Raw genomic sequence first — 454262 nt, forward strand, 5'->3', positions numbered from 1 at the left:
CCTCGTCCACAAGGTCCACCCGGACTTCGCCACCGTCACGGCCGGCCGGCAGACGCCGAACTGGGCGCTGGCCCAGCTGGGCACCGGCAAGGTCGCGATGCTGCTCTCGCTGACCAGCGGCATCCCGTACCTGCGCAGCAACGCGAAGGTGAAGTGGGACATCTTCCCGACGCCGATGCAGGCCCGCCGGACGACCGTGAACACGATGACCGTGCTGGCGATCCCGAAGCAGTCGAAGGACCCCGACGCGGCCTGGGATTTCCTCAAGTACTGCGCCGGTCCGGACGCGTCGAAGCTGCTCGCGCAGTCACGGGGCTTCATGCCGGTCAGCAAGAGCTCGGCGGCGCTGTTCGTACCGGACGACAAGGGCCCGGCCAACCTCGCCCTGGTCACCCAGGCGCTCGACAACGCGGTGAACGAGAACTTCAGCCGCTACATCGAACGCGCCCGGACCATCTACCGCCCGGTGCTCGACGACGTCTGGAGCGGCAAGCAGACCGCGGCGGCCGCGCTGGGCAGCGTCAAGCAGAAGGTCGAAGACGTCCTCGCAGGCAAGGGGTGACATGAAGATCACGGACATCAGTGTCGAGGTCGTGTCGGAGCCGAAGGCGCACGCGGTCCGCGACGCGATCCAGCTGCTCGACCGCAACGGGCAGACCCGGGTGCGGATCGACACCGACGAGGGGGTGAGCGGGGTCAGCAGCACGTACTTCGGCCGGGTGGCGAGCTCACCGGCGGTCCTGGCCAAGATCATCACCGAGCAACTGGCGCCAGCGATCATCGGCGAGGATCCGGCCCTGATCCGCGGGATCCGGCAGCGGCTGCAGACGCTCACCGACTACCAGGGCACGGCCGGGCTGTCGTCGTACGGGATCTCGGCGATCGATCTGGCGTTGTGGGATCTCCTCGGCAAGTCGCTGGACGTGCCGGTGTGGAAGCTGCTGGGTGCACAGCGCACCGCCATCCCGACGTACGCGATGGTGGGCTGGCTCGAGCTGGACGTCGCGGGCCTGGAGACCGTGTCGGCCAAGGCGATGGAGCAGGGCTTCCGCGGCGTCAAGATGAAGGTCGGCGGCGGCCCGCTCAGCGAGGACATCCAACGGATCAAGGCCGTCCGGGCCGTGATCGGGCCGGATGCCCCGCTGATGGTCGACGCGAACCAGGCCTTCGGGTACGACGAGGCGCTGCGTCGCGGCCGTGCGTACGAAGGGCTCGGGTGCCGGTGGTTCGAGGAGCCGTTGCCGGCCGCCGACACCGAGAGCCATGTCCGGCTGGCCGGCAAGCTGGACATCCCGATCGCGACCGGCGAGAACAGGTACGGGCAGGCCGCCTTCCGGGATCTGATCGCCCGGGGCGGGGTGGGCGTCGTACAGCCGGATCTGAGGCGTGCGGGTGGGCTGACCGACTGCCTCGAGATCGGACTGATGGCGGCCGGGTTCGGTGTGCCGTACGCGTCGCACGGGGGTGGTGCACACATCCACGTGCTGGCCGCACTCCCGAACACGATCTATGTGGAGAGCGGACTGCTGCCGGCGGACGGCCGGGTCGAACTGGTGGACGGCTGCTACCCGCTGCCGCTCGGCCCCGGCCTGTCGTCGTGGAACGACTAGCCGGAAACTCGGCCTACCGGAATCGGCAACTGGCGGTGAATTTCTAACCAGGCCCTTGTGTGTTACTCACGAGTCAGCGAAGGTGACGTTGAGTGGTCCAGTCGCCACCTCTCGCACACGCAAAGGCGGTCCGCCCATGAAGTCCATCGCCAGTCTGCTCTCCGCCGCGGCCCTCGGCGCCGCGATGCTGCTCAGTCCGGGGGTCGCCCACGCGGCGGCGCCGAACTACGTCGCCCTGGGCGACTCGTACGCCTCCGGTGTCGGCACCCGCACCTACATCTCGAGCAGCGGGTCCTGCCAGCGATCGGTGAAGGCCTATCCGTACATCGACGCGGCCCGGATCGGAGCGAACCTCACGTTCGTGGCCTGCTCCGGAGCCCGCGTCGCCGACGTCACCGCCAACCAGCTGCCCTCGGTGACGAGCGCCGCCAACCTCGTGTCGGTGCAGGTCGGTGGCAACGACGCCGGCTTCTCCTCGGTCATCACCGAGTGCGCCAAGCCCTCCTGGCTCGGTGACTGCACGGGCGCCGTCGCGAACGCGCGGGCGATCATCAACAACACCCTGCCCGGCCGGCTGAACACCCTGTACGCGTCGATCAAGAGCCGGGCGGCGTCGGCCCGGGTCGTCGTGGTCGGCTACCCACGACTGTTCAACGGCACCGACTGCAACGCCGGCACGTTCTTCAGCCCGGACGAGATGACCCGGCTGAACGGGACCGCCGACCTGCTCAACGCGAAGATCGCGGCGTCGGCGAACGCGGCCGGCTTCACCTTCGTCAATCCGACCTCGCTGTTCATCGGCCACGCCGTCTGCGGCAGCCCGGAGTGGATCAACGGCCTGTCGAACCCGGTCAGCGAGTCCTACCACCCGAACGTCACCGGCCACGCCAACTTCGCCAACCTGGTCCAGCCCGCGCTCTGATCGGCGCACTCCCGCAGTCCCGCAGTTGGGGCCTGGGGCACCGTTCGGTGACCTGAGACAGGCTATTTCCTGTCTCAGCTCCCGAGTTGGTGTCCCAGGCCCCGAGTGCTGTTCGGGTGGTCGCCGGCATTGGAGATGCGACACGGGGTTGTTCGTGGTGTCATGCTGGGGTGACGCAGAGGTCTGTGGACTGGCTCTTGGCGGCCCGCATGCAGGCCAACTGCCTGGCACGTCCGGTGGACGAGGCCGGCCCCGGAGGGGTGGCCGACGTCGTGCGCCGGACGGGGGGACTCCAGGCCCAGGCGTGGCGCGGTGCCGCGTACGCCGTCCGAGCCCGCTCGACCGCGACCACTTTCGCTGACGTATCGCACGCGCAGGAGACCGACCGGAGCGTCGTCCGTGGCTGGTTCATGCGTGGGACCCTCCAACTCGTCGCCGTTGAGGACGCGGGCCCCCTTCTCGGCCTGCTGGGTCCAAAGGTCATCAAGGACACCGAGCGCCGGTACGGCGAACTCGGTCTGACCAAGGCGATCCGGGCTGAAGCCGCCGACCGACTCGAAGCACATCTGCTGAGCCATGGCCCGTCCACGCGCACCCAGTTGGCCGAGGTACTCGTGAAGGCCGGACTGATCGCGGAGCCCAAGGGACAAGCGGTGTATGCCCTGATCCGGCACACCGGGTTGCTCGGTCGGCTGTGTTATGGGCCGGGGTACGACAAGGACGAGACCTGGGTCGCGGTGAGCGACTGGCTGGGTAAGCCGCTCGTACTGGAAGGTGACGTCGAGACGCTGGCCCGGCGTTATCTGGCCGCGTACGGACCGGCGACCGCGCGCGACTTCGCGACCTGGTCGGGGCTGCCGGTGCCGACCGCACGCCGCGCTGTGCAGGCGGCGGCAACCAAGTCTTTCGACGTCGAAGGAGTTGAGTTGGCCGCCGTCGATGATCTGCCGGGGTGCTGGGACGTGCGGCTGTTGGGGGAGTTCGACGCCTATCTGCTCGGCTATCAGGATCGGCGGCAGGCGCTGGCTGCCGAGTTCCACCGGCAGATCCATCCCGGCGGCGGCATGTTGCGGCCGGCGGTGCTCGAGGCGGGCCGGGTGATCGGTTCGTGGCGGCACGCCGACCGTTCCTACGAACTGTTCGACGCCGGCGCCCGCACGGACCTCGCCGGAGAGCTCGCGGATCTGGCCCGGTTCGCCGGTTGATCGTATATGCCGGGTCGGGTATATATGGAGTCATGACCGAGACCTTGAGCACCGAGAACGGCCGGACGGTTCTGCGGATGCGGCGGGAGCTGCGGCATCCGGTGGAGAAGGTCTGGCGGGCGATCACCGAGCCCGGACAGCTGGCCGGATGGTTCCCGGCCGCGGTCGAGTTCGACCTGCGGCTGGACGGGCCGGTCACCTTCACCTTCGAGACGGATCCGGGCGCGCCCGTCGACGTCCAGACCAGCGGCGTGATCCGCGCGTACGAACCGCCGAAGCTGCTCGAGTACACCTGGGGCGTCGAGGTGCTGCGCTGGGAGCTGGACCCGTCGCCGGAGGGGTGCACGTTGCAGCTGACCGCGACGTACGACGATCGTCCGGGATCCGCGAGCTTCAGTGGCGGCTGGACGCTGTGCTTCGACGCGCTGGATCGCGTGCTGGGCGGATCGGTGCCCGAGCGCGACTACGCCGTACTGCATGAGCACTTCGTGAAGGTGTACGGGCTGGACGAAGGTGTCGTGACGGATGACGGCGGAGTGCGGTTCGAGCGGCAGTTGGTGAAGCCGAAGGAAGCTGTCTGGCAGCTGCTCACCGGCGCGGAGCGGGCCGCGGCCGGCAGCGCGCCGCCGGCCGGATTCGTTGCGAAGGGCATTGATCCGGGTCCGGTCCTCGATGTGGAGGAGCCAGTGCGCCTCAGCTACGGCTGGAGCGGCGGCGAGGTGACGTGGACGCTGCGGGACGGCAACGGCGGAGCCCGTCTGGTGCTCACCCAGACCGGCCCCGCCGCCGGTTACCTCAACCCCTGGCACGACCTGATCGAGACGCTGGCTGCCGAGCTGTTGCCTTAGGCCACGACCTGCGGATCCGGTTCGGCGCCGACGTACTCACGCAGGTGCTCCGCGGTCACGGTCGGGCTGCTCTCGACCAGGTCGGCCGGGGTGCCGGTGAAGACGATCCGGCCGCCGTTGTGGCCGGCGCCGGGGCCGACGTCGATGAGCCAGTCGGCGTGGGCCATCACGGCCTGGTGATGCTCGATGACGATCACGGTGTTGCCCTGGTCGACCAGGGTGTCGAGCATGCCGAGCAGTTGGTCGACGTCGGCCAGGTGCAGTCCGGTGGTGGGTTCGTCGAGGATGTAGATCGAGCCGGTCCTGCCCATGTTGATGGCCAACTTGAGCCGCTGCCGCTCACCACCGGACAGCGTGGTCAGTGGCTGACCGAGGCCGATGTAGCCGAGCCCGACCGTTGCGAGCCGATCGAGGACGGTCCGCGCCGGACCCTTGGGGAAGAAGTCCCGGGCCTCGGTCACGGTCATCCGCAGCACCTCGCTGATGTCCTTCCCGCGCAGCCGGTAGGCGAGCACCTCCGCGGTGAAGCGGGCGCCGTTGCAGTCCTCACAGGTCGAGGCGACCTCCGCCATCATCGCCAGATCCGTGTAGACGACTCCGATGCCCTTGCAGGTCGGGCAGGCGCCGACCGAGTTCGCGCTGAACAGCCCCGGCTTGACCTTGTTCGCCTTCGCGAACTCGGCCCGGATCGGATCGAGAAGCCCGGTGTAGGTCGCGGGATTACTGCGTTTCGACCCGCGGATCGGCTCCTGCCCGGCGATGATCACGCCGTCCCGGCCGGCCAGCGATCCATGGATCAGTGAGCTCTTCCCTGATCCCGCGACCCCGGTGACGACCGTGAGGACGCCGAGCGGGACGTCCACACTGACATTGCGCAGGTTGTGCAGTGTCGCGTTCTCGATCGCGAGCTTGCCGGCCGGACGGCGTACGTCGTCTCGCAGGGCGACCCGGTGATCCAGGTACCGACCGGTGAGCGTGCCGGAGCTCTTCAGGCCGTCGAGATCGCCGGCGTAGCAGAGTCGTCCGCCGGCCAGGCCGGCGCCCGGACCGAGGTCGACGACGTGATCGGCGATCCGGATCGTCTCCGGCTTGTGCTCGACGACCAGCACGGTGTTGCCCTTGTCCCGCAGTTGCAGGAGCAGGTCGTTCATCTGCTGGATGTCGTGCGGGTGCAGGCCGATCGTGGGCTCGTCGAAGACGTAGGTGACGTCGCTCAGGCTGGAGCCGAGATGACGCACCAGCTTGACCCGCTGGGCCTCGCCGCCGGACAGCGTCGTCGACTCGCGGTCCATGCTGAGGTACCCGAGGCCGATCGTGACGAACGAGTCCAGCGTCTGCCGGAGTCCGTCGAGCAGCGGCCCGACTCCCGGATGGTTGATTCCGGCAACGAACTCGGCGAGGTCGCTGATCTGCATCGCCGAGCACTCGCCGATGGTTCGCCCGTTCACGGTGGTCGTCCGGGCGGCCTCGTTCAGCCGGACGCCGGCGCACTCGGGGCAGGTCGTCTGCCGGACCGCGCGCTCCGCGAACGCGCGCGCGTGGCTCTGCAGCGACTGCGGATCCTTGCCGAGGTACTGGCGCTTGATCTTGGCGACCAGGCCCTCGAAGGTCAGGTTGCTCTTGCCGACCTTGATCTTGGTCGGCTCCTGGTAGAGGAACCGCTCCCAGGCCTCGGCCGGGTAGTCCCTGAGCGGCAGGTCCGGATCGAACAGGCCGGAGTTCGCCATCAGCTGCCAGTGCCAGCTGTCGATCGCGTACCCGGGTGCCTTGATCGGGCCCTGGTTGAGACTCTTGTCCCGGTCGACCAGCTCGTCGAGGTCGAACTCGGTGGTCCGGCCGAGCCCTTCGCACTGCGGGCACATGCCCTCGGCCCGGTTGAAGCTGAACGCCGACGGCGACCCGACGTACGGCGTACCGGCGCGGCTGAACAGGACCCGGAGCATGGTGTGTGCGTCGGTCGCGGTGCCGACCGTGGACCGGGCGTTGGCGCCGATCCGCTCCTGGTCGACGATGATCGCGGCGGACAGGTTCTGCAGCGAGTCCACGTCCGGGCGGCCGAGGCTCGGCATGAAGTTCTGGACGAAGGCGGTGTAGGTCTCGTTGATCAGCCGCTGCGACTCGGCGGCGATGGTGTCGAAGACGAGTGACGATTTACCGGAGCCGGAGACACCGGTGAAGACGGTGAGGCGACGTTTCGGGATGTCGAGGGAGACGCCGCCGAGGTTGTTCTCGCGGGCGCCCCGTACCTGGATGAAATCGTGGCTGTCGGCAACAGGCATCCTTCAATTGTGACATTGAAGCAGTCGTAGTAACTTTTCGTGCACGACCAGCCAGAGCCCAGCGCGCAAAGCTTATACGCCGTGACGAAGGTTTCCGGTCCGCTTCGCGACGTCGTCGAGCAGGTCCTGCAGTTGGGCGGCCAGTTGCGCGCGACCGGTGGGGGACAGCGACGCGACCAGCTCGGACTCGCGGGTCAGCACCTGGTCGACCGTCCGCTCGATGAGGTCGTGGCCGGCCGCGGTCAGGGTCACGACCACCGCCCGGCTGCCGTCGTCGGCGGTCCGGCGGGTGACCAGGCCGGCGTCCTCCGCCCGGGCGACCCGCTGCGAGATCGCTCCGGCGGTGACGAGGGTACGGCGGCTCAGTTCGCGCGTACTCACCTCGTACGGCGCGCCCGCCCGGCGCAGCACGCTGAGCAGATCGAGGGTGGCCGGATCCACTCCGGCGTCGGCGAGCACCCGTCGGCGGTCGTCGGCGAAGAGCTTGGCGAGCCGCCACAGGGGAGTGACGATCTCGATCGAGTCGGTCGGCGTACCGGGCCGCTCGCGTTGCCAGGCGCGGGCGATCTCCGCGGCGGGATACGGGCTGGGTGTGTCGAGGGGATAGGAGTCGGCCACGGGATGATGATACGTTTAGGTCTAAACATTTAGATCTAAACGTGAGGATCGACGATGACGAGGGTGATCGTGGTGACCGGCGGAGCGACCGGAATCGGGCGGGCGACCGCCGAGCGGTTCCGCGCGGACGGCGACGAGGTGGTGATCACCGGCCGCCGGGAAGACGTGCTCGCCAAGACCGCGGCCGACGTCGGAGCCAGGGGAGTGGTGTGCGACGCGACCGATCCGGCGCAGGTCGAGCGACTGCTGGACACGCTGCCGGACCAGGTCGACGTACTGGTCAACAACGCCGGCGGGAACACCGACTTCGGCCGGCCCGACGCAGGCCTCGAGCAACTGAAGGCGAACTGGCTGGCCAACCTGGAAGCCAATCTGCTCAGCGCCGTCCTCACCACGACCGCCCTGGCATCGCGGCTCACCACCGCGGTCGTGCACCTGGGCTCGATCGCCGGCGCGCGCGGCCCCGGCTCGTACGGCGCCTCCAAGGCGGCGCTGGCGTTGTGGAACCAGGACGTGGCCGCCGAGCTCGGACCGCGCGGCATCACCTCGAACGTCGTCGCCCCGGGCTTCACCGCCGAGACGGAGTTCTTCCAGGGCCGGCTCACCCCGGAGCGCCGCGAGACGTTGCTCGCAGCAACAATGACCCAACGGGAAGGCCAGGTCGAAGACATCGCCGGCACCATCCACTTCCTCGCCTCGCCGGCCGCCCGGCACCTCACCGGTCAGGTCCTGCACGTGAACGGCGGTGCACTCGTCACTCGCTGACTTGTGACAACGTGGCCAGGTGTGACAATGGGCGACATGCGTGCCACCGTCAAAGACGTCGCCAAGCTGGCCGGGGTGTCCCCGAAGACGGTGTCCAACGTCATCAACGGCGTCGTGTTCGTCCGCCCGGAGACCAAGGCTCGGGTCGAGAGCGCGCTGGCCGAGCTCGATTACGTGCCGAACATGAGTGCCCGGGGGCTGCGCAACGGCCGGACCGGCATGATCGCGCTCGCCTTGCCCGACCTGCTCCGGCCGTACTCCGCGGAGGTCGTCCACCTGGTCGTCGAGCTCGCCCACGAGCGCGGCTGGGGTGTGCAGATCGAGCAGACCGCGGCCGAGCCCAAGCGTGAGTTCGAGCTGCTGTCGAAGGCCCGCGCGTACCTGGTCGACGGCCTGATCCTCAACCCGGTGAACCTGGACGACAGCGCGGTCACGACGGCCGGGCCGCTGCCGCCGCTGGTGCTGATCGGCGACGTCGACCAGGACCTGGTCAGCCAGGTCGCGATCGACAACGTCGCCGCCGCCCGGGACATGACCAAACACCTGCTCGCACAGGGCTGCCGCCGCATCGCAGCGGTCGGTACGCCGGAGATGCCGCGCGGCTCGAGTGGCGCCGGCGTACTGGCCGGATCCGCCGAGGCCCCCGGTACGGCGGCCTCCCGGTTGCGGACCGCCGGTTATCGCCAGGCGCTCGAGGAGGCCGGCCTACCGAACGATCCCGCCCTCGAGATCGGCCTGGATCGCTGGCGGCCGGAAGGCGCGGCGACGGTGGTCGGGAAGTACCTCGCCGAGCACGAGTTGCCGGACGCGTTCTTCTGCTTCACCGACTCGCTCGCGTCCGGTGCCTCGTCGGCGCTGTGGAGCGCGGGCGTCGCTGTCCCCGGGCAGACGCTGCTGGCAGGGTTCGACAACATCCTGGAGAGCCAGTTCATGATCCCGCCGCTGACGACGGTCGACTTCGACCGGCGGGCGTTCGTGGCGGCGGCCCTCGATCTGCTCGGCGAGCGGATGGCCGACAAGTTCGCGGCGCCGCGCCGGGTGATGATCCCGCACCGGATCGTCCAGCGCGCCAGCACCACGCGCTGACCGACAGAAACAGCGGATGGACGGGGGTTCCGCAACGCGGGATTCCGGTCACGATCCCTTGCCATTGCGGTCACTCTCAGCAAGGGTTGCAGGATCACTTCCGCGTCGTTTCCGGGTGCGGGAAGGACGGGGAGTGTGCGGTCGTCGCGTCGTACTGCGACGTCGTCACGGCCATGTCTACCGTCACTCGGGGGTAGGACAACGAGAGAAGGGGGAAGTGTGTCAGCGATGACAAGGCTCGCCGAGCAGTGCCGTGATGTGAGGAGTCACGGCAACGCAGGTCTCGGACGGGCCGCGATCCAACCGGCGGTGTGTACGGGCATCCACGAGGTGATCTCGTCGATGTCACCGGTGCGCCCGCGACGCGTGGCGGTGCTCAGACTGAGCAACGGCATGACCACCACGCTGCGACTCGGCGACGGTGTGCAGGCACCGGAGCGAGGTGCCACCGTGTTCGTCCGGGGTGGCCGGGGCATGGGGGATCAGCCTGCCTCAGGTGGGGTCCTCCTCGCGCCGGGCAACCCCAACCGGCACGGATGAGCTGAGTCAGTGACTCGCCGGTCTCAGGTCCCAACGCCGAGCTGAGGCCGGCAAGTCCCTGGAGCAGCTCCCGAACCTGCCGACGCACCCGGCAGTGGGGTCTACGAATCCTCCGGCATCGGATCCGTGAACGAGCGGATCTCGATCGGTGAGAACCGCGCCTCCGGAAGCCGGGCCGCGATCTCGGTCGCCCGCTCCAGACTGCAGTCGAGCAGGTAGTACCCGGCCAGCACTTCCTTCGCCTCCGTGAACGGCCCGTCGGTGACCGCCGCGACGCCGTCGTTCACCCGGACCACCCGCGCGTTCGCCGTGGTCAGGCCGAGACCGTCGAGGTACTCGCCCTTGGCCTTCAGCTCCTCGGTCAGCTGTCGATGACGATCGAGCACTTGCTCGATTCCCTCGTCGTGCAGGGCGTTCCAGGTGTCGTCGTTCCCGTAGATCAGCAGCATGTACTTCATCGCGTGCCTCCATTCACCGGGTACGTCGGAGCGCCGATGCCGTCCTCGACACCGGCGCTCCGACGTTACTCACTACCAGGTGGCACCGGCCGGCTGGCGCACCGTCGTGTTGATCCGGTTGAACATGTTCGTCAGCGCGATCATCAGCACGATCGCGGACAGTTCCTTCTCGCCGAAGTGGTCGGCTGCCGCGGCCCAGATCTCGTCCGTGACCGCCTCCGGCCGGTCCGCCAGCCGGGTCGCGGCCTCGGCCAGCGCGAGCGCCGCCCGCTCGGCGTCGGTGAACAGGTCCGACTCACGCCAGGCCGCGACCTGGTGCAGCCGCTCGTCGGTCTCACCGTTCTTCAGCGCCGACTTGATCCCGCCGAACACGCACGGCGCGCAGCCGTTGATCTGGCTCGCCCGCAGGTGCACGAGCTCGAGCGTCGCACCGGGCGCGCCGGCCTGCCCGATGGCCTTGTAGATGTTCTGGATGCCCTTGGTGGCGTCCGGGAGGATCTCGGCGGGGTTGGTCATCCGTGCTGCAGTCATGGGAGGTTCTCCATCAAGTGAGTGTGTCGATTTCACTCCCTTGACGGATGCTGTGCGGAGGATGTGACAGCGGCGTGGAGATCTTTTTCGAGCCGTTCCTCGACCGGTACGGCGGGGTCGGAGTACTGCCCGGTCAGGCAGATCGGGCCGGTGTACCTGACCTTCTGCAAGGCCGCGAACACCGCGGACCAGTCGGACAGTCCTTCGTCGGCCTGCACGAAGTACGGCTTCCAGACGCCGTCGGTCCGCAGGTACTGCACATTCTTCAGGTTGACGATGCCGAGCCGCTCGGCGCCGAGCTCGATCGTCACTGCTGGATGGTCGCCGGCCAGTGCGTCGTGCGCCGCATCCCAGACCAGCTTGAACTGCTCGGGCAGTCCGTCGAGCAGTTGCAGTACGCCGAGCGTCGACGCCACGAACCGCCCGTGATGCGGCTGCACCCCGACCTGCACGGCGTACCGCTCGGTCAGTACTGCCGCTGCCTCGAGCAGCATGCGAGTACGGCGTACAGACGCGGCATACCCATCGGGACCGAGCTCGGCCATGATGCGGATCATCGGCACGCCGGCCTCCGCACATGCGGCGAACACCCGCTCGGTCAGGTCACTGGCAACGCTGATCGGTTCGACGCCCTCGGCCCGCAGCTGCGCGGTGAACTTCGGCAACTCGGCCTCGGCCGTAGCCGGGCTCACGTACGCGGCCTCGCGGACCGGGACCTCCGCCCCGGCGAACCCGAGACCGGAAACGAGCCGACCGAGCTCGTCACCCGGCAACGCCAGCCAAGGTTTGGTGAAAACAGACCACAGATAGGTCATTTCAGCGGCCTCCCAAGCCACTCATGGTGATGCCTCGGACGAACCAGCGTTGGGTCAGGAAGAACAGGATGATCAGGGGGATCGTGGTGACGGTGGCTGCCATCAGCAACAGGTTCCACTGGGTGCCGTTCGTGTCCTGGAACACCTGCAGTCCGACCGAAGCGGTCCGGGTGGCATCGCTGTTCGAGATGATCAACGGCCACAGAAGGTTGTTCCACTGGCCGATGAATTTGAACACGGCAAGCGTCGCGATCGCCGGGATCGCCAGCGGCACGATCACGCGGACGAACGCCTGCCAGCGGTTCGCGCCGTCCAGCCGGGCGGCCTCCTCGTAGTCGCGTGGGATGCCGAGGAAGAACTGCCGGAGCAGGAAGACGCCCAATGCGGTAAAGGCGTGCGGCAGGATCATCCCGGGCCAGGTGTCGATGCCGTGCAGCTTCGCGACCAGCACGAACTGCGGGATCAGCGTCACCTGCGACGGGATCATCAGGGTGGCGAGGTAGATGCCGAACAGCCAGCTGCGGCCGGGGAAGTTCAGCCGGGCGAACGCGTACGCCGCCAGCGCGGCCGTCACGGTCTCGAGCAGAGTTGTGCCGCCCGCGAAGTACACGGTGTTGAGCAGGTACTTGCCCAGTGGCACGAGGTCGAAGGCGCGCGTCAGGTTCTCCGGGTGCCAGCTGCTCGGCCAGAACGACGGCTTGGCCGCCATCGACTCGGCATCGGACTGGAACGCGACCAGCACCATCATGACGACCGGGATGAGGGTGAGTGCGGTGACCAGGAAGCAGGCGAAGACAATCAGCTTGCGGCGGACGTCAGTTGTCATAGTGCACCAGCCTCCGCTGGAAGAGGAACTGGGTGGTGGTGATCAGCACGATGAACGCGAACAACACCAGCGATTGCGCCGCGGCGTACCCCTGGTCGTAGTTCTCGAAGCCGGTCCGATAGATGTACATGACCAGCGTGGTGGTGCGCGTGCCCGGCCCGCCGTTGGTCATGATCAGCGCCTGGTCGAAGACCTGGAACGAGCCGATCACCGAGGTGACGATCACGAAGAACAAGGCCGGTGACAACATCGGCAGGGTGACGTTGCGGAAGCTCTGCCACGGCGACGTGCCGTCGACGCGAGCAGCCTCGTAGAGCTGTTGCGGGATCGCCTGCAACCCGGCGAGGAACACGACCATGCCGAAGCCGAAGCCCTTCCACACGCTCATTAGGATCAGCGCCGGCATCGCCCAGTTGTCCGAGATCAGCCAGGTCGGCCCGTTGATGCCGAACAGCCCGAGCACGGCGTTCACCAGGCCGTCGTGCGGGATGTAGAGCCAGATCCAGACGAACGCGACCGCCACCGTGATCGTTGCATACGGCAACAGCAGGAGCGAGCGGAAGACCGCTACCCGGCGCAGACCCTGATTCAGCAGCAGTGCCAGCGCGAGGCTCACCAGGATCGTCAGCGGCACGCTCACGAAGGTGAAGTACGCCGTGTTGCCCAGCGCGGACCAGAACGTCGGATCCGGACCGAGGCGGGCGAAGTTGCGCAGCCCGGCCCAGCGCGGCGGACTGAACAGGTTCCAGTCCAGCAGCGAGATCACGCCGGCGGCGACGACCGGCCCGGCGGTGAAGATCAGGAATCCGATCAGGCTGGGCAGGATGAACAGCCAGGCGGTCAGGGTCTCCCGGTTGCGCCAGCGTGGCGTCGGCCCGGATGACGGTTGTGGTGATGCGGTGGTGGCCGGGGCGGCCAGAGTGTCGACAGCCATGGTGGATCACCCCTTCCTGGCGGTGGCTTGGCGGATGTTGTCCTGGTGCTGCCGCATCAGTACGTCGAGACGCGGCGTGAGCCCGCTGATCGCGTCCGCGACCGTGACCTGTCCCAGGAAGCTCCGCGGGAGGTCCTGGCCGAGGAGTTGCTTGACCTGGTTCCAGTTCGTCGTGACGTCGAACGCGTGACCGCCGGCGAGCTTGCCGGCCAGGATCTGCTGGACGATGCCGAGGTTGTCCGGCGGTGGCTGGAACGCACTGCCTGCGCTCAGCCGGGCCGGGTTGTTGCGGCCGGCCTTGGCGTAGATGTCGAGCGCACCGGTGCTGGTGAGGGTCTTGAGCAGCTTCCACGCGAGGTCCAGTTCGGCCCCATCGCGCACCCCCGATGGAATCGCGAAGCTGGATCCCGACACCCGCGGGGTGCTGCCGACTGCCCCGGCCGGGAACGGGATCACGTCCCAGTCGAACTTGGCCTTGCGCACGTTGACCACCTGCCACGGCCCGTTCTGCATGAAGGCGACGTTGCCCTCCAGGAAGTTGGACAGCGAACTCTCGGTGACCAGATTCTTGATCGGCGGGGTGACCTTGTCCTTGACGAACAGGTCGATGACGTACTGCAGTGCCTCCATCGCCTCCGGATCACCTAGCGTGCTCCGGGTGGCGGCGTCGTCCATCACGTTCCCGCCCGCACAGTAGATCCACGACACCAGGTCGTCGATCGCCGGCGCACAGGTGAAGCCGTACTGCTCGCCGGGTTTGGTGAGCTGCTTCGCCAGGTCCCGGAAGGTTGCCCAGGGCATCGGCACCGTCTTCGAGGGCAGCTCGATGCCCTGCTTCTGCAGCAGCGACTTGTTGTAGTACATGACCGTCGGCGCGACATCGAAGCCGATCGCGTACGTCTTGTTGTTGAAGCTCGAGATCCGGCGGCTCGACTGATAGAAGTCGTCGAGATGGAAATCCGGGTCGGCCTCGATCAGGTCATCGAGTGGGCGGTGCGCGCCGCGGGCGGCGTACGTCGGGATCAGTGTGCCGTTGAGCGCGGTCACCAGGCCGGCCGTGCCACTGACCAGTTGCAGGTCCAGTTTGGTCGGGTAGCCGTTCGACGGGGTCAGGGTCGGGACCGACTTCACGCCGAGCTGATGCTCGACGTACTTGCTGAAGTCCTGCCAGACCTTCTTCTCCGCGGCACTGCTCGACCACATCGCCCAGGTGGCGGCACCGGCGGGTGGTCCTGACGAGCACCCGGCCACGACCAGCCCGAGCCCGGCGAGACCGGTCAGCTCGAGAAAGCCGCGGCGGGACAGCTTGGTTGCCATATCTCTCCTCACCGATAGAGCAGGTCGATCGACTCGGCGCGGATCCGCTCCTCGTCGACCTGAACGCCCAGTCCAGGGGCGGTGGGGACCGTCGCGACGGCCTTGGTGATGCTCAGCCCCTCGACATACAGATCGGACAGCAGCTCCGGCCCGTTGAGCTCGGCGGGCAAGGCGAGCTCGAGCTGACTGAACACGTGCAGCGCGGCGGCGAACGCGATCCCGCAGTCGGTCAGGCCGCTGGCGAGGACCTCGACGCCGCCGGCGATCGCGGTCTGCGCGGTCTTCAGGGCGTTGCGCAGCCCGCCGGATTTACAGACCTTCACGACGACGAGGTCTGCGGCGCCGAGCCGGATCGCCCGGGCCAGGTCCTGGGCGGAGAAGCTGCCCTCGTCGATCGCGATCGGCAGGTCGATCAGTTCGCGCAGCCGTTGCATCGCGAGCGTGTCGGTGCTCGGTACAGGCTGCTCGACACAGTGGATCGTGCGGACGCCCGCCGTACGGTCGAGGAGTTGCCTGAGTGCGGTCGGCCGGTAGGACTGGTTGGCGTCGAGCCACAGCGGCTTGCCGCCGGCGACCTCGGCCACGGTCTGGATCGCCGCGGCGTCCGCGTCCAGATCGCCACCGATCTTGACCTTGTACGCCGGATAGTCCGACGACTGGAGCGCATGTTCGCGGACCGCGTCCTGGTCGCCGACTCCGATCGCCGAGCAGAGCGGGATCTCGTCGTACAGCTTGCCGCCGAGCAGGGCGTGCACCGGAACGCCGGCGAGCTTGCCGGCCGCGTCGTGCATCGCGACGTCCACGGCGGCGCGGGCGAACGGGAAGCCGTTCGACACCGCGGGGCTGAGGCGCTTGCCGGCGCGCTGGTGGAACAGCTCGACGTCGAAGGGCGTGAGTTCGAGCAGGATCGGTGCGAGATGGCGCCGGATCACCACCGCCATCGTCTCGGCGGTCTCGTAGCTCCAGCTCGGCAGCGCGCGCTGCTCACCCCAGCCGACGACCCCGTCCTCCGTGGTCAGCTTCACGAACACGACCGCGGCGGCCTGGTCCGGCGCGTCACCGGGCGAGCCGACCGCGCCGCTGCCGAGGACGAACCGGCGCGCGAACGGGACTGCGACCGGAAACACTTCGACTTGCGTGATCCGCGACATCGGCTGTCCTCTCAGGCCGCGATCGACCAGGCGGCCGGGTCGACGAAGCTCGGTCCGCGGGTGCCGTCGTCGAGCCACCGGATCACGTCCGTCAGGACATAGCCGGCCAGCGCGAGGTGGCCTTCAGCGGTGTCGCCGGCGACGTGCGGGCTGAGCAGCAGGTTGGGCGCTTCGAGGATCGTCCGGTCGAAGGTCGGCGGCTCCGGGTCGTAGACGTCCAGGGCGGCGTACAGGCGGCCGTCGAGGACGTGGTCGAGCAGGGCCTGCTGGTCGATGGCCGGACCGCGGGATGAGTTCACCACGACCGCGCCGTCGGGGAGTTGCTCGATCAGCGCGCGGGTGATCATGCCCTTGGTCTCCGGCACGTTCGGGACGTGGATGGTGAGGAACGGGCTGCTCGCCGCCTCTTCCAGCGTCGTCGTGCGTACGCCGAGCTGGCCGGCACGCTCGTCCGTCAGGTACGGGTCGTAAACCGCGAGGTCGCAGCCGAAGGGCCTCAGCAGAGTGATCAGCGCCCGGGCCGTGCTGCTGGCGCCGATGATGCCGACCCTGGCTCCCGCGAGCTCGTGGCCGCGGAAGTCGGTCTGCTTCCAGCCGCCCTGCCGGATCGCTCCGTCGAACCTGGGCAGGCGCCGGGCCAAGGTGAGCATGGCGGCCAGACAGTACTCGCCGACCGACCACGCGATCCGTGGACCGGCGGAGAAGACGGCGACACCCTGGTCGAGGATGACCGGGTCGATGAGGTTCTTGACCGAGCCGGCCGCGTGGGCGACGACCTTCGGGCCGTTGCCGTCGGACCACAGCTCCTTGCCGAGGTGCGGCGTACCCCAGCTGGTCAGGAGGATGTCAGCGCCGGCGGCCAGCTCGGGTACGGCGGCCGGGTCGAGCGCCGGCGGCTTGCCGGGTGCTCCCGGTCCGGCCGCGTGCGCCGCCTCGGCCCAGACGACCTCGAAGCGGTCCTCGAGCAGCCGGCGGGTCGCGGGGTCGACCACATCGGCGGCACGGTCGGGGGAGAACAAGGCAGCGAGCTTGGGCACCGTGGAGGCTCCTTCGGTTCGGCAGATGCCTCGACGGTAGGCGCTTTCCGTTATGCAGGTCCAAGCCCTATTTCGCATGAACCGATACCGTGCCGGTATGGACTTGTCGCTGCAGCAGCTCCGGGGGTTCGTCGCCGTCGCCGAGGAACTCCACTACGGCCGGGCCGCCCAGCGGCTGAACCTGACCCAGCCGCCGCTCACCCGGCAGATCCAGGGGCTGGAGCGAACCCTCGACGTCCGGCTGTTCGACCGGACCGGCCGCGGAGTGCGCCTGACCGCGGCCGGTGATGTCTTCCTCGAGCACGCCCGCCGGGTGCTCGCGCTGCTCGAAGTCGCTCCGGACGCGACCCGCCGGGCCGCCGACGGCCAGACCGGGACCCTGCGGATCGCGTTCACCGCCATCGGTGCGTACGCCGTACTCGCGGACTTCCTCACGATGGTCGGGAAACGCACGCCGGCGGTGACCTCAGAGCTCACGGAACTCGTGAGCCCGGCGCAGTTCGAGGCGCTGGCGAATCTGGAGATCGACATCGGCCTCGTCCGGCCACCGATCCCGTCGCAGTTCGAGTCGGTATTGGTCCATTCGGAGGATCTGGTGCTCGCCGTACCGGCTGATCATCCGCTGGCAACCGGCGATACCCCGGTGACTCTCGCCGACGCCACTGATGACTACATCGGCTACAGCCCCGAGGGTTCGCAGTATCTGCACGACATCTGCGCGGCGATGATCGGCATGGATCGGTACGCCGTCAGTCAGCTGGCATCGCAGGTCCCGACGATGCTGGCGCTCGTCCGGGCCGGTCTCGGCTGCGCGCTGATCCCGCGCTCGATCATGGCGATGCGGGTCGAGGGCGTCCGTTACCGTGAGCTCGACGCGGCGGACGCGCACTCGGTCACGCTGCACGCGTGCTGGAGCCCGGACAGTCCGAACCCTGCTCTGCAGAGGCTCGCGGAGTCACTGCGGCAGAACCCGCACCTCGACGCTTGACCTAGAGTGTGCTCGAACTCGTAGAGTCCGAGGCATGACTGCACAGCACAAGATCGGTTCGGGGTTCGGGCACGACAGCACCGCGGACGACGTCCTCGCCGGGATCGACCTGACCGGCAAGCTGGCCGTCGTCACCGGCGGGTACTCGGGTCTCGGCCTCGAAACGACCCGTGCGCTGACCAAGGCCGGGGCGCACGTCGTCGTACCGGCCCGGCGGCCGGACGCCGCGCGCGAGGCGCTGGCGGGGATCTCGAACGTCGAGATCGACGAGCTGGATCTCGGGGATCTGGACAGTGTGCGGGCGTTCGCCGATCGGTTCCTGGAGTCCGGGCGGTCGATCGACATCATGATCGACAACGCGGCGATCATGGCCGCGCCGGAGACGCGGGTCGGGCCGGGCTGGGAGGCGCAGTTCGCGACCAACCACCTCGGGCACTTCGCGCTGGTGAACCGCCTCTGGCCGGCGCTGGTGGCCGATGGTGGTGCGCGCGTGGTGTCGGTGTCGTCGACCGGACACCGGCGCTCGGACATCCGCTGGGACGACCTGGAGTTCCGGCAGGGGTACGACAAGTGGCAGGCGTACGGGCAGGCGAAGACCGCCAACGTGCTGTTCGCCGTGCAGCTCGATGCCCTGGGCAAGGACTCCGGCGTGCGCGCGTTCGCGCTGCACCCGGGTGGCATCCTGACCCCGTTGCAGCGGCACCTGCCGCGCGAGGAGATGGTCGCCTTCGGCTGGATCGACGAGGACGGCAACCCGCTGAACCCCGGCTTCAAGTCCCCGGAGCAGGGCGCCGCGACCCAGGTGTGGGCCGCGACCTCGGCACAGCTCGACGGGCTCGGCGGCGTGTTCTGCGAGGACTGTGAGGTCGCCGAGGTGTCCACCGACGACAGCCCGGGCGTCCGGCCGTACGCGATCGACCCGGCGTCGGCCGCCCGGTTGTGGACGGTCTCCGCGGAGCTCACCGGCGTGAACGCTTTCGGGTAAGGTGGATCGCACCAGGGACGATGGATGGAGGAGGTGGGACCGATCACCGGACAGGCAGGTTGGTTGCTCCCGCCTCGAGTGGTCAGCTTCTGAGACTGACCGCGGGAGCCTCGGTTCTAAGGGGTTCTGTGTCTGTATCTTCTGTTCCTTCAGTTGAGCTCGGCGCTGTCGTCGAGCGGCTGCGCGCGTCCGGGTGCGTCTTCGCCGAGGACGAGGCCGCGCTCATCGTCGAGACCGCGCGGGACACGGCCGAGGTGACGGCCATGGTCGACCAGCGCGTCGCCGGGCTGCCGCTCGAACACGTCCTCGGCTGGGCGTCGTTCCGCGGACTGCGGATCGCGGTCGACCCCGGTGTGTTCATCCCGCGCCGCCGCACCGAGTTCCTCGTCGCCGAGGCGCTGGAGGTGATCACACCGGGCGCCGTCGTACTGGATCTGGGCTGTGGGTCTGGTGCGTTGGGTGCGGCGATCGCGGCGGAGCGCGAGGTGTCGTTGTACGCCGCCGACATCGAGCCGGCCGCGGTTCGGTGTGCCCGGCGCAATCTGGTGCCGTGGCGTGGGTCGGTGTATCAGGGCGACCTGTTCTCCGCGTTGCCGGATCAGTTGCGGGGGCGGGTCGACGTACTGCTCGCGAACGTGCCGTACGTGCCCACCGACGAGATCCGGCTGCTGCCGCCCGAGGCTCGGCTCTACGAGCCGCACGTGACGCTGGACGGTGGGCCGGACGGGCTCGCCACCTTGCGCCGGGTTGCGGCCGGGGCGTTGAGCTGGCTTGCCCCGGGTGGGCACCTGTTCGTGGAGATGAGCGAGCATCAGGCCCCGCCGGCCGCAGCTGTGCTGACGGATCAGGGCCTGACGGCTCGCGTGACGTCCGACGACGAGCTCGGTGCGACTGTTGTCCACGGCATCAAACCCGGCGCTGGACGTGCAGGAGGTAGTCCCGCCGGTTGAGTGGGTCGTGGTCGGTCCGGGCGCGTTCCGGGATCGGGCCGGTGACGGGTTGGTAGCGCTCGAACGCGGACTCCAGCACGCCTTCGCCGCGGGTGAGGGCGGGCAGCAGTTGCTCGAGTTCGTAGACGGCGGCCGCGGGGATTTCTCCTTCCAGGGTTGAGGTTTCCGCGGCCAGCGCCGGCACCTGCGGGATCGCGCGCAGCCGGGCCAGAGCCGCGAGTACGGCGCGAGTCGTGTCGGTCGGGATCTCCAGCCGGAAGCGATGCATCGGCTCGTGCACCGTCGTACCGGCCTGCTGGAGGGCCGTCATCAGGACCAACGGGGTCAGGAAGCGGAAGTCGCCGGCCGTGCTCGACATGCTCTTGTCGAAGACGGCATGGGCGTGACTCTGCCGCGCCGAGTAGCCGGAGTGCGTCATCACGACCCGCGCGTCGGGGATCTGCCAGCCGTGGATGCCCTGGTCGAGCGTCTCGCGGACGGTCTCCTCGACGGCCTTGATGAAGGCGTACGGCATCGAGCCGAGCTCGACCTCCAGCTCGAAGCTGACGCCGGCGTTGACCGGGGCGGGTTCGAGCCGGAGACCGACGGTGGCGAGGAACGGGTTCGGGTTCTTCTTGTTGAACTCGACCGCCGCGCCGGTGCCGTCGAGCCGCTCGATGCAGATCGTGGTCGTCTCGCGGAAGCCGGCCTCGATCCCGAACTCGGTCGCCAGAGTGGTCTGGATGACCTCCTTCTGGACCTCGCCGTACAGGGACACCGAGATCTCCTGGCGGAGATCGTCCTGGCGCAGGTTGATCAGCGGGTCCTGCTCCGCGAGCTGGGTCAGCGCGACGCGAAGGTTGCCCTTGTCGGAGAGCTTCTGCGGATAGACCACCGTCTCCAGCGTCGGCGGCGCGAAGAAGCTGGTCGTCGTGGTGGGAGCGGGCTCATCGGTCGCGGTGATGCGGTCGCCGATCTGGATGTCGGCGAGGCCCCACAGCTTGGCGATCTGACCGGCTCTCACTTCGCTGCCCGCCTTGGTGCCGAAGACCTGGAGGGCGGTCAGTTTCGCCTCGTTGGCGCTGCCGAAACGCAGTCGGTCGCGGACGTGCGCCGTACCGGAGACCATCCGGACGTAGGCGATCTTCTCGCCGGCCGGGCCGCGCTCGACCTTGAAGACCGCTCCGTCGACCGGTTCCTCCTGTGTGCCGGCCAGGGGGAGGAGTTCGCGGATGCCTTCGGTCAGGGACTCCGTGCCCGCGCCGGTGATGGCGGAGCCGAAGTACACCGGATGCACGAGCGCCTGCTTCGTCTGCTTGGCCAGTGCTCGCTTCAGGGCGTCGTGGGAGAGCGGTTCGCCGTCCACGAACATCCGGAGCAGGTCGTCGTCGCGCTCGGCGAGTACTTCGAGGAGGGCGCCGTACGACTCGGTGAATGCCGCTTCTGGGGTGCCCAGGTGCGTGGCCTCGCCCATCGGCACGATCGCCGGGGTCAGCTTGTCCGCGATGGACTTGAGTACGGCGTCGTACTGAGCGCCGGTCCGGTCGAGTTTGTTGACGAAGATCAGCGTCGGGATCTTCAGGCGCTGCAGCGTCCGCATCAGCACCCGGGTCTGCGCCTGGACGCCTTCGACGGCCGAGATGACCAGCACCGCGCCGTCGAGCACGCTGAGCGCCCGCTCCACCTCGGCGATGAAGTCCGGGTGGCCGGGAGTGTCGATCAGGTTGACCGTGACAGGGTCGGCTTCGCCGATCGTGAACGACACGACCGCCGACTTGATCGTGATACCGCGCTGGCGTTCCAGCGCGAGGGAATCGGTCTGGGTGCTGCCGTCGTCGACGCTACCGATCTCGTCGATGACCCCGGCGGCGTAGAGCAGCCGCTCGGTCAGGCTCGTCTTACCGGCGTCGACATGCGCCAGGATCCCAAGGTTCAGTACTTTCACGCAGCTTCATGTCCTTTGAACAGGTGTCAATTCCTTCCGCGACAGACATGAAGCGAGGTCGCATGACAGAACTCCTTGACTAGACACCTGCTGGTACGCCCACGAGTACACCAACCGTCGCCGCAGCCCGGCAAACCATTTAGACGACCGCTACACCGTCGCCTTCCTCACCGGCTACGCCCTCACCCACACCCCAGCCATCAACCACACCCTCTCGCGCTACCGCGTGGTGTGGTCACTGATGGCGTTGCAGGCCGAGCATGCGGCGGGCGGTGACTGGTTCCGGCCGCACTTCGACACGATCGCGCGGGAGCCGGTCAGTTGATCAGGGTGCCGATGGGGGTGCCGGTGGTGATGGAGGCGGCGGCGGAGGGGCGGTCGATGTCGAAGACGTGGAGGGGGAGGTGGTGGTCGCGGGCGAGGATGAAGGCGGACTGGTCCATCACGCCCAGGCCGCGGTCGATGACGTCCTGGTAGGTGAGGTGGTCGAAGCGGCGGGCGTCCGGGTGCTTGTTCGGGTCGGCGTCGTACACGCCGTCGGTGCCGTTCTTGGCGACCAGGAGGGCGTCGGCGTCGAGCTCGATCGCGCGCTGGACGGCCGGGTAGTCGGTGGTGGTGAACGGCTGTCCGTTGCCGCTGGCAAGCAGAACGATCGAGCCCTTCTCCAGGTGCCGCAGGGCGCGCAGCCGGATGTACGGCTCGGCCAGGTTGTTGATCGGGATCGCCGTCATCAGGTGGACGTCGTCGGCTCCGAGCGCGGTGAGCCGGCCGCGCAGGAGGACGGCGTTGATGACCGTGCCGAGCATGCCGATGTTGTCGGCCTCGACGCGGTCGATGCCCCACTCGTCGGACCGGTTGCCGCGGAAGACGTTGCCGCCGCCGACGATGACCGCGACCTGGATTCCGGTGGCGTGCAGCGCGATCACCTCGTTCGCGAGGTGGGTGAGCCGGTCACTGTCGAAGCCGAAGTCGTTCGAGCCGGCGATCGCCTGCCCCGACAGCTTGAGGACGAGCCTGCGGTACATGCCGCTCCATTCGATCAGAAGGCGGGACGGAAAATCGCCTGTGCCCGCCATTGTGGCCCCGGGCGGGCTCACGCCAAGCTGGGCGGGTGACCGAGTTCAATGACCAGGACCTCACCGGCGCACGGTTCGAACGGTCGTCGTTGCGGGACGCGGTGTTTCACGATGTCGACCTGCGCGGTGCCCGCTTCGACAACGTCAATCTGAACGGCGCCACCATCCGCGGCGCGGCGCTGTACGACGTGTCGCTCGACGGCGACATCCGCAACCTGCGCGTGTGGGGCATGGACGTCGTGCCGCTGCTCGACGCCGAGCTCAACCGTCGTTACCCCGGTCGCGAGAAGATGCGCCCCGCGAACGCGGACGGTTACCGCGAGGCGTGGACGCTGCTCGAGCAGCTGTGGAGCGAGACCGTCGAGCGAGCCCGGCAGTTGCCGCCGGAGATGTTGCACGAGTCCGTCGACGGCGAGTGGTCGTTCATCGAGACGCAGCGGCACCTGGTCTTCGCGACCGATGCCTGGGTACGGCGTGCGCTCCTCGGCGACCCGGCTCCGTGGAACCCGCTGGACCTTCCGCACGACGAGATGCACGACGTACCGCCCGTTCCGCGCGATCGCGCCGTACGTCCGTCACTCGACGAGGTACTCGCGTTGCGGGCTGACCGGATGCGGACCGTTCGCGATGTCTTCGCCGGGCTCACCGATGAGCGGCTCAGCGAGATGACCGTGCCGGTGACCGAGCCCGGCTATCCGGCGTCGGAGAGTTACCAGGTCAGCGACTGTCTTGGCTGCATCTTGAGCGAGGAGTGGGAGCACCGGGTCTTCGCCGAGCGAGATCTCGCCGTACTGCGTGTCGAGTCCGGTGGGACCTGATCGACGCCTGGGTGAGAGCACCTCTACCTAGGGAGAAAGTCATGGAGCTCAGCGTCAACGTCTTCGTCAGCCTCGACGGTGTCATGCAGGGGCCGGGCGGACCGGACGAGGACCGCAGCAACGGGTTCGAGTACGGCGGTTGGCTCGTGCCGCACGCGGCCGACGGGCAGCTGGACCCGGTCGACTGGTGGTTCCGGCAGGCGGACGCGATCCTGCTCGGCCGGTCGACGTTCGAGATGATGCGCACGTTCTGGTCGCAGGTGACGGTCGAGCCAGACAACATCGTGTCCACCGCCTTGAACACCTGGAAGAAGTACGTCGTCAGCAACACACTCTCCGACGCGGACGCGGCGTGGGGCGACACCACCGTGCTCCGCGGTGACGACATCGTGGATCAGGTACGGCGGCTGAAGGAACAACCCGGCCGTGAGCTGCAGGTGCACGGGAGTTGGCAGCTCGTGCGGACCCTGCACGACGCCGGTCTGGTGGACACCTATCGGCTGATCCAGTTCCCGGTCGTGGTGGGGACGGGGAAGCGGCTGTTCGAGGCCGGCGCCGTACCGGCGACCTACAAGATCACCCACGGCGAGGTGCTGCCCGGCGGGGCGGTGTCGCTGACGCTGCGGCAGGACGGGTTCGGGTCGCTCGGGACCGGGGACATCGTGGTCGAGGACGGCAAAGAGGTCCTGATCTGAATCTGTCGGCGTGGTGTCCTAGCCTCTTCCGAGACGACGATATGGGGAGTTGGCGATGGACATGCTCAGCTGGCAGGCGATCCGGGACGCCCAGCTGGACGACTGGCGCAAGCTGGCGGAGGGCTTGCATGCACGGTTTCTGATCGGGTCGTTCGCCGACGGCGCCCGCTTCGTTGGCGCCGTCGGCGAGGCCTGCGCCGCCGGTGGGCATGCGCCGGAGGTCCGGCTTGGCAACGGCTTCGCGGACGTGCGGCTGCTCAGCGACGACGCGGTGGAGCCTGGCACCGACGAGGGCTATCCGAGCGTGACGCAGCGGGATGTGGACCTGGCGCGGCGGATCAGCTCGATCGCTCAGTCGCTGGGCCTCAGCGCTGACCCGTCGGCCGTGGCTCAGGTCGAGCTCGGGCTGGACACGGCCGACCTGGCCGCGGTCGGTCCGTTCTGGGCCGCCGTACTCACCGGCGACGCCGGCGCCTACGACCGCATCGACGTCTGCGACCCGACCGGACGGGTGATGAACCTGTGGTTCCAGCGCACTGACGCGCACGAGACTCCCCGGCAACGGTTCCATCTCGACCTCTGGCTGCCGCCTGAGGTGGTTCCGGCCCGGATCGAAGCAGCGCTGGCCGCCGGCGGGTCAGTGGTGGCCGACGACGAGGCGCCGTCGTTCACCGTGCTGGCGGATCCGGAAGGCAACAAGGTCTGCCTCTGTACGTACCTGGATCGCTGAAAATCAGGCGCGGGGTGGAGGTGCCGTTGGATAGAGTCAGCGTTGTTGTGTGATCCGAGGAGGTGCGTGATGGCTTGCATGGTTAGCCGGTTCCGCGCCGATCCCTCCTTCTCTGCTGCCTTCTGACAGCTTTCCGGACCGGTTGGTGCGTCGCGGCGTCTGGCCGCGGGTCTCGTGCGCCCTGCGCGCACTCCGTGCCGACCGAACCGGAGTTCCCTCATGTCCTTCGTGGACACACAACTGCATGCTGCCCTTGTCCGCGTCCTTGCCGGTGTCCAGCACGACGTGCTGCGCCGCCGTGTCATCGCGTTGTCGAACCGCTATCGGTGTGAGCGGGTCGACGACAGCACACCGGGGATGAGCGACGACCTCGACTGCCTCGCGTACGCCGTCGTACGAATGCCGGCGACTTGTCGTGCGCTCCACGCCGCCCTGCTCGCTGCTGATCGACACGTCGTCAGCACCTTCACAACCCACCTCGACCTCGGCGGGGGAACCGGCGCGGCCGCCTGGGCGGCTGCCGCGGTCTGGCCGGAGATCGCCACCGAGACCGTCGAACGCGAGCCCGCCGCCATCCGCCTCGGCCGACGACTTGCCGATGGTGAGCACGTTGTCGCCGGCAACCAAAGCGCGCCGCTTGCCGGCGCGAGGTGGACGGCGGCCGACCTCCGCCACTGGAGCGCGCATCGCCAGGTCGACCTGATCACGATCGGCTACGTCCTCAATGAACTGTCCGACGCCGCCCGCCGCGACCTCATCGACACAGCGGCGCGGACAGCCGGCACGGTCGTGATCGTGGAGCCCGGGACGCCGCGCGGGCACCGCCGCATGCTCGATGCTCGTGATCAGCTCATCGAGCAGGGCCTGACGATCGCGGCTCCCTGCCCGCATCAGGCAGGGTGCCCGCTCGTCCCCGCCGACTGGTGCCACTTCGCCGTACGACTGCCGCGGACCGAACTGCATCGGGTCCTGAAGGACGGCACGCGCAACTACGAGGACGAGAAGTTCAGCTACCTCGTCGCCACCCGCGCACCGGCACATCCCGCCCCGGCCCGGGTGATCGGCAGGCCCGCGCGGCCGAAGGGGCGGGTGATCCTCGACCTGTGCACCACCGCCGGTTCACGCGAACAGACGGTGGTGCCGAAGTCGTCCAACAGCTACCGCGCCGCGCGAAGCACGACATGGGGAGATGGCTGGAGTGGTCAGAGGTCGTAGCCGCCCGAGGCTTCGAGGGTCTGCGCGGTGATCCACGCGCCGTCGGGGGAGAGGAGGAACGCGATCACCTTGCCGAGGTCGTCCGGTTCGCCGATGCGGCCGAGGGCGGTGCGGTCGGCGATCGGCGGGATCAGCTCGGGATAGCGGGCGAACGCGTCGTCGCCGAGGCGGGTCCGGGTCACGCCAGGAGCGACGGCGTTGACCCGGATGCCGCGGACGCTGAGTTCCTTGGCGAGGTAGCGGGTGAGCACCACCTGTGCGCCCTTCATGCTCGCGTACACCGAGTACCCCGGCTCCGGTCGCGTGTTGGCCAGGGCTGAGGTGCTGCTGGTGTAGACGATCGATCCGCCGTCCGCGATCAGCGGCAGGAGCGTCTGGGTCAGGAAGTACGGACCCTTGAGATGGATCCGCAGCATCTGATCGAACAGCTCCTCGGTGGTGTCCTCGAACCTCACCGGCTGTTGCCCCACGCCCGCATTGTTGACGAGGAAGTCGAACGACGTCCGCCCCCAGCGCTGCAGCACTTCTCGCACGTCGGTCGCGAAGTCGGCGAACGTGTCGGGGCGACCGACGTCCAGTGGCAGTGCGACCGCCGTACCGCCGTCCTTCTCGATCCGTTCGGCGGTCTCCAGGCCGCCGTCGCGGTTGCCGTGGTAGGTCAGGATCACCCCGACGCCGCGCTTCGCGATCTCGAAGGCTGCGCTCTGCCCGATGCCGGAACTCCCGCCGGTGATCACAGCTATTTGCATGATCGTGTCAATCTCCTCGAACGTCTTGAACAGGTACTTGTCCAGTAGACGCGCGCTCACAGGAGAGTCGCTAGACGATTGCTCGCCGCTACTTGCACGATCCTGCTCTATGGCAGAGAAGCTTCCGCGCGGATCAGGCTGGTGTCACGGCTGGGCGGCGTACCGAACTCGCGCCGGTACTCGCGGCTGAACTGCGACGGGCTGTCGTATCCCACGGCGTACCCGGTGCTCGTCACGTCCTCGCCCAGCCCGACTAGCCGCAACCGGGCCTCCTGCAACCGGATCTTCTTCTGGAACTGGATCGGCGTCATCGCCGTGACCGTGCGGAAGTGCCGATGGAACGCCGACGTACTCATGCCGGCCAGTGCCGCCAGCTCCTCGACCCGGAACGGTTCGGTGTAGTGGTCGCGGATCCAGCGGATCACCCGCGCGACGTGCGACAGGCTGCTGTCCGCGAGCCCGATCTCCCGTACGGCGGCACCCTGCGGACTGCGCAGCAGCCGCCAGAGGATCTCGCGCTCGACAAGGGGCGCGAGCACCCGAGCGTCCTCGGGTTCGTCGACAAGCCGCAGCAGGCGGACCACGGCGTCGATGAGTTCGTCGGGCGCTCGGCTGACGGTCAGCGCTTGAACCGAGCCACCAGGCACCTGACTGTCCGCCGCATCCAGGAGCAGCGAGGCAATCAACTCGGCCCGCAGCGACAGCCCGACCCCGAGGCACGGCTGGTCCTTGGAGGCCTCGACGAAGTGCCCGGTCACCGGCAGATCGACCGAGACGACGAGGTAGTCGCCGGCGCCGTACTCGAAGACCTGGTCGCCGACCGCGAGCCGCTTCCGGCCTTGCGCAACCAGTGCAAACGTCGGCGTCGCCAGGGAAGACATCGGCGGTGTCGGCGCGTCGACGATCGAGAGCAGCAACCCGTCGACCGCGTGCTCGCGCCCGGCCGCGGCGACGATCCGGGCTCGCAACTCCGCCAATGCTTTCTCCATAGCAGGTTCAGGCTATGACGAGTCTGGTGATCACGTCGTCCTCGAGGGTGAAGGTGAAGTCGAGGTCGACGGTTCCGCCGGGGAAGTTGCCCTCGAGGTGATGGGTGGCGACGTACGTGTGGTCGTCGACCTGGCGTGCGCCCGTCAGTTCGGCGGTGTAGGTGTACTCGCCGGCAGAGCGAGCCATCCAGGCGCGGATCTCGTCGCGGCCGCGGTAGGTCTTGCCTTCGTCGGTGACTTCGGCGTCGGCGGCGTACCACCGCATCGCGGCGTCGAGATCGCGGGCTGTGTGGCTGACCAGGTACGCCGTGATCGTGGTGGGCAGTTGGTCGAGGGAAATGTCCATGCCGGTCAGCCTGGTGCCTCTCGGTGGGAGAGGGGCAAGTAATTGACTCTCTCGCAGGGGGAGGGTGCAGAGTGGCGGGGTGAGTCGGGGACTGACGATTGGTGAGTTCGCCCAGGCGACGCAGCTGAGTGTGCGGACACTGCGGCGGTATCACGAGAGCGGTCTGCTCGAGCCCGCGTCGATCGATCCGTCCAGCGGGTACCGGTACTACACGACCGGGCAGATCCCGTCCGCGCAAGTGATCCATCGGCTGCGTGAGCTCGACGTACCGCTGGCTGAGGTCGGCAAGATCATCGCGACCGACGATCCGGAGATCCGGGCCGAGCTGATCGCCACGCACCTCGGTCGGCTGCAGGACTCGCTCGATCGGACCCGCGCGGCGGTGACGTCGCTGCAACGCCTGCTGCGGCCTGACCCTGGCGAGTTGGCCGTCGAGCTGCGTTCCGAACCGGCCCGAATAGTTGCCGCGATCACCGATGTGGTCGACCTGGAAGACGTCTTGCCCTGGTACGACGGTGCCATGGCCGAGCTGGACTCCGCCGTACCGAGTCACCAGCGCCTAGGTCCACCGGGCGGCCACTACGACAACGAGCTGTTCACCACCGGCCGCGGCACAGTCGTCGTCTACCACCCGGTCGCCGCCCCACCGTCGTACGGCCGGGTGCGCCCACTCGAACTCCCCGCCGTCGACCTGGCCGCCACTATCCACCACGGCGCCCACGACGACATCGACGTGACCTACGGCCGCCTTGCCACCTGGGCCCACGACCACACGCTGACCGTCACCGGCCCAGTCCAGGAGACCTACACCGTCGGCCCCCGAGACGACCCGAACCCAACATCGTGGCGCACGGAGATCGCCTGGCCAGTCTTCCGCCTGAGCTCCTAGTCGGCGTCGAGGAAGGTGGTGACCACGTCGTGGACGAGGTTGGTGCGGGACAGGCCGTTGAAGTGGGTGGTGCCGGGGAACACGGCTAGTTGGGAGGTGGGGACGCCGACGAAGTCGCCGTTCACGTCGCCGCCGCGGAGCTGGAGGAAGCGGACGGCGTGGTCGAGTTTGACGGCGTCGCAGTCGCCCACGGTGATGAGGGTGGGGGCGGCGATGCCGCGGATGTCGTCGTCGGTCCAGCCGGCGGTGCCGCGGTCGTAGCCGCCGAGCTTGGTGAGCAGGGTCTGCAGGTGCTCGAGATCGGGGTGTGGCGACTTCGCGAGGTACTCCGCCTCCATCGGCGTGCCTGCGATCATTTCCACCTTCATCTCACCGACCGCGGCGTTCTCCGGGCGCTCACCCTCCACGCTGAACGGCACCGACGAGATGACCGCCTTCCGGACCAGCTCCGGGTGCTTGATCGCCAGATACAGCGCGACCGCACCGCCCACGCTGAACCCGAACAGATCCACCTGAGGTACGTCGAGCTCCTTCAGCAACCCGACCACGTCCGACGCCAGGCCGACGGTGCCCAACGGACGGTCGATGTCATTGGTGTATCCGTGTGCCTGGAAGTCGGTCGCGATCACCTGCCGCTGCTCGGCCAGTCCAGGCAGCAGCGCGCCGAACTGCAGATCGATGTTGAACAGCCCGCCGTGCAACAGCAGCAACGGCGTCCCGCCCGAGCCGTGGATCTCGTAGTACATCCGCAGTCCGTTGACGTCGGCGTACCCAGTCTGCTTGCTCACAAGACCCCCACCAGGAGACAGAACGGATGCCCGGCCGGGTCGGCCAGGACATAGAGCGGCTCGGAATCCTCGGACGTGCGGTCCAGGAGGAGCCTGGCGCCGAGCTCTTCGGCACGCTGCCGGTGCCGGCGCAACTCTTCCACCGACGGTACGGCGTAGTCGATGTGGAGCTGCATCGGTACGTCGGGAGACGGCCAGGTCGACGCAGGCAACACATCGACCCCTTGGATCGCGAGCTGCCGATTCCCGGCGTCGTCGACGAGCACGAGCCAATCGGCGTCATCCGCCGTACCGTCACTCGGCGGCTCGTCGCCGGCCCGGTACCGCAAGCCCAGCAACACGCGATAGAACTCCGCCAGCCCGCGCGGATCCGTCGTCGCCAACGCCGTGTGCATTCGTCGCGGGTAGGTCGCCATGGTCGCAGCCTACGTGCTGTGGAAGGTGCGTCTGTAGGTGTCGGGCGGTACGCCGACGACACGCTTGAACTGGCGTCGCAGGGTGGTGGCGGTGCCCATTCCGGTCGCGACGGCGACCGTCTCGATGCCGTCGTTCGTGGCTTCCAGCAACTGTTGGGCGCGGCGGACGCGCTGGGTCAGCAGCCACTGGAGCGGTGTCTGGCCGGTCACCGCGCGGAAGATCCGGCCCAGGTGGCGCGGACTGGTGTTCGCCTGGCGGGCGAGGTCGGTCACGGTCAGCGGCTGGTCGAGTCGCTCCTGGGCCCAGGCCAGGAGGTCCGCGAGCGTGTGGTCGCCGCTGACCTGCACCGGCGTGTCCACGAACTGCGCCTGACCACCGGCCCGATGCGGCTGTACGACGAGGCGCCGCGCGACCGAGTTCGCGATCGTCGCGCCGTGGTCGAGGTGGATCAGATGCAGGCACAGGTCCATGGCGGCGGCCTTGCCCGCGGAGGTCAGCACGCTCCCGTTGTCGGTGTAGAGCACGTCCGGATCGACCTCCGCCTGTGGATAACGTGCGCTCAACGCGGCGGCGTGCCCCCAATGGGTGGTCGCCAGCCGACCGTCCAGCAGCCCCGCGGCACCAAGCACGAACGCGCCCGTGCAGAGCGACGCGATTCGGGCGCCCGCCGCGTGCGCCGCGCGGACTGCCTCGACCAGCTCAGCCGGCGGCGGCTCGTCGACATCCACACACGCCGGCACGATCACGGTGTCCGCGCGGGCCAGCCGGTCCAGACCGTCGTCGGGTTCGACCCGGAAGGGACCGACCTGCACCGTTCCCGGACCGCAGAGGACGACCTCGTACCAGTCGTCGACGTGACTGAGCGGTGGATTGCCGAAGATCTCGTACGCGATCCCGAGCTCGAGGTGCAGCAGATGCCCGGCGGTCGCCAGCGCGACAGTGTGCATGTCCGAAAGTGTACGCATGGTGTCGTTCCGGCCTCTCACGGTCGGGCGCATCGGACGGCGAGACTCGACGTGTCGATCGTCGACAATCGGAGGAGAAGACAATGAATGCAGTAGTGGTCTACGGAGCGACCGGGCACACGGGCCGCTTCGTCGTCGAGGAGTTGCTGCGGCGCGGCCTGCCGACCGTCATCGCGGGACGCGACGCGACCACGCTCGAGACGCTGGCGTCGAAGTGGGGCGACGTCGACGTACGACCGGCCGCGGTCGACGACCCCCACGCGCTCGACCAGGCGCTCGCCAAGGCCGCGGCCGTGATCAACTGCGCCGGCCCCTTCGCGGCGACCGCCACGCAGGTGATCGAGGCGGCCGGCCGGGCCAGGATCCCGTACGTCGATGTCGCGGCCGAGATCGAGGCGAACTTGTCGACAATCGACAGGCACGCGGACACGCCGGTCGTCCCGGCGATGGCGTTCTACGGCGGCCTCGGCGACCTGCTGACGACCGCCGTACTGGGGGAGCGGACCGGCGCCGACGAGGTGCACGTCGCCTACGGCCTCAGCAGCTGGCACCCCACTCCGGGTACTCGCGCCGCCGGACAGGTCTCGCAGGACCTTCGCGCCGGACGCCGGCTGCGGTTCACCGGCGGCGAGCTGCAGTACCACGACGACAAGCCGGTCCAGCAGGACTGGATCTTCCCCGAGCCGCTCGGTCTGCGGCGCGTGATCCCCGAGTTCACCATGGCCGACGTCGTCACGGTCCCCAGCCACCTCGCCGTACCCGAGGTGCGCACCTATATGACCGTCGAGGCGGCGGTCGACCTGTTCAACGCGGACACCCCCGCGCCGGCAGCCGTCGACGCGCTGGGGCGCTCCGACCAGTCCTTCGTCGTGGACGTGCTGGTCCGCACCGATGGGGTCGAGCAACGGGCGACCGCGCGTGGCCAGGACATCTACGCGATCACCGCTCCGCTCGCGGTGGAGGCCGTACGACGGATTCTCGCCGGGGAGACGCTGACGACGGGCGTGGCGACGGCCGGGGCGATGTTCGACGCGACCGACTTCCTGAAGAACCTGCCGCTGGAGGTCGACCTGCCGTAGGGCCGCGGCCGCGGAGGACTGTGGTCTAGCCAGCAACACGACACCGGCCCAGCGCCAACTGGGGTGGCCGCCGCTGAGACGATTGTTCACGTGATGTCGGTACCGGACCGCCGGACAGGGGCTTAGCCTGGCTCGTGGAGGGGATCCGGGTGGGGGGAGCCGAGGTGCAGGGGGCTGCGGTAGAAGTGCGTGGCGGGCCGACGCGCGTCCGGCGCTACGGCGGGGTTGCGGTGGCCGCCTTGTTGCCTTGGGCATGGTTCTTGCTGCGCGACCGGCTCGGTGTGGTGACCGATGTGCTGGCGATCGGGCTGCCGATGCTGACGTTGGTGACAGCGCTGATCGCGGGCTTGCTGGGTCGGCGGCACAAGGCCGCCATCGTCTTTGCCGTGTCGACGCTGCTGGTCGGGATCGTTGCGACCGTGCTGCCGTGGATACCGGACGGAGCCGGCACCGTCGGGCGGACTCGCGCCGTACGGATCGCGGCGGCGAACATCGGCAGCGGCGAGCTCGAAGGCGCCGACAGCCTGCTCGCGCTGCACGCCGACGTGCTCGTCGTCTCCGAGATCGGGTCTCCACTGACCGCTCGGCTGTCCGAGTCGTACCCGGTGCACGTGGCCGACTTGAACGGACCCGCGGTCGGCATCTTCAGCCGGTGGCCGCTGACGGTGGTCGAACGGCCCGGGCCGAATCTGCCCGGCTTCGTGGTCCGGGTCCAGGCGCCGACGGGTGAGTTCGACCTGATCGCGGCGCATGTACCGCGTCCGTGGTGGACGTCGGGCGGAGCGACGTACCAGTCGCCCCCGGATGACGGAGCCTCGTACCAGACCACCGTCGCCGAGCACCACCGGCTGATGGAGCAGCTCGCGGCGCGGGCCGAGCGCGACGACCACCCGGTCGTGGTCACCGGAGACCTCAACACCACCGACCGCGGCCGGGACTACCGGGTGCTCGGCAAGCACCTCGACGACGCCATGCTGGACACCTGGGGCAGGCCGTCGGAGATCGGCAACTGGACGGCGTTCCTGGTGCGGATCGACCACATGTTCGTGAAGCCGGGCTGGTGCGCCGACGATGCCGGCTGGTACAGAATCCCAGTGTCGGATCACCGCGGCATCATCTCCACCGTCGGCCCCTGCAGCTCGTCATGACCACCGAACTCGAGCAGCTGCGCGCCGCGCTCGACGGGCTGCGCGCGGGTGTGCTGAAGAAGCTGTCGGGTCTGAGTGAGGCGGACGCGCGCCGCAGCACGGTCGACTCGGGCACCAACATCGCCGGCCTCGTGCAGCACCTGACCTTCGCCGAGTCCGTCTGGTTCGAGGAGGTCGTCGCCGGTCGCAAGGTGAGCCGGGGGAAGCGTTCGATGAAGGTCGATCCGGCGGTGACCTTGAAGATCCTCCGCGCCGACTACCGCGCCGCCTGCGAGACCTCGAACCAGATCATCGCCGCCATCGGCGACCCCGACGCACCCGTCACCCGCAACGGCAAGACCCATGACCTTCGCTGGGTCATCCTCGGCGTCATCGAGGAAACCGCCCGCCACGCCGGCCACGCCGACATCATCCGCGAACAACTCGACGGCACCACCGGCCGCTAACCGAAGGCTGCGTACACCCGCGGGGGAGGTGTGGTTGCGTCGGCCCACCGGTTGGTGATGGCCGCGGCCATGGCGGTTGTCCACGTGGTGAGGGCGGGGAGAACGCCGGCCGAGGTCGTGAGGTGCGTGAAGACCGAGATCTGCTGGACGAGTTGGGCTCGGCGGCGCCAGCTATCGTACGGCGTCTGGTCGGTGCGGGCGATGACCGGGAGGCGGATGATTCGACTGGCCAGGGCAGCGGCTGCGCCGATGGCAAGCATCTCGTCGTAGCCGTGGAGTGCGTGCACCGGTAGGGAGTTGCGGTACGCGCGGTCGGCCGCCTGGACGATGTGGTCCGGCAGGACCGACCAGTTCGGGCTGTGGTGGGGAAACGGGTAGTGCAGGAACGACGCATCGAAGCCGATATGGCCGAACCCGGCGCCCTCGAAGTCTTGACGATGACGCTACGGCGTACGCCCTCGAACCTCACGCGGCTGACCGGTGCCCAGTCATGACCGATCGCGTGCACCTCAGCGGCCACGAGTCGCCGGCCCCATGCCGCGGCGAGGCCTTCCAGCACCAGCTCGAGTCGCTCGGGCGTCAACGGGTACTCAGGCACGAGGATCAGCCTAGGTTGGTATGACTTCTTCGGCGGGACGTGGCACGATTTCAGGGATGAGCAACAGTCCGGCCGATGCGCAGCGCCTGGGGGACCTCGCGCGGTTGCGGCGTGTCAAGGACCGGATCGATCGGGAGTACGCGCAGCCGCTCGACGTGGAGGCACTCGCCCGGGGGGCCCACATGTCCTCCGGTCACCTCAGCCGTGAGTTCAAGCGTGCTTACGGAGAGTCGCCGTACGGGTATCTGATGACCCGGCGGATCGAGCGGGCGATGATGTTGCTGCGCCGCGGCGACCAGAGCGTGACCGACGTCTGCTTCGCGGTCGGCTGCCAGTCGCTGGGCACGTTCAGCACCCGGTTCACCGAGCTGGTCGGGATGCCGCCGAGCGTCTACCGCGAGCGGGCGGCCGACGCGACCGTGGGCATCCCGTCGTGCGTCGCGAAACAGGTGACCCGGCCGATCAGGAATCGAGAAGCAACTCCGGCGAGCGGCACGTAGCGTGACGTCCATGGACATCAAAATTCTGTCGAGTTTCCTCCCGCACACCGATCCGGAGGCGTCGCTGGCGTTCTACCGCGACATCCTCGGCTTCGAGATCCGCACCGACGTCGGGTACGGCGGCATGCGCTGGATCACCGTCGGTCCGGCCGGCCAGCCCGACACGTCGGTCGTCCTCTACCCGCCGGGTGCCGACCCGGGCATCACCGAGGACGAGCGCCAGACCATCGCCGAGATGATGGCCAAGGGCACCTACGCCACCCTGGTGCTGGCGACCAAGGACATCGACGGCGTGTTCGAGCGGCTGCAGGCCACCGACGCCGAGGTCATCCAGGAGCCGACCGACCAGCCGTACGGCGTCCGCGACTGCGCGTTCCGCGATCCCGCCGGCAACCACATCCGGATCAACCAGGTTTCCTGAGCCAACCCCCGACCGTGCCGAACGGAGACCGCGCCCGCGGCTCCGCCCGACAGCCAGCCGCGATGAGCTGTCCTGAAGACGCCAGACGCGATGAGCTGTCCTGAATAAGATGGAGACACCCATGAGCAAGGCCCCGAGGTCGGCCGGCGAACATGTTGCCGACAGCCACGACCTGATCCGCGTCACCGGAGCGCGGGTGAACAACCTGAAGGACATCAGCGTCGAGATCCCGAAGCGCCGGCTGACGGTCTTCACCGGGGTGTCCGGCTCGGGCAAGAGCTCGCTGGTGTTCGACACGATCGCGGCCGAGTCGCAGCGGCTGATCAACGAGACCTACAGCGCGTTCCTCCAGGGGTTCATGCCGTCGCTGGCCCGCCCCGAGGTCGACGTACTGGACGGCCTGACCACCGCGATCATCGTCGACCAGGAGCGGATGGGCTCGAACCCGCGCTCCACGGTCGGCACCGCCACCGACGCGAACGCGATGCTGCGGATCCTGTTCAGCCGGATCGCGAAGCCGCACGCCGGCCCGCCGACGGCGTACTCGTTCAACGTCCCGAAGCGGACGGCGACCGGGTCGATGGTCGCCGACAAGGGCGCGGGCGAGAAGAAGGTCGTGCGCGAGGCCGTCTACGCCGGCGGCATGTGCGCGCGCTGCGAGGGCATGGGCTCGGTCACCGACTTCGACCTGACCGCGCTGTACGACGACAGCAAGTCGCTGAACGAGGGCGCCCTGACGATCCCCGGCTACAGCATGGAGGGCTGGTACGGGCGGATCTTCCGCGGCAGTGGTTACTTCAACCCGGACAAGCCGATCAAGAAGTACACCAAGAAGGAACTGCACGACCTGCTCTACCGGGAGCCGACCAAGATCAAGGTCGAGGGCATCAACCTGACCTACCAGGGGCTCATCCCGCAGATCCACAAGTCGTTCCTGTCCAAGGACGTCGAGGCGATGCAGCCGCACATCCGTGCCTTCGTGGAGCGTGCGATCACGTTCACCACGTGCCCGGACTGCGGCGGGACGCGGCTCAGCAAGGAGGCGCTGGCGTCGAAGATCAAGGGCAAGAACATCGCCGACCTGTGCATGATGCAGATCACCGACCTGGCCGCGTGGGTGCGTGACCTGAAGGAGCCGTCGGTGACGCCGCTGATCGGGGCGCTGGGGGACGCGCTCGACGCGTTCGTCGAGATCGGGCTGGGCTACCTGTCCCTGGATCGGCCGGCCGGCACGCTGTCCGGTGGTGAGGCTCAGCGCACCAAGATGATCCGTCATCTCGGTTCGTCGCTGACCGACGTCACGTATGTGTTCGACGAGCCGACCATCGGTCTGCACCCGCACGACATCCAGCGGATGAACGAGCTGCTGCTGCAGCTGCGCGACAAGGGCAACACCGTGCTCGTCGTGGAGCACAAGCCGGAGACCATCGTGATCGGCGACCATGTCGTCGACCTCGGTCCGGGCGCTGGGTCGGGTGGTGGCGAGGTGGTCTTCGAGGGTCCGGTCGACAAGCTGCGGGCCAGCGGGACGCTGACCGGGCGGCACCTCGATGACCGCGCGAGGTTAAAGGAATCGGTGCGTTCGGCGACAGATGCGCTCGAGGTCCGGGGCGCCTCGACGAACAACCTCCAGAACGTCGATGTCGACGTACCGCTCGGGGTTCTCGTGGTCGTGACCGGGGTGGCGGGCTCGGGGAAGAGTTCCCTGATCGACGGTTCGATCGCCGACCTCGATGGTGTGGTGGCGATCGATCAAGGCGCGATCCGGGGATCGCGGCGGAGCAACCCGGCGACGTACACCGGACTGCTCGAGCCGATCCGGAAGGCGTTCGCGAAGGAGAACGGCGTGAAGCCGGCGTTGTTCAGCGCGAACTCCGAGGGTGCCTGCCTGGCCTGCAAGGGTGCCGGCGTGATCTACACCGAGCTTGGTGTGATGGCGACCGTCGAGTCGCCGTGTGAGGAGTGCGAGGGCAAGCGGTTCCAGGCGTCGGTGCTGGAGTACAGGTTCGGCGGGAAGAACATCGCCGAGGTGCTCGCGATGCCGGTGGCCGAGGCGCTCGAGTTCTTCGCCGAGGGCGACGCGCGGACGCCGGCCGCCCACAAGATCCTCGATCGCCTGGCGGATGTCGGACTCGGCTACGTGAGTATCGGCCAGCCGCTGACCACGCTGTCCGGGGGAGAGCGGCAGCGGCTCAAGCTGGCGACGCACATGGGGGAGCCGGGCGGGATCCTGGTCCTCGACGAGCCGACCAGCGGCCTCCATCTGGCCGACGTAGAGCAACTCCTGGCACTCCTCGACCGTCTTGTCGACGCCGGGAAGTCGGTCATCGTCATCGAGCACCACCAGGCCGTGATGGCCCACGCCGACTGGCTCATCGACCTCGGCCCGGGTGCCGGTCACGACGGCGGCAAGGTCGTCTTCGAAGGCACCCCGGCCAAGCTGATCGCCAAGCCCACCACGCTCACCGGCAAACACCTCAAGGAATACGTCGCCAAGTGACCGGGTCCGGCGAAGCGGTCAGGAATCGAGAAGCACTGGTGTGGTGAGCGGAATAGCGTGGCAGTCAGTACACATCAAGGGCTGCGAGGCCCAAGAGTTCAGGAGTGAAAATGACTTCCACGCAAGGCATCAAGACGGTTCTGCACCCGGTATCGGATCTGGAGAAGGCGAAGGCGACGTACATTGCGCTGCTGGGTATGCAGCCGACGGCGGACTCGCCGTACTACGTTGGTTTCGAGGCCGAGGGTCAGCAGATCGGCCTGGTGCCGAACAGCGACATGACCTCGCCGATCGCGTACTGGCACGTGGACGACATCGAGGGCAAGCTCGCCGAGGTGACCGCGGCCGGTGGCACGCTCAAGGCGGCCCCGAAGGACGTCGGCGGCGGCCGCCTGGTGGCCACCTTCACCGACTCCGACGGCAACGTCCTCGGTCTCATCCAGGACCGCTGACGAATCGAACACGCTGAGTAGTCGACCGCGCGGGGGAGAGCGGGCCCGGGGGAGACCTACGTGTCTCCCCTGACCGGCCCGTTCCCCGTCGCGGGCGACCCTGGTTGTCGCTATCGTCGGTCGGTGCACTTCAGCGAATACGACACCCGGTTGGCGGCATACGCGGTAATCGTCGACGAACACGACCAGCTGTTGCTGAGTTGGTTCGTCGGCAACGAGAACTCACCGGCCACCTGGACGATGCCAGGCGGTGGCGTCGAGTACGACGAGTCCCTGCCGGACGCCGTCGTCCGCGAGGTGCTCGAGGAAACCGGCTACACAGTCTCGGTCGGCAATCCCATCGCGACGAATCACTTCACCCTCTTGGACCCAGGAAGCGGTCGCCGCCCGTTCAAATCCGTCCGAGTCATCTTCGCAGCCACCATCACCAGCGGCTCCCTCGGCACCACCGAAGTCAACGGCACCACAGCCTTCGCCCGCTGGATCCCACTCACCGACATCCCATCCCTGACCCCACGCGCCGACATCATCGACATCGCCGTGGCGGCCTGGAAGAACGCCGACGTCACCTGAGATGCTGCGAAAGACTGGGCGCATGGATACATGCATTGCAGGTCAGGCGGATCTGGAGCACCTGGCTCGCCTGCTCTGGTTGAATGCCTCACCTGACGAGCAGGCCAAGCAGTCGGTCGAGTCATTCGCGACTGACCTTGCGGCGTGGTGGACCGAGCACGACGACTCGCATCTGGCGTTTGTCGCTCGCCTTTCCGAGTCCGAGGTCGTCGGGATGGCGTGGCTGGCGCTCGTTCCACGGGCGCCGCGGCCGGGCAACACCAGTCGCCGCTCGGCGGACATCCAAAGCGTCTTCGTCGTGCCGGAGCAGCGCGGGAACGGCATCGGCTCGGCGCTCGTACAGGCCGCATCAGAACACGCCTTTCGCCTCGGAGCGAGTCGAGTCACAGTTCACTCCGGCCGCAAGGCCGTACCGGTCTACGAGAGACTCGGTTTCGCATCCTCCCGCCAGCTTCTCCAGAGAGAACCCGACTGAGCCTCACCGGTTGGTTCCCTGCCGCTGTCAAGTGACCTTCGGCGATGCTCCAAGGCGCGGGGCGACCCGGGCAAGGCCGTCGCACGGCGCCGGCCGCAGCACCGTCTACTGTCCGGCCAGCTTGGCCACGACGGGGGCGAGTGTGTCGGCGAAGTCGGCGCCGATGACGAAGTAGGAGAAGCCGATCTCCTCGCGACGTCGTTGGATTTCGTCGGCGGCTGCCGCGGGGTCACTCGGAAGGATGACGAGCGAGTCGGCCGCGCGGAGCGCGGCGGTGTCGAGGTTGGGCGGCGCCATGAACGGAGCGACGCCGTCACCGACAGCGGCGACGTGCTGGGCGAGTTCGATGTCGCGGCCCGCAGGAAAGTCGCGTACCCGGTTCGTGGTCTCGGCCCGATCGTCGTCCGGTGCGAGGACGAACGTGACTGCGTCAGCGACTTCGAGCGCCAGCGCCTGTGACTTCGGTCCGCTTACCGCCATGACGACCGGAGTGTGCAGATCGGGGCCGTCGAACGTACGCAGGGCGGCCACGGTGTCGCGCATCCTGGCGCGACGCTCAGCGGGGGAGACGGCGGGCAGCCCCAGCTCGACCTCGATCCCGGGTCGGCCGGCGCCGATGCCCATTTCGAAGCGGCCTTCGGTGAGTACTGAGAGCGAGTGGGCCTCCCATGCTGTGGTCCAGGGTTCGCGCAGCGCGGCGGCGTAGACCCAGGAGCCGATCCGCAGGTCAGCAAGCGCGGCTGCGGTTGCCAGCGTGGGGCCAAGTGCTGGTTGCCAGGTCGGGACGTCGGGCATCAGCAACGTCGAGTAGCCGCTGTCGGCGATGCGGCGCACGCGGTCTCGCCACGTCGGCAGGTCAGCACGGATCGGCGCAACGACCCCGAATCGGAATGGTCTGGTGACTCGCTCGGCCTGGTCGTTCATCGTGGTTCTCCTTGAGTCTGGGACCTTGTTCGGTCCGGTTGCCCTGTCCACGAACCCAACACCCAGAATTCGACAACCCGCCCAACAACGTCGACAGGCGGGTCGGGGTACGGGCTTCGGAAGGTCTTCCCTCAGCACGAGGCGCTGAGCCCGGCGTGTGATGCTGGCGGGGCGTCGGCGATGCTGTGGGCATGGAGTACGTGTCCAGAGTGCCGCGATCGCCGCTGGACGGGCTGATCGACGACCTTTACTACCTGGAGGGTGCGCCGCCGTACGCCTGGCTGACGTTGCCGCCGATGCCGGCGGCGTTGCTCATCGTCAATCTCGGGGCGCCGTTCCGCATCCGCGCCGGCGCCGATTTCGAGGCGGCCGAGTACGCCGACGGCTGCGTGGTCACCATGCCAACCCGCGCGTTCGAGTTCGGCTACCCACTCTGGACCCGGTCCGTCGGCGCGCACCTCAAGCCGTGGGGGCTGGCGCCGTTCCTGCCGATGCCCGCGGCCGAGCTGTGTGACCGGCCGGTGACGGTAGAGCAGGTTTGGGGCCGGCCCGCCGTTGCTGAGCTGCGAGACCGGCTGGGCACGGCGGACGGACCGCACGAGATGCTGACGCTGTTCGAGGAGGAGTTGATACGACGGCTGTGCGAGACCGCCGGCCTGGGCCTGGTCCGCCATACGAGCAGCGTCATCGCGGCGACCAGCGGGGCGGCGGCGATCGGCGACCTGAGCGTGGCAGCCGGTGTCAGCAGCACTCATCTGGCACAGCGGTTCAAGGAGCTCGTCGGCGTCACGCCGAAGCGGTTGGCCCGCACCTATCGCTTCGCCGCCACCGTGTTCGCGATCAACCCCGCCGGACCGATCGACTGGGGCGACCTCGCCGGTGGCGCAGGCTTCTTCGACCAGGCCCACTTCGGCCACGAGTTCCGGGCGTTCACCGGGCTCACGCCGACCCGGTACGTCGAGGTCCGGCGGCGGTTCCTGCGCGAACATCCCGGCCACGTGATGGAAGGCTGGCCGCTGCCGGCCGATTGATTTCTTACAAGATCGACAGCTCACGACACGCTACTTTGAGGGCCACCCCAAAGCGAAGGAGAGCCCCGTGGGCAAGGTGGTCATGTACAGCTCGGTGTCGGTGGACGGCTTCGTCGCGGACGAGAACGACCAGCCCGGTCCGCTGTTCGACTGGTTGTCCAGCGGTGACGTCGCGTTGGACGAGAGCGGCGAGGTGAAGGTGTCGCAGACGTCCTACGACTACATCCGGCCGTACTGGGACCAGATCGGGGCGACAATCGTCGGCCGCCACGTCTTCGACATGACCGACGGCTGGGACGGGAAGCCTCCGGGCGGGATCGACCACGTGGTCGTCGTGACGCACCGGCCGGAGCCCGAGGGCTGGGACCCCGAGGCGCCGTTCCACTTCGTCGACGGCGTCGAGGCAGCCGTGGCCAAAGCGCAGGAGCTTGCCGGTGACCGCATGGTCGAGGTCGCCGCCGGCGACGTCGGTGGCCAGGTGCTCGCCGCTGGCCTGGTCGACGAGGTGCGCATGGACGTCGTACCCGTCGTGTTCGGGTCCGGCAAGCGCTACTTCGGGTCGGTCCACGCGCAGCACCTGCTGGAGGATCCTGACGTGGTGATTCAGAGCAACCGGGTGCTTCACCTGCGCTATCGGGTGCGCCGATAAGCGACATTATGTCAACTTAGCCCCTCGGTTTTACTGGGTGGCCCCTGTCAGCGTCGCTGAACGAGACTTGGGCGATGGTCACAACGCCTCGGCCGATGATCGACTCGGCGGTGCGGTCGGTCTGCGGCCGCGGCGTCGAGCGCCTGGTTCCCCTCGCCGGTGGAGGGATGAATGAAACGTACCGCGTCGACCTTGCCGGCGATGTCGCTGTGGTGGTCCGGATCGCTCGTCAGGGTGTGCCGTGGTTCATCGACGAGGCGCACCTTATGGCGCAGGCGCGTGACGTAGGCGTGCCGACGGCAGAGGTGCTCGGCCTCGAGCATCTGGATGACGACGGCGAGTTGCTGTCCTTCTCGATCCAGCAGTTCCTGCCGGGCCGTCCGCTCGCGGACCTCATCGGCGAGCTGCCTGCTTCTGATCTCGAGCGGTTGGTCATGGACGCTGGTGAGATTTTGGCGCGGGTGCACAGCGTGGCCGTGGACGGCGAACGCGGTATCCGGCACGAGCTGCGACTGCCCGAAGAGCGCGTCGTCGCCAGAGTCGCGCGCATCGTCGGGGACATGCTCGGCCCAGCGGCAGGCACGGTCGTCGAGCGCGGTGCGCACTTCCTGTACCAGGAGGTGACGACGACCCGTGCAGCGCCGCCGTCCTCGCTCGCCCAGGGGGACTTTCTGCCCAAGAACCTCCTGATTCACGACGGGACGGTCGTCGGCGTCATCGACTGGGAGTTCGCTGGCCCTGCTTCGCCGGCATTCGACCTCGCCCGATGGGAGGTGTCTGCCGGCGATCCCTTGCATGACCGCCCGGACCTGGTGCGCCGCGGGTACGGGCGGGTCGCTGATCCCGAGCTGGCCGATGCCGGCTTGACGCCGGCCTTCGCCATCGACTGGGCACTGGAAAAGCTCGCTTGGAAGAACCCTGCTTCGCTGGCGCAGTTCCGGCGCTGCGTGGACGTGATTGCCCGATATACGGCCTCTTTACCGTGATATGCAGAGTGTCCGGTAGTGGTTTGGGGGGCACTCCCCCGGAAGGTTGGAAGTTCTTCGGGAAGTGGTGTCGGATCGGTGTGTGGGTGTTCGTTGAAGGGATGAGTGGGCGCCTGCGAGGGGCGCCGTACAGCACAGGAGATGATTTCGAGATGCAATATCTGGTTTCCGTGATCGACGACAGCAGCCATCCCGGCAGCACGGACAGGCAGCCTGAAATCAGCGCGTTCAACGAACGACTGATCGCCGAGGGCTACTGGGTCTTCTCGGGTGGACTCGCGAACACCGACGCGGCCACGGTCATCGACAACCGGGGCGGGCACGCGGTGTTGACCGACGGGCCTTTCGTGGAGTCGAAGGAGTACCTCGCCGGCGTCTGGGTGTGGGAGGCCCCCGATCTGGATGTGGCGCTCAAGCTCGCCACCGAGGCGTCGAAGGTCTGCGACCGGAAGATCGAGGTGCGGCCGTTCCTGTGACTGTGACCGACGTCGCGGAGGCGATCACCCAGGCGCACCACGAGGAGTGGGCGCGGGTGGTCGCAGGCTTGGCCAGGCGTTTCGGTGATCTCGATATCGCCGAGGAAGCGACGGCCGAGGCGTTCGCAACCGCCGTGGAGCGGTGGCCGGCTGACGGCGTACCTCCCAATCCGGGCGCCTGGCTGACCGTCACCGCCAACCGCAAGGCCATCGACCGGATCCGGCGCGAGAGCAAGCGGGACGACAAACACAAGGAGGCTCAGATGGTGTACGACGACCCGCCCGAGCCTCTCGGTGCGGTCGACGACGAGCGGCTCCGGCTGATCTTCACCTGCTGCCACCCGGCACTCGCGATGGACACCCGGATCGCGCTGACGCTGCGCATGGTCGGCGGTCTGACGGTGCCCGAGATCGCCCGTGCGTTCCTGGTGCAGGAGACCACCATGGGACAGCGGATCACCCGTGCGAAGTCGAAGATCAAGGCGGCTCGCATCCCCTATCGGGTGCCGTCCGCGGAGGATCTCCCGGCCCGGCTGTCCGGCGTACTCGCCGTCCTCTTCCTCGTCTTCAACGAGGGCTATCTGGCGACCGGACCCGACACCGATTCCGTCCGCCACGAGCTGACCGCCGAGGCGATCCGGCTCACGCGCCTGATCCGTGCGCTGATGCCGGAGGACGGTGAGGTGGCGGGGCTGCTGGCGCTGATGCTCCTCACCGAGGCCCGCCGGACCGCCCGGGTGTCGGCGAGCGGCGAACTGGTCCCCCTCGATCAGCAGGACCGTGGCGCCTGGGACGCGACGATGGTTGCCGAGGGCCACCGTCTGGTGCGCGAGCGCCTGGCCACCGGGATGGCTCCGGGTCGCTACCAGATCCTCGCGGCGATCAACGCCGTACACACCTCCGCGCGCGACATCCGCGACACCGACTGGTCGCAGATCGTCGCCCTCTACGACCGGCTCGTCCGCCTCGACCCCACCCCGATCGTAGCCCTCAACCGGGCCATCGCGGTCGCCGAGCTCGACGGCCCGGACGTGGCACTGGCCGCCGTCGACAGTCTCGAGGACAAGTTGGCCGGCTATCACGCCTACCACGCGACCCGCGCCGACCTGCTACGCCGGCTCGGCCGCAGTCAGCAGTCGCGCACGGCGTACGACAAAGCGATCGAACTGGCCGGCAACACCGCCGAGACCGCCTACCTCACCCGCCGCCGCGACCAACTGGGCTAGCGCCCCGCGACGACGCGCGACGCGTCGCTCATGATCCTCTGAGGTGCGTGCAAGCCGGGGTGCAGTGCGAGGCTCTGCTCCAGGCCGAACTTGCCCAGCACAGCGCAATGAAGTCGCTCGCCGAGTGCGGCCGCCAAGGGCAAGCCGAATCTTGTTGCCATGGACATGCCCAAGTAGCCCAGCCTGTCGGTGCGGACGTGCGCGTGCTGGCTGACGGCGGCGATCAGCGCCAGCCAGTCCTCGGTCAGATCGTCCAGAACACGCTCGACTCCCCTGTCGACGATGAGTTGCTGGTACGCCGCTGGGCTCAGCGGCTCCGCAACCCGCTCGCCATGAAACGGCCCGTCGATTGCCGCAACCGCCAGTCCGGATCGCGCGAGACGGTGGGCAAGCTGCACTTGCCGTGAGCTCCGCTTGTGGCCGCTTCCGCCGTGACCGAGCAGGACCAGCGGACGAGTGGTCTCGGCGGCGGGCAGTTGCCAGAGGACGGCACCGATGCGGCCTTGGTCACGGTCGAGCTCCAGCGATGACTCTTCGACCACGTCGTACATATGTTCTGGGTATCTGCTTTAGTGCAGTGCTCGACTCGGTTCCCCTCGAGCGCTGACCGGTTGCTTCCCGAATACCAGCACCTGGCCGTCGGAGGCATCATCTGCGACGGGCACAACTACGCCTCATACTTTCGCGTCCAAGACGTGGATCCACCGCACGCCCTGGTACGGACTCGGGCTAACTGCTCGCCGCCGGATGTGCTATCCCACCGGCGGCACGGGCGCCCGTACCACGGTGGCGGTGCCGTCCGGGTCCGTCACCGTGCAGCTGACCGCGTTCGAGGCAAGGCCAGTCTTCTTGCCGAATGTCTTGGCGACGATTTCTACGCCCCCGGTAGGCGTAAAGGTGATTGATAGCAGGACCATGTGCTGGTCGTCGATCCACCGGCTCGCCGAGTCGCCGGGCGTGCCGACGACGGTGATCGCGCCCTCGGCGCAGGCGACGGTGAACGTCTCCAGACCATGTCCGGGCGGGGCGTCGGCGACGGCTGGCAACGCGGGCAACGCGACCGCGGCGGCCGTTAACGCGCCAAGTGCGAGAAGTCGCTTCATGTGTGTTCCCCTCCGGTGAGGTGGCTTAGGCATCCACTCTCCCGCAGGCAACGTGCTCCCGTCTCGTGTTTGAGCGATCGCGTCCTACTTCCGCCGCTAGAACATACTTTCTGGGCATCTCCTTTAGTGCAGTACTCAGTGCTGGCCCGGTTTGAGGAGCGCGGGCAGGGGTGCGGGGTCGGTGTTGACCGCCTGCTGGAGGAGTCGGTAGAAGAGCAGGCCGCGGCTGCGGGCGGTGCGGCGGTTGAACCGGAAGGTGTACTCGTCGAGGTAGTAGGGCAGTTGGTGGTCGGCGACCGCGTAGTGCAGGGTGCCGGTGAGCCAGCGCTTGAGCAGTGAGGCGACCAGATGGACGCCGGGGAGCACGGCGGTAGGGTCGGGCGCGTTGTAGCCGGTGGCGTACTCGTGGGTGTAGCCCAGTGTCCCGAGCCGGCGCATCGTCATGGCGCCGTCGGTGCGGATCGTCGAGGCGGGCGCGACCATGCGTTGGGCGAACTCGACAAGCTCCAGCGTGGCGGGTCGTTCGGCGACCTCGAGCCGGATCCGGCCGAGTCTCCTGCCCCCGTTGACCTTCTCGGCCGCGACCATCACCGCGACCTTGTCGCTGCTGGCCCCCAGGTGGCCAGTGCTGACCCCGCCGACGAAGGTCTCGTCGACCTCGACGACACCGCTCAGCCGGTCGCGGTCGGGGCGGACCATGGCGCGGCGCAGCTTGTGCATCCAGGCCCAGGCAGTCTCGTAGGAGCCGAACCCGAGCACCAGCTGCAACCCTTGCGCGGAGATGCCGTTCTTCTGCGAGGTGACCAACCAGATCGCCGCGAACCACGACGACAGCGGCGTGCGGGTCCGATGGAAGATCGTCCCGGCCGTCAGCGAGGTCTTCCGGCCGCAGTCCTGACACATCCACAGGCCCCGGCCGGTGCGCCACGCATCCCGGCCGCCACACGCCGGGCAGACGAACCCCTCAGGCCATCGCACCGCGGCCAGGTACTCCAGGCACGCCGCATCGTCGGGGAACCACGCGAGCAGCTCCTGGTAAGTCCGCGGATAGTCAACCCCGCCGACCGGATGAGCCCCGGACACCCCGCCCACGCCCACACTCTACTGCACTAAAGCAGATACCCAGAACATATGTTCGAGTATGGCAGGCTCCTAATCGCGTTGCGTGGTATCTCGTGGGCACTTAGCGTTGCTGCGACAGTGGGGATGAGGAGCGGCATGACTTTTGAACTCGACGCACTTTGCTTTGATGCGAATGACCCGCTCCGGCTGGCGCGTTTCTGGGCTGGGGTGCTGGGGCGGGAAGTTGCCGACGACGGTCTTGTGTTGCTGCCGAGTGACGACACCGGGTTTCGGATCCGGTTCGGGCCGACGCAGGAGCAGAAGACCAGGCCTAATCAGATGCACTTTGATCTGACGAGTGCGTCGCTGGAGGAGCAGCAGGAGACGGTGGCGAGGGCGCTCGAGCTCGGTGGCCGGCATATCGACATCGGTCAGCTTCCGGAGGAACTACATGTAGTGCTGGCCGATCCCGAAGGCAATGAGTTCTGTGTGATTGAGCCGGGCAACGACTTCCTGGCCGACACCGGCTTCATCGGGGCGCTGTCGTCCGACGGTTCGCAGGAGGTCGGGTACTTCTGGAGCAAGGCGCTGGACTGGCCGTTGGTCTGGGACCAGGACCAGGAGACCGCGATCCAGTCGCCGCGCGGCGGTTCGAAGATCACCTGGGGCGGTCCGCCCGTACGCGCGAAGACCGGCAAGAACCGGCTGCACTTCGACCTCGCTCCCCCGGCAGACGGCGATCAGCAGGCTGAGGTCGACCGCCTCGTGGCGCTCGGGGCGACGCGCATCGACATCGGCCAGGGCGACGTCAGCTGGGTCGTCATGGCCGACCCCGACGGCAACGAGTTCTGCGTACTGGCCCCCAGATAACACCGCATCACAGGTTGTTGAGACGCGCGGCCTGGCGGGTCAGATGGTCGCGTTCGGGGAGGCTGGTGGCTGCTCGGGCGGCTTCGGCGTAGAGGCGTGCCGCGGTCGATGGGTCGCCGTCGCGCTCGTGGAGGTAGGCCGCGACGGCGGTGTAGCGGGGTAAGGCCGGGTCGAGCGTGGCCAGGGCGGCCAGACCTGCGCGGGGGCCGTCGGCCTCGGAGAGTGCGACGACCCGGTTGAGGCGGGCTACCGGACTGTCGGTGAGGCGCACGAGTTCGTCGTACCACTCGACGATCTGCACCCAGTCAGTCTCCTCAGCCGTCTGGGCGTCAGCATGGAGTGCGGCGATGGCCGCCTGGGCCTGGAACTCACCCAGGCGGTCGCGAGCCAGGGCAGCCTGAAGGATGTTGACGCCCTCGGCGATCATGCGGGTGTTCCACAGGCTCCGATCCTGCTCGGCGAGCGGGACGAGCCTGCCGTCGGGAGCGGTCCGTGCGGGGCGCCGGGCGTGGTGGAGCAGCATCAGCGCGAGCAGACCCGCGACCTCCTCATGGTTGATCCTGGTCGCCAGTTGGCGAGTCAGCCGGATCGCCTCGCCCGCGAGGTCGACGTCGCCCGAGTAGCCCTCGTTGAAGACCAGGTAGAGCACACGCAGCACGGTGGCCACGTCGCCCGGCTGGTTGAACTGGACGCCGGAGACTGTCCGCTTGGCTCGGCTGATCCGCTGCGCCATGGTTGTCTCCGGCACGAGGTAGGCCTGCGCGATCTGTCGCGTGGTCAGGCCGCCGACCGCGCGCAGTGTGAGCGCGACGGCCGAGGCCGGTGTCAGGGACGGGTGCGCGCACAGGAAGTACAGCTGGAGGGTGTCGTCCGCGACTTCAGTCGGGCCCGGCTGGGGCTCGCCCTCGCTGCGTACCTCGCGGTTCCGCCGCGAGGTGTCGGCGCGGGTGGCGTCGAGGAACTTGCGCCAGGCCACGGTGACCAGCCAGCCCTTCGGATCCCGCGGCGGGTCGTCGGGCCACACCCGCACGGCCTCGACCAGGGCGTCCTGCACGGCATCCTCGGCCGCCGCGAAGTCGACTCCGCGACGGACGAGGATGCTGAGCACAGTGGGGGTGAGGGACCGCAGCAGGGCCTCGTCCACAGAGGTCACTCCGTGATGGTCGGGGGCTCGGTCAGGAACGGGCGGACCTCGAGCCACTCGTGGATCGGCTTCCCACCGGCACCCGGAGCCGCGGACAACTCGCCGGCCAGCTCGAGCGCGCGCTCGTAGGTGTCGACGTCGATGACCATCCAGCCGGCGATCAGGTCCTTGGTCTCCGCGAACGGGCCGTCGGTGACCGGCGGCCGGCCCTCGCCGTCGTACCGGACGAATGTGCCCTCCGGGGAGAGCGCCTGACCGTCGACGAATTCGCCGGTGCCTTCGAGCCGGGTGGCGAAGTCCTGCATGTACTGGATGTGGTCCGACACCTCCTCCGGCGTCCACCGGTCCATCGGGACGTCGTTCACCGCTGCCGGTGCGCCTCGGTAGTGCTTGAGCAGCAGGTACTTGGCCATCGTGTTCTCCTTGGTGCGGTACGGCCCATTCTGGCCGCGATCACTCCGGGGACGGAGCCGCCCACGGCTTCTCGACATCCCACCATGAAATTCTTTCGGGCACCGTCAGCTGAGCCTGGCTACGAGTCTGGTGAGGCCGAGATGGGTGTCGTTGTCGGCGCGGAGCATGTTCTCGTCTGGCTCGTAGCCGCGGCCGACGCGGGCACAGGTCTCGAGCCAGTGCAGCCAGCCTTGCGGGACCATGTCGGCGGTTTCGACGGTGACCAGGCCGGTTCGCTCCCAGTGCTGCCGCCACCAGTCTGGGGATAGCCAGGTGCACATGTCGGTCCCCCAGCGATCGGTGAGGTACGACGGCAGCGGGCCACCGGGGGTGTCACGGATACCGGGGACGATGACCCCGATCAAGCCATTCGGGCGCAGGAACTCGGTGCAGTAGCCGAGGTACTCGGCACCCGTGCCGAAGTAGTTGTATGCGCCGATGCTGACGATGGCATCGAAGAAGCTGTGGGAGAACGGCATCGTGTGGGCGTCCGAGCGAATCGGGTGCACCTGGTCCGCCGCACCGGCCGCGGTGATGCGCTCCCAGTTCTCGGTTGGGTCCACCCAGAGGTCTGTCGCCCAGACTTCGACGTCGTACTCGCGGGCCAGAAAGACCGAGGTCAGCGCCGTACCGCAGCCGAGGTCGAGGACGCGCATGCCCGGGCGCAGCGTCATCACCTGCAGGAGGGCTTCGGCGGACCACAACGGATGTGGACCCATCAAGTTGTCGACAATCCATTGCGGGTCATACGTGTTGGACCGTGGATAGCGGTCGATGGTCGGTGCCTCGCGCAGAAGGTGGCTGGACATGCGAGTGACCATGTCAGTGTGCCCGAGGTGTCACAACGGGATTTCAGCTCTCGCGCAGAGCGTCCGCGATCATGCGGTGGCCCTGCTGTTCGAAGGGACTGTCGCCGACCTGATGGGCCCAAACGGCCGTGTTGACGGCTTCGCGGAGTTGGGCGCGGTGCCAGGTGTCCGGGTCCCGTGGATCCGGGCCGTAGCCGTCGAAGAAGGCAGGCTCGAGGGCCGGGTCGGAGCGGAACTGCTGCGCGGCCAGCCGGGCGAAATCCGTAGGAGCCGGCCGGAGATCCGCGCGGCCGAAGTCGATGACGCCGACGATGCCGTTGTCGATCAGCCAATTGCGTGGTTGCCAGTCGCCGTGCGTCGGCACCAGCGTGGCCGTCGGAGCCGGCCATGATTCAACCTCTGAACGCAAACGATCCGTGAGCTCCGGCGAGATCGTGTGCGACTTGCGGAGATTGTCGAGCGTCCGCCGATTCTCCCGGGCCTCATAGGCTTCGTCCGGTACGGCGAATTGGCCGTGAAATGCCGCGAGCAGTTCACCGGCCTGGCGATAGGTCTCCGGCGACCATTCCGCCGCGGTGCCTTCCACCAACTCCCCCGGTAGATAACGCGTGAGGATCAGCTTGGCCTCGTCATCCGCGCGGATGAGTTGCGGCGCACTCCCCCGCGAGGTCCATGGCGTCAGCCAGGTGCGGTGGGCACGGATTTCTCGCGCGAGATGGTGGTCGGCCGCGTCGCCGGCCTTGGCGATGTAGCGCTCGCCGCGCAACCGGAGCTCGAGGACGACGGTCCCCACCAGGCCCCAGCTGTGGTCGGTCACGACCTCGGCGTTCGGCAGCCACTCCTGCAAGAGGTCACGCTGGCGCTGAGTGAGATCCACCCGACGAGCGTAGCGAAGCGCTGAAGAAATCGCGCGGAAAAGCTGGACGAAATTGAGCCGGGGATTTATCCTGGCCGAATGCAGAATATGCAAAAGAATACGACCCTGCAATCAAACTTATCATCAGCAATTCCGGAAAGCAAGTCGACGGAATTCTGGCGCCTCGGGGACGTGACCATCCGGCGGATCGGGTTCGGCACGAAGCGACTCGCGGGCAGCACCGGCGGAGGGCCGGACGTGCAGGATCGGGCGGTCGAGCTGCTGCGCCGGGCGGTCGAGCTCGGTGTCAACCACCTGGACACCGCCGACTTCTATCCGACGTACGCCGAGGGCGGCCAGACGCGTTCGTTCGAACCTCTCCAATGGGCGAACGACGTCATCCGCCGCGCGCTGGCGCCGTACCGGGAGGATCTCGTCGTCGCCACCAAGGTCGGGCCGACCGAGAGCGGGCTGGCCCGGCCGGATGGGTTGCCGGCGTTGGTCGAGGGCAACCTGCGCGCGCTCGGGCTTGAGACACTCGACCTCGTCTACCTCCGGCAGGCGGGCCTCGACGACGTCTCCGAGCATTTCGGGGTCCTGGCCGAGTTGCGGGCCAAGGGCATGATCAAACACCTCGGCCTGTCGAACGTCCGGGTGGAACACCTCGCGCAGGCGCAGGAGATCGCGCCGATCGTCGCGGTGCAGAACAGGTACGGCGTCGGCTTCGGCCGGGTGAATGACGACATCCTGCGCGTCTGCGGCGAGCAGGGAATCGCCTTCGTGCCCTTCTTCGCACTCACCGCGGCGTCGCGGGAAGTCGGCGGCGTCTCCAGCGATGACTCGGTGCAGGAAGTCGCCGACCAGCACAACGCGACGCCGGCGCAGATCCGGCTCGCCTGGACGTTGAGCCGGGGCGACCACGTCCTGGCCATTCCTGGTACGTCGAGCCCTCGGCATCTGGAGGAGAACCTGGCGGCCGGTGCGATCCGCCTCTCCCCCGGGCAACTCGCCGTACTCGACAGCATGGAGGAGGCTCAGTCGTAGTAGCGCCGCACGCTTGAGCCGATGCGGGTGACATCCGTCCCGTAGATGTGGATGGAGATCGCCGTGCTGTCGGACGTGTTGTGGACCCGGTGAATGTCCCCGGGTGGCGCGAATCCGCTCACCTCGCCGACGTGGTTGTCGCTGCGGCCGATCAGCCGGAGGTCGCTGTCGTACAAGTCCTCGTGTTCGACGCCCTGGATGACGCCGAACACACACCACGTCACGTGATCGTGGATTCGCGTCACCTGGCCGGGGCGCCACACCAGCGCGATGATCGAGAACGAGCCGTCCGGTTCGACGTACAGGGTCCGGCTGCGGTAGCCGTCCGCGGAGCCGAGACGCTCCTCGGCGGTCATGATCTCGTCCGGGCCGGGCAGGTGGCGGCGGAGTTCGCCGGCGACCAGGCCTGCGGTGTCGTGCCAGTCGGCGTGCTTGCCGATCGCGGTGCGGACACCGTCGACGAGGGCGGTCAAGGTGCTGGTGGCGAGCTGTGTTGTGGTCATGTCTTGAGCCTGCGCCCAGCAACCCATAACGTCTAATGCCAAGTTTCGTGCTCACCCATAGATGGGTTTGATACATGCTCGATGTCACGAGGTTGCGTGTGATCGACGCGGTCGCGCGGAACGGATCCGTCACCGCCGCCGCGCGGGAGCTGCACTACTCGCAGCCGTCCGTCACCCACCACCTCGCGCGCCTCGAGGCCGAGACCGGCGCGCAGTTGCTGCAACGCGCCGGCCGCGGCATCCGGCTGACCGAGGCGGGCCGGCTGCTGGCCGACCGCGCCGCCGAGATCATCGGACGGATCGACGCCGTCGATGCGGAGCTCGCCGCTCACGTCGGCCTGAACGCGGGCCGGGTCCGTCTGGCCGGCTTCTCGTCGGCTATCGGATCGCTCGTGCCGGGTGCTCTCGCGGTGCTCGCCGGCAAGCACCCGGGTCTCGGGATCAGCCTCCTCGACACGCATCCGCCCGAGGCGCTGGAGCTGCTGCGGACCGGGAAGATCGATGTCGCGCTCGTCTTCCGGTACGACGAGACCGAGCCGGAGCCGTCCGGCGTACGACTGCATCACCTGCTGGACGATCCGCTGTACGTCCTGTCCCGGGATCGGAAGGCCGAGCTGGCCGGGCTCCGCGACGCGACCTGGATCGCCGGCTGCGATCGTTGCCGTAGTCACCTGGTTTCGCTGTGCGCCGCCGAGGGCTACGAACCGCGGATCGGCTACACGTCCGATGACATGGTGGTGATGCAGGCGCTGGTCGCGGCGGGACTCGGCGTGACGACGATGCCGGGCCTCGCCTTGCGCACTCACCGCGCCGAGGGCATCGTCGCCACCGAGCTGCCTGGCTCGCGGCGCCACGTGTACGCCGCGACGTACGGCGAACCACCCGACCCACCCGCGATCGCGGCCCTACTGACCGCACTCGCCGAGGCAGCCCAGCTCTGACACCGAATCAGTCTTCGGTGCAGTCGTCGCCGGTCACGGGGTCGTAGACGTAGACCTCGGTGCCGGCTTGGGGGTCGCGGGCGTGGACGGTGTGGAAGATCGGGCCGAACGGGCCGCCGAGGTCGACCACGGTCGCGCCGGCTCCGAGGACGCCCCGAACCAAGGTGCTTGGCGTAGTGAGGTCGATCCGCGTGATGACGCCAGGCGTCACCCACACGGGCTTCGTGCTCAGCTGCCCGGCCAACTGGTGGTGGAGGTGACCGCACAGCACGGCGTGTACGTCGGTCCCGGCCAGCGCGCGCCCCAACTCCTCAGGATCCTGCAGTACGACGGACTTCAGATACGGGATCGCGTCCATCGACACCGGCGGATGATGGAGTACGACGATCGACCCGGCCGGCGCCGGCGACGCGAGCTCCGCGGCCAGCCAGTCCAGTTGGGCCCGACCCAGGACCCCATACGTCTCGCCGGCGACGAGGCTGTCGAGCGTGATCACCCGCAGCCCGGCGACGTCACTGACCGCGGCGATCACCCCGTCGACGTCGGCGGCGCGGCCGAGGGGTGAGCCATCCGCAGCGAGGTGCCCGGAGCCGAGCGCCGCCGCGAAGCCGTCGCGGCGGTCGTGGTTCCCCGTGCAGTACACGTGCGGAATGCTCCGCTCCGCCGCGAACTCGCCGACGACCGAGCGGACCGCGCGGCAGCCCTCCTCGGACCCATCGTCGGCGACGTCCCCGCTGACAACCACCAGATCCAGATCCGGCACCCGGCGTACGTCGTGCAGTAGACCCCGTAGCGCGGCGAGCCCGTCGACGCCGTCCTCATCCGGACCGGTGCGACTCACATGGGTGTCGGACAGATGCAGAATCCGATGTGTCATCAGTCGGCGAAGGTGACCTCGGCGGTCTCCTGGACCGCGGCGGTGCGGCCCGGGGCACGGTGGTATTGCCAGTAGAGGTTGGTGTGGGCGATCACCTTGTCCGGGGTGGGCGCGCCGTACTCGGACAGGTCCTCCGTGGTGTGAGCGTCACCGACCAGGGTCACGTCGTACCCGCGGACCATGGCGCCGTGGATCGTGGAGCGGATGCACTCGTCGGTCTGGGCGCCGCTGACGAACACGCGGCCGATCCCGGCATCGGCGAGCACGTCCTCGAGATCGGTGTCCTCGAAGGAGTCCGCGAACGTCTTGTGCACCAGCGGCTCCGAGTCGTCCCGCTTCAGCTCAGGAACCAATTGCCACTCGTCGCTGTCCTTCACCAGGTTGTCGCCCGAGTGCTGGACCCAGACGACCGGCACCCCGCCGGCCCGGGCCTTGCCGACCAGGGTGCTGATGTTGGCCACCACCTGATCCCGCTCGTGCGCGCCGCCGACGACGCCGTTCTGGACGTCGATCACCATCAGTGCCGTGTTCGGCCGATCTGCCAGCGTGGACATGCCGTTTCCTCCCTGTGCCGGATGTACGACGAACGCTAGACCCGCCCGCGGACAGTTTCAGATCCGGATCCGCAACCGCACCGTCGGGACATCCCCGTCGTCCAGTTCCTCCGCCCGCCGCACCGCCGCCTTCACCGGCACGATGTACCGCCCGTCCTTCGGGAACAACGATGTCTCCCAGACGCTGTCCCCGATCTCCGCGGTGACCGGGATCATCCCCCACCCGTAACTCACGAAGCCGGACTCCGCCTCCAGATACGCGCAGTCCTCCTCCGGCACCGTGATGAAATACCACGGCGCCGGCCCGCGCCAGAACCAGATCTCCCCGTCGAACTCGATCTCATTCACTGTTACTTGCCTCCAGCAAACGGTGGGCGAGGTTCCGGGCCGCGGTCTTCAGTTCCGGGGACTGGAGGATGCGGTACGGGGACGGCAATGAGGTCAGCTGGCTCGCGTACCAGTACGGTTCGTCGGTGCTGGCCAGCAGGCGGGTGTGGGTTTCGTCGATCGCTTCGAGGCGGCCCATGCTGCGGGAGATGCAGCGCCCGACCTCGTCCCGAGGGGCGTCGATGATGACTTCGATGGGGTATTTCCAGCCCATTGCCAGGTGTTCTTCGACGGCAGCCAGCGGGTCGAGGTCTGCGGGTGGGATGAATTCAGTGGACTGCGGTTCGACTCTGGTGACCTTGTCGATGCGCAGGACGCGTTGCGAGTTCTTCGTGTGTGACCAGCAGAGCAGATACCAGCGGCCACGCCGTACGACGACCGCCCACGGGTCGACGTCCATCGGCCATTCCTCGCCGTAGTGGCGGCGGTAGTGGATGACGATGCGGCGGCACGCGGTGCTGTGTGAGACGAGCGCGGCGGTGATCTCGGGGTCCGGCGTGCGGGCGCCGGGGTCGGGGCCGCGCGCACTGACCCGGCGAATGGCGTCGGTCGAGCGGGCGATCGGTTCGGGCAGGACCCGGATGATCTTGCCGAGTGCGTTCTCGACCGGGTCGTCGGCGCCGCGCGGTCCTTCGAGCACCGCCATCACCAGGCCGAGCGCCTCGGTGGCACTGAACATCAGCGGTGCCAGCCGCAACCCGCGACCGACCCGATAGCCGCCGTACGGACCGCGGACGGACTCGATCGGTATCTCGGCCTCCCGCAGGATCGCGACGTACCGCCGGGCCGCCCGGTCCGAGACCCCGAGCTTGTCCCCCAACTGGTCGGCCGTGATACCCGGGCTGTTCTGGATCAGCTCCAGCACCATCAACGTCCGCGCGGTCGGACTCACGTCGTACGCCACAGTCCCTCCATCAATCCGGAAGTGAACCGTCCGGAACCGAGCGTAGCGTCCCCGGCATGGACAAGAACACTGTGGTGGAGTTGCCGGCTGCGGGCGGCGAGGTCGAGACACTGCTCGGCGTGCTGGAGCGCAATCGCCGGACGTTCGCATGGAAGTGCGGCGGCCTGGACGCGGCCGGGATGAACGTCCGGCTCAGCCCGTCGACGATGACGCTGGGCGGTCTCGTCAAGCACCTCGCCCTGGTCGAGGACGACATGTTCTCGCACCGGTTGTACGGGCGCGACCCGGGCGAGCCGTGGAACCGGATCGACTGGGACTCGGATCCCGACTGGGAGTGGCGCACCGCCGCCGACGACTCCCCCGAGGAACTGATGCAGCTGTGGGAGGGCGCCGTGCAGCGCTCGCGAGCCTCGGTCGCGGAGGCCCTGGACAACGGCGGCCTGGGCACCGTCGGGTACCTGGTCTGGCCCGACGGCCAGTCGCCGAACCTGCGCCGGATGCTGGCGGACATGATCGAGGAGTACGCGCGGCACACCGGCCACGCCGACCTGATCCGTGAGTCCATCGACGGCCTGGTCGGCGAGGACGCACCACGCGAGGTGCCGGCGAGTTAAGTGCGCACTGGATGAGCGGTTTGTCTGCGACGATGACAAGGTGCGGGCAGATCGATTGGTGGCGGTGCTGCTGCTGATGCAGGCCCGCGGACGGGTGACCGCGGCCCAGGTCGCCGAGGAGCTGGAGATCTCCGTCGCCACCGCGCGCCGCGATCTCGAGGCGCTGTCGACTGCCGGCATCCCGGTCTATCCGCAGGCCGGGCGCAACGGCGGCTGGCAACTCGTCGGCGGCGCCCGGACCGACCTCAGTGGCCTCACCGCCACCGAGGCCCAGGCCCTCTTCCTCCTGGTGGGTCCGGCGGCGTCCATCGCACCTGACGCCAAGGCCGCGCTCCGCAAGCTCGTCCGCGCGTTGCCCGACACCTTCCGTGAACACGCGCAGGCAGCGGCCGACGCGGTCGTGATCGATCCGGCCCGTTGGGGCGAGCACGTGAAGGAGCGTCCAGAGCTGGTCCGCCGGCTGCAGGATGCCGTCGTACGTCGGCTGAGAGTGCGACTGCTCTATCAAGGACGAGGCCGGGAGGAGTCGGAGCGGTTGGTCGATCCGCTCGGGCTCGTGGACAAGGACGACATCTGGTACCTGATCGCGCAGACCGAGAAGGGCCAGCGGACGTTCCGGGTCGAGCGGGTGGTGTCGGCCGAGCTGACCGAGGACTCGTTCGAGCGGCCGGCCGACTTCGACCTGTCCGTCGCGTGGAGCGAGATCGTCGACCGGATGGAGGAACGGCGCTCGGGACTGACGGCGACCGTGCTGATGGACGAGCGGTTCGTGTGGGTGATGCAGGACCGGCTCGGTCGCAACTGCGAGGTCGACGGGACGGAGGGCGACCGGGTCCGGCTCAGGATCACCGCGCCCACTCCGCTGATGATCGCCCAGCACCTGGCCGGCTGGGGCGGCTCGATCGACGTGGTCGACCCGCCTTCGGTCCAGGCGGAGCTCGCCCGCCTCGGCCGCGAACTCGCCGACCGCTACAGCGGGATCAGGTAGAGGATGAAGCCCCGGTTCTCGGCGACCTGGTCGTAGAGCCGTCGGGCGGTCGCGTTGGTCTCGTGGGTCGACCAGTACACCCGGCCGCACCCGCGCTCGCGAGCCCAGTCCGTGACCGCGGCGATCAAGGCGCGCGCAGCACCCTGGCCCCGGGCCTCGGGCGCGGTGAAGAGGTCCTGCAGATAGCAGGAGTCGGGCGCGGTCGTACTCGCGTGGGTCAGGAAGTGCGCGATGCCCACCAACTGCCCGTCGAGGCGCGCGCCCAACCCGTGGATCTCCACGTCGTCCTGGAATCTGGTCCACGCGTGATCGAAGAAGTCGTCCGGCATCGTGCGGCCGTAGAACTCGTTGTAGCCGGCAAACAAGACCTGCCAGGCGTCACGGTCGGTAGGTTCCAGGCGGCCGATGGTGAGCATGCACGGCACGGTGCCATATCGGAGGCCGTGGTGGCCCATAGGGGTGAGTAGGGTGCGGTGGTTCAGCTTGATCCGACATCGAGTTACAGGGAAACGTCCGTGACCACATCCCCTCCCCAGCCACCGCAGAACCCCTACCCAGGTCAGCCGGGCGGTTACGGTCCGCCCCCGGAGCAGTTCCCGCAGTACGCCCAGCCTCAGCAGCAGCCCGGGCCGGGTCAGCAGCCGGGCCAGGGGTACGGCGAGCAGCCCGGCCAACCGCAGCACGGCCACGCGTACGGCCAGCCTGGTCAGCAGTACGGCCAGCCGTACGGGCAGCAGTCGTTCCAGCAGCAGGCGCCGTACGGCCAGTCCTTCCCGCAGCAGGGGCAGGCGTTCCCACACGGCCAGCAGGCCTTCTCGGCGCAGGGTCAGCAGCAATGCCGGTTCTGTGGTGGCTTCCCGGCCGTCGACGCGACCGTGCGCGGGCACCAGGGCCTGATCATCCTCATGCGGTTCCTGAAGCTGCAGGGACCGTTCTGCCGCACCTGCGGTATCGCCTCGGTGCGGGACATGACGACGAGGAGCCTGTGGCAGGGCTGGTGGGGTATCGGATCGTCGATCGTCAACCCGATCACGATGCTGATGAACATCGGCCCGATGCAGAAGTTCAAGAGCCTGCCCGAGCCCTCGCCGGGTCCCGGTCGGCCGATGGACCCGGGCAAGCCGCTGTTCCAGCGCCCGGCGATCCTCGGTCTGCTGGTCCCAGTGGCTCTGCTCGCGCTGATCATCTTCGCGAACCTGAACTCCACCTCGAATGCCGACGTCGGTGCGTGCCTGGTGAACAACGGGACATCGACCAAGCCGGACATGAAGAAGGTCGACTGCGGTACCTCGGACGCGGAGTACCGGATCGTCGGGAAGCTCGACGACACGACGGACGACAGCCAGTGTGATCAGTTCGCCGACGCCCAGACGACGTACGTGTACCAAAAAAGATCCACGAAGTACGTCCTCTGCCTCGCGCCGGTCTGACTACGACGCGCGCGTGCCGGTCTAGGCGTAGTAGCCGTCGACCGGTACGCGTGCCTCGTCGTACAGCGCCGGGCCTTCCAGAGGTACGGCGGGGAAGCCGCCGGTCGTCTTGAGTCCGTCGAGCTGCTCGCCCGACAACGCGTAGACGACTCGGCCGAGGCCGGACCGGGCGAGAGCGCCGGTGCACATCCCGCACGGCTGGCAGCTGGTGTACATCGTCGTACCGGCGGCTTGCTCGGGTGAGAGCTCCCGCGCTGCCCAGACCGCGAGCTTGAGCTCGGGGTGGAAGCTGATGTCGGCGTCGGTGATGGTCGAGTTCTGCTCCTCGGCGAGAACGGTCCCGTCCGGCCCGACCAGCAGCGAGCCGAACGGCGGGTTGCCCGCCTGCCGCGCGGCCGCGGCCAGCTCGATCGCGCGGCGGAGGAAGCCTTCTGCTTCGGGGGTCACATCGTCTCCTGTCGTCGGTGCGCGGCGATCGTCGCCAGCGCCTGCCAGGCCGCTTCGGGCCGTTCGGTCTCGGCCGGATCCCCCTGGAAAGGATCCAGTACGACGGTCCGCGCGCCGAGATCACGGAGTGCGTCGAGGTCTGTCAGCACCTGCTCGAGTGAGCCCTCACCGGCGGCCCGCTCGTCGTCGGGCAGCGGCCCGGGGGTCAGCCGGAGCAGGATCCGGGGCGCGAAGTCCGGCGCCGGCCGGTCCTCCGCGGCGGCGATCGCCCGCAGCCGATCCGTTGCCGTGCGCATCCAGTCGAGCCGCTCCCGGAGCGGGTGCCACGCGTCGCCGAACCGCACCGCCCGGCGCATACCCGCCGTACTGTGGCCGCCGATCCAGATCGGGATGTTGCCGGCGCCGTAGTCCTTCTGGTCCGCCCAGGCGCGCCGGAGCTCGGCGAGCAGATGGTCCGTCTCGCTTCCACGCTTCGTGAAGTCGGCGCCGAGGGCGTCGAACTCCTGGCGGGCCCAGCCGACCCCGACGCCGAGCACGAGCCGGCCGCCGCTGAGCTGGTCGAGGTTCGCCGCCATCCTTGCCACCAGCAACGGGTGCCGGTACGGCGCGATCAGCACCGTGGTCCCGAGCCGGACCCGCTCTGTGACGCCGGCGAGCCAGCTCAACGTGGTGAACGGCTCGAAGAACGGAGCTGGATAGTGCTCCGCGACATCGCGCGTGATCGCGACATGGTCCGACACCATCAACAGGTCGTAGCCCAGGCCCTCGACGACGTGCGCCCACTCGCGCAGTCGCGCCGGATTCGTGCCGGGGCCGAAGTTCGGGACGTTCACACCGATTTCCACGGGAGCCAGGCTATCCAGGCAGGCTGCCGGTCTTGAAGGGATTCCTCCCGGCATCCGGCGCCCGTCGCCGGGAATTCACCGGTAGATTGGCGGTATGACCGAGACTCTCGATCCGACCGACTGGGCCATCCTGGCCGAGCTGCAGAACGAGGCCCGGATGTCGCTGACCGAGCTCGGCCGCCGGGTCAACCTGAGCGCCTCCGCGACCACCGAGCGGGTTCGGCGGTTGGAGTCGATCGGCGTGATCACCGCGTATCGCGCGGACGTCGACCTGACGAAGGTCGGCTACCCCGTGCTGGCCGTCGTCCGGCTGAAGTACCCGGGCAACAAGCACGAGCCGCTGCACCGGCTGCTGGCGGACCGGCGGGAGATCCTCGAGTGTCTCCGGACGACGGGCGACGACTGCTACACGCTGAAGGTCGCCGCGGCCTCGATGCCGCACCTGGAGGAACTCGTCAACGAACTCACCGAGTTCGGCAGCACCACCACCAATCTGGTCTACTCCCAGACCCAGCCCTACCGCGGTCCGCAAAAGCCGGTGACCGATCGCCGCTGAGGATGAAAGCGTGGCCGGATGCTGACCGTCCTGGGCGTCGACGTCTCCCCCGGCCTGCTGGAGCGATGGGTCGACTGGCTCGCACCCGATGAGCAACCGTTCTTCCTCACCAAGGAGCAGTCCGCCAAGTGGGGCCTGCCGGCGGACGGCGACCAGGAGCCGACCCCGGCGCAGCGCGATACCTATCGCGTGTACGACGTCGATCGGAAGGCTGCGCGGATCAGCTGGCTGACCGAGGCGGCCTACATGAATCTGCCGAAGGCGACCAGATCGGCGTTGGTCCGCGCGCAGGTGAGTCACGGCCGCGCCGCCGTCCCGACCGTGCGCCGATGGTCGGGCGTCCTGGACGTTCGGAGGCAAGCCGACGGGCATCGCTTTGTCTGGTGGAAGTCGCTGCTGAGCGAGGCCGCCGTCGTGCTGCCGCGGATCGTGAGCGAGGACCTCGGACCGAGCCGGCATGCCGAGGTCCGCACCTGGCCCGCCGAGTTGCCGCGAGCCCGTGAACTGGCCGGCACGTTCCCCGACGGCAGTAGGCCCAACTGCTTCGGGACCGTGATGGCAGCGTGCGGAGTCGATGGTGCCGACGAGGTATGGATGCAGCGGGAGCCGTTCGAGCAGTGGCTGGCGGAGCACACGACGACGGGTGGGCGCGATGACGCACCAGGCACGGTCTTCGTGTGGCGGGACGCCGGCCAGGCGGTCCAGCACGCGGCGATCACGCTCGGGGACGGGTGGATGCTGCACAAGCCGTCGCAGTCGTGGATGAGCCCGCGGAAGGTGCGGACCGTCGGCGAGGTCAAGCGGAGCACACGGACTGCCGGATGGCGGCTGCAACGTCGTACTGTGGGGCTGTGAGGCTGCTCGTCACTGGGGCCACTGGACTCCTGGGGCGCGAGCTGCTGCGGTTGGCCGAGCACGAAGTGATACCGGCCTACCACTCCCAGCCAATACCGGATGGAATTCGGCTCGACGTACGGCGGCAGGACGAAGTGCTGGACGCCATTCGCAGGGTCCGTCCGGACGGGATCATTCACACCGCGTTCAACCAGGCCGACTGGGTGACGACGGCCGATGGTGCGGCCAACATCGCGGTCGCCGCAGCCGATGCGCGACTGGTGTTCGTCTCGACCGACGTGGTGTTCGCCGGCCGGGCTGCGCCGTACGACGAGGACGAGCCACCCTGCCCGGTCACGCCGTACGGCGCGGCCAAGGCGGCCGCCGAGACGGCCATCCGGGCGATCGCTCCGTCGGCCGTCATCGCGCGTACGTCGATCATCGTCGGGCACGACGGACGGTCGGCGACCGAGCGCCTGGTGCACGCGGTCGCGGCCGGTCAGCCCGGCGCCTTCTTCACCGGCAACATTCGCTGCCCGGTCCACGTCACCGACCTGGCGTCGGCGCTCCTCGAGCTCCTCACGTCCGACGTCACCGGGGTCGCCCACGTGGCCGGACCCCAAGCACTCAACCGTCTGGAGCTCGGCCGTCTCATTGCCGTCCGGGACGGACTCGACCCGGACATGTTGCCGTTCACTCCCGGTCTGCCGTCAGACGTCCGCCTCGACAGCCGCCGTACCGAGGCACTCTTGAAGACCCGCCTCCGCCCACCGTCGGAGTTCCTCGCCGACCGAGGTCTACACCTTGCGGTCGGGCAGGAGGGCGCGCGCTAGTTGTTCGAGGGCTCGGGTCAGCTCGGCCACTCGAGCCGGGTTGTCTGTGCCGAGAGCGGCGGCGAGTGCGTCTTCGATGCCAGTCGCACGGACCTGGGCCAACCGGTCCGACACACCGGCCGTCTGGCTGACCAACGCACGCCGCCGGTCGGCGGGATCCGGCACCGTCTGCACCGCGCCGGATTCCTTCAGCCGGGCGATGGCTGTAGAGACCTGGCTCTGCGGGAGCCCGGTGCGAGTGGCGATCTCCCCCACCGCGCTGTCCGGGTGCTCGGCGATATCGCTCGCCACGATCAGCACCATCCGAGCGCTCCCGGCGTACTTCCCCGCTCCGCCTGGCGGCTCAGGCAGCGCTTCCTCGCCGATCTTCATCAACGCGCGCCCGAGCAGGAACAGGTCGACTCCGTTCACGGCCGCCAATCTACATCAGGCTAGATGCATCTAGCCGGATACATCGTCGTTGACCGTCGTGGTGACCGGGGCGCCGAGTTCGACCGTGCGGCTGACCGTGCAGAGCCGATCGTGGGACATCTTGACCGACCGCGGCAGTGCCTCGCGGGCCTTGTCGCCGTCCTCGCCCTCGGGAAAGTGGACGGTGAACTCGACCGCGAGGTTCTCCATCCGGTTGCCTTCCTCGGGGTCGCGGACCTTGTCGCCGCGGACCACCGCGCGGAACTCGGTCGGCTCGGCCCGGCGGCTGACCACGATGTCGACGTCGATCGCCGAGCAGGTGCCGATCGCGGCCAGCAGCAGTTCGACCGGCGTGAAGTCGGTGGCGGCGCCACCGGAGCCGACGGTGATGCTGCCGCCGCGCGCGTTCTCGACCCGGTAGCTGCTGTTGGCCAGGCGCTCGAAGTGCACCTGCCGCAGTGTGTCGCTCATAGCCGTCACAATCTGTTGCCAGCGGCAACGTCAGAGATTCGTCAGTGCCTCGGCCACCGGGGTGTCCCCGGCGATCAGCTCGAGGGTCCGGCCGATCGCGGCCGGGGTGTCGCAGAGGCCGGCCAGCACCAGCGCCACGTCGTCGCGGCTGATGCTGCCGTTGCCCGTCTTGTCCGCCAGCTTCACGTGACCGGTGCCGGCGTCGTTGGTCAGCCCGCCCGGCCGCAGGATCGTCCAGTCGAGATCCCTGGACCGCAGGTCTTCCTCGGCGGCCCACTTCGCCTTCAGGTAGACGGTGAACACTTCGTCGTCGTGCAGCGAGTCCGCCCGGTCCGCGCCCATCGATCCGACCTGGAGGTGGCGCCGTACGCCGGCCTGCTCGGCCGCGTCGGCGAACAGCGCGGCGGCTCCCCGGTCGACGGTGTCCTTGCGGTCCTTCCCGCTGCCCGGCCCGGCGCCGGCCGCGAAGATCGCGACATCCGCACCGGCCAGTACGCCGGCCACCGCCGCGACGTCGACCTGCTCCAGATCCAGTACGGCGGCCTGCCCGCCGGCCGCCGCCAGATCGGCCTCGTGATCTGGGTTGCGCACCAGCCCGACGACCTCGTGGCCGTCACCGGCCAGCAGCCTCGTCAGCCGCAGCGCGATCTGTCCGTGTCCACCCGCAATCACGACTCGCATACCCCGAGCCTAACCCTCGGGAGAATCAGGCAGACTGCACCCGTGCCGCACGCAACGACCGCCGACGGAACCCGGATCGCCTACCAGCTTCGCGGCGCGGGAAAGCCCCTCGTCCTACTCGCCGGACAGGCCAACAATCACCACTGGTGGGACCCGGTCCGCTCCGACTTCGAGGCGACGTACCGGACGATCACGCTGGACTGGCGTGGGACCGGGGACAGCGACAAACCCGACGAGGTCTACAGCACGCCTGGCTTCGCCGACGATGTCGTGGCGGTGCTCGACGAACTGGGGCTGGCGCAGGCGCACGTCTACGGCACGTCGATGGGTGGCCGGGTCGCGCAGTGGATCGGGATCAACCATCCCGGCCGCGTCGACGCCCTCGTCCTCGGCTGCACGTCACCGGGCGCGGCGCACGGGTACGAGCGCAGCCAGGAGATCCGCCGCGCTCTCGCCGACCCGGAACGAACCGACAGCGTGCTCCTCGACCTCATGTACACGCCGGCGTGGCTGGCCGCGAACCCCGGCCCGTATCCGGTCCTCGGTGACACGAGCATGCCGTCGTACGCGAAGAGCCGGCACCTGGTCGCGAGCAACCGGCACGACGCCTGGGACGGCCTGCCCCAGATCACGGCGCCGACGCTCGTCGTGCACGGGACGGACGACGTCTTCAGCCCGGCCGCCAACGCGCAACTCCTCGCCGGCCGCATCCCTCGAGCGCGTGCCGAGCTCATCGACCAGGCCCGGCATGCCTATTTCCACGAGTTCCGGTCAGTCGCCGGGCCGCTGGTCCTCGACTTCCTGATGGCGCAGGATCGGCCGTAGCGCGTCCAGTACGGCGGGATCCTCGATCGTCGACGGGATCGCCTCGTCCCGGCCGTCGGCGATGCCACGCATGGTCTTGCGCAGGATCTTCCCCGACCGGGTCTTCGGCAGGCCGTCCACCACGGACACGTCCCGGAACGACGCCACCGGCCCGATGTCCCGCCGTACCGCGGCCACCAGTTCTTCGCGCAGCACCTCTTCGGGGATGTCGACACCGGCCTTGAGTACGACGAGACCGCGCGGCAACTGGCCTTTCAGCGGGTCGTGGACGCCGATGACCGCGCACTCGGCGACCGCTGGGTGCGCCGCGAGTACGGCCTCCATGCTGCCGGTCGACAAGCGGTGGCCGGCCACGTTGATCACGTCGTCGGTGCGGCCCATCACGAACAGGTAGCCGTCCTCGTCCCGGTAGCCGGAGTCACCGGTCAAGTAGTAGCCGTCGTACTGACTGAGGTAGTTGTCGATGTAGCGCTGGTCGTCACCCCACAGCGTCGGCAACGCACCCGGCGGGAGCGGGAGCTTGATCGCGATCGCGCCCTCTTCGTGCGCAAGGAGTTGCTTGCCGACAGGGTCGAGGATCTGCACGTCCCAGCCCGGCATCGGGACCGTGGCCGACCCGGGCTTGGTCGGCAGCGGCTCGAGACCGCGGGGATTGCCCGCGATCGGCCAGCCGGTCTCGGTCTGCCACCAGTGGTCGACGACCGGTACGCCGAGATGCTCGTGCGCCCAGTGGTAGGTCTCCGGATCGAGCCGCTCGCCCGCGAGGAACAGCGTCCGGAACGACTCGCGCGGATACTTCGCCGCCTCGGTGGCCTCGGGGTCGATCTTCTTGATCGCGCGGATCGCGGTCGGTGCGGTGAACAGCGCCTTCGCGCCGTGCTCGGAGATGACTCGCCAGAAGGCGCCCGCGTCCGGAGTCCCAACGGGCTTGCCCTCGTACAGAACTGTCGTCGCCCCCACCAGGAGCGGCGCGTAGACGATGTAGGAATGGCCGACGACCCAGCCGACGTCGGAGGCGGTCCACCACACGTCTCCCGGCCCGATGTCGTAGACGGCTCGCATCGACCAGGCCAGTGCGACCGCATGCCCGCCGTTGTCGCGGACCACGCCCTTCGGCTTCCCCGTCGTACCCGAGGTGTAGAGGATGTAGAGCGGATCGGTCGCCGCGACCTCGACCGGGTCGACGGGTCCGGCCGAGGCGGTCAGTGCGGCCCAGTCGAGATCGCGCTCACCGAGTTTGGCGAGGGTGCCTTCGCGCTGCAGGACGATCGTGTGGTCCGGCTGGTGCTGGGCCAGCTCGAGGGCGGCGTCGATGATCGGCTTGTACTCGACCACGCGGGCCGGCTCGATCCCGGCCGACGCGGCGATGATGACCTTCGGGGTCGCGTCGTCGATCCGCGCGGCGAGTTCCTTCGGCGCGAACCCGCCGAACACCACGGAGTGGATCGCGCCGAGCCGGGCACACGCGAGCATCGCGATGACAGCCTCGGGGACCATCGGCATGTAGACGATGACGCGATCGCCCTTGCCGACGCCGAGCGACGCGAGCGCGCCGGCGAACACCGCCACGTCGTCCCGGAGCCCCGAGTAGGTGTACTCGCGTCCTGTCCCGGTGACCGGTGAGTCGTAGATCAGCGCCGTCCGTTCGCCGTGGCCGGCCTCGATGTGCCGGTCGAGCGCGTTGTACGACGTGTTCAGCGCGGCGCCCGGGAACCACCGGTACAGCGGGGCATTGGCGGAGTCGAGCGCACGCGTCGGTGGCCGGATCCAGGAGATCGCGTCCGCGGCCTCGAGCCAGAACCCTTCCGGATCCGCGAGACTCCGGCGGTAGCTCTCGTTGTACGCACCCATTCCTGGGCCTCCTTCGGTCGGCTCCGTTCCATCGTGGCAGGGTTGGGGCATGACAGTAAGTCTCGACGAGGTGCGGGCGGCGGCGGAGCGGATCGCCGGACGGGTACGGCGTACTCCGGTGATCGAGGTGGCGCCCGGGCTCACGTTCAAGCTGGAGCTGTTGCAGCACACCGGCTCCTTCAAGCCACGTGGCGCGTTCAACCGGCTGCTCACCGCGAAGGAGAGCGGTGAACTGAGCGGCCAGGGCATCGTCGCCGCGTCCGGCGGCAACGCGGGTCTCGCCGCGGCGTACGCTGCCCGGGAGCTCGGCGTACCGGCCCGGATCTTCGTCCCGGAAACGACGCCGATCGCGAAGCTCTCCAAACTCCGGAAGCTCGAGGCGGACGTCGTCCAGGTCGGCAGCGAGTACGCCGAGGCGTACCAGGCGGCCGTCCAAGCGCGGGACGACTCGGGCGCGTTGCTCGTGCACGCCTATGACCAGCCGGAGGTCGTGGCCGGTCAGGGCACTGTCGGGCTGGAGCTCCTCGAGCAGGTGAGTGGCTTCGACACGGTCCTGATCGCGGTTGGCGGCGGCGGGCTCATCGCGGGCATCGCGACGGCGATCGGTGACAAGGCCCAGGTCATCGGCGTGGAGCCGGTACTGGCGCCGACGCTCCATCGGGCTCTGGAGGCCGGTCGGCCCGTCGATGGTTCGGTCGGCGGCGTGGCGGCGGACTCGCTCGGAGCGCGCCGGCTGGGAGAGCTTGCGTTCGCGGCGGTGCGGCAGCACGACGTGCGGTCGCTGCTTGTCGACGATGAGCCGATCATTGCCGCCCGCAATGAGCTGTGGCACGACCACCACCTGGCCGTCGAGCACGGTGCGGCGGCCGCGTACGCCGCGCTGACGTCCGGTGCCTACCGACCGGCGGCCGGCGAGCGGGTGGTCGTCGTGATCTGCGGGGCCAACACCGATCCCGCGACGCTTACCTGACCGGGGACCGCTTCGGCTTGTCGTCGGCCAGGACCCACGCGGCCAGGATGCCGGCGATGCCGCCGAACAGGTGGCCCTGCCAGGAGATCCCGTCCTGCGGCAGCAGGCCGCCGAGCAGCGCGCTCCCCCAGACCACCACGACCACGATGCCGATCAGCACCTGGCCGAGCCGCCGGTTGAACAGCCCCCGCGTGATCAGGTACGCGGCGTACCCGAAGACCAGGCCGCTGGCGCCGATCGTGATCGTGTTCGGCGGCGAGATCAGCCAGGTCCCGAACCCGCCGATCACGACGACCATCGCGGTGACCGCGAACAACCGGCGCGCGCCGCTGACGGCGATGATCAGGCCGAGGGTGACCAGAGGCAGCGTGTTCGAGATCAGGTGACCGAAGCCGAGGTGCAGGAACGGCGCGGTGATGATGCCGACCAGGCCCTGCGGATCGCGGGCGATGATCCCGTACTGATCGAGTCGCCCGTGCAGCGCGGTGTCGACGATCTCGCTGAGCCACATCACGCCGACCAGCGCGACGAGCAACTTCACGCCACTCGCGATCCGGGCGGTCTCCACGGACCGCCCAGTCCGCCGCGCCGGAGTCTGGGAGCTCATAACCCAACGATGCCGCATCCGCCCAAGTCCTAGCCTGCAATCGGGCGCGGCGACAGCACACAGTGATCTCCGCCACACTCGATGTGGCGGTTCCGACCGATCAGTTGACCGGCCCCTGCTGGTCGAGATGCGACGGATCGAAGTCGGCGTGCCGCTTGAACACGTACTTGTTCAGCAGCCAGGTGATCGCCCACAGCCCGACCCCGACGAGCATCAGCCAGCCGGCGATCTTGTAGTCGGCCGAGTCGCGCCCAGACAGCGGGCTGGCCAGGTAGACGCACAGCACGACGCCGAGCACCGGCAGCGCGGTCGGCGCGTGGAAGTGCTTGTGCTCCACCTTGTCCCGGCGCAGCACCAGGACCGCGACGTTCACGACCGCGAACACGCACAGCAGCAGGAACGCCGTCGTCCCGCCGAGCGCCGCCAGATCGGCGTACCCGATCAGGACGAACGCGAGCAGCGTGGTGAACAGGATCGCGATGTACGGCGTCCGCCGTTTCCGCAGCACGCGGCCGAGCGGACCGGGCAGGACCTGCTCGTGCGACATGCCGTACAGCAGGCGGCTCGCCATCAGCATGTTGATCAGCGCCGAGTTGGCGACCGCGAACATCGTGATCCAGGCGAACACCTCGAGCGGGAAGCCGGGCGCGCCGGCCTGGACGACCTTCAGCAGCGGGGTGGCGCCCTGGTTCAGGTCGTCCGGCGACACCAGCGTGACCGCGGAGATCGCGACCAGGACGTAGATGACGCCGGTGATGGACAGGCCGAGCAGCATCATCTTCGGGAAGATCTTGACCGGGTCCTTGGTCTCCTCGGCCATGTTGACCGAGTCCTCGAAGCCGACCATCGCGAAGAACGCCAGCGCGGTCGCCGCGGTCACCGCGCCGAACGGCGACTCACCGGCCGGGACGTTGAAGTCGGTCAGCCGGGAAGTGTCGCCGTCGCCGCCGAGCAGAGCCCAGGCGCCGATGCCGATCACGATCAGCAGCCCGCTCAGCTCGACGCAGGTGAGGACGACGTTCGCCTTCACGCTCTCGCCGACGCCGCGCAGGTTGACCAGCGCGATCAGCGTCATGAAGCCGAGGGCGGTGATCATCAGCAGCGACCCGCGCTCGGGGTCGATATCGGCGGCGGAGAAGAAGTTCGCCGCGAAGGCCTTCGACGCGCTCGAGGCCGAGGTGAGGCCGGAGCACATCACCGCGAAGGTGAGCAGGAAGGTGAGGAAGTGGATGCCGAACGCCTTGTGCGTGTATACCGCGGCGCCACCGGCCTTCGGATACTTCGTGACGAGCTCGAGATAGCTGGTCGCCGTCAGCATCGCGACCACGAACGCGCACAGGAACGGCAGCCAGACCGCGCCGCCGACCTCACCGGCCACCTTGCCGGTCAGCGCATAGACGCCGGTGCCGAGGATGTCGCCGACGACGAACAGCAGCAAGAGTCCCGGGCCCATCACCCGCTTCAGTTCAGGACGGTCGCCGGTCTCGGGCGCGGCGGCGGTGCGTTCACTCATCGTGCCTCCCTGGGATCAGTGCGTCACGTAGTGACATCGTCCCATCGGAGGGGCGGGCGCGCGCGTTGAGGCTTGACCGGGCGTCCCCTGTCCGGTCCGCGCGCGCCCGGCAGAGACAGGATTACCCCAATCAGGGGCCAATCGCACCTGACGGAACCCTGACGTATCCCGGACATGGCGCGAAGTCGCCACGAACCGAAAAGGAGTCCACCTGGTTCCAGGAGACGAGATAACCTGATCGAATGCTGGAATCGGTGGGGGTGGAGCCACCCGACGAAGAGGCATACCGGGTGCTGTTGTCGGCGCCCGGCTGCGACATCGCCGAGCTCGCCAAACACCTCGACCGCGACGAGCGCGAGGTCGCCACGACCGTCGAGCGGCTCGAGCGGCTCGGCCTGCTGACCACCACCGCGGACCACCCGGTGCGGCTGCTGCCGACTCGCCCGGATGTGGCGGTCGACGCGTTGGTCGCCGTACGGCGGGCCGAGCTCGACCGGGTTCGCGCCGAGGCCCGCGTGCTGCTCTCCGAGGTCCGGGCGCAGGAGCAGCACCGCCCGGAGAATCTGGTCGAGGTGATCGTCGGGCAGGAGGCGATCGCGGCCCGCTTCGCCCAGTTGCTCAACGGCACGCGTCACCAGTTGCTGGTGCTGGACCGGCCGCCGTACGCGTCCCGGCCCGGCGAGACCGACCCCCGGGTCCGCGGTCTGCTCAACGAGGGTGTGGTTGTCCAGGGCATCTACTCTCCCGACTCCCTGAACGTTCCGGGCGGCGTGGACGAGGCCTACAGCGCGGCGGATGCCGGCGAGGCCTCGCGGGTCCATCCGCAGGTCCCGATGAAGCTGGCCGTGTTCGACCGGAAGATCGCCCTACTGCCGTTGTCGGTCGATCAGCTGGTCGACAGTGCCCTCGTTGTTCATCCCTGTGCGCTGCTGGACGCGCTGATCGAGATGTTCTGGCTGCTCTGGGACCAGGCCGTGCCCGTCGTACCGTCGCCCATGACGGACCCGACGGACGCGCGGCTGATGACGTTGCTCGCGGCCGGCTTCAAGGATGACGCGATCGCGCGGCAGCTCGGTCTGAGCAGCCGCACGGTCGGACGGCGGGTGGCCGAGTTGATGGAGGCGCTGGGTGCGCGGACCCGGTTCCAGGCCGGCATCCACGCCCAGCGCCGCCAACTCCTCGACGACTGAATCAAGCCGGCTGACTCAGGCCGGCTGACTCAGCAGGTGCCGAGCATCTGCTGCAGAGCGGTCTTCTCCGCCGACTGCAGCGACAGGCCGTACGTGTACTTCACCCAGATCCACTCGCGGGCGTAGATGCAGTGCACCGACGTGTTCGTCGGCTTCCAGGAGGCCGGGTCGGAGTCGCCCTTGGACCGGTTGCTCGACGCGGACACGGCGATCAGCTGCGCGATGCTCAGGTCGTTGGCGAACTGCTGACGGCGAGCGGTGGTCCAGGCGTTCGCACCGGACTTCCAGGCCTCGGCGAGCGGCACGATGTGGTCGATGTCGATGGACGAGGAGGATTCCACCCAGGTGGCGTCGTACACGCTGTACCAGCTCCCTGCGGTCGGCTGGCAGCTGCCGTTGACGGTGACACCGGTGCCGTCGCGCTTCAGCACCTGTTCGCGCGTGTCACAGGTGCCGGACTGGGTGATCCAGTGCGGGAAGAGATCCCGGCTGTAGCCGCTCGTAGAGCCCTCCGTCTTCACGGTGAGGCTCGCCAATTCGGTGGCCGCTGTCGTGGCCGACGGCGGGGTCGGTGGGTAGGCCAGCGCCGGACCGGCGCTGAGGGTCCACGCCGCGGTCGCGGCGACTGTGGTGATGGCAGCAATGATCGAACGTCGCATCGGTCAGCCTCCGAGGGTAGGGCGGATCCCCCCTGACGTGCTGCCCTCAAGCCTTCCCCGGTCACGCGCGGTGAGAAACCACCCACCGGTGAAAGCCATGTGAACGGTCAGTCGTGCTCCACCACGGTCAGCGTCCAGCCGCCGGCGGCGCGATCGAGCTCGGCGTTCCACCGCTCGGCCACGAGCTTGTGCAGGGCCTTCGGCGTACCGGGATCCTTGCCGGACTCGAGCAGGTGCCGGGCGACCAGGCCGCGGGTGTGCTTTGCGTTGTGCGACACGACCGTTCGTACGCCGTCGCGTTCGCGCACCACATTCACCGAGACCCACTTGGCTGCCTGTTCGCGAGTGGGTCGCCAGGCAGCGACGTACGTCGAGGACCGGCAGTCGACGATGACACCGTCGGCCTCGGCCAGGACCGCGTTGAGCGGGTCGCGCCACACCGATGCGAGCGGACCGAGACCTGGCAGAGTCGTACTCATGGACAGCCGGTACGGCGGGACGCGATCGGCCATCCGCAACGCCCCCCACGCGGCGGACACGACGAGCAGGCGGTTCCCGGCACGCCGCTTGCTTCCTGCTGACAAGGTCGCATAGCCGAGCGCGTCGTACAGGACGCCGGAGTACAGCTCCGACACCGGTACGGCCGGCTCGGTCCGCCACCGCGTGTTCCGGTCCACCTCATGTTGCAGTGATGCGCCGACCCCGAGGACGTCGTACGCGTCGGAGGAAGCGGAGACCTTCCCCAGCGTCTCGAGGACCTGCTCGCGGACGGGATTGAGTTGTGCGAAGGACAACGCCGAGAAGTCGGCGGCGCGGCCGCGGGATCGTCCGGTCTTACCCTCCGACGGCGGCAGCAGGACCAGCGTCACGTGAGATCGTCCAGGGCGGCCAGGTCGGCGGCGGTCGGGTCCCACAGGCCGGCTGCGACGTTCTGCGCGATCTGCTCGGGCGTGGTGGCGCCGGCGATCACCGAGGCGACCGCCGGCTGCGCGGCCAGGCCGCCGATCGCGACGTCGATCAGGCTCAGGTCCCGCTCGGCAGCGAACGTCTCGAGGGCCTCGATCTTGTCGAAGTCGGCGTTGGCCAGCCGGTCCGGCTGGGTCGCCAGGCGGGTGCCGTCCGGAGGCGTCTCGCCGCGTTTGTACTTGCCGGTGAGCAGGCCCGAGGACAGCGGGAAGAACGGCAGGATGCCGAGACCGAGGTGCTCGCACGCGGGCGCCAGCTCGTCCTCGGCCTCGCGGTCGAGCAGCGAGTACCGGTTCTGCGCGCTGACGAAGTGCTCCAGCCCCGCGGTCCGCGCGGCCCAGTCCGCGTCGACGACCTGCCAGGCCGCGAACTGCGAGCTGCCGATGTAGCGGACCTTGCCCTCGGCAACGAGCTCGGTCAGCGCGGCGAGAGTCTCCTCGATCGGCGTGACAGGGTCCGGGACGTGCAGCTGGTAGAGGTCGATCCAGTCGGTGCCGAGCCGCTGCAGGCTCGACTCGACCGCCTTGCGGATGTACCGGCGGGAGCCACGGACACCCCAGTCCGGCCCGTTCGCACCGTGCATGTCGCCGCCGAACTTGGTCGCGATCACCACCTCGTCGCGGCGGTCGCCGAGCGCCTTGCCGAGCAGTTCCTCGCTGAACCCGTGCTCGCCGTGATAGACGTCCGCGGTGTCGAACAGCGTGATCCCCGCGTCGACCGCGGCGTTCACCACCGCGTCCGTCCGGGCCGCGTCCAGCCGCCGCCCGAAGTTGTTGCACCCCAGCCCGACCGTACTCACTGTCAGACCCGAGTCGCCCAGCTGCCGGTACTCCATCTCGCTCATGTGCTCACCCTAATCACCGCATAGAGTTGCCAGCATGCCGAGTCTCACCGTCGCGGGCGCCCGCACTCGGGCCGCCGCGCTCTCCGTCCAGTCGTACGACGTCGATCTCGACCTCACCCAGGGCGAGCGAACGTTCGGATCCACCACCACGATCAGGTTCAGGGCCTCGAGTCCGACGACCTGGCTGGACGTCAAACCGGACGAGCTGATCTCGGTCACGCTGAACGGTACGGCGGTCGACGTGGCCGGACTGAACGACGGACGGCTCGAGCTGACCGACCTGCAGCCGGAGAACGAGCTGGTCGTGGTCGCGTCGATGCTGTACTCGCACGACGGCGAGGGACTGCACCGCGCGGTCGACGCCGCAGACGGTCTCGTCTACACCTACGCGATGTCGTTCCTCGACGCCGCGCCGCGGATCTTCGCGTGCTTCGACCAGCCCGACCTCAAGGCGCCGTACCGGATGAAGGTCACCGCGCCGCCGGAGTGGCTGGTGCTCGGCAACGGCGCCGCCACCCAGGTCTCCCCCGGCCGTTGGGAGCTCGCCGAGACGCTGCCGCTGTCGACGTACTTCGTCACCGTGGTGGCCGGGCCGTACTACCAGCTCACCGACTCCCACGACGGCATCCCGCTCAGCGTGGTGTCGCGGCAGTCACTGAAGGAAGCGCTCGACCGCGAGGCCGAGGACATGTTCACCGTCACCAAGCAGTCCTTCGACGAGTACCACCGGATGTTCGGTTACCGGTACCCGTTCGGTGAGTACCACCAGGCGTTCGTGCCGGAGTTCAACGCCGGCGCGATGGAGAACCCGGGCTGCGTGACCTTCCGCGACTCGATGGTGTTCCGGTCCGCGGCGACCGACGCCGAGCGCGGCAACCGGGCCCGCACGATCGTCCACGAGATGGCGCACCAGTGGTTCGGCGACACGGTGACGATGAAGTGGTGGAACGACCTCTGGCTGAACGAGTCCTTCGCGGAGTACATGGCCCATCGGGTCTCGACGGCCGCTACGAACTACCAGGACAACTGGATCGACTTCGCCTTCATCCGCAAGTGGTGGGGCCTGCAGGCCGACCAGCGGTCCTCCACCCACCCGGTCGCCGCCGACGCGGTCAAGGACGCAGCGTCCTCCCTCGACGACTTCGACGGCATCTCCTACGCCAAGGGCGCGGCGGTCCTCAAGCAGCTCGCCGCCTACCTCGGTGACGACGTCTTCCTGGCCGGTGTCAACGCCCACATCCGCGCCAACGAGTTCGGCAACGCGACCTTCGCCGACCTGGTCACCAAGTGGACCGAAGCCGGCGCCGTCGACCTCGAGACCTGGGCACAGAACTGGCTGCGCACTCCGGGCCTCGACACCATCAGCGCCTCCCGGACCGCGACCGGCATCAAGCTGCACCGCACGGTGCCCGCGGCCTACCCGGCGTCCCGGCCGCACAAGCTGACCGTCGGCGGGTACGACGCGGACGGTCGCGGTAGGACGGTCGACGTACTGCTGGACGCGGACGAGGTGGAGGTCGCCCTCGATCCGTCGCTCGCGGTCGTGATCCCGGACGCCGGTGACGACACCTGGGCCAAGATCCGGCTCGACGCGGAGAGCCTGGCGAACCTGCCGTCGGTGCTGCCGAAGATCGAGGACGGCGTGACGCGGGCCGTCGTACTGAACAGCCTGCGGGACTCGGTCGCCGACGCCGAGCTCGATCCGAGGCTGGGGTTCGAGGTCGTGCTCGGGTTGCTGCCGACCGAGACCAGCGACATCGCAGTCGGCACGATGCTCAACTGGGCGAACACCCACCTGCTGGGTGTCTACCTGCCGTACGAGCCGTATCGCGGCCGGCTGGCCGACGCGATCGCCGCCCGGCTCGAGACCGCACCGACCGGTTCGAGCCTGCAACTCGCGGCGGCCCGTGGAGTGGCGCGCTTCAGCGACGACGTCGAACTGCTCAAGGGCTGGCTCGCGGATGACGGCGTACCCGAAGGGCTCGCGATGGATGCGGACCTGCGCTGGCTGGTGACCGGGCGGCTCGCGCGGCTCGGTGCGATCGGGGACGCGGAGATCGACGCCGAGCTGGAACGGGACACCTCGTCGGAGGGTGTCGTCCACGCGGTCCGCTGCCGGGCCTCGCTGCCGACGGTGGAGGCCAAGGAGCGGGCGTGGACGCAGATCATGACCGACGCCGACATCGCGAACTACGAGCTTTACGCCGCGTGTGAAGGCTTCTGGCATCCCACGCAGGTCGAGCTCACCGCGCCGTACGTCGACCGGTACTTCGCCGAGATCGCGGGCACCGAGAAGCTGCGGTCCGGCTGGGTGGTGGCGCAGAGCGCGAAGCTCGCGTTCCCCCGGTACGCCGTCGAGCAGCGGGTCGTCGACCGGGCCGCCGACCTGGTCGCGGACGAATCGGTCGCGGCCGGAATCCGGCGGTCGATCGGCGACAGTGTGGACGACCTGAAGCGTGCTCTTGCGGTGCGTTCGGCCTTCGGCAGCTGACAAGTGAGTCGCGGTCACACCGTGTTGTGACTACTGTGACTGGTGTGATCAGGAGGACCCTGATGACCAGGCAAGATGTGATTTCGTGACGTAACCTCCACAATGACCGGGCGGCACGGCGCGCCGGTCTTGGTCAGGCCGTACGTCCCGGGAGAGACTGTCAAGAACCGCACAGGAGAACAAAGGCAATGCGCGAGGCGAGGCTCGTCGGTCTGAGCCAGGATGGCAAGCAAGTCATCCTGGCGATGGCAGAGACGGGTGAGGAGTTCGCCATCCCGGTCGACGACCGGTTGCGTGCGGCCCTCCGCGGCGACCGTGCCCGACTCGGCCAGCTGGAGATTCAAATGGAGAGCGCGCTGCGCCCACGAGACATCCAGGCTCGTATCCGCGCCGGCGAAAGTCCCGAGGCGGTGGCAGCCGTCGCCCAGATGCCGATGGAACGCGTGATGGCGTTCGCCGGCCCGGTCCTTGCCGAGCGGGACCACATCGCGAGCCTGGCGCAGCGCGCGTCCGTCCGTCGCCGTGGTGGTGCCGACGCCCCGGCCCGCAACCTCGGCGCCTGGGTGACCGAGCGGCTGCGCACCCGCCAGGTCGACCCGGCGTCGGCCGAGTGGGACGCATGGCGGCGCGAGGACGGCCGCTGGGCGGTCCGGGTCTCCTACTTCGTCGAGGCCGACGACGAGGCGGAGAAGAAGGACGAGAAGATCGCCATGTTCGCGTACGACGCTCCCGGTCGGTACGCGGTCCCCGACGACGACGAGGCCCGCTGGCTGGTCGGTGAGCAGGCCCAGGTGCTGGCACCGCCGGTCCAGCCCACGCATCAGCCGGGCGAGCGCCGACTGACCGCGGTCGCCGACATCGACCTGTCCGTTGCTCCCGATCACGGTGCCGACAGCTACGAGGCCGGCTTCGAGGACACCGTCAGCCTCCCCCGCCGCAACCACCCGGCCTCCCGCGAGCAGACGCGGGAGCAGGAGCGTGGTCCGCGCCGGGTCCACTCGGTCCCGAACCCGGACGACGAGCCGACGCTGATCGACGTACCGGTCGATCAGCCACCGGCGCTGCGGCCGTCGGTGCGGGCCGTCGAGCGTTCTACGCAACCCCCGGCAGAGACCGCGTCGTTCGCACCTCCGGAGGAGCGCACCGCCGCGCCCGACAACCCCTTCACCGAGCGCCGAGCCACCCCTGACCGCGGCCCGGCCCCGGTCCGCCAGGCCCCCGAGTCTCGCGGCCCCGCCGACCGCCAGGCGCCTGAGTCCCGCACCTCGGACCCTCGTCGGCGCACCACCGAGCCGTCGACTCCGGCCGACCTCGAGGATGCGGCTCCGATCGACCGCGCGGCTTCTGCCGGACGTCCTGCCCCCGCCGACCGTCGGCCCACCTCGCCGGCCGAGCCGGCGCAGCCGCCCCTGGACCCAGCAGCAGAGCCGTCGGCTGCCGAGGCGCCGGACGCATCTGCCGATCCGGCCGCCCAGGAGGAAGCTCCCAGCGAGCCCAAGAAGAAGCCGGCCCGCCGAGGTTCCAAGCGCGCCAGCGTCCCGAGCTGGGACGAGATCATGTTCGGCAAGAAAGCCGACTGACGCTCCCGCCACCCGCTTGCTGACACATCACGGACAGTTGTCCCAGATGCCGGACGGTGTTTGGCAGGCGTGGGGAGGTCTGTCATGATCTTCGGCATGCAGATCCTGCTGTGTTGTTGCTGTTGTCGCTGACGCGCGCCGTCTCCGGCGCACGAGGCCCTGCCCCTTTCCGTGGCCCGCCCGCCGACACAGCACTCACAGGAACTTCGCATGAATCTCCCGGCTTTCGCCGATCTGCTCGCGTCTCGTGGTCTCCGACTGCTCTCCGGCTCGCACGCCGTCCCGGTCGAGCTGCTCGTTCAGTTGCCCGACGCAACAATCGCCCGGTTCACCGCCCGCGGCACCACGCTCCGCCTGCGCCGCTACTCCCCCGACGCGCTGACCGCGATCACCATCGCGGCCGAGTGCGGCTGCGGTGACCACCACCCCCAGACCGGCCCCACCCGCGTCGCCTTGAGCCGGTACGCCGTACCCCTCGACGTACGCACCATCGACGGCGAGCTCCTCTTCGGCTGGCAGCACCACGAAGCCGGCCTGCTACGCCTCCCCGACGCCGCCACCCACTTCTTCACCCTCCTCGACCAACTCCACTCCCCCACCCGCCAACTAGTCGGCGTCGCCTAAGCGGAAAACGAGATGCCGGGAGCCTGAACTGCCCGATCCCCGGCGACCGAGAGACCCCGACCATTCCGCGGCACCCGACCCTGCGGGCATGCCCGGGGGGATAGCCAGCCGTTCCGTGGGTCCCCCGGACACCAATCCATCCCAGCCGACATCCCTGCGCCAGCCCCAGTCGCTGGTAGCCGCCACCCGGCCGCCCGGCTGCCTCGGTCGGTCACTTTGTGCATCAGATCCTTACGGCGCCGGCCCTCCGGGTACGGATCTGGTGCACAAAGTCGATTTCTGCTGTGGCCGACAGCGGTTCGGCCAGAGTCCGGGCTCGATTCCGCGGTGCTGGCACATTCGCCAAGCAGACGGGGTCCTGGCCGGTCACGCTCCGATTCGGGCCGGCGGTGAGCTGACGGTGGGGTTGGTGAGTGTCTCAGGTCCGCACCCGCACCGACCCCCGCAACCGCGGCCCACTCCGGCGCGTTTCGTCTGCGGCGCCGTGTGGAGGGCGGGGAGCGCGGACACCATGCCGGGGCCTGGAAGACGTCATGACCTGTCCCAGGTCCCGACACCTTGTCCTAGGTCTCTGCTTCTGGCCGAAGTCCGGCTTCCGTACGGCGCCGGTCGGAGAGGGTTGTCGTTTCGCCCCACATTGTGCGCCGGTCGAGCCTTGCAGCGGTGGGTCGGTGGTTGATCGGTGCACGTGGTTGGGCGGAGTCGGCGACCACGGGACGACGGGATCCCCTCGAACGTTCTGGGCGGCCGGGACCAGGCGGGGTTCAGGGGCGGCGGTGGGCTGGTTCGTGGGTGTCGAAGTGGTTGCGGGCTTGTTCGACCTTGGTCAGGTTGGGGGACCATTCGGCGAGTGAATGGAACAGCGGGGCCAGGCTGCGGCCGAGGTCGCTGAGTTCGTACTCGACGCGCGGCGGGACCTCCGCGTGGTACGTGCGGTGGATCAGTCCGTCTCGCTCCAGTTGCCGGAGCCGCTGCGTCAGGACCTTCGGCGTGATGACGCCGATCCGGCGCTGCAACTCCACGAACCGCTGCCGGCCGTACTCGTTCAGCGTCCACAGGATCGGCGTCGTCCACCGGCTGAACACCAGATCCACCACCGGCGCGATCGGACAGGCCTGCACCGGATCCACCGCTGTGCTCTCGCTCACAACCCCGCCTCCCAGCCAATACTTTCCTCTAGGTACCTACTATCCCACGGCAAGTAGCGTCCGCGTCAGATCAACCGAACGAGGAGAGAACATGATCGTGGTCACCGGAGCAACCGGAAACGTCGGCCGCCCGCTCATCCAGTCCCTGGCCGCCGCAGGCGAGCAGGTCACCGCAGTGTCCCGCCGGATCTCCGACGTACCGAACGACGTACCGAACGGCGTACGGCGCCTGCAGGCCGACCTGTCTCAGCCGGAGACTCTCGTGCCGGCACTCGAAGGAGCGGAGGCGGTCTTCTTGCTGACGGCCGCCGAGTTCCTGGCCAACGGCAACATGAAGGACGTCATGGAGGTCGTCGAAGCCGCCGGCGTCGAGCGCGTCGTCCTGCTGTCTTCGCAGGGCGTCGGCACCAAGCGGCACCCGTCGGACCTCGAGGACGCGGTGACGCAGTCCGGCCTCGGCTGGACGATGCTGCGCCCTGGTAACTTCGCCAGCAACGCCTTCCAGTGGGCCGAGTCGATCCGCACCCAGCGGCTGATGGCGGCCCCGTTCGCCGACGTCGCCCTGCCGGCCGTCGACCCTGACGACATCGCCGAGGTCGCCGCCGCTGCGCTCCGCGACCAGAGTCACGCCGGCAACATCTACGCGCTGACCGGACCTGTGGCGATCTCGCCGCGACAGCAGGCCGACGCGATCGGCCAGGCCGTTGGTGAGCCGGTGCAGTTCGTCGAGCTCAGTCGCGAGGAGGCACACACTCGCATGCTCGCCTACATGCCCGAGCCGGTCGTCGAGGCGACCCTCGGCGCACTCGGTACGCCGACCGCGGCCGAGCAAGAGGTGAGCCCCGACGTGGAGAATGTGCTCGGCCGACCCGCGCGGACCTTCACGGACTGGGTCACCCGCAACCTCCCCGCGTTCAAGTAGTCCGGACCAACGGCAGGAAGACGTCGTCGACGAGTGACGTGAGGGTCGAGGCGGCGACAGGCTCGCGGGCGAACACCATCTCGTGGCGCAGCAGGTTGGTGGGTGCGGTGAGGACCCGGGCGGGAACATCCCCGGTCGGGATCTCACCGCGGGCCGCCGCCCGCTGGACGATCGTCGCCATCACGTCCGACATCCGGCTGTAGACCTCCGGATCCAGATCCGGAGCCTCGGCCAGCAGACCGTGGACGATGTCGGGCCCGACCGACGCGAACCGGTCGGCCATCCGCTGCAGTACGGCGAGGACGTCATCGCGCAGGCTCCCCGTGTCCGGAATGTCCTCGACGATCGAGCCCGTCCGATGCCGCATCGCCGCGACCACCAGCTCGGCCCGGTTTCGCCACCGCCGATACAGCACCTGCTTGCCGGTGTGGGCCCGCGCGGCGACCGCCTCCATCGTCAGCCGTGCGTACCCGGACTCCATCAACTCGTCCCAGGCGGCGTCGAGCAGCACAGCCTCCAGCTCGGCACCCCGCCGGCGCTGCGTCTGCTCCATCGATCGACTCCTCCACGAAGAGACCTTGCGTCTCTTAACGATCCGAGCTTACGCTGAAACGCGTAAGAGACGCAACGTCTCTAAGGAGTCGCTCGGATGACCACAATCACGCCCGACCGCCTGGATCGGGCGGTTCTCAAGCTTGCCGCCGTGCTGGTCCTCGGCGCGCTGGCGCCGCTGCTCGACAGCACGATCGTCACCGTCGCGATCCACACCCTCGGCGCCGACCTGGGCGCGCCGGTGTCCACGGTCCAATGGGTGAGTACGGCGTACCTGCTCGCCCTGGCGATCGCGATCCCGATCACCGGCTGGTCCGCGAACCGGTTCGGCGCCAAGCGAATGTGGATCGTCGCGCTGGCTCTCTTCCTGGCCGGATCGATGCTGTGTGGAGTCGCTTGGAACATCGGCTCGCTGATCGCGTTCCGGGTGATCCAGGGCCTCGGGGGCGGACTCATGCTGCCGATCCTCCAGACCCTGCTGTTGCGCGCGGCCGGTCGCGATCGCATCGGCCGGCTGATGGCCGTCGTCACGCTGCCCGCGCTGATCGGCCCGATTCTCGGCCCGGTGATCGGCGGCCTGCTGGTGGGCCACCTCAGCTGGCGGTGGATCTTCTACGTCAACGCTCCGATCTGCATCCTCGCGATCGTCCTCGCCATCCGCACGCTCAAGCCCGACCCGGAGCCGACGCGCGCAGCCCTGGACGTTCCCGGCCTGCTGCTGATCTCGCCCGCTCTGGCCGGCATCATCTACGGCCTCACCCAGGTCGGCGCGTACGGCGGCTTCGGCCACGTCGCCGTTCTGCTCCCGATCGGCGTCGGCCTGGTCCTCCTGCTCGCCTTCGTTCTCAGAAGGACCGCCGAACCATTGATCGACCTCACGCTCTTCCACACGAGATCGTTCGCCGCATCGACCGTCCTGCTCTTCCTCACCGGCTTCGGCCTGTACGGCGCGATGTTGCTGCTCCCGCTCTTCTACCAGCAGGCTCGAGGCGAGACCGTGACCGCCGCCGGACTTCTCCTCGTCCCACAAGGCATCGGCAGCCTGCTCGCCCGGGTCGCCGGCGGCATCACCGATCGGCTCGGCGCCCGCCCAGTGGTCCTCGTAGGCATCGCTCTGACCACAATCGGCACGATCCCGTTCGCCTTCGCGGGTACGACGTACGTCCTGCAGGCGATCGCTCTCGTCGTGCGTGGGGCGGGACTGAGTGCGGTCAACCTGGCGGTGATGGTCGGCGCCTTCCGGGAGCTCGAGCCGCGGCAGATCCCGGACGCCAGCAGCACGACCCGGATCATGCAGCAGCTCGGTGGCGCGTTCGGCGCAGCCACCCTGGCCGTGGTCCTGCAGAACCAGCTGACCGACCACACCGCGCGGACCGCCTACGCGTACAGCTTCACCTGGGCGATCGCGTTCACCGTGATCGCGGCCGTTCCGGCCGTTCTGCTGCCCCAGAGGCCGGGCTCTTGAATAAATAACACGCTTGGTTTAACTTATCCGCGCACCTGCTGTCGCATGTACTCCGGCCCGCCACCTGGAGGTTTTCAGCATGTCCAGACGCCTGCTCGCGCGGGTCCTTCCCGCTCTCCTTCTCTCGAGCGTGATCGCCGTACCAACGGCCCACGCCGCCACGATGTACCCGAGCGGGGTCGGCACCGACCTCGGACCGACGCCGACGACGCTCGGGGTGAAACCTGCGGCCGGCGACGATCCCGCCGGGCTCCGGACCGGCGCCGAACAGGGCCGGACCTACTGGCAGACCAACCAGGCCGCGAACACCGGCTACCTCGAGTTCGACGTCGACCGTGACTACGTCGACGAGATCGGCACCGACGACGTCCTGGTGACGGTGACCTATCTCGACACCGGCACCGGCACGCTCGAGCTGCAGTACGACGCCAAGACGAATCCGCAGGCGGACACGACGGACGTCCAGCTGACCAACACGGGCCAGTGGAAGACAGGCGTCTTCGAGCTCACCGACATCGGATTCACCAACCGGCTGGGCGACGCCGACCTGAGGCTCTTCGGGAGCGCCGACATCACCGTCGCCGGCCTCCGGATCAGTACGGCGGGCGCCTCGGTGCAGCTCGGTGCGTCGCCGATCCAGAGCGGCATCAGTCCGCGCGCCGGGGACGACGCGGCGCATCTCGTCACCGGAGTGCAGGACGGCCGTCCGTACTGGCAGACCGATCACACCGCTCCGGCACCGGGCACGAACTTCTTCTACATGAACGTCGCCGACACCTACCTGTACGACAACCGCAGCCTGGTGCTGATCAGCATCGACTACTTCGACGAGGGCAACGGCCAGTTCGGCCTGCACTACGACTCCCCGGGCGAGACGATCCCGGAGAAGTTCAAGAACTCCGAAGTCGTTCGCTACGGCGACACCAAGACCTGGAAGACGTACACCTTCGCCCTGCCCGACGCGGTGATGACGAACCGCTCCAACGGCGGTGACTTCCGCATCCACAACGGCGACGGCTCGGTCGACCTCAAGGTCGCGGCCGTCCGCGTCGCCAAGGTCGCGACAACGCTCAACGTCACCGAGGGCCTCCTCGACCTGATCGACCAGGCCGCGCGGACCGAGAAGGCCGCCCGCGAAGGCACCCGCGACGGCCAGTACCCGGCCGGCTCCCGCGCCGCCTTCCGCGCCGCGATCGACGACGCCCGTGCAGTCGCGGCCACGCCAGGCGTGACCGACGTACAGGTCAAGGCGGCACTGCAGACCCTGCAAGCCAAGCTGGACGCGTTCACTGCGTCGGCGGTCGACACCAACTTCGCCGGATCCGGTACGGCGACCGCCAGCAGCGGCACCGGGGTCACCAACGTGAACGACGGCAACCACAACACCGCCTGGACCAGCGGCCCGGGCGACTCGTGGCTGCAACTCGACCTCGGCAAGCCGCGACCGGTCAACGACGTCCGCGTCGAATGGGCCGAGGCCTACTCCCCCGACTACACCGTCCAGGTCTCGAACGACGGCACCAAGTTCACCGGTGTCGGCCGGATCGGCTCACCGGGCGGCAACCAGGTCAGCAGGACCCGGTTCGCGACCACCTCCGCGCGGTACGTCCGGGTCGCGATGACCGGTGCCGACTCCTTCATCGTCAAGGAACTCGAGCTCCGGCAGTCCCCGGTCGTGACACCGACGCCGCGCCTGGTCGACACGATCAACCCGACCGAGGACGGCGTCGTCGCCGACTTCGACGCCACCCAGTACGGCGCTGATCGCACCGGCCGGCGTGATTCCACCAAGGCGATCCAGCAGGCGATCTACGCCTGCCAGGACGCGGGCGGCGGCACGATCTGGCTCCCGGCCGGTAAGTACAAGGTGACCGACACGATCGAGGTGCACGCGTTCTGCACCCTCCGCGGTGATCACGGCCAGGCGCCCGGCTACGGCACCGTGGTCATCGCCGACCTGCCGTCAGGTGACGACGGACCGAGCCTGTTCCGGATCGGCGGCAGCGCCGGCGTCCTCGGCGTCACGACGTACTACCCGAACCAGAACGCGACCGACCCGGTCCCGTACAACTACACGTTCGAGATCCCCGGCGGCGCCTGGATCGGCAACGAGAACTACATGATGGCGACCGTCTCCGACGTCACCATGCTCAACTCGTACCGCGGTATCGGCGTCAGCACGATGCCGAACGACCAAGGCAACGCCCCCAGCTCCGGCCAGGTGCACGAGTCGACCACCATCCGCAACATCAGCGGTACGGCGCTGTTCGAGGGTGCCCGTGCCTACAACGGCGCCGATGTCGGCACCTGGGAGAACGTTGCCTTCAGCAACTCCTACTGGGCGTCCGCCCCGGCCGCCTACCACCCGCCGGCCCGTACGGCGCTGGACGCGTGGACCCGCGCGCACGGCACCGGCCTGGTCCTCGGCGACCTCGAGTGGGATCAGTTCCATCGGATCTCACTGGCCGACTACGCGGTCGGGATCCATGTCGTCGCCGGCCAGCGGGCCCAGTTCACCGGAAGCTTCCTGGAGCCCGACATCCGGCGGACCGGGACCGGCCTGCTCGTCGACGTGATGGACGACCGGTGGGGCATGACGCTCGCGGCCGGCCGGATCGAGGGCAGTGACCACGCGATCCAGAACAACTCGCGCGGCTACGTCAAGGTCACCGGCACCTCGCTGACCGGCGCCGTCGACGGCATCGTGCACCGGATGTCCGGCACGGCACCGACGTACCAGACGAAGCCGCTGCCCAAGCCGAAGCAGTCGCTGTATGTCGTCGACGCGGCGCACGGGGTCGGGTATCTGCCGGCCGCCGACGCCACGAGCGCCGTACAGAAGGTCCTGGACAAGGCGGGCCGCGGCGGTGGCGGCATCGTCTACCTGCCCGCCGGGTGGTACCGGATCGGCACGCATCTCGCCGTCCCCGCGAAGGTCGAGCTGCGCGGCGCGTCCGCGGTGCCGAACCGGGACCAAGGTGTGCGAGCGGCGGCACGGTCCTGCAGGCGTTCGAGGGCCGCGGTGCGGCCGACACCGCAACCGCACTGGTCACTCTGGGCGGGACGAACGCGGGCCTTCGCGGACTTCGGGTCTTCTACCCGGACAACAACCCCGGCTCGACCGACGGTGTGGTCTCCTACCCGTACGCCGTTCGCGGGCACGCCGGCGGGAACTACGTCATCAACGCCGGCTTCCCGAACGCGTGGAACGGGATCGACCTCAGCGGTGACGACGTCGTGGTCCGCAAGGTCGCCGGCGCGTTCTTCGACCACGCGATCGCGATCGGCGCGGGCCGCGACGGCCGGATCGAGGGCGTGCTGTCGAACGGGAACGCGGTCACCCGGGTCGGCTACCAGCAGCCGCACTGGATGAACGAGGGCAGCATCTTCGAGCTCGTCATCGACAAGTACATGCGCAAGACCGCCAAGATCGTCACCGTCGACGGCGCCCGCGGACTCACCTTGCTCAACGTCTTCGCGTACGGCTTCCACGACGGACTCGTGGTGAACTCCGGTCAGGTGGACGCGTTCAACCTGGGCACGGACAACCTCGGCACCGACGGACACACGGTCTCGGTGGCCGGCGGCGACGTGGAGGCGACCAACCTCGCCCGCTACAACGGCGCCACCCTCGGTGGCCCGGCTACGCTCCGCAACGTGATGGTGATCAATGTCGTCCAGCGCGCCATCACGGTCCAGACCAGTGGAGCAGGCACCGCGAAGATCAGCGGCAACGAATCCGAACCCGGCACCTACGAAGTCGGCGCGCAGGTCACCGTGACGGCGACGGCAACATCGGATAGCGTTTTCCGGAACTGGACCGTCAACGGGACGGTGGTCTCGACCGAGCCGTCGTACACCTTTACCGTCAGCACGGACCAGGTTCTGACCGCGAACTTCCAGGCGAAGTAGGAGCGAGATGGCTGACACACACCAGCAGCAGGTCGCGATCGTGGGCTGCGGCATCATCGGCCGCATCCACGCGGACACCATCGCGGCACGGCCGGATGCGACCGTGACCGCCCTCGTCGACATCGACGCGGGCGCGCGGGAAGCGCTGGCGGCCCGGCTGAAGGAGGCGGGCCGGCCCGAACCGAAGCTGTACGACGATCTGGCCGGTGCGCTGAGTGGATCGGACGTCACGCTGGTCGCGATCTGCACCCCCAGCGGGACCCACGCCACACTGGCCGAGCAGGCGCTGAACGAGAAGAAGCACGTCGTCGTCGAGAAGCCACTCGATGTCGACCTGACCCGGGCCCGCCGCCTCGGCGCGGCGGCCACCCGGGCGGCGAACCACGGCGTGGTGTGCTCGGTGATCAGCCAGCACCGGTTCGACGCGGGCAGCGCGGTCGTCAAGCAGGCGATCGACAGCGGCCGGTTCGGTCAGCTCACGTCCGCCGTCGCGACGGTTGCCTGGTGGCGCAGCGACGAGTACTACGCCTCCGCGGGCTGGCGCGGCACCTGGGAACAGGACGGCGGCGGCGCATTGATGAACCAGGGTGTGCACACCGTCGACCTGCTGCTGTGGTTCATGGGCCGGCCGGTGAACATCCAGGCCCAGGCCCTGCGGTCCGCGCACCACGCGATCGAGGTCGAGGACACCGTGGTCGCGACGATCACCTTCGAGTCCGGTGCCGTCGGCACCCTGCACGCGACGACCGCGGCCTTCCCTGGTGGCCGGACGCGGGTGTCGGTGCACGGCACCGAGGGCGGCGCCGAGGTGGAGGACGATCTCCTCAGCCGCCTGAACGTCGACGGCAGGAAGGAGGACGCCCCGGTCGACGCCGGCTCGCCCGGCGGCCACAAGGCGCAGTACGACGACGTCCTCGCCGCGATCGCCGACGGTCAGCAGCCCGCGATCACGGTGGAGGACGGGATCGCCGCCCTGGCCACGGTCCGGGCGGTCTACATCGCGTCGACCCTGCAGCGTCCGGTCAAGTTCATCGACGTACTGGAAGGCCGGTACGACGACGTGGACGTATCCCGCGGGATCCGGCTGCCTCCGAACTGAGGACCGGGACGCGCCCGGCGCCGGCTAGGCGCCGGGCGCGCGGTCGTTGAGGATGCGCTGGTAGAGGTTGCAGTCCTGCCAGTACCCGTCGATGTGCAGATACGTCGGCGCTGTGCCGATCTGCCGGAAGCCTGTGCGCTGGAGGACACGCTGCGAGGCGGTGTTGCCGGTCAGCGTGCTCGCCTCGATGCGGTGCAGTTTGAGCTCGGTGTCAGCGATCTCCGCGACGGCGTCGACGGCGCGGGTCGCCAGACCCCGGCCGAGCACGTCGACGGCGAGCCAATAGCCGAGGCTCGCGCTGCGGAACGGTCCGGGCACCAGGTCGCTCAGGGTGATCTGGCCGACGAGCCGGTCGCCGGCGTCGAGCACCCACGGCACGACGTGCCCGTTCTTGTACCGCTCGAGCTGGCTGGTCAACCGCTCCGCCTGTCCGGCCGGAGTGAACCACTTCTCCGCCCGTTCGGGCTCCCAGGGCCGGAGGTGTTGTCTGCTGCGGATCTGTTCGTCGGCCAGCGCGGCGGCGTCGTCGAGGGTGGCGATGCGGAGCTGAACGTCGGTCGTCAGGGGGCGAGGTTCGATCACTTGGGCAGCCTACGTGCCTGTGAGGATCCGCTGACCCGGGGCGTGAACGCGTCGTGGAAGATCGTCGACGCGGCGCCGACCGCGGCCGCGTCGGTCTGCAGCATCGACTCCTCGACCACGACCGGCCGGGTCTCCCGGGCGACTGGATGCGCGTTCACCGCGCGGCCGATCTCGGTCAGGAAGATCTCCGAGATCTCCTTCCCGAACGCCGGTCCGCCCAGTACGACGAGGTCGATGTCGAGCAGGTCGACCAAGCCGACCGCGCCCTGCCCGATGACGCGTGCGACCTGGGTGACCGCCTTGACGGCTGCCGCGTCCCCGTCCGAGGCCGCCTTGCAGACGGCCTTGTACCGCTTCGCCTCGTCGGTCGCGCTCGGGTCGGTCTCGACGTACCCGAAGTCGGCGGCGATCACGGGCAGCGAGGCGGTCGGGTTGCACTCGGGCACCATCCGCGGACCGTCCTCGGGAGTCCACTCCCCCATCCGCAGCGCCGCGATCTGGCCGAACTCGCCGGCGTTCGCCGTACCGCCGCGGTAGACGGAGCCGTTCAGGATCAGGCCGCTGCCGACGCCCGTGCCGAGGTAGAGGTAGGCGAAGTCGCGGGAGCGGGCCGAGCGGCCGATCCAGCGCTCGCCGATCGCGGCCGCCGTACCGTCCTTCTCGACCAGGACCGGATGGTTGAGCTTCTGCTGCAGCAACTGGCGGATCTTCAGACCACGCCAGGCCGGCTGCAGCGGAAGCGCGAGCAGCGAGCCGTCCGCGTCGATCGGCCCCGGTACGGCGACGCCGACGCCGAGCATCGAGGCGAGGTCGATCTGGCTGATACTGAGCGCCGCGGTCACGGTCGCGGCGGCCAGGTCGACCAGTTTGGTCGCCTCCAGATCGTCGGCCAGGTCCACGGTCTCCCGGCGCACGATCGTGCCGTCGAGGTCGACCACCGCGACCGTCAGCAGTTCGGGGTCGATGTGGATGCCGACCGCGTGGGCCGCGTTCGAGCGCAGCCGCACCGGGGTGCGTGGCTTGCCGAGGCGTTCGGCGCGCTCCTGCGCTTCCTCGACGAGCAGCCCCTGCTGCAGGAGGATGCGCAGGATCCGCGACACCGACTGCTGGGTGAGACCGGTCCGGCGGGAGATCTCGGTCCGGCTGATGATCCCGGCCAGCCGGATCGTCTCGATGATCACCGCCTCGTTGAACGACCCCAGGTCGTACTGGTTCGCGCCCGCGCGCCGCAGCTCCGATTCCTCGACCGAGTCGTCCATCGCCACCTCCCCGCCTCTTCCCGATTAGCCGCGATCGTACTGCCGAAGGTGCTTGATCACGGTGCTTCGAGCGCTCCGTCGATGCGTCGTACGCCGGCCGCCCACTCATCGTGTCCGGACAGTTGCGCGGGATAACGGGCCGCCGCCTCCAGGTCGAGGTCGATCCCCCAGCCGGGAGCCTCGTTCGGCCGCAGCCAGCCGTCCTCGATCCGCAGCGCGCCGGGGAACACCTCGTAGGTCTCCTCGTTGTAGAGGTGACCCTCTTGGATGCCGAAGGCAACGGAACTGACGTCGAGGGCGACGTTCGCGGCCGCGCCGATCGGCGAGGTGTCACCAGGTCCGTGCCACGCGGTCCGGACGCCGGAGATCTCGGCGAGATCGGCCAGCTTCCGGGCCGGCGTGAGACCGCCGATATCGGACACGTGCGACCGGATGAAGTCGACGCCGCCGTCACGGATCAGGCGGACCGCGTCACCGAAGGATGTCGTCAGCTCACCGACGGCCAGCGGCACCGGCGACGCCGCCCGCACCTCCGGCAGCCGGTCCCACAGCTCGGGCGCCAGCACGTCTTCCAGGAAGAACAGCCGGTGCGGCTCGAGCGACCGGGCCAGCAGCACAGCCTCCTTCGGCGTGAGCCGGGAGTGCACGTCGTGCAGCAGCTCGATGTTGTCCGGCAGCGCGTGCCGCGCCTCCGCGAACAGCTCCGGCGTCGTTCGCAGGTAGTCCCGCGCGGACCAGCCGTTGTGGTACGGCGCATCCGGGTAGAGGGTCGGCACCCGCGGAGCGCCGTACCCGCCGCCGCCAGGCGTCGAGACCTGCAGACGGATGTGCCGCCAGCCCTGCGCGATCAGCTTCTGCGCGTGATCGACGGTCTCCTCGATCGTCTTGCCACTGGCGTGGATGTAGGTGTCGGCCGCCGCGCGGACCTTGCCGCCGAGCAGCTCGTAGACCGGCATGCCGGCCCGCTTGCCGGCGATGTCCCACAGAGCCTGGTCGATGCCGGAGATCGCGTTGTTCGTGACCGGTCCGCCACGCCAGTAGCCGGAGTACCCGGCCAGGCGGGTCAGGTCGCCGATGTCACCCGGGTAGCGGCCGACCAGCAGCCGGGCCAGATGCTCGTCGACGAAGGTCTGGACCGCCTTCCACCGCTGGGTGAACGTCGCGCACCCGAGCCCGTACAGGCCGGGCTCGGTGGTGTCGATCTTCACCACCACCAGCGGGATGCCTTGCGGCGCGGTCACGATCGCCTTGACCTCGCGGATCCGGACGTCGTCCCGGACGGGCCACGGCTGGTCGAAGTTCGAGGGCATTCAGAGCTCCAGGGGAAGGGTCGGTAGGTCGAGTTCGTGCCGGGCCTGGAAGCCGAGCACGGTCCGGACGGCGGTCAGGTCGATCGGCACCTCGCGGCCGATGAACCGGCGCGACCGCCGCACGTCCGGCGCGAACGCGTCGAGGAGGTCTTCGGTCGCGTACGGCGCGAGGGTAGTGCCCGCGGCGACGAAGAACGTATGCGCCCCGGACGCCGGTGCGGTCAGCCCGAGCTCGATCGAGTACGCCGCGTCCCGCGTGTCCAGGTAGCTCCAGGCCTCCCGCAGTCCGGCGGCCGGGTTCTCCCGGGCGTTGCCGGCCAGACGCTGTAGCACCTCCGCCGAGTTCACGTGCGGGAAGCGGAACGCGACCACATCGATCCCCCAGCGACGCCAAGCCATTCTGGCGGTGTTCTCGTCGTTCTGCTTGGACAGCGAGTACGGGTCGCCGACGTCGGCCGGCGCCTTCTCGTCCCAGGGGAAGTACGCCGGCTTGATCTCGTGCGGGTTGAACGGGATCCCGGTCGCGTTGATGCTGCTTGCGATCACGGCCCGTTCGATCCCGAGCGCTCCGGCCTGGGCGAGCACGTTGAACGTCGACACCACGTTGATCGCGTAGACGTCGTACGGCGTACCGGCCGACGGGTGCGCGAGTGCCGCCAGGTGGACGACGTACTCGGCGCCCTCGAGCGCCCGGGCGACGTCCGGCTCGGACCGGGTGTCCCCGATCAGCACGCGGTCGGCCTTGAGATCCGGGTGCTCGACGTTGGTCAACGCCGTCACCCGGGCCCCGAGCGCGTTCAGGTGCTCAACCGTCGCCAGGCCGATCCGCCCGGCCGCCCCCGTCACCAGCACTCGCCGGCCGTTGAGTGGACTCACTCTTTGATACCCCCTGCCATCCCCACGCCTCGCAGGAATTGCTTCTGGAACAACAAGAACAACACGACAGGTATCAGAACCGCGAGGAACAGGGCACTCATCTGCAGCGAGATCTCCGTGGTTTTCTGCACCCGTGGCAGGGCGACCGAGATCGGTTGCAGCCGCGGGTCGGGCAGGACGAGCAGCGGCCAGAGGTAGTCCTTCCAGGACCCGATGACCGTGAGTAGTGCGACGACGCCGACGATCGGCTTGGACAGCGGCAGGATCAGCGCCGTGAACAGCCGCAGGTTGCTCGCCCCGTCGATCCGGGCGGCCTCGATCAGCTCGCGCGGGATCGAGTCGAAGTACCGCTTCATCACCAGGACGTTGAACGCGCCGGCCGCCGACGGCAGCCAGACCGCCCAGAACGTGTTCTGCAGGCTGATCCCCAGCAGCGGCATCTTCAGCACGGTCATGTACAGCGGGACCAGCGAGATGACGCCGGGCAGGAACAGCGTCGCGAGGACGGCGCCGGTGACGATCGGGCCCCATTTCGGCCGCAGGATGCTGAGCACGAACGCGCCCGTCGTACACACGAACAGCGTCGAGATCATCGAGCCGATCGCGATGAACGCGGTGTTGCCGAGGTAGGCGCCGATCTGGACCCGGTTCCAGGCGTCGGGGATGTTCTTCAGCTGGATCCCCGACGGCCACAGCTGCATCGGGCCGCTCAGGATGTCCTGGCTGGTGGAGACGCCGGACTTGAGCAGCCAGAGCAGCGGGCCGACGCCGGCGATCAGGACACCGATGAAGATCAGCACCTGGATCGCCGGCAGGCCGACGCGGACCACGCCGCGCTGCCGGTCCTTGGTCGAGATGATTCCGCGCTCGTGACTCATGTGGTGCTCCAACGGCGAGTGACGAAGTGGTAGACGACCGACAGTGCGCACAGCACCCCGGCGAGCAGCACGCTGAGCGCGGTCGCGGCGCCGAAGTCTCCGTTGACGAACGCGTACCGGTAGATCAGCAGCAGGACCGTCATGGTGGCGTTGTTCGGGCCGCCGCCGGTGAACAGGAACGGCTCGGTGAACACCTGGAACGTCCCGATCAGCTGCAGCAGCATCATGATCAGGATGATTCCGCGGATCTGCGGCAGCGTGACGTGCCAGACCCGGCCCCAGATCCCCGCACCGTCCAGTTCGGCCGCCTCGTACAACTCCGTGCGTACGCCGGTCAGGGCCGCCAGGTAGATGATCGACGTGGCGCCCGCGCCGGCCCAGGTCGCCTCCAGCACGATGGCCGGCATCGCCAGGGTCTGCGAGTTCAGCCAGGCGAACGGCCCGATCCCGAACCAGCCGAGGATCGAGTTGAAGACGCCCGCGCCACTCGGGTCGTAGAAGAACGTCCACAACAGGATCGCGGCCACCGGTGGGACCACGGCCGGCAGGTAGGAGAACACGTTGTAGAGCCAACCGGTCTTGCGCAGCTCACTGATGAACACGGCCAGGAACAGCGGCACCGGGAAGCCGAACAGGAGTGCCAGGAAGGCGAAGTACAGCGTGTTGAGCGCCGCCTGCGGGAGCTGCGGATCGGTCAGCACGTAACTGAAGTTGGACAGCCCGACCCACTCGGCGGGCAGGACCAGGTTGTTCTTCTGGAAGCTGAGCACCAGGCCGCGGACGATCGGGCCCCAGGAGAAGTACAGGAAGATCAGCACCAGGGGCAGGGCGAAGAAGATGCTGCTGAGCCCGCCGGAGCGGTACCAGGTCGCGACGGACCTGGCACCGCTCCGGCTCCGCTTCGGCGTACGTAGCTGGAACATCGGCTACCGGGCCAGGCGTGCGTCGATCTTCGAGGCGGTATCGCTCAGTAGGTTGTCGATGTCCGCGTCCTTCTTCGTGAGCACCTGCTGGACCACCGGGTCGAGCAGCGAGTAGACCTCCTGGCCCTTGTTCGACGGCTCCGGCAGCAGCTTCAGCGCCGTGGTCGAGTCGATGTAGCCCTGGAACTGCTTGACCGGGACGTTCACGTACGGCTCACGCCACTTGTTGAACTGGTCGTACGTCTGCTGGCTCAGCGGGCTGATGCCGGGACGGCCGACGAAACCCTTGTCGGCGATCGTGGTCTTGGCGTCCTGGACCGCGACCGACTCGGTCGTGTACTTGTCGAACTGGTCGAACTTGATCCACTTCAGCGCGGCGACGACCTCGTTCTTGGTCGCCTTCGGGCTGATCATCTTCAGCGAGCCGCCGGTCAGCGTGCCGTACGGGCCGCCGTCCTGCGGCAGCGCGCCCTCACCGAAGTCGGCGGGCTTCATGCCGAACTGCTTCACGCTCATGTCGTAGGCGTCCGGCGCCTGCAGGACCATGCCGATCTTGCCGGCCGCGAAGTCCTGGCGGACCTCCTCCTGGTTGTACAGGAACCGGCTGCCCATCGAGTTGTCGGTCCAGCGCATGTCCTTGAGCAGCTGCAGCGCCTTCTTGGTCGGCGCGTCGTTGAACGTGCTCTTCTTGCCGTCCGCGCTCTCGACCGTGCCGCCCATGCTGTACGTCATCGTGGTCAGCATCCAGCCACCGGTGTTGTTCGTGGTCAGCTGCGCGTACCCCGCCTTGCCGGTCTTGTCGTGGATCTGCTTCGCGTACTGACGGACCTCGTCCCAGGTCGTCGGCGGCTTGTCCGGGTCCAGGCCGGCCTGCGTGAACAGCGCCCGGTTGTAGGCGATGCCGACCGAGAAGACGTCGATCGGTACGCCGTAGATCCGGCCTCCTGCGTCCTGGACGATCTTCAGGACGTTCGGGTTCAGGTCCTTGGTCAGGTCGACCAGCTTCAGCTCGTCGGTGATGTCCGGCAGCTGCTTGTTCGGGATCATGTTGGCCGGCTCGGTGAAGCTGATGTTCATCACCGTCGGCAGCGTCCCGCCGGCTACCTGGGCCTGGAAGGTCTGGGCCTGCCAGCTGGTCTCGGTCGACTTCACCGTGATGTTCGGGTTCTTGGCGGTGAAGTCCTGGATCTTCTGGTTGAACGCCTTCAGGTCGTTCGGCTTGTCGGGGGTCGGGCGGTCCCCGATCGTGATGGTGACCGGGGCGTTCTGGTCGATCTCGCCACCGGCGCCACCGGACGATCCCGGGGTGGTGCCCTTCGCGCAGCCGGCGGCGAGCACCAGCCCGGCAACCCCCAGGGCGGCGCCCCACCTGCTCACTCTCGTCATCGGAACTCCTCAGGTTTCCGGATGCCGCCGATGTGCTCTGAGCTACACACCGGCCAGGTCCCGAGTAAGTTAAACCAAGCGTGTTACTAATTCAATGCCTAAAAGGGAGGCAATTGCTGCAGCGCTTTCGCTCAGGGGTTGAGGTCGCCCAGCGGCATGAACTTGGGCGGCTGCGGGTCGGCCAGGAAGTCGAGCAGCAGGCTGTTGACCAGCCCGGGCTTCTCCAGCGGCAGTCCGTGCGAGGTCCCCGGTACGACGGCCACCTGGGCGTCCGGGATCGCGCGGGCGACCTCGGCGGTGTGCTCGATCCGGACGCAGTCGTCGTCACCCTGCATCAGCAGGACCGGCATCGGCAGGGCCTTGAGGTCGGTGAGGACGACGTCGGGCAGCGTGTCCCACATGCGCGCCCATTTGGCGAAGACCACGTCGAAGTGCCCGGGACCGTCCGGCGACAGCGGATCGTACTGCTGGCGGAAGGTCTCCTTGAGGACTTCGAGACCTTCGGGCCGCAGCAGCGCCTGGTTGGCGGCGGTGCCGCCGGCATGGGTGAGCTCGGTGCCGATCAGGACCAGTTTGCGGACCAGCTCCGGACGGCTGAGTGCGAGGCTGATGCCGACCTTGCCGCCGTCGCTCCAGCCGATCACATGCACTGGACCGAGCTCGAGGGCCTCGATGAAGGCCACGGTGTCTGCCGCGAAGATCTCCATCGTCACTGGACCGTCGACATCGGGACTGCGGCCGTGACCGCGGCGCTCCGGGATCAGGACCCGGTACCGCTCGGCCAGTGCCGGAGCCTGTGCCAGCCAGCTGTCGGCGGTGACTCCCCCGCCGTGCAGCAGCAGGACAGGTCTCCGAAGCAGGCTCGTACGGCTTCGTGGATGCGAGCGTCGCCGGCCTGAACGGCGGCGTCGGTGGTGGCGCGGCACTTCAGCCCAAGGCGCTGTTCTATGTCGGTGTGGATGATGTCGGAGCCGCGCTGGACCAGGCCGAGGCGCTCGGCGGACAGCGGGTCTTCGGGCCGGACGGCGTACCGGGGAAGCTGGTCGTCGGTCAGTTCACCGATCCGGAAGGCAACCTGATCGGTCTCGCCGGGCCGCACTAGCCCGCTGCTGCTCAGCGCAGGACGGCCGGGCGCCCGGCTCTCGGCGAGTGGGTGGTGCTGACGGCTCAGGGCTTGCCGGTGGCGATCGGGCGGGTGGGGTCGGTGATCCATTCGGACCAGGAGCCGATGTAGACGGTGGCGGGGAGGCCGGCCACCTCGAGGGCCAGGGCTTCGTGGGCGGCGGTGACACCGGAGCCGCAGTAGACGCCGACCTCGGTGCTGGCGGTCGCTCCCAGCTTTTCGAAGCGTTCGCGGAGTTCGGCGGCGGGGAGGAAGTGGCCGGTCTCGTCGACGTTCTGGGTGGTGGGGGCGCTGGTGGCGCCGGGGATGTGGCCGGCGACCGGGTCCATGGGTTCGACCTCGCCGGCGAAGCGCTCGGGCGCCCGGGCGTCCAGGAGTACGCCGGACGCCGCAACGGCAGCCGCGCCATCGGCGTCGAGCATGGGCAGGTGGCCGGGCGTCGCGGTGAACCCGCCGGAGAGGTCGTCAGGGCTGCTGCCGGCGGTGGTGGGGCCAACTTCTGTGGTCAGGGCTTCGCCGGTGGCTTGCCACGCGGCTTGGCCGCCGTCGAGGACCCGGACGTTGGTGAGGCCGAAGTAGCGGAAGACCCACCAGGCTCGTGCGGCCGCCATCGAAGTGCTGGCGTCGTAGACGACCACGGGGGTGTCGGCGGAGGTCACGCCGGCCCGCCGCAACGTGGCTGTCACGGTGGTTGCTTCGGGCAACGGGTGGCGACCGGGTCCGGGCGGGCCGGCCAGCTCGGTGTCCAGGTCGACGAAGTGTGCTCCCGGCAGGTGGCCCACGTCGTACACCTCCTTGCCAGGAGGACCGGCCAGGTTCCAGGTGACGTCGATCAACACCGGCTTCGGATCCGCAGCCCGCAGTTCGTCGACAGTGATCAAAGAACTCATGAGGCGGCTCCTCCGAAAGGCAGTACTTCAGGTGACAGGGTGGCGCGGGCGCGGGCTTGGGTGAGGCGGCGGCGGTGGTGCCGGCGGCAGAGCACTTCGTAGGAGACCTCGTGGTCCAGCGTCACCATGTCACCCACCACCAGCTGCTCGCCCTCGGTCACCATCTCCCCACCGATCGTACGGGCGTTGTGCGTGGCTCGTTCACCGCACCAGCACAGCGCCTCGACCTGCAGCAGCTCCATCCGGTCGGCGAGCTCCACCAACCGGGCCGACCCTGGGAACAGCGTCGCCCGGAAGTCGGTCAGGATGCCGAAGCAGAACACGTCGATCTGCAGCTCGTCGGCCAGCCGGGCCAGCTGCTCGATCTGCAGCGGGCTGTAGAACTGCGCCTCGTCGCACACCACATAGTCGATCCGGCCGCCCTGGGTCAGCTCGTTCACGACGTAGTCCCAGAAGTCGAACTCGGGCCGCACCTCGACCGCCTCGGCGGCGAGTCCGAGCCGGGACGACAACACCGACTCACCGGCGCGGTCGTGGCTGGTGAAGATCCGCCCGAGCCGGCCCCGGGCCTTGTGGTTGTGGTCCATCTGCAGCGCCAGCGTGGACTTGCCGCAGTCCATGGTCCCGGTGAAATAGAGCAGCTCAGCCACGGGCGCACATCCTGCCAAGTCAGCGGATCACCCCGCACGCCGGGGTGTGCCGGAGGGCCCGGCTTGGGTTCTGGGCCTCCGGGCGGTTTGAATGGAACGTGCGCAAAGCTCTGGTCCTCTTCCTCGCGGCCTGTCTCGTCGCCGCCACCGCCACCCTGCCGGCCGCGGCGACGCCGGTCCGGGCGCAGGCCGGGCTCCGCGCGTACTTCGTCATCACCGAGCCGGGCCAGACCGGAAAGGTCACCGGCGCGGTCGGCTCGAACGGCGGCACCGTCTACGCGACGTACGACGCGATCGGGGTGATCGTGGCGCACTCGGCGGCGACCGACTTCGCCACCAAGATGCGCGGTGTCGACGGTGTCCAGGAGGCCGGCGCCACCCGCACCTCGGACCTGCCCACCGAGGTCGACGACCCGGCGATCCCGCCCGTGGTGCCCGAGGCGGCCACCACCGCGCCCGAGATCGATCGCGGCGACATGACCCAGATCGGCGCGGACCGGGCGTGGCAGAAGAACCCCGGCTCCAAGAGCGTCACGGTCGGCGTGCTCGACACCGGCGTGGACGACCAGCACCCGGACCTGAAGGCGAACTTCGACGCCGGCAAGTCGGCGTCCTGTGCCTACGGCAAGGCCGACACCCGGCCCGGCGCTTGGCGGCCGGTCGGCGAGCACGGTACGCACGTCGCCGGCACCATCGCCGCGGCCCGGAACGGGATCGGCATGATCGGCGTCGCGCCTGGCGTGAAGATCTCGTCGATCCGGGTCGCCGAGCCCGACAGCCAGCTGTTCTTCCCGGAGAACACGGTCTGCGCGTTCATGTTCGCCGCCGACAAGGGTGTCTCGGTCACCAACAACAGCTACTACGTCGACCCGTGGCTGTTCCTCTGCCCGACGGACCAGGACCAGGATGCGATCGCCGAGGCGGTCCGCCGGGCGGTCGCGTATTCGGACTCGAAGGGCGTGGTGAGCGTCGCCGCGGCCGGCAACGAGGACTACGACCTGGCGGACAAGGCCAACGACGAGTCCAGCCCGAACGACTCGACTCCGTCCCCGCGCACGGTTACCAACGACTGCATCAGCCTGCCGACCGAGCTGCCGAACGTGGTCGTGGTGGCCTCCGTCGACTCGACCAGCACCAAGTCGCAGTTCTCCAACTTCGGTGAGAACAAGATCAATCTGGCCGCCCCCGGTCAGGGCGTCTACTCGACCGTCCCGGGCGGCGCCTACAAGGTGCTCGAGGGTACGTCGATGGCGTCGCCGCACGTCGCCGGCGTCGCGGCCCTGCTGCGGAGCGTGGATCCCCGACTGACCCCGGCGCAGGTGCGTGCCCGGCTCGCGCAGCAGGCGAACGACCTGGCCTGCCCGGCCGGCTCGTCCGGTCAGTGCGTCGGCTCGGCGGCGAACAACTCTTTCTACGGCGAGGGCATGGTCGACGCGGCGGAGGCGGTCGGTGCCGCGGCCGCGCAGCCGCAGGGTGCGGTGGCGATCACCGAGCCGTCGGAGCAGCTCGGATTCGGCGGAGTGCCGGCGATTCCGCTGCTGATGAAGGGGACCGGTGGCACGGGCGACATCAGCTACTCGGCGGCGGGCTTGCCGCCGGGGCTCAGCATCGACCCCGAGCGCGGCTGGATCACCGGAGTCCTCACCCCGGGCTCCGGACGCTACAAGGTGACCGTCGTCGCCCGGGACGGCGAGGCGAAGACGGCGCAGACCAGCTTCTTCTGGGACGTCTGGAGCTTCTAGCCGCGGACGTCCGGGGCTAGCGGCCGGTGTCGACGAGCAGTGGGATCATCATCTCGTCGTCGGTGAGCGAGCCGTGCAGCCCGATCAGTCCGGCCTCGTGCGGGTACCGGCGGCTCGCGACCAGCGATACCGGTCCGAGTGCGGCGACCATGACGTCGCCCAAGCGCGGCGCAACCCGGTCCTCGACGGCACCGAACCATCCACGCGCGACCGCATCATCCCGGCTCAGTACGAGCGCCTTGTCCCCCAGCCGCTCGCGGTAGGCCGCGATGACGTCGGCCTCTGCCCCGGCGAGGCAGTACAGATGCCGGAAGCGTGACTCGCCCCCGATGAGTCGCAGGCCATCCGTCAAAGCGGGCTCGGCATCGAGGTCGACGCGGTGCTCCGGCGCCACGTCCACCATCCCGTGGTCAGCGACGACGAGCAGTACGGCGTCGCGCGGCAAGGCGGACCGGACTTGCTGCGCGAACATGTCCGCCGCGGCCAGCTCTTTCTGCCACTGCCACGATTCGCTGCCCTGCTGATGACCGGTGTAGTCCAACTGCGAGTCGTACACGTACACCAGCGACGAACGACCTTCACGGCTCGCGAACCGAGTCGCGTCCAGCCGGTCCTCGATGGTGTCCGCACCCCTGTGGGCACTCCCCCGGAACGCCGCGGCCGTCAGGCCCGACGAGTCGAAACGTGCCTTGCTCACGTTGCGCGTGGCAACGCCGGCAGCGGCGACGCGATCGAAGACCGTGCCATGCGGTTGCCAGCGGCGCGGGTCGACCGGCGCGTCCCAGGACAGGGCGTTCAGCAAGGCACCGGTCTCCGGCACGATCGAGGTGTAGCCGACGATGCCGTGCGAGCCGGGCGGCAGGCCGGTGCCGAGACTGGTGAGGCTGACCGCAGTGGTCGAGGGCACTCCGGCCGTCAGGCTGCGACTGGTCGGCAGCAATGACGCCAGGTACGGCGCGGCATCCGCGTGCCGTTGGAGCAGGTTCCACCCCAGTCCGTCGAGCAGTAGGACAGCGTACCGCGGTGAAGGCGGGAGGCCGAGGGCGTTCTGCTCGCCGGGGACCGACAGCGCACCGGCGACCGATGGGAGCACGTCGGCGAGCGAGCCACCGCCGTACTGCGGCTCCACCGGCACGATCACCGCACTACCTGCTGGTCGCGAACGAGAGGGCCTGCGCGAACTCGAGCACCTGCTGGATCCCGGCCGGGCCGTCCGCGGCGGCGCTGATCCGCAGCGAGATGTCGTCGGCCGCGACGGATCCGGTGTAACCGTGGTCGGCCTCGCAGTTCGGGTCGGCGCAGACGGCCGGCTCCAGGTCGATCCGGTTCACCATGCCCCAGCCGATCGTGAGCACGACCTCACCGCCGCCGGCCACCGCCGGGTCCGACTTGCCGGAGGCGTAGCCGGCCGGGTTGGGAACCACCCGGTTCACGACCACCGCGTTCACCCGCTGCAGCGGAATCGCTTCGGTCGAGGTCGACGCGTACGGCGCGCGGATCAGCTCGTCGGCCGCATGCTCATCGGTGTGGCCCACGATCAGCCGGGTCGGGGTGAGCGCCAGGATCGTGATGTGCCGCCGGACTTCGTCCCGGTCGAACGTCGGCTCGTGCTGCAGCATGAACGCGCGGATCGGCTCGCCGGCGATGGCCACCGCGAGCGAATCCGTCACGACGTCTGGGTAGTAGCCGCACCGGTCGATCGCCTCGCGCAGGGCTGCGGACGCGTCCGCGAGTTCCGGGGCATTCAGGTCACGCATGCCCTCATCCTGCCACGGACGCGGCCCTCGCCGTTTTCCCCTTGTGGACGAGCACAGTGGACGACGGCGATCAGTTCGCGCTCGCCTTCCGCAGCACCGGTGCACCGGCGGCGCCCGCCACCGCGACCAGCACGAGCCCGGCGACGACCTGACCAATCAGCAGCAGTACGCCGGAACTCCCCTGCGTGATCACCTTGCCACCACTGAGCGCGAGCCCGCACAGCGCACCGAACCCGACGACCGGCAATCCGACCCCGACGACAGGTACGACGGCGGCGAGTCGCGCCGACCGCTCGATCACCCGCAACGGCACACCAGAACGCCGCAACGCACGGGCAGGCGCGGCCTGGTCGAGGGCTGTACCGACCGCACCTGCAGCTGTCGATGCGGCCACGGTCATGAACACCAGGGCCAGCAGCAGTGCGACTCCGATGCGCAGGTCGTGGAACGTCGGGTCGTCCTTCCCCGGCGGCATGAAGACCGAGATGAAGCCGGTGACGAACCCACTCAGCACCAGCGCCGCCACCGGACGGAAGGCGGCCTTCGGGTCGTCGGCCAGTCGCCGTCCCGCGAGCAGCGCCACCGGACCGTTGGCCAGGCTCGCCAGCATCTTGCCGATCACCTGCACCGCCCACGGCCCGATCACCCGTACCGCGAGCGCCGCGAAGCCCACACCGATCAGCAACGGGATCAGAGCCGCCTGCATCCCGTAGTACGCGAGAACGATCGGACCGATCAGCAACAGTCCCAGCCGCAGCACACTGATCCCCTTGCGAGTCTGACCGCGTACGACGCCGAGTGGCGTGATGCTGACCCGGCCGAGTCCGATCAACGCGCTGACCACCGACAGGACAGGTACGGCGGCCAGTACGACGAGCACGTTCCACCAGCTCACCGTGATGTCGTGCACGTACCAGCGTCCGCCGCCCAGCGGGATGCGGGCGATGAGTGGACTCAGCAGTGTGTAGCCGACGAGACCGATGACTGCACCGGCCAGACCGAGTACTGCCTGCTCCACCGCACTCAGCCAGAGCACCTGTGTCCTGGTGGCACCGGCGAGGCGGAGTGCAGCCAGGCGATGCTCACGGCGCTTCGCCGCGACGCCGGCGGCCTGACCGACCAGGCTCAGGATCGGGAACAGCACCAGGATGATGCCGAAGGCCACGGCGATCAGGAGGCCGAGCATGCGGCTGTCCATAACGTCGTCGTTCCAGCTGCTGACGTACTGCGGATGGTCGTCGGGCCGGAGTGAGTCGACGCCACGGATGACGATGAACTCCTCCGGCGAGGACAGCCCCTTGTCGGTGATCACGCCGGCCGGCTTCTCCACGCCGTACTGCTTGCTCAGGCTGGACCAGTGCTTGGCGACCTCGGGCGAGACGAAGACCTCGCCCGGCCTCGGGGTGTGGTCGAGGCCGGGTGGTGGCGGGAGTTCGTTGGGGCGGAGCGTCGCGAGGTCGAGGCGGATCATCGGGTGACCGTCGACCGTCTCGTCGGTCAGGTCGATGGCTCCGATCGCCGTCGCCGGGTCGGCCTTGTCGGAGCTGCGCCAGCCGATCCGGTCGGAGCGATGGGCCAGCCCGAGCGAACCGGCGATCAGGAAGGTGACGAGCAGGGCGACGACCGCGGTCGCACCGAGCGCGGCGAGGTTCGCCGCCCGGCCACCAGGCCCTGGACGGCGGACGAACCGCAGCCCGAGATCCGTCATCGGGTTCATCGGCCGGTCGCCCATCCGAGCGGTTGACCGCTCGACTCGGCACCCGACGACTCGCTCACCCGGCCGTCGACGATGCGCAGGACCCGATGACAGCGGGCGGCGACCGCGTTGTCGTGGGTGACGACGACCACCGCCGCGCCGCGATGCGTGGCCGCGCCGACGAGCAGGTCGATCACCTGGGAGCCGGTGGTCGCGTCCAGAGCACCGGTCGGTTCGTCGGCGAACACCACCTGCGGCTCGCCGACCAGTGCGCGCGCGATCGCGACGCGCTGCGCCTGACCGCCGGACAGTTCGCCCGGGCGCCGCCCGGCTTCCGCCGCCAGCCCGACCTGGGCGAGCATCATCCGGGCCCGGCCGATCGCGTCCCGCCGGCTCAGCCCGTCCACCATCAACGGCAGGGCGACGTTCTCGTCGGCGGGCAGCTCGGCGAGCAACTGGTTGTCCTGGAAGACGAAGCCGAGTCGGCGACGTCGAAGCACTGTGCGGGCCGCGTCGTTCAGCTGGTCGACGCGTTCGCCGCCCAGCCAGACCTCGCCCTGGTCCGGCGTGAGGATGCCGGCAAGGACGTGAAGCAAGGTGGTCTTGCCGTTACCGCTCGGGCCCATGACCGCGAGCGCCTCACCGGACCGGACCGCGACATCCACGCCGGCCAGGCCGACGACATCGCCGTAGTACTTGACCAGGGCGTGACCGCTCAGGACGACCTGTGGTTGGGGACTCTGGAAGCTCATACCGCAGAGCCTGTCGCGGACGGTGCCTCGGATCGTCGGCCCGCGGTCCGGTCTTACCGTCGTCTTCCGGCGCCTTTCACCATCCGCGCGTACGACCGGGGTCGTACGTCAGTCGGTCCGGAAGGCAGAGGGATAGGCGTCGCGATAGCTGGGGATCGTGCCGGCCGGGGTCTCCACCGACTCGGCGTTGAGCATCGCGTGCACGATCGCGCGGGACAGTGTCCGGGCGCCGGCGGCGTAGACCGTCTCCAGTTGCCCGATCGCGGTCGGATCCGTGACGCTCAGCCGCGGCCCGTCGTCGCTCCGGGTCGACAGCGCGAAGATGCTGTCGCCGTCGACCAGCGTGTGGATCGGGTCGATCGCCCGGGCCAGCCCGTCGTGCGCGACCATCGCCATCCGCCGTGTCGCCGCCTTGTCCAGCGGTACGTCGGTCGCCAGCACCGCGATCACCGTGTTCATCGGCGGCCCAGGGATCAGGTTGCGTCCAGGTGCGGCCGGCGGAGGCGGCTCGGTGGGAGTCCGCAGGTGCGTGAACTCGTCACCGAGGCCGTAGCGAGCGCCGTACAGGTTGCCGTCGGCATCGACCGTCGAGCCGGCCGCGTTCACGATCACCAGCGCGCCGACCGTCGTACCGTCATCCAGCCGGACACTGGCCGAGCCGACGCCGCCCTTGAGTGACCGGGCGCGCGCCCCGGCGCCGGCGCCATGGTTGCCTAGGGCAACCGGACCGTCGGTGGCGACCGCGATCGCCTGGGCGCCCCAGTCCGGCTCGGGCCGGGCCTGGAAGTCACCGCCGCGACCGAGGTCGAAGATCACCGCGGTCGGCACGATCGGGACCACATCCTTGTCGCCCTGCCCGACCCGGACGCCCTCACCACGCTCCTCGAGCCAGCGCATCACGCTGCCGGCCGTGTCCAGTCCGTACGCGCTGCCGCCGGTCAGCACGATCGCGTTCACACCGGCGTTGGAGTTCACCGGCTCGAGCAGATCCGTCTCCCGCGTTCCGGGCGCGCCACCACGGACGTCGACACCGGCCACGGCTGTGGCCGGCAGATGGACGACCGTCGTACCGGTCAGGTACGGCGCGTCGACCCGCTCGACCTGGCCGACCAGGACTCCAGGGACATCGGTGATCGCGTTCTGCGGACCCGGCTGCATCGTCATGGTGAATGTCTAACACTCGGGCGAAATCCGGTTGCGGGCGACATTAACGTGGATGGCATGAACGCCGATCAGCTCTGTGGTCTGCTCGCGGAACCGTCGAGGCTGCGGACGTACTCCGCCGTCGTCCTCGGCGCGACGACTCCGGATCAGGTTGCCGGCAGCACCGGACTCCCCGCGCCGGTCGTCGTCAAGGCGCTCCAGCGGCTGACCAAGGGCGGGCTGATCACGGCTGCCGGCGACGGTCTGCAGGCCGACGAGGCGGCGTTCAAGGACGCGGTGCGGGAGAGTCGCCCGGAGCGGGTGCCGCTCGACCCCGATCCGGACCGCGACGCCGTCCTCAGGTCGTTCATCCGGGACGGCCGGCTGACGCACTTCCCGACCCATCCGGAGAAGCTCCGGATCGTCCTGGAGTACCTGGTCACCAGCTTCGAGCCCGGGCGCAGTTACCCGGAGCCGGAGGTGAACGAGATCCTCAACCGGTGGCACCCGGACCACGCCGCCCTCAGGCGCCAGCTCGTCGACGCGCGCTTGCTCGATCGCGCCAGCAGCATCTACACGCGCCGGTCGTGACGTGCGCTGCCGTCAGGTGAGGCGGCGGGCCGACGTGTCCTGGCGGGGCTTCTCGTTGGGAGCGATCCGGATGCTCGTGTCGAGCACTGTCGCGCCCTGCGCGGCGGCCAGCACCGAACGGAGGTCCAACCGGACGACTTCCTCGAGGTCGAGGGTCAGCCGGGAGACGCGGTGCAGCAGGGCCTCGATCGCGGGGATGTCCACCGGGTCCGAGCCCCGGTAGCCGTAGAGCAGCGGGGCCGCGCGCACCTCGCGGACCATCTCGGCGGCATCGCGGGTCGTGAGTGGCGGCATCCGGTACGAGCGATCGCCCAGCAAGTCGGTCGCGACACCGGTCAGGCCGAAGGTGACGACCGGGCCGAAGGACACGTCCTCCAACGCCGAGATGACCACCGGCACGCCGGGCGGCGCCATCTTCTGGACGACGAACTGCGCCCGGGCGGGATCCGACGCGACCCCGAAGGTCTGCGTCATCTCTGCCCAGGCGGCGCGCATGTCGTCCTCGTCGTGGATGTGCCGCCAGATGTCGGCGAGGTCCGGCCGCATCCGCCACTGCTCGGCGGTCGCCTTCAGGATCACCTCGTAGCCGAGGTCCTCGGCGCGTGCGACCGCCTCATCCGCACTGAGCACCGGGAACGCCGGCAGCACCGGGATCCCGTAGAAGCTGAGTAGCCGCTGCCGGTCGGCGTCCTCGAGGTCGGCGCCGGACGGGTGCCGTTGCAGGTACTCCGCGACGAAGTCCTCGGCGCCGGCGGTGTCGATGTCCGGCAGGTCGGGGATCCGGCTGTCCGACCGCCGCCGCCACTCGGCGTACTGTGTCGCCTTCGCCAGTGCGCCGACGGCGTACTGCGGATTGAGGAAAGACGGGATCGATCCACGGGCCGCGCCGCCATCGGCGTCCGGCACCCGCAGCTCCGCGGGCACGCTGCGGGATGCGAGGAAGGTGGACACGACCGGCTTCTTCGAGCCGGCGGCCGCCGCGGCCAGGACCTGCGCGACCTCCGCGCCGTTCGACTGCACCGGTGGCGTGTAGATCACCACGATCGAGTGCACCCGATCGTCGCCGAACACGTCGCCCAGCGCCGCGCCGAAGTCCGCCGCGGTCGCGTCCGCGCTGAGGTTCCGCGGCTCGCCGGCCACCTCCAGGCCGCAACCGGCCATTGTGTCCAGGGCGAGCAGGGTCAAGGCGTCGGAGTTGCTGACGATCGCGACCCGCCGGCCCTTCGGCAGCGGCTGGTGCGCGAGCAGTTGGGCGACGTCGAACAGTTCGCCGGTGGTGTCCACCCTGATCAGCCCGCTCTGCCGGAACATCGACTCGATCGATGCCGGGGGCAACTGACTGCGCCGGACCATCTGCCCGACCGGCACGCCCTGGGTGGTCCGGCCCGACTTCAGCGCGACCACCGGCTTCCGCCCGGCCAGTCGCCGCGACACCCGGCTGAACTTGCGCGGATTGCCCAGCGACTCCAGGTACAGCAGGACGACCTCGGTCGCCTCGTCGGAGTACCAGTACTGCATCAGGTCGTTGCCCGAGACGTCGGCCCGGTTCCCGGCCGACACGAAGCTCGACAACCCCAGGCCACGGCCGGCCATGTCGGCCAGGATCGGCACCCCGAGCGCACCGGACTGGCAGAAGAACGCGACCCGGCCGCGGCTCGGCATCACCGGCGAGAGCGTCGCGTTCAGCTCGACTCCCGGCGCGGTGTTGATCACCCCGAGCGCGTTCGGCCCGATCACCCGCATCCCGTAGGACCGGGCCAGACCCACCAGGTACCGCTGCCGCTTCCGCCCTTCGTCCCCGATCTCGGCGAACCCGCTCGACACCACGACCAGCCCGCGCACGCCCTTGGCCGCGCAGTCCAGGATGACGTCGGCGACCATCTCGGCCCGCACGGCGACCACGGCCAGATCGACCGTGTCCTCGACCTCGCGGATCGTCGGGTACGCCGGTACACCCTCGATCTCGTCCGCCTTCGTGTCGGTGTTGACGGCGTACAACCGGCCCGGGAAGCCACCGTCGCGCAGGTTGCGCAGCAGCGCGTTCCCGATCGTGCCCTCACGCCGGCTGGCACCGATCAGCGCGACGCTCGACGGCGTCAGCAACCGCGCGATCGAGAGCGCCTCGGACCGCTGCTCCCGGGCCTGCATCACCCCGAAGGACGTGTCGGTCGGCGCGATGTCGAACTCGACCACGATCACGCCGTCCTCGAACTCGCGGGCGACCTTGTAGCCGGCCTCGGTGAAGACCGTGATCATCTTCCGGTTGTCCGGCAGTACCTCGGCGACGAAATGCGCGATGCCGTTCTCCCGGGCCGCCTGCGCCAGGTGCTCCAGCAGGAGCTGTCCGAGGCCGCGGCCCTGGTGCGCGTCCTCGATCAGGAACGCGACCTCCGCCGTACGCCGTCCGGTCCGCTCGTACCGTCCGACGCCGATCATCTCGTCACCGACGGTCACAATCAGCGCCAGCCGATCGTGGTAGTCGACCTGTGTGAACCTCGCCACGTCCCGATCGGACAATTGTGGGTACGGGGCGAAGAACCGGTAGTACTTCGACTGCTCCGACACCCGGGCGTAGAAGGACACCATCAGGTCCGCGTCGGCCGGCGCGATCGGCCGGAGATGCGCGGTGGCACCGTCCCGCAGTACGACGTCCGCCTCGAGATCGCCCGGATAGCCGGACGGGTGGTGCGGGTCATACTGGGCCGGTTGCTGCGGCTCCTCATCATCCGGCGGGGTCACTTGGTCAGCCTACTCAAAACGGCCTGATAGAAGGTGGTGAATTTTGGTCGCGCGGATCGCGCCCGTCCTGGTCTTCCTGATCGCCGTGACCGTCATCGCCGAACTGGCCGACAAGGCCAAGCTGTTCGAGGTCGCCGCCCGGGAAGCCGCTCACCTCGCGCGCGGCCGGGTCTGGCGGTTGTGGCTCCTCGTAGTCGCCCTCGCGACCGGGCTCACCATCGTGCTGTCGCTGGACACCTGCGCGGTCCTGCTGACCCCCGTTGTGCTCGCGATGGCCCGCCAGCTCGACATCCCGCCGAAGCTGTTCGCGTTCACCACCGTCTGGCTGGCCGGCACCGCGTCGCTGCTACTCCCGGTGTCCAACCTGACGAATCTGCTCGCGCTGCACCAGTTCCACAGGTTGGACGTCTCGTACCTCGCGGTGAGCTGGCGACCCGCGATCGCCGCGATCCTGATCACGGTCACCGTGCTGGCCGTCCTGTTCCACCGCGATCTGCGCCGGACGTACGTCGTACCGCGGACTCCGGAGGTGGACGACAAGGTGCTGTTCTGGGGCTCGGCAGGTGTCTGCGTGCTGCTCGGTCCGGCCTTCGTGTCCGGGATCGAGGTCGCCTGGCCGGCCAGTGTGGGCGCGATCATCCTGGTCGTGTTGTTCGCGGTCCGGCGGCGGAGCGCGCTGCGGTGGTCGCTGATCCCGGCCAAGCTGGTGATCGGAGTGGTCGTGCTGTTCGCCTTCGTCGCATTCCTCACCGATCACGGCCTGGAGGAGCTGCTCCGCCGGGTCGCCGGGACTACCTCGGACCTGCGGCTGAGTGCGACCGGGGTGGTCGGTAGCAACCTGTTCAACAACCTCCCGGCGTACCTGGCGATGGAGCCGGTCGCCTCCAGCGACCCGCACCGGATGATGGCGCTGCTGATCGGCGTGAACTGCGGCTGCCTTCTGACCCTCTGGGGGTCGCTCGCGACGCTGCTCTGGCGGGCCCGCTGCGACGCCGCCCGCGTCGACATTTCGTGGTGGTCGTTCCTGTGGCGCGGCATGATCCTGACGCCACTCGTCGTTGCGGGGTCCGTTCTCGTACTGAATGGGTAATGTGCGGGACATGGCTACGGAGCAGAGCACTTCGGACGTCACGCGGGAGTTCCGGGAGGCGCGGGATTTCCTGGTCGCGCATCGGGAGGACTACGAGACGGCGTACCGGGACTTCAACTGGCCGTCGTTCGACCGGTTCAACTGGGCCCGCGACTGGTTCGACGCGCTCGCGGTCGAGCAGCCCGAGGTCGCCGCGCTGACGATCGTCGAGGAGGACGGCGAGGTCAACTCGCGCACGTACGCCGAGATGGCCGAGCGGTCCCGCAAGGTCGCCGGCTGGCTCACCGCGGCCGGGCTGAAGCCGGGCGACCGGGTGCTGATCGTCCTCGGCAACACCGTCCCGCTCTGGGAGGTCATGCTCGGCTGCATCCGGGCCGGCGCGGTGATGATCCCAGCGACCACGCTGCTCACCGATGCCGACCTGGCCGACCGGATCACCCGCGGCGGCGTCCGGGCCGTGGTCACCGGTAGTTCTGAGGCCGGCAGATACGCCGGGATCGCGGACCACTGCATCCGCGTCGCCATCGGCACGCCGGTCGAGGGTTGGCTGCACTACGACGACTTGGCTTCGTACGACGGACCCGTGCCGGAAGTGGATACCGCCGCTGACGACTCGCTGCTGCTGTACTTCACCTCGGGGACGACGAGCCAGCCCAAGCTGGTCGAACACACCCAGGTCAGCTACCCCGTCGGCCACCTGTCGACGATGTACTGGATCGGTCTCCAGCCCGGCGACGTCCACCTGAACGTCTCCTCCCCCGGCTGGGCGAAGCACTCCTGGAGCAACGTCTTCGCGCCGTGGAACGCCGGAGCGACCGTCTTCCTCTACAACTACACGCGCTTCGACGCCGAGAAGATGCTGCAGGTCCTGCAGACGTACGGCGTGACGACCTTCTGCGCACCGCCGACGGTGTGGCGGATGCTCATCCAGGCCGATCTGTCCGCGGTGAAGGTCCAGATCCGGGAGTGCATCTCGGCCGGTGAGCCGCTCAACCCCGAGGTGATCGAGCAGGTCCGGAACGCGTGGGACATCACCATCCGGGACGGGTACGGCCAGACCGAGACAACCGCTCAGATCGGCAACCCGCCGGGTCAGCCGGTCAAGCTCGGATCGATGGGCCGGCCGCTGCCCGGATACTCGATCGCGCTGCTCGACCCGGCCACCGACGAGATCGGCGACGACGGCGAGATCTGCATCGAGCTCGCGCCCGCGCCGGTCCCGCTGATGCGCGGCTACCGCGACGCCCGCGAGCTGACCCAGGAGGTCATGCGCGGCGGTTTCTACCACACCGGCGACGTCGCGAGCCGGGACGAGGACGGCTACATCACCTACGTCGGACGCTCGGACGACGTGTTCAAGGCCAGCGACTACCGGATCTCGCCGTTCGAGCTGGAGTCGGTGCTGATCGAGCATCCGGCAGTCGCCGAGGCGGCCGTCGTACCGTCGCCCGATCCGGTCCGGCTCGCGGTCCCCAAGGCGTACGTCGTGCTCGCGTCCGGTCACGAACCGTCGCGTGAGCTGGCCGGCGAGATCCTGCAGTTCTGCCGTGCCCACCTGGCGCCGTACAAGCGGATCCGGCGGATCGAGTTCGCCGAGCTGCCGAAGACGATCTCCGGCAAGATCCGGCGGGTCGAGCTGCGGGCGGACGAGGCCGCGAAAGTCGAGAGTGGCTCCGAGACCCAGCACGCGTACGACGAGGCCGACTTCAAGGAAGGCTGACACCTGGCGGGCTGGAGCACGGGCGTACCGTTTCCTCATGACCGATGACAAGAGCCTCCTCAGCCGGATCGACGAGCTGGTCGCCGAGGAGAAGGAGCTGCGCACCAGGCATGCCGCCGGCCAGATCACCGACACCGACGAGCACGCGCGCCTGCAGGCCCTCGAGGTCGAGCTCGACCAGTGCTGGGACCTGCTCCGCCAGCGTCGCGCCAAGCGCGAGTACGGCGAGAACCCCGACACCGCCCAGGCCCGCTCCGCCGACACCGTCGAGGGCTACCTCAACTAAGGCGCGTCCTAGAACCCGCGCAGATTGTCCGGGGTGATCCGGACCAGGACCGAATAGCTCGCGTGGAACTGGTCCGGGGTCATCCCGAGGCGGGTGATGTCGTCGGCGTACTTCGCGTCGTACGCCGCGAGCTCCTCGGGAGTCAGACCGCTGTCGTCGATGACGGCGTCGCCGGTGAGTACGCCGACGTCACCGCCGGTGTGGGTCGCGTTGAAGTTCAGCGAGACTCGCGGGCGCGAGACGACGTGCTGCACCTTCGCGGTGCCGGGCTGGCTGCTGACCAGGATCTGGCCGTCGTGCCAGAGGTACCAGACCGGTTTGGGAGCCGGCGTACCGGACTTGGCGACCGTGGTCAGCCAGAGCACCTTCTCGTCGTCCAGCTGCCGGGCGATCCGCTTGCCGAAGTCGCTTGACGTGTCGATCGTGAACATCAGGCCCCTTAAGGTCTCAGGATGGCCCGAGCCGCCCCCACTCGATGGCCGGGCAGTGGTTCATCACCATGGTCAGGCCTGCCGCGGTCGTGCGTGTGTAGGCGTCCGGATCCACTACACCGAGCTGGAACCACACCGCCTTCGCGTTGATTCCCACCGCCTGGTCCGCGATGTCGCCGGCCAGCTCGGACCGGACGAACACGTCCACGCAATCGACCGGGAACGGGATGTCCGCGAGCGTCGCGTACCCCTGCTCGCCGTGCACGGACTCCGCCGACGGATGCACCGGCACGATGCGTTTCCCGTGCCCCTGCAGGAACCGCGCCACGCCGTACGCCGCCCGGCTGGTGTTGTTCGACAGCCCCACCACAGCCCACGTCTGGCAGTCCGCCAGAATCTTCCGGATATCAGCGTCCATGAGTCCATTGTCTCAACCACGCAAATAGGTGAGCACCGCGGAGACCCTGCGATCCAGGCCGTCGTCCAGCTGCAGCTTCGCGAAGATGTTCCCCACGTGCTTGCGTACGGCGGCCTCACTCACGACCAACTGATCTGCGATGGACGCGTTCACCCGGCCCTCGGCCATCAGCGCGAGCACCTCCAGCTCACGCGGGGTGAGCGCGGCCAGCGGCCCGTCGTTCCGCCGCCGGGCGAGCAGTTGCCGGACCACCTCGGGGTCGACCACCGTCCCGCCGTCCGCGACCCGGTCCAGCGACTCGAGGAACTCGGTGACGTGACCGACCCGGTCCTTCAGCAGATACCCGATCCCGCCGGTCGTTGTCTCGAGCAACGACGAGAGGTACGCGTCGGCGACGTACTGCGACAGCACCAGGATCCCGATGGACGGGAACTCGGCCCGGATCGCCGCGGCCGCCCGCAGGCCCTCGTCACTGTGCCCCGGCGGCATCCGAACGTCGGTGATGACGACGTCCGGCGGCTCCTTGCGTACGACGGCCAGCAGCGTGTCCGCATCCCCGACGGTGTCCCGTACTTCGTGCCCGGCGCGGTCCAGGATGCTGGCCAGTCCCTCCCGCAGCAACAGCGAGTCTTCGGCCAGCACGATGCTCAGTCGCCGAGTCGACACGGGCACTCCATCCGCAGTCGGGTCGGCCCACCGGGCGGGCTGTCGACGACGAGTGTGCCTCCCAAGGCGTCCAACCGCGTGACCAAGCCGGTGAGTCCCGTCCCCGCGCCCACCTTCGCGCCGCCGATCCCATCGTCCGTCACGGTGACGATCAGCTGATCACGCTCCACCCGGCCGGTCACCCCGCAGCTCGAAGCCTGGGCGTGCTTCGCCACGTTGCCGAGTGCCTCGCTGACCACGAAGTACGCCGCCGCCTCGATGGGCGGCGGCAACCGCGACGGCAACGCCAGCTGCACCGTCACCGGTAACGGACTCCGGTCCGCCACCTCCCGTACGGCGGCCTCCAGCCCGTGGTCGACCAGCACGCGCGGGTGGATCCCCCGGACCGCCTCGCGCAGATCGGCGAGCGCCGCCTCGGCCTCGGAGTGGGCCTTCACCACCAGCCGCCGGCCCTCCCCCTCCGGCAGGTCGAGCTCGGCCAGCCCGAGCGTCATCGTGAGTCCGACCAGCCGCTGCTGGACGCCGTCGTGCAGATGCCGCTCGATCCGCACGCGTTCGGTCTCGAAGGCGTCGACCAGGTCGAGCCGGGACCTGCGCAGCTCGGCGACGTTCCGCTGCAGTTCCTCCTGTCGAGGTCCCAGCATCGCCTTCGCCAACGATGCCTCCGCGCCGGCCACCACACCGACCAGATACGAGCTGACCACGAAGAAGGGCGGACCGAACGCGACCAGGAAGATGAGACCCTCCGCCGCAGTGTCCAGAGTCCATGGCCCCATGCCCATCTGCTCGCTGTTGGCAATGATCGGCGCGGCCAAGGTGATCCCGAGGACCGTCGCGCTGATCCCGGCTATCAACGCACTGAGCGGCCAGATGAAGACGCCCAGCACGAAGCCGTACCCGAGCGCGCGCAGGGAAGCCTGCTCGCGGCGCCGGAACTTCAGCTTGTCCCGCCGCCTGAGCGCGGACGGCATGGTCGCGTGCGGACTGCTGATGCCGTCGATCAGCACCAGGCGGGCGCGCCACCGCTCGACCCGGCCGATCAGCACGCCGAGGAGCGGGAAGGCGGTGAGCAGCAGGACGCCGATCAGGATCGGGCTCAGCACCGCGCCGGCCGCCGCGGCACCGATGAGAACGCCGATCGTCAGCACACCCACCGGCACCGACGTGAACAGGTAGGCATAGCTCCGCCACGGCCACGACGACACCAGATACCGCGACGACGCGAGTGCGGCCCAGGTAGTCGTCGGTCTCTCCACACTGCCAACCCTAGGGGTGGTACGTCTCCCAGGACGGTAGCGTGCGCGCTACTCCAGGTGTCCTCCGCAGGCCAGGGTGCGGAGCGGCGTACGGCGGTTGGCTGGGACCATGACCGCTACCGCGCCGACGTACCCGAGTGTCGTACCCACCGAGCCGCCGGCTCTGCTGCTGGACGGCATCACCAAGACCTACCGCTCCAAGGCCGGAGCGGTCGACGCGCTGCGAGGCGTGACCTACCACTTCGCCCGGGGCTCGTTCACGGCCGTGATGGGAGCGTCCGGCTCCGGTAAGTCCACTCTGCTGCAGTGCGCCGCCGGACTCGACCAGCCGACCAACGGCACCGTCGTACTCGGCGGTGTGACCCTGAGCGGACTCAACGAGGTCGCGCTGACCAAACTGCGCCGGGCCGAGATGGGCTTCGTGTTTCAGGCCTACAACCTGCTGCCCTCACTCACCGTGTACGACAACGTGGCGCTACCGCTGCGGCTGACCGGTCGTCGGCCGAGCCGGGACGAGGTGAACCGCGTGCTGGACCAGGTCGGGCTGCAGGGCAAGGCCAAGCGGCGGCCCGCCGAGTTGTCCGGTGGTCAGCAGCAGCGGGTCGCGATCGCGCGGGCCCTGATCACCCGGCCGTCGGTCTTCTTCGCCGACGAGCCGACCGGAGCCCTGGACAGCGGGACCAGCCGGCAGATCCTCACATTGTTGCGCGAGGCAACCGACCGCGCCGGGCAGACCGTGGTGATGGTCACCCACGACCCGGTCGCCGCCGGGTACGCCGAGCGCGTGCTGTTCTTGTCCGACGGCCTCATCGCGGGTCACCTCGACCGCGGTATGCCGGCCCAGATCGCCGCCGCCATGAGCGACCTGGAGCGGTGATGTTCCATCTCAGCCGGCAGACCGTCAGCCGCCATCGTTCCCTGTACGCCGGTTCGTTCGTGGCACTCGCCGTCGGCGTGTTCCTGCTCGGTCTGGCGGCGACAGCCACAGCCGCCACGATCGCCTACCACGGGCCGGCCGCGGCGAAGATCGTCGTGACCACACTCGGCGGTGACGACGCTGCGCCCCGGCAGGTCAGCGTGCCGATGTCCGACGCCGACGTGTCCGGGCTGCAGACGGTACTCAGTCTCGTCGGCGTGATCTGCGGGTTCATCACGATCTTCGTCATCGCGAGTACGTTCGCGTTCGCGGTGGCGTCCCGGCGACGCGAGCTCGGGCTGCTGCGGCTGATCGGCGCGACACCGGGACAGATCCGGCGGATGGTTCTCGGCGAGGCGCTGGTCGTCGCGCTGGCTGCGTCGCTCACGGGTGCGGTCCTCGCCCAACTGGCGACACCAATGCTGCTGCGGAGGGCGTCGTACACGGAGCTGGCACCGGTGAAGCTCGAGACGGCGTCACCGTGGGTGCCCTTGTCGATCGCGGTGGGGGCTGGGCTGCTGGTCGCGATGCTCGGCGCCCGGTCCGCAGCTCGCCGGGCCGGCCGGGTCGGTCCGATCGACGCGCTGCGGGAGGCGGCGCTGGAGCCGCCGCGGATCGGGCCGGTGCGGGTCGTCTTCGGGCTGCTGTTCATGGCCGGGGCGATCGTGATGCTGACGCTCATCCGGCCGTCGACCGGTGAGGGCGCCGTACCGCTGGCGATGTTCACGCCGATGGTGATGGTGATCGCTTTGACGTTGCTCGCGCCGCTCGTGGTGCCGTGGATCAGCCGGCTGTGGGCGCTGCCACTGGTCGCCTGGACGCGCGTGTCCGGGCGGCTCGCCCGGAGCAACGTGGTCGCCGCGCCCAGGCGCAGCGCATCGCTCGCGGCACCGATTCTGTCCATCTCCGCGATCGCCGGCTCGATGGTCCTCAGCCTCAGCTTCGCCGCGGACAGCGCCGCCGCGACCATCCGCGATACCCTTCGCGCGCCCGTCGTCGTGACTGAGGCGGCCGATCTCTCCACGGTCCCTGGGGTGGGTGCGGTCGACGCCGGGCTGCCGCTGCAGCTGGTCCGGATCAGCCGGGACGACGCCCGACTCGAGGACGCCGAGGGTATCGACCCGGCGATTGCCGCCAGGACCCGCGACCTGACTCCCCTGTCCGGCGACCTCGGCAACCTCACCGGCAATACCGTTGCTGTCAGCAAGGAAATGTCCGGCTTCGAGCACTACCGGGTGGGCGGCGAGGTGTCGGTCACCTTCCTGGACAGGACCGCCGCGAAGCTGAAGATCGTCGCGATCCTGCCGGACGCCATGGGCGTGAACCCGTCGTTGCTGATCCCGCTGGACCTCGCCCGCAAGCACGCACCGACCGCCAAGCCCGACCGCCTGTTCGTGCTGCCGGCCGATGGCGTGGACGCGGCGTCGCTGGTCAGCACGATCGACCACGCCGTGCCGGCCGCCGACTGGGAGGCGGAGCAGGCTGACGGTGTCCGCAAGGGGAACCAGTTCGGCCTCATCCTGCTGCTCGGCCCGGCCGCTCTCTACAGCGCGATCGCGATCGCCAACACGCTGCTGATGGGGAGTCTGCAGCGGCGGCACGAGTTCGTCACGTCGCGGCTGCTCGGGGCGACGCCGGCGCAGATTCGCCGGATGGTCCTGTGGGAGTCGTCGCTGGTCGGTGCGGTCGCGCTCACGCTCGGTACGGCGATCACCGTGACGGTCGGGATCCTGATCCGGCACGCGATGACGTCGGGGGTGGCCGACGTACCCGTCACCGTGCCGTGGGCGGTTCTGCTGGGGATCGCGGGAATCTGTCTGGGCCTGGCGGTAGGGTCCGCTCTGGCCCCGACGACGTACATCCTGCGCCGGTCGCAGCCGTCCGCGGCGGTGGAGTAGACCGGTATCGGGCGCTTCGACCACCGGGCGGGCGGGTCGTGGCCGGGGAAACCATCGTTTACCAGGGACAATGGGCACGGCGCCGGACCGTCGCGGCGCCGTACCGGTTTTGATCGAGGAGTTCGCAGACCCGCATGGCACGCCGTAGCAGCACCACCGCCGAGCCCGAGGACTTCGAGGAGCGCATCCTCGACGTCGATGTCTCCGACGAGATGCGCTCCAGCTACCTGGAGTACGCCTACTCGGTGATCTACGCCCGGGCGCTGCCGGACGCGCGGGACGGGCTGAAACCCGTCCAGCGGAGGATTCTGTTCTCGATGGCGGAGAACAACATCCGCCCCGACCGCGGGCACGTGAAGTCGGCCCGCGTCGTCGGTGAGGTCATGGGTAAGTACCACCCGCACGGCGACGGCGCGATCTACGACGCCCTGGTCCGGACCGCGCAGCCGTGGTCGATGCGGGTCCCGCTGATCGACGGCCACGGGAACTTCGGCTCCCTCGACGACGGCCCCGCCGCGATGCGGTACACCGAGTGCCGGATGGCGCCGCCGGCGATGGCGATGACGCAGGGCCTGGACGAGAACGTCGTCGACTTCCGGCCGAACTACGACGGCCAGGAGGAAGAGCCGTCGGTGCTGCCGGCCGCCTTCCCGAACCTGGTGGTCAACGGCGCCACCGGGATCGCGGTCGGGATGGCGACCAACATGGCCCCGCACAACCTGGTCGAGGTGATCCAGGCGCTGCGGCACCTGATCAAGACCCCGACCGCGACCCTGGACGACCTGATGCGGTTCGTCCCCGGCCCGGACCTGCCGACCGGCGGCAAGATCGTCGGCCTGGACGGCATCAAGGACGCGTACGCGACCGGTCGCGGCAGCTTCAAGATGCGCTCCACCGCCCGGATCGAGAACGTCACCCCGCGGCGCAAGGGCATCGTCATCACCGAACTGCCGTACTCCGTCGGCCCGGAGAAGGTGATCGAGAAGATCAAGACCCTGGTCCAGGCGAAGAAGCTGCAGGGCATCGCCGACGTCAAGGACCTGACCGACCGCACCCACGGCACCCAGCTGGTGATCGAGGTCAAGAACGGCTTCGTCCCCGAGGCCCTGCTGGAGCAGCTCTACAAGCTGACCCCGCTCGAGGACGCCTTCCACGTCAACAATGTCTGCCTGGTCGACGGCCAGCCGCGCACCCTCGGGCTCAAGGACCTCCTCGAGGTCTACCTCGACCACCGGTACGACGTGGTCCGCCGGCGCAGCGAGTTCCGCCGGCAGAAGGCGCAGGACCGGCTGCACATCGTCGACGGTCTGCTGATCGCGATCCTCGACATCGACGAGGTCATCCAGATCATCCGCGGCAGCGACGACGCGGCCGAGGCCCGTGGCCGGCTGATCGAGATCTACGACCTGTCCGAGGTGCAGGCCAACTACATCCTCGACATGCCGCTGCGCCGGCTGACGAAGTACTCCAAGCTCGAACTGGAGACCGAGAAGGGTGAGCTCGAGCGTGAGATCGAGCGGCTGACCGCGATCCTCGAGGACGAGGCGCTGCTGCGCAAGACGGTGTCCGACGAACTGGCCGAGATCGCGAAGACCTACGGCACCCCGCGGCGGACCGTGCTGCTCGAGTCGTCCGGTGCGACCAAGACGGCGGCCGTGCCGCTCGAGGTCACCGACGACCCGTGCTGGATCCTGATGAGCTCGACCGGCCTGCTCGCGCGGACGAACGGCGTCGAGCCGTTCGGCACCGGTGACACCCGGGCGAAGCACGACGCGATCGTCTCCGCGGTGAAGAGCACGGCGCGTGGTCAGTACGGGCTGATCACCAGTACGGGCCGGCTGATCCGGCTCGAGTCGCTCGACCTGCCCGCCGTACCGACGACCGCGAACGCGCCGAACCTGCAGGGTGGCGCGCCGGTGGCGGAGTTCGTCTCGCTGGAGCCGGGTGAGAAGGCGCTCGCGCTGACCACGATGGATCCCGACTCGATCGGCGTCGCCCTGGGGACGACGGGCGGCGTGGTGAAGCGCGTCATACCGGACCACCTGAGCAACCGCGACTCGTGGGAGATCATCCGGCTGAACGACGGCGACGAGGTGATCGGCGCGGTCGAGCTGACCACGGGCGACGAGGAGCTGTGCTTCATCGCGTCGGACGCGCAACTGCTGCACTTCCCGGCGTCGGTGGTGCGGCCGCAGGGGCGGACCGCGGGTGGCATGGCCGGCATCCGGTTGACCACCGGGGCGAAGGTGGTCTTCTTCGGTGCCGTCAACACCGGTCGCGAGGCGCAGGTCGTGACGATCGCAGGCTCGTCGTCGGCGCTGCCGGGGACCGAGGTCGGTGCGGTGAAGGTGACGCCGTTCAACGAGTACCCGGGCAAGGGCCGTGGCACTGGTGGTGTGCGGTGCCAGCGGTTGCTGAAGGGCGAGGACGGGCTGCTGCTCGGGTTCGTCGGTTCGGCGCCGGTTCGGGCGAGCGCGAGCAGTGGTGCTCCGGTCGAGTTGCCGCCGATCGACATGCGGCGCGACGGTTCCGGCGTTCCGGTGGCTCAGCCGATCGCGGCCTGCGCTCCTGATCTGGCAGGCTGACCCTGTGAAGAGACTGCTCGCGCTCTGCGCGGTGCTCGTGGTAGCGCTGGCGGGCTGCAGCGACAAGAAGGACTCCGGCGGGGGCGACGGTCAGTCCGGCGATGATGCGGTCGCGCTGTTGACCGCGGCCAAGAAGTCGATCGACGACGCGGCCAGTGTGCACATCGTGCTGACCGGGCGGGACCTGCCGGACAACGCACAGACGCTGGCGAGTGGTGACGGAGTCGCCACCCACGCCCCGGCGTTCAAGGGCAAGCTGACGGTCCGTTCGAACGGCGCACCGATCGACGCCCAGGTGGTGTCGGTCGGCAGCAAGGTCTACGCGAAGCTGTCGTTCACCCCGAGCTACATCGAGCTCCCGCCGTCGCAGTTGGCCGGTCTCGGCGCGCCCGACCCGGCGGTCCTGCTGGACCCGGCGAAGGGCCTGTCGTCGCTGCTGACGGCCGTGAAGGACCCGAAGGTGAAGGGTGAGAGCCGGGACGGAGCGAAGGTCCTGACCGAGGTCACCGGCTCGATCCCGGGCCAGGCCCTGCAGGGCATCTTCCCGAAGGCCCCCGCGGACAAGGACTTCCCCAGCTCGTTCAAGATCGACAAGGACACCAAGCAACTGGTCTCCGCCACCATCAGCGGTCCGTTCTACGGCGACGCCACCAGCAGCTACGACGTCACCCTCGACAAGTACGGCGAGAAGATCGAGATCACCAAGCCGTGAGCTCGTCCGTCGGCCGCCCGGCGCCGGTGAGCAACCCGAGGACCCGACTCACCCTGGCCTCCATCGCGGTGGCGTTCGCGGCGGCCGACACGTACGTCGTCGTCCTCGCGCTGCCGGACATGATGGCCGGGGTCGGGCTGTCGGCGGACGAGCTGCAGCGGGCGGCGCCGATCATCTCCGGGTTCCTGCTCGGGTACATCGCGGTGCTGCCGCTGATCGGGCGGATCGCCGATGTGGTCGGGCGGACGCCGGTGCTGGTCGGTGCGTTGCTGCTGTTCGCGGTCGGCTCGCTGATCACAGCCGGGGCGTACGACCTGCCGCTGGTGGTGACCGGTCGGTTTCTCCAGGGCGTCGGCGGTGGTGGCCTGGTCCCGGCCACGCTGGCCCTGGTGGCGGATCTGTGGCCGGCTGAGCGGCGAGGCCTTCCGCTGGGTGTTGTGGGTGCGGTGCAGGAGCTGGGCGCGGTGCTCGGTCCACTCCTCGGCGCCGCCGTACTGGCGATCGCGGACTGGCGGTACATCTTCTGGCTCAATCTCACCGTCGCTGTCGTGCTGGCCCTGTTGTTGCGCGGACGGCGACCACCGCCGGTGTCCGCGTTCGTCGGGGTGCTCGCCTGCATTGCCCTTGGGCTGACCCTCACCGCACCCGAGCGGTTGGCAACCGGCGTAACGCTCGGCGTGCCATTCGTGCCGTTCACCGGGTCTTCCCGGTTGCTCACGCCGATCGGAGTCGCCACCCTGGTGCTGGGTCTGCTCTGGCTCGGTCTGGTCGTGTGGCGCAGCCGCGGCCGGATGGGGACCGTGCTGGCCCAGGTCGACCTCGTCGGAGCCGTCCTCCTGGCGCTTGCCCTTGCGGGTGTGGTCCTGGCGTTCGCGACCGCCGACCCCGAGCGTGAGCTGATGTCGCCGGCCGGCCCATGGCTCCTGCTCGCCGCCGCGGTCTTCGCGATCGCGTTCGCGGTCTGGCAACGCCGTACGACGCGGGCGATCGTGCCGCACGGTCTCCTCGGTGCACGGCCGGCCTGGGGATCGCTGGTCGTCAGCTTCCTCGTCGGATGTGCGCTGATCGCCGCGCTGGTCGACGTACCCGTGTTCGCCCGCACGACCCGGGGCGGGGGGCAACTGGCCGCCGCTCTGGTGCTGCTGCGGTTCCTGATCGCCCTGCCGGTCGGCGCGGTCGTCGGCGGCTGGCTGACTCGGCGCTATGGCCTCGGCCTGATCACGGGTGCCGGGCTCGGGTTGTCCGGCGCGATGTTTGTGCTGATGGCCTTCTGGAGCCGTACTGCGCTCGATCACTGGCCGGCGACCGTCGTACTCCTGCTCTGCGGCTTCGGCTTCGGGCTCGCGCTGTCTCCGGTGAACACCGCCATGCTCGGTGCCACGCCGGCCGACAGTCACGGCCTGGTCAGCGCGCTGGTCGTGGTCGCGCGGATGGTCGGCATGCTGGTCGGAGTGTCCGCCCTCACAGCCATCGGCCTGCGGCGGTACTTCGCGCTCGCCGACGACATCCCCTCCCCGAACGAACTGTGCCCGAAGTCGCCCGGCAACTGCCGCCCGTTCGTCGACGCGCTCCGCGATGCCGCCGTTTCACAAGTTCACACCATCTTCGCCGGCGCCGCCGTCAGCGCCTTCCTGGCGGCCCTCGTGGCCGCACTCCTGCTCGGCCGACGTGGCGTTGTGCACACATCCTGATCATCATGAGGGACAGCCGTCTCACCTCGCGTACGGTGATGCTGTGACCCATCGTCTCGACGCCACCGGTCGTGCCGGTTTGTGTTCGACCTTCTGCCGCGAGTTGCGTGAGCCACTCGCCGGTACGGCGGTTGTCGCCGTGGGCTGGGTGGTTGTCGAGCAGCCGGGTCCGTGGGGCGCGAAGGCACCGACGCAGAGTCACCTGGACCCGGCCTTCGGCGGCGCCTTCGACGAGGCGTGCAAGAAGGTGGACGTCCGCTTCGGGTTGATCCGCTCCCCCGGCCGCCACCCGGATGAGGTCGAGCGCTCGCATCAGGTGTACGTCGCCTCGACCCTTCCAGGGCGCACGTGGTTGCTCGGTGGCTGTGTCGACGATCCCGCCGTGCTGAAGGAACTCGACCTCGACGCGGTCAGCCGCGGCGACCGGACCGCCGTACTCGCGTCGCTGCCGTCGCTGGCCCCGATCGACGAGCCCGTTGTGCTGGTCTGCACGAACGGCAAGCGGGACGAGTGCTGCGCACTCCTCGGCCGGCCACTCGTCTCCGGGCTCGAGAAGCTCGCGCCGGGCCGGGTCTGGGAGGCGAACCACCTCGGCGGTCACCGGTTCGCGCCGACCGCGACGTTCCTGCCGGCCGGCACCATGCACGGCCAGTTGACTCTCGAGACCGCCACGGCTGTGCTGGACGCGGCCTGTCGTGGTGAGATCGTGCTGACCGGGCTACGCGGCCGGTCGACCTGGACCAAACGCGGTCAGGCCGCGGAGATCGCCGTACGCCGTCTTGTCGGTGAGCTCGCGCTGGATGCCCTCAGTGTCGTGGGCGAAGACCTCGAGGCCGTCGCCGTACGGCATGTCGACGGCCGGTCCTGGACCGTGCCGGTGACCAGCGCACCCGCCGATCCACCCCGACCGGAATCCTGCGGAAAGGAGCCTTTCGCCATGTCGATCCTGCATGCCGGAACCCCTGAGCCTGGTGAGGTCCGTTGAGTACCGGTTTCGAGGACGTGCTGGCCGCCAACGCCGACTACGTCGCCGACTTCCACTACGGCGGGTTCGACGGCATCGCCCACGCCGGCATCGGCGTGGTCACCTGCATGGACTCCCGGATCCCGCCGCTGGAGATGCTCGGGCTGAAGCCAGGTGACGCGAAGGTGCTGCGCAGCGCCGGCGGCCGGGTCACCGAGGTCACGCTGACCGGGCTCGTCCTCGGCGTCCAGCTGCTCGGCGTCCGCCGGATCATGATCATCCCGCACACCCGCTGCGCGATGGCCGCGATGTCGGAGGACGACCTGCGCGCGAAGGTCGAGGCCGCCGCCGGGAAACCGGCCGGTTACCTGCCCATCCCGGTCATCCCCGACCAGCTCGAGGCCCTGCGCCGCGACGTCGCCGCCGTCCGCGAACATCCGCTGATTGGCGACGACATCCTCGTCGGCGGTTTCATGTACGACGTCGACACCGGGCAACTCACCCAGATCGACTGACGCCTACCGCTTGTTCAGTTGGTGCGCTGGTAGATGAGCAGAACGAGGCTGTCGCCGATGGTCCGGTTGCCGACGAGGCGCTGGGGCTTCTGCTCGCCGGTCTCGCCGAAGAGGTGTTGCCCGGCGCCGAGTACGCACGGGAATGTCATCAGCCGCAGTTCGTCGACCAGGTCGTGCTCCAGCAGTGTCGGCACGAGGCGGCCACTCGCGTAGACGACGAGGTCGCCGGTGAGCGTTTCCTTCAACTTCGAGACGTCGTCCACGACGTCACCCGTCAGCACGGTCGAGTTGTTCCAGTCGGCGGCCTCGAGGGTGGCGGAGACGACGTACTTGGGCATGCTGTTCAACCTCTCCGCCCACACGCCGGTCCGGGACGGAAACCGTCCGGCGAAGTACTCGTAGGTCCGTCGCCCCAGCAGCATTGCCTCGACGTCCAGCGCCTCGTCGGTGAAGAACTCGGACCACGCAGCCTGATCCGTGGCGCCCATCTGGCTCCAGGCGCCGCGGCCGAGGCCCTCCTCACCGGTCGGGTCCTGGATGACTCCGTCGAGCGTGATGTTCTCGGTGACGATGAGCTTTCCCATGTCGGTTCTCCCTTGTCGTGATGTCGACTACTGCTGATGGAGACTCCGCGGTGTCCGGAAACGGGGCGCGCGCAGACCGCCCCCTTCGCTCCTCAGCCGGCGTCCATACAGGATGGAAGCGCGACACGACAGAGAGGTGGCCGGAGTGGAGTTGGTGAGAGCCGACCTGATCAGCCGGGCGCGGGCCGGCGACGAGGAGGCGTTCCGGGCGTTGACCGAGCCGCACCGCCGGGAGCTCCAGGTGCACTGCTACCGCATGCTCGGATCGTTCCAGGACGCCGAGGACGCCCTCCAGGACACGCTGCTGGCTGCCTGGCAGGGGCTCAGCGGGTTCGAGGGGCGCGCCTCGCTCCGCACGTGGCTCTACCGGATCGCCACCAACCGGTGCCTCAGCACGCTGCGGTCAGCCAGCCGGCGTCCCGCCAAGGAATGGGACATCCCCGGGGTCGAGCCGCCCGAGCCGACTCGGCTCGGCGAGGTCGTCTGGCTCGAGCCGTACCCCGACGCGCTTCTCGACGGGGCGATCACCGTGCCGCTCGGCCCGGAGGCCCGCTACGAGCAGACCGAATCCATCTCGCTGGCCTTCGTGACCGCCCTTCAGGTCCTGCCGCCTCGCCAGCTCGCCGTACTGATCCTGCGCGACGTCCTCGGATTCCGCGCGAGCGAGGTGGCCGGCATGCTCGACACGACCGTCGAGTCGGTGAAGAGCGCCCTCAAACGGGCCCGCGTCAGCCTGCAGCGCCGGCAGTCGGCGGCCGCCGAACCGCCTCCCGCCGCCGACTCAGCCGCCGAGGATGCGATGGTGACGAGGTTCGTCAGCGCGTGGGAGTCCGCCGACATCGATGGACTGCTGGCCCTGCTGACCGACGACGTCTTCATGTCCATGCCGCCGCTGCCGTTCGAGTACGAGAGCCGCGACATCGTGGCCGGCTTCTGCGCCACGCTGTTCGGCTCGGGCCGGAGATTCGACCTCGTCCCGACCCGAGCCAACGGTCAGCCGGCGTTCGGCGCGTACCTGCGCGGCGCCACCGGTGTCCGGCACGGCACCGGGCTGTACGTCCTCACCCTCAGCGGCGACCGGATCTCCGCCATGACCCGGTTCGAGAACAGCGTGTTCCCGGCCTTCGGCCTGCCGCGATCGCTTCCCGGCGCCTAGCGCTCGTCGATCACGTCGATCTCGTCGACGGCCGACGTGCCCTCGCGGACCAGGGCGAAGGCTGCCTTGGTCTCGGCGAGGGTCGGGGCGAGTTCACGGGCTGCCTTCAGGTCGTCGGCGGACTCCCAGCGCCACACGCCGACCCACTGGTTCTGGAGCCGGCCGAGCCGCGCCTCGGTGAGGCCTGGGATGGCAGCGCGGACGGCGTCCACCAGGGCGTTGTGCTTGCCGCGGATGTCGGTGGCGTCATCGGTGGTGGCCTCGAAGCGGGTGATTGCGATGAGCGACATGACTAGGCCTTTCACTAGAGTTGACTTATAGCGAACGAATCTAGAGATAGACTCTAGTCATGACTGTTGTCAAGCGGCCCAACCGCCGAGCGGAGAAGGCGCAGGAGACCCGGCGGCGCATCATCGAGGCCGCGCGGGAGCTGTTCGTCGCGGACGGGTACGGCGCGACCAACCTGCAGGACGTCGCCGACCGGGCCGGCGTCGCAGTGCAGACGATCTACTTCACCTTCGGCAACAAACGGGCTCTCCTGAAAGAGCTGGTCGATGTGACGATCGCCGGCGACAGCGAGCCGGTCGCCACGATGGATCGCCCGTGGTTCACCGACGCGGTCGCCGCCGGCACCGCCGGGGAGATGCTGGCCGCGTACGTCCCCGGCTCGAGCGCCGTCCTGGCCCGGGTGTCCCCGATCATGCGGGTCCTCGAAGCGGCCGTCGCGAACGACCCCGAGGTCGCCGCTCTCTGGCCCCAGGACGAGGACCTCCGGTACGTCGTCCAGCGCGCAGCGGCGGACGCACTCGTGACCAAGCCCGGCGCTCGCGATGGCCTGAAGGCCGACGAAGCCGCCGATCTCCTCTACGGCATCCTCAGCCCCGAGCTCTACCTCCTCTTCACCCGAGACCGCGCCTGGCCCCACGACCGCTGGCTCACCTGGGCCACCCAAACCCTTCACACCCAACTCTGCGCGTGACGGCCAGATGATCACCTGCGGTTGTTCGGAATCTCTCGGAACTCGCGGTGGGATCTGGTAGACACCACGTATGAGACTCCGCCCCAGCTCATTTTCGCGATCCCTGCTCGTCGGCGCCCTCGCCCTTACGACGGTCCTGTCCGGCACTCCTACCGTCCACGCCATCCCGTCTGTCACCGGATGCCTCGACCAGTCCGTCACCGGGTCGGTCGAGGAGCAACGTCTCGACAACGGCGTCGCCGGCGGTCCATCGGTCCCGGCCGAGATCCTCCGCCGGTCCGGCTTCGACCGCCAGGTTGCGCTGTTCTCTCGCCTGCTCTGCTCGATCCCGAACCGCCAAGCCGCAGCTGCCCTCGTGCACGCGCAAGGCGAAGCCCTCTGGCGTACGGCGACCCACCGCGCCCAGCACGCGCCGACAGGACCGGACGCACTACCCGCCACCGACGACCGCGGCCTCTACTGGGCCCGCCTCTCGATGGCCCTCGCGTTGAGACAATGGCACCCCCGCTTCGGCCTCGGTACGACGGAACGCGCCGGACTGATCCGATCCCTCGAATACACCTCGCGCGGCATCACGAGCACCCGGTTCGCACCGGGTGTACGGAAGATCCTGGTGACCGGCTTCGACCCGTTCACGCTCGATGCGGACATCCGGATCGGCAACCCGTCCGGGGCGAACGCGCTGACGCTGGACGGGCAGCGCTGGACGATCAACGGCAGGACCTACGAGATCCAGACCGTCGTGTTCCCGGTCCGCTACACCGACTTCGACGAGAACATGGTCGAGAACGCCCTCGCACCGCACTACCGCCCCGGTCCACAGCACGCGGACCTGGTCATGACGGCCAGCCAAGGGCGGGTCGGGATCTTCGACCTCGAGGTGTTCAACGGCCGGCGCCGTTCGGTCAGCTCGATCGGCGACAACAACAACCTCTGGGGCGGCGGCACGATCGCCGCTCCGGTCGTCTCCCCCAGCATGCCGCCGGGACCCGAGTGGATCACGTCGAGTCTGCCGCTGGCGCGGATGTCGCAGGCCGACGTGACGCCGTTCCGCACCCGCGTCAACACGTCCGTGCTGGAGATCCCGGCCGGCCAGACCCAGCCGGTCCGTCAGCCGCTCGGCCCGACGCCCGGCTCGATCGCCTCGGAGGGCACCGGCGGCGGCTACCTCTCCAACGAGGTTGCCTACCGCAACACCTTGCAGCGCGACCTGCTCGACCCGTCGATGCCGGCCGGTCACCTGCACGTCCCCGTGCTGTCCTTCGACCCGGCCAACACGACCGGCATCACCGACCCGACGTACGAGGCCAACCGCGAGGCGATCGTCACCGGCGCCCACGCGATCCTCCGCGCAGCGCTCAGCTAGAACAGAAAACTACTCATCGCCACGCTTGGCATGGACAGTTTTCTGATCACGCCAAGCGTGGCGACGCACACTCAAAGAGCCAGTACGTCGGCCGTTCGAACAGGCTCTCCGGTCTCGAAGGAGCGGTTCGCCGCCAGCCCGGTCACCAGCGCCAGCGCCGCCTGCCGGGCATCAGCCACCTCGGCTCCCTCGGTCCGCGAGTCGTCGAGCAGCGCCGCGAGTACCCGGGCGTCGGCGCCACCATGGCCGGCGTGATCGTGGTCGACGGTGTGGTCGACTGGCGGCGACCACAGCGGCCGCACGGTGATGCTCGTCCGTCCAGCCGTCGGCGCGGCGAGGTCGCCGTGCACCGCTCCCCTGGCCGACTCCACCCGCTGGTGGGGCAGGACAAATGTCGACTCTTCTACATTCAGCTCCAGCCGTCCCCGCGAACCGTTGAACATCACGCGGTAGCCCTCGGCCGGTGAGTACGCGGTCAGGTGATACGTCATGGTTGCCCCTGAGTCGTAGGAAACCAGCACCGCCATGTCGTCCTCGATCGACACCCCAGGCGCGAACACGTTGCGATCGCGGTAGTAGCCGTCCTCCGCCTCCGCGTCCAGGTACAGCTCACGCAGGGTCTGGTTGTCGGCCAGGTGCAGCGCGAACGGATCGTCGAGGGCGGCCGCGGATCCATGGGCACGGACGTAGTCCCGCGCGTACCCGTGCCGGCGCCCCGGACCGTAGAAGGCCAACTGTCCTTGTGCATAGACGATGCGGGGTTCGGCGCCGAGCCACCAGTTCACCAGATCGAAGTGGTGGCTGGCTTTGTGCACCATCAGACCGCCCGAGTTCGCCTTGTCGCGATGCCATCGGCGGAAGTAGTCCGCACCATGCGACACGTCGAGCATCCACTCGAAATGCACCGAGTGCACATCCCCGATCGCGCCCCCGGCCAGCAGCTCCCGCACGCGACGATGCACTGGATTGAACCGGTAGTTGTACGCGACGGACAACTCACCGCCGGTCTCCCGCACGGTGTCCAGGATGCTCTGAGCCTTCACCGCATCGGTCGTCATCGGCTTCTCGCTGATCACCCGTACGCCGGCCCGCAGCGCGGCCTCGATGTAGCCGTCGTGCGTCGCGTCGACGCTGGTCACCACCAGCACTTCGATCCGCTCGACCCGCAGCATCTCCTCGAAGCGCGCCGGCGGCCATTGATGCGCCGTACGACGGCCGGCCGCCAGCAGCATGCGGTTGTGAAAGGCCATCCGGACCGAGTTCGAGTCGCACAACGCCACGACGTCGTACCCGTCGCGCTTGGCCAGGCCCTCGGTGAACAGCTGGGCACGGTTGCCGGTACCGACGATCGCGGTCCGCACAGGTGTGGGCATTCGGACCCTCCTATTGCTTGACCGCGCCGGCCAGGCCGTTGACGAAGAAGCGCTGCAGCAGCACGAACAGCAAGATGATCGGCGCGAGCGTGATGACGGTTCCCGCACACAGCAGCGTCCACTCGGTCGAGTTCTCGCCGATGAACGCGTACATGCCGATCGCGAGCGTGCGCAGTTCGGGCCGCCCGAGCGTGAACACGAGCGGGATGAAGAAGCTGTTCCACGCCGTGATCGCGGTGAACAGGCCGACCGTGGCCAGCATCGGGCCGGACAGCGGCAGCATGATCCGGGCGAACGTCTGGTGGAAGTTCGCCCCGTCCACCTGGGCCGCGTCCTCGAGCTCACGGTCGATGGCCATGAAGTAGCCCATGAACAGGAAGGTCCCGAACACGACGCCACCGGATGCCTGCACGATGATCACCGACCACAGGCTGTTCAACAGGTGCAGTCGCTGCATCAGGTCGAACACCGGAATGATCGTGTAGCCGTGCGGCAGGAACAACGTCGCCGACACCAGCCCGAGACAGAAGCCACGGCCCGGGAAGCGGGTGCGGGCAAGTACATAGCCGGCGCAGGAAGTGACTACTAAAGTGATCACTACCGTGCCTACGGTGATCAGTATTGTGTTCATGAAGTACCGGCCGAACGATGCCTCCCGCCAGGCGTCGAGGTAGTTCGCCCACAGGAAGTGCGACGGCAGCGGACTGAGTCCCTCACTGAAGAAGTCGTCATCGCTCTTCAGCGAGCTCCCCAAGGCCCAGAACAGCGGGTACAGCCAGGCCAGACCGGCGACCAGCAAGGCGATATGCGTCATCGCGGTGACGACACGCTGACGCTTCATGCGAGTCCCCCTGTCCCCCGCCGCTTGGCGAGTGAGCGCAGTACGACGACCTGGACGACGGAGAACGCGATCAGCAGCACGCCGTAGATGAACGACGCGGCGGACGCCAGACCGATGTCGGGCTGCACCGCGTTCGCGTTACTGCCGCCGAACGCCAGGTGGTAGATGTAGGTGTTCACGACCTCGGTCGCGAAGTACGGGCCGCCGCTGGTCAGCACCTGGACCAGGTCGAAGATCTGGAACGTCCCGATCACCGCCAGGATCACGATCACCACGCCGACCGCTCGCAGCATCGGGACGGTGATGTACCGGAAGGTCCGCAGCGGGCCGGCGCCGTCCAGCCGGGCGGCTTCGTAGAGCTCGTCCGGGATCGTCTGCAGGCCGGCCAGGAAGTACACCAGGTTGTAGCCGAACGTGTGCCAGATCCCGACCAGGATGATGATCGCGAGCGCGAAGTGCGGATCCCCCAGCCAGTCGATGTGCTGGTGGATCAGGTGCAGCTTCAGCAACAGGTCGTTGATCGAGTCGCCGAAGTTCGACACCAGCAGCTGGATCACGACGCCGATCACCGCGGCCGACGTCACTACGGGCAGGAAGAACAGCGTCCGGTAGAACGACGCGAACCGCAGCCGCTTGCTGTTCAGCACGAGCGCGAGGGCCAACGCCAGGACGAGCTGGATCGGTACGACGAACGCGGCGTACACGAAGGTGTGTCCGAGCGATCGCCAGAAGATGCTGTCGTGGACGATCTGGCGGAAGTTGCCCAGTCCGACGAAGTTCGACGGGTCGCCGATCCCGTTCCACCGGTAGAACGTGTAGCCGAGTGACGCGATGATCGGGTACACCACGAACACCAGCAGCAGCACCATCATCGGCGCCAGGTAGACGTACGACCACAGATAGGTCCGGCGACGCGCCCGCCGCCGGGCCACCGCGGGAGGCGGCCCGGCAGTGGCGACGTCCTCCCGCACGGCGGTCATCGCCATCAGGCGCCTGGCTTCGTCGTGTACGGCTTGGTCAGCTCCCAGTCGAGGAACGCGAAGTCCTTCAGGCTCGCGCCGGTGCCCACCTTCTTCACCGCGTCGCCGAGCGCCTGGTTCAGCTTGTCCGTCAGCGACGTCAGCGCACCCTGGACGTCCTTGATCTGCCCGGTGTAGACCCCGGCGAGCACGTCGTTGATGTCGGGCTTCACCGCGGGCAGCTCGAGCTTGGTCAACTGCGGATTGCGGATGGTCGGCTGCGGACCGACCACCGCCGTCGCGGACATCGCGACGTACTGCGCGAAGGGTGCGAACGTCACGCCCTTCGGGTCGTTGTTCTTGGCGTAGACCGACAGGCCCTGGCCCTGCTCGACCCAGCGCTTCCCCGCCTCCGGGCTGTAGAGCCAGTCGAACCACGCCCAGGCCTCATCGGCGTGCGGGGTCTTCGACGACACCGCGACGAACTTGCCGCCGGGCGGTCCGTAGAACAGCGCCTTCGGCTCACCACCCGGGGCGGGCAGGGTGACCAGGCTGTAGTCGGTGAACTTGTGCTGGGTCCATTCCGGCTGGTTCCAGACGCCACCGACCGTCATCCCGAACCGCCCGCGCTCGAAGAACGCCCGGGCCTGCTCGTCGGAGATGCTCATCGAGTTCGGGTAGAACCAGTTCTTGTTCTTCCACTCCAGCAGCAGGTTGATCACGTCGAGGTAGTTGCGGTCGGTGCCGAACGTCCACTGCCCGACCCGGTAGTCCATGCCGTCGATCCCGCCGACCGCGGCACCACCGGGCGAGCCCGCGCCGCGGACGAACAGATCCAGCCACCAGGCCAGGGTCGTGTTCGTCGAGTTGCCGAACCCGAACGGCGCCACCTTGCCGCCGCTCTTCGACGCGATCGCGTCGGCCGCGCTGCTGACGTCGTCCCAGGTCTTCGGCAGTTTCACACTGCCGTCGGCGTTCGTCAGGCCGGCGTCCTTGAAGACACCGTGGTGGATGTAGAGCTGCAGCGAGGGTGCCGGCGCCGCGAACGGCGCGGTGTAGACCTTGCTGTCGAAGACGTCCACTCCCTCGACGAAGCTGTTCTCCGGGAAGCGGGACTGCCATGACGTCGTCGCCCACTTGTCCACCGGCAGCAGCCAGTCCTGCGACACCTGCTGGCTGAGCTGCGGGCTCTTGGGGATCATCAGGATGTCCGGTGCGTTGTTGCTGCGATACGCGAGCGAGACCAGGTCGGCGTACTTGTCGCTGACCTGCGTGGTCTTCTTCACGACGACGCCCGGGTGCGCCTCCTGGAACAGCTTGATCTCGTTGTCCACCCAGCCGGCCTGGCTGGCGTACCAGTCCCAATAGGTGATGGTGGTCTTGGCCTTGGACCCCTCGGCGTTGTTGTCCGAGGAACAGCCGGCGAGCGCGCCGGCGCCGGCCAGTGCGGCCGCACCACGAAGCAGTGTCCGCCGTGAGATGGGTGATGACATGACATTCCTCCAGTGAGTACTAAGAGCAGGCCGGCGACGCGGACGACGCGGTCTGAGTCTGTGAGCCGAGCCGCCAGGTCAGTGGGCTGCCGTCCCAGGTGACCGCGACGCGACGCGGCCGCTGGAAGGGCAGGAACGAGACGGTCTGGCCGCGATCCGACGGTCCGGGGCTGAAGGCGTTGTCACTGCCGACCGGGACCGGGATGTAGAAGTTGTTCGCGTTGTTGTAGCCGAAGTACGCGGTGTAGGTGTTGTCGACCGTGTTGCGGACGACACAGGCCGCCGTCGGTTGCACCGGGTTGAACGCGGTCTCCACGGGACCGGTACTCCCGCCACTGACGGTCTTTGCCAGCGGAGCAAAGGACGCGTCGTCCACCAGGAGATCGCCGGTGCCGGTCGTGGTGCTGATCCACCACTCGGCCTTCGTCAGGGTGCCGGTCCAGGCGACAGTCGTGTTCGCAGCGGAGATTTGCGTCCAGCCGGTGCTGCTGACCGGCGCTGAGCCGAGCCTGATCGTGGTCGATCCGGTCGAGGTGGTCAGCTTCAGACTCACCATCGCGGTATCCGAACCGCTCGCCAGCCGCACCCAGGTAGACGAGTCGTACAGGCCGCCGTTCACCACCGACACTCCTTGCGCCGGACCGGCCCAAGCGGCCGCTCGTCCGGTGACCGACAAGTCGCCGGAGCCGGTGTGCGGGGTCGTCGACGCGTTCTTCAGCGTGCAGGTCCCCAGGCAGTACCAGCCGGTGGTGTTCGACTGGTTCTCCAGCGTCCCGTTCCCAAGCACAGATGGAGTCGGCAGGTACGGCGTCGTGGCGGGCGGCCCCTGGGCGGGTGGTGGTGGGCCGTCCGTCGGCGTGATGGCGAGGTCGTCGAGCGTGCACTCCGTCGAGGTCGCACCGGGGTTCGACCAGGCGAACACCTGGGTCCACTTCGTCCCGGTCGGTGGAGTGAAGGCCGCGAGTTTCTGCGTGTACGCGCGTTCGTCGGCGTACGTGAGCACGTACTGGAAGGTCGGCGTACCTGCTGTGGCGCCGCCGCGGACGCCGACGTAGCACTGGGTGCCGCCGCCATTCAGACGACCCCAGCCGGACAGCAAGTAGCTCGTGCCCGGTGTGAGTCCGGTGATGTTCTGCGTCACTCCCGAACCTGGGCTGAGGGAGAGTGCGGTGTGTCCGCTGTGGGCGTTGGCCGCCGTCGCGGGGCCGGTGCCGAGTGGGGTCCAGCCGCGGGCGCCGCTCTCGAAGTCTCCATCGCCGATCGGGTTCGGCTGGTCGGTCCGGACGGTGGTGGCGATGCCGTCGGCGATCACCTTGACCGAGGCGCCGGCCGTGGTCGGCATCGCGACCTTCACCTGCTTCGAGATGCCGTTCACGGTGACCGTCACCAGGTAGTCACCGAGGAAGCCGCGCGTACCGAAGGTCCCGGCTGATGTGGTCTGAGCGGAGACGCTGGTGTGCCACTGGTGCTTGATGAGGTCTTCCCAGACCAGGCCGTTGGGCTTGGCCGACCAGTCCGCGTTGTAGAGCGCGACGCGCGGGTTGTAGATGTTGTTCGCCCAGATGCCGAAGTTGCTGATCTGGTTGACGTTCGGGTTCGAGAACATCGCGGTCATGAAGTCGCGGGTGTAGTCCGCCTGCAGTTGCAGATCGTCGGTGTCGACGTCGAACTCCGTGACCGCGACCTTCACGCCGAGTCCGGCGAACTGGTCGACGATCGCCGTCAGGTCGTCGGGCGAGGTCAGCTGCAGCCCGTTGAAGTGGCTCTCGAAGCCCACCTCGTCGATCGGTGCCCCGGAGGACTTCAGCGACTGCACGGTGTTGTAGACGGAGTCGCGGTGGCGCTTCTCCCAGCCGTTGTTCTCGACCAGGCCGTAGTCGTTCAGCACCAGCTTCGCGTTCGGGTCGGCCTGGTGCGCGAGCTGGAACCAGGAGGCGATCTCGTTCGGGCCGAGGATGTCCTGCACGTTGTGCTCGGAGTACGGCTCGTTCACCACGTCCCACTCGTCGACGATGCCGGCCAGAGCCGACGCCTCGTCGGTGAGGTGGGTGTTGATCCGCGCTCGCAGCGCGGCCGGATCGTTCTGCAGCGTGACGAGATCCGGCTGCATCAGACCCCACGACGGCCAGATCAGGTTGTGGCCGCGGATCCGCAGCCCGTGCTGCCGCATCCACTGCAGGGCGGGCAGGGTGATGGTGTCACGCTCGGTCTGGTTCTCCCAGTGGTTCCACTTCAGGTTGTTGCCTAGGGCCCCTTGGTTGAAGAGCGTCGAGGCCTTGCTCTGGTACTGCTGAAGGTCGGTGCCACTGATCCCGCCGGACGGATCGCCGATCAGCCGCGCACCGTCCGACGCGGCGCCGAACTTGAAGGCGCTGGTCTGCTGTACGGCGGACACCGTCGCACCACTGATCGGGTTGCCGGCCGGGTCGACGACCGAGACGGCGAGGTTTCCCTTGCGATATTGGTCGATCCGGGCGTTGGCCGCCGTACGCCAGGCTGCGTTGGCGTCGCGGCCGTCGTACGTCACCTGCGGGTAGCCGGCGGGGTTGCCAGGCCCGTAGTCCTGCACCGAGACTCCGGCGATCTGGAACTTCTGAGCGCCGTACCCGAGCCAGAGGTTCAGGTGCGCGGTGGTAGCAGTCCCTGCTGTGTAGGTGACGGCGGCGCGGAACGGGAACTGGAACTTCTGCCAGTCGGTGCCGTAGAGCAGGGCAGCGTTCAGCGACTTCTTGAACGGCGATCCGTCCGTTTCGAACACCACGTGTGCGTTGCCGGTCGTGGCACCCGGCGTCGGCTCGATCGAGCGAGCCCAGAGGGTCGCGACGAGCGCGTCGCCTTCGGTCACGGTCGCGGCGGTCGGTACGCCGAGGGTGATCTCGTACTCACCGTCCAGGCCGGGACTCTGCGGTGCGTTCGGGACCGCGATCTCGAGGGCCTTGGTGAAGTCGGGGTTGCCGGTGATCGGGACCTGGTGGGTCGCGTCCGCCGGGAGGCTCTTGAATTCGGTGAAGTTGGCGACGGGGTCGGTCGGCAGCACCTCGAAGGGTGCCGCGTCGGCGCGGGCGGCGTGCTGGATCGCCATGGCGGCGAGGACTGCCAGGGTCGCACCGGTGGCCAGTTTTCTGATCACTCCGGGGTCCTTCCAGAGGGCGCGCAGCAGCGCATGACCCGGCGGCGGCCGGGCCTGGGTCTGCTGGGTGCTCTGTCGGTGGGCGGCGCCGGGCGGGCGCCGGGAGTCGGGCGGTCTGGTGAGGCGGGACCTCGATCCGGCGGATCAGGCCTTGGTCGTCTGCGTCCGTCCGCGCGGGGACCGGGTCACGGGCGCCGGCCCGCAACTCGCCCGGACGATCAAGCTCGTCGGCATCACCAGCCGAGGTAGTTCGGTCGACAACTCCAGGTCGTCGTCCACCTCGCCGGTGTCTTCCTCGTCGTTGGGACCGATGGCCGACAGCAACATCTCCGCTGCCCGCTTGCCCATCTCGACGAACGGCTGCTGGATGGTGGTGAGCGGCGGGCGGATCTGCCCGGCCGACTCGATGTCGTCGAAGCCGATCACCGACACGTCCTCCGGCACCCGGAGTCCGGCATCGGCCGCGGCGGTCATCACGGCGTACGCCGTCACGTCGGAGTGCGCGAAGACCGCGGTGGGCCGTTGATCGGGCGGGAGCGCGAACAGTTCGCGCGATCGGGACCGGATCTGCTCGGGCACGAAGTCACCGGGCTTGGTGAGTTCGGGGTCGGGCTGGATGCCCGCCGTCCGCAGCGCGTCCAGGTAACCGCGGTAGCGGTCCTGGCAGCACCGGTACACCATCCGGCCCTGGACACAGGCGATGCGTTCGTGGCCCAGCTGCAGCAGATGATCCATCGCGGTGACCGCGCCGTCGTAGTTGTCGGCGGTGACCGACGGGAGCGCGACATCGGCGTCGATGGTGTTGACCAGGACGACCGGCAGGCCCTCCTGGTGCAGCTGGACGAGCGGCTCGAGCGGCTGCTCGTGACTGACCACGAGCAGGCCGGACGCCATGCTCGAGGTCAGGATCCGGTCGATCAGCGAACCGTAGTCGCGGTCGTTGGTGGCGGTGTAGAGGATGATGTCGAACCCGCTCCGCTCGGTCACGGCGGCCACCCCGATGTTGATCGAGGCAACCATGTGCCAGGACAGGCCGGGCACGACCATGCCGATCAGCCGGGTGCTCCCCTTGGCCAGCGCGGTCGCCGCGAAGCTCGGCACGTACCGATGCCGGCGCATCACCGCGAGCACGTGCCGCCGCGTCGCCGGGTCGACCTTCGGGCTGTTGTTCAGCACCAGCGAGACCGTGGACTTGGACAGGCCGGACAGCGCGGCGATGTCACGAATCGTCAGCTTCGCCATCCGGTTGTCCTCTGCTCGGTCCGTTGGACTGGTCCAACGGCTGTGCTCCGGAACGTAACAGCGGCCGGGTACGTCGTCAACACCCGATGCGCAATCGGTTTCCACCCGAGCCATTGCGCCCGTCACCGACCTCGTGCCACCATCGACGCGTCGTGTTGGACCGGTCCTACGCAGGCCGGGATCACCTGCCCGGGACCGGTCCGGCACGGCTCCCCCTCGTGCCATCGGAAGGCCGCCCATGCCGCCGTACTCCCTTGACGACTTCACCTTCGACCTGCGCCGCGCCGTACCTCCAGCCGAGATCTGGGTCGGCAGTGGCACGGGTACCGTCACGCAGCTCGCAGGAAGTGTCTGCGGCGTCGCCGGGTGGTTCTCTCCCCCACTCGCCGCACCCGACAGCCGCCTGACCATCTCGCTCGAGGTCGACGGCCGCGACGTCGTCGACGCGGCGCGCCCGGGAGCCGGCAACCGTGGCATCCTGCCCACCGGCGGCACCTGGCGTCCCGACCGCCTGATCCGCCGCGGCACCTATCATCACTACGCCGACAGCCGGATGACGTCGTTCGCTGTCGAGTCCATCCTCACGCCTCGCCACGGCTCCCCCGGCTACGTCCTCACCCTCGTGGTCCGCAACCGCTCCAACAGCACCCACGAGCTGACGATCCACCCGGAGCTGACGGAGACCCAAGCCCATAACGTGCCGCTCTCCGGTTGGGGCTGGGTGCCGCCCGCTGCCGGCTCCGGCGAGCCGATCACCCTGTCGCACGCCGGTCTGTCGGCAACCCTCGAACCCCAAGGCGAGGTCACCTTCACCTTGACCGTCAACGTCGCGCCGACGTCTGACGTGACCGACGCCGAACACACCACGCGCGAGTGGGAATCCCGCCTCGCCCAGGCACTCCACCGGCTCCCGACCCTCACCTCCGACATCCCTGGGCTCGAGCAGTACTACCGTCGTTCGCTCGCCAGCGGGCTCGTCTGCTGGTGGGACCATCCGGACTTCGTCACGCAGCCGTTCATCGCGACCTCCGGCCTCGACGGCGGCGCGCTGTGCGCGTACGCCTGGGACACCGGCGGCTACGCGCCGAACGTCCTCAGTCTCATGCTGGGCGACAGCGTCCTCGACATCATCGAGTCACTCCTCGACGCCGACCTCACCGACCGCTACGCGATCGCCCCCGACGGCACCGGCCTTGGAGTCGCCTATGCCTACAGTGGCTGGTCCCTCGTCGCGCTCACCAGAGCAGCCGCCGCCGAACACCGGCTCGACCCCACAGTGGTCGCCCGGTTGTACGACGTACTGATCGCGCTCGACAAGCAATTCCAGCCCGACGACCAGACCGGCGTACTGCGCGACTACGGCGACCAGAGCAACCTGCTCGAGATGCGCGGCTCCGGCTGGGAGCACGTGGTCGCCAGCCCGAACGCCGAGCGTGCGTGGGCACTCGAGACCCTCGCGGAACTCTCGGACCTCACCGGCGCCGCGTTGCCGGCCGACGACCTCAGAGCATCCGCGCAACAGATCCGTGAGGAGGTGATCCGGCAACTCTGGGACGACGAGGCAGGCTGGTTCCGGACCCGCTATCCCGACGGACACACCGAGCTCACCTACTCGATCCAGGCCTACGACGTACTGCGCTCCGGCGCCTGCCCGCCCGAGGTCGCGGCCGCACTGCTCAAGCACCTCCGCCCTGACGCGTTCCTCGGCGAGTACGGCGTCAGCAGTGTCAGCGGCGAGGACGAGCTCCATTACGAGACTGCCGACATCGACTGGTCCGGAGCCGGCGCCTACACCGGCGAAGGCCCGCAACTGGCCCTCACCCTCTGGGAACGCGGGGAACCCGACCTCGCCTGGGACGTGCTCCGTCGCCACCTCTGGCTGGGCGACCACTACCCGTACTTCCCGCAAGACCACTATTCCGATAAACCGGGCGCCCCCGCCACCGGCCGCCGCATCAACGTCATCGCGGGCCTCACCGGCGCCGAGGCCGTCCTCACCGGCCTGGCCGGGATCCGCCCGCACCCCGACGGATCCCTGACCGTCCACCCTCAACCCGTTGCCGCGGGCAACATTAGCGTCCACGGCCTCGGCTACCGTGGCCACACGATCGACGTCGCGATCACGCCCGAGGGCTTCCAGGTCTCCGTGGACGGCCGCCGGCTGTCACCCGGCCAGGACGGCACCATTCTCGCCGTATCTCCGCGGTCCTAGCTGTTGCGATTCGCGAAGTCCCGCCGCATGATTCAGAGGTTTGATCTGCCAGGCGAACGCTCGGAGAGGACCAGACATGAGAATCCGACTTCTGGCGAGCGCTGCCGCGACTACCCTCCTGGTGGTCGCGGCAGTTGCCAGTCCTGCCTCGGCACGACCCGCGACGACCGGCAGTCCAGCGCCGGTGGCGCCGACCTTCGTCGATGGTCTTGCCCAGGCGGTCTTCTCCACCAACCCCACCGACTGGTACAGCGGTGAGGTCTGGGTCCAGGCGCCGTTCGACAGCGACCACGACGGCGAGCCCGACCGGATCCATACCGACTTCTCCGCGCCGCGCGAGGTGCTCACCGAGGGGCTGAAAGTCCCGGTTGTCTTCGAGGACAGCCCGTACTACGCGGGTACGGCGGACGAGTACAGCAACTGGGCCGTCGACCACCCGCTCGGCTCGCCGCCGCTGCTCCGGCCGCGGGCGCCGTTCTGGACCGCCTTCGACACCAGCCCGGTGATCAGCACCAGCCTCGAGTCGACCTGGGTGCCGCGCGGATTCGCCGTCGTCCATGCGGAGTCACCAGGCACCGGCCACTCCGACGGCTGCCCGACGTCGGGCGGCAGGAACGAGACGCTGGCCGGTAAGGCGGTGATCGACTGGCTCAACGGTCGTGCCCGGGCGTACACGACCAGGGACGGCTCGACCCGGGCCGTGGCCGGCTGGACCACGGGCAAGGTCGGCATGATCGGGACGTCGTACAACGGCACCCTGCCGGAGGCTGTCGCGACGACCGGGGTGGACGGCCTGAAGGCGATCGTACCGATCTCGGCGATCTCCGACTGGTACGACTACTACCGGGCGAACGGCATGGTGCGGGCACCGCATTCGTCGTCCAACCCGTCCGGCAACAACAATGCCTTCCAGGGCGAGGACCTGGATGTGCTGGCCGACGTCGTGTACTCGCGACTCGACGAGACCGGCGAACGGAAGATCTGCCAGCCGGTGATCGACGACCTCGAGCACCACATCGACCGCGCCACCGGGAACCGCAGCGGCTTCTGGCAGGAGCGCAACTACATGAAGGACGTGCGCAACGTCCACGCCGCGACCTTGCTTGCCCATGGCAACAACGACTTCAACGTGATGACGAAGAACGCGGCGCAGTTCTACGCGGCGCTCAAGAAGCAGCACGTGCCGCACATGTTCTACTTCCACCAGGGTGGCCACGGCGGCGCACCGCCGGACGTGCTGGTGAACTACTGGTTCACCCGGTACCTGTACGGCGTACCCAACGGAGTCGAGCGGCTGCCACGGTCGTGGGTCGTCCGCGAGGCCGCCTCCTGTCCGCCTCGCCAGACCACTGTCAGCGGAGACCAGTCGAACACGGCGACGCTGGCGGTGGCCGACACCACCCCGTTCCGGATCGGGTTCTCCCTCACCGTGCCGCAGACCAACGCCGACGGGACGATCACCACCACGACCCGGCTGATCGCGAGGATCCCCGACTCGACCCATCTGGTCCTGGCGTCGGCGGTGGCCACCGCGACGGGTCAGAAGGTAGCCGACGGCGCGACCGTCAGCCTGCAATGCAGCAACGCCAACCCGACCCCGTACGCCGAGTGGCCGGACCCCGCCTCGGGGCAGGCCGGTCTCCACCTCACGCCGGGAGCCCCGGCACGCGGTGGCCTGACCTTCGCTCCGACCGCGGCCGGCACCGCGGCGGAAACGCTCACCGATGACGCGTCGATCGCCGCCATCACGTCGGCGAACGCCGCCTCCTCCGACGTACGGCTGAGCTACCAGACGCCGCCGCTCACCAAGCCCGTCCGCATCAGTGGTACGCCGTCGGCCGCGCTGCAGGTCGCCTTCAGCGCGTCGAAAGCGAACCTGACCGCGGCGCTGGTCAGCTACCCACCGACCGGCAACGGCACGATCCTCACGCGTGGCTGGATGGACCCGGCCAACCGTCTCTCCGACTGGGTCGACGCTCCGGTCCGGCCGGGCAAGCTGTACCGGATGAACGTCGACCTGCAGCCGAAGGACACCGTCGTACCGGCCGGGAACAGGCTCGCGCTGATGGTCGTGTCGAGCGACCGCGACTTCACGATCCGGCCCCCCGCCGGCACGCGGCTCACCCTCGACCTGGCCCACAGTTCGCTGGTGATCCCGGTGGTCGGCGGCCCGAAAGCGCTGGCCGACGCCCTCAGGTGACGCGGTAGACCGAGCCCCCTGCCGAGATCGCGACGGACACCCGCTGCCCGGCGACGTTGAGGTTGACGATGAACGTCGTACCCGAGTAGCGGGTGGTGTAGGTGACCGAGCCGGTCGCGCGCAGCGGAACGACGAAGGACAGGATCGAGGCCGAGTACCCCGACCGTGCGAACATCAGCGTCGGCGCCGACTTCCGGGTGAAGATGTTCCGGTAGTGCCACCCCTGGATGGGGTTCGACTTCGCCTGCTTGATCAGGATCGCGCCGGCCGGCAGCGCCTGCCGGTACGGGACCTGGAACAGGATCGTCTTGGTCGAGTCGCCCGGCGCCATCGCCACCGCGGCCGACCGCGAGTAGACCGTCGCCCGCTGATCCGACGGCAGATGCCACAGGGTCTGGAACTGCTGCGCGGTCTTCGACGACCCGCGGTCCAACGTGACGATCAGATCCGGATCCTTCAGCACCAGCACTCCACGGATCCGGGTGATCCCCACACCGGGAGCGTCGACGAACTCGAAGAAGTCGGCGTTCGTTTTGACGAGCGACCGGGTCAGCTTGGTGGCCGCGGCACGGTCCGCCGAGAGCGGCGTCGTCATCACACTGTGCGCGGTCGGGCCTTTCGCCCACGTCCGCCAGACGTCGTTCTGGTACCCGGCATGACCACTGTCGATCACGATGTCCCGCCCGCGGGCGGTGTAGGTCAGGCTGGTGTGGTCGCTGTGCCCGTGGAACGCCCGGGCCGGTCCGAACCGGATGCTGTACGCCGATTCGCCGGTGAAGCCCCTGGTGGCACCCCAGCCGGTGCGGCCGAGGATGTAGCCGGCCGAGTAGATCCCGACCCGCCGAGCCGGTGCCGTGCCCTTGGTGCCCAGTGAGCCGGCGTACTCCATCGGCGTACCGGCCAGGGATAGGTGGCGACCACTTCAGAGTCCCCGATCTGGTGCAGCTTGCCGAGCGAGTTCGTCGCCAGGGCCAGCCAGGTCGCCATCAGCGTGCGGCGGTTCGCGATCGTGGTTCCCGGACTCACGCCGCAGTTCTGCAGCACGGTCGCTGCCCGGCCCCAGAGCGAGTAGTTGAATTGCGCGTAGGCCGTCGACTGCTCGTTCGTCGAGCCCTCCGCGTCGATCGACGTGGTGATGCCGACCGCCAGTCGCTGCTGGGCCAGGTTCTTGTAGTCGGTGCGGTTCAGGATGCAGCCCAGACCGAACAGCGCGATGCTCTCGTCGGTGCCGTGGTTCCAGGCGCCGCTCCAGTTGTTGATCAAGAACGCTGCATGACTCACCAGGGCGGTGTTCAGCCAGGCGTAGCGCGCCGGCAAGGTCGTTGTCTGAAGCCCCGAAAGGATGGCCTGCCGCAAGCAGATCAGCACGTTGGTCCGGTGCATCGTCGACTCCCAAGCGCCGACGTCGCCCTTCCACGAATACGGATTGTCCCGGTACCAGTCGTAGGCGATGGTGTTCACCCGGGTCAGCGCGGTCAGATCACCCTGGCCGGCGGCGATGATCCCCTGACCGAGCCAGCGCAGCGAGTGGAACCACATGTACCAGCTGGCGTTCTTGTAGGGATTCAACCGCCAGTTGATGTTTCCACCACCGTTGCCGACCTTGACCGGTGCGAACGGACCCCAGGTGTAGGTGTCGCGATACAGAGCGCCCAGCGGCGTCTGGTCGTCGATCGTGCCGAAACCCGAGCAGGTGTAGAAGCCGGCCGCAGCCGACTGGATCGGGACCGCCCCGATGTCCTTGGCCGCCGGCGCGACCGGCGGAACGATGTTGCTCTGACCCGCTGCGAACTGCGCGTCTCCAGGCTCCGGAAGATCCGGCAGGATCGCGATTCCGGGTGGCGCCGCCGGTGCCGACGAGGCCGATGGAGCCCCCACCATCACCGCCCCGATCCCCGCGAGTCCTACCGCCACCCCGGCCACTCTCTTCGATTTTCCGAGCATGCTGCCAACTCCCCCAGCCCCCACGACGCCGCACCGAACAGCATCGAGGCATTCGACGCTACGCCCGGGCGAACGGCGTCAACAGAGGCATAAGTCCCGACTAGGTCAGCCGGCGAGAATGATCGGGAATACGCCCTGGACCGAAATCAGGTGATGATCCGCGATCGGCGTCGGCGCGTCGTGACGGTGGCCGATCCGGATGGTACTCAGGTTGGCGTTGATCCCGCCGGCGATGTCGTACGACGGATGGTCTCCCACCATCCACCCGCCGACCAGCGTTGCCCCCGCGCCTTCGGCTGCGATCGCGAAGATCCGCGCGTCGGGCTTCCGGACGCCGGCTGCCTCCGAGATGCAGCAGTAGTCGACCGCGTCGCCGATCCCGGTGTGCTCGAGCTTGCGGCTCTGCTGGACCACGCCACCGTTCGTGACCACGGCAACCCGCCAACCCGCCGTACGCAAGGAGGCGATCCCGTCGAGCACCGGCTGGTCGACCCAGGTGAACGACGGATGCTCCCGGTCGTACTCGTCGACGGAGACAGCAACCCCGAAGCGTTCGCGGAATCCGGCGAACAACTGCAGCCGCGGTGTGAACCCACCGTTGTCATGGGCAACCAACCACTCGACCGCATCCGCCCCGAGCCCCGCGCGACCCACCACCACCGAGCCCACGCCACAAACGCCCCATCCCGATCAATCAACGTGTTATCGAGATCGAAACAGACCAGCCGGGGCATCACACGTCGATGCGGTTCTCGTCCAGGTCGTAGGCGCCTTGGACGATGAATTCCTTGCGGGGGGCGACGTCGTTGCCCATCAGGAGGTCGAAGACGTTCGCGGCGGCCTCGCCGTCGTCGACGGTGATCCGGCGCAGCGTGCGGTGCCGCGGGTCCATCGTGGTCTCGGCCAACTGGTCGGCGTCCATCTCACCGAGGCCCTTGTAGCGCTGCGGTGGCTCCTTCCAGCGGACGCCCTTCTTCATCAGCTCGGCCGTCTTCCGCTGGTACTCCGCGTCGCTATACGTGTAGAGGTACTTCTCCTGACCCTTCTTCGGGTTCGTCAGCTCGAACCGGTGCAGCGGCGGTACGGCGGTGTAGACGCGACCGGCGTCGACCAGGGGCCGCATGTACCGGAAGAAGAGCGTCGCCAACAAGCAGCGGATGTGGGCGCCGTCGGAGTCGGCGTCGGCCATGAAGATGATCTTGCCGTAGCGGACCTGCTCGAGGTCGAACGTCCGGCCCGATCCGGCGCCGACCACCTGGATGATCGACGCGCACTCGGCGTTCTTCAGCATGTCGCCGACCGACGCTTTCTGCACGTTCAGGATCTTGCCCCGGATCGGCAGCAGCGCCTGGAACTCCGAGCTCCGCGCGAGCTTCGCCGTACCCAGAGCCGAATCACCCTCGACGATGAACAGCTCCGAGCGGTCGACATCGTTGCTGCGGCAGTCGGCCAGCTTGGCCGGCAGCGCCGACGACTCCAGCGCGGTCTTCCGCCGCTGCAGCTCCCGGTGCTGACGGGCCGCCACCCGCGTGCGGGACGCGGCGACGACCTTCTCCAGCACCGCGCGGGCCTGTGCCTTCTGGGCAGCCTTGTTCGAGGTGAGGAACGCCTCCAGTTCGCTCTGCACGACCTTCGCCACGATCCGCGACGCGGCCGGCGTGCCGAGCACCTCCTTGGTCTGGCCGTCGAACTGCGGCTCGGCCAGCCGGACCGTCACCACCGAGGTCAGGCCTTCGAGGACGTCGTCCTTGATGATCTCCTCGCCGCTCTTCAGCAGGCGGGTCCCGTCCAGTGCGTTCGTGAAGCTCTTCGACAGCGCGCGCTCGAAGCCGGCCACGTGGGTGCCGCCCTTGGGCGTGGCCACGATGTTCACGAACGAGCGGACCTCGGTCTCGTACCCGTCGCCCCAGCGGACCGCGATGTCGACGTCCAGGTCGCGCTCGACGTCGGTCGGCGTCATGTGCCCGGCGTCGTCGAGCATCGGCACGGTCTCGGTGAAGTGACCGGTGCCGGTCAGCCGGATCACCTCGGTCACCTTCTGGTCGGTGGCGAGGAACTCGCAGAACTCGCTGATTCCGCCGTCGTGCTTGAAGGTCTCCTCGGTGATCTCGTCGCCGCGCTCGTCCCGGATCACCAGCTCGAGCCCCGGCACCAGGAACGACGTCTGCCGCGCCCGGGTGACCAGCTCGTCGTAGTTGAAGGTGGCGTCGCGGGTGAAGACCTGCCGGTCGGCCCAGTACCGGATCCGGGTGCCGGTGACGCCCTTCTTCGCCCGGCCGGCCTTGCGCAGGCCCTTGGCCGGGGTGAACGGCGCGTTCGCGCCCTCGCCGTCGAACTCCCCGGCGGCGCCGCGCCGGAACGACGTGGTCCAGATCACGCCACCGCGGTCGACCTCGACGTCCAGCCGCGCGGACAGCGCGTTCACCACCGAGGCGCCGACACCGTGCAGACCACCCGAGGCGTTGTAGCTCCCGCCGCCGAACTTGCCGCCGGCGTGCAGCTTGGTGAACACGACCTCGACGCCGCTGAGCTTCGTCTTCGGCTCGATGTCGACCGGGATGCCGCGGGCGCGGTCGCGGACCTCGACGGACCCGTCCTTGTAGAGCACCACGTCGATCCGCTCACCGTGCCCGGCCAGGGCCTCGTCGACGGCGTTGTCGATGATCTCCCACAGGCAGTGCATCAGGCCGCGGCTGTCGGTGGACCCGATGTACATGCCGGGGCGCTTCCGGACCGCCTCGAGGCCTTCGAGGACGAGCAGGTTGCGGGCGTTGTACGTCGGGTCGAGCTCGGTACTGCGAGGCGTCGGGGCGGCCACTTGGCTCCTTCACTGGTTCACATTCCACCTGCACACGTCCGGGACCGGATCGGCTCCGAACGCATGGTCACAGCCTATGCGGCCGCACCCCCAAATCGTGGCAGGCGGGGCTGGACGTGGAATCACGACGGGTGCCGGAGATAGGTGTTGTGGCAGGTATCGATCTGGACTCGATCCGGGAGTGGTGTTCGACACTCCGATCATCAGCGCGCTGTGACCACACCATGGCGCACAGTGAGAGTAGACACGCCCGACACCCGCCGGAAACAAGAATTCGCCCGTCTCCGAAACGATTCCTCGTCAAGATGCGTCATACGGGAACAGGTGGTTCGTCTCACATACGGACACGCTGCCCCACCCGGGAAGCGATCCGCATGTCAGGATGTTGCTATCTGGTGAGTACGGAACTAGATGAGATGAGGCCTCAATGACTACAGCACTCGCCCCGAGCTCGACCCTGTCGGCTGCGGACCGTTGTGATCGCTGCGGCGCGCAGGCCTACGTTCGTGTCACCCTGACCAGCGGTGGGGAGCTTCTGTTCTGCGCCCACCACGGCCGGGAGCACGCGGAGAAGCTGCGCAACATCGCGATCACCATCCACGACGAGACGGGACGGCTCGAAGCGACCCCGACCGTGGCCACGGACGAGGATCGGTAAGGACCTGGCTTCCTAAACGCGCCAATGGCGGCGCCAAAGTCATACAGGCTTCGATGGCGGTCACCCGGAAGGGTGGCCGCCATCCTTCCGTTCACGCCGCGATCTACTTCGGGGTGTCGGCGTTCGCCCTGATCAGCGCGTTCTGAGGCGCTTCCAGCACGGTCAGGACGTCGTCCTCGACGCGGACAGACAGTACGTCGTCACCGAGCCGGAGTCCTCTGACCTCGAGCACGTTCCACGGCGCCTCAGCCGGGTTCACGATCAGCGTCTCACCAGGAACATCCGGCTCGATGCCCAGCGCCGCAACCACCGCCGCGACGACCGATGCGGCCGCCCACGCCTGCGGCCGGCAGGACAACGGGTACGGCGTCGGCGTGTTCTCCTCGTCCGTACCGCGACCGCCGTACAACTCGGGCAACCGATAGCCGAAGGCTTCCGCGGCACGAATCAGACCGTCCACGTACGACGAAGCCACCGCCCCGTGACCGGATGCGTACAGGCCCTGGATCGTCATCGCGGTGTCGTGCGGCCAGACGCTGCCGGTGTGATAGCCGAGCGGGTTGAACCGAGTCATGGCCGTGGACAACGTTCTCAACCCGAAGCCGCTGTTCAGTTCCGCGCCGGCCAGAACGTCGGCGACCGCCTGCTCCTCGTCCGCATCCAGCAGACCGGTGCCGAGCAGATGACCCATGTTCGACGCACGCCCGACGACCGGGTCCTTGGCGCCGTCGAGCGCGATCGCCGGATAACCGTCGACCCAGAACGCGGAGCGGAATCGCTCCTGCAGAGCGGCCGCCCACTCCCGCCATTCGTCGCCGGACTCACCATGCGCTTCGAGAAGCTCGGCTCCCTTGACCGCCGCGGCGTACGCATAGCCCTGCACCTCGCACAGCGCGATGGGTGCGGCGGCGAGCGTGCCGTCCGGCCATTGCACCGCGTCGGCGGAGTCCTTCCAACCCTGGTTGGCGAGTCCGTGGCCGGACTCGTCGACGTACTCGAGGAAGCCGTCGCCGTCAGGATCGGCGTAGTCCTTCATCCAGCCGAGTGCACGGCGCAGGTTCGGCAACAGGTCGCTGACCTCTTTGGCCGGCATGCCCCAGCGCCAAGCTTTGTGGAGCGTGGTGATCCAGAGTTGGGTCGCGTCATGCGTTCCGTAGTACGCCGCGGGCAGCACGAGACCGCCGCCGTGGTCGGCGACCTCGGCGCGGAGCTCGTGCGGGATCTTCCCGGGCTGCTCGGCGGAGTCCGGGTCGACCTTGGTGCCTTGCCAGGCGGCCAGCGCTCGCAGGGTTCCGGCGGCCAGTCCGGGGTCGACCGGGATCAGCATGCCGGACGAGATCAGCGAGTCGCGGCCGAAGAGCGTGAGATACCACGGTGGGCCGGCGCCGAGATAGCGATCGGCGCCGACGGCCAACTGCAGTGCGAGCACGTCGTCGAGTGAGCGCTGCAGCCAACGCTCGACCCGCTTGTCGTCACAGCTCAGGCCGATGCCGTACGGCGCTCTGTCCGCGGGCGGCTCGATCGAGAAGCCGGTGGTCGACGTCGGGAAGTCGGCCCTGACGCGCAGGGTGATAGTGAACTCCTCCCCCGGCTCGAGCCGGGGCATGGTGGCGACTCCGGGATCGGCACTCACGCTCACGCGGGTCCCAGCGCTCTCCCAGTGCAGCCAACCGGACTCCCCGGCCTTGGTCGGCAGCGGCGTCAGGTCCGGCAGCTCGGCGGCCGCTCCGCTCCGGACCGCCGCCGTCCCGGCGAGATCGGTGCCCAGGGCAACATCCAGCCGGCACGCGATCGCCGCGCGGGAACGGTTCACCAGCGTGATCCGCTCGGTCAGGCCCTCGCTGTCCACCTCCCGGGTGCGGTACAGCATCACGGTCGGATCGTGCCGGGTGTCACCGAGTCCTTCGACCATTGCGACGTACTCATGAGCCGCCGCGGAGCGCTCGACGGCGTGCACCGGGATCGGCTCCCGGCCGTCGATCGTGACGCTGAGCCGGGACAGGATGCGCCGGTCGCGGGCGTACACCCCCTCGGCGCCGGAGCCGGTGAGCTGCCCGGATCGCGGCGAGAGAACCACCCATGGAGCAGCCAATGCGGTGACCAGTTCGTGCAGCTGGGACATACCTCCACCCTAAGGGCGGGTTTATGCGGCAGAGTGTCGGTGTGGAAACTGGAGTGACCGTCCTGGTCGGCGTCGCGATCTTCGTCGGGATCGTGGGGATCGTCGTGCCGATCCTGCCCGGGGCGCTCCTGAGTCTGGCGGCGATCCTGTTCTGGGCGATCCTCGCGCACAGCGCGACCGGCTGGATCGTGTTCGCGATCACCGGGGCCCTGATCGGTGCGAGTCAAGTGGTGAAGTACGTCGTACCGGAGCGACGGCTCCGGGACGCCGGAGTGCCCCGCCGGTCCATGCTCGTCGGCGTCCTGCTCGGGATCGTCGGGTTCTTCGTGATCCCGGTGGTCGGAATGTTCGTCGGCTTCCCGATCGGTGTCTACCTGTCCGAAGTCCAGCGGCTGCGCACGCACACCGCCGCGTGGACATCGACCAAGCACGCGCTGCGAGAGACCGGGGTGTCGATCCTGATCGAGCTCATCGGCACGTCGCTGGCCGCGGCGGTCTGGCTGGCCGCCGTGCTCTTCGTGGTCTGATCACGCTCCGCACCGGACCGATTGCCAGGGTTTTCTCAACCGCGCCGGAGCCCTGTCTCAGGTCCGCGCGGCAGCGTGGGAAGACCAGTGCCAGGTGATCGGCCCGGCACGCAGTACGGAAGGCAGGCACGTATGGCGACGTTGCAAAAGTTCTCGGACAAGCGGTGGAGGCTGGCCGGCACGGTGGCGGCCGTGGCGGTGACGACCACCGTGGGCGGAGTCGCCTGGGCGGCGAACAGCGCCGACCCGACGCCGTCTCCGTCGAACTCCCCCTCTGCCTCACCCTCGGCTCCGTCGAACGAGCAGGGCCCCGGCAAGGGCGGGTTCGGGCATCGCGGCGAGTTCGGTGTCGGTGGGGCGCTGCACGGCGAGTTCGTGGTCCCGAAGGACGGCGGCGGCTATCAGACCATCGCCACCCAGCAGGGTGACGTGACCGCGGTCAGCAAGGACTCGATCACCGTGAAGAGTGCGGACGGGTACAGCCGCACCTACACCGTCGCGGCGGAGACCCTGGTGAACTCGGCCCGCGACGGCATCGCCTCGATCAAGACCGGCAGCAAGGTGTCGGTCAGTGCCGTGGTGGCGGACAACACCGCGACCGCGACCACGATCAACGACGGCACCGCCCGCGACGCGGCGGGTCAGAAATGGGGGTTCAAGCACGGGCCGCGCTGACGACTCACAGCTGATTGCCAGGAACCTTCCAGGGTTCACACGGGTACCAGCGGCAGACTGTGGGGCATGAGTCCGCATCTGCTGGTGGTCGACGACGAGCCGAACATCGTCGAGTTGCTGTCCGCGAGTCTGCGTTTCGCCGGGTACGACGTGACCACGGCGACCCACGGCGCCGAGGCGCTGCGGAAGGCCCGTGAGGTGGAGCCCGACCTGGTCGTCCTCGACGTGATGATGCCGGGCCTGGACGGATTCGAAGTGGTCCGCAGGCTGCGCGGTGAGGACCGGCATGTGCCGGTGCTGTTCCTCACCGCCCGTGACGCGGTCGAGGACAAGGTCCTCGGCCTGCACACCGGTGGCGACGACTACGTCACCAAGCCGTTCAGTCTGGACGAGCTGGTCGCCCGGGTGCGGGCACTGCTGCGCCGGTCCGGTCACCGCGAGCAGACCACCACCGAGGCCGCCGTACTGCGCTATGCCGATCTGGAACTGAACGAGGACAGCTACGAGGTGTTCAAGGGTGGTCAGGCGGTCCAGCTCTCGCTGACCGAGTTCAAGCTGCTGCGCTGCCTGCTGGAGAACGCCGAGCGGGTGATGTCCAAGGGCCAGATCCTGTCCGCGGTCTGGAACTACGACTTCGCCGGAGACGCCGGCGTGGTCGAGTCGTACATGTCCTACCTGCGCCGTAAGGTCGACACCGGCGACCAGAAGCTGCTCCACACTGTCCGCGGGGTCGGGTATGTCCTGCGTACCCCGCGAGGCCCCAACTGATGCAACAGACCCACCGGCGCTTCGCAGACCGGTACCCGCTGCGCGTCACCATCGTCGTCGTCCTGCTGACGTTGGTGGCGCTCGCTCTTGCCGCCTCCGGAGTCCTGGCCACCACGATCATGCGCGGCTACCTGATCGACCGCGTGGACGAACAGTTGCACCAGACCGCGATGCAGCTCCAGCACATTCCGTTCGACCGGCGCCCGCAGCCCCAGAACTCCGGCGAGCAGCCGGGTCCCCGGTCGCTGCCGAGTGAGTTCGTGGTGAAGTTCAGCGACTCCGAGGGCACCAGTGACGGCCCGCCGATCGGCGCCCGGCTGGCCGAGACCGAGCCGCTGCCGAAGTTGCCGACGCTCAACCTCAACCAGATCCGGGCGCTGAACGGGAACTCGTTCAACGTCGACGCCGTCTCCGGCGGTGCGACCTGGCGGGTGGTCGCAGTGCCGACGGACAAGGGCAACGGCTCGGTGATGGTCGCGCAGAGCCTGAAGGACATGGACCACACGATCCAGCGCCTGGTCGGCATCCAGGCGGCCGCCGGCCTCATCCTCCTGGTGCTCCTGGCCGGCGTCGGGACCTACGTCGTACGGCGAAGTCTGCGCGGACTCGAGGACGTCGAGCACACCGCGGTCGCGATCGCCGGCGGGGACCTCAGCCAGCGCGTGCCACAACGGGATCCCCGGACCGAGGTCGGGCGGTTGTCACTCGCGCTGAACCAGATGCTCGGGCAGATCGAGACCGCGTTCGCGCAGCGGACCGCCTCCGAGTTCGCGGCCCGCCGGTCCGAGGAAGCCGCTCGACGGTCCGAAGACGTCGCCCGCCAGTCCGAGGAGGCGGCGCGGCAGTCGGAGGAGCGGATGCGCCGGTTCGTCGCGGACGCGTCGCACGAGCTGCGGACGCCGCTGACGTCGATCCGTGGCTTCGCGGAGCTCACCCGGCAACGCGGCGATGGCGGCGACGCCGACACGATGCGGCGGATCGAGGACGAGGCCAAGCGGATGGGTCTCCTCGTCGACGACCTGCTGCTCCTCGCCCGGCTCGATCAGCAGCGTCCGCTGAAGATGGAGCCGGTCGACCTGCTCCCGATCGCCGCCGACGCCCTCCACAACGCCCAGGCGGTGCAGCCCGTACGGAACATCTCGCTCAAGATCCTGCCGGACTCGGAGGCGCCGGTCGTCCAGGGCGACGAAGCCCGCCTGCGCCAGGTGCTCGGCAACCTGGTCAGCAACGCCCTCCACCACACACCACTCGACGCACCGATCCTGGTCTCGATCGGGACCCGGGACGGCGAGGCTGTGCTCGAGGTGAGCGACTCCGGCCCCGGGCTGACCGACGAACAGAAGGCCCGCGTGTTCGAGCGCTTCTACCGCGCCGACTCGGCCCGGACCCGCTCGACCGGCGGCTCGGGCCTCGGCCTCTCGATCGTCGCCGCCCTGGTCGCCGCCCACCGCGGCCACGTCACCGTCACCGACTCCATCCCGACCGGAGCCACCTTCACCGTCCACCTGCCCCTCGCAGCCACTCCCTAGCCCCCGTCCCATTTGAGGGGTCAACCCCGGAGGTGGTGGGTTGCGGACCGAGAATTCGGGTCCGCAACCCACCCGGTGAGGGGTTGACCCCTGAAACGTCAGAGGGCTGGGAAGGCGCGAGTAGCGGACTCGCCGTGCTCGAGGACCTGGGCGGCCGGGCCGAGAATCTTCGGGTCCGGACTGCCGACCAGCTCGACGTCCTTGTTGGTGTAGTCGTAGCGGCTGAGCACGTGCCGCATGGCCTCGAGCCGGGCGCGCTTCTTGTCGTTGCTCTTCACCACGGTCCAGGGCGCGTGCAGCGTGTCCGTGTAGTGGAACATCGCCTCCTTGGCCTCCGTGTAGTCGGCCCACTTGTCCAGCGACGCGAGGTCGGTCGGCGACAGCTTCCACTGCCGAACCGGGTCGATCTGCCGGATCGTGAAGCGGGTCTGCTGCTCGGCCTGCGACACCGAGAACCACAGCTTGATCAGCAGGATGCCCGAGCGCACCAGCATCCGCTCGAACTCCGGCGCCTGCCGCAGGAACTCCTCGTACTCGTCCTGCGTGCAGAACCCCATCACCCGCTCGACACAGGCGCGGTTGTACCAGGACCGGTCGAACAGCACCATCTCCCCCGCGGCCGGCAGGTGCTCGACGTACCGCTGGAAGTACCACTGGGTCTTCTCGCGCTCGGTGGGCTTCTCCAGCGCGACGATGCGCGCGCCGCGCGGGTTGAGGTGCTCCATGAAGCGCTTGATCGTGCCGCCCTTGCCGGCCGCGTCGCGGCCCTCGAACACGATCACCAGCCGCTGCCCCGACCGCTTCACCCAGTACTGCAGCTTGAGCAACTCGATCTGCAGCAGCCGCTTGTCCCGGTCGTAGATCTCGCGCGGCAGCCGTTCGCCGTACGGATAGCCCTCGCGCCAGGTGTCGACCGGCGTACCGTCGGCACGCAGCAGCACCGGATCGTCGTCCTCCTCGTCGAGGACACGGAAGCCGAGCTCTTGCACCAGATCAGGAGTACTCATATGCCAAGATTCTGCGCTGCCGATGACGTCCAGGTGAACAGCTCAGCGGATGGAGAATGGGACACGATGGCCGACGAGGGTGAAGAGATTCCGCTGACCGGCGGGGATGTGACCGAAGGACTGGTCCGCGTCGGCGACACGGTACGGCGGCCGCCCGGCGAGCGAGCCGAGATGGTCAGGGACGTGCTGCTGCACCTGGAGTCGGTCGGGTTCGAGGGTGCTCCCCGGTTCCTCGGCGTCGACTCGGCCGGGCGTCAGGTCCTCTCGTACGTCGAGGGCGAGGTCGCCGGCCGCCCACACCCGGACTGGATCGCTGACGAGGACCGGCTGATCTCGCTGGCCCGGCTGGTCCGCGCGTACGACGACGCGATCGAGAGCTTCGGGATCCCGATGAATCTGCCGGCGCCGATCGAACCACCCGGTCTGCCGGCCGTCGCCGACCCCGTGGAACTCGTCGGACATCAGGACATCACCCCGGAGAACGTGGTGTTCCGCGACGGCCGCGCGTACGCCTTGATCGACTTCGACCTCGCCCGCCCGGTCAGCCGGGCCAGGGAGATGGTCAACCTGATGCTGTGGTGGGCTCCGCTGGGCGCCGACGCCGATGTCGACCCCGGTTTCCACGGTCTGGATCGGCTGCGGCGGTGCCGGCTGATCGCGGATGCCTACGACCTGTCCGATCCGGACCGCCGGCGCCTGATGGAGCTTGCGATCGCCCTGAACGAACGGGTCTGGCACACGATGAAGTACCGCGCGGAGACCCTCGGCGGTGGCTGGCAGCGGATGTGGAGCGAAGGAGTCGGCGACAAGATCAAGAACCGCCAGACCTGGCTCGACCAGCACGCCGACTCCATCACCACCGCCCTGCTCAGCTGAAACTGAACGCTGGTCAAAGCCCTGTACGTTGTTCAAGGCAACGCTAGAGTGAGGCCATGGCGACCGAGGAGTACACGTCCGTTTGGACCCGGCCCAAGCGTGGGCGGCGGCGCGAGCAGCCGGCGCTCAGCCGGGAGCAGATCGTCGCGGAAGCGCTCAAGCTGCTGGACGCCGACGGCCTGGAGGCGCTCACCATGCGCAAGCTCGGGGCCGCGCTCGGCGCGGTCGCGACCGCCGTCTACTGGCACGTCGCGAACAAGGAGGAGCTCGTCGAGCTCGTCGTCGACGAGGTGTACGGCGAGATCGAGGTGCCCGCGGTCACCGAGACCGGCCAGTGGCGGGCGGCGGCGGAGTCATCGGCGCGCAGCGTGCGCGACATGATCGTGCGCCATCCGTGGGTCGCGCCGACGCTGGCCGAGGTCGGCATGAACTACCTCGGCCCGAACCTGATGCGCGTCTCGGACCAGCTGCTCGGCGTCTACCTGACCGCCGGCTTCGAGCTGGTCGAAGCCGACCACGCCTCCAAGACCGTCCTCGGATACGTGATCGGCATCGCCTCGACCGAGGCCGCCACGATCACCAAACTCCACCGCAGCGGCATGGACCACGACGCCTGGCGCGCGGCGGTCTGGCCCGCCGCCGTCAAGGCCGCCGAGCCCTACCCCCACATCCGCGCCCTGTACGCCGCCCACGACGCGACCGACCTGACCGTCGACGCCGAGGACAACTTCAGCTACGGCCTCAACCGCATCCTCGACGGCCTCGAGTCCCGGCTCCGCAACACCTCGTCGGCCTCCGTCCTCGCCATCCAGGCCGCGGCCAAGACGATGGGCCGACTGAAGCCGGACCCGGTCACCGAGTGATCGTCACCTCGGATCCGATCCGGGCGGACTCGTAGATCGCGGTCAGGATGCGGGCCATCTCGAGGCCCTGTTCCGCGGTTGCGTCGGCCGGGATCTCCCGGCGGCAGATCTTCAGGAAGTTGTCGATCTGGTTGGCGAACCCGACCGCGAAGTCGAACCCGAGCGAGTCGATCTGCGGCTGGACGTGCAGCAGGGTGTCGTGCCGCTCGGTGACCATCAGCAGCTCCGGCTCGATCTCCGCGCCGCCCTTGTCGCCGTGGATCTTCACACTCGTCCAGTTCCGCGCGTGCAGCGAGTACGACGTGTCCACGTCGAGAACCGCCCCGTTCGCGAACCGGACCTGCGCGGTCGCGTAGTCCTCGACGTTGTTGACCCGCGACTCGGACGCGGCCCGGTACCGGGTGAGGTGCTGGATGTTGTCCCGGGCACCGAGCGGGGAGAACGTCGCTCCCGACACCGAGACCGCGGTCGGCATGCCCATCAGGTACCAGCACAGGTCGATGATGTGCACGCCCAGGTCGATCAGCGGGCCACCACCCGAGATGTCGACGTCGCCGAACCATCCACCGGGGTTGCCGGCGGCCCGGATGATCGTGGCCCGCGCGGCGTAGATGTCGCCGAACTCGCCCTCGTCCAGGAAACGCTTGGTCACCAGGGCATTCGGGGCGAAGCGCCGTACGTAGCCGATCTGCAGAGCCTGGCCGGTTTCCTTGGTCGCGCGGACCAGCGACTCGGCCTCGTCGACCGTCACGGACATCGGCTTCTCGACCAGCACGTCCTTGCCGGCCCGTAGCGCCGCTTCCGCGATCTTCGCGTGCAGCAGGTTCGGCACGCAGATGCTGACGGCGTCGACACCGGGGTCGGCCAGGACCTCGTCGACGACATCGGTGGCCCGCGGTACGCCGAACTCGTCGGCTCGGGCCTTCGCCCGGGTCCGGTCGATGTCGCAGACGGCCACCAGCTCGGCCTGCGGGTTCTTCTGGTACGAGATCAGGTGCTGGGTCGCGATGGCACCCACACCGATGACAGCAATCCGGGTCGTCATGTCAGGCAGCTCCCGCCAGTCGGAGGATGTTGTTGAGCGAGCGCTCGATGGCGTCCGGAGTCGACTCCAGACCCTCGAACTCGAGGCTCACCGGTACGTCGGGCTTGGTGGCGACCAGGGCGAGCAGGCCGGCCAGGTCGACATCTCCGTGCCCCGAGATCGTGCCGAGCAGATAGTCCCCGGCCAGCGTCTTGAGCCAGCCGTCGCCTGCCGACCGGCGGATGTGGAAGTCCTTAACGCCCACGGAGGCCGCGAGGTCGATCAGTCCGGCAGCGGTCTTGCCGGGCACCTCGCCGACGCACAGGCCGTTGCCGAGGTCGAGCGTGACCCGGAAGTTCGGGCGGTCCACGGCGTACACGAGCCGGGCCAGCCGGTCGCTGCCGTTCATGAAGAAGCCGTGGTTCTCGATCGTCGAGACGATGCCCAGCTCCGCGGCATGGTCGGCGACGGCACGGCAACCTTCCACGACCCGCTCGAACGTCGACTCGAACTCCCCCGGGTCCTGTTCACGCCACGCCCACGGGGCGACGTCGTGCCGGAAGATGCGAGCGCCGAACCGGTGCGCGACGTCCAGCTGCCGGCGGAGACGATCGATCTCCTTGTCCTCCGCCGTCCGCAGGTCGCCACTGACCAGGTAGTTCACGATCGGTACGCCGACATCGTCGGAGTGCTTGGCCGCGTCGCGGACGACGCCGTCGTTCTCCAGGTAGTACTCGCCGTCCATCGCGGCGATCTCCAGATGCCCGGCGGGTGATGACGCGACCCAATCCAGGACCCCGATCAGGTCCATCTCGCCGCTGTTCATGAGCCCTCGGAAGCAGTACGAGCTGACTCCTAGCTTCACGTGCTGGTCCTCTCCACGTCGTGAGTGATCCGGCTCCACGGACTTTGGTAGCCGTGAATCCCATAGATGTCTGAACTGAACTGGTCGAACGCGGTGCCGACCGCCCCGAGCACCACGGCCTCACGCCCGAGCGCCGAGGCGACGAACGGTGGGCGCTCGGGGAAGAGCAACTCCTTCTCGACCGCGGCCTCGAGCGGACGAAGCAGCGCGTCACTGTCCTGCGCCAGCCAGCCCCGCACGACCACGACCTCGGGATCGACCACCAGCAACACGGTGGCGATGCGACCGGCGATCTGCGCGCAGAAGTCCGCGATCTCCGCCCGGGCGGCCGCGTCGCCGGCGGCCGCCGCGCTCAGCACGGCCTCGCCGCTCGGGTGTGAGGTCCAGATCAACTGCCCGCGCTGCGCGTTCCGCGTCCAGCGCATGCCGCGCTGCGCGCCGAGCTCCCCGGCCATGCGGTGGCGTCCTTGCCGAATGACTCCGTTCAGGACGATCGACACGGACAGCCGATGACCGATCTGGAGGTAGACCACGTCGGAGTACCCGCGCCCCGCACCGCCGCGCTGCTCGGCGAGCGCCGCCAGCTTGATGTCGTTGTCGAGGGCAACCGGAAGGCGCAGGTCCTGCGACACGGTCTCCACGATCGGGAGGCCGACCAGTTCGGGCAACGCGAGACTGGCGCGCAGGTGACCGTTCGCCTCGATCACACCGGGCAGAGCCAAGCCGACCGCACGAAGCCGTCCGGCGTCGACCGCGCCCTGTTCCGCCGCGGCGTCGATCGCGTGCCGGATCAGGGAGAGACCGGCACGCCGGTCCCGCGGCAGTTCGGTGTAGCCGACCCGGCGGCCGGACAGGTCGCAGATGACCGCTCGCGCCCCGCGCGGACCAAGATCGACGCCGGCTACCAGCCCTGTCTCCCGGGCGAACTGAAAGGCCCGCGCGGGCCGGCCCGGACCCACGGTCGCCGGGTCCGTGGACACGACCAGACCGGCCACGAGCAGATCGTCGAGGACGGCGTGCACCGTGGGCCGGGACAGTCCGGTCTCAGCGCTGATGACTCCGACCGTTTGCGCGTTGTCGGAATCGGCCAGGAAACGCAGACAGGCGACTTGATTCGCCGACCGTACGGGATCCATCGCCCTCCATCGCGGTTATGCAACCGGCTTTATTAAAGACGGTAGCAGAATGATGCGACAGACCGCAAACAAATAGTTGCTCCCAGCAACTATCAACGCTGCAGGATGGCCTCATCACGCCTGGGCCGCCCTGAGTCGAGGAGTTCGGGAAGTCGTGGGGAAGGTTGGGGGAAGGCGGCATTCCTAGCGTCGGCGGGGTCGTGGTCCATTAACCGAACGGAGTCTTGCCATGACCGCAACGGTTCAACGACCTCCGAACCAGGGCCTGACCCCGGCGGGTGTCAGCTCTCCAGTGAAGCCATCGTGTATCCGCTGAGCCGGCCCGGCGCCGGTTGGGACGCCATCGTCGTCGGTGGCCGCGTCGCCGGAGCCTCGACCGCGCTGCTGCTCGCCCGCAGCGGCCTGCGGGTGTTGGTCGTGGACCGTGCCCGCCGCGGCTCGGACACTGTGTCGACGCACGCGCTGATGCGCGGAGGAATTCTGCAACTGCGGCGCTGGGGCTTGCTCGACAAGGTGGCGGCGACCGGCGCGCCGGCGGTACGCCGGGTGACGTTCCACTACGGCGCGGAGTCCATGCCGGTTTCGTTGAAACCGTATGCCGGTGTTGATGCCCTGTACGCGCCGCGCCGTACCGTCCTCGACGCCATCCTCGTCGACGCCGCGGAGGAGGCCGGCGCGCAGTTCCGCTTCGGGCCGGCTGTCACAGACCTCGCTCGCGACGGCGCCGGCCGGGTCGTCGGTGTGGTCCTGCGCGACCGTGGCGGGGCTAGCTGGACCGAGCGCGCACGGCTGGTTGTCGGCGCCGACGGACGCGGCTCCGTGGTGGCTGGTCGGGTGGCCGCACCGACTATCGCGGCGGGTGCCCACGCCGCGTCGTACTTCTACGGGTACTGGCCGGCTGCGGACCTGGACGGTTATCACTGGTACTACGGCGATGCATTGTCCGCCGGGACCATTCCCACGAACGATGGCCTCACGTGCGTGTTCGTCGGCGGCTCGCGGGACATACTCGCCGACGCGACGCGCGACCTCGGTCCCGTCGCCGCGCTTCGCGGGTTGCTGGCGCGGCTCGATGGCGAACTCGCTGACCTTACGGCGGCGGCGCCGTACGGGCCGGTGCGGTTCTTCCGCGGTATGCCGGCGCGGCTGCATCGTCCGTACGGATCGGGCTGGGCGCTCGTCGGGGACGCCGGCTGCTGGGTGGACCCGCTCTCGACTCATGGGATCACCGACGCGCTGCGCGACGCGGAGTTGCTTGCCGCCGCGATCGTCTCCGGGTCGGCATCGGAGCGCGCGGAGGGGCTCGCGCTCGCCGACTACCAGGCGCAGCGGGACCGCATGGCCCTGCCGATGCAGCCGATCGTCGATCGCCTCGCCTCCCACGAGTGGGACCTCGCCGAGGCCCGCCGGCTGTTGCGCGGGCTGTCCTCGGTGATGGCCGACGAGGTCGAGGCGATCCGCGGCTTCGACCTCGCGCCCACTCGCACCGCGTGACAGAGCAGGCGTCGGACAGGGCAGCCGTCAGACAGGGCGAGCGGGACTAAACTCGCGGATGGGAGAAGCGATGCGCGTCGAGATCGACCTGTTGGACGGCTTCGCCGTCCGTGTCGATGGGCGGCCCGTCCCCGCCGAGGAGTGGCGCCGCCGCCGGGCGGCAGCGCTGGTCAAACTCCTCGCGCTCGCCCCACGCCGGGCGCTGCACCGCGAGCAGGTCATCGACGCGCTCTGGCCTGGCACCGGGATCGACGACGCGGCGCCACGGCTGCACAAAGCCGCGTACTACGCCCGGCGCTCGCTCGGTGATCCGCGCGCGCTGGTCCTGGCCGGGGACTTGGTGTCCTTGTTCCCCGACGCGCAGGTTGTCGTCGACGCCGAGGTGTTCGAGCGACGCGCCCGGCAAGCCCTCGCAGCCGCGGACGGACCCGGCACTACGGACGGCCGCGGCAACGCAGACGGTGCGGCCGTGGCGGCTGCTGCGGCAGATCTGTGGGCCGGCGACCTGCTGCCCGAGGACCCGTACGAGGCATGGCTGGAAGGCCCACGGGATCGCTTGCGACAACTACACCAGGGGATACTGCGCCGCGCCGGCCGGTGGGAGGAACTCGCCCTTGCCGATCCGGCCGACGAGGACGCCAGCCTGGCCTTTGCGCGACAGCTCGCCGACAGCGGCGACCGGCGCGGGGCGCTACGACAGCTGGAGCGCCTGGAGCGAGCACTGCGCGGCGAGCTGGGCGTCACCCCCAGTCCAGCCGTCGGTTCGTTGCGCGCCGAGTTGCGAGCCATCGACGCCCCACAACCTGAGGGTCAATGGCCGCCGCTGGGCCGCGATCCCGAGCTCGGCCGGATCGGCCGCCTTATCGTTGCCGCGAGCAACGGCCAGGGCCGGACACTCTTCGTCTCCGGCCCCGCGGGCATCGGTAAGACCACCGTACTGCGGTGGCTGGACAGGCGGGCCGAAGAGCGCGGGCTGCGTGTGGGGTTCGGCACCGCCGCCGGCATCGAGGGGGCCTGGCCGTACGCTCCGGCGCTGGAGGCGCTCGCGGATCTGTGCCGTCGCCACCCGGCCCTGCTCGACGGCCTGGCCGACGAGTACCGCGTCGAGATCGAGGGAGCCCTGCGCGGCACCGCCCAGGACTGGACCGGCGAGAGCCGCCACCAGCGGCTGTTCGTCAGTGCCGCCGAACTGCTGCGGCTCGCGTCCTCCGGCGGTGGCGCCGTGCTCGTCGTCGACGACGCTCATGACGCCGACGAGGCCAGCCTGCGGCTGCTGCACTATCTGTCCCGCACCTCGGTCGGCGAGCGGATCGTGATCGTGGTCGCGCACCGCCCGTGGCCGCTGCGTCCGGCGATGGACGCGATGCGCCGCAGCTTGATAGGCCGCGGTACGTCAGAGCCGCTGGATCTCGGCCCGCTGGCCGACGAGGACATCCGCCGGCTGGCCGGCCGTGCCGTCGGCGAGGATCAGGTGCTGCTCGAGCGGGTCGTGAAGCTTGCCGGCGGCAACCCCTTCGCAGCTGTGGAACTGGCGCGTACGGCCGGGTCGGCCGACGACCGCGCCGGCCCGATGGGTGCGCTGGTACTCCGCGGCCTCAGTGGTGACGCGACCGCGGCTCTGACCAGGGTGGCAGTGCTGGGTGGCTCGTTCGACACCGACGAGTACGTCGCGATGTCCGGCGTCGGCGAGGCTCAGGCGTACCAGCTGCTCGACGACGCGCTCGCCGCAGGCGCGGTCGAGCGGACCGGCGCCGGCTACCGCTTCCGGCACTCGCTCGTGCGCGACGCGTTGCTGGACGGACTGCCCCCGCACCGCCTCCTGCCGCTCCATCGTCAGGCCGCCGAAGCGCTGCGCGGCCTCGGCGCGTCCCCGGCCCGGATCGGCCACCAACTGCTGCAGGCCGGCGACGTCGGCGCTGCCGCACCGTTCCTGCTGCAGGCCGCCCGCACCGGGGCGGCCATCGGGGCTTACCGCGACGCGCTCAGGCTGATCGACCTGGTGCGCCAGGAAGTCCGCGACCCGGAGCGCGGGCCGCTGCTCGCCCTGCGGGCGGACATGCTGTTGGCAACTGGGGATGCCGGCGCCGTACTCGCCTACCGTGAGGCGCTGAGCGCCACAGACGACGCCACCGAACGGCGGCGCCTGCTGCCACGGCTGGCTCGGGCTGCCACCTTCGGCGGCGATTACGCGACCGCGGCCGAGGCGCTCGACGGCCTGGAGCCCGACGGATCGGCTGACGACGCCGCGCTGCTGCTCCAGCGCGGGATCCTCGCCTATCTGACCGGCGATCTGGCGGCGGCCGCGGCGGCCGCAGACGAGGCGCGCCGCCGGATCGGGGTGGCCGACCCCGGCGACTGGCGGATGTACGACCTGATCTCATTGCAGGGTCTGGTCGCACACCTGCGCGGGGAGTGGTTCGGTCGGCTCGTCGTCGAACTGCGTGCCGGGGCGCAAAGACCGGACCTGGCGCGGTCGATGTTCGACAGCCACCTGTGTGTGGCGGAGTTCCTGCTGTACGGACCCACGCCGTACGCGGAGGTGCTGGCGCTCGGTGCCACCCTGCGCGAGTCGGCGCGTCGATCCGGCGTACTGCGGGCCGTCGCGTTCGCCACGGCGCTGCGCGGCGAGGCGGCCTTGCTCTCCGGAGACCTGGCCCTCGCCGAGTCCGAGCTGGCCGAGGCCGCGCAACTGCACCACGACATCGGCTCCACCGCAGGGGAGGCCCACAGCCTGCAGCGGCTCGCCGAAGTGCGCCTCGCGCAGGGGGACCGTGCCGAGGCGACGCGGCTGTTGCACCTAGCGCTTCCGCTGGCCCGCTGGTCGTCGATTGCGCTGCACCTGCTGCAGCGCGTGTACGGAACGATGATCAGCGCCGCGCCGGACGTGGACAGCGCCCGCGCCGTCGTGGACCAAGCTGTGGCCGCCCTCGGCCAGGAAGATGCTTGCACCTTCTGCTCCATCATGCTGGCGGTGCCTGCCGCGACGGCCTGCGCCGACGCCGGCGATCTCGACGACGCTCGCCGGCACCTCGCCGCGGCCGAGCGGTCCGCCGCGCTGTGGAAGGGCACCGCATGGCAGGCGGCGATCGCCGAGGCCCGGGCGCACCTGCACAGCGCCGAAGGCGACCGCGACGCCGCGCGCAAGCGGCTGCTCGAGGCCGCCGAGCTTTTCACCGCCGCCGGCCAGCCCCTCGACGCCAGCCGCTGCGCCGTACACCACCAGCAGTAGCCTCACTGACCCGCTGGTTTGCTGTTGGTGACAGCGCTCTTACCGACCCCCCAGGACCGTGCGTTCCACGACGGTCCAGGCGGTGGTGGTGAGCAGGTACAGGCCGGCGGCCAGTGGCAGGAAGGCGGCGCTGAGCAGGGTGCCGTACGGCAGCAGGCGGGCGATCCGGCGGGACAGTGGCGTGGCCGTCTCGTCGAGTTGGCGCAGGGCGAGGCGCGCCGAGAACCAGGCGACGACCGCCAGCAGGACGGCGAGGACGAGGAACGCCGGGGTCCCGGTGAGGACCGGCCAGTGCAGGCCGAGCGGCGCGCCGAGGAGGCTGCCGCTGATCAACTGGTTCGACTCCCCCGCCACGACCGCACGGGAGAACAGCGTGTACATCAGCCAGAAGAACGGCATCTGCGCGAGCGTTGGCAGGAACCCGGCGAACAGCGACGTACCCGACTCCGCCTGGAGCTTGGCAAGCTCGCGCTGCAGCCGCTCCGGATCGCCACGGTGGCGATCACTGAGCTTCTTCAACTCGGGCAGCAGCTCCGCGCGGGCGCGCAACCCGCGATGCGCCCGCAGGCTGAGCGGAACGAGACACAGGCGTACCGCGAGGGTACAGACGACGATCGCGATCACGGCGGCGTAGCTGCCGGTGAGCGGTTCGATGGCGGTGACGAGGGACGTGAGCACGTGATAGGCACCGGCGACCGGTGCCTCCAGGAATGAAGGCACAGCACAACTCCACGAGTGAGAAGGAACGGGTAGCGAGGTGGAGCGCTACCGTCCCGGTGCTCGTGGACGAGGCCGCCCGGCGTCGTCCGGATCACACAGCCGGAGGAAGACGGTCTGCTCCGCACGATCGCGGACCGAGGTCGCCCGCGCGAGGAGCGGAGCGGCCGGGGGCGCCGAGGTGCGCGCGACGAGGAGCAGCGTGAACAGCAAGGCCGCCGCCGTGAGCACGGCGGCGGCCAGGGTTGCCGAATCGTAGGCAGGCATCACCAGCGCGAGTACGCCGGCGATCGCCTGACCCACTGTCATCAGTCCAGGTAGTCCCGGAGGACCTGCGAACGCGACGGGTGGCGCAGCTTCGACATCGTCTTCGACTCGATCTGCCGGATCCGCTCGCGGGTCACGCCGTACACCTTGCCGATCTCGTCCAGCGTCTTCGGCTGGCCGTCGGTCAGGCCGAAGCGCATCGAGACCACACCGGCCTCGCGCTCGGACAGTGTGTCCAGGACGGCGTGCAGTTGCTCCTGCAGCAGCGTGAACGACACCGCCTCGGCCGGCACGATCGCCTCGGAGTCCTCGATCAGGTCGCCGAACTCTGAGTCGCCGTCCTCACCGAGCGGGGTGTGCAGCGAGATCGGCTCACGGCCGTACTTCTGCACCTCGATGACCTTCTCCGGGGTCATGTCGAGCTCCTTGGCGAGCTCTTCCGGAGTGGGTTCGCGACCGAGGTCCTGCAGCATCTGCCGCTGGACCCGGGCCAGCTTGTTGATGACCTCGACCATGTGCACCGGGATCCGGATGGTCCGGGCCTGGTCGGCCATCGCGCGGGTGATCGCCTGCCGGATCCACCAGGTGGCGTACGTCGAGAACTTGTAGCCCTTGGTGTAGTCGAACTTCTCCACCGCGCGGATCAGACCGAGGTTGCCCTCCTGGATCAGGTCCAGGAACAGCATGCCGCGGCCGGTGTAGCGCTTGGCCAACGACACCACCAGGCGCAGGTTGGCCTCGAGCAGGTGGTTCTTCGCCCGGCGCCCGTCCTCGGAGATCCACTCGTACTCGTCGCGGACCTTCTCCTTCAGCTTGTTCGCCTCATCGCCGATCTGCTCCTCGGCGAACAGGCCGGCCTCGATCCGCTTGGCGAGCTCGACCTCCTGCTCGGCGTTCAGCAGCGGGACCTTGCCGATCTGCTTCAGGTAGTCCTTGACCGGGTCCGCGGTGGCACCGGCGACCATCACCTGCTGCTCGGGCTCGTCGGTCTCGTCGGCCTCGGAGACGACGAAGCCCTCGTCCTCGGTGAGCTCCTTCTCCAGCGGCTTCACCGCGTCGGGGCTGAAGTCCGCCTCGTCCACCTCGTCCAGCGAGCGGGGCTTGCCGGTCTTCGGGTCGATCGCCAGACCCGCCTCGGAAACTGCGGCCTTCTTCGCCGGCGCCTTCTTGGCGGCGGCCTTCTTCGCGGCGGGGATACCGTCCTCCTTGGTGCTGGCGGCAGACTTGGCCGCGGCCTTCTTCACGGCCGCCTTCTTGGCAGCGGGCTCGGTCACTCGGGCGCTGGTCCTCGGAGCCGTGCTGCGGGCGGTGGCGGCCACGGCCCGGGCTGACTCGGCGGGAAGATTCTCGGACGAGCTGGACGACACGAATTACCTCTCGTCTGACGCAGGGTTTGTACGGCGGTACGACGTTGTGATGGTGCTGGTGGTGCCACGTTCTGGGTATGACTGTGTGTGCGCTGCTCGCTGGTCAGGCGGCGGCAACACTACATTGTAATCCGCGAACCAAGCCCAGGCGTCGCGCGACCCCCCGAAGGACATGCGCAGGCCTCCACCGTACGGGCGTTCCCGCTTCGGTAGAGGCCTGATCGCGTCAGCGTTCGATGTCGTCTGCCGTCACCCGTTGCGGGTCTGCCGCAGCGGCCGGGCCACGACCCGCTGCCGGACCACCTGTTGTTCCTGCTTGAACTGCCGCACCCGCACCAGCGACGCGACGTCGATCACGTCCGCGACGGACTTGTACGCGCCGTCCTCGCCGTACGGCTCGGACGCCTCGCGCCACCCGCGCGGGCGGACCTTGAGTTGCTTGCCGAGCAGCGCGACGAAGATCTTCGCCTTCTGCGCGCCGAACCCCGGCAGGGCCGAGAGCCTGGCCAGCAGGTCGTCCCCGGACTTGACATCGGACCAGAGCCCCGAAGCGTTACCGCCGTACTCCTCGTCGAGGTGTTTGGCCAGGGTCTGGATCCGGGCGGCCATCGCGGTCGGGAACCGGTGCACGGCCGGCGGACCGGCCACCACCTCGACGAACGCGTCCGGGTCGTAGTGCGCGACCGTGGCCGGGTCGAACGGCCCGTCCATCCGCTGCGCGATCGCGACCGGGCCCGCGAACGCGCGCTCCATCGGGATCTGCTGGTCCAGCAACATCCCCACCAGCAGGGCGAACGGATCTCTGCTCAGCATCTCGTCGGCGTCGGGCTGCTGTGCGAGGCACAGCTTCTTGCTGCGTGTCGAAGTCACCTCAGTCCTCCCCTTCCTCGGCCTTCACGGCCAGCACCGGACACGGAGCATCGAGCAGCACCCGCTGGGCGTTGCTGCCGAGGATGAGTTTGCCGACGGGAGATCGGCGCCGCAGGCCGATCACGATGAACTCCGCGTGCACCTGCTCGGCGACGGCCACCAGGTCCTCCGCCGGATCGAGTCCACGCACCAACTGCCGCACCTCGTAGGGCACGCCGGTCGAGTCGAGCTGTTCCCGTACCTCCGTCAGCGCGGCATCACTCGCCGCGGCCTCATCGCTGTCGAAGCTGCGTCCACCCCGGTGCGAGTTCACCACCACCAGTTTGGCGTCCCGAAGCGTTGCTTCTTCCGCCGCCCGCCGAAGGGCCGCACGGCCCTCCGCCTTCGGCACGTAACCCACGACGATGGTCGTCATCGCCCTGCCTCACCTCCGGGTGTCGTGTCGACCCGTTCCGAACGATACTGCTCTCGACCGTGGTCGGCATCCGCTGCATTTACACCAGCTGTGTCGCGGCCGTGACGGACGACAGATCGTTACGCGGGTAGTACTCCACCACCGGCTGGACCACCGTGGTGGCAGCCACGCCGGTGCCCGAGTACTACCCGCGACGAAACTCTCTAACCTTCCGGTGGCCACACCTTTGCAGGGCTGTCACCCAACGCGCCACCCCTGTAGTCCGGGTCGTTATCGAACTCGTCCACCCAGTTGCCTTGGGCAAGGTCGCCGGAGATCGGCACGGTTCCGCCGGAGGGACCCCGGTTCCGCGGCCGCACACCCGCCGGGCGGGGCGAGGCGTGCGTGCCCTTGTCCAACGTTGTCGTAAATAACTAACCGGTTCAGTCCACCGGCCACTCATGAACTGGCGTGTTCTCGTGCATGTGATCGCGGTAGCGCCGCAGCATTCCGCGCAACGCGTCCCGCCGTCCGTGCGATCCCCGTGTATACAGTCGATGGAATTCGTCGGCCTGCCACGACGCACCGTTGCGGTTTGTCAGGCAGCGCTGCTCGATGATTCCGAGCAGCCGATCCCGTACGGCGGTGTCGACGCCCCAGGCCTCGAGTCCCCGGGATGCCAACGGCAGCAGGCGTCTGAGCACAAGCTCGGTTGCGCGCACCGTACCGATACCCGGCCAGAACACCTCCGCGTCGATCCCGTTCTTGGCCGCTTCGTGGAAGTTCTCCTCGGCCGCGCTGAACGACATCTGCGACCAGATCGGCCGTTCGCTGTCGGCAAGGGCCCGCACGAGACCGAAGTAGAAGGCGCCGTTCGCGATCGTGTCGACGACCGTCGGCCCGGCCGGCAGCACGCGATTCTCCACCCGCAGATGCGGCTTCTCCCGGACAACGTCGTACACGGGCCGGTTCCAGCGATAGATCGTCCCGTTGTGCAGCCGCAACTCCGAAAGGGCCGGTGTGTCGCCGCGATCGAGGACGGCGATCGGATCCTCGTCCGACGTCACCGGCAGCAGCGCCGGGTAGTAGCGGGAGTTCTCCTCGAACAGGTCGAAGATCGAGGTGATCCAGCGTTCACCGAACCACACCCGCGGCCGCACGCCCTGGGTCTTCAGTTCGTGCGTCCGGGTGTCGGCGGCCTGCTCGAACAACGCGATGCGCGTTTCCCGCAATAGCTCCTTACCGAACAGGAACGGCGAGTTCGCGCCGACGGCGAGCTGGACGCCGGAGATCGCCTGCGCCGCGTTCCAGTACCGCGGGAACGCCTCGGGTGTCACCTGCAGATGGAACTGCGTCGACGTACAGGCGGCCTCGGGCACGATGCTGTCCGCGGTCACCTGCAGCCGCTCGATCCCGTCGATGGCGATCTGCACGTCCTCGCCCCGCGCGGCGAAGATCTGGTCGTTGAGCAAGGCATACCGCGGGTTCGTACTCAGTGCCTCGCGATGGATGTGCTCGGTCAGCAGTGTCGGCAGAATACCGACGACAACCATCGACGACCCGGTCCGGGCCGCCTTCTCCTCGGCCGCGTTCAGGCTCTCGCGGATGCTGGACTCCATCGTGTCCAGGCCGATGCCGTCGATCTGCCCGGGCGGCACGTTGATCTCGATGTTGAACTGGCCGAGCTCGGTCTGGAACGCGTCGTCCTCGATCGCGCTCAGCACCTCGCCGTTCTTGAACGCCGGGTCGCACTGCTCGTCGACCAGGTTCAGCTCGATCTCGATCCCGGTCATCGGCCGCTCGGGTGCGAACCGGTTCTCGCGCAGCATCCGCGCGAAGGCGTCCAGATTGCGATGCACTTGATTGCGGAACGCGGTCCGGTCCGCCCGGGTGAACTCGACCCGGTCGACTTCCTCACCCATTTCGGCCTCCCTGGTGGCTCCCGCTACAGCATGGCCTCAGTGTGCCTGAAGGTGCCCATCCGTGGGTGGCGCAATCGCGTGGTGGATCAGACCGGGTAGACGATGAAGTGGTCGCGGACGATCCGGACCGGCTCCGGTCCCGCCTCCTCGAGCACGCCGGCAAGCTCGGTCAGTACGGCGGGATCGAGCGGCAACTCGTGTTCGCCGGGGTGGCGGTCGGCGCCCATCTCGTAGTCCTCGCCGGGCCGGTCGGTCAGCTCGATGTGCGCGCCGGCGATCCACTCGACGGGATTGCCCGCGGCAACGAAGTCGGCCAGCCGCCGGACACTCGCCCGGAACGCCGGCCAGTCGAAGACGTACAGCCGGCCGGGGTACAGCGAATCCCCACTGATCAGCAGCCGCGTCGCCCGGTCGTAGACCGCGACGTGCGAGGCGTGGTGCCCCGGGATCGGGATGATGTCGAGGACCCGGTCGCCGAGATCGAGCTGGACCACGTCGTTCGGCCAGTCCGCGATCCCGAAGTACGCCGCCACCTCCTCCTGTGAGCGGCCGACGACGCTGTCGAACTCGGCGTCCCCACCGACGTGGTCGCCGTGCGCGTGGGTGTGCGCGACGATCAGCTCCTGTCCGCTCAGCAGGCTCTCGACCAGTGGGCGGAGCTTCACGTGACCCGTGCCCGTGTCGAGCAGCAGGGCGCGCTCTGTGCCGAGCAGGAGGTACAGGAACGGGCCCTCGAAGTTGGTCCGGAGCGCCTGCCGGATGATCACCGTGCGCTCGTCGTACCAATGGACCTGATGGTCGGGACTCGCCGGATCGGTGCCGTCGTCCCAGTGGTCGGGGAAGCTCATGACGGAATTGTCGGTCATGGCAGGGACACTGGGGTCGTGCGTGGGGATCCGTCGGTGCTGCATGTCGATCTGGACGCGTTCTTCGCGGCCGTCGAGCAGCGGGACAAGCCGTCGCTGCGGGGCAAGCCCGTCGTGGTCGGCGGCGTCGGCGTCCGCGGTGTCGTATCGACCGCGTCGTACGAGGCCCGCAAATACGGCGTCCGGTCCGCGATGTCGACCGCGGAGGCGCGGTCCCGGTGCCCGCACGCGGCGTACCTCGGGCCGCGGTTCGAGGTGTACCGGCAGTCCAGCCGAGCGGTGATGGCGGAGATGCGCGCGCTGTCGCCGCTGGTCGAGCCGCTGTCGCTGGACGAGGCGTTCATCGACCTGGCCGCTTCCGGGCTGACCGGGCTCACGGTCGACGACGTGCAGGCGATCGCGAACGATCTCAAGGCGGCGATCCGGAAGGTCAGCGGCGGCCTGACCGCGTCGGTCGGCGCGGGCACGTCGAAGCTGATCGCGAAGATCGCCAGCGATCTCGACAAGCCGGACGGTGTGGTCGTCGTGCCGGCCGGGACAGAGGCCGAGTTCCTCGCGCCGATGCAGGTCACCGTGATTCCCGGTGTCGGTCCGGCCACCGCCCAGCGGCTGAGCATGGCCGGCGTCCGCACGGTCGCCGACCTGCAGCAGCTCGACGAGGAGGAGCTGATCCGCCAGGTCGGCTCCGCGCACGGCTCGAGCCTGTACCGGCTCGCGACCGCGGCCGACGACCGCCCGGTGGTGAGCGACCGGGAGACCAAGTCGGTCAGTGTCGAGGACACCTTCGAGACCGACATCATCGACCGCTCGCTGCTGGCCGCGATCGGCGACCGGATGGCCCACCGCGTCTCCGAGCGCCTGCAGAAGGCGCAGCTCTCCGGCCGGACCGTCACGGTGAAGACCCGCATGCACGACTTCACCACCCATACCCGCTCGTCCACGCTGGCCGGCCCGACCGACGACGCCCGCGTGATCGCCCGGGTCGCCCGCCGGCTGCTCGACGACAGCGAGATCGGCGGCGGCATCCGGCTGCTCGGTGTCGGTGTGTCGTCCCTCGCCGACTGGATCCAGGACGACCTCTTCACCGAGAGCGAGTACGCCGAGGCCCCGGTCGAGGTGGTCGAGTTACCGGAGCGCTCGCGCGACCAGATCGGGTTCTACCCGGGCCAGGACGTCGCCCATCCCGACTACGGCCACGGCTGGGTGTGGGGCTCCGGACGCGGCCGCGTCACGGTCCGCTTCGAGACCGCGGACACCCCGCCGGGGCCGGTGCGGACGTTCGCCACCGACGACCCGGCCCTGTCAAAGGTCACCATCGGGTTGCAAGAGGAAGACGACGAACCCGAAAGCGACCAGAATAGGTCGAGTGAATGAGGAACGGCGGGGGGTTTACCCGTTCTGTGGCGCGTGCGCGTCGTCGTCGATCGCCTGGCGCGCGGCCGTGACGGCCGGCCCGATGGGCAGCCGGTTCTACGGGCACCGGGACGTCTGCGAGAGCTGCGGGTCCTCGGTACGCACGCTCTACAGCACGATCCTGTGGGTCCCGGTGTCGAAGGTCGCCCGGTACCGGATCATCCCGACCGGCGGCCGTAGCTACATCGGCCGGAAGGTGATCGACCGGCCGGTCCGGACCGTCGTACGGCGTGAGCCGGTGTCGGCGCTCGCGGATCACCCGGAGCTCGACGGCGATCCGGCGTACCAGCAGGCCGAGGCGTATTGGCACGAGCGCGAGCCCGGGCAGGCGTTGCCCTTCTATCAATCCGCATTGGTCGAGCGGGAGAAGGTGCTCGCGGCGGACGACCCAGCGACACTACGGGTCCGGCTGCGAGTGGCGCAGGGACTGCTGGCGACCGGGAACTACGGACGGGCGATCGCGTGGTTCGAGCTCGTGACACCGCAACTGGTGGATGTGTTCGGGCCAAACCACGATCTGACCCGGACAGCGACCGAGGCCGTCACCGGAGCCCGCCTGATGATCGGCGGACCGCACTCCGAGGCGGAACTCCTGCAGGACATCGTTGCCGTCGACACGCTGGACCTGGATCAGCACGACCCGCAACTGCTCCGCGACCGCGCCGCCCTCGGGCGAGCACTCCTCTCCGGTGGGGAGATCGCGGCGTCGATCGAGATGCTGGCGCACGCGGTCGGTGGCGCCGCTGCCGCACTCGGCCCGAACCATCCGGATACCTCGGTTTATCGCACAGCACTGATGGAGGCGTGCGACGTCGCCAAGGCGCGCGGCAAGAAGCGGGACCTGCAGGCGGCGGAGGCGGCACTGCCGTTGCTCAACGCCGAAGGCGCACCGACAAGCACGTGACACAGCCCTCGAGCTTCTCGAACTCGCTGATGTCCACGACCACTGGCGTATAGCCGAGCTCCTCGAACAGTTCGGCGGACTTCGGCGCGGAGGCCGCCATCAACAGCCGGTCCTCCCCCAGCAGCACGACGTGCGACCCCGCTTCCTCGGGGACCGGACGGAAGCTGTCGAACGCCGCCTGGTCGTCGACGAGCGGCTCGTAGCCGATCACGGTCCCGTCGGGCAGCGCGGTCACCGCCGACTTCAGGTGCAGCACCTTGCGCACCGGCACCGCGCGTACGTCGGCCCCGAGCGGCGCGAGCGCGTCCCGCAACTGCCGGATGCCTTCGTCGTTGGTCCGCCCGCCGAGTCCGGCGTACACAGTCGGGCCGATCTTCAGGATGTCGCCGCCGTCGAGCGTCCCCGGACCGGTGATGTGCGTGATGCGGTAGCCCTGACCTGCGACCGTCTGCTTCGCCGTGGTCGCCTCCGGCCGGCGCTCGTCGGCTCCGGATCGCGCGATCACCGCGAGGTCGCCGTACACGACCATGGTGTCCTCGATGAACACACCGTCGGGGCATTCGTCGATCGCCGGCACCTCGACCGTCGTCCACCCGGTCGCCTCGAGCGCGTCGACGTACCCCTGCCATTGCCGTACGGCGAGCTCGGCGTCGACCGGGGTCCGTTCGATGTGCGTGACGAGTCCGTCGGCGAGCCGCGGGCTGGGGCGTCGGACCAGGGCAGTCGGCATGGCTGCAGGGTAACCGGGTACCGGAGGGCTCGACGAAGGGAGGAACGGATGCCGAAGATCCTGCCCGCGACGGGTGGCGACGTGGTCGAGATCATCCTGGCGGACCACCGGTGGTTCGAAGAGGCGCTGCGCGAACTGCGCGACGTCCAGAGCGACCGGGAGGCTGTGCTCGCCGATCTGGCGACCGTGCTGATCGCGCATGCGGAGGCCGAGGAGGCGAAGGTCTACCCGGCGCTGCGGAAGAAGGATGCGATCGACGCGGAGGAGGTCGAGCACTCCGAGCACGAGCACGACGAGGGCAACGAGGCGCTGCTCGACCTGATGGAGATCGACGACACGGACAGCGAGGAGTTCAGCAAGCAGCTCCACGAGTTGTCCGAGGCGCTGACCCACCACCTCGACGAGGAGGAGCGCGACGTCCTCAACCCGGCGCGGACGGATGTCTCCGAGGAGGTACGGCGCAACCTGGGCGACGCGTTCGCCGAGGAGCGGGCGCGACTGATCGACTCCGGCTGCGGCGACATCGCCAACGTGCGCAAGATCGTCGCCCGGGCGAAGTGAGCGGCAGCCCGGCCACAGTGAGGGTTCCGGTGTGGCCGGGCTGCACTACCTGGTCTCCGGCGTCCTGCTCTCACAACGTGATGGTCAGGCCCTCGTCCGCCGCGATGACCTCGCCGTCGAACTCCTGCTGCGCCTCGGCCACCGAGACCGACCGGTCCGAGCCCGGCCAGAAATGCGTCAACAGCAGCCGGCGCGCGCCGCGCGCACCACGACCGGCCTCGGCAGCCGTCATCAGATAGCGCGGCGTCGTGTCCGGCGACGGACCTTGCAGGGTCGCGTCGGAGATGAACAGGTCCGTTCCTTCGGCCAGCTTCCGGAGGTCAGGGGACGGACCGCTGTCGCCGGTGTAGGCGACCGACACGCCCGGCGCGGACAACCGGACGCCGAAGTTGGTCTTGTAGTGCGGCAACTCGATGGTCTCGACGGTGAACGGCCCGAGTTGCTCGGAGGACGCGAGGTCGTGAAACTCGAAGACGCTGGCCGGATCCGGAATGGGCTCGAGGGCTCGCAGTACGTCGAGGACGCCCGGAGTGCAGTGCAGCGGGATCGGCGGTGCGTCGGGTGCCTCGTAGTACCTGACCCGGGCGAGCGCGCTCACGTCGACGCAGTGGTCGGGATGCTGATGCGTGACCACGACCGCGTCGACCTCGCCCTTCGGACGGTGCTCGAGGAGTCGCGGGAGGGCGGCGTACCCGAGGTCGAGGACCACGCGGAAGCCGTCGTACTCGAGCAGGAAGCCGGCGCAGGCACGGCCGGCCTCGGGCCACGCGCCGCACGAGCCGAGGACGGTGAGCGACCTCACCGGACGGCGAACGGCTGGTCGGTCGGCACGATCTCCTTGCCGAGCGGGACCAGCGAGATCGGGATCAGCTTGAAGTTCGCCACACCGAGCGGGATGCCGATGATCGTCAGGCACAGCGCGATGCCGGTGGTGAGGTGTCCGAGCGCCAGCCACCAGCCGGCGAAGACGATCCAGATCACGTTGCCGAGCAGCGCGCCCGCGCCGGCGCCCGGCTTGTCGACCATCGTCCGGCCGAACGGCCACAGCGTGTACCCGGCGATCCGGAACGCCGCGATGCCGAACGGGATCGTGATGATCAGCACGCAGCAGATGATGCCGGCGATCGCGTAACCGACCGCCAGCCAGAATCCGGCCAGCACCAGCCAGATCAGATTGAGAAGCGTCCTCATATCCCCCAGCCTGCCACCTGGCGGGTGTGTTCCCGTACCAATCGGGCACAAGTCCGGGATCGCTCCGGGGCAGCCCTGACCATCTTCACGGTCTCGTGAACGGCGATCCCGGTCAGTAATCGTCCGTGCTGAGGGTGGCAAAGGTCATTCCCGCTGCGACGAGACGGTTGCGCAGGGCCGGGCCCATGGCCGCCGCTGTCGTGGTCTGGCCGGCCGTCGGCGGCAGGTCGTCCAGGGCCAGGCAGAGGGCGCTCTCACCGAGCATCTTCGCGGTCTCCTCGTACCCGGGATCGCCGCCGGCGACCTCGGTGATCACCTGCTTGCCGCCACCGCGGCCGACAAAACGGACGTTGAACCAGGACTTCGCGCGGCGCTCCGAGCTCGGGCCGTCGCCGGGCTTCAGCCGGTTCAGCAACGCGTTGCGCAGCGGCGGCACCTGCGCGACCGCCACCAGGAAGCCGACGGTACCGATGCCTCCGGCAACCATCGGGAGCCGCTTCATCGCCGCGTAGTGCGAGTAGCGGAAGTCGGGGCCGTAACTGTCCAGCAGCCGCGCCGAGTAGCCGACGATCTGCGGATCGATGGTCGGCAGCGGGACGGCCCAGAACCCCTGCTGACGGTGGATCCGGCCGGTGACCGCGCCGGCCTTGCGACCGTCCGGACGAGCTTCGGCCCGGCGACGCGCGCGGTGGGCGTCGAGGTTCTGCTTCGGCCGGGAGAACGCGGTGATCGCGGTGTGGAACGTGCCGCCGGACGGCCGGCCGCCGGCCCGGAGCAGTCCGTCGACCTTGATCGGGACACGCTCGGGCAGTTGCTCGACGGTGTACTGGACGCCCAGGTCGTACGGGATCGAGTCGAAGCCGCACGCGTGGACGATCCGGGCGCCGGTCTGGACGGCGCGCTCGTGGTAGCGGACGTACATGCGGTCGACGAACTCGGGCTCACCGGTCAGGTCGAGATAGTCCGTCCCGGCCTCCACGCAGGCCGCCACCACTGGTTCGCCGTACTGGATGTAGGGACCGACCGTGGTGGCGACGACCTTGGTCGACTCGGCCAGGGCCTCGAGGGAGTCCGGGTCGGTGACGTCCGCGTGCAGGACGTCCTTGCCGAAGACCTCCAGCTTCTTCTGGTTGCGTCCGGCAACGGCCCACTTGAGGTCGGCCGGTGCGTTCCTCGCGAGGTACTCCGCGGTGAGGCCTCCGGTGAAGCCGCTCGCCCCGAGCAGCACGACGTCGTACGCGCGGCTCACTTGTTCGCGGCCTTCTCCTCGTCGGCCCTACCGCCGGCGCCCGTGGCACGGGACGACTCGGCAGCGCCGCGGGCCTGGATGTCGGCAAGCGCGGCCCGGTCGGCCTTGGGCACGCTGAAGCGCGAGCCCAGCTCGATCACGTGTGGAAGCAGCCAGCGGAACACCTTCATGGCCCCGATCCAACCAGGCACGTGCACGGTCCGCGAGCGTTTCCGGATGCCGTCGACGAACTTGTCCACGGCGAAGTCCAGCGGGTACACCTTGCTCGCCAGCGGGATGCCGGTCCGCACCTTGCCGAACACCGGGTGGTCGTCCACTCCGCGCACCATGTCGGTGTCGACGAACGTCATGTGCGCGACGCCGACCCGGACCCCGAGATGTCTCAGCTCCGGCCGCAGAGTGTCCCCCATCGCCTCCACGCCGGCCTTCGCCACGTTGTACGACGCGAGCCCGGGCATGTGCACGATCGCCGCGAGGGACGAGACCAGCAGGAGGTAGCCCTTGCTCTCCAGGAGGTACGGCAGGGTCAGATGGACGGTCCGCCAGACGCCGTACAGGTCGACGTCGAGGACGCGCTCCCACATCGTCGGGTCCATGCTCCGGCTGAAGCCGGGCGCGGCGATCCCGGCGTTCGCCATCACGACGTCGATCCGGCCGTAGCGCCCGGCCACGGCCTCCACCGCGGTACGAAGGGACTCGGTGTCGGTGACATCGGCCTCCCACCAGCCGGCGTCCGGGCCACAGTCCTCCGCGACCTTCTTCAGCTCGTCCGGCTCCAGGCCGACCAGGGCAAGCGTCGCGCCCTCGCGGGCCAGCTTCCGCGCGACCGCGGCCCCGATCCCCCGGGAGGCGCCGGTGACGAGGACGACTTGACCGGTCAACGGGCGCATCTGAACCTCCAGCTTGTTGAGTGGATACTCAACAGTAAGTGCTTGTTGACCGATTACTCAATAGACTGTCCCTATGACCCAGACCTCGTCCGCCCGGCTGCGGCCCGACGAACGGCGGGCGCAGATACTGGCGGCTGCCCGGCGCGTGCTGCTCGCGGATCCGCACCGGGAGCTGACCGTCGAGCTCGTCGCCGCCGAGGCCAGGGTCTCCCCCGCCCTGCTGTTCCACTACTTCGGCTCGAAGAAGAAATTCCAGTACGCCGTGATCGAAGAGGCGGCCGCGGAGGTCATGCTCCGCACCGCGCCGGATCCGTCCTTGCCCCCGGACGAGCGGCTGCGCTCCGGCATCCGTGCGTTCGTCCGCGCCGTTCTCGAGGCACCGCAGCTCTACCGCGCGACTCTCCTGATGTCAGCCGCCGGCGATCCCGACGTACGGGCGTTGCACTCCGAGATCCGGCAGGTCTTCGGCCGATGGGTGATCAGCGCCGTCGCCGAGCGCGGGATCGAGATCACCCCGACCGTCGAGCTCGCCTGTCACGGCTGGCAGGGGTACGTCGAGCAGACCCTGCTCACCTGGATCGACCACCCGACGATCTCCGCCGAGGCCCTCGAGCACCTCTGCGAGCACTCCCTCGACGCGATCCTCACCACGACGGCCGGCTGAGCGCGACCGCTAAGGTTCTCGGGTGCTGACGGTTGCCACGGTGAACGTGAATGGGATCAGGGCCGCGTTCCGGCGCGGCATGGGGGCGTGGCTGGAGCAGACGGATCCCGACCTGTTGCTGATGCAGGAAGTCCGGGCGACGGACGACGTACTGCGGGAGCTGCTCGGCGGGGACTGGAACATCGCGCATGCCGAGCCGTCGATCGACGGGCACAAGGGACGCGCGGGCGTCGCGGTGGCGAGCCGGCGGCCGATCAAGGACGAGCGGGGCGAGATCGGGCCGGCGCGGTTCGACGGGTGCGGGCGGTGGGTCGAGGCCGACGTGGTCCTCGATGACGGTACGACGCTGACCGCGGTGAGTACGTACGTGTTCACAGGCGAGTTCGAGACGCCGCCGCGGCAGGAGGAGAAGTACGCGTTCCTGGACGCGATCACCGCCCGGCTGACCGAACTGCGTACCGACGGGCGGCAGGTGCTGATCTGCGGCGACCTGAACATCGCCCACCGCGAGGTCGACCTGAAGGCCTGGAAGGCGAACCGGAAGAAGAGCGGCTTCCTGCCCGAGGAGCGGGCCTGGATGGACCGCTTGTTCGACGCCGGCTGGGTCGACCTCGGCCGCCGCTTCGGCGGCGAAGGCCCCGGCCCGTACTCCTGGTGGTCCTGGCGCGGCAAAGCCTTCGACAACGACGCCGGCTGGCGCATCGACTACCAGATCGTCTCCCCCGCCCTCGCCACCGCAGCCACGACCTGCGTCGTCCACCGCGCCCCGACCTACGCCGCCCGCTGGAGCGACCATGCCCCAGTCGTCGCGACGTACGACGTGTAGGTCCGACGTTCGGCCAGGTCTGACACCGGGCGCGAATACCGTGGACGACATGCCCGACTCCCAGCCTGCCTTCGTCCTGCCCACACCGGACGTGCAGCGCACGCCGCACGAGGGATTCGAGCTGTACCTCCCTGTGGCAGCCGAGCAGGCTCCGGCGGTGATCCTGGTCCACGGTGTGCCGTACACCGCGGAGGGCCGGCCAGTGCCGAGTGCGTGGCCGATCTACCAGGGATACGCGAGTCAGCTGGCCGACCTTGGCTGCGTGGCGACGGTCGTCGACCACAGTCCCGATGGACGGCCCGACGACGACCGGTCCATCGCGGCCCTGAGCGCGGCGATCTCGGCCGTCCGAGCCCATCCGCGGGTGAACGGCAACCGGGTCGGACTGTGGTTCTTCTCCGGCGGCGCGCCACTGGCTGCGACGTACCTGCAGCACCCGCCCGAGTGGCTGCGGTGTGTGGCGCTGACTTATCCGGTGCTGGGTGACTCAGACCTCGTCACGATCCGCGGCATGCATCCGATCGAGGCCGTCGCCGGCGCCGGTGGGTTGCCGATCGTGATGACCGTGGTGGGTCGGGAGCTTGCCGATGTCGCTCCCACGCAACCGCCGTTCATCGCGGCGGCGCGGGCGGCGGGAGCCGACCTGGAGGTGGTCGAGGTTCCCGAAGGTCACCACGGCTTCGACGTCCTGGACCACACCGACGAATCACGCCGGGCGGTGACCACCGCTCTGTCCACTGTGACGGCACGATTGCGCGCTTAGCCGCGGCGCGGGCGGCGGGTAGTCTCGCGGCATGTCCGAGTTGAATTCTTCCCCGAAGCCCCCGGTTGCCGCCCAGAAGCCGGTTGAGCGTCGCCATCACGGTGATGTGTTCGTCGACGAGTACGAGTGGTTGCGGGACAAGTCCGACGACGAGGTGCTGGGCCACCTGCGCGCCGAGAACTCCTACACCGAGGCCCGCACGGCGCATCTCGAATCGTTGCGTGAGGCAATCTACAAGGAGATCTCGGACCGCACCCTGCAGACCGACCTGAGCGTGCCGAACCGGCGCGGCGACTACTGGTACTACTCGCGCACGATCGAGGGCAAGCAGTACGCCCTGCACTGCCGGGTCAAGGTGGACGGCGACCAGCCGCCGGCCACCGACGGCGACATCGCCGGCGAAGAGGTGATGCTCGACGGCAACGAGGTGGCCGGCGACTCGGAGTTCTTCTCGCTCGGCACCGTCGACATCTCCCCCGACGGCCGCCTACTCGCGTACTCCGTCGACCTCAAGGGCGACGAGCGCTTCACCCTGCGGATCAAGGACCTGAGCACCGGCGAGCTGCTGCCGGACGAGCTGCCCGAGGTGCACTACGGCTCGGCCTGGTCCGCGGACAGTTCGACGATCTTCTACACCAAGGTCGACGACGCCTGGCGGCCGTACCAGGTCTGGCGGCACGCCCTCGGCAGCACCGACGAGGTCCTGGTGATGGAGGAGCCGGACGAGCGGTTCTGGGTCGGCGTCGACCTGAGCCGCAACGAGCAGGCCATCCAGATCGCCCTCGGCAGCAAGCTCACCAGCGAGGTCTGGCTGCTCGACGCCAACGACCCGGCCGGTCAGCCGGTCGTGGTCGCCCCGCGCCGCGAGGGCGTCGAGTACGACGTCGAGCACGCCGGCGACCAGCTCCTGATCACGCACAACGCGGAGGCCGCCAACTTCTCGCTGGCCACGGCTCGACTCGACTCCCCGAGCGACTGGACGACGCTGATCCAGGGTGACAAGTCCAGCCGCCTGCTCGCTACGGACGCCTTCGCCGACCACGTCGTCCTGTACCGCCGTCGCGACGCGCTCACCGAGCTGGCGATCATGCGCCGCACGCCCGGGGGCTTCGGCACTCCGGAGGTGCTCGAGTTCGACGAGCCGATCCACACCGTCTCCCCCGGACGCAACGACGAGTGGCACGAGACCCGGTACCGGTTCGGCTACACGTCGCTGGTCACGCCGGGTTCGACGTACGACGTGGATGTCGCGACCGGCGAGCGGCGGCTGCTGAAGCAGCAGCCAGTGCTCGGTGGCGTGGACCTCGGCGACTACACGCAGTACCGGGAGTGGGCGACCGCGCCGGACGGGACGAAGGTGCCGATCTCGATGGTCGCGCGCAAGGACGTCGTGAAGGACGGCAACGCGCCCGTCGTGCTCTACGGCTACGGGTCGTACGAGAGCTCGATGGATCCCTGGTTCTCGATCCCGCGGCTGTCGCTGCTGGACCGCGGTGTGGTGTTCGCGATCGCGCATGTCCGCGGCGGGGGTGAGCTGGGCCGGCATTGGTACGACGAAGGGAAGATGCTGACCAAGCGCAACACCTTCACCGACTTCATCGCGGCCGCCGAGCACCTGGTCGCGGCCGGCTGGACCCGGCCGGAGCGGATCGTCGCGCAGGGTGGCAGCGCCGGCGGCCTGCTGATGGGCGCGGTGGCGAATCTGGCGCCGAACGCGTTCGGCGGGATCGTCGCGGAGGTGCCGTTCGTGGACGCGCTGACCACGATCCTCGACCCGTCCCTGCCGTTGACCGTGATCGAGTGGGAGGAATGGGGCAATCCGCTCGAGGACAAGGCCGTCTACGAGTACATGAAGTCCTACTCGCCGTACGAGAACGTCACCGCGCAGGCGTATCCGCGCATCCTGGCGATCACCAGCCTGAACGACACCCGGGTGTTCTTCGTCGAGCCGGCGAAGTGGGTGGCGAAACTCCGGGCGACCGCGACCGGCGAGGTCGACGTGCTGCTGAAAACCGAGATGGAAGCCGGCCACGGCGGCCGCAGCGGCCGGTACGACGCCTGGCACGAGGTGGCCTTCACGCTCGCCTGGGAGCTCGACACGCTCGGCCTGGCCTGACCCGAGCGGAATTTCTCCCGCCCCCCGTGTGTTGTGCAACACATCGGGGGGCACTGGAGCGTGTGATTCTGACGAGATTCTCAGGTTCAGTGGCCGGTGTGCCACTGGACAGGCGGTAACCGAATTCCCTTGGTTGTCACGAGAATTCGGGATGCCCGGCGAAAACCTGTCCGGGCAACGGTTCCGGGAGGATCCTGGACACCGGTTTCCGGCGCGGATCGCTGCCGGGAACTCTCAGGGAACGTTCAGGCTGTTTACACACTGGTCCTGGAATCTTGAACCTCACTCGAGCGTTGCTCTCCATGTAACGACGAAGGGAGTTTCGGTGGCTCGCATGGCTCGTGTCCGCAGCACGGACGACGGTATCGACGGCAAGGACAGCGTTGGTCTCTACCTCGAAGAGATCGCGCGTACGCCCCTGCTCACCGCAGAGGAAGAAGTCGAGCTCGCTGAGACGGTCGAGGCAGGACTCCTGGCGGAGCAACTGCTGGCCGAGGGGCGGGTTGGACGCAAGAAGGGCGGAGCGCCCAAATATGCGACGGAGGACGAGCTGGAGTGGCTGGCCGAAGAGGGCCAGCGCGCGCAGCAGCGGTTCGTGACCGCGAACCTCCGGCTGGTGGTGTCGATCGCCCGCCGCTACGGACGTTCCCAGATGCCGCTGCTGGACCTGGTCCAGGAGGGCAACACGGGGCTGATCCGGGCGGTGGAGAAGTTCGACTACCGCAAGGGATTCAAGTTCTCGACGTACGCGACGTGGTGGGTGCGGCAGGCGATCACCCGCGGTATCGCGCAGCAGGCCCGCGTGGTCCGGCTGCCGGTGCACGTGGTGGAGCAGCTGAACCAGATCGGCTCGGCGCGGCGCACGCTGGAGCGCAAGCTCGGGCGCGAGCCGGAGCTCGACGAGATCGCGGCGGAGCTGGACCTGGACGTGGAGCGGGTCACGGAACTGATCCGCATCGGCCGGGACCACATCAGCCTGGACAACCCGATCGACGACGAGGGTGAGACCTCGCTGGGCGACCTGATCGCGGCCGAGACCGCGCCGGGCCCGGACCAGCTGGTTGCCGACGCGTCGGACCGCTCGGGCCTGTTCAGCCTGGTCGACCAGCTCGACCCGCGGTCGGCGGACGTGATCCGGCGCCGGTACGGCCTGCACGACGGCCGTCAGGCCAAGCTCGCCGACATCGGCGCGGTGCACGGCATCTCCGCCGAGCGCGTCCGCCAGATCGAGCGCGAGGCCCTGGGCCGCCTCCGCCTGCTGGCAGACCCGACGCTGGCCGCGTAACACCCCACCCCGAAACCCCTCGAAGAACCCCGAGCCGACCACCCGGCTCGGGGTTCTTCTCGTCTGTCAGGCGGCGGCCGTGTTCCAGCTGTCGATCAGGGGCGGGAGCTCGGACAGGCGCTGGACCGTGGCGTCGGGCGTGCCCTCGGTGTGGCCGACCTGCTCCACCGGGATCGCGCTGTGCGGGATGTGCACCGCACGCATGCCGACGTTCTGCGCGCCCCACACGTCGTCGAAGAGCCGGTCCCCGACGAACAGGCATCGCGACGGCTCCGACACCCCGACCGCCCGCATCGCGGCCAGGAACGCCTCCGGGTGCGGCTTCGTGTACGGGATCTCGCTGGTGTAGACGGCGCCGTCGAGCAGCTCGAGTACGCCGTCCCGCGCGAAGATGTCCTCGTGCCGCCGGCGCGACCAGATCGTGTTCGACAGCACGCCGACCTTCAGACCCTCGGCCCGGATCGCGCGGAGCGTGTCGATGGCGTCCGGCTCCAGCTCGGTGTGCGGGTCCCACTGCCGCTCGTACTCCGCCAGGGCGGCCGGTGTCATCACGGCGTCTGCGAGCAGGCACACCTCCTCGAAGGTGCTGCTCCGGTGCTCGTCTCGGGAGCGCCGCCAGACGGCGTTCTCCGCGGTCACGAGCCGGGCTGCCAGCTCGTCGGCCCGGGCCTCGTCGAGCAACGCCGCCACCGGGCGCCAGGCGGCCAGCAGGTCAATCGTGTGCCAGGTTGCCAGCGTGCCGCCCCAGTCGAACAGGACGGCCTCGATCTTCACGTTCGTCACGCGGATACCCTGCCAGACCCCGCCGACAGTCCTCGCCTGATTTTCAGCTGCTGAGCCGCGCGATCTCCCGGCGCCGCGACAGCCAGACCACGGCCACGGCGTAGAACGCCAGGCTGGGGATGTCCGAGAGCAGCAGCGTCCAGGGCGCGCCGCCCTGATCGTCCCAGCCGGACAGCTGACCAGTTGCCGCCGGCAACAAGAACGCGAGCAGATTGTTCAGCACGTGCAGCGCGATACCCGCCTCCAGTCCGCCGGTCCGGACGGCCAGCCAGCCGACGGTGAGCGCGAACAGGAAGATGTCGACCATCGCCCAGCCGGTGTACCCGTGCCCGGCCACGAACGCCGCGCCGCCGACCACGATCCCGGGCCACGGCGAGCGGAACACCGCCCGGACCCACCGCCCGCGGCCTTCCTTCTGGTCCGGCCCGTAGGCGCCGACCGCCTGGATCAACCACCCGCGGAAGAGGAACTCTTCCGCCGCGGACTGGAACGGCACCAGGCAGATGATCACCAGCGCCGGTACGACGAACGCACCGAAGCCGACCCAGGACCCGCCGTCGCCGGCCGTGGCCGAATCCTGACCCGGGAAGATCACGTCGACCAGCAGGCCCAGGCCGTACGACAGTGCGAGGTAGCCCAGCGCGGGCACACAGCACAACAGCATCCAGCGCCAGCGGATCCGATTCACGACGGACGCGACGCTCCAGAACGGGCGGCGCTGGACCAGCCAGGCGGTGAACATCACGAACGGCGTGAGCACGCCGAGCATCACCAGCGTGACGGCGAGGTTCTCGGTGTCACTCGGGAAGATGTTGTTGCCCTGCGGCTGGGAGAACTCGCCGGTGATCAGGCCGTGGACGATCTCCCAGCCGACCAGGACGCCCGCGGTGATGAACAGGACGCCGACGCCGAGGAAGAGGGTGCCGACGATCGGGCGCCACCACGCGTTCTTCGCCGTACGGGCGAGGCGGTGGAACGGCGTACCCGCCGGGGCCGGGACGATCCGGGGCTCGCGGTAGGCGAACTGCCCGGGGTACTGCGGCGCACCCCATTGCTGCGGGTACGGACCGGGCGGCGGGTAAGTACCTGGCGGCGGGTAAGTGCCGGGCGGTGGGTAAGTGCCTGGCGGTGGGTAAGTCCCGGGCGCGGGGTATGGACCCGGGGGCGGGTAGCCGCCTTGCGGGTGGGGCGGCGGCGGTGGGTACTGCCCCGGCTGGGAGTATGGGCCCGGTTGCGAGGGCGGCCCGGGTTGTTGCGGGTCCATGACTGGACTGTAGAAGATCAGGGCAAGCGTGAGTGGACGGAGAGCACGGTGGTGACTGATCCGACAGCTGGACCGGCCGCGTCGACACGGGCGCTGCCGCAGTCGGTCCTGATGCCGTTGACCGGTTCGGCGATCTTCCTGGTCGTGACGATCGACCCGGGCGGCGAGGCGACGGCCCGCGACCTGCTCGAGCGAATGAGCGGTCTGGTCCGCTCCGTCGGCTTCCGCGTACCCTCCGGCAGCCTGTCCTGCGTCACCAGCATCGGGTCGGACGTGTGGGACCGCTTGTTCAGCGGCCCGCGGCCGGCCGAGCTGCACCCGTTCATCGAGCTGAAGGGCCGCACGCACCACGCTGTCTCCACACCGGGCGACCTGCTCTTCCACATCCGCGCCGCCCACCAGGACCAGTGCTTCGAGCTCGCCAGCCAGATCATGAACGTCCTCGACGGCGCCGCCACGGTCGTCGACGAGGTGCACGGCTTCAAGTACTTCGAGATGCGCGACCTGCTCGGATTCGTCGACGGCACCGAGAACCCCACCGGCTCCGAGGCCCAGGACGCCGTACTGATCGGTGACGAGGACCCCGGCTTCGCGGGCGGCAGCTATGTGATCGTGCAGAAGTACCTGCACGACCTGAAGGCGTGGAACGCGCTGACCGTCGAGCAGCAGGAACGCGCGGTCGGCCGGAGCAAGCTCGAGGACATCGAGATGGCCGACGACGTCAAGCCGAGCAACGCCCACATCGCGCTGAACGTGATCGAGGACGAGGATGGCAACGAGCTGCAGATCGTGCGCGACAACATGCCGTTCGGCACCGTCGGGACCCAGGAGTTCGGCACCTACTTCATCGGGTACGCCAAGACGCCGGCGGTGACCGAGCTGATGCTGCGCCGGATGTTCATCGGCGAGCCCGAGGGCAACCACGACCGCCTGCTCGACTTCTCGACCGCGGTCACCGGCACTCTCTTCTTCACGCCACCGTCGGACTTCCTCGACGACCTCCCGCCTGCTCCCTGAGCCCGCGTCACTCCGGTCGGTGACGAAAGTCGTCTCCCGGAAAGTGTCGGCAGGATGGGCGAGACTGGGGTCATGTTGCTCACCGAGGTGGTGGAGACGTCGGCCGCGCTGGCCGGGACGCGGTCGCGCCTGAAGAAGGCCGAGTTCATCGCCGGATTGTTGTCGAAGGCCACCGAACCGGGCGACACCGAGATCGTGGTGACGTACCTGTCCGGTGAGCTCCGCCAGCGTCGGACCGGCGTGGGCTGGCGGACGCTGGCCGACGCGCCGGAGCCCGCCGCAGAGCCGTCGTTGACTGTCGAGGAGGTCGACCGGGCCTTCGCGGAGCTGGCCGAGATGGGCGGCGCGGGGGTGCAGGCCAGGCGGCGGGAGGCGGTCGACGCGCTGTTCGGCCGGGCGACCGCCGATGAGCAATGGTTCCTGCGGCAACTCGTGGGTGGTGAGCTGCGGCAGGGTGCACTGGACGGGGTGATGGCCGATGCGGTCGCGCGGGCCACCGGGATCCCGTTGGACAAGATCCGGGCTGCCACGATGCTGCGGGGTGCGGCGGCTCCGGTGGCAGTCGCCGTACTGACCGAGGGTGAGGCGGGGCTGGCGCAGTTCGGCCTGGAGGTCGGGCGGGGTGTGCAGCCGATGCTCGCGCAGTCCGCGACCAGCGTCGCCGAGGCGTTGTCCAAGACGGGTACGCCGGCCGCCCTCGAGTGGAAGCTGGACGGCATCCGGATCCAGGCGCACCGCGCCGGCGACAAGGTCGTGGTCTACACGCGGACGCTCGACGACATCACGACCCGGGTGCCTGAGGTGGTCAGCGCCGTACTCGAGCTCGATGCGCAGCAGGTCGTGCTCGACGGTGAGCTGATCGCGCTGCGGCCGGACGGGCGACCCGAGCCGTTTCAGGTGACGGGGTCGCGGACGGCGACCCGTGCGGCGACCGGACCGGAGTCGGTGCCGTTGACGCCGTACTTCTTCGACATCCTGCACCAGGACGGGGAGGATCTGCTCGGGCTCGACGGAGCCGCTCGGCATGAGCGGTTGTCGAAGCTCGTGCCCGAGGAGCGGCGGATTCCGCGGCTGGTGACCTCCGATGCGGATGCCGGGCAGTCGTTCTTCGTGGATGCGGTGCAGCGGGGCCACGAGGGCGTGATGGTGAAGTCGTTGACCGTGCCGTACGAGGCTGGCCGGCGCGGATCCGGGTGGGTGAAGGTCAAGCAGACACACACGCTCGACCTGCTCGTACTCGCGGCGGAGTGGGGGCACGGGCGCCGTACCGGATGGTTGTCCAACCTCCACCTGGGAGCGCGGGACGAGGAGACCGGCGAGTTCGTGATGCTCGGGAAGACGTTCAAGGGGCTGACGGACGAGTTGCTGCGGTGGCAGACCGAGCGGTTCCAGGAGTTGGCGGTGCGGCGCGACGAATGGGTCGTGTACCTGCGGCCGGAGGTGGTGGTCGAGATCGCCTTCGACGGCGTGCAGACCTCGCCGCGGTACCCGGCCGGGATGGCGTTGCGGTTCGCCCGCGTGCTGCGATATCGCGAGGACAAGCGACCTTCCGACGTTGATACGGTGCAAACCGTCCGGGCGATCCATGTGGGCCCCGGCGTCGAGGAGGAAGGTGCGTCCGATGGCTGAGGACCCCGATGTCGTGTCGCGACGGATCGCCCGGGAGTCGCTGGACCGCGACGACCCGACCGGCTGGTTCGAGCAGCTCTACTCGGCCGCGTCGGAAGGCGCCGCCGTCGTACCTTGGGATCGCGGTACGGCACATCCGCTGCTGATCGAGTGGATCGACGAAGCGCACCCGGACGGGGCCGGGAAGACCGCTCTGGTCGTCGGGGCCGGGACAGGCTGGGACGCGGAGCGGATCGTCGACTGCGGCTACGACACGACCGCCTTCGACATCTCCCCCACCGCGATCGAGACCGCTCACCGGAACCACCCGGACTCGAAGGCGCACTACATGACCGCCGACCTCCTTGCACCACCTGCCGACTGGCACCGCGCCTTCGACCTGGTCGTCGAGATCTACACGGTCCAAGCCCTCCCGATCCCGGTCCAGCCGGCCGCCATCACCCAGGTCACCGAACTCGTCGCCCCCGGCGGCACCCTCCTCGTCATCGCCGCCGCCCGTGCCGACGACGAGCCCGACGACGCCGTCGAAGGCCCGCCCTGGCCCCTCACCCGCGCCGCGATCGACTCCTTCACCGCCCCCGACCTCCACCTGATCGAGCTCATCCAATCCCCCAGCCCGGTAGACCCCACCATCAACCGCTGGCGAGCCGAATACCTCCGCGACTAACCCACCTCACCTGCAGGCTGGAGGTCACGCCGGTGAAGCTGTCGCGGGCGGATTCGCCGGCCTGGCCGCTTGCTGTTGACCGACTCGATCCGAAACCGGGTTGACAGCCGACGGGCCGACCGTTCCGATGGGGCTCGTGAGTCCCCGCAAGGTCTACGCCGATCAGGCCGACATCGACACGACGCTCGTCCGCGAGCTGGTGGCCGCTCAGTTCCCGCAGTGGGCCGCGTTGCCGCTGGACCCGGTCGACTCCGGTGGATTGGTGAACGCGATCTACCGCCTCGGTTCCGACCTGTCCGTACGGCTGCCGCTCCGGCCCTCGATCAACGACATAGTGCAACGGGAGCAGGCGAAACTCGCCGCACTCGCGCCGTTCCTGCCTGTGGCCATCCCCTCTGTCGAGGCGATCGGCTCACCCACCGACGCGTTCCCGGGCGAGTGGTCCGTCCACCGCTGGCTCCGCGGTACGCACCCCTCCCCCGACGCGCTCGCCGACCCACGCCGGCTGGCGACGGACCTCGCGGCGTTCGTCGACGCGTTCCGGCGGATCGACCTGCCAGACCGGCCGCCGGCGTATCCGGGCGAGCGCCGGACGCGCGCTCCGATGGTCTCGATGGACTCCTCGACGCGGAAGGCGATCGGCGAGCTGGATGGCCTGATCGACACTCGCGCAGCGCTGGTGTCGTGGGAGGAGTCGCTCGCAGCGCCGTACGACGGGCGCGAGGTGTGGGTGCACTCTGACCTGACGCCGAGCAACATGCTCGTGTCGGCGGAGGGCCGGCTGACCGCGGTGCTCGACTTCGAGACGTGCGGTGTCGGCGATCCGGCGTGCGACCTGTTCCCCGTGTGGTATCTGCTGCCCGCGAGCGTCCGCGACGAGTTCCGTGCGGCGCTGGACGTGGACGACGCGACGTGGCTCCGCGGACGCGGGCGCGTGCTGTCACAGGCCCTGATCGTGTTGGCGTTACACAAGGACACCAACCCCGCGCTGGCGAACGGTGCGCGGCACGCCATCGGCGAGGTGCTCACAGCTCCTCAATGAGGTCTCTGAGCTGGCGATCGACCACCCGTCACCGATGTCTTGATACAGAACAGTCACCCATGTCCTGAGACATCGCAAGAGGGGTGATCCGGCCCTCGAACGCAGGGGAACATATGTTCGATAATGCTGTAGACTGGGCGCATGGCGGGGCAAGGCGTGGTGGGGCCGACGGCGTTGCGGATGATGCTGGGCAGTCATCTGCGGCGGCTGCGGGAGCGCGCCGGGGTGAGCCGGACGGACGCCGGCTGGGCGATCCGGGGGTCGGAGTCGAAGATCAGCCGGCTGGAGCTCGGGCGGGTCGGCTTCAAGGAGCGCGACGTCGAGGACCTGCTCAGCCTGTACGGCGTGACCGATGCGCGCGAGCGGGATCGCCTGCTCCAGCTGGCGCGCGAGGCGAACGATCGCGGCTGGTGGCATCGGTACGGCGATGTCACGCCGGACTGGTTCGACGCCTATCTCGGGCTGGAGGCGGCTGCTGAGCTGATCCGGACGTACGAGATCCAGTTCGTGCCGGGGCTGCTGCAGACCGCTGACTACGCGCGGGCGGTGGCACGGTTGACGCCGGGCAACGCACGAGCCGACGACGAGGTGGAGCGCATCGTCGCCCTCCGCACCAGGCGGCAACGCGCACTGGACCGCGAGCCGCCGCTCAAGCTCTGGGCCGTGATCGAGGAGTCCGTACTGCACCGGCCGATCGGCGGTCCCGACGTCCTCCGGAACCAGCTCGACGCGCTCAGCGAGGCCGTCGCCCACCCCAACGTCACGCTGCAAATCATCCCGCTGGACAGCGCTGGCCACGCCGCCACCGGAGGAGCCTTCACCCTCCTTCGCTTCCCCCAGCACGACCTCCCCGACATCGTCTACCTAGAGCACCTCACCAGCGCCCTCTACCTCGACAAGCGCGACGACGTGGAGACCTACACCCAAGCCCTGGACCTGCTAGCCGCCACCAGCCCCCCACCCCACCAAACCGCCGCCCTCCTAACCACCCTCCGCAACCAACTCCCCTAACCCTCACCGCACGTCCCAGGAAGCGCGCACGCGCACATCCACCGGCCGCTGGCGTCGGTGGTGCTGCAGGCCCGCTGCCCGAAGGTGCACGCGGGTCGGTGGTGCTCCACGCGTGCTTCCCCTGGGTTTATGGCTGAGCGCGCGGGCGGGGCGGCTCTGGTGACGGCGGTCACGCGCGGGGCGCGCCCGGGAGCGCGCTGCCCGAAGGAGCTCGCGCGGCGGCGCAGCGCCAGCAACACCTCGCTGGGCGTGGCACTCGGGTTGGCGGGGTTAGTCGTCTGGGGTTAGGAGGTTTTGGGCTGGGTTGATGCTTGACAGTTCTGGGTGGTTGGCGTCGAAGGCTGGGCTGTCGGAGCGGATTCGGGGCAGGCGGTCGAAGTTGTGGCGTGGGGGTGGGCAACTGGTGGCCCACTCCAGCGACCGGCCCCAGCCCCACGGGTCATCGACGCCCACGAGCGGGTTCCGCCGGGATTTATAGACGTTGTAGAAGAACGGCAGCGTCGACAGCCCGAGGATGAAGGCGCCGACGCTGGACACCTGGTTCAGCGTGGTGAAGCCCTCGTGCGCGCCGTACGACGCGTAGCGCCGCGGCATGCCCTCGACACCGAGCCAGTGCTGCACCAGGAACGTGGTGTGGAAGCCGATGAACAGCAGCCAGAAGTGCACCTTACCGAGGCGTTCGTCGAGCATCCGCCCGGTCATCTTCGGCCACCAGAAGTAGAACCCGGCGAACATCGCGAACACCACGGTGCCGAACACGACGTAATGGAAGTGCGCGACCACGAAGTACGAGTCGTTCAACTGGTAGTCGAGCACGGGCGAGGCCAGGATGATCCCGGTCAGACCGCCCAGCAGGAACGTCACCAGGAAGCCGAGCGACCACAGCATCGGCGTGTCCAGCGACACTGACCCGCCCCACATCGTGCCTATCCAGTTGAAGAACTTCACCCCGGTGGGGACCGCGATCAAGAACGTCATGAACGAGAAGAACGGCAGATTCACGCCACCGGTCACGAACATGTGGTGGGCCCACACCGCGATCGACAGCGCGCCGATCGCCATCGTCGCCGCGACCAGGCCGATGTAGCCGAAGACCGGCTTGCGGCTGAACACCGGCAGGACCTCGGTGATGATGCCGAAGAACGGCAGCGCGATGATGTACACCTCGGGATGCCCGAAGAACCAGAACAGGTGCTGCCACAACAACGCACCACCGTTCGCCGCATCGAACACATGCGCCCCTAGCCGCCGATCCGCCTCCAGCATCAGCAGGGCCGCGGCCAGGATCGGGAACGCGATCAGCACCAGGATCGACGTGACCAGGATGTTCCAGCAGAAGATCGGCATCCGGAACATCGTCATACCGGGCGCCCGCATCGTGATGATCGTGGTGACGAAGTTGACGCCACCGAGGATGGTGCCGAGACCGGCCATCCACAGGCCCATGACCCACAGGTCGCCACCGACATTCGGCGAGCGCACAGCGTTCGAGAGCGGCGAGTACGCCGTCCAGCCGAAGTCGGCCGCGCCGCCCGGAGTCAGGAACGAGGCCAGCGTGATCAACCCGCCGAACAGGAACAGCCAGTAACTGAACATGTTCAGCCGCGGGAACGCCACGTCCGGCGCACCGATCTGCACCGGCATGATCACGTTCGCGAACCCGACGAACAACGGGGTCGCGAACAGCAGCAGCATGATCGTGCCGTGCATGGTGAAGAGCTGGTTGTAGACCTCTTCGTTCACGATCTGCAGACCCGGCTCGGCGAGCTCGGCGCGGATGATCAGCGCCATGATTCCGCCGACGAGGAAGAACGCGAACGACGTGATCAGGTACAACTGGCCGATCACCTTGTGATCGGTCGTCGACAGCAACCGTCCGATCACCACCCCGAGCGGCCGCCGAGCCGGCCCGACGGCGACCGGACCGGTGCGTTCAGTTACCCCGGTGTGTTCGCTGACACTCGCCATGCGTCCTCCCGTGGACGATCCCGCCTGCGCGGAACCCACATTCCTCCGATTACACACCCGAACCGGCGTCGCAGGAAGAAGCCCGGCCTCAGCGCGCCGGTCCGGCGTCGATCACCGCGCGTACGTCGGCCAGCCGCAGGGTGGCCGGGTCGAAGTCGGTCAGGCACCAGGTGGCGCCGGCAGCCGCGTACGGGCGTACGTCGGCGGACGGTGAGACAGCGACGGTGATGTCATACCCGGTGAGGGACCCGCGGAGGGACTGCACGGTCGCCACGACGTCGGCCAACTGATCCGGCGAGGTCAGGTTGACCGGGAAGAAGCCTTCGTGGCACACGGCCCGGCGCAGCGGCCTCGCATTCCCGGGGAACCCGGCCACCCAGATCGGGATCCGGCCCGTCTCGGGCCGTGGCAGGAAGCGCACCGAGTCGACGGTGTAGTGCTTGCCCTGGTGAGAAACAGGTTCACCGGTCCAGCCGGCCTTCAGGATCTCGAGGGACTCGTCGAGTTGCTCGGCGCGGACGCGATCGTCGACCTCCTCCCCCGAGCGGGAGAACTCCCCCGCGAACCGATCGCTCCCCAGACCGACACCGAGCCTCAGACGTCCACCGGACAGCCGATCCAGCGTTGTTGCCTCGCGCAACAGTTTGACTGGGCGCCGGCGCGCGACCGGTGTCACCATCGGCCCGATCCGCAACCGTTCGGTCGACGCGGCCACGGCGGCCAGCACGATCCACGGATCGGCAACAGCCGTGACCGGTGCCCGCCACCACAGCTGGTCCCACACGAACAGCCCGTCCCACCCGGCCCCTTCCGCGGCGGCTGCCAACCGCGCAACCGTCAACGGATCCGCCAGTTCGTCGAACAGCGGCACCCACACCGCGAAGCGCATCATCGGCTCGCGGTGTGATCGCTGAGGACGTCGACAAAGACATCCCAGAGCTCAGGCGGGACCCCGTGCCCCGCACCCTCGAGGACGACCAGGCGACCATGGGGCACGGCCGCGCGCAGAGCCTCCCCGTGCGCCGGCGGAAAGACCGGATCCAACGAGCCGTGCACCACCAGCACCGGCATCGACAAGTCAGCGAACCCACCGTTCACGGGTCCGTCGAACGCCATCGCGTAGTGGTTCGTCAGCGACGCCTCATAGTCCCGCGCCCGCGCCATGTCGCGACGCACCAGATCACGCGCCGCGGTCTCGTCGAAGTACCCGGCTGACTCCGCCTCGATCGACCGTACGACGTACTCCTCGACCGCGGCCGGGTCGTCGAAGTCGGGTCCCTCCAGGTGCGGCAGCGACGGAGGCGGCAGGCCGTCCGCACCCGTGCTCGTCGACACGAACGTCACCGACGCAACCCGCGACGGGTAGTCGACGCCGAGGGTGAGCGCCGTGCCGCCGGACATCGACTGCCCGACCACGTGCGCACGATCGACGCCCAAGGCATCCAGCAGTCCGACCGCATCCGCGGCCAGGTCCCGCATCGAGTACGGCGGCCGGCCGACGGGGTACGACGTCGATCGCCCGGTGTCGCGCTGGTCGTAGCGGATCACATACCGGCCGCGGACCGCGAGCTTCCCGCACAACCCGCTGTCCCACCAGAGCATCGAGGCCGAACCGCCGTGGATCAGCAGGACCGCCGGATCGGCGGGATCACCGAACGTCTCCGCACAGATCTCCGCGCCGTTGACCGGATAGAGCTTCTCGGAAGTCATGTCTCCGACCGTAGAAGCCGAACACCATCACGAAAAGCGATTGTTTCCGATGATCTTGATCGCCCGTGGCGATCGCCCCGCAGGCCGGCCGCACACACCGAGCGGCCGGCCTGGACCTACGGTCAGCTGACCGTCAGCACCTTGGACACCGTCTGCGTCCCCTGGTGGTCGGCGTCGGCCAGCCACACCACGCGGTAGGTGTAGGTCCCGCGCGCGGTCGGCTTGATGCCGAAGGCGTACTTGCCGTTGGTCGCCGGCTTCCCGGTCGTCACCGCAACCCAGGTCGTCCCCGACCGCCGCTGCAGGTACGCCGTCGTGCCCGCGTGCGGCGGGTTCACATAGCCGTACAGCACCGTGGACGCGCCGAGCTTGATCGCAGCCGGAGTCAGGTACGCCGAGATCGCCGGCGCCGGCTATCCCGCGGTCGGCTGGATCGGCGCCGGCCTCGCGATCCTTGCCTTCGGCACCATTGTCGTTGCGGCCCGGCTCGCGGGTGCGGCGCCAGAAGCTCAGCCCACGTACGAGAGGGCCAGCTCGATCACCGGCTCATAGACCGCCCGGCGATCGGGCGTCCAGACCTCTGGGCCGTGGGCGAGCTCGTCGGTCGCGATCCGATAGATCAGCGCCCGGACCAGCATCTGCCCCCACTCCGGCAACTCTGACCACCGCGCCGCCAGCTCCGGCTCGGCGTCGTACCAGCACAGGGCGTCGGCCACCGCGACGGCCGACGCCCACGCGGGTGGGCGCCAGTACACCGGCCAGTCGATGATCGCCGGCGGCAACCCGGCGGCGAACATCACGTTCCCCGGCAGATCCCCGTGCACCGCCTGTGCCACGAGGTCGACCGGCCGACGCGCCTCGACGAGCGGCGACACCAACTCGACGTACGCCGGACTCCCGCCGATCGACCGCTCGTCCCAGGCGACCCGATCGCCGTCCGACCAGGGATCGTCCCGCGTAGCGACGAAGTCCGGGCGCGGCAGTCCCGCAACCGTCTCGTGGAAGGCGACGCCGGCCGTCAGCACCTCGTCCTGCCGGCTCACGTCCGTGGCACCGGCCAGCAACTCCGAGGCCTCCCAGCCGAACGCGACCCAAGCACCACTCGCACTCCGCACCGGCCGAGCCACCCGGAACGCAGTCGACTCCGGCAGCTGATCCAGCACGGCGGCCCGCCACTCGGCCTCCGCCGGCAACCCCGCACGCTTCAGCACGACAGCCCCGCACCGCCACGTGTCCCCCTGCCCACCAGGCAGGAGTACGGCGCTGTCGGACAGGCCGAACGCTTCCAGGACAGTTTCCGGCGGACCGTTCATCCGCCCGATCGTAGACGGCACGTCCGGCTGGCTGCTGGTCTGGTCTTTCCTACCGCTCTGCCGAAGTCAAGGGCTGCCGCACACGCGGCCTCGCCGACAGCAGCCGGCTGTTCGCCGCGACGCCGACGAGGAGCGGCAGCAGCCCGGTGAACGTCCAGACCAGCCCGGCCGCCGCCGCGAACCAGCCGACGATCGCCGGTCCGATCAGGACTCCGGCGTACGTGAAGGTGGTCAGCCGGGACACCGCGGTCGCGGCCTCGACCCCGCCGGTGCGACCGACCGCGCTGAAGACCAACGGGAGCAGGACCGATCCGCCGAGCCCGACCAGCGCGAAGCCGGCGATCGACACCGGCCACAGCGGTACGGCGACGACCACGGTCAGCCCGATCACGGCCACCAGTGCGCAGGTCCGGAACAGTGCGGCGGCGCCGTACCGCTCGGTCAACCGATCGCCGATCAAGCGGCCGACGGTCTGGAACGCGGTGAACGCGGTGAACGCCAGGCCGGCCGTCGCGAGGTCCGCGCCGCGCGACTCGTGCAGCAACACGCCACTCCAGCTGATCACAGCCGCCTCGCCGACCATCACGACGAAGCCCATCGCACCGAAGATCAGCACCGGCCGGGTCCAGCCCACCGTCCACCCGGATCGCGTCACGCGATCGGTCTGGTCGGCCGCGGGTGGGAGCAGCCCGCGCGTGACAACCTGTCCCACCAGGAGCAGTACCGCCGCCACGACCACGAACTGGCTGCCGAGCTCGACGTCGGCACGAGTAGCCACGGCGCTGGACAGCGAGGTCAGCACCGCGCTGATACTCCACGCCGCGTGGCACCCGCTCATGATCGGCCGCCCACGGAGCCGCTCGACCGCGACCGCGTGGGCGTTCATGGCCACATCGACCGCACCATGCACGAGTCCCATCAGGAGCACCGCAAGGCCGAGTTGTACGACGCTGCGCGCTTGACCGACACCCACCAGCAGGAACGGAAGGACTGCGAGGGCGATCCTGATCAGCCGCCGGCTGCCCACTCGAGCGACCAGACCGCCGACGAACTGCATCGACACCAGCGCCGCGGCACCGAACAGCGTGAGCACGATGCCGAGTTGGCTCTCGGTCAGCTGATGCTCGGCCTTGAGCGACGGGATCCTGGACAGATAGCTGGAGATCAGGCATCCGTTCACGAAGAACACCGCGGTCACGGCCCAGCGTGCGCGTCCGACGTTCATCACAACCTCCTCGGCGCGCCCTCTGCACGCTTTCGGAGGCGACGTCGGAGCCGATCCGCGGATGTTGCCGATCCGGTGCGGCGGGTCGGGCGGAGGTCCTCGGGGTGGGTCGCTCTAGGATCTCGTGGTGACTGATCTCGATCTGTTCGGGGACCTCGACACCGCCGCGCTCCCCGAGCGGCAGCAGCGGATCCTGGTGGTGATCCGGGACTGGGTGACGCGGTACGGGTACCCGCCGAGCAGCCGGCAGATCGGTGACGCGGTCGGGCTGCGGTCCTCGTCGTCGGTGTCGAAGCACCTGGCCAGCCTGGAGGACAAGGGGTTCCTGCGCCGGAGCCCGTCGGTCTCGCGGCCGATCGACGTACGGATGTTCCTGCCGGAGCCGACCGCCCGGGAGTCCGAGGACTCGGTACCGGTGCCGGTGGTCGGTGACATCGCGGCCGGTACGCCGATCTCGGCGGTCGAGCACGTGGACGACGTACTGCAACTGCCGCGCGGACTGACCGGCCGCGGGAACGTCTTCGGCCTGCGGGTCCGGGGCGAGTCGATGATCGACGCCGCGATCTGCGACGGCGACATCGTCGTGGTCCGGCAGCAGTCCGAGGCGTACTCGGGCCAGATCGTCGCCGCGATGATCGACGACGAGGCGACCGTCAAGGTCTACCGCCGCCGCAACGGCCACGTGTACCTGGAGCCGCGCAACCCCGCGTACGACGTCATCGACGGCGACAACGCGGCCATCCTCGGGATCGTCGTGTCGGTGCTGCGGAGCGTTTGACGCCGAGCAGCTCGACTACTGGGCCAGCCGCTCCTGCAGCAATCCGAGTTGGGCGGGATTGGCGGTCAGATCGGCGGCCCGTCGGTCGGCCGCGTGCGCTTCGGCGTCGCGACCGAGGTCGCGGAGGAACTGTGCGTGCGTCGCATGGAACAACGGATACGCCTGGAGGTCCGTCGAGAGCTCATCCAGTTCGGCGAGCGCCGCCTTGGCGTTTTCGACGTACGACAAGGCGATCGCGCGCTGCAGGCGAGTGACCGGTGTCGGCTGCACGACCAGGAGCATGTCGTAGAGCACGAGGATCTGTTCCCAGTCCGTCGCCGCCCAGGTCCGGGCCTCGCTGTGGCAGGCGGCGATGGCAGCCTGGAGTTGGTAGGGACCGGGAGCCCTGTGACGCCGGGCGGTGCGGGTGAGCAAGGCCGTCGCGTCGGCGATGGCGGCGTGATCCCAGCGGGCGCGGTCCTGGTGCTCGAGCAGGACAAGGTCGCCGGTGGTGGTGAAGCGGGCCGCCGTACGGGCTCGATGGAGACGGATCAGGGTGAGCAGGCCGGCGACCTCAGGCTCGTTCGGGAGCAGACCGTGCAGGAGCGCGGTGAGCCATTCGGCGTCGTCGACCAGATCGCGGGAGTGGACCCGCTCGGCCGTGCTGGACAGATACCCCTCGTTGAACAGCAGGTAGATGACGGTCAGCACCTCTGTGAGACGCTCCTGGAGTTCGTCGTCGTGCGGGATGCGATACGGGATCCCGGCATCGGTGATCTTGCGCTTCGCCCGGGTGATCCGTTGCGCGACGGCCGACTCCGAGGCCAGGAACGCGGCCGCGATCTGCGCGGTCGTCAGTCCGCAGACGACGCGCAACGTGAGGGCGATCTGCGCCTCGCGGGCCAGCGCCGGGTGGCAGCAGGTGAAGATCAGCCGGAGCCGGTCGTCCGGAGCCGGCTGCACGGGCCACTGGAGCTGGGCCAGCTTGGCGCGGTAGTTCTGCTGCCTCCGCAGTACGTCGAGACCGCGCCGGCGCGCGACCGTGAAAAGCCACGCGTCGGGTCGCTCGGGGATCCCCTCGACCGGCCAGCGCCGGAGTGCGATCTCGACGGCGTCCTGGACCAGGTCCTCGGCCGCCGAGAAGTCGCCGAGCAACGACACCAGCGATCCGGCCAGCCGGCCCGCGTGATCACGCACCACGCGGGCCAGCTCGTCGTCGGTGTTCACAGCTGCTGCACTGGCCGGATCTCGACGATCGGGCAGGCCGGCCAGGTCTTCACCATCCGCAGCGCGTCGTCGAGATCGGCGACCTCGATCTCGCTGAACCCGGAGATGACTTCCTTGCCCTCGATGAACGGCCCATCGGTGGTCATCGGTACGCCGCCGCTGAACCGGACCGTGGTCGCGGACTCCGCCGCCTGCAGCTTGCTCCCGCTCCGGATCTTGTCCCGGTGATCGTCGAACCACTGCATCACCCGCTGATACGCCCGGTCCCGGTCGTCCGGCGCCATCGCCTCAAGCTCCTTCGCGTACTCCTCGGTCTCCACGAACATCAGCACGTACTTCACGCGCACACCTCCTGCGGTCAGTCTCACACTCACTCGACACCACCAAGACGATCGGGATCCGGCCGGATCCGACAGTGGGGGCCTCAGCCGGCGGGGACTTTCGGACCTGCCGGGAAAGGTCCTCCGGCACTGCCGGTCGGGGCGGCTCCCCCGCTTGGATCGATGGTGCGGCAGGAAAGGAGTGTTCGATGACATCGTCCAGCCGATCACGGTCTCCTCAGGAGAGAGACCAGTCGCGGCGGGTCCCGCTCGAACTGGCGCAGGAGGAGGGGTCTGCGCGGTCCGGGCCGGATGCCGACGCGTCGCAGGAGTCACAGCAGCTGACGGCTGGGGCTCTGATCCGGCTGGCCGGTGCGCTGGACACCACCGTCTCCGGTCGCACGGGTTCACGGACAACGCCCGTCCGTGGACTCGCCGCCCTCCATCCGGTCCTCGACCACCTCCGCGAGGACGAGTGCCTCGCACTCCTCGCGCCCGGTGGCAGTGGCCGGCTCGCGTTCGACCTGTCCGGCCGGCTGTCGGTACGGACGGTCACCTACACCCTCCACGACCGGCTCATCGTGTTCCGGACCGGGGCTGCCACGGCGATCGCGCAGTACGGCGATGGTCCGGTGGCGTTCGAGGTCGATCGGCTGGACGGGGTCGCGCGGGACGGCTGGAGCGTGCTCGTCTCGGGGCGCTGCCGGCAGGGCTCCCTCCAGGAGATGTTCGCGTGGCGACCGTTCGCGGACGAGTCGGGCGACGAACCGGAGATCCTCGTCGTGATCGAGCCGGAGCACATCAGTGGCCGCCGCGTCCGCGCCTGGTGACAGCGGGTCAGGTCTTCGGCCGGCGCTTCGCGCGCTCGACCGCGTACACGGCCGCCTCGGTCCGCCGCTCCATGTCGAGCTTGCGCAGCAGGGCCGAGACGTAGTTCTTCACGGTCTTCTCGGCCAGGAACATGCTCTGCGCGATCTGCCGGTTGGTCTTCCCCACCGCGATCTCGTCGAGGATCCGCCGCTCCTGATCCGTCAACGACTGGTACCGCGGGTCGTCCTCGACATCGACCGGGTTCCGCAGCCGCTCCAGGACCAGGGCCGTCATCGCCGGGTCGAGCAGCGACTCCCCCGCGGCCAAACGCCGTACCGCTCCGACCAGGTCGGTGCCGCTGACCTGCTTGAGCAGGTAGCCGGCCGCACCGGCCATGATCGCGGTGAACAAGGCTTCCTCGTCAGAGAACGAGGTCAGCATCAGGCAGGCCGGCGGCGTGTCCATCGACGACCGCACCTCGCGGCACACGGTGATCCCGTCGCCGTCACCCAGCCGGACATCCAGCACGGCGACATCCGGGCTGAGCGCCGGGATCCGCGCGATCGCGTGCGCCGCGGTCGACGCCTCGCCGATCACCTCGATGTCCGGCTCGCTCTCGAGCAGTTGCCGCAGCCCGAGCCGGACGACCTCGTGGTCGTCGAGCAGGAACACCTTGATCGTCATCGCGTCTCGCTTCCCCCGGCAGCACCCGTCCCGCTCAGAGTAAGCCGACCCCGGAGGTTGTGATGCGAAGCCATGACGGCGCCGCCGGCGAGATTCTCGACGCCGGCGAATGTCTCCGCCTGCTGGCCTCGGTCCCGGTCGGGCGGCTGGTCTTCACCCACGGCGGCCTGCCGGTCATCCGGCTGGTGAACTTCCTCGTCGACACGGACACGATCGTCTTCGCGTCCGACGACTCCGAATGGGTCCGGTCCGCCCACCGTGGTGACGTGGTCGCGTTCGAGGTTGATGACTTCGATCCGTCCCGGCGCCTCGGGTGGACCGTGACCTCGATCGGCCATCTGTCCGTCGTACCCGCTGCTGAGGCGGCCGACCTGGAGCGGATTGCGCCGTCGTGGGTGGGGCTGCGTGGCCGCCCGTTGTTCCGGCTCGGCGTCGAGTCGCTCAGCGGCCGGCGTGCGTCTATTGATGCTCAGGGCAACGGCTCCGAAGCGTTCCCAAACCGCCACGGGCTTCGTACCGTGGCCAGGTGAGCGATCAGGACGACGTCGGCCGGCGGCGCCTGTACGAGGTGACCGCAGAGATCACACAGTTCCTGCTCGGGGACTTCGACGAGCAGGACGCCCTCCGGCTGATCGCCCGCCGGGCCCGCGAGGTCTCCGGCGCGCACGCCGGTGCCGTCCTGCTGACAGACCACGACGACCTCGTGTTCGCCGCGCTCGACGGGCCGTCCGAGCTCGAGGAGTACGTCGGCAAGCGGGTCGCGGGACTGGATCACCTGGTGCGCGCCGACCGGGTGAGTGTGGTCGACATCCCCCAGATCGCGTCACTCGGACCGGCCCTCGTCGCTCCGCTGCCGCCGGCGTCGTCCGCGGTGGGCGGGCTGTTCTTCGTGGCGGCCGAGCCTGGTGGTGCGGTGCACGAGGCCGACGAGCTGGTCAGGATGTTCGCGGCCCACGCGCGGCTGGCGCTGGATCGCTCCCAGGCACAGCGGGAGCACTCGATGATCGCCGTCCTGGAGGACCGCGACCGGATCGCCCGGGATCTGCACGACCTGGTGATCCAGCGTTTGTTCGCGACCGGGCTGCAACTGCAGGGCATCCACCGGATGGTGAACGCCGAGATCCAGGCACGCATCGATCGCGCCATCGCGGACATCGACTCCACCATCCGCGACCTGCGCGCGGCGATCTTCGAGCTGCACCACCACCCGGCTCGCCGCTCACTCCGATCCGACCTCCAGGCACTGGTCTCCGAGTACGCCGGCCCCCTCGGCTTCCGCGCCGAGCTGACCTGCACCGGCCCGCTCGACGCCGTCGTACCGCTGGAGGTCCGTCCCCAGCTCCTCGCGGCGGTCCGTGAGTCGCTCTCGAACGTCGTACGCCATGCCGAAGCCACCGCGGTGACAGTCGACGTCACGGCGACCGCCACCGAGGTCATCAGCCGGGTTGCCGACAACGGCGTCGGCGTGCCCGCCGGGGACCACCGCAGCGGACTCCGCAACCTCCAGGAGCGCGCGGAAGCACTCGGCGGTGCCGTGCGGCTGGAAAGGAATCAGCCGCATGGCACCGTCCTCGAACTGCGCGTGCCACTCGCCCAGCCGCGCAGCTGAGCCTGCTCGCCCATGCCCGCTGCCGTGTGCTCAGGGCTAAAGGTCCCGCGCCACACGGCCTGTGAGGGCACGAGCTCGCTGGGTGAGCGTGTCACGCTGAAGGTATGCGGATGGTGATCGCGCTCGGGGGGAATGCGTTGTTGCGGCGCGGGGAACGGCCGGATGCAGAGGTGCAGGTGGCCCATCTGGCCGTGGCGGCGCCGGCGTTGGCGGCCGTGGCGGCCGAGCACGAGGTGGTGATCGTGCACGGGAACGGACCGCAGGTCGGGCTGCTCGCGTTGGAGAGTACGGCGGACCCGGGCCTGACCAAGCCGTATCCGCTCAGCGACCTGGTCGCCGAAACCCAGGGCGTGATCGGCTACTGGATCCAGCAGGCACTGACCAACGCGGGACTGGCCCGCCGAGCCGTCACCCTGGTCACGCAGACCGTCGTCTCCGCCGGCGATCCAGCCTTCGGTACGCCGACGAAGTACGTCGGGAGCGGGTATCCCGAGGACCACGCTCGCCTGCTCAGGTCGACGACAGGTTGGACCTTTCACCAGGACGGCCCCGAGTGGCGCCGGGTCGTCGCGTCACCGGAGCCGCGCCGGATCGTCGAGCTCGACGCCGCCGAGATCCTCCTCCGCAACGGCGTCACCGTGATCCTGGCCGGTGGCGGAGGCGTCCCAGTGGTCGAAGGTGCCGCGAGGTTGGCCGGGGTCGACGCCGTCGTGGACAAGGATCTGACCGCGGCGCTGATCGCGACGGAGCTCCGGGCGGATCTGCTGGTGATGCTGACCGATGTGCCGGCGGTCTATCTCGACTACGGGACGCCGGCCCAGCGCCCGTTGCACGAGATCGGCATCGCGGACCTCGCCGCGCTCCGCTTCCCCGCGGGATCGATGGGGCCGAAGATCACCGCCGCCGGCCGGTTCGTGGAAGCGACCAAGGGCCGGGCCGCCATCGGCTCTCTGGACGAGGCGGCCGCAGTGATCGCGGGCGCCAAGGGGACCCAGATCGTTGCCGGCAGTCCACGGGTGAGCTGACCTCAGTGGTGGCCGGAGCCGTCGTCGGACGACTTCCCCGAGCCGGACTTGCCCGAGCCGCTCTGTCCTGAAGTCGGCGTCCCCGAACTCGACTTGCCAGACGTCGACTTACCTGAGGACGAGACACCTGAGGTCGGCTTGGTGGTGGCGGTCCGGTCGCCACCCTTGTCGTCGCCGGGTTCGGTGGTAGCGGTGCTGGGGCCGGGAGTGCGGGTCCGGTCGCCGCCGTGGTCGTCCGGGGTCGGGGTGACCTTCGCGCTCTGGGGAGTGATGTTCTCCGGTGGCGGGAACCACAGTGGCGCGGGCGACCGGCCCGGCGTACCAGGATCGAAGGCGGACCAGACCGCCGTACCTCCGGCGACCAGTCCGGCTGCCGCGACCAGGCCCAGCAAGCCGGTGCCGGCCCAGGCGAGGTAGCGCACCGGGCGGCGTTGCGGCTCCACGTCGTCTCCGCTGGTGCGCAGTACGACGGGGCGGCGGCGCAGGTCTTCCGAGTCCATGCCTTGATGCTGTCCCAGCTACCCGGCCGGCGCTATCAGACCTTGGTACTAGTACCTAGTCGTCCCGGCGCTGGCGCTGAGCCCACAGCGCGGCCTGGGTGCGGTCCGTCACGCCGAGCCGCTGGTATACGTTCGTCAGGTGCGCCTTCACCGTGCGCTCGCTGATGCCGAGCCGGCGGGCGATCGTCTTGTTCGGCAGGCCGGCGCCGACCATGTCGAGCACCTCCTGCTCACGATCGGTCAGCTTCGTCTCCGGACCCGGGCTCCGCCGGTTCGTCAGCAGGACGCGCGCCGCTTTCGGATCCAGCGGCGATCCGCCGGCAACGATCTCCCGCACCCCGGTCAGGATCACCTCGGGCTCGCTGTGCTTCAGCAGATACCCCTCGGCTCCGGCCTGCAAGGCATCCAGGATCCGAGCCTGATCGCTGAACGACGTCAGCACGAGCACGTGCACGCCTGGATCAGCCGCCACGATCTGCCCGGTCGCCGAGATCCCGTCCGTCCCGGGCATCGACAGATCCATCAGTACGACGTCCGGCCGCAACTCGGCCGCCATCGTCACCGCCTCGGCACCGTCGCTCGCGGCTCCGACCAACTCGATGTCGTCCGCAGTACCGAGGAGCTGGGACAGGCCCGTCCGGACGATCGCATGATCGTCGGCAATCAGCACCCGGATCACACCGGCACCTCGGCTTCCACCCGTGTCCCCTGCCCGGGAGCGGCCCGGACCGTCAGCGTGCCACCCGACTCGGCGAGCAGGTCGCCGATCGAGCGTAGCCCTAGGTGCCCGTTGCTGCTCCGCTCATCGAGTCGCGATTCGTCGAACCCGCGGCCGTCATCGTCGACAATCAGCACTCCGCGGCCGTCGACCCGCTGCGCCCTGATCAGCACCTCACGTGCACCGCTGTGCGCGGCCACGTTCCGCACGACTTCCTGCGCCGCCCGGAACAACAACGCCGCGGCCGCAGGCGGCAACTCCTCCACCCCGTCGGTCTCGAGCCGTACGTCGACCCCCGCCCGCTCGAGCCCCGCCGCCAACTCGGCCAACGCCGACGTGAGCCCCTCCTCGGCGAGGTTCGGCGGATAGATGTCCACCAGCAACGACCGGAGCGACCCGATGCTCGCGCGCAACCTCCCCGCACTCTCCGCGATCAAGTCCGCTCGCTGCCCCTCGCTCGGATTCCCCAGCCGCATGGCATCCAAGGCGTAGTTCAACCCGGTCAGCTCCTGCACGACGCCGTCGTGCAACTCCCCCGCGATCCGCCGACGCTCGGCGTCCGAGGCGTCGACAGCGTGCTGCAGCAACCGTTCCCGCTCCCGCTGTTGCCGCTGCACCCGCCGGGCCAGCGACCAGGCGAACGGAATCTGGACCAGCTCCAGCACGAGCAACGCACCCAGAGCGGGCGGTGCGAACCGTTGCCAGGCAGCCTTTCCGGCGTCGTTAACCGCCTGGTACTGGAAGTACGCCTCGAACAGCATGGGTTCCCCCTGCGGCCCCCGGACCCCGACGTACACCTCGAGCAGCTTCTTGTACGGGATCTCGAACTGGTTCTCCGGCCGGCTCAGGTCGCTCACTTCGGATGCGCTGCTCCCCTGCTGCCGCAGGGCCGCCTCCTCCTCCGCGCCTAGCGGGAACTGCTGACCGATCAGCCGAGGTTCGTCGGAGTAGACAATCCGGCCATCGGCATTCCACAACTTCACTCGCACCAGCGATCCCTGCAGCACGTACTTCCGCATCGCCGCGTCGAACGACCGCAAGGCGGCCTGCTGTCCGGCGATCACGCCGGCGTCCAGGCGTGGCTCGACCACCCCGCGCGCGGTCACAAAGGTCACCTGCCGAGCCGACTCCCTCGCCTGCTCGACACCCGCCTGACGAGCCACGAGCGCGATCAGCGCGGCCAGGGACAGCAGCACGATCAGTCCGGCCGCGGTGAATCGCACCAGCAGCCCGACCGTCGAGATCGGCCCACGGTCCGTGCGCGAGCGTCGCAGTCTCACCATGCCTGGGATCGTAGGGGTTGCCCGGCGCCGCGCGGCAGCCCGACGACAGTCGTAGTACCAAGGTGCACTACCGAAGCCGACCGGCCGGCGACGACGGTTGTCGGCATGAAGCTTCCGCTCTCACTCGCCGTCGCCGGGCCTGCCGCCCGAGCGCAGTTCCCTGCGCTCGCCGTCGCGGCCGGGTTCGTCGTACTGCGAGTCGGCGCGGTTCTGGTCCGTCCGTGGCCCCTGGCCCTCGCGGTCGATCACGCCCTCGGGCCGGATCCCGCGGCGGATCCAGTCGTCGTCCTCGGACTGGCAGCCGTTGGCAGTGTCCTCTTGTCGGCAATCATCGGATTGCTCGACATGGCGAGTCTGCGGACCGTCGAAGGTGCGGCCGAGCGGATCGGCGCCTCACTCCGCGCCACGATGTTCCAGCGCACGATGACGCGGTCGTTGCGGTGGCATGACCGCATGCGCAGTGGCGAACTCGTGTCCCGCCTGACCACGGATGTCGGCCGCGTGCTCGACGCAGTGGTCGCGGTGACCACATCGTTCCTGCCCGATGCGGTGATGCTCGCCGGCGTCCTCGCGCTGTTGTTCGCCTTCGACCCCGAGCTCGCCCTGATCGGCCTCGCGGTCGCACCGATCCTCGGCGCGCTGGCCGTCCGGCAGCGTCGGCTCATCCGAGTGGCACAGCAGGATGCAAGGACCGAGTCGGGACGGTTGGCCGGGGCAACGACCGATCTGTTGCGGAACGTCCGCGCCGTACAGGCCTTCGGGCGCATCGACCGAGCCGCCGCGATCTTCGGCACCCGGAATCGCGCCGTACTCGATGTCGAGCTGCGAGCGATCGAGGTGGACGCGCGCTGGACCCCGATGGCCGATGTCGTGCTGGCGGTCGGCGCCGCCCTGGTGCTGGTGATCGGTGGACGGCACGTGCTGTCCGGAGCGCTCACGGTCGGTCAGTTGCTCGTCGTCCTCGCCTACCTGCGAGACCTCTACTCGCCGGTGCGCGGCCTGACCCGGCTGTCCGTCGTACTCGCCAAGGCAGGTGCCAGCGCGGCCCGGGTCCGCGAGATCCTGCACTGCGACGAGGCGGTCGAGGATCGGTACGACGCTCGGCCCGCCCCGGCGCTGCGGTCCGGCGTGCGGTTCGAGCGGGTCTCGTTCGGCTATGAGACCGGTCGGCCGGTCCTCGATCACTTCGACCTCGACATCGCGGCCGGCGAGACCGTCTGCCTGCTCGGACCGAGTGGGATCGGCAAGAGCACAGTGCTGCACCTCCTGCTCCGCCTGTACGACGTGGACGCCGGCCGGATCCTGATCGACGGCGTGGACGTCCGGGACTGCGACCAGCGCAGCCTGCGGGACCGGTTCGCGTTCGTCCCGCAGGACCCGTGGCTGCTGGACGCGACGGTCGCCGAGAACATTGCCTTCGGCAACCAGAACGCGACCCGCGCGGGTGTCATCGCGGCCGGGCAGGCGGCGCTGGTGGACGAGTTCACCGGACGGTTGGAATACGGGTACGACACGCCGCTGGGCGAGAGCGGTGTCCGGCTGTCCGGTGGTCAGCGCCGCCGGGTCGCGCTGGCCCGGGCCGCCGTGTCGTCCGCGCCGATGGTCCTCCTGGACGAGCCGACCGCCTCCCTCGATCCGGTCTCGGCCGCCGCGGTGATCGAGGCCATCCGGACCACGACCGCGCGACGCACGGTCCTGCTGGTCACCCACGATTGCGACCTGGCGGCCATCGCCGACCGGGTCGTCAGCCTGCACGAACACCAACTCAGTGGAAGGAGGTGACCACCATGCTCCGCATCAAGCCGGTCATGCACCACGGCCACGGACCGTCCCGTAGCCGCTCGCGCTCCCGCAGCCGCAGCCGTTCCCGCAGCCGCTCCCGCGGCTGACCCACCAGCCTGCCGCCGGCACTCAGCCGGCGGCAGGCGGTCATGGGGCCTCCCGGCCTGGACTGCGGAGCGCAGGGAGCGCAGCGACTGGAGCGACGAGGGAAGGCCGGGAACCAAGGCCCCATGACCTGCCGGCGCCGAAGGCCCGGCCAAAAGTAGAGAGGCGGACCGATGATTGTCGATACCGAGGACGGGCTGGCCGTCTGGGACTGGGCCGAGGGTTGCGAACTCCCGGGCGGGACCTTCGCGCTGGAGCGTCTCGGCGTCGGCCACCGGTGCGAGACCTGGCTGGTCTGGTCGGTTGCGTTGTGGTCCCCCGCCGTACTCAAGGCGGCGCGCCCGCATCAGATCCACCATCCCCGCGCGATGAAGTCGCTCCAACGGGAGACCGCCGCCCTGGCGGGCAACATCCACCCGGCTCTCCCCCGTCTGCTGGCCGACGGCACCGGCGACCCGATCCCCCACGTCCTGCTCGAGTATGTCGACGGCCCGACGCTGACCGACGAGCTCGAGGAGAACGGCGTACTGACCGCCGAAGAGACTGCGCTGCTCGGCGCGCAACTGCTCCCGGCCCTGATGGCGCTGCACAACCGCGGTCTGGCCCACTTGGACGTCAAGCCGGACAACATCGTCCTTCGCGACGCCCGCCCGGTCCTGATCGACTTCGGCAGCGCTCGCCGGATCGGCAGCGAGCAACCGCCGGGTCACCCGGTCGGGACCGTCGGGTACGCCTCCCCCGAGCAGGAGGCGTGCGAGCCGGTGTCCATCGCGATGGATCTCTACAGCCTCGGCCAGACCCTCGCCGAGGCGGGCGCCGAGCTGCCAGCGAGCCTGCAGGGGCTGATCGCGCCACAACCGGACCAGCGGCTCACCACGGCCGAGGCGCTGACGGCCCTGGCCGAGACGGCCGGCGCCCTCCGCCCGTGGCCTGCCTGGCTCAGGGCGTGAGGTCCAGCGCGGCGCGCCCCTCGGGGAAGTAGGTCGGCACCGAGACCTGGTCGTGGACGACCATCCAGCGACCGTCGATCCGCTGCCAGGCCGCCGTCCAGCGGACCCACTGGTTGGTCTTGGCACCGTTCACCAGCGTGCCGCTGATCCGGTTGACCGCGAACACGACCGCGAGGTCGCCGTCCACGAGCACCGTGAGGTCACGGACCTCGTAGTCGAGCGGCAACTGATAGATCGTGAAGACCTTCTCCCAGTTCTTCCACTTCGTCTCAGCGCCCAGGTGCCGCAGCGGTGCCTCGATGTCGAACGAGACCACATGCGGCGCGAAGATCGTCTTCACGGCCCCCATGTCACCGGTCCGGATAGCGCCGACCAGCGTGTTGATCCGGTCCCGGATGTCGGCTTCGTCTGTTGCGTGTTGGGTAGTCATGATCAGTACGACGGAACGGTCGGCCGGACTGTGATGACCTCACACTTCGGTACGGCGTTTCGTCGTACCGAGGAGAGGCGGAACCGACGAAGGGAAGCACCATGACCGGGGACGACCAGGTCGAGCCGGGCCTGAGCGCGATCATGAGCGAGCGGCGGCAGCTGATCAACCTCGCCTACCGCCTGCTCGGCTCGCTCGCCGACGCGGAGGACGTCGTCCAGGAGACGTACGCGCGCTGGTACGCGATGCCGAGCCGCGAGCAGGAGGCGATCGACTCCCCCGGCGCCTGGCTGACCAAGGTCGCCAGCCGGATCTGCCTCGACCTGCTGCGCTCGGCCCGGGTCCGGCGCGAACGGTATGTCGGTGAATGGATCCCGGAGCCCCTGCCGGAGAACGCCGACTGGCGGGCGGGCACCGACCCGGCCGATCGGGTCACGCTGGACGAGTCGGTGAACATGGCGTTCCTCGTCGTACTCGACGCGATGACGCCGGCCGAGCGGGTCGCGTTCATCCTGCACGACGTCTTCCGGTACCCGTTCCCCGAAGTGGCCGAGATCGTCGGCCGGACCCCGGCGGCGTGCCGTCAGCTGGCGTCCTCGGCCCGGCGCCGGATCAGCGAGGCGCAGACCCCCGCACCACCGACGGCCCGGCGCGCCGAGCTCATTCGCCAGTTCAAGGAGGCGTGGGAGGCCACCGACATCGCGACCCTCGTCAATCTGCTCGACCCCGACGTCACCGCGGTCGCCGATGGTGGCGGCGTCGTGATCGCCGCGCTCGAGCCGGTCCACGGTGGCGCGAACGTCGCGCAGTACTTCACCGGCCTGCCGATCCTGGACTACGGCCGCACGCTGGTGGAGCGGACCGTCAACGGCCAGCCGGGTCTGGTGATCGAGTTCGAGGGCGTCACCGAGACGGTGCTCGCGTTCGACATCGCCGAGGACCGGATCACGAACATCTGGGCGGTCCGCAACCCGGAGAAGCTCCGCCCCTGGACGAGCTGACCGGCGTCAGACTCCGCCGCTGACGAAGCTGAACAAGGTCCGGCCCGGGACCAGTGGTCGTTGTTCGCCGGTGAAGCGATGGACGCCGACACCGAAGCCCGCGTCCGGATCGGACACCCACACCCGCTCGAACTCCCGCGCCTCGAACCACGCACAGATCTGCGGGACCAGGTCCGGATCCTCGCGGTGCCGCGTCCAGATCAGCGTCGCGCCGGTTGCACACAGTTGCGGGCACGAGTCGATCGTGGCCTCGATGTCCTCATCCGAGATGTTGCCGAAGACCCCGCACACCAGCACCACGCCCGCGGGCGCCATCCCGCCGTACTGATCGATCTGGGCGGCGTCTCCGGTCACCACATCGACCTGGCGCTGCAGGCCGAGGTCTCGTGCCCTCTTGTCGGCGAACGACGAGAGGCGCGGGTCCAACTCGACCAGCCTGGCCCGGACGTCAGTTCGGCGGGGATGCTCGGCCATCACATCGAGCACATCCCGTCCTTGCCCAGCGCAAAGACTGATCACCCGCACCGCGCCGGTCGGTGCCCGGTCCAACGCGGCGCGCACCTGCCCTTGAACCACTGCCAGCCGCCGTGCCAACCCCGACCCGGGCCGGTCATAATCGTTATGCCATCTCTGCCAATCCATGCGGGCAACCTAGCGCCGCCCTCGGACAGCCTGACCACCTTCCGGTCGGCGTGCCCGCGTTCTGTAATCTCCCGGTGACGGAGAGGCAGGAACTTCCGCGGGCGATCAGCAGTTGTCCTTGATGGGCGCCGAATCGGACCAGGCGTGGCGAGCGAAGGAGAGTCATGAGCAGGCGTGTCGAGCAGAAGGCCAAGGCCCGCGAGCGGATCGCGGCGCAACTGGCCGCTCAGCAGCGGGCGGAGCGACGCCGGCGGCTTCTGCTGGCGGTCGGGGCCGTCGTGGTCGTCATCGTCATCGTCGGCGGCCTGGTCGCCGTCCGCCTGGCCGGTGGTGGCAAGAAGACCACGACCGGACCGTCGGGTGCCGCCGACAGCCAGATCGTGACCGCGCTGTCCTCCATCCCGGAGTCGACCTTCGCCGCGGTCGGCTCGGCCGGCGTCCAGGCCGCACCGTCGCCCATCACCGCACCGGCCCTGACGTCGGGCGGCAAGCCGAAGGTCCTCTACATCGGCGCCGAGTACTGCCCGTTCTGCGCGGCCGAGCGGTGGCCGGTCACGGTCGCGCTGTCCCGGTTCGGCACCTTCAGCAACCTCGGTACGACGCACTCCTCCGCGAGCGACGTGTATCCGAACACCCCGACCCTGTCGTTCCACGGCTCCAGCTTCACCAGTCAGTACCTCACCTTCACCGGCGTCGAAACCACCACGAACGAGCAGGTCAACGGGCAGTACGCGCCGCTCGACACCCCGACGGCCGAGGATCAGAAGACGTTCGACACCTACAACGCGCCGCCGTACGTGAAGACCGGTGGCTCGATCCCGTTCATCGATCTCGGCGGGAAGTTCGTGTCGTCGGGCGCGACGTACAGCCCCGAGATCCTGGCCGGGAAGACCCAGGCCGAGGTCGCGGACGCGCTCAAGGACCCGTCCAACCCGATCGCGAAGGCCGTCATCGGCTCCGCCAACGTCTACACCGCCGCGATCTGCAAGATGACCAACAACCAGCCGGCCAACGTCTGTTCGACGGAGGCCGTCACCGGTGCCGCGGCCAAGCTCGGGGGCAGCTGAGCGATGAGCGGCACCACACAGCGCTCCGAGCGGACCACAGCCGGGCTCGGCTGGATCCCTTGGACCATCCTGGTCCTGTCGATCGCCGGTCTCGCGGTCGCGTCGTACCTGACCTATGAGCACTTCACGGCCGGCACCACGCTGGCCTGCCCCAACACCGGGGTGGTCAACTGCGCGAAGGTCACCAGCAGTCAGTACTCCAAGGTCTTCGGCATTCCGGTCGCCCTTCTCGGCCTGGCCTTCTTCGCCGGCATGACAGCGCTCTCACTGCCTCCGATGTGGCGTACGTCGTCCCCCTGGCCGAGCCGCCTCCGGCTGACCGCCGTCGTCGTCGGCGTGATCTTCGTCTGCTACCTGATCTGGGCCGAACTGTTCCAGATCGACGCCATCTGCCTGTGGTGCACGGTCGTCCACGCCCTGACCCTCGTGCTGTTCGCCCTGGTCATCATTCGCCAGGCGCTGGATCCCGACGGCGGCTGAGACTGACCGGAGTCGGGTACTGGTGAAGCATGCAAACCGACGAGTTCGCCGGAGCAACGCGGTGGGTCCCGCAGGACGGCGGGATCCGGAAGCTGCGCGCGGCACTGCCGGACTGTCGCGGGTGCGACCTGCAGGAGTACGCCGAGCAGGTCGTGCCCGGCGAGGGTCCGGTCCGCGCCCGGATGATGCTGGTCGGTGAAACGCCCGGCGACGTCGAGGACAAGGAAGGTCACGTCTTCGTCGGGCCGGCCGGACGGCTGCTCGACAAGGCTCTGGCGGAGGCCGGCATCGACCGCTCGGAGGTGTACCTGACCAACGCGGTCAAGCACTTCCGCTTCGAACGCCAGGGCAAGCGCCGCATCCACAAGACCCCGGCCGTCGGCCACATCGTCGCGTGCCACCCGTGGCTGGACCGCGAGCTCGCGATCGTGAAACCCGAGCTGGTGGTGATCCTCGGCGCGGTGGCCGCGCGGTCCTTGCTCGGAACCGGCTTCAAGGTCACCGAGCATCGCGGCGAGCGAGTCGAACTCCCGGACGGCCGCGCCGCGGTCGCGACTGTCCACCCGTCCGCGGTGGTCCGTTCGCAGGAGTTCCGCCGCGACTTCGCCGACTTCGTCAAGGACCTCCGCGCCGCAGCCGACCTCCTCGCGTAAACAGGAGGTCGCCCCCACGCCGGGGACGTGAGGGCGACCAGATCCGGTAGCGGGTCAGGTGAAGATGCTGACGCCCCCAGGACCGACCAGCAGGCCGATCACGATCAGTGCGGCGCCCCACAGCAACTGGCCGCGGAAGAGCGAGACGATTCCCGCAATGACGAGGATCGCAGCGATGATCCACAGAATGAGACCCATGGTCCTTCCCATCTCTCCGGCCGGGCGGAAACCCGGCGGCTGAACTCCCCGTGCACGACCTCCGGTGCCCCACCCCAAACGCTGCAAACAACCTCCCGTGGGTCAGCTCGAGACCTTGCCGGTGCCGGGGTTGCCGCCTAAGTTCCTCCGGATCCGTAGCGACCTGATCACTTTGGGACATGCAGGGTCGGTCGGTAGGTGAGTTCTTGGATGTTGCCGTCGAGGGTCCGGGTCTCGAGCAGCTCGAGGTCGAAGTCGGCCGCGCCCCGGAAGACCGGGTTCGCTCCGGTCTGACCGGTGAGCACCGGGAAGACCGTCACCTGGACCCGGTCGACCAGACCGGCGGTCAGCAGAGCGCGGTTGAGCGAGATGCTGCCGTGCGAGCGCAGCGGTACGCCGGACTCTTCCTTGAGCCGGGCAACGATGTCGATGGCGTTGCCCGAGGCAATGGTCCCGTCCGCCCAGTCGAGCGGTTCGTCCAGGGTGTTCGACACCACGGTCGCCGGCAGCTCCATCATCCGGCTGACCCAGGGGTCGTAGATCTCGGACCTCTTGGGGAACGTGGCCAGCATCCCCGCGAACATTCGGAACGTGTTGGCCCCGAGGACCATCCGCTGCTTCTCGCCGTACTGCGCGAGGCGGTGTTCCAGAAACTCGGGTCCCTGCTTGCCCCAGTACCCACCCCAGTCGCCGCCACTGGGCGAGCCGAAGCCGTCGAGCGTCGAGAAGACGTCGAAGGTATACGTAACGGTCACGATGTGCTCCTCGAATCAGTGCGGCACTGTCGGCCGCCTCACTCCTGCCACGAACGCCTCACCGCAGATCCGACACTTCCTCGAGCAAGAGTTCTGCCGCCACCATCACACCCTCGGCGCAGACCCGGTCGGCTGATGGTGGAGATGCTCGGCTCGAGCACCGTGCCGTCGGAGGCGCTCGACCCGGTGAACGCGCGAATGCGGAGCATGCCGACCACGGTGCTGTCGTCGACACTCGAAGGATCGCTCGACTGGCCGGACGCGACCGTCGTGAGCGGCGACGCCGTCGACGTGATCGCCCGGCTCAAGGAGGAGTCCGACGTACCGTTGCGCTCACACGGCAGCCTGTCGCTGAACCGGGCCCTGATGGCCGCCGGCCTGGTCGACCGCATCCAGGTAACGATCTTCCCGGTGATCGCAGGTCAAACCGGGGTCGAGCCCATCTTCCAGGGAGCCGCGGACTTCGACCTCGACCTGATCGAGAGCCGCACCTTCGACGCCCGCACCCAAGAATTCATCTACCACCCCACCCTGCACCCCTGACCCCATCGTCCGGATACGGAGGCCCGCTGCAGGCGCCTGGACACTACCCCGGGCGACCACCGCCATCACTTCCGCGGCAACAGACCCGTCCCGGTCCTCACGCCTTGGAGCACCGCATGAAACCTCGGCGGGCGGGCACTCGGGGGGAAAGCGAGTGATCGGAGAACTGTGAAGATCGGGTATTTCCTGTCCAGTGAGGAGTACACGCCGTCCGAGTTGCTCGAGCAGGCGCGGCTTGCCGAGGAGGCCGGGTTCGACGGGCTGTGGATCAGCGACCACTTCCATCCGTGGAACGACGAGCAGGGGCAAAGCCCGTTCGTGTGGTCCACCATCGGAGCGATCTCCCAGGTTTGTGAGCTGCCGGTGACGACGGCTGTCACCTGTCCGACCGTGCGGATCCATCCGGCGGTCATCGCGCAGGCTGCCGCGACGAGCGCCGTACTGCTGAACGGGCGGTTCACGCTCGGCATCGGCACCGGCGAGGCGCTCAACGAGCACGTGGTCGGATCCGTGTGGCCGACCGTCGACGTACGACTCGAGATGGTCGAGGAAGCGGTCGAGATCATGCGCCGGCTGTGGACGGAGGAGGGGTTCGTCTCACACCACGGCAAGCACTACACGGTCGACACCGCCCGGATCTACACCCGTCCGGAGGCGCCGCTGCCGATCTACATGTCCGGATTCGGGCCGGAGGCAACGGATGTCGCGGCGCGCATCGCGGACGGCTACATCAGTACGACGCCGGACGCCGAGCTGCTGCAGCGGTTCCGCGACAACGGCGGCGGGGACAAGCCGGCGCAGGCAGGATTCAAGGTCAGCTACGCGCCGAGCGAAGCCGAAGGTGTCGAGCAGGCGCACCGGATCTGGGCCAACTCGGGTCTCCCGGGTGAGCTCGCCCAGGTGTTGCCATCCCCTCGGCACTTCGAGCAGGCCAGCCAACTGGTGACCAAAGAGTCGACCGCCCAGTCCGTCGCCTGCGGACCGAAGGCGGACGTCCACGTCGACGCCTTCACGCCGTACGTCGAGGCCGGCTTCGACGAGGTCTACGTCGCCAACATGGGACCGCACTCGGTCGACATGATGAACCTCTACCGCACCGAGGTTCTCCCCGAACTCCGCCGCACCAACCGCTCGTAGGCGTCAGTCCGCGCTCAGCTCGACGCAGCACTCGCCACTCTCGGGATCCAGTACGGCGTTGATGGCCGTCGCCTGGAGGCCGGACACCACTCCGCTCACGAATGCATGGTTGATGCCACAGACGGCCTCGGGCTGCGACTGCGCGAGCGGGTGGAACGGGCAACTCTGCAACCGGACGCAGCCCGGGCGTGGGCGGACCGGCTCGAAGCCCACGCTCGCCAACGTCGCCTCGGACATCGTCAACGCCCGCTCGGCACTCAGGCGGCCCGGGCGGGTCCGATCCCGCTCCTCTTCGCCGACCCGCTCGCCGTGCCGGAAGGCTGCCCGGCGCGCCGACTCCAGCGGACTGACGTCGTCCTGATTGAGGACGCCGTCGAGCAGGATCTCGGCGAGCAGGTCCGGCCGGCGCGGCGGGATCGACACCTGCAGGTCGGTCGCGGCCGGCTCGTACATCTTCGGCGCCCGGCCGACCCTGCGGATCCCGCCGGCACGGTCGTAATGAGCCCGCAGCAGACCGGCATCGACCAGGCGCTCCAGATGGAACGCGGCCAGCTTCCGCGAGATCCCCACCTCGGCCGCCGCCTCGTCCCGGCTGATCGCCTTGCCGGCCCGACGGCAGAAGGCGAACATCCGGCGCCTGGTGTCGTCGCTCAGCACCGACACCGCCTGGATCGTCGCGTCCGCTCCGCTCCCCCGTGCTCTCACCGCTCCACCATAACGGACATCATCATTGGCGAAAAGCATCCGCGGTAGCCCCTCAACCCTTGACCTGCGATCCGCAATAAGACCAAACTCCATTAGTGGAATAGGGAGGTACCGGTGTCCGATCGGTCCGCTGCGGCGAAGCGTCCGGTGAGCGCGTTGCTGACCGGTCCGTACGGTCATCCGTTCCATCCGATCCTGGTGACGATCCCGATCGGCGCGTGGGTGGCCAGCTTCGTCTTCGACATCGGGTCGCGGGTGGCGGACGCCGCGTTCCTGGTGCAGGCGTCGGTCTGGCTGATCGTGATCGGCATCGTCGGCGCCGTCGCGGCCGCGAGCGTCGGCCTGCTCGACTTCTTCGCCATCCCGTCAGGCACCCCCGCGTTCCGCACCGGCCTCCTCCACCTGGTCCTCAACCTCGCCGTCACTGTGGCGTACGTCGTCAATGCCTTGTGGCGCCGTGGATCCGAGGCCGACCAGGTCCCGGTCGGTCCGATCGTGCTGTCCGCGGTCAGCCTCGGAGCCCTGATGGTCTCGGGCTATCTCGGAGGCAAGCTGGCGTTCCGGTACGGCGTCCGCGTCGCCGAGGACCATGACCAGGCCGAAGGCTTCGAGCCGAGGAGATGACATGGGTATCGCAGCACTCGTCACGTGGCTGATCACCGCGCTTGGTGGCTTCTTCCTGCTGTACACCTGGATCAGCAACGGCGGCCCCCGCAAGCCGAGCTCGAGCCACTTCCCGCCGGCACTGATCTTCGGCCACTTCGCCCTGGCCGCGATCGGCCTGGTGCTGTGGATCATCTACCTGATCGTCGACAGCGACGCACTGGCCTGGATCGCGTTCGTCCTCCTGCTACCCGTGGCCCTTCTCGGCTACACCATGTTCTTCCGCTGGCTGCCGACGTACCGGAATCGGACGACCGAGGCCCCGGCCGCCGACGCGCCCGCCGAGCGTCACTTCCCCATGGCGGTCGTCGGCGGCCACGGTTTGTTCGCGTTCGCGACTCTGGTCCTGGTCCTCCTGACAGCGCTCGAGGTCGGAGGGAGTTGACCTACGACCTCGTCAGTTCACCGACGGGCAATGCCGCTGCCACGGTGTTGCCCGTCGGTGCCAGCGGGCACGTCCAGCGCGGACTGTAGGCACACGAGGGGTTGTAGGCGAAGTTCAGATCGACGACGAGCCAGCCTTCGCGGACGTCGCCACCGAGGTCGGCACCCTTGACCGTGTCGAGCAGATAACGCCCACCGCCGTACGTGCGCTGACCGGCGAGCGAGTCCTTGACCGGCACGAAGAGGCCACCGCCGTACGACTCGAGCCACCACACATCCAGGTCACCCACGGTCGGCACGTGCAGGACTCCCGCCCGGGTGAACGGGATCACGCCATCCGTTGCCGAAGGCACCTCCCATTGCACCGGCTCGACATCCGTGTCGACGGCGACCTCGAAGCGCAGCTCCGGCCGATAGGCCCCGATCTCAGCGCCCTTGTAGGCCTCGCGATCGTCCACCGGCGAGGCGGGATGGGTCATCAGCAACTCGCCGCGCCCCGCCTGCCACACCGCGTGCGCCTTGGCCGGATCGTTCTCCGCCCGAACCGCGCCGTAGAGCGCGAACACCCGCCGGCGCCAGTCGGCCACAGCCAGCACGGACGCGTACTCCACCTGATCGTCCTTCACACTGCCTCTTCTCTCCGGTTGCTCACCCACGACACTACGGAGGCGACCCCAACGGCGTGATCACCGCCCACGGACGACGTACTCGCGGAAGCGGCGGGCGGCCGGGCTCGCGGCGTGACCCCGGGGCAGGACGAGGTCGATCCGGCGGACGGCTTCGACGCCGGCAAGCGGGATGAAGGTGATGGCTCCGGCAACGCGCGGGGAGAGCTCGAAGCCGGCCGGCGCCAGCGTGACGCCGACCTCGGCCGCGACCAGCTCGATCAGCATGGTCCACTCGCTCACCTCGCACGCGATCCGGCGGGTCAGCCCGGCCTGACGGAACGCGGCGTCGACAACCTCCCGGATCGTCCACTGTGGCGGCGGCTCCACGAATCGCTCCCCGTCGAGTTGCTCGAGCGTGACGGACCCGGCCTGAGCGAGCCGGTGGCTGGTGGCGACGACCAGCATGACCGGCTCCGCGACGAGTGGCACAGCTTCGAGATCCGTCCGCGCGTCGTCCAGCGAGACGAGCGCGCAGTCGAGTCGTCCGTCCGCCACCAGGTCGGCCATCTGCAGCGCCGGCAGCTGCTGCACCGAGATGTCCACCCGCGGATGCGCGAGCGCGAACTCCGCCACCCAGGACGACACCGGTAGCCGGTGTCCGCTCGACTGCAGCGCGCCGATCCGCAACGTGCCGGCCAGGACTCCATGCGCGTCCTGAACCGCCTGCTGAGCTGCCTCCGCCGCGTCGAGCGTACGACGGGCGGCCGGGAGGAGCGCCGTACCTTCGGCGGTCAGCCGCACCGGCCGGGTGCCGCGGACGAACAGCAGTGCGCCGACCTCCTTCTCGAGCGCCCGGATCGACGTGGACAGGCCGGACTGGACGATGAGTTCCCGGGCCGCGGCCCGGGTGAAGCTGCGCTCTTCCGCGAGCGCCACGAAATGCCGCAGGTGCCGGAGTTCCACGCTGACCAGTATCTCCGACAGAGATGGAATTCATCTCTTACCGGTGCACGAAAGCTGGTATCGCCCCCGGCTCGGGCCCGGTTCTGATCAGGTGTCCACCGAAATCTCCGAGGAGAACACCTGATGAGCACCATCGCACCACCCGTCGGCGCCGCGGCTCCAGCGCGCGTCCGGTACGCGGCCGGCTTCTGGTTCGTCGCCGCCGCGTTCCTGACGCTGATGGCGTTCGGCACCGTGCCCACCCCGCTGTGGCCGATCTACCAGCAGCGGGATCATTTCGGGGCGACCACGGTGACGATCGCGTTCGCCGTCCTGGTGGTCGGCGCCGCAGCCGCCTTCCTGCTGCTCGGCCATCTGTCCGATCGGCTCGGCCGCCGCCGCATCATCGTGCCCGCTTCGCTGGTCGGCGTACTCGCGGCCGCGGACCTCGCGATCTGGCCTGCACTGCCGGGGCTGATCGTCGGGCGGATCCTGACCGGCGTCGCCATCGGGCTGATGGCATCGACCGCGACCGCCTACCTCACCGACCTGTTCCACGAGGCACGTCCCGACCGGACGACCTCCGCCGTGCCCACAGTGGTGGCCGCGGCCGCGAACCTGGGCGGCCTGGCGCTCGGCCCGCTCGTCGGAGGCGCCCTCGCACAGTGGGGCCCAGCGCCGCTGCGGACCGGGTACATCCTGTTCGCCGGCCTGATGGCACTCCTGCTGGTGCTCGTCCTCACGAGTCCGGAGACCGTCGACACCGAGGTGACTGATCGAATCCGGCCGGTGCGGTTCGCCCTGAAGCCTGGGCAGGGTGCCGCCTTCGGCACGGCTGCCGCCGTCGGGGCCTTCGCCTTCGCCGTGATGGGCCTGTTCTCCTCGCTGGGCGCGATCATCGTCCGCGGTGAGCTGGGCATCACGTCGTACTTCATCGCAGGGCTCGCGCCGTTCACCGCCTTCGCCGCCTCGGCCGTCGCCCAGTTCGCCTTCGCACGCCTGACGGACAGGGCCGTTCTCATCATCGGTACGACGCTCTTCCCGATCGGCCTCGCGTTGACGGCGGCCTCGCTCTACCACCCGGCGCTGTGGCTGGCGCTGATCGCGGCCGCATTGGCCGGCGCCGGCGCAGGCATGATGTTCAAGAGTGCCGTCACCCAGGCGGTCCGCACCGCCGAGCCCGCCTCGCGCGCCGGCGTGCTGGCCACGTTCTTCGTGCTCGCCTACCTCGGGATGGGCCTGCCCTCGATCGCCTTCAGCCTGGTCATCCGGCACGCCGGGTTGCGCCCGTCGATGATCGGCTTCGCGGCTGTGTTGTCGATCGGCGCGATCGCGGCGGTCGTGGCCGCGCGGCGATCGACGGCTGGCAGCGCCGCCTGACCGCCGCCCTTGCGAACCCGGCGACGAGACTTCGGCGCCGCCGGGTTCACCCGACGGCTCGAGCGGATTTGTCCCAGTTGTCGTGCAGGCGGTCGAGGTAGGACTGGGCTTGCGCACCGGCCTTCGCACCCTTGGCGAAGGCCCGCATGTTCCCGGCGCCGGTGTTGTAGCCCAGGGCAAGTAATTCGTCCTTGGTGTACCGCTGGCTTCGCTTGTCAGGCAGCCGCTTGGCCAGGTCGTGCAGGTGCCAGGCCGCGGCCTCGATGGCCAGGCCCGGATCGTCGGGCAGTTGCTCCCACTTCCGGCCGGCGAAGTCGCGCCCACGCTTGGTGTCGTCGAAGGCGGCCCGATGCATGTTCGCGATGCCGAAGGCGGGGTCCGAGTCGACCTGCGCCCACGAGCGCTCGAACTTCGGGTCGTGCGGCTTGTACGCCTCGTTGTACAAGATTGCCATCAGCAACTGTGGACGGATCCCGGCCTGACCGGCGTACCGGCGTACCTGCGGGGCGAAGCGGGCCGGGTCGTAGTCGTCGTACCACGGCTTCGCGGCGGGCGTCGTACTGACAGTCCGCGGGGGCGTCGCCGAGGGAGTGGGCTGGGCGGTCGCGGTCTCCGCGGTGTCCGCGGTCTTGCGGTCGCCGTCGTGGCGCGCGGCCCAGACGCCCACGACCACGACTCCGACCGCCACCCACCACCAGCGCTTCGCCACCCACCCAACCTAGTCAATCGCGCAACGGAACCAAGTCACGTTCGACCTGAACCGCCGGGTTCGTACGCCGTACGACAGCAAACGCGATCAGCGCAGCGGCGACCAGCAGCGCCGCGCAGAGCGTGAAGCCGAGGGCGTAGCCATCACTGAGTGCTCGGGGTGTCACGGATTGCCCGCTGCGATCGTGAGCGGCAGTGCCGACAGCGGCGCGCCACCGACCAGAGGGTCCGGGCCGGAAGCCGATAGCCGAGCTTGACCGCGAGTACGGCGCGATCCTGGTCCGGGCCCACTCCCCCCGCCGCCCCCTGGACCGCGACCCGTTCTTCACCACCCTCGACCCCACCCAAACCCCGCACCTGGCGGCCATAGCCGGCCCACCCTCGCCGCCCAGAACACCTACCCCCAGGGCCTCAAAGCTCTGGTCAGCGGCCTACTCCCGCGCGACTAATCGCAGCAGCCGTCGATGCAGGAGGCACCACAGCCGCAGGTCGCTGTGGCGCCGGGGATTGGCGAGCAGCAGCCTTTGCCTTGCCAGGCTTCGACGCCTTCGCGGATGGCGACGGCGGCGATGACCAGGCCGGCGATGGGGTCGGCCCAGGTCCAGCCGAGGGTTGCATTCAGGACGAGGCCGACGAGGAGTACGGCGGACAAGTACGTGCACAGAAGCGTCTGGGTGGAGTCGGCGACAACGGCGTTCGAGCCCAGAGACTTGCCGGTACGGCGCTGGGCCCAGGAGAGGAACGGCATCACGATGAGCGACGCGATCGCCAGGCCGATTCCGACCGGGGACACGTCGGGATGGGCGCCGGTGACAAGCGCGCGGACCGATTCGAAGGAGACGTAGGCGGCCAGCGCGAAGAACGAGACGGCGAGCAGGCGCAGCGCCTGGTGCTCACGACTCTCGGGCAGCCGGTGACGGAACTGCCACAGGATGATCAGGCCGCTGGAGACCTCGACCACCGAGTCGAGGCCGAACCCGACCAACGCAACCGATCCCGCGACGAGACCCGCGCTGACGGCTACGACAGCCTCGACGATGTTGTAGGCCACCGAGGCGCCGGCGAGTAGCTGCGCCCGTCGGCCCAGCCGTCGCCGCTGGTCTGGGTCAGTGGTCCACGAGCCGGTCGGAGCGCTCGTGATCCGGAGCGGCTCGGTCATGACCGGCCCGCCGCCTCGCCGTAGACCGGGCAGAGGACGACCGCGTCCCCGGTCAGGCCCAGCAGGCGCTCGGCGGCGGTGAGGAGCTCGAGGGTCGCCTCGGGATGGGTCAGGCTGAACAGCGACGCACGACCCTGCGGCCTGGACTCGACGAGACCGCAGTCCCGCAGACACGCCAGATGCTTCGACACCGTCGACTGCGCCAGACCGAGATGCTCGGTCAGGTCCACCACCCGGTGCTCCCCCAGCGCCAGGTGCCGGACGATCGCCAGCCTCGACGAGTCACTGAACCCGTGAAACAGACAGGCGGCCGCGGAGAGCGCGGCCGCCTCGTCGACTACCTCGGACTCGACACCAGTCGACGCTGTCATCGCCATTCGGCGATGTTATCACCGACTCTGGAGCACCTTGAACAGGTTGGTGTGGTCGTTCGTACCGAGGATCGCGTCGGCGCCGGGACCCTGGGCCCAGACCGGTACGACGGAACCCGTGTGCTGCTGGCTCGGCGGCGTACCGACCGGAGCCTTGCCGTCGCCGCCGAAGCCGGCGGTGCCGTAGGTCAGGGTGAGCGTCTGGCCGTCCTTGGTGGTCAGGTTCGTCGAGTAGCCGGTCGGCAGACCCGAGCCGGACGCGTCCTCGCCGACGATCTGGCTGGTGTGCGAGTGGTCCGCGGTGACGACCACCAGGGTGTCGGGGTGGGAGCGCTGGTAGTCGAGCGCGACGCCGATCGCCTTGTCGAAGGCGACGGTCTCACCGATCTGGCCGCAGGCGTTGGTGGCGTGATCCTGCTTGTCGATCGAGGCGCCCTCGACCTGCAGGAAGAAGCCCTTGCGGTTCTCCAGCAGCTTGATCGCCTTGGTGGTCATGTCCGCCAGGCTCGGCTCGTTCGCCGGACGCTGGTTCTCCTTGCACGCCGCCGGCGTGTTGCTCTTGCCGAGCGCCGCGGACGGGCCGCTCCACTCCAGCGACATGTTGCTGCTGTTGAACAGGCCGAGCACCGGCTTGCCGCTCTTGACCGAGTTCAGGCCGGCCGCGTCGGTCACGTACTGGATGCCTTGCTGCTTGGCCTGGTCGACCACCGTCTTACCCGCGAACGGCCCACCGGTGATCGTCTGCTCGAAGCGGCCGCGGCCACCACCGAGCAGGACGTCGACCTTGTGGTCCACCTGCTGCTCCGCGATCGAACCCAGGCCGCCAGCGGCCTTCGTCTCCTTCGAGCAGGCGGTCATGTCAGCCGGCCCCTGGCACCCGCGCAGCGAGATGTGCGACGTCAGCACCGCCGGCGTGGCGTCGGTGATCTCGGCGGTCGAGACGTCTCCGACCTTCAGGCCGCGCTTCTGGGCCAGCTCCAGGACTGTGGTGAGGTTCTTCCCCGGCACGTCGATGGCGCTGCTCGGCCCCTGCGAGATCCGCTCGTCGAGCGTCTTCGTCCCGGTCGCCCACATCGAGCCGGTCGACGCCGAGTCCGGGTCGTAGTCGGGCTTGTACGGCGGCTTGGCGGCCGGCTTCACCGACCATGTCGTGTCGAAGCCGGTGTACCGGGCCCGGTCGACGTTCAGCTTGTTCTGGACACCCTGGTAGTAGCGCGCGGCGGTGATCTCCTGCGTCCCCATGCCGTCGCCCAACAGGAAGATCACGTTCTTCGGCCCGTGCGGCGCGGAATGCGCCTCCGCGCCCTGCGCCGACGAGAACGCGCCGCTGGCGGCGGCCGAAGCCATGCCTGCCGCGGCGATCACCGTGGTCGCGGCGAAGGCGGCCACGACGGCCTTTTTCCTGATCATTTCGGGCCTTTCTGCTTGGACGGAACACCCGGAACGTATGCGCGATCTCGGGACAACAGGTGGCCGCCAAGCAACGAACAGATGACACAACCAGCGCGCCAGGTGGGGGCGCCGGGGTCACCGACCGGCGGACTGCGGTTAGTATTGGAACCGCACCGACATCGGCGACGCCGATCGCCGCGGATTCTGCTGGAGCTCACGGCCACCGACTGATGGTCATCGGTCCCCCGTGCATTGGCCGGTCTCGTCGGAATCGACGGACCGACCAGCTCGCGATGGGCTGAGCCAGTCTCGCGGTGGGCTTCGTCGGACACACGGCGTCTCGTCGACGGCATCACGCCGTACGGTGCGCGTTTCACCATGGCCGGGGGTGCCATGGCAGTCCCTAGGAGGATTCTTTGGCCCGACGAGGCCAGCGCCAGTCCGGCGCTACCCGACCGGCTCCTCAGCGCCGTCGTCCCGCCCGCGATGCCGACGGCCTGCTCCCGGTGCTCGCCCGCGCCGTCCGGGAGGTCGAGTCGGCGGTCGAGCGGTCCGACGTCCGGCCGTCGGTCCGGACCAAGTTCCAGGTCGTGGCGCTGCTCGTCCGCGAGGAGCGGTCCCGGGTGAACGCCGACCACACCTCCAGCGACGCGTACCGGGCCGAGCAGCTGCGGCGGCTCGACGGGATCGCGACGATTCTGGCCAAGTCCGCCGCCCGCGAGACCACGCTCCTCGGGCTGCTCGCCGAGGACGCGGTCATCTCCGAAGCGGCCGCGTCACTCAAGCGCGAGATGCTGATCGCCGCCGGCCAGGAGCCGCCCCGCGAGGAGCCCGTCAGCCGGCCGACGACTCCTGCCGACACGACTGTACGCCGGGTCGTGCCGCAGACCGTGGTCCAGCGACAGCTGGCCAACCCGTTCCTCGCGCCCGACTTCTCGTCGGCCCCCGCCCGTCCGCCCCGCCCGGGACGACTGGCCGGCTGGGAGCTGATCACCCCGCTGCTGAGGTCCTTCGAGCACGCCGCTGCCTCCGCCAGCAAGGCCCTGCCTGAGCCGACCACCCTGCGGACGGCCGAGGGCCTGGAGCTGATGCCGCACCAGGCACGCCTGATCGCCTCCGCCGCGGCCGGCCACCGGACATTCCTGCTCGCCGACGAGCCGGGGCTCGGCAAGACGGCGCAGGCGCTGCTCGCCGCTCGGGCCGTGGGCGCCTACCCGTTGCTCGTCGTCGTACCGAACGTCGTGAAGACCAACTGGGCCCGCGAGGCGGGTCTGTGGACACCGAAGCGGAACGCCACGGTGATCCACGGCGACGGCGAGACCGTCGACGGCTTCGCCGACATCGTCATCGTCAACTACGAGGTGCTCGACCGGCACGTCGGCTGGCTCGGCGACCTCGGCTTCCGCGGCATGGTGGTCGACGAAGCGCACTTCATCAAGAACAAGAAGTCCCAGCGGTCACGCAACGTGCTGCAGCTGTCCGAGCGGATCCGGACCCGTGCCGGACGACCGTTGCTGATGGCACTCACCGGTACGCCGCTGATCAACGACATCGAGGACTTCACGGCGATCTGGGAGTTCCTCGGCTGGATCGACGAGACCGGACCGCGGGCCGAGCTGATGGAGTCGCTCGAGGAGACCGACCTGACACCGGCCGATCCCGGCTTCTCGGCGGCCGCCCGTGCGCGGGTCATCGACATGGGCATCGTCCGCCGCCGCAAGGTCGACGTGGCGGCCGACATCCCGGCCCGCCGGATCGCGGACCTGCCCGTCGAGCTCGACGGTGCGATCGGCCGCTCCATCCGCGACGCCGAGCGCGAGCTCGCCGACCGCCTCGTCGCCCGCTACGAGACCGCCCTCGCGACCCGGACCTCCGGCAGCACCGTGGACGGCATCGACCACGACCTCGTCCGCCGGGTGGCCGGCTGGGAGCGCTCCGACCGGGACAGCGCCAAGACCGGCGAGAACGTGTTCAGCCTGGTGCGGCGGATCGGCCGCGCGAAGGCCGGCCTGGCCGCCGACTACGCGGCGCAGCTCGCGCACAGCGTCGGCAAGGTCGTGTTCTTCGCCCGGCACATCGAGGTGCTGGACGCGGCCGAGGAGCTGTTCACCGAGCGTGGCATCCGCTTCTCCTCGATCCGGGGCGACCAGTCCCGGACGACCCGGCAGAAGAACATCGACGCCTTCGTCAACGACCCGGACGTCTCCATCGCGGTCTGCTCACTGCTGACCGCCGGCGTCGGCCTCAACCTCCAGGTCGCCTCGAACGTCGTCCTCGCCGAACTGTCCTGGACCAACGCCGAGCAGACCCAAGCCATCGACCGGGTCCACCGCATCGGTCAGGCCGAGCCGGTCACGGCGTGGCGCATCATCGCCGCCCAGACCATCGACACCAAGATCGCCGACCTGATCGACGCCAAGGCCGGCCTCGCGGCCACCGCCCTGGACGGGTCCGACGACGAGGTGGCGGCATCGGCCGACTTCCAGCTCGAAGCCCTCGTCGCCCTCCTCACCAACGCGCTGTCGGAGTAGCGCCGAGCGATCTATTGCATCAATTGTGTTTGATGTACTGTCGGCTGGATGGGCATGACCGACGGTGCGGCGCTGCCCGAGTTCGTTCGACTGGTGAGCCATCCGCTGCGGTGGCAGCTGGTCGCCGAGCTCGCGCGGAGCGATCTGCGCGTCCGTGAGCTCGTCGCCATCGTCGACGAGCCGCAGAATCTGGTCTCCTATCACCTGCGGCTCCTGCGAGACGGCGGCCTGGTCTCGGCCAGGCGCAGCAGCTTCGACGCGCGCGACAGCTACTACCACCTCGACCTCGAGCGCTGCGCCGTGGCGTTGGCCGACGTCGGCGTCGCACTGCATCCGGCCCTGCGGATGGCGCCAGTACCCGGCGCTCCGACGCGGCGGTCAGGGCGATTGAGCGTCCTGTTCGTCTGCAGTGGCAACAGCGCTCGATCACCGATCGCCGAGGCGCTGCTGCGCCGCCACGCCGGGAACCGGGTACGCGTGAGCAGCGCCGGCACCCAGCCAAAGGACCGTATCCATCCGCACGCGGTCCGGGTGCTGCGGGAGCAGTACGACATCGACATCGAGGGGCAGGCACCGCGCCCGCTCGACTCCACGCGGAGCCGTCCGTTCGACCGTGTGGTCACCTTGTGCGACAAGGCGCGCGAGGCGCTGCCCGACGGCGAGTACTTGCCGCGCGCCCATTGGAGCATCGCCGATCCAGCCGCCGGCGACGAGAGCCGAAGCAGCTATCCGAGGTACCTGTCGGCGGCGGCCGAGATCGACACCCGCGTTCGGCAGCTACTGCCGAGCCTCAGCACCGAGAAGGAGGACTGACCATGGACACCTTCGCGAGCGTTCGCTACATAGTCGACGACGTGCCGGCTGCCATCGACTTCTACACCACCCATCTCGGGTTCGTCGTGCGCAGCAACCCCGCACCGGCCTTCGCCGACGTCACGCTCGGGCCGTTGCGCCTGCTGCTGTCCGGACCACCGTCGTCCGGCGCCCGTGCGACTCCGGCCGACGCCGCCGGGCCCGGCCGAAACCGCATTCACTTGATCGTGGCCGACCTCGATGCCGAGATCGACCGGCTCCGGGCCGCCGGCGTTCCGTTCCGCAGCGAAGTCACCACCGGCCCAGGCGGGCGCCAGATCCTGGTCGCCGACCCCGCCGGCAACCTCGTCGAGCTGTTCCAGCCCGCGAACTGACCGCGGGCCACACGGTTCACCGGGCCGGCCGGACAAACTCGAGCGGGTCAGTGGTCAAAGGGGATCTGCTCGGCATAATCTGGCCGGGTTCGGCACAGGTGTGGCGTAGTTGGCCCGGTGTGCGTCGTGCGGATCATCGCTGGGGGGCGAGGGCGGAGCATGAGGCTGCTCGGGCGTCGGTCGGAGTGTGACCTCCTCGACGACGCGCTGGCGGCCGTTCGCACGGGTGAGAGCCGGGTACTTGTCGTGCAAGGCGGCGCGGGAGTCGGGAAGTCGGCGCTGCTGGAGCACGCGGCAGACGCGGCCGCGCCGGACATGCGGATTCTGCGCGCTGCGGGCGTCGAGTCCGAGATGGAACTGGCCTTCGCCGCACTGCACCAGCTCTGCGCACCACTGCTGGGTCGGGTCGACCACCTGCCGACCCCACAGCGCACGGCGCTCGCGACCGTCTTCGGGCTGCAGCCGGGCCCGCCGCCGGACCGGTTCATGGTCGGCCTCGCCGTACTGAGTCTGATCGCCGAAGCGGCCGATGAGCGACCGGTGTTGTGCATCGTCGACGACGCGCAGTGGCTCGACACCGCGACCGCGCAGACGCTGGGGTTCGTCGCGCGGCGGGTGCACGCGGAGACTGTCGGTCTTCTGTTCGGGGCGCGAGAGGTCCGCGAGGAGTTGCACGGTCTCGCCGAGCTCGCCGTCGACGGCTTGCAGGAGGACGACGCCCGCGCCTTGCTGGGATCGGCGGTCGGGTTCCTGCTCGACGGGCCGGTCCGCGATCGAATCGTGGCGGAGACGGGCGGCAATCCGCTGGCTCTGCTCGAACTCCCCCGCGGGCTGACCGCGACGCAACTCGCCGGTGGATTCGGGCTGCTGGGCACGCAGACGTTGCCGGGCCGGATCGAGGAGAGCTTCCTGCGCCAGGCCGACACGTTGCCGGCGCCGACCCGTCAGCTCCTGCTGGTCGCGGCCGCCGAGCCGGTGGGCGATCCGGTGCTGGTGTGGCGAGCGGCCGACGAGCTCGGAATCGCCGCCGCCTTCGCCGAGATCGACGGTCTGCTCACGCTCGGCGAACGGGTGACGTTTCGCCATCCGCTCGTCCGGTCCGCCCTCTACGGCTCGGCGACGCCGCCGGAACGACGCGCTGTGCACCTCGCACTCGCGAACGTGACCGACTCGACGGTCGACCCCGACCGCCGGGCCTGGCACCTCGCCGCCTCGGCAGCCGGACCGGACGAGGATGTCGCCGTCGAGCTGGAGCGGTCGGCCGACCGGGCTCAGGCCCGGGGCGGATTCGCTGCTGCCGCCGCCTTCCTGCAGCGTGCGGTCGCCCTGACACGTGACCCGGCCCGCCGGACCGACCGTGCGTTGGCCGCGGCCCAGGCCAGCCTGCAGGCAGGAGCATTCGAAACCGCCCAAGGCCTCCTGGCCACGGCCGGGGCCGGCGACCTGGATGAGCTCGGGCGTGCGCGGGTCGACCTGCTCCGAGCGGAGTCCGCCTTCGCGTTTCAGCGCGGCGGCGACGCACCGGCGCTGCTCCTCCGCGCGGCCCGGACGCTCGAGCCGCTTGACGTTCGGCTTGCCCGGGACACCTATCTCGACGCGTGGAGCGCGGCACTGTTCGCCGGCCGGATGGCGACGACCGCGGATCTCCGCGAGGTGTCGCGCGCAGCTAGGGCGGCTCCCCCGGCCGAGGCCCCGGCACGCGGCTCCGATCTGCTCCTCGACGGGTTCGCGCTGTTGTTCACCGACGACCGCGGCCACGCGCTACCGCTGCTGAAGCAGGCGGCCGGCGCGTTCGCAGCAGGCGACGTCTCGACCGAGGAGGTCCTGCGCTGGGGATGGCTCGGGACCGCCGCCGCGGCCTTTGCGTGGGACTTCGAGGCCTGTGGTGGAGCAGCCACCCGGCAGGTGCAGGTGGCCAGGAGCGCCGGCGCCCTCGCCGTACTCGCGGTCGGCGTGAACGTACTGGGTCAGGTCGTCGCGCTGGAGGGCGACTTCGCCGAAGCGGCCTCGCTGAAGGCGGAGGCCGACGCGGTCCGGGAGGCGACCGGCACTCAGGTCGCGCAGTACGGCGCTTTGGTGCTCGCAGCACTGCGGGGACGTGAGAGCGACGCGTTCACCCTGATCGAGGACACCATCGCCGAAGCAACGGCCGCAGGCCAGGGCACCGCGGTGCAGTACGCGCACTGGGCCCGATCGATTGTCCTCAACGCCCTCGGCCGCCACGACGAGGCCTTGATGTCGGCCAGGCTGGCCGCCGACGACATCCCCGAGCTTTTCGTGGCGTCGTGGTCGCTCAGCGAGTGGGTCGAGGCCGCCGTCCGGAGCGGCAACCCGCGGGCGGCGACCGAGGCACTCGCGCGGCTCCAGGTGCAGATCCGGGGCACGCACGAGCCCTGGGGGTTGGGCCTCGAAGCCCGCGCCCGTGGCTTGGTGAGCAAAGGTCCCACCGCCGAATCCGCCTACCGCGAGGCGATCGAGCAACTGGGCACCACCCGGCTGCGGCCGGATCTGGCGCGTGCCCATCTGCTGTACGGCGAATGGCTGCGCCGGCAGAGTCGTCGCGTCGACGCCAGGGCCGAACTGCGAGCGGCGTACGACTTGTTCGTCTCGATCGGGATGGAGGCGTTCGCGGAACGCACGCGGCGGGAGTTGCTCGCGACGGGGGAGAAGGTGCGCAAGCGGACGGAGTCGTCGTCGGCCGGTGCCGAGTTGACCCCTCAGGAACGGCAGATCGCCCTCTTGGTGCGCGACGGCCTGTCGAACCCGGAGGTCGGAGCCCGGCTGTTCCTGAGCCCGCGGACGGTCGAGTGGCACCTGCGCAAGATCTTCGACAAGCTGTCGATCAACTCGCGCCGGCAGCTGCGGAGCGCGCTACCGCGGACCGACTACGAGGCGGCCACCGGCTAGCCCGGTCCCTGGTCGCGGTCGGCCAGGGACACTCCCTGGCGCGACCGGCGTACGCCCGGAGGAGTCTCGTGGCGTGGCCATGACTGAAACGCCCCTGTCCGGGGCGGTTGCGCTCGTCACGGGCGCGAGCAGCGGTATCGGAGCCGCGACGGCTCGTAGCCTCGCGGCGAGAGGTGCCGCGGTGGCGCTCATCGCCCGCCGCCGCGACCGCCTCGACCAACTCGCGGCCGAGCTGACCGACGACGGTCACGGGGCCGCGGTCCTGGAGGGCGACATCACCGACCCGGAGGTCGCGTCCGGTGCGGTGCAGGACACGGTCGACCGCCTCGGCCGCCTGGACATCCTGATCAACAACGCCGGCATCATGTTGCTCGGCACCGCCCTGCACACCACGACCGACCAGTGGGATCGCATGATCGCGCTGAACGTGTCCGCGCTGCTCCACGTCACCCATGCGGCGGTCCCCTACCTCATCGACGCAGCCGCGACGTCACCCCGCCGCGTCGCCGACATCGTGAACGTCAGCTCCACCGCCGGCCGCGTCGCCCGCCCGGCCAGCAGCGTCTACAACCTCACCAAGTTCGGCCTGAACGGCTTCACCGAGTCCCTCCGCCAGGAACTCCTCGAGGAACGCGTCCGTGTCAGCGTGATCGAACCCGGCACCGTCGACACCGAACTCGTCGACCACCTCACCGACGACCTCCGCGACGCCGTCCGCCGCCAGGTCGACGGCATCGACCCCCTCCACCCCGAGGACGTCGCCGACGCCATCACCTACATCGTCACCCGCCCCCGCCGGGTCTCTCTCAACGAACTCCTGCTCCGAGCCACCGACCAGACCTGGTGACACCGCGCTCGGTCGGCGTACCTCGTGTGGGAGGTTCGGGCGAGGGATGATCGCAGTATGGCGACGGCGCACGTGGGTGACCCGGTGCGGGATGGGTCGGCCCTGGCTGTCGAGGGGTTGGGCAAGCGGTTCGGCGAGCGGGTTGCGTTCGACGGGGTCTCGTTCGAGATCGGGTACGGCGAGGTGTTCGGGTTCCTCGGGCCGAACGGTGCCGGGAAGACGACGATGGTGCGGACGCTGGGGACGCTGATCGCGCCGACGTCGGGTACGGCGACGGTCGCCGGGATCCCGTTGACACCGGACAACGGCGTACAGATCCGCCGGCGGATCGCGATCATGCCCGAGGCACCGGGGCTGTATCTCCGGCTGAGCGTGCAGGAGAACCTCGAGTGCTTCGCCGATCTCTACGAAGTGCCGCACCCCGGCGACCGCGTCGAGCGCGCCTTGGCTGCCGTCAACTTGACCGACCGCGCCCGGGACGCGTGCGGCGCGCTGTCCAAGGGCCTCCGGCAGCGCGTCTCGCTGGCGCGTGCGCTGCTGAGTGATCCGGAGGTGCTGTTCCTCGACGAACCCACCTCGGGGCTCGACCCGGTGGCTGCGCGCGACGTTCACACGCTCGTGGACGATCTCCGGCGGCGCGGCGTGACCATCTTCCTCACGACGCACCGGTTGGAAGAGGCTGAGCGCCTGTGCGATCGCGTCGCGATCCTGAACACCACTCTGCGCACGATCGGCCGTCCTGACGAGCTGCGCGACAGACTGTTCGCCAAGACGCTGAGGATCAGGATCGCGGCGCCGCTCGCCGACCCGCGGCGCGTCTTCGAAGGCCTGCCAGGTGTTGAGGGTTGGCATCCGGACGGCCCTGCCGCCTATGTCCTCGCCGTCTCCGATCCGGCCGCCGCGGCGCCGTCCGTGACACGGGCGCTCGTTGCCGACGGCGCCGACGTACTGTCGATCGGCGAGTCGCACCACTCACTCGAGGACGTCTACCTCGAGACGGTGGAGAACAGATCATGAGCCTCAGCGCGCGGCGGGTGCGAGCCGTCTTCACCAAGGAGGTGCGTGAGTTCCGACGCAACCGATCCATCACCGCCGGGATGGCGATCATCCCACTCGTCTTCAGCGTCCAGCCGCTGGTCAGCATCTTCGCGCTGCAGCCTGCCGCCTCGGCACCTCTCGCGCAGGAGCATGTGCTGCTCTACATGCTCGGCATCCCGGCCCTCGTCCCGTCGCTGATCGCGGCGTACTCGGTGGTGGGCGAGCGCCAGCAAGGCACCCTCGAGCCAGTGCTGACGACCCCCATCCGCGCCGACGAGTTGCTGCTCGGCAAAGCACTGGCCACCTTCCTGCCGGCCGTCGCGATCGCCTATGCGGTCTACGGCCTGTTCTTGCTCGCCGTCGCACTCTTCGCGGCCGACGGCGTCGCGTCAGCCCTCATCCGGCCTTCGGATCTGGTCGCCCAGCTCCTGTTCACGCCGCTCCTGGCCGGCTGGTCCATCTGGCTCGCGATCGTCATCTCCACCCGCTCGAGCGACGTCCGCGTGGCCCAGCAGTTCGCGACGCTCGCGAGCCTCCCGACGGTCGCGCTGACCACCCTGATCGCCCTCAACGTCATCCAGCCCTCCCCCAGGCTCGCGGTCACCGCCGCGGCGGTCCTGATCCTCCTCAACGTGCTCGGCTGGAAGACCGCCGCCAAAGCCTTCGACCGCGAAACCCTGATCACCAACACGCGATCCTGACCCTCGTCGGTAAGCGCTTGCTATCGTGATCCGGTGATCTATGAGCTGAACCACGTCGGCGGTCGGGTCCAGGATCTCGACGCCAGCCTGGCGTTCTACACCGGGCTCGGCGCGGAGGTGGTCGACCGGTTGTTCATGACCGGTAGTCGCGTCCACCGGGTGCACATTCAGCTCGCGACCGGGCTGGTGGAGTTGCTGCACAACGAGGAGCCCGATCCGGACGCCACCTACGGGCTGAACCACGTCGGCTTCATGACCGACGACCTGGACGCGGACTACGCCCGCCTGATCGCCCTGGGGTACGCCGAACTCTCGTCCCCCAGGACAGCGAGCAGCGGCCAGGGCCGACTCGCCTTCCTCGCCGACCCGAACGGCGTACGCATCGAACTCCTGCAACGCTCGGAGGAGTTCCGCATCCCACCCATCGCCTCAGGTCCCGTACGCCGCCTGTCCCACATCGCACTGTTCGCACCGGACCTGGACGCGGCCACCGAGTTCTACGGCACCCACCTCGGCATGCAGCCCGTCCCGGACGACTCCCCGGGCACCGCCACGTTCCGCCTCGGCGCCGACGCCGTCAAACTCCACAAATCCTTGCCCCCAGCAACCACTTCCGTCAACCACCTCGCCCTCCTCACAACCGACAGCCGCCCCGCCACCCAGGACCCCGACGGCAACCGCCTCACGTTCCTCGAGGACCCAGGCACATGATGGGTGCGTGACCAGTGCAGAGGAGCCGGCGCCGACGAGATGTTGGTGTTGCGACAGGGAGTACGACGAGCGCGAGTTGGTGCGGTTGGGCGCTCATCCGGAGGTCGGGATCTGCGGTGCCTGCGCCGTCGACATCAAGCAGCGCGCCGGTCAGCGTCAGGACGAGCTCAGGCCGACCTGGGGCACGACGGTCCGGACCGGTGTACGCCGGCTACGCGACGGCGTGATCGCCCGGGGCTGGCACCAACGACCGCTGATCGGCCCGATCCTCCGCCGAATCAACCGCCACCTCCCGTGACCTCAGCCGACCGAGCCCGGCGGGCTGATCGCGGCGCGGAGTTGCTGGATCGACGGTACGGCGACGGGGGCGCCGGACTCGTTGCGGTACAGACGACAGGACAGACCGCACTCCCCCGCGGGAAACGGATCGACCCCATCGACCAATAGCGTGGGCGAGCCCGTCATGCCGAACCGCACGGCATCTGCGTCAGTTCTCACCACGCGCGTCACCACAGACAGGTCGGTCACCTGGCTGAGGTGATCGAGGAGAGTCGGCAGGTTCGGGCAGTCCGGGACGTGCAGGACCTCCAAGCTCGTCGGACCGCCTGTCCTTCGCATGCCCCCATCCTAGGAAGGCACCTATGACTGATGACGAGCGGTTGGTGGATGGTGTTGCCGACGGACTTGTTGTTGCTTACGGGATTCGGCCGGTGAGGGTCACGCGGATTGCTGCGGGGACGGCTACGGCTAACTTTCTTGTCACCGAGGAGTCGGGTGGGCGGTGGTTTGCGAAGGTTTATCGGGATGGCGGCGGGCTGGAGCGCGAGCGGGCTGCCGTGGAGTTGGCCGAGTTTGCGCGGGCGGGAGGTGTCCCGGTTCCCGGCGTACGGCGTACTTGCGCGGGCGAGCTGATTGCGGACAACGGGTCGCCGGCGATGTCGGTGTGGGAGTACGTCGCGGACGCCGAGACCGCCGAGGGCGGACTGACCGGAGCGCGGTGGCGGGCTGTCGGGGCCGTGCTTGGTCGGCTGCACCGGCGGCTCGCGAGTCATCCGGCGGCGGCACCGGCTCGGGTCGGCGCGGGCGGAGTCCGCGATGTCGAGCGGTCGCGGGATCTCCTGGACCGGCTGATCAGCGAGTACGGGCGGCGCAGCGGGCTGAGCTCCTTCGAGGTGTTCGCGCTGGAGGCCGCCCGGGAGAAGCGGTCGTTGCTGGATCGCGTCGGCGGCATCCTCGAGCGTCTCCCCGAGCTGACCCAACAGATCGTGCACGGCGACCTGGCCGGCCCGAATCTGCTGCTGCGTGGTGATGCGGTCGCGGCCGTGATCGACTTCCAGCCGCCGACCTCACGCTCCGTGGCGTGGGAGATCGCGCGGATCGGCTGCGATCCCAGGACGATCGTCCTCGGGGATCAGTGGATGACCGGGCTGCCAGAGCTTCTCCTGGCGTATCGCGAGGAGCACCCCGCGGCCCGAACGGACGACCTCATCGCCACCCTCGCCGTCGGCTGCGCCTACACGCTGGCCTCGACCTACCCACTCACTGAGCCGCTCGACAACCCGGGCGCCGTCGATGCATCGCTCGAGGCCTATGGCCGAGCCCGGCACGAGGCGGCGCTCATCATGCTGGCACAGCTCGACGAGGTCGAGGCGGTACTCCGTGACCGTGTCCGGTGAGGCGTGGATACTGGGGTGATGCGGCGGACCACGGAAGCGCCGGAGCGGCACCTGCGGCAGGCGGATCCGGTGCTCGGCTCGATCATCGATGATGTCGTGCGGGCCAACGGCGGGCCGCTGACCGTCGAGCCGGACCCAGCACTGACGCCCGACCCGAACCTTCCGAGTGAGCACTTCGCCGTACTCCTGCGCGCGATCGTCAGCCAGAACATCTCGAACCTCGCGTCGCGCGCCATCTTCCAGCGTCTGCGGGATCGCTTCGGCGGGACGCCGCCGACGCCGCAGGAGATCCTGGCCGACGATCCCGACGAACTGCGCACCTCGGTCGGGCTGTCGAGGGCCAAGACGGCCTCGCTCCGCTCGCTCGCCGAGCACGTCAGCTCCGGTGAGCTCGAGCTCGACCACCTGCACGAGCTGTCCGACGACGAGGTGGCCGCGCAGCTGATCGCGGTCAAGGGCATCGGCCGCTGGACCGCCGACATCTTCCTGATCTTCCACCTGCGGCGGCCGGACGTCCTGGCCGTCGGCGACCTGGAGATCCGCCGGATGGTCGAAAGGGCGTACAAGCTTCCGGGCCTGCCCGCGCCCGCGGAGCTGGAGCGCATCGCCGAACCCTGGCGCCCGTACCGCACACTCGCGTGCCTCTACCTGTGGCAATGGGCGGAGACGGCCCGGCAGTCCTGAGGCATGATGGGCGGGTGCTGGGCTCCTCCGACATCGCCGAGCTCGCTCGCGAGCGGCTCGGATTCGACACGCTGCGCCCGGGACAGGAGGAATCCGTCCAGGCGGTCCTGGCGGGACAGGACACGCTCGCCGTCCTCGCCACCGGGACCGGCAAGACCGCGATCTACCAGCTCGCCGGACTGGCGCTCGGTGGAGTGACGATCGTGGTGAGCCCCTTGGTGGCTCTCCAACGGGACCAGTTGCGGGCCTTGTCCGAACACCCCGCAGGCGTCGAGGTCGCGGAACTGAACGCCAGTGACCACGCCGGTCGCCGGGCGGCTCACGACCTGCTGGCGAACAATCGTCCCGGCTTCGTGCTCATGTCGCCGGAGCAGCTCACGCATTCCGACGTACTCGACCTGCTCGCGGCGTCCCGGCCCCGGCTGGTGGCTGTCGACGAGGCTCACCTGGTGAGCGAGTGGGGCCAGGACTTCCGCCCCGACTACCTGCGGCTCGCGGCTGCCATCCGCGCTATGGGGCGGCCACCGACCCTCGCGCTGACCGCGACCGCCGCGCCACCGGTGCGCAAGGAGATCGTCCACCGGCTGGAGCTGCGCAGCCCGGCGGTGGTGGTCGGCGGATTCGACCGGCCGAACCTCAATCTCGCCGTGTTCACGTTCGCCGACGAGGAGACCAAGAACCGCCGGCTGCTCAGCCACGTCCGCTCCTCCCGCGGACCAGGCATCGTGTACGTCGCAACCCACCACCACGCCGAAGACCTCGCCGCAGAGCTCCAGATCGCCGGTGTGTCCGCGCAGGCGTACCACGCCGGCCTGTCGGCGCGGCAACGTCGTGAGGTCCAGGACGGTTTCCTCGCCGACCGGTACCGGGTCGTGGTCGCGACCATCGCCTTCGGGATGGGCATCGACAAGTCGGACATCCGCTGGGTCAGTCACGCCGAGGCCCCGGGCTCGATCGACGCGTACTACCAGGAGATCGGGCGCGCGGGCCGCGACGGCGAGCCGGCCGACATCGAGCTGTTCTTCCGCCACGCCAACCTCGGGCTCAACCGGTTCTTCGCCTCCGGCGGGGTGACAGACGAGGACCTCGAAGCCGTCGCCACCGCGATCAAGGAACACCGTCCGACCGACGTCGAGGAGCTCGCCACGACGACCCGGCTCAGTCCGGCCCGGGTCGAACGCGCGCTCGGCCGGTTGACCGACGCCCGGGTGGTTGCCATCGGCCACCAATTCCACCTGGCCGCCCGCACCACCGTCGACCAGGCGGTCGCCGCCGCCTCGGCCGTCGAGCACGATCGCCGCGAGGTCGCCCGCTCCCGGGTCGAGATGATGGCGGCGTACGCGGAGTACGGCGGGTGCCGCCGCGAGTGGCTGCTCAGCTATTTCGGCGAGCAGTACGACGGCCCGTGCGGCAACTGCGACAACGACCTGGCCGGCCGCACCGCCGCACCACCTCCCGACCAGCCCTTCCCCGTCGGCAGCCGCGTCAGACACCCCACCTTCGGACCCGGCCTGGTCGAACACTACGACGGCACTACGATGACCGTCCTCTTCGACCGCGTCGGCTACAAGGAACTCCGCACCGCCTTCATGACCCACAACCACCTACTCGAACCCGAATCCTGATCGACGGGTCATCGCGCCGTGGATGCTCGGGCCGCGGCTTCGGCTCTCGCCGCCTCGACGCGGTAGTCGTGGATCGGACGGTAGCGGTCGTACAGCATGGTCAGGATGCTGAACAGGAAGACGAAGAACAGCGTGTCGACCAGCCGCAGGCCGCCTTCGCCCCGGCTCAGCAGCAGGGCCGCGACTCCGACCAGGACGACGTTGGTCACGAAGACGACCAGGAACGAGACCCCGGCCGACTGCCACGAGTGGCCGCGCTTCGCCGCCCACAGCCCGAGCGCGGCATTGATGATCGCGAACACGGCGACGCCGAGGAAGATCTGCAGGCTGCTCGCCTCGACCCCGGGCAGGACCCGTCCGTAGATCACGCTGATCAGCCCGATCAGGAGGATCTTCTCCAGCGCCGCCTCGTCGAAGACCTTCCGGTGCTTGGCCTGCCACGCGGCGCGCCGGCTCGCGTCGGCGATCGCGGCCGGCAGCGGATCGGCCGCGAGCCGTAGGGACCAGTCGGCCTGCGGCAGCCGGGGGCGCACGACGAACACCAGGATCAGAATCAGGACGATGATGGCGGCGGCGAGCGCCGGACCGAACCAGGGCACGTCTCTGATCGTGTCGGTCACGTCGAGCTCCGCGATGTGCAGCCAGTACTCCTGCGGCAGCTTGATGAAGATCCAGATCGCCGCGGCCACCTTCACCCAGAACTTGAACCCGTAACGCAGCGGGTTCCACCGGGTGCGGACCGTTTCGTAGGCGATGAAGAAGTACTCGAACGTGTTCGGGAACACCAGCAACAGCCACCGCAGGCCGCTCAGCTCGAACGCCACCGCACCAATCTGCCGGTACAAGAACAGGAACCGGTTGATGCCGAACGCCGACATGTTCGTCCAGTTCCGCAGGCTCGCCGTGTACGCGACGGACAAATAGAACACGTCCATCGCCTTGTCGTAGCTCTGGTAGAACGGCGGGTTGAAACCGAACGCCTGGAAGATCGTCTGGTCGGCCGCATCGAGCACCAGGCAGGCGACGACCCCGGGCAGCGGATACTTCGGGATCAACAACGGCAGCGCGAAGCGTGCCGTCACCACGCTCCAGAACACGATGTCGACGGTCATACATCCCTCACGCCGTTGGCTGACGGTGCCCAGAGCCGGTGAGGTCGGGGCCTTTCGTAGAACGAGCCTAGGCGCGACCCTCGACGCGATCCTAGGCGTACTGTGCGCGGTTCTAGGCGCGCTGTGCGCGATGCAGAGCGCAGCACTCGGCCCGGTGCACATGCCTCGGGCCGAGTGCGGAGGATCCGCCGAGCGTCACGGGTGGACCTGTGAGCCGACACCGCTGTCGAGGCGGACTGATTCGAGGATGAGGAACGCGGTGCTGGCGGTGTAGACGTCGGCGGCGGCCAGCACGCCGGTGTACTTCTTGATCACCGGCGCGGCCGCGTAGTCGGCCTGCGCGTCCTGGTAGGTCTTGACCGCGGCCCAGGTGTTGTTGCCGTACTTGGTGAAGAACGGGGTCGGATCGACCGCGACCAGCGCCTTCTTCACGCCGTCGATGAGGTCGGCGACGTACTGCTGGTAGACGACCATGTCCTGCCGGGTGCCCGTCCGGCCCATGTGGCCGCCGATGAAGTGCTTCCACGGGTAGGACAAGGCCTTCGCGGGGGCCGCGATGGACCCGGGGACGTCCTCGTTGATGTTGAAGCTGGCGAACGGCACCCAGCCGGGCAGGTTGATGTCGACCAGCATCAGCGTGTCGTGGGCCGGCAGGTGGATGTAGATGTTGTCGGGCGTGTGGTTGGTGCCGTGCCAGGCCAGGTCGATCCGCTCCCCGCCGACGCGCAGCGTGCGACGGGTCTCGAAGGTCACGTCGGGTACGGGCCGCGCCGGATCGTTGTCCCGGGCAAGCAACCGCTTCGTCTCGACGTGGCCGACGCGGACCACGTGACGGCCGAACAAGGAGGATGCACCGAGGTGGTCGGCGTGATGGTGCGAGTAGACGATGTGCGTCACCTTGTTGGACACCCCGTTGGCGGACGCGATCTCGTCGATCGCGCGTTGCAGGTTGTGTCCGATGCTCGGGGGTGCGTCGAACAGCACCACCCCGTCCTTGGTGGTCAGGAAGGCGGCCTGGTAGGTGCCGTCGGTGACCCAGTACAGGTTCTTCTCCAACCGCCCGACGAAGTAGCCCTGCGCATTGACGGCCGGACCGAGGGCGGACGGCGGTATCGGCGCGTAGTCGGGCAACGTGTCGTCGGCAGCGGCAGCGGCCGGCTCGGCGAGGACTCCCCCGGCAACCGTGGCCAGCGCCGGAACGGAGGCGATCGCCGCGCCACGGGCGAGGAACGAGCGGCGATTCGTGGTCGAACTGGATGACATGGCGGACCTTTCCTGGGGTACGACGTCAGGCGCCGTAGGTCGGTACGACGACACCGCTGATCGGAGCCGCGGCGTCACTGACGAGGAAGATGATGGAGTCGGCGGCGGCGTCCGGTGCGACCGCGTGCGCCAGCGCCTCGGGACTGAGGTACGGCCGGTTCTTCGCCGTGTCGAGGATGTCTGGTGCGATGGCGTTGACCCGGATCCCGAGCGGACGGAGCTCCAGATCGAGCACGCGGGTCAGATGGACCAGCGCCGCCTTGCTCACGCTGTACGCCGCCATCCCGGCGGTCGGCTCCAGCCCGGGCTTGGCGGCCACATGCACGATGACGCCCGTACCGCGGTCTCTCATGTACGGCGCTACAGCCTGGGTCAGCCACAGCGCAGCGCCTGCGTTGACGTCGATCATGAGCCGCAGATCTTCCGGTGTCGCGTCGAGTGCGTCACCGAGGGCATAGGTGCCGAGGGTGTTGACCAGTACTTCGGGCGGACCGACCTCGGCGGCGATCCGGTCGACGAGCTCCTTGGCGACGGCCGGGTCGGTCGCGTCACCGACCTCGGAGCGGATGCCGTCCGGCAACTCCTTCAGGCCGTCGGCGTTGCGATCGACGGCGACCACCGTGAACCCGGCGGTTGCCAGTTTCTGTGCCGTCGACCGGCCGAGTTCGCCACCTGCGCCGACCACGATGGCCACTCGCGCGCTCATGGGTGCACCTGCGATCCGGTGCCGAGGTCGAGGCGGATGGACTGGAGGATGCTGAAGGTCGTGCTCGTGGTGAAGGCGGGTACGTCGGCGGCCCCCAGGACGCCCGTGTACTTGGCGATGACCGGCGCGGCCGCCTCAGCGGTGACGGCGTCCAGATAGCCACCCACACCGGCCCAGACGTTCGCGCCGTACTTGACGAAGTAGGGGGTCGGGTCGATCGAGGCCAGGGCGGCGTACGAGCTGTCGACGATGTCGGCGATGTACTGCTGGTGCAGGACCAGGTCGTCGCGAGTCCCCAGCCGGCCGAGGTGACCGCCGATGAAGTGGTTCCACGGGTAGTCCATCGCCTGCGCCGGAGCGCCGATGTACCCGGGCGCGTCCTCGCTCAGGTTGAGGTTGTAGATGGGCACCCAGCCCGCGTTCACGATGTCGACCAGCATGAGCGTGTCGTGGTCCGGGAAGTGGATGTAGATGTTGTCCGGCGAGTGGTTGGGCCCGTGATAGGCCAGCTCGACCCGCTCACCGCCGACCTCGAGCGTGAACGTGTCCTCGAAGGTGACCTCCGGCGCGGGCCGGGTCGCGTCGTTGTCGCGCAGCAGGAGCCTCCGGCTCTCCACGTGCCCGATGCGCACGACGTCGTCGCCGAACAGGTTCGCCGCACCGGCGTGGTCGGCGTGGTGGTGCGAATAGACCAGATGCGTCACCGTGTTGCCGATGCCCTCGGCCGCCGCGACCTCGTCCACGGCCCGGCGCAGGTTGTGGCCGATGGTCGGCGGGGCGTCGAACAGGACCACACCGTCGGCCGTCGCCAGGAACGCCGACTGGTAGGTGCCGTCGGTGACCCAGAACAAGTTGCGCTCGACGCGGCCGACGAAATACCCCTGGTCGTTCAGGGCCGGGCCGAAGGCCGCCTCGGGGACCGGCACGTAGTCCGGTAGGTCGTTCTCGCGTGTACTCGACGTACTCATGATCACCCTCTGTTTCGTTCCGCATCGATCAAGGCGGGTTCAGCTTCGCCAGAGGGCTGGTGAGAGGTCGTCACCTGATTCCAGTGATCTCCGCGAGTACGCTGACCGGGTGCACGGGCTCATCGACCGTCGCGACCTGATCGCCGCGCTGGACCAAGCCGTGGACAAGCACGTCACGGTCATCTCCGCGCCCGCCGGTAGTGGGAAGACGTCGCTACTCCAGGCGTGGGCCGCCCGCCGGCGCCAGGACCGCCGGATCGCCTTCCTGTCGGTCAAGCCCGGCCAGCACGACGCGCAACTGTTCTGGCTCACCCTGCTGGGCGCGATCCGCGGCACCGAGGCCCCGCCCCCGGCACCTGGGTTCAACGGCCGGGCCATGGTCGACAAGGTGCTGTCCGAGCTCACGGCGTACGGCGGGCCCGTCGTCCTGATCATCGACGACCTGCACGAGCTGACGTCCGCCGAGGCCACCGACCAGCTCACGGTTCTGTTGACGAACCTCCCCGCAGATATCCACGCGATCGTGGCCACCCGCCGCGACCTTCCGCTGCGCCTGCATCAACTCCGGCTGGCGGGAGAGCTGGCCGAGATCCGCGCCGCGGAGTTGCGGTTCACCGAGGACGAGACGCGCAAGCTGCTGACCGCCGCCGGGATCACGCTGCCCGACCAGGCGGTGACCACGCTGTACGAGCGGACCGAAGGCTGGGCGGCCGGGCTGCGGCTGGCCGTCCTGTCGCTGGCCGGGCACCCGGATCCGGAACGGTTCGTGGCCGAGTTCTCCGGCAGTGACCGCACGGTCGCCGAGTACCTGATGGCCGAGATGCTGGACCGGCAGCCACCAGAGGTGCAACGTCTGCTGCTGCGGACCTCCCTGCTCGACCAGGTCAACGGCGAGCTGGCCGACCTCCTCACCGGCTCAGGTGGATCGGAGCGGATCCTGCTGGATCTCGAGGACGCCAACGCGTTCGTCGTGTCACTCGACCCCGCGCGCTCCTGGTTCCGCTACCACCACCTGTTCGGCGGTCTGCTCCGGCTGGAACTGCGCCGTACCGTCCCCGGAGACGTCCCGGAGCTGCACCGGATCGCCGCGCGGTGGTTCGCCGATCACGGCGGCACCGCTGACGCCATCCACCATCTGCAGGCCGCCGGTGACTGGACCGACGCCGCCCACCTGCTGACCGACCACGCCCTCAGCCTCACCCTCGACGGTCAGGCCGGGACGGTGGCCGTGCTCTTGCGCACCTTCCCGGCCCGGATCGGCGAGGACTTCCCCGGGCTGGCCCTGGTGTACGCGATCGCCGATCTCGACCAGCTCCACCTCGACCAGGCCGACGCACACCTCGACGTGGTCAGGGCGTACGCCGAGACGACGCCGCCGGACCAGCAGCACCAACTGCGGTTGGCCCTCGCATCCCTGGACCTGCTGTCGGCGCGGCTTCGCGGTCATTTCGACAGCGTCTTCGAGCAGGTGGACGCGCTGCCGGCAACGGCCTACGGACAGACCAACGCCGAAGTGGCCCTGGGCAACGATCTGCGGGCCATCGCGCTGCTGAATCTCGGCGTCACGCAGGCGTGGTCGCTGCGACTGGCAGAGAGCGAGAAGAGTCTGTCGGAGGGCGCGGCTCTCGCCCACGACATCGGGCGGCCGTACCTGGAGGTGGCCTGCCTCGCCCACCTCGGTTTCGCGGTCACTGGCCGGTCCTACGCCCTCGCCCGGCAGCATTGCGAGAACGCCATCGCGCAGGCGGCGCTGCACGGCTGGGACGCCGAGCCGGTGATCGCGCCGGCCCAGGCGACACTCGCCGGGCTCCTCATCTCGGCGGGCGAGTTCGACCGCGGCGAAGAATGGCTGGAGCGTGCCAGGCGTGCCACCGAGGCCGGCGCGGAGCCAGGCGTCCGCCTGCTCATCCATCTGATCACTGCGATGCTCCGGGCGGCGCGGGGACGGCTGCCCGAGGCACTGGCCGAGCTCGGCGCCGCCGAGCAGATGCGCGCTCGCATCACCGGGAAACACGCTTTGACGTCGCGAGTCACCGGCTGGACGATCGCCACCCAGGCCCGTCTCGGGGAGATCGATCAGGCCCGCGCCACCCTCGCCGCGGTCGACGACCAACTGGCAGCGGCCGGCGAGATCCGCACCGCGGCCGCGGTGGTCCGCCTCGCCGAGCACGATCCAGCCGGCGCTCGCCGCGAACTCCGGCCCGTCCTCGATCGCGCCGCCCCGATCAACCCGTACGCCACGCTGATCGAGGCTCACCTCCTGGATGCGCTCGCCTGCCGCGACCTGGGCGACGAGCGCGCGGCACGGGCGGCCCTGGAGCGCGCGCTGCAGCTGGCCGAACCGGACCGGCTGATCGTCCCCTTCGCGATGACCGGCGCCCGGGAGCTGCTGACGGCCCTGCCACCGCACGGTACGTCGCACGCCGCACTCATCACCGACATCCTCGACGCCGTCCACGGCGACAGCCCGACCAGCACTACACCTCCCGAGCCGGTCGAGAAGCTCAGCCCCACCGAGCTCCGCGTGCTCCGCTACCTGCCGACCAACCTGACCAGGCCCGAGATCGCTACGGAGCTGTCGGTGTCGCTGAACACCGTGAACACCCACATCCGCCGCATCTACACCAAGCTGGGCGCCAGCGACCGATCCTCGGCCGTCCAGCGTGGCCGGGACCTGCGCCTGCTGTCAGTCGGCCGCGCGTGACCAGCCCTCGAGCCGATACGTGCGCTTCGCGTTGCCGCCGTACAGGAGATCTCGATCGGACGGGCTCAGTGTCGGGAGAGCGGCGTCGAGTGCGGTGCGGATCTCGTCGTACGTGCCGACGAGCAGGCAGACCGGCCAGTCGGAGCCGAAGAGCAGACGGTCTGGGCCGAACCAGTGCACGACGCGCTCGACGAAGGGGCGGAGGTCCGCCGCGGTCCAGGTGCTCCAGTTCGCCTCGGTGACCATCCCCGACAACTTCACGGCGACGTTCGGCGCCGCGGCGAGACCAGGCATCCGCTCTGTCCATTCCGGATCGGCGCCGGCCGCGATGCGTGGTTTCGCCCCGTGGTCAAGGACGAACCGAAGGTCCGGAAAGGCCCGGACGACATCCACTGCCGCAGGTAGCTCGCGGGCCCGGACGAGCAGGTCGTACGACAACCCACGCTGCAGAACCGCGGCGAGACCGCGTCGTACGTCGTCCCTCCCCAGCCACTCGGGGTCAGCCTCGTCGTGCACCTGATGGCGGATGCCGACCAACCGGCTCCCGCCCGGCCCGTCGAGCAACTCGTCCAGGTCGTCGCGCACCGCGGGCGACGTCAGGTCGACCCAGCCGACGACGCCGGCGACGAAGTCATTGGCGGCTGCCAACTGCAGGAACTCCCGTGTCTCGGCGACGCTGGAGATGGTCTGGACCAGGATGGTGCCGTCGATGTCCGCCGCACGCAGTACGGGGCGGAGGTCGTCCGGTGTGAACGCCCGTCGGACCGGATCCATCGCGTCACCGGCCATCCACGGATACTCGTGCCGCGCCGGATCCCAGAAGTGCTGATGTGCGTCGATTCGCATGGCCTACTCCGGTGTCGGTACGTCGGGATCGAGCAGTCCCGCGGCTCGAAGATCAGCCCACAGGCCGGCCGGGATCTCGCAGCCGAACAGCGCCAGATCCATCTCGAGCTCGTCGATCGTCCGAGCCCCCACCAGCACCGTGCACACCCGCGAATGCGCCAGCGGGAACTGCAGTGCCGCCGCAGCGAGGGGTACGTCGTACCGCCGGCAAACCTCCCGAATCGCCGCAGCCTTTGCGAGGACCGAGTCGGCGGCCGGGATGTAGTCGAACGACGCTCCCGGCGCCGGATCGACGAGAACCCCGCTGTTGAAGACACCACCGATCACCACCGAGGTCCCCCGGGCCTCGCACGCAGGTAGCAGGTCCGACAGCGCGGACTGATCCAGCAATGTGTAGCGACCCGCGAGCAGAACGACATCCAAGTCACACGAGCGAACGAGTTCGGCGAGTGGAGCCGAGTTGTTCATCCCGGCGCCGATTGCGCGGACCAACCCGGCCTCCCGCAGCTCGCGGAGAGCGGCGTACCCGGTGGACGCGGCCGCGGCCAGATGCTGGTCCGGGTCATGCAGCAGGAGAACGTCGAAGTGATCGAGCCCGGTTCGTTCCAGGCTCTCCTCGACCGACCGGCGAACGCCGTCATAGCTGAAGTCCCACACCGGACCCGCCGCCGGCACATCCCGATAGAACGGGACACCGTCGTGGTACTGCGTCTCGTCCCGCGGAGCGTCCTCCCGCAGCAGTCGGCCGACCTTCGTCGAGGTGATGAGCTCGTCCCGCGCCACCTTCGCCACCGCCTGCCCGACCCTCGACTCGGCGAGCCCATGCCCGTACAGCGGGGCAGTGTCGAGGTAACGGACACCCAACGCCAGAGCGCGATCCACCACCGCCACGGCGTCCGCGTCGCTGATCGCCTGCTGAAAGTTGCCCAGGGCAGCGGTCCCCAACCCGATCCGCGGGACGATCAGGCCGGTGCTGCCCATCCGGTCAGTCATTCGACGTCCGCCGGCCGACGCCCTTGAGCTGCCACTTCTCCCTGGCCTGCTTGAGGACAGCCGTCGACGCTCCCGGAGTCTGCGGCCGTTCGGCGAACCCTTCGTTCACGACGCTGCGCTCCTCGAAGACGTCTTGTGTCCACGGGATGAACTCCAGCAGCGCCGGGCTCTCGCTCAGTACGACGCCGGCGAGGTGCTGATGGACCTGCATCATGTCCCCGGCATGCGGGACCAGCCGCAGACTGTGCCCCGCCGCCTGGTGGGCGACCCGCAACCACTCGGTCACACCGCCGAGCCGGGTTACGTCAGGCTGGACCACGCGGAGGGCGTCCGCGGCCATGAAACAGGCGAACGCGTGGTACGAGTACAGGCTCTCCCCCGCAGCGACATCGACCGTCCCCACCGCCTGCAGCCGCTGGTGCGCGCCGAGATCGTCGGCGTGCACGGGCTCCTCGATCCAGTCCAGCTCGGCCTCGGCCAGAACCGGCATGATCCGCTGGGCGGTGGCGAGGTCCCACCGTTGATTGGCGTCGGCCATCACTGTGATGTCCGATCCGACCGCCTTCCGTACGGCGCGCACCCGGGCCGCGTCCTCACGCCAGTCGGCCTTGCCGACCTTGATCTTCACCCGTCGCCAGCCGCGGTCGATCAGCGAACCGAGATCGCGGACCACCTCCGCGACACTCAGGTTCAACCAGCCGCCATCGGTGTTGTACGTCTCGATCGGGTCGGCCGAGCCACCGAGCAGGCGCCAGAGCGGTACCCCGGCACGCTGCGCGGCGAGATCCCACAGGGCGATGTCGACCATCGACAGAGCCATGTGGACGACGCCGGCCCGGCCGATCCAGTGCGTCGGCAACCAATAGAGCCGTTTCCAGGTGCCGAGGATGTCCTCCGACGAAGCGCCGACCAGCGCGGGTGCGTAGTACTGGTCGATGACGTGGCAGAGCAGCTCGGGTCCGCAATGGACTCCGGAGATCCCGGTACCGACCCGGCCGTCCGCCGTACGGATCTCCACCACCGGGACGATCCAGGACTTCAGCGCCGCGGTCGAGTCCGCCAGCGGCTGCACCAGCGGTACGGCGAGCGCGTAGGTCTCGATCGAGACGATGACGTTGCCCTCGTCGCCCGGGACCAGGTCGGTCTGCGCCGGCGACAGCAGCCCCAGCGCGTCATCCGGCAGCTTGAACTCCACTCCACACCCCTTTGTTCGCACGTCATTCGGCACCGCCATTCAGACATGCCGGTCTGGTCCGCCACAACGCCGAAGTACGAATGCAGAGGTTTCGTACGACGAATACCGATGGCCGATCGCATCCGGCCCGGCTGATAGCGTCCGAATCACCAAGGTCGTTCGGAAAGGAGACAGCCGGTCATGGATGTCGAGCTGGCCTGGCTCCGCACCTGGCTCGAAGTGGTCGATTCCGGCGGGTTCGCCCGCGCGGCCGCCCGAATGCATCTTTCCCAGCCTCGGGTGTCGGCGCGCGTCGCCAGCCTCGAGCGTTCGCTGGGATGTGTGCTGATCGAACGGCGCATGCGTCCGCTGACGCTGACCGACGACGGCCGGCGGCTCCTCCCTCGGGCCCGGCTGATCGTGACCGAGGTGGACGACACGGTCTCCGACCTGCGCGCAACGGCCGGATCGATCACCGGGAAGCTGGCCATCGCGAGCTTCGCCAGCGGGAGCTCGGAGTTCCTCCCCGGCATCCTGAAGCAGCTGCGGACCGCCAACCCCTTGCTCGAGATCGCCGTCCTCGACGGCGACGTCCAGATCAGCGACGAGTGGCTGTCGGACCGGCGCGCGGCGGTCGCCCTCCGTCCGCTCCGGCCGGAACCGGCCGACCACGCCTGGATCCACCGCGGCCTCTGGCGCGAGCCGTTCGTCGTGCTGGCGCCACCTGGCCATCCGATCCTCGCCGCGGACGCGATCGGCCTCGAGGACGTGGCGGCGCACCCGATGATCACGATCGGCGATCCACTCGGCGATCCCAGCCTGGGCTACGAGGCCTGGTCGGCGATGCAGTCGAGCCGGATCGAGCCGGCCGGGGGCATCGTCTCCCACCAGCCGACCACGCTCGCGGCCATGGTCCGAGCCGGGCACGGCATCGGCCTGATCAACGGCCTCGCCGCGGCGATGGTGCGCACGGACGGTCTGGAGGTACGCCAGGTGGACAGTGCGCAGCTCTACCGCGATGTCGGCGTGTGGTGGCCCTCCGAGCGACCGCTCAGCCGGGCCGCCCAGGCCTTCGTCGACCTCGTGCTCGCGGCGGAATGCCCGGCCGGGACGCAGCCCATCCCGGCCGCCTGACCTATTCGCCGGACGAATACTCCCCATCCGGTATGCGTCGTTGCACCGGACAGCACGCGCATGACTGAATGTCGGTGAGGTTAATCCTTCGAGTCGAGCCGCATTCACGGCGGTCATTCCTGAAAACGACTCGCCGCAATTGTTCCGCGAAGGAGCTCACCGTGGTGACACTTGCCACCGGCACGCCGTCACATCTCCGAAAAACCAGGGGTCCCGCGCATCGGTCGGACTGGCGGCTCGCGGTCGTCCTCATTCTTCCGGCCGCCGTGGGATTCATCGTCTTCGCCGCCGGTCCGGTGCTGCGCGGCATTTACCTGAGCTTCACCAGATTCCGGATCCTGACCCCGGCCACCTGGACCGGTCTGGACAATTATCGCCGTCTTCTCGGTGACGACGTCTTCTGGAAATCGCTCGGTGTCACCGTGCAATACGTCGTACTCTCGGTGGTCCTCGGCCTGGCCGTGTCGCTGGCGACCGCGGTGATCATGCACCGGCTGACCCGGTCGACGGTCGTCCGTGGGCTCGTGCTGCTGCCGTTCCTGGTGTCCGGCGTCGTCGCGGCGCTGGTCTGGCAGTGGATGCTCGATCCGGGACTCGGCATCGTCAACGTGGCCGTCAAGGCGGTCACCGGGCACGACATCCTCTTCCTCGGCTCCCAGGGCTGGGTCGTCCCGACGCTCGCCTGCATCGGTGTGTGGAAGGCGATGGGCTACAACGCGATCCTGATCTTCGCCGGCCTGCAGACGATTCCGGCGCAGATCTACGAGGCCGGCCGGCTGGACGGCGCGAGCGAGCCGCGGATGTTCGCGCACCTCACGCTGCCGCTGCTGCGTCCCATCCTCGCGCTGGTGACGGTCCTGACGGTCATCGGCTCGTTCCAGGTGTTCGACCTGGTCGCCGTGACCACCAAGGGCGGGCCGGCCAACGCCTCGAACGTGCTGCCGCTCTACATCTACAGCAAGGGCTTCGCCGAGTTCGACTTCGGCTACGCGCTGACGATGTCGATGGCCCTGTTCATCCTCCTGCTGGCCATCACGTTCGTCCAGATGCGGTTGCTGCGAGCCAACGAGTCCGACACGAACTGAGGGCGCAACCATGACGACCACACTCCCCCAGGTGACGCACGCCCCGGCACGGCCGGATCTGCCACCGCAACGCCGCAAACCCCCCATCGGCAAGACCGTGGCCTGGGTCTATCTCGTCCTCTTCCTCGCCGTCACGATCTTCCCGTTCTACTGGATCCTCCGTACTGCGCTGTCCAACAACTACGCGTTGATCGACCACCCGTCCTCGCTGCTCCCGGTCGACCTCACTCTCGGACCGTTCGAGCGCGTCCTCGGGCTGGCGACCCGCGAGCAGGCCGTCGCCGAGGGCGGGTCCGGCGCCACCATCCAACTCGGGCTCTACCTGCGGAACTCGGTCATCTACGCGACCACGCTGACCGTGCTCGTGGTGTTCTCCTCGCTGCTCGCGGCGTACGCGTTCGCCCGGCTGCACTGGCGGGGCAGAGACCTCGTCTTCGGCCTCTTCCTGAGCGCGCTGATGATCCCGGGGATCATGACGCTGCTCCCGAACTTCGTCCTGATCCACGACCTGGGTCTCACCAACACCTTCGCCGGCCTGATCCTGCCGGGGGCGCTGTTCTCAGCGTTCGGCATCTTCTTCCTGCGCCAGTTCATGCTCGGACTGCCGACCGAGATCGAGGACGCCGCGCTCATCGACGGACTCGGCCGGTTCCGGCTGCTGTTCCGGATCACGGTCCCGATGAGTCAGGGTCCGCTGACCACGCTGGCGTTGCTGACCTTCATCAACGCCTGGAACGACTACTTCTGGCCGCTGATGGTGGCCGGCAACTCGAACGTCAAGCCGCTGACCGTTGCCCTCGGCGTCTTCCAGCAGGCCTCGCCGCAGACCCAGCCGGACTTCGCCGGCCTGATGGCGGCCGCCCTCGTCGCGGCCTTCCCGATGCTCGTCATCTTCATGCTCTTCGGCCGGCGCATCGTCGACTCGATCGGCTTCACCGGACTCCGGTAGCCGGCCACCCACTCTCGGCCGTTCCGAAAGGGGACACGGTGAACAGGACACGACTCGTCCGCTCTGCTGCCGCATTGGCAGCCGCGCTCACAGTACTGACCGGCTGCTCCGGAGGCGACAACTCCGGCGCCTCGGGAGAGACGACCACGGTCAACTGGTGGACCTGGTCCCCGGACCAGGCGATCGCCTACGAACAGTGCATCCCTGCCTTCGAGAAGGCCAATCCGACCATCAAGGTGAAGATCACCAACTACAACGTCAGCGACTACTTCACCAAGCTCACCTCGGGATTCGTCTCCGGTGACGCACCCGACGCGTTCATGAACAGCGTGACCTACCTGCAGTCCTACGCCGGTCAGGGACAACTGCTGCCCCTGGACGACTACATCTCCAAGGACAAGCTCGACCTCGGCCAGTACGCCATCGGCACGGAGGGCTGGAAGTACAAGGACGGCAAGCAGTACGCCCTGCCGATGGACTGGGCCACCGGAGCCCTCTACTACAACACCGATGTGCTGGCCAAGGCCGGTTACACCGCGAAGGACGTTGCCGCCCTCAACTGGACGTCCGAAGGCGGCGGCACGCTCTGGCCGATGATCAAGCACCTCACCGTCGACAAAGCGGGCAAGCGTGGCGACCAGGCCGGCTTCAACGCGAACGCCGTACAGACGTACGGGCTCGGCAACATCGAGTCGACCGGCGACCCGTTCGGCCAGAATGCCTGGGGCTGGCTGCTCCCGAACGACGGGATCAACATCCCGGACCAGCAGAACTGGGCGACCGTCTTCAACTACAACGATCCGAAAGTGGTCAAGTCGGTCCAGATGGTCCGGGCGCTCGCCAACGACGGCTACACCCCCAAGCTGAACCAGTTCACCACGGCCAACAGCCAGCAACTGGGGTCCGGGAAGGTCGCGATGGTCGTCGGCGGGACCTGGGAGGCCGCTACCTACGCGGCGTTGAAGGGCGCGAAGATCGGTACTGCTCCGCTCCCGGCCGGCGCCGCCGGCAAGCGTGCCCTGATGACCAACGCGAACGGCAACAACCTCTGGGCCGGCAGCAAGCATCCCGACCAGACCTGGAAGTGGGTCAAGTACCAGGAGAGCGAGGAGTGCCAGACGACGGCCGCGAAATTCAACGGCTCGTTCTTCCCGTCCATCGCGGCATCGATGAAGGCACTGACCGACCAGCAGGCCGCGAAGGGCGCGGACTTCTCGGTCTTCAACCAGTACCTGACCAGTGGCGAGCTCGTTCCGTGCCCGGTGTACAACAATGGCGCGGCACTCACCAACGCGATGGTGCCGCAGTTCGAGTCGTATTTCACGAACAAGGCCGACGAGAGCATCTTCCCGAAGATGCAGGACCAGAGCCGGACGCTGCTGGCGGAAGGCAAGTAGGAGACCCATGCTGATCGCTTCACCCGCAACCGGGCCGCGACCCTCCGTCACCCCGGCCGGCACCCTCTGGTACGACCGGCCGGGCGAGCGCTGGTTCGAGGCGCTGCCCATCGGCAACGGCCGCTTGGGTGGCATGGTGTACGGCGGCCTGCCGACGGAACGGATTGATCTCTCCGAGTCGACCGCCTGGTCCGGAGGGCAGTCGACCATCGACCTGAGCCCGACCGCCCGGCAGGAACTACCGGCCGTCCGCAAGCTGCTCCTCGCGGGCGACTACGCCCAGGCGCAGCGGCTCGCGGGTGAGCACCTGCTGGGCACGCGGGCGTCGTTCGGCACGAACCTGCCCCTTCCCCATGTCCGCCTGACCTTCGCCGACCGCGGACCAGCCACAAGCTACCGTCGGTCTCTCGACCTCGACCAGGGCATCGTGGCAGTCACCTACGACCAGGGCGGGACGCGGTTCACCCGGGAGGTCCTCGCATCCCATCCGCAGCGCGTCATCGCCGTACGCATCGAGGCTGATCGGCCTGGGGCGGTCAGCTTCACGGTCGGCCTGGACGGGTCGGTCATTCCCGGCAGGACGACCAGTACGGAGGCTGGCGTCGCGTTCAGCGGTCGCGCCGTCGAGTCCCTGCACAGCGACGGCAGCACGGGCACGGCGGTCGAGATCCGGGTCAACGTCGAGGCTGTCGGTGGGACCGTACGACGAACCGACGACGCGTTCGAGGTCGACAGCGCCGACTCCGCCGTACTGATCGTGGCCGTCGGCACCGACTGGGCCGGCGAGGACCCGGTGCGACAGGTCGAGACGTTGACGGCGACGGCCGCCGCAATCGGATTCGATGCCATCCGCGCCGCCCACGTCGACGATCACGCCGGCCTGATGCGGCGGGTCTCGCTCGACCTCGACGCGGCCACCGAGGTCGACCCGGTGCCGACCGACCGCCGACGCGACGATCTCGCCCGCGGCGGGCGCGACGACGGCCTCCTCGCCTTGTACTTCCAGTACGGGCGTTACCTCACCGTCGCCGGATCCCGCGCCGACTCCCCGCTGCCGTTGGCCCTGCAGGGACTCTGGAACGACGGCCTGGCCAGCAGTGCGTCGTGGAGCAACGACTTCCACCTCGACATCAACACCCAGCAGAACTACTGGGCCGCCGAGCCCACCAACCTGGCCGAGTGCCACACTCCCCTGTTCCGCCTCCTCCAACTCCTCGCCGAGACCGGCCAGACCACCGCCACCCAGATGTACGACGCTCCCGGGTGGGTCGCTCACACCGTGACGAACGCCTGGGGCTACTCGGCTCCGGGCACCGACCTGGGCTGGGGCCTCAACGTCACCGGTGGCGCTTGGCTCGCCACTCATCTCTGGGAGCACTACGAGTACGGCGGTGACGACGAGTTCCTGCGCGACGTGGCCTATCCGATCCTTCGTGGCGCCGCGCAGTTCCTGCTGTCCTACCTCACCGAGGACCAAGGCCTCCTCGTCTCCGGACCGTCCGAGTCCCCCGAGAACTGGTACGTCGCGCCCGACGGCAGCAAGTGTTCAGTTGCCATGGGCAACACCGTCGACCGGGTCTTCGCGGAGGCGATCCTGCGTGACTGCGCGGCCGCCGCGGAGGTGCTCGGCGTCGACCCGGACCTGCGCGAGCGAATCACGGCCGCTCGAGCCCGACTGTCGCCGTACCTGATCGGCCGGCACGGCCAGCTGCAGGAATGGCTTCACGACTTCGAGGATGCGGATCCGGCCCACCGGCACACGTCCCATCTGTGCGCGCTCTTCCCGGAGCGGCAGATCACACCCCGCACGACGCCGGACCTGGCTCGCGCCGCCGAAGTGACGATCGAACGGCGGCAGAGTGCGGCCGGCTGGGAGCAGACCGAATGGGTCGAGGCGAACTTCGCCGTCTTCCACGCCCGCCTACTGCAAGGCGACAAGGCGCTCGCCCATCTGACCAACCTGGTCGCCGACGCCAGCGAGGCGAACCTGTTGAGCTACTCCGTCGGCGGCGTCGCCGGTGCCGCGCAGAACATCTACTCGTTCGACGGCAATGCCGGCGGCTCCGCTGCCGTCGCCGAGATGCTTCTCCAATCCGACGGCCAGGAGATCGAATTGCTCCCCGCCCTCCCGACAACCTGGCAGAACGGATCCGTTCGCGGGCTCCGCGCCCGTGGCGGCTTCACGGTCGACATCAGCTGGAAGGACGGCCGGCTCGACCACGCCCGAATCCACCCATCCAGAACAACGACGCACCGCATCCGGTACGGCGACACCAGCACCGAACTGACCTTCACCGAGCAGGAGGCGCTCATCGTGAGCTAGGCGTGGCGGGATGCTTCGAGCGCGAGGAGGAGCTCGGCGAGCGAATGCGGATCGTTGAGCGAGCGCCCGGTGCGCTCCTCGATCCGGCGCAGGCGATGCCGGACCGTGTTCGGGTGACAGTAAAGGCGCTCGCCGGCCTCGGTGGCGGAACCGTGATGCGTCGACCAGACCGCCAAGGTCTCGAGCAGCACCTCGCGGTCGTCGGGCGGAAGGTCGTCGAGTCCGCCGAGCACCTTCCGGACGAAGTACTGCATCACGTCCGGCGCCGCGACCGCCGCCATCGTCAACGGTGACTCGTCGAACAGCGCCACCGGGGCGTCCGCCGTCGAACCGGCCAGGGCGACCCGCGCGAACCGCACCGCCTGCCCGGTCCCGTCGAGCTCGTCGTACGGCGGACTGACGCCGACGCGACCGGTCGCGGACTGACGCAGCAGGTCGATCAGTACGGCGAGACGCCCAGGCCGCACGCCCACCACACCGATCTGCAGCTCGGGCAGCAGCCGCCAGGCGGACGCAAGACCAACAGACCGCAGCCGCTCCTCCGCCGCGGGCAACGCCTGACGGCCCACCTCGGGCACCTCCGCGGCCACGACCACGAACGGACCCTTGTGCGGCAACCGCAACAGCTCGGCCGCCTCCCACAGCGTGCCGCCACCACTCACGCGGCCCTCGAGCAACGCTTCGACCAAGGCCGAGCGCTGCTGGTCCTGCTCCAGCATGCGACGGGACTGCACGTCGCGGTAGGCGTCCGTCATGGCATCGGTGTAGGACGACTGCATCTGCCACAGCCGGCTCGATGCGCGCACCAGGACCTGGTCGGTGACCCGGGCCGAAGCGGCCGCGGCGAGCACCGCGTCCCACAGATACCGCGTGCCGACCCGGTACGCCGCCATCACGTCGGCCAGCGGCGCGCCCTGCTCCGCCCGCAGCCGCCCGGTCTCGCGGGCGGACACCGGGTCGGAGCGTTCGCCGACCAGTGACTCGAGCATGAAGTCGAAGTTGGCCCGGCAGGACGCCCGCAACGCGGCCGGCGGTACGAGTCCCCCGGTGCGGTAGAAGTCGATCTCGCTCTCGATCTGGGCCGCCATCGCCTCGACCAACTCGTCGGCCCGGACCCGGAGCCGGCCGACGAGATCCTCGATCTCCGGGCCGGCGCGCTCCGTGCTCACCTTCGGAGCATAAGCCCCGGGACGTTGTTCACGGGGACACTCGTGCGCCCGCCACGTTGGCCGGCCGGCCATCGACGCGGACCGGCGCCGGACCGATCGTGGAGTCAATCCCCGAACCCCGGAGCGACGCCATGACGAATCTCAGCCTGAACCTCACCGAGTCCGCGGCCATGTACCCGGACCACCCCGCGATCCGGCTGGACGACGACGTCCTGCGCTACGCCGACCTCGACGACGCGGCATCCCGCGTCGTCAGCCTGCTCCGCGAGTACGGCGTGCAGTCCGGTGACCGGGTCGGCCTGATGCTGCCGAACATCCCCGAGTTCGCGATCGTGTTCTACGGCATCCTCCGGGCCGGCGGTATCGCGGTACCGATGAATCCGCTGCTGAAGCGGCGTGAGGTCGACTACTACCTCACCGACTCCGGTGCCAAGGTGCTGTTCGCCTGGCACGAGGTGGCCGCCGAGGCCGAAGCCGGATCCAAGGCCGCGGGCACCGAGCACGTGCCGGTGGCACCGGGTGAGTTCCGCACGCTGATCTCGACCCGCCAACCGGCGCCCGACCCGGTCAGCAAGGACGGTTCCGACACGGCGGTGATCCTCTACACCTCCGGCACCACCGGCCGGCCGAAGGGCGCCGAACTGACCCACGCCGGCCTGAACGCCAACCAGGCGGTCAGCGCCCGGACACTGTTCCGGATCGGCCCGGAGGACGTGTTGATGGGCTGCCTGCCGCTGTTCCACGTCTTCGGGCTCACCTGCGGCCTCAACACCGCGATCGCCAACGGCGCGACCCTGACCCTGATCCCGCGCTACGCCCCGGCGAAGGCGCTGGAGGTGATCGCCCGCGACGGCGTCACCGTGTACGAGGGCGTGCCCACGATGTACGCCGCCATGCTCGGCGTCCCCGGGCGCGAGGAGTACGACGTGAGCACGCTGCGCACCTGCGTGTCCGGCGGAGCGGCCCTTCCGGTCGAGGTGCTGCGCGCTTTCGAGGAGGCGTTCGGCTGCATCATCCTGGAGGGCTACGGGCTGTCCGAGACGTCGCCGGTCGCGTCCTTCAACCATCCGGACGCGACCCGCAAGCCCGGCTCGATCGGTACGCCGATCGAGGGCGTGCGGATGCGGGTCGTGGACGACGCGCGCCGGCCGGTCCCACCGGGCGAGATCGGCGAGATCCAGATCGGCGGCCACAACGTGATGAAGAGCTACTGGAACAAACCCGACGCCACCGCGGAGACGATCGACGCCGACGGGTGGCTGAGCACCGGGGACATGGCGCGGCAGGACGAGGACGGCTACTTCTTCATCGTCGACCGCAAGAAGGACCTGCTCATCCGCGGCGGTTACAACGTCTACCCCCGCGAGGTCGAGGAGGTTCTCTACGAGCACCCGGCGGTCGCCGAGGCGGCCGTGGTCGGCATCCCGCACGCATCCCTCGGCGAGGAGATCGGCGCGGCCGTCGCCCTCAAGCCCGGTACGACGGCGACGCCCGACGAGTTGCGCGACTTCGTCAAGACCCGGATCGCGGCGTACAAGTATCCGCGCGCGGTGTGGATTGTCGACAATCTGCCGAAGGGACCGACCGGCAAGATCCAGCGCCGCGACGTCGTCGTCCCGGAGGGTGTGCTCCGATGACCACCCACGACGCTCGCGCCGACGCACTCGCCGCGCCGCTCGACCTGCTATTGACCAGCGCCGCCATCGGCCCGATGCGCCGGCTGATGCCGAACGCCTCCTGGGCCCGGATGACGACCGGACTGGCCGCCCGGCCGCGCACGGTCGCCGGCCGCGCCGTGGACCTGGCCGGCGAACTCGGCCGGATCGCGATCGGTCACTCCGACCGGGCGCCGTCCCGCCGCGACCGCCGTTTCTCGGATCCGGCTTGGACGCACAACCCGGTACTGCGACGAATCGTCCAGGCCTACCTGGCCGCGGCCGAGACCGCCGGCGCGCTGACCGCGGACGCACACCTGGAGTGGCGGGACAGGCAACGGATGGGCTTCGTCGTCGACAACGTCGTCGAAGCACTTGCCCCGAGCAACAACCCGCTGGTGAACCCGGTGGCCTGGAAGGCGCTGATCGACACCGCCGGGCTGAGCTCGGTCGCCGGCGCCCGCAACCTGGTCCGCGACCTGGCCACCGCGCCCCGGGTGCCGAGCATGGTCGAGCCGACGGCGTTCGAAGTCGGTACGACGGTCGCTGCGACATCCGGCGCGGTCGTGTTCCGCAACGAGATCCTGGAGCTGATCCAGTACACCCCGCAGACCCCGAAGGTCCGCACCGTGCCGCTGCTGATCGTGCCACCGGTGATCAACAAGTACTACGTCGTCGACCTGGCACCGGGCCGAAGCATGGTCGAGTACTTCGTCGCGCAAGGCCAGCAGGTGTTCACGATCTCCTGGCGGAACCCGGACGCCCGGCATCGCGACTGGGACCTCGACACCTACGGCCAGGCGATCCTCGACGCGATGGACGCCGTCCAGCGGATCTGCCGCACCGACAGCACCCATCTGTTCGCGACCTGCTCCGGCGGCATCCTGGCCTCGATGGTGCTCGCACACCTCGCCGATCGCGGTGAACTCGACCGCGTCGCCGGCTTCACCCTCGCGGTCTCAGTGCTCGACCAGACCCACGCCGGCTTCGCGTCGGCTGCCTTGGACGAGCGCGTGGCCGCGGCGGCCGTAGCTTCATCGGCGGCCAAGGGGTACCTGGACGGCCGGGCGCTTGCCGAGGTCTTCGCCTGGCTGCGGCCGACCGATCTGATCTGGAGCTACTGGGTCAACAACTACCTGCAGGGACGACCACCGGCTGCCTTCGACGTCCTGTTCTGGAACGCCGACACCACCCGGATGACCGCCGCACTGCATCGTGGTTTCGTCGAGCTGGCGATGACCAACGCGCTGACTCAGCCAGGGAAGGCGACCATGCTCGGGTCCGCGGTCGACCTCGGCAAGGTCGGCACCCCGTCGTACGTGATCGCCGGGATCGCCGACCACATCTGCCCGTGGCAGGCGTGCTATCGCAGTAGTCAGCTGCTTGGCGGCGAGACCCGGTTCGTGTTGTCCACGGCCGGGCACATCGCCTCGATGGTGAACCCGCCCGGCAACCCGAAGGCGACGTACCAGATCAACGAGACCAACCCGCCGGACCCCGACGAGTGGTTGCGTACGGCAACGACAGAGCAGGGCTCCTGGTGGCCCGACTACGCCGACTGGCTGGGCAGGCGCAGCGGCCGGTTGAAGGCCGCGCCGGAGGACCTCGGCGGCGGCGGGTTGGACCCGCTCGAAGCCGCGCCCGGCAGTTACGTCCGAGAGGCCTGAGGTGGAGATGCTGACCGCCGCCGGAAGACGGATCCGGTACGACGTACGTCTGGGCGACCCGCGACAGACGCCGCTGCTGCTGTGCTGCGGGATCGGGGCCGGCTTCGAGGTACTGCAGCCGGTGGTCGACGCGCTGGACCGGACGGTGATCCGGTTCGACGTCCCCGGCGTCGGCGGCTCGCGGGCCGGATTGCTGCCGGACGGCATCCCCCGGCTCGCCTGGATGGTCGAGCGAATGCTGAAACAGCTCGGCTTCGATCAGGTCGACGTACTGGGACTGTCGTGGGGTGGCGCGCTCGCGCAGCAGCTCGCCGCCCAGCACCGGCGGCGTGTCCGACGACTGGTGCTGGTGAGCACGGGCACCGGCGCCCTGATGGTGCCCGGGAGGCCGACGACCCTGCTGCGGATGCTCACGCCGCGACGCTTCGGCGATCCCGAGTACGCCGCCGGAATCGCCGGCGCCATCTACGGCGGAAGCGCCCGGGAGCACGCCGGTGACATCCGGGAGGTGTTCCAGAACCAGGTGCGGGCCGGATCGCTGCGCGGCTACCTCTACCAGCTCGCGGCCGGCGCCGTCTGGACCAGCTTGCCGTTCCTCGGCCTGATCCGGCAGCCGACGCTGGTGCTGACCGGCGACGACGACCCGATCATCCCGGTCGTCAACGGCCGGATCCTGGCCCGTCTGATCCCGCACGCCGAACTGCACATCTACCGCGGCGGGCACGTCGAGCTCGTCACCGAGGCACCCGCGCTGGTGCCCGTCATCACCCGATTCCTGTCCGCTGAGGGGGACGCATGACCACCGACCCGATCGACTTCTACGGCCTCGAGCTGCTGCTGGACAACCATGACCGCGAGCTGCTGCGCGCCGTCCGCGACTTCGGCGACAAGCAGGTGACGCCGATCATCAACGACTACTGGAACCGGGCCGCGTTCCCGTTCGAACTGATCCCGACGCTGCGCGACCTGGGCATCGTCGGTACGCCGTACACCGGGTACGGCTGCCCGGGCCGCAGCTTCCTGCTCGACGGGCTGATCGCGATGGAGCTCAGTACGGCGGACCCGTCGATCGCCACGTTCTTCGGCGTACACAGCGGGCTCTCGATGGGATCGATCTACCTGTGCGGCTCCGAGGAGCAGAAGGAACGCTGGTTGCCGGCGATGGCCCGGCTGGACAAGATCGGCGCCTTCGGCCTGACCGAGCCCGAGGTCGGGTCCGGCGCCTCGCGCGGGCTGCAGACCACCGCCCGGCGCGAAGGCGACACGTGGGTCCTGGACGGCCAGAAGAAGTGGATCGGCAACGCGACCTTCGCCGATCTCACTGTGATCTGGGCTCGTGACGTCGAGGACGGTCAGGTGAAGGGTTTCGTGGTCGAGAAGGACACACCCGGGTTCGCCACCACGAAACTCGAGGACAAGATGGCGTTGCGCGTCGTACAGAACGCGCTCATCACCCTGGACGGCGTACGGGTCCCGGAAGCGAACCGCCTGGCCGGTGCGGAGTCCTTCCGCGACACCGCCAAGGTTCTGCTGATGACCCGCGCCGGCGTCGCCTGGATGGCCGTCGGCTGTGCCCGTGGCGCCTACCGTCATGCCCTTGCCTACGCGGGAGAACGCGAGCAGTTCGGCCGGCCGATCGCGTCGTTCCAACTCGTCCAGGACCTGCTCGTCCGCATGCTCGCCAACACCACAGCTTCCGCCACCTTGTGCGCGCGCCTCTCCCAACTCCAGGACGCCGGCCTCGCGTTCGACGAACACGCGTCACTCGCCAAGGCCTTCTGCACCGTCCGCATGCGCGAAACCGTCGGCTACGCCCGCGAACTCCTCGGCGGCAACGGCATCCTCCTCGAACACAACGTCGGCCGCTACGTCGCCGACGCCGAAGCCATCTACTCCTACGAAGGCACCCGCGAAATGAACACCCTCATCGTCGGCAAATCCATCACCGGCCACTCCGCCTTCCTCTGACTACTGGCTCAAGACGATCTCCACGCGAGCGCCGTTTGCCAGGCCTGGCTTGAGTTCGAGGGCCCCGCCGCATCTGGCTACCAGGCGGCGGCAGAGGGCGAGACCGAGTTGGGCGCCGGTGGCGTAGCGGCCCGTCGCCCCTGGCGCGGCGCCGTCATTCTCGACGGTGAGCACGCTGCGATCGCCGACCCTGCGAGCCTGGATGTGGATGCGTTGTGCGCCGGCGGCGACCGCGTTCCCGAGCAGGTTGCGGAGGATCAGGCGGAGAGCGGCGGGTGGCAGCGGGAAGTCGCTGGTCACGTTGGCGACGACCTCGGCGGGCAGGTGGTCGAGATCCGCGGCAGCCTGTCGCAGGCAATCGGCGACGGGCGCGTGACTCCGGTCGGCTTGATCGGCACGTGCCGCGTCGAGGATCGAGTCGACGAGGTCGAGGGCGCGCTGCATGGCCTCGCGTGGCTCGTCGGCGTCGATCGCGGACCTCAGGATCGACTTCACGTCGTGGGCGACCATGGCGGACGCGTCCTCGAGCGCCTCGGTCCTGCGTGCGAGGCGCGCAACGTGTTCCGCCAACTCTTCGGCGATCCGTCGGTACTTCATCCGTGGACTCCTCGAACTCTAGGACTGGCCGATCAGGCCGTGGGACAGGGCGAACATGACCAGCTCGGCGCGAGTGCCGAGCCGGAGTTTGCGCATGATGTGCGCGCGGTGCGTGTCCACGGTCCGCACCGAGATGAACAGACTCCGTGCGATCTCCTGGTTGGTGTAGCCGAGCGCCAACTGGTAGAGGATTTCGCACTCACGCTCGGACAGGGGTTCGAGCGCGGCGACCTGATCGCCCACGACCAGCCTCGCGCCGAGCGACGGTTCGACATAGGTCTCGCCGGCACAGATCCGGCGCATCGCACCGATCAACGCTTGGTCCGACGAGCCCTTCGAGATGTACCCGGACGCACCGGCCAGCAGAGCACGCCGTACGGTGCTCGCGGACGCCTGAGCTGACATCATCAGAATCTTCGTGCCGGCCGCGACACGTCTGAGCGGTGCAATGGCGTCACAGCCGTTCGTTCTCGGCAGCACGACGTCCAGCAGGACGAGATCAGGCTGAAGCCGTTGTGCAAGTGCCACCGCATCGGCCGCGTTCCCCGCCTCGCCGACCGGCACGATGTCAGCCTCCCCCGCCAGCCGCGCCCGAAGCCCGGCACGGACCAAACCGTGGTCGTCGACGATCAGAATCCTCATCACACAACCGAGCCTAGGGCCGGAATCAGCAAGGAACTAAGGAGATTCGGCAACCCTGCACGCCTGGCAAGGCTCCGTGCACGGAGAACACAGTCGTACGCCGGAGCCGTGGCTAGCGTGCAGATCGTCAGTACCCGAACCGAATCCTCAGGAGGAGAAATGACTGACGAAGCAGTGGCCCTGAACGTCAAGGACGAACTGTTCTGGGACCCGAAGGTGGACAGCGAGGAGATCGCGGTATCCGCGGACGACGGAACGATCACGTTGCGCGGCACCGTCGGCAGCTTCCGGCAGAAGCGCGATGCCAAGAAGGCCGCGGAACGCGTCCACGGAGTCGTGTACGTCGACAACGAGCTGTCGGTACGCATTCTCACCAAGAGCCGGCGCGCCGACGCCGACCTGCGCGGCGATGTGCTGCAGGCGATGCTGCTCGACTCGCTGATCCCCACCACGGTCGACGCCAAGATCCAGGACGGGTACGTCACCTTGTCCGGCGCGGTCGACTGGCAGTACCAGCGGGACGAGGCGACGTTTGTCGCAGGCAACGTTCTCGGTGTGACCGGCGTCGACAACGAGATCATCGTCGGCGGTGACGCCCACACCGCCGGCGAGGTCTCGGATGACATCCAGAAGGCGTTCAAACGGGACGCCAAGATCGACGCCGACAGTCTCGCGGTGGCAGCCTCGGCCGGCACGGTGACGCTCACCGGGAGCGTTCGGTCCTGGTCCGAGCACGACGCGGCGCTCGCAGCGGCCTGGGCCGCCCCGGGCGTCACCACCGTGAACGACCGGCTGGTCGTCTCGTACTGATCCGCGAAGAGACTGAAGCCGGCTCCCGGTGGGCAACCACCTGGAGCCGGCTTCAGTCGTGGGTGTGTCAGCCGACGGATTCGGCCAGATTCTGGGGAGCCGATCCCGCCTTCCGGAGCTGCGCCGACAGCACCAGCGTGGAGATGCCGTAGACGATGCTGAACAGGCCGAACACGGTGGCCAGGCTGACCGCGCCGATGTCGGGCCGGATCGCCAGGACGACGCCGAGTGCGATCGAGACGAGTCCGGTGAGAGCCCACATCGCCCGCTCCCCCGCCTCTTCGCCCTGCCGGAACGCCATCGTGACCTCGATGACGCCCGAGACGAACGCCCACACGGCGATCCAGATCGTCAGCACGAGCGCCGTGATGCCGGGCCACGCCAGGGCCGCGATGCCGGCGACCACGTCGAGCAGTGCGAGCAACAGGTAGCCGATCACGGGACCGGCGCTGCGGCCGGCGAACGCGCGGGCTCCATCCGTGGCTCCCGCGATGAAGGCGTAGATCGCGAAGAGAATCACGACCGCGCCGACGGTGACATCCGGCCAGGCGACGGACACCACGCCGATCGCGACGGCCAGCAGGCCTCGCCAGAGCAATGACGACGACACAGATTTGAACATCAACTGCCTCCTTGGTGATTGGTCACGACGCGACGTCGGCGTCGATCGGGGTAGTGGTGAGTGCGTAGGCGCGCTGCTTGTTCTGGTGCAGCGCACGCCATTCGCGCGGCGACATGCCGAACGCCTCGCGGAAGGTGCGACTGAAGTGGGTCGCGTCGCCGAAGCCCCAGGCATGCGCGATGGCGGAGATCGTCCGACCCGCCATCGCGCTCCTGGCGAGCTCACGCCGGCACCCCTCCAGCCGACGTACCCGGATCCATTCCCCCAGAACGATGCCGGACCGCGACAGCGTCGTGTAGAGATGCCGGACCGAGATGTTCTGGGCGGCGGCGATCTTCGCCGCGCTCAGGTCCGGATCGGTGAGATGCTGCCGGGTGAACTCCATGATCCGCAGCGCGAGCGTGTTCTCCAGCGGTTCGCTGGCCAGCACGCCCGCGCCGAGCTGCGTGGCGACGACAGCCCGGATCAGCTCGATCGTCGGCGCCTCGAAGACGTCCAGATCGGCCTCGGCCGCGAGCCGCTGATCACCGACCAGCCGGGTCAGGTACGCCGCCGCGAGGTTCGCGACCGGATTGCGCGGGCCGAGGCGCAACCCGGCGACGCGGGCGAGGGCGTGATCGGTCAGTGCCAGATCCGCCCTCGGCACCCGCACGGAATGCTGGTGGTTCCCGTCCTGGCTGGTCGACAGGTACGGCCGGCGAGCGTCGAGCAGGATGAGATCGCCCGGCGACAGCACCGTTCGCCGGTTGTACTGGACGACCGATCGCCGGCCCGCCAGCTGCAGCTCGACGATGATGCTCGGCTCCGGATCCGCCCGGGCCAGCCGTACCGTACGCCGCACGGTCAACGGCGTCGTCGTGATCGTCAGGATCGACAGCCGGCCCAGCCTGCCACCAGTACCTCGCGCGGACACCTCGTCCGGACCGACGTGGTGCAGGACCTCGACCGGCACCGCGGCGCTGCCGATCGCATCCCGCAGCAGCCGGAGCCGGTCGCCCGGCGGCATGGTCGCGGTGTCGAACAACTCGGGCAACGAGCTGTTCCGGTCGGATGGCAACGAGTGAGCCATGGCAGCCTCCTGGCGGTCAGCGCGAGCGTCCTGCGCTCGACATGGACGACGCTAGGAGGCCGCGGACGGCCCAGACATCGGCAATCCGACGCAACGATGACCCAATTGGGCCGACCGTCACCCCCGCCGAGCGCGGTGCCGGTGGATTCCGGCGACTGCCACGAAACAGATCAACGCGGCGGGAACGGCCTTCCGGATCAGAGGTCCGGCGGCCTTCTTCTCCGGGGTCGCCGCCGGCTCCTGCCGCCGGTCGGCCAGCTTGATCAGGTGTTCGAGCATCGCCTTCATCGCGCACTTCCTTCTCGGGTGGGCATGTGGGTCATGCCTGTGCCGAAACGGTAGGAGTGCACCGGCCGTCCTGATCTGCGCCGAACGCGCCACTTCTCTGCGTTTTGCGCGCACTTGGACTCAGTGTGGCTGCCGCCGGGTGGCCTCGAGGGCCAGGCAGAGTTGCGCGACGTCGCGAGGTGCGGTCAGGGTACGGCCGGTCAGCTCGGCGATCCGTCGCAGTCGTTGGCGGACCGTGTTGGGGTGGACGAACAGCTGCTTGGCCGCCTCCGCGGTCGATCCGCCGCAGTCGCGCCAGGCTTCCAGCGTGTCCAGCAGAACCTCACGGTCGGCCGCAGCATCCAGTGGGCCCAGGGTGGAGCCGACGATCCGGGCCATCACCTCGGGCGTACTCGCCGCGGTCACCGCGAGCGGCGAGTCGTCGAAGAGGGTGACCTTGGCGCCGGGTGCGGTGCCGAGAATCGCGAACTTCGCGAAGCGCAGCGCCTCGCGCGTCCCGTCCAGTGTGGGGTACTGCGGACTGACGCCGACGCGGTGTTCGGCGTGCTTGGTCAGCGTGGCGACCAGTTGAACCCTGCGGCCGCTCACCGGCAGCACGACGATGCCCACCTGGAGGTCCGCCTGCAGTCGCCACGCCGACGCCAGACCAACTGACCGCAGCCGCACCTCCATGTCGGGGAAGGCCTGCCGGCCGACCTCCGGCACCTCCGCGGCGACCACGACGAACGGTCCCCGGTGGGAGATCCGCAGGATCTCGGCGGCCTCCCAGAGGGTCTCGTTCTCAGTGATCCGGCCCTCCAGGAGCGCCCCCACCAGAGCGGAGCGTTCGTGCTCCTGGGCGACGATCCGGTCGGCCACCGCGTCCCGGTAAGCGTCTGCCATCGCGTCCGTGAAGTCGTCGAGGATCAGCCAGATCCTGGACGCGGCCCGAACCAGTGCGTCGCTGCTCAGCGCACGCGTCTCCCGCGCCTCGGCGACCATGGCCTCCCAGATGAACCTGCCGCCGACCCGGTAGGCGTCCATCGCCTTGGCCAGCGGCACACCCGCGTCGACACGGTGCCGGCCGCTCTGCCGCGCGTAGGAGACGTCCGCGGCCGCAGGTCCGCACAGCGCGGGCAGGACCGACTGCAGCTGCGCACGGCAGTCCTCGCGGAGATCGGCGTACGGGACCAGACCGGTGTCGACGTACGACGTGACCTCCTTCTGGATCCACTCCGCCATCGACTCGGCGAGCTCGCCGATCCGGTCCAGCAAGGCCGTGGCCAGGACGGCGATCTGGCGATCGAGATCCGCGTCGTCGTTCCCGATGTCCATCTGCTGATGGTAGGTCCGAATGTTTCCCACCACTGCTGGCGGCGCCGAACACTGTGACCGCGTACATCGACTCTGGCTCGACCCGATCGGATCCTGGTAGAGGCCGAACTGCCTCCCGCAGGAATCAGGTCACTATCAGTTGCGATACGGAGGCACGACCGTGAAGTCAGACCCCGTGGGGCGCGCCGCCGAACTGGAGCGGATCGACTCACTCCTCGAGCGGTGCACCTCGACCCAGCCCGCTCTGCTGCTGCGCGGCGATCGGGGCATCGGCAAGACCGCGCTGCTCGACGCCGCCGCAGAGCGGGCGACGGCCCGCGGAATTCGGACCCTGCGTGCTTTCGGTGCGGAGTTCGAGGCGGGGCTGTGCTTCTCGGCGCTGCATCAACTCCTCTACCCGCTGCGCGACCGGGTGGACCAGTTCGTCGGCCCGCACCGCCGTACTCTCGAGCAGATCCTGGATCTCACGCCGGGACTGTCGCCGGATCCCTTGGTCGCGACTGCGGTGCTCGCCCTCCTCAGTGAGGCCGCCGCCGAGCGGCCACTGCTGCTGATTGTCGACGACATCCCCTGGATCGACCCCGCCAGCGCGGCCACGCTCGGGTTCGCGGTCCGCCGCTTCGGACACGACCCGATCGCCCTCCTGGCGGCCGCGCGCACAGGTACTCACGGTCTCCACGACAGGGTCCAGCTGCCTGAACATGTCATCGGGTCACTCGACGCCGGGGCGGCCGTCAGGCTGCTGGACATCCAGTGGCCCGGACTGGCTCCGCCGGTGCGGCGGCGAATGCTGGCCGAGGCCGCGGGCAACCCGCTGGCGCTCCAGGACCTGCCCGTGTTGCTGGACGACCGGCAGCGCTCCGGCCAGGACCCGCTGCCCGAATTCCTGCCGTTGACCGGGCGACTACGGGCCGCCTTCGCCGAAGAGGCCGGAACGTTGCCCGCAGCAACTAGACGGGTGTTGTTACATGTGGCCCTGGAGCCGGAGGTCAGTCTGGCTGCGATCCAGGGATCGGCGATGGACTCGGTGGACGTCGACGATCTCGCTCCCGCAGTGCGGGCCGACCTGGTGCATGCCGATGCCGGTGGCCGCCGCATCTGGTTCCGCCATCCGCTGATCCGCTCGGCCATCGTGCACCAGACAGCGCCAGCTGAACGCCGGGGCGCGCACCAGGCCCTCGCCACGATCATGACCGGTAGCCCCGAGCGCCGCGCGTGGCATCTCGCCGAGACCGCCACCGGACCCGACGAAGCAGTGGCTCGTGCCCTGGACGAGGCCGCGACGTCCGCCCGGCGCGGGGGTGCGGCGTCCGCGGCTGTGACCGCGCTCATCCGGGCCGCGGACCTCAGCCCGCACGCGGCCGATCGGTGCCGGCGGTTGATCGAGGCCGCCCACCTCGCCGGCATCACCGGCCAACTCGACGAGGTACCCCGGTTGTTGGCCGACGCCGGCCAGGCCCGGGACACGCCGACCGGCCTGGTCTTCGCCACCACCGCCCATCTCCTCACCAACCAGGACGGCGATGTCGACGCCGCCTACCGGCTGCTGACCCGCGCGCTCGACGATGTCGACAGTACGGCGAACAACGACCGCCGGTGGAACTCTTGCGGGATTCTCTACGCACTACTGCTCGTCAGCCTCTACTCCCTCCGGCCGGAGCCGTGGGAGCTGCTCGACAAGGCGATGGCTCGCTTCGAACCGGAAGCAGTCGTCCCGTTCCGCCTGTGTCACGACGCGTACGTCGATCCGTCCCGATCCGCCAGTGCGGTGCGCGAAGGCCTCGCTCAGGCATTCGCCGCGCTGCCCGCCGACGCGGGCCCCTGGGAACTCCTGCCCCTGGCGTTCGCGGCCAATGCGATGGATGTGCTGTCCGACTACCGCTACCTGCTCACGCGGATGATCGATCGGGAGCGCGATGGTGGCGCGATCGCCATGGTCATCCCCGGCTTGATGCTGCTCTGCCAAGATTCGTACGTCCACGGGCAGTGGGACGAGGCCGAGCGCGTGGCCCAGGAGGGGCTGGATCTGGCCGAGGTCTACGGTTACCACTTCTGGGAGGGCCAGATCCGGGCCTTGCTGGCCGCGGGCGCGGCGCTGCGTGGCAACGCGGATCTCTCCCGATCCCGCCGTACCGAGACCACGAACTGGGCGGCGCCCCGCGGGATGGGGGTGACAGAGGCGTACGCGCGGTCGGCCGGCAACCTCGCGGCCATGGGGCAGGGTGACTTCGACGAGGCCCTGGTCCAGGCGGCGAGGATCGCCCCGGCCGGCGCCCCGAGCGTCGGCATCCCGGGCCGGTGGGTGGTGCTCGACCTGGTCGAGGCCGCAGTCCGCTCCGGTCGCATGGACCTCGCCCGCGCCCACGTCGCGGCCGCCCAGCAGGCCGGCCTGCACCGGATCGGCCCGCGCATCGCACTGATGATCGCCGGCTCGGCAGCCTTGACCGCCGCCGACGACGAAGCCGGCGCGTTGTTCGAAGCCGCGCTGGCGATGCCCGATGCGGCTCGGTGGCCATGGGAGCACTCGCGTGTCCAGTTCGCCTACGGACAATGGCTCCGCCGCACTCATGACACCACTCTTGCCCGGATACATCTCCGCGCAGCCCTGGAGACCTTCGACCGGATCGGCGCCGAAGGCTTCGCCCAGCGGGTCCGCGCGGAACTCCGTGCGGCCGGCGTCGCATACGCCGTACCGCCCGACAACTCGGCGGTTCCACTGACGGCGCAGGAGCGGCAGATCGCCGACCTGGCCGCGACCGGGCTGACCAACAAGCAGATCGCCGAACGGCTGTTCCTGTCCCACCGGACCGTGGCGTCGCACCTTCACCGGCTGTACCCCAAGCTCGGTGTCGCTTCGCGCACGGCCCTGCGCGCCGCGCTGGATGCGATGGCCCGGGCCGAGGCTCCTTCGTGATTCCCGCAACCGGTCAGTGCAGGCTCCGATGCCGCGAGGGTGTCACCCCGCAGAGGATCGAAAGCACAGAGACACCCGACGAAAGGAACTGAGATGAGCTGGGACAGCGATCTGGTCGGCAACGTCAGCGACGAACTGTTCTGGGACCCCAAGGTCGACAACGAGGCCATCGCGGTCTCGGCGAAGGCCGGCACGGTCACACTGCGCGGCACCGTAGGCGGTCTGCGGGAGAAGCGGGAGGCGAAGAAGGCGGCACAACGCGTCGTCGGCGTACTGGAGGTCGACAACCAGCTGAAGGTGCGGCTGATGGGCGACGAGGGACGCATGGACGCCGATATCCGCGGCGACGTCCTGCAGGCCCTGATGCTCGACAGCCTGGTGCCGAGCGCGGTCGACGCCAAGGTGCTGGGCGGCGTCGTGACCCTCACCGGCACGGTCGACTGGCAGTACGAGCGCGACGAGGCGGAGTTCGTTGCCTCGAACATCGTCGGCGCCCTCGACGTGATCGACGAGATCGAGATCAAGAACCCGAAGCCGAACTCCGGGGACGTGCAGGACTCGATCACGAACGCGTTCAAGCGCAACGCCGCGCTCGACGCCGAGGGTCTGCAGGTGTCGACCGACAACGGGATCGTCACCGTCAAGGGAACCGTCGGCTCGTGGGCCGAGCGGGACGAGGCGATCGGCGCTGCGTGGTCGGCACCGGGCGTCACAGCGGTGCGTGACGACCTGACGGTCACCTACTGACCGAAGCACGGCCCGAACGGCGCGGGTGGCATCCACCGCCCGCGCCTCGCCGTACCTGAGGAGCAGGGTCATGAAGCAGATCAATCCGCCACTCCAGATCGCCGGGGAGCTGATGTCGATCGCCGGCCTGCGCGGCTGCTCCGTCTACGACCGCACGGGCCTCCGAGTCGGGCGCCTCGTCGACCTGCTCGTCAGCCCCGACACGATCGACCCCCGGCCGCGGATCCAGGGAGCTCTGGTCCGCGCCAAAGGGCGACTGGTCTACCTCCCGGAAGCCGCCATCGCCGGCATCCGCGACCGGACGGTGTACCTCTGCACCGTCGGCGTCACTCCCCGGCCCTTGGCCCCCAGGCTCATCCGGCTCAGTCACCACGTCCGGCACTGCCAGCTGCGCGCCTCCGACGTGATCGTTGCCTGCAGCCCCGACGGTCTCCGGCTGGTCGGCGTCGACCCCACCTTCCGCACTCTCCTCCGCCGACTCGCCCCCACCCCGCTGCGCCGCAGAGTCATCCGCCATCGAATCCAGCCCTGGCCCTCACCCGTTCCCCGGCTCACCCCGGCGCCCACACCAACTCGGCCCACTCGCCGACCGGCGCCCCCGCCGTACAGGCCCTACACCAGACCGCGCCGCCAGCCTTCAGCCGTCGGACACAGGACGTAGCTCGACGACGGCGATCGGGCGGGAGGTTCTGGTCTGGTACTGCGTGTAGCGGTCGGCGTTGACCGAGTTCACGATCGTCCAGCGGCGGGCGTAGTCGGGGTCGTCCGGCAGCGTCGAGCGTGCGGTGACCGGGATGCGGCGGCGGCCGATCTGGATCTCGCAGCGTGGATCGGCTTTCAGGTTCGCCAGCCAGGCCGGGGGTTTGGGTGATCCGCCTTTGGACGCGACGACCAGGTAGTCGTCGCCGTCGCGGGCGTAGGTGAGTCCGTTGGTACGGACCTCGCCAGTCCGGCGGCCGGTCGTGCGGAGCAGCAGCGTGGGGTTGCCGAAAAGCAGGTGATGACCGAGAAATCCGTCGGTGTGCTCGTAGATCCACTGGTGGGCGCGCAGGACCTGGTGGAAGAAGCCGGCCATCGGAAGCTCCTTTCGCCGTTCCGCGAACGTCAGGATCTCAAGACTACGGCGAGCCCGATCGCCGGTTGCAATCCATGCTCACTGGCGTATGGTTATGAAAGTCATTTTCATCTACGCTGAGGCTTGGCCGGTCGAGGAGATCGTTGTGAAGAGCGTTGTGCCATCGGATTCCGTCGTACGTCGACTGTCGGGGCTCGCCATGGCGGTGACCATTGTGGTGGCGGCTGCGGGCTGTTCGACCTCGGCGCCTGGGGTTGCCGATTCGTCCACGAGTGGGAAGACGATTCAGGTCGTGGCCGCGGAGAACTTCTGGGGCAGCATCGCGTCCCAGCTCGGCGGCGACCACGTCAAGGTCACGAGCATCATCAGCAATCCGGACGCGGATCCGCACGACTACGAGCCGACCGCTGCCGACGCCCGGACCGTGGCCGGCGCGCAGTACACAATCGTCAACGGCATCGGGTACGACGCCTGGGCGGACAAACTGCTGTCCGCCAATCCCACCGATGGCCGAACCGACCTGACGATCGGCGACCTCGTCGGCGTCCAGCCGGGCGGGAACCCGCATCGCTGGTACTCCCCTGACGACGTCCACAAGGTGATCGAGAAGGTCACCTCCGACTACAAGTCGCTGGATCCGGCCGACGCCGCCGACTTCGACGCGCTGAAGACGACGTACGAGACCAAGACCCTTGCTCGGTACAACGAGTTGATCTCCGGCATCAAGATGAAGTACGCCGGTACGCCGATCGGTGCTTCCGAGTCCATCGTCAGTCCACTCGCCGACGGACTCGGGTTGAAGATGCTGACTCCGGACTCGTTCCTGAGCGCGATCAGCGAGGGCACCGACCCGACCGCGCGGGACAAGTCGATCGTCGATCAGCAGATCGCCGGGAAGCAGATCAAGATCTACGTCTACAACAGCCAGAACAGCACGCCGGACGTGCAGACGCAGGTGAAGGCGGCCGAGGCCGAGGGCATTCCCGTCGCGACGGTCACCGAGACTCCGACTCCGGCCGGCGTGTCCTTCCAGGACTGGCAGGTGCGGCAACTCGAGGGCATCGAACAAGCCCTCGCCAAGGCCGCAGCCAAATGACCGCCGAACCACTTCCACCAGTGCAACACGACACGCCACAGCCGTCGCAGTCACGGTTGCCACCAGCAACGACACCAGGATGGTTGTCAGTGGCAACACCGACGGGCTCGTTGTCTGCGGCAACACATCCGGCCGCGGCGATCTCGTTGCGGGGTGCGGCGGTGCGGGTTGGCGGCCGGACCTTGTGGTCGGGGGTCGACCTGGACGTCGGTGTGGGCGAGTTCGTCGCTGTGCTGGGTCCCAACGGCGTCGGCAAGTCCACCCTGGTGAAGGTGCTGCTCGGCATCATGCCGCCGGCTGCGGGCGACGTACGCGTGCTCGGCGAGCGAGCCGGGCGCGCCGGCGACCGGATCGGCTACCTCCCGCAACGGCGCAGCTTCGACGCCTCCCTGCGGATCCGTGGCATCGACGTCGTCGGACTCGGCTGGGACGGCGACCGCTGGGGTGTTCCATTGCCTGGACGCCGGCGCAAGGCCGCCCGGGTTGCCGAGGTCATCGAGCTGGTCGGCGCCTCCGCCTATGCGCACCGGCGGATCGGGCAATGCTCGGGCGGCGAGCAACAGCGGTTGCTCATCGCCCAGGCGCTCGTACGCCGCCCCGACCTGATGCTCCTCGACGAGCCCCTGGACAGCCTCGACCTCCCGAACCAGGCCGCGATCGCCGCCCTGGTCGGAAGGATCTGCCGGGAGGAGGGCGTGACGGTGATGATGGTTGCCCACGACATCAACCCGATCCTGTCCCGCCTGGACCGCGTCATCTACCTGGCCGAGGGCGGCGCCGTCGCGGGACGGCCCGAGCAGGTCATCACGTCCGAGATCCTGTCGCGGCTCTACCGCACTCCGATCGAGGTACTGCGAACCTCCGACGGCAGACTCGTGGTCGTCGGGCAACCGGACGCACCCGCCCCGCACGCCCGATGATGCCGGTCGGTGGGCAGGCGTGGTCGTGGAACCCGATGACCGACCTGCAGCAGATGTGGGCGTTCCCGTTCATGGTCAACGCGTTCCGCGCGGGCACGATCGTCGCGGTCGCCGCCGCGGTGGTGGGCTGGTTCATGGTCTTGCGCCGGCAGAGCTTCGCCGGTCACACGCTGGCCGTGGTCGGGTTCCCCGGCGCGGCCGGTGCGACGCTGGTCGGCGTCAGTGCGTCGTACGGCTATTTCGCCTTCTGTGTGTCGGCGGCCGTGGTCATCGGGATGATCCCGCGGGACACCGATGGCCACGAGTCCGCGCTGACGGGCACGATCCAGGCCTTCCTGCTTGCTTGCGGTTTCCTGTTCGCAGCGCTGTACAAGGGATTGCTCGGCGGCGTGACCGCATTGCTGTTCGGCAGCTTCTTGGGGATCACGGCGACTCAGGTCTGGATGCTGCTCGCAGTGGCCATCGCCGTACTGGCTCTGCTGGCCGCGATCGGGCGTCCGTTGCTGTTCGCATCGATCGACCCGGATGTCGCGGCCGGGCGTGGTGTTCCGGTGCGGTTGCTCGGCTTGGTGTTCCTGGTCCTCCTCGGGGCAGCGGTCGCCGGGGCCAGTCAGATCACGGGGAGTCTGCTCGTGTTCGCGCTGCTGGTGATGCCGGCCGCAACGGCCCAGGCGTTGACCGCGAGCCCACGTCTCGGGCTGGCACTTTCAGTGCTCATCGCTCTCGTGGTCACCTGGGCCGGCCTGATCGCCGCCTACTACTCGCCGTACCCGATCGGCTTCTACGTCGCCACCTTCGCGTTTGCCGGCTACGTGCTGGCCTCGACCGGTCGACGGGCGCTGGCATGACGGCGTTCTTTCAGCATGCCTTGCTCGCCGGTACGGCGATCGCCGCCGCGGCCGGCCTGGTCGGGTACTTCCTGGTCCTGCGTGCCCAGGTCTTCACCGGCGATGCACTGAGCCATGTCGCCTTCACCGGCGCGCTCGCCGCCCTGGCGGTCGGTGTCGATCCACGGTTCGGGCTCTTCGCCGCCACGATCGGTGTTGCGCTGCTGCTCGGCGTACTCGGCCGTCGCGGTCGGCCCGACGACGTCGCCATCGGCAGTGTGTTCAGCTGGATCCTCGGCCTGGGCGTCTTCTTCCTCACGGTCTACACCACCTCACGCAGCGCGGCGAACGGCGGCGCCGGAGTCAACGTGCTGTTCGGGTCGATCTTCGGGCTGTCGGCCTCGCAGGCCGTGACCGCGGCGGCGATCGCGGCCGCCATCTGCGCGATCGTCGTTGCCATCGCCCGGCCGTTGCTGTTCGCATCGATCGACGAGGCGGTGGCGGCTGCTCGCGGCGTACCCGTTCGACTCCTGGGCCTGGGCTTTCTGGCCCTGGCCGGCGCCTGTGCGGCCGTCGCGACGCAGGCCGTGGGTTCGCTGCTGATTCTGGGGCTGCTGGCCGCTCCCGCCGGTGCCGCGCAGCGCCTCACCGATCGGCCCTATCGGGCTCTCGCCTTGTCGGCAGGGCTGGCGGTCACCGAGATGTGGGCCGGGCTCGCCCTCAGCTTCGCGGTGCCGAACGTGCCTCCGAGCTTCGGCATCCTGGCCGCCGCGACCGTCATCTACGCCGGGGCGACGATATCCACCTCGTTGCCTTCCGGGTCAGCAAGTCTGCAGCGACCCTGAGCCGGCTCGGCCACGATCCGTCCCCCGGCGGCGACGGCCGCGTCGATCCGGGCCCGGGCCTGGTCGTCCGGGACGACGAGGTCGAAGTGGATCCGGTTGCGCTGCCGGAGCCGTTCCCCGTCCGCTGCGTCCATCTGCTGGAAGATGATCACCGGGTTGAGCCGGCGCGGATCGTAGATGTCGGACACGTTGGTCCGTGGGTCGTGCTGGTAGCCGAGCAGGGTCGTCCAGAAGTCCCGCACGGCGGGAACATCGAAGGCGTCGATGCCGAATTGGACGAAGCGCAGGCGCGACGGGTCCGCGGCGAGTGCCAAGTCGTGCGCCGCGGCCTGGACCCGACCGGCCAGTGCCGTGAAGCGGGGTACGTCCTGCTCCCACAGGTCCTTCCCGCTGTCGATCGTGACGCCGTCCGGCCGGAGATCCACCAGCAGCGGCACACCCGCGTCGTCGGCCAGACCGGCAACGGCCGTGGCGAGCGCGGCGGCCTGCGTTGGCGAGGAGGTCGGATAGAAGGTCATCGCGCCGAACACCACCCGCCAGTCGGCGGTCTCCGGTCCCTCCGAGAGCTCGCCGCCCGGGACCAGATCGACTTCGTTCCCTTCGGTGTCGGCCAGCGTGAGCTCCCACGCGCCGTACGCCTCCGCGCCGAGGGCCGTCTTGACCGCGTCCACCGCTTCGGGCGATCGGCTGACGTCGAAGTGGATCCGATTGCGCAGCGGTCGTGGCTGGTCCAGGTGGTGGAACGAGATCGGCGGGTCCCGTCGCAGCGCGTCCGCCAGGCTGTCGTCATCGGCCGGCTCGTAGGCGAGCGCCGTACGCCAGAACGACATCACCGAGGGCCTGTCCACGGCGTCGATCGCGAACTGGACGGTCTGCAGCGCGGCTGGATCCGCAGGCAGGCCCAGGTCCTGAGCCGCCGCCGAGATGGCGCGGGCGAGCTCCACGTCGAGATCGGAGGAAGCACCGATCCGGACCCGAACCCCGCCGGCGCGAAGATCCAGGTCCGGCAGGACGGGCGCCAGGTCGGCGATGCGGCCGACGAGCGCCGCGCCCGCGGTCTGCGACGGCGCGTCGAACCAGGTGCTCGCGCCGCTGCCGAGAACCCGCCAGTCCTCGACGCCGCCGGCTTGCTGGAACTCGGTCGCCTTCATGCCGGTGAGACCGTCGTACTCATCACGAAGGCGGCCCAGGTTTCCGGGGTGAGCGATCGGACGGTGAGCTCACCCGGCACCACCTTGGTCTTGGCCATGGCTCAGGTTAGGACACTATCCGGACGATCTCCGTCCGGAAACGCGGTCATCACGCGGGTGCCGGGTTGGCGGGAGCCGGCCAGGAATGTTCGCGGCGCAGCATCAAGCCGGTCACGACGAAGACCACGCCCCAGCACAGCGCGATCAGTCCGAGCCAGACCGCGATCCCGACGACGCCACGGCCCGGGTTCACGACGAAGAACACGCCCAGTGCGATCGACAGCGCAGCGCCCAGCAGGAGCAACCACCGCGGTGTGAGCCGGTAACTGCTGAAGGCGGTGAAGACTTCCGCCACCCCGCGAATGATGAGCCAGAGGCCGAAGATCCAGGTCAGTGTCCTGGCGGTCACGTCCGGGCTGAAGATCGCGAAGAACGCCACGACCAGCGCGATGACCCCCAGCACCCCACGCCCCAGCCGGCTCCCCTGCGTGCTGGACTGGAACGCCTGGACCAGCAGGCTGATGCCTTCGAGCAGTGCCCAGAAGCCCCACAGCACCATCAGGGCGATCGCCGTCTCGATCGGCCAGACGATCGCCAGGATCCCGATCACGATCCCGACCACCCCGCGGACGACCATCATCTTCCAGCTCGACGTGAACAGCTCCCGATCCATGTCCAGACCTCCCCGGCCTTCCGCACAGCACAGGTTGCGCGGCCCATGATTCTCCGGATCGGAGCCCGGAAGATCACCCAGGAAAGGTGAGGACGGTCCGGTCATCGGACGCAACGGTTGAGGAACGTGTTCGCGCTCCGAGAAAGGACGCTCGCAATGAGTTTCTGGGACATTGTGTGGTTCATCATCATCAGCTTCGTCTTCGTCGCCTACCTGATGATGCTGTTCTCGATCATCGCGGACCTGTTCCGCGACTCCGAGACCTCAGGAGTGGTCAAAGCCGTCTGGCTGATCTGTCTTCTCATCTTCCCGCTGCTCACCGCGCTGGTCTACGTCATCGTCCGCGGCAAGGGCATGTCGGAGCGGATGGTCACCAGCCGCGTGGCGGCCCAGCGGCAGCAGGAGGACTACATCAAGCAGGTCGCGGGATCGGCCAGTCCGGCCGACCAGATCGCCCAGGCCAGCGCGCTTCTCGACAAGGGCACCATCTCGCAGGCCGAGTTCGACACCCTGAAGGCGAAGGCGCTGGCGGTCTGACCTGTCATCCAGCGGAGGAGGACCGGCCGTGAGCGACCCCGACGAGGTACGGCGACTGCGCGAACGGGTGGCTCAACTCGAAGCCGAACTGGCCGCCGGACAGCACTCGGCGACTCGCGAGCCGGCGGGCCGCCGGGAGTCCTGGCGCACGGTGGTCTCGGCCGTGCTCATCACGCTGGCCTGCCTGCTCGCACCCTTGTCGGCGACGGCCGTCTGGGCGAGCAGGCAGGTCTCGGTACCTCGAGGCTGAGCGGACCGCTCGTCAGCGGCATCCAGAGCTTCGTCCGGGGCCAGGTCGACAACTTCGTCGCCAGCCCTCAGTTCGCCGCCGTCTGGAGGCAGGCGAACCAGACGGCGCACGCATCACTCGTCAATCTGCTCGAAGGCCGGCAAGGCGGCGCGCTCAGCGCGCAGAACGACACCGTCACGCTCAACCTGGCACCGATCATCGCCCTGTTCCTGCTTGCCCTCGGCGTCTATGTGGCCCGCGACCACCGCCGGGCTCTCCTGCTCGGTGCGCTGGGACTCGCCGGATCGATGCTGGTGCTGGGCGTCGCCCTGACCCTCGCCCGCGTGTTCTACCTCAATGCCCTGCCGACACAGGTGATCTCGCGAGACGCGGGCGGCGCCGTCTTCGACACCCTCGTGCGCTACCTGCGCTACGGCCTGCGCGCCGTCGCCGTCCTGGGCCTCATCGTCGCCGCCGCGGCCTTCTTCACCGGCCCGTCCGTTTCCGCGGTGCGCACGCGCGCCGGGCTGACCAAGGGCATCGGGTACCTGCGGGGCAGAACGGAGTCTGCCGGACTCAGCACGGGCCGCGTCGGAGTGTGGACGTTCGCCCACAAGCGTCTGCTGCTGATCGCCAGTGTGGTCGGCGGCGCGCTCGTACTGACGTTCTGGTCACGGCCGACCGTCTCGGTCGTCGTAGTCACCGCGTGCGTCGTCCTGCTCGCGGTCGCCCTGATCGAGTTCATCGGGCGTCCCCCGGCCGACGACGCCCGTCCCAGCGCGCCGGCCTGACCACGCCTACAGTCCGCTCTCGGCCTCCAGCCGGCCGGTCCTGATCGCTTCCAGGAACGCCTCGTAGTCGCGTTCGTTCTGGTCGGCGTACGCCTCGGCGAACTCCACCATCGCCTCAGGGAACGCGTCGTCGCTGTTGAGGTACGTCGCCAGGGCGATCCGGTCGCCGGATCGCGCGTGGGCACGGGCCAGCGTCCAGCCGCACAACTGGCCGTACATCATCATGCCGCGCGGGTCCATCCGCTCCACCACGGCCGAGCCCTTCATGTCCCGCAGTTGCCGGACGTAGAAGTCGCGGATCTGTCCGTCGATGCCTTCGGCCCGCTGCCAGCCGAGGAAGATGTCACTGGCCGCCTGCATCAGACGCTGCCCCACCACCACGCGCTCCCCGTCGTTCCGGGGTGCGGAACGCTGCCTGAGCACGGTGGGCACCTTCGTCTTGAGCACCGACGGCCCGGCCTCCTTGACCTGCAGGAAGAGCGGATCACCGTCGTCCCGGCCGCGCAGGAGCACGATCCAGCACCGCGTGCCGACGCTGCCCACCCCGACCACCTTGCGGGCCATGTCGACGAACTCGAACTGGTCGAACAGCACCCGCCGCTCGGTCGGCAGCGACCGGCGGTAGAGGTTCAGCAGGTCCTTGACCCCGTTCTCGAGCTCTTGCCGATCGGCGTCGGGCAGCAGTTCGGCGATCGGCACGACCAACGGCGGATCGGCCTTGATCCGGACCCCGTCGTCGGTGATCTCGGTGAGCTTGGCGAAGGCCTTGAGGCTTCCGCTGCCGCGGGCCTTCAGCAACGTCTGGTCGACGTTCCGGCGCCGGTTCGAGGACAGCCTGTTGCCCAGCGCCTCCTCGAGTTCGTCGATGTCGACGCGGGCGTACCAGACGTCGAGAGATCGCATGGTCGCGAACACGGCGGTGGCGTCGCGATAGCGCCGTACCGTCTCCAGGACGCACTTGCGGCGCTCCTTCCGCGAGAACCCGTTCCCCCGGCCCGCGACCGACAGACTCGCGGCGAGACGTTTGACGTCCCACTCCCACGGACCCGCGAGGGTCTCGTCGAAGTCGTTGATGTCGAAGAGCAGGCGCCGTTCGGGAGATCCGAAGAGCCCGAAGTTCGACAGGTGGGCGTCACCGCACAGCTGCGCGACGAGGCCGGACACCGGCGCCGCGCCGAGGTCGGCGGCCATCCCGAGGGCGTTGCCCCGGAAGAAGGTGAAGGGCGACACCATCATCCGGCCGTGCCGCACCGGCACGAGTTCGGGAACGCGGGACCCGGCCTGCTCCTCGAGCAGCGCAACGGGATCCGGGCGATTCGGGGCCAGGACCAGCTCCGCCTGCGCGCCCGGCGGGAGCGCGACCCGCGCCGCGAGTCCCAGGCGGGCCCGATCGGACGGAGCGAGGCGACGGGCAGCGATCGCCGCTCCACCGTCCGCGCGAACCGACCGGGTGGTGCGAACGGCTTTCCTCGTCGGGGATGTGGCCCGCCGTGACGTCGCCATCGGGTTCTGTGGAGTCATGCTGCCTTCCCCCTCCGGTCATGGTCGAGCCAGACTCTGATTCGTGAGGATCTAGACAACACCTGGAGTCGCCTGGCCAGCATCACCCCCGCCGGATGAACCGGCCGGCCGGGGATCGGTCTTCACTGAGACTGTGCGAAGTACCCCGGACGACTACGCCCAGCTGCCCAAGCGGATGCGCCGCCGCCTCGCCATGAGGTCGCTGCTGCGGTCCTTGCTGGTGTCCGTGATCATCGTCGTCGGCTACTTCCTGCTGCCCATGACCCACCTCGACGGCGACTTGAGCCTGGCCCTGGCCGGCGGACTGGCGGTGGTGGCCCTCCTGCTGGCGTGGCAGATCCGCGAGATCACCCGCTCCCCCTACCCCCGCATCAGGGCGATGGGCACGCTGGCGACGTCACTCCCCTTGTTCCTCGCGATCTTCGCGACGTCGTACTACCTGCTAGGACGTAACGATCCGGCGAACTTCTCGCAGCCGTTGAACAAGCTCGATTCGGCGTACTTCACGGTGACCGTCTTCGCTACGGTCGGTTTCGGCGACATCGTGCCTGTGTCGGGGGTCGCCCGCATCGTGACCATCGTTCAGATGCTCGGTGATCTCCTGATCGTCGGCCTGGTCGCGCGCGTGCTCTTCAGCGCCGTCCAGCAGAACCTCAGCCAGCGGGAGGAGTGAGGGCCACGGACGGCGGGTCCTTCTGGCGGGCCATCCGGAACGAGTTCACCAGCCCTATCAGCGCGGCGAGAAGCGGAATCCCCAGCGCCACCTGGAGGGCGATCGGTCGCGCGTCCGTGTTGATCCGGATGATCTCTGCCTGAACATCCGCTGGTTGCTTGACGAGCACCTTCGCGAGCTCGGTGTTGCTCATCACTTCGGCGTCTTCGTCCAGCGCTTGGGCGACTTGCTCCTGCTGCGCCGGTTGAAGGACGGCACTCGACTCCGCCATGTTGGTGAAGGTGAAGGACAGCGTCGCCAGCATGATGGCACCGGCGAACGCCAGACCGAAGGACAGTCCGAACGAACCCGCCGCCGAGTTGACGCCCGCCGCCTCGCTGACCCGTTCCTGAGAGATCGGAGACAGCGTGTAGTTGTTGAGCTGGGACACGAGCAGGCCCAGACCTACCCCCGCGAGGATCAGAGGCGCGACGAGGGCCCAGCCGGAGTCGGCCCGGGGCACGATCGCGATCAGCAGCAGCAGACCCACGGACAGGAGCAGGAATCCCCATCTGACGATGCTGCTCGGACGTCGCCCGCCCGCCTTCCTCTCCGCGAGGAGCGCCATCCCGAACATGCTGAGCGAGAGCGGTGCCAGGGTGAGGCCGGCCTCCATCGCGTTGTACTCGAGAACCATCTGGAGGTAGATCGGCAGCGCGATCATCGTGCCGCCCAGGGCGATCTGCTGGAGCATCTGCTGGGAGATGCCCAACTTGAAGACGGCGGAGCTGAAAAGAGCCGGGTCGATCAGCGTCGGCCGGCCGCGGCGCTTGCGCCGCACCAGCCAATAGCCGAACGCCACGAGCCCGACGATGCCGATGGCCAGCAGCAGGCCGACGAATTCGCCGCCTTCCTGCCACACCAGGATGCCCAGCACGATGCCGCCCATCCCCAGCACCGACAGGATGGCACCGATCACATCCACCTGCCGCGCGCCCGTGTACGGCACGTCCTTGATGAGGCCCTGACCGATGAGCACGACCGCGATCACCGCGACCTCGAGCAGAAACGCCACCCGCCAGGACAAGTAGGTGGTGATGAACCCTCCGAGCAGCGGACCGACTGCGGCGGCCAGCGCAGCGGCGGCACCGACCATGGCATAGGCCTTCACCTGAGCCGCGCCTTCGAAGTTGCCGTGGATCAGTGACTGCATCGCGGGCAGCAGCAGCGACGCCCCGATACCACCCACCAAGGCCCAGAAGATGATGATCGCCGTCAGGCTCTGAGCCAGCGCCATCGCCAAGGCGCCGACCGCGTAGGCGCACAATCCCAGCAGGTACGCGCGCTTGCGGCCGATGAGGTCACCGACCTTGCTGCCGATCAGGATGAACGCCGCGGACACCAGCGCCTCGAGCGCGATCGCCGACTGGACCCCGCTCACGGTCGTGTCGAGATCGTGGACGACCGAGGAGATCGAGACGTTCATCAGCGACGTGTCGACGACGAGCACGAACATCGCCATCGCCAGCAGGATGGCCAGCCGCGGGCTCGGCTTCGTCCCGGCCGGAACCTCGCTCATCTCCTCGGTCATGACGGGGAATCAGCCGGCGAGGATCTTGGCCTTTTGCGCCTCGAACTCCGCGTCGGTGAGAACGCCGGACTGCTTGAGCTCGCCCAAGGTCTTGAGCTGATCCAAGCGGTCGGCCGTGGTGTCCGCCGCCGGTGCGGCCGGTGCCGGCGCGGGCGCGGCGGACTCCTGCGGCTGCGTGTCCTCGTAGTACGCCTGGTCGCGGGTTGCCGCCGTGTCGGCGTCGCGCTGGGCGAACTTCTCGTCTTGATGCCGCCGGACCCGGCCGGCGACAACCGTCGCGGTGCCGGCGACAGCCGCGGTCCTCGCTATTCCTCGCAACAGTCCAGGCATGTCAGGCTCCTCAACTCATCGGTTCCAGGCTTTCGAGGGCCTCGAGTGCTTCCATCACGTCCTCGGCCGGAATGCGGCCGCCGGCGATCATTTGGCCGCCGGACTCCATGGCAGCGGCGACGAACGGGATCGCCCAGGTGTTCTCGTAGACGATCAGTGCCGCCAGAGTGCCGGGCTCCATCGCGCTGGCCGCCTGGGCGAGGTCGTCGTCGGCCAGGATTCCCGACCGGGCGCCGCTGAGGTCCGCGAAGCCGCCGGCCTGACCGGACGCTTCGGCGAGGTCCACCGCATAGGCGGTTCCGTCGGCCTGCTTGCCGACGATCATGACGTCGTACACGTGAACGATGCCGCGATCGACGAGGTTCACGAGTTCCTCGGCCGCTCGGCCGGTCATCTTGTTGCCGGTGAACTCCAGGAGTACGTAATCGATGGGTCCATGAACGTCTGCGTCTGGCATGACTCTCCATCCCTCCACCAGGATCGTGGCGATCCCGCGCCCTGTTCGTCGCCACACTGCCGTGGCCCGCGGCGGCAGTCATCACCCGCGCGGGATGAAGTCAGGCGGACAGGCTCGCGGGCGACGGGGCTTCTGACGGCGTGACCTGCCGGATGCCGAGAATCGTCAGGCCCGCGGCCTGCAGCATCGCGACGAGATCGGCGATGCCCTGGTCGTCGTGGACCTGCAACCGAAAGACTCCGGACGTCTCGTGATCGGCCTGCGGGCCGGCGCAGAAGGCGAGTACGGCCGGCTTCAGCTCCCCCCGAACCGTCACCTGGTACGACGCGCCGAGGCCCTCACGTGTCTTCATCGTCTTCCCTCCCCTGATCGATGTCGATCAATTCCGTCGACCGCGAGGCCGGGTCCAGGACCCGGCGCACCTCGACGACCTCGATGCCCAGGGCCCGCAGTCGTGCCAACAGACCGTAGAGCGCCGACTGGTCGGGGATGCTGTAAACCACGGTGTTCACCTGGTCGACCGCCAGCGTCACGGCCCCCATGTCTCGAAGGTCCTGTTCCGGTACGGCCCCCGCCACGCGGATTTCGTACGTCGCGTCGACCATCGAACCCACTCCGTTCCCAACGTGTGCGTTCGACGCTCGCAAAGGTCCGGTGTCGCGGCTTCATCCCTGCGGGGTGAACTGCCCGCGGGGCGCGATGCGCGTGTTTCGCTGGTTCTCAATTTAAGACCCCTCTCGTCTCGGAACGTCCGGCAATCGGACGGCGGACGCTGGTTTTACAGGCGGTTCCGTGATTTCGTCAGAGTGTGCGACTCGCCACGCACCGCCTCCCCAGCGTTCAGTGATGCCGCACATCGCTAGGAGGGGCTATGCCGAGCGATCAGCACGCAGGGGCGGGAAACCGAGGCAGTACTTCATCGGATGCACCAGGTCACAACAGGTCCATGGCCAGGACCTGGGTGATCCCACCAGGAACAGTGCCGCGGCCTCGTCTTGTCGCACGCCTGAGCCTCGCGATTCATCGGCCGCTCACACTGGTGAGTGCGCCCGCGGGCTTCGGGAAGACGATGCTGCTGGACGCATGGGCAGCGCGCTATCCAGGTCCGGCCGAGGTCCGGCGCCTCGCCTTGAACGGCAGCGATGAACCTGCGGCCATCATGGAGTCGGTCCGCGACGATCCGCACCGCGATCACGACGACGTACTGGTGCTAGTGCTGGACTGCGGTGACCTGACGATGACACCGGAGTTCGGGCAGAGTCTCCATCGCCTCCTCCGCGAGAACGCCGGACATGTCCGGGTCGTCCTGGTGACGCGGACCGACCCGCCGCTCCCCCTGCACCTGTACCGGTTGGCGGGCACCGTTGCCGAGATCCGGGCCGACGAGCTGGCGTTCACGACAGACGAGGCCGCGGCGCTGATGCGCGGGCACAAACTCGACCTGACCGCCGCGGACGTGACCGAACTCCAGGCCCGGACCGACGGCTGGCCGGCCGGCCTGATGTTCGCTGCCATGAACCTTGCCGGAAAGCCCGACGCGCAACGGGTCATCCGGGACTTCCGCGGAGACGCCGGGAACGTGGCGGCGTACCTGATGACCGAGGTCCTCGACGCGCAGCCCCCGGAGCTGCGCGACTTCCTGCTCCGGACCAGCATCGTCGACGAGGTCCGGCCAGGCCTGGCCGAAGCGCTCACCGGGCACCCCTGCGACCTTCGGTCATTGGAGTTCCTCTCCCACGGCAACTCGTTCATCCAGCCCGTTCCGGAGACAGCCGACCGCTACAGCTACCAGCCGCTGTTCCGGGAGTTCCTGCGCGCCCAGCTGCTGTACGAGCGGCCTACCGTCGTCCCTGCGCTGCACCGCGCCGCCGCTGCCTGGTTCGCCCAGAACGATCAGCCGCTGGATGCGATCCACCACGCCATCGTGGCCGGTGATTGGCGGCAAGCAGCCCGGTACCTGGTGGAGGATCTCGACGTCGCCGGTCTCCTCGTCGGGCGCCGGCGTCGGCAGCTGACCACGTTGTTCGCCGGCTTTCCCGCGGATCTGGACGGTTCCGAGCCCGCGGTCGTCAGAGCCGCCCAGGCGCTGGCCGCGTTCGATGTCGACCTCTGCAGGTCGGAACTCGGCAAAGCCAGGGACTGGTTGAACCAGCAGGTACCCACTCGCAGCCGCGCGGCCGAGCTGGCCATCAGTGTCCTGCACGCAGTCAGCGGAAGCCTCCTGGAGAACACCGAGGCCGGGCTGAGCGCTGTCCTGACCGCGGAGGTCGACCTGAGAGCGGCATCGCCGGAATCGGCCGTCGCGCAGCCGGAATCGAGGCTCCTGGTCGCCGGCTGCAAGGGCCGGGTGCTGCTGCAGCGTGGCGATTTCCCGGCCGCCCTGGCAGCCTTCACCGAGGGGATCGCGATCGCGGAGCAGGCCGCTGCCCACGAGAGCCTGGCCGACTTCCTCGGCATGGCGGCGTTGGTGGAAGCGGTCTGGGGACATCTGCGGCGCGCCGGGGAGGTCGTCGCCCACGCGGCCGCGCTGGCGGAGTCGATGCCGGATTCGGGACCGGAGCTGCCGCAGTCCGCGATCGTGGCCGAGGCCTGGGTGCATGCGGACCGGGGCAATCTGTCCGGCGCCGAAGAGATGGTGCAGCGTGCCGCGGAGGCCGCCCCCACCCAGGACGCGCGAGTTCTCGCGGCCGTTCTCGCTCTGGTTCGGGCTCGGCTGCTGCGGGCCGGCGGCGACATCGATCTCGCCGCTGCGGAGCTGCGGGCCGCAAGCAACCGGTACGGCGCACAAGGCGGCTGGCTGGATCAGGCCATGGTCGTCGACGAGGCCAAGATGCTGCTGGCACAGCACCAGCCCCAGGAGGCCATCGCGGTGATCGAGAAGTCCCAGGGTCGCGACCAGATCGGATCGGTCCTTGTACTGCAGCGTGCGGCTGCCGAGGCCGGCGAGCGGCCGCCTGGTCCGCCAACCCCGGTCACCGATCGCGCCGTCCCACTCGAGACCCAGGTGGACGGCTGGCTGGTCCAGGCCGCGGAGTCGATCCGGACCGGGGACTCCAGTCGCAGCGGGCTCTGTCTGGAACGCGCGCTCAGGCTGGCCGCTCCCGAGCAGCTCCGCCGCCCGTTCGCGGACGCGCCACCGACGGTGCGCAGATTGCTGCAGCCGAGCGGTGAGCTGATGAGACATCACCCGTGGCTCCGCGCCCCGGGTCTGCCAGGGACTCGCGACCGCGCGGCCGGTCACTGGGGAGTGCCACGGACCGAGTTGGTCGTCACCGCCTCGCTGACCAGCAAGGAGCACGAGGTCCTCGAGTACCTCGCCGAGCTACTGACCACAGAGGAAATCGCCAGCACGATGTACGTCTCGGTCAACACGGTTCGCAGCCATGTGCGCAGCATTCTTCGCAAGCTGAGCGCGTCGCGCCGGAACGAGGCGGTACGGCGGGCGTGGGAGCTGGGACTGCTGCCCGCACGTCCGGAGGCCTGACCCGGCGGCCTCGCTACGGAAGGCCGCCGGTACCACCCTCGGGCCGCACCTCACGGCCGTGGAAGGTCAGGGCCCAGATCACCAGGATGCCCAACGCGATCATGATCGTCGACCAGCCCGGAGCCGCGGAGAGGAACCCCGCGCTCACCACAATGCTCAGGACGGCGACGATCACGCCGACGACCCGGGCCCACACCTGACCGAGCAGGACACAGAATCCGGCCACCAGGACGATCGTGCCGACGATCAGGTGCGTCCAGGCCCAGGCGGTGTAGTCGATGTGGACGGCGAGACCGTTCTCCCGGACCGCGTAGAACCCGTCGTTGAACAGGGCGACGAACCCCTGGAAGCCGTGGAAGAAGCCGAGGATGATCATCATCACGCCGGCGAAGACGATCGGGCCGACCCAGACCCCGGTCGGTGTCGCGGCCCGCTGGTCGGTGTCCGCCACGGTCACCTCCGCATCGGTTGCCCGGGCAGCCAGTCGTAGATGACCGACGTCCGCAGGACGAGGTCCTGCACAGAGCGGTGCTGGCGGCCGCCGGCGCACAACAGCAGTCCGAGCGGGAACACGACATAGAAGAGGGCCCGCAGCAGCGCGACGACCGGTCGCAGCAACCTCCCGCGATGGTCGACCACCCGCAGCGCCATCAGCTGACAGCCGTAGGTTCGTCCGCTGATCGACCAGGCGGCCGTCAGGTAGACGACGAGGATGAGCAGCCCGGTCGTGATACCCGGCAGCGGCGAGGCCTCGCTGAACTGGAAATGCCGGGGATCGATCAGGAACCTCAGCCCGTTGACGCCCACATAACCGGCGATCAGCACCACCGCGGCCACGAGCGCGTCGATGATAGCGGCGATCGATCGGGTGACGAGGCCCGCTCGACCTCCCTGGTACGGCTCGGCCTCGCGCGGGACGATCGACACGTGCGCGTCCGTTCTCATGGTTGCTTTGGCGTCATCTCGGGGTCTTTGCGGCCACGCCGCAGCTTCAGCCGGGCCACCACGCGGCCGACGGCCTGATCACCGGAGATGCCCTGCATGCGGACGCCGCGGACGGTGTCGGAGGCAACGGATCCGGAGGACTGCCGGATGATCTCGGCGAGATCGACCTCCGCGATCACCCCGGCCACATCGATCCGCTTCATCACCTCCGCTGCCACCGCGGGAACCATCCAGTCCACCAAGGCCAGCAGCTGCCGCTCCAGCTCCGCGCGTTGCCTGCCACCGCTTTGAGCCAGACCATCCAGCCAGGTGGCCGGCTGGTACCGCTCTGCCAGCATCGGCGGCCGCAGGATCACGACGGCGACCGGGTTGACAGTTCCCCCGACCCGGCGTCGGACCGGGCTGAGAGCGCCCCCGACCCGGCGTCCTACCGTCTGCGCGACTGCCGCGGCCAGCAGGGAAGCCCCGACGGCCGTGTCGAGCACGCGGATCGCCTGTGGTCCCAGCGGCGGTGCGTCACTCAGCGGCGCTTCACCGGGCGGAACGTCACCCAACGGCGCTTCACTCGGTGGAACGTCGCCCAACGGCGCTTCACCCGGTGGAAGGTCACTCGTGGGCGCGTCACTCGGTGGAACGTCGCCCAACGGCGCTTCACTCGGCGGCACGTCACCCAGCGGTGCGTCAGGCGAGTTCCCCGGCTGCTCTGATGTACCCACGCGACCATGCTCCGTCCCGCCGCCTGGCGCCACCTCATCCATGGTGGGGGAGAACGCCCGGCCCTGGGTGAGCTTCGGTTCCGAGCCAGGTACGAACGCGGCGAGCGAACCAGCCCTGGCTGCGGTCGAACTCCGCCCCAACCACGGTCGCCATCACCAGGATCAGCGAGACAGCCAGCAACCAGCCGACCAGAGCCAGCGTGACACCGAAGAGGCCGTACCGCTCGCTGTTGGTCTCCATCATCCGCGGCATGTAGATCGTGGACGCACTGCTGTAGGCAGCGCCGCAGAGACTCGCTATCACTGCTGTCGGCACCAGCCGTCGCCACTGGACGCGGCCGTCGAGCAGCAGCCACGGGATGCAGATCCACAGCACCAGTCCGGTCACGATCGAGGCCGTAACGCTCAGCAACCAGTTCAGCGGCATCGACCGCACTGCCGAGCGGGCCAGATACAGCAAGGCGATCTGCAGCAGCAGGGCCGCTAGGCCGACGAACGTCGTGAGCGACCCACGAACGCCCGACACACTGTCGAGCCGCCAGGCATCCTGGTACATCCGCTGCACCCGCCGGGCGAGCGACACTCCCGAGAAGAGCAGGATCACCACGCTCAGCACACCGATGTTCGATCCACCCGGAGGCCGCGTGAAGACCTCCCTGACGGCCATCTCGGCGTTGCCGGTGAGCTCGAACTTCCTGACGAGTCCCCGCGCGACGACGTCACGGCGGTTGGCCGGAGCAAGCGTCGAGACCAGGAGCAGCAGTGGAACGAGCGCCGTCAACGCCTGTGAGGCGATCACCATCGCCCGGTCGATGCCGCGGATGGCGACGAACGAGTCGACGCACCGGCCCAGGAACGTCTGCTCCAGCCGCCGCGTGATCGCCTCCAGTCGCCAACCCGTCAGCGCTCGGCTCCCGTCCGATCAGCAGCGGCGGCGCGGTAGTCGGCGATCGGGCGGTACCGGTCGTACAGGGTGGTGAGAATGCTGAACAGGAAGATGAAGAAGAGCGCGTCCACCAGGTGCAGCTGGCCCGGTCCCCGCGACAGCAACACGTCGGCCAGCACCACCAGTACGACGTTCGTCGCGAAGACGACCCCGAACGAGACCGCCGCGGAGTCCCACGAGTAGCCGCGCTTGGCCGCCCACAGCCCGATCGCGGCGTTGATCACCACGAAGCCTGCGATCCCGAGGAACAGTTCGAGGTTGCTCGACTCGACGCCGGGCAGCACCTCGCCGTAGATGATGCTGATCAGGCCGATCAGGAAGGTCTTCTCCAGTGTTGTGCTGTCGAAGACCTTCCGGTGCGCGGCCTGGTACGCGGCCCGCTCGTGGGCCTCGTCGATTCCCTCGGGCAGCGGATCGGCGCGGAACCGCCAGGCCCAGTCGGCCGGGCTGAGCCGCGGCCGGACGAAGAAGTACAAGACGGCGAGCAGAGCGAGCACGGCGACGATCAGCGCCGGGAGGAACCAGGGGACGTCCCGGATCGTGTCGGTCAGGTCCAGCTGGGCGATGTGGATCCAGTACTCCTGCGGCAGCTTGACGAAGATCCAGATCGCGGCGGCGACGATCACCCAGAACTTGAAGCTGTACCGCAACGGGTTCCGCCGGGTCCGGACCCCCTCGTAGGCGATGAAGAAGTACTCGAAGGTGTTCGGGAACAGCAACAGCAGCGCCCGCGCGCCGGTGAGCTCGAACGCGACCACGCCGATCTGGCGGAAGAAGAACAGGAAGCGGCTGATCTTCACCGCCCCCGGGTGGGTCCAGTTCCGCAGGCTCGCCAGGTAGGCGATGGACAGGTAGAAGACGTCCATCGCCTTGTCGTAGCTCTGGTAGAACGGCGGGTCGAAACCGAACCACTGGAAGATCGACTGGTCGACGCCGTCGAGCAGCAGGCAGGCGATGATCGCCGGCAGCGGGAACTTCGGGATGAACAGCGGCAGCACGAAGCGCGCCAGGACAACGGTCCAGAACACGAACTCGACACTCATGTCAGAACTCCCCACGCCGGCGCATCCGGCGGGGCCGGCCGTCCGGGTCGTAGATCAGCCGGTAGAGCGGTTCCGCCCAGAGGGCTTGGAACCGGGACACTGGTTGTGGCTCATGCGGGCGGATCCGCCCGGGTGGCCGCAGGCCGTTGCGGCCCCCGGCGTACCAGGCTTCGAGGTCCGCGGCGGTTTGCGCCCACAGGTCGAAGCCCGTCCGCGCGTCGAGGCGCGCCAGGTTGCGACGCGGCAGGCCGAGATGCTCCGACCACACCTCCAGCCGCAACTCCCGAGCGAGCCGGCGGGTGCCTTCGGTCACGAACTCCCCGCCCTCGGGAGTCGAGTCCAGGACCGCGCAGGTGAGTTCGCTGTCACAGGTCCAGGAGCGACGGTTGAAGTTGTCCGAGCCGCAGGTGAACCACACGTCGTCGACGATGCAGATCTTCGCGTGCACGTAGATGGGTGAACCCGCGGCGTTCTCCAGGTTGTAGATCCCGACGCGCTCGGGCGCGGTCCGCCGCAGCATCTCCACGGCGCGCAGCTGACCGAAGCGAGCGGGAGGTCCACTGACCGCACCGTCCGCGTCCGGGTACCGCGGCACAACGACGATCACGCGAAGCTCGGGTGACCGCTCGAGGGCATCGTGGATCCCTTGCGCGATCAGCTCGGACCACAGGTACTGGTCCTCCAGGTAGATCAGCCGGCGGGCCTTGCCGAACGCCTTGGTGTACGCACGGGCGATGCTCCGCTCCCCCTCGGGCGCGAACGGATAGGCGGGATGCTTGTAGGCATACGTCCGCAGGACCTGTACGGCGTGCGGCCCGGCCGGTGGCGGATCGGGGAACTTCTCCGGCAACGCCTTCGGATGACGCGGCATCCGGGCGAGCCGCTGGATCATCATCCGGTACGGCGTCCGCCGGTCGAGCGGGTGTCCGTCGTCCCAGCGCTCGACGAAGGTACGGAGCAGATCCCCGACGACCGGTCCGCGGATCTCCAGCGCCGCGTCGTGCCAGGGCGTGCGGTCGCCGTACCGGCGATCCATCGGCGCCTGTTGCGGATCCCCCAGGTGCTCGTCGTCGTCCCGGCGCTGGTGGGACAGGTCGATGCCGCCGACGAACGCGACGTCCAGTTCCCGCCGCCCCTTGTGCTGGATGACGAACAGCTTCTGGTGGTGCGAGGCCATCCGCCGGACCCGTTGGTCGAGCAGCACCTCGGCGCCGGCCTCGTTGAGCTTCCTCCCGAGCCGCTGGTTCTCCCGTGCGTTGAACTGCATGTGGTCCGAATGCGATCGCCACAGCAGCGCCCTGACCTCGATCCCCGATCCGGCCAGATCGGCCAGCACGGTCCCGATCGTCGGGCCGTCGGGTAGCAACTTCTCGTCCGCGTCGCCACGCCAGTCGGTGAAGTACACGCGGTCGCCGGGCTGCAGCGCACACAGCTCCTCGTACAGCCGGCGGAAGTACGTCGCCCCGTGGATGAGCGGCCGGACCAGGTTGCCCTCGACCCAGGACCCGTCCACGTCGCCCACCCGGTCGATGTCCGTGCCGGGATTACCGCGCTCGTCCGGGCGGAGGAACCACTCACCGGCAGTCTGGTCGATCATCGTGACACCCCTCGGTCGAGTGTTGCCCGCTGGCCGCGCAGGTTGATCATCCTCTGTGGGTGAGTCTCCGTCGGTCCGGCGGTGATACCTGGGTCGCATCGTCGCGAGAGATCCCGCCGCGTTGCCCGAGCTGTTCGAGATAGCCGACGAGCACGCGGTGCAGCTCGTCCGCGCCGCGGATCGGCTGGTCCGGAACGGCCAGGTCGGGCGGAGCGAGCAGGAGCGCCCGTCCCTGCCAGCCGCCGAGCCCACCGTGGCTGCCGACCAGACCCTCGAACGCGGAGACCTCGCCGGTGTCCTGGTCGACCGAGCTGTTCACGTACAGATCAGGTGCCTCGGGCATCGACACCGCTCGCAGCAGATCGGCCGGAATCAGCGGCCCGAAAGGCGCCAGCGGGTCATCCCCCGTCACCTTGTCGTCGGACAGCCGGTGGAGACCCGAGGGCCCGACCACCAGCGGTCCGTGCTCGGTGCTCATCACCGCGACGAAACTGATCCCGTCATGGTTCACCAGCCCGGGGATGAGGGCCGGCCACCGGCCGTTGATCTCCTCCATCGTCAGCCGGACCTCCTCGGCGGCGTACACCAGGCCGAGGTTGCCCGACCCGAGGACGACCAGGTCCGAACCTGCGGTGACCGCCGGCGGCGCGGAGCGGCGCTGCACCCGGAGCGCCGCGCCGTGGGCGGCACGCCCCCGGCTCGAGTCACTCCCGGACAGATCGGCCAGGAGTCCGTTCAGGCGGCCCCAGCCCTCGACCGGCTGCTCGACGGCTTCGACCTGTGCCGCGGTCAGCTGGGCGCAGACGGCGGCGAGGTCGACTCCGTACCGATCGGCGAAGATCGCTCCCTGGGACTGCCCGTGGTCGGACAGGATGACCAGCCGGTACGGGCGAGGCGCTGCCGCGGCGACCTCCTCCAGGCACGCCAGCACGTGATCGAGCCGATCGAGCGCGGCGAGCGACTCCGGCCGCAGACAGCCGGCGTGATGAGCGACCTCGTCGTAGTCGACATAGTCGACGTACACGGCCCGGGTGCCGCGAATCATCTCTTCGGCCACCAGCGCGGTGTTGAGATCCCGCAGTACGACGTTCGTCACGGCCCGCATGCCGGCGAACAGCCAGCCACGGTGTCCCCGTGGCTGAACGTCGCGGCGGCGCTGGCGCCGGGCCTCGAACCGCTCCCGGGCGATCTCCGCGACCGCCCCGAACAGGCTGCCCGCGAACCCGTCCGGCCGGGCGAGATACCAGGCGACGCGGCGACGCGTGTCAGCGGAACCCCGCTTGAGCTCGATCTTGCTCATCGTCAGCACGGATCGCTCGGCGTCTCCGCTGAACAGGTTGGAGATGCTCACGCCGCCGTCAGCCAGCAGACCCCGACCATCAGAGGCGCGGCGCTCGATCTCGGCGGCGTCGGCGGCGCGGTTGGCCACCAGCACCCGTCCGAGGGCCCGGTCGTACCAGCGGAACGCGGGGACCCCGTCGATGCGGCCGTGCAGGATCCCCAACTGGCTGGCCGGCGTAGTGGGCGGCAGGACCGGCGTCCATTCCACCAGCCGATAGCCGCCGTCGCGGACCCAGCGGCCCACGGTGGGCAGGGTGGCGGCCAGAAGTTGCCAGCGCAGGACGGGGAAGGGCACGCCGTCGAGCTGAACGAAGATGACGCCGGGAGTCTCGGGATCGTCGACCGGTGTGCGCCGGCGCCTGGTCCGGCGGACGAGGGCCGCGGTGAAGGCTTCCGGCGTACCGGAGGTACAGAGCCAGGCCACGATCGTCGTCGCTGCCGCCACGATCCAGGCGGCGGCGAGCACGACCCAGAAGGAGTCCGCCTCGACGCCCGGGATCAGCGTGAGCGCCACCGCGAGGATCACGGCCTGCCCGAGAAATGCCAGCAGGAGCACCGCGAGCCAGCCGATCGCCGCACTCGCGGCGACGAGGACCGGGCGCACCAGCGCACCGACCAACAAGGCCGCCGCGGCCGCGGCGAGCAACTGCGTGAACGACGAGAACTTCAGGCCGGGCAGCACGGCCGCCGCCAGCGCCAGCGCCAGGGCCGAGGTGACATAGGTGGCGACGATCCGGCCGAGATCGCCAGTCCGGACCAGCGGGGTGGCCACGGCTGTCCGGCCGTCAGGTCCGCAGCGCGCGCGGACGCGTGAGCGCCCAGATCACCCAAGCGTCGAGGGCGATCAGCAGCAGCGCCCAGAACGGCTGGTACGGAATGAAGAAGAAGTTGTCGATGGCACTGAGCACCACCACGAACAGGGCGACCACTCCTGCCCAGACCGCCCGGGAGAACAGACCGACGCCGGTGACGATGAGCGCCAGTCCGATGACCAGGTGGATCCAGCCCCAGGAGGTGATGTCCAGATGGAAGGCGTAGCCCCGGACGATCCCGAAGTACTCGTCGTTCAGGATCGCAGCCAAGCCGGCGACCACATGGAAGGCGCCGATCAGCAGCAGCATCGTGGCGGCGAAGGCGACTCCGCTCATCGCCCAACCCGATTCTGCCTGCGGCTCGACACCGCGGTTGTCGGTCATCTGTGTCCACCCCTCCTGCTCGGGCTCGACGGATGTCGAGTGCGCGTCGACAGTAGGACCGCACCGGCCGCCGCCGCGTCACCCTTGGCGGACGACGTACCAGCCTCAATGGGTCAACGCGGCCTTCAGCAGGACGATCACCAGGCCCAGGAAGAGGTTGATGACGCCTGCAGCCACCAGGCGGCCCCTGGTGGCGCCTGCTTTGGCAGCGACGTACAGCGCCCATCCCAACTGAGATCCGACCGCCACCGCCAGCGCCAGCCATGCGGCGCCAGCGTTCGACAACCCGAGGAGCACACCGACGCCGACCGCCGCCGCGGGAGGTACGGCGGCCTGCACAATCGGCCACTCCCGCCTGGCACAGACGCGGAACTCCGTCAGGGACACGAGGGCCCGGGATGATTTCTCTCCGACCAGGTGGGCATACACGTGGGCCAGCCAGAACACCACGCCGGTCGCGAGCAGCAGTGCGATCAGCTGGCCAGGGTTCGGAGGCTGATGCCCCGGGCCGGTGCCGGCCACCACCGACGCCGCCAGCAGGGACCCGTAGATCGCCCCCGCGTAGTCGGACGGGGAACGCTCCTGGCGCGCAGTGGCCGAGTCGGCCGTCGGCCCGTCACCCATCCGGCCTCCTTCACCGTGCCGCTCAGGTCAGTGCCATGGGATCAGGAGCAGCCTCCCGCGGCGACGTACCCCGCCACCTCACCCCGATCGGATGACGCGAAGGATCATCCAGGGCGGGTGATGCTGCCCAGGGTGATCTGAGCGATCTTCGAAGCCCGGATGGAGTCCGGGGAGGGAGGTTGCGACATGTCCGCAGGCTCCACGGAGTCCCCCGATGGCCAGGCGTCGGCTGCCGGCACGCCACCTACCTGGGCGCTGCCGCGCGGGGTGGTCGTCCTCCTCGGGACGGGCGCCGCGGTCCTGACGGCCGCCGGACTGCGCAGCATCCCGGGCATCGTCGGACCCGTCTTCCTCGCGCTCGTGCTGACGATCGCCGTCACGCCGCTGCGCCAACTGCTGATCAGACGAGGCCTCCGGCGCTGGCTTGCCGCGCTGATCGCACTCGTGGTCGTGATCGTCTTCCTGCTGGCAGTGGCGGCGGCGCTGGCCTTGTCGCTCGCGAAGCTGGCGACTCTGCTGCCGACGTACCAGGACAAGTTCGCCGGCATCGTCGACGACGTCCGGAACTGGCTGGCGAACCTCGGCGTGGGCGAGGAGCAACTCCAGGCCGCCCTGAAGAAGCTCGACCTGGGGGCACTCCTCGATGTCCTGCAAGGCTGGCTGAGCGGACTCCTCGGGGTCTTCTCGAACCTGGCCTTCGTCGTCATCCTGCTGTTCTTCATGGGAATCGACGCCACCCACTTCTCGGACCGCCTGCGCGAGACGGCACGGGTCCGGCCGGACATCACCGGCGCCCTGACCGGCTTCGCCCGGAGTACGACGCGCTACCTGATCGTCTCGACCGTCTTCGGGCTGATCGTCGCCATCTTCGACGTCGGCGTCCTCTACGTGCTGGACATCCCGCTGCCCTGGCTGTGGGGCCTGCTCGCTCTGATCACCAACTACATCCCGAACGTCGGGTTCTTCATCGGAGTGATCCCGCCCGCGCTGCTCGGGCTGCTCGACTCGGGCTGGGAGACCTTTCTGTGGGTGATCGTGGCGTACAGCGTCATCAACTTCATCATCCAGTCGATCATCCAGCCGAAGGTCGTCGGCGACGCGGTCGGTCTCTCTACGACGCTGACCTTCGTCTCCCTGGTCTTCTGGGCCTGGGTCCTCGGCCCGCTGGGCGCCATCCTGGCCATCCCGCTGTCGCTCCTGGTCAAGGCCCTGCTGCTGGAGGCGGACCCGTCCACCCGCTGGCTCGCCGGCCTGATCTCCGGTGCCCCGTCCCCGGAGGACGCTCCGACCGCGGAAGCGGCCGACCTCCCTCCTGGCGATGTCGCGGCCGAGCGGGCCGGCTAGGGGATCGCCATGTGGCGGTCAGTGTTGCTGCGTGAGTTTCCGGACCACAACATCCGGTCCCTCGAGGGTTTGCCGGGCAGTTTGTCGCCCCACTCGCTCGCGCTGAGTCCGTCCGAGGGCACCGTGCTGATCGCACCGGGCCGCAGCCTCCACTACGTCCTCGACACTCCCCTGGTGGATGTGATCGGGGTGAGCTGCCAATTGCAGCTCAAGCACCCCGGCCGGACCGTGAGCTCGTCGCTGCGGATCCTTCGCCTCGGGGACGAGTTCGACCTGAGCCTCGAACCACTGACCAGCTTCAAGGCCTTGGTCCGGGTCCGGGTGCACCGGGCCTGGCACGACATCGGGCAGCTGGCGAACCCCAGCACGCACTTCGCGGAACTGAGATTCGACTGGCACACCAGCGGCAAGACCTACCTGCGCGTGGACGGGCGACTCGTCGGCTATCACGACGCGCTGAGTCGAGGTTCCCGGCTCACCATCGAAGACGTCGCCTTCGGCTCCCCCGCGTCGATCCCCACCGCGCCCGACCCGCGCTATCAGCTGGGCGAGTTCTTCATCCGCGCCCTCAGCCGCCGCGGGCACTGGGGACGGCGGCGCGCGACGGCTGTGCGCAGACCCTGACGCCGACCCGTCAGACCTGGCTTTCTCGCGCCCTTGTCACGGCCCAGATGACCCACACGCAAAGCGCGATCACCACGATCGACCAGACCGGCTGGACGGGAATGAAGAAGAAATAATCGAGGGCGGTCAGCCCGGCGAAGATGATCGCGACCATCCCTGCCCACGCCTTGTTGGCGAAAAGCCCGATCCCGACCACGACGAGTGCGATGCCCAGCACCAGGTGGATCCACCCCCACGCGGGAACGGAGAGGTGGAACGCGTAGCGCCGGTTGTTGACCATGTAGTCATCGTCGAGAATCGCGGCGAGCCCCGCCACGATCGAGAACGACCCGATCATGGCCGTCAGGGTCGCGGCGAACGCGACGCCGCCCACCGCTCCGCTCGAGACATCCCGCTGCGGTGCCAGGTCGTCCATCGGGCCGTATTCGTGCGTCATGGTGCCACCCCTTCTGGTCATCCGCCCCCACGGTGATGACGATGCCCGCCGATCCCCCTCACCGCATCGTCCATCCAGGGTGAGATGGCGCTGACGCTCAACCCCTAGGCTCGCAACCATCAGACCCTCGATCGCGGAGGGAGACACGCGTGGCCGGTCACCGCGTGAGCGCGCGCCCGCTGCTGCGGTGGCTGCGATCGATCCGCCCCGAGGGACGGAACCTGCGCGCCGACGTGATCGCCGGTCTGCCGGGCGCGATCAGCAGCGTTCCCAACGGGATGGCGTCCGCGGCACTCATCGGCGTGAACCCGATCCATGGGCTCTACGCAAGCTTCGCCGGTCCGGTCGCGGGCGGATTCGCGACGAGTAGTCAACTGATGGTGATCACCACGACCACGGCCGGGGCCCTGGCGGCCGGATCGGCCCTGGAAGGCGTGGACCCCGCGGACCGGCCGCAAGCCCTGCTGCTGTTGACGATCATCGCCGGCCTGGTGATGATCCTGGCGGGCATCGCGCGGTTGGGGCGCTACACCCGCTTCGTGTCACACTCGGTGATGACCGGCTTCCTCACCGGGATCTCGGTCAACATCATCCTCAGTCAGCTGCCGAGTCTCGCCGGCGCGAAGGCCACCGGCGACGTCGCGCTCACGAGGGCCATGGACATCTTCCACCCCGGGCAGGTCGATCTCGCGTCGCTGCTCGCGGGGCTCGCCGCGCTCGCTATCCTCGTCGGCCTGTCCCGGACCCCGCTGGCGAGGGTGAGCGCGTTGGTGGCGCTCGCCGTTCCGACCGCCGGCCTGGCCCTCGCCGGCGCCGATCAGGTGACCCTCGTGAAGGACACCGGAGAGATTCCTCGCGGCATTCCGCTGCCGCAGCTGCCGGACCTCGGCCAGCTGTCCGTCTCTTTGATCACCGGCGCGTTGGCGGTTGCGGCCATCGTCCTCGTGCAGGGCAGTGGTGTCGCCGACGCCGCGCCGAACCGGGACGGAACCCCCTCGGACGCGAACCGGGACTTCGTTGCCCAGGGCATCGGCAACGCCGCGGCCGGCTTCTTCCGCGGCCTGCCGGTCGGCGGTTCGGTGGGCCAGACCTCCCTGAACCAGACGGTCGGCGGCCGCAGCAGGTGGGCGGCGATCTGTTCAGGCCTGTGGATGATCGCGATCCTCCTGGCCTTCTCCCAGGTGATCGGGCTGGTCGCCATGCCGACACTGGCGGCCGTGCTCATCTACGCGGCGGCCAAGTCGCTGCGGCCCCGCGAGTTGGTGTCGATCCTGCGGACCGGCCCGACGTCGCAGATCGCGGTCGTCACGACCTTCTGCGCCACCCTGTTCCTGCCGATCGCCGCCGCGGTCGGCATCGGCGTGTCCCTCTCGCTGCTGCTGCAGCTCAACCAGGAGGCGTCGGACCTCAAGGTCGTCCAGCTGTCGCCCATCGGCGACGGCCGGTGGAGCGAGCACCCGGCTCCCGCGAAGCTGCCCAGCTATCGAGCGACCGTCCTCGATGTGTACGGGAGCCTGCTGTACGCCGGCTCGCGCACTCTCCAGGCCAAGCTGCCCGACCCGGCCGGCGCCGACGCACCAACCGTCGTACTGCGGATGCGCGGCCGGACGGCCATTGGCGCGACGTTCGTCAAGGTCGTGGACGACTACGCCGCCGCCCTGAGCGCGGTCGACGGCCGGTTGTACCTCAGCGGGGTCGACCACGCCGTGGCCGAGCTGCTGCGTCGTACCGACCGGCCAGGGGCGTCCGAACCGGTCGGCGTCTTCGAGGCCACCGAGGTGGTCGGGGAATCGACGACGCAAGCCTTGCTGGAGGCCGAGGCCTGGGCAGTGCGGCGTCGACCGCCGAACTCCGATCAGTAGGTGGTGGTACGGCGGTCGCGCATGGCCGACCGCGCTGCTCCGGTCAGCAGCGTGCCGATGGCGATCCCGACGATGAGGTTGATCAGACCCGTCGCGATCTTCGATTCCGTCGTGCCGTTGGCGACGAACGGCAGGAGTGTCGCGGCGACTGTGGCCAGCCCGATGATCCAGCTGAAGAACTGCAGGGGCCGGGGCGTGGAGATCAGCAGCAGATGCAGCAGGCCGGTAGCCACCAGTGCCGCGGCAGCGCAGTACAACGCGTACCTCAGGGTGTCCACGTCTCCCCAGGTGCCCTCGCCTTCCGGTGCGAGGATGGGTACGTCGAAGACGCCGCGCGCAAGCAGTATGCCGACCACCGCGATCAGTGCGGCGACGACGGCCGTGGCCGCGCCTCCCGCCCAGAGGCGGCCGGCGGCGATCGCGTTCGCACCGCCGTGCGTGGGTTGAACTGTCATGACGTGTGCTCCTTGTCTTCGGCTGGCTTCGGTGGGCGGCCGCGGAGCGCCAGCCATCCGGCCAAGCGTCCGAACAGCGCCCCTACAGTCGCGCCGACCAGAACGTCACTCGGGTAATGCACGCCCGTGTAAACCCGGGAGAACGCGACGACCGCCGCCGCTCCCCGCAGTGCCGGCCGCAGCGCGGGCACGACCTCCCCGACGGCGACGGCGAAGGCCGCCGCGGACGCGGAGTGTCCGGACGGAAAGGATCCCGACGAGGGCATGCGCACCCAGCGCTGTACGGGGACGCCGAGGCCGACCCGGTCGGGCCGGTGGCGTTCACCGACCATCTTCTTGAGCGGCTGGTTCACCAGCAACGACGCCGCCCCGATTGCCCCGAGCCCCGCGACCGCGGCCCGCCGGCCTTGCGGGCCGCCGAACAGCGCAAGGGCGCCGGCCGCCAGGAACCACGGCTTGGAGAAGTTGGCGAAGTCGGACACCCGTCGTAGCGGCTCGTCCAGGACGGGCGTGGGCAGTTCTGCCACCGACCGGTACAGCGCGCGGTCGTAGGCAGAGAGCCGGTGCGATGAGCCGATCACGCAACGGTTTCCGTCACCATGTGAGCTCGACCTCGAGCTCGCTCCCGTCGTCCCCGAGCTCGAACTCGAGCTTCAGGAACACCTCGTCCGGAACGTGCACCCTGACCCGCAGGCCGCCCCGGTCGAACTCGACATCGTTCTCCTTGGTGAGGCTGTCGGCAAGAGCGCGCAATCGGGCCGCGGCGGCCTCCCGGCTCATCGGCTCCTTCTCGTGGATCTCGATCAGATCCATTACGGCCTCCCAGGGGTTGAGCTTGCCGAGTGCCGGTCGCGGCCGAGAGCGATGCGCACCAGCGCGGCCAGGCCGTCGCGGAGGCCCTCGGGAAGCATCGCCGACGGCGATGCGCCCGGGTGCTGGGGCGCGATACGGACCCGGAGAACTCCGGGCCGGATCTGAAAGCGCAGCGGCGCGTCGAAGATGAGCGCCTCGCCGTCGACGCCGGCCGGCAGTGGCCGATCGGCATCGACCTGGAAGGACGGAGTCGTCCACTCGCGCATAGGACGCTGAAGGCGGCGTTGACCTTCATCCGCCGGCGCGCCCATGACGGTGATGCCGAGCAGACCGTCGTCGATGCGCGGGCGGGTGCCGGAGCCGACCGCACGACCGAGGCGGTAGCGGTTGTTGGAGACGAGCACGGCAGCTCCCCCGCGGTGTTCCTGCCCGCCCGGTCCCGCCCAGCGCATATCGAGGTCGCTGCCACCGGCGCCGAGGGCGTCGGGCACGGTGTCGAGCAGAGTCCGGATCTTCGCCGCGCGGTAGCCGGTGCGCTGGACGGCTTCGGCGTACACGCCGAGCGACACGTTGTTGACGAACACCCGCCCGTTGACCTCGGCGAGATCCACCAAGCGCTCGCCGCCGTTGACGAAAGCGTCCAGAGCACCGACCACATCGTCCCGGTCGACTCCGAGGTCGAGCGCGAAGTGGTTGCGGGTGCCGGCCGGCACGCAGGCGTAGGGCAGCGACAGTTCGGCGGCGACCGCGGCGACAACCGCCTGCGAGCCGTCCCCGCCGGCCATCGCGAGTCCGTCGGCGCCCCGCGCGACCGCGCCGCGGACCAGGGTCTCGAGATCGTCCCCGCGCTTCAGCTCGATCGGCTCGATCCCGCGGTCGCGTGCTTCCTTGGCGACTGCGAAGCGTTCTGCCTTCCCGCCACCGGATTTCGGGTTGTAGAACAGCACCGGATGCTGCGGGGCCGACGCGGACGGGAGATCCACGTGGGAGGTGAAGCTGGCACGGGTAGCTGCCAGTGTGACCAGCAGTCCGGCGAGAAGCAGAAGATCGCGGCCGAGATCCCCACCCAAAATGATGACGAGCAGCGCACCGACCAGCGCCAGACCGGCCACGTACAACCCGGCCAGGCGCGCGATCCCTCGCCGCAGTACGCCGTAACAAGCCGCTGCGACCGCGATCACGACGCACGCCAGGAAGATCAGGCCGCGCGGAAACACGTTCACGGCGTTCACGACACCGAAGACCAGCGTCGCCGCCCCCACCACCAGCGCGACCACCGCCGCAATCCGCCGCCTCACGAATTCCACCCCATCGGCCAGCCCTCAGAATCTCCGCTTCAGCGCCGAGCCCCGACACCACCGCCATCCTGTCCGGCCCCCACCCTCGAGGCATCCCACAGCCCGGATGATCTACCGGCCCGTTGCCACGCGGGAATACCGGTTCATCCGCGGCGGGTGGCGACTCGGATTCGGGCTCGATCGAGGCTTGAGGCCGACTGCTGTCAGCAAGCAATGAGGAGGGGACGTTATGCCTGTGCCGTTCCGAGGGACCATCAAGGTCGATATCCGCGACTCCGAGCCGGATTGGACGCCGTTCGAGCCGGCGAAGGCGCCGGACGGTGCACCGAACGTCGTCTACATCGTCCTGGACGACGTCGGCTTCTCGGCGATGAGTTGCTACGGCGGCCCGATCGAGACGCCCAACATCGACGCGATCGCGTCCCGCGGGGTGCGCTTCACCCAGTGGCACACGACGGCGCTGTGCTCGCCGACCCGGTCGTGCCTCCTCACCGGCCGTAACCATACGCGCAACAGCATGGCGTGCATCACCGAGGCAGCGATCGGATTCCCGAACGCCAGCGGCACGATCCCACCAGAGAACGGGATGTTGCCGGAGATCCTCGGAGAGCGCGGCTGGAACACGTACATGGTGGGCAAGTGGCACCTGTGCCCCACCGACGAGATGAACCTCGCGGCGACGCGCCGGAACTGGCCGAGCGGCCGCGGCTTCGAACGGTGGTACGGGTTCCTCGGGGCCGAGACGAACCAGTGGTACCCCGACCTGGTCTACGACAACCACCCCGTCAATCAGCCGCGCTCGCCCGAGGAGGGCTACCACCTGACCGACGACATCACCGACAAGGCGATCGAGTTCATCAGGGACGCCAAGGCGATCGCTCCGGAGAAACCGTTCCTGCTCTACTACGCACCCGGCGCCTGCCACGCGCCACACCACGCGCCGAAGGAATGGATCGACAAGTTCGCCGGGCAGTTCGACCAGGGGTACGAGGCGATGCGGGAGGAGACCCTGGCCCGCCAGAAGAAACTCGGTGTGGTGCCGGCCGACACCGAGTTACCCGCACTGAATCCGATCGGCACACCCGAGACTCGCAGCGGCCCGGATCACCTGCCGTTCCCGACGCTGGACTACACCCGTCCGTGGGACACCCTGAACGCCGACGAGCGGCGCCTGTTCGCCCGGATGGCCGAGGTGTACGCCGGATTCCTCGCGCACGCCGACCACCACATCGGCCGGTTGCTCACCTACCTGGAGCAGACCGACCAGCTGGACAACACCATGATCGTCGTGGTGTCCGACAACGGTGCGAGCGGCGAAGGCGGCCCGAACGGCTCGGTCAACGAAATGAAGTTCGCCAACGGGATCGAGGACGATCTGGCCGAGAACCTCGCCAAGCTGGACGATCTGGGTGGCACGAAGACCTACAACCACTACCCCAACGGCTGGGCGATGGCGTTCAACACGCCGTTCAAGATGTGGAAGCGCTACGAGTTCAACGGCGGTACGGCGGACCCCTGCATCATCTCGTGGCCGGCGGGTGCGACGGCCCGCGGCGAGATCCACCACCAGTACCACCACGCGATCGACATCGTCCCGACCATCCTCGACGTCCTCGGCGTCGACGCCCCGGAGACGATCAAGGGACACACCCAGAGCCCCATCGACGGGATCAGCATGCGGGCCAGCGTCGACGACGCGTCCGCCGACTCCGGACGGAAGACGCAGTTCTACTCGATGCTCGGGTCCCGCTCGATCTACCACGAGGGCTGGAAGGCGGTCACCACCCACCCGACCGTGTCGGGCTGGGCGCATTTCAACGCCGACGAATGGGAGCTCTACCACGTCGAGGTCGACCGGTCCGAGATCAACAACCTCGCGGCGGAGCAGCCGGAGAAGCTGCGCGAACTGGTGAACATCTGGTTCGCGGAGGCGGGCGCGAACGACGCCTTCCCGCTCGACGACCGCTCTCCACTGGAGATCCTCGGTACCCCCCGGCCCCAGCTGAGCGCTCCGAAGGATCGGTACGTCTACTACCCCGGCACTGCCCCGGTCTCGGAGTGGCAGGCGGTCAACACCCGCAACCGCTCGTTCTCGATCGGCGCCCTGGTCGACATCCCCGCACCGGGAGCCGAAGGCGTGCTGTTCGCGATGGGCGCCAGATTCGGTGGCCATGCGCTGTACGTGAAGAACAACCGGCTGCACTACGTGAACAGTTTCGTCGGCGCGCTCGAACAGCAGGTCGTTGCGACGAAAGACATCCCGACCGGCGAGAACCTGATCCTCTCGGCCTCGTTCGACAAGGAAGGGATGGACCCCGACGCCGCAACCGGCACGCTCTCGCTCTACTACGGAGACGAGAAGGTCGGCGAGGGGCACATCAAGACCCAGCTCGGGGCCTTCGCGATCGCAGGTTCCGGGCTGTACGTCGGCCGGCACAGCGGAGAACCGATCACCGACGACTACCCCGGTGAACCGCCGCACCAGTTCATCGGCGGGACGATCAACCGGGTCGCAGTCGACGTCAGCGGCGACCCCTACCTGGACCTCGAGCGCGAAGCCGCCCTGATGCTGATGCGCGAGTAGGACCTCCCGACTCAAGACCGTGGCCCGGCCCGCCGGGCCACGGTCTTTGCCCGGGTCGAGGCTGATAGTCCCTCAGGGGTGATGCGGCGACCGGAGTCCTGCTGAATTGTCGGCAACGGAGAGAAAGGCGGCCGATCATGGCGACGAAGGTTGAACATCCGACTCTGGAGGAGCGCCGCGCACGCGGTCTGGAGGCTCGCACCCGAGCGATGCCGGACAGTCACGCAGGGTGGACGCCAGCCGCGGACCGGCCCGACCCTGTCGCTCTCATCGAGGAACAGAACGCCCGGCGCGACGCCGATCTGGTCCCCGTGCGGCACGGCCGGATGATGGTCTCGCCGTTCACGTTCTACCGCGGTGCGGCCAAGATCATGGCCACGGACCTTGCCGAGACGCCTACGGCCGGTCTCAATGTCCAACTGTGCGGGGATGCCCACCTGTCGAACTTCGGCGTCTTCGCCTCGCCGGAGCGAAACCTGGTGTTCGACATCAACGACTTCGACGAGACGCTTCCGGGCCCGTTCGAGTACGACGTGAAACGGCTGGCCGCGAGTCTCATGGTGGCGGCACAGAACAACGGCTTCTCGGAGTCGGACGGTCGTGCGATCACGAAGACCTGTGTCACCTCCTACCGGGAGACGATGGCCGAGTTCGCCGCCATGAAAACCCTCGACGTGTGGTACGCCCACATCACCGAGGACCAGATCAACCAGTCGGTCGACGCCCTCATGGCCGGAGCCGACGGCAAGGGCAAGGGATCCAAGAAGGGCAAGCACAAGCGCACCGGCGACGACGGTACGAGCGAGATGACGTCGAAGGAGATGAAACAGGCCTACAAGCGCTTCGAGAAGAACGCGCAGAAGGCCCACTCCCGCAACAGCGATCAGGCGCTGTCCAAGCTCGGCGAAGAGGTCGACGGCCGCTACCGCATCGTCAGCGCCCCGCCGGTGATCGTCCCCGCGCGCGATCTTCACGCCGTGTACGGCCTGGAGCCCGGAACTCTCGAGAACGTCGTCTTCGACCTCTTCCGGGACTACCGTTCCACCCTTCGGCCCGACGTCCGGCAGTTACTGGAGCGTTTCGAGGTCATCGACTGGGCCAGGAAGGTCGTCGGCGTCGGCAGTGTCGGAACGCGAGCGTTCGTCGTCCTGCTCCAGGGCCGTGACCGCGGCGATCCGCTGTTCCTCCAGGTCAAGGAAGCCACCCGGTCGGTTCTCGAAGGACCGTTGGCCAAGAGCAGGTTCAAGCAGGCGGGCGAGCGGGTGGTCCAGGGCCAGCGACTGATGCAGGCGAGCAGTGACATCTTCCTGGGCTGGTCCAAAGGGGTTCAGGCCGACCGGTACTTCTACTGGCGCCAACTGCGCGACATGAAGGGCTCAGCGCTCGTTGAGCTGATGGCGCCCGCGACACTGGACTTCTACGCCCGCACGTGCGGATGGACCCTGGCCCGTGCCCACGCACGATCGGGCGACGCGGTGGCCATCGCTGCCTACCTCGGCGACAACGATGCCTTCGACAAGTCGATCACCGACTTCTCCGAACGCTACGCAGCCCAGAACGACCAGGACTTCGCGGAGTTCGCCAAAGCCATCAGCTCGAACCGGATCGAAGCCGTCCAGCAAGTCTGACCAGCACAGGGCGACATGAACCTGCTCCCGGCGCCGCTGCGTGGCTACCAGCGGGCCTGGCTGGCGCGCGACATCATCGCCGGCCTGACGCTCACGGCGGTGGCGATCCCCGAGGTGATGGGCTACACGTCCATCGCCGGGACGCCGATCGTGACCGGGCTCTACACCGTCATCTTCCCCACCCTGCTCTTCGCGCTGCTGGGCTCCTCGCGGCTGCTCGTGGTGGGGGCGGACTCGGCCACCGCCGCGGTGCTCGCCGCGGGCCTGACCGGCCTCGGCATCGCCGGGGTCACACCCGGATCGTCCGAGTGGCTTGCCTTCGCGAGCCTCACGGCGCTGGTCTGCGGCGCTCTGCTGATCGTGGCGCGGCTGCTGCGGCTGGGCTTCATCGGAGACTTCCTGAGCACGTCCGTGCTGATCGGGTTCCTCACCGGCGTCGGCATCCAGGTGCTGTCCGGCCAGATCCCGGACCTGCTCGGCATCCCGAAGGGCAAGGGCGGCTGGTTCGAACAGCAGTGGCACTGGATCAGCTCGCTGTCCTCGATCCAGCTCGCAACGTTCGCCTTCGGACTGAGCACGATCGTGATCATCCTGATCTTCAAGCGTTTCGTCCCGGTCGTCCCGGGAGCCATCGTCGCCGTCATCCTGCTAACCGCTATCTCCGCGATGACCAATGCACAGGCGCACGGCGTCGCCGTGGTCGGCGCCGTCCAGGGCGGCTTCCCGCCGATCGGCCTGCCGTCGGGCATCTCCTGGTCGGACGTGACCAAGGTGCTGCCGACCGCCTTGTCCTGCTTCGTGCTCATCATCGCCCAGAGTGCCGCCACCTCCCGCAGCTTCGCGTTCCGGCACGGCGACGCGGTCGACATCAACCGGGACATCCTGGGACTCAGCGGTGCCAACCTCGCCGCCGGGCTCAGCGGCACCTTCGTGGTCAACGGCAGCCCGACCAAGACGGAGATCCTCGACGAGCAGAAAGGGCGCACGCAGCTCGCCAACATGACGATGTCGGCCGTCGTACTGCTCTTCACGCTCTTCTTCACCGGGCTGCTGGTGGACATGCCCAAGGCGGTGCTCGCCGGGATCGTCTTCCTGATCGGCGTCAGCCTGATCGACATCCGCGGCCTGCAGCGGCTGTGGGTCCGGCGCCGGAACGAGTTCGTGGTCGCTGCGGTCACCACGGTCACCGTCTTCGCCATCGGCGTCGAGCAGGGCATCATCCTCGCCGTCGTGCTCTCGATGCTCGACCTCATCCGGCGGCAGTACAAACCGGGCGACTACGTGATCGGCCAGGACGGGGCCGGCGAGCCGACGTACCTGGCGGCCCGGCCGGGCGTGCAGAGTCTGCCCGGGCTGGTGGTCTTCCGCTACGACGCCGAGCTCTTCTACGCCAACGCCAACCGCTTCGCCGACCATCTGGAACTGATCATCGCCACCGCTCCCGATCCGGTCCGCTGGGTTGCGCTGGACTGCGGCGCGATCGACGACATCGACTACTCGGCCGGGGTGACCCTGGCCAACCTCGTCAACTACTGCCAGGCTCACCACGCCCGTTTCGTGCTCGTCCGGCCGGACACCCAACTGCTTGCCACGCTCCGGTCGTACGGGACCCTCGCCGCGATCGGCGAGGGCAACATCTACCGGACCATCGCCGACACCTTCAACGCCTATCGCGCCGACCCGGGGTCAGCGGCTCTCAACGCTGGAGCGGAGGCGTAGTCCGCTCGGTGGCCGAGTAGTCGGGTGCCGGTTCCCCACCCCATCCCGCCTCGCCGGCCTCTCCGAGCCGGTCGCGTACGTCGGACCAGCGGACGGTGAGCGCGAACAGGATGACGACATCCAGCGCGAGCATCAGCAACGACCACACGGGGTAGGCATTGATCCAGCCGATCTGCGTCACCGCGTGCACGCAGACGAGGATGATCGCAGTGATCCGGGCCCACGTCTGCGCCACGAGCAGGCCGGCGCCGACCGCCATCAGGAGCAGCCCCGAGATCGTGAGGGTCCATCCCCAGCCGGTCACGTTCACGATCACGAGGTTGCGCCGCGTCATCGCCACCCGATCGTCGGAGAACAACGCAATGAATCCCTGGAAGATGTTGACCAGTCCGATCACCAGGAGCATCGAGCCGGCGAACACAACCGTGCCCGCCATGACGCCCCCGCCTCCTTTTTCAGCCATCGTGCTATCTCCTCTCGGTGCGGCGCCGCGGAATCGGCGGCGGGTCGCACCTGAATGCTGTGCCGCGCCGCCCGCGTTCGCCTCACCCGGCGCGGATGAGGCTGGTCACAGCCGGCGATCAGCCTGCCGGACAGCTCTGCGTCACCGTTGTGGCCAACGACGTGGCCGCGCTGCCGACTTGCTGGAGCGCCGAGTTGATCTGCGGCGCCTTCTGCCTGAAGTTGTCCGTGCTCAGGCCACTCGCCGCGGTCTCCAGCTGTGAGAACGCCGCCTTGACGCTCTGGACGGCAGGCCGCAGAGCAGCCGATGCCGCGGCTACCGCGACACCCAGGCTGCTCTTGACGTTGGCCATCGCGGTCGTCAGCGCGGCGAGACCGTCCTGCAGGGGCTTCACATTCGCCAGGTCCGCCAGCGAGGACTTCAGCGCGGACGTGGCAGCGCAGTCCGACGTCGGCGTACCTGTTGCCGGCGTACCTGTTGCCGGCGGCGCGACGCTCGTGGACGGACTCGACTGCCCTTGCGTCGAGCTGTCGCTGCAGGCCATCGGTACGACGAGCAGGGCAACGGTCACCAACGCGGCAACGATCGATCGGCGTACGCCGATGCGCGGCATCGTTCTCCCCGGATCTACTCGGCCGCGTTCTTGACCTCCGTCGCGCTGTCCGCGTCGACCTCGTTCTTGGTGACCTTGTCGGCATGCGACAGGGCCTTGTCGACGTCCGCGACCCACACTTCCTCGAACAACGCCACGATGCCGGAACTGTTCGGCGGCAAGGCGTCTTCGACGTCGGCCTTGATCGCCGCCTTCTCCCGGTGGGACTTGAGCGCACCGATGCCGAGCCCCGCGCCCGCACCGACCGCCGCACTGGCCAGCAGGCTGGGTGGGAAGATGAGGCCGATCACCGCACCGCCGACCGCGCCCCATTTGGCGCCTTTGCGGGCCGTGTGGAAGTCGTCGTCGACATTGATCTTGCCGTCGGCACCGCGGCTGACGAGGACGAGCCCATCGACCTTGATGACGTCGTCCGACGCGGCTTGCTTGATCGCGTCCCAATCGCCTCGCGCCGCGTCCGCGTCCATGTAAGCGGCGATGTACAGGTCGACGGGAGCGTTGCTGTCAGATCCCACGGGTCTCTCCTCCTGATCGGGCGACCGCACGCGGTCCGAGGTACATCTCGCCCCGACGATGCCTCCGATCCCGGCCGGAACACCTCACCCCGGGCGGACTAGCCGCAGCACCCCGGATCAATTCACCCCGCCGGGATGAGGCTCGCCGTCGGCCCGCGCGCAAGGATCCAAGTCCACCATCGCCGCACTGCGGCGATCAGGCGTGCGCGAGAGGAACGACCATGGGGTGCTTCTTCGTTCTGCTGGCCGGGGTCTTTCCGCGCTTGGCGCTGTTCATCGTGTGGGTGGCGCGCCCCAACCTGGTCGACTCCGCCTTCGACACGTGGATCTGGCCGCTGCTCGGCATCATCTTCCTGCCCTTCGCGACGCTCATGTACGTCATCCTCTACACGGGAGGCGGCCTGAGCGGCGGCGACTGGTTCTGGATCGTCCTGGCCGCCATCCTCGACGTCGTGCACTGGGGCTCCGGCTGGACCCAACGCCGCGCAGCCCCCGGTTACCCGGGCACCGCCCAGGCGTGACCCGACACCACCGACCGTTGAGATGAGGAATGTGCCGTGACTGAGACCAGCAGCGCGACGAGAGACGTGGTTGACGAGCTGGGGCCGGTCGACTGGATCGTGGTCGAGTTCCCGGGAAGCAGGTTCAAGGGCGAGATCGTGCCCGAGCTGCAGAGCCTGGTGGATCGCAACATCGTGCGCGTCCTGGATCTTCTGCTCATGAAGAAGGACGCGGACGGCACCTTGGAAGCCTTCGAGCTCTCCGATCTCGACGACTCCGAGCTGGGCGCTCTGCGCAGCTACGAGACGGAACTGGCCATGCTGCTCAGCGAGGACGACGTGACCTCGATCGCGGCAGCCGTGGAGCCGGGCAGCACTGCTGCCGTCCTTGTCTGGGAGAACCTCTGGGCAGCACCGTTCGGATCCGCCGTACGCCGAGCCGGCGGACAACTGGTCGCCAGCGGACGGATCCCGGTCCAGGCCATGTTGGCAGTGCTCGAGGAAGACGACGAACGACTCGCGACGGACGGTGACTGACATGCCTCTCGCACGACGACGGATGCGCAGCGCTGGTGTGACCGGGGGCCAACCGGTGGCGCGAGTAGCCACCACGGCAGCGACAGCCGCCGTGGTCGTTCACGGGGTCAACCGGCGAAGCGACCGCCGAGACGACCGCAGAGACGACCGCCAGGACGACCGTGGCGACCGCCGAGAGGACCGTCGGGACTGAGCCTGGAGCGACCGTCGCTCGCCGTCTCGAGCCGGGCGATATCGCTGCTAGTGGTGGGCGGACCGTCGTGATCGGGGGGCGGTGCCCGGATCGTCGCCTGCCTGCTCGACATGGACGTACCGGCTGCCGAACGGACCGGCCGTGACACCGTGCAGCACCACACTCAACAGCACGGTGAGCGCGATGACTGCGACGGCGTGCTCGACCACCGGGGTTTCGCCGAGCTGCTCGACTGCCAGCAGCGCGAACACGACCGAGGCCAGGCCGCGCGGCCCGAACCATCCCACGAACAGGACGGTGTTGCGATCCAGCCCGGTGCCGAGCAGCGACAAGGCGACCGGAACCATGCGGACCACAGTCAGACTCAGTACGGCGTATGCGAGCAGCGTGAGATCGAAGTTGTGCACGGCGATCGGCACCAGCGCGGCTCCGAAGAGAAACCAGACCGCGAGTGCCAGGACCTCACCGAGAAGCTCCGGTAGCTCGACGGCGTGGTCTGCGTCGACGACGTTCTCGTCCACTGCGGCTCGGAAGGCGATGCCGGCCACGAACGCCGCGATGAATCCGTTGCCGCCGAGCGTGGCGGCGAGGGCGAAGCTGCTGAGTGCGGCCGCGAGCGTGCCGAGCAACCCCGCGCCCGTAGTCATCCAGTGCCGTCGGGAGCCGACCGTCATCAGCCTGGCGCTCGCCGGCCCGATCGCCAGGCCCACGATGAGACCGACGGCGAGCTCGAGCAGCGCACCGCCGCCGTGGTTGGAGCCGCCGTAGGGATTTGCGGTCCCGAGCTGGCCGGCCGCGACGGCCAGTGTGAAGGTGACGACCGGTGTGACGATGCCGTCGTTGAGTCCACTTTCCACATTCAGTGTGCGACGCAGACGCATGGGGATCCGGCGGTCGTTGATCACCTGGGCGCTGAGAGCAGCGTCGGTGGGAGCGAGAGCGGCGCCCACGAAACCTGCGAGTGCCCAGGTGAAGTCGTCGTAGAACCAGGCGGCCAGGAGAGAGCCCAGGACCACGGAGAGGGGAAGGCCGACCCCCAGCAGCCGGCCAGGCAGGCGGGCATCGCGTTTCAGCCGCGAGAAGTTGACCCGGGCGGCGTCCGAGAACAACAGGAGTGCCAGCGTCAGCTCCGCGATCCGATGGATGGACGGAGTCTCGACGTCCACCGACAGTGGGCCCCAGTCGGGGTTCCCCAGCACATAGCCGGCGACGGCGAACACGAACGGTCCGGTGATGTTCAGGCGCGCCAGGAGATCCGAGGTCACTGCCCAGGCAAGGACAAGGAGCGCGAGCACTGCGAACGTGCCCTCAGTCACCGCCCCGCCTCCGCCCTGGCTCCCCCACACCCTGACAGCCGCCGCCCGACGGCCACCTCATCCGCCCGAGAGGGTTTCCAACGGTCAGCAGGCTGGCATCGTCGGCGGGAGACGCCGCCCCGTACTGCGTTTCGAGCGAAAGAGGGGCTGTCGTGGCGATCGAGGAGTATCCGTCCGGGACTCCGTTCACCGGTGTGGTGGGCCGGACGACCGACGAGTCGAGTCCGGCCTGGCCGGCCCCCACCCGGGCGAAGGGCGGCAGCCCGAACGTGGTGTTCGTGGTGCTGGACGACACCGGTTTCGGTCAGCTCGGGTGCTACGGGAGTCCGATCGAGACGCCGAACTTCGACGCACTGGCGGCGGCCGGACTGCGGTTCACGAACATGCACACCACGGCGCTGTGTTCGCCGAGCCGGTCCTGCATCGTCACCGGGCGGAACCATCACAGCAACGGCATGGCCGCGATCACCGAACTGTCGACCGGCTTCCCCGGCTACAACGGGGTCATCCCGTTCGAGAACGGGATGCTGTCGGAGATGCTGGTGGAGCAGGGCTACAGCACGTTCATGGTCGGCAAGTGGCACCTGACCCCGAGCAATCAGGAGACTGCGACCGGCCCGTTCACCCGCTGGCCGCTGGGCCGCGGATTCGAGCGTTTCTACGGCTTCCTCGGCGGCGACACGAGCCAGTGGTATCCCGACCTCGTGTACGACAACCACCAGATCGACCCACCGCACACGCCGGAGGAGGGATACCACCTCACCGAGGACCTGGTCGACCGGTCGATCGAGTTCATTGCCGACGCCAAGCAGATCGACCCGGGCAAGCCGTTCTACCTGCATCTCTGCTTCGGGGCCACCCACGCGCCCCATCATGTGCCGAAGGAGTGGGCTGACAAGTACGCGGGTGCCTTCGACGAGGGCTGGGACGCCTACCGGGAGAAGGTCTTCGCCCGGCAGAAGGAACTCGGCATCATGCCCGCCGACGCGGAGCTGTCCCGGCACGACCCCGACGTACCGGACTGGCCGTCGCAACCACCCGAGGCGCGCAGGCTGTTCAGCCGGATGATGGAGGTGTTCGCGGGCTTCCTCAGCCACACCGATCACCACCTCGGCCGGCTGCTCGCCTTCCTGCGCGAACAGGGCGAGCTGGACAACACGATCGTGATGGTGATCTCCGACAACGGGGCCAGCGCCGAGGGCGGTCCGACCGGAACCACGAACGAGGCGCAGTTCTTCAACAACGCTCAGGAGCCGCTCGAGGACAGCCTGAAGGTCATCGACGAGATCGGCGGCCCCAAGCACTTCAACCACTATCCCTGGGGCTGGACCTGGGCCGGCAACACCCCGTTCCGGCGGTGGAAGCGGGAGACCTACCGGGGCGGATCCTGCGACCCGTTCATTGTCTCGTGGCCGGCCGGCGTGCAGGCGAAGGGCGAGGTCCGGAACCAGTACGCCCACATCATCGACATGGTGCCGACGGTCCTGGACTTGCTCGGAACCCAACCGCCAACGACGATCCGCGGTGTCACGCAGGCGCCGCTGCACGGTGTCAGCTTCGCGCACGCCCTCGACGACGCGGCCGCGCCCAGCAAGCATCACACCCAGTACTTCGAGATGCTGGGCCACCGCGCCATCGACCACGACGGGTGGCGCGCGGTCTGCCCGTGGCCCGGTCCCTCGTTCACCGAGGCGGGTGTCGGCTTCGGTGAGCCGATCAGTGCGAGGAGACTGTCTGAGCTCGACGGTGCCGGCTGGGAGCTCTACCACGTGGCGGAGGACCCCACCGAGACCCACAACGTCGCGGCCGACCATCGGGATCGGCTCATCGCGTTGATCTCCACCTGGTACGCCGAGGCCGGGAAACACGGCGTACTGCCGATCGACGGGAGTGGGCTGGCCCGCATGGTCGCCGACAAACCGTTGATCGCGCCTCCACGCGATCAGTACACGATCTGGCCGAACACCCAGCCGGTCCCGTTCTTCGCGGGCCCGCGGGTCCTGAACAGGCCGCACAGCATCACGGCGTTCGTCGAGATCCCCGACGGCGGCGCCGAAGGAGTCCTCCTCTGTCAAGGCACCGCGGCCGGCGGCTACTCGCTGTACATGAAGGATCAGCGGATGCACTACGTCCACAACTACGTCGGCCGGAGCCTCTTCGAGGTGTCGTCACCCGACCCGGTCCCGCCCGGCGAACACAAGCTCCGCTTCGAGTTCGAGCCGACGGGGAAACCCGACCTGCCCAACGGAAAGGGTGCGCCCGGACACCTGGAGTTGTACGTCGACGGGAACCTCGTGGCCGCTGCCGATGCGGCGGTGACGACGCCGTTCGTCCTCAATCCCGGCGCCCTGACCTGCGGCGCCAACCCCGGCGCGCCGGTGACCCCGGACTACCGCAGCCCGTTCAGGTTCACCGGCACCATCCACAAGGCCGTCATCGACATCAGCGGTGAGCTCATCCACGATCCCGAGCTCGAGTTGCGAGCCCACCTGGCCCGGCAGTAGCCGTGCCGGCCCCCGTTTCACCCCGGACGGAGGAGGCGCGGACCTGCCGGTGCGAGGCATGCTTTCGTCTGAGTGAACTCGATGGGGAGTCGAGAACCGGGGCAAAGGAACTGACAACGTGAGTGAGACGACGCGGTCATCAGGCGCCGGGGGGCGTGAATCCGGCGCCCCCCGCAGCAAGGGTCAGAGTGTCCGGACGTGCTGTATCTACCTGGCCGCCACAGTCGGCCTCATCTGCGCGGTCGCCAGCTGGGGCGTGGGCGGAACCATCATCAGCGCCGTCGTGGTCGGGATGTCGACCGCCGTCGTCGCCTCGTCCATGTGGGGAGCGGACGGGAAGAGCGAGGTGCCCAGGATCCTTCGGGTCACCTTCGCCGGCGCGCTGATCACGCCGGCGGCTGTGGGGCTGATCGCGGTCTTCAAGTTCGCCGGCGTCCTGGTGGTGGTGGCACTCGCAGTGACCACGCCGGCTCTCACAGCGAGGTTCCCGCGAAGGCACGCCAAAGGGGATCCTCCCGCCCGTCACCTGGAGCCGGCAACACCTGCCGTTCCCCCGACGCCATCCACGGACGGTCCCGCGGACGACGCGGCGCGAGAGCTCGGTTCCCTCGACGACCAGGCCTTGTGCCTGGCCTGGCGCCGGAGCTTCCGCCTGTTGGAGACTGCGCCTTCGGCGGCGATACGCCTGTCGATCGTCGACCAGCGGCAGAAATACCTCGACGAACTCCAGCGGCGGTCTCCGGAGGGGCTCACGGCCTGGCTTGCCTCCGGAGCACGGGCCTCCGGCAACCCGTTCCCGTACGTCGAGGACGCCCGGCGCCGGGCGAGCTGAGTCAACGACTCAGATGCACGCCTGGACGCCGCCTTCCGCGCCGGTGTTGAACGCGGAGGTCCGCTCCTCGGCGTTCCCGTGGTCGCTCTCCTTGGTCCACGGATAGTCGTCGGCGACCGCGGCGAGGGTTTTGGCGATCTCCTCGCTGTCGCCGGGCTCGATCGCGATCAGTCCGTCGTCGGCTGCTCCTTGCAGCGTGGCCCCGGCCAGGCAGTCCGCCTGGAGCTCGGCGGCGACCGAGACCCGGTCGCTGCGCAGCCTCGCCTGGATCGCGTGGCCCCACTCGTGGGCGATGATCAGGTACACCCACGCATCGCCGATCTGGCTGTAGCCGGCCGCCATCAGATCGTCGTCCCAGGCCACGAAGTCACCCGGCCTGCAGTACACGGCGTTGAACGGCACGGATTCCGGTTCGCCTCCGCACGGAGGTCCGTTCGTACCGATGTAGGACCCGGCAACTCGGGGACTCTGGTACGGCTGTCCGGAGAGCTGGGTGAAGTGACGGTGCCAGAACGAGTCCACCGCCTTGACGGCGATCTCCTGGTCCTCCTTCATCGCGTCCCGGTCGACCGCCGGGACGGTCTGATCCGTCGACTGCGGCTGCGCCGGCGCCGGTGTCTCGGTACTGGCCGCCTCCGGCGGGGCGGAGGTCGGCGCACCGCAGGCGGCTGCGACCATCGCGATCGTCAGCCACCCGAGGGCGGTGCGCCTTCCGCGGGTGCCGTCAGGCAGCGACATCGCGACCGTGCGCGGCCAGCGCCCAGATGACGAAGACGTCGATGGCGATGACGGTCAGAGCCCAGAACGGGTAGTACGGGATGAAGGCGAAGTTGGCCAGTGCGCTCAGCACCGCCAGGACGATGGCGACGATCCGGGCCCAGGTCTGGCCCGCGATGACCGCGAAACCGGCCAGCAACACCAGCAGTCCGCCGATCAGGTGAATCCAGCCCCACGCGGTCGCGTCGAACTGGAACATGTAGTTGCGGGTGGCAACGTAGAACTCGTTCTCGAACAGTGCCACCAGACCGGTGAAGATCTGGAAGCCTCCGGACATGATCATCATCAGGCCGGCGAACAGGACGAACCCGACCGCCCAGCCGCTGACCTCGTGTTCCTCGCCCGCCGCGTCGTAATGCGATGCTGCTGCACCTTGTGCCACTGTGATTCACTCCCCTGTTCTCTCGCCGCCACGCCTTGCGTAGACGGACCCCTCCGCCACCGCGGAGTGACACCAGGCTGGCGAACCACGTCAGGTCCGGCATCATCCGCAGCGGGTGACTGCGACCCTGCTCAGACCTGGAAGCTGATCGGGAAGGTGGCGATCCACGCGATGGCGCCGGCGAGGACGAGACAGCCGGCCCCGGCCAGGATCCATCGCAGGCGGTGGGCGGCGATCTTGGTGCTCATCCCGGCGAAGAACAGGACCACGGCGTACAGGACGACGGTGAGCACATAGTCGCTGGCGATCTGGAGGTCCCGTCTCACCTCGGCCGCGGAGGTCTCGGCGGCCGCGTCGAGTCGTGCGGCGTCCTGCCGCGATGCGAGCTGGTACTGCGGCATGGCGAAGGGCGTCGGCGGCGCACCCGGGTTCGTCAACGGGCGGGTCGCCATCCAGGCGTCGAACGCGGGCCGGAACTCCGCGCGGAACCGGTCGGCGTAGAAGGCGGCGACGGCAGCCTCACCCCGGCGATCCGCATCCGCCCAGGCGATGAACGTGGCTACGTCGACCTGGCTCTGGGCCTGGGACAGGCCTTGGGCCCGGGCAGCGTCGATCCTGATGGCGTTCGTGCGGGAGGCCGCCTTGGCCTGCTCGCCGTTCCACCGTGTGGCTTGGTAGCTGCTCCAGGAGGTCCCGAGAGCAGCGACCACCAGCAGGACGGTGACCAGCACCTCCTGCGCGGTGCGGCCACGGCTGGGCTTCTCCTCAGCGGCGGTTGCCATGCTCGTCACATGGCGGCGTCACGACGACCCCGATGGCCTTGAACTGAGTGTCGATCAGGTCGATCGTTCGCACCATCGCGGTCGGCTGCAACCTGCCGACACCTGCTCCGTGTGGATGGTCGAAGAACACGAGCAGGAACAGCAGAAGCGTGATGACCACCGTCACGCTGCCCATCAGAACGCCCTGTGTCACAGCGCCTTCGGCCCGGTCGGCGAAGAACAGCAGGTACACGAAGATCACCACCGAGATCACGCCCAGGACCAGCCACAAGGGCGTCGGGATGATCCCCTCCGCGCCGTGCACCCGATCGACGCGCGCCTGTTCCCGTTGGGACGTCTGATCCATCCACCGGTCGTACGCCGACTGCTCGGCCGGCGTGACCGGGTTGACAGCCCGGATCGTGTGGAACATCTCCGCACCCCACGGGTTGACGGAGTTCCCGAGCGTACCGCTGTCCACGGCATTCCACTCGGGCCCGGCAACGGTCCGCGCGTAACAGACCAGTTCGCCGGTGAGTTCCGACGCGGTCTTGGCGGGCATGAACTGAGCCGTCTCGACCTGCTGCGCCACGATCGTCGCCTCGCTCTCGGCGCCGGACCGCGACTGGTCGTACGAGGTGAACGACAGGAAGATGATGAAGCCGAGAAGCACCGAGAACCCGGTGGCGAGCACACCGAAGACGCCCGAGGCGCGGTCACCGTCGGTGAAGTAGCTGCCCTCCGGCGCCCGCCTGCGCACGAGGAGCATCGCCGTGACGGTGACCGCCGTCGCGAAGACCGTGATCAGAGCGGCCCAGACGATGTTCATGCCTGCCTGCCCGCCGCTGCCACAGCGGGCTACTTCGCGGTTCCGGGTACAGCTCCCGGCGGCGCAACGGGGCCGGAGGCAACTGGTGCCCGGCCGGCGCCGACCAGGACCTGCAGAACAGCCAGCAACCCGACCACCAGAGCGAGAGACCAGAACAGGCGCGACAGCGAGATGTTGTTGCCCCAGAGCAGTACGACGACACCCAGCAGGGCGACGACGACGCGCAACCATCGGACGTTGGCCGCGACCCATCGCCCGGCGCCGCCGACCGGGCTGTCGGCCAAGGCTCCCCCGATGCCTTCCAGACCGCCGGTCACGCCCCCGCGAACCGCGGTTCCGTACCGGTTGGATCCCGCGAACCAGCCGATGACCACGAGGCTCAGACCCAGCCAGAAGAACACTTGCCGGCCGCGCTCGAGGTAGGAAAGCAACGTGTCGTAGAAGACCCTGCTCGCCGGACCGAACGTCGTGCCGGCCAAGGCGTCGATGAACAACTGCCGCCCGACGGACAGCGCCAGCGCCAGCAGCAGCGCGTTCGCCGCCAGTAGTGCCCCGATGATCACCGTCATCCGTGGACGCCGGCGCGCGAGCACCAGAGCGGCCAGATACAGAGCCGCGACCAGCACGATCAGCCACTGTGCCAGCGGGTTCGCGAACGCGTAGATCGTCCGGATCTGCTTCAGTTGCGGCGCATCCATCAACACGATCTGCTTGTCGACGTTGGGGATCGGCACGTTCTGCAGGATCGTGAGTCCCCGGTCGACCAGGCGTTGCTTGACCTGATCGATGACGTCGGAGAGGTCAAGGACAACCTGATCACCCTGCAGCTGAACAGCGCCGGATTGATCCCCCTTCAGTATGCGCTGGAGGGACTGCTGCGCCCGTACGTTGGCCGCGGTCCAGAGTTCGGCGAACTGGTCCGAGGCGAGGAACTCCCGGACCTGGCGGTCGATGAAACTGTTGATCGCAGCGGCGAGCGGACCAACTAGTCGCTGCAGCCGGGGCCGGTCGGTGATGACGCCGGAGAACACCTGGTTGAGGAGTGCCTCGACGTCGACCTCTTTCTGGATCGTGTCGGTGACCTTTGTCGCGATGGCATCCTGCACCTCTGGCGAGTTCACCAGCGGGCCGACGGTGTTCACGTAGCGTGTGGCGTCGTTCAGCGTGCGTTGTCCCCAATACGCGATCGCCGCCGGCGTCGTCAGCAAGGCCGCCAGCACCACGCAGATGATCACCGCGGCCGACCGCCCCTTGGACGACCGCCTCACGGTGGATGCCTCCTCGGGCACGCTGCGTTCTGGACCAGCTGACAGCGCGGCGTCCGGGTCAGACATGCTGTGCCTCCTCGAGTGTCGGCTGCACGTCGGCGATTCGATCGTCGCCGCCTCAGCCGTCCAGGACCTCACCCCGCGCGGATGATGCAGCGAAATCCGAGGTGGGACGTTGCGGTGTCGATCGCCTGCGGCATCCGCGCGGCCGGGCGGTACCTGCGGCAGTAGTTCGGCGCGCAGAGGTGCGAGCCGCCCTTCATCACCTTCCGGGGGATGCGGATGTCGGGCAACTGGGGGTCGTAGCTCCGCTCCCGATCGCCGCCCCGGGGGCTCTCGACGGTGCAGCAGGCGTGCGAGGTCTCGGCGTGCGCCTGGTACCAGTCGGTGGTCCACTCCCAGACGTTGCCGATCATGTCCACCAGGCCGTACCCGTTGGGTGGGAACGATCCGACCGGCGCGGTGCCCACGTATCCGTCCTGCTTGAGGTTCTGAACTGGGAACTGGCCCTGCCAGGTGTTCGCCATCCACGTGCCCTCAGGCGTGAACTCGTCACCCCACGCGAACTCGGCGCCCTCGAGGCCGCCGCGGGCGGCGAACTCCCACTCGGCCTCGGTCGGCAATTCCTTGCCCACCCATTCGGCGTACGCCCGGACGTCCTCCCAGGCAACGTGCACCACGGGATGGTCCGGTCGCTTCTTGACCGAGGTGCCCGGTCCTTGGGGATGGCGCCAGTTCGCTCCGGTCACGTAGAACCACCAGTTGTAATGATTGCCCAGATCCACGGGGTGATCCGGGGACTGGAAGACCGTGGACGCCGGCACCAGCAGTTCGGCCTTCGCGTTGGGATAGTCGGCCGGATCGGCGGCGCGCTCGGCCAGCGTCACATAGCCGGTCTTCGCGACGAAACGCGCGAACTGGCGGTTGGTGACGGTATGACGGTCCATCCAGAAGCCGTCGACAGTGACCCGGTGGGCGGGCGCCTCTTCGGGGTAATGGTGATCGGAACCCATCACGAAGGTTCCGCCGGGGATCCGGACCATGTCTTGTGCCACATTCACCTGCCCGTCGTTGCTCGGAAGTCCTCAGTCTGTGCTCGGCCGGCTGAGCGGGGAATCACCCAGCGGGGGTGAGGCGCGCCTGACGAGGCCGCGGCGATCCTTGACCCGTCGTACGAGAGGAGTCCCGGGATGCCTGATCCGTTGCCGAGCTGGAACGAGGGCCGGAGCAAGGACGCGATCGTCGACTTCGTACGGCGGGCCAGCGGCAACGGCTCCGCACCGGGACTGGCGATGGCGGACCGGGTGGCGGTCTTCGACAACGACGGCACCTTGTGGTGCGAGAAGCCGATGCCGATCCAGCTCGACTTCATTCTGCGTCGCCTCGTCGAGATGGCGGAGGCGGATCCCGACCTGCGGGAGCGCCAGCCCTGGAAAGCCGCCCGCGAGCAGGACTACGGCTGGTTCAGCAAGGTGATGGCCGAGCACTATGCGGGCGATGACACGAACGTCAGAACGCTCGCCGCCGGCGTACTCGCGGCGCACGGGGGCATCAGCGTCGAGACTTTCGCAGCGAGGGCAGAGGAGTTCCTCCGCACCGCTCGCCATCCCACACTCGATCGCGGCTACCTCGAATGCGCCTACGCGCCGATGGTCGAGCTGCTCGCCTACCTGGCGGACAACGGCTTCTCGAACTACATCGTCTCCGGCGGCGGCCGCGATTTCATGCGACCGATCACCGACGAGGTGTACTCCATACCGAGTGAGCGGGTGATCGGCAGCAGTACGGCGCTCGCCTACACGCCGGACGACCACGGTGGCACGATCATGCGCGTGGCCGCCGCCGACTACCTCGACGACGGGCCGGAGAAACCGGTGCGGATCTGGTCGCGGACCGGACGACGGCCGGTGCTCGCCGGCGGCAACTCCAACGGCGACGTCCCGATGCTCGACTTCACCCAGCATGACGACAAGCCCTTCCTGCGGCTGCTGGTGCTTCACGACGACGCCGAGCGGGAGTTCGAGTACACGTCCGGTGCGGAGCAAGCCCTCGACCGCGCCCCCGCCGCCGGCTGGACCGTCGTCAGCATGAAGAACGACTGGGCAAAGATCTTCTAGCAACTCCCATTTCGGCCCTCACCGTATCCGCCGTTCGCCGGCGAATATTCCGGGCGGACTCGATGGACTGGTGGTCTTCGTCATCGGTCTCGCGTTCTTCGACCGGATGACCCGGAGATACAACAGCCCGGGCAGCTGAAACTACCGGCTAGCAGGGGGTTCGGGACTACCGCCAGCGTCACTGCACCGGCAGGCCGGGGCGGACCATCGTGGGGCTTATGGCCATATCTGAGGCGACACCGTCCGCACGTCGCGGGCGGCCGGGGCTGAAGCGAGAGATCGGCTTCATCGGGCTGATCTGGGCATCTGAGGGATCGATCATCGGTTCGGGATGGTTGTTCGGTGCGCAGGGTGCGCTGTCGACCGCCGGCCCCGCGGCGATCATCTCCTGGGTCATCGGCGGTATCGCGATCCTGATCCTCGCACTGGTCCACGCCGAGCTCGGCGGGATGTATCCCGTCTCGGGCGGGACCGCACGCTTCCCGCACTACGCCTTCGGCGGAGCCGCCGGCGCCTCGTTCGGCTGGTTCTCCTGGCTGCAGGCCGCCACGGTGGCACCGATCGAGGTGCTCGCGATGATCACCTACGGCCAGCACTACTCGTTCGCGAGCGGCTGGATCAAGACCACCGGCGGGCAACACGTGCTGACCCCTTCCGGCATCGTCGTCGCGGTCGTCCTGATGGCGATCATCACGGCGATCAACTTCCTCAGCATCCGGATGCTGGCGCACACCAACAGTGCGGCGACCTGGTGGAAGGTCGGCGTACCACTGCTGACGATCTTCGTCCTCGCCATCGTCCAGTTCCACGGCAGCAACTTCACCGCCGCCAATGGCTTCAACCCGTACGGCGCCAAGGGCATCCTGTCCGCGGTCTCGACGAGCGGCATCATCTTCGCCCTGCTGGGCTTCGAACAGGCCGATCAGCTCGCCGGTGAGAGCAGCAACCCGAAACGCGACATTCCGCGCGCGGTGATCGGCTCGATCGTGATCGGCGCGATCATCTACATCCTGCTGCAGATCGTGTTCATCGCGGCGCTCCCGGCGTCACAGATCAAGGGCACCTGGGCCACCGCCGCGTTCAACACCCTGACCGGCCCGTTCGCCCAGCTGGCAACCCTGGTCAGCCTGGGTTGGCTGGCCACGATCCTGTACCTCGACGCCGTCATCTCCCCCGCCGGCACCGGCCTGATCTACATCACCGGAAGCTCCCGGGTGTCCTACGGCCTCAGCCGCAACGGCTACATTCCGTCCGCCTTCGAGCGCACCAACCGCCGTGGCGTGCCGTGGGTCGGACTGATCACCGCCTTCGTGATCGGCTGCATCTGCTTCCTGCCCTTCCCCAGCTGGCGCTCCCTGGTCGGACTCATCACCAGCGCCAGCGTGCTGATGTACGCCGGGGCGCCACTGTCCTTCGGAGTCTTCCGCAGCCGCCTGCCGCACGCCGACCGCCCGTACCGCTTGCCCGGCGGCGCCTGGATGTCGCCACTCGCCTTCGTCGTCGCCAACCTGCTGATCCTCTGGTCCGGCTGGGCCACCGACTGGAAGCTCGGCGTCGCGATCCTGATCGGTTACGCCATCCTGATCGCCAACCGCGTGTTCAAGCTCAACCCGATCACCCCCCAGCTCGACCTGCGGGCCGCCCAGTGGCTACCGGTCTACCTGATCGGCATGGGCCTGATCGTCTATCTCAGTGACTTCGGCCCACTCAAGCACCCGTGGTTCCCGCTCTGGTGGGACATGCTCGTCGTCGCGGTCTTCAGCCTCGTCATCTACTACTGGGCCAGGGCAGTAGCCCTCCCGGCTGCCCAGATCCAGCAGATGATCGACCAGGTAGTGGTCCCAGAAGAAGCCGACCTCCACTGACCCCCGCGCTTTGCTCGACGTTACCTGTCGCTCATCCTCTTGAACGTCCTCTCCCGCGGCTTCTTGTCAGTCACACTGTTCGCAACACTCCCCGGCACCGATCGCCTGAAACCTCGCCCAGCGGGTGCGGCAATTCGGCGGTCCGTTGCCTGGGGAGGCCGCTTCGGCGTAGCTTGACGAACGGGGAGGGGCACATGGTCCGATCACGGGGCTTCGCGTGGCTTGATGGGCTTCGGCAGGCCTCCCTGCCGACTGCACAGGCCGGGACGGCATGAATACCAGGGCACCGAGGCTGGAAGCACGATTCTGGCGAAGCCGACGGTCGGCAGCCATCGCGGGCATCGTGTTCGCGGTGCTGCTCCTGGCAGCGTTCACGATGCTACGACTCGCGCTGTCCGCGGACAGCCTTCAGTCGCTCGAATCCGACGCAGCGCGCCGGAGGCTGATCCGGATCAGCCTGCAGCTCGTGCCGTTTGCCGGAATCGCCTTTCTGTGGTTCATCGGCGTCATTCGTGATCAGCTCGGCGACGTCGAGGACCGGCTGTTCTCCACCGTCTTCCTGGGCAGTGGGCTCCTCTTCCTGGCCATGCTCTTCATCGGCGCCGTCAATGCGTCCAGCATGACGGCAATGCTCGCGGGACCGGACATCAACGCCGAACTCTGGGCGTTCGGCCGCACCAGCACACAGGAGCTCATTTCCGTCTACGCCATGCGCATGGCCGCAGTGTTCACCCTCTCGGTGACTACCGCGGGTCTGCGCACTTCAGCCTTCCCCCGGTGGCTGGTGATCCTCGGATGTCTCGTCGCAGTGACGCTGATTGTGGCGGCCGGTGAGCACAAGTGGACCCAACTGGTGTTTCCCGCTTGGGTTCTCGTCGTCAGCGTGGTCATCCTCGTCACCCGTCCGCCAACCCGTGAAGTCGCCGCCGAGCAGACGGAGAATCCGTCATGATGGTGTCCCCAGCGGCGCCGTCGAAGGATGCGTCTCCACAGGAGGATGTTTGTGAACTCAGAGCTCGACCGGCTCGCGCACGGCGTACTGTTCCCCGCCCTCGGCCGGCCCAAGGTGCCGAACTGGGTCGGACCGCGGATCGAGGCCGGTCTCGGCGGCTTCGTGATCTTCGGCAAGGACATCGTCGACGGCGACCAGTTCCGGCGACTGGCCCGGGAGCTCCACGGGCTGCGTGACCACGTGCTGCTGTCGATCGACGAGGAAGGCGGCGACGTCAACCGGCTGGAGAATCTCGGCGGCTTCTCGATGCCCGGCAACCGGGCGCTCGGCGAGCTCGACGACCTCGAGCTGACCCGACAGGCCGCTTTCCAGATCGGCCTGTCGCTGGTCGAGGCAGGGATCGACTGGGACCTGGCCCCGGCGGTCGACACCGCCGTCAACCCGATGAGCCCGAACGGGATCCGCTGCTTCGGCTCCGACCGCGACCTGGTCAGCCGGCACACCGCCGCCTGGGTGGAGGGCCTGCAATCGGCCGGCGTCAGCGCGTGCGCCAAGCACTACCCGGGCCACGGTCTCAGCGGCACGGATGCGCACCTCGCGACCCCACTCGTCGACGTGTCCCGCGCTGAGCTGCTGGACAGCTACCTCGATCCGTTCCGTGCGGCGATCGCGGCCGGCGTCGACAGCATCATGGTGTCCCACGACCTGGTGCCACAGGTGGACGACGTACCGGCGACGATCAGCAAGGTGCTGCTCACCGACATCCTCCGCGGAGAGCTCGGGTACGACGGGGTCGTGATCACCGACGCCCTGGAGATGTACGGGATCGCCGATGTGGCGCCGTTGCCGGAGGCCGCCGTACGTGCGATCGAGGCCGGGGCCGACGCGCTCTGCCTCGGCTCGTGGGCGTTCCTCGACGACGTGGACGTGGCGGCCGCCGCCCTGGTCGAGGCGGTCGAGGGTGGACGGCTGCCGGTGGAGCGGTTGCGGAGCGCCAACGAGCGACTGGCCCGGCTGGGGACGCGGCCCAAGGCGGATGTCGCACTGCGGGACAACGCGCTCGGTGAGCGGCTTGCGGACCAGGTCGCGGTGACTCACGGGGATCCCGTACTGCGGAGCAACGCCGTACTGATCATCCGGCTGGAACCGACCCACTCCCCCGCCGCCGGCTCGGCGGGCTGGGGTGTCGAGCAACTGCTGCGCGACGCCGGGAAGGTTGTCGAGAGCATCGGTCTGTCGGGGCAGACCTACAACGGACCCGGGATGGCTCGGGCCGGCGTCGGCGAGTTCCGGTCGGAGTACGGCGCGGACAGCCAGGTCGTCCTGATGGTCAGGGGCGCACACCGCTTCGACTGGCAGGAGAAACTCATCGGCGAGTTGCAGACCCAGCACCCCGACATGATCGTCGTCGACATGGGCGTCCCCGGCACGGACTACTCCGCCTTCGCCGGCTGGATCGAGACCTTCGGCAGCGCCCGGGTCTGCGCCCAGACCGCCACCCAGCGGTTGCTGGGTTCATAACGCTGGTCAGGTGGTGTGGGTTGCTACTGGCCGGACCGGCGGGAGGGCCGGTGGTTGGGTTGGGTCGCCGGTTGGGACCAGGCGGCGTACTGCCTCCGGCATCGCGCCGACCGTGAAGGCGCGGACGGCCGGCCCGGCGGAGACGGTGACGAACGACGCCACGGTCGGCACCTCGGCCGGGAGCGGGATGAGATGTTCCCCCGCATCGAAGTGGGAGTCGACCACGCGCATCGACGTGCTCGTTGGTTCGGGTGGTGTGAACGACGTGGCCCACCAAGCCTCGACGACCACTCGGGACGGCTCCTTCAGGGTGAGGTGCACCGTTCGGGAAGTCGTGTCATAGGCCACGTCATTGTCGTCCTGGGCAGTCGAGATCGCGCCCTCGACCTGGGCCGCGACAAGACCTGCGATGCCGCCGAGTCCCTGCACGAAGGTGACGTGACCGTTGCCCTTGGAGATCTCCTCCCTGAGGTGCTGCTTGGTGGCGGGCGGAACCATCCCGCCGAACACGACGACATCGAACTGCGTGGTGTCGTACGCCGTCAGCACCTCGTCGAACTGGTTGGTCGCGTCGGCGTGGAAGCCCTTGTCCCGCAGGATGCCGGCGGCCTCGAGGATCACGCCCGGGCTCCTGCCGATGATCAGAATGCTGGTGGTCGATGCGTCCATGAGCCGGTCTCCCCGGAGAGTTGAGTGTTGGTGTCGCCAACATAGCAAGTGTTGGCCGTGCCAACAACTGATATCGTCGACTGCATGCCGATGGATCACCCGCCGAGCCGTACTCCCGCCCGCGTCAAGGATCGTCCGACCTGGCTCATCAGCCGGACCTTCGCGCGCTCGTCGGGTCTCCTCGCCGCCGGATTCGAGTCGCACGGCCGCGGACTTCGCAGCTACCACTACCGCCTGCTGGCCGCGCTCGAGGAGTGGGGACCCGCAAGCCAGGCCGAGCTGGGCCGCGGGACCGGGATCGATCGCAGCGACGTCACGGCGGCCCTGACCGAGCTCGAGTCACGCGGGCTCGTCGAGCGGTCTGTCGACCCCGGGCACAAGCGCCGCAACATCGTCACCATCACCCCGGCGGGAGTCGCACAACTCCTGGAACTCGACGAGGTCATCGACGACATCCAGCAGCAAGTCCTGGAACCCCTGACCGCCGCGCAACGCCGTCAGTTCATCGCGCTGATGGTGAAGCTCCTCGATCCGCCCAAGAGCTGAACCCGTCAGGGGACGCGGATGCGGTTGTTGCGCGGGTTGTGTTCGAGTTCGACGAGGCCGAGCACTTCCAGCAGTGGCGGGACGTACATCGCGAAGCGGCCCCGGTATCCGTTGCGGAGGCCGTACCAGCCGCCGACGGGATTGTCGGCCGAGCGCGCCCAGGCCTCGAGCGTGCCGTCCTTCGCCGGCTTGCTCTCGTCCGCGCTGCCCAACTCCATCCAGTCACCGTGCGCCTTGAGCATCGCGGGGACGTCGTCGAGACAGCGGGCGAGATACCGCAGCTTCGTCGAGCCGACCCGGCACACGAGCTCTGCCGGTTCCGCGGTGTCGTCGCGGTGCATGGTGTACTCCGACGTACCGGGTGGTGTCTTGAGAACCCAGGGATCGTCCGGGCTACCGGTAGCACTCATCGTCATCCTTCTCCTTCAGTTGTGGGGTTGCAGGGCGGCCACGAAATGCGGGAGGAGCCCCCGCCAGCCGCCGAGATTGGCGTCGCGCCAGTGCTCGGCCTCAGTCCCGAGCCGCTCCCAGCCCGTGTGAGTGATGTCCACCTTGCTTCGGCCTCCGGGTACGGCGACGAAGCGGATCTCGACATCGGTGGCCTCGGCGGATGGCCGGCGAAGGTGCCACCGGTAGCTCAGCCGGTGCGGGGGATCCCACGCGGTGATCAATCCCCAATCGATCTCCTCGCCATCGCTGGTGCGCTCGTAGATGCGCCCACCGATCTGCGGCTCCAACGTGACCGCGGCCGGGTCGCCACTGACCGAGTGGCCTCGGGGCCACCACGACGAGAACCGCTCCGTCCAGGTCGCGAACGCATGCTCGACAGAACAGTCCAGGACGACCTCGACCCGCAACGGCTCGATCACGGCGCTCCCCCGGGTGATGGCGGCCGGGTGTTCTCGGCCAGCAGCTTGAACCGCCCAACCGCCTCGCCCCACACCTGCAGGAGGTACGCCTGCACGACCTCGGCGCCCGATTCGTGGAGGCGATAGATCCGTCTCGTGCCCTCCGGCGCCTCCTCGACCAGACCTGCTTCCTTGAGCAGTCGCAGGTGGCGCGACACGGCGGGCCGGCTGATCGGCAACTCCTCGGCCAGTTCCCCCACCGACCGCGACGCATCAGCCAGCAACTCGAGGATCCGCCGCCGGGTCGGGTCTCCCAACGCCGAGAACGGATCCCGCCCCGCCTCTGTCACCACGCCTCAACTGTAACCCATCGGTTACGGTAACCACCTGGTTACGATCTCTTGACGAAAAAGGCAGTGTCGGATCGGGACCGCTGTCTTCGTAGCAGGGGTGAGCGGCCGCCGCGAGAGCGCCGCCGTACGCAAGGAGAACACCATGACCGCGACCTACACCTTCGACATTTTCTCCAGCCTCGACGGCTTCGGCTCGTACGACGACGGCGACTGGGGCGGCTACTGGGGCAAGCAAGGTCCCGAGTTGCTCGAGCATCGCCTTGCCGTGTACGGCGGGGAGCAGCGGATGGTCTTCGGAGCCACCACGTACCGGGCCTTCGCGCGGATGCTGGCCTCGAGCACCGCGGAGTCCGAGGTCCGCGACCCCTGGGTCACCCGGATGAGGAACCTGCCGGCAACGGTGGTGTCGACGACACTCGAAGGACCCCTCGACTGGCCGGACGCGACCGTCGTGAGCGGTGACGCCGTCGACGTCGTCACCCGGCTCAAGGAGGAGTCCGACGTGCCGCTGCGCTCCCACGGCAGCCTGTCCCTGAACCGCGCGCTGATGGCCGCCGGCCTGGTCGACCGCATCCAGGTAACGCTCTTCCCGGTGATCGCCGGTCAGACCGGGGTGGAGCCGATCTTCCAGGATGCGGCGGACTTCGACCTCGAACTGCTCGAGAGCCGGACCCTCGACGGCCGGACCCAAGAGCTCACCTACCGCCCCACCCTCCACGGCTGAGTCCGGTATTTGCCCATAGCAACTTCCAGGGCAGCTCACCGAGCTCCGGGCGGTGCGCCCTACGGGCCGTGGACTTCGCGGGCCCACAGCCAGTCGATGATGCGGTCGACGCCCCGGGCGAGCTGGCGGCGGTAGGTCGTGAACGGCAGGCCGAGCACCTCCGCGGCGCGTTCCTGGGTGGCTGCGGGTCGGAGGAAGGTGCGGTCGACAGCCCGGAAGGGTCTGTCGTCACGCGGGTCGGCCCGGAGTGACTCAGCGGCCTCCAGGACGAGGGTACGAAGCGTGTCGGCGGATGAATCTCCGTGGTCACGGACCAGCCTGGAGCGCAGGAGCGGGTTGCCGGCGAGCCGGTCCGGCCGGTGCAGCGACCGCAGGGCGGCACGGACCGCGTGGGCGAATTCGGGCTGCGAGAGCACCAGCTCCGGGTCGGCGCCGGTCGGCGGTCCGGCAGGGGCGCCGATCTCCCGATCGGCCATCAGCTCCAGCCAGTCCAACGGCCCCAGCCGCCGGAAGTCGTGGGCGTACACGGCGTAGTGGTGACCGCCGATGTCGTACTCCGCCTCGTGGGCCCGGTGGTAATCGATGTAGGCGAAGAAGGGCTCCCAGAATGCCGCGTCCTCGAAACACGCAATGAAGTCCCAGGACAGTCCCGGAGTGGTGAGCACGTGCTGGACGTGCCGTGCGGTGATCACGTTGTTCGACGCCGACGGCTTCTGGTAGGCCTCGCGATCCATGAAGAACCTGGCCGCGTACACGGTCTCGCCCGGCCGCGGCGGCCCGTGTCGCTGTGCGTAATCCCAGATCGCCGCCGCGGCGGGGTCGGCGGCGAGGCCGGATTCGCCGGCCTGCTCCAGGTTGATCTCCCCGGCGTAGCCGATCGGGTCGCCGGCACCGGCGCGGAAGGCGACGAACTTCGCCGCGGGATGGTCCATCCAGTGCGCCACGAGCTCGGCCTGCTCAGCCCCCTGGTGCCGCCTGGTCATCGCCAGGATCGGAGCCCCATCCTCGTCGCGGACCTCGTCCGGGAACGCCTGGCCGAACGACTCCCAGTCCCAGAAGCTCCTCATCAGCGGGTTGTTGCGGTGCAGGAAGATGATGTCGGCAGACCACCGGTGCTGTTCCAGTCCCGTCGTACGACGTGCCTGTTCCACCAGGTGCCGCCGTACCCGCCGGTGCAGGTCGACGTACGACGCACGGTCCCGCCAGCGCAGGTCGGCGTCGAGGACATCCCGCGCCACATCATGCGGGAACACGCCGTACGGGTCCTCCTCGATGAACGACAGACCGCGCAGCCAGCCGAACAACTCATGCGCGTCGTCGCCGCCGAGCGCGGTGCGCAGCAGATCTTCCGTGGTGAACCGGGCGTGCGCGCAGGCCTCCAGCGCTTCCCGGTGCCGTGGGCTGGGGACCCACTCGACGAAGTGCTCGAGCAGCACCCGAACCACGTCCGGCGTCTCCTGCAGGGACAGACCCGGCGCGAGCCCACCTCGGTGCTGCTCGACGACATCCACCAACAGGGACAAGGCGAGCGGATGACCGTGCGTCATCTCCAGCACCCGTCCATGCAGGTCCTCGGGCACGCCCGCGGCGTGCAGGTAGGCGCGTGCATCGTCGGGCTGCAGGTTGCGCAGGGCAACCACTCGCAACAGCTCACCCCAGCCGGGATCGCTGGCCCATTGCGGCGACGGCGGCGTCCGCCCGGCCGCCACGACCAGCGCGTCCGCGGGAAGTGCCGGTAGGAACTCCTCCCGCAGCCAGTTGTCCAGCGGCATCAACTGCTCGTAGGTGTCGATGAAGAGAATCGGGCGCGGGCGCGCGGCGAGGCTCTCCAGTGGTGCTGCCCGGTCCGGTACGCCGAGAGCCGCGCCGAGTGCGGCGTAGAACGCGGGCGGCGAAGGGTCGATCGTCCGGGCGTCCAGTCGCACCGCCGTGGCATTGGCCTCGTCGGCGGCTTCAGCGAGAGCGCCGAGCAAGGTCGTCTTCCCGATCCCACCCGGACCGTGGACGAACAAAACGGTGAAGCCGGACTCGCCCGGCGTCAGCGCAGTCCGGAACAGCTCGAGCTCACCGGTCCGCCCCACGAACCGACGGCGCCGCGCCTGCCGAAGCCGATCGGCAACCGTGATCGCACCGAGCTGTGCCGTCGGTGTCGACTTGCCACGGCTCGTCATGCGCCACCCCCTTCGGCACTCCGAGCATTCTCGTGCGCCGCGCCTCCGTCCAACCTGCCCCTCGTCCGGTTGGCGGTCAAGACGGACGGACACCGCGTACGGCGTTCGGACAGCGATTGGACAGTGATTGGTCTGGAAGGTGAGCAGGTCGATGCCGCACGCTGCCCGCACTGAGACAGCTCCGGAGGTGCGACATGGCGGAAATCCTCGTACTGGGCGCGGGCCTGAACGGCCTGGTCACCGCGATGCTCCTGGCCCGCGACGGCCACAGCGTCACGATCCTGGAACGCGACGAGGCCCCACCCGGCGACGATGCCGGGAAGGCCTGGCTCGAGTGGCAACGACCCGGCGTCAACCAGTTCCGCCAGTTGCACTACATGCTGCCGCGCTGGCGAACGCTGATGCAGCGCGAACTGCCGGCCGTGCTGGAGCAGTTGATCGCCTTCGGCGGCTCCCGCGTGAACGTGTTCGACCAACTGCCCGCCGCCGTGACCGGCGGCCGGCGCGACAGCGACGAGCGGTTCGAGACGGTGACGGCCCGGCGCCCGGTCCTGGAGGCAGCAGCCGCAACCGTCGCGCAGCGGACCCAGGCTGTCTCGATCCGCCGCGACGTCAAGGTCACCGGCTTGCTCACCGGGCCGGCCATCATCGCAGCGGCACCACACGTGACCGGTGTCGTGATCGACGGCGGCGCGGTACTCCGTGCCGATCTCGTCGTCGATGCCACCGGCCGACGGTCGCCGGTCGGCGCGATGATCGAGTCCGCCGGTGGCCGCCGCCCCCACGAGGAGCGCGAGGATTCAGGATTCGTGTACTACGCCCGCCACTTCCGTTCGACGGACGGGTCCCGTCCAGCGGTCCTGAGCCCACTGCTCCAGCACTTCGACAGCCTGTCCATCCTGACCCTTCCGGCGGACAACGGCACCTGGGGCGTCGGGTTCACCACGTCGGCGCAGGACAAGCAGGTGCGCGGACTGCGCGACGTCTCTGCCTGGCAGGCCGCGCTGAAGCTTTACCCGACCGCGGCTCAGTGGGGCGAGGCCGACCCGATCACGGACGTGCAGGTGATCGCCGGTATCGAGGACCGCTACCACCGGTACGTCGTCGACGGCGAACCGGTGGTCACCGGGCTCGTCGCGATCGGCGACGCGTGGGCCTGCACCAACCCCTCACTCGGCCGCGGCGCGTCGATCGGGATGCTGCACGCCTGCGCACTCCGCGACCTGCTCCGCGACGTCGGCCCGGACCAGCCGGAGAAGCTGGTACGCCGGTTCGACGAGATCACCGAGAGCACGGTCACCCCGCTGTACCGGATGACCCTGGCCTTCGATCGGCACCGCCTGAACGAGATCGCCGCCGATGTGGCCGGCGAGACCTACCAGACATCCGACCCGAGCTGGGCGATGACCAAAGCGCTGTACGCGGCCGCACCACAAGATCCCGACGTACTGCGTGCCTACGCGTCCGTCGCGTCGATGCTCTGCACTCCCCCGGAGGCGTTGGCGGCGCCCGGCATGGTCGCCAAGGTCCTCACGCTCGGCGCCAACGCCCCCCAATACCCAACCCCTGGCCCCGACCGCGCACAACTCCTCGCCACGATCGCCACCCCACGCTGACGCCACTGAAGGAGTTCACCATGCGCTTGGACATCAACGGAACAACCCTCGAGGTAGCGGACGTCGGCGACGGCGAGCCCGTCCTCCTGCTCCACGGCTGGCCCGACAGCCACGAGGTCTGGCGCCACCAGATCACCGCGCTCGGCGAGGCCGGCTACCGAACCATCGCGCCCGACCTCCGCGGCTTCGGTCAGTCCGACAAACCCGGCACCGTCGCGAGCTACGGAATGATTCAGATGGTCAGCGACCAGATCGGCCTCCTTGACGCCCTCGGGGCGGGCCCGGCCCACGTCGTCGGCCACGACTGGGGTGGTGCGATCGGCGCCGTACTCGCGGCACTGTCACCCGAACGGGTCGCCAGCCTGACCTGCCTGTCGGTCGGCCACCCGGCCGCGTTCGCCGCCGCAGGCTGGAAACAACGCGAGAAGTCCTGGTACATGCTGCTGTTCCAGTTCCCGGGCATCGCCGAGCGCTGGCTCGCGGCCGACGACTTCGCCAACCTGCGCAACTGGAGCCGGCATCCGGACATCGACTCCGTCATCGCCCGCCTCCGCGACCCAGCGGCCCTCACCGCGAGTCTCGCCGTGTACCGGGCGATCCTGCCGCCGGAATCGCTGACCCGGTCCTCGACCGAACTCCCGCCCATCCAAGTACCGACCATGGGGATCTGGAGCAGCGAAGATCTTGCCATCACCGAAAAGGCACTGACCGGCACCGCAGCTTTCGTCGACGCCCCATGGCGGTACGAGCGGATCAACGGCATCGGCCACTGGGCACAACTCGATGCACCCGACCAGGTGAACGCATTGCTGCTCGACTTCCTGACCAGCCTCCGCGCTCCGACAGCGGCGTACTCCTGATCGTCTACGCCACGCCTGCGGGTTCGCCGTGGATCCGTCCCGTGGTGGTAGACAGGCGCTGTCCGCCGGCCGACGATCGGGTTGCGATGATCTCCGCCGCGATGGAGATCGCCGTCTCCTCAGGAGTCCGCGCGCCGAGATCCAATCCGGTGGGTGACGACAGCCGGGCGAGCTCTGCGTCGGTCACACCTGCCGCTCGCAACCGGGACAGCCGATCCTCGTGCGTACGGCGCGATCCCATCGCGCCGATGTAGCAGGCTTCGGTGCGCAACGCCACTTCCAGCAACGGTACGTCGAACTTCGGGTCGTGGGTCAGCACGCACAACACGCCGCGCCGATCCACCAGACCCTGGTCGAGTGCCTCCTCGAGGAAACGGTGGGGCCAGCACACCACCACCTCGTCCGCCTCGGGAAAGCGCTGCCGAGTGGCGAACACTCCACGCGCGTCACACACCGTCACGTGGTAGCCGAGAAACTTGCCGACCCGAGCCACGGCGGCCGCGAAATCGATCGCGCCGAACACGAACATCCGCGGCGGGGGCGTGAATGCCTGGACGAACACCGCGATCTCGGCATGCTGACACTCGCCCCGCGCGCCGTAGTACCGGATCGCGGTGGCGCCCTGCTCGAGCATGGCCACGGCGTCCTCGACGACGGCGGCGTCCAGGCCCGAGTCACCGAGACTGCCAGTCACTCCGTCCGGCCAGACGATCAACCGCTGACCCAGGCGATCTCCGGTCGTGACAACGGTCGCGACAGCGACCGGCCGACCTGAGTCGACCGCGTCGGCCACCGCATCGAACTCGGTGAACGCGGCCAGGTCGACCGGCTGCACCAGGACCTCGATCACTCCCCCACAGGTCAGGCCCACCGCGAATACGTCATCGTCGGAGACGCCGTACCGCCGCACAGTCGGTAGGCCGGTCTTGATGACCTCACGAGCCACCTCGTACGCGTCGCCTTCAACACAGCCGCCGGACACGCTGCCCACCACGACGCCGTCGCCGGAGACCGCCATCGCCGCTCCCGGTTGGCGAGGCGCCGAGCGGAACGTGTCGATCACGGTGGCCACGGCGAACGGCGCGCCATCGGCGTACCACTGCCGGAGGTGCGGGAGCAGGTCACGCACGCCGCCTCACATGTTCTCGGCGCCGGCCTTGACGGCCTCGCGGATCCGGGAGTAGGTGCCACACCGGCAGATGTTGCGCAGCTCGTCCAGGTCCGCGTCCGTGATCTCGCGGCCCTCCGCGTGGGCCTGCTTGACCTTGGCCACGGCCGCCATGATCTGGCCGGGCTGGCAGTAGCCGCACTGGGCGACGTCATGGTCGAGCCAGGCCTGCTGCATCGGGTGAAGGTCCTTGCCGACGGTCGCCGGCAGGCCCTCGATGGTCGTGATCTCGTCGGCCGGCTCGATGTCCTTGACTTGCACGGAGCACGGGTTGAACGCCTTGCCGTTGATGTGCGAGGTGCAGGACTTGCAGACCTCGAGTGCGCATCCGTACTTCGGGCCGGTGACGCCGAGCAGGTCGCGCAGAACCCACAGAAGACGAACGTTGCCCTCGGCATCGACTCTGATCTGCTTGCCGTTGAGCTTGAAAGTGTGCGTTGCCATGACTTCCTCAGAAGGTGTGGTCGAGACCGTCGGTCGGTGACTGCGGGGTGGACGGCTCCAGCGGCAGCGGCTCGAAGCCGAGCGTGCCGTGGTTGATCGGGAAGTACGTCGGCATGGTCCCGGTGGCGCGGGCGTAGGCACACGCGATCGCGGCGAAGGCCGGCGCCACCGCCAGCTCGCCGGCGCCACTGGGATTGTCACTGGTGTTGGGCATGATGATCACCTGGACGTCCTGCGGCGTGTTCCACTGCCGGGTGTAGAAGTAGTTGTCCCAACTGCCCTCGAGAGGCATGCCGTTCTTGATGTGCAGGCTGGAGGTCAGCGCCAGCGCGATGGCGTCCTGCAGACCCCCGATCATCTGGGCTTCCAGTCCGCGGGGGTTGATGCAGAAGCCTGGATCGACCACGATCAGTGCCTTCGTCACGCGCGGGCCGCTCACGCCGTCCGGAATCGGCCTGCTCACCGTCTCCGGCCGGCAGTCGATCTCGACCAGGGTCGCGACCGCGCCGCGGTACTCTGCGTGCAGCCCGACACCCTGCGCCATGCCTTTCGGCATCGTCTTGCCCCAGTCGCCGACCTCGGCAGCCTTGTTCAGCACCGCCAGCAATCGCGGGTCCTTCAGGAAGTTGCGGCGGAACCGGACCGGGTCCTGGCCCAGCTTCGCCGCGAGCCGATCGACCACGAGCTCCTCGGCACAGACGACGTTCGGCGAGTAGATGTTGCGCATGCTGCCGGTGTTGAACTTCAACGGGATCTCGTTCAGCAACTGCGTGGTGACACCGAAGTTGTACGGCGACGACTGGCTGAGCGCGAAGATCGTCTCGGCGAACGAGAGGTTCCCGCCGACCGGCAGATGCGCGGCGGTCGCGGTGATCATCTCACCGAGGCCATGACCGAACTCGGTCTGCACACTGGTGTGCCGCTGCTCGTAGCTGAGCACGTTGCCGGCCAGGTAGTTCACCCGCACGCGCGACGTACACATCGGGTGGACGCGTCCCTGGCGGAAGTTGTCCGTGCGCGACCAGGACAGTCTGACCGGCTTGCCCATCTTCTGGGAGATCTCCGCCGCCTCGGCGGCGACATCGTGGAACAGGTGCCGGCCGAACGAGCCACCGCCCTGGATCACGTGCACCTTCACCGCGTCGATCGGGAGCCCCAGCCGTTTGGCGATGTCCTCCTGGGCGACGATCGGCACCTTGAGGCTGGCCCAGATCTCCGCGCTGTCCGGGCGGACGTCGGCGATCGCGCAGTCCGGTTCGAGCGGGCTGTTGCTGGCGAAGGCGAAGACGAACTCGGCGTCGATCGTGCTCGACAGCAGCGGCGGCACGGCCATCGGCAGCTGAGCCGCACGCAGCTTCGCCAGCACGGTGGCATCGGACTCGTTGTCCACCGTCCCCGGACCCCAGGTCGCGTCGACCACCTGGATGGCGTCGATGCACTGACCGAACGTCTCGCCCCGGATCGCCACGCCGTGGGTGATGGCGACGACGTCGGTGATGCCGGGCATCGCGCGTACGGCGGCGAGATTGTTGACCGACTTGACCGTGCCGTTGATCGTCGGCGGCCGGGCCACCATGGTCGGCTTGGCGTTCGGGACCTCCAGGTCCATCCCGAACTGCTTCCGGCCGGTGACGATGTCGAGAGCGTCGACGCGGTTGTGCGGGCGCCCGAGGACGGTGAACTCGGACTGGGGTTTGAGCTCGGCGGACACCGTGATCGTCCGGGAACTGGCCGCGGCCTTCGCCAACGACCCGTACGTCGCCGTCCGTCCGCTCGGCCCACTCACCACCCCATCGCGAGTGGTGAGCTTGCCGGCGGCCACACCCCACTGCGCGGCGGCCGTTTCCACCAGGCGTTGCCGAGCGATCGCAGCGGCCGTGCGGACCGGGATGTACATGCTGCGCATCGAGTTCGAACCGCCGGTCAGCTGATTCATCAGCAACTCCGGCCGCGCGTCGGCGAGGCCGATGGTGATCTTGTCCATCGGCAGGTCCAGTTCCTCGGCGACCATCATCGCGATCGACGTGGTCACGCCCTGGCCGACCTCTGCCCTGGGTACGGCGAAGAACGCGGTGCCGTCGGTCTTCAGTTCGACCGAGATCAGGCCGGACGTGGGCGCGGCCGCGAGGTTCTGCAGATCGCCGAGGTCGAAGATGTCTTCGGGCTGCGGCACTGAGGGCACCGCGGCATCCGCCGGCCGGGTCTCGGCCGAGTCGGCGATCCAGCTCACTCCGACCGCCAGGGTCGGCGCGGCGAGGAGGTACCCGAGGACCCGACGGCGCCCCAGCCGGCCGCGCTGCTCTGTTGACTCGTCCGGCGACCGACGATGTTCGGCCATGAAGATTCCTCCGTGTTCGACCAATGCTGGGAACGCAGTCTGACAGCGCGGAAGCCGCCGCGGCATGGCCAGAACGCCTACGTTTGGCCCAGCCTGACTGTGCACAACGCACAGCGGAGGGATCAGCCGCTCTGCGGCGGAAACAGCCTGATGGCACGGAGCGCGAGGCCGAGATCCAGGTGGTAGGCGGCGTCGGTCAGGTCGCGTCCGGTGATCTGCTGGATCCGGTGGAGGCGGTTGATCACCGTGTTGCGATGGCAGTGCGCCAACTCCGCTGTGCCGCGGACGGAACCGCCTGCCGCCACCCACCTCTCGAGGGTGTCGAGCAGTAGTTCCCGCTCGGCCGTCGGCACGTCCATGAGTGGCACCAGCCACGTCTGGACGAGTTGTTCGGCAAGCTCCGGGGCACTGAGCAGCAAGGCTTCTGGCAGCCGCTCGGTCAACGACGCCACCCCGACCTGACCGACCGGCAGAGTTCGCCTGGCCAGCGTCGCCAGGCGGTACGCGACGTCCACGTTGGCAAGCCCGGATACCACGCCAGACACGCCGGCCGGCGCGCGTACGGCGGCGCGCAGCGACCGGAGTACTGTGTCCGGAACTTCCGTGCCCAGGGCAAGCAATCCGACGACCGTGTGCGCACGCACCTGCCACGCCGAGCCGACCCGGACACCGGCCAGCCGCCGTTTGAGCGAAGCGGTCGTGCAGTCGTCGTCGACCAGGTTGTCGATCGCCACCACCGCGTACCGGCCGTTCACCGGGACGTCGAGGACCGTTGCCGCCTCCTGGACGAAAGCCCGGTCCTTCCCGCGGCCGTGCAGCAACCCTTCCCAGAGCGTCGATCTCCGTCGCTCGTCGGCGCGGACGAGCTGACGTTCGGCAGTGTGATAGGCCGCCGCGACCTGCGAGGACGTGTTGTCGACGACCTCCCAGACCTTGCTCGCGACATCCAGCAGCGCATCGGAGTCGACCACGCCCTGCGCACGGGCCTCGTCGATCAGCGCCTCCCAGACCAGCCGCCCGCCGAGCCGGAACGAGCGGAGCACGTCATCCAGCGGCATCCGCTGCTCGGCCCGGCGCCGTCCCGTCTCCCGCGCAGCGTCGAAGTAGTCGTCGGTCGCGGACCGGCCCAGGCAGCGGTCCGTGTCGGCGACCATCTGCACAACCCGGGCGACGTTGTCATGACATGACTGCCACAGGTCGTCCGGCGGAACCGAGTTCACCTCGCGATAGGCGGGGTTCTGCTCGTAGATGGTCTGCACCAGCGCGTCGGTCACCGCATTCAGCTGCAGCAGGACGCTCCCAGCCAATGACTCCGCAGTCCGCGGCGCCACCGGCCGCGCGACGTACCGCCGTGCCACCTCACTCATAGTCGGCACAGCATCGCACACCGTCGCCAGACCTCACAGCCCGGACGGGGCTCCGGACATTGCCGGAGCCCCGTCGCGGTACGCCGTACGGCGGTTCAGCCGAGGCAGTCCTTGACTGCGGCGGCCAGGCTCGACGCGCGCGGTTCGCCGATGCGGAACGACCAGAGGTTCATCACGTAGCCGAAGCCGAGCCCGGCGTCGGGGTCCGCGAAGCCGATCGATCCGCCGGAGCCCGGGTGGCCGAACGACTTCGGCCCGAGCATCGGCTGCGGCGGGCAGGACCGCCAGAACCCGAGCGACATGTAGAAGGAGCGGTCGGCCGGGATGTCCAGGCCTGGCGGGAGCCCGTACATCCGCGTCTTGTCGGTCTGGACCTCGATCGCCCGCTCGACCGTGGCGGGGTCCAGCAGCCGGATGCCGTCGACGTCGCTCACCGTTGCGGCGTACATCCGGGCCACCGACCGCGCGTCGGCGACCATGTTCGCGGCCGGAACCTCGGCCGCCCGCCAGGCACGTTTGGTGAAGTAGTCGGAGGTCGGGTCGAACGCGCCGCCGAGCGTGCCGGCGGCGGCCTGGACCGAGCCCTCGCCCCACACCGAGGTCATCCAGGCGTTGACCGTGTCCGCGTCCAGCCCGGTGGTCTCGATGATCCCTTCGGTCATCTCCTCCAGGGTGAACGGGGCGGCGTACTCGATCGTGGCCACCTTCTCTTCCTGCTCCTCGGGCAACCCGATCCAGGCGTGCAGACCGAGCGGACCGGCCACCTCGTCGGCGAAGAACGTGCCGAGCGACTTGCCCGAGATCCGGCGCACGACCTCACCGACCAGAAACCCGAAGGTCATCGCGTGGTAGACGTGCTCGGTGCCCGGCTTCCACAACGGCTTCTGCGCCTCGAGCGCCCGGATCACCGGGTCCCAGGCGTACGCCTCCTCGAGCGTCAACGGTCCGTCGATGACCGGCAGACCGACCTGGTGCGACAGCAGCCAGCGCACCGGGATCTGGTCTTTGCCGGCTGCCCCGAACTCCGGCCAGTACTTGACGACCGGGGCGTCCAGGTCCAGCTCACCGCGCTGCGCCAGCATGTGCGCGCAGATCGCGGTGGCACCCTTCGTCGTGGACGCGACCTGGGCGATGGTGTCCTCGTTCCACGGCCGCTTCGCCGCGGTGTCGGCGTAGCCGCCCCACAGGTCGACGACTGGGCGACCTCCCGCGTAGACGCAGCACGACGCGCCCGCCTCGCCGGGGTTCCCCTCGAAGTTGGCGCGGAACGCGTCCGCGACCTTCCCCCAACCGTCCTCAACGTGTCCGTGCACGTTCGTCGTGTTCATGCTGCTATAACCGCCCTTTTCGAGAGTTGTCCGGTCTTCCTGGCACCACCATCACCAGCCGCACTGACGCCGACCAGTCACCACACTGACACGGCGTCAGCTCGACGCCCGTTCGATGGCCGCGTCTATCACACGTCTGAAAAAAGACAGCAACTAGGTCTTGCTGATATCTCAACTCGATCCTACTGTGATTTCAATCGGTCGCCGAGCGAAGGAGATCCCAGTGCCTCCCAGTCCCGATCCGCGCACGCCCGGCTGGCGAGTCGGCGCCGACATCGGCGGCACCTTCACCGATGTCATCGCACTGGGCCCAGCGGGCGAGGTGGTGCCGATCAAGGTCCCGTCCACGCCCCCCGACTTCGGCTCCGGCGTCGTGGCGGCAACCGTCGGCGTACTCTCGTCGGCCTCCGCCGAGCCGGAATCCGTGGTCGGCATGCTGCACGGGACAACCGTGGCCACCAATGCCATCCTGGCGATGAACGGTGTGCGCACCGCGGTGGTGACGACGCGCGGTTTCCGCGACGTACTGGAGATCGGGCGCCTGCGACGGCCGGTGCTCTACGACCTGTCGTGGTCCAAGCCCGAGCCGCTCGCGCGGCGCCGGCATCGGTACGAACTCGACCAGCGCATCACGGCCGACGGGCGTCTCGAGCCACCGGCCGATGACGAGGAGGTCCGGACGTTGGCCGCGCGCTTGCGAGCGGACGGCATCGAAGCAGTCGCCCTCTGCCTGATCAACTCCTACGTCCGCCCGGACGAGGAGCGTCGCGTCGCCGAACTGCTGCGGGCCGAGCTGCCCGGTGTCTATGTCACAGCATCGGTCGACGTGTCCCCGCAGCCGCACGAATTCGAGCGCACGAGCACCGCGACGGTCAACGCGTACGTCGGTCCCGCGGTGCACGGTTACCTCACCCGGCTGGAGGAAGGGCTGCGAGCCGTGAAGGTGAGCGCCCCGCTGATGGTCATGCAGTCCAGCGGAGGACTGCTCGATGCGGCGTCCGTCGCACACCGGCCGGTGCAGATCATCGAGTCCGGGCCGGCGGCCGGGGTCACCGCCGTACAGAAGCTCGCGCAGCTGATCGGATTGTCGACTGTGGTCGCGTTCGACATGGGCGGGACCACGGCGAAGGCCTCCCTGATCGAGCACGGTGAGCCGTTCGTCTCGGCCGACTACGAGGTCGGCGGCGGGATGAACGTTGCCCGTGGCATCAGCTCCGGTGCCGGGTATCCGGTGCGGGCGCCGTCCATCGACATCGCCGAGGTCGGCTCCGGCGGTGGCAGCATCATCTCCGTCGACGCCGCCGGCGCGCTCCATGTCGGACCGGCCAGCGCAGGGTCGCGTCCCGGCCCGGCCTGCTACGGCCAGGGCGGTGAGCAGCCGACTCTGACCGACGCCAACGTGACGCTGGGATATCTCAGCCCGCACGACCTCGCCGGTGGCCGGGTGGCGATTCATCCCGAGCTGGCGGTGAAGTCGCTGTCGCCGGTCGCCGAGCAGCTCGGTGGCGACGTACCCGGTACGGCGCGCGGGGCATACCAGGTAGCTGTGTCGAGCATGACGACCGCGGTCAAGGCAGTGACCAGCGAACGTGGCCGTGACCCTCGCGAGGCGACGATGGTCGCCTTCGGTGGCGCCGGACCGCTCTATGCCGCCGCCCTGGCCAAGGAGCTGGGGATCTCGACCGTCATCGTGCCTGTGTATCCGGGCCTGTTCAGCAGCCTCGGCCTGCTCGTCGCCGACACCGAACGCCACGAGCTCACGCCGTACCGGGAGGAGTTCGCCGAGGTGAGGGCGCTCGCCACGGAGTTCGGGCTGCTGGCAACGAAGGTGAGCGCAGACCTGGGACCCGGCGCCGTCGTGGACCGGTTGCTGGACATGCGCTACCACGGCCAGCGCTTCGAGCTCCGCATCCGGGTGCCCGACGGCGACCTCACCGACGACCTGCTCGCCGAGGTACGAGCCCGGTTCCACGCCGAGCACAAACGCACGTACGGCCGGGCCGGCTCCGACGAGTTGGTCGAGCTGGTCAATCTCCGGGTCCGCGGCCGGATGCTGACCGACGTGTCGATCGCCGACGTGCTGGACTCCCCCGTCGTCCGGGCTCACGAGCCCACAACCCGCGACTGCCGGTTCGCCGCGACCGTGCGTACGCCGGTGGTGTCGCGCTCCGATCTCGGCACCGAGCCCGTGGACGGTCCGATGATCATCGAGGATATGGACGCCACCACCCTCGTCCCGCCAGGTGCGCGAGTACACCGTGACCGGTTCAACAACATCGTCATCACCTGGAGTCCCGAATGATCCGCGACGCCGTGACCTTCGAGGTCTTCCGCAATGCCGTCACCGGACTCGCCGACGAGATGGCGATCACGATCCTGCGGACGGCGCACTCGCAGCTTGTTGCCTCCAGCATGGATTTCTCCGCCGCACTGTGCGACGCGCAGGGCCGGGTGATCGCCCAGGCCAACACCCTGCCGCTCCACCTCGGGTCCATTCCGGGCGCGATGGAGGCGATCTTCGACGAGTTCGGCGACGCGATCCGGCCAGGAGACCTCTATCTGCTGAACGACCCGTCCCTGGGCGGCATGCACCTGCCGGACATCTTCGCGGTCTCCCCCGTCTTCACCGGCGAGACTCTCCTGGGCTTCTCGGTCACGGTCGTCAACCACACCGACGTCGGCGGGTGGGCGGCCGGTTCGATGGCCGTGCAGTCGACCAGCATCTTCGCCGAAGGCGTGCAGATCCCGCCCTCGCGGCTGCTCGACGCCGGCGTCCTGAACGAGACCTTCCTGCGACTCATCCTGCGCAACGTCCGCGAACCCGAACTGCTGCGCGGGGACCTCGAGTCCCAACTGGCGGCCTGCCACACCGGGGCCGAAGGCCTGCGCGCGCTCGCGGCACGCCACGGCACCGAACGATTCGTCTCCCTCATCGACGAGTTGCTCGACTACTCCGAGACGTTGCTGCGAGCCGCGCTGGCCGAGGCGGTCCCGGGCACCTACGAGTTCACCGACCACATCGACGACGACGGCCTCGGCTCGGACCCGATCCCGATCCGGGTGGTGGCCACGCTGTCCGAGGCCGGGATCGAGCTCGACTTCACCGGTTCCGCGCCGCAGGTCAACTCCGCGCTCAACGCGACGGAGTCCTTCACCCGCTCCGCCGGCTATGCCGCCCTGCAAGGTGTCCTCGCCTCGGACATCCCGGCCAACAGCGGCTTCTACCGGCCGTTCACGTTCGTCATCCCCGAAGCCTCGATCCTGAACGGACAGCGGCCGGCCGCGCGCGCCGCCCGTGGCCTCGTGGGCTTCCGGATCGTCGACGCGGTGCTCGGGGCGCTCGCCCCGGTCTTCCCCACCCGGGTGCCCGCCGCCGGAGACGGTGGGCCCAACGGGATCGCGATCGGCATCGTCGAGGCGGACGGCGACTCCACCGTGCTGTGGGATCCGTTGGCCGGAGCGTGGGGCGCGCGGCCCGACCGGGACGGTGTGGACGGGATCAGCGCGCTGGGCTCCAACCTGACGAACACCCCGATCGAGGAACTGGAACGCTCAGGTCACCTCCGCATCGACGGCTACGGCTACCTCCCGGACTCCGGTGGAGCAGGTCGCTGGCGTGGCGGCCTGGCGACGTTCCGGGACATGACGCTGCTGGCACCCGAGGCCACCGTGCAGATCAGGTCGGACCGGCGGATGTTCCTGCCCTACGGGCTGGCCGGCGGCGCGCCGGGGACACCGTCGCTGAACATCCTCGACCCCGACGGTAACGACGAGCGGATGCTGGCCTCCAAACCGCATTTCGTGATGACAGCAGGAGACCGCCACCGGCATGTGACCGCCGGCGGCGGCGGCCACGGGTCCGCCTTCGAGCGTGCCCCGGAGAGGGTTCTCGAGGATGTCCTCGACGGCAAGGTCACGCACGCGGGGGCCGCCCGGGACTACGGCGTCGTCGTCAGCGAAGACGGCGTCATCGATGCCGCTGCCACCGCCAGGTTGCGCGGCAAGACGCCCTGATGCGTCGTTGCGGCCCGACCACGGTCGCGGAAACATCATCCCCACCGACCCGATTGGACTTCTGATGAGTTCAACCGCCGCTACCACCCAGAACTCCGTCGCACCTCAGACCTGGCGCAAAGTCAGCCTCCGGATCACCCCGCTGATCGGCCTCGCGTACGTGGTGAGCTTCACCGACCGCGCGAACCTCGGTTACATCGCCGCACCGATGTCGCGTGACCTGGGCCTGACCAAGTCGCAGCTCGGCCTCGCCGCCGGCCTGTTCTTCATCGGCTACGTCCTCGTCGAGGTGCCGAGCAACATGATGCTGCGCCGGTTCGGCGCACGGGTCTGGATCGCCAGGATCATGATCACCTGGGGTCTGATCACCGCCGCGACGGCGGCCGTCGACTCGGCGGCCACACTGTTCGTCGCCCGGCTCCTGCTCGGGTTCGCCGAAGCCGGCCTGGGCGCCGGAATCCTGCTCTACATCACCTACTGGTTCCCGCGCCGCCAGCGTTCCTGGGCCCTGTCGCTGTTCATCCTGATGACTCCGGTGTCGGCGATCATCGGGTCTCCCCTGGCGGCGGCAGTGCTCAAGTGGGGCGAGCAGGTGCTCGGTCTCACCGGCTGGCGGGCCCTGTTCCTCATCGAGGGCGCGCTGACCGTCGTCGTCAGCGTCCTGATCTTCGCATTGCTGCCGGACCGCCCGAGCGACGCACAGTGGCTCGACGACGGGGAGAAGGCCGGCATCGAGAACACGCTCGCCGCCGAGGCCGCCGAACACCGCGCCAACGGTGCGCTCACCGGGTTGCGCGAGGCGCTGACCAGCGGCCGGGTCTGGGCGATGGCCGTGACGTGGTTCGCGATCGCGTTCGGACTGTATCCGCTGGCGTACTTCCTGCCCACGATGATCGCGTCCATCACGCACAGCATCGGTCCGGCCGGCGACGTCAGCAGCGTGCTGCTGTCCGCGATCCCGTGGGCCGTGTCTGTGGTGGCTCTGCTCACCTGGGCGCACTTCGCCGGCCGCAAGACCGCGGTCACGGCGACCGCCGTACCGCTGGCCTGTGGTGCGACGGGGCTCGTGCTGGCGACCTTCACCAACAGCGGCCTTCCGTTCGTGCTCGCGGTCTGCCTGAGCGTCGCCGGGATCATTTCCGCGATGCCCCAGTTCTGGCGGATCCCGGCGATCGGCCTGACCGGCGCGGCCGCCGCCTCCGGGATCGCGCTGATCAACTCCGTCAGCAACCTGAGCGGATTCGTCGGTCCCTACATCACCGGAGCCATCGCGGACGCGACCGGAAGTTTCTCCTATGCCCTACTGACCATCGCCATCATCATGCTCGCCGCCATGGGTGTCCTGCTGACCACAGGACGCCGGATCGAGCGGCTGGACGGGAGCCGGTCTTGACCACTGCACTGATCATCGGCGATCTCCAGAAGGGGATCACGGGCAACTATCCGTTCGCCCGGCACGTCGTCCCACCCGTCACCGAACTGCTGTCGCGCGCCCGTGCGGCCGGCGTTCTCGTGGTGTTCGTCCACTTCGCCTTCCGGGCGAACGGGACCGACGTGCCGCCGGACAGTGCCCTGCTGAGATCGTTCTACGAGGCCGGGGACGCCTTCCACGATGGATCGCCCGGAACCGAGGTCGACCTAACGGTCGCCGACGGGGACGTCGTCGTACTCAAGCGCCGCGCCAGCGCCTTCGCCGGCACAGATCTCGACCTGGTGCTGCGCGCGGCCGGCGTCAACAGGCTCGTGATCGCCGGCGTCGCGACCAGCGCGATGGTGGCCGCGACGTGCTACGACGCGGCCGACCGCGGCTACCAGGTGACCGTACTGCGGGACGGGTGCGCCGACGGCGACCAGGCGATGCACGACTTCTTCATGGACGCGGTCTTCCCCAGCCGCGGATTCGAGGTCGTCGATTCCACCGACTGGAACGGGTTGGACGCGTGAACGCTACGTTGCTGGACCGGCTCCGGACGGACCTCGACGTACGCCGGGAGACCACCGGGTTGCGCCGCGATCTCGTTGCCTCAGGCATCCAAGGACCGACCCTGCGCGTCGGCGGGGAGATCCTCGTCAACTTCGCCTCCAACGACTATCTCGGGCTCGCCGCCGACCCGGAGGTGCTCGAATCGGCGCAGCGGGCGCTGCGCGACCTGGGACTCGGCGTCACTGCGGGACGCGTACTGTGCGGCACGCGGGAGATCCACGGTGAGCTCGAGGCGGCCATCGCGGACCTGGTCGGAGCCGAGGACGCAGTGCTGTACAGCTCCTGCTTCGATGCGAACCTCGGCACCTTCGACGCCCTGCTCGGCCGGGATGACGCCGTCTTCAGCGACGCCCTGAACCACGCCAGTCTGATCGACGGCATCCGCCTGACGTCGGCCCGCCGGTACGTCTTCCGCCATGCCGACCTCGACGAGCTCGAACGCCAACTCGCCGCCTGCGCGGATGCCCGCCACCGGCTCATCGTCACCGACGGAGTCTTCAGCATGGACGGCGACATCGTTGCCTTGCCACAGCTCGCGGAACTCGCGCAGCACTACGACGCGGCGCTCATGGTCGATGACTCTCACGCCACGGGTGTACTTGGCGCCACCGGTGCCGGCACAGCCGAGTACTACGGACTGGACGGACGCATCGACGTACTGACAGGGACGCTGGGCAAGGCGCTCGGCGGTGGCGCCGGCGGTTTCGTCGCCGGGTCCCATGCTGTCGTGGAGACACTGCGCCAGGTCTCACGCCCGTACATCTTCACCAACGCGATGTCACCGCCCCTGGCCGCTGCGGCACTGACTGCGATCCGGATCGCGCGAGGACACCCCGAGCTTCGGGAACGCCTGGCCGCCAACTCGGCCTGGCTCCGGACGGCACTGCAGGATCTCGGGTACGGCGTACTGCCCGGTGAGCACCCCATCATCCCGGTGATGCTCCGCGGCGGCTCGCTCGCCCGCGACGTAGCAGCCGCCCTCCGGCGAGACGGCGTCCTTGCCTTCGCCTTGTCACATCCAGTCGTGCCCGCGGGCGAGGAGCGGATCAGAGTGCAGGTCTCGGCGTCACACACCACCAACCAACTCGAACTCGCGGCGGCCGCCTTCGGTCGCGCGTACGCCGTCATGGCGGGCGTATGAGCGCCGACGACGGGCTCCGCGCACCCACCAGCGCGGACAGTGCGGAGCTGGAGGGCCGGGTCGCGATCGTGACCGGCGGTGCGAGCGGCATGGGCCTCGCGACCGTGCACGCACTGGCGCGCCGCGGCGCGACCGTCGCGGTCTTCGATCTCGCAGCGCCTGGCCGCACCGAGCTGGCGTCGATGCTGGAGGTGGCGGCGGACCGTGTCCGGTCGGTCGCGGTGGACGTCACGGACAGCGGACAGGTCGACCGTGCGGTCGCCTCAGTGCTGGCGGAGCAGACGCGGCTCGACATCCTGATCAACGCGGCGGGTATCGCACCGCCGACGGCGTTCGAGGACATCACCGAGGACGAGTGGAGCCGCGTGCTCGCGGTCAGCGTGAACGGCACGTTCCTTTGCTGCCAACGAGCGCTTCCTGCGATGCGCGACGGCGGCTGGGGCCGGATCGTCAATTTCTCCTCCACCGCCGGCAAGACGATCAGTACGGCCGGCGGCGCGCACTACACGACCGCGAAGCACGGCGTCCTCGGGCTCACCCGGCACCTGGCGAAGGCCTACGGGCCGGTCGGGGTCACTGTGAACGCGGTGTGCCCGGGCCTGATCGACACGCCGATGGCCCGGGGCCTCCTGCCCGAGGGCTCGCTCGAGCGCCCGACGCGGTCGTTCCCGGTGCCCCGGGTCGGCCTGCCCTGGGAGGTCGCAGAGCTCGTCGCCTTCCTCGCCTCCGATCGGGCCGCCTACATCACGGGCGCGGCCGTCGACATCAACGGAGGTGATCTCATCGTCTGAGCCGACGGCCCGCAGAACTCCTTGGGAACCGATCAGAAGGGTGAGCAAGCCAGTGAGCACCATCAAGACCATCCATCACCGCATCGGCGGCCGGAAGACCGCCGGCGAGTCGAGCCGCACCGCCCCGGTGTGGGACCCCGCGACCGGTGAGCGCCAGGCCGAGGTCTACCTGGCCGAGGCCGCCGACGTCGACGCGGCGGTGCAGGCGGCGCGCGCCGCGCTGCCGGGCTGGGCCGAGACCTCGGTCATGCGCCGCTCGCGGCTGATGTTTGCCTTCCGCAACCTTGTTGAGAAGTACCTCGACGACCTGGCCCGGATCGTCTGCTCCGAGCACGGCAAGGTCCTCGACGACGCCCGGGCCGAGGTCCTGCGCGGCATGGAGGTGGTCGAGTTCGCCTGCGGGATCCCGCAGTTGCTCAAGGGCGAGTACTCCGACCAGGTCTCGACCGATGTCGACCTGTTCTCCTTCCGCCAGCCACTCGGCGTCTGCGCCGGCATCACGCCGTTCAACTTCCCCGCGCTGGTCCCGCTGTGGATGCACCCGATCGCGATCGCGACCGGCAACACGTTCGTCCTCAAGCCCTCCGAGCGCGACCCGTCGGCCTCCAACTTCCTCGCCGAGCTGTATGTGGACGCCGGCCTGCCCGACGGCGTCTTCAACGTCGTCCACGGCGACAAGGTCGCGGTCGACGCGATCCTCGACCACCCGGACATCGCCGCGGTGTCGTTCGTCGGCTCGACACCGATCGCGCAGTACGTGCACGAGCGGGCGACCCGGCGCGGTAAGCGGGTGCAGGCACTCGGTGGCGCCAAGAACCACGCCGTCGTACTGCCGGACGCCGACCTCGACCAGGCCGCCGACCACCTGATCGCTGCCGCCTACGGCTCCGCGGGCCAACGCTGTATGGCGATCTCCGTCGCCGTCGCGGTCGGCGACGTCGCCGATCCGCTCGTCGAGCGGGTGGGCAAGAAGGCGCAGGCCGTCAAGGTCGGTCCGGGGCTGGAGGCCGGGGCCGAGATGGGTCCGGTCGTGTCACCCGAGGCGCTCGAGCGGATCAGGGACTACATCGGCCTCGGCGTCGACGCGGGCGCCGACCTCGTCGTGGACGGCCGCAAACTCGATGTCGAGGGCAACGGATTCTTCGTCGGCCCGACCGTGTTCGACCACGTCACGCCCGCGATGGACGTCTATCGCAACGAGATCTTCGGTCCGGTGCTGGTCGTCGTCCGGGTGGGCACGCTGGAGGAGGCCATCGACCTCGTCAACCGCAACCCCTGGGCCAACGGCACGGCGATCTTCACCGCGAGCGGGCAGGCGGCGCGTACCTTCCAGCGCTCCGTGCAGGTCGGAATGATCGGCGTCAACGTCCCGGTCCCGGTGCCGATGGCGTTCTACTCGTTCGGCGGTTGGAAGGACTCGCTCTTCGGCGACCATCACGTCCACGGCCCCGAGGGCATCGCGTTCTACACCCGTGCGAAGGCCGTCACCACTCGCTGGCCGGAGGAGACGACGGACGGCCCGCACCTCCACTTCCCCACCGCGGTCTGACCCCTCAAGGCCGCGTCCCGGCACCCGATCCCCGGCGGGTGCCGCAGGTGCCGGCCCGCGCGAGCTACTTCGGGCGGGCCGGCACCGGCATCTCGATGCTGGCCCTGCTGACCGAGGCGCTCTTCGACAGGACCTGAAGGACGTCCTGGCGCACCCGCTCGCAGCGTTTGTGCGAGGCGGCCCGGGTGGCGTCGACGTCCCGGTCGCGCAGTCGCTCGAAGATGGCTTGCAGCTCCCCCGGCGGACTCGCGATGTCAGGCGAGATCAAGGTGGCCATCCGCAGCACCCGCTCCAGCTCGTCGAGCAGATCCACGATCGCCTTGGCCAGCCGGTTGTTGCCGCTGTAGTTGGCGATGATGGCCTCGAACTCGATCCCGGCCTGCAGCGACTCTTCGAGCCCCACTTCGCCCGCGGCGAGCTCGAAAGACACCTTGGACAGCACTTCGAGCCGCCTGAGCGCGGGCGCCTCGACGCCTCGGTGTGCAGCGGCAGCGGCGGCCTCGCTGCACAGCAGTGTCCGCACCGCACACAGATCATCGGTGTCCTGGAGTGTGATCGGGCTGACGACGTACCCCGCGCGCGGGAGCGCGTTCACGAGTCCGTCCCGCCGCAGCCGCGCGAGTGCCTCCCGGACCGGCGTCTTGCTGATCCGCCATTGCTGCGCGAGCGACGTCTCGGTGAAGCTGCTCCCGGGCGGCAACGTCAGATCGATGATCTGGCGCCTGATCGCCCGATAGGCCTGGCTGGTGCGGTCGAGGCCGCTCTCTTCGCTACCGACCAGCAGGAGCGCGGGAACGTGAGGCGTTCCCCGGATCACAGAATGGATGTCTGGCACTCCATCAGCGTACCACCGAGCCGAATTGATACAGCAGCACTAGCGAATGGATGTGTTCTAAGATGTTTATATTCCCTTTTGATATCTCAACGGGATAAACTCTGCTTGTGCAGCGATCTTGGACTCCCCCCGTGCGCGACCTCCCGACCATGGGTGCGATGAGCGCGCGCGACCGCGCGGCACGGAGCACCCACGCCGGCGTGCGGGTCCTCCCGCTCGTGGGCGCCCCGGTCCTTCCCATGCCGGCGCATGTACGCCAGGCGGTCGCGGACGCGATGGACCAGCCCGACCCACGCAACAGCCGTGGTCTCCCCGAATTGCGGATGGCGATCGCCGTCGAGCTCCGGCGCGACCACAGCCTCCGCGTCGATCCCGACCGTCGCCTGCTCATCACCCACGGAGCGATGCACGGCCTCTCCCTCGTCCTGCGCACCGTGCTCGCTCCGGGCGACGAGGTCATCGTCCCGACGCCTACCTTCTTCTTCGACGGCCTCATCCGCGAATCCGGCGCGACGCCGGCGTACGTCCCGTGCCTCGAGGGCGACGGCTGGGCGCTCGACCCCGCCAGGCTGGAGGCCGCCATCACGCCACACAGCCGCGCGATCCTCCTGTGCAACCCGAACAACCCGACGGGCTACCTGCCCGACGCCGCGACCATCGCGGCGGTGGTCGACATCGCGGCGCGCCACCGGCTCCTCGTCGTCTCCGACGACTCCTGGCAGCACTTCACGTACGACGGTCGCCACTACCAACCCGTAGAGGCCTTCGCCGACCGCTGGCCGCACATCGTCACCATCACCAGTCTCAGCAAGTACTACGCACTCGCGACCTGGCGTCTCAGCTATGTCGTGGCGCCGCCGACCATCATCGACGCGCTCGAGCGCCGGCTCCAATGGGAGGCGGTGTGTTGCGGCGTGGTTCCACAACGGGCTGCGGTCGCTACCCTCACCGGGCCGCGCGACTGGCTCGACAGCGCGCTTTCGACGTACCAGGCCAAGCGGGACCTCGTCTGCGACGGCATCGTGGCGAGCGGCCTGCCCGATCCCGTGCGACCCGCCGCCGGCGCCTTCTTGCTCGCCGACTGCTCTCGCCTCGGCAAGACCCCGGCCGACATGGACCGCACTCTGCTGCGCCACGGCATCGCGACAATCCGCGGCGCCGACATGCACGCCCCCGACACCCACGTCCGCCTCACCTTCGGCTCAAGCGAGCAAGTGCTCAACGAGTTGGTCGACGCCCTCACCCGAGCCCACCAAGAATCCGCCTCGTAGTCAGCACAGTGCGCTGTCGGCGCAGTACTCCACCTGGCCGCCGACCACGGTTGCGAGCACCTGGATATCCAGCAACGAGTCCACGGCGACGTCCGTCCTCCGGAGGACGGCCGAGAGGGCTCTGCCGGGTCACCGCCTGGTAGATCACCACGAGGGGTGACCCGTGAGGCATCTGGTTGCCTACGGCAAGCACCAGCCACGGTGTGTCAGTACCGCCGATGGCGATCATCCTCAGCCCGGGCCATCCCGGCGAGCTGATCGTCCCGGAGCTGGACGACGTGCTCGACGCGATGGCGCAACCCCACCAGAACGCCAATCCCACCGCACGCCTCATCGTCCCACCCCACCCTGAAGCGCCCGCCGGGCAGCTCGTGGAAACTGCCGATCCGGGAGGCATCACTACACTCAGGCTCATGAAGATCAGCGCACGCAACCAGATTCCCGCGCGAGTCACCGGCATCACCCGAGGCGAGGCGATCGCGAACGTCGAGCTCGATGCCAACGGGGTCCGTCTCGTGGCGTCGATCACCGTCGAGGCGGTCAACGACCTCGGCCTTGCGGAAGGCAGCACCGTCACGGCCCTCATCAAGGCCTCGGATGTCATTCTCGTCGCTGACAACTGAGTGCCGGGTCCACCATTCCGCACCCACCCACGTCGGCAATCAATCGATTGACTGCTGACGGGGCATCAGCACGCAGCGGCGTGGGCTTTCACACACTGAAGCCACCGCCGTAGGTTGGCCGGCGGCGGCCGGCCGCGTTGGCGTCACGCTGGTGGTGGCGCCACGAATCGGCATCTGGCCTGCGCGTTTGCCCGCTCCTAGGATCTGGAACGAGCAGCTCATCCGGTACGCCGGGTACGAGCAGCCGGACGGGGGTGTCCTCGGGGACCCTCGCTACCGAGCTTTCACCAGCGAACTCATCCGGCGCGGGTGGCGGCCGCCCGAGCGCACGGGAGCCTTGGACGGGCTCCCGCTCGTCGTGGAGACCGTCGAGGAGGGACCGCGGATGTTCCCGCTCCCCGGTCAAGCGGTTCACGAGGTCCCGCTCGAGCACCCCGAGCTGACCTGGTTCGCCGACCTCGGCATGCGGTGGCACGCGGTCCCCGTGATCAGCAACGACCGGCTGGAGATCGGCGGTGTCTCCTACCCGGCCGGATCGTGTCGCCGATGTCCGGCTCGCAGACCCCGGTCTTCCACGACGTCGAGAACAAGGTGCCGAACTTCTTCTCCGACGACGACGCATCCCGCCGGTCGCTCGAAGGCGGTCCCCCCGCCTTCCGCTCAATCAATTGCCCAACGCAACTATCCGGCCGGCCACGGCCCGCGTCGCGGACCGTGGCTGCGATCGGCTCCAGGGGGCGCGGCTAGGACGCGGCAGGCGCGGCCTCGTTGGCTTCCTCGAGATCCTCGTCGGTGACTGTGTGCGACTCCGACGTACCGCCCAGCTCTGTCAGCTTGTCCGACACCGCCGTCGCTTCATCGACCGGCGCCAGCACTCCGACGGCGGCCTTGCCATCGCTGAGCGCGGATCCGAGGCGTTCACGGGCGGCCTTGTCCATTCCGAGCCCCTTGTGGTGCAGCGCACCGACAAGTCCGCCACCGACTACTCCGACAGCGAGGCCGACGGGGGTGAACAATGCCAGCGCCAGACCGATTCCCGCTCCCTTGCCAGTGCTGCGTTTGCCGACCTTTTCAGCCTTGACCTCGCCCTTCTCGTTCAGGACCAGAACCCCGATCGCATCATGCTTAGCGAGCCCGGAGTCTTTGAGTGTCTGCGCAGCGGAATCCGCCGCCGCCTCGTCCCCGAAAATTGCCAACACAACGATCTTGTTTCCCATGGGATTCCCTCGATAGGTGGGCCAATCGCAACCGCGACATACTCGTTTCTAGTGCGTCGGCCAGACCTACCGCCTCACCCCCGACGGATGGTTCCCGGACCACCTCAGTGCAACTGTGCGTCGCGCCTTCGTCACCGAAGTGATCAACGCCGAGACGCTCGTACGACGTACTGGACAAGCATTCCTGGACTTGCCGCCAAGGCCTTCCGTGAGCGCCCGTTCCGGCACATGATGCAATCGAGACCGACGGAAGGACCGGTTCGATGTCCAGCCTGGCGAGCTACACGACGTTGTACGTGACTGCGATCGGGCTGGCCGGGGACCCGGACCTCGAGAACATCTTCGCGGTGCGGTGGGACGCCGGCGGGCGCGATCCGGAAGAGTCGTCGGCAGCAGACTTCATCCGGTGGCTCGACCACGGCGACGGCCGGGCATTCGTACGGCGTACCGACGGCAGTCGAGGCCCCCGGGTTCGCGTCGACTCCGACCAAACGCGGCGCTACCTCCGCAGCCGCGACGACGAGGCCTCGCAACAAGACGAACTGCTCCTCCTGCCGCACTGGTACACCGGCAAACACTCCACCAAGCACCTCAGCCGAAGCTAGCCCCCGGCAGGCGCTGGCACCTTCGTCAGTGCTCCAGCGCCCAGCCGATGCGAACAAGTAGTTGCCTTCAGCAACTTCATCGGCGAAGCTGTGGTCACAGCACCGGGTGCCTCGATGAGTCGAACGGCTAACCACCCACGGGCCGCCCGCGACCTGGGCTGAGACGGTCACCCGCTGGTAGGGCCTCTGCGACCCGGGACGTGAGGTCCGTCTCTCTTTTCAGGGTGGCGGTTTTTTTCATAAGGAGGTTATGCATAATGGGGTTATGCAATCGGATGCCTCCGGCGCTGAGTTGGTCGTGGTGCTCGAGCACCTCGTGACGTTCATCCGCCAGGTCTCGACCGCCGGCGACCTCAGCGCGGCCGCCTCGTCCGCCCTGAATCGCCTCGGACGTGACGGACCCCACGGGCTGACGGAGCTGGCTCACGCCCAGCGCGCCTCCCAGCCAGGGATGACGCAGTTGGTCACCCGGATGGAACGCGAGGGCCTGGTGCGCCGCACCGCGAAGAGCGACGACCGCCGCACCGTGCTGGTGGAAGCGACCGAAGCCGGCCTCGATCTCCTCAGGCGCCGGCGTGCGGAGCGCGCCGAGGCGCTGCAGCACCTGCTCAACCGCCTGGATCCGCAGGATCAGGCCGCCATCGCCGCCGCACTTCCCGCGCTCGCCCGACTCGTCGAGTCCCGGGCATCCGACTGACTACGCGCATCGACAACACCACCGTCAGGAGAACCTGCAGATGACTGCATCCCATGGGACGGCTCCGAGCCCGTTCAAGCAGCCGCGTGCCGTCTGGGCCGTGGCATTCGCCTGTGTCGTCTCGTTCATGGGCATCGGGCTCGTCGATCCGATCCTGCCCGCACTGGCCGGCAGCTTGCACGCCACGCCGAGCCAGGTGTCGCTGCTGTTCACCAGCTACCTGGTCGTGACCGCGGTCGCGATGCTGGTCGTCGGCTGGGTATCCAGCCGCATCGGTGCCAAGCGAACTCTGATCCTCGGACTGATCCTCATCGTCGCGTTCGCCGCGCTCGCCGGCACCTCGAACACCATCGGCGGCATCGTCGGTTTCCGCGCCGGCTGGGGCCTGGGCAACGCCCTGTTCATCGCGACCAGCCTCGCCGTCATCGTGGCCTCGGCCAGCGGCGGCTTCGCCGGGGCGATCATCCTGTACGAGACCGCGCTCGGCCTCGGCATCGCGGTCGGGCCACTGCTCGGCGGCGAGCTCGGCAGCATCAGCTGGCGCTGGCCGTTCTTCGGCGTCGCGGTCCTGATGTTCATCGCCCTCGTCGCGACCGTCGCGTTCGTCCCGAACCTGCCGAAACCAGAGCACAAGACATCGCTGGCCGCGCCGCTCAAGGCGTTGCGGCACCGCGGCCTGCTGACCATGGGCATCATGGCGCTGCTCTACAACTGGGGATTCTTCACCATGCTCGGCTACGCGCCGTACCCCATGGAACTCAACGCCCACAAGCTCGGCCTCGTCTTCACCGGCTGGGGCCTGCTGGTCGCCGCCTTCAGCGTGTTCTTCGCACCGCGGCTGCAGGCGCGCTTCGGTACGGCGCCGGTGCTCTACGTCAACCTGTTCTGCCTCGGCATCGTCATGGCCGTGATCGCGATCGGCGTGAACACTCCGGCGGCGGTCATCGTCGCGGTCATCATCAGTGGCGCGTTCATCGGCATCAACAACACGTTGACCACCCAGGCGGTCATGCTCGTCTCGCCGGTGGAGCGGCCGGTCGCCTCCTCGGCGTACGGCTTCGTCCGGTTCATCGGCGGCGGCCTCGCGCCGTTCGCCGCGGGCAAGCTCGCCGACGCTACCAACCTCAGCGTCCCCTTCTACGTCGGCGGCGTCGCCTTCATCCTGGCCATCGTCGTCCTCGCCTCCGGCCACAAACTGGTCGCCGCAGCCGAGAAGGGCGCGGCCGAGGGCGAGACCGTACGCCCGAGCCTGCAACCCGTCGGCGACACACCGACGGCTGGGTACCAACCGGTCATCGTCGCGGTCGGTGCCACCGACGACGCCGCCGAAATCGTCGACGCGGCCGCCATGATCGCCCGCGACGCCGGTCGCCCATTGGAGGTCGTCCACGTCCGCGAGACCGCCGTGGTCGAAGAACTGGCCATCGACGCCGAGGACGCCGAACAGGCACACACCGCGGTCCAGGACCACCTCGACCGGCTGTTCGCGCAAGGCATCGCTGCCACCGGTCAGGTGCTCACCAGCGTCGGCGACCACGCTGCCGCAGGCCGGGTCCTCGCCCAGCACGCCGACGACGTCGACGCGCGCGTGGTTGCAGTCGGTCGGTCCCCACGCGGGCCGGCGGCCCAGTTCGCCGACGGTAGCTTCACGACCGCAGTGACCCACGCCGCGGCCCGCACGGTCGTACTGGTCGAACCCGGCAAAAACGCCGTACCGGTTGCCAGCCTGCTAGCTGCACAGCAGAACACCTAACCCAGGCATGCGATGCGGCTCCGAGCGACGGAGGGTGTTATTGCCTAACGCAACTATTCGGCCGGCCGCGCTCGTCAGGCCCGTGGTCGGCGTCCCATAAGGCGCCGCCACGGGTCTGACGGCCTCACTCAGGCCTTGGTTTTGCGGGCCCTCGGCTTGCGGATGGCGGGATGCGAGCCGTTGCCGTTGGTCTCCGGCTCGGGCTCGGCCGCGAACGGGATGAACGGCATGGTCAGCGGAAGCGCCGCCAGCCGCATCAGGAGCAGGACGTTGTCGTCTCCGGCAGTCTTGTTGAGACGGAGTCGCCCACAGTTGGTGCACCTGTGGATGAGGACCCAGCGGCCCTCGCCGCGGACCGTGACCGCGATCGGCTCCATGCCGCCGGCGCAATCGGCCTTGCGATCACCCGGGACGTTGCGGTCGAGATGGCGCGACCACAGACAGCTCGGGCAATGGTTGCGATGGGTAGTTCCAGGGGCGTCGAGGGAAACCTCTACGCCGCAGTGCTCACAGCTGAACGAACGTGCGAATGCCAAGCCAAAGAACCTTTCAGAGCGAAGCTGCTGGACAGGACAGACATCGGCTTCCCTCCTTCCGGTCCGCGCCGGCTCATCCGGCACACCGCCTCCAGCAGATCAGCCCGCCTCTACCAGCGTCAATCGATTAACTCCTGGGAACCATCGACGATTCATCCCCGTGCCGCTCCGCGGACGGTCGCCCGCTGCTGGGCCGTCAGGGCCAGGCGCATGGTTTCGAAAGTGTGCTCCTGCGGTGCGGCCGAGGTGGTTCGATCCCGTACGTCGCGAACCAGATCGGAGTAGTAGGTGGTCTGCACCTGCGAGCAGTCGATGTACTGCATACCTTCCTGATTGACCAGGAACAGATGGTCGCCACCATCCCGGCCCGCGATATCCACGTACTTGCGCAACTCGATGTAGCCGTCCGTGCCGAGGATCATCAGGCGACCGTCGCCCCAAGTGGGCAGACCGGCCGGGGTGTACCAGTCGACCCGGATGTAACCCTGGGCGTTGTCACTGCGCAGCAGGATCTCACCGAAATCCTGCAGACCAGGCTCGTCGGGGTTGGCGAAGTTCCCCACCGTGCTCGCCACAACCTCAGCGGTCCGGGCGCCGGTCAACCACAGGAACTGGTCGATCTGGTGGGACGCGATGTCGGTCAGGATCCCGCCGTACCGGTTGTTGTCGTAGAACCAGTCCGGGCGACCCGCCCCACCACCGAGATGGCCCCGGTCCCCCACACGGTGCGGCCCGATCCCCAGTGTCTGCACCACGGTCCCGATCCGGCCCTCGCGGACCAGCTCACCGGCCTTGATCACGCTCGGCACCTCGAACCGCTCCGAGAACGTCACCGACCAGAACCGCCCGGTCTGACCGACCGCCTTCTCGATCTCCTCCAACTGTTCCAAACTCACACAGCCGGGCTTGTCGGTCATCACGTCCTTGCCGGCCCGCAACGCCGCCACCGCGATCGGCCCCCGCCGATCCGGTACGGCGGCCGTCACGATCAAGTCGATCCCGTCCCGGCTGAGCAAGTCGTCCGGACTCTCGACCACCGGAACATCCGGGTACTGCTCCCGGACCCGGGTCGCGATCGCAGCCGACGGATCGTCGGTCGCCATCCCGACGAACTCCGCACCAGCCCCGATCAGGCCCGCGATCTGACCGAAGATGTGCGCGTGATCAAGCCCGACCGCGGCGAACCTGACAGCCTGCGTGGAAGTCACTCGTATTCCTCCCGACTCGACGAAGCTTCGACTGCCACTCACCCTATGCCAGTTTGGCAAGCGCTTGCCAACCCCTGGCGAGCCGTCCACGGTCAGAGGGACGACACCCTTCGCTCCATCCGCTGCAGGGTGGAGTCGGAAATCTCCACTCCCCAACCAGGCGCGTCGGACAGCACCACCTCGCCGTCCCGCGCGACCGGGAAGGGCTCGTAGACCCGCATCGCCGAGGCGTCCTCGATGGTCCACTCGTGAAAGAGGTTGCACGCCGGCATCGCTGTCACCAGATGCGCGGTGAAGATCGCCGTCAGCGATCTCCCTGACGAATGCGGTACGCACGGGAGCCCGGCAAGGTTGGCCAGCTCCGCAACCTGCCGAGCACGCGTGATGCCGCCGATGTAACAGACATCGGGCTGGATGACATCGGCCACGCCGTCCCGCACGATCCGTCCCATGTTCTCGACCGAGAACTCCTGCTCCCCCAGCCCGACGGGGATGTCGAGGGCGGCCGCGACGCTCCTGGTGTTCTCGTACTCCCAGAACGGCACCGGCTCTTCGAAGTGCAGGTAGTCGTGCTCCTCGAGCAGTCGCCCGATCCGGACCGCCTGGCCCGGGGAGTAGGCGCCATTGGCATCCGCGCTGATCTCGATGTCGTCGCCGAGTTCCTTCCGCAGCAGGGGAACCAACTGCCAGGTCCGGCCGGTACGCGACTCCGCATCGCGACCGTTACGCTCGCCGATCTTGATCTTCACCGCGCGGAAGCCATGCGCAGCGACGGCGGCGACCATCCGATCAACCTCCTCCGCAGGCGTCGTGTCGCGACGCATGGCCGAGCCGTAGACCGGCACCGACGGCCGGAACTTTCCACCGAGCAGCTGGTACACCGGCTGGGACTTCGCCTTGCCCACCAGGTCCCACAGCGCGGTGTCCACGCCGGCCAGTGCTCGGAACACGAAGCTGCCGAAGTACTTGTACTCGGCCCGTGCGCACTCCTCGGCCAGGGTCATCACATCGAACGGGTCGCGACCGAGATAGTTCGGCGCGATCAGAGTGTGCAACACCTCCCCCGTGATCCGGGCCTCGGAGTGCGCGGTCTGCCCATATCCCACGAGCCCGTCGTCGGTACGGACGCGGACGATGCAGCCGTGGCCGTCGAACGTCTCGATCGAGATGATCTTGGTCAAAGCGACTCCGCCCGAGCCGGCAGCTTGTAGAAGGCCCGGGCGTTCTCCGTGTAGATGCTGTCCCGCTGCGCCGCGGGCAACCGGACCTGGAAGGCGTGCGCGGGATGGTCGAAGTCCCAGTGCGGATAGTCCGTCGAGAACATCACCTTGTCGGTTCCGCCGAGGTGTGCGAACACCTTGTGCAGGTCGGCCGGCCGATGCGGTTCCTCGATCGGCTGCGTCGTCATCCAGAAGTGCTCGCGCAGGTACTCCGACGGCCTGCGCCGAACGTGCGGAACCTCCGAGCGGAAGCGCTCCCAATGGGTGTCCATTCGCCAGGCTAGGGACGGCAACCAGCCGAACCCGCCCTCGATCAGCGCGATGCGCAGGTTCGGAAGCCGCTCGAAGATCCCGCCGAAGATCAGGCTCGCCACGTGCGCCTGGAACGCACCGGACATCCCGGCGTGATCCTCCAGGTAGAAGGACGGCCAACCTGCCGCACTGATGGGTACGCCGCGGACGCCACCGCCGTAGTGAATGCCGACGGGCAGGTCATGACGGGCGGCGGCCTCGTACATCTTCCAATAGCGCCGATCGCCGAGCGGTGCCGAACTACGTGCGACCAGCAGAACCTGCACGAACCCCGGATGACCCGCGAGTCGCTCGATCTCAGCGACCGCCTGCTCGCTGTGCTCGGCCGGCACGATCATGCCCGCTCGCAGCCGCGGCTCCGGCTCGAGCCACTCCTTGATCTGCCAGTCGTTGGTCGCCGCCGACAGCGCCGCGGAGAACTCGGGATCCATTTGGCTGCCGGAGGAACTCAGCGGGCCGAGGATCCCGAACTCGACGTTCAATCCGTCGAGATGCTGTTTCTGCATGAACCCCAGATCGGCACCCGCGGGCAGTCCGGACGGCGGAAAGGCGTCGTACCGGGCCGGCGATCCCTTGGGATACACGTTTCCCGAGTGCTGGCGTGAGCCGAAGGTCTTCAGATGGTTGAGCCAGCGACTCGAGAGGTAGGGCTCCAGGGCGCCAGGTGCCATCACGTTGTGGATGTCGCAGTCGATGATCATCTGCTTCGCAGCGGTACGGCGTACGGCCCGTGGCTGCGTCTGTGTCTCAGTCATGTCTCTCCTCATCCCAGCCGGTACGTCGCGTGCGCGTTGCCGGACATGATCTTGGTCTGCAGATCCCCTGAGATCCCGTCGGGCAGCGCGTCGGCGGCGTTCGCGAAGTGCGCATGCGGGTAGTCGGTCGAGAACATCAGCATCTCGTCGCAGAGAAGCTGGTCGATGACCTCGACGAGGAACTCCGGGGTGTCGGGCCGGTCGAGCGGCGCGATGGTCATCCGAACGTGCTGGCGCAGCACCTCGGACGGAGGCCGCTCCACCCACGGAACCTCACGGCGCAGACCCTTCCAGTCCTTGTCGAACCGCCACATCAACGGCGGCAGCCAACTGAAGCCGCCCTCGATCGTCGCGACGGTCAGCTCGGGGAACTCGACGAAGACACCTTCGGTGACGAAGCTCAGCAGCTGTGCCTGGAACGCCAGCGGAACATTCACGTAGTCCTCGACGAAGTACGTCGGCCAGCCGACAGGCGTCACCGGGTTGCCGCTGAGCCCGCCGGCCTGGACACCGACAACGAGCCCGGCGTTTCGCGCGGCTTCGTAGATCGGCCAGAATCCGCGCCGGCCGAGTGGCTCACGGCTGCGGGACGGGACGGTCACCTGGACGAACTGACTGTGCTGCGCGGCCCATTCGACCTCTTTGGCCGCGAACGCCGGATTCTGCAGCGGAAGCACAGCCGATCCGCGGAGCCGGGGATCCTGCTCCAGCCACTCGTGCAACTGCCAGCGATTCAGCGCCCGGGCGAGCGCAGCCGCCAGGTCGTCGTTGTGGATGGAGTCGATGGCGTAGGTGCAGTTCAGGATCGCGTACTGCAACTCCCACGGGTCGAGCAACTGACTCCGGAGGAGCTCGAGGCTGGACCCGGGCGGTCCCTGCTCCGGCCGGGAACCCTCGAGGAAGAGATTCGGCGCGTTGGACGGATAGAGGGTCGAGGCCAGCCCGCCCATACCGGACTCGGTGATGTAGTCGCGCCACCGAGCCTCGAGGTAGGGGAACAGACTCTTCAGGCTGTCGAGGTTGATGTGTACGTCGGTGTCGATCAGGGCGAGTCCGGCCCACTGCTGGGGGCGTGCGTAGTTCTCGAGTTGTTGGATGGCCACTTGTGCTCTCACCTTCGTGGTTGTGGGGAACTCACAGGTCGAGGACCAGCCGGGACGAGAGCGCGCGCGAGACGCAGATCATCATCGTGTCGTTCGCGGCGCGCTCGTCGTCGTCGAGAACCGAGTCCCGATGATCCGGAATGCCTTCCAGCACGGTCGTCTGGCAGGTGCCGCAGGTTCCCTCTTCGCAGTTGGACAGGACATAGACACCGGCCTCGTCCACGACCTCGAGGATGGACTTGTCGGGCGGTACGACGAGGACCTCGTCACTCTCGACCAGTTCGATCTCGAAGGACGTGTTGGGAGCGACCTCGGTCAGCGGTCTCGGCGCGAACCGCTCCACCTGAAGGGTCCGGTGCGGCCAGTGCGCGCTCTTCGCCTCGACGGCCGCGATCAGCGGTTCGGGACCGCAGCAGTAGATCAACGTCCCGGGCTGGGGTTCGGCGAGGAGCTGATCCAGTTCGATCAAGCCGCGACGATCCTGCGGCCATTCGAGGACTCGCTCGGGACCGTAACTCCCGACCTCGTCCCGGTAGGCCATCGACGCCTCGCTGCGACCGCCGTAGACCAGGCGCCACTCGGCGCCCGCCGCGTGCGCTGCAGCGATCATCGGGATGATCGGGGTGATCCCGATCCCGCCGGCGATGAACAGGTACTGCGGGGAATCGTGGAGCGGGAAGTGGTTGCGCGGGCCGGTCGCCGTCAGCACGTCACCGGGCTGGACGCGCTCGCACAACGCGGCGGATCCACCTCGACTCTCGGGCTCCCGCAGTACGGCGATGCGCCACTGGCTGCGATCCTCGGGATCGCCACACAGCGAGTACTGCCGAACGAGCCCGGGCCGAACCTGTACGTCGATATGACTCCCCGGAGCCCACGACGGCAGCTCCGAGGAATCGTCAGCGACGAGCACCAGCTCGCTCACGCCGGACGAGACCTGCTGGTGGGACTTCACCCGCAACGGCATGCTCGTTTCGCGCACCAACTCCGCTCCCCCACGGGCGTCAGATATTGACAATGACATAGTCGCGGTCGACCTCGACCTCGTACGTTTCACCGGAGTACGGACCGGGCTGGAACCCGGCCGCGGAGAGCTCCGGATTCTTGGCCAGGGCCTCACCGGACTCCACCCCGGTCGGATACGCCTTGACCTTGGTCTTCGCGGGGTCGAACCAGGACTGCCCGGTGGCGATCTCGAACTCCCAGCCGTGCCAGGGGCAGCGGATGATCTCCCCGCGCATGATGTAGTCGTACTTCCCCGGCTTGTCCGAACGGACCAGTCCCGAGGTCACGCCCTCACACATCGGTCCGCCGCCGTGCGGGCACTGGTTGCGGATCGCGTAGTAGTTGCCCTTGACGTTGAAGACGCCGATCGACCGCTTGGCGATCTCGACCACCTTCCGGTGGCCGGGTGGGATCTCGTCGACGGTCGCCACTACGTACTTCGTCACGTTGTCTCCTTGTCCAGAAGGCATCATTTGATTCCGGTCATCGAGATTCCGCGGGTGAAGTACTTCTGCGCGAAGACGAAGACCAGGACGGTCGGGATGATGGCCAGCGTCGCTCCGGCCATCAGCGGGCCGTACTGGGTACTGTCCTGCGTCTGGAAGAACGCCAGCCCGACCGGGACGGTGAACTTGTTGACATCACTGAGGTAGACCAGCGGGCCGAAGAAGTCGTTCCACACGTTGACGAAGGTCAGCACCGCGAGGGTGGCCAGGGCCGGCTTCGACAGCGGCAGAATGATGCTCACGAAGATCCGGAAATGGCTCGCACCGTCGACGAGGGCGGCTTCGTCGTACTCCTTGGGGATGGTCAGGAAGAACTGCCGGAGCAGGAAGGTGCCGAACGTGTTGGCGACGATCGGCGGAATGATCAACGGGAAGTGGGTGTCGATCAGACCGGCCTTCACGTACGCCGAGTACAGCGGCAGCACCATCAGCATGTCCGGGATCATCAGCGAGGCGAGCAACAGCCCGAAGGCGGCGTCCCGCCCGCGGAACTGCAGTCTCGCGAAGCCGTAGGCGCCCAGCGCACAGACGAACAGCCGGCCGATGATCACCAGCACCGTGATGTAGGCACTGTTGCCGAGGAACCGGATGAAGGGCAGGACGCCGTTGTTGATCAGGTAGGCGTAGTTCTCGCCGGTGAACGGCTGTGGCAGCAGATGCGGCGTCAGGCTGATCACGTCGCCGGGCTCCTTGAACGAGCTTGACAGCATCCACAGAAACGGGCCGATGGCAACCAACGCCACCATGACGCAGACGACGTACGTCGCCGTCGGTGCGACGATCCGGCGCGGCCGGCGTCGCCGTTCGACGCCGGGATCGTCCTGCGGCACCGGCGACCGCGGTGGCGCGAGCTGTTGGGGAGCCCGAGTGTCTTCGACCGTCATTGATAGAACACCCACCTCTTCGAAAGCCGGTTCTGGATCCAGGTGACCGCGAGGAGCACGGCGAAGAGCACGATCGCCAGTGCCGAGGCGTAGCCCATCCGTCGCAGCGTGAACGCCTCGTACCAGAGGTGGTAGATGTAGACGTACGTGCCGTCGCCCGGTCCGCCGCCCGTCATCACCAGGACGAGCGCGAAGACCTGGAACGAGCCGATCGTCTGCAGGATCAGCAACAGGAAGATCGTCGGCGTGAGGAACGGCAGCGTCACGTGGACGAAGCGTGAGAACCGGCCGGCCCCGTCGAGGGTGGCTGCCTCGATCAGCGTCTCCGGGACCCCTTGCAGGCCGGCCAGGACGATGATCATGTTGAAGCCCATGTTCGCCCAGATCGCGGTGGCGATCACCGCGGCCATGGCCGATCCGGGTTCACCCAGCCAGTGCGGTCCGGTGATGCCGAACGACGCCAGGACCGCGTTGATGACGCCGTACTGATCGCTGAACACCCACCGGCTGACCACGCCGACGGCGACCAGGGACGTCACGTACGGCAGGAAGATCAGCGCCCGGATGACGGCAATGCCTCGAAGCCGGTTGTTGACCAGCAGGGCCAGGGCGATCCCGATGATGATCCCGACCGGGACGTACCCGACCGTGTAGATGGCCGTGTTGATCAAGCTCTTGCCGAACAGCGGATCCTGCCCGGAGAACATCTCCTGGTAGTTGGCCAGGCCTTTGAACGTCGGTGCCGCCAGGCCGTCCCAGTCGGTGAAGCTCGTCACCAGTGTGGGCACGACCGGGATGACGTTGAAGAGCAGCGTCCCGAGCACGACCGGACCGATGAACATCCAGCCGCGGAGGTTGCGGCGCCGCACTCCGCGGTGTCGCACCTGCCGGTGGGCTGCTTTGTTGTCCGGCGCCTGGATGGTCTGTGCGGCCGTCACTTCGCCGCGACCTTCAGGTCGGGATCGGTGAGCGCTCCTCCCTTCTCGAGCAACTCCTTGCCCTTGTTCCCGTTCCAGCCGCGTTTCTTGATTTCAGCGTTGACTGCGGCCCGTCCGCGGCTGATGTAGTCGGCGGTGGCGAGCTTGCCGCTCATCAGGTTGTTGGCATTGGTGCCTTCGACGAAGGAGTCGGCGAGCACCGTCCCGATAGGCCCACGCGGGAACGGCACATCGACCGGGTGGCCTGCCGCGTTGCCCAGCGCTTCGGCCCAGACGTGGGCGGTCTTCGGCCGCGGATGGTCGGTGAACGCGGCGCTCTTGGCCACCTCGGTCAGCGCCGGAACGGCGAACTGTGCCTTGGCCATCACCTCCGAGGCCGCCTTGCCGCACAGGGCCTTCATCGCCAGGAAGGCGGCCTGCGGATCCTTCGCGGTCTTCGGGATGACCCAGGTCCGGGCGTAGTTCTTCGTCATGGCGAAGACCGGCGTCTTGGGCCAGGGCATCACGTCCCAGTCGATGCTCTTGCTGATCTGCGCGCTGATGTCCATGGCCTGCCACGTCATCGCGAGCTTCCCCGCGTTGAACAGCGGCAGGTACTCCACGTCGATGGTGGGGGCGTAACCGTCGCGGATGTAGGAGACCTGCTTGTCGATCGCGGCCGCCGTCTCCGGCTTGCCGTAACCGCATTCGGTCTGGTTGTTGTAGAGCGCGGTGTCACCAGCACCGTACGCCGTGGCCTGGACCGTGTTGACGGCGTACTGCAGACCGTAGGTATCGGTCCGGCTGCCATTCTTCTTCGTCAACGTCTTGACGGCTGCGTCGAACTCGTCCCAGCTCCACGCCTCGGACCACGAGGTCGGCGCCGTGAGCCCGGCATCGGCGAACAGCTTCTTGTTGTAGTACAGCGCGTTCGCACTCATGCCAGGCGTGATCGAGAACTGGTATCCCTCGACAGCGACCTTCGTCGTGAACGTCGGGCTGTACTTGGTCAGGTCGAACCCGTCGCCGGCGTCCTGCATCATCTTGTCCAACTGCAGGATCTTGCCGTTCGTCGCCAGGTCGTACACCCGGTCGTCGTCGATGCGCTGCAGGTCGGCCGCCGTGCCGGAGGCGAACTGCAGCATCACGCTCGCCCAGTCGTCTCCAGGGGCGGGCTTCCAGACGATCTTGATCTTGTGCTCGTCGAGGCTCTCTTTCTGAGCAGCCGCGATCATGTCCTTGAACATCTTCTGGGTGGTCGGATCACCGACGGAACTGAAGGTCACCTCGGTCCAGCCCGCGGGCGTGCCGGACGACTGCGATCCGCAGGCGATCAACGAGTTGCCGGCAACGCCGGCGGCGGCCAGTCCAAGGCCCCCTTGGAGTAGTCGGCGGCGGGTGAACAACGAGCCGGAGGTCATGGCGATGGTCTCCCTTGACAGGCGGTTCGCCCGGCACAGGCCCCCAGAGTCTGCGCAACAACAGCCATCTACACCGATGTACTACGCGGCGCTGACAGCTGCGGGCTGTTGATCTTGGGTGTATCCCAAGTGTTCGCCTGCCAGACCAGAGTGTCAACACTATGCGGAATAGAACTTCCAATATTCGGAAGTCTGAAGCCCGCCTGCCGGCCCGCACGGAGGGGGTGGGCGGAGCACTTATGCTTGAGTCCCGATCGGGTCCGAGACAGAGAGCAGGATGGTGGAGAACAGGACGTCGGGAAGTGTCCAATCCGTCGAACGGGCCTTCCACCTTCTCGAGCTACTGGCCGACAGCGGCGATTCGTCGCTGACCGATCTCTCGGCCGCCATCGATGTGCCGGCGCCGACCACGCACCGGTTCCTGAAGACGCTGGTCGCGCTCGGATACGTCCGCAAGCTGCCGAACCGCCATTACGGGCTCGGACTCAGGATGGCGAGACTGGCGGGCCGGGTCGACTTCGGCCCGATCGTGAAACCGCACCTGGACACGCTCGCCCGGGAGATCGGCGAGTCGGCGAATCTGGCGGTGCTCGAAGGCGACATGGTCGTCTACATCGCCCAGTCCCCCTCGCCGCACGCGATGCGGATGTTCACCGAGGTCGGGCACCGCGCGCACACCCATTCGACGGGGGTCGGCAAGGCGATCCTCGCCGGACTGCCCGACGACCAGGTAGCCCGCATCACGAGCCGGACCGGCCTGCCGGCCGCGACCAAACACAGCATCACCGACCTGGCGAAGCTCCGCACCGAACTGAACCGGATCCGCCGCACGGGATACGCAAGGGACAACGGCGAACAGGAGCTCGGTGTCGTCTGCTACGCCGTACGGGTCCCCGACGTACCGGTCTCGATGGCGATCTCGGTCTCCGGGCCGGCCTTCCGGATGACGCCGGAGCTCGGCAAGGCGGCAGTCCCGCTGCTGATCAGCGAGGCCCAGGCGATCTCGGACGAACTGCTCGGCGCCTTGGACTGACCCGGCGGCCGGAATCGGCGGAGTCGCCCCCTCGAACTTCGAGGGGGCGACTCCATCGTCGAGACGCCAACCGATCAGTTCGGGCTAGTGGCGGGTCACCGCGGCGTAGGCATCGACGATGCCATGGCCGTAGAAGCCGTTGAAGTTGCGCGTCCCCTCGCAGAGCGCGTTGAACTCGTCCGACCGCCCTTCGTTGGTGTAGGTCTGCAGCGGCGGGTTCGGGCACGCCCGGGCCTGCGCCGTGTCCATCAGGATCCGACCGACCTTGTCCGGGTTCATCCCGAAGTCACCGTGGCTCTTCTTGCCGTACTGGCTGACGATCAGCGCGGCCACACCGGTGGCGTGCGGCGACGCCATCGACGTGCCCTGCAGCACGAAGTAGTACCCGCACTTGGTGTATTCCGTCACACCGCCCGGGCACTGCTTCTGCGCCCCGGCCGCGACCCCGGCCGGGGTGATGTTGCCGGTCGCGTCGACCAGCCCGCCGACCTGCAATGCGTTCACCGGGTACGTGGACAGGATCAGGTTCTCGTTGGTCCGGAACTGCGGCGTCCCGAAGAAGTCGCGGAACCACCCACCGGGGGCGGACACGTCGGTCTGCTCCAGGCCGTAGTTGGAGTAGTCGGCCTTCGTGGTCGACGGACCGAGCGCCGACACACCGATCACGTGCGGACCCTCGGCCGGCAGGTCGACACAGGTCGCATTGTCGATCGGCCGCGGGTACGCCGTGTTCAGTGGGAAGTCCGGGCTGCTGAGGTCCGTGCGCGGCTTGCCGAGGTCCTCGTGGTTGTTGCCGAGCGCGCCGACGAGCGTGACGCCGTGGTTGTGCGCGTAGTTCAGCGCTCGGTTCATCGCGCGGATGATGGTGCGCTGCTCGGCCTGCGCCTCCGGACTGTCGGCCGGGTTGGCGGTGCAGTTGTACAGCCACGGGTCGACGTAGAACGACATGTTGACGACGTCGAGTCCGACGTCACCGGCGTACGCGAGTGCGTCCGTGACCGGGCCGAGGAACAGGAAGCCGCTGTCCTGGCCGCCGCGAATCTCCACCAGCGTCACGTTCGGCGCGACGCCGGAGACACCGACGCCGTTGACCGCGGCACCGATCGTGCCGGCCACGTGGGTGCCGTGACCGCTGTCGTCCCAGCCGACCGGGTCGACACAGCCGCGGAACTCGCACACGCCGTCGATCTCCGGGATGTCCGGTGCGAAGTTGCGGGACAACTTCCAGTCGAAATTCGGCGCGATGTCCGGGTTGCGGGCGTCGATGCCGGAGTCGAGCACCCCGACCTTGACCGACTTCTTGCCCGGCTGGACCTGCCGCGCCAGGTCGGAGCGAACCATCCGCAGACCCCACAGTTGCGCGTCGAGCGGGTCCATCCCGACCGTCTTCTTGCCCGCCCCGGCCTTGCCGGTCCCGCCGTTCTCGCGCTCGACCGTGCGCGGCTTCTGCTGCGGCACCGTGCCGATCGGCCGGCTGCGGGCCGCGCCCTCGACCGCGCTGGACGCGGACACGCGGGCGACGAACCCCGACGCCGCCGCGCGCACGGTCAGCGTGCCCAGATGCGCGTTCTCCTTGACCACTTCACCGCCGGCGGCCTTGACCGCCGCGATGGCCTGGTTGCGGTCCGCCCCCGTCTCGAGCAGGACCAGGTACTCGGTGTCTCCCCCAGTGACTCCCGTAGCTCCAGCACCGGCTGTGACCGGTACCGCGAGCGTGGCAGCGACCAGGGCGATCGCCCCGGTCACCGCGAACGGACTTCTCCGGACGTCCCTCACGAGGATCCCCTCCCTGGAGTGAGTGTGACGGGGCTCACGCTAGGGCTGGGTACGGCGCCCGAGAAGGCGACGACGTTGTCAGGATTTCCGAAGCAAGCGACTGACTTTCACCTTCCCGGCGGGCAGGTGACTCGCGGATTCCACATCTCGAAGGTGCCGGCCGGGTTGTGTTTCCAGACCCAGACGTGCAGGGAATAGAACGCCGGCAACCCGAACCGGTTCGGCTCGGTCGTCAGATTGAACGTGTGCCCGAACAGTCTGGGCGGCGCTGTGTGTGTCGCGTCCCACGCAGACTTGATCACGACGTACTCAACGGCTGCGAGCCGGAGGGTGCCGTCGTGGGCGGGGGCGTAGACGAGCGCCTCGGGCCGGTTGGCGACGATGGCGGGATCGCCGACCAGCGAGGAGTTGGCCCAGTGGATGCCCATGCCGCCCATGCCGGGCATGTCGATGCAGGCGATTCCCTGGGTATCGGTGAGCAAGGCGTATTTGCTCTGCTCTGCGACGGCGATGCTGTGGTACTTAGCCGTGGCCTGCCGCAGCGACGCCAGACCGTGCTGCGGATGGGCTACGGCAGCGGATGAGGCGGTGACCATGAGCGCAATCGTGGCCACGGCCGATCCGATGGCCAGCCTGATATTCATCTCGAGCCCCTTCCTGAGCCTGGCGGATGCCACGAGGATGCGGGGCGAGGACCGTGTACGGCGTCGGTGTGAGTCCCCTACTTTGGCGTCGGCCGACCCCTATCTTGGCGGTCGTTCGTTGACCCGGGGCTCGGCCGGTTCCTAGCGTGAGACCATGGCGCTGATCGAGCGCGGTCCCCAGTTGGCCGCGCTGTCGCAGTATCTCGAGGACACCCGGGACGGATCGGGCGTTCTGGTCCTGGTGGCAGGCGAAGCCGGCAGCGGCAAGTCGGCACTCGTCTCGGATTTCCTTGCGGACGTGGCGGTTCGTGTCGTCGCGGGCTCGTGCGACGGGTTGTCGACGCCTCGGCCGCTCGGGCCGTTGATCGACATCGCGGCGCAGCTCGAGGTCGACGCCATGCTCCCCCGCGATCAACTGTTCGCCGCGATTCTCGACGCGCTCGCGCGGCAGTCGACCATCGCGCTGGTCGAGGATCTGCACTGGGCCGACGACGCGACGGCCGACTTCCTGCTGTACGCCGGGCGCCGCCTGGACGACCTGCCCGCGATGCTCATCGCGACGTACCGCGACGACGAGATCAGATCGAACGCGACGCTGACGCGATCGATCGGCGAGTTCGCCCGGTTGGGCGTGGCACGGCGGGTTTCGGTGGGCTCGCTCTCCGAGTCGGGTGTGGCTGCCCTGGTCGCGGGATCCGGCCTCGATCCCGCGGAGGTGTTCCGGCAGACGTCGGGCAATCCCTTCTTCGTCACCGAGTGCCTCGCGGCAGGATCGAGCACGCCTGGCACGATCCGCGACGCCGTACTCGCTCGGGCAGCCCTGCTGCCGGTCCACGGCCGGCGCGTTCTGGAGGTCGCCTCTCAGCTCGGCCTGCGGTTCGAGGCGGATCTCCTGATCGAGGCCGGTGGCGCCGACGCCGGTGGTGTCGACGACTGTGTCGCGCAGGGCATGTTGATGACCTTCGGGACTGAACTCGGATTCCGCCATGAGTTGTCGCGAGCCACCATCGCCGACGAGATCCCGCCGATCCGGCGAGCCACGGTGAACCGGGCCATCCTGCGAGCGCTCGAGCAGCGGCGTGGCATCGATGTCGCGCGGCTGGCCGGCCATGCCGCGGCGGCCTACGAGACGGAGCGCGCATTCCGCTACGGCCTCCGGGCGGCTCAGCGCGCGGCCGATCTCGGGGCACATCGCGAAGCCGTTCACCATTACCGGACTGCGCTGCGGTTCGCCTCACCTCAACCAGCGAGCGAGCGCGCCACGCTGCTCGGTGCGCTCGCCGCCGAATGCATGGTCACCGATCAGATGGACGAGGCCCTGACGGCGGCTGAGGAATCCCTGCAACTGTGGAACGAGATCGGTGACCCGATCAAGGTCGGCGCGGCTCACATCGCCCTCGAGTACATCGCGTGGTACCTCGGGCGCGGCGATCTGGCACTCCAGCATGCCTCCGACGCCGTCGCGGTACTCGAACCTCATGGGCCGACTGTCGAGCTGGGTCGAGCCCTGACGGGTGCGGGCACCTTCGAGGTGGATACCGCAGACCCACAGCACGGCATCGTGACGCTTCGACGCGCCCTCGAGATCGCCACCTCGACCGGCGACCCGTACGGCCAGTCGAACACCCTCAACTCCATCGGCTGGGCGCTGGCCTACTACTACGGCGACGTCGACAGCGCAGTCACCCATCTCGAGCAGTCCCTACAGGATGCATTGAAGTACGGCTTCGGCCACCTGAGCGGACGGGCCTATGCGAACCTCGCAACCGTCCTCGTCGACAACGACCGGTTCGACAGCGCCGACACCGTCATCGCCGACGGGCTCCGGCATGCCGAGGACCACGACCTGACCCTGCGATGGGTGTGCATCACCTCGGTGCTGGCCGACGTGGAGCTGAGACGCGGCCGGTGGGACGACGCCCTCGCCGACGCCTGGGGCGTCCTGCAACGAGCCGGAACGATGGCGGTCGGGCACATCCCGGCGCTGACCACAATCGGCACGATCACCATGCGCCGCGGCGAGCCGGACGCGCATTCCACGCTCCTGGAGGCACTGCAGCGCGCCGAGTCCGCCGAGGACATGCAGCGGATCGTCCCGGTCACGTTGGCGCTCGCCGAGGAAGCGTGGCTACACCGCGACCTGCACAGTGCCCGCAGCTCGATAAGAAACGCGCTCAGCCGGAACGACAAGCCGCTCACCGTTCACCATCGAGGCCACCTGACCTCCTGGGCGACACGACTCGGCGACCCTCACGACGTACCGGCCGGCACACCGTCCCAGATCGCCTTGGAGATCAACGGCGAGTGGCAGCAGGCGGCTGCCGCCTGGTGCACACTCGAGCGACCCTACGAACAGGCCTTGGCACTGATCGAGGTCGGCACACCAACCGCGCTGACCCAGGCGTTCGACATCCTCGACCGTCTCGGTGCCCGTCCCGCCGCGACGCTCGCTGCCGAACGATTGCGGAGCCTGGGCGAACGAGTGCCACGTGGGCTGCGACCAAGCACACGAGGCAACCCGGCCGGCCTGACCTCCCGCGAGGTCGAGGTGCTCCAGCTCGTTGCCGACGGCCTGACCAACGCGGAGATCGGCGCTCGGCTCTTCGTCTCCGACAAGACCGTCGAGCACCACGTCTCCCGGATCCTCGGCAAGCTCGGTGTCCCCAACCGTCGCGAAGCCGCGAAGACTGCTCAACAGCTGGACCTCCCCACGACATAGGCCATTGAGCATGCTCCGCCGGTCCGCCGTATCTGCGCGGGTGCACAGATACGGCGCTCCGGGATTCAACTGGCCAGCCGGTTGCGACGGCGGTACAGCCACATGACGCCGCAAGCGACGCCCGCTCCGCCGAGTGCAGACGCCCCGGCCTGAACAACCTCCAGCCCGGTGTCGTGCGACGACGCCGCGATGGTTCCCGTGGACTCCACCGGGCTGACCTGATCGGGCGGGTCGAAGTCCGGATAGTTCGGCGGGCCCGGATCGCGCGGGACGACGTACGCCGGCTGCTCCTCCTTGACCGGATCTCTTGCCCACGCCTCGCTCGAGGCGAACGCGCCCGCGCCCACCGCGAGCGCGAGCACAGCGACGACTGAATGCTTGCTGTTCATGACTTTCCCTTCCGAGGCTGCTGTTGCGGGCATTGGCCCTGCCCCTACGGTCGGTCCGCCGACCAGGCAACCGCATCGGGGACAACCCCTCAGATCAGCAGAGCCACCCCCGGACTTCGCGGCGCGAGGAAACTTCGTACAGAGCTGCTATTTGCCTGTAGCAACCTTTGTGAGCCGTGAGACGGCGTACGTCCTCGACAACAGCGAGCGGTCTACATCTGGGCCGCGCCTCGCAGCTGGAGGAAGGGGTCGCACGTCTCGCAGCCAGGTCGGGACAGCGAGTGGCCTGCAGAGCGCGCGAGCAGAGGCCCCAGGAACCCGAGGAGCAATCGTGAATGACAACATCCGCACGGTAGAGGCCATCTACGACGCGTTCGGCCGCGGTGACGTCGGCTTCATCGTCGACCAACTCACCGACGACGTCGACTGGGCATCCGCAGCCGAGTCGTCGGCCGCGCCCTGGTACGGCGTCAAACACGGCAAGGCCGAGGTGCCCGAATTCTTCAAGGAGTTGGGTGGCGCGGTCAGTATCACCGAGTTCACTCCACTGTCGATCGCAGCCAACGACACCGATGTCATGGCGATCATCCACTTCGCCATGACAAGCACCCGAACCGGGAAATCCGGCGAGATGGACCTGCACCACTGGTGGCGCTTCCGCGACGGCAAGGTCTACTACTACCGCGGCACCGACACCGCCCTCACCGCACGCTTACTGTCGGACGACTCAACTCGAACAGCGGGCTCCGGGTGCCGGATCCCCCAATCCAAGCGAAGATCTGGCATCTCGGGGCCGCGACGCTCAAGCGGCCGACGACAAGGTGAGCCGCCAGTCGAGGTCGTGCAGCCTTACATCCGGGATCTCAGTACGTCGAACTCGCAGCCTGGCGAGTCTGGGTCGAAGCCGTGCTCGACCAGCCAGCGGGCCGCCCCCAGGCTTCGCAGCGACCACCACGCCGGATCACCTCGAGGTCGACGTCGGCGCCATAGCCCGCGATGAGATCACCAAGGCGGTCCTCGTGTCCGAGCGTCAAAGTGGCGAGGTCGAACATCGCATCGCCCTGGCTCGCCTCGGACCAGTCGATGACGCCGGTGACCTTGTCACCGTCGACGAACACGTGGGTGATCTGCAAGTCCCCGTGCGTGAAAACCGGTGTCCACGGCCGGAGCGCAGCCTCCGCAATCTCGCGGTTGCGCGTGACCAAGTCGGTGGGAAGGACGCCGCTCGTGATGAGCCATTCGCATTCCGCGTCGAGATGCGACGCGATCTCGTCGCGACTCGGACCGGACCATGGCGGCAACGGCGCCTCGTGCAACTCCCGTACGGCAGCACCTGCCGCACCCCAAGCCGCCGGCGACGCGGTCGACGGCTCCCCGAGGCGCCCGAGCGCAGTCCCCGTGACGGCGGCGATCGCAAGCACACGCGGCTTCCGCCACAAAACCTCCGGAGTAGGTGTCGGCGCCAACGCCATCGCCTCGACCTCAACGTCCATACGCGCCTGATCACCGTCAACCTTCAAAAACACATCCCCAACCCGCAAAGTCACCCGCTCACTATGCGCAACAACAACCTCAACCTCCTCCACGCCCGCCATTATCACGACGCCAACCACCCCCGTCACCAGAATTACCCCGCGCGACCACACCCTCCGGCGCCCGCAGTCTTACCGGATCCGCATGCCGAAGATGGCTCGGGCGATGATGAAGCGCTGGATCTCGCTCGGACTCGGCTACCTGGTCCTACGCCAGCCGGGCTGGAGCCTCCCTGGCGGCGAGGCGCACCGGCTCAAGCTCACGAAGAAGTTCGCCCGTCCGACGAAGGCAACAGCTCTGTACGTGTTGGACGAACCCACCGTCGGCCTCCAAGCAACCGATGTCGCACTGCTCGTCCGCACGCTCGCCACGCTCGTTGCCGCCGGCAACAGCGCGCTCGTCGTCGAACACGCCCCGGCATTCCTCACCGCCTGCGACTGGCGGCTCAGCGTGCGCGAGCCTGGGCAGTCTTCCAGAACGCTTCACGCCAGACCCCGGGGTTGCGGCGAAGACGCTGCAGCTCTACTCGCACGGATAAGGCATCCATCGCTCATTGCTGAGCAATCAGAATCGTCACCCCGTGTCTCTCGAAATCAGCTCGAACCTCAACTGGATTGCCGAGGCCCGCGAAGTGCAGCAGACTCGGAACAATCAGGATTGACTCGTCAGCAGCAACGACCGCAGCGATACATTCCGTGAGCTGGGCGGGCGCAGTGTCCAACTCATCCACGTAGATCGCATCGAGCGGCATCTCATGACTCACCGCGCAATCGAGGATCATCTGCCTCAGTACCGCCGCCTCGGCCCCACTCATCAGGAATCCCTTCCTGAAGTAGCCACACACTAAACGCGTACCCACGATTCCCCGTTCGTACGAGCTCCGACGTCACCGGACCGGCCTTGCCGAGCCTGGCTGGGCCTCATGTGGCGAATCTACGAGCAGGCGCGAGACACTGGCTGTACAAAATGTGTGACTCAGGGCTAGCTATGCTGTGGGTGACCAGCAGTAGGGAGGTGCGAGCGGGCATGGATGACCAGGCGCAGGCGATCGGTAGCCGGGTGCGGTACTGGCGTCAGCGTCGCGGCCTCGACCGCCAGCGCTTCGCCGACATGGTGGGGCGGTCCATGTCATGGCTGGACAAGGTCGAGAAGGGCGAGCGCAGCATCCTGCGGTTGCCGATGCTCGAGCGCGTGGCTGACGCACTCGGAGTGACCCCTGAGATACTGACAGACGGTCCAGCAGCGCACCGCGCTGCCGACTGCGTGGACGCCGTCGAAGTGCAGGCGATTCGATCTGCTCTCGGCCGCTATCCTGCCCTTTCTGCGAACCTGTCGAGCGCAACCCCGACAACCCACGCGCAAATCGTGCGGCAGCTGAACTACCTAGGCCAAGCCTGGTTGTCCTCGAACCTCACGGCAGTTGCTCAGCATCTTCCAAAGTTGATTGACGATGCCCAGATCGCAGTTGAGATTGCGTCCACCGGGCCCGAACAGCTGGCCGCACGACGTTCCCTGGTCATGACGTACAGGCTCGCTTCATCGATGCTGCTCAAGTTCGACGCGAACCACATTGCCTGGCTCGCGGCCGACCGAGCCATGCAAGCAGCGCTGCCAACCGATGACACCGTGGCCTTGGCTCGTGCCACTCGGAGTGTCGCGCGAGCAATGACCAGCGCGGGCCAGGAATCTGACGCGATCGCGGCGCTGGCGAACATGGCGGGCCGGATGCGCCCGGACCTGCAACAGTCCGACGGGGAGTTGCTGCCCTTGTTCGGCATGCTGTTTCTCGCGGCTTCCATAGCAGCCGCGAGGATTGATGATCATGCAGTCGCGCTGATGATGCACGATGAGGCCGATGCCGTCGTCGCACGCTTGGGCGACGAGCATCGGACGCATGACACCGTCTTCGGTCCAGCAAATGTCGCCGCTCATCGAGTGGCGGCGTTGACGCGCCTTCGCGAGGGCGGCCGGGCGCTCGAATACGTCGCGAATATCGATCCTACGATCATGGTCTCCCTGCCCGCCGAGCGTCGGGCGAACTATCTGCTCGACCTAACCACTTCCTACACCTACACCGGAAGGTACGAAGAGGCGGTGCGGTCTTTGAACGAGGCAGAACGACTTGCACCGCAAGAGGTGCGATGCCGACCACTGGCACATGCTCTGCTGCGAGCCCTCCTGACCAGCACCAACGGATCGCTCAGTCGGACAGTCCACAACATGGCGACGCGGGCAGGTCTGACGGCATGACAGCAAGTCGCGTACTGCATCTGTTCATCTGTGGCGCCGGGCCGGCCAAGCGAGTTCAAGACCTGCTCGACCTCGCCCATGGTGATGGGTGGGATGTCTACTGCGTCGCAACCGATAGCGCTGTAGAGCACTTCATCGATACGGATTCGCTGGCAAGGATCACGCAGCATCCTGTCCGGACGACGTACCGCACAGCTGGCAATACGCCCACACCACAGCCCGATGCTGTAATCGTTGCTCCCGCCACCTACAACACCATTAACAAATGGGCCGCGGGGATCGCAGACAACTACGTTCTCACGCAATTGGCGGAGCTCACTGGGCTCGGAGTGCGGATCGTCGTACTTCCGTTTGTCAATCAGGCGCTGGCCCGAAACCACGCATTCTCTCAAAGCGTTGAAACACTGCGCAACGCAGGTGTCCGCATCCTCTTCGGTCCGGGCGAGTTCGAGCCGCACCCGCCGCGTACCGGTGATACCGCGATGACGAGCTACCCCTGGAAGCTCGCCATCGAGGCCGTGCGCAACTGAGTATCCCCAGGCACGGATGGCAGTGACGCTGCCATCCGGGTACTGCATATCAACACGACGGAGGTGCGGCGCGATGGCCTAGGTGAAGGATCGGTGACCACGGTCGGTGAAGCAAGCGGATAGGACGACTGCGCGCGTTCGTACAGCTAGTGCCGCCCCAAGAAACGTTGGGGTTGTAGCCGTGTCGGGTTGACCGGTTCGGTGGTGGGTTTGGAGGCTTGCTGTCGGAGGTGGTGATGGCTCGACAGGCTGAGGTGTTCGTGCGGTCGCTGGAATCTGAGGAAGCACAGCGTCTGGTGCGGATCACGCGGACCACGAGGGATCGGGTGCGGCTGCGCCGGGCGGGGATCGTGCTGGCCTCGGCGCAAGGGCGGAGTGCGGCGGGGCGGCGGGCATGTTCGCGATGAAGCCGCAGTATGCGCGGGAGGTGATCCATGCGTTCAACGAACAGGGGTTCGCGGCGCTGGACCCAAAATGGAGCGGGGGCCGACCACCTCGGTTCGGCCCCCCCGGTTCGTGAGACCGTGTATCGGGTCGCGAAGACCCCGCCGCAGCAGCTGGGCCGCCCGTTCACGACGTGGAGCCTGTCGAAGCTGGTCGAGTACCTGGCCGAGCACAAGAGTATCGCCATCAGTGCCGAGTCGGTCCGCCAGATCCTGCGCAAGGCCGGGATCAGGTGGCAGGCGACCAAGACGTGGAAGGCCAGCCGTGACCCGGACTTCGCGGTGAAGATGGCCCGCGTCCTCGCCCTGTACGACGATCCGCCGGCCGACGGTCGGGTGATCTGTGCTGACGAGTTCGGCCCGCTCAACCTGCAGCCGAGGCCTGGCGGGGGTTGGTTCCCGGCGAGGCGCCCGGCGCGGTTGCGGGCCACGTTCAACCGCACCGGCGGGGTGCGGCACATGCTCGCCGCGCTCGACCTGGCCACCGGGCAGGCGTTCTACCGGTTCCGCGACCGCAAGCGCTGGCGGGAGTTCCTCGGTTTCCTCAAGCAACTCCGGGACCGCTTCCCGGCCGGAAAGCTGTACGTCGTGTGTGACAACTACGGGCCGCACAACAAGGCCGAGGTCATCGACTGGTGCGGCCTGAACGGGGTCGAGTTGGTGTTCACGCCGAGCAACGCGTCGTGGTTGAACTGGATCGAGTGCGAGTTCACCGCCCTGCGCTACTTCACCCTCGACGGCAGCGACTACCCCCACCACACCGCCCAGGAGAACGCGATCGCCGGCTACGTCCGCTGGCGCAACAAGCGCGCCCGGCCCAAACGACACTTCGCCGTCGACTCCAAGATCCGCCGACCCGATTACCTACCCAACGTTGCTTGACGAGGCACTAGGTGGGGTGCGGGAACCGGTGCCTTGCGGGGATGGGGAGATCCGGTGCGTCGCGGACCATCACGACGTTATCCGCGCGTTGTTTGAGCCGGCGCACCGCGGCACGGTCGCGGCTGCGCGACATGCCTGACCAGCCAGCGTGCCAGCGGGCGTAGCTGGGAGAAGGCCGCGAGCACGTGATCTGCCGCGGCCGGGGTGTGAATCCATTCCTCGCAGCCGAGGGGCCGCCTCGCGGCAACCGATCCAGCAACGCATCAAAGGCAGACCTCGGCCACCCCTCGAAAGCCCCAGTCACGCCACGCAGCTTAGCGAGCCCATCCCCACAGCCTGACGCGTGACGCTCGCTGCCAGTTCAACTCACGAGCCGTCGACACGAGTGCCTGACCCCCATCAAATGCAGGCGACACAGCTCGCCACGCTCTCGGTCCGCACCTTCGAGCTCGGCGGCCGGGGCGTGATTGTTCATTCATCCGGTCGGCGTGGCCACGGAGCGGTTGCCCGCGAGCGCTATCGAGACTTCGCGGGCGAGAGCCCGCAGATCGCCGGCGGAAACCGGCAAGCCCGGAGCTTGCCGGAAAGGATGCACCGGCGGCAGCCGGAGGGCGGGTGGAAGCGGGCGCAGCAGGCGTGGGAGGAGCGGAGCACGGAGCGTCTGCGTAGCGGGCGCCGGGTCGGTTTAGCTGATCCGCACGCCGGAATGGCGCGGGCGGTCACCAATCTCTGGATTTTCGGAGGTGCCTTCGAAGATGGTGTAGACCTTCTTGAGCCTGGCGGCCATCTCGTTTGGGATAAGCATATCTGGCTTCTGACCTGCCGTTTCGTCCTTCGTCGATGATCAACGGTGTCCAGGGTTTGTCAGCGTCTCACGGAACTGTGACGGCAAGAATTTGCCCACAGCAACATTTCGAGCGTGTAAAAGCCTAAACTCACGAGCGAATCTGAGTTCCGGCCAGCAGTCCGACCGGGCACTCTGCAGCGTCAAGCGGCCTGCCCCACCCCGGTACATTGCAGATCGTAACTACAAACGTCGCCAGTCAAGCCAGTTCAGGCCGGGCGTTTGGATCACGTAGCCGCAACGTCGCCGCCGGCTTCCTGAACTGTGCGTAGCCGGCTCGAATCCTGCCTGGGCACCGTGCCATGTCCCAAGGACATGCCGGAGAAGTGAACCATGGAATGTGGGTTCACCTGTTTCGTTTGGGGATAGGTCCGGGTGGTCTGCCAGTGGGTTGGTGGTCCTTGGTGGGGTCCAGGGTGAGTTCGGGCAGGAGTTCGCCGGTGGCGGCGTCGACGACGCGGACCTGGAGGTCCTGGGCGAAGGTCAGGACGTGGGTTCGAGCGTGGATTCGGCCGATGCCGATGGGTGCGGCCGTCCGTTCACCCGCAGCGTGACCACGCCGGTGTAGTCGACGCGGTCGGTGCGGACGCGGTGCTGGACCTCGCCGGCGGTCGCGGCTGGTAGTTGCTTTCGGGCGGGCCTGTAGGCGGTCGCGGGGTGCTCGGTGTGGCAGTGATCGGTGCAGCCGGTGCTGATCGTAGAGCTCGGCGAACTGGTCGAGCCGCCAGAGTCGTGGACTGGGCGGGTAGGCAGCTCCTCACCGTCTGCTGGAACCGCTCCACCTTTCGCAGGTGGTGGTGTGATTGGGGCGAGAGTTCTTCCGGATGACGTTCAGCTTCCACAGGTCGGCTGCGAGGCCGTTGCGACCGCCCTTCCCGCCCGACAGTCGGGTGGTGCAGACCATCCCGTTTTCGGTCAACGTGAAGGCCGGGATTCTGTACTGGGCAATGGGTTCAGGGAACGAGGCGAGCACGATCGGGCCGGTCATCCGGTGGTGCGCGGTCACGTGCAGGGCGTGGCACGAGCCGTCGTCCAGCCAGCTGATGATCTCCACGTCCCCGACCACCGGGTAGGGGTGAAGTCGGACTGCCAGCACTCGTTCGGCTGGTGGGCGGTGAACCGCAGGTACACAACCTGGGCCGCTTCCCGGGATCGGGACATCCGCTAATTGGGCACTGAATGACGTTCTGACGAGGCTAACGAACTCGGCAGTAGCAAATCACGAAGGCTCGCAATTGTACGGTCGTGTGCGTATGCTCGCCCCCGGGGTGGACCGCGTAGCGGTCCGATCGAATACGCAGGGGGGAACGTGCAACACGACCGAGCTCAGCTATGCCTGAATCACCATCAAGGCAACGGAGCGAGCCGATGAAGAAGAAGCTGGGGAAGAAGTGGTGGGCCGGAATCGCAGCCATAGCCGCCGTCATCGCGATCCCGCTGATGATCATCGAGCTGACAAAGGATGATGAGGGCCCGAAGGTTGGGGGCGATGGCAACAACAACTGCAACATCAATGGATCGGGAAACGTCTGCAACGGCGCACCGACGCCAGTCGCCGAGACGGAAGACTCGATTGAGGTCAGCGACCCAGCCTGGCCGGTTCTGCCCGACTGTGATGGTGGAACTGCCGTCGGAGCGATGCCATGGAACACCGATGCCACGAAAGTGCGGCTGATTGCAGGCACCGATGTCAGGGATACGCTCACAAGCGAGCGCGGAGCCGCCTACGGGCACGGCTTTGTCACGCTGAGCATCGGAGCGAAGATCGGGACGACGATTCAGGTCCTCGGCATCAAGCCAGTCATCTACGCGAACAAGAAGATCGATCCCAAGTGGGTCTACGACCCACTCGGTGGATGCGGAGACAGCTACCAGCGAATCTTGGAAGTTGACCTCGACAAGAGGACCGCGAAGGACGCCGGTGTTCAGGGCGGTGATGGCGACGGAGTTCAGCCGGCTGGACCGAAGGTGAGAACGGTGCCCCTCGGACGTAAGTTCCAGGTCACACACGACGATCAGGCAGTCGTCACGGTGAGCGCAACCGGATGTTCCGGCTATTTCGAGTGGGGCATTCAGATCACCTATGCAACGGGCGGCAAGACCTACCGCAAGATCGTCGGCACCAAGAGCGCACCCTTCCGCCTGGTCGGCAAGCCGACGAAAGCGGTCCCGGTCTACACCCAGGGCACCGCGGACGCCAAGACCCTCAGCAGGTTCGAGAGTTCCACCGAGCCGACGTCCTGCCGCTGAGCGCTATTCGGCGGCAATGAACGCCGGCGACGACGACATCGCGACCGTCATAGTTCGAGTCCACGATCCGGGCCCCCAGTTCGGGCTCGCGTCTCGGCGCTCTCCCCTCCGGTAGTCGGCCAGCGGGCGCATGGCCACGAGAGAGTCGTGGAGGCGGCGGGGTCGTCGAACTTCCAGTTCGCGGTTCCGCCCTCCGAATGAAGGAAGGTCCAGGCGAGGGTGGATCACCGGATGAGTGGCGTAGTTCTTCAACACCATCCACCACTCGGGGCTGATGTCCTGCGGATCATCGGCCGGCGCATCGACCTCTCCGAGGACCAAGCTGGCGTCGCGGATCCCCTGGAGGCGCGAGGCCTCCGCCTCGCGTTGCTCGCGATCGAGAGCGTCAGCGCGCACGGTTCTCGTGCTCACGGGTCTCGACCATCTCGCGCTTCTGAAGTGCCAGCCGCTCGGCCATCGCTCGCTGATTGCGTTCGCTCGCATCGGCGATCGCGCGGTTTCGGCTGGCCTCCGCCTCGCGATTCGCGATGTGCAATGCCAGGAGGACCGCGGCAACGGTCCCTGCGGCGCCGAGCCACTCCACCAGCGCACCCCAGGCGTCCGTGTCGATGCGCTGGCCGAGGAATATGCCGATGCCGAGACCGACCGTCCGACCGTGCCGGAACCGCCCACCGAAACCACATACGCGCCTGCTTGCCCACCGGCCGAGGATCTCACGCCCGCCCCGCGCTCATGGACGGTACTTCGCAAGCAGCGTGCAGGTCGCGCCCCAGAGCGTGCCGATGACTGCGCACGCAAGCGCCTCTCTGATGGCAGCCAGCGCATCACCGCGCCGAACGCGACCACGGTGACGACCAGAACCAGCAACTGGAACTGGCCGAATGGCGCTCCATCCGGCGGACGGAGCGCACTCATACCTGACTCGTTCTCTAAGGCTCCGCGATCGGGGTGATGGGCCCAGAGTGACGGAACCCTGGCGGCCCTCCACCCCGCTCGTACGGCCATCGAAGCGGTGTCTTTGTCCCACCGAAGCGGTCCATAATTGCTACTAGGGAATGGAATTGAGTAGAGACTTATGGACCGCGTCGGTGGTCGCCGCTCCAGGGGATATTTTGATGGCGCCTTCATTGGACAATGCACGTCGTAGGGAGTGGTTTGAGCGTGTCACCGCCGGACACTGAGAGGATCGAGCACGTCGATTGCAGACACTGACGGCTGACCGGGCAAGTCTTCACACGGCGTCGGGGCTGAACCAGACGATGTTCAAGCACCATCACGGCGTCGCCATCCGAACAGGATCCTTCCGGCTCCGCGACGGACGCCATGTCACCCGAGATCCTGACCCGGACCGTTCGCCCTTCCGTGCAAGTGAACACGAACATGCACTCCGCGCAGGGGTTCGGGAGGACGTCGACACGCGACCTCCACTCACCGTCCTGTCCCGGCCCGGCGAGCTCGCACTGCGACTCCACCTCGCTGCGCTGTATGTCGCCACGAAACACACGAAACCCGGCCGCCGATTCGACTCCAAGATCAAGAATGCGGACGGTACCGACAGTTGGGCCAACCTCACGGCCGTCGACCGACGGTACGACTAACGCCGGCGCCTGATCGTCCGGGCCGTGCGACGGCTCAACGCATTGCAGTTGGCTGAGCCGCGTAGCGCCGATTCCGGGCGCTGGGATCACTGGCTCCTGCTCGGTGAGACTCAGCGGGGTACGCCGTACCTGGTGACCGGTCAGAACGAGTCGGCCCTGGTCCGGCCGCCTGCGTTCTTCCGGAACGGTTGGCATCTCGTGCTGCGGCCGCGGGAACTCGTGACGTTGCTGATGTTCGCCGATCTCGCGCAACGCAAACCAGCGGTCTACGCGGAACGCGTCGGTGCGCCCGACACGACCCGCCGCCCGTATTACGGGATTACTCCGGAGGTGTACGAGGCGCACAACGAGCTTCACGAGTTCGGCTTCCTCGAGGTTCAATCCGGCAGTGTGCACGCGGCACGGCGCGCAGGACGGGTGCCGGCCGACGTCGCGGCGGACCATCACGAAGGGCGCGCTCAGATCGAGGCACTGCGGTTCAAGGTCAACTGGGACGCTGCGAAGGAGGACGCGGCCCTCAAGGTCCGCAAGACGCCTCACCATCCGAACCCGCCCCGGTTCGACGACGGGTCGAAGGCGCTCGAAGGAACGGCTGAAGAGTCGGCCGAGGGTCAGGCGAGAGTGATGGATAGTCGGTGCAGCCCCGTGTGGTCGTCGCCGCCATGGAAGCTGCTCGGGTCGGGAACGTTGAGCTTCTCATCCCGCTTGAGCCGGTCAGCGATGTCTGGGTTGGCGAGGGCAAGCGAGCCGATCGAGATCATTGGGCCAGACCGCTCCTGACGTCGTCAGCGCGTTCGGCGAGGTCCGCGCCAGCGCGGTTCACGATCAGGCGTGGTCCACGTTCGCCGAACTCGAGCGGCAGGTTGTCGCCGGCATTGACGACGTGGTGGAGATAGGCGATGTTGACGTCCACCAACTGCCGGATCAGCTGCCCGTAGCCTTCGAATCCGCAAGCCTGCAGCGCTCGAGTCCCCCGCCGCGTGGACTACCACCGCGCTATCCGCGCGCGAATCAACCGAACGCACCGCGTCGACTCGATGCGTACGGCACTCATTGAGCCTCACGAGTCCCCGTGCACCCTAGGATCCGATCGCTTCCGGTCACGGCCACGGGGGCGGAGCACGCCTTCTGCGTGTTCAACCCACGCCTCCGTTGCGTCCAGCGAGAGCGTGTTCAGCCACGGCGGAAGACTCACTCATCGGACCTCCTGGTCGTGTGCCCGACAATTCAACGCCGGTCCGCTGAACGCCAACTGTGCAAATCCTGCGCGGAACCGTCTGTGGTGCGTGCTTGACCGGACCGGTGGTTGGCAATCAAACTTGTGAGCCGATCGGCAGCTTGGGGAGGGGGCTGGTCGGGGATGTGCGACCTGGGGGAACAACGGGATGAATAAGCATGTCATGTCCGCGACAATGGAGACACTTGATGTGGGGTACGCGAAGGCGTTCCGTGGTTCGGTGCTACCCGCCGACTGGTCTGCTGTCATCCCGGAGCTCGGTCTCGACCCTGCTGTGGTCACGCAGAGTCGGCTTGAGGGAGCGTTGGGCGCCGCACTGACGCACGACTCGTACCTGTACGAGCACCACGCCGAGGCTCCACATCTCACTCCCGGTGTATTGAAGGCACTTGAGATCCTCGGAAGCAGCTGGCTGTCACGAGAGCTGACACTGTCGTTTTACGCGCGCCGGAACTACGACAAAGCTGGCGGCCTCAGCGCCGCTGTCGCGTTCGCTCGCACCAACGTCGGGCAATGGTCAGCCAGCATTGGCTGGCTGCGGGGCGCGGGCCTGTTCGGCCGCTCGATCGCCCCGGCCAAACTACCGGAACGCATCGCGACCCGGGTTCTGCTGCAGTTGTTAGGTATGCTCTGTCTCCTCGGGGAGGAGGAGAAGGTACACGGCTTCGCGGCCTCCTTCGTCGATCGAATATTCGAGAGCGCCAGCGCCACCGTTCTCGACCCCGTGACGCTCGCCCCGCAGATGGCCAGCAAATCTGGGCTCACTGTCGACTGGCACTACGAGAGCAAGGGCCCAGACCACTCGAAGTGGTTCGCTGCACGGCTCGTTGACTCGAGGGGGCGGCGAGCCGATGGCGACGGGCCGGCCAAGAAGACCGCTCGAGCCGCGGCTGCCGAGCGCTACCTACGCCAGTACTATCCACAGGCGCTGACCCTCGGCCGCCCCAGCGCTCCGGAGCCACCCCGGTCGGTTCCCGTGGAGGCGCCGCGGGAACACCGACGGATCCTGGACGAGGTGATAGCTGGGTTCGAGCTCGATAGCTCGCGCCTGCCGTTGCTCAGCCAGGCATTCATGCATCCGTCCTGGACCTACGAGAACACCCGCGGCGTGCAGGCCTCTGCGCAGAGAGACAACCTGCTGCTGGGTTTCGTCGGCAGCAAAGTTCTGGAGTACGAGTTCGCGCTGTCCGTCGCGCAGAAGGCCATCAAGAGCCCACCGGAAACATTGTCGTTCAACAGTACGCGGAACGACGTCTACGCTAAGGCCTTGCTGGAGATGGGTTTGGGTCCCGGACTGTTGCTGGGGGCCGGTCAGCGCAGCTCGATCAGCGTCGACATCGCTGCCACAGCCTTCCAGGCCGCCATGGCAGCGGTCTTCCTTGCCAAGAACACACGAGCGTCCCTGCTCAACCACTGGCCCAGCCAATGGGAGGCCGCCGTCGCGCTCATCGCGCCAGCACGCCCCAGGCCGGCCGACCCCTCGACCAAGTTGCAGGAGCTGTCTACCGCAGCCGGGCTGATCAGGGAATTCGAAGTCGACAAGACGGGTCCTGATCATGACTCTCGTTGCCAGGCGACGCTGACGATCAACAGCAGTCGGCTGCGCCGACGACTTCGGGTCAAGGGGCAGCCGGACCGCAGCAAGACCGGAGCGAGACACCGAGCAGCGATGCTGGTCGTTGACGCCGCGGAACACCTCGCCGACGGGTCTGAGGCGTATGCCGATCGTTCCAGGAACCAGGTCATCACCAAGTTCCTGGCGGCACATCTGGCTACGACGGCCAGCGGGTCTCCGGATAAGGCGCGGATCTGGATCAAGCGCCGGCTCTTCGGCGCTCATCTCGCAGCGCGGCCGCAGGAGATGCTTCTCTGGGCCGAGGCGGTCGACACGCTCCTGGACGCGCAGACGCGCGCGCTGCTAGACCCGAACGGCCTCGAGCAGTACTTCGTGAACGCAATGACCGGCGACAAGTCCTCCCAGGGCGGCCTCCGTTCTGAGCTCGTACAGGCCTTGGACTGGCTGGCCGAGCTGGAGAATCCTGGAGACATCGACACGGCGTACATGGGCCGCGTGGTCCAGTTGGCCGGCGCCTATCGGGCTGCAGGGATCGACGGGGGCGACGGAGAGCTCCGGGAGTTCTTGCTGGCCGAGTGGCCAATGCTCTACCGGGACAGGATCACGGTGCACGGCGACGTACCCGGCCTGTGTCTCTCAGCTGGGGAGCTGGCTGTCCTTGACGGCCTCGCCAAGGCGTTGACACAAGATCGGCGCTCCATCAATGTCCACGTCGCGAACGGCTCGATCACCTTCAATCCAGTGCAGATCCCGATCATGCAAGCGCGATTCTTGGTCAGGGTGTGGGGTGAAGTAAGCCCGCGGATACGGCTGCAATCGGGCGCGGACGCACTGGAATGCGTCCTGCCGCGCAGGGGTCTGGCCGAGCGCGGGCCGGTGCGCGAGGCGGTCGAGCGAGCGCTGGTGCCAGTTCCTGCTCCATTGAGCGCCGCGATCGCGAACCTCTTGCACGATCTGAAGAACGAGCTGACCGCCGCACGGCAAGCCGCAATGACCACAGGCGGCGGACGTACAGCGGAGTTGCGTCGTATGGCCGACGCCAGCGAGCACCTTGACCAGGCCAAGGCCTTAGCCCAGCGCATTCGGGCGAACAGCTCTCTGCTCCGTACACCCGACGACGACGCGGTCGCGCTGGCAGAGTTCCTCAGAGACTATGCGGCTCGGGCCTTGCGGAGGGTGCCGGCACACGTAGCAATCGTGCCCCCGCGCACTGCGGACGAGGTCAACGTCGGTTTGGACGAGTCGTCGTTGCGCGCCGTATTGGACAACCTCGTCAAGAACGCAGTCGAGGCCATGCCCGGTGGCGGCACGGTCACCTTCGACTGGACACACGACGGCCGGCAGGCCGTGCTCGAGGTCGCCGACGATGGGCCGGGGCTGCCCGATGGCATCGCCGAAGCACTCGCCGATGGGCGACGGGTCAACACGTCGAAATCAGGTGGGAACGGTTTGGGGCTGCTGGGCGTCCAGGCCCTGCTCCGTCGGATCGGCGGCAGCCTGGAGGCGGCACCGTCCCAGCAGGGCACGCGATGGCACGCGACAGTGCCGCTGGCGCAAGAAGTTGTGGAAGACGACCGTGATGAATCCGATCCTGCGTGACGCGCGGATTCTGGTCGCGGACGACCAGGTCGACGTCGCGAAAACACTGTGCCACCCCCTCCGTGCCGCCGGCGCCGTCGTACGCCAGGTTGCCGACGGGCAACAGGCGCTCGATGAGGTTCTCCTGGGCGGATACGACCTGCTGATCCTGGACATGAAAATGCCGCCTGACGATTGGGGCGGCCTGTGGGTGCTGGAGCGCCTCAAGGATGCCGGATCCCGGCTCCCGGTGATGGCGCTGTCCGGCGAAGGCGGGCAGCGGCAGACCGTCCAGGCGCTGCGACTTGGCGCGAAGAACTGGATCTTCAAGGAGGACGCCTTCTCGGAACTGGAGCCGCTTTGTACGGCGCTCCTCGAAGGCGCCCATGCCGAGGCCTTCGAAGGGATCGCCGCAATCGGACCGAGCCCGCTGGCGCACCGGTTCGCTCGATACCGGGCCGCGCCACCGGGACGTGTCGTCACCGAGGGATTGCGCGCGTTCGAGGGCGTCATTCAGTTCGCCGCGCTCCTAGGACTCGCCACACTCGAACCGGCGGAGGCCGGTCCGCTACGCGGGTTCTCGGCAGATCAGATCGCCCGGCCGAGCCTCGGTACCTGGAACTCGCTGCTCAACGCGTTGCGGCCAGCCGCCGTGCCGGGCTCTGCGTTCTCCACGTTGTGCCGGGCACTCTCGCCCCACAAGAAGTCGACACAGGACATGCGGAGCTTGGTCAAGCTCCGCAACGACATCGCGCACAGCGGGTACGAACCCACCGACGACGACAGCAACGCGCTACGCCGCTTCCTCGTCGAGGCGGCGCACCGGATCACCAGCAACTGGCCGTGGCAGGTCGGCGTGGCGACCTCGATGGACTATGACGGAGCGGCCTTCGACGTCCAGACGCTCTGCTTCATCGGCCTCGGCCAGCCTCGCCCTGTCGTCTACCGGTCAAACTTGCCCATCCGGAGCGGAACCGTCCTACTGCTGCGGGGCGACGGATCCGCACCTGTCTCAGTCAGTCCGTGGTTCTCGTCGGTCGACGGCGTTCTCCACGTGCTCGACGGAATCAAGCAACGCCGACGCAGCCAACCGGATCCTGTCGCACCGATGCTCTTCGCGGATCCCATCACCGGCAACCGCGACGTCGAGGTCCTCGCAGACCCGGGGGCGAACTGGAGCCGACTCGACAGCTGGATCGACGGCTAGCTCGGGTTTCATGACGTTGGACTGTGACTCAGCACCAGGTGATTGCGGACCACGCGGTGAGGGCCGCGAGGGATCAGGGCGAGTTGAGACGTGCCGACGACACCGGTCCCAGGCGACGAACGCGTCGGCCAGGAATGCGGTCTCACGTGAGTCTCGCGACCCCGACAGTGTCGCCGAGCCAGCATGCGCACCTCAGCGATCTGAATCGACTACGCATGCATTTAGAGCTTCGAGTTAGCGGACTGCCTCAGATAGCTCGCACCACGCCATCGGCAAGCGATCACCACGAGGAGTGCCACGGTCGCGGAGACTCATGTTTGACGTCACCGTGCACACCCACGGGACGGCCCTGTCGACTGCATCCGACGGGACTACCATGCGGCCACCCAGAGTCGGTAAGCATTCATGGGTCCGAGCTGGCTGGTCCGCCCGCCTAAAAGGCCGACGCCTCCGATGGCGCGACGCCTCCACATGATCACCGACGACCAGCTCGCAGACGCACCGATTGTTGCCGACGTCGAAGAGGAACTGCGCCACGCGCTGAGTGACAAGGTGTTCGTCGTCCACAATGCGTGCGTCGATCTCGGCGTACTCGGACGAAACTGCCGGCTTCCAACCCGCCCGCGTCCTGGACACCCTCAAGCTCGCTCGGCGATTGCTCCCCGGCCGCGCCTCCTACAAGCTCGGCGCGCTTGCCGACTCGTTCGGCCTGGACACGGGCCTTCCAGCCGACTGGTGCCGCACGGTGCGCCGTACGAGGCGCTGGTCTGCGCTCGGCTCCTCTCTTTTCGCGACGCCGTTCGGCCGCGAGCCGCTCACACTCGCCGACCTGCTGGATGCCACAGTCGGCAAGGCCACGACAGGCAACGCAGCGGATGAACCAGCCGCGACCTCTTCTGAACCGGTGCTTACAACTGCTACTTGTAGCGGTGCCACAGTTCGTTGGCGCCCGATCTGAGAGTGGCCAGCCGATGCGCGTGGACCTTGGCTATGTCGGGGCGGTTGCGCAGGTCGGTGATGACGCTGGTGACGAGGACCAGCTCTCGGATGCGGCTGAGGGTTGGCCAGGAGGGGAGGGTGGTGACGTCTAGGCCGTAGGTGGTGGCTAGGGCCTCGTGGTCTTGGATCGCGCCGAAGCGTAGAGCGCTGACAGCGGCGACAGCCAGGTCATAGGCGAGCGGGCCGATGCTGGTGCCGTCGAAGTCGCAGGGGACGACGCGGCCGGTGGGTTCACGTAGGAGGTTGCCGATGTAGGCGTCGCCATGGAGCAGGCCCATCTGGAGGTCGGGCGTGAGGGCGCGGTAATCGGATTCGATGTTGGCCCATTGCTGGGTGCCAGGCATGGTCGTCGGCCGTGAGGCCGTCGGCCATGGCGAGTCGGCTGCGCGCACTGCTGAACGGGTCCCAGGGCTTGAGGCCGGACATGGGCTCGAGTTTGTGCCAGCCGAGCAACGGTGCTGCCAACTCGGCGCCGGTCAATGCGGGGTGGCCGCCTTCGAGGAGCTGCCAGATTGTTGCCGAGTAGTTCTCGAACAAGACGGGCTGGATCAGACCTGGCGCGAGCCTGACGGCCGGCGCGTCGTGGAGCTCCAGCCAGGTGGCGATTCGCGCGACATGGTCCGCCCGCTGGCTGGCCAGGTCGCCAGCGCCGAATCTGACAACGACGCCCTGGCTTGGAAGCCGGTACACGGCGTTGTTCGTGTACTTGATCAGCTCGGCTTCGTCTGGCAGAAGGCTGGCCTCTTGGCAGATGCCCTTGAGTGCGTGCTTGAGCCGTTGGTCGAGCTCTGGGGACAGGTTCGTCATGCGGTGAGTGCCTTCGGCGCTGTTGTGCGGACGGAATCGAGCTGGTGTAACAGTCCACGGCGTCGGAGTTGCCAGAGTGTTGTGAGGCTGCGGTGCCGATCTCGGCCAGGCGGCTGAGTCCGCGGCCGATGCGGAGATGTTGCGCTTCATTGATCACGTCACGAGCCACGTCGATGCCGACTTCCAGTTCGTTCGTACGCAGGAGGTTCGTCGACAATATGATCGGATCGAACGTCCGACTTCGGCGCGATCTGTCGGGGCCGGATTCGGTGATTGCCTGTTGCGCAATGTGACGGCGCGTAGGGCGTACTCGCGAGCTTGCGCATCGTCCTTCGCGTAAGCCGACAGCGAGTTGTACACCAGCGCCTGATGTCCGGTGTAGTCACCTGGAGTGAAGTACAGGGTCGTCCAGGGCGAGACGCTGCGCTTGTCGGCAAGTCCCATCTCGTGTTCCGCACGAGCGAGCGCATCGGCGACATGGCCGTGTTTGCCGAGCATCGCGTAGGCCAACGCTTCGTTGGCGTGCAGCCTGGCGACTTCAGCTGGATCGCCTGCGTCCTGCGCGGCGAGCTGGCCTAGTTGCAGCATCTTCAACGCCTCCACGGGATGAGCTTCCTACATGCTGACCCGACCCCAGGCGGTACAGGATCGACGCAGCCAGAGACGGCTCGTCCGCGTCCTTGGCGAGCACGAGTGCGTTCATGAGGAAGCGTCGAGCCGCGGCTTGATCGCCGATGTCGTGGAACGACCACCCGAGCAGGCTGCTGAAGTCTGCGAGCGACACTTTGAGGTCCCGGTGCGTGCGCTGATCGGCGGTGGAGTGGATCATCCGCCGTGCGTAGCCGTAGAAACCACGGGCAGCGTCGACCGGTGCTCCCCCCGCCGTAACGCTGATTGAGGTTTCCGGAACTCGGCGGTCATCGACACGACCTGTTCCACGTCAGTCTCGGAGATCACCGGCGGCGCAGCGGCCACTCTGTTGACCACCTCGGGCAGCCACTTCCGAGCCTGATCATTCACCGATCCGAACGCCGCGCTCGCCACCGCGCCGGCGAAGTTCCTGCGATCGTCGCTCGTCAGTGCACGCGACTTGTCGATCTCGCCTTGGCCCGTCGAGCTGTATGCGAGCCCCATCCGGCCGCGCGGAATGTCGAATGCGTCGGCGATGCGTTCGAGGACGTCGTACGCCTTGACCTGGCGACCGATGAGGATCTCCGAGACCTCGCCCTGGGACTGTAGGTCCGGCCACCGATCTGCGTCTGGCTCCAGCCGTGCCGCTGCAACCAGCGAAAGATGCCGGCCACCTCACGAGTTGCCAGGACGAGAAGCAGCTCCGGCCGATCCCAACAGGCGGAGTCGAGCATCGGCTGCGGTGCCGTCATCGTCACTCCTCGTCCCTAGGCGGCTCTGTGAGGTTGGCCCGACCGCATCCGGTGCGTCTATCGGCACTACCGATAGGTCGGCTCGACGAGCACTGCCTGTAGTGGGGACGGCGGCCACAGCGCCATGGTGTGGATACAGAGCGTTACAACAACCGATAAGGACGCCCATCATGACGACGCCGCTGTTCATCGTGATCTGCCTGACCGCAGGCCGACTATCGCAATGATCACGGACCTGGCGCGAGACCTGTCCGGCCGCAACGAATGACATGGCGGTGGGACCGATGACTAGCACTCTTCCAGATACGGATCGCTACGAGCGGGGCGACGCCATGCGGGCGCACGGCTACATCCGGAAGCACTTCCTCATGAACGAGACCGAGTTGGCGAACGCTCGGAAGCTCATCATCGAAGCGGCTCAGACTCGGGGTGTGCAGCTCGTAGCAATTCACGTCGAGGAGATCGAGACATCGCCCGAGGCCTTCCACGATCTGCTCGCGGTCGTGATGCAGGAAGTCCAGCGAATGATCATCACGCCGGACGTTCAACATCTCGAGGGCACCGGCGACCCGTCGTCGGTACGACAGCGACTTGAGTCGAACGGCATCACGATCGTGATCGCCGACTAGGTGCGCAAAGAACGCACATGTCGGCGACGCCAGCCCCCTCGGGTTCATCTCCTTGCACCTCGTGCGCAATACCGGCGAACTCCTCACGGTCCACCGACAGTTGAATACGTTCGCGACTGAACATGGGCTTCAGCTCACCAAGGTGTACGTCGAAGAATCCGGACCGCCCAGTGCGGCCTTCGACCTCCTCAAATCACTCCTGGAATCCGACGGGCAGCCGTTGGTTTTGCCGACCCTGCACCACCTCGCCGTACTCGGGCACCCCGTGCAGATCAGAAACCACCTCCGCCACCGCGCCCACAAGGTCCTCATTGCCACCAAGCCGGCGGAGCGGACGTGCTCAAGGGACATCGCCTCGTTCTCCTCAAGTCCCCTGCACCCGGCGTCCGTTCCGCCGTTCCACTGGGAGCGCTACCCGATACCTCACCACGTCGGGTCGGCGTTCCCGCTCCGAAGCTGCGTCCTCTCAGCGCCCTGTCTGAGAGGACGTAGCCTGGCGCGGTCCGGCCGGAATATGAGCGCTCCATGGGCGGTGTGTGGCGGACCATCGCGACGTCACCTGCGACCATGACTCGAGCCGGCACGCCGCGTCACGGTCGCGGTCCGGACACATTCTTGACGAGCCAGCGGGCCAGCGGGCGTAGCTGGGAGAAGGCGGCGAGTACGTGATCTGCCGCGGCGGGGGTGTGAATCCATTCCTCGCAGCCGAGGGGTCGGGTTGCGATGACCGACCTGTGTCGCATTAGCTTCGCTCGCGGGTGGTCGGCAGGATGGCCGCGCAGTGGTCGCTTCAGCAGGTCGCCCGTGATCACGAAACCGTCCCGCTCGAGACTCCGGATGATGGCAACCAAGCGCGGCCCGGAACCCCGATCCGCCACCGCGGCGCGGTACCGCTCGATCTGCACCGACGGCCCGTACCACCACGCCACGCCAACCTCCAGCCCGTCCAGATCGAACCGGACCCCCAGTTCGATGTTCCGAGCCAGCCGGACGATCGCGTGCTGCCGCTGCCACGCTTGCACCAGCACATCCCCATAGCCCCAGACCGCGAAGTCCTCGTACTCCGGATCCGCGTCAGCCACCGCATTCATCAGCTCGACCATCGGCCGGCGAACCAGGTCTTCCCGATCCCGCCGACATCGCCGCCGCACCTCCGCCGGAGGATCACCATCAAGCTCCAGCAACACATCGAAAGCAGACCTCGGCCAACCCTCGAAAGCCCCAGTCACGTCACGCAGCTTAGCGAGCCCATCCGCACGGCCTAGCGCGTGACGCCCGCTGCCAGAGCAATCCGGGTCAGTCCTCGGGAATCACCCAGTCGAACACCTCGGGGCGAGGAATGTCGGGGTCGGGTCCGCTGCGGACTCCGGTGTCGAGCGCGTCGATGGTCGCCATCTGCTCCTCGGTCAGTTCGAAGTCGAAGACGTCGAAGTTCTCCGCGATACGGACCGGATTGGTCGACTTCGGGATCGCCGAGCGGCCCTCTTGAAGGTGCCAGCGCAGCACCACCTGGGCGGGACTCTTGGTGTGCTCGGCCGCGATCGCGGCGATGGTCGGGTCGTCGAGAACGTTCTTGCGGCCCTCGCCGTAGCCCGGGTAGAACGTGATGCCGCCGATGGGTGACCAGGCCTGAGTGAGGATGCCCTGTTCGGCATCGGCGGCCCGAACGTCAATCTGGGCGAAGTAGGGGTGCAGCTCGACCTGATTCACCGCCGGGACGACGCCAGTACGCCCGAGCAGATCGTCCAGGTGGTGACGCTTGAAGTTGCTGACGCCGATCGCTCGGACCTTCCCGTCGGCCAGCAGAGTTTCGAGCGCCCTGTAGGCCGCAACAGTCTTGTCGAACCGGTCGGGCGCCGGCTGGTGGAGGATGAGCAGGTCGAGCTGGTCGACGCCCAGCTTGCGGGCCGCCTTGTCGAAGGCGTGGAGGGTCTCGTCGTAGCCATAGTCGCTGACCCACACCTTGGTTTCGATGAACACCTGGGAACGGTCGAGACCGGAGCGGCGGATACCCTCGCCGACCTGGCGCTCGTTGCCGTACACGGCCGCCGTGTCGATGTGCCGATAGCCGACCTTGAGCGCGGTTTGGACCGCCTCCGCGGTCTCTTCCGGCGGACTCTGGAAGACACCCAGGCCGAGTGCGGGCATCGAGACTCCGTTGTTGAGAACAAATTCTGTGATCATGCCTTCGATACTTGCCCCAACCAGGTGAACAGCGCTCACCAGATCCTGGCGATCAGCGCGACCGTGGCACCGATTTCGCGCCGTTGACAGGACCTGCGCGGGCCTGGTAGCGAGAGGACTGTGGTCGCCGACGGCACGCGTCGGACGCAGGTACCTAGGCAGGCCGACGGTGGATCAAGCAGTTTCCCGGCTGGTCGACCGGGGCGATCTTCTCGCCGCATTGGATCGCGCGGCGGCGAAGAAGGTGACGACCATCTCGGCTCCCGCCGGCGGCGGGAAGACGTCGCTACTGCGCGCCTGGGCTGATCGTCCAGGCCAGCCCCACCGGGTCGCATTCGTCCAGGTGCAACGCGACCAGCACGATGCCCAGCAGTTTTGGCTTGCCCTGCTCGGCGCGGTCCGTGAAGCTCTCGGCACAACCAGCGGCGCGGACGCGCCGGCAGCGACACCGGAGTTCAATGGGCCGGCGATGACCGACCGAGTGCTGTCGGAGCTCGGCGGCCAACCCGGTCGCGTCATCCTGGTGATCGACGATCTGCACGAGCTGAACTCGCCGGATGCGCTCGCTCAGCTCACCCGGTTGCTGACAAACCTTCCCGACGAGGTACGGGCAGTGCTCGCTACGCGCCGCGATCTGCGGCTGCGTCTCCATCGGCTGCGCCTGGCAGGCGAGCTGGCCGAGATCCGGGCGGCGGATCTGCGCTTCTCCGAGCGCGAAACGCGGGAGCTTCTGAATGCTTCGGGGATCTCGTTGTCTGATACGGGAGCAGCGCTGCTGTACCAGCGGACGGAGGGCTGGGTCGCGGGCCTGCGGATGGCGGCGATCTCATTGGCCGGCCACCCCGACCCGGAGCGTTTCGTCGTGGAGTTCTCCGGCAGCGACCGCACCGTCTCGGAGTACCTGATCGGGGAGATGCTGGAATGCCAGCCCGACGACGTCCAGGACCTGCTGCTGCGTACGTCGGTGCTCGATCGGGTCAACGGTGAACTGGCAGACCTGCTGACCGGCCGCCCCGGCTCGGAACGGACCCTGCTGGAACTCGAGGACGCGAACGCGTTCGTTATCTCGCTCGACCCCGAACGGACGTGGTTCCGCTACCACCACCTCTTCGGAGATCTGCTCCGGCTGGAACTGCGACGGACGCTGCCTGCGGAACTACCGAAGCTGCACCGACGCGCCGCCGAATGGTTCGCCCGGCAGGGCCAGGTGGTCGACGCCATCCGGCACTTGCAAGCGGCCGGCGACTGGGCCGATGCGGCCCGGATGCTCGCTGACCATTCGTTCAGCCTGACGCTCGACGGGCAGGCGCAGACCATGCAGGCGCTGGTGCGCGCCTTCCCACCGGGCGAGGATCACCACGAGCTGGCCTTGGTGCGCGCAGGGAGCGACCTGGTCGACGGACGCCTCGATGAGGCCGCCGCCCACTTGGCGATCGCCGAGAAGTACGCCGACGCGGGACCGCCGGATCGCCGGCACCGCCTTCGAGTTGCGATCGCGTCGCAGAAGCTGTCGTTGGCCCGGCGGCGTGGTCACCTGACCGACGTCATCTGGCAGGTCCGATTCCTCGCTTCCCCGGTAACCGGACAAACTGGCCAGGACATCGCACTCAGCAACGACCTCCGAGCCGTGGCGCTGTACAACCTGGGCATCGTCGAGGCATGGGCGTTCGGCCTTGAAGATGCCGAGCGCCACCTCCGGGAGGGCGCCGACCTGGCCCGGAGAATCGGCCGGCCCTATCTCGAGGTCGGCTGCCTGGCGCAGCTTGGTTTCGCGTCGAGGGGCCGCCCGTTCGCCACCAACCGGCAGCGTTGCCAGGAGGCGATAGCGCTCGCTGAGCGGTACGTCTGGGGTGCGGAGCCCGTCGTCGCGCCCGCGCTCGTCACGCTGGCCGGCAGCCTGGTCTTTACGGGTGAGTTTGACGAAGGTGAGCGATGGCTGCAGCGCAGCGTAACGGCCCTGGAGCGAGATGCCGGGCCGGGCGGCAAGCTGCTGGTCCACATCGTCAGCGGCATGCTGCAGGCCGCCCGCGGCCGGCGCCACGAGGCGCTCGAGGAGTTCAGCGCGGCCGAACACCTGCAATCACAGCTAGAGGCATCGCACGCCCTGGCGAGCCGGGTGACCGGCTGGAGGCTGGCCACCCAGGCCCGCATCGGGCTGCCCGGTGAGGCCCGCGCTTCCCTCGTGGCCCTTGACGCCGAGCGGGCCAATTCGGGCGAAATCGCTAATGCCCACGCGGTGATCTGCCTCGCGGAAGGCGATCCGACGGCCGCTCTCGCCGCAGTACAGCAGATTCTGGACGACAGAGCACCGGTCATTGGTGACGCCACAATCGTCGAGACCCATCTACTGGCCGGGCTCGCCCACCGGGAGCTCGGTGACCAGCGTGCCGCGAACGACGCTGCCGAACGCGCTCTCGGCCTCGCCGAGCCCGACCGGCTGGTCCTGCCGTTCGCGATGACTGGCTCACTGGAGCTACTGGAGGCGCTGCCGCGGCCCGAGACGGCTCACGCCGCACTGCGCGCCGATATCCTCGACCTCCTGCATGGCTCATCCCTGCGAGCCAAAGACCAGCCCTCATCGCCGCCGGTGGAGGAGCTCAGCCCGAGCGAGCTCAGGGTGCTGCGGTATCTCCCGACCAACCTATCCAGACCGGAGATCGCCGGCGAGCTGTCCATCTCGGTGAACACGGTCAACACGCACATCCGCAACATCTACGCCAACCTCCAGGCCCAGGATCGCTCCTCGGCCGTACGGCGCGCCCGAGAACTGCGGCTACTGTCGGCCGCCCGTGGCCGAGCCGGGTGGGTGTTCAGGACCGTGCAGGGTCATCGACCGCAGGATGCGTGGGAGAAACGTCCCGGTCAGCGTCACCACAGTTCATCTGCGAGAACGCCAACCCTGTCGACCGCGCACGGCAGCGCGCACGTCGCCGGCAGTAGCCGGCAGGAATGCACCGGCGACAAGCCGGTGGTGGGTGGGAGCGGGCGCAGCAGGCGCGTTGAGGAGCGGAGCGACGAAGCAAGCGCCTGCGTAGCACGCGTGGGCCGGAACTCCGCCGGACGGGGGTGCGACGTCCTGACTCCCTCCGGCATTGGGGCTGTGCGCGCGTCGTCGCCTATGCGCCGTCCAGCGCCGCGAGTTCATCCTCGGTGAGGATGGTGGACGCGCCGACTACGGCCTGCTCGACCTGTTCGACGCTGCTGGCTCCGACGATCGGGGTCAGCGCCGGGTTCCCGGAGGCCAGCCACGCGAGCACCACCTGGCCCGGTCGGAGTCCGCGCGCAGTGGCGACACGGGTCAGCGCCGCCAGCCGTCGTTCGGTGCCGGGGTGGCGGTACTCGGTCTCGAGCGGGCGGTCGTTGCGGTCGTATCGGCCCTGGAGGGTGGCGGTGTAGACCCAGCCGTCGAACGACGGGTTGCGCCGCAGGAAGTCCAGGCCGTCCGGCGACAGCATTCCCAGCGGGATCGGCTGGCCCTCCACGGCCATGCCGCCGGCGGGCTGAAGGTAGGAGTAGCGCTCCTGGTACGCGGCTGGTTGCGGGTGGCCGGCGCGTTCGGCGGTGGCCCGGATCCGCTCGAGCAGCCAGGACGGGTGGTTCGACACGCCCCAGCGAGCGGTCAGGCCGTCACGGACCAGGCCGCCGAACGTCTCGACCAGTTCCTCGGCCGGAACGGTCGGGTCTTCGACGTGCGCCCAGTACAGGTCCACACCGTCCACGCCCAGCCGCTCCAAGCTCTTCGCCATGGCTCCGCGCACGACGTTCTCGCTCAGCCCTTCGAGGTGGTCGGGGAACCCGCCGACCCGCGTGGGCTGTGCGCCGACCTTGGTACTGAGGCGGACGCGGACCCCGGAGTTCGACGCCAGCCAGCGGCCCAGCAGCGCCTCACTCTGGCCGCCGAAGCCGGTCTCGGAGGTCCAGAAGCTGTAGTTGTCCGAGGTGTCGACCAAGGCTCCGCCCAGTTCGGCGTACCGGTCGAGGATCGAGAAAGCGGTCCGTTCGTCCACTCTGGTGCCGAAGTACATCGTCCCGAGGGCCATCGTGGGTGTGTTCATGGCTCCAGCCTCGTCGCTGGAGCCCACTCCACGTCAAGCAGCGAGTACCCGAGCTGCGTTCTCTACAGCCGAGCGGGCGCAGCGTGGCAGGAGACATGCGCCGGCCTTCAGCCGCTGGAGTGACCGCCCTCCCATCGAGTCGCTGATGGGCGGACGTCCTCCACTCGACCTCAATCCCCGGCTCCGCGCCGCCATCGTCGACCGCGTGACATTCGCCGGACAGACCATCGAAACCGGCACGGTCAACTATCGGCTGACTGGGGCTCGCCGACGTCGCCCGGCCCTCGCGGGATCCCACTAACGACTGAGCGGAAATGCGCCAGGACAACCGAATACGCATCGCGGTCGAACGTGAACGGCCCGACGCCGGCGAAGACGGCTTCCTGGTCGAAGGGCTCGTAGTCGTTCTGATAACCGAAGTCGCGCCACACGACCTTGTCATCATCCACTTCGACGACAGCCGTCACCGCGCCGCAGCCAAGATCACCGCATTCGGCACACATATACAAGGCGGTCCGCCCACCCAACGACGGCGGCGCGTCTGCGCCCAGCAGCCGATCGAGGTCCTCCAATGCGATGCCTACCGGCCAATCGGTGACAAGGACGGGCACGTACTCATCGGTCGCGTCGCCATCCTCATCGGTCGCGTCGTCATCGGCGAGGAACGGCCCGAGGATCTGGCCGAGCCGTTGGCCGTCCACGACGAACTCCAGAAAGCGCCGTTCAGTTCGCTGACCACCGGGCGACACTGCACCGTCGGCACGTGTCCCGGGCATCAAGGTCAGCGAGCTGATCACGACAACAAGCTTGCCCGACGAGCAACGGACATCCGCTCACCGGGGCCGAACCAAGCCCTCACAGTGGGGCCAGAACGGGTTGACATCGCCAGCCCGCGACGTAAGAGCGCGGACCAGCGGCGCGGGGTCAACACCCCTTACCCGACCGCACTCCCCCGACGTCAGGCCCACCGCAGAGGACCGCTCATCCAACCGCCGCTGTCGTCACTCCCAACTGCTGAGCCATGGTGTACGCCGTGGCGCCGCGGTCCTCTGCAGCGAAACAGGAGGTCCATGAACTCAGTGAACGCCCGTCCTGTCTCGGACTCCGGGGGCGTGGGTGCGCGGCGCCGGTCGGCATCAACTCCTTCGCGCGTGTCACCTCTTCGTCTGTCAACCGGACCCGCGGCCGTTCCATGAGTGGCTCGGGCTCCGGCGCTCTGGTTGACTCGTCAGGCTGCAGCCCGACAAGAGACGCCTCCGGGACCCTCTCGGCCCGTTGACGCACCATCTCTCGCGAGGCTCAGAGGGTGCCGTTCTGCACCGGAAAGTGGATGACGACCGCACCACCGGTGGCGTAGTTGACGACATCGGCAGCCACCTGCCGGCCCTGCGGAGACGACCTCGCCGCGGTCATTGCCGCAGCGTCAGCGAACTCGGCCTCGAAGACCGCGAAGTACGGCGTCTGTCCCGGCGCCGCTGCCACCTCGAAGCTGTAACGCCACGCGAGCAAGCCGGGCATGCGCGTGACCAGCGGGAGGTGCTTGCTCACGTAGTAGTCGCGGAAGTGGTCGGGATCGGCGGGCTCGGGATACAGGACCATCAGCTTGTGCATAACAACCTCCATTCAGCGGCGAGCGACCACAACATCCCCGGAGATCTCGGGACGGCGCCATAGCGGCACCACCACCTTGATACCCAGTCGGTTGCACAACCTGGTCGTGATCGCCTCACGAAGCCGCTCCCAAAGCGCTTCGGAAATCGAATCGTCAAGGCGCACGATAGTGTGTCGGATATCGAAGCCGCAAGAGGGGACGGAACGACGGATGGCGACACCCAGGCCGGGACGGGCAGTCCGAGGGTCGAGCACCGGCCGGCCGCTGATGGCCGCTCTCGACCTGTTCGGCCGTAGGTGGAACCTGCGGATCGTCTGGGAACTGCGAGACGGGCCGGTCGGGTTCCGTGCGTTGCAGGAGCGCTGCGACAACATGTCCTCCAGCGTGCTGCGGCAACGGCTGACCGAGCTGCTCGACGCCGCCGTTGTCGAACAGCATCCGGACACCACCTACGCCCTCACCGAGCTGGGCCACGGCGCCCACCGCGCACTGCGCCCGCTCGCCCGGTGGTCCGCAGAGTGGGCCGCGACCCTCTCCGCCGCCGGTTCCGAAGACGCCCGCTAGCGCTTCTGATATCGAAGCGCCGACGTCATTCGGAGTGTGCGTTGAGAGAGGCACGGATAACTCCATTGGAACCGCCCCTCACGGCAGGCGGGCAACCCAGTCGCCGCGATGCTGCCGCCCGGGCAGCCACCAATCGGCCTGTTCCGTACCTTCGCCAAGAACCTGCCGATGGCGGAGAAGCGTTGACCTCGCCACCTTCCCATGGAGAGTGACCAGCGGCCGTCTGGTGTCCATCCAATGAGCAAACTGCTGCTCGCCGTGGTAGCGTGCGAGGAGTTATCGCCTATAGAGCGAAAACTAGCTGAATCGAGAACAGGAAGACGAACTCATGCACCTGGCGATCGACACGATCCGGGCCGCCGTCCGCACCGCACTGTCCGAGGACCACGCAGAGAACGACGTGACCACACAATGGAGCGTCCCGTCGCACGTGCACGTCGAGGCCGCGATGATCGCGAAGCAGGCAGGACGAGTGGCGGGCCTACCACTGGTAGAAGGCGTGTACGTCGCGATCGACCCTTCCGTCACGGTGCGACCGGCGGTCGCCGACGGCGACCAGGTTCGCCCCGGGCAGGCGCTGGCGTGGATCAGCGGACCGGCGCGCTCGATCATCACCGGCGAGCGGGCGGCGTTGAACTTCGTCCAGCGGATGTCGGGCATCGCCACGCTGACCTCCGCGTTCGTGACCGCCATCGGCAACCACGACGTCAAACTCCTCGACACCCGCAAGACAGCGCCAGGTCTCCGGGCTCTCGACAAGTACGCGGTGACCTGCGGCGGCGGAACCAACCACAGACTCGACCTCAAGGCCATGGTGCTGCTGAAGGAGAACCACCTGGCCGCCGCAGGTGGCGTCCGCCCGGCCGTCCGAAGGGTGCGCGACGGCATGGCTGCGACCGGCCGGCACCTGGCCGTAGAGGTCGAAGTCACCACCTTGGCCGAAGCCTACGAGGCAATGGACTGCCAGGTCGACTGGATCATGCTGGACAACATGTCCAACGACGTCATGAGGTCAGTGGTCGAGCAGCGTGACGCATCCGGGTCTGGCTGCCGGCTCGAGGCCTCGGGCACCATAAGTCTCAAGACTGTCGCCGACATCGCCGCCAGCGGAGTCGACGCCCTGTCCGTCGGCGCACTGACGCACTCGGCGCCGGCGCTCGACACCAGCCTGCTGATCAGCCCGTTCGAGCATCAGGAGAACACTGTGCGGCCGTGAGCCGGATCATCGGGGTGGGCGCAGCACGGCGAACGGGTCGGTCACCGTCAACTCGCGGGCCACGAACTTGTAGACCGTGGCGGGGCGCCCGCCGGACTGTCCGGGCCGGGCGGTCCGCTCGGTCGGGCCGATCACCTGTCGCCGGGTCAGAACCCGGGTCAGATTGGTCGCGCTGAGCTCATAGCCCAAGGCGGCGCTGAACAGGTCGCGCAACTCGGCGATGGTGAACTCAGCCGGAGCCAGAGCGAACCCGATGTTCGTGTAGGACAGCTTCGCCCGCAGTCGCCCAACGGCGGCGTCGATGAAGTAGTGGTGGTCGAACGCCGTACGCGGCAACTCGTCCACCCGGTGCCAGGCCGTGTCGGCCGGCAGATTCGGCCGCACGTCGGACGGAACCAGCCCGAGGTACGCCGTCGCGAGGACCCGCGCCCGCGGATCGCGATCGATCGCACTGTGGGTGGCCAACTGCTCCAAGTGGGCGACATCACGGACATCGACCTTTGCCGCGAGATGACCGGTGATCGCCTCCCGGAGCCGTTCCGTGGGCCGCACGCCACCCCCGGGCAGCGCCCACCGATACCGGAACGGGCTCTGCCCGCGCTTCCAGAGCAGGACGCACAGGTTGCCGTCGCGGACGGACAGCACCACGGCCAGCACCTCGTGCGGATAGCTGGGGATGTTGACCGGATCACTTTTCTTGGCCACGGGCATGTTGCCGATGGTACCGTCACACCAGTTATCGCCTAACAGGCGAAAACTGGCTGAAGGAAGGAAACAGGCAATGTCCGTTGCCCAGAGCACTGCGACGACCTGGCCGGAAGAGGTGCGACGCCTGGCCCGCGAGCGGGACGCGGTCATCCTCGCCCACAACTATCAGGACCCCGCGATCCAGGATGTGGCCGATCACGTCGGCGACTCGCTCGAACTGTCGCGGATCGCCGCCACCACCGATGCATCGACGATCGTCTTCTGCGGCGTGCACTTCATGGCCGAGACCGCGAAGCTGCTCAGTCCGGACAAGACCGTGCTGATCCCCACGGCCCAGGCCGGATGTTCGCTGGCCGACACGATCGACGCCGATCAGCTGCGGAGCTGGAAGGCCGAGCATCCCGGGGCCGCGGTGGTTGCCTATGTCAACACCAGCGCTGCGGTCAAGGCGGAAGCCGACGTGTGCTGCACGTCGTCGAACGCTGTGGCCGTCGTGGAGTCGATCCCGCCGGACCAGCCGATCCTGTTCCTGCCCGACCAGTTCCTCGGCAACCACGTGCGACGGCAGACCGGGCGCGACAACATCCACGTCTGGATGGGTGAATGCCACGTCCACGCCGGGATCAGTGCGGCCGATCTGCGGGCTCAGGTGGAGGCCGATCCGGCGGCGGAGGTTCTGGTGCACCCGGAGTGCGGCTGCGCGTCCTCGGCGATCTGGCTCGCCGGCGTCGGTGACCTGCCCGCCGACCGGACCCGGATCCTCTCCACCTCCGGGATGCTCGGCGCCGCCCGCGACATGACGGCGAAGACGGCGCTGATCGCGACGGAGATCGGCATGCTCCATCAGTTGCGCAAGGTCAACCAGCACACGACTTTCCGGCCGGTGAACCCGAAGGCCTCGTGCCGCTTCATGAAGATGATCACGCCCGAGCTGCTGCTGCGGTGCCTCCGCGAGGGCCGCGACGAGGTCCAGGTGCCTCTCGACGTAGCCGAACGTGCCCGGCAGTCGGTCGAGCGGATGGTTGCCATCGGCACACCTGGTGGTGCTCGGTGAGACGATCCGCCGACGTCGTCGTCATCGGCAGCGGTGCGGCCGGCCTGTCGTCCGCGCTAGGCCTGGCGGCGACCCGGAACGTACTCGTTGTCAGTGCCGGTTCCGGGAGTACACCCTGGGCACAGGGCGGGATCGCTGCCGCGTACGGCGACGACGACCCGCTCGACCACGCCCACGACACCGAGATCGCCGGCGCAGGATTCTGCGACCCGCGCAATGTCCGCGCACTGGTCGAGGAAGGTCCACAGCGCCTGGCCGAACTGATCGCCCTTGGCGCTCGTTTCGACCGCGACAACGACGGTTCGCTGTCGAGAACCCTCGAAGGTGGCCACGATCGCCACCGGGTCGTCCATGCCGGCGGCGATGCCAGCGGCGCCGAAGTTCATCGGGCGCTCCACCAGGCAGTGCAGCTCGCCGGTGTCCGGACGGTGACAGGACGGGCCGTCGGCCTGGTCAAGTCAGGCTCCGGACACATCGCCGGCGTACTCGTCGAGGAGGCCGCGGAGGTCAGCCAGATCGACGCTCGCGCCGTCGTGCTGGCCACCGGCGGGATCGGCAACGCCTACCTGGCCAGTACGAATCCGTCGACCGTCCGCGGCGACGGCATCGCCCTGGCGCTGCAGGCCGGGGCGTCGCTGGTCGACATGGAGTTCGTGCAGTTCCATCCGACCGCACTCTTCACCGGCGACAGCACGGGTCAGCTGCCCTTGGTCACCGAGGCCGTCCGCGGTGAAGGCGCCGTACTCCGTGACCTGCGCGGCCACCGGATCATGACCGGCGTGCACCCGCGCGCCGACCTCGCTCCGCGGGACATCGTCGCCCGGGCGATCGAGTCGACGATGCGGCGCGACGGGTGTGAGTACGTGTGGCTGGACGCCCGGTCGATCCCGGAGGACACCATCCGCCGGCGGTTCCCGACCGTCCTCGCGTCCTGCCGGCGGATCGGCGTCGACATGCTGCGCGAGCCGATTCCGGTCGCCCCGGCCGAACACTTCCTCTGCGGCGGAATCCGGACGAACCGCGACGGTGCCACCGATGTGCCGGGGCTCTACGCAGTGGGCGAGGTCGCGGGCGGCGGTGTCCACGGTGCCAACAGACTGGCATCCAACAGCCTGCTCGAGGGCCTGGTGTTCGGGCGGCGTGTCGCCACGGCTCTTACCCTCGACCTTCCCTCGGCGTCGTACGGACAGCCGAGCCGGCTGACCTTGGGCGAGGACCGCGAACCGGACAGGATCCGGGCGATCCTGACTGAACACGCCGGTATCCGCCGCGACGGCCCCGGCTTGCAGACCGCCGCCGACGAGCTCGCGTCGGCGGGCGACGGCCCCCTGGCGACGGTGGCACGCACGGTCGTCGCGGCAGCGATCACCCGGGAGGACAGCCGCGGGTGTCACTGGCGCTCCGACCACCCTCGTACCGACGAACGGTGGAACCGGCACCTTGTCATCCGTCTCGACGAGGACGGTCTCCCAGCGGTGCGTGAGCTTCTCCACTCGACCGCAACCTGAGCTCCGCTCGTCCAGCACTCGCAGACTGCCGCAGAGGACGACGGCATCGGAAGGCCGAGAGCGACGGCTCAGAGCCGTGGCGGGCGGCAGCCTTCCCGGTGATCAAGGACACCTTGGTGGACCGCTCGGCCTTCGACCGGATCGTCCAGTCCGGGGGCCATATCACCGCGCCGACAGGCTCCGCGCCCGACGCACACGCCACCGCCGTTCCGAAGCCGGACGCCGACCGTGCCTTCGAGAAACGCCGCCTGCATCGGCTGTGGCGCCTGCGTGGCGGCCTGCCCGAACGGCTCGGCCATATTGTTCACGGCGGCCGCACGACAGCGGCGAGCGCGTCGCCAGTTGTCCCAAGGAGATTCCTTCGTCAGCATCGCCACCCTCGATCGCGAGTACTTACGCGCTGTCTGGCGCCTTCCAGATCCGCTGTAGCCCGCAGTACCTGGTCGTCGCATGCGAGCGGAGCGAGCCACCCGCGGGCGGCAGCCCGCAGATCGCCGGCGGTAGCCGGCAAGTCCGGCGCTGAGCCGGGGGTGGGTGGGAGCGCGCGTAGCAGGTGCGGGAGGGAGCGGAGCGACCGGAGCGTCTGCGTAGCACGCGTGGGTCGGACTACCTGATGCGCATGCCGGAGATGGCTCGGGCTATTACTAGGCGCTGGATTTCTGACGTGCCTTCGAAGATGGTGTAGATCTTGGCGTCTCGGTGCATGCGTTCTACGGGGTATTCGCGGGTGTAGCCGTTGCCGCCGAGGATTTGGATGGCTTCCTCGGTGACGCGGACGGCGACCTCGCCGGCCTTGAGCTTTGCCATCGAGCCTTCGCCGTGGCTGTAGTCGGGAGTTTCGCCGCGCATCAGGGCGGCGGACATGTTGGCGGCGCGCCACACCAGCAGGCGGGCGGCGTCGATCTCCATGGCCATGTCGGCGAGTTTGAAGGCGATGCCCTGGTTGTCGATGATCGGGCGGCCGAACTGTTCGCGGCTCTTGGCGTAATCCAACGCCACCTCATAAGCAGCCCGCGCGATGCCGATCGCCTGGGCGCCGACGATGTGGCGGGTCATCTCGAAGGTGGCCATCGAGGCGTTGCGGCCCTGCCGGCCCTCGCTGGAGCGGGCGCGCGCGAGGCGCTCGTCGAGCTTCTCCTTGCCGCCCAGCACATTCTCGGCCGGGATGCGGACGTTGTCGAAGAAGACGTCCGCGGTGTGTGACGCCCGCAGGCCGTGCTTGCGCAGCTTCGTGCCCTGCTCCAGGCCGCGCACTTCGGACTTGGGTACGACGAAGGCCGCCTGCCCCTTGGTCCCGAGAGACGGATCGACCGTCGCGACGACCACGTGGATGTCCGCGATCCCGCCGTTCGTCGCCCACGCCTTCTGCCCGTTGATCACCCACTCGTCGGTCCGAGCGTCGTACGTCGCCCGCGTACGAATCGCGGACACATCCGAACCCGCGCCAGGCTCCGACGAGCAGAAGGCCGCAACACGCACGTCGTCCGGCGTGCCGTAGCACCGCCCCATCCACTGGCTCCACTGCTCCGGCGTACCGTTCGAGAAGATCGCCGACGACGCCAGGCCGGTGCCCTTGAGCGACATCCCGATGCCGGCGTCACCCCAGAACAGTTCCTCATGGACCAGCGGCATCAGCAGCCCGGACGGATCCACGAACAGGTTCACGTTCGCGTCCAGGCCGTACAGACCGATCTTCGCGGCCTCCTGGATCACCGGCCACGGTGTCTCCTCGCGCTCGTCCCACTCGGCGGCGGCGGGGCGGATCACCTCGGCGGCGAAGGTGTGGGCCCAGTCGCGGATCTCGCGCTGTTCGTCGTTCAGAGCGAGCGAGAACGTGCTCCAGCCCGGCTTGGACCGCTCGGCGCCCAGTTCACCGGCGAGCGCCATCACGTCGGCGGCGACAGTCGCCTTGGGGGTGGTCATCAAACATCCTCCGAAGCAGGGGAAGACTCAACAGCCTGATGTTACCCACGAGTGTAACCGTCGTTTGCACCAGGGGGTACCGGTGTGGCTAAGATCGAGCCATGAGCTCCGCGCTGCTCGCGATCGGACGCCGCCGGACCACGGCGGAGCGTCGTCGCGACCGGGAGCGGGACATCATCCGGGCGACCCGGGAGCTGTTCGACGAGCGCGGCACGATCGACGCACAGATCGACGATATCGCCAAGCGGGTCGGCATCAACAAGGCGCTGATCTACCGGCACTTCGCCGGCAAGGAGGAGCTGTTCGCGCTCACCCTGGTCGACTACCTGGCCGAGCTGGACGACCGCCTGTCCACAACAGACAACCCGCGCAAGGCACCGCTCAACCGGCTGAAAGCACTGAGTGAGGTCTTCGTCGACTTCTGCCTCGAGTATCCGGCGTTCGCGGACTGCGCGATGAGCCTGCTCCGCCGGACCGGTGAGGAACTGTTCGGCGAGATCACCGAGCCGGTGATGATGAAGCTCGGTACGGCGATGGCCACGGCGCTGGAGCGGATCGCGGCGATCCTCAAGGCCGGGCAGCGGTCAGGTGTGTTCGACGACGTAGACACCGACTACCTGGCCAACCACCTGTACACGCAGACGCTCGGATCGTTGCACATGGCAAGGGTCGGGTTGATCGTGTCGAGCGGTCAGCCGGGGCATCCGGTCGTGCATCATGCCGATATCGCCACCGTCCGGGCGACCGCGATCACCGCCACCCTCGCGACCGCGGTAGGCCGAAAAGCTCTCAACCACAGCAGCCGGGCTCCGAGAAGCAGAACCACCAGAGCAGGAGAGACATCGTGACCGAACCTCGCAAGGTGGCCGTTGTCGCCGGGAACAGGATTCCGTTCGCCCGGCAGGACAAGACCTACCGGCACGCCTCCAACTCCGACATGCTCACCGCCGCGCTCAACGGCCTGGTCGATCGGACCGGCCTCGGCGGCCAGGAGCTCGGTGAAGTGGTCGCCGGCGCGGTGCTGAAGCACGCCCGCGACTGGAACATGGTCCGCGAGGTGGTCCTCGGCTCGAAGCTCGCCCCGACGACCCCGGCGTACGACATCCAGCAGGCCTGCGGCACCGGTCTGGAGGCGGCCATCCTGGTCGCCAACAAGATCGCCCTCGGCCAGATCGAGGCCGGCATCGCGGGCGGTGTCGACACCGCGTCCGACGCGCCGATCGCGGTCAACGACCGCCTCCGCAGCATCCTGCTCGACCTCAACCGGGCCAAGACCTACCCGGATCGCCTCCGGGTCCTCGCGCGCGTCCGTCCGAAGGACGTCGTACCGGAGATCCCGCGCAACGCCGAGCCGCGGACCGGGAAGTCGATGGGCGACCACGCGGCCCTGACCGCGCTCGAGTGGGGCATCACGCGGGAGGCGCAGGACGAGCTCGCGTACCGCTCCCACATCAACCTCGCCAAGAGCTACGACCGCGGCTTCCAGCAGGACCTGATCACGCCGTACCTGGGCCTCGAGAAGGACCAGAACCTCCGCCCCGACACCTCGCTGGAGAAGCTCGCCACGCTCAAGACGGTGTACGGCAAGGGCGAGACCGCGACGATGACGGCCGGCAACTCGACCCCGCTCACCGACGGTGCGTCGACCGTACTGCTGGCGACCGATGAGTGGGCCACGAGGCACAGCCTCAGGCCCCTCGCCTACCTGACCCACTCGCAGACCGCGGCGGTGGACTACGTGAAGGGCGCCGAGGGATTGCTGATGGCTCCGGCGTACGCCGTTCCACGCATGCTGGCCAGGGCCGGACTGACGCTGCAGGACTTCGACTACTACGAGATCCACGAGGCGTTCGCATCCCAGGTGCTCGCCACCTTGAAGGCATGGGAGGATCCGATCTTCTGCAAGGAGCGGCTCGGCCTGGACGCGCCGCTCGGTGAGATCGACCGGGACAAGCTGAACGTGAACGGCAGCTCGCTCGCCGCGGGCCACCCGTTCGCGGCGACCGGCGGGCGGATCGTGGCCGCGCTGGCCAAGCAACTGGACGAGAACGGCGGCGGCCGGGGCCTGATCTCGATCTGCGCCGCGGGCGGCCAGGGTGTCGTCGCCATCCTCGAGAAGTAGGAGCTGAGATGACGGATCGCTACCAGACCTTCACCCGGACGCCGCTCGGCCAGACCCTGGTGAAGAACCTGGGTCTGCCCGACCCGGCACCGCTGCCGCGCTGGACCGAGGGTTCGCCGGTGATCGACGGGCCGGTGGTGTTCGGCGGGATCTCCGAGACCGACACCGGCAAGGCGATCCAGGCGCTGCTGCGGGACATCGGAGCCTCCTTCAGTACGGCGACCGAGGGCGTGGCGTCGAGCGAGATCCGGCCGAAGGCGCTCGTCTTCGACGCGACGGGCGCGACGTCGACGGCCGAGCTCACCAGCCTGCAGCGCTTCTTCTCCCCCGTCATCCGCCAGCTGGCGCCGGCCGGGCGGGTGATCGTCATCGGCCGTACGCCGGAGCTCGCCCAGTCGACCGAGCAGCACATCGCACAGCGCGCACTGGAGGGCTTCACCCGCTCGCTCGGCAAGGAGGTCAAGCGCGGCGCCACAGTCAATCTCGTGTACGTCGCCCCGGACGCGCACGAGCAGCTGGATTCGACCCTCCGCTTCTTCCTCTCCCCCAAGTCGGCGTACGTCGACGGCCAAGTCGCGCGGATCGGGACCGGACCACTGGTCAGCAACGACTCGGCCCGCCCACTGGCCGGCCGGGTCGCAGTGGTGACCGGCGCGGCCCGCGGGATCGGCGCGTCGATCGCCAACACGCTGGCCCGGGACGGCGCGACCGTGATCGGCGTCGACGTACCGCAGAACGCGGACGCCCTGCGCAAGGTGATCTCGAAGATCGGCGGCACCGAGCTCCTCCTCGACGTGACCGCGGTCGACGCACCGCAGCGGATCGGGGCGCACGCACAAGAGCAGCACGGCGGGCTCGACATCGTCGTCCACAACGCCGGCATCACCCGGGACAAGCGGCTGGCCAACATGCGCACCGACGCGTGGGACGCCGTCCTCGACGTGAACCTGCGCGCCCCCGAGCGGATCACGAAGCATCTGGTCGAGTCCGGAGAGCTGAGGGACGGCGGCTCGATCATCGGCGTCGCTTCGATCGCGGGCATAGCCGGCAACAACGGCCAGACGAACTACGCGACCTCGAAGGCCGGCGTGATCGGCCTGGTCCAGGCGCTCGCGCCGACGCTGACCGACCGGCAGATCCGGATCAACGCGGTGGCGCCCGGCTTCATCGAGACCGAGATGACCGCGAAGGTCCCGTTCGCGATTCGCGAGGTCGGCCGCCGGATCAACTCGCTGCAGCAGGGCGGGCTGCCGATCGACGTGGCCGAGACGATCGCCTGGTTCGCCGACCCGGCGTCGGCGGGTGTGACCGGCAACGTGGTTCGCGTCTGCGGCCAGAGCATGCTGGGCGCCTGACATGCCGACCCGACGGTACGACGACTCCCCCGGCTTCGGGTCGCTCTACGCGCGGACGGTCAAAGCCACGCTGCGACGGGCCGACTACGAGCCGGACGCGGACGGCCTCACGCTGGAGCTCCCTCGCTCCGCGATCGACCAGGACCACTTGTCGGCGTACCGGGATGTCACCGGGTTCCCGGCCGGCCCGGCGCTGCCGGCGACGTACCCGCATGTGCTCGCGTTCCCGCTGCACCTGGACCTGATGTCCGACCCCTCGTTCCCGTACAAGCCGATGGGGATCGTGCACCTGTCCAACACGATCAGCCAGCGGCAGCCGATCCCGATCCACGCGGAACCGGCGATCCGGGTGCACAGTACGCCGGAACGCCCGCACCCGAACGGGACGGTGTTCGACGTCGTCAGCGAGGTGCGTGTCAACGGCGAGCTGGTGTGGACCGATCTCACCACGCTGCTCAGTCGCACGTCCGGGACGGAGTCGGCGCACGTCGACCTGCTGAAGGACCCCGAGCTGGACCCGACCGCGTGGTGGGACCTGCGCGGCAACCTCGGCCGCCGGTACGCCGCCGCGTCCGGCGACCGGAACCCGATCCACCTGTTCAAGCTGACCGCTCAGGCGTTCGGGTTCCCGCGCCAGATCGCGCACGGCATGTGGGCCAAGGCCGCCGCGCTCGCCTCGATCGAGCGCGGCGGGAAGCTGCCGGACACCTTCACCGTCCGCGTCGACTTCCGCAAGCCGCTGCTGCTGCCGTCGCGGGTGCAGTTCGGCTACCAGCAGACCGGCAAGACCACCGACTTCGCCCTGTACGACGAACAGCACGAGCTCACCCACCTGATCGGCCAACTGCAAGCACAGTGACCCGATCCGCCCACCCACTCGACTCCGACTGGAACGTGGAGGACACTCCGAACCATAGGAGGGGTGGACATGATTGGAGCACTGCTACTCGGCCTGGTCTGCGGCGCCTTGGCCCGGATGCTCGTCCCCCGTGACGCCTTCCGGCACATGAGCGGGCCGAAGTCCTGGTTGGTTTCGATCGGACTCGGCCTGCTCGGCGCCTTGCTCGGCTACGTGATCTTCACGCTGGGCCTCGGCATCGGTGACGACGACATCTTCGACTGGGGCGGACTCCTGAGTGCGCTGATCGGGACGATCATCGTGGTTCCGATCGCGACCTGGATCCTGCGACGGCGCGCACAGCATCCGGCCTGACCTCGCCCGCCGAGCGGAGTGCGGGAGGTTGGCAGTCGTCGCGGAGGTCGTCGAGGACCTGCCCGATCTCAGCCGGGTCGAGCTGCTGACCATCCCGTCGGCGTACGGCGATGAGACCGGCCGCCGCCTCGCGGGCACCGATGACGGCCTGGTACGGCGCCAACCGGTTCTCGCGGATCCGGGCACCGAGACTGCCTTCGTCCGCGTGCGCGACCTCGACCCGCAACCCCCGGTCCACCGCGCGCCGGGCGACTTCGGCGGCGACCTTCTCCTCGTCGTCGGAGATCGGGATTACGACGAGCTGAACCGGCGCGAGCCAGGCCGGGAACGCACCGCCGTGCACCTCGATCAGCTGCGCGACCACGCGTTCGATACTGCCCACGATCGCGCGGTGCACCATCACCGGACGGTGCTTGTTGCCGTCGGCACCGACGTACTCGAGGCCGAACCGCTCCGGCTGATGGAAGTCGATCTGCACGGTCGACAGGCTGAACTCGCGGCCGGCCGAATCCTCCATCTGGATGTCGATCTTCGGTCCGTAGAACGCGGCGTCCCCGGGCGAGTCCTCGTAGTCCACGCCGGCGTTGTCGAGAACCTCACGAAGGAGTCGCGCGGCGTCGGACCAGCTCGCGGCATCACCGACGTACTTGCTGGCCGGGCTGTCGAAGTCGGCGTCTTCGGCGGGCAGTGCCAGGACGTAGCGGGACGGGCTGATCTCCATGTCGCTGTAGGCCTGGTTGATGAGAGCGAGCGCGTTCCCGGCCTCCTCGGCGACCTGGTCGAGGCGGCAGAAGATGTGCGCGTCGTTGAGTTGCATCGCGCGGACCCGGCTCAGGCCGCCGATCGCGCCGGAGAGCTCGGCGCGATACTGGCCGCCGAGCTCGGAGATCCGCAGTGGCAGCTCGCGGTAGCTGTGGGAGCGGGAGCGGTACATGAGCGCGTGGTGTGGACAGATGCTCGGCCGTAGGACCAGTTGCTCACCGCCCATATCCATCGGCGGGTACATGTCCTCGTGATACTTGGCCCAGTGACCCGAGATCTCGTACAGCTCACGCTTGGCGAGCACGGGCGAATAGACCTGCTGGTAGCCGGCTCTTCGTTCCACCTCGGCGATGTAGCTCTCCAAGGCGCGACGGATCGCGGCACCGGCGGGCAGCCAGTAGGGCAGGCCCGCGCCGATCAGCGGGTCGGAGTCGAACAGGCCGAGTTCACGGCCCAGCTTGCGGTGGTCGTACATGGTGTTCCTCCACGAGTTGGGGGCGAGCAACCCACGGAAGGCACGACAAAGCCCCGGGGCACTCGCCCCGGGGCTTTGTCAGACAGTCAGGTGTCAGCGCGCCGGGACGAACTCCGGCGTCGTCGTCACTACTGCGCGCTGCAACATGCCTCCACGATATCAGAGCTCACTGGACCGCTCTACAGATCTTTGTCCAGGTCGAGGCCGACGGGACGGATGAGACCTTCCTGGGCCACCGAGGCGACGAGACGGCCGTCGGCCGAGTAGAGGCGGCCGGTCGCGAAGCCGCGCGCACCGGAGGCGGACGGCGACGCCTGGTCGTAGAGGAGCCACTCGTCGGCGCGGAACTCGCGATGGAACCAGAGCGCATGGTCCAGCGACGCGGGCTGGATCCGGCGGTCGCCGATCACGATGCCGTGCGGCAGCAAGCTTGCCCCGAGCAACGTCAGGTCGCTCGCATACGCGAGAACGCAAGCGTGCAAGGCCGGATCGTCAGGAAGCTTGCCAGCAGCCCTGATCCAGAACTGGCGGCCGGTGACTCCGGCCAGGCGTACGTCGAGGGCCGCCCACTCCTTGTCCCAGTCGGCGGCCGAGCGGCCCGACCGAGCCTCGAGGACGGTCGCCAGCCGCGGCGCCTCCTCAGGCGGTACGACGTCGTCCGGCATCGGATCCTGGTGGTCGAGACCGGGCTCGGGGCGCTGGAACGACGCCGACATGTAGAAGATCGGCTTCCCGTTCTGCGACGCGACCACGCGGCGGCTGCTGAACGAGCCGCCGTCGCGCGTCGGCTCCGGGCGGTAGACGATCGGTACGGCGGTGTCGCCGGCGCGCAGGAAGTAGCCGTGCAGCGAGTGCACGACGCGCTCGGGGTCGACGGTCCGGCTCGCGGCGGCCAGCGCCTGACCCAGCACCTGGCCGCCGAACACCCGTTGCATCGACGTGTCGGGCTGACGCCCCCGGAACAGGTCGACGTCGATCATCTCCAGGTCGAGCAGCTCGACCAGATCCTCCAGCGACTCAGGCATGCCTCATCCTGACAGGCGGGGCCTCGCCCAAGAACCGGGGGCCTGGGACAAGAAACAACCTGCCCCAGGCCCCCAGAACCTGTCCGAGCCCCGCCCGTTGTCCGAGCGCTGGGACCAACGCCCCGCCGCGGTCGGCGGAGTTGCCGTCCTGGCTGGTGGCCGGGTTACTCGTCGTCGTTGCGGTTGAGTTCGGCCAGGAACTGTTCGACCTCGGCGCCGAGCTCTTCGGCCGACGGGGTGGAGTCGGCCAGGAGGCTCTTGCGGCTCAGGGAGCCCGCGGCTGCGTCGTACTGGGTCTCGAGGGCGTTCACCACCGCGCTCGCGTCCTCCGATGCCTCGACCTGCTCGTCGACAAGCCGGCCGGTGACGGCGGCCTCGTCGAGCAGGGCCTTGCTAGGGAGGAGCAGGCCTGTCGCGGCGGAGATCGCGTGCACGAGGGCCAGCGCGGCACCCGGGAAGCGGTTCTCGGCCAGGTAGTGCGGCACGTGGACCGCGAAGCCCATCGCGTCCTTGCCGGCCTCGCCCAGGCGCACCTGCAGCATCGTGCCGGCGCTCGCGGGCAGCCGCATCTCGCCGTCCCAGATGTTCGAGCGGGTGACCAGCTCGGGCCGGGTCGCGTGCGCGGTCAGGCCGAGCGGACGGGTGTGCGGGACGCCCATCGGGATGCCGTGGACGCCGACCGTCAGCGTCACGTTGTACAGCTCGATCAGCTGGCGGACCGCGCCGGCGAACCGGTCCCACTGGTTGTCCGGCTCGACACCTTCGAGCAGCAGGAACTCGACACCGGCGTCGTCGGTGAGCAGATGCAGGCTCAGGTGCGGCGGTGTGTAGTCGATGAACCGGTCCTCGGCGAACGTCACCTCAGGCCGCCGCGCCCGGTAGTCGTGCAGGAGATCGATGTCGAACCGCGCGAGCAGCCGGTTGTCCAGCACCTCGAGCAGGTGGTCGGCCGTGACCCGGCCCGCCTGCCCCGCGTCCATGAACCCGTCCAGCGAATGCACCAGCACCTTCGGCGTCGCCGCCGGGCCGGTCGCCACCGACTCGTCGACGATCTCGTAGAGGTCGTCCGGTCGCAGCATGGTCGTCTCCTTCACACAGTGGCCAACAGGGCGGGTAGGCTCCTCTATCCTGCCCTCTCACCTGTTAACGCCTGAGATGCGGGCCCACATTCCGACCGTCCGGAACTTTCAGCATCTTCCAAGATTCGGCACTCGGGAAGACACCTTGGAAAGCGCTTGCTAAGTTGGCTGTCGTGAGCAGCGAACCAGACTCCGCCCTGACCGTCATGCTGGCGATGAGCGACGCGAGCCGGGAGCGTGTCCTGATCCCGCGCGTCCGGCAGCGCCTGCAGGCGGCCGCGACCGTCCTCCCCGTCGGTCCCGGGACCAGCTTCCTGGCCGACCCGGCGATCCGCGCCGCGCTGCCGGAGGTCGACGTACTGCTCACCGGCTGGGGCTGCCCGCGGATCGGGCCCGAGGTGCTCGACGCGGCGCCGAAGCTGCAAGCGATCCTGCACGCGGCCGGCTCGGTGAAGGCGATCGTCGACCCGGCCGCGTTCGACCGCGGGATCCAGGTGTCGTCAGCGGCGACCGCGAACGCGCTGCCGGTGGCCGAGTTCACCGTCGCCGCGATCGTGCTCGCCGGGAAGCGGGCGTTCCGGCTGGCCGCGCAGTACCGGATCGAGCGGCGGAAGGCGGACCCGCACGGGATGCCGGGCAACTACGGTACGACGGTCGGCCTGCTCGGCGCGTCGCGGATCGCCAGGATGGTGACCGAGCGGCTGCGCGGGTTCGACCTGCAGGTGCTGATCAGCGATCCGTACCTGACCGCGGCCGAGGCGGCCGAGCTCGGCGCGGAGCTGGTCGACAACGACACGCTCTTCCGTCGGAGTGAGATCCTCAGCGTGCACGCACCGCTGATCCCGGAGACCGTCGGCCTGGTCGACGCCCGCCTGCTCGGCCTGCTCGGGGACGGTTCGGTCCTGATCAACACCGCCCGCGGCAAGATCGTCGACGCCGAAGCCCTGGTCCGCGAATGCGTATCCGGCCGGATCGACGCCGTCCTCGATGTGACCGATCCCGAGCCGCTGCCGCCGGACTCGCCACTGCTCGACCTGCCGAACGTCTTCGTCACCCCGCACGTCGCCGGTGCCGTCGGCAACGAAATCGCCCGCCTCGGCGAACTCGCCGTCAGCGAGCTCGAACGCCTCGCCACCGGCCGGCCACTACTGCACGCCATCAGCCCCACCGAACTTGGAAGGCTCGCATGACAGTGCTTTTGGCCGCGCCTCCGGCGCGGCGGTCATGGGGCTTTAACTCCCGGTCTTCCCTCGTCGCTCCAGTCGCTTCGCTCCCTCCACTCCTCAGTCCAGACCGGGAGGCCCCATGACACGCCTAGTACTGCCTGATACCGATCGTGTTCTGTCCCGCCAGACGGGGTGGAGTCGCGCGCACTGGGAGGCGTTGGCGGATCACTTGCTTGATTCGCTGGTGCCGTACTTCTCCCCCGGCGCGTCGCTGATCGCATTGCCTGGGCGGCCGAGTCGATCGGGTACGGCGTCTGACGCGTTGGAAGGGTTTGCGCGGTCGTTCATGCTGGCCGCCTTCCGGATTGCCGGCGTGCGGGGCAAGGGCTGCGAGGAGCTGATCGAGCGGTACGCGCGGGGTGTCGCGAACGGAGCGAATCCGGACCACCCCGAGGCGTGGCTGCGGCTCACCCCGCGCTCCCAGCAGATGGTCGAGGCGGCGGCGATCGCGGTCGCCCTGCACGAGACGCGGGAGTGGATCTGGGACCGGCTCGACAACCGAGCGCAGGAACACGTCGCGGAGTGGCTGGGTGGCTTCAACGGGTCGACCACGCACGACAACAACTGGCGGCTGTTCCAGGTCGTGAGTGAGCAGTTCCTCGCGTCGGTCGGAGCGCCGTACTCGCAGGAGGACATCGACGGCGGGCTGGACCGGATCGAGGACTGGTACGTCGGCGACGGCTGGTACTCCGACGGCGACGGGCAGAACTTCGACAACTACATCGGCTGGGCCATGCACCTCTACCCGGCGCTGTGGACCCGGATGGCGGCTGCCACGCCGGGTGCGGCGTACGAGGACCGGTTGAAGCTGTATCGCGAGCGGTTGAGCCTGTTCCTGGAAGACGCGGTGCATCTGGTCGGCAACGACGGCGCACCGATCTACCAGGGCCGCTCACTGACCTACCGGATGGCCGCTGCGACGCCGTACTGGATGGGAGCGCTGCTGGACGCCACTCCCCTGTCGCCCGGACAGACGCGGCGGCTGTGCTCGGGGATCGCACGGCACTTCGTGCAGCACGGTGTGCCGGATGAGCGTGGTCTGCTGACGCTGGGGTGGTATGACACATTCCTGCCGACGACACAGCAGTACTCCGGGCCTGGCTCGCCGTACTGGGCGTCGAAGGGGTTCATCGGGCTGGTGCTGCCGCCGGACCACCCGGTGTGGACGGATCCTGAGGACTCGATCCCGCTGGACGACGCGGATCAGGTACGGGCGATGCCGGCGCCGGGGTGGATCGTGCACGCGAGCCGGCACGACCAGATCGTGCAACTGGTCAACCATGGCGCCGACCACGCGCCGGTCGCCGAGCCCGAGGGTGTGGAGCCGGAGGGCGACCCGCACTACAACCGGTTGGCGTACGCGAACCACGCCGGGCCGGAGCTGTCCGACCACGCGCCGCACATCGACAACCTGATCTCGCTGGTCGACGCGGATGGCCGGTCGAGCTCGCGTGGGCGGATCCGGCGAATCGCGGTCAGTGGGCGTACGGCGTCCTCGTGGCACAAGGCGTGGCTCGGCTCGGACGGACCGTGGCGGATCGAGACCGCGTCGGTCGTCCACGATGGCTGGGAGATCCGGTGTGCACTCGTCGAAGGACCGGCCGGGTCGATGGTGCGCAGCGGCGGCTTCGCGGTCGCCGGCGAGTCCTTGCCTGAGGCAACCGCTGGAGCACGGACGGCGTCGGCGCGGAACGACGACGGCTTGCTGTCCGCGGTGGTCGGACTGCACGGGTACGACGAGGCCGGTGTGCACCGGGGTCTGGGGGCGAACCCGTTCGGTGTGCACTCGGCGACGCCGTACCTGACGGCTCCGCACCACGGCGATCCGCTGGTGCTGGTGAGCGCCGTACTGCTGATCCGGGATGCGCTCCGGCCGGAAGCGCTTGCCGAGGGCATCGATGTCGCGGTGGACGGGACGACGGTCCGGATCAGCCTGCCCGGCGGCGACACCGAGGTGGCCGAACTGGGACGGAATCGAGCCGGTTAGGGGAGGCTCCCCAACGATGTGGAATCCGGTCGTGCCCACTAGATTGACGGGATGAGCACGTACGAAAAACTTCTGCACGAACAGATCCGTAACGAATTCACGGCGTCCCAGCAGTACACGGCGGTGGCTGTCTGGTACGACGATCAGGACCTGCCGCAGCTGGCCGGGCACTTCTACAAGCAGGCGCTGGAAGAACGCAACCACGCGATGATGATGGTGCAATACCTGCTGGACAAGGACATCCGGCCGCAGATCCCGTCGGTCGGCGAGGTTGAGTCGGACTTCAAGACCGCGCTCGAGCCGCTGGAGCTCGCGCTGGCGCAGGAGATCACCGTCACCAAGCAGATCGAGACGCTGGCCCGGACCGCGCGGGACGAGAGCGACTACGTCGGCGAGCAGTTCATGCAGTGGTTCCTCAAGGAACAGGTCGAGGAGGTCGCCGCGATGAAGACGCTGGTCAACGTCGCGAAGCGGGCCGGTGACAACCTGTTCCACCTCGAGGACTTCCTGGCCCGCGAGGTGGTCGGCGACTCAGGCAACGACCCGACCGCGCCCCCGGCTGCCGGTGGCGCGGTCTGAGTTCCTACCAGCTGCCGCCGCCTCCACCGCCCCCCCCGCCGCCGCCGGAGGAGCCGCCGCTGAAGCCGGAGGAGCTGCCGCCGCCTCCGCCGCTGCTGGCCGGAGCCGGCGGCGGGTCGAAGCTGTGGGCGAGGGTGGAGCCGACCAGGCCGGCGGTCCAGCCGGAGGTGTAGTACGACGGGCCGCTGTACCAGTACGGGTCAGGAGTCAGACGGCCGGCGGCGACCAGTTGCTCGCAGACCTTCTGCCAGCGGTCCGCCAGCTCGAACGCGATCGCCCACGGGAGGTACTTGCTGAAGATGTCCTCCCCCTCCTCGAACCGCAGCTGATCGGCCTCCGCGGTGGCCAGGTACTTCCGGAACCCGATCAGCTGGTCCGCGACCGCCCGGCCGGCCGGGTTCCGCTGCCCCTTGCCGCGCTTCGCGATCCAGATGCCGACGGCAACGAGTACGGCGACCACCGGGATCCCGATCACGACGGCGCGCCCGAGCCCACCGGTCGCCGCACCAGTGATCGTCCCGGCCAGCCCGGCCCCGAACACCCAGATCGCAATCATCCCCATGCACGCGCAGCCGAAGCCGTTCTTGAACACCGAGCCGCCGCCCGCCCGCGGCATCCGCAGATACCACCCACGCTGCTTCACCTGATCCCGCAGCGCCGCGATCATCCCGTCGTGCGCCTGTTGCATCGTGTGGTCACCCACCTTGCCGCGGCGCAACTTGATCTCCGACCCCGGCTGCAGCGACGGGAACAGTCCCGACATCAGCACCTGCTCGTGCGGCGCCGTCGCAACCGCTGGGTTCAGCAGCACGGCCTTCTGCTTCTTCCCCGTGCTCTCGATCCGTATGCCGCCACGCACCGCCATGTCGATCAGCGTTGCGGCTGTCTCCGTGGTGGTCGCCTTCGCGTCGATCAGCAGGCCGCCCTCGGCCACCGGGATCCGCGGCGGCGCGAACGCGACCGGGATCTGGTCCTCGGTCAGGTCGTCCTTCACGGGCTCGGCCGCGACTCCGCTCGGTGGGAACGTGCCCGGCGGCATCCCCGCGAACCGCTGATCCTTGTTCCCGTTCCGCGAGTACAGCACCGCCGCGGCGATCGCGGCCAGGCTCACCGCGGCCGAGCCCGCCAGCGCGGGCCAGGTCACGCCGTTCCGCTCCATCCAGCTCGGCGGGTCGACCACGATCGGCGCGTCGTTGCTGACCACGCCGGCCTTGATCCCGGCGACGATGGTCATCTGCTCGCCCGGAGCGAGGTTGGCAGCGCCGAAGATCCCCTTGCCGTCGCTCACGGTGTTCACACAGTTCTGCGTCGAGCCGGCGGTCCCCCGGAAACACTGGGTCTGCTGCACACCTTCCGGCACAGTGACGCTCACGTCGACCCGCTTGAGCTCGGCGTCCCAGGCCGATCCGGTCGCGTCCCAGTAGAGCTCGCTGTGGTCCCCGAAATGCCGGAGCGCGCCGCGGACGTCGTACGTGATCACGTACGTCGCGTCGTACCCGGAGATCGTCTTGTTCGCCGAGCCGATCTTGATCCGCATCGTCTCGTACCGGCCCTGGTTGGACGACGTCGTCTCGGTGCTGAACTCGCTGGACACGCCCGGGCTCGCGGACACCTTGACGTTCGAGACTTCGTACTTCTGGTCCTTCGAATCGTCGTCCTTGTACGGCTCCCGGGTCACCAGGTCGCGGTAGATGCCGTGCCGGCCGGTGCTTCCGAAGGTGTAGGCGATGGTCTCCTTCACCTGCAGCACGCCGTCAGGGGTCACGGTGTAGTCGATCGTGAAGTTCTTCACCTCGTCGCCACTGGCGGCCGACGCGGGAAGCGCGAAGCCGGCCAAGGCCAGCGCCGTGACGAGCATGGCGATCGCGGTGAGAAGTGCCCTACGCATGCTGTGACAGTACCGACGGCGGGGGTCCGCCGGTGGGAGGCGGCCCGCCGGGGGCAGCGGCTGACGGGTCAGGCGAATCCGGAACGTGAAGACTCTTGTGCGAAGTGGCCGTTGGGGGAATGGTGGGTGGACCAGGAGGAACGTCATGGCAGACAAGGCGAACACTTCCCAAGGCACCGGAGCCGCGCCCGCTGTGGACAGCCCGGACGCCATCCGCAACGTGGTGCTCGTCGGCCCGTCCGGAGCCGGCAAGACCACTCTCGTCGAGGCCTTGCTGGTGGCCTCCGGCGTCCTGAACAGACCCGGCACCGTCCTGGACGGAACCACGGTGTGCGACTTCGACGACGCCGAGGTCCGGCAGCAGCGCTCGGTGGGCCTGTCGCTCGCCTCGCTGCCGCACGACGGCGTCAAGGTGAACCTGATCGACACCCCCGGGTACGCCGATTTCGTCGGCGAACTGCGGGCCGGACTCCGCGCCGCCGACTGCGCGCTGTTCGTGATCTCGGCGAGCGAGGGCGTCGACGAGCCGACCAAGGCGCTGTGGCAGGAGTGCGACCAGGTCGGGATGCCGCGGGCCGTCGTGGTCACCAAACTCGACCATGCCCGCGCCAACTACCAGAACGCGCTGGCCACCGCGCAGGCCGCGTTCGGCGACAAGGTGCTGCCGCTCTACCTGCCCGCTGGTGACGGGCTGATCGGGCTGCTCTCCCAGACGTACTACGGCTACGCCGGGGGCAAACGTTCGACCTCGGCCCCGGAGTCGTCGTACGACGACCAGATCGAGGAACTGCGCGGCACCCTGATCGAGGGCATCATCGAGGAGTCCGAGGACGAGTCTCTGATGGATCGGTACCTCGAGGGCGAGGAGATCGACCAGAAGGTGCTGATCGACGACCTCGAGCGGGCCGTCGCACGCGGCTCGTTCTTCCCGGTCATCCCGGTCTGCAGCGCGTCCGGGGTCGGCACGTTCGAGCTGCTCGAGGTCGCGACCAGCGGGTTCCCGTCGCCGCTCGAGCACACGCTGCCCGAGGTGTTCAGCCCACACGGTGTGGCGCGCAAGGGCCTGACCTGCGACCCGGACGGGCCACTGCTGGCCGAGGTGGTGAAGACGACGTCGGATCCGTACGTCGGCAGGGTCAGCCTGGTGCGGGTGTTCTCCGGCACCATCAGGCCCGACACGACGGTTCACGTGTCGGGCCATTTCACGTCCTTCTTCGGTGAGCAGAACTCGCACACCGATCACGACGAGGACGAGCGGATCGGCACGCTGTCGTTCCCGCTGGGCAAGGTCCAGCGGCCGGCGGCGGCCGTGGTCGCGGGCGATCTGTGCGCGATCGGGCGGCTGACCAGGGCGGAGACCGGCGACACGCTGTCCGACAAGGCTGATCCACTGCTGCTCAAGCCGTGGACGATGCCCGAGCCGTTGCTGCCGATCGCCGTCCAGGCGCACGCGAAGACCGACGAGGACAAGCTGAGTGGCGGGTTGCAGCGGCTGGCGGCCGAGGACCCGACGCTCCGCATCGAGCAGAACCCGGAGACCCACCAGATCGTGCTCTGGTGCATGGGTGAGGCCCACTCCGACGTCGTGCTCGACGCGTTGGCCAACCGGTACGGCGTGACCGTGGACACCGTGGAGTTGCGGGTGCCACTGCGGGAGACGTTCGGCGGGAAGGCGAAGGGCCACGGGCGGCACGTCAAGCAGTCCGGTGGCCACGGCCAGTACGCCGTCTGCGACATCGAGGTGGAGCCGCTGCCGCAGGGGTCCGACTTCGAGTTCGTCGACAAGGTGGTCGGCGGCGCGGTGCCGCGGCAGTTCATCCCGAGCGTCGAGAAGGGCGTCCGGGCGCAGATGGAGAAGGGGGTCCACGCCGGGTATCCGATGGTGAACATCCGGGTCACGCTGCTGGACGGGAAGTCGCACAGCGTCGACTCGTCCGACATGGCGTTCCAGATGGCCGGCGGGCTGGCCTTGCGCGAGGCCGCGGCCGCGACCAAGGTGAACCTGCTGGAGCCCGTGGATCTGGTGTCGGTGCTGGTGCCGGACGACCTGGTCGGCACGGTGATGAGCGATCTGTCCGGCCGGCGCGGGCGGCTGCTCGGGACCGACAAGGTCGGCGACGACCGGACGCTCGTGAAGGCCGAGGTTCCGCAGGTGGAGATCACCCGCTACACGATCGACCTGCGGTCGCTGTCACATGGCTCGGCCTCGTTCAGCCGGCAGTTCTCCCGGTACGAGCCGATGCCGGAGTCGGCAGCGGCGAAGGTGAAGGCGACCTGACGACTGTGAGCCGGCTCAGCCCTTGGTGTCGCGGCTGAGCCGGCGGCGGACGTCGCGGGACTTCAGGTACGCCGCGACGTCGTCGTACCGCTCGCTCTGGTTGGCGAACTCGATGTACGAGCGGACGCGGTGCAGCCAGTCGAGTGTCGACGGCTTGATCGCGGGCAGCGCCTCGGTCAGGTGCCGCATCGCGAGCGGCGGCTCGCCACCGCCGGCCAGCGCCTCGTCGATCACCCGGTCGACGCCGCGCTCGATCAGCGCGCGCAGGTCCGCGCCGCTGAACATCGGCGTCTGACCGGCGAGCGCCTTCAGATCCAGTCCGTCGGCCGGCACGTCCTTCACCAGCACGGACAGGATGTCGGCCCGCGCGGGCTCGTCCGGCGGCGGCACGAAGATCACCCGGTCGAACCGGCCGGGACGCAACATCGCCTCGTCCACGTCCCAGGGCGCGTTGGTCGCGGCGAGGACGAGCAGGCCCTCGTTCTCGGAGCCGATCGCGTCGAGCTCCTGGAGGAGTACGTCGACCAGCCGGCGGGCCTCGGATCCGCCGTGCTTGTGCCGGGCGAAGGCCAGTGCGTCGAGCTCGTCGAGGAACAGGACGCACGGCGCGTTCGCGCGCGCACGCTCGAAGGCCTCGTGCAGGTTGCGCTCGGACACGCCGAGGTACGGGTCCATCACGTCCTCGATCCGGACGTTGACGAACGGGAGACCGCACTCCCCCGCGGTCGCCCGCGCCAGCAACGTCTTCCCGCAGCCAGGCGGGCCGTAGAGCATCACGCCGCCGCCCGACTTGCGCCCGTACTTCTCGTACAGCTCCGGGCGGCTCAGCGGCAGGATGACCATCCGGTGAATGACCCGCTTGATCTCCTCCATGCCCCCGACCTGGTCGAAGGTGGTGGTCTCCTTCGGCGTCTCCACGTCGTACGGCGTCTCTGCCTCGGGACCGACCTTGATCCGCACCCCGCTGCGCTCCGCGATCATCCCGTCGACGAGCTGCTGCAGCCGACCGGTCCCCTCGACCACGCCCTGCAGGCGGGCCGCCTCGAGCAGGCTCCGCAGCAGCGCAAGCCGCCCGTTCGCCGCCGCCAGCTCGCCGACCGGCACGAACTGATCGTCCGGAAGCCCTTGCTGATCGAGGAGTACGACGTACTGGTCGAGCGCCTCGTCGGTGTCACCGGCAGTCACCAGCGACTCGGCCAGGACGAGCCGCAGCAGGACGTCGTCCGGGTTGGCCTCGACCGCCTTCCGCAACGCGACAATCCGATCGTTGGTCATTCAGGCTCCCCACTTTCTGTTGAGCCAGCGGCGGACGAGGGGTGGGACCACCCAGGAGTACACGCAGAAGCCCAGCCAGATCATCGCGAACGCGAACGACAGCGGACCCAGGCCGGCGATCCGGAGACCGTAGATGATCGCAACCGCGCCGATCCAGACGACCAGCGGGTTGAGCCGCGCGAACGGCCGCAGCGGCAGCATCAACGGATGGTTGATCAGCTTGGCCTGACGAGCAGCAGCACGCAGATCCGCGTCGCCCGGCTGGGCCGCTGCCGCGGAGGCGAGCGAGGTGTACCCGGATCGCGAGTCGCCGGTGAGCATCGACGCCGTACCGTGCAGGGCCCGTGCGTTCGGGTCCTCGGGGTCGTGGGACAGGGCGTCGGTGCTGTGGCGGTGCATGTCGCGGTCGTTGCCGAGGGCGAACGCGACCTGCGCGCGGGCGGCGGAGACGGCGGCGCTCTCGGGAGCGTGCGAGGCGGCGCGCTCGACGAGAGCGCTCGCCTTCTCGGCCTGGCCGGCGGCGAGGCAGACGCGGGCGTAGCCGATCAGGAGGTCGGGGTCGTTCGGGTCCAGGCTCAGGCCCTGGAGGAAGGCGGCCTCGGCTTCGGGGAGGCGGCCCTCGGAACGCAACGAGGAGCCCATGACCTGGAGTAGCTGCGGGAAGGGGCCGTGCTGGGCCAGGCCCTCGCGGAGTACGTCGATGGCCTCGGCGTTCCGGTCGAGGGTGTGCAGAGCGGCGCCGCGGAACAGGTACGCGCGGTAGTCGAGGGCCGCGCCACCCGTCAGGCCCTGGAGCTCGTCCAGGGTGCGCTCGGGGTGGCCGATCTGGAGCCAGTGGCCGGCCATCCGGAGGCGGGCCTCAGTCGGTTCGTTCACAACACCCTCGCAGCGACGAGCAGGATCAGGGCTTCGGCGATCGCGCCGCCGATCGTGGCCGCGATGCCCGGCCACCAGAGCGAGCCGTAGTCGGTGCCGCGGAGTTGGAACGCGCGGTCCATCGGGCGCTGGACCCGGAGCTGGGCGAGGCAGGTGAGGATGGCCACGACGCGGATGCCGACGCCGAAACCGGACGCGAGGTCGTCGTCGCCGTTCAGCAGGGTGAAGACCGCGATCACGGCCACGAGGCCGCCGGCGCCGATGAGCACGATGAGGCGGCGCTTGGCCGCATCCACGCCGAGGCGGCGGGCGTTCAGCGAGGCGATGATCGTCGAGCCGACCACGCCGCCGAAGAAGGCGACGTACGCCTGCGACATCAGCCGCCACGGACGCACCGACATGTCCACACCGGCGCCGATCGTCGGGCGCAACAGTTCGTCCGGCATGGGGCTCCTCGGCGGGCAGGGTTCGGCTCGCGCAGTGTATAACCTGGGCCGAATCCTCCCCCCGTTTCCTCCTGGCCGGCACCGACGTGGCGGGCACTAGCCTGGTGCGATGAGCGAGAACTGTCTGTTCTGCGGGATCGTGGCCGGCACCATTCCGTCGACGCGGGTGGCCGAGACCGACCGGGCGATCGCCTTCATGGACATCAATCCCGCGACGGCCGGGCACCTGCTGGTGATCCCGCGAGCGCACTCGACCGACCTGCGGACGGCCGACGCCGAGGATCTGACCGCGGCGACCCTGCTCGCGCAGTCGCTGGTCGGCCGGGTGATCGAGCGCCTGGACGCCGACGGCGCCAACCTCCTCAGCTGCATCGGGGCGGCCGCGTGGCAGTCCGTCTTCCACACCCACCTGCACGTCATACCCCGCTACCAGGACGACCCGCTCCGACTCCCGTGGCACCCGACCCCGGGCGACTTCGACCAGATCAACGCCACCGCCGCGAAGCTGGTGTAACACTTCCCTACCCCCACGACACTGCAGGGCAGTCCGCACTAACCAGCCCTGGAGTTGTCATGCCGAACGCAGCAACCACAACCCGGTCAGACGAGGTCCTCGCGCTCCGCGCTGGGGTGGCTGTGCGGCTGAGGCCCCTCTGGGTTGCCGCCTTCCTGCAAGGGGTGGGCTTCTGGGTGCCGGTCGAGAAGCTGTTCATGACCGGCATCGGGTTCGATGCGGCATCCATCGGGCTGATGGCCGCCGCGTACGCCGCGATGACACCACTGGCCGAGGTCGTGTCCGGCGTACTTGCGGACCGGTGGTCGCGGCGCGGGGTACTCATGGTGGCGGGCGTCGCGTTGGCGGTGAGCGTCTTCATCGGTGCGGTGAGCCAGAACGTGGCGACGTACATCGTGGCGGCGCTCATCCTCGGGATCTACTTCGCGATGTACTCCGGAACCGTCGAGGCGATCGTGTACGACGTCGTGCTCGAGGAGACCGGTGACAGCGCGGAGTACGAGCGCCGGATCGGCCGGGTCCGCTTCGTCGAGAGCGTCGCCCTCGTAGGCAGCGCCCTCGCAGGCGGCTGGATCGCCGCAGCCCTCTCGCCCCGAGCGACCTACTTCCTCACCCTGCCGTTCGCACTCCTCTACCTCGTCGCCCTGACCCGGCTGCGTGAACCCAAGCTGCACCAGACCGCCGAGCGCACCCCGCTCCGGGACCACCTCCGAGTCACCTACCGCGCGATCACCGACCGCGGCCGGCTGATCCCGATCGCGGCAGCGACGGTGATGGCCGCGATGATCCTGCAGGCGATGTTCGAGTTCGGGCCGCTGTGGTTGATCACGCTGAAGACCGAGGCCGGGTACTACGGCCCGTTCTGGGCGCTCCTGGTCGGCACGCTCGGCATCGGCGGCCTGCTCGCGAACCGGATCCACCTCGAGCGACCGCTCCCGCTCGCGGCCGTCGTACTGACGATGCTCGCGGCGTGCGTGACGATGACCACGAGCCGCAGCCTGGCCGCGCTGACGGCCGCGATGACCGCGCTGACCTTCCTGCTCGTGGTGATCGGCATCCACCTCAGTCGCCTGCTGCACGACGCCGTACCGTCGACGATCCGGACCGGTGTGGCGTCCGGGATCAGTGCGGTCTCGTGGATGCTGTTCACGCCGTTCGCGCTCGTATTCGGTGCCGTGAGCAAGCATGCCGGGGTGTACGTGTCCGGCTGGATGATCACCGCTGCGGTCGCGCTCGGCGGGGCCGCGCTGGTCTGGGTTCAGCGGCATGCTGACGCACTACGCTGAGCCGATGACGGACGACGCCCTCCTGGAGCGGTTGCGCGCCCGGGACGAGGACGCGTTCGGGGTGCTCCTGGACGGATGGTCCGGCGGGATGCTACGGCTGGCCCGGTCGTTCGTGTCGACCGAGGAATCGGCCGCGGACGTCGTCCAGGAGACGTGGCTCGCGGTGATCGAGGGCATCGACCGGTTCGAAGGCCGGTCGTCGCTGAAGACCTGGGTCTACCGGATCCTCACCAACACGGCCAAGCGGCGCGGCGTCCGCGAGCACAAGGTCGTCCCGATGAGCAGCGTCGACGACAGCGGCCCGACCGTGGACCCGAGCCGCTTCCGGCCGGCGGACGATCCCTTCCCCGGTCACTGGTGGGACTTCCCGCCGGCCTGGCCGTCCCCCGAGCAAGGCCTGCTCACCACGGAGGTCCGCAGCCACCTCACCGAGGCCCTGGCCGAACTCCCCGAGCGCCAGCGCCTGGTCGTCGTACTGCGAGACATCGAGGGCTGCCCGTACGACGAGGTCTGTGAACTGCTCGGGATCACGCCGGCCAACCAGCGGGTCTTGTTGCACCGGGCGCGCGCATTCCTGCGCGGCAAACTGGAGGAGTACTACCGACGGGAAGGTGATGACTCATGAGCGACCTCGAGTGCCGTGAGTTCGTCGAGCAGGTCACGGCGTTCCTCGAGGGCGCCCTGAGCACCGAAGCCGAGCAGGACTTCGTCGACCACCTCCCCCTGTGCGACGGCTGCGAGCGCTACCTCGACCAGATCCGCCAGACGTCGCGGGCCCTCACCGATCTCCCCGCCGACGCACTGCCGGCTGACGCCCGCAGCGCACTCCTCAACGCGTTCCGCGATCGCCGCTGATCGACGCGAAGAAGTCGCGCAGGTCCTGCAGCAACAGGTCGGGGGCGTCCTGTGTTGCCCAGTGGCTGCCGCGGTCGAACTCGTGCCAGGACACGATGTTCGCGTGGTCGCGCTCGGCGAAGCGCCGGAGCGGCCGGAAGTCGAAGGCGAAGCTGGCGAGCCCGGTCGGCGCGGTGGTCGGCTCCTTCGGGTGCTCGGCGTGCTTGTCCTCGAAGTAGAAGCGGGCCGAGGACGCACCGGTGTTCGTCAGCCAGTAGATGGTCGCGTTGGTCAGCACGTGCTCGTCGCTGCACCCGCTGAGCAACTGCGCTACCCACGCCAACTGACCGGTCGGCGAGTCGGCCAGCGCGTGGGCGACGTTCTGCGGCGACTGCTCCTGGAGCTTCGCGTACGCTCCCAGGTTATCGTTGAAGTACTGCAGGAACTGCAGGTACCCCGCTTCCTCCTCGGTCAGGTTCTCCAGCTCGGCCGGGTCCCCGCTCGGGAACGAGAACAACTGCGTCACGTGCACGCCGATCACATGCTCGGGATCGACCCGCCCCACCTCCGGGGACACGTACGAACCACCGTCGTTGCCGTGGGCGCCGTACCGCTCGTACCCGAGCCGGCGCATCAGCTCGGCCCAGGCGGCCGCGGTGCGGTACCGGTTCCAGCCCTTCTCGTGGGTCGGGCCGGAGAAGCCGAACCCGGGGATCGACGGGATGACCAGGTGAAACGCCTGCTCCCCGTTGGCCGGCGCGGTCAGCGGTTCGATCAGGTCGACGTACTCGAGGACCGTGTTCGGCCAGCCGTGCGTCAGGATCAGCGGGATCGCGTCCGGATCGGCCGAGCGGACGTGCAGGAAGTGGATCGTCTGGCCGTCGATCTCGGTCACGAACTGCGGATAGGAGTTCAGCCGCTCCTCCCACTTCCGCCAGTCGTACGTCGTCAGCCACTGCTCGACGAGCCGCTGGACGTACGCCAGCGGTACGCCGTACTCCCACTCGGGCGGGAGCGGTCCGGTCTGTACTGCGTTCGTGGTGTCGAGCTCGAGTTCGTTGGCCCAGCGGGTCCGGGTCAACCGATCGCGGAGGTCGTCCAGGTCGGCCTGCGGGATGTCGATGCGGAAGGGCTGGATCTCGGTGTTGTTCGTCATGCTTCAACGCTAGGAGTCCATTAGGCGGGTTCCCTTCCTAATGACCTGGCAGACTTCCGGACATGATCGAGACCTCGGCCAGGTTGCTGAAGCTGCTGACCTTGTTGCAGTCGCCACGGGACTGGACGGGCGCTGAGCTCGCTCAGAAGCTGGAGGTGAGTCCGCGGACGGTCCGCACCGATATCGAGCGGCTGCGAGCGCTCGGCTACCCGGTCGACGCCACGCGCGGCTCTGTCGGCGGCTACCGGCTGGGCGCCGGCGGGACGCTGCCGCCGCTGTTGCTGGACGACGACGAGGCTGTGGCGGTCGTTGTCGGCCTCCGCAAGGCTGCGGGTGTGGCGGGCGTCGAGGAGATGTCGCTGCGGGCTCTGACCAAGCTGGAGCAGGTGCTGCCGTCGAGGCTGCGCAGGCGGGTCAATGCACTTGCGAGCTACACCGTGCAGGTCCCGCCGGACGTCGAGGGTCCGCAGGTCGATCCGGAGCTGCTCACCCAGTTGGCCGGGCTCTGCCGGGACAGGGAGCAGTTGCGCTTCGACTACTCGGCTCACGGCGGCGAGTCGACGCTCAGACGGGTAGAGCCGCATCGGCTGGTCAACTGGGGCCGGCGCTGGTACCTCGTGGCGTTCGACCTGGAGAGGCAGGACTGGCGCACGTTCCGGGTCGACAGGGTGCAGCCGCGCATTCCGACCGGTCCGCGGTTCGGTCCCCGGGAGCTGCCGGAGGACGGCGACGTCGCGGCGTACGTGTCTCGACGGGTGTCCGCGGCGGCCTGGCGCTACCAGGCGTCGGTCGTCGTTCAGCGATCCGCGGCTGATCTCGCCGCTCACCTGACGCCGGCCGCAGGCACGGTCGAGCCGCTGGACGACTCCAGCTGCCTCTTCGAGACGGGCGCTGATTCGGTCCAGAGCCTGGCGGTCCACCTGGGCCTGCTCGACGCGGACTTCGTCGTACGGGACGGCCCGCCTGAGCTGACGGACTACCTCCAGCGACTGGCCGAGCGCTACCGCCGGGCGACCAGCTCGTAGACGGACAGCAACTCCGGGAGCAACACCGCCCAGTCATAGCGCCTTACGGCGCTCAGTCCCGCGGCGCGGAGCTTCTCACGCTCGTCCGGAGCGCTGAGCAGCCGCCGTGCACGAGTGGTGAGCTCACCCACGTCGCCTGGCTCGAACAGCTCCCCCAGCCGGCCGCCGTCGAGCACCTGGCGGAAGGCGGCCAGATCACTCGCCAGCACAGGCGCCCCGGCGGCCATGGCTTCGAGCAGGACGATGCCGAAGCTCTCACCGCCCAGATGCGGCGCGATGTACAGATCCGAACCGGCCAGCATGTCCGCGCGAGCCTCGTCATCGACAGCGCCCAGGAACAGGACGTTGTCGCGACAGTGCGCCGGCAGCAGGCGGCGGGCCTCGTCGGCCTGACCGGCGCCGGCGACCAGGACCTTCAGACCGGGACGTTCGGCGACCAGCGTCGGCACAGCCCTCATCAGAACGCCGAGGCCCTTGCGATGCTCGTCCAGCCGGCCCAGGAAGCTGATCGTGCCGTCGGCGCCCAGCCACTCCCGCCGCGGACTCCCCTTGAAGTGAGCGGTGTAGAGCCCGTTCGGGATCACCACGGCCTCGCCGCCGATGTGCTGGACCATCATCGAGCGGGCGTTCTCCGAGACCGCGATCCGGGCGTCGATCTTCTCCAGCGCCGGCCGGAGCAGACCGGCCGCCGCACTCATCGCGCGCGACCGGACCTGCCAGGTGTGGAACGTCGCGACGAACGGTCCCCCGGCCGACCAGAGCGCGATGATCGACGCACTCGGCGTGGTCGGCTCGTGCACATGGACGACGTCGAAGTCGCCCTCGGCCAGCCAGCTCTTGACTCGGGCGGCCGTGCGCGGCCCGAAGGTGACCCGGGCGACCGACCCGTTGTACGGGACCCCGACCGCGCGGCCGGACGAGACGACGTACGGCGGAGCCGCGTCGGAGTCGTCGACCGGAGCCAGGACCGACACCTCGTGGCCCAGCGCCAGCAGCGCCTCGGCGAGGTCGCGCACGTGGTTCTGCACCCCGCCGGGCGTGCCCAGCGAGTAGGGGCACACCACACCGATCCTCACGGAACGATTCTTACTGGTCCAGGAAAATCCTCTGCAGCATGTGCCAGTCCTGCGGATGTGCCGCAATCCCCTGGGCGAACGCGTCCCCGCAGCGCTGCGTCATCGCGGCCATGCCGCCGTCGGGGTCGATGGCGTCGTGGAAGGTGATGACGAGGTCAGGCCCGTCGTAGTGCAGGGTCACCGGGATGACCGGTGCACCTGTCCGCAGGCTCAGCGCGGCCGGACCAGCCGGCATCCGGGACGGACGGTCGAAGAACGTCACCGGGACGCCCCGCTCGGACAGATCCCGGTCGGCTACCAGGCAGACGAATCCGCCCGCGCGCAGGCGTTCCGCGAGTACGCCGATGACGTCCTCGTCACCGCCCGTCAGCGGGAGGACTTCCATGCCGAGCTTCTTCCGGTAGGCGATGAAGCGATCGAACAGCGACTCGGGCTGCAGACGCTCGGCCACGGTCGACACCGGCATCCCGGTCAGGCCTGCCCAGGCGCCTGCGTGGTCGTAGTTCGCGAGGTGCGGCAGCGGGCAGATCACTCCGCGGCCAGCAGCGTACGCATCGCGCACCAGCTTCTCGTTGACCGTCCGGACCCGCCCGACGATTTCCTCGTCGCTCCACTCCGGCAGCCGGAACGCCTCCTGCCAGTAGCGCAGGTACGACCGCATCCCCGCCCGCGTCAGCGCGTCGAGCTCCGCCTCGGTCGCGTCCGGACGGACCACGGCCAGATTGCTGCGCAACCGCCGTACGCCGCGCCCGTTCCGGCGTACGACGCGGTCCGCGGCCTGGTGGAACAACCACGTGACGGTCCGCTCGGGCAGGCGTCGTACCAGCGCCCAGGCGAGCGCGAACGCCAGATCGACCGCCCGCTGACGGAGGCCGCCCATCCTCAGCTCTGCGCGTCGGGTTCGGCCGGCGGCGGCGTGTCCAGGCCGGCGTTGGCCGGGTCGGCCAGGACCTGCTTGCGGACCCCGAGCGACCGCTGGATCACGGTGATCGTGCTCGCGACGGCGACCGCCCACAGCACGATCTCCAGCAGGATCGGGAGGTTCAGGACGTCGGAGAAGAAGGCCAGGATCAGGGTGAACACCAGCCGGTCCGCGCGCTCGGCCAGACCGCCGCTCGCCTTCAGTCCGAGGCTCTCGGCCTTGGCCCGCGCGTACGACGTGACCGCGCCCATCACCAGCGCCCACAGCGTCACCGCCGCCATCAGCGTCGAGTCGCCGGCCCGCGAGTTGGCGTAGTACAGCACCAGGCCGCCGTAGATCGCGCCGTCGCCGATCCGGTCCAGGGTCGAGTCGAGGAACGAGCCCCACTTCGACGACGTCCCGGACGTCCGGGCCATGTACCCGTCGATCATGTCGGAGAACACGAAACAGGTGATGACCACGACGCCCAGCCAGAGCTGGCCGCGCGGGAAGAAGATCAGCGCGCCGGCGCACACCCCGATGGTGCCCACGAGCGTGACCGCGTCGGCGCTCACGCCGAGCTTGAGCAGGAGGTTGGCGATCGGCGTGATCACCTTGGTCCAGAACTGCCGGAATCTGTTAAGCATGGCGACGCGATCGTAGTCCAGCCGGATCACCTTCAGGTGACAAGCCACCCGATTCCGCCTGCGAAAGGCCTCCATTCGCGCGATCCTGGAGGCAGTGCGGCAGGAGGTGAGTGGATGCGGGCCCGGAGCCGGAGCGTGCTGGCGGGTGTGCTGGCCGTGCTGATCGCGGCCGTCGGGTGCTCGGTCGCGCGAAAGGCCAACGAGTCCCCGCCGCGGATCACGCCGCTGCCGACCGTCGTCCCGACCGTCGTCGCTCCCCCGCAGGCCGAAGGCCTGGACGGTACGGCGGGCGCCCCCGGACCACAGGTGTGTACGGCGATCACCGGCACGCTGACCGCGAAACTCCGCGTCCCCGTCACCGCGAAACCCAACGCCTGGAACGACGGCGGCCTGCCGTCCATGGATCTCTGCACCCTGTTCGTCAAGAACCGCAGGGTGACCATCGGCGTCAGCGCGCTCCCGAGCCAGCCCGACGCGCTCACCCGCCTCATGCACGGCGCCGCGACCATCCAGGCGCTGCCCGAGCTCGGGCCGCAGGCATTGATCGCCGACTCGCAACTCGTCTTCATCACCGGTGACCGGGCCGTCCGGATCACCCCGGCCGGTGGGCTCGACAGCGGTGCTCTGGACGGGATCGACCGGGAGAAGGCTCTCACGATCGCGGTTGCCGCGCGGGACGCCGTACCTGGGAACCTGCGGCCGGCGCGACAGGCGGACCCGGCGTGTCAGCTGTCGAACTCGGCGGCCGAGCGGTTCGTCGGGTTGAGCGTGCAGCTGCGGCGGGACTACCGGGTCAAGGGCGCGCTGACCTGCATCTGGGGGACGTTCGACGCGACCGTGTCGATCGTCGAGGCGTTCGACCAGCCGAGCATCCCGGAGGCCGAGCGGGTGCCCCCGCCCCGGCTCGCCCCGATCGGCCAGCCGGGCTACTACCTGCCCGAGGCGGGCGAACTCGTCTTCCGCCAGGGCCGCCGGGTCGTCCGGGTCACCGGCCTGACCAACCCGCCGCGCGTCGTTTCCCTCGACGCCCTGACCGGCATCGTCGACCCGCTGCTGCCCTTGTTCCTGCGCTGAACAGACCCGCGGCAACTTTCTGGTGTAGTCCGGCATCCAACCCCCGACAAACACTGAACATGGTTGCCAAGGACATCTACCCGGACGGTGGCGTCCGGCTCAGCGCGACCCAGCAGTTCGGGGCCAGCATCAACAGCACCGACTTCCACAGCGGTTCGGTGATCATGGGCTCGACGTTCTACGAGTCGACCTACCGGACCCCGCGCGGCGGCGGCGCCCCGGTGACCGAGAAGGCCGTCACCCGGATCGGCGGCGGCTGGGGCGTCTACCGGACGCTCGACACGTCGTACGTCGACATCGCGAGCGGATCACGGGAGACGGACTACTCGCTGCATGTCGACGGGACGATCTACCGGCGGAACGTGACCTTTTCGAGCGGTCATCCGGTTCGCCGGATCACCGGGTGGCAGTCCGGCTACAAGGGCGTCAAAGCGATGACGCTCATCAGCCAGACGCCGACGTACGACACGTTCCTGATGACGCTGACCAGCGGCAAGCTCTACACGGCGCGGTTGCCGCTGGCCGGTGGCCAGATCATCCCGGGGGTCGTGAAGCAGGTCCGCGGTTCGACCTGGCAGGGGTTCGAGTCGCTGGTGGCGGCGCCGTGCGGCTCCGGCACGCTGCTGCTCGGCATCGACAAGGACACCGGCTCGGGTTACCTGTACTCGGTCGGGCACGCGAACGGGACGGCCACGGTGATCAAGGGACTCGGCAAGGTGCCGGGCACCTTCACCGACCCCGTCTACTTCCACTGGAAGAACTTCACCGACCCCAACCTCGCCGGCGAGTGATCCATCGCGGTCGCCCCGCCTTGGCTGAGGCGGGGCGATCCGCAGGTCAGGGCTCGGTCGGCCAGGACTTGGCGAGCAGGGCCCGAGTGTCGGGCAGCAACTGCGGCAGGACCTTGGTGTGCGCGATCGCCGGCATGAAGTTGGTGTCGCCGGCCCACCTGGGTACGACGTGCTGGTGCAGGTGGGCCGCGATCCCGGCGCCGGCGATCTCGCCCTGGTTCATGCCGATGTTGAAGCCGTGCGCGCCCGAGACCGTACGGACCGCGTGCATCGCCTGCCGGGTCAGCGTGGCGACGTCGGTGACCTCTTCGGCGGTCAGCTCGGTGTAGTCGGCCACGTGCCGGTACGGCACGATCATGAGGTGACCGGGGTTGTACGGGTACAGGTTCAGCACCGCGTACGCCGCCTCACCCCGGTGCACGATCAGCGCCTCGGCGTCCGGCAACCCCGGCAGCCGGCAGAACGGGCACCCCGACCCGGCCGCCGAGCTGGTCGGCTTGTTCTCCCCCTCGATGTACGCCATCCGATGCGGCGTCCACAACCGCAGGAACTCGTCCGGCACCCCGACCCCGTCCTGCAGCACGACCTCGTCCGGCGCGTACGGCGAGTCAGGTACATCGCTGGAGGACGGCTGGTCGGGGGTTCCCGTCATACCTGGACGCGCTTCTGGACGGCCTCGACGATCTCGGCGACAGCGTCGGCGATCGGTACGCCGTTCTTCTGCGTGCCGTCGCGGTACCGGAAGGACACCGACCCGGCGGCCATGTCGTCGTCACCGGCGATCAGCATGAACGGCACCTTGGACTTCTGCGCGTTCCGGATCTTCTTCTGCATCCGGTCGTCGGACGAGTCGACCTCGACCCGGATCCCGAGCGCCTTCAGCTGCGCGGCGACGTCGTACAGGTAGTCCACGTGGCCGTCGGTGATCGGGATGCCGATCACCTGGACCGGGGCCAGCCAGGGCGGGAAGGCGCCGGCGTAGTGCTCGGTCAGCACCGCCACGAACCGCTCGATCGACCCGAACAGCGCACGGTGGATCATCACCGGCCGCTGCCGGGACCCGTCCGGCGCGGTGTACTCCAGCTCGAACCGCTCCGGCAGGTTGAAGTCCAGCTGGATCGTCGACATCTGCCAGGTCCGGCCGATCGCGTCCTTGGTCTGGACCGAGATCTTCGGGCCGTAGAACGCGGCGCCACCCGGGTCCGGGACCAGCTCGAGACCGGAGCCCTCGGCAACTTCCCGCAGGGTCTCGGTGGCCTCGTCCCAGACCTCGTCGGAGCCGACGAACTTGTCCGGGTTCTTGGTGGAGAGCTCGAGGTAGAAGTCGTCCAGGCCGTAGTCGGCGAGCAGGCCGAGCACGAACGTGAGCAGGTCGCGCAGCTCGTCGCGCATCTGCTCACGGGTGCAGTAGATGTGCGCGTCGTCCTGGGTGAAGCCGCGGGCCCGGGTCATGCCGTGCACGACGCCGGACTTCTCCAGCCGGTAGACCGTGCCGAACTCGAACAGCCGCAGCGGCAGCTCCCGGTAGGACCGGCCGCGGGCGGCGAAGATCAGGTTGTGCATCGGGCAGTTCATCGGCTTCAGGTAGTAGTTCTGGCCCTGCTTGCGGATCTGCCCGTCCGCACCGCGCTCCTCGTCCAGGTGCATCGGCGGGTACATGCCGTCGGCGTACCAGTCCAGGTGACCCGAGGTCTCGAACAGCTGGGCCTTGGTGATGTGCGGTGAGTAGACGAACTCATACCCGTCCTCGACGTGGCGCTGGCGGGAGTAGTCCTCCATCACCTTCCGCAGCACGCCGCCCTTCGGGTGGAACACCGCCAGGCCGGAGCCGATCTCGTCCGGGAAGCTGAACAGGTCGAGCTCACTGCCGAGCTTGCGGTGGTCGCGCTTGGCCGCCTCCTCGAGCCGGGTCAGGTACGCCTTCAGCTCGTCGCGGGACTCCCACGCCGTCCCGTAGATCCGCTGGAGCTGCGGGTTCCGCTCGCTGCCGCGCCAGTACGCCGCGGCCGTCCGCATCAGCTTGAAGTTGCCCAAGTAGCCCGTTGCGGGGACGTGCGGACCACGGCACAGGTCCTTCCAGGCGACCGAGTCGTCGCGCCGGACGTTGTCGTAGATGGTCAGCTCGCCGCCGCCGACCTCGACACTCGCGCCCTCGGCGGCGTCGGCCGCGGAGCCCTTGATGCCGATCAGCTCGAGCTTGTAGGGCTCGCTCGCCAGCTCGGTCCGCGCGTCGTCGTCGGAGACCACCCGGCGGCTGAACCGCTGCCGCTCCTTGATGATCTGCTGCATCTTCTTCTCGAGCTTGCCCAGGTCCTCGGGCGTGAACGGCGTGGGCACGTCGAAGTCGTAGTAGAACCCGTTCTGCACCGGCGGGCCGATGCCGAGCTTCGCCTCCGGGAACAGGTCCTGGACGGCCTGCGCGAGCACGTGCGCGGTCGAGTGCCGGATGATCGCCCGGCCGTCCTCGGACGCCGCCTTGACCGGCTCGATCTGGTCGCCGTCGGAGACCACCCGGGACAGGTCCCGCAGCTCACCGTTGACGCGGGCGGCGATGGCGGAGCGGTCCTGACCGAAGATCCCGGCGAACAGCTCCCCGATCGTCGTCGTCTCGGTCACACTCCGCTCAGCCTCGCCCTCGACGCCGATCAGATGGACCTTGACTTCCGACACGTTCACTCCTCGGGTACGGCGACCAGCCGGTTTGCCGGTCAGCACAGATGGTATCCACTCCGGCGCCGCGCCCCGACGGCGTATCCACAGGCCCGCGGCACCTGACGAAAGTCGGGGGTCGGCCCAGCCGTTGGTCCGATGTGCCCAGGGTGTCCGGATTCCTAGGTTCTAGAGCGTGATCACCCTCGAAGGACTCACCAAGCTGTACTGGCCGGCACCACTGACCAAGGTCGGCGCTCTGCTCGACGCCAAGGCTCTGCACCCGCGGCGGAGCGCCCGCAACCACCTGATCGTGATGGCCCGGAGCAACGGCATCCCAGTCAGCCGGGTCGACGAGGTCCTGTACGTCGTAGGCCTGGCATCGTGAGTGACCAGCTCCTGCACTTCGCCGACGAGCTGATGTCCTCGTGGTGGATCTACCTCGCGCTGTGGGGTTTCGCCGCGCTGGACGGCTTCTTCCCGGCCATCCCGAGCGAGACGCTGGTCATCACCGCGGGCGTGTTCGCGGCAGCCAACGGTGAACCCAACCTGTACGCCGTGATCGTGGTCGCGGCGATCGGCGCGTTCGTCGGCGACCACGTGTCCTATGCGCTCGGCCGCGGCGCCGGTGGCCGGCTGCTCGATCGGATGAAGCCTGGCACCAAACGGCATGCGGCTGTGCTCTGGGCCCGGCGAGCGTTGGCAGAGCGAGGCGGACTGGTCCTGGTGGTCGCCCGGTACGTCCCGGGCGGTCGCACGGCCGTCACGCTGACCATGGGGTCGGTGCGCTATCCCCTGCGGAAGTTCTCGGCGTACGCCGGACTGGCCGCCCTCAGCTGGGGTCTGTACTGCACTTTGGTGGGCTACATCGGCGGTAAGGCCTTCGAGGACAACCCATTGAAGGGCGTGCTCCTCGGCATCGGCCTCGCCCTCACGGTGACGGTGATCGTCGAGGTCGCCCGGCACCGCCTGCGCAAACGGAAGCCTCAAGCTGAGGTAGAGCCTCAACTCGTGGAAGCAGGAGAACGATGAACGCGGTGGGTTCGGAGTGGACCAAGCTGTGGACGGTCCGGTCAAGCTGGCTAAACCACATCGTGGTTCTACGCGACCGCAGCCGGTCAGTTCAGTGCCGGGATCGCGTCGGCCAGAACTATCTGACCGGCACTACCGACCCGATCTCCCCCACTCTGAGCGCCATGGTGCTCGTCGCGTGGGCTGTCGGGGGTCTAGCGCTGGGCACGCGCGTGCTCAGCCGCCGCGACGCTTGAGATCACCTCTTCACGCGCCGCGGCCAGCGAACGCGCCGCCGACGGACGCTGGTGTGCGAACCGCGGGATGAGGTCGGCCAGAGCGAGCTCTGCACTGATGAAGCGGAGGTTGTCCTCGCGGACTCCGTAGTTGGTGAAGTACGCCCGCAGATAAGGAAACTCGTAGTCCCAGCCCTCCCGGCGAGCTCCCGGACCGTAGGCACCGCCACGGCTGCTGACCACGACCACTTCCGTGTCGCTGAGAACCCCGTCGCGAAAGGCACCGGGAAAGGTGATCCGGTCGATCCAAGCCTTCAGTGCGGCCGGAAGCGAGTAGTTGTACACCGGCGCACCGATCACGATCGTCCGGCTCGACACGACCTCGTCGATCAGCGGCTTGGTCAGCGCCCAGGCGTTGGCCTCGGCCGTGCTCTCGATCAGTGTGCCGACCAACGTCAGCGGTACGACGCCCTGCCGCTCGGACCGCCGGCCGAGCCGACAGTACGCCGTGTCGATGGGCGGCACCGGGTCCGCGGCGAGGTCGCGGTAGCGGTACCCGGCCGAGCCGTGGACAGCCTGCCAGCGGTCCGCGAACAGCCGGGTCAGCCGCCGCGTCACGGACTCGTCGGAGCGATTGGCACTCGAATCCAGGTGGAGCAACATGGTCACCTTCGTCAGGTCGTGGTCGTCAGACTGGGTGACGGACCGCAGCGGGAAAGGTGACCAGTGATCGGCGACGAACTGACCGGGGCCTTCGAGGCGGAGCGCGGCAAGCTCGAGGCGGTCGCCTACCGGCTGCTCGGCTCGCGGAGTGAGGCCGAGGACGCGGTGCAGGAGGCCTGGATCCGGCTCGATCGAGTCGAGGACGTCGAGAACCTCGGCGCCTGGCTCCGAACCGTGGTGACCCGGATCTGCCTCGATGTGCTGCGCGCTCGCAAGGTTCGCCCGGAGGACCCCGCCGGACCCGAGTTGCTCGCGCAGGCGCCCACGACCCGCAGCACGCCGGAGGACGAGGCGCTGGTCGCCGACTCGGTCAGCCGGGCGCTGCTCGTCGTACTGGACACGTTGGATCCGGCCGAGCGGATCGCGTTCGTGCTGCACGACATGTTCGCCGTACCGTTCGCTCAGATCGCGCCGATCGTCGATCGGACCCCGGTCGCGACCAAGAAGCTCGCCAGCCGGGCTCGTCAGCGGGTCCAGGGCACGCCCGTCGTGCCGGCGGCCGAGCTCGCTCGGCAGCGGCGCGTCGTGTCAGCCTTCCTCGAGGCCGCCCGGGCCGGTGATCTCACGGCCATCCTGAATGTGCTGGACCCCGACGTCGTACGCCGGGTCGACGCAGCCGCCCTGGCACCTGGAATGGCCGCGGAGCTGCGGGGTGCGCGCGCCGTCGCCGAGGGCACGGTCGTCCTCGCGCGCCGCTCTCAGCTGGCCGAGCTGGCCCTCGTCGACGGCCAGGTCGGCCTGGTCCTGGCCCCGCACGGGCAGCTGTTCCTGGCCATCGTCTTCACCAGCGCGGCGGACCGGATCACGTCGTACGACGTCATCGCCGATCCGGACCGCCTCAGCCGGTTGAGTCTCGCCGTCCTCAGCGCGGAACGTTGAGGGCGATGGTGATCTGCTCCGACACCTTGGCCGCGAGCTCCAGGCCGGCGCGCCGAGTGGCCGGCTGCAGGGCCGAGTGGTCGAGCGGACCCTCGGCGGCGATGTGCGGGTCGGTGGGGATGTCGATCACGGCCGCCGCGCGGGACTCGAAGTACGGGCGGAGCTGCTTCTCGACCTCCTTGTTCACGTCGCCAGGGCCGTTGGAGACCGCGATCACCGCGCGGCGGATCAGCCGCTGCGCCTCCGGGCCCTGGTTGTCGAGCTCCTCGAGCATCTGCACCGCGGCCGCGCAGGACAGGCTCTTCCACTTGATCGGGATGACGAGGGCGTCGGCCGCCTTCATCGCCTCACGCCAGTTGCTGGAGCCCTCGTTGTTCCCGGTGTCGATCACGAGCACCTTGTAGAAGCGGCTCAGCAGCCGGTGGATCTGGTCGAAGTCCTTGGCCTCGATCTGTGCGTACGTCGTGGTCGCGGACGTGAGCACGTCGTACTGACCCGCGACCTGGTGCCGCAGGTACGCTGCGACGTCGCCGAGCCGGGCGTCCGGCTGGGTCAGCATCTGCATCGCCTGGAGCATGTCCGTGACGGTGGACCGCGCGTTCGTGTCGTGCGTGCGCAGGTGCATGTTGCCGCGCAGCTCGTTGTTGTCCCACGCCACGACACCGCCGCCACGGGCCTGACCGAGCGCACCGGCGAGCAGCAGCGTGGTCGGCGTCTTGCCCGAACCACCCTTGGGGTTCGCGACGACGATCGTCACCGGACGGCGGAACGCGGTCGCCGCGGTCGCCCGCGCGATCCGCTCCGACCGCTCGGAGCTGCCCGGACGCAGCTTCAGCACACTCCGTACGCCGCGCTCGGCCGGAGCCTCCCGCGGCAGCGGCAGGGCCTGCATCAGCTCGTCGGTGCGGTAGGACACCTCGCGCTGCTGCGGTGCCTGCTGACCGGGGATGCCTTGCGGGAAGAAGTGCTGAGCGGCCGGAGACAGCTGCTGACCGCCCTGCGCCGGGCCACCGGCGGCCGGAGTGCCAGGAGCGCTGTTGCCGGAGCCTGAGCCGTGGAATGACGCGCCGCCGAAGACTGGGCTGCTCGGACCCGCGGTAGGCGTCGTGCCGGAGTCGGCCTGAGCAGCTCCCCCGGTTGTCTCCTGGTCGTCCGCCGTACTGTCGCCGGCTTCCTCGAGCTCATCGGGCTCGGCCGCAGGCTGGGTCCACGAGGCGGCGGACTCGGCGGCGGGCTGCGTCCAGGACGGGGTTGACGGCTGGGGCTGAGCCCACGGGGCAGGTTGGTCGGCGGGCCGGGACCACGTGTCGACCGGGTAGTCCGCCGACAAGGCGTCCGGCTTCTTCTCGGTCTCGGCGGGCTCGGAGTCGCCTTCCCGGTTCGGGTCCGGCTGGGTCCAGGAGGGGGTCGGTTGCCACATTCTCCGGACCTCGGCCGCCGCTGCTTCCCGGTCCTTGTGCTGTCCGGAGTTGTGCGAGTCGGTCACGACCTGGATCCCCGATTCTGTCAGAGGGGGCGGTGCCCCTGGAGGCTGCTGGTTCGATTCCGGAGGTGAGGTCTCCGGGAGAGGTCCACTATCCCATGACACCGTGTCCACACAATGTCACGACCCGGAGCGTCGCTGGGCCGTTGACGACTCAAGATGTCACCAATCCCGCCTCGTAGGCGACGATGGCGGCCTGGACCCGGTTCTTCACCGCGAGCCGCAGCAGGACGGCGCTGACATAGGCCTTCACCGTCCCTTCGACCAGGTAGAGCCGCGCGGCGATCTCGGCGTTCGACAGCCCGGCGCCGATCAGGCCGAGCACCTCCAACTCGCGGGGACTCAGGACGGCCACCTGCTCCTTGGCGGCCGCGGCCCGGGCCATCGCACCGCCGCCGGATCCGGCACTCAGCTCGGCGATCACCCGCTGGGCGACGCGAGGCGACAGATACGCGGCGCCTTCCGCCACAGCCTTCAGGCCGGCGATCAGCTCGCGCGGGTCTCCCGACTTCAACAGGAACCCGCTGGCGCCGTCGCCGAGCGCTCGGGCGATGTACGCGTCTTCAGAGAAGGTCGTGAGCATCACCACCGCGGTCTCGGGCACAGTCCGCCGGATCTCGGCACCGGCCGCCAGTCCGTCCATCCGCGGCATCCGGATGTCGAGTACGGCGACGTCCGGCCGATGCCGCCGTACCGCCTCGACCGCTGCCACGCCGTCGGCTGCCTCGGCAACGACCTCGATCGCGTCATCGGTGCCGAGGATCGCGCGGACCCCGGCCCGCACCATCGCCTCGTCGTCGGCCAGCATCACCCGGATCATCCGGACGCCTCCGGGGTCGGTGTGACGGAACCGCTCTGCACCAGGTGCTTGGCGACGAGCGCGCCGTCCGCGAAGCACAGGCGATAGACATACGTGATGGAGAACGGGGCGTCCGGGCGGTAGTAGCGGCAACTCCAGCCGGCCGGTGGCCGGTACCCCTCCCCCGGCGGGTCGATCATCTGCATCGCGGGCAGCACCCTCTCCACGTCGTCCTCACGCTGGCCGATCGTCAGCGCGTCGTACTGCGCGGGCCGCAGGATCGAGCTGTAGCCGGCGACGAGGTAGTAGCCGAGGGCAACCACTCCGACGACGGCGCCGAGGATCAGCGGCGCGGCCACCACGGTGATCAGTCCGCGGCGGGCGGACCGCCGTACCGTGGCTCGCTCTTCCGCCGTGTTTGTCGCCTTCTCCGGTTCGGGGCGGCCACCGGCGCGCGGCATCGTCGCGACCACCTCGAATCCACCACTGGGCCGAGGTCCTGCGGTCAGCGTCCCGCCGACTAGCTGTTGTGACCCAGCAGGTTGTTGACGGCGTGGTGGCTTGATCGTGGGAGGACCTCCGGGCGGAGTGGATGTGTCTGACGCATCGACTTCGACCACGGAGGTCCTCATGGCCCACGCTAATGCCCGGACAAACTTGTTTGGTCGCAGGCTGATCGTTGAGCGGGTCGCGGCCGGGTGGCCGCCGGCGCAGGTGGCCGAGCAGCTGGGCATTTCGCGGGCCACGGTGCACAAGTGGCTGCGCCGCTACCGACAGGCCGGAGACGCGGGCCTGGTCGACCGGTCGTCGCGGCCGCGACGCTCACCGAACCGGCTGCCGGCCCGGACCGAGCAGTCGGTACTGGCCGCGCGCCGGCACCGCCGCCGCGGCGCGGTCGTGCTGGCCGCCGAGCTTGGCCTGAACCCATCCACCGTGGGCCGGGTCCTGTCCCGCCACCAGGTTCCGCACCTGGCCACACTCGACCCGATCACCGGCCAGCCAGTCCGTTCACCACGCCACTCCCAGATCCGCTACGAATACGACCGCCCCGGCGCGATGATCCACGTCGACGTGAAGAAACTCGCCCGGGTCCCGGCCGGAGGGGGCTGGCGCCTGCGCGGCGCCGAGGCCACCGTCGCCCACAAGCACAAGAAGACCCTGATCGGCTACGACTACGTCCACACCGCCATCGACGACCACACCCGCCTGGCCTACTCCGAAGTACTGCCCGACGAACGCGACCCAACCTGCGCCGTGTTCCTGCACCGCGCCCTGACCTGGTTCACCACCCACGGCATCACCGTCGAACGCGTTCTCACCGACAACGCCATGGTCTACCGACGCGGCCACGGCTGGGCCGCCACCTGCACCACCTGGCACCTCAAACGCCGCTACACCCGACCCCGCTGCCCCTGGACCAACGGCAAAGCAGAACGCTTCAACCGCACCCTGCTCACCGAATGGGCCTACGCCCAACCCTGGACCAGCAACACCGACCGCAACCAAGCCCTCGACAACTTCCTCGACCACTACAACAATCGACGCGGCCACTCCGCCCTCGCAGGCAAACCACCCATCACCCGGCTCAACCCGCGTCAACAACCTCGCGGGTCATAACAACTAGCCGCACGCGCTCCCGCAACCCGTCCAGGCCACGACCGCTTGACGGCACTGCCTGCTGTGGCCGCGTTGCACCGGTGTCAACGACGCTTAGCTGCACGTCGTCCTCATGGGAGGTCACGGACACAGTCACCGCAGCACCTGGCGCGTGCTTGTTCGCATTTGTCAACGATTCCTGGACGACGCGGTGGACTGCCCGGTCCACCATCGGTGAAAGCTCACCGGTACCCTCTTCAACCAGTCGCACGTTGAGGCCTGACGCGGCCGCTCGGTCGACCAGTGCAGCCACAGTCTCGTCATGCGGCATGACGGGCGCGTCCGCGTCTCGCAGTACGCCGACAATCTCGCCGAGTCGCTCGGTCGCGGTGGCCGCTGCCTCACGCAGCGACGTCGCGGCCCGCCGATGCTCCTCCGGCAGCGCGGGATCGAGCTCCAGCGCAGCGGCCTGCAGCGCGATCAGGCTCAGCTCGTGACCGACCGAATCGTGCATGTCCTCGGCGATCCGGGACCGTTCGCGCAAGCGCTCCTGGTCGATCGCCATCCGCTGCTCGCGTTCGATCCGCTCGGCCCGCTCCCAGCCGGCCGAGGCCAGCAGCGCCTGCTGGGCGCGGTACCGGCCGACCAGCCATGGCAGCACGACCAGCAACAAGGCCAGCAGGAGCATCACCAGCCAGGACAGGATCGACTCCGTGGCCCGGACCTGCCGTCTGATCGCCAACGTCAGCGCGAGACCCCCGAGCAGCGACCAACTGCACACCATGACGAAGTGCTTCAGCTGCGTCTCGCGCCGGCCGGCCAGATAGCTCAGCAGGCTGATCGCCGGGACCAGTGCGATCTGCACGCCGTGCGTCGTACCGAGGGCGAAGATCAGAATGAGGATCTGGGCCCAGGCGACCACAGCTAGTGCGGCCAGCGGCCACCTGCGCCGACCGAACGCAGCCAGCAGCAGTACGCCGACGCACGCCGCACGCACCCAGTACGGGTCGCCGCGTGTGCCGCTCTCGGCGAGCACGAGGAAGCTCAGCGCGGCCCACAGGCCGACGTCTCCCAGGCGCCGCCACGTCATGCCGTAGACGCTACACAGTCGCTTGTCTGCCGCCGTACTGCCGAAGTCAGGTGTTGCTGTCGGCATCGACCAGCTCAAAAGGGACCAGGGAAAGGTTCGGCACCGCCTCCCCGCGCAGCTGGGCGAGCAGCAGGTCGACTGCGCGCCGGCCCATCTCCGCCTGGTTCTGCCGGACATGCAGGTACGGCGGTCCGCCGATGGAGTCGCCTGGTGAGTCGAAACACGCGACCACGCCGTCGCCGCCCAGTGCACGGTCGACCATCCTGGCCAGGTTGTACTCACAGGCGAAGTACGCCGTCACTTCCGGCAGCCGCTCCCGGAACGCGCGGATCACCTCCATGTCCGCCCGCACACTCTCGGTGGTCGTCGAACCGGGCAGAGTGCTGCGCAGGTCGGTCAGTTCGTAAGCCTGTCCCCGCCCCTCGAACGCAGAGCGGAACCCTTCCAGCCTCTCCTCGATCGATGACGTGTTGACGGGCGGCGGGGAGAGGAAGGCGATGTGACGGTGTCCCTGGTCGAGCAGCCGCGACGTCAGCGCCCGCGCCGCCGCCACGTTGTCGGTGTGCACGGCCGCGACCGGGATCCCGGACAGATGCCGGTCGACGAGGACCACTGGGTAGCCGTCCAGCACCTGCCGGAGCAGGCTGGCGTTGTAGAAGTCGCCGTGGACCGGGAACACGATCAGGCCGTCCACACTCGCCACAAGCGAGTCCACGGCCTTCTCCTCGTCGGTCTGCCGCCCGTGGGTTCGCCGTACGACCAGATGGGCGCCGTACTCCGCGCAGCGCTCCTCGATGGCGTTCAGGAGATCCAGACCGTAGGCCTCCGACATGTCCGGCACGATGAGCGCGATCGAACGAGCCTCCTGCCGCGCACCCGGGCGGCCGCGCAGAGGCATCGTGATCCGGCTCAGATCGGGCAGGCGCCGTACGACGAACGTCCCCTTGCCGCGGATGCGTTCGACCAGGCCGGCCTCCCGCAGGACCTCGAGAGCACGCTTCGAAGTGATCCGGCTGACCTCGAACTGCGCTGCGAGCTCCATCTCGGACGGCACGCGGTCACCGGGCCTCAGTGCACCGCGCCGGAGCTGCTCCAGGACGTGGTTGCAGATCCGCTCGTACAGCAATGCCACGCCGCCACCTCACCTGTCGTCCGGTTGACATATCAAATCATCCTCTACTGTCGGTGGGCGGTGGGAGCGTGACCGTCATGCGAATCGACGGGAAACGCGCAGTGGTCACCGGAGGTGCGGTCGGGATCGGCCGCGCCATCGCCCTGCGCCTGGCCGCGGCCGGCGCGGAGGTGGCGATCGCCGACATCGACGTCGCGGGCGGTAGTCGCACGTCTGAGCTGATCGGCTCAGCGGCGCGGTTCGTGCGGGTCGACATGCGCGACGACGCGGCGGTGACCGACCTGATGGCATGTCAACCACAGATCCTGGTCAACAACGCCGGCGGCGGGGCCGTGCTCCGACCGTGCTTCCCCGAGGCGTCGGTCGAGCGGTGGTCGGCGTCTCTCGAGCTCAACCTGCGGGCGCCGATGCTCACCACGCAGCTCGCGCTCTCCGCGATGCAGGCCGCAGGGGGTGGCGCGGTGGTGAACATTGGATCGACTGCGGGGCTGGGGTTCGGGCCGCACGTGTCCCCCGAGTACAGCGCGGCCAAGGCTGCGTTGATCCGGCTGACCGCGACGCTGGCGCCGTTGAGTCAAAGCCATGGCGTCCGGGTCAACTGCGTCGTACCGGACTGGGTGGCGACCGAGCGTGGAGTGCGCGAGCGGGCCGCTCTTCCGGTGGCTGAACGTGGGCCTGAATTGGTCTCGCTCGAGGTCCTGACCGACGCCATTGTGCGCTTCGTCGAGGACGAATCTCTGGCCGGTCGGGTGGTGCTGCTGGATCGCGGTGCGGAGCCGCGCTTTCTCGAGTGACGTCGGTGCTTGGTGCCTCGTGCTTCGTGCTCGGTGCTTCGTGCTTGGAAAAGTCTGGAGGAGTTCCGGATCAGATCCTGGTGAGGGGACCCGATGGGCTGACAACATTCCCGCATGACCCGCCCAGCAGTGCCCGCCTTCGCAGCTCGTCCCGTCGTGTCCGTCGCGGTCGCCGTCGGGCTCGTGCTGACGGCGCTGTCCGGGCGGTACGGTTCCATCGCGACGAGCTGTACTTCATGGTCGCCGGCCACCGACTGAGTTGGGGGTACGTCGACCAGCCGCCGCTGACGCCCTTGCTGGCGCGGGTCTCGACCTCGGTGTTCGGGGACACGGTGATGGGTCTGCGCGTGCTGTCGACGGTGAGCACCGTGATCACGATCATCGTGGTGGCGCTGATCGCCCGTGAGTTCGGCAGCGATCGGCGCGGGCAGGTGCTGGCGGCGGTGTGTGCAGCCGTGTCCGGGTTCGTCCTCGGCGTCGGGCATCTCGTGTCGACGGCGACTTACGACCTGCTCGCGTGGATGCTGATCGGACTGTTCGCGGTCAAGTTGTTGCGGACCCGCGACGGGCGGTGGTGGCTCGCGCTCGGGCTGACGGTCGGGATCGCCTTGGAGAACAAGTACCTCGTCGTTCTCCCGGTCGGTGCGTTGCTGGTGGCGTTGCTGATCGTCGGTCCGCGAGAGGTGCTGCGGTCGTGGTGGCTGCTGGCCGGCGTCGCGCTGGCCGGGCTCGCCGCTCTGCCGAACGTGGTGTGGCAGTTCCAGCACGACTGGCCGCAGCTCACCGTCGCGGGCGGGATCAGCGAGGACGACGGCACCGAGAACCGGATCATGTTCATCCCGCTGCAGATCCTGCAACTGTCGCCGTTCCTGGTGCCGATCTGGGTGGCCGGGTTCCTGCGGCTGTGGCGGACTCCGTGGGCTCGATCCATCGCGTTGGCCTATCCGCTGCTGTGTGTCGTCGTACTGGCGGTCGGCGGGAAGTCGTACTACGCGCTGCCGTTGCTGCTCGTCCTGGTGGCAGCCGGGAGCGAGCCGGCGCTGGGCTGGATCGACCGGCACAGGCCACTTGCGGTCGTCGGGCTCGTGCTAACCGCTTTGACGTCCGCGCTGTTCACCCTGCCAGTGCTTCCGGCGTCGGCGGTGGACTTCGTCATCCCGGTGAACAAAGAGCAGGGCGAGCAGATCGGCTGGCCTTCGATGGCGGCAGCCGTCGCGACGGCGTGGGAGCGAATCCCAGCGGATCAACGGTCGTCGGCCACGATCTTCGCCGGCAACTACGGCGAGGCCGGGGCGTTGCTCCGCTACGGGCCCGCACATGGGCTGCCACCGGCGTACTCGGGACACATGAGCTTCGCCGACTGGGGCCGCCCGCCGGACAGCAACACCGGGCCGGTTCTGCTCGTCGAGATCGAGCGGACGCCGTCGTTCGAGGCGAACTTCCGGGACTGCTCGCAGGTGGGCACGATCGACAACATCGTCTCGAACGACGAGGACGGTACCGCGCTCGTGCTGTGCTCGGCGCCGACCGAGCCATGGTCCACGCTGTGGCCGAAGCTGAGGAGGTACTACTGACGCACGTACGGTTGGACGATGCTCCCTCTGGTCGACCTCCCGCCGGGCTCCATCGCCCTCCGGGACGACCGCCTCGGCACCCGCTGGCAGGTCTCGCTGGCCTCGTTCCGCCTCGGCCGCTACCCGGTCGTCGGGGCGGACGACGTACCTCTCACCGGCATCAGCTGGTACGACGCGGTTGCCTTGTGCAACAAGTTGTCCGGTGAGGACGGTCTGCCCGCCGCGTATGTGATCGACGGGGAGGAGGTCACCTGGTCGTCGAGCTCGCCCGGGTACCGGCTGCCGACGGAGGCCGAGTGGCAGTACGCGTGCACCGCGGGTGTGCCGGCCTACCGCTACGGACCTGTCGACGACATTGCCTGGTATGCGGGCAACTCCGACGGTCACCCACATCGTGTCGGGCTCAAGACGCCGAACAACTGGGGCCTGCACGACATGCTCGGCAACGTCTGGGAGTGGTGCTGGAACCTCTACGACCCGACGACGTACGGCGCCTACCGCATCTTCCGCGGCGCCGGCTTCGACGACCCAGACCGCTCAGTCGGCTCCACCGTCCGCCGCCGCTCCCACCCAACCTTCACCATCGAGGACCTCGGCCTACGCCTCGCCCAATCAATCCCAATCTGACCGCGACCTCCGCGCCTCCACCTCAGCCAGCGCCATCGGCCCGGTTCGCTGTACACAAGACGCACTCACCCTCAACGCAGGTCAGCCCACACCCGCCCTTCCACGATCCGGCGACCGCCACCACCCTCGATCTCGTCCCCAGCCCGGCGCAGCATCCGCAACCAAACCAGGCCGGCCGGCCGGTAGCCGTGTACCAGCGCAACCACAGCCGACGGTCACGCTCCCGGCGCAACCACACCCGAGGGTCGAGGGCCCCTGCGCAGGCCAATCCGAGGGTCGCGCGCCCGGCGCACCCTCAGCCAGAGAGCACGCCGCAGCGACCAACCACAGCCAGCACCCGTCAGAACCCGCCAGCCCAGCCGGATGCGACCGCAACGAGCAACCGGAGCCGGCACATGTCCAGAGGTGGGCCACAGAGCCGGGTCCTGTCCAGCGGCGGGGCACCACAGCCCAGAGCCGCCAGACGTGGGCAACCATCGCCGGGAACGTTCAGCGCGGGTAACCCCAGCGCGAGACCATGTGAGCGGCGATCAACCCCAGCCCGGAGCTGTTCAAAGGCGGGCAACCGCAGCCGGGAGCTGCCACACGTGGGCGACCACAGCGAGGAACGCTCAGCGCGGGCAACCCCCGCGCCGGACCATGTGAGCGGCGATGAGACCCAGCCCGGAGTTGTTGAACGGCGGGCAACCGCAGCCGCGAACTGCCAGACGTGGGCGACCACCGCCGTGAACGTTCAGCGACGAGCAACCCGAGCGCGAACCGTATGAGTGGCGGGCAACCCCAGCCCGGAACTGCCACGTGGGCAACCACCGCCGGGGACGTTCAGCGCAGGTAATCCCAGTGCCGGACCATGTGAGCGGCGATCAACCCCAGCCCGGAGCAGTTCAGCGACGGGCAACCACCGCCCAGAACCGCCAGACCTGGGGCAACCACCGCCGGGAACGTTCAGTGCGGGTAACTGCAGAGGAGGACCGTCCGAGCGGCGAGCAACCACAGGCCGGAGCTGTTCACGCGTGGCCAACAACCTCTGGAAACGTTCAGCGGCGGGCAACCCCAGCGTCGGACCGTCCGTGCGGCGAGCAACCGCAGCAGCCGAGCGAAGCGAAGGCGCAAGGGGGTGCGGGTGGCGGAGCCCCCGCTTGCGGCGAGCGCAGCGCTGCCGCACAAACGACGAAGGCGACCCGGTCTGCGCTTTCCGCGGACACGAGTCGCCTATCGCCTTCGTGGACGATACTGGGATCGAACCAGTGACCTCTTCCGTGTCAGGGAAGCGCGCTACCGCTGCGCCAATCGTCCGAACAACAACACCACACAACACTCTCACGTGACGGTGTCGAGGTGGAGACGGGATTCGAACCCGTGTACACGGCTTTGCAGGCCGTTGCCTCGCCTCTCGGCCACTCCACCAGTGAGAAAGCTGGCCTGCCGAACCCTCTCCGAGCGGACGACCGGGTTCGAACCGGCGACCTCAACCTTGGCAAGGTTGCGCTCTACCAACTGAGCTACGTCCGCATCGCGACCGGGTTTTCGACTCCCCCGGCGCGAGAAGAAGACTAGCCCATCTCGCCCGGAGTTCAAAAATCGGGGTCCCCCTCGACGTCGACGTACCGTCATCGTCCGGTCACCTTCGGACCGCCCGGCAGACCCGGATCGCCTGCGCACTAAGGTGTCCCGCGGAAGGAGCAGCACATGCGTATCTGGCTCAACGGCGCCCTGCGGGACGACGAGGCGACGGTCTCGCCACTGGATCACGGGCTCACCACCGGTGACGGTGTGTTCGAGACGATCAAGATCGTCGACGGGCGTCCGTTCGCGGTGACGAGGCATCTGGAGCGACTGGTTCGGTCCGCGGTCGGCCTCGGCCTGCCGGAGCCGGACGTGGCCCAGCTCGAGGAGGGCGTCGCGGCGGTCGTGAAGGCAGATCCCGACATCCCGTTCGGCCGGCTGCGGATCACGTACACGGGTGGTGTCTCACCGTTGTCGTCCGATCGCGGTACGTCGGGACCGACGATCCTGATCGCGACACAAGCCATCAAGCGCCCCGGGCCGACGTCGGCGATCGTCACGGTGCCGTGGGTCCGCAACGAACGCAGCGCGGTCGCCGGCCTGAAGACGACGTCGTACGCCGAGAACGTCCGCGCACTCGCCTACGCGAAGGAACGCGGCGGCAGCGAGGCGATCTTCGCGAACACGATCGGCAACCTGTGCGAGGGCACGGGGTCGAACATCTTCTGCGTGTACGACGACGAGCTCGTCACGCCGACCTTGGAGTCGGGGGCGCTGGCCGGCGTGACCCGCGCGCTGGTGCTCGAGTGGTTCGGCGGCGTGGAGCGAGATGTACCGCTGGAGCGCCTGCACGAGGCCGAGGAAGTCTTCCTGACCTCCACCACCCGCGACGTCCAAGCCATCCACCGCGTCGACGACCGCGACCTCCCGGCACCCGGCGCCATCACCGGCCAGGTCACCAAGATCTTCACCGAACGCTCAGCCGAGAACCCCAACCCCTGACGGACGCACTTCCGGATCAATTCTGCTGCCTGGCGCAGAGAATGCTCCGAAAGCGCGACCCGATGCCCAGTTCAGGGGCTACTCTCCGGAGGCTTTGCGGCGTTCGCGGTAGGCGGCCACGTGCAGACGGTTGCCGCAGGTGCGGGCGTCGCAGTACCGCTTGGAACGGTTGCGGGACAGGTCGATCAGCGCGTCGTCACAATCCGGTGCCTCGCAGCGACGGAGGCGTTCGCGTTCGCCGGCGGAGATCACCTGGGCCAGCGCGATCCCGCACTCCACGGTGATCCGGCACGCCAGTGACGCGCCGTCCCGCGAGTAGTGGATGTGCCACGGGTGCCCGTCGTGATTCGTCAGCCGCGGCGTCGTCGTACCGCGGGCGACGATCGCGTTGATCATCACCGCCGCCGTGGCGTCGGAATCCGTGGTGAACACCGGCGAGAACAACGGCCGCAGATCGCGGACCTCCGCAAGGTCCTTCTCCGTCAGCGTGTCGACCGCACTGAACTCGCGCTCGTGGACGAACTTCTCCAGCTCCTCGAGCGTCTCCATCGTGTCGACCTGGCTGTTCGGTCCGGGCAGGGTGTTGACGAGCCGGACCAGCGTGCCGAGCGCCTGCTCGGTGTCGTGCGAGAAAGTCACAATCACGTCTCCAACGCGACGGGGTCTCCGTCCTGGAGCAAGAGTAGCCCGGGCCGATTAGATCGTCGCTCCATGATGCGCTAAGGTTTCACCCGCAAGGCACCAGAAAGCAACAACAGCACCAACAGTACGGGCGATTGGCGCAGTGGTAGCGCGCTTCGTTCACACCGAAGAGGTCACTGGTTCGAACCCAGTATCGCCCACCCGAAGAACACGCAGGTCAGAGCGGGAACCCAGCACCCGGGTCCCCGCTCTACTCGTTTCAGCCCTTCTCAGGCAGCGAAAAGGCAGCAAGAGCCCCTAGAACCCGCTCCTGGGAGCCTCCCTGGACGTGCGTGCAGATCGCCAGCGTCGTCGTCGGCCGCTCGTGCCCCATGACCATCTGTACGTCGGGAACCGGCACACCCGAGGTGATCAGCCACGACGCATACGAGTGCCGAAGGTCGTGGAACCGCAGCCCACCTTCGGCGCGGCGTGACACCACCTTTACGGCCTGTGCCTTCGTCTTGAACAGCTCGGTCTCGTCCCCGGCCGCTGTCGGCCAGGTCCCCCGAACTTGTCGCCCTCGGCCCCGACCCAGCCCAGCAGTCCCGCGCACACGAGCGACGGCCGCCAGGTCCACGCCCGGAAGAGCGCGCACCTCAACGGGGCGCCTCGCGCCAGACGCGTCCGAGCAGGTCACAGCAGTTGACGCCGTACGCAGCCAACTCGCGGGCTACCACCGAATGCTTGGCGAGCCGACGTCACCGTGGCCACTTCCGCAACTCCGGAACGGCGCTGTCCAGGTCAACCAGGCCTACCAGGCAGCTCAGTACCGGACGGCGACCGCGATGCTGCCAGACCTCATCCAGGTCGCAGACGCGTACGATGGCTACCAAGGCCGCGACGGCCGGGAGACATACCTCGCCCGCTGCGCGGTCTACACGGCGGCCGCCAAGCTCCTGACCAAGGTAGGCGAACACCAGCTCGGTTGGCTGCCCGCAGACCGCGCCACCCATGCGGCTCTGGCCGCCGAGTCGAAGGCTGCGCAAGGCATGGCCGTCCATCAGGTGGTGATCGCGCTGCTCCGCAGCCAGCGAACCGATGATGCCGAACGCCTCACCGTCCGGTCGGCAGAAGGTCTAATGTCCCTCGCTGGCTCGGACGCTCCCGGACGCCGTATCGCTCGCCGGTCGCTATGGCTAATCTCGTCCGTCATCGCCGCTCGCCGGTCCGATCGCGCCAACTCCACCGAGCGGCTCGATACGGCTACGGAGCTCGCCGACCTCCTCGCGCACGACGGCAACCACTGGTGGACCGCATTCGGCCCGACGAACGTCCTGATCCATCGGGCCTCGGTCGCAGCCGGGTTCGGCGATCCATCAGGTGTACTGCGAGTGGCAACCGAAGTAGGCACCGAGGCCCTGCCGGCCGGTCTCCAGGACCGCCGCTCGCGCCTACACCTCGACCTCGCTTGGGCGCAGGCTCAAGCAAAGTACGACATGGAAGCGATCCTGCACCTACAGCAGGCCGAACGCGTCGCCCCGGAGTCCATCCGCTACCACACGATTGCCCGCGAGCTGGTCCGCGAACTCCTCAAGCGTTCCGCAAACCCATCCCGGCCCTAACCGCCATCGCAACCCGCGCAGGAGTCCTCGCGTGACCAATCGAACCCTCTACATCGTCGTCTGCGGTGCTCCGCTCGCTGCACGAGCGGGCGACGGCCTCAAAGCCGTCCGAGCCAACGGCTGGGACCCGTACATCATCCCCACCGACGCGGCCTTGCCCTGGCTAGCGGACCAGGACCTACGAGATGCCCCCGTCATCACCGGCAACCGCAAGCCACGCGAACCTAAGCGCATTCCACCGGCGGATGCAGTCGCCGTCGTACCAATGACCCTCAACACCCTCAACGCCTGGGCAAACGGCAGCGCTCATACGTATCCGCTCACGACATTGTGCGCAGCCCTTGGGTCTCGTACTCGGACGGTCGCTGTGCCCTTCGCAAAGCATGATCTTGCAGGACATCCGGCCTAGTTGGCTTCGTTCGCTGTACTTAGGCATGCGGGCGTCCGTATCGCTGACCCCCCACAGCGGATCTACATCAAAGCTGGATCCGATCGAGTCAGGAACCGGTGAACAGGTCGCCGTAGCTTTCGAGTGGTAATCGGTGCTGTGTCAGTTCGAGCGCACGCCATCAGTCAGCCAGAGCAGTTAGCGCGATGGCGAATTCGAGACTTCGAACTCGAGACTTCCATCTCCAAGCGGCTTCAATCCGTTAGCAGCACGGATGAACTCCACCGCCTCTTGAACGTGGCTACGAAGATCGCCAACCCACTTCGTATCGGCGCCCCACTCATCGACCACATATCGAGCAATCGCGACCTTGTTTAGCGCAGTTGGACCCTTCTTGTTTTCGGCCACCGCGCAAGGGTTCGAGTACCGCTCGCCGTTCCAGGTAAGATTGACATTCGGATGTACTGCAGAAACAGCCTTTCGGAATAGATCGACTGGTACGTAATTCTCGATCGCGTAGCCGTAGGTGATCCAGGAAAATCCAGGGCCGGCATTGAAGGAATCCCGGATCCGTATCTTCGTTGCGTTGATGGCCGCTCGCGGCGAAGTCTTATCCGAGTCGATCATCACCGCGATATGACGATTCAGCTTCCGAAGCGAGATGAAATCTTCTTCGAAATCTGGATCGTCTCCACTGAGGTGACTTAACAATCTTCCACCATAGAACATGATCGAATAATGGATATTCTCCTCAAGCGTCGGATCAATCAAGCTTATCCAGTGACGCAGGTAGATCCGATCAGACGGACCCTCAACCCAGATCACAGAATTCGCCTGGACAAGATCTGACGGCCGATATCCAAGGTCAGCGCAGATCGCTGCCTGTTCCTTGGGGCCGCTGGCAAGTCTGATGGACGTGCCTTCCGCAGCAGACAGGCTCACATGGAACAGATTCGCAACCTCGGCATCCAGAAGATGCGCGGAGTGGGTGGCGATGAGATACGAATTGCTCGTCTTTTCAGCGAGGTACCTGATGAGCTTGCGCTGCAATAGAGGATGCAGATGAATTTCCGGTTCTTCAACGCAGATCAATTCATTCTCGACCAGCGTTGCAGCTGCTGCCATGATGATGACCTGATGCAAGCCAGTCCCGACGCTCTCCAATGGCAGCTCACGCCCATGGTGATGCACTTGAATGGTAGATAGGTCGTAAGGTATCGAGATTCCCGCCGTGCGGTCATCAAGGATACTCTTGACAAATTCATTGATTGCGGCAAATTTTCGTCGATCGGCCTTGTATGCGTTCCCTGGATTCTGGAGCCGATGGAGATGGTTGATAATGCCCGTGCCGTTGATCGCCTCACGGAATTCCAGGTTCTCGCGACTATTAATGTTGACGCCAGAATTTGGCTCGATAAGTTCAGCGGACGTAGCGCGCCTGAAAGCTGCGAGCGTCCTA

General features: G+C 68.5%; 450 protein-coding genes, 4 tRNA genes and 2 pseudogenes (2 of these 456 only partly in view). 220 read left to right on the top strand and 236 right to left on the bottom strand.

All coding sequences use genetic code 11. The features are described from left to right. From OG876_RS33920 to OG876_RS33940, 5 genes are all read left to right on the top strand, one after another. Window positions 1-562, top strand: the final stretch of a protein-coding gene (locus tag OG876_RS33920) for an extracellular solute-binding protein (RefSeq protein ID WP_328520768.1). It extends 755 nt beyond the left edge of the window; the window shows 562 of its 1317 coding nt (coding positions 756-1317); its start codon lies beyond the left edge, outside the window; the stop codon is at window positions 560-562. Window position 563: 1 nt separating this feature from the next. Beyond that, on the top strand, window positions 564-1610 hold the full coding sequence (locus tag OG876_RS33925; protein ID WP_328520769.1) for a mandelate racemase/muconate lactonizing enzyme family protein: 1047 nt from the start codon (window positions 564-566) through the stop codon (window positions 1608-1610). A gap of 136 nt (window positions 1611-1746) precedes the next feature. After that, window positions 1747-2532, top strand: coding sequence for an SGNH/GDSL hydrolase family protein (locus tag OG876_RS33930; protein ID WP_328520770.1), 786 nt, complete (start codon window positions 1747-1749; stop codon window positions 2530-2532). Window positions 2533-2717: 185 nt separating this feature from the next. Beyond that, window positions 2718-3737, top strand: coding sequence for a winged helix DNA-binding domain-containing protein (locus OG876_RS33935; RefSeq protein ID WP_328520771.1), 1020 nt, complete (start codon window positions 2718-2720; stop codon window positions 3735-3737). A 32-nt stretch (window positions 3738-3769) separates the two neighbouring features. Beyond that, window positions 3770-4585 (top strand): SRPBCC family protein, encoded by an 816-nt coding sequence (locus OG876_RS33940; RefSeq protein ID WP_328520772.1) that lies wholly within the window; start codon window positions 3770-3772, stop codon window positions 4583-4585. On the opposite strand, the gene OG876_RS33945 is transcribed toward OG876_RS33940, so the two are convergent. Both OG876_RS33945 and OG876_RS33950 read right to left on the bottom strand, forming a co-directional pair. Continuing rightward, the gene (locus tag OG876_RS33945) at window positions 4582-6864 is read right to left on the bottom strand and encodes an excinuclease ABC subunit UvrA (protein WP_328520773.1); all 2283 of its coding nucleotides are present in this window, start codon (window positions 6862-6864) and stop codon (window positions 4582-4584) included. The genes OG876_RS33940 and OG876_RS33945 overlap by 4 nt on opposite strands. Window positions 6865-6936: 72 nt before the next feature. Continuing rightward, complete coding sequence (locus OG876_RS33950; protein ID WP_328520774.1) at window positions 6937-7482, bottom strand: MarR family winged helix-turn-helix transcriptional regulator; 546 nt, start codon at window positions 7480-7482, stop codon at window positions 6937-6939. 54 nt (window positions 7483-7536) lie between these two features. Between OG876_RS33950 and OG876_RS33955 the strand changes: the two genes are divergently transcribed. The 3 genes from OG876_RS33955 to OG876_RS33965 all read left to right on the top strand — a co-directional run bounded on the left by OG876_RS33955 (window position 7537) and on the right by OG876_RS33965 (window position 9873). After that, window positions 7537-8247, top strand: coding sequence for an SDR family NAD(P)-dependent oxidoreductase (locus OG876_RS33955; RefSeq protein WP_328520775.1), 711 nt, complete (start codon window positions 7537-7539; stop codon window positions 8245-8247). A 36-nt stretch (window positions 8248-8283) separates the two neighbouring features. Next, a complete protein-coding gene (locus OG876_RS33960) occupies window positions 8284-9333 on the top strand; it encodes a LacI family DNA-binding transcriptional regulator (protein ID WP_328520776.1) in 1050 nt (349 codons plus the stop codon). A 228-nt stretch (window positions 9334-9561) separates the two neighbouring features. Next, a complete protein-coding gene (locus OG876_RS33965) occupies window positions 9562-9873 on the top strand; it encodes a hypothetical protein (RefSeq protein WP_328520777.1) in 312 nt (103 codons plus the stop codon). 101 nt (window positions 9874-9974) lie between these two features. Here the strand turns inward: OG876_RS33965 and OG876_RS33970 are convergent, their stop codons facing one another. The 8 genes from OG876_RS33970 to OG876_RS34005 all read right to left on the bottom strand — a co-directional run bounded on the left by OG876_RS33970 (window position 9975) and on the right by OG876_RS34005 (window position 16942). Further along, on the bottom strand, window positions 9975-10331 hold the full coding sequence (locus tag OG876_RS33970) for a YciI family protein (protein WP_328520778.1): 357 nt from the start codon (window positions 10329-10331) through the stop codon (window positions 9975-9977). A 72-nt stretch (window positions 10332-10403) separates the two neighbouring features. Next, a complete protein-coding gene (locus OG876_RS33975; RefSeq protein ID WP_328520779.1) occupies window positions 10404-10862 on the bottom strand; it encodes a carboxymuconolactone decarboxylase family protein in 459 nt (152 codons plus the stop codon). A 32-nt stretch (window positions 10863-10894) separates the two neighbouring features. Beyond that, window positions 10895-11677 (bottom strand): sugar phosphate isomerase/epimerase family protein, encoded by a 783-nt coding sequence (locus OG876_RS33980; protein WP_328520780.1) that lies wholly within the window; start codon window positions 11675-11677, stop codon window positions 10895-10897. 1 nt (window position 11678) lies between these two features. Next, the gene (locus tag OG876_RS33985) at window positions 11679-12503 is read right to left on the bottom strand and encodes a carbohydrate ABC transporter permease (RefSeq protein ID WP_328520781.1); all 825 of its coding nucleotides are present in this window, start codon (window positions 12501-12503) and stop codon (window positions 11679-11681) included. Beyond that, on the bottom strand, window positions 12493-13437 hold the full coding sequence (locus tag OG876_RS33990; RefSeq protein ID WP_328520782.1) for a carbohydrate ABC transporter permease: 945 nt from the start codon (window positions 13435-13437) through the stop codon (window positions 12493-12495). The genes OG876_RS33985 and OG876_RS33990 overlap by 11 nt, the downstream gene beginning before the upstream one ends. A 6-nt stretch (window positions 13438-13443) precedes the next feature. Continuing rightward, window positions 13444-14754 carry an ABC transporter substrate-binding protein gene (locus tag OG876_RS33995; RefSeq protein WP_328520783.1) on the bottom strand — a complete coding sequence of 437 codons (1311 nt, stop codon included), beginning with the start codon at window positions 14752-14754 and terminating at the stop codon, window positions 13444-13446. Window positions 14755-14762: 8 nt separating this feature from the next. After that, window positions 14763-15905: a mandelate racemase/muconate lactonizing enzyme family protein gene (locus OG876_RS34000; RefSeq protein WP_328520784.1), complete on the bottom strand. Its 1143-nt coding sequence runs from the start codon at window positions 15903-15905 to the stop codon at window positions 14763-14765. A gap of 11 nt (window positions 15906-15916) precedes the next feature. Beyond that, window positions 15917-16942 (bottom strand): hydroxyacid dehydrogenase, encoded by a 1026-nt coding sequence (locus OG876_RS34005; protein WP_328520785.1) that lies wholly within the window; start codon window positions 16940-16942, stop codon window positions 15917-15919. Window positions 16943-17039: 97 nt separating this feature from the next. Here OG876_RS34005 and OG876_RS34010 point away from each other — a divergent pair, with 97 nt between their 5' ends. From OG876_RS34010 to OG876_RS34020, 3 genes are all read left to right on the top strand, one after another. After that, window positions 17040-17930 carry a LysR family transcriptional regulator gene (locus OG876_RS34010; RefSeq protein ID WP_328520786.1) on the top strand — a complete coding sequence of 297 codons (891 nt, stop codon included), beginning with the start codon at window positions 17040-17042 and terminating at the stop codon, window positions 17928-17930. Between the two features lie 34 nt (window positions 17931-17964). Further along, window positions 17965-18915: an SDR family NAD(P)-dependent oxidoreductase gene (locus OG876_RS34015; protein ID WP_328520787.1), complete on the top strand. Its 951-nt coding sequence runs from the start codon at window positions 17965-17967 to the stop codon at window positions 18913-18915. A gap of 128 nt (window positions 18916-19043) precedes the next feature. Beyond that, the gene (locus OG876_RS34020) at window positions 19044-19865 is read left to right on the top strand and encodes a putative protein N(5)-glutamine methyltransferase (protein ID WP_328520788.1); all 822 of its coding nucleotides are present in this window, start codon (window positions 19044-19046) and stop codon (window positions 19863-19865) included. Here OG876_RS34020 and OG876_RS34025 read toward each other — a convergent pair. Together OG876_RS34025 and pyrH are read right to left on the bottom strand one after the other, a co-directional pair. Next, complete coding sequence (locus tag OG876_RS34025; protein WP_328520789.1) at window positions 19822-21789, bottom strand: translation factor GTPase family protein; 1968 nt, start codon at window positions 21787-21789, stop codon at window positions 19822-19824. The two genes, OG876_RS34020 and OG876_RS34025, sit on opposite strands and share 44 nt — an antisense overlap. A 317-nt stretch (window positions 21790-22106) precedes the next feature. Continuing rightward, window positions 22107-22814, bottom strand: coding sequence for a UMP kinase (gene pyrH, locus OG876_RS34030; RefSeq protein ID WP_328520790.1), 708 nt, complete (start codon window positions 22812-22814; stop codon window positions 22107-22109). 86 nt (window positions 22815-22900) lie between these two features. On the opposite strand from pyrH, the gene OG876_RS34035 reads away from it, so the two are divergent. The 4 genes from OG876_RS34035 to OG876_RS34050 all read left to right on the top strand — a co-directional run bounded on the left by OG876_RS34035 (window position 22901) and on the right by OG876_RS34050 (window position 26323). Beyond that, entirely contained in the window at window positions 22901-23683 is a 783-nt protein-coding gene (locus tag OG876_RS34035; protein ID WP_328520791.1) for a DinB family protein, read from the top strand. A 41-nt stretch (window positions 23684-23724) separates the two neighbouring features. Next, a complete protein-coding gene (locus OG876_RS34040; protein WP_328520792.1) occupies window positions 23725-24378 on the top strand; it encodes a dihydrofolate reductase family protein in 654 nt (217 codons plus the stop codon). Between the two features lie 55 nt (window positions 24379-24433). After that, on the top strand, window positions 24434-25108 hold the full coding sequence (locus OG876_RS34045; RefSeq protein WP_328520793.1) for a VOC family protein: 675 nt from the start codon (window positions 24434-24436) through the stop codon (window positions 25106-25108). A gap of 219 nt (window positions 25109-25327) precedes the next feature. Further along, entirely contained in the window at window positions 25328-26323 is a 996-nt protein-coding gene (locus tag OG876_RS34050) for a small ribosomal subunit Rsm22 family protein (RefSeq protein ID WP_328520794.1), read from the top strand. On the opposite strand, the gene OG876_RS34055 is transcribed toward OG876_RS34050, so the two are convergent. The 3 genes from OG876_RS34055 to OG876_RS34065 are packed head-to-tail and all read right to left on the bottom strand — an operon-like array spanning window position 26311 to window position 28407. Then, window positions 26311-27132: an SDR family NAD(P)-dependent oxidoreductase gene (locus OG876_RS34055; protein WP_328520795.1), complete on the bottom strand. Its 822-nt coding sequence runs from the start codon at window positions 27130-27132 to the stop codon at window positions 26311-26313. The genes OG876_RS34050 and OG876_RS34055 overlap by 13 nt on opposite strands. Before the next feature lie 47 nt (window positions 27133-27179). Further along, window positions 27180-28061, bottom strand: a complete 882-nt coding sequence (locus tag OG876_RS34060) for an AraC family transcriptional regulator (protein ID WP_328520796.1) — start codon at window positions 28059-28061, stop codon at window positions 27180-27182. Between the two features lie 7 nt (window positions 28062-28068). Next, window positions 28069-28407 carry a nuclear transport factor 2 family protein gene (locus tag OG876_RS34065; protein WP_328520797.1) on the bottom strand — a complete coding sequence of 113 codons (339 nt, stop codon included), beginning with the start codon at window positions 28405-28407 and terminating at the stop codon, window positions 28069-28071. A gap of 79 nt (window positions 28408-28486) precedes the next feature. Between OG876_RS34065 and OG876_RS34070 the strand changes: the two genes are divergently transcribed. Beyond that, entirely contained in the window at window positions 28487-29296 is an 810-nt protein-coding gene (locus OG876_RS34070; protein WP_328520798.1) for a MerR family transcriptional regulator, read from the top strand. Here the strand turns inward: OG876_RS34070 and OG876_RS34075 are convergent. The 3 genes from OG876_RS34075 to OG876_RS34085 are packed head-to-tail and all read right to left on the bottom strand — an operon-like array spanning window position 29293 to window position 31448. After that, entirely contained in the window at window positions 29293-30084 is a 792-nt protein-coding gene (locus OG876_RS34075; protein ID WP_328520799.1) for an alpha/beta fold hydrolase, read from the bottom strand. The two genes, OG876_RS34070 and OG876_RS34075, sit on opposite strands and share 4 nt — an antisense overlap. Then, a complete protein-coding gene (locus tag OG876_RS34080; protein ID WP_328520800.1) occupies window positions 30081-30500 on the bottom strand; it encodes a VOC family protein in 420 nt (139 codons plus the stop codon). The genes OG876_RS34075 and OG876_RS34080 overlap by 4 nt, the downstream gene beginning before the upstream one ends. A gap of 9 nt (window positions 30501-30509) precedes the next feature. Next, window positions 30510-31448 (bottom strand): helix-turn-helix domain-containing protein, encoded by a 939-nt coding sequence (locus OG876_RS34085; protein ID WP_328520801.1) that lies wholly within the window; start codon window positions 31446-31448, stop codon window positions 30510-30512. A 101-nt stretch (window positions 31449-31549) separates the two neighbouring features. Here OG876_RS34085 and OG876_RS34090 point away from each other — a divergent pair, with 101 nt between their 5' ends. The 3 genes from OG876_RS34090 to OG876_RS34100 all read left to right on the top strand — a co-directional run bounded on the left by OG876_RS34090 (window position 31550) and on the right by OG876_RS34100 (window position 34139). Beyond that, window positions 31550-32545 carry a saccharopine dehydrogenase family protein gene (locus OG876_RS34090; protein ID WP_328520802.1) on the top strand — a complete coding sequence of 332 codons (996 nt, stop codon included), beginning with the start codon at window positions 31550-31552 and terminating at the stop codon, window positions 32543-32545. Between the two features lie 164 nt (window positions 32546-32709). Next, a complete protein-coding gene (locus tag OG876_RS34095) occupies window positions 32710-33693 on the top strand; it encodes an endonuclease/exonuclease/phosphatase family protein (protein WP_328520803.1) in 984 nt (327 codons plus the stop codon). Continuing rightward, window positions 33690-34139 (top strand): DinB family protein, encoded by a 450-nt coding sequence (locus tag OG876_RS34100; protein ID WP_328520804.1) that lies wholly within the window; start codon window positions 33690-33692, stop codon window positions 34137-34139. The genes OG876_RS34095 and OG876_RS34100 overlap by 4 nt, the downstream gene beginning before the upstream one ends. On the opposite strand, the gene OG876_RS34105 is transcribed toward OG876_RS34100, so the two are convergent. Continuing rightward, window positions 34136-34426: a hypothetical protein gene (locus OG876_RS34105; protein ID WP_328520805.1), complete on the bottom strand. Its 291-nt coding sequence runs from the start codon at window positions 34424-34426 to the stop codon at window positions 34136-34138. The genes OG876_RS34100 and OG876_RS34105 overlap by 4 nt on opposite strands. 367 nt (window positions 34427-34793) lie before the next feature. On the opposite strand from OG876_RS34105, the gene OG876_RS34110 reads away from it, so the two are divergent. The 6 genes from OG876_RS34110 (at window position 34794) to OG876_RS34135 (ending at window position 39658) form a co-directional block, all read left to right on the top strand. Further along, the gene (locus OG876_RS34110; RefSeq protein WP_328520806.1) at window positions 34794-35237 is read left to right on the top strand and encodes a helix-turn-helix transcriptional regulator; all 444 of its coding nucleotides are present in this window, start codon (window positions 34794-34796) and stop codon (window positions 35235-35237) included. A 10-nt stretch (window positions 35238-35247) separates the two neighbouring features. Then, entirely contained in the window at window positions 35248-35658 is a 411-nt protein-coding gene (locus tag OG876_RS34115) for a VOC family protein (protein ID WP_328520807.1), read from the top strand. Between the two features lie 121 nt (window positions 35659-35779). Continuing rightward, window positions 35780-38158 (top strand): excinuclease ABC subunit UvrA, encoded by a 2379-nt coding sequence (locus OG876_RS34120; protein WP_328520808.1) that lies wholly within the window; start codon window positions 35780-35782, stop codon window positions 38156-38158. A 110-nt stretch (window positions 38159-38268) separates the two neighbouring features. Beyond that, a complete protein-coding gene (locus OG876_RS34125; protein ID WP_328520809.1) occupies window positions 38269-38610 on the top strand; it encodes a VOC family protein in 342 nt (113 codons plus the stop codon). A 123-nt stretch (window positions 38611-38733) separates the two neighbouring features. Then, entirely contained in the window at window positions 38734-39183 is a 450-nt protein-coding gene (locus OG876_RS34130; protein WP_328520810.1) for an NUDIX hydrolase, read from the top strand. 22 nt (window positions 39184-39205) lie between these two features. Next, window positions 39206-39658, top strand: coding sequence for a GNAT family N-acetyltransferase (locus OG876_RS34135; RefSeq protein ID WP_328520811.1), 453 nt, complete (start codon window positions 39206-39208; stop codon window positions 39656-39658). A gap of 105 nt (window positions 39659-39763) precedes the next feature. Here the strand turns inward: OG876_RS34135 and OG876_RS34140 are convergent, their stop codons facing one another. Then, on the bottom strand, window positions 39764-40582 hold the full coding sequence (locus tag OG876_RS34140; protein WP_328520812.1) for an LLM class flavin-dependent oxidoreductase: 819 nt from the start codon (window positions 40580-40582) through the stop codon (window positions 39764-39766). A gap of 191 nt (window positions 40583-40773) precedes the next feature. Between OG876_RS34140 and OG876_RS34145 the strand changes: the two genes are divergently transcribed. The 5 genes from OG876_RS34145 (at window position 40774) to OG876_RS34165 (ending at window position 44950) form a co-directional block, all read left to right on the top strand. Next, window positions 40774-41613, top strand: coding sequence for a helix-turn-helix domain-containing protein (locus tag OG876_RS34145; protein ID WP_328520813.1), 840 nt, complete (start codon window positions 40774-40776; stop codon window positions 41611-41613). 67 nt (window positions 41614-41680) lie between these two features. Next, window positions 41681-42262, top strand: coding sequence for a dihydrofolate reductase family protein (locus tag OG876_RS34150; RefSeq protein WP_328520814.1), 582 nt, complete (start codon window positions 41681-41683; stop codon window positions 42260-42262). Window positions 42263-42357: 95 nt separating this feature from the next. Then, window positions 42358-43248 carry a phosphotransferase family protein gene (locus tag OG876_RS34155; protein ID WP_328520815.1) on the top strand — a complete coding sequence of 297 codons (891 nt, stop codon included), beginning with the start codon at window positions 42358-42360 and terminating at the stop codon, window positions 43246-43248. A gap of 152 nt (window positions 43249-43400) precedes the next feature. Continuing rightward, window positions 43401-43724, top strand: a complete 324-nt coding sequence (locus OG876_RS34160) for a YciI family protein (RefSeq protein ID WP_328520816.1) — start codon at window positions 43401-43403, stop codon at window positions 43722-43724. Between the two features lie 2 nt (window positions 43725-43726). Then, window positions 43727-44950, top strand: coding sequence for an RNA polymerase sigma factor (locus tag OG876_RS34165; RefSeq protein WP_328526992.1), 1224 nt, complete (start codon window positions 43727-43729; stop codon window positions 44948-44950). Here the strand turns inward: OG876_RS34165 and OG876_RS34170 are convergent. The 3 genes from OG876_RS34170 to OG876_RS34180 all read right to left on the bottom strand — a co-directional run bounded on the left by OG876_RS34170 (window position 44947) and on the right by OG876_RS34180 (window position 47136). Further along, on the bottom strand, window positions 44947-45501 hold the full coding sequence (locus OG876_RS34170; protein ID WP_328520817.1) for a dienelactone hydrolase family protein: 555 nt from the start codon (window positions 45499-45501) through the stop codon (window positions 44947-44949). The two genes, OG876_RS34165 and OG876_RS34170, sit on opposite strands and share 4 nt — an antisense overlap. Window positions 45502-45702: 201 nt before the next feature. Continuing rightward, window positions 45703-46053 (bottom strand): hypothetical protein, encoded by a 351-nt coding sequence (locus OG876_RS34175; protein WP_328520818.1) that lies wholly within the window; start codon window positions 46051-46053, stop codon window positions 45703-45705. Between the two features lie 135 nt (window positions 46054-46188). After that, complete coding sequence (locus OG876_RS34180; protein ID WP_328526993.1) at window positions 46189-47136, bottom strand: IS1595 family transposase; 948 nt, start codon at window positions 47134-47136, stop codon at window positions 46189-46191. A gap of 48 nt (window positions 47137-47184) precedes the next feature. On the opposite strand from OG876_RS34180, the gene OG876_RS34185 reads away from it, so the two are divergent. Then, window positions 47185-47985: a VOC family protein gene (locus tag OG876_RS34185; protein ID WP_328520819.1), complete on the top strand. Its 801-nt coding sequence runs from the start codon at window positions 47185-47187 to the stop codon at window positions 47983-47985. Window positions 47986-47992: 7 nt separating this feature from the next. On the opposite strand, the gene OG876_RS34190 is transcribed toward OG876_RS34185, so the two are convergent. The 4 genes from OG876_RS34190 to OG876_RS34205 all read right to left on the bottom strand — a co-directional run bounded on the left by OG876_RS34190 (window position 47993) and on the right by OG876_RS34205 (window position 51379). Next, on the bottom strand, window positions 47993-49138 hold the full coding sequence (locus OG876_RS34190; protein ID WP_328520820.1) for an RNA polymerase sigma factor: 1146 nt from the start codon (window positions 49136-49138) through the stop codon (window positions 47993-47995). After that, entirely contained in the window at window positions 49135-49542 is a 408-nt protein-coding gene (locus OG876_RS34195) for a YciI family protein (protein ID WP_328520821.1), read from the bottom strand. Before OG876_RS34195 ends, OG876_RS34190 begins: the two co-directional genes overlap by 4 nt. A gap of 105 nt (window positions 49543-49647) precedes the next feature. Further along, window positions 49648-50391 carry an SAM-dependent methyltransferase gene (locus tag OG876_RS34200; protein WP_328520822.1) on the bottom strand — a complete coding sequence of 248 codons (744 nt, stop codon included), beginning with the start codon at window positions 50389-50391 and terminating at the stop codon, window positions 49648-49650. A gap of 43 nt (window positions 50392-50434) precedes the next feature. After that, entirely contained in the window at window positions 50435-51379 is a 945-nt protein-coding gene (locus OG876_RS34205) for a phosphotransferase family protein (protein WP_328520823.1), read from the bottom strand. 60 nt (window positions 51380-51439) lie between these two features. On the opposite strand from OG876_RS34205, the gene OG876_RS34210 reads away from it, so the two are divergent. Further along, window positions 51440-52291 (top strand): aldo/keto reductase, encoded by an 852-nt coding sequence (locus tag OG876_RS34210; protein WP_328520824.1) that lies wholly within the window; start codon window positions 51440-51442, stop codon window positions 52289-52291. Here OG876_RS34210 and OG876_RS34215 read toward each other — a convergent pair. After that, a complete protein-coding gene (locus OG876_RS34215) occupies window positions 52282-52794 on the bottom strand; it encodes a cysteine dioxygenase family protein (RefSeq protein ID WP_328520825.1) in 513 nt (170 codons plus the stop codon). The genes OG876_RS34210 and OG876_RS34215 overlap by 10 nt on opposite strands. 74 nt (window positions 52795-52868) lie before the next feature. Here OG876_RS34215 and OG876_RS34220 point away from each other — a divergent pair, with 74 nt between their 5' ends. Then, window positions 52869-53735 (top strand): LysR family transcriptional regulator, encoded by an 867-nt coding sequence (locus tag OG876_RS34220; protein WP_328520826.1) that lies wholly within the window; start codon window positions 52869-52871, stop codon window positions 53733-53735. A 7-nt stretch (window positions 53736-53742) separates the two neighbouring features. Here OG876_RS34220 and OG876_RS34225 read toward each other — a convergent pair whose 3' ends face one another. From OG876_RS34225 to OG876_RS34240, 4 genes are read right to left on the bottom strand one after another with little or no spacing between them, the layout of a single operon-like run. After that, a complete protein-coding gene (locus OG876_RS34225) occupies window positions 53743-54612 on the bottom strand; it encodes a metallophosphoesterase (RefSeq protein WP_328520827.1) in 870 nt (289 codons plus the stop codon). Continuing rightward, on the bottom strand, window positions 54612-55166 hold the full coding sequence (locus OG876_RS34230; protein ID WP_328520828.1) for an isochorismatase family protein: 555 nt from the start codon (window positions 55164-55166) through the stop codon (window positions 54612-54614). Before OG876_RS34230 ends, OG876_RS34225 begins: the two co-directional genes overlap by 1 nt. 57 nt (window positions 55167-55223) lie before the next feature. Further along, window positions 55224-55514, bottom strand: a complete 291-nt coding sequence (locus OG876_RS34235; protein WP_328520829.1) for a DUF1905 domain-containing protein — start codon at window positions 55512-55514, stop codon at window positions 55224-55226. After that, window positions 55507-56457, bottom strand: a complete 951-nt coding sequence (locus OG876_RS34240) for a helix-turn-helix transcriptional regulator (protein ID WP_328520830.1) — start codon at window positions 56455-56457, stop codon at window positions 55507-55509. The genes OG876_RS34235 and OG876_RS34240 overlap by 8 nt, the downstream gene beginning before the upstream one ends. Before the next feature lie 56 nt (window positions 56458-56513). On the opposite strand from OG876_RS34240, the gene OG876_RS34245 reads away from it, so the two are divergent. After that, window positions 56514-57071: a DinB family protein gene (locus tag OG876_RS34245; protein ID WP_328520831.1), complete on the top strand. Its 558-nt coding sequence runs from the start codon at window positions 56514-56516 to the stop codon at window positions 57069-57071. Window positions 57072-57111: 40 nt separating this feature from the next. Beyond that, entirely contained in the window at window positions 57112-58059 is a 948-nt protein-coding gene (locus OG876_RS34250) for a helix-turn-helix transcriptional regulator (protein ID WP_328520832.1), read from the top strand. Here the strand turns inward: OG876_RS34250 and OG876_RS34255 are convergent. Continuing rightward, a complete protein-coding gene (locus tag OG876_RS34255) occupies window positions 58041-58475 on the bottom strand; it encodes a GNAT family N-acetyltransferase (protein ID WP_328520833.1) in 435 nt (144 codons plus the stop codon). The two genes, OG876_RS34250 and OG876_RS34255, sit on opposite strands and share 19 nt — an antisense overlap. A 99-nt stretch (window positions 58476-58574) precedes the next feature. Between OG876_RS34255 and OG876_RS34260 the strand changes: the two genes are divergently transcribed. After that, window positions 58575-59489, top strand: a complete 915-nt coding sequence (locus OG876_RS34260) for an LppU/SCO3897 family protein (RefSeq protein WP_328520834.1) — start codon at window positions 58575-58577, stop codon at window positions 59487-59489. 21 nt (window positions 59490-59510) lie between these two features. Here OG876_RS34260 and OG876_RS34265 read toward each other — a convergent pair whose 3' ends face one another. Both OG876_RS34265 and OG876_RS34270 read right to left on the bottom strand, forming a co-directional pair. Then, on the bottom strand, window positions 59511-59936 hold the full coding sequence (locus tag OG876_RS34265; protein ID WP_328520835.1) for a nucleoside deaminase: 426 nt from the start codon (window positions 59934-59936) through the stop codon (window positions 59511-59513). After that, window positions 59933-60781 carry an LLM class flavin-dependent oxidoreductase gene (locus OG876_RS34270; RefSeq protein WP_328520836.1) on the bottom strand — a complete coding sequence of 283 codons (849 nt, stop codon included), beginning with the start codon at window positions 60779-60781 and terminating at the stop codon, window positions 59933-59935. The genes OG876_RS34265 and OG876_RS34270 overlap by 4 nt, the downstream gene beginning before the upstream one ends. Window positions 60782-60875: 94 nt before the next feature. Between OG876_RS34270 and OG876_RS34275 the strand changes: the two genes are divergently transcribed. From OG876_RS34275 to OG876_RS34285, 3 genes are read left to right on the top strand one after another with little or no spacing between them, the layout of a single operon-like run. Next, window positions 60876-61337 carry an Lrp/AsnC family transcriptional regulator gene (locus OG876_RS34275; protein ID WP_328520837.1) on the top strand — a complete coding sequence of 154 codons (462 nt, stop codon included), beginning with the start codon at window positions 60876-60878 and terminating at the stop codon, window positions 61335-61337. A gap of 18 nt (window positions 61338-61355) precedes the next feature. Next, window positions 61356-62192, top strand: coding sequence for a hypothetical protein (locus OG876_RS34280; protein ID WP_328520838.1), 837 nt, complete (start codon window positions 61356-61358; stop codon window positions 62190-62192). After that, window positions 62189-63004, top strand: coding sequence for a sugar nucleotide-binding protein (locus tag OG876_RS34285; protein ID WP_328520839.1), 816 nt, complete (start codon window positions 62189-62191; stop codon window positions 63002-63004). The genes OG876_RS34280 and OG876_RS34285 overlap by 4 nt, the downstream gene beginning before the upstream one ends. Here the strand turns inward: OG876_RS34285 and OG876_RS34290 are convergent. The 3 genes from OG876_RS34290 to OG876_RS34300 are packed head-to-tail and all read right to left on the bottom strand — an operon-like array spanning window position 62969 to window position 64567. Beyond that, window positions 62969-63415 carry a MarR family winged helix-turn-helix transcriptional regulator gene (locus OG876_RS34290; protein WP_328520840.1) on the bottom strand — a complete coding sequence of 149 codons (447 nt, stop codon included), beginning with the start codon at window positions 63413-63415 and terminating at the stop codon, window positions 62969-62971. The genes OG876_RS34285 and OG876_RS34290 overlap by 36 nt on opposite strands. Before the next feature lie 30 nt (window positions 63416-63445). Next, on the bottom strand, window positions 63446-63886 hold the full coding sequence (locus OG876_RS34295; protein ID WP_328520841.1) for an OsmC family protein: 441 nt from the start codon (window positions 63884-63886) through the stop codon (window positions 63446-63448). 30 nt (window positions 63887-63916) lie between these two features. Next, window positions 63917-64567, bottom strand: coding sequence for an SDR family oxidoreductase (locus OG876_RS34300; RefSeq protein ID WP_328520842.1), 651 nt, complete (start codon window positions 64565-64567; stop codon window positions 63917-63919). A gap of 42 nt (window positions 64568-64609) precedes the next feature. Here OG876_RS34300 and OG876_RS34305 point away from each other — a divergent pair, with 42 nt between their 5' ends. Then, window positions 64610-65392, top strand: coding sequence for an alpha/beta fold hydrolase (locus tag OG876_RS34305; RefSeq protein WP_328520843.1), 783 nt, complete (start codon window positions 64610-64612; stop codon window positions 65390-65392). Here the strand turns inward: OG876_RS34305 and OG876_RS34310 are convergent. Beyond that, window positions 65339-67243 carry a propionyl-CoA synthetase gene (locus tag OG876_RS34310; RefSeq protein ID WP_328520844.1) on the bottom strand — a complete coding sequence of 635 codons (1905 nt, stop codon included), beginning with the start codon at window positions 67241-67243 and terminating at the stop codon, window positions 65339-65341. The two genes, OG876_RS34305 and OG876_RS34310, sit on opposite strands and share 54 nt — an antisense overlap. Window positions 67244-67292: 49 nt before the next feature. On the opposite strand from OG876_RS34310, the gene OG876_RS34315 reads away from it, so the two are divergent. Beyond that, on the top strand, window positions 67293-68213 hold the full coding sequence (locus tag OG876_RS34315) for a threonine/serine dehydratase (protein ID WP_328520845.1): 921 nt from the start codon (window positions 67293-67295) through the stop codon (window positions 68211-68213). Here OG876_RS34315 and OG876_RS34320 read toward each other — a convergent pair. After that, window positions 68206-68820, bottom strand: a complete 615-nt coding sequence (locus OG876_RS34320; RefSeq protein WP_328520846.1) for a rhomboid family intramembrane serine protease — start codon at window positions 68818-68820, stop codon at window positions 68206-68208. The two genes, OG876_RS34315 and OG876_RS34320, sit on opposite strands and share 8 nt — an antisense overlap. Window positions 68821-68920: 100 nt before the next feature. Then, complete coding sequence (locus OG876_RS34325; protein WP_328520847.1) at window positions 68921-70333, bottom strand: APC family permease; 1413 nt, start codon at window positions 70331-70333, stop codon at window positions 68921-68923. A gap of 242 nt (window positions 70334-70575) precedes the next feature. Here OG876_RS34325 and OG876_RS34330 point away from each other — a divergent pair, with 242 nt between their 5' ends. Beyond that, window positions 70576-71523, top strand: a complete 948-nt coding sequence (locus OG876_RS34330; RefSeq protein ID WP_328520848.1) for a helix-turn-helix transcriptional regulator — start codon at window positions 70576-70578, stop codon at window positions 71521-71523. 29 nt (window positions 71524-71552) lie between these two features. Here OG876_RS34330 and OG876_RS34335 read toward each other — a convergent pair whose 3' ends face one another. From OG876_RS34335 to OG876_RS34345, 3 genes are all read right to left on the bottom strand, one after another. Next, window positions 71553-72182, bottom strand: coding sequence for an HNH endonuclease family protein (locus tag OG876_RS34335; protein WP_328520849.1), 630 nt, complete (start codon window positions 72180-72182; stop codon window positions 71553-71555). Between the two features lie 107 nt (window positions 72183-72289). Next, a complete protein-coding gene (locus OG876_RS34340; protein ID WP_328520850.1) occupies window positions 72290-73051 on the bottom strand; it encodes a YaaA family protein in 762 nt (253 codons plus the stop codon). Next, entirely contained in the window at window positions 73048-73992 is a 945-nt protein-coding gene (locus tag OG876_RS34345) for an aldo/keto reductase (protein WP_328520851.1), read from the bottom strand. Before OG876_RS34345 ends, OG876_RS34340 begins: the two co-directional genes overlap by 4 nt. Window positions 73993-74026: 34 nt before the next feature. On the opposite strand from OG876_RS34345, the gene pepN reads away from it, so the two are divergent. From pepN to OG876_RS34360, 3 genes are all read left to right on the top strand, one after another. Next, the gene (pepN, locus tag OG876_RS34350) at window positions 74027-76483 is read left to right on the top strand and encodes an aminopeptidase N (protein ID WP_328520852.1); all 2457 of its coding nucleotides are present in this window, start codon (window positions 74027-74029) and stop codon (window positions 76481-76483) included. A gap of 188 nt (window positions 76484-76671) precedes the next feature. Then, a complete protein-coding gene (gene sepH / locus OG876_RS34355) occupies window positions 76672-78063 on the top strand; it encodes a septation protein SepH (RefSeq protein WP_328520853.1) in 1392 nt (463 codons plus the stop codon). A gap of 210 nt (window positions 78064-78273) precedes the next feature. After that, window positions 78274-78687, top strand: coding sequence for a hypothetical protein (locus OG876_RS34360; protein WP_328520854.1), 414 nt, complete (start codon window positions 78274-78276; stop codon window positions 78685-78687). A gap of 764 nt (window positions 78688-79451) precedes the next feature. Here the strand turns inward: OG876_RS34360 and OG876_RS34365 are convergent. Next, window positions 79452-79835, bottom strand: a complete 384-nt coding sequence (locus OG876_RS34365) for a winged helix-turn-helix transcriptional regulator (RefSeq protein WP_328520855.1) — start codon at window positions 79833-79835, stop codon at window positions 79452-79454. 91 nt (window positions 79836-79926) lie between these two features. Here OG876_RS34365 and OG876_RS34370 point away from each other — a divergent pair, with 91 nt between their 5' ends. Beyond that, window positions 79927-80757, top strand: coding sequence for an NAD(P)H-binding protein (locus OG876_RS34370; protein WP_328520856.1), 831 nt, complete (start codon window positions 79927-79929; stop codon window positions 80755-80757). Here OG876_RS34370 and OG876_RS34375 read toward each other — a convergent pair. Then, the gene (locus OG876_RS34375; RefSeq protein WP_328520857.1) at window positions 80750-81310 is read right to left on the bottom strand and encodes a TetR/AcrR family transcriptional regulator; all 561 of its coding nucleotides are present in this window, start codon (window positions 81308-81310) and stop codon (window positions 80750-80752) included. The genes OG876_RS34370 and OG876_RS34375 overlap by 8 nt on opposite strands. Window positions 81311-81406: 96 nt before the next feature. Here OG876_RS34375 and OG876_RS34380 point away from each other — a divergent pair, with 96 nt between their 5' ends. The 4 genes from OG876_RS34380 to OG876_RS34395 all read left to right on the top strand — a co-directional run bounded on the left by OG876_RS34380 (window position 81407) and on the right by OG876_RS34395 (window position 87785). Then, complete coding sequence (locus OG876_RS34380) at window positions 81407-82774, top strand: DHA2 family efflux MFS transporter permease subunit (protein ID WP_328520858.1); 1368 nt, start codon at window positions 81407-81409, stop codon at window positions 82772-82774. 79 nt (window positions 82775-82853) lie between these two features. After that, window positions 82854-86147 carry a discoidin domain-containing protein gene (locus OG876_RS34385; protein ID WP_328520859.1) on the top strand — a complete coding sequence of 1098 codons (3294 nt, stop codon included), beginning with the start codon at window positions 82854-82856 and terminating at the stop codon, window positions 86145-86147. A 287-nt stretch (window positions 86148-86434) separates the two neighbouring features. Beyond that, window positions 86435-86686, top strand: coding sequence for an InlB B-repeat-containing protein (locus OG876_RS34390; RefSeq protein ID WP_328526994.1), 252 nt, complete (start codon window positions 86435-86437; stop codon window positions 86684-86686). A gap of 7 nt (window positions 86687-86693) precedes the next feature. Continuing rightward, complete coding sequence (locus OG876_RS34395) at window positions 86694-87785, top strand: Gfo/Idh/MocA family protein (protein WP_328520860.1); 1092 nt, start codon at window positions 86694-86696, stop codon at window positions 87783-87785. Between the two features lie 24 nt (window positions 87786-87809). Here OG876_RS34395 and OG876_RS34400 read toward each other — a convergent pair whose 3' ends face one another. The 8 genes from OG876_RS34400 to OG876_RS34435 form a co-directional block, all read right to left on the bottom strand. Further along, window positions 87810-88367, bottom strand: a complete 558-nt coding sequence (locus OG876_RS34400) for a GNAT family N-acetyltransferase (protein ID WP_328520861.1) — start codon at window positions 88365-88367, stop codon at window positions 87810-87812. Then, the gene (locus OG876_RS34405) at window positions 88364-89626 is read right to left on the bottom strand and encodes an ROK family transcriptional regulator (protein WP_328520862.1); all 1263 of its coding nucleotides are present in this window, start codon (window positions 89624-89626) and stop codon (window positions 88364-88366) included. The genes OG876_RS34400 and OG876_RS34405 overlap by 4 nt, the downstream gene beginning before the upstream one ends. A gap of 56 nt (window positions 89627-89682) precedes the next feature. Further along, complete coding sequence (locus OG876_RS34410; RefSeq protein WP_328520863.1) at window positions 89683-90936, bottom strand: enolase C-terminal domain-like protein; 1254 nt, start codon at window positions 90934-90936, stop codon at window positions 89683-89685. Next, window positions 90937-91812, bottom strand: a complete 876-nt coding sequence (locus tag OG876_RS34415; protein WP_328520864.1) for an NAD-dependent epimerase/dehydratase family protein — start codon at window positions 91810-91812, stop codon at window positions 90937-90939. Next, complete coding sequence (locus OG876_RS34420; RefSeq protein ID WP_328520865.1) at window positions 91809-92690, bottom strand: carbohydrate ABC transporter permease; 882 nt, start codon at window positions 92688-92690, stop codon at window positions 91809-91811. Before OG876_RS34420 ends, OG876_RS34415 begins: the two co-directional genes overlap by 4 nt. Then, the gene (locus tag OG876_RS34425; RefSeq protein ID WP_328520866.1) at window positions 92687-93613 is read right to left on the bottom strand and encodes a carbohydrate ABC transporter permease; all 927 of its coding nucleotides are present in this window, start codon (window positions 93611-93613) and stop codon (window positions 92687-92689) included. The genes OG876_RS34420 and OG876_RS34425 overlap by 4 nt, the downstream gene beginning before the upstream one ends. A gap of 3 nt (window positions 93614-93616) precedes the next feature. Beyond that, window positions 93617-94999, bottom strand: coding sequence for an ABC transporter substrate-binding protein (locus tag OG876_RS34430; RefSeq protein WP_328520867.1), 1383 nt, complete (start codon window positions 94997-94999; stop codon window positions 93617-93619). Window positions 95000-95130: 131 nt separating this feature from the next. Next, a complete protein-coding gene (locus OG876_RS34435; RefSeq protein WP_328520868.1) occupies window positions 95131-95925 on the bottom strand; it encodes an alpha/beta fold hydrolase in 795 nt (264 codons plus the stop codon). Between OG876_RS34435 and OG876_RS34440 the strand changes: the two genes are divergently transcribed. Beyond that, window positions 95874-96101, top strand: coding sequence for a VOC family protein (locus OG876_RS34440; RefSeq protein ID WP_328520869.1), 228 nt, complete (start codon window positions 95874-95876; stop codon window positions 96099-96101). The genes OG876_RS34435 and OG876_RS34440 overlap by 52 nt on opposite strands. 65 nt (window positions 96102-96166) lie before the next feature. Here the strand turns inward: OG876_RS34440 and OG876_RS34445 are convergent, their stop codons facing one another. Both OG876_RS34445 and OG876_RS34450 read right to left on the bottom strand, forming a co-directional pair. Continuing rightward, window positions 96167-97012, bottom strand: coding sequence for a sulfurtransferase (locus tag OG876_RS34445; RefSeq protein ID WP_328520870.1), 846 nt, complete (start codon window positions 97010-97012; stop codon window positions 96167-96169). Further along, a complete protein-coding gene (locus OG876_RS34450) occupies window positions 97009-97662 on the bottom strand; it encodes a thymidine kinase (protein WP_328520871.1) in 654 nt (217 codons plus the stop codon). The genes OG876_RS34445 and OG876_RS34450 overlap by 4 nt, the downstream gene beginning before the upstream one ends. A gap of 98 nt (window positions 97663-97760) precedes the next feature. Here OG876_RS34450 and OG876_RS34455 point away from each other — a divergent pair, with 98 nt between their 5' ends. Continuing rightward, on the top strand, window positions 97761-99404 hold the full coding sequence (locus OG876_RS34455; RefSeq protein ID WP_328520872.1) for a S8 family peptidase: 1644 nt from the start codon (window positions 97761-97763) through the stop codon (window positions 99402-99404). Window positions 99405-99420: 16 nt separating this feature from the next. Here the strand turns inward: OG876_RS34455 and OG876_RS34460 are convergent, their stop codons facing one another. The 5 genes from OG876_RS34460 to OG876_RS34480 form a co-directional block, all read right to left on the bottom strand. After that, entirely contained in the window at window positions 99421-100545 is a 1125-nt protein-coding gene (locus tag OG876_RS34460; protein WP_328520873.1) for an alkaline phosphatase family protein, read from the bottom strand. Between the two features lie 4 nt (window positions 100546-100549). After that, window positions 100550-101161: a DUF5998 family protein gene (locus tag OG876_RS34465; protein ID WP_328520874.1), complete on the bottom strand. Its 612-nt coding sequence runs from the start codon at window positions 101159-101161 to the stop codon at window positions 100550-100552. A 70-nt stretch (window positions 101162-101231) separates the two neighbouring features. Continuing rightward, a complete protein-coding gene (locus OG876_RS34470; RefSeq protein ID WP_328520875.1) occupies window positions 101232-102869 on the bottom strand; it encodes an FtsX-like permease family protein in 1638 nt (545 codons plus the stop codon). 5 nt (window positions 102870-102874) lie between these two features. Further along, window positions 102875-103609 (bottom strand): ABC transporter ATP-binding protein, encoded by a 735-nt coding sequence (locus OG876_RS34475; protein ID WP_328520876.1) that lies wholly within the window; start codon window positions 103607-103609, stop codon window positions 102875-102877. A 108-nt stretch (window positions 103610-103717) separates the two neighbouring features. Then, a complete protein-coding gene (locus OG876_RS34480) occupies window positions 103718-104773 on the bottom strand; it encodes a P1 family peptidase (protein WP_328520877.1) in 1056 nt (351 codons plus the stop codon). 57 nt (window positions 104774-104830) lie between these two features. Here OG876_RS34480 and OG876_RS34485 point away from each other — a divergent pair, with 57 nt between their 5' ends. Further along, window positions 104831-105343 carry a DUF2087 domain-containing protein gene (locus OG876_RS34485; protein WP_328520878.1) on the top strand — a complete coding sequence of 171 codons (513 nt, stop codon included), beginning with the start codon at window positions 104831-104833 and terminating at the stop codon, window positions 105341-105343. 12 nt (window positions 105344-105355) lie between these two features. Here OG876_RS34485 and OG876_RS34490 read toward each other — a convergent pair whose 3' ends face one another. Beyond that, window positions 105356-108082 (bottom strand): bifunctional acetate--CoA ligase family protein/GNAT family N-acetyltransferase, encoded by a 2727-nt coding sequence (locus tag OG876_RS34490; protein ID WP_328520879.1) that lies wholly within the window; start codon window positions 108080-108082, stop codon window positions 105356-105358. A gap of 43 nt (window positions 108083-108125) precedes the next feature. Between OG876_RS34490 and OG876_RS34495 the strand changes: the two genes are divergently transcribed. The 3 genes from OG876_RS34495 to OG876_RS34505 are packed head-to-tail and all read left to right on the top strand — an operon-like array spanning window position 108126 to window position 111178. Continuing rightward, window positions 108126-109172 (top strand): SLC13 family permease, encoded by a 1047-nt coding sequence (locus OG876_RS34495; RefSeq protein ID WP_328520880.1) that lies wholly within the window; start codon window positions 108126-108128, stop codon window positions 109170-109172. A 10-nt stretch (window positions 109173-109182) separates the two neighbouring features. Further along, window positions 109183-110892, top strand: a complete 1710-nt coding sequence (locus OG876_RS34500; protein ID WP_328520881.1) for an AMP-binding protein — start codon at window positions 109183-109185, stop codon at window positions 110890-110892. 37 nt (window positions 110893-110929) lie between these two features. Next, window positions 110930-111178 (top strand): DUF2630 family protein, encoded by a 249-nt coding sequence (locus tag OG876_RS34505; protein ID WP_328520882.1) that lies wholly within the window; start codon window positions 110930-110932, stop codon window positions 111176-111178. 8 nt (window positions 111179-111186) lie between these two features. On the opposite strand, the gene OG876_RS34510 is transcribed toward OG876_RS34505, so the two are convergent. Genes OG876_RS34510 through OG876_RS34525 form a run of 4 tightly spaced genes read right to left on the bottom strand, consistent with a single transcriptional unit; the run spans window position 111187 to window position 113949 of the window. Beyond that, entirely contained in the window at window positions 111187-111609 is a 423-nt protein-coding gene (locus OG876_RS34510; protein ID WP_328520883.1) for a TIGR03667 family PPOX class F420-dependent oxidoreductase, read from the bottom strand. Window positions 111610-111625: 16 nt separating this feature from the next. Further along, the gene (locus tag OG876_RS34515) at window positions 111626-112027 is read right to left on the bottom strand and encodes a CoA-binding protein (RefSeq protein ID WP_328520884.1); all 402 of its coding nucleotides are present in this window, start codon (window positions 112025-112027) and stop codon (window positions 111626-111628) included. Window positions 112028-112039: 12 nt separating this feature from the next. Further along, window positions 112040-112693, bottom strand: a complete 654-nt coding sequence (locus tag OG876_RS34520; protein ID WP_328520885.1) for a response regulator transcription factor — start codon at window positions 112691-112693, stop codon at window positions 112040-112042. Continuing rightward, the gene (locus OG876_RS34525; protein ID WP_328520886.1) at window positions 112675-113949 is read right to left on the bottom strand and encodes a sensor histidine kinase; all 1275 of its coding nucleotides are present in this window, start codon (window positions 113947-113949) and stop codon (window positions 112675-112677) included. Before OG876_RS34525 ends, OG876_RS34520 begins: the two co-directional genes overlap by 19 nt. A gap of 109 nt (window positions 113950-114058) precedes the next feature. Between OG876_RS34525 and OG876_RS34530 the strand changes: the two genes are divergently transcribed. The 7 genes from OG876_RS34530 (at window position 114059) to OG876_RS34560 (ending at window position 123230) form a co-directional block, all read left to right on the top strand. Further along, window positions 114059-114826 (top strand): ABC transporter ATP-binding protein, encoded by a 768-nt coding sequence (locus tag OG876_RS34530; RefSeq protein WP_328520887.1) that lies wholly within the window; start codon window positions 114059-114061, stop codon window positions 114824-114826. Then, on the top strand, window positions 114826-116763 hold the full coding sequence (locus OG876_RS34535; protein WP_328520888.1) for an FtsX-like permease family protein: 1938 nt from the start codon (window positions 114826-114828) through the stop codon (window positions 116761-116763). The genes OG876_RS34530 and OG876_RS34535 overlap by 1 nt, the downstream gene beginning before the upstream one ends. A 134-nt stretch (window positions 116764-116897) precedes the next feature. Then, on the top strand, window positions 116898-119348 hold the full coding sequence (locus OG876_RS34540; protein WP_328520889.1) for a DNA gyrase/topoisomerase IV subunit A: 2451 nt from the start codon (window positions 116898-116900) through the stop codon (window positions 119346-119348). A 4-nt stretch (window positions 119349-119352) separates the two neighbouring features. After that, window positions 119353-120060 carry an LppX_LprAFG lipoprotein gene (locus OG876_RS34545; RefSeq protein ID WP_328520890.1) on the top strand — a complete coding sequence of 236 codons (708 nt, stop codon included), beginning with the start codon at window positions 119353-119355 and terminating at the stop codon, window positions 120058-120060. After that, window positions 120057-121751: an MFS transporter gene (locus OG876_RS34550; protein ID WP_328520891.1), complete on the top strand. Its 1695-nt coding sequence runs from the start codon at window positions 120057-120059 to the stop codon at window positions 121749-121751. Before OG876_RS34545 ends, OG876_RS34550 begins: the two co-directional genes overlap by 4 nt. A 43-nt stretch (window positions 121752-121794) precedes the next feature. Continuing rightward, a complete protein-coding gene (locus tag OG876_RS34555) occupies window positions 121795-122736 on the top strand; it encodes a sucrase ferredoxin (RefSeq protein ID WP_328520892.1) in 942 nt (313 codons plus the stop codon). After that, window positions 122733-123230, top strand: coding sequence for a beta-class carbonic anhydrase (locus tag OG876_RS34560; protein ID WP_328520893.1), 498 nt, complete (start codon window positions 122733-122735; stop codon window positions 123228-123230). Before OG876_RS34555 ends, OG876_RS34560 begins: the two co-directional genes overlap by 4 nt. A gap of 14 nt (window positions 123231-123244) precedes the next feature. Here the strand turns inward: OG876_RS34560 and OG876_RS34565 are convergent, their stop codons facing one another. Further along, on the bottom strand, window positions 123245-123814 hold the full coding sequence (locus OG876_RS34565; protein ID WP_328520894.1) for a dihydrofolate reductase family protein: 570 nt from the start codon (window positions 123812-123814) through the stop codon (window positions 123245-123247). A gap of 145 nt (window positions 123815-123959) precedes the next feature. Between OG876_RS34565 and OG876_RS34570 the strand changes: the two genes are divergently transcribed. Continuing rightward, on the top strand, window positions 123960-124970 hold the full coding sequence (locus OG876_RS34570; protein WP_328520895.1) for a sigma-70 family RNA polymerase sigma factor: 1011 nt from the start codon (window positions 123960-123962) through the stop codon (window positions 124968-124970). On the opposite strand, the gene OG876_RS34575 is transcribed toward OG876_RS34570, so the two are convergent. Next, window positions 124967-125260, bottom strand: a complete 294-nt coding sequence (locus OG876_RS34575) for a hypothetical protein (RefSeq protein ID WP_328520896.1) — start codon at window positions 125258-125260, stop codon at window positions 124967-124969. The two genes, OG876_RS34570 and OG876_RS34575, sit on opposite strands and share 4 nt — an antisense overlap. 59 nt (window positions 125261-125319) lie before the next feature. Here OG876_RS34575 and OG876_RS34580 point away from each other — a divergent pair, with 59 nt between their 5' ends. Both OG876_RS34580 and OG876_RS34585 read left to right on the top strand, forming a co-directional pair. Continuing rightward, complete coding sequence (locus OG876_RS34580) at window positions 125320-125949, top strand: TetR/AcrR family transcriptional regulator (protein WP_328520897.1); 630 nt, start codon at window positions 125320-125322, stop codon at window positions 125947-125949. A gap of 70 nt (window positions 125950-126019) precedes the next feature. After that, complete coding sequence (locus tag OG876_RS34585) at window positions 126020-127315, top strand: hypothetical protein (protein ID WP_328520898.1); 1296 nt, start codon at window positions 126020-126022, stop codon at window positions 127313-127315. A gap of 71 nt (window positions 127316-127386) precedes the next feature. On the opposite strand, the gene OG876_RS34590 is transcribed toward OG876_RS34585, so the two are convergent. The 6 genes from OG876_RS34590 to OG876_RS34615 form a co-directional block, all read right to left on the bottom strand. Then, window positions 127387-128688: a Gfo/Idh/MocA family protein gene (locus OG876_RS34590; protein WP_328520899.1), complete on the bottom strand. Its 1302-nt coding sequence runs from the start codon at window positions 128686-128688 to the stop codon at window positions 127387-127389. A gap of 10 nt (window positions 128689-128698) precedes the next feature. Continuing rightward, complete coding sequence (locus OG876_RS34595) at window positions 128699-129529, bottom strand: carbohydrate ABC transporter permease (protein ID WP_328520900.1); 831 nt, start codon at window positions 129527-129529, stop codon at window positions 128699-128701. Continuing rightward, a complete protein-coding gene (locus tag OG876_RS34600) occupies window positions 129526-130515 on the bottom strand; it encodes a carbohydrate ABC transporter permease (RefSeq protein ID WP_328520901.1) in 990 nt (329 codons plus the stop codon). Before OG876_RS34600 ends, OG876_RS34595 begins: the two co-directional genes overlap by 4 nt. Continuing rightward, window positions 130515-131981: an extracellular solute-binding protein gene (locus OG876_RS34605; protein ID WP_328520902.1), complete on the bottom strand. Its 1467-nt coding sequence runs from the start codon at window positions 131979-131981 to the stop codon at window positions 130515-130517. The genes OG876_RS34600 and OG876_RS34605 overlap by 1 nt, the downstream gene beginning before the upstream one ends. 19 nt (window positions 131982-132000) lie before the next feature. Continuing rightward, window positions 132001-135111 (bottom strand): endo-1,4-beta-xylanase, encoded by a 3111-nt coding sequence (locus tag OG876_RS34610; RefSeq protein ID WP_328520903.1) that lies wholly within the window; start codon window positions 135109-135111, stop codon window positions 132001-132003. 144 nt (window positions 135112-135255) lie between these two features. Further along, the gene (locus tag OG876_RS34615; RefSeq protein ID WP_328520904.1) at window positions 135256-136353 is read right to left on the bottom strand and encodes a LacI family DNA-binding transcriptional regulator; all 1098 of its coding nucleotides are present in this window, start codon (window positions 136351-136353) and stop codon (window positions 135256-135258) included. A gap of 238 nt (window positions 136354-136591) precedes the next feature. On the opposite strand from OG876_RS34615, the gene OG876_RS34620 reads away from it, so the two are divergent. Then, window positions 136592-138565 carry an MGH1-like glycoside hydrolase domain-containing protein gene (locus OG876_RS34620; RefSeq protein ID WP_328520905.1) on the top strand — a complete coding sequence of 658 codons (1974 nt, stop codon included), beginning with the start codon at window positions 136592-136594 and terminating at the stop codon, window positions 138563-138565. Between the two features lie 76 nt (window positions 138566-138641). After that, the gene (locus OG876_RS34625; protein WP_328520906.1) at window positions 138642-140765 is read left to right on the top strand and encodes a Xaa-Pro dipeptidyl-peptidase; all 2124 of its coding nucleotides are present in this window, start codon (window positions 138642-138644) and stop codon (window positions 140763-140765) included. On the opposite strand, the gene OG876_RS34630 is transcribed toward OG876_RS34625, so the two are convergent. From OG876_RS34630 to OG876_RS34645, 4 genes are all read right to left on the bottom strand, one after another. Next, window positions 140758-141579 carry a heparinase II/III domain-containing protein gene (locus OG876_RS34630; protein ID WP_328526995.1) on the bottom strand — a complete coding sequence of 274 codons (822 nt, stop codon included), beginning with the start codon at window positions 141577-141579 and terminating at the stop codon, window positions 140758-140760. The genes OG876_RS34625 and OG876_RS34630 overlap by 8 nt on opposite strands. Beyond that, complete coding sequence (locus OG876_RS34635; protein WP_328520907.1) at window positions 141465-142679, bottom strand: hypothetical protein; 1215 nt, start codon at window positions 142677-142679, stop codon at window positions 141465-141467. Before OG876_RS34635 ends, OG876_RS34630 begins: the two co-directional genes overlap by 115 nt. Window positions 142680-142814: 135 nt before the next feature. Then, window positions 142815-143378: an HAD family hydrolase gene (locus OG876_RS34640; protein WP_328520908.1), complete on the bottom strand. Its 564-nt coding sequence runs from the start codon at window positions 143376-143378 to the stop codon at window positions 142815-142817. A 64-nt stretch (window positions 143379-143442) separates the two neighbouring features. Further along, complete coding sequence (locus OG876_RS34645) at window positions 143443-145527, bottom strand: DNA gyrase/topoisomerase IV subunit B (RefSeq protein ID WP_328520909.1); 2085 nt, start codon at window positions 145525-145527, stop codon at window positions 143443-143445. Between the two features lie 427 nt (window positions 145528-145954). On the opposite strand from OG876_RS34645, the gene OG876_RS34650 reads away from it, so the two are divergent. Further along, the gene (locus tag OG876_RS34650; protein WP_328520910.1) at window positions 145955-146185 is read left to right on the top strand and encodes a DUF7455 domain-containing protein; all 231 of its coding nucleotides are present in this window, start codon (window positions 145955-145957) and stop codon (window positions 146183-146185) included. Between the two features lie 103 nt (window positions 146186-146288). Here OG876_RS34650 and OG876_RS34655 read toward each other — a convergent pair whose 3' ends face one another. After that, a complete protein-coding gene (locus OG876_RS34655) occupies window positions 146289-148307 on the bottom strand; it encodes an amylo-alpha-1,6-glucosidase (RefSeq protein ID WP_328520911.1) in 2019 nt (672 codons plus the stop codon). 41 nt (window positions 148308-148348) lie between these two features. Here OG876_RS34655 and OG876_RS34660 point away from each other — a divergent pair, with 41 nt between their 5' ends. The 4 genes from OG876_RS34660 (at window position 148349) to OG876_RS34675 (ending at window position 151806) form a co-directional block, all read left to right on the top strand. Further along, window positions 148349-148834 (top strand): DUF456 domain-containing protein, encoded by a 486-nt coding sequence (locus OG876_RS34660; protein ID WP_328520912.1) that lies wholly within the window; start codon window positions 148349-148351, stop codon window positions 148832-148834. Between the two features lie 132 nt (window positions 148835-148966). Further along, window positions 148967-149509 (top strand): hypothetical protein, encoded by a 543-nt coding sequence (locus OG876_RS34665; protein ID WP_328520913.1) that lies wholly within the window; start codon window positions 148967-148969, stop codon window positions 149507-149509. A gap of 66 nt (window positions 149510-149575) precedes the next feature. Beyond that, window positions 149576-150277: a response regulator transcription factor gene (locus OG876_RS34670; protein WP_328520914.1), complete on the top strand. Its 702-nt coding sequence runs from the start codon at window positions 149576-149578 to the stop codon at window positions 150275-150277. Further along, window positions 150277-151806, top strand: coding sequence for a sensor histidine kinase (locus tag OG876_RS34675; RefSeq protein WP_328520915.1), 1530 nt, complete (start codon window positions 150277-150279; stop codon window positions 151804-151806). The genes OG876_RS34670 and OG876_RS34675 overlap by 1 nt, the downstream gene beginning before the upstream one ends. A 98-nt stretch (window positions 151807-151904) precedes the next feature. Here the strand turns inward: OG876_RS34675 and ppk2 are convergent, their stop codons facing one another. After that, window positions 151905-152813 carry a polyphosphate kinase 2 gene (gene ppk2 / locus OG876_RS34680; protein WP_328520916.1) on the bottom strand — a complete coding sequence of 303 codons (909 nt, stop codon included), beginning with the start codon at window positions 152811-152813 and terminating at the stop codon, window positions 151905-151907. A 66-nt stretch (window positions 152814-152879) separates the two neighbouring features. On the opposite strand from ppk2, the gene OG876_RS34685 reads away from it, so the two are divergent. After that, window positions 152880-153689: an aminoglycoside phosphotransferase gene (locus OG876_RS34685; RefSeq protein WP_328520917.1), complete on the top strand. Its 810-nt coding sequence runs from the start codon at window positions 152880-152882 to the stop codon at window positions 153687-153689. Between the two features lie 56 nt (window positions 153690-153745). Then, the gene (locus OG876_RS34690) at window positions 153746-154552 is read left to right on the top strand and encodes a TetR/AcrR family transcriptional regulator (protein WP_328520918.1); all 807 of its coding nucleotides are present in this window, start codon (window positions 153746-153748) and stop codon (window positions 154550-154552) included. Here the strand turns inward: OG876_RS34690 and OG876_RS34695 are convergent. Genes OG876_RS34695 through OG876_RS34705 form a run of 3 tightly spaced genes read right to left on the bottom strand, consistent with a single transcriptional unit; the run spans window position 154542 to window position 157577 of the window. After that, a complete protein-coding gene (locus OG876_RS34695; RefSeq protein ID WP_328520919.1) occupies window positions 154542-155597 on the bottom strand; it encodes a Gfo/Idh/MocA family protein in 1056 nt (351 codons plus the stop codon). The genes OG876_RS34690 and OG876_RS34695 overlap by 11 nt on opposite strands. Window position 155598: 1 nt before the next feature. Next, window positions 155599-156441: a sugar phosphate isomerase/epimerase family protein gene (locus OG876_RS34700; RefSeq protein WP_328520920.1), complete on the bottom strand. Its 843-nt coding sequence runs from the start codon at window positions 156439-156441 to the stop codon at window positions 155599-155601. Further along, window positions 156438-157577 carry an ROK family transcriptional regulator gene (locus OG876_RS34705; RefSeq protein ID WP_328520921.1) on the bottom strand — a complete coding sequence of 380 codons (1140 nt, stop codon included), beginning with the start codon at window positions 157575-157577 and terminating at the stop codon, window positions 156438-156440. Before OG876_RS34705 ends, OG876_RS34700 begins: the two co-directional genes overlap by 4 nt. A 303-nt stretch (window positions 157578-157880) precedes the next feature. Between OG876_RS34705 and OG876_RS34710 the strand changes: the two genes are divergently transcribed. Both OG876_RS34710 and OG876_RS34715 read left to right on the top strand, forming a co-directional pair. Next, window positions 157881-159071 carry an NAD(P)/FAD-dependent oxidoreductase gene (locus OG876_RS34710; RefSeq protein ID WP_328520922.1) on the top strand — a complete coding sequence of 397 codons (1191 nt, stop codon included), beginning with the start codon at window positions 157881-157883 and terminating at the stop codon, window positions 159069-159071. A 70-nt stretch (window positions 159072-159141) separates the two neighbouring features. Then, complete coding sequence (locus OG876_RS34715; RefSeq protein WP_328520923.1) at window positions 159142-162300, top strand: ATP-binding protein; 3159 nt, start codon at window positions 159142-159144, stop codon at window positions 162298-162300. A gap of 39 nt (window positions 162301-162339) precedes the next feature. On the opposite strand, the gene OG876_RS34720 is transcribed toward OG876_RS34715, so the two are convergent. From OG876_RS34720 to OG876_RS34750, 7 genes are all read right to left on the bottom strand, one after another. Then, window positions 162340-163020 (bottom strand): YidC/Oxa1 family membrane protein insertase, encoded by a 681-nt coding sequence (locus OG876_RS34720; protein ID WP_328520924.1) that lies wholly within the window; start codon window positions 163018-163020, stop codon window positions 162340-162342. Between the two features lie 45 nt (window positions 163021-163065). Then, window positions 163066-163326, bottom strand: a complete 261-nt coding sequence (locus tag OG876_RS34725; protein WP_328520925.1) for a DUF6412 domain-containing protein — start codon at window positions 163324-163326, stop codon at window positions 163066-163068. Beyond that, on the bottom strand, window positions 163326-164651 hold the full coding sequence (locus tag OG876_RS34730) for an RNA polymerase sigma factor (RefSeq protein WP_328520926.1): 1326 nt from the start codon (window positions 164649-164651) through the stop codon (window positions 163326-163328). Before OG876_RS34730 ends, OG876_RS34725 begins: the two co-directional genes overlap by 1 nt. Before the next feature lie 249 nt (window positions 164652-164900). Beyond that, window positions 164901-165521 carry an HhH-GPD-type base excision DNA repair protein gene (locus tag OG876_RS34735; RefSeq protein ID WP_328520927.1) on the bottom strand — a complete coding sequence of 207 codons (621 nt, stop codon included), beginning with the start codon at window positions 165519-165521 and terminating at the stop codon, window positions 164901-164903. Between the two features lies 1 nt (window position 165522). Further along, a complete protein-coding gene (locus tag OG876_RS34740; RefSeq protein ID WP_131337975.1) occupies window positions 165523-165936 on the bottom strand; it encodes a universal stress protein in 414 nt (137 codons plus the stop codon). A gap of 422 nt (window positions 165937-166358) precedes the next feature. Then, window positions 166359-167837, bottom strand: a complete 1479-nt coding sequence (locus OG876_RS34745) for a glutamate--cysteine ligase (RefSeq protein ID WP_328520928.1) — start codon at window positions 167835-167837, stop codon at window positions 166359-166361. An 86-nt stretch (window positions 167838-167923) separates the two neighbouring features. Beyond that, on the bottom strand, window positions 167924-168685 hold the full coding sequence (locus OG876_RS34750; RefSeq protein ID WP_328520929.1) for an MBL fold metallo-hydrolase: 762 nt from the start codon (window positions 168683-168685) through the stop codon (window positions 167924-167926). A gap of 36 nt (window positions 168686-168721) precedes the next feature. Here OG876_RS34750 and OG876_RS34755 point away from each other — a divergent pair, with 36 nt between their 5' ends. Further along, entirely contained in the window at window positions 168722-170077 is a 1356-nt protein-coding gene (locus OG876_RS34755) for a DNA polymerase IV (protein WP_328520930.1), read from the top strand. Next, window positions 170070-171020, top strand: coding sequence for a tetratricopeptide repeat protein (locus tag OG876_RS34760; protein ID WP_328520931.1), 951 nt, complete (start codon window positions 170070-170072; stop codon window positions 171018-171020). The genes OG876_RS34755 and OG876_RS34760 overlap by 8 nt, the downstream gene beginning before the upstream one ends. On the opposite strand, the gene ddaH is transcribed toward OG876_RS34760, so the two are convergent. Further along, on the bottom strand, window positions 170989-171750 hold the full coding sequence (gene ddaH, locus OG876_RS34765; protein ID WP_328520932.1) for a dimethylargininase: 762 nt from the start codon (window positions 171748-171750) through the stop codon (window positions 170989-170991). The two genes, OG876_RS34760 and ddaH, sit on opposite strands and share 32 nt — an antisense overlap. A gap of 48 nt (window positions 171751-171798) precedes the next feature. Between ddaH and OG876_RS34770 the strand changes: the two genes are divergently transcribed. Then, window positions 171799-172311 (top strand): hemerythrin domain-containing protein, encoded by a 513-nt coding sequence (locus OG876_RS34770; RefSeq protein ID WP_328520933.1) that lies wholly within the window; start codon window positions 171799-171801, stop codon window positions 172309-172311. 70 nt (window positions 172312-172381) lie between these two features. Here OG876_RS34770 and OG876_RS34775 read toward each other — a convergent pair whose 3' ends face one another. The 4 genes from OG876_RS34775 to OG876_RS34790 all read right to left on the bottom strand — a co-directional run bounded on the left by OG876_RS34775 (window position 172382) and on the right by OG876_RS34790 (window position 175641). Beyond that, window positions 172382-173113: an MBL fold metallo-hydrolase gene (locus OG876_RS34775; RefSeq protein WP_328520934.1), complete on the bottom strand. Its 732-nt coding sequence runs from the start codon at window positions 173111-173113 to the stop codon at window positions 172382-172384. Continuing rightward, window positions 173110-173502, bottom strand: a complete 393-nt coding sequence (locus OG876_RS34780; protein WP_328520935.1) for a YccF domain-containing protein — start codon at window positions 173500-173502, stop codon at window positions 173110-173112. Before OG876_RS34780 ends, OG876_RS34775 begins: the two co-directional genes overlap by 4 nt. Window positions 173503-173614: 112 nt before the next feature. Further along, a complete protein-coding gene (locus OG876_RS34785; protein WP_328520936.1) occupies window positions 173615-174751 on the bottom strand; it encodes a saccharopine dehydrogenase family protein in 1137 nt (378 codons plus the stop codon). After that, window positions 174748-175641, bottom strand: a complete 894-nt coding sequence (locus OG876_RS34790) for an SDR family oxidoreductase (protein WP_328520937.1) — start codon at window positions 175639-175641, stop codon at window positions 174748-174750. The genes OG876_RS34785 and OG876_RS34790 overlap by 4 nt, the downstream gene beginning before the upstream one ends. Window positions 175642-175714: 73 nt before the next feature. Between OG876_RS34790 and OG876_RS34795 the strand changes: the two genes are divergently transcribed. The 5 genes from OG876_RS34795 to OG876_RS34815 all read left to right on the top strand — a co-directional run bounded on the left by OG876_RS34795 (window position 175715) and on the right by OG876_RS34815 (window position 181295). Then, a complete protein-coding gene (locus OG876_RS34795) occupies window positions 175715-176305 on the top strand; it encodes a TetR/AcrR family transcriptional regulator (protein WP_328520938.1) in 591 nt (196 codons plus the stop codon). A 22-nt stretch (window positions 176306-176327) separates the two neighbouring features. Then, window positions 176328-177131, top strand: coding sequence for an exodeoxyribonuclease III (locus OG876_RS34800; protein WP_328520939.1), 804 nt, complete (start codon window positions 176328-176330; stop codon window positions 177129-177131). Window positions 177132-177180: 49 nt separating this feature from the next. Further along, complete coding sequence (locus tag OG876_RS34805; RefSeq protein ID WP_328520940.1) at window positions 177181-177894, top strand: alpha/beta hydrolase family protein; 714 nt, start codon at window positions 177181-177183, stop codon at window positions 177892-177894. Window positions 177895-177925: 31 nt separating this feature from the next. After that, window positions 177926-180010 (top strand): S9 family peptidase, encoded by a 2085-nt coding sequence (locus tag OG876_RS34810; RefSeq protein WP_328520941.1) that lies wholly within the window; start codon window positions 177926-177928, stop codon window positions 180008-180010. Between the two features lie 325 nt (window positions 180011-180335). Beyond that, window positions 180336-181295 carry a sigma-70 family RNA polymerase sigma factor gene (locus OG876_RS34815; protein ID WP_328520942.1) on the top strand — a complete coding sequence of 320 codons (960 nt, stop codon included), beginning with the start codon at window positions 180336-180338 and terminating at the stop codon, window positions 181293-181295. Window positions 181296-181361: 66 nt separating this feature from the next. Here OG876_RS34815 and OG876_RS34820 read toward each other — a convergent pair whose 3' ends face one another. Together OG876_RS34820 and OG876_RS34825 are read right to left on the bottom strand one after the other, a co-directional pair. Next, window positions 181362-182078, bottom strand: coding sequence for an HAD family hydrolase (locus OG876_RS34820; RefSeq protein WP_328520943.1), 717 nt, complete (start codon window positions 182076-182078; stop codon window positions 181362-181364). 43 nt (window positions 182079-182121) lie between these two features. Further along, complete coding sequence (locus OG876_RS34825) at window positions 182122-183342, bottom strand: CPBP family intramembrane glutamic endopeptidase (protein ID WP_328520944.1); 1221 nt, start codon at window positions 183340-183342, stop codon at window positions 182122-182124. 51 nt (window positions 183343-183393) lie between these two features. On the opposite strand from OG876_RS34825, the gene OG876_RS34830 reads away from it, so the two are divergent. The 5 genes from OG876_RS34830 (at window position 183394) to OG876_RS34850 (ending at window position 188708) form a co-directional block, all read left to right on the top strand. Next, window positions 183394-184359, top strand: a complete 966-nt coding sequence (locus OG876_RS34830; RefSeq protein ID WP_328520945.1) for a Dyp-type peroxidase — start codon at window positions 183394-183396, stop codon at window positions 184357-184359. A 72-nt stretch (window positions 184360-184431) separates the two neighbouring features. Continuing rightward, the gene (locus OG876_RS34835) at window positions 184432-185988 is read left to right on the top strand and encodes an ATP-dependent DNA ligase (RefSeq protein WP_328520946.1); all 1557 of its coding nucleotides are present in this window, start codon (window positions 184432-184434) and stop codon (window positions 185986-185988) included. Then, the gene (locus tag OG876_RS34840) at window positions 185981-186655 is read left to right on the top strand and encodes a class I SAM-dependent methyltransferase (protein WP_328520947.1); all 675 of its coding nucleotides are present in this window, start codon (window positions 185981-185983) and stop codon (window positions 186653-186655) included. Before OG876_RS34835 ends, OG876_RS34840 begins: the two co-directional genes overlap by 8 nt. A gap of 127 nt (window positions 186656-186782) precedes the next feature. After that, the gene (locus OG876_RS34845) at window positions 186783-187697 is read left to right on the top strand and encodes an aminoglycoside phosphotransferase family protein (protein WP_328520948.1); all 915 of its coding nucleotides are present in this window, start codon (window positions 186783-186785) and stop codon (window positions 187695-187697) included. Window positions 187698-187838: 141 nt separating this feature from the next. Further along, the gene (locus tag OG876_RS34850) at window positions 187839-188708 is read left to right on the top strand and encodes a helix-turn-helix domain-containing protein (protein WP_328520949.1); all 870 of its coding nucleotides are present in this window, start codon (window positions 187839-187841) and stop codon (window positions 188706-188708) included. Window positions 188709-188978: 270 nt separating this feature from the next. On the opposite strand, the gene ctaD is transcribed toward OG876_RS34850, so the two are convergent. The 4 genes from ctaD to OG876_RS34870 form a co-directional block, all read right to left on the bottom strand. Next, a complete protein-coding gene (ctaD, locus tag OG876_RS34855; protein WP_328520950.1) occupies window positions 188979-190676 on the bottom strand; it encodes an aa3-type cytochrome oxidase subunit I in 1698 nt (565 codons plus the stop codon). Between the two features lie 88 nt (window positions 190677-190764). Next, window positions 190765-191568 (bottom strand): LLM class flavin-dependent oxidoreductase, encoded by an 804-nt coding sequence (locus OG876_RS34860; protein WP_328520951.1) that lies wholly within the window; start codon window positions 191566-191568, stop codon window positions 190765-190767. Continuing rightward, on the bottom strand, window positions 191565-192386 hold the full coding sequence (locus tag OG876_RS34865) for an alpha/beta fold hydrolase (protein ID WP_328520952.1): 822 nt from the start codon (window positions 192384-192386) through the stop codon (window positions 191565-191567). The genes OG876_RS34860 and OG876_RS34865 overlap by 4 nt, the downstream gene beginning before the upstream one ends. A 122-nt stretch (window positions 192387-192508) precedes the next feature. Then, entirely contained in the window at window positions 192509-192739 is a 231-nt protein-coding gene (locus OG876_RS34870) for a hypothetical protein (RefSeq protein ID WP_328520953.1), read from the bottom strand. Between the two features lies 1 nt (window position 192740). On the opposite strand from OG876_RS34870, the gene OG876_RS34875 reads away from it, so the two are divergent. Continuing rightward, on the top strand, window positions 192741-192938 hold the full coding sequence (locus OG876_RS34875) for a hypothetical protein (RefSeq protein WP_328520954.1): 198 nt from the start codon (window positions 192741-192743) through the stop codon (window positions 192936-192938). Here OG876_RS34875 and OG876_RS34880 read toward each other — a convergent pair. After that, complete coding sequence (locus OG876_RS34880) at window positions 192896-193699, bottom strand: TIGR02569 family protein (RefSeq protein ID WP_328520955.1); 804 nt, start codon at window positions 193697-193699, stop codon at window positions 192896-192898. The genes OG876_RS34875 and OG876_RS34880 overlap by 43 nt on opposite strands. Before the next feature lie 49 nt (window positions 193700-193748). After that, on the bottom strand, window positions 193749-194924 hold the full coding sequence (locus tag OG876_RS34885) for an MFS transporter (RefSeq protein ID WP_328520956.1): 1176 nt from the start codon (window positions 194922-194924) through the stop codon (window positions 193749-193751). A gap of 127 nt (window positions 194925-195051) precedes the next feature. Between OG876_RS34885 and lexA the strand changes: the two genes are divergently transcribed. Continuing rightward, window positions 195052-195702, top strand: a complete 651-nt coding sequence (gene lexA, locus OG876_RS34890; RefSeq protein ID WP_328520957.1) for a transcriptional repressor LexA — start codon at window positions 195052-195054, stop codon at window positions 195700-195702. Between the two features lie 15 nt (window positions 195703-195717). On the opposite strand, the gene OG876_RS34895 is transcribed toward lexA, so the two are convergent. Together OG876_RS34895 and OG876_RS34900 are read right to left on the bottom strand one after the other, a co-directional pair. Then, window positions 195718-196908 (bottom strand): RNA polymerase sigma factor, encoded by a 1191-nt coding sequence (locus OG876_RS34895; RefSeq protein WP_328520958.1) that lies wholly within the window; start codon window positions 196906-196908, stop codon window positions 195718-195720. Continuing rightward, window positions 196905-197249, bottom strand: a complete 345-nt coding sequence (locus OG876_RS34900; RefSeq protein ID WP_328520959.1) for a YciI family protein — start codon at window positions 197247-197249, stop codon at window positions 196905-196907. The genes OG876_RS34895 and OG876_RS34900 overlap by 4 nt, the downstream gene beginning before the upstream one ends. Before the next feature lie 188 nt (window positions 197250-197437). Between OG876_RS34900 and OG876_RS34905 the strand changes: the two genes are divergently transcribed. After that, window positions 197438-198058, top strand: coding sequence for a pyridoxamine 5'-phosphate oxidase family protein (locus OG876_RS34905; RefSeq protein ID WP_328520960.1), 621 nt, complete (start codon window positions 197438-197440; stop codon window positions 198056-198058). 7 nt (window positions 198059-198065) lie between these two features. On the opposite strand, the gene OG876_RS34910 is transcribed toward OG876_RS34905, so the two are convergent. After that, on the bottom strand, window positions 198066-198722 hold the full coding sequence (locus OG876_RS34910; RefSeq protein WP_328520961.1) for a response regulator transcription factor: 657 nt from the start codon (window positions 198720-198722) through the stop codon (window positions 198066-198068). Window positions 198723-198784: 62 nt separating this feature from the next. Here OG876_RS34910 and OG876_RS34915 point away from each other — a divergent pair, with 62 nt between their 5' ends. The 3 genes from OG876_RS34915 (at window position 198785) to OG876_RS34925 (ending at window position 201356) form a co-directional block, all read left to right on the top strand. Continuing rightward, window positions 198785-199252: a pyridoxamine 5'-phosphate oxidase family protein gene (locus tag OG876_RS34915; RefSeq protein WP_328520962.1), complete on the top strand. Its 468-nt coding sequence runs from the start codon at window positions 198785-198787 to the stop codon at window positions 199250-199252. Next, window positions 199249-200331 carry a sensor histidine kinase gene (locus OG876_RS34920; RefSeq protein ID WP_328520963.1) on the top strand — a complete coding sequence of 361 codons (1083 nt, stop codon included), beginning with the start codon at window positions 199249-199251 and terminating at the stop codon, window positions 200329-200331. Before OG876_RS34915 ends, OG876_RS34920 begins: the two co-directional genes overlap by 4 nt. Window positions 200332-200435: 104 nt before the next feature. Further along, on the top strand, window positions 200436-201356 hold the full coding sequence (locus OG876_RS34925; protein WP_328520964.1) for a carbamate kinase: 921 nt from the start codon (window positions 200436-200438) through the stop codon (window positions 201354-201356). A 2-nt stretch (window positions 201357-201358) separates the two neighbouring features. Here OG876_RS34925 and OG876_RS34930 read toward each other — a convergent pair whose 3' ends face one another. Genes OG876_RS34930 through OG876_RS34940 form a run of 3 tightly spaced genes read right to left on the bottom strand, consistent with a single transcriptional unit; the run spans window position 201359 to window position 203857 of the window. Continuing rightward, entirely contained in the window at window positions 201359-201856 is a 498-nt protein-coding gene (locus OG876_RS34930; protein WP_328520965.1) for a hypothetical protein, read from the bottom strand. A gap of 55 nt (window positions 201857-201911) precedes the next feature. Next, on the bottom strand, window positions 201912-202535 hold the full coding sequence (locus OG876_RS34935; protein WP_328520966.1) for a response regulator transcription factor: 624 nt from the start codon (window positions 202533-202535) through the stop codon (window positions 201912-201914). Next, the gene (locus OG876_RS34940) at window positions 202532-203857 is read right to left on the bottom strand and encodes a sensor histidine kinase (RefSeq protein WP_328520967.1); all 1326 of its coding nucleotides are present in this window, start codon (window positions 203855-203857) and stop codon (window positions 202532-202534) included. The genes OG876_RS34935 and OG876_RS34940 overlap by 4 nt, the downstream gene beginning before the upstream one ends. A gap of 105 nt (window positions 203858-203962) precedes the next feature. Between OG876_RS34940 and OG876_RS34945 the strand changes: the two genes are divergently transcribed. Beyond that, window positions 203963-205639, top strand: coding sequence for an ABC transporter ATP-binding protein (locus tag OG876_RS34945; RefSeq protein ID WP_328520968.1), 1677 nt, complete (start codon window positions 203963-203965; stop codon window positions 205637-205639). On the opposite strand, the gene OG876_RS34950 is transcribed toward OG876_RS34945, so the two are convergent. Continuing rightward, window positions 205623-205790: a hypothetical protein gene (locus OG876_RS34950; protein ID WP_328520969.1), complete on the bottom strand. Its 168-nt coding sequence runs from the start codon at window positions 205788-205790 to the stop codon at window positions 205623-205625. The two genes, OG876_RS34945 and OG876_RS34950, sit on opposite strands and share 17 nt — an antisense overlap. A 127-nt stretch (window positions 205791-205917) precedes the next feature. On the opposite strand from OG876_RS34950, the gene OG876_RS34955 reads away from it, so the two are divergent. Beyond that, entirely contained in the window at window positions 205918-206694 is a 777-nt protein-coding gene (locus OG876_RS34955) for a serine/threonine-protein kinase (protein WP_328520970.1), read from the top strand. On the opposite strand, the gene OG876_RS34960 is transcribed toward OG876_RS34955, so the two are convergent. Beyond that, window positions 206684-207124 carry a YybH family protein gene (locus OG876_RS34960; protein ID WP_328520971.1) on the bottom strand — a complete coding sequence of 147 codons (441 nt, stop codon included), beginning with the start codon at window positions 207122-207124 and terminating at the stop codon, window positions 206684-206686. The genes OG876_RS34955 and OG876_RS34960 overlap by 11 nt on opposite strands. A 101-nt stretch (window positions 207125-207225) precedes the next feature. Here OG876_RS34960 and sigJ point away from each other — a divergent pair, with 101 nt between their 5' ends. Further along, window positions 207226-208125 carry an RNA polymerase sigma factor SigJ gene (gene sigJ, locus OG876_RS34965; protein WP_328520972.1) on the top strand — a complete coding sequence of 300 codons (900 nt, stop codon included), beginning with the start codon at window positions 207226-207228 and terminating at the stop codon, window positions 208123-208125. A gap of 6 nt (window positions 208126-208131) precedes the next feature. Here sigJ and OG876_RS34970 read toward each other — a convergent pair whose 3' ends face one another. Next, on the bottom strand, window positions 208132-208767 hold the full coding sequence (locus OG876_RS34970; protein ID WP_328520973.1) for a class I SAM-dependent methyltransferase family protein: 636 nt from the start codon (window positions 208765-208767) through the stop codon (window positions 208132-208134). Window positions 208768-208931: 164 nt separating this feature from the next. On the opposite strand from OG876_RS34970, the gene OG876_RS34975 reads away from it, so the two are divergent. From OG876_RS34975 to OG876_RS34985, 3 genes are read left to right on the top strand one after another with little or no spacing between them, the layout of a single operon-like run. Beyond that, window positions 208932-209834 (top strand): DUF929 family protein, encoded by a 903-nt coding sequence (locus OG876_RS34975; RefSeq protein WP_328520974.1) that lies wholly within the window; start codon window positions 208932-208934, stop codon window positions 209832-209834. Window positions 209835-209837: 3 nt separating this feature from the next. After that, window positions 209838-210314 carry a vitamin K epoxide reductase family protein gene (locus tag OG876_RS34980; RefSeq protein ID WP_328520975.1) on the top strand — a complete coding sequence of 159 codons (477 nt, stop codon included), beginning with the start codon at window positions 209838-209840 and terminating at the stop codon, window positions 210312-210314. A gap of 29 nt (window positions 210315-210343) precedes the next feature. After that, a complete protein-coding gene (locus OG876_RS34985) occupies window positions 210344-210967 on the top strand; it encodes a UdgX family uracil-DNA binding protein (RefSeq protein WP_328520976.1) in 624 nt (207 codons plus the stop codon). A gap of 54 nt (window positions 210968-211021) precedes the next feature. On the opposite strand, the gene OG876_RS34990 is transcribed toward OG876_RS34985, so the two are convergent. Continuing rightward, window positions 211022-211165 (bottom strand): GPGG-motif small membrane protein, encoded by a 144-nt coding sequence (locus tag OG876_RS34990; RefSeq protein WP_328520977.1) that lies wholly within the window; start codon window positions 211163-211165, stop codon window positions 211022-211024. A 167-nt stretch (window positions 211166-211332) separates the two neighbouring features. Next, on the bottom strand, window positions 211333-211920 hold the full coding sequence (locus tag OG876_RS34995) for a dihydrofolate reductase family protein (RefSeq protein ID WP_328520978.1): 588 nt from the start codon (window positions 211918-211920) through the stop codon (window positions 211333-211335). A 135-nt stretch (window positions 211921-212055) separates the two neighbouring features. Here OG876_RS34995 and OG876_RS35000 point away from each other — a divergent pair, with 135 nt between their 5' ends. Continuing rightward, window positions 212056-212463, top strand: coding sequence for a dihydrofolate reductase family protein (locus tag OG876_RS35000; RefSeq protein WP_328520979.1), 408 nt, complete (start codon window positions 212056-212058; stop codon window positions 212461-212463). A 168-nt stretch (window positions 212464-212631) separates the two neighbouring features. Next, window positions 212632-213600 (top strand): TIGR03557 family F420-dependent LLM class oxidoreductase, encoded by a 969-nt coding sequence (locus OG876_RS35005; protein WP_328520980.1) that lies wholly within the window; start codon window positions 212632-212634, stop codon window positions 213598-213600. Window positions 213601-213603: 3 nt separating this feature from the next. Here the strand turns inward: OG876_RS35005 and OG876_RS35010 are convergent, their stop codons facing one another. Beyond that, the gene (locus tag OG876_RS35010) at window positions 213604-214305 is read right to left on the bottom strand and encodes a helix-turn-helix transcriptional regulator (protein ID WP_328520981.1); all 702 of its coding nucleotides are present in this window, start codon (window positions 214303-214305) and stop codon (window positions 213604-213606) included. Between the two features lie 114 nt (window positions 214306-214419). Between OG876_RS35010 and OG876_RS35015 the strand changes: the two genes are divergently transcribed. Both OG876_RS35015 and OG876_RS35020 read left to right on the top strand, forming a co-directional pair. Next, window positions 214420-214929: a DUF2231 domain-containing protein gene (locus OG876_RS35015; RefSeq protein ID WP_328520982.1), complete on the top strand. Its 510-nt coding sequence runs from the start codon at window positions 214420-214422 to the stop codon at window positions 214927-214929. 1 nt (window position 214930) lies between these two features. Further along, window positions 214931-215353: a hypothetical protein gene (locus OG876_RS35020; protein ID WP_328520983.1), complete on the top strand. Its 423-nt coding sequence runs from the start codon at window positions 214931-214933 to the stop codon at window positions 215351-215353. A gap of 1 nt (window position 215354) precedes the next feature. On the opposite strand, the gene OG876_RS35025 is transcribed toward OG876_RS35020, so the two are convergent. Beyond that, window positions 215355-215978: a DUF1684 domain-containing protein gene (locus OG876_RS35025; protein ID WP_328520984.1), complete on the bottom strand. Its 624-nt coding sequence runs from the start codon at window positions 215976-215978 to the stop codon at window positions 215355-215357. Window positions 215979-216038: 60 nt separating this feature from the next. Then, window positions 216039-216923 (bottom strand): LysR family transcriptional regulator, encoded by an 885-nt coding sequence (locus OG876_RS35030; protein WP_328520985.1) that lies wholly within the window; start codon window positions 216921-216923, stop codon window positions 216039-216041. A 123-nt stretch (window positions 216924-217046) separates the two neighbouring features. Here OG876_RS35030 and OG876_RS35035 point away from each other — a divergent pair, with 123 nt between their 5' ends. Continuing rightward, window positions 217047-218282 (top strand): MFS transporter, encoded by a 1236-nt coding sequence (locus OG876_RS35035; protein ID WP_328520986.1) that lies wholly within the window; start codon window positions 217047-217049, stop codon window positions 218280-218282. Window positions 218283-218328: 46 nt separating this feature from the next. Here OG876_RS35035 and OG876_RS35040 read toward each other — a convergent pair whose 3' ends face one another. The 5 genes from OG876_RS35040 to OG876_RS35060 form a co-directional block, all read right to left on the bottom strand. Then, window positions 218329-218991 (bottom strand): transglycosylase SLT domain-containing protein, encoded by a 663-nt coding sequence (locus OG876_RS35040; RefSeq protein ID WP_328520987.1) that lies wholly within the window; start codon window positions 218989-218991, stop codon window positions 218329-218331. Window positions 218992-219004: 13 nt separating this feature from the next. Further along, window positions 219005-219157 carry a hypothetical protein gene (locus OG876_RS35045; RefSeq protein ID WP_328520988.1) on the bottom strand — a complete coding sequence of 51 codons (153 nt, stop codon included), beginning with the start codon at window positions 219155-219157 and terminating at the stop codon, window positions 219005-219007. Window positions 219158-219435: 278 nt separating this feature from the next. Beyond that, complete coding sequence (locus OG876_RS35050; protein ID WP_328520989.1) at window positions 219436-220149, bottom strand: cation diffusion facilitator family transporter; 714 nt, start codon at window positions 220147-220149, stop codon at window positions 219436-219438. Then, window positions 220146-220526 (bottom strand): ArsR/SmtB family transcription factor, encoded by a 381-nt coding sequence (locus tag OG876_RS35055; protein WP_328520990.1) that lies wholly within the window; start codon window positions 220524-220526, stop codon window positions 220146-220148. The genes OG876_RS35050 and OG876_RS35055 overlap by 4 nt, the downstream gene beginning before the upstream one ends. Window positions 220527-220538: 12 nt before the next feature. Then, window positions 220539-221930 (bottom strand): alkaline phosphatase, encoded by a 1392-nt coding sequence (locus OG876_RS35060; protein ID WP_328520991.1) that lies wholly within the window; start codon window positions 221928-221930, stop codon window positions 220539-220541. 398 nt (window positions 221931-222328) lie between these two features. Here OG876_RS35060 and OG876_RS35065 point away from each other — a divergent pair, with 398 nt between their 5' ends. From OG876_RS35065 to OG876_RS35105, 9 genes are all read left to right on the top strand, one after another. Then, window positions 222329-224443, top strand: coding sequence for a DEAD/DEAH box helicase (locus tag OG876_RS35065; RefSeq protein ID WP_328520992.1), 2115 nt, complete (start codon window positions 222329-222331; stop codon window positions 224441-224443). Between the two features lie 48 nt (window positions 224444-224491). Further along, window positions 224492-225256: an arsenate reductase/protein-tyrosine-phosphatase family protein gene (locus tag OG876_RS35070; protein ID WP_328520993.1), complete on the top strand. Its 765-nt coding sequence runs from the start codon at window positions 224492-224494 to the stop codon at window positions 225254-225256. 2 nt (window positions 225257-225258) lie between these two features. After that, a complete protein-coding gene (locus tag OG876_RS35075; RefSeq protein WP_328520994.1) occupies window positions 225259-225630 on the top strand; it encodes a VOC family protein in 372 nt (123 codons plus the stop codon). Window positions 225631-225789: 159 nt separating this feature from the next. Next, window positions 225790-228537 carry a helix-turn-helix transcriptional regulator gene (locus OG876_RS35080; RefSeq protein WP_328520995.1) on the top strand — a complete coding sequence of 916 codons (2748 nt, stop codon included), beginning with the start codon at window positions 225790-225792 and terminating at the stop codon, window positions 228535-228537. Window positions 228538-228616: 79 nt separating this feature from the next. Further along, complete coding sequence (locus OG876_RS35085) at window positions 228617-229384, top strand: SDR family NAD(P)-dependent oxidoreductase (protein WP_328520996.1); 768 nt, start codon at window positions 228617-228619, stop codon at window positions 229382-229384. Between the two features lie 57 nt (window positions 229385-229441). Beyond that, window positions 229442-230401 (top strand): ABC transporter ATP-binding protein, encoded by a 960-nt coding sequence (locus OG876_RS35090; RefSeq protein ID WP_328520997.1) that lies wholly within the window; start codon window positions 229442-229444, stop codon window positions 230399-230401. Beyond that, on the top strand, window positions 230398-231123 hold the full coding sequence (locus OG876_RS35095) for an ABC transporter permease (RefSeq protein ID WP_328520998.1): 726 nt from the start codon (window positions 230398-230400) through the stop codon (window positions 231121-231123). Before OG876_RS35090 ends, OG876_RS35095 begins: the two co-directional genes overlap by 4 nt. 33 nt (window positions 231124-231156) lie before the next feature. Continuing rightward, entirely contained in the window at window positions 231157-231834 is a 678-nt protein-coding gene (locus OG876_RS35100; protein WP_328520999.1) for a VOC family protein, read from the top strand. 7 nt (window positions 231835-231841) lie between these two features. Further along, the gene (locus OG876_RS35105) at window positions 231842-232132 is read left to right on the top strand and encodes a hypothetical protein (RefSeq protein WP_328521000.1); all 291 of its coding nucleotides are present in this window, start codon (window positions 231842-231844) and stop codon (window positions 232130-232132) included. A gap of 2 nt (window positions 232133-232134) precedes the next feature. On the opposite strand, the gene OG876_RS35110 is transcribed toward OG876_RS35105, so the two are convergent. Then, window positions 232135-232452: a hypothetical protein gene (locus OG876_RS35110; protein ID WP_328521001.1), complete on the bottom strand. Its 318-nt coding sequence runs from the start codon at window positions 232450-232452 to the stop codon at window positions 232135-232137. 23 nt (window positions 232453-232475) lie between these two features. Here OG876_RS35110 and OG876_RS35115 point away from each other — a divergent pair, with 23 nt between their 5' ends. The 3 genes from OG876_RS35115 to OG876_RS35125 are packed head-to-tail and all read left to right on the top strand — an operon-like array spanning window position 232476 to window position 235819. Then, window positions 232476-233510, top strand: a complete 1035-nt coding sequence (locus OG876_RS35115) for a phosphotransferase enzyme family protein (RefSeq protein WP_328521002.1) — start codon at window positions 232476-232478, stop codon at window positions 233508-233510. Window positions 233511-233528: 18 nt separating this feature from the next. Further along, window positions 233529-234194 carry a DNA-3-methyladenine glycosylase family protein gene (locus tag OG876_RS35120; RefSeq protein ID WP_328521003.1) on the top strand — a complete coding sequence of 222 codons (666 nt, stop codon included), beginning with the start codon at window positions 233529-233531 and terminating at the stop codon, window positions 234192-234194. Window positions 234195-234208: 14 nt separating this feature from the next. Next, window positions 234209-235819, top strand: a complete 1611-nt coding sequence (locus tag OG876_RS35125; protein WP_328521004.1) for a RecQ family ATP-dependent DNA helicase — start codon at window positions 234209-234211, stop codon at window positions 235817-235819. An 8-nt stretch (window positions 235820-235827) separates the two neighbouring features. On the opposite strand, the gene OG876_RS35130 is transcribed toward OG876_RS35125, so the two are convergent. The 4 genes from OG876_RS35130 to OG876_RS35145 all read right to left on the bottom strand — a co-directional run bounded on the left by OG876_RS35130 (window position 235828) and on the right by OG876_RS35145 (window position 239868). After that, window positions 235828-236931, bottom strand: a complete 1104-nt coding sequence (locus OG876_RS35130) for a hypothetical protein (RefSeq protein ID WP_328521005.1) — start codon at window positions 236929-236931, stop codon at window positions 235828-235830. Window positions 236932-237126: 195 nt separating this feature from the next. Further along, window positions 237127-238194: an MBL fold metallo-hydrolase gene (locus tag OG876_RS35135; RefSeq protein ID WP_328521006.1), complete on the bottom strand. Its 1068-nt coding sequence runs from the start codon at window positions 238192-238194 to the stop codon at window positions 237127-237129. 25 nt (window positions 238195-238219) lie between these two features. Further along, a complete protein-coding gene (locus OG876_RS35140) occupies window positions 238220-238900 on the bottom strand; it encodes an SDR family NAD(P)-dependent oxidoreductase (RefSeq protein WP_328521007.1) in 681 nt (226 codons plus the stop codon). Further along, on the bottom strand, window positions 238897-239868 hold the full coding sequence (locus tag OG876_RS35145) for an MBL fold metallo-hydrolase (RefSeq protein ID WP_328521008.1): 972 nt from the start codon (window positions 239866-239868) through the stop codon (window positions 238897-238899). Before OG876_RS35145 ends, OG876_RS35140 begins: the two co-directional genes overlap by 4 nt. A gap of 109 nt (window positions 239869-239977) precedes the next feature. On the opposite strand from OG876_RS35145, the gene OG876_RS35150 reads away from it, so the two are divergent. After that, window positions 239978-242572: a LuxR C-terminal-related transcriptional regulator gene (locus OG876_RS35150; protein WP_328521009.1), complete on the top strand. Its 2595-nt coding sequence runs from the start codon at window positions 239978-239980 to the stop codon at window positions 242570-242572. Here OG876_RS35150 and OG876_RS35155 read toward each other — a convergent pair. The 3 genes from OG876_RS35155 to OG876_RS35165 are packed head-to-tail and all read right to left on the bottom strand — an operon-like array spanning window position 242555 to window position 245606. After that, entirely contained in the window at window positions 242555-243418 is an 864-nt protein-coding gene (locus OG876_RS35155; RefSeq protein ID WP_328521010.1) for an amidohydrolase family protein, read from the bottom strand. The genes OG876_RS35150 and OG876_RS35155 overlap by 18 nt on opposite strands. 3 nt (window positions 243419-243421) lie before the next feature. Further along, window positions 243422-244411 carry an aldo/keto reductase gene (locus OG876_RS35160; protein WP_328521011.1) on the bottom strand — a complete coding sequence of 330 codons (990 nt, stop codon included), beginning with the start codon at window positions 244409-244411 and terminating at the stop codon, window positions 243422-243424. Next, window positions 244404-245606 (bottom strand): mandelate racemase/muconate lactonizing enzyme family protein, encoded by a 1203-nt coding sequence (locus OG876_RS35165; RefSeq protein ID WP_328521012.1) that lies wholly within the window; start codon window positions 245604-245606, stop codon window positions 244404-244406. Before OG876_RS35165 ends, OG876_RS35160 begins: the two co-directional genes overlap by 8 nt. A 180-nt stretch (window positions 245607-245786) precedes the next feature. Between OG876_RS35165 and OG876_RS35170 the strand changes: the two genes are divergently transcribed. From OG876_RS35170 to OG876_RS35190, 5 genes are all read left to right on the top strand, one after another. Further along, the gene (locus tag OG876_RS35170; protein ID WP_328521013.1) at window positions 245787-246719 is read left to right on the top strand and encodes a LysR family transcriptional regulator; all 933 of its coding nucleotides are present in this window, start codon (window positions 245787-245789) and stop codon (window positions 246717-246719) included. Window positions 246720-246880: 161 nt separating this feature from the next. After that, window positions 246881-247804, top strand: a complete 924-nt coding sequence (locus tag OG876_RS35175; RefSeq protein ID WP_328521014.1) for a carbohydrate ABC transporter permease — start codon at window positions 246881-246883, stop codon at window positions 247802-247804. Window positions 247805-247814: 10 nt separating this feature from the next. After that, complete coding sequence (locus OG876_RS35180; protein WP_328521015.1) at window positions 247815-248753, top strand: carbohydrate ABC transporter permease; 939 nt, start codon at window positions 247815-247817, stop codon at window positions 248751-248753. 38 nt (window positions 248754-248791) lie between these two features. After that, the gene (locus tag OG876_RS35185) at window positions 248792-250150 is read left to right on the top strand and encodes an ABC transporter substrate-binding protein (protein WP_328521016.1); all 1359 of its coding nucleotides are present in this window, start codon (window positions 248792-248794) and stop codon (window positions 250148-250150) included. A 7-nt stretch (window positions 250151-250157) separates the two neighbouring features. Next, window positions 250158-252473 (top strand): glycoside hydrolase family 95 protein, encoded by a 2316-nt coding sequence (locus OG876_RS35190; protein ID WP_328521017.1) that lies wholly within the window; start codon window positions 250158-250160, stop codon window positions 252471-252473. Here the strand turns inward: OG876_RS35190 and OG876_RS35195 are convergent. Beyond that, complete coding sequence (locus tag OG876_RS35195) at window positions 252470-253642, bottom strand: PucR family transcriptional regulator (RefSeq protein ID WP_328521018.1); 1173 nt, start codon at window positions 253640-253642, stop codon at window positions 252470-252472. The genes OG876_RS35190 and OG876_RS35195 overlap by 4 nt on opposite strands. Window positions 253643-253773: 131 nt before the next feature. On the opposite strand from OG876_RS35195, the gene OG876_RS35200 reads away from it, so the two are divergent. The 4 genes from OG876_RS35200 to OG876_RS35215 are packed head-to-tail and all read left to right on the top strand — an operon-like array spanning window position 253774 to window position 258932. Continuing rightward, window positions 253774-255279, top strand: coding sequence for a long-chain-fatty-acid--CoA ligase (locus OG876_RS35200; RefSeq protein WP_328521019.1), 1506 nt, complete (start codon window positions 253774-253776; stop codon window positions 255277-255279). Then, window positions 255276-256964 carry a PHA/PHB synthase family protein gene (locus tag OG876_RS35205; protein WP_328521020.1) on the top strand — a complete coding sequence of 563 codons (1689 nt, stop codon included), beginning with the start codon at window positions 255276-255278 and terminating at the stop codon, window positions 256962-256964. Before OG876_RS35200 ends, OG876_RS35205 begins: the two co-directional genes overlap by 4 nt. 7 nt (window positions 256965-256971) lie before the next feature. Then, complete coding sequence (phaZ, locus tag OG876_RS35210) at window positions 256972-257763, top strand: poly(3-hydroxyalkanoate) depolymerase (RefSeq protein ID WP_328526996.1); 792 nt, start codon at window positions 256972-256974, stop codon at window positions 257761-257763. After that, complete coding sequence (locus OG876_RS35215; RefSeq protein ID WP_328521021.1) at window positions 257760-258932, top strand: acyl-CoA dehydrogenase family protein; 1173 nt, start codon at window positions 257760-257762, stop codon at window positions 258930-258932. Before phaZ ends, OG876_RS35215 begins: the two co-directional genes overlap by 4 nt. Here OG876_RS35215 and OG876_RS35220 read toward each other — a convergent pair whose 3' ends face one another. Together OG876_RS35220 and OG876_RS35225 are read right to left on the bottom strand one after the other, a co-directional pair. Continuing rightward, window positions 258933-259529 (bottom strand): sensor histidine kinase, encoded by a 597-nt coding sequence (locus OG876_RS35220; RefSeq protein ID WP_328521022.1) that lies wholly within the window; start codon window positions 259527-259529, stop codon window positions 258933-258935. A gap of 18 nt (window positions 259530-259547) precedes the next feature. Further along, a complete protein-coding gene (locus OG876_RS35225) occupies window positions 259548-260171 on the bottom strand; it encodes a response regulator transcription factor (protein ID WP_328521023.1) in 624 nt (207 codons plus the stop codon). Window positions 260172-260330: 159 nt separating this feature from the next. Here OG876_RS35225 and OG876_RS35230 point away from each other — a divergent pair, with 159 nt between their 5' ends. Beyond that, window positions 260331-260981: a BON domain-containing protein gene (locus OG876_RS35230; RefSeq protein ID WP_328521024.1), complete on the top strand. Its 651-nt coding sequence runs from the start codon at window positions 260331-260333 to the stop codon at window positions 260979-260981. A 67-nt stretch (window positions 260982-261048) separates the two neighbouring features. On the opposite strand, the gene OG876_RS35235 is transcribed toward OG876_RS35230, so the two are convergent. From OG876_RS35235 to OG876_RS35250, 4 genes are all read right to left on the bottom strand, one after another. Further along, a complete protein-coding gene (locus tag OG876_RS35235) occupies window positions 261049-261603 on the bottom strand; it encodes an HdeD family acid-resistance protein (protein ID WP_328521025.1) in 555 nt (184 codons plus the stop codon). 22 nt (window positions 261604-261625) lie between these two features. Beyond that, entirely contained in the window at window positions 261626-262672 is a 1047-nt protein-coding gene (locus OG876_RS35240; RefSeq protein WP_328521026.1) for a helix-turn-helix domain-containing protein, read from the bottom strand. Window positions 262673-262789: 117 nt separating this feature from the next. Then, window positions 262790-262960: a hypothetical protein gene (locus tag OG876_RS35245; protein ID WP_328521027.1), complete on the bottom strand. Its 171-nt coding sequence runs from the start codon at window positions 262958-262960 to the stop codon at window positions 262790-262792. A gap of 120 nt (window positions 262961-263080) precedes the next feature. Continuing rightward, on the bottom strand, window positions 263081-264274 hold the full coding sequence (locus OG876_RS35250) for a PucR family transcriptional regulator (protein ID WP_328521028.1): 1194 nt from the start codon (window positions 264272-264274) through the stop codon (window positions 263081-263083). A 160-nt stretch (window positions 264275-264434) separates the two neighbouring features. Here OG876_RS35250 and OG876_RS35255 point away from each other — a divergent pair, with 160 nt between their 5' ends. The 3 genes from OG876_RS35255 (at window position 264435) to OG876_RS35265 (ending at window position 268596) form a co-directional block, all read left to right on the top strand. Continuing rightward, window positions 264435-267188, top strand: coding sequence for an ATP-binding protein (locus OG876_RS35255; RefSeq protein WP_328521029.1), 2754 nt, complete (start codon window positions 264435-264437; stop codon window positions 267186-267188). A gap of 93 nt (window positions 267189-267281) precedes the next feature. Then, window positions 267282-267935, top strand: coding sequence for a BON domain-containing protein (locus OG876_RS35260; protein WP_328521030.1), 654 nt, complete (start codon window positions 267282-267284; stop codon window positions 267933-267935). Between the two features lie 70 nt (window positions 267936-268005). Then, window positions 268006-268596, top strand: a complete 591-nt coding sequence (locus tag OG876_RS35265; protein WP_328521031.1) for a PRC-barrel domain-containing protein — start codon at window positions 268006-268008, stop codon at window positions 268594-268596. Here OG876_RS35265 and OG876_RS35270 read toward each other — a convergent pair. Then, window positions 268573-269010, bottom strand: a complete 438-nt coding sequence (locus tag OG876_RS35270; RefSeq protein ID WP_328521032.1) for a nitroreductase family deazaflavin-dependent oxidoreductase — start codon at window positions 269008-269010, stop codon at window positions 268573-268575. The two genes, OG876_RS35265 and OG876_RS35270, sit on opposite strands and share 24 nt — an antisense overlap. Window positions 269011-269155: 145 nt before the next feature. Here OG876_RS35270 and OG876_RS35275 point away from each other — a divergent pair, with 145 nt between their 5' ends. The 4 genes from OG876_RS35275 to OG876_RS35290 all read left to right on the top strand — a co-directional run bounded on the left by OG876_RS35275 (window position 269156) and on the right by OG876_RS35290 (window position 272698). After that, window positions 269156-270106 carry a metal ABC transporter solute-binding protein, Zn/Mn family gene (locus tag OG876_RS35275; RefSeq protein ID WP_328521033.1) on the top strand — a complete coding sequence of 317 codons (951 nt, stop codon included), beginning with the start codon at window positions 269156-269158 and terminating at the stop codon, window positions 270104-270106. 89 nt (window positions 270107-270195) lie between these two features. Next, window positions 270196-271026, top strand: coding sequence for a metal ABC transporter ATP-binding protein (locus OG876_RS35280; RefSeq protein WP_328521034.1), 831 nt, complete (start codon window positions 270196-270198; stop codon window positions 271024-271026). Window positions 271027-271061: 35 nt separating this feature from the next. Beyond that, window positions 271062-271874 (top strand): metal ABC transporter permease, encoded by an 813-nt coding sequence (locus OG876_RS35285; RefSeq protein ID WP_328521035.1) that lies wholly within the window; start codon window positions 271062-271064, stop codon window positions 271872-271874. Further along, complete coding sequence (locus OG876_RS35290) at window positions 271871-272698, top strand: metal ABC transporter permease (protein ID WP_328521036.1); 828 nt, start codon at window positions 271871-271873, stop codon at window positions 272696-272698. The genes OG876_RS35285 and OG876_RS35290 overlap by 4 nt, the downstream gene beginning before the upstream one ends. Here the strand turns inward: OG876_RS35290 and OG876_RS35295 are convergent. Then, window positions 272635-273849, bottom strand: coding sequence for a VOC family protein (locus tag OG876_RS35295; protein ID WP_328521037.1), 1215 nt, complete (start codon window positions 273847-273849; stop codon window positions 272635-272637). The genes OG876_RS35290 and OG876_RS35295 overlap by 64 nt on opposite strands. Window positions 273850-273997: 148 nt before the next feature. Continuing rightward, entirely contained in the window at window positions 273998-274561 is a 564-nt protein-coding gene (locus OG876_RS35300; protein ID WP_328521038.1) for an HdeD family acid-resistance protein, read from the bottom strand. A 156-nt stretch (window positions 274562-274717) separates the two neighbouring features. On the opposite strand from OG876_RS35300, the gene OG876_RS35305 reads away from it, so the two are divergent. From OG876_RS35305 to OG876_RS35315, 3 genes are all read left to right on the top strand, one after another. Then, window positions 274718-275098, top strand: a complete 381-nt coding sequence (locus OG876_RS35305; protein ID WP_328521039.1) for an SHOCT domain-containing protein — start codon at window positions 274718-274720, stop codon at window positions 275096-275098. Window positions 275099-275126: 28 nt separating this feature from the next. Then, window positions 275127-275348 carry a hypothetical protein gene (locus OG876_RS35310; protein WP_328521040.1) on the top strand — a complete coding sequence of 74 codons (222 nt, stop codon included), beginning with the start codon at window positions 275127-275129 and terminating at the stop codon, window positions 275346-275348. Window positions 275349-275578: 230 nt separating this feature from the next. Next, window positions 275579-276118 carry a hypothetical protein gene (locus OG876_RS35315; protein WP_328521041.1) on the top strand — a complete coding sequence of 180 codons (540 nt, stop codon included), beginning with the start codon at window positions 275579-275581 and terminating at the stop codon, window positions 276116-276118. A 6-nt stretch (window positions 276119-276124) separates the two neighbouring features. Here OG876_RS35315 and OG876_RS35320 read toward each other — a convergent pair whose 3' ends face one another. After that, window positions 276125-277639 carry a DUF2252 domain-containing protein gene (locus tag OG876_RS35320; RefSeq protein WP_328521042.1) on the bottom strand — a complete coding sequence of 505 codons (1515 nt, stop codon included), beginning with the start codon at window positions 277637-277639 and terminating at the stop codon, window positions 276125-276127. 133 nt (window positions 277640-277772) lie between these two features. Here OG876_RS35320 and OG876_RS35325 point away from each other — a divergent pair, with 133 nt between their 5' ends. Continuing rightward, window positions 277773-278312 carry a potassium channel family protein gene (locus tag OG876_RS35325; protein WP_328521043.1) on the top strand — a complete coding sequence of 180 codons (540 nt, stop codon included), beginning with the start codon at window positions 277773-277775 and terminating at the stop codon, window positions 278310-278312. Here OG876_RS35325 and OG876_RS35330 read toward each other — a convergent pair. The 5 genes from OG876_RS35330 to OG876_RS35350 all read right to left on the bottom strand — a co-directional run bounded on the left by OG876_RS35330 (window position 278293) and on the right by OG876_RS35350 (window position 281274). Next, entirely contained in the window at window positions 278293-279870 is a 1578-nt protein-coding gene (locus OG876_RS35330) for an MFS transporter (RefSeq protein ID WP_328521044.1), read from the bottom strand. The genes OG876_RS35325 and OG876_RS35330 overlap by 20 nt on opposite strands. Before the next feature lie 21 nt (window positions 279871-279891). Next, the gene (locus OG876_RS35335; RefSeq protein WP_328521045.1) at window positions 279892-280212 is read right to left on the bottom strand and encodes an SHOCT domain-containing protein; all 321 of its coding nucleotides are present in this window, start codon (window positions 280210-280212) and stop codon (window positions 279892-279894) included. Window positions 280213-280222: 10 nt separating this feature from the next. Next, the gene (locus tag OG876_RS35340; protein WP_328521046.1) at window positions 280223-280669 is read right to left on the bottom strand and encodes a DUF6325 family protein; all 447 of its coding nucleotides are present in this window, start codon (window positions 280667-280669) and stop codon (window positions 280223-280225) included. 100 nt (window positions 280670-280769) lie between these two features. Then, window positions 280770-281021, bottom strand: coding sequence for a hypothetical protein (locus tag OG876_RS35345; protein WP_328521047.1), 252 nt, complete (start codon window positions 281019-281021; stop codon window positions 280770-280772). Then, window positions 281008-281274, bottom strand: coding sequence for a hypothetical protein (locus OG876_RS35350; protein WP_328521048.1), 267 nt, complete (start codon window positions 281272-281274; stop codon window positions 281008-281010). The genes OG876_RS35345 and OG876_RS35350 overlap by 14 nt, the downstream gene beginning before the upstream one ends. 434 nt (window positions 281275-281708) lie before the next feature. Between OG876_RS35350 and OG876_RS35355 the strand changes: the two genes are divergently transcribed. Beyond that, window positions 281709-284153 carry a LuxR C-terminal-related transcriptional regulator gene (locus OG876_RS35355; RefSeq protein WP_328521049.1) on the top strand — a complete coding sequence of 815 codons (2445 nt, stop codon included), beginning with the start codon at window positions 281709-281711 and terminating at the stop codon, window positions 284151-284153. Between the two features lie 13 nt (window positions 284154-284166). Here OG876_RS35355 and OG876_RS35360 read toward each other — a convergent pair whose 3' ends face one another. The 9 genes from OG876_RS35360 to OG876_RS35400 form a co-directional block, all read right to left on the bottom strand. Continuing rightward, entirely contained in the window at window positions 284167-284604 is a 438-nt protein-coding gene (locus OG876_RS35360; protein ID WP_328521050.1) for a DUF7144 family membrane protein, read from the bottom strand. 2 nt (window positions 284605-284606) lie between these two features. Beyond that, window positions 284607-285098 (bottom strand): RDD family protein, encoded by a 492-nt coding sequence (locus OG876_RS35365; RefSeq protein WP_328521051.1) that lies wholly within the window; start codon window positions 285096-285098, stop codon window positions 284607-284609. Then, window positions 285095-285652 carry a hypothetical protein gene (locus OG876_RS35370; protein ID WP_328521052.1) on the bottom strand — a complete coding sequence of 186 codons (558 nt, stop codon included), beginning with the start codon at window positions 285650-285652 and terminating at the stop codon, window positions 285095-285097. The genes OG876_RS35365 and OG876_RS35370 overlap by 4 nt, the downstream gene beginning before the upstream one ends. Before the next feature lie 196 nt (window positions 285653-285848). After that, a complete protein-coding gene (locus OG876_RS35375) occupies window positions 285849-286718 on the bottom strand; it encodes a YhjD/YihY/BrkB family envelope integrity protein (RefSeq protein WP_442914200.1) in 870 nt (289 codons plus the stop codon). Further along, on the bottom strand, window positions 286715-287803 hold the full coding sequence (locus tag OG876_RS35380; protein ID WP_328521054.1) for a hypothetical protein: 1089 nt from the start codon (window positions 287801-287803) through the stop codon (window positions 286715-286717). The genes OG876_RS35375 and OG876_RS35380 overlap by 4 nt, the downstream gene beginning before the upstream one ends. A 1-nt stretch (window position 287804) precedes the next feature. Next, window positions 287805-289400, bottom strand: coding sequence for a phospholipase D family protein (locus tag OG876_RS35385; protein WP_328521055.1), 1596 nt, complete (start codon window positions 289398-289400; stop codon window positions 287805-287807). 46 nt (window positions 289401-289446) lie between these two features. Beyond that, window positions 289447-291513, bottom strand: coding sequence for a phage holin family protein (locus OG876_RS35390; RefSeq protein WP_328521056.1), 2067 nt, complete (start codon window positions 291511-291513; stop codon window positions 289447-289449). A 13-nt stretch (window positions 291514-291526) separates the two neighbouring features. Then, window positions 291527-291937 (bottom strand): DUF7144 family membrane protein, encoded by a 411-nt coding sequence (locus OG876_RS35395; protein ID WP_328521057.1) that lies wholly within the window; start codon window positions 291935-291937, stop codon window positions 291527-291529. A 105-nt stretch (window positions 291938-292042) separates the two neighbouring features. Beyond that, window positions 292043-292561, bottom strand: coding sequence for a hypothetical protein (locus OG876_RS35400; RefSeq protein ID WP_328521058.1), 519 nt, complete (start codon window positions 292559-292561; stop codon window positions 292043-292045). Window positions 292562-292747: 186 nt separating this feature from the next. On the opposite strand from OG876_RS35400, the gene OG876_RS35405 reads away from it, so the two are divergent. Continuing rightward, entirely contained in the window at window positions 292748-293905 is a 1158-nt protein-coding gene (locus OG876_RS35405) for an AI-2E family transporter (RefSeq protein ID WP_328521059.1), read from the top strand. A gap of 9 nt (window positions 293906-293914) precedes the next feature. Further along, window positions 293915-294529: a hypothetical protein gene (locus OG876_RS35410; protein WP_328521060.1), complete on the top strand. Its 615-nt coding sequence runs from the start codon at window positions 293915-293917 to the stop codon at window positions 294527-294529. Between the two features lie 10 nt (window positions 294530-294539). On the opposite strand, the gene OG876_RS35415 is transcribed toward OG876_RS35410, so the two are convergent. Next, window positions 294540-294965 (bottom strand): DUF7144 family membrane protein, encoded by a 426-nt coding sequence (locus tag OG876_RS35415; protein WP_328521061.1) that lies wholly within the window; start codon window positions 294963-294965, stop codon window positions 294540-294542. Between the two features lie 149 nt (window positions 294966-295114). On the opposite strand from OG876_RS35415, the gene OG876_RS35420 reads away from it, so the two are divergent. Further along, entirely contained in the window at window positions 295115-296827 is a 1713-nt protein-coding gene (locus OG876_RS35420; RefSeq protein WP_328521062.1) for a SulP family inorganic anion transporter, read from the top strand. Here OG876_RS35420 and OG876_RS35425 read toward each other — a convergent pair. The 4 genes from OG876_RS35425 to OG876_RS35440 are packed head-to-tail and all read right to left on the bottom strand — an operon-like array spanning window position 296821 to window position 299393. Beyond that, the gene (locus OG876_RS35425; protein ID WP_328521063.1) at window positions 296821-297282 is read right to left on the bottom strand and encodes a DUF6069 family protein; all 462 of its coding nucleotides are present in this window, start codon (window positions 297280-297282) and stop codon (window positions 296821-296823) included. The two genes, OG876_RS35420 and OG876_RS35425, sit on opposite strands and share 7 nt — an antisense overlap. Continuing rightward, on the bottom strand, window positions 297279-297863 hold the full coding sequence (locus OG876_RS35430) for a phosphatase PAP2 family protein (RefSeq protein ID WP_328521064.1): 585 nt from the start codon (window positions 297861-297863) through the stop codon (window positions 297279-297281). Before OG876_RS35430 ends, OG876_RS35425 begins: the two co-directional genes overlap by 4 nt. 13 nt (window positions 297864-297876) lie before the next feature. Beyond that, entirely contained in the window at window positions 297877-298095 is a 219-nt protein-coding gene (locus OG876_RS35435; RefSeq protein WP_328521065.1) for an amphi-Trp domain-containing protein, read from the bottom strand. Beyond that, window positions 298095-299393, bottom strand: a complete 1299-nt coding sequence (locus OG876_RS35440; RefSeq protein WP_328521066.1) for a diacylglycerol/lipid kinase family protein — start codon at window positions 299391-299393, stop codon at window positions 298095-298097. Before OG876_RS35440 ends, OG876_RS35435 begins: the two co-directional genes overlap by 1 nt. 229 nt (window positions 299394-299622) lie before the next feature. Between OG876_RS35440 and OG876_RS35445 the strand changes: the two genes are divergently transcribed. The 3 genes from OG876_RS35445 to OG876_RS35455 all read left to right on the top strand — a co-directional run bounded on the left by OG876_RS35445 (window position 299623) and on the right by OG876_RS35455 (window position 305324). Next, window positions 299623-301977, top strand: coding sequence for an arylsulfatase (locus tag OG876_RS35445; protein WP_328521067.1), 2355 nt, complete (start codon window positions 299623-299625; stop codon window positions 301975-301977). 137 nt (window positions 301978-302114) lie between these two features. Next, window positions 302115-303605 (top strand): DUF2252 domain-containing protein, encoded by a 1491-nt coding sequence (locus OG876_RS35450; protein ID WP_328521068.1) that lies wholly within the window; start codon window positions 302115-302117, stop codon window positions 303603-303605. A gap of 15 nt (window positions 303606-303620) precedes the next feature. Further along, a complete protein-coding gene (locus OG876_RS35455) occupies window positions 303621-305324 on the top strand; it encodes a SulP family inorganic anion transporter (RefSeq protein ID WP_328521069.1) in 1704 nt (567 codons plus the stop codon). Here OG876_RS35455 and OG876_RS35460 read toward each other — a convergent pair. The 3 genes from OG876_RS35460 to OG876_RS35470 form a co-directional block, all read right to left on the bottom strand. Then, on the bottom strand, window positions 305302-305760 hold the full coding sequence (locus tag OG876_RS35460; protein ID WP_328521070.1) for a DUF7144 family membrane protein: 459 nt from the start codon (window positions 305758-305760) through the stop codon (window positions 305302-305304). The genes OG876_RS35455 and OG876_RS35460 overlap by 23 nt on opposite strands. Before the next feature lie 145 nt (window positions 305761-305905). After that, on the bottom strand, window positions 305906-306400 hold the full coding sequence (locus tag OG876_RS35465) for a hypothetical protein (RefSeq protein WP_328521071.1): 495 nt from the start codon (window positions 306398-306400) through the stop codon (window positions 305906-305908). Between the two features lie 14 nt (window positions 306401-306414). Next, window positions 306415-306915, bottom strand: a complete 501-nt coding sequence (locus OG876_RS35470) for a DUF1269 domain-containing protein (RefSeq protein WP_328521072.1) — start codon at window positions 306913-306915, stop codon at window positions 306415-306417. A gap of 221 nt (window positions 306916-307136) precedes the next feature. Here OG876_RS35470 and OG876_RS35475 point away from each other — a divergent pair, with 221 nt between their 5' ends. Together OG876_RS35475 and OG876_RS35480 are read left to right on the top strand one after the other, a co-directional pair. Beyond that, complete coding sequence (locus OG876_RS35475; protein ID WP_328521073.1) at window positions 307137-307436, top strand: hypothetical protein; 300 nt, start codon at window positions 307137-307139, stop codon at window positions 307434-307436. A gap of 36 nt (window positions 307437-307472) precedes the next feature. Next, the gene (locus OG876_RS35480) at window positions 307473-307952 is read left to right on the top strand and encodes a DUF6325 family protein (protein ID WP_328521074.1); all 480 of its coding nucleotides are present in this window, start codon (window positions 307473-307475) and stop codon (window positions 307950-307952) included. A 240-nt stretch (window positions 307953-308192) separates the two neighbouring features. Here the strand turns inward: OG876_RS35480 and OG876_RS35485 are convergent, their stop codons facing one another. Further along, entirely contained in the window at window positions 308193-309461 is a 1269-nt protein-coding gene (locus OG876_RS35485; protein WP_328521075.1) for a cation:proton antiporter, read from the bottom strand. A gap of 152 nt (window positions 309462-309613) precedes the next feature. Between OG876_RS35485 and OG876_RS35490 the strand changes: the two genes are divergently transcribed. Together OG876_RS35490 and OG876_RS35495 are read left to right on the top strand one after the other, a co-directional pair. Then, window positions 309614-311965, top strand: coding sequence for an arylsulfatase (locus OG876_RS35490; protein WP_328521076.1), 2352 nt, complete (start codon window positions 309614-309616; stop codon window positions 311963-311965). A 118-nt stretch (window positions 311966-312083) separates the two neighbouring features. Continuing rightward, entirely contained in the window at window positions 312084-312797 is a 714-nt protein-coding gene (locus OG876_RS35495; protein WP_328521077.1) for a hypothetical protein, read from the top strand. Between the two features lie 9 nt (window positions 312798-312806). Here OG876_RS35495 and OG876_RS35500 read toward each other — a convergent pair whose 3' ends face one another. The 6 genes from OG876_RS35500 to OG876_RS35525 form a co-directional block, all read right to left on the bottom strand. Then, window positions 312807-313535 carry a neutral zinc metallopeptidase gene (locus OG876_RS35500; RefSeq protein WP_328521078.1) on the bottom strand — a complete coding sequence of 243 codons (729 nt, stop codon included), beginning with the start codon at window positions 313533-313535 and terminating at the stop codon, window positions 312807-312809. Continuing rightward, window positions 313522-313956 carry a DUF7144 family membrane protein gene (locus OG876_RS35505; protein ID WP_328521079.1) on the bottom strand — a complete coding sequence of 145 codons (435 nt, stop codon included), beginning with the start codon at window positions 313954-313956 and terminating at the stop codon, window positions 313522-313524. The genes OG876_RS35500 and OG876_RS35505 overlap by 14 nt, the downstream gene beginning before the upstream one ends. A 131-nt stretch (window positions 313957-314087) precedes the next feature. Further along, window positions 314088-314738, bottom strand: a complete 651-nt coding sequence (locus OG876_RS35510; protein ID WP_328521080.1) for a hypothetical protein — start codon at window positions 314736-314738, stop codon at window positions 314088-314090. Beyond that, the gene (locus tag OG876_RS35515) at window positions 314722-315546 is read right to left on the bottom strand and encodes a bestrophin-like domain (RefSeq protein ID WP_328521081.1); all 825 of its coding nucleotides are present in this window, start codon (window positions 315544-315546) and stop codon (window positions 314722-314724) included. Before OG876_RS35515 ends, OG876_RS35510 begins: the two co-directional genes overlap by 17 nt. Before the next feature lie 29 nt (window positions 315547-315575). Next, window positions 315576-316880, bottom strand: a complete 1305-nt coding sequence (locus tag OG876_RS35520) for a hypothetical protein (protein ID WP_328521082.1) — start codon at window positions 316878-316880, stop codon at window positions 315576-315578. 68 nt (window positions 316881-316948) lie between these two features. After that, the gene (locus OG876_RS35525; RefSeq protein WP_328521083.1) at window positions 316949-317875 is read right to left on the bottom strand and encodes a formylglycine-generating enzyme family protein; all 927 of its coding nucleotides are present in this window, start codon (window positions 317873-317875) and stop codon (window positions 316949-316951) included. 129 nt (window positions 317876-318004) lie between these two features. On the opposite strand from OG876_RS35525, the gene OG876_RS35530 reads away from it, so the two are divergent. The 4 genes from OG876_RS35530 (at window position 318005) to OG876_RS35545 (ending at window position 323269) form a co-directional block, all read left to right on the top strand. Next, complete coding sequence (locus tag OG876_RS35530) at window positions 318005-318931, top strand: HAD family hydrolase (RefSeq protein ID WP_328521084.1); 927 nt, start codon at window positions 318005-318007, stop codon at window positions 318929-318931. Window positions 318932-319149: 218 nt separating this feature from the next. Beyond that, window positions 319150-320796 carry an APC family permease gene (locus OG876_RS35535; RefSeq protein ID WP_328521085.1) on the top strand — a complete coding sequence of 549 codons (1647 nt, stop codon included), beginning with the start codon at window positions 319150-319152 and terminating at the stop codon, window positions 320794-320796. Window positions 320797-321139: 343 nt separating this feature from the next. Further along, window positions 321140-321748, top strand: a complete 609-nt coding sequence (locus OG876_RS35540) for a hypothetical protein (RefSeq protein WP_328521086.1) — start codon at window positions 321140-321142, stop codon at window positions 321746-321748. Between the two features lie 51 nt (window positions 321749-321799). Then, on the top strand, window positions 321800-323269 hold the full coding sequence (locus tag OG876_RS35545; protein WP_328521087.1) for a glycoside hydrolase family 3 protein: 1470 nt from the start codon (window positions 321800-321802) through the stop codon (window positions 323267-323269). Window positions 323270-323275: 6 nt separating this feature from the next. Here the strand turns inward: OG876_RS35545 and OG876_RS35550 are convergent, their stop codons facing one another. Next, window positions 323276-323938, bottom strand: coding sequence for a hypothetical protein (locus OG876_RS35550; protein ID WP_328521088.1), 663 nt, complete (start codon window positions 323936-323938; stop codon window positions 323276-323278). Between the two features lie 84 nt (window positions 323939-324022). Between OG876_RS35550 and OG876_RS35555 the strand changes: the two genes are divergently transcribed. Next, on the top strand, window positions 324023-324484 hold the full coding sequence (locus OG876_RS35555; protein WP_328521089.1) for a MarR family winged helix-turn-helix transcriptional regulator: 462 nt from the start codon (window positions 324023-324025) through the stop codon (window positions 324482-324484). 5 nt (window positions 324485-324489) lie between these two features. On the opposite strand, the gene OG876_RS35560 is transcribed toward OG876_RS35555, so the two are convergent. Genes OG876_RS35560 through OG876_RS35570 form a run of 3 tightly spaced genes read right to left on the bottom strand, consistent with a single transcriptional unit; the run spans window position 324490 to window position 325685 of the window. After that, window positions 324490-324894, bottom strand: coding sequence for a DUF6855 family protein (locus OG876_RS35560; protein ID WP_328521090.1), 405 nt, complete (start codon window positions 324892-324894; stop codon window positions 324490-324492). A 15-nt stretch (window positions 324895-324909) separates the two neighbouring features. Beyond that, a complete protein-coding gene (locus OG876_RS35565) occupies window positions 324910-325353 on the bottom strand; it encodes an SRPBCC domain-containing protein (RefSeq protein ID WP_328521091.1) in 444 nt (147 codons plus the stop codon). Further along, window positions 325350-325685: an ArsR/SmtB family transcription factor gene (locus tag OG876_RS35570; protein ID WP_328521092.1), complete on the bottom strand. Its 336-nt coding sequence runs from the start codon at window positions 325683-325685 to the stop codon at window positions 325350-325352. Before OG876_RS35570 ends, OG876_RS35565 begins: the two co-directional genes overlap by 4 nt. A gap of 142 nt (window positions 325686-325827) precedes the next feature. Here OG876_RS35570 and OG876_RS35575 point away from each other — a divergent pair, with 142 nt between their 5' ends. Continuing rightward, a complete protein-coding gene (locus OG876_RS35575) occupies window positions 325828-326409 on the top strand; it encodes a dihydrofolate reductase family protein (RefSeq protein WP_328521093.1) in 582 nt (193 codons plus the stop codon). A gap of 59 nt (window positions 326410-326468) precedes the next feature. On the opposite strand, the gene OG876_RS35580 is transcribed toward OG876_RS35575, so the two are convergent. Then, window positions 326469-328580, bottom strand: coding sequence for an ATP-binding protein (locus OG876_RS35580; protein ID WP_328521094.1), 2112 nt, complete (start codon window positions 328578-328580; stop codon window positions 326469-326471). Window positions 328581-328774: 194 nt separating this feature from the next. Here OG876_RS35580 and OG876_RS35585 point away from each other — a divergent pair, with 194 nt between their 5' ends. Continuing rightward, entirely contained in the window at window positions 328775-330196 is a 1422-nt protein-coding gene (locus OG876_RS35585; protein WP_328521095.1) for an FAD-dependent oxidoreductase, read from the top strand. 20 nt (window positions 330197-330216) lie between these two features. Then, the gene (locus tag OG876_RS35590; RefSeq protein ID WP_328521096.1) at window positions 330217-331056 is read left to right on the top strand and encodes an alpha/beta fold hydrolase; all 840 of its coding nucleotides are present in this window, start codon (window positions 330217-330219) and stop codon (window positions 331054-331056) included. Window positions 331057-331060: 4 nt separating this feature from the next. On the opposite strand, the gene OG876_RS35595 is transcribed toward OG876_RS35590, so the two are convergent. The 5 genes from OG876_RS35595 to OG876_RS35615 all read right to left on the bottom strand — a co-directional run bounded on the left by OG876_RS35595 (window position 331061) and on the right by OG876_RS35615 (window position 337701). Beyond that, a complete protein-coding gene (locus OG876_RS35595) occupies window positions 331061-332185 on the bottom strand; it encodes an XdhC family protein (RefSeq protein WP_328521097.1) in 1125 nt (374 codons plus the stop codon). A gap of 6 nt (window positions 332186-332191) precedes the next feature. Continuing rightward, window positions 332192-332668, bottom strand: coding sequence for a (2Fe-2S)-binding protein (locus OG876_RS35600; RefSeq protein ID WP_328521098.1), 477 nt, complete (start codon window positions 332666-332668; stop codon window positions 332192-332194). Window positions 332669-332675: 7 nt separating this feature from the next. Then, entirely contained in the window at window positions 332676-335006 is a 2331-nt protein-coding gene (locus tag OG876_RS35605; RefSeq protein WP_328521099.1) for a molybdopterin cofactor-binding domain-containing protein, read from the bottom strand. 122 nt (window positions 335007-335128) lie between these two features. Then, window positions 335129-336373: a PucR family transcriptional regulator gene (locus tag OG876_RS35610; RefSeq protein WP_328521100.1), complete on the bottom strand. Its 1245-nt coding sequence runs from the start codon at window positions 336371-336373 to the stop codon at window positions 335129-335131. Window positions 336374-336468: 95 nt separating this feature from the next. Continuing rightward, window positions 336469-337701, bottom strand: a complete 1233-nt coding sequence (locus tag OG876_RS35615) for a serine hydrolase domain-containing protein (protein WP_328521101.1) — start codon at window positions 337699-337701, stop codon at window positions 336469-336471. A gap of 223 nt (window positions 337702-337924) precedes the next feature. Here OG876_RS35615 and OG876_RS35620 point away from each other — a divergent pair, with 223 nt between their 5' ends. The 7 genes from OG876_RS35620 (at window position 337925) to OG876_RS35650 (ending at window position 347180) form a co-directional block, all read left to right on the top strand. Beyond that, on the top strand, window positions 337925-340003 hold the full coding sequence (locus tag OG876_RS35620) for a hydantoinase/oxoprolinase family protein (RefSeq protein WP_328521102.1): 2079 nt from the start codon (window positions 337925-337927) through the stop codon (window positions 340001-340003). Continuing rightward, the gene (locus tag OG876_RS35625) at window positions 340000-341715 is read left to right on the top strand and encodes a hydantoinase B/oxoprolinase family protein (RefSeq protein ID WP_328521103.1); all 1716 of its coding nucleotides are present in this window, start codon (window positions 340000-340002) and stop codon (window positions 341713-341715) included. The genes OG876_RS35620 and OG876_RS35625 overlap by 4 nt, the downstream gene beginning before the upstream one ends. A gap of 64 nt (window positions 341716-341779) precedes the next feature. Continuing rightward, complete coding sequence (locus tag OG876_RS35630) at window positions 341780-343108, top strand: MFS transporter (protein ID WP_328521104.1); 1329 nt, start codon at window positions 341780-341782, stop codon at window positions 343106-343108. Beyond that, window positions 343105-343659 (top strand): cysteine hydrolase family protein, encoded by a 555-nt coding sequence (locus OG876_RS35635; RefSeq protein WP_328521105.1) that lies wholly within the window; start codon window positions 343105-343107, stop codon window positions 343657-343659. The genes OG876_RS35630 and OG876_RS35635 overlap by 4 nt, the downstream gene beginning before the upstream one ends. Beyond that, the gene (locus OG876_RS35640; RefSeq protein ID WP_328521106.1) at window positions 343656-344840 is read left to right on the top strand and encodes a glycine C-acetyltransferase; all 1185 of its coding nucleotides are present in this window, start codon (window positions 343656-343658) and stop codon (window positions 344838-344840) included. The genes OG876_RS35635 and OG876_RS35640 overlap by 4 nt, the downstream gene beginning before the upstream one ends. Then, window positions 344837-345631, top strand: a complete 795-nt coding sequence (locus OG876_RS35645; RefSeq protein WP_328521107.1) for an SDR family NAD(P)-dependent oxidoreductase — start codon at window positions 344837-344839, stop codon at window positions 345629-345631. The genes OG876_RS35640 and OG876_RS35645 overlap by 4 nt, the downstream gene beginning before the upstream one ends. Window positions 345632-345683: 52 nt before the next feature. Continuing rightward, the gene (locus tag OG876_RS35650) at window positions 345684-347180 is read left to right on the top strand and encodes a CoA-acylating methylmalonate-semialdehyde dehydrogenase (protein WP_328521108.1); all 1497 of its coding nucleotides are present in this window, start codon (window positions 345684-345686) and stop codon (window positions 347178-347180) included. A 64-nt stretch (window positions 347181-347244) separates the two neighbouring features. Here the strand turns inward: OG876_RS35650 and OG876_RS35655 are convergent, their stop codons facing one another. Then, window positions 347245-348015 (bottom strand): GntR family transcriptional regulator, encoded by a 771-nt coding sequence (locus tag OG876_RS35655; protein WP_328521109.1) that lies wholly within the window; start codon window positions 348013-348015, stop codon window positions 347245-347247. Window positions 348016-348173: 158 nt separating this feature from the next. Here OG876_RS35655 and OG876_RS35660 point away from each other — a divergent pair, with 158 nt between their 5' ends. The 3 genes from OG876_RS35660 (at window position 348174) to OG876_RS44160 (ending at window position 350705) form a co-directional block, all read left to right on the top strand. Next, complete coding sequence (locus tag OG876_RS35660) at window positions 348174-349286, top strand: pyridoxal phosphate-dependent aminotransferase (protein ID WP_328521110.1); 1113 nt, start codon at window positions 348174-348176, stop codon at window positions 349284-349286. Between the two features lie 218 nt (window positions 349287-349504). After that, window positions 349505-349909, top strand: a complete 405-nt coding sequence (locus OG876_RS35665; protein ID WP_328521111.1) for a TOBE domain-containing protein — start codon at window positions 349505-349507, stop codon at window positions 349907-349909. Window positions 349910-350063: 154 nt separating this feature from the next. Next, window positions 350064-350705, top strand: a complete 642-nt coding sequence (locus OG876_RS44160; protein ID WP_442914201.1) for a nitric oxide synthase oxygenase — start codon at window positions 350064-350066, stop codon at window positions 350703-350705. Here the strand turns inward: OG876_RS44160 and OG876_RS35670 are convergent. Further along, entirely contained in the window at window positions 350653-351126 is a 474-nt protein-coding gene (locus OG876_RS35670; RefSeq protein ID WP_328521112.1) for a DUF1269 domain-containing protein, read from the bottom strand. The genes OG876_RS44160 and OG876_RS35670 overlap by 53 nt on opposite strands. A gap of 263 nt (window positions 351127-351389) precedes the next feature. Here OG876_RS35670 and OG876_RS35675 point away from each other — a divergent pair, with 263 nt between their 5' ends. The 3 genes from OG876_RS35675 to OG876_RS35685 all read left to right on the top strand — a co-directional run bounded on the left by OG876_RS35675 (window position 351390) and on the right by OG876_RS35685 (window position 354181). Next, complete coding sequence (locus tag OG876_RS35675; protein ID WP_328521113.1) at window positions 351390-351731, top strand: hypothetical protein; 342 nt, start codon at window positions 351390-351392, stop codon at window positions 351729-351731. A gap of 265 nt (window positions 351732-351996) precedes the next feature. Continuing rightward, window positions 351997-352428: a MarR family winged helix-turn-helix transcriptional regulator gene (locus tag OG876_RS35680; protein ID WP_328521114.1), complete on the top strand. Its 432-nt coding sequence runs from the start codon at window positions 351997-351999 to the stop codon at window positions 352426-352428. A gap of 40 nt (window positions 352429-352468) precedes the next feature. Beyond that, entirely contained in the window at window positions 352469-354181 is a 1713-nt protein-coding gene (locus tag OG876_RS35685) for an MFS transporter (RefSeq protein WP_328521115.1), read from the top strand. Between the two features lie 128 nt (window positions 354182-354309). Here the strand turns inward: OG876_RS35685 and OG876_RS35690 are convergent, their stop codons facing one another. From OG876_RS35690 to OG876_RS35735, 10 genes are all read right to left on the bottom strand, one after another. Continuing rightward, the gene (locus OG876_RS35690; protein ID WP_328521116.1) at window positions 354310-354801 is read right to left on the bottom strand and encodes an RNHCP domain-containing protein; all 492 of its coding nucleotides are present in this window, start codon (window positions 354799-354801) and stop codon (window positions 354310-354312) included. Window positions 354802-354869: 68 nt separating this feature from the next. Next, window positions 354870-355925: a Gfo/Idh/MocA family protein gene (locus OG876_RS35695; RefSeq protein ID WP_328521117.1), complete on the bottom strand. Its 1056-nt coding sequence runs from the start codon at window positions 355923-355925 to the stop codon at window positions 354870-354872. Between the two features lie 92 nt (window positions 355926-356017). Next, window positions 356018-357106 carry a mandelate racemase/muconate lactonizing enzyme family protein gene (locus OG876_RS35700; protein WP_328521118.1) on the bottom strand — a complete coding sequence of 363 codons (1089 nt, stop codon included), beginning with the start codon at window positions 357104-357106 and terminating at the stop codon, window positions 356018-356020. Beyond that, window positions 357103-358212 carry an amidohydrolase family protein gene (locus OG876_RS35705; RefSeq protein WP_328521119.1) on the bottom strand — a complete coding sequence of 370 codons (1110 nt, stop codon included), beginning with the start codon at window positions 358210-358212 and terminating at the stop codon, window positions 357103-357105. The genes OG876_RS35700 and OG876_RS35705 overlap by 4 nt, the downstream gene beginning before the upstream one ends. An 8-nt stretch (window positions 358213-358220) precedes the next feature. Beyond that, window positions 358221-359315, bottom strand: coding sequence for an amidohydrolase family protein (locus OG876_RS35710; protein ID WP_328521120.1), 1095 nt, complete (start codon window positions 359313-359315; stop codon window positions 358221-358223). Window positions 359316-359346: 31 nt separating this feature from the next. After that, window positions 359347-360297 carry a PDR/VanB family oxidoreductase gene (locus tag OG876_RS35715; protein ID WP_328521121.1) on the bottom strand — a complete coding sequence of 317 codons (951 nt, stop codon included), beginning with the start codon at window positions 360295-360297 and terminating at the stop codon, window positions 359347-359349. A gap of 22 nt (window positions 360298-360319) precedes the next feature. Further along, on the bottom strand, window positions 360320-360766 hold the full coding sequence (locus tag OG876_RS35720) for a Rieske (2Fe-2S) protein (RefSeq protein ID WP_328521122.1): 447 nt from the start codon (window positions 360764-360766) through the stop codon (window positions 360320-360322). 23 nt (window positions 360767-360789) lie between these two features. Then, the gene (locus OG876_RS35725; RefSeq protein ID WP_328521123.1) at window positions 360790-361710 is read right to left on the bottom strand and encodes a carbohydrate ABC transporter permease; all 921 of its coding nucleotides are present in this window, start codon (window positions 361708-361710) and stop codon (window positions 360790-360792) included. Continuing rightward, a complete protein-coding gene (locus OG876_RS35730; protein ID WP_328521124.1) occupies window positions 361707-362648 on the bottom strand; it encodes a carbohydrate ABC transporter permease in 942 nt (313 codons plus the stop codon). The genes OG876_RS35725 and OG876_RS35730 overlap by 4 nt, the downstream gene beginning before the upstream one ends. Then, window positions 362645-364048 carry an extracellular solute-binding protein gene (locus OG876_RS35735; protein WP_328521125.1) on the bottom strand — a complete coding sequence of 468 codons (1404 nt, stop codon included), beginning with the start codon at window positions 364046-364048 and terminating at the stop codon, window positions 362645-362647. The genes OG876_RS35730 and OG876_RS35735 overlap by 4 nt, the downstream gene beginning before the upstream one ends. Before the next feature lie 277 nt (window positions 364049-364325). Here OG876_RS35735 and OG876_RS35740 point away from each other — a divergent pair, with 277 nt between their 5' ends. Continuing rightward, window positions 364326-365081, top strand: a complete 756-nt coding sequence (locus OG876_RS35740; protein ID WP_328521126.1) for an IclR family transcriptional regulator — start codon at window positions 364326-364328, stop codon at window positions 365079-365081. 84 nt (window positions 365082-365165) lie between these two features. Here OG876_RS35740 and OG876_RS35745 read toward each other — a convergent pair whose 3' ends face one another. Beyond that, window positions 365166-366857 (bottom strand): S8 family serine peptidase, encoded by a 1692-nt coding sequence (locus OG876_RS35745; RefSeq protein WP_328521127.1) that lies wholly within the window; start codon window positions 366855-366857, stop codon window positions 365166-365168. A gap of 107 nt (window positions 366858-366964) precedes the next feature. Continuing rightward, window positions 366965-367471 carry a hypothetical protein gene (locus OG876_RS35750; protein WP_328521128.1) on the bottom strand — a complete coding sequence of 169 codons (507 nt, stop codon included), beginning with the start codon at window positions 367469-367471 and terminating at the stop codon, window positions 366965-366967. A 184-nt stretch (window positions 367472-367655) separates the two neighbouring features. On the opposite strand from OG876_RS35750, the gene OG876_RS35755 reads away from it, so the two are divergent. Continuing rightward, window positions 367656-370220, top strand: coding sequence for a helix-turn-helix transcriptional regulator (locus OG876_RS35755; protein WP_328521129.1), 2565 nt, complete (start codon window positions 367656-367658; stop codon window positions 370218-370220). Between the two features lie 65 nt (window positions 370221-370285). On the opposite strand, the gene OG876_RS35760 is transcribed toward OG876_RS35755, so the two are convergent. Continuing rightward, window positions 370286-370609, bottom strand: a complete 324-nt coding sequence (locus OG876_RS35760; RefSeq protein WP_328521130.1) for a hypothetical protein — start codon at window positions 370607-370609, stop codon at window positions 370286-370288. Here OG876_RS35760 and OG876_RS44165 point away from each other — a divergent pair. After that, window positions 370608-371225 (top strand): annotated as a pseudogene (locus OG876_RS44165) (nuclear transport factor 2 family protein); the annotation flags it as partial. The gene OG876_RS35760 and the pseudogene OG876_RS44165 sit on opposite strands and share 2 nt — an antisense overlap. Window positions 371226-371472: 247 nt before the next feature. On the opposite strand, the gene OG876_RS35770 reads toward OG876_RS44165, so the two are convergent. The 3 genes from OG876_RS35770 to OG876_RS35780 form a co-directional block, all read right to left on the bottom strand. Further along, window positions 371473-372231, bottom strand: a complete 759-nt coding sequence (locus tag OG876_RS35770; RefSeq protein ID WP_328521132.1) for an aminoglycoside phosphotransferase family protein — start codon at window positions 372229-372231, stop codon at window positions 371473-371475. Window positions 372232-372349: 118 nt separating this feature from the next. Further along, entirely contained in the window at window positions 372350-372553 is a 204-nt protein-coding gene (locus OG876_RS35775; RefSeq protein WP_328521133.1) for a hypothetical protein, read from the bottom strand. A gap of 139 nt (window positions 372554-372692) precedes the next feature. Then, on the bottom strand, window positions 372693-372956 hold the full coding sequence (locus tag OG876_RS35780) for a hypothetical protein (RefSeq protein WP_328521134.1): 264 nt from the start codon (window positions 372954-372956) through the stop codon (window positions 372693-372695). Between the two features lie 212 nt (window positions 372957-373168). Between OG876_RS35780 and OG876_RS35785 the strand changes: the two genes are divergently transcribed. The 5 genes from OG876_RS35785 (at window position 373169) to OG876_RS35805 (ending at window position 377659) form a co-directional block, all read left to right on the top strand. After that, entirely contained in the window at window positions 373169-374392 is a 1224-nt protein-coding gene (locus OG876_RS35785; RefSeq protein ID WP_328521135.1) for a helix-turn-helix domain-containing protein, read from the top strand. Beyond that, window positions 374389-374922, top strand: coding sequence for a flavoprotein (locus OG876_RS35790; protein WP_328521136.1), 534 nt, complete (start codon window positions 374389-374391; stop codon window positions 374920-374922). Before OG876_RS35785 ends, OG876_RS35790 begins: the two co-directional genes overlap by 4 nt. Window positions 374923-375356: 434 nt before the next feature. Further along, window positions 375357-376247 (top strand): IS630 family transposase, encoded by an 891-nt coding sequence (locus OG876_RS35795; RefSeq protein WP_442914047.1) that lies wholly within the window; start codon window positions 375357-375359, stop codon window positions 376245-376247. A 403-nt stretch (window positions 376248-376650) separates the two neighbouring features. Continuing rightward, window positions 376651-377091 carry a hypothetical protein gene (locus OG876_RS35800; RefSeq protein ID WP_328521138.1) on the top strand — a complete coding sequence of 147 codons (441 nt, stop codon included), beginning with the start codon at window positions 376651-376653 and terminating at the stop codon, window positions 377089-377091. Between the two features lie 394 nt (window positions 377092-377485). Beyond that, window positions 377486-377659: a hypothetical protein gene (locus tag OG876_RS35805; protein WP_328521139.1), complete on the top strand. Its 174-nt coding sequence runs from the start codon at window positions 377486-377488 to the stop codon at window positions 377657-377659. A 189-nt stretch (window positions 377660-377848) separates the two neighbouring features. On the opposite strand, the gene OG876_RS35810 is transcribed toward OG876_RS35805, so the two are convergent. Further along, window positions 377849-378145 (bottom strand): hypothetical protein, encoded by a 297-nt coding sequence (locus OG876_RS35810; protein WP_328521140.1) that lies wholly within the window; start codon window positions 378143-378145, stop codon window positions 377849-377851. 314 nt (window positions 378146-378459) lie between these two features. Here OG876_RS35810 and OG876_RS35815 point away from each other — a divergent pair, with 314 nt between their 5' ends. Further along, window positions 378460-379341 (top strand): hypothetical protein, encoded by an 882-nt coding sequence (locus tag OG876_RS35815; RefSeq protein WP_328521141.1) that lies wholly within the window; start codon window positions 378460-378462, stop codon window positions 379339-379341. A gap of 385 nt (window positions 379342-379726) precedes the next feature. Here the strand turns inward: OG876_RS35815 and OG876_RS35820 are convergent, their stop codons facing one another. Further along, window positions 379727-379924: a hypothetical protein gene (locus OG876_RS35820; RefSeq protein ID WP_328521142.1), complete on the bottom strand. Its 198-nt coding sequence runs from the start codon at window positions 379922-379924 to the stop codon at window positions 379727-379729. A gap of 1039 nt (window positions 379925-380963) precedes the next feature. Between OG876_RS35820 and OG876_RS35825 the strand changes: the two genes are divergently transcribed. Beyond that, window positions 380964-381719: a hypothetical protein gene (locus tag OG876_RS35825; protein ID WP_328521143.1), complete on the top strand. Its 756-nt coding sequence runs from the start codon at window positions 380964-380966 to the stop codon at window positions 381717-381719. Here the strand turns inward: OG876_RS35825 and OG876_RS35830 are convergent. Further along, window positions 381697-381852, bottom strand: a complete 156-nt coding sequence (locus OG876_RS35830) for a hypothetical protein (protein WP_328521144.1) — start codon at window positions 381850-381852, stop codon at window positions 381697-381699. The two genes, OG876_RS35825 and OG876_RS35830, sit on opposite strands and share 23 nt — an antisense overlap. A gap of 472 nt (window positions 381853-382324) precedes the next feature. Here OG876_RS35830 and OG876_RS35835 point away from each other — a divergent pair, with 472 nt between their 5' ends. Beyond that, window positions 382325-385351, top strand: a complete 3027-nt coding sequence (locus OG876_RS35835; RefSeq protein WP_328521145.1) for an ATP-binding protein — start codon at window positions 382325-382327, stop codon at window positions 385349-385351. After that, entirely contained in the window at window positions 385332-386537 is a 1206-nt protein-coding gene (locus OG876_RS35840; protein WP_328521146.1) for a response regulator transcription factor, read from the top strand. Before OG876_RS35835 ends, OG876_RS35840 begins: the two co-directional genes overlap by 20 nt. 917 nt (window positions 386538-387454) lie before the next feature. Here the strand turns inward: OG876_RS35840 and OG876_RS35845 are convergent. Together OG876_RS35845 and OG876_RS35850 are read right to left on the bottom strand one after the other, a co-directional pair. Next, window positions 387455-387880 (bottom strand): phosphotransferase, encoded by a 426-nt coding sequence (locus tag OG876_RS35845; protein ID WP_328521147.1) that lies wholly within the window; start codon window positions 387878-387880, stop codon window positions 387455-387457. Window positions 387881-388496: 616 nt separating this feature from the next. Beyond that, window positions 388497-388946, bottom strand: a complete 450-nt coding sequence (locus OG876_RS35850) for a hypothetical protein (protein ID WP_328521148.1) — start codon at window positions 388944-388946, stop codon at window positions 388497-388499. A 1063-nt stretch (window positions 388947-390009) separates the two neighbouring features. Here OG876_RS35850 and OG876_RS35855 point away from each other — a divergent pair. Further along, window positions 390010-390354: a hypothetical protein gene (locus OG876_RS35855; RefSeq protein WP_328521149.1), complete on the top strand. Its 345-nt coding sequence runs from the start codon at window positions 390010-390012 to the stop codon at window positions 390352-390354. A 590-nt stretch (window positions 390355-390944) separates the two neighbouring features. Here the strand turns inward: OG876_RS35855 and OG876_RS35860 are convergent. Together OG876_RS35860 and OG876_RS35865 are read right to left on the bottom strand one after the other, a co-directional pair. Then, complete coding sequence (locus OG876_RS35860; protein WP_328521150.1) at window positions 390945-391445, bottom strand: DUF2461 family protein; 501 nt, start codon at window positions 391443-391445, stop codon at window positions 390945-390947. A gap of 205 nt (window positions 391446-391650) precedes the next feature. Further along, window positions 391651-392538, bottom strand: a complete 888-nt coding sequence (locus tag OG876_RS35865; RefSeq protein WP_328521151.1) for an aldo/keto reductase — start codon at window positions 392536-392538, stop codon at window positions 391651-391653. A gap of 220 nt (window positions 392539-392758) precedes the next feature. Between OG876_RS35865 and OG876_RS35870 the strand changes: the two genes are divergently transcribed. Further along, window positions 392759-395692: a LuxR C-terminal-related transcriptional regulator gene (locus OG876_RS35870; protein ID WP_328521152.1), complete on the top strand. Its 2934-nt coding sequence runs from the start codon at window positions 392759-392761 to the stop codon at window positions 395690-395692. Here OG876_RS35870 and OG876_RS35875 read toward each other — a convergent pair. From OG876_RS35875 to OG876_RS35885, 3 genes are all read right to left on the bottom strand, one after another. Further along, the gene (locus tag OG876_RS35875; protein WP_328521153.1) at window positions 395655-396593 is read right to left on the bottom strand and encodes an aldo/keto reductase; all 939 of its coding nucleotides are present in this window, start codon (window positions 396591-396593) and stop codon (window positions 395655-395657) included. The genes OG876_RS35870 and OG876_RS35875 overlap by 38 nt on opposite strands. A gap of 242 nt (window positions 396594-396835) precedes the next feature. Next, the gene (locus tag OG876_RS35880) at window positions 396836-397390 is read right to left on the bottom strand and encodes a hypothetical protein (protein ID WP_328521154.1); all 555 of its coding nucleotides are present in this window, start codon (window positions 397388-397390) and stop codon (window positions 396836-396838) included. 502 nt (window positions 397391-397892) lie between these two features. Then, window positions 397893-398204 (bottom strand): EthD family reductase, encoded by a 312-nt coding sequence (locus OG876_RS35885; RefSeq protein ID WP_328521155.1) that lies wholly within the window; start codon window positions 398202-398204, stop codon window positions 397893-397895. A 211-nt stretch (window positions 398205-398415) separates the two neighbouring features. On the opposite strand from OG876_RS35885, the gene OG876_RS35890 reads away from it, so the two are divergent. Both OG876_RS35890 and nadC read left to right on the top strand, forming a co-directional pair. Continuing rightward, entirely contained in the window at window positions 398416-398769 is a 354-nt protein-coding gene (locus tag OG876_RS35890; protein WP_328521156.1) for a winged helix-turn-helix transcriptional regulator, read from the top strand. A gap of 328 nt (window positions 398770-399097) precedes the next feature. Continuing rightward, window positions 399098-399985 (top strand): carboxylating nicotinate-nucleotide diphosphorylase, encoded by an 888-nt coding sequence (gene nadC / locus OG876_RS35895; RefSeq protein ID WP_328521157.1) that lies wholly within the window; start codon window positions 399098-399100, stop codon window positions 399983-399985. A 6-nt stretch (window positions 399986-399991) separates the two neighbouring features. Here the strand turns inward: nadC and OG876_RS35900 are convergent, their stop codons facing one another. Beyond that, on the bottom strand, window positions 399992-400696 hold the full coding sequence (locus OG876_RS35900; RefSeq protein WP_328521158.1) for an NUDIX hydrolase: 705 nt from the start codon (window positions 400694-400696) through the stop codon (window positions 399992-399994). 70 nt (window positions 400697-400766) lie between these two features. On the opposite strand from OG876_RS35900, the gene nadA reads away from it, so the two are divergent. The 3 genes and pseudogenes from nadA to OG876_RS35915 all read left to right on the top strand — a co-directional run. Next, window positions 400767-401747 carry a quinolinate synthase NadA gene (gene nadA / locus OG876_RS35905; RefSeq protein WP_328521159.1) on the top strand — a complete coding sequence of 327 codons (981 nt, stop codon included), beginning with the start codon at window positions 400767-400769 and terminating at the stop codon, window positions 401745-401747. After that, window positions 401744-403255 (top strand): L-aspartate oxidase, encoded by a 1512-nt coding sequence (nadB, locus tag OG876_RS35910; protein ID WP_328521160.1) that lies wholly within the window; start codon window positions 401744-401746, stop codon window positions 403253-403255. Before nadA ends, nadB begins: the two co-directional genes overlap by 4 nt. A 44-nt stretch (window positions 403256-403299) precedes the next feature. Further along, window positions 403300-403570: pseudogene (locus tag OG876_RS35915) on the top strand (4Fe-4S dicluster domain-containing protein); the annotation flags it as partial. Between the two features lie 291 nt (window positions 403571-403861). On the opposite strand, the gene OG876_RS35920 reads toward OG876_RS35915, so the two are convergent. Continuing rightward, entirely contained in the window at window positions 403862-405178 is a 1317-nt protein-coding gene (locus OG876_RS35920) for an acyl-CoA dehydrogenase family protein (RefSeq protein ID WP_328521161.1), read from the bottom strand. Window positions 405179-405279: 101 nt separating this feature from the next. On the opposite strand from OG876_RS35920, the gene OG876_RS35925 reads away from it, so the two are divergent. From OG876_RS35925 to OG876_RS35945, 5 genes are all read left to right on the top strand, one after another. Continuing rightward, window positions 405280-406026: a TetR/AcrR family transcriptional regulator gene (locus OG876_RS35925; protein WP_328521162.1), complete on the top strand. Its 747-nt coding sequence runs from the start codon at window positions 405280-405282 to the stop codon at window positions 406024-406026. After that, window positions 406023-407300: an acetyl-CoA C-acetyltransferase gene (locus OG876_RS35930; RefSeq protein WP_328521163.1), complete on the top strand. Its 1278-nt coding sequence runs from the start codon at window positions 406023-406025 to the stop codon at window positions 407298-407300. The genes OG876_RS35925 and OG876_RS35930 overlap by 4 nt, the downstream gene beginning before the upstream one ends. 8 nt (window positions 407301-407308) lie before the next feature. Then, window positions 407309-408655, top strand: a complete 1347-nt coding sequence (locus OG876_RS35935; RefSeq protein WP_328521164.1) for a 3-oxoacyl-ACP reductase — start codon at window positions 407309-407311, stop codon at window positions 408653-408655. A gap of 1 nt (window position 408656) precedes the next feature. Further along, window positions 408657-409514: a MaoC/PaaZ C-terminal domain-containing protein gene (locus tag OG876_RS35940; protein WP_328521165.1), complete on the top strand. Its 858-nt coding sequence runs from the start codon at window positions 408657-408659 to the stop codon at window positions 409512-409514. 69 nt (window positions 409515-409583) lie between these two features. Continuing rightward, the gene (locus tag OG876_RS35945) at window positions 409584-409868 is read left to right on the top strand and encodes a GlsB/YeaQ/YmgE family stress response membrane protein (protein ID WP_328521166.1); all 285 of its coding nucleotides are present in this window, start codon (window positions 409584-409586) and stop codon (window positions 409866-409868) included. Here the strand turns inward: OG876_RS35945 and thrS (OG876_RS35950) are convergent. From thrS (OG876_RS35950) to OG876_RS35960, 3 genes are all read right to left on the bottom strand, one after another. Then, window positions 409810-411105 (bottom strand): threonine--tRNA ligase, encoded by a 1296-nt coding sequence (gene thrS / locus OG876_RS35950; RefSeq protein ID WP_328521167.1) that lies wholly within the window; start codon window positions 411103-411105, stop codon window positions 409810-409812. The two genes, OG876_RS35945 and thrS (OG876_RS35950), sit on opposite strands and share 59 nt — an antisense overlap. A gap of 179 nt (window positions 411106-411284) precedes the next feature. After that, window positions 411285-412130 (bottom strand): acyl-CoA thioesterase, encoded by an 846-nt coding sequence (locus OG876_RS35955; RefSeq protein WP_328521168.1) that lies wholly within the window; start codon window positions 412128-412130, stop codon window positions 411285-411287. Between the two features lie 164 nt (window positions 412131-412294). Next, a complete protein-coding gene (locus OG876_RS35960) occupies window positions 412295-413209 on the bottom strand; it encodes a proteasome assembly chaperone family protein (RefSeq protein ID WP_328521169.1) in 915 nt (304 codons plus the stop codon). A gap of 173 nt (window positions 413210-413382) precedes the next feature. Between OG876_RS35960 and OG876_RS35965 the strand changes: the two genes are divergently transcribed. The 3 genes from OG876_RS35965 (at window position 413383) to OG876_RS35975 (ending at window position 417001) form a co-directional block, all read left to right on the top strand. Further along, complete coding sequence (locus OG876_RS35965; RefSeq protein ID WP_328521170.1) at window positions 413383-414399, top strand: hydroxyacid dehydrogenase; 1017 nt, start codon at window positions 413383-413385, stop codon at window positions 414397-414399. A gap of 115 nt (window positions 414400-414514) precedes the next feature. Beyond that, a complete protein-coding gene (locus OG876_RS35970; RefSeq protein ID WP_328521171.1) occupies window positions 414515-416422 on the top strand; it encodes a DUF2264 domain-containing protein in 1908 nt (635 codons plus the stop codon). A gap of 51 nt (window positions 416423-416473) precedes the next feature. Continuing rightward, on the top strand, window positions 416474-417001 hold the full coding sequence (locus tag OG876_RS35975; protein ID WP_328521172.1) for a ferritin: 528 nt from the start codon (window positions 416474-416476) through the stop codon (window positions 416999-417001). Window positions 417002-417005: 4 nt separating this feature from the next. On the opposite strand, the gene OG876_RS35980 is transcribed toward OG876_RS35975, so the two are convergent. Beyond that, window positions 417006-418889, bottom strand: a complete 1884-nt coding sequence (locus OG876_RS35980; RefSeq protein ID WP_328521173.1) for a DUF2207 domain-containing protein — start codon at window positions 418887-418889, stop codon at window positions 417006-417008. A gap of 145 nt (window positions 418890-419034) precedes the next feature. On the opposite strand from OG876_RS35980, the gene OG876_RS35985 reads away from it, so the two are divergent. Then, on the top strand, window positions 419035-421167 hold the full coding sequence (locus tag OG876_RS35985) for an elongation factor G-like protein EF-G2 (protein WP_328521174.1): 2133 nt from the start codon (window positions 419035-419037) through the stop codon (window positions 421165-421167). A gap of 15 nt (window positions 421168-421182) precedes the next feature. Here the strand turns inward: OG876_RS35985 and OG876_RS35990 are convergent, their stop codons facing one another. Genes OG876_RS35990 through OG876_RS36000 form a run of 3 tightly spaced genes read right to left on the bottom strand, consistent with a single transcriptional unit; the run spans window position 421183 to window position 423764 of the window. After that, window positions 421183-422442: a tetratricopeptide repeat protein gene (locus tag OG876_RS35990; protein WP_328521175.1), complete on the bottom strand. Its 1260-nt coding sequence runs from the start codon at window positions 422440-422442 to the stop codon at window positions 421183-421185. Then, complete coding sequence (locus OG876_RS35995) at window positions 422443-423318, bottom strand: tetratricopeptide repeat protein (protein WP_328521176.1); 876 nt, start codon at window positions 423316-423318, stop codon at window positions 422443-422445. Beyond that, window positions 423315-423764, bottom strand: coding sequence for a hypothetical protein (locus tag OG876_RS36000; protein ID WP_328521177.1), 450 nt, complete (start codon window positions 423762-423764; stop codon window positions 423315-423317). The genes OG876_RS35995 and OG876_RS36000 overlap by 4 nt, the downstream gene beginning before the upstream one ends. Before the next feature lie 109 nt (window positions 423765-423873). Here OG876_RS36000 and OG876_RS36005 point away from each other — a divergent pair, with 109 nt between their 5' ends. Genes OG876_RS36005 through OG876_RS36020 form a run of 4 tightly spaced genes read left to right on the top strand, consistent with a single transcriptional unit; the run spans window position 423874 to window position 426419 of the window. Beyond that, on the top strand, window positions 423874-424278 hold the full coding sequence (locus OG876_RS36005) for an HIT family protein (protein WP_328521178.1): 405 nt from the start codon (window positions 423874-423876) through the stop codon (window positions 424276-424278). A gap of 59 nt (window positions 424279-424337) precedes the next feature. Next, the gene (locus OG876_RS36010; protein ID WP_328521179.1) at window positions 424338-425564 is read left to right on the top strand and encodes an MFS transporter; all 1227 of its coding nucleotides are present in this window, start codon (window positions 424338-424340) and stop codon (window positions 425562-425564) included. A gap of 4 nt (window positions 425565-425568) precedes the next feature. Beyond that, window positions 425569-426189 carry an RNA polymerase sigma factor gene (locus tag OG876_RS36015; protein WP_328521180.1) on the top strand — a complete coding sequence of 207 codons (621 nt, stop codon included), beginning with the start codon at window positions 425569-425571 and terminating at the stop codon, window positions 426187-426189. Further along, entirely contained in the window at window positions 426186-426419 is a 234-nt protein-coding gene (locus OG876_RS36020) for an anti-sigma factor family protein (protein WP_328521181.1), read from the top strand. The genes OG876_RS36015 and OG876_RS36020 overlap by 4 nt, the downstream gene beginning before the upstream one ends. Here the strand turns inward: OG876_RS36020 and OG876_RS36025 are convergent. Then, complete coding sequence (locus tag OG876_RS36025) at window positions 426394-427554, bottom strand: epoxide hydrolase family protein (protein WP_328521182.1); 1161 nt, start codon at window positions 427552-427554, stop codon at window positions 426394-426396. The genes OG876_RS36020 and OG876_RS36025 overlap by 26 nt on opposite strands. 62 nt (window positions 427555-427616) lie before the next feature. Between OG876_RS36025 and OG876_RS36030 the strand changes: the two genes are divergently transcribed. Then, window positions 427617-428579 carry a helix-turn-helix transcriptional regulator gene (locus tag OG876_RS36030; protein ID WP_328521183.1) on the top strand — a complete coding sequence of 321 codons (963 nt, stop codon included), beginning with the start codon at window positions 427617-427619 and terminating at the stop codon, window positions 428577-428579. On the opposite strand, the gene OG876_RS36035 is transcribed toward OG876_RS36030, so the two are convergent. The 3 genes from OG876_RS36035 to pgsA are packed head-to-tail and all read right to left on the bottom strand — an operon-like array spanning window position 428555 to window position 431203. Then, window positions 428555-429655, bottom strand: a complete 1101-nt coding sequence (locus OG876_RS36035) for a glycosyltransferase family 4 protein (protein WP_328521184.1) — start codon at window positions 429653-429655, stop codon at window positions 428555-428557. The genes OG876_RS36030 and OG876_RS36035 overlap by 25 nt on opposite strands. A gap of 10 nt (window positions 429656-429665) precedes the next feature. Then, the gene (locus OG876_RS36040) at window positions 429666-430535 is read right to left on the bottom strand and encodes a phosphatidylinositol mannoside acyltransferase (RefSeq protein ID WP_328521185.1); all 870 of its coding nucleotides are present in this window, start codon (window positions 430533-430535) and stop codon (window positions 429666-429668) included. Between the two features lie 2 nt (window positions 430536-430537). Next, window positions 430538-431203: a phosphatidylinositol phosphate synthase gene (gene pgsA, locus OG876_RS36045; RefSeq protein WP_328521186.1), complete on the bottom strand. Its 666-nt coding sequence runs from the start codon at window positions 431201-431203 to the stop codon at window positions 430538-430540. Window positions 431204-431317: 114 nt separating this feature from the next. On the opposite strand from pgsA, the gene OG876_RS36050 reads away from it, so the two are divergent. Both OG876_RS36050 and OG876_RS36055 read left to right on the top strand, forming a co-directional pair. Further along, window positions 431318-432277 (top strand): hypothetical protein, encoded by a 960-nt coding sequence (locus OG876_RS36050; RefSeq protein WP_328521187.1) that lies wholly within the window; start codon window positions 431318-431320, stop codon window positions 432275-432277. A 59-nt stretch (window positions 432278-432336) separates the two neighbouring features. Beyond that, the gene (locus tag OG876_RS36055; RefSeq protein WP_328521188.1) at window positions 432337-433068 is read left to right on the top strand and encodes a hypothetical protein; all 732 of its coding nucleotides are present in this window, start codon (window positions 432337-432339) and stop codon (window positions 433066-433068) included. A gap of 46 nt (window positions 433069-433114) precedes the next feature. Here the strand turns inward: OG876_RS36055 and OG876_RS36060 are convergent, their stop codons facing one another. Together OG876_RS36060 and thrS (OG876_RS36065) are read right to left on the bottom strand one after the other, a co-directional pair. Further along, window positions 433115-433720 (bottom strand): HIT family protein, encoded by a 606-nt coding sequence (locus OG876_RS36060; protein WP_328521189.1) that lies wholly within the window; start codon window positions 433718-433720, stop codon window positions 433115-433117. Beyond that, on the bottom strand, window positions 433717-435738 hold the full coding sequence (gene thrS / locus OG876_RS36065; RefSeq protein WP_328521190.1) for a threonine--tRNA ligase: 2022 nt from the start codon (window positions 435736-435738) through the stop codon (window positions 433717-433719). The genes OG876_RS36060 and thrS (OG876_RS36065) overlap by 4 nt, the downstream gene beginning before the upstream one ends. A gap of 175 nt (window positions 435739-435913) precedes the next feature. Here thrS (OG876_RS36065) and OG876_RS36070 point away from each other — a divergent pair, with 175 nt between their 5' ends. After that, a complete protein-coding gene (locus tag OG876_RS36070; RefSeq protein ID WP_442914048.1) occupies window positions 435914-436105 on the top strand; it encodes a hypothetical protein in 192 nt (63 codons plus the stop codon). After that, window positions 436102-436749, top strand: a complete 648-nt coding sequence (locus tag OG876_RS36075) for a DedA family protein (RefSeq protein WP_328521191.1) — start codon at window positions 436102-436104, stop codon at window positions 436747-436749. Before OG876_RS36070 ends, OG876_RS36075 begins: the two co-directional genes overlap by 4 nt. Window positions 436750-436943: 194 nt before the next feature. Here OG876_RS36075 and OG876_RS36080 read toward each other — a convergent pair whose 3' ends face one another. After that, a complete protein-coding gene (locus OG876_RS36080) occupies window positions 436944-437627 on the bottom strand; it encodes an FMN-dependent NADH-azoreductase (RefSeq protein WP_328521192.1) in 684 nt (227 codons plus the stop codon). Between the two features lie 63 nt (window positions 437628-437690). Here OG876_RS36080 and OG876_RS36085 point away from each other — a divergent pair, with 63 nt between their 5' ends. Continuing rightward, entirely contained in the window at window positions 437691-438566 is an 876-nt protein-coding gene (locus OG876_RS36085; protein WP_328521193.1) for a sigma-70 family RNA polymerase sigma factor, read from the top strand. Here the strand turns inward: OG876_RS36085 and OG876_RS36090 are convergent. The 3 genes from OG876_RS36090 to OG876_RS36100 form a co-directional block, all read right to left on the bottom strand. Beyond that, window positions 438550-440052, bottom strand: coding sequence for an AAA family ATPase (locus tag OG876_RS36090; RefSeq protein ID WP_328521194.1), 1503 nt, complete (start codon window positions 440050-440052; stop codon window positions 438550-438552). The genes OG876_RS36085 and OG876_RS36090 overlap by 17 nt on opposite strands. Before the next feature lie 151 nt (window positions 440053-440203). Then, window positions 440204-440869 carry a response regulator transcription factor gene (locus OG876_RS36095; protein WP_328521195.1) on the bottom strand — a complete coding sequence of 222 codons (666 nt, stop codon included), beginning with the start codon at window positions 440867-440869 and terminating at the stop codon, window positions 440204-440206. Further along, window positions 440866-441321, bottom strand: coding sequence for a hypothetical protein (locus OG876_RS36100; RefSeq protein WP_328521196.1), 456 nt, complete (start codon window positions 441319-441321; stop codon window positions 440866-440868). Before OG876_RS36100 ends, OG876_RS36095 begins: the two co-directional genes overlap by 4 nt. Window positions 441322-441478: 157 nt before the next feature. On the opposite strand from OG876_RS36100, the gene OG876_RS36105 reads away from it, so the two are divergent. After that, entirely contained in the window at window positions 441479-442465 is a 987-nt protein-coding gene (locus OG876_RS36105) for an IS481 family transposase (RefSeq protein WP_328521197.1), read from the top strand. On the opposite strand, the gene OG876_RS36110 is transcribed toward OG876_RS36105, so the two are convergent. Then, window positions 442434-443534, bottom strand: coding sequence for a sensor histidine kinase (locus OG876_RS36110; RefSeq protein WP_328521198.1), 1101 nt, complete (start codon window positions 443532-443534; stop codon window positions 442434-442436). The genes OG876_RS36105 and OG876_RS36110 overlap by 32 nt on opposite strands. Before the next feature lie 46 nt (window positions 443535-443580). After that, a complete protein-coding gene (locus OG876_RS36115; RefSeq protein WP_328521199.1) occupies window positions 443581-444666 on the bottom strand; it encodes a GntR family transcriptional regulator in 1086 nt (361 codons plus the stop codon). Window positions 444667-444743: 77 nt separating this feature from the next. Here OG876_RS36115 and OG876_RS36120 point away from each other — a divergent pair, with 77 nt between their 5' ends. The 4 genes from OG876_RS36120 to OG876_RS36135 all read left to right on the top strand — a co-directional run bounded on the left by OG876_RS36120 (window position 444744) and on the right by OG876_RS36135 (window position 447661). Further along, complete coding sequence (locus OG876_RS36120) at window positions 444744-445460, top strand: SDR family NAD(P)-dependent oxidoreductase (protein ID WP_328526997.1); 717 nt, start codon at window positions 444744-444746, stop codon at window positions 445458-445460. Between the two features lie 114 nt (window positions 445461-445574). Next, complete coding sequence (locus tag OG876_RS36125; protein WP_328521200.1) at window positions 445575-445718, top strand: hypothetical protein; 144 nt, start codon at window positions 445575-445577, stop codon at window positions 445716-445718. Beyond that, complete coding sequence (locus tag OG876_RS36130; protein ID WP_328521201.1) at window positions 445697-447034, top strand: ArnT family glycosyltransferase; 1338 nt, start codon at window positions 445697-445699, stop codon at window positions 447032-447034. The genes OG876_RS36125 and OG876_RS36130 overlap by 22 nt, the downstream gene beginning before the upstream one ends. An 18-nt stretch (window positions 447035-447052) precedes the next feature. After that, window positions 447053-447661, top strand: coding sequence for a formylglycine-generating enzyme family protein (locus OG876_RS36135; protein ID WP_328521202.1), 609 nt, complete (start codon window positions 447053-447055; stop codon window positions 447659-447661). A gap of 71 nt (window positions 447662-447732) precedes the next feature. On the opposite strand, the gene OG876_RS36140 is transcribed toward OG876_RS36135, so the two are convergent. The 4 genes from OG876_RS36140 to OG876_RS36155 form a co-directional block, all read right to left on the bottom strand. After that, a complete protein-coding gene (locus OG876_RS36140; protein ID WP_328521203.1) occupies window positions 447733-447867 on the bottom strand; it encodes a hypothetical protein in 135 nt (44 codons plus the stop codon). Window positions 447868-448885: 1018 nt separating this feature from the next. Further along, window positions 448886-448957: transfer RNA gene (locus OG876_RS36145), tRNA-Val, on the bottom strand. A gap of 40 nt (window positions 448958-448997) precedes the next feature. Beyond that, a tRNA-Cys gene (locus OG876_RS36150) sits at window positions 448998-449068 on the bottom strand. A gap of 32 nt (window positions 449069-449100) precedes the next feature. After that, window positions 449101-449173 (bottom strand) — tRNA-Gly (locus OG876_RS36155). Window positions 449174-449350: 177 nt separating this feature from the next. Between OG876_RS36155 and OG876_RS36160 the strand changes: the two genes are divergently transcribed. Next, the gene (locus OG876_RS36160; protein ID WP_328521204.1) at window positions 449351-450169 is read left to right on the top strand and encodes an aminotransferase class IV; all 819 of its coding nucleotides are present in this window, start codon (window positions 449351-449353) and stop codon (window positions 450167-450169) included. A gap of 78 nt (window positions 450170-450247) precedes the next feature. On the opposite strand, the gene OG876_RS36165 is transcribed toward OG876_RS36160, so the two are convergent. After that, window positions 450248-450814, bottom strand: a complete 567-nt coding sequence (locus tag OG876_RS36165) for a CGNR zinc finger domain-containing protein (RefSeq protein WP_328521205.1) — start codon at window positions 450812-450814, stop codon at window positions 450248-450250. A gap of 125 nt (window positions 450815-450939) precedes the next feature. On the opposite strand from OG876_RS36165, the gene OG876_RS36170 reads away from it, so the two are divergent. Then, window positions 450940-451011: transfer RNA gene (locus tag OG876_RS36170), tRNA-Val, on the top strand. A gap of 59 nt (window positions 451012-451070) precedes the next feature. Here the strand turns inward: OG876_RS36170 and OG876_RS36175 are convergent. Beyond that, window positions 451071-451289, bottom strand: a complete 219-nt coding sequence (locus tag OG876_RS36175; RefSeq protein ID WP_328521206.1) for a tyrosine-type recombinase/integrase — start codon at window positions 451287-451289, stop codon at window positions 451071-451073. Between the two features lie 244 nt (window positions 451290-451533). On the opposite strand from OG876_RS36175, the gene OG876_RS36180 reads away from it, so the two are divergent. Together OG876_RS36180 and OG876_RS44170 are read left to right on the top strand one after the other, a co-directional pair. Continuing rightward, on the top strand, window positions 451534-452415 hold the full coding sequence (locus tag OG876_RS36180; protein WP_328521207.1) for a hypothetical protein: 882 nt from the start codon (window positions 451534-451536) through the stop codon (window positions 452413-452415). Between the two features lie 31 nt (window positions 452416-452446). Then, complete coding sequence (locus OG876_RS44170) at window positions 452447-452824, top strand: flavoprotein (protein WP_442914049.1); 378 nt, start codon at window positions 452447-452449, stop codon at window positions 452822-452824. Window positions 452825-453001: 177 nt separating this feature from the next. Here the strand turns inward: OG876_RS44170 and OG876_RS36185 are convergent, their stop codons facing one another. Beyond that, window positions 453002-454262: the 3' portion of an AAA family ATPase gene (locus OG876_RS36185; RefSeq protein ID WP_328521208.1), read on the bottom strand. It continues 530 nt past the right edge of the window; the window shows 1261 of its 1791 coding nt (coding positions 531-1791); its start codon lies off the right edge, out of view; the stop codon is at window positions 453002-453004.

The sequence above is a fragment of the Kribbella sp. NBC_00359 genome, assembly GCF_036097425.1.
In the GTDB taxonomy this organism is placed as follows: Bacteria; Actinomycetota; Actinomycetes; order Propionibacteriales; family Kribbellaceae; genus Kribbella.

Bases quoted from the DNA above. Each gene is read 5' to 3' on its own strand.
- OG876_RS33925 (WP_328520769.1), top strand. From the start codon at position 564: ATGAAGATCACGGACATCAGTGTCGAGGTCGTGTCGGAGCCGAAGGCG.
- OG876_RS33930 (WP_328520770.1), top strand. From the start codon at position 1,747: ATGAAGTCCATCGCCAGTCTGCTCTCCGCCGCGGCCCTCGGCGCCGCG.
- OG876_RS33940 (WP_328520772.1), top strand. From the start codon at position 3,770: ATGACCGAGACCTTGAGCACCGAGAACGGCCGGACGGTTCTGCGGATG.
- OG876_RS33945 (WP_328520773.1), bottom strand. From the start codon at position 6,864: ATGCCTGTTGCCGACAGCCACGATTTCATCCAGGTACGGGGCGCCCGC.
- OG876_RS33955 (WP_328520775.1), top strand. From the start codon at position 7,537: ATGACGAGGGTGATCGTGGTGACCGGCGGAGCGACCGGAATCGGGCGG.
- OG876_RS33960 (WP_328520776.1), top strand. From the start codon at position 8,284: ATGCGTGCCACCGTCAAAGACGTCGCCAAGCTGGCCGGGGTGTCCCCG.
- OG876_RS33965 (WP_328520777.1), top strand. From the start codon at position 9,562: ATGACAAGGCTCGCCGAGCAGTGCCGTGATGTGAGGAGTCACGGCAAC.
- OG876_RS33970 (WP_328520778.1), bottom strand. From the start codon at position 10,331: ATGAAGTACATGCTGCTGATCTACGGGAACGACGACACCTGGAACGCC.
- OG876_RS33975 (WP_328520779.1), bottom strand. From the start codon at position 10,862: ATGACTGCAGCACGGATGACCAACCCCGCCGAGATCCTCCCGGACGCC.
- OG876_RS33980 (WP_328520780.1), bottom strand. From the start codon at position 11,677: ATGACCTATCTGTGGTCTGTTTTCACCAAACCTTGGCTGGCGTTGCCG.
- OG876_RS33985 (WP_328520781.1), bottom strand. From the start codon at position 12,503: ATGACAACTGACGTCCGCCGCAAGCTGATTGTCTTCGCCTGCTTCCTG.
- OG876_RS33990 (WP_328520782.1), bottom strand. From the start codon at position 13,437: ATGGCTGTCGACACTCTGGCCGCCCCGGCCACCACCGCATCACCACAA.
- OG876_RS33995 (WP_328520783.1), bottom strand. From the start codon at position 14,754: ATGGCAACCAAGCTGTCCCGCCGCGGCTTTCTCGAGCTGACCGGTCTC.
- OG876_RS34000 (WP_328520784.1), bottom strand. From the start codon at position 15,905: ATGTCGCGGATCACGCAAGTCGAAGTGTTTCCGGTCGCAGTCCCGTTC.
- OG876_RS34010 (WP_328520786.1), top strand. From the start codon at position 17,040: ATGGACTTGTCGCTGCAGCAGCTCCGGGGGTTCGTCGCCGTCGCCGAG.
- OG876_RS34015 (WP_328520787.1), top strand. From the start codon at position 17,965: ATGACTGCACAGCACAAGATCGGTTCGGGGTTCGGGCACGACAGCACC.
- pyrH (WP_328520790.1), bottom strand. From the start codon at position 22,814: ATGTACCGCAGGCTCGTCCTCAAGCTGTCGGGGCAGGCGATCGCCGGC.
- OG876_RS34040 (WP_328520792.1), top strand. From the start codon at position 23,725: ATGGAGCTCAGCGTCAACGTCTTCGTCAGCCTCGACGGTGTCATGCAG.
- OG876_RS34045 (WP_328520793.1), top strand. From the start codon at position 24,434: ATGGACATGCTCAGCTGGCAGGCGATCCGGGACGCCCAGCTGGACGAC.
- OG876_RS34050 (WP_328520794.1), top strand. From the start codon at position 25,328: ATGTCCTTCGTGGACACACAACTGCATGCTGCCCTTGTCCGCGTCCTT.
- OG876_RS34060 (WP_328520796.1), bottom strand. From the start codon at position 28,061: ATGGAGAAAGCATTGGCGGAGTTGCGAGCCCGGATCGTCGCCGCGGCC.
- OG876_RS34065 (WP_328520797.1), bottom strand. From the start codon at position 28,407: ATGGACATTTCCCTCGACCAACTGCCCACCACGATCACGGCGTACCTG.
- OG876_RS34080 (WP_328520800.1), bottom strand. From the start codon at position 30,500: ATGGCGACCTACCCGCGACGAATGCACACGGCGTTGGCGACGACGGAT.
- OG876_RS34085 (WP_328520801.1), bottom strand. From the start codon at position 31,448: ATGCACACTGTCGCGCTGGCGACCGCCGGGCATCTGCTGCACCTCGAG.
- OG876_RS34090 (WP_328520802.1), top strand. From the start codon at position 31,550: ATGAATGCAGTAGTGGTCTACGGAGCGACCGGGCACACGGGCCGCTTC.
- OG876_RS34100 (WP_328520804.1), top strand. From the start codon at position 33,690: ATGACCACCGAACTCGAGCAGCTGCGCGCCGCGCTCGACGGGCTGCGC.
- OG876_RS34110 (WP_328520806.1), top strand. From the start codon at position 34,794: ATGAGCAACAGTCCGGCCGATGCGCAGCGCCTGGGGGACCTCGCGCGG.
- OG876_RS34115 (WP_328520807.1), top strand. From the start codon at position 35,248: ATGGACATCAAAATTCTGTCGAGTTTCCTCCCGCACACCGATCCGGAG.
- OG876_RS34120 (WP_328520808.1), top strand. From the start codon at position 35,780: ATGAGCAAGGCCCCGAGGTCGGCCGGCGAACATGTTGCCGACAGCCAC.
- OG876_RS34125 (WP_328520809.1), top strand. From the start codon at position 38,269: ATGACTTCCACGCAAGGCATCAAGACGGTTCTGCACCCGGTATCGGAT.
- OG876_RS34135 (WP_328520811.1), top strand. From the start codon at position 39,206: ATGGATACATGCATTGCAGGTCAGGCGGATCTGGAGCACCTGGCTCGC.
- OG876_RS34140 (WP_328520812.1), bottom strand. From the start codon at position 40,582: ATGAACGACCAGGCCGAGCGAGTCACCAGACCATTCCGATTCGGGGTC.
- OG876_RS34145 (WP_328520813.1), top strand. From the start codon at position 40,774: ATGGAGTACGTGTCCAGAGTGCCGCGATCGCCGCTGGACGGGCTGATC.
- OG876_RS34155 (WP_328520815.1), top strand. From the start codon at position 42,358: ATGATCGACTCGGCGGTGCGGTCGGTCTGCGGCCGCGGCGTCGAGCGC.
- OG876_RS34160 (WP_328520816.1), top strand. From the start codon at position 43,401: ATGCAATATCTGGTTTCCGTGATCGACGACAGCAGCCATCCCGGCAGC.
- OG876_RS34170 (WP_328520817.1), bottom strand. From the start codon at position 45,501: ATGTACGACGTGGTCGAAGAGTCATCGCTGGAGCTCGACCGTGACCAA.
- OG876_RS34175 (WP_328520818.1), bottom strand. From the start codon at position 46,053: ATGAAGCGACTTCTCGCACTTGGCGCGTTAACGGCCGCCGCGGTCGCG.
- OG876_RS34185 (WP_328520819.1), top strand. From the start codon at position 47,185: ATGTTCGAGTATGGCAGGCTCCTAATCGCGTTGCGTGGTATCTCGTGG.
- OG876_RS34195 (WP_328520821.1), bottom strand. From the start codon at position 49,542: ATGGCCAAGTACCTGCTGCTCAAGCACTACCGAGGCGCACCGGCAGCG.
- OG876_RS34200 (WP_328520822.1), bottom strand. From the start codon at position 50,391: ATGTCCAGCCACCTTCTGCGCGAGGCACCGACCATCGACCGCTATCCA.
- OG876_RS34215 (WP_328520825.1), bottom strand. From the start codon at position 52,794: ATGACCACAACACAGCTCGCCACCAGCACCTTGACCGCCCTCGTCGAC.
- OG876_RS34220 (WP_328520826.1), top strand. From the start codon at position 52,869: ATGCTCGATGTCACGAGGTTGCGTGTGATCGACGCGGTCGCGCGGAAC.
- OG876_RS34225 (WP_328520827.1), bottom strand. From the start codon at position 54,612: ATGACACATCGGATTCTGCATCTGTCCGACACCCATGTGAGTCGCACC.
- OG876_RS34230 (WP_328520828.1), bottom strand. From the start codon at position 55,166: ATGTCCACGCTGGCAGATCGGCCGAACACGGCACTGATGGTGATCGAC.
- OG876_RS34245 (WP_328520831.1), top strand. From the start codon at position 56,514: ATGGACAAGAACACTGTGGTGGAGTTGCCGGCTGCGGGCGGCGAGGTC.
- OG876_RS34255 (WP_328520833.1), bottom strand. From the start codon at position 58,475: ATGCTCACCATCGGCCGCCTGGAACCTACCGACCGTGACGCCTGGCAG.
- OG876_RS34275 (WP_328520837.1), top strand. From the start codon at position 60,876: ATGACCGAGACTCTCGATCCGACCGACTGGGCCATCCTGGCCGAGCTG.
- OG876_RS34280 (WP_328520838.1), top strand. From the start codon at position 61,356: ATGCTGACCGTCCTGGGCGTCGACGTCTCCCCCGGCCTGCTGGAGCGA.
- OG876_RS34295 (WP_328520841.1), bottom strand. From the start codon at position 63,886: ATGAGCGACACACTGCGGCAGGTGCACTTCGAGCGCCTGGCCAACAGC.
- OG876_RS34300 (WP_328520842.1), bottom strand. From the start codon at position 64,567: ATGCGAGTCGTGATTGCGGGTGGACACGGACAGATCGCGCTGCGGCTG.
- OG876_RS34310 (WP_328520844.1), bottom strand. From the start codon at position 67,243: ATGGGTGCGTACAACGAGAGCTACCGCCGGAGTCTCGCGGATCCGGAA.
- OG876_RS34315 (WP_328520845.1), top strand. From the start codon at position 67,293: ATGACAGTAAGTCTCGACGAGGTGCGGGCGGCGGCGGAGCGGATCGCC.
- OG876_RS34320 (WP_328520846.1), bottom strand. From the start codon at position 68,820: ATGAGCTCCCAGACTCCGGCGCGGCGGACTGGGCGGTCCGTGGAGACC.
- OG876_RS34325 (WP_328520847.1), bottom strand. From the start codon at position 70,333: ATGAGTGAACGCACCGCCGCCGCGCCCGAGACCGGCGACCGTCCTGAA.
- OG876_RS34330 (WP_328520848.1), top strand. From the start codon at position 70,576: ATGCTGGAATCGGTGGGGGTGGAGCCACCCGACGAAGAGGCATACCGG.
- OG876_RS34335 (WP_328520849.1), bottom strand. From the start codon at position 72,182: ATGCGACGTTCGATCATTGCTGCCATCACCACAGTCGCCGCGACCGCG.
- OG876_RS34345 (WP_328520851.1), bottom strand. From the start codon at position 73,992: ATGAGCGAGATGGAGTACCGGCAGCTGGGCGACTCGGGTCTGACAGTG.
- pepN (WP_328520852.1), top strand. From the start codon at position 74,027: ATGCCGAGTCTCACCGTCGCGGGCGCCCGCACTCGGGCCGCCGCGCTC.
- sepH (WP_328520853.1), top strand. From the start codon at position 76,672: ATGCGCGAGGCGAGGCTCGTCGGTCTGAGCCAGGATGGCAAGCAAGTC.
- OG876_RS34360 (WP_328520854.1), top strand. From the start codon at position 78,274: ATGAATCTCCCGGCTTTCGCCGATCTGCTCGCGTCTCGTGGTCTCCGA.
- OG876_RS34370 (WP_328520856.1), top strand. From the start codon at position 79,927: ATGATCGTGGTCACCGGAGCAACCGGAAACGTCGGCCGCCCGCTCATC.
- OG876_RS34375 (WP_328520857.1), bottom strand. From the start codon at position 81,310: ATGGAGCAGACGCAGCGCCGGCGGGGTGCCGAGCTGGAGGCTGTGCTG.
- OG876_RS34380 (WP_328520858.1), top strand. From the start codon at position 81,407: ATGACCACAATCACGCCCGACCGCCTGGATCGGGCGGTTCTCAAGCTT.
- OG876_RS34385 (WP_328520859.1), top strand. From the start codon at position 82,854: ATGTCCAGACGCCTGCTCGCGCGGGTCCTTCCCGCTCTCCTTCTCTCG.
- OG876_RS34390 (WP_328526994.1), top strand. From the start codon at position 86,435: ATGGTGATCAATGTCGTCCAGCGCGCCATCACGGTCCAGACCAGTGGA.
- OG876_RS34395 (WP_328520860.1), top strand. From the start codon at position 86,694: ATGGCTGACACACACCAGCAGCAGGTCGCGATCGTGGGCTGCGGCATC.
- OG876_RS34405 (WP_328520862.1), bottom strand. From the start codon at position 89,626: ATGGACGACTCGGTCGAGGAATCGGAGCTGCGGCGCGCGGGCGCGAAC.
- OG876_RS34410 (WP_328520863.1), bottom strand. From the start codon at position 90,936: ATGCCCTCGAACTTCGACCAGCCGTGGCCCGTCCGGGACGACGTCCGG.
- OG876_RS34420 (WP_328520865.1), bottom strand. From the start codon at position 92,690: ATGAGTCACGAGCGCGGAATCATCTCGACCAAGGACCGGCAGCGCGGC.
- OG876_RS34425 (WP_328520866.1), bottom strand. From the start codon at position 93,613: ATGTTCCAGCTACGTACGCCGAAGCGGAGCCGGAGCGGTGCCAGGTCC.
- OG876_RS34430 (WP_328520867.1), bottom strand. From the start codon at position 94,999: ATGACGAGAGTGAGCAGGTGGGGCGCCGCCCTGGGGGTTGCCGGGCTG.
- OG876_RS34445 (WP_328520870.1), bottom strand. From the start codon at position 97,012: ATGAGTTCTTTGATCACTGTCGACGAACTGCGGGCTGCGGATCCGAAG.
- OG876_RS34465 (WP_328520874.1), bottom strand. From the start codon at position 101,161: ATGCGTGACCTGAATGCCCCGGAACTCGCGGACGCGTCCGCAGCCCTG.
- OG876_RS34470 (WP_328520875.1), bottom strand. From the start codon at position 102,869: ATGACGGATCTCGGGCTGCGGTTCGTCCGCCGTCCAGGGCCTGGTGGC.
- OG876_RS34475 (WP_328520876.1), bottom strand. From the start codon at position 103,609: ATGAGCTTCCAGAGTCCCCAACCACAGGTCGTCCTGAGCGGTCACGCC.
- OG876_RS34480 (WP_328520877.1), bottom strand. From the start codon at position 104,773: ATGACGATGCAGCCGGGTCCGCAGAACGCGATCACCGATGTCCCTGGA.
- OG876_RS34485 (WP_328520878.1), top strand. From the start codon at position 104,831: ATGAACGCCGATCAGCTCTGTGGTCTGCTCGCGGAACCGTCGAGGCTG.
- OG876_RS34500 (WP_328520881.1), top strand. From the start codon at position 109,183: ATGGCTACGGAGCAGAGCACTTCGGACGTCACGCGGGAGTTCCGGGAG.
- OG876_RS34505 (WP_328520882.1), top strand. From the start codon at position 110,930: ATGACCGATGACAAGAGCCTCCTCAGCCGGATCGACGAGCTGGTCGCC.
- OG876_RS34510 (WP_328520883.1), bottom strand. From the start codon at position 111,609: ATGTTCACGATCGACACGTCAAGCGACTTCGGCAAGCGGATCGCCCGG.
- OG876_RS34515 (WP_328520884.1), bottom strand. From the start codon at position 112,027: ATGGACGCTGATATCCGGAAGATTCTGGCGGACTGCCAGACGTGGGCT.
- OG876_RS34530 (WP_328520887.1), top strand. From the start codon at position 114,059: ATGACCGCTACCGCGCCGACGTACCCGAGTGTCGTACCCACCGAGCCG.
- OG876_RS34535 (WP_328520888.1), top strand. From the start codon at position 114,826: ATGTTCCATCTCAGCCGGCAGACCGTCAGCCGCCATCGTTCCCTGTAC.
- OG876_RS34540 (WP_328520889.1), top strand. From the start codon at position 116,898: ATGGCACGCCGTAGCAGCACCACCGCCGAGCCCGAGGACTTCGAGGAG.
- OG876_RS34565 (WP_328520894.1), bottom strand. From the start codon at position 123,814: ATGGGAAAGCTCATCGTCACCGAGAACATCACGCTCGACGGAGTCATC.
- OG876_RS34575 (WP_328520896.1), bottom strand. From the start codon at position 125,260: ATGTCGCTCATCGCAATCACCCGCTTCGAGGCCACCACCGATGACGCC.
- OG876_RS34580 (WP_328520897.1), top strand. From the start codon at position 125,320: ATGACTGTTGTCAAGCGGCCCAACCGCCGAGCGGAGAAGGCGCAGGAG.
- OG876_RS34585 (WP_328520898.1), top strand. From the start codon at position 126,020: ATGAGACTCCGCCCCAGCTCATTTTCGCGATCCCTGCTCGTCGGCGCC.
- OG876_RS34590 (WP_328520899.1), bottom strand. From the start codon at position 128,688: ATGCCCACACCTGTGCGGACCGCGATCGTCGGTACCGGCAACCGTGCC.
- OG876_RS34595 (WP_328520900.1), bottom strand. From the start codon at position 129,529: ATGAAGCGTCAGCGTGTCGTCACCGCGATGACGCATATCGCCTTGCTG.
- OG876_RS34600 (WP_328520901.1), bottom strand. From the start codon at position 130,515: ATGGCGATGACCGCCGTGCGGGAGGACGTCGCCACTGCCGGGCCGCCT.
- OG876_RS34605 (WP_328520902.1), bottom strand. From the start codon at position 131,981: ATGTCATCACCCATCTCACGGCGGACACTGCTTCGTGGTGCGGCCGCA.
- OG876_RS34615 (WP_328520904.1), bottom strand. From the start codon at position 136,353: ATGGCGAAGCTGACGATTCGTGACATCGCCGCGCTGTCCGGCCTGTCC.
- OG876_RS34620 (WP_328520905.1), top strand. From the start codon at position 136,592: ATGCCGCCGTACTCCCTTGACGACTTCACCTTCGACCTGCGCCGCGCC.
- OG876_RS34625 (WP_328520906.1), top strand. From the start codon at position 138,642: ATGAGAATCCGACTTCTGGCGAGCGCTGCCGCGACTACCCTCCTGGTG.
- OG876_RS34650 (WP_328520910.1), top strand. From the start codon at position 145,955: ATGACTACAGCACTCGCCCCGAGCTCGACCCTGTCGGCTGCGGACCGT.
- OG876_RS34655 (WP_328520911.1), bottom strand. From the start codon at position 148,307: ATGTCCCAGCTGCACGAACTGGTCACCGCATTGGCTGCTCCATGGGTG.
- OG876_RS34665 (WP_328520913.1), top strand. From the start codon at position 148,967: ATGGCGACGTTGCAAAAGTTCTCGGACAAGCGGTGGAGGCTGGCCGGC.
- OG876_RS34670 (WP_328520914.1), top strand. From the start codon at position 149,576: ATGAGTCCGCATCTGCTGGTGGTCGACGACGAGCCGAACATCGTCGAG.
- OG876_RS34675 (WP_328520915.1), top strand. From the start codon at position 150,277: ATGCAACAGACCCACCGGCGCTTCGCAGACCGGTACCCGCTGCGCGTC.
- ppk2 (WP_328520916.1), bottom strand. From the start codon at position 152,813: ATGAGTACTCCTGATCTGGTGCAAGAGCTCGGCTTCCGTGTCCTCGAC.
- OG876_RS34685 (WP_328520917.1), top strand. From the start codon at position 152,880: ATGGCCGACGAGGGTGAAGAGATTCCGCTGACCGGCGGGGATGTGACC.
- OG876_RS34690 (WP_328520918.1), top strand. From the start codon at position 153,746: ATGGCGACCGAGGAGTACACGTCCGTTTGGACCCGGCCCAAGCGTGGG.
- OG876_RS34695 (WP_328520919.1), bottom strand. From the start codon at position 155,597: ATGACGACCCGGATTGCTGTCATCGGTGTGGGTGCCATCGCGACCCAG.
- OG876_RS34705 (WP_328520921.1), bottom strand. From the start codon at position 157,577: ATGGATCCCGTACGGTCGGCGAATCAAGTCGCCTGTCTGCGTTTCCTG.
- OG876_RS34715 (WP_328520923.1), top strand. From the start codon at position 159,142: ATGCGCGTCGAGATCGACCTGTTGGACGGCTTCGCCGTCCGTGTCGAT.
- OG876_RS34725 (WP_328520925.1), bottom strand. From the start codon at position 163,326: ATGACAGTGGGTCAGGCGATCGCCGGCGTACTCGCGCTGGTGATGCCT.
- OG876_RS34740 (WP_131337975.1), bottom strand. From the start codon at position 165,936: ATGACGACCATCGTCGTGGGTTACGTGCCGAAGGCGGAGGGCCGTGCG.
- OG876_RS34745 (WP_328520928.1), bottom strand. From the start codon at position 167,837: ATGGGTGAGGAAGTCGACCGGGTCGAGTTCACCCGGGCGGACCGGACC.
- OG876_RS34750 (WP_328520929.1), bottom strand. From the start codon at position 168,685: ATGAGCTTCCCCGACCACTGGGACGACGGCACCGATCCGGCGAGTCCC.
- ddaH (WP_328520932.1), bottom strand. From the start codon at position 171,750: ATGCCGACTGCCCTGGTCCGACGCCCCAGCCCGCGGCTCGCCGACGGA.
- OG876_RS34770 (WP_328520933.1), top strand. From the start codon at position 171,799: ATGCCGAAGATCCTGCCCGCGACGGGTGGCGACGTGGTCGAGATCATC.
- OG876_RS34780 (WP_328520935.1), bottom strand. From the start codon at position 173,502: ATGAGGACGCTTCTCAATCTGATCTGGCTGGTGCTGGCCGGATTCTGG.
- OG876_RS34790 (WP_328520937.1), bottom strand. From the start codon at position 175,641: ATGCGCCCGTTGACCGGTCAAGTCGTCCTCGTCACCGGCGCCTCCCGG.
- OG876_RS34795 (WP_328520938.1), top strand. From the start codon at position 175,715: ATGACCCAGACCTCGTCCGCCCGGCTGCGGCCCGACGAACGGCGGGCG.
- OG876_RS34805 (WP_328520940.1), top strand. From the start codon at position 177,181: ATGCCCGACTCCCAGCCTGCCTTCGTCCTGCCCACACCGGACGTGCAG.
- OG876_RS34810 (WP_328520941.1), top strand. From the start codon at position 177,926: ATGTCCGAGTTGAATTCTTCCCCGAAGCCCCCGGTTGCCGCCCAGAAG.
- OG876_RS34825 (WP_328520944.1), bottom strand. From the start codon at position 183,342: ATGGACCCGCAACAACCCGGGCCGCCCTCGCAACCGGGCCCATACTCC.
- OG876_RS34835 (WP_328520946.1), top strand. From the start codon at position 184,432: ATGTTGCTCACCGAGGTGGTGGAGACGTCGGCCGCGCTGGCCGGGACG.
- OG876_RS34840 (WP_328520947.1), top strand. From the start codon at position 185,981: ATGGCTGAGGACCCCGATGTCGTGTCGCGACGGATCGCCCGGGAGTCG.
- OG876_RS34845 (WP_328520948.1), top strand. From the start codon at position 186,783: ATGGGGCTCGTGAGTCCCCGCAAGGTCTACGCCGATCAGGCCGACATC.
- OG876_RS34850 (WP_328520949.1), top strand. From the start codon at position 187,839: ATGGCGGGGCAAGGCGTGGTGGGGCCGACGGCGTTGCGGATGATGCTG.
- ctaD (WP_328520950.1), bottom strand. From the start codon at position 190,676: ATGGCGAGTGTCAGCGAACACACCGGGGTAACTGAACGCACCGGTCCG.
- OG876_RS34860 (WP_328520951.1), bottom strand. From the start codon at position 191,568: ATGATGCGCTTCGCGGTGTGGGTGCCGCTGTTCGACGAACTGGCGGAT.
- OG876_RS34865 (WP_328520952.1), bottom strand. From the start codon at position 192,386: ATGACTTCCGAGAAGCTCTATCCGGTCAACGGCGCGGAGATCTGTGCG.
- OG876_RS34880 (WP_328520955.1), bottom strand. From the start codon at position 193,699: ATGAACGGTCCGCCGGAAACTGTCCTGGAAGCGTTCGGCCTGTCCGAC.
- OG876_RS34885 (WP_328520956.1), bottom strand. From the start codon at position 194,924: ATGAACGTCGGACGCGCACGCTGGGCCGTGACCGCGGTGTTCTTCGTG.
- OG876_RS34905 (WP_328520960.1), top strand. From the start codon at position 197,438: ATGACATCGTCCAGCCGATCACGGTCTCCTCAGGAGAGAGACCAGTCG.
- OG876_RS34910 (WP_328520961.1), bottom strand. From the start codon at position 198,722: ATGACGATCAAGGTGTTCCTGCTCGACGACCACGAGGTCGTCCGGCTC.
- OG876_RS34915 (WP_328520962.1), top strand. From the start codon at position 198,785: ATGCGAAGCCATGACGGCGCCGCCGGCGAGATTCTCGACGCCGGCGAA.
- OG876_RS34925 (WP_328520964.1), top strand. From the start codon at position 200,436: ATGCGGATGGTGATCGCGCTCGGGGGGAATGCGTTGTTGCGGCGCGGG.
- OG876_RS34930 (WP_328520965.1), bottom strand. From the start codon at position 201,856: ATGGACTCGGAAGACCTGCGCCGCCGCCCCGTCGTACTGCGCACCAGC.
- OG876_RS34940 (WP_328520967.1), bottom strand. From the start codon at position 203,857: ATGGTGAGACTGCGACGCTCGCGCACGGACCGTGGGCCGATCTCGACG.
- OG876_RS34945 (WP_328520968.1), top strand. From the start codon at position 203,963: ATGAAGCTTCCGCTCTCACTCGCCGTCGCCGGGCCTGCCGCCCGAGCG.
- OG876_RS34950 (WP_328520969.1), bottom strand. From the start codon at position 205,790: ATGACCGCCTGCCGCCGGCTGAGTGCCGGCGGCAGGCTGGTGGGTCAG.
- OG876_RS34955 (WP_328520970.1), top strand. From the start codon at position 205,918: ATGATTGTCGATACCGAGGACGGGCTGGCCGTCTGGGACTGGGCCGAG.
- OG876_RS34960 (WP_328520971.1), bottom strand. From the start codon at position 207,124: ATGACTACCCAACACGCAACAGACGAAGCCGACATCCGGGACCGGATC.
- sigJ (WP_328520972.1), top strand. From the start codon at position 207,226: ATGACCGGGGACGACCAGGTCGAGCCGGGCCTGAGCGCGATCATGAGC.
- OG876_RS34970 (WP_328520973.1), bottom strand. From the start codon at position 208,767: ATGGATTGGCAGAGATGGCATAACGATTATGACCGGCCCGGGTCGGGG.
- OG876_RS34975 (WP_328520974.1), top strand. From the start codon at position 208,932: ATGAGCAGGCGTGTCGAGCAGAAGGCCAAGGCCCGCGAGCGGATCGCG.
- OG876_RS34980 (WP_328520975.1), top strand. From the start codon at position 209,838: ATGAGCGGCACCACACAGCGCTCCGAGCGGACCACAGCCGGGCTCGGC.
- OG876_RS34985 (WP_328520976.1), top strand. From the start codon at position 210,344: ATGCAAACCGACGAGTTCGCCGGAGCAACGCGGTGGGTCCCGCAGGAC.
- OG876_RS34990 (WP_328520977.1), bottom strand. From the start codon at position 211,165: ATGGGTCTCATTCTGTGGATCATCGCTGCGATCCTCGTCATTGCGGGA.
- OG876_RS35000 (WP_328520979.1), top strand. From the start codon at position 212,056: ATGGTGGAGATGCTCGGCTCGAGCACCGTGCCGTCGGAGGCGCTCGAC.
- OG876_RS35020 (WP_328520983.1), top strand. From the start codon at position 214,931: ATGGGTATCGCAGCACTCGTCACGTGGCTGATCACCGCGCTTGGTGGC.
- OG876_RS35035 (WP_328520986.1), top strand. From the start codon at position 217,047: ATGAGCACCATCGCACCACCCGTCGGCGCCGCGGCTCCAGCGCGCGTC.
- OG876_RS35050 (WP_328520989.1), bottom strand. From the start codon at position 220,149: ATGACCGAGCCGCTCCGGATCACGAGCGCTCCGACCGGCTCGTGGACC.
- OG876_RS35055 (WP_328520990.1), bottom strand. From the start codon at position 220,526: ATGGCGATGACAGCGTCGACTGGTGTCGAGTCCGAGGTAGTCGACGAG.
- OG876_RS35060 (WP_328520991.1), bottom strand. From the start codon at position 221,930: ATGATCAGGAAAAAGGCCGTCGTGGCCGCCTTCGCCGCGACCACGGTG.
- OG876_RS35070 (WP_328520993.1), top strand. From the start codon at position 224,492: ATGGGCATGACCGACGGTGCGGCGCTGCCCGAGTTCGTTCGACTGGTG.
- OG876_RS35075 (WP_328520994.1), top strand. From the start codon at position 225,259: ATGGACACCTTCGCGAGCGTTCGCTACATAGTCGACGACGTGCCGGCT.
- OG876_RS35080 (WP_328520995.1), top strand. From the start codon at position 225,790: ATGAGGCTGCTCGGGCGTCGGTCGGAGTGTGACCTCCTCGACGACGCG.
- OG876_RS35085 (WP_328520996.1), top strand. From the start codon at position 228,617: ATGACTGAAACGCCCCTGTCCGGGGCGGTTGCGCTCGTCACGGGCGCG.
- OG876_RS35090 (WP_328520997.1), top strand. From the start codon at position 229,442: ATGGCGACGGCGCACGTGGGTGACCCGGTGCGGGATGGGTCGGCCCTG.
- OG876_RS35095 (WP_328520998.1), top strand. From the start codon at position 230,398: ATGAGCCTCAGCGCGCGGCGGGTGCGAGCCGTCTTCACCAAGGAGGTG.
- OG876_RS35110 (WP_328521001.1), bottom strand. From the start codon at position 232,452: ATGCGAAGGACAGGCGGTCCGACGAGCTTGGAGGTCCTGCACGTCCCG.
- OG876_RS35115 (WP_328521002.1), top strand. From the start codon at position 232,476: ATGACTGATGACGAGCGGTTGGTGGATGGTGTTGCCGACGGACTTGTT.
- OG876_RS35120 (WP_328521003.1), top strand. From the start codon at position 233,529: ATGCGGCGGACCACGGAAGCGCCGGAGCGGCACCTGCGGCAGGCGGAT.
- OG876_RS35130 (WP_328521005.1), bottom strand. From the start codon at position 236,931: ATGACCGTCGACATCGTGTTCTGGAGCGTGGTGACGGCACGCTTCGCG.
- OG876_RS35135 (WP_328521006.1), bottom strand. From the start codon at position 238,194: ATGTCATCCAGTTCGACCACGAATCGCCGCTCGTTCCTCGCCCGTGGC.
- OG876_RS35140 (WP_328521007.1), bottom strand. From the start codon at position 238,900: ATGAGCGCGCGAGTGGCCATCGTGGTCGGCGCAGGTGGCGAACTCGGC.
- OG876_RS35145 (WP_328521008.1), bottom strand. From the start codon at position 239,868: ATGAGTACGTCGAGTACACGCGAGAACGACCTACCGGACTACGTGCCG.
- OG876_RS35155 (WP_328521010.1), bottom strand. From the start codon at position 243,418: ATGCGAATCGACGCACATCAGCACTTCTGGGATCCGGCGCGGCACGAG.
- OG876_RS35160 (WP_328521011.1), bottom strand. From the start codon at position 244,411: ATGACTGACCGGATGGGCAGCACCGGCCTGATCGTCCCGCGGATCGGG.
- OG876_RS35170 (WP_328521013.1), top strand. From the start codon at position 245,787: ATGGATGTCGAGCTGGCCTGGCTCCGCACCTGGCTCGAAGTGGTCGAT.
- OG876_RS35180 (WP_328521015.1), top strand. From the start codon at position 247,815: ATGACGACCACACTCCCCCAGGTGACGCACGCCCCGGCACGGCCGGAT.
- OG876_RS35190 (WP_328521017.1), top strand. From the start codon at position 250,158: ATGCTGATCGCTTCACCCGCAACCGGGCCGCGACCCTCCGTCACCCCG.
- OG876_RS35200 (WP_328521019.1), top strand. From the start codon at position 253,774: ATGACGAATCTCAGCCTGAACCTCACCGAGTCCGCGGCCATGTACCCG.
- OG876_RS35205 (WP_328521020.1), top strand. From the start codon at position 255,276: ATGACCACCCACGACGCTCGCGCCGACGCACTCGCCGCGCCGCTCGAC.
- phaZ (WP_328526996.1), top strand. From the start codon at position 256,972: ATGCTGACCGCCGCCGGAAGACGGATCCGGTACGACGTACGTCTGGGC.
- OG876_RS35215 (WP_328521021.1), top strand. From the start codon at position 257,760: ATGACCACCGACCCGATCGACTTCTACGGCCTCGAGCTGCTGCTGGAC.
- OG876_RS35220 (WP_328521022.1), bottom strand. From the start codon at position 259,529: ATGAAGTACCGACGGATCGCCGAAGAGTTGGCGGAACACGTTGCGCGC.
- OG876_RS35225 (WP_328521023.1), bottom strand. From the start codon at position 260,171: ATGAGGATTCTGATCGTCGACGACCACGGTTTGGTCCGTGCCGGGCTT.
- OG876_RS35230 (WP_328521024.1), top strand. From the start codon at position 260,331: ATGACTGACGAAGCAGTGGCCCTGAACGTCAAGGACGAACTGTTCTGG.
- OG876_RS35235 (WP_328521025.1), bottom strand. From the start codon at position 261,603: ATGTTCAAATCTGTGTCGTCGTCATTGCTCTGGCGAGGCCTGCTGGCC.
- OG876_RS35240 (WP_328521026.1), bottom strand. From the start codon at position 262,672: ATGGCTCACTCGTTGCCATCCGACCGGAACAGCTCGTTGCCCGAGTTG.
- OG876_RS35245 (WP_328521027.1), bottom strand. From the start codon at position 262,960: ATGAAGGCGATGCTCGAACACCTGATCAAGCTGGCCGACCGGCGGCAG.
- OG876_RS35250 (WP_328521028.1), bottom strand. From the start codon at position 264,274: ATGGACATCGGGAACGACGACGCGGATCTCGATCGCCAGATCGCCGTC.
- OG876_RS35260 (WP_328521030.1), top strand. From the start codon at position 267,282: ATGAGCTGGGACAGCGATCTGGTCGGCAACGTCAGCGACGAACTGTTC.
- OG876_RS35265 (WP_328521031.1), top strand. From the start codon at position 268,006: ATGAAGCAGATCAATCCGCCACTCCAGATCGCCGGGGAGCTGATGTCG.
- OG876_RS35270 (WP_328521032.1), bottom strand. From the start codon at position 269,010: ATGGCCGGCTTCTTCCACCAGGTCCTGCGCGCCCACCAGTGGATCTAC.
- OG876_RS35285 (WP_328521035.1), top strand. From the start codon at position 271,062: ATGACCGACCTGCAGCAGATGTGGGCGTTCCCGTTCATGGTCAACGCG.
- OG876_RS35290 (WP_328521036.1), top strand. From the start codon at position 271,871: ATGACGGCGTTCTTTCAGCATGCCTTGCTCGCCGGTACGGCGATCGCC.
- OG876_RS35295 (WP_328521037.1), bottom strand. From the start codon at position 273,849: ATGAAGGCGACCGAGTTCCAGCAAGCCGGCGGCGTCGAGGACTGGCGG.
- OG876_RS35300 (WP_328521038.1), bottom strand. From the start codon at position 274,561: ATGGATCGGGAGCTGTTCACGTCGAGCTGGAAGATGATGGTCGTCCGC.
- OG876_RS35305 (WP_328521039.1), top strand. From the start codon at position 274,718: ATGAGTTTCTGGGACATTGTGTGGTTCATCATCATCAGCTTCGTCTTC.
- OG876_RS35320 (WP_328521042.1), bottom strand. From the start codon at position 277,639: ATGACTCCACAGAACCCGATGGCGACGTCACGGCGGGCCACATCCCCG.
- OG876_RS35330 (WP_328521044.1), bottom strand. From the start codon at position 279,870: ATGAGCGAGGTTCCGGCCGGGACGAAGCCGAGCCCGCGGCTGGCCATC.
- OG876_RS35335 (WP_328521045.1), bottom strand. From the start codon at position 280,212: ATGCCTGGACTGTTGCGAGGAATAGCGAGGACCGCGGCTGTCGCCGGC.
- OG876_RS35340 (WP_328521046.1), bottom strand. From the start codon at position 280,669: ATGCCAGACGCAGACGTTCATGGACCCATCGATTACGTACTCCTGGAG.
- OG876_RS35345 (WP_328521047.1), bottom strand. From the start codon at position 281,021: ATGAAGACACGTGAGGGCCTCGGCGCGTCGTACCAGGTGACGGTTCGG.
- OG876_RS35350 (WP_328521048.1), bottom strand. From the start codon at position 281,274: ATGGTCGACGCGACGTACGAAATCCGCGTGGCGGGGGCCGTACCGGAA.
- OG876_RS35365 (WP_328521051.1), bottom strand. From the start codon at position 285,098: ATGAGAACGGACGCGCACGTGTCGATCGTCCCGCGCGAGGCCGAGCCG.
- OG876_RS35380 (WP_328521054.1), bottom strand. From the start codon at position 287,803: ATGAGTGTCGAGTTCGTGTTCTGGACCGTTGTCCTGGCGCGCTTCGTG.
- OG876_RS35385 (WP_328521055.1), bottom strand. From the start codon at position 289,400: ATGATCGACCAGACTGCCGGTGAGTGGTTCCTCCGCCCGGACGAGCGC.
- OG876_RS35395 (WP_328521057.1), bottom strand. From the start codon at position 291,937: ATGACCGACAACCGCGGTGTCGAGCCGCAGGCAGAATCGGGTTGGGCG.
- OG876_RS35400 (WP_328521058.1), bottom strand. From the start codon at position 292,561: ATGGGTGACGGGCCGACGGCCGACTCGGCCACTGCGCGCCAGGAGCGT.
- OG876_RS35405 (WP_328521059.1), top strand. From the start codon at position 292,748: ATGTCCGCAGGCTCCACGGAGTCCCCCGATGGCCAGGCGTCGGCTGCC.
- OG876_RS35410 (WP_328521060.1), top strand. From the start codon at position 293,915: ATGTGGCGGTCAGTGTTGCTGCGTGAGTTTCCGGACCACAACATCCGG.
- OG876_RS35415 (WP_328521061.1), bottom strand. From the start codon at position 294,965: ATGACGCACGAATACGGCCCGATGGACGACCTGGCACCGCAGCGGGAT.
- OG876_RS35425 (WP_328521063.1), bottom strand. From the start codon at position 297,282: ATGACAGTTCAACCCACGCACGGCGGTGCGAACGCGATCGCCGCCGGC.
- OG876_RS35435 (WP_328521065.1), bottom strand. From the start codon at position 298,095: ATGGATCTGATCGAGATCCACGAGAAGGAGCCGATGAGCCGGGAGGCC.
- OG876_RS35445 (WP_328521067.1), top strand. From the start codon at position 299,623: ATGCCTGTGCCGTTCCGAGGGACCATCAAGGTCGATATCCGCGACTCC.
- OG876_RS35450 (WP_328521068.1), top strand. From the start codon at position 302,115: ATGGCGACGAAGGTTGAACATCCGACTCTGGAGGAGCGCCGCGCACGC.
- OG876_RS35455 (WP_328521069.1), top strand. From the start codon at position 303,621: ATGAACCTGCTCCCGGCGCCGCTGCGTGGCTACCAGCGGGCCTGGCTG.
- OG876_RS35460 (WP_328521070.1), bottom strand. From the start codon at position 305,760: ATGGCGGGCACGGTTGTGTTCGCCGGCTCGATGCTCCTGGTGATCGGA.
- OG876_RS35465 (WP_328521071.1), bottom strand. From the start codon at position 306,400: ATGCCGCGCATCGGCGTACGCCGATCGATCGTTGCCGCGTTGGTGACC.
- OG876_RS35475 (WP_328521073.1), top strand. From the start codon at position 307,137: ATGGGGTGCTTCTTCGTTCTGCTGGCCGGGGTCTTTCCGCGCTTGGCG.
- OG876_RS35500 (WP_328521078.1), bottom strand. From the start codon at position 313,535: ATGTCGCTGCCTGACGGCACCCGCGGAAGGCGCACCGCCCTCGGGTGG.
- OG876_RS35510 (WP_328521080.1), bottom strand. From the start codon at position 314,738: ATGGCAACCGCCGCTGAGGAGAAGCCCAGCCGTGGCCGCACCGCGCAG.
- OG876_RS35515 (WP_328521081.1), bottom strand. From the start codon at position 315,546: ATGAACATCGTCTGGGCCGCTCTGATCACGGTCTTCGCGACGGCGGTC.
- OG876_RS35520 (WP_328521082.1), bottom strand. From the start codon at position 316,880: ATGTCTGACCCGGACGCCGCGCTGTCAGCTGGTCCAGAACGCAGCGTG.
- OG876_RS35530 (WP_328521084.1), top strand. From the start codon at position 318,005: ATGCCTGATCCGTTGCCGAGCTGGAACGAGGGCCGGAGCAAGGACGCG.
- OG876_RS35535 (WP_328521085.1), top strand. From the start codon at position 319,150: ATGGCCATATCTGAGGCGACACCGTCCGCACGTCGCGGGCGGCCGGGG.
- OG876_RS35550 (WP_328521088.1), bottom strand. From the start codon at position 323,938: ATGGACGCATCGACCACCAGCATTCTGATCATCGGCAGGAGCCCGGGC.
- OG876_RS35555 (WP_328521089.1), top strand. From the start codon at position 324,023: ATGCCGATGGATCACCCGCCGAGCCGTACTCCCGCCCGCGTCAAGGAT.
- OG876_RS35560 (WP_328521090.1), bottom strand. From the start codon at position 324,894: ATGAGTGCTACCGGTAGCCCGGACGATCCCTGGGTTCTCAAGACACCA.
- OG876_RS35575 (WP_328521093.1), top strand. From the start codon at position 325,828: ATGACCGCGACCTACACCTTCGACATTTTCTCCAGCCTCGACGGCTTC.
- OG876_RS35580 (WP_328521094.1), bottom strand. From the start codon at position 328,580: ATGACGAGCCGTGGCAAGTCGACACCGACGGCACAGCTCGGTGCGATC.
- OG876_RS35585 (WP_328521095.1), top strand. From the start codon at position 328,775: ATGGCGGAAATCCTCGTACTGGGCGCGGGCCTGAACGGCCTGGTCACC.
- OG876_RS35590 (WP_328521096.1), top strand. From the start codon at position 330,217: ATGCGCTTGGACATCAACGGAACAACCCTCGAGGTAGCGGACGTCGGC.
- OG876_RS35600 (WP_328521098.1), bottom strand. From the start codon at position 332,668: ATGGCAACGCACACTTTCAAGCTCAACGGCAAGCAGATCAGAGTCGAT.
- OG876_RS35605 (WP_328521099.1), bottom strand. From the start codon at position 335,006: ATGGCCGAACATCGTCGGTCGCCGGACGAGTCAACAGAGCAGCGCGGC.
- OG876_RS35610 (WP_328521100.1), bottom strand. From the start codon at position 336,373: ATGAGTGAGGTGGCACGGCGGTACGTCGCGCGGCCGGTGGCGCCGCGG.
- OG876_RS35615 (WP_328521101.1), bottom strand. From the start codon at position 337,701: ATGAACACGACGAACGTGCACGGACACGTTGAGGACGGTTGGGGGAAG.
- OG876_RS35625 (WP_328521103.1), top strand. From the start codon at position 340,000: ATGATCCGCGACGCCGTGACCTTCGAGGTCTTCCGCAATGCCGTCACC.
- OG876_RS35630 (WP_328521104.1), top strand. From the start codon at position 341,780: ATGAGTTCAACCGCCGCTACCACCCAGAACTCCGTCGCACCTCAGACC.
- OG876_RS35645 (WP_328521107.1), top strand. From the start codon at position 344,837: ATGAGCGCCGACGACGGGCTCCGCGCACCCACCAGCGCGGACAGTGCG.
- OG876_RS35660 (WP_328521110.1), top strand. From the start codon at position 348,174: ATGAGCGCGCGCGACCGCGCGGCACGGAGCACCCACGCCGGCGTGCGG.
- OG876_RS35665 (WP_328521111.1), top strand. From the start codon at position 349,505: ATGGCGATCATCCTCAGCCCGGGCCATCCCGGCGAGCTGATCGTCCCG.
- OG876_RS35670 (WP_328521112.1), bottom strand. From the start codon at position 351,126: ATGGGAAACAAGATCGTTGTGTTGGCAATTTTCGGGGACGAGGCGGCG.
- OG876_RS35675 (WP_328521113.1), top strand. From the start codon at position 351,390: ATGTCCAGCCTGGCGAGCTACACGACGTTGTACGTGACTGCGATCGGG.
- OG876_RS35680 (WP_328521114.1), top strand. From the start codon at position 351,997: ATGCAATCGGATGCCTCCGGCGCTGAGTTGGTCGTGGTGCTCGAGCAC.
- OG876_RS35685 (WP_328521115.1), top strand. From the start codon at position 352,469: ATGACTGCATCCCATGGGACGGCTCCGAGCCCGTTCAAGCAGCCGCGT.
- OG876_RS35705 (WP_328521119.1), bottom strand. From the start codon at position 358,212: ATGACTGAGACACAGACGCAGCCACGGGCCGTACGCCGTACCGCTGCG.
- OG876_RS35725 (WP_328521123.1), bottom strand. From the start codon at position 361,710: ATGACGGTCGAAGACACTCGGGCTCCCCAACAGCTCGCGCCACCGCGG.
- OG876_RS35735 (WP_328521125.1), bottom strand. From the start codon at position 364,048: ATGACCTCCGGCTCGTTGTTCACCCGCCGCCGACTACTCCAAGGGGGC.
- OG876_RS35740 (WP_328521126.1), top strand. From the start codon at position 364,326: ATGGTGGAGAACAGGACGTCGGGAAGTGTCCAATCCGTCGAACGGGCC.
- OG876_RS35755 (WP_328521129.1), top strand. From the start codon at position 367,656: ATGGCGCTGATCGAGCGCGGTCCCCAGTTGGCCGCGCTGTCGCAGTAT.
- OG876_RS35760 (WP_328521130.1), bottom strand. From the start codon at position 370,609: ATGAACAGCAAGCATTCAGTCGTCGCTGTGCTCGCGCTCGCGGTGGGC.
- OG876_RS35780 (WP_328521134.1), bottom strand. From the start codon at position 372,956: ATGAGTGGGGCCGAGGCGGCGGTACTGAGGCAGATGATCCTCGATTGC.
- OG876_RS35785 (WP_328521135.1), top strand. From the start codon at position 373,169: ATGGATGACCAGGCGCAGGCGATCGGTAGCCGGGTGCGGTACTGGCGT.
- OG876_RS35790 (WP_328521136.1), top strand. From the start codon at position 374,389: ATGACAGCAAGTCGCGTACTGCATCTGTTCATCTGTGGCGCCGGGCCG.
- OG876_RS35795 (WP_442914047.1), top strand. From the start codon at position 375,357: ATGCGTTCAACGAACAGGGGTTCGCGGCGCTGGACCCAAAATGGAGCG.
- OG876_RS35800 (WP_328521138.1), top strand. From the start codon at position 376,651: ATGCAGGCGACACAGCTCGCCACGCTCTCGGTCCGCACCTTCGAGCTC.
- OG876_RS35815 (WP_328521141.1), top strand. From the start codon at position 378,460: ATGAAGAAGAAGCTGGGGAAGAAGTGGTGGGCCGGAATCGCAGCCATA.
- OG876_RS35835 (WP_328521145.1), top strand. From the start codon at position 382,325: ATGAATAAGCATGTCATGTCCGCGACAATGGAGACACTTGATGTGGGG.
- OG876_RS35840 (WP_328521146.1), top strand. From the start codon at position 385,332: ATGAATCCGATCCTGCGTGACGCGCGGATTCTGGTCGCGGACGACCAG.
- OG876_RS35845 (WP_328521147.1), bottom strand. From the start codon at position 387,880: ATGCCTGGCACCCAGCAATGGGCCAACATCGAATCCGATTACCGCGCC.
- OG876_RS35855 (WP_328521149.1), top strand. From the start codon at position 390,010: ATGACTAGCACTCTTCCAGATACGGATCGCTACGAGCGGGGCGACGCC.
- OG876_RS35860 (WP_328521150.1), bottom strand. From the start codon at position 391,445: ATGAATGCGGTGGCTGACGCGGATCCGGAGTACGAGGACTTCGCGGTC.
- OG876_RS35865 (WP_328521151.1), bottom strand. From the start codon at position 392,538: ATGATCACAGAATTTGTTCTCAACAACGGAGTCTCGATGCCCGCACTC.
- OG876_RS35875 (WP_328521153.1), bottom strand. From the start codon at position 396,593: ATGAACACACCCACGATGGCCCTCGGGACGATGTACTTCGGCACCAGA.
- OG876_RS35885 (WP_328521155.1), bottom strand. From the start codon at position 398,204: ATGCACAAGCTGATGGTCCTGTATCCCGAGCCCGCCGATCCCGACCAC.
- OG876_RS35890 (WP_328521156.1), top strand. From the start codon at position 398,416: ATGGCGACACCCAGGCCGGGACGGGCAGTCCGAGGGTCGAGCACCGGC.
- nadC (WP_328521157.1), top strand. From the start codon at position 399,098: ATGCACCTGGCGATCGACACGATCCGGGCCGCCGTCCGCACCGCACTG.
- OG876_RS35900 (WP_328521158.1), bottom strand. From the start codon at position 400,696: ATGCCCGTGGCCAAGAAAAGTGATCCGGTCAACATCCCCAGCTATCCG.
- nadA (WP_328521159.1), top strand. From the start codon at position 400,767: ATGTCCGTTGCCCAGAGCACTGCGACGACCTGGCCGGAAGAGGTGCGA.
- OG876_RS35920 (WP_328521161.1), bottom strand. From the start codon at position 405,178: ATGACCACCCCCAAGGCGACTGTCGCCGCCGACGTGATGGCGCTCGCC.
- OG876_RS35925 (WP_328521162.1), top strand. From the start codon at position 405,280: ATGAGCTCCGCGCTGCTCGCGATCGGACGCCGCCGGACCACGGCGGAG.
- OG876_RS35935 (WP_328521164.1), top strand. From the start codon at position 407,309: ATGACGGATCGCTACCAGACCTTCACCCGGACGCCGCTCGGCCAGACC.
- OG876_RS35940 (WP_328521165.1), top strand. From the start codon at position 408,657: ATGCCGACCCGACGGTACGACGACTCCCCCGGCTTCGGGTCGCTCTAC.
- OG876_RS35945 (WP_328521166.1), top strand. From the start codon at position 409,584: ATGATTGGAGCACTGCTACTCGGCCTGGTCTGCGGCGCCTTGGCCCGG.
- thrS (WP_328521167.1), bottom strand. From the start codon at position 411,105: ATGTACGACCACCGCAAGCTGGGCCGTGAACTCGGCCTGTTCGACTCC.
- OG876_RS35955 (WP_328521168.1), bottom strand. From the start codon at position 412,130: ATGCCTGAGTCGCTGGAGGATCTGGTCGAGCTGCTCGACCTGGAGATG.
- OG876_RS35960 (WP_328521169.1), bottom strand. From the start codon at position 413,209: ATGCTGCGACCGGACGACCTCTACGAGATCGTCGACGAGTCGGTGGCG.
- OG876_RS35970 (WP_328521171.1), top strand. From the start codon at position 414,515: ATGACACGCCTAGTACTGCCTGATACCGATCGTGTTCTGTCCCGCCAG.
- OG876_RS35975 (WP_328521172.1), top strand. From the start codon at position 416,474: ATGAGCACGTACGAAAAACTTCTGCACGAACAGATCCGTAACGAATTC.
- OG876_RS35980 (WP_328521173.1), bottom strand. From the start codon at position 418,889: ATGCGTAGGGCACTTCTCACCGCGATCGCCATGCTCGTCACGGCGCTG.
- OG876_RS35985 (WP_328521174.1), top strand. From the start codon at position 419,035: ATGGCAGACAAGGCGAACACTTCCCAAGGCACCGGAGCCGCGCCCGCT.
- OG876_RS35990 (WP_328521175.1), bottom strand. From the start codon at position 422,442: ATGACCAACGATCGGATTGTCGCGTTGCGGAAGGCGGTCGAGGCCAAC.
- OG876_RS36000 (WP_328521177.1), bottom strand. From the start codon at position 423,764: ATGCCGGACGAACTGTTGCGCCCGACGATCGGCGCCGGTGTGGACATG.
- OG876_RS36005 (WP_328521178.1), top strand. From the start codon at position 423,874: ATGAGCGAGAACTGTCTGTTCTGCGGGATCGTGGCCGGCACCATTCCG.
- OG876_RS36010 (WP_328521179.1), top strand. From the start codon at position 424,338: ATGCCGAACGCAGCAACCACAACCCGGTCAGACGAGGTCCTCGCGCTC.
- OG876_RS36015 (WP_328521180.1), top strand. From the start codon at position 425,569: ATGACGGACGACGCCCTCCTGGAGCGGTTGCGCGCCCGGGACGAGGAC.
- OG876_RS36020 (WP_328521181.1), top strand. From the start codon at position 426,186: ATGAGCGACCTCGAGTGCCGTGAGTTCGTCGAGCAGGTCACGGCGTTC.
- OG876_RS36025 (WP_328521182.1), bottom strand. From the start codon at position 427,554: ATGACGAACAACACCGAGATCCAGCCCTTCCGCATCGACATCCCGCAG.
- OG876_RS36030 (WP_328521183.1), top strand. From the start codon at position 427,617: ATGATCGAGACCTCGGCCAGGTTGCTGAAGCTGCTGACCTTGTTGCAG.
- OG876_RS36040 (WP_328521185.1), bottom strand. From the start codon at position 430,535: ATGGGCGGCCTCCGTCAGCGGGCGGTCGATCTGGCGTTCGCGCTCGCC.
- pgsA (WP_328521186.1), bottom strand. From the start codon at position 431,203: ATGCTTAACAGATTCCGGCAGTTCTGGACCAAGGTGATCACGCCGATC.
- OG876_RS36050 (WP_328521187.1), top strand. From the start codon at position 431,318: ATGCGGGCCCGGAGCCGGAGCGTGCTGGCGGGTGTGCTGGCCGTGCTG.
- OG876_RS36055 (WP_328521188.1), top strand. From the start codon at position 432,337: ATGGTTGCCAAGGACATCTACCCGGACGGTGGCGTCCGGCTCAGCGCG.
- OG876_RS36060 (WP_328521189.1), bottom strand. From the start codon at position 433,720: ATGACGGGAACCCCCGACCAGCCGTCCTCCAGCGATGTACCTGACTCG.
- OG876_RS36080 (WP_328521192.1), bottom strand. From the start codon at position 437,627: ATGTTGCTCCACCTGGATTCGAGTGCCAATCGCTCCGACGAGTCCGTG.
- OG876_RS36095 (WP_328521195.1), bottom strand. From the start codon at position 440,869: ATGATCCGGGTGATGCTGGCCGACGACGAGGCGATGGTGCGGGCCGGG.
- OG876_RS36105 (WP_328521197.1), top strand. From the start codon at position 441,479: ATGGCCCACGCTAATGCCCGGACAAACTTGTTTGGTCGCAGGCTGATC.
- OG876_RS36110 (WP_328521198.1), bottom strand. From the start codon at position 443,534: ATGACGTGGCGGCGCCTGGGAGACGTCGGCCTGTGGGCCGCGCTGAGC.
- OG876_RS36120 (WP_328526997.1), top strand. From the start codon at position 444,744: ATGCGAATCGACGGGAAACGCGCAGTGGTCACCGGAGGTGCGGTCGGG.
- OG876_RS36125 (WP_328521200.1), top strand. From the start codon at position 445,575: ATGACCCGCCCAGCAGTGCCCGCCTTCGCAGCTCGTCCCGTCGTGTCC.
- OG876_RS36130 (WP_328521201.1), top strand. From the start codon at position 445,697: ATGGTCGCCGGCCACCGACTGAGTTGGGGGTACGTCGACCAGCCGCCG.
- OG876_RS36135 (WP_328521202.1), top strand. From the start codon at position 447,053: ATGCTCCCTCTGGTCGACCTCCCGCCGGGCTCCATCGCCCTCCGGGAC.
- OG876_RS36160 (WP_328521204.1), top strand. From the start codon at position 449,351: ATGCGTATCTGGCTCAACGGCGCCCTGCGGGACGACGAGGCGACGGTC.
- OG876_RS36180 (WP_328521207.1), top strand. From the start codon at position 451,534: ATGCTTGGCGAGCCGACGTCACCGTGGCCACTTCCGCAACTCCGGAAC.